Origin of the sequence: Streptomyces sp. Sge12 (assembly GCF_002080455.1) — a bacterium.
In the GTDB taxonomy this organism is placed as follows: domain Bacteria; phylum Actinomycetota; class Actinomycetes; order Streptomycetales; family Streptomycetaceae; genus Streptomyces.
In genome coordinates this window covers 5,327,627-5,780,969 of record NZ_CP020555.1, presented here as the reverse complement: position 1 = coordinate 5,780,969, position 453,343 = coordinate 5,327,627, and the positions used below count along the sequence as shown (strand labels likewise).

Genomic DNA, 453,343 nt, shown 5'->3' with positions numbered 1-453,343 from the left:
CTCGTTGGCGTAGGCGATCAGGTCGTGCGGGCCGCGGATGCCGGACTCGGCGATCTTGACGATGTGGTCCGGGATCTCGGGGACGACGCGCTCGAAGGTGGAGCGGTCGACCTTGAGGTCCTTGAGGTTGCGGGCGTTGACGCCGATGATCTTGGCACCGGCGGCGACCGCGCGCTCCACTTCCTCCTCGTCGTGGACCTCCACGAGCGGGGTGAGACCGATGGACTCGGCCCGCTCGATGAGGGAGACGAGGGCCTCCTGCTCCAGGGCCGCGACGATCAGCAGGGCGAGGTCGGCGCCGTAGGCGCGGGCCTCCCAGAGCTGGTACGCCGTGACGATGAAGTCCTTGCGCAGGATCGGGATGTCCACGCGGGCGCGGACGGCCTCCAGGTCGGCCAGCGAGCCGCCGAATCGGCGCTGCTCGGTGAGGACGGAGATGACCGCCGCACCGCCCGCCTCGTAGTCGGCGGCGAGCCCGGCCGGATCGGCGATGGCGGCCAGCGCGCCCTTGGAGGGGCTGGAGCGCTTGACCTCGCAGATCACCTTGACGCTGTCGCCGCGCAGTGCAGCGACGCCGTCCTTGGCCTGGGGCGCCTTGGCGGCACGCTCCTTGAGCTCGTCGAGGCTCACGCGGGCCTGCCGTTCGGCAAGGTCTTCGCGGACCCCTTCGATGATCTCGTCGAGCACACTCACGCGAGCGGCCCCCTTCCGGGTCGATGACGGTCGGCCGCCTTGCAGACACGTACAACAACAAGGTCGGCATTCAAATGGTATCCGCAGGAGGCGTTGCCCTCCGCACGCGGTTGACGGCGTCCCAGTAACTGGACATTCGGAATCCGTGCTTCATAGGGCCTGCCCAGGGGGCTCAGGGCGCCAGTGCGGAGCCGAAAGAGAGATTTCGGACAATGACGAAAACCAGTGCCAGTGCCCCCAGCGCCCACCAGTACCTCGGACGCAGCACGATCCTCGGAGTCGGCCCGCCGCGGAACGCGCGAACCAGCCACAGCGCCATGAAACCCGCGAAGACGAAGTAACCGACGACCGCGAGCGCATTCGCCCCGAAAGCAGCGACCAGGTCCCCGTGCGCGAAGGCGTGCGCACTGCGCAGACCACCGCACCCCGGGCACAGGACACCCGTCAGCCGGAACAGCGGGCACACCGGGTAGTGGCCGGGCTCATTGGGGTCGACGGCCCCGACATACGCGAAGGCGCCGGCGACACCGGCCAGGTAGAGCGCCGGAACGGCGAGCCGCCGGGCCCTCGACGGCTGCCCGGCCGGGCGCACGGGCTCCGCGGGGACCGCCGGCACGGGGGCCGGTGACAGCGGGGCATCGGGGGTGCGAGAGGCGTCCACCTGCTGATTCTCTCCGCTCATGACAAAAGGCGCAGCCCGGCGGGGCCGCGCCTTTCGGCTGTGTCGCTCGCGCGCTCAGACCTTGGCGGGAACCTTGGAAGCGGCGATGACCTCGGCGAGGTCCTTGTGCGCGGGCTTCGGCGCGCCCATGCCCGCGGCACGCATCCCCAGGCCGACGACACCGCCGAGCACGACGACGACGAGGCCGGCCCAGAAGCCGAGCGGGTTCGCGATCACCATGAAGGCGCCGGAGATGCAGAAACCGATGAAGGCGATGATGACACCGGTCCAGGCGGCCGGGGTGTGTCCGTGGCTAGTGCCCGCCATGAGTTGCTCCTCGTTGCTCTGTCGCGCTGCTGTGTCGAACGTGCGGTCTGTGTCGAACGCTCGGCGACCATTGTCCCGCACCGGGCGGCCTCGCCGTCCAGGGGGGTCCGGTCAGTGGGCCCAGTCGGCGCCCGGGTCGGTGGTCGGGTCCTCGCCGCGGTCCAGAGCCTTCCACAGATCTTCCGGCCGGTCCGGATCCACCGCCGCGACAGTCCGCGTACGGGGGCTGCCGTCACGCTCGTAGCGGCCCCCCATCGAGGGCCAGCTCCGGCCGAAGCGCAGGGCCAGCAGCCCGGCGGCCAGGATCAGCGCCGCGCCGGCCGCCGTGACGTAGGGCCAGGTCGTCTGGGTCAGTCCGGCCACGTGCGCCGCGCTGTCGGCGGTCGTACGGGCGGCCTGCGCGTCCAGGGCCCGGCGGCCGTCGGCGCCGAACAGGGCGGACAGGACCGCGCCGAGGCCGCTCAGCGCCAGCAGCCCCGACACGATCAGCCGGCTCCTGCCGCGTACGGCGAAGACGGCGACCAGCGCGGCGAGGCCCACGATGGCCAGCGCGGCGGGCAGGCCGGTGACGGCCCGCCCGTCGGCGGCCAGCTGGAGCGAGTCGCTGCCGATGGCGGCGGTGCCCCGGGCCCAGGTCCGGCCGGAGGCGAGCAGGACGACGGTCGCGCCGAGCGCGCCGAGCAGCAGGGCGACGGCCACACTGCGGCGGCCGCCGCGGCTGTCGGGCGCCTCGGGCTCGGCGTCGGCGTCGGTTCGGGGTGGGGGTACGGCACTCACGTACCCCACTATCCCCTACGCCCTCAGGAGCTGTGGAGGCGGTTCGCCGCTCCCACCGCGCGCAGCACGGCGGCCGCCTTGTTGCGGCACTCCTTGTCCTCCAACTCGGGCACCGAGTCGGCGACGACACCGGCTCCGGCCTGCACGTACGCCGTGCCGTCGCGCAGCAGCGCGGTACGGATGGCGATGGCGGTGTCGGAGTCGCCCGCGAAGTCCAGGTAGCCCACGCAGCCGCCGTACAGGCCGCGGCGGGAGGGCTCCAGCTCCTCGATGATCTGCATGGCGCGGGGCTTGGGCGCACCGGAGAGGGTGCCCGCCGGGAAACAGGCGGTCAGCACGTCGAAGGCGGTCTTCCCCTCGGCCACGCGGCCCGTCACGGTGGACACGATGTGCATGACGTGGGAGTAGCGCTCGATCGACATGAAGTCGACGACCTCGACCGATCCCGGCTCGCAGACCCGGCCGAGGTCGTTGCGGCCCAGGTCGACGAGCATCAGGTGCTCGGCGCGCTCCTTCGGGTCGGCCATCAGCTCATCGGCGAGGTCGTTGTCCTCCTGCGGGGTCGCGCCCCGGTGGCGGGTGCCGGCGATGGGGTGGACCATGGCCCGCCCGTCCTCGACCTTGACCAGCGCCTCGGGGCTGGAGCCGACCACGTCGAAGCCGTTCTCGAAGCGGAAGAGGTACATGTACGGGGACGGGTTGGTGGCCCGCAGCACCCGGTAGACGTCCAGCGCGGAGGCGTGGCAGGGGGTCTCGAACCGCTGCGAGGGCACCACCTGGAAGGCCTCGCCGGCCCGGATGCGCTCCTTGATGTCCTCGACGGCCGCCTGGTACTTCTCGCCGCCCCACAGGGCGGAGAACTCGGGCAGCTCGGAGGCGGGGAGCGCGGCCGGGGCGTAGGGGGCGGGCCGTGCCAGGTCGGCCTCCATCGCGTCGAGGCGGGCCACGGCGTCGGCGTACGCCTCGTCGACCCCGGAGTCGAGGTCGTTGTGGTTGATGGCATTGGCGATGAGCTGGACGGTGCCGTCCCAGTGGTCCAGCACCGCGAGGTCGGAGGTGAGCAGCATCGTCAGCTCGGGCAGCTCCAAGTCGTCGCTGGTGTGCTCGCCGATGCGCTCCAGGCGGCGCACGATGTCGTAGCCGAGGTAGCCGACCATGCCGCCGGTGAAGGGGGGCATGGCGCCCGCGAGATCGCGGGGGGTGTGCAGGGCCTCGACGGTGGCGCGCAGGGCGTCCAGCGGGTCGCCGTCGGTGGGAACGCCGACGGGCGGGGAGCCGATCCAGTGCGCCCGGCCGTCCCGGGAGGTCAGGGTGGCGTCACTGCGGACCCCGATGAAGGAGTACCGGGACCAGGAGCGGCCGTTCTCGGCGGACTCCAGGAGGAAGGTGCCGGGGCGTTCGGCAGCCAGCTTGCGGTAGAGCCCGACGGGGGTGTCCCCGTCGGCCAGCAGCTTGCGGCTCACGGGGATGACGCGGCGGTCGGCCGCGAGCTTGCGGAACGTATCGAGATCCATTTCGAGGGGGACCCTACCTAGTCGGCTGCGCGGAGGAGGACATCGTCGTCGAAGCAGGTGCGTGCCCCGGTGTGGCAGGCCGCTCCGACCTGGTCCACCCGGACGAGCAGAGTGTCGGCGTCGCAGTCGAGCGCGACGGACTTCACGTGCTGGAAGTGGCCGGAAGTGTCCCCCTTCACCCAGTACTCCTGGCGGCTGCGGGACCAATAGGTGCAGCGGCCGGTGGTCAGGGTGCGGTGCAGGGCCTCGTCGTCCATCCAGCCGAGCATGAGCACCTCACCGGTGTCGTACTGCTGGGCGATGGCCGGGACCAGGCCGTCCGCGGAGCGCTTGAGGCGCGCGGCGATGGCGGGATCGAGGTTGCCGGGGCGGGGGGACGTACTCATGCAGCCATTGTGCCGGGCCCGGATGCGCAGAATGATCCATGTCCGCCTGATGAGCGGGCGCTCAGCGTGATCCGGCCGTAGGCTGGCCCGCATGTCTACCCATGCGAAGCGTGAACGCCTGCTGCTGGCGGACCTGTTGGAGGGGGCGGGCCCGGAGGCCCCCACGCTGTGCGCCGGCTGGACCTGTCGGGACCTGGCCGCGCACGTGGTGGTGCGGGAGCGGCGGCCCGACGCGGCGGGCGGACTGCTGCTGAACGTGCTGAAGGCCCGCCTGGACAAGGCGATGGAGGAGTACACGGCCAAGCCGTACGAGGAACTGATCCAGTTGATCAGGACCGGCCCGCCGAGGATGTCGCTGTACGCGCTGAAGCAGATCGACGAGGCGGCGAACGCGGTGGAGTTCTACGTGCACGCGGAGGACGTCCGGCGCGCCCAGCCGGACTGGACCCCGCGGGAACTGGACCCGGTCTTCTCGGACGCGCTGTGGTCCCGGCTGGAGAAGCTGGCCCGCCTGACGGGCCGCCGCTCGCCGGTGGGCCTGGTCCTGAGGCGCCCGGACGGGCGGACCGTGGTGGCCCACAAGGGCGCGCCGGTGGTCACGGTGACGGGGGAACCGGGTGAGCTGACGCTGTTCTGCTTCGGCCGCCAGGCGGCGGCGTCGGTGACGCTGGACGGCGAGAAGGAGGCCGTCGCCAAACTGACGGTGGCAGCGCTGGGCCTCTGACCCCTGGCCGGGCGGTGCGGGTTGTTCTGCCGGGTGCGGGCCGGTGGCCGCGCCTCAAACGCCGGCGGGGCTGGGTGGTGCCGCCCGGGCGGGGTCGGAACAGGGGGTGGGGGCGCGGCGCCGCCGGGGGGTGTCTCCTCGGCTTGCGGAGGCACCCGGCACCGACCTGCCGGACGGGGGTGGATCCGCGTCGCCTGCGGGGACACCCCCCACCGTCGCCACACCCCCACCCCGGCGGATCACCCCGCCCGACCATCGAAGGGGCCGTGGGGCGGGGACACTCCGGGGGCTCCCCGCAGGCGACGCGGATCCACCCCCGAATCCCATCCCGGCCCGGCCGCACTCCGCAAGCCGAGGAGAGCCCCCGGAGGGGCACCGCCCCACCCGAAGCCAAACCCAGCCCCGCCGGCGATTGAGGCGCGGCCACCGGCCCGCACCCGGAAAAACAACCCCCACCGCCCGATCAGGGCATCGGCGGCCACCGGGCCGCACCCGGGAAAACAACCCGCACCGCCCGGCCAGGGCACCGGCGGCCACCGGGCCACACCCCCGGAGGGACCCGCACCCCGCCCGGCCAGGGCACCGGGACACACCCGGGCAGGGTTTCAGCGGATGGGGTGGCCCGCTTCGCGGAGGGCGGATTTGACCTCGGAGATGCGCAGGTCTCCGAAGTGGAAGACCGACGCCGCGAGCACGGCATCCGCGCCCGCCTCGATCGCCGGCGCGAAGTCCGCCAGCCGTCCCGCGCCGCCCGAGGCGATCACCGGGACCGTGACGTGCCTGCGTACCGCCGCGATCATCTCCGTGTCGTAGCCGTCCTTCGTCCCGTCCGCGTCCATGGAGTTCAACAGGATCTCCCCGGCGCCCAGTTCGGCCGCCCGGTGTGCCCACTCCACCGCGTCCATGCCGGTGCCCCGGCGTCCGCCGTGCGTGGTGACCTCGAAGGTCCCGGCAGGGGTGCGGCGTGCGTCCACGGACAGGACGAGGACCTGCCGGCCGAAGCGCTCCGCGATCTCCTGGATCAGCTCGGGGCGGGCAATGGCGGCCGTGTTCACGCCCACCTTGTCCGCTCCCGCCCGCAGGAGCTTGTCCACGTCGTCGGCCGTGCGGACGCCGCCGCCCACCGTGAGCGGGATGAAGACCTGCTCGGCGGTGCGGCGCACCACGTCGTACGTGGTCTCGCGGTTCCCGGAGGACGCCGTGATGTCGAGGAAGGTCAGCTCGTCGGCGCCTTCGGCGTCGTACAGCTTGGCCATCTCCACGGGGTCGCCCGCGTCGCGCAGGTTCTGGAAGTTGACGCCCTTGACGACCCGGCCGTTGTCCACGTCCAGGCAGGGGATCACGCGTACGGCGAGGGTCATGCGGTCACCGCCCCGTACGCCTCGACCTCCACCTCGACGACCATGCCGGGGTCGACGAAGCCGGAGATGATGAGCATGGTCGCGGCGGGCCGGACCGTGTCGAAGAGCTGCTTGTGGGCGCGGCCCACCTCTTCGACGTCGCGGGCGTGCGTGAGGTACATCCGGGTGCGGACGACGTTCTCGGGGCCCAGGCCGGCCTCGGCGAGGGCCTTGAAGGCGACTTCGAAGGCCTTGAGGGTCTGGTCGTACGGGCCGCCCGCGTCGGCGGCGGTGCAGCCGGAGACCAGGACCAGGCCGTTGGGGAGGGCCACGGCGCGCGAGTAGCCGATGACGTCCTCGTAGGCGCCGCCGGAGGAGATGCGGCGGACGTCGTTGGAGGGGTTGCTCATGCGGAGACCACCTTCAGGGCTTCTTCCAGGGTGAAGGCCTTGGCGTACAGGGCCTTGCCGACGATCGCGCCCTCGACCCCGAGCGGGACCAGTTCGGACAGGGCCCGCAGGTCGTCGAGCGAGGAGATGCCGCCGGAGGCGACGACGGGCCGGTCGGTGGCGGCGCAGACGTTCTTCAGGAGCTCCAGGTTGGGGCCGGTCAGCGTGCCGTCCTTGCCGATGTCGGTGACGACGTACCGGGCGCAGCCCTCGGAGTCCAGCCGGGCGAGGGTCTCGTAGAGGTCGCCGCCCTCGCTGGTCCAGCCGCGGCCCTTGAGGGTGGTGCCGCGGACGTCGAGGCCGACCGCGATCCGGTCGCCGTGCTCGGCGATGGCCCGGGCGGCCCACTCGGGGGTCTCCAGGGCGGCGGTGCCGAGGTTGACGCGGGTGCAGCCGGTGGCGAGGGCCGCGGCGAGCGAGGCGTCGTCGCGGATGCCGCCGGAGAGCTCGACCTTGATGTCCATGGCGCCGGTGATCTCGGCGACGAGGGCGCGGTTGTCGCCGGTGCCGAAGGCGGCGTCCAGGTCGACCAGGTGCAGCCATTCGGCGCCGGAGCGCTGCCAGGCGAGGGCCGCCTCCAGCGGGGAGCCGTAGGAGGTCTCGCTGCCGGACACCCCGTGCACGAGGCGCACGGCCTGTCCGTCGCGGACGTCGACCGCGGGCAGGAGTTCGAGCGTGGGTGCGGTCATCACAGGGTCTCGATCCAGTTGGTGAGGAGCTGGGCGCCGGCGTCGCCGGACTTCTCGGGGTGGAACTGCGTGGCCCACAGGGCCCGGTTCTCCACCGCCGCCACGAAGCGCTCGCCGTGGGTGGCCCAGGTGACCTTGGGGGCGCGGATCAGCGGGTTGGTGATTTCGAGGGTCCAGTCGCGCGCCGCGTAGGAGTGCACGAAGTAGAACCGGGCGTCGGCGTCCAGGCCCTTGAAGGCCTGGCTGTCGGCCGGGGACTCGACGGTGTTCCAGCCCATGTGGGGGACGATCGGGGCCTTGAGGGGGCCGACCGTGCCGGGCCACTCGTCCAGGCCCTCGGTCTCGACGCCGTGCTCGATGCCGCGTTCGAAGAGGATCTGCATGCCGACGCAGATGCCCATGACGGGGCGGCCGCCGGAGAGGCGGCGGCCGATGATCCAGTCGCCGCGGGCGTCCTTGAGGCCCTTCATGCAGGCCGAGAAGGCGCCGACGCCGGGGACGAGGAGTCCGTCGGCGTCCATGGCCTTGTCGTAGTCGCGGGTGATCTCGACGTCGGCCCCGACGCGGGCGAGGGCCCGCTCGGCGGAGCGTACGTTTCCGAAGCCGTAGTCGAAGACGACGACGTTCTTGGTGGGGCGGACTGCGCTCATTCCCAAATTCCCTGGATTCGCAGGACTCCGGCGGCCAGACACATCGCGGAGGCCAGAGCGAGCAGAATGATGACCGACTTGGGCATCTTCTGCTTCTGGAAGGAGTAGACGCCCCCGGCCAGGAACAGGCCGAGGACGATCAGGATGGTGTTCAGGCCGTTCACGGCTAGAGGGCGCCCTTCGTGGAGGGCAGGATGCCGGCCGCGCGCGGGTCGAACTCGGCGGCGTAGCGCAGGGCCCGGGCGAGGGCCTTGAACTGGCACTCCACGATGTGGTGGGCGTTGCGGCCGTACGGGACGTGGATGTGCAGGGCGATCTGGGCCTGCGCGACGAAGGACTCGAAGATGTGCCGGGTCATCGTCGTGTCGTACGTGCCGATCATCGGCGCCATGTTCTCGGGCTCGGTGTGCACGAGGTAGGGGCGGCCGGACAGGTCGACGGTCACCTGGGCGAGGGACTCGTCGAGCGGCACGGTGCAGTTGCCGAAGCGGTAGATGCCGACCTTGTCGCCGAGGGCCTGCCGGAAGGCGGCGCCGAGCGCGAGCGCGCTGTCCTCGATGGTGTGGTGGCTGTCGATGTGCAGGTCGCCCTCGGTCTTGACGGTGAGGTCGAAGAGGCCGTGGCGGCCGAGCTGGTCGAGCATGTGGTCGTAGAAGCCCACGCCCGTCGAGACGTCGACCTTGCCCGTGCCGTCGAGGTTTATCTCGACGACGACGGAGGTCTCCTTGGTGGTCCGTTCGACCCGTCCGATGCGGCTCATGCGTGCTGCTCCTTCTTCAGTGCGCGAACCGCTTCCAGGAACGCGTCGTTCTCCGCCGGGGTGCCTGCGGTGACCCGCAGCCATCCCGGTACGCCGTTGTCCCGGACCAGGACGCCCTGGTCGAGGATCTTCTGCCAGGCGGTGTGCGAGTCCTCGAACTTCCCGAACTGGATGAAGTTCGCGTCGGAATCGGTGACCTCGAAGCCGATGGCCCGCAGTTCCACGACCAGGCGGTCGCGCTCGGCCTTGAGCTGCTCGACGTAGCCGAGCAGGGTGTCGGTGTGCTCCAGGGCGGCCAGTGCGGTGGCCTGCGTGACGGCCGACAGGTGGTACGGCAGGCGCACCAGCTGGACGGCGTCGACGACGGCGGGGTGGGCGGCCAGGTAGCCCAGGCGCAGGCCGGCCGCGCCGAAGGCCTTGGACATGGTCCGGGAGACCACCAGGTTCGGGCGGCCCTCGATGAGGGGCAGCAGCGAGTCGCGGTGGCTGAACTCCACGTACGCCTCGTCGACGATCACCAGGGAGGGCTTGGCGGCCTGGGCGGCCTCGTAGAGGGCGAGGACCGTCTCGGCCTCTACCGCGGTGCCCGTGGGGTTGTTGGGCGAGGTGATGAAGACGACGTCGGGGGCGTTCTCGGTGATCGCCTGCTCGGCCGCCTCCACGTCGATGGTGAAGTCCTCGCGGCGCGGTCCGGAGATCCACCCGGTGCCGGTGCCGCGGGAGATCAGCGCGTGCATCGAGTAGGAGGGCTCGAAGCCGAGCGCGGTGCGGCCGGGCCCGCCGAAGGTCTGCAGCAGCTGCTGGATGACCTCGTTGGAGCCGTTGGCGGCCCATACGTTCTCCCGCGCGACCGGGTGCTTGCCGGTGCGGGTGAGGTAGGCGGCCAGCTGGGTGCGCAGCTCGACGGCGTCCCGGTCGGGGTAGCGGTTGAGGGTGCGGGCCGCCTCGGCGACGCGCTCGGCGATGCGGGCGACGAGCGCGTCGGGCAGCTCGTAGGGGTTCTCGTTGGTGTTCAGCTGGACGGGTACGTCGAGCTGCGGGGCGCCGTACGGGGTCTTGCCGCGCAGCTCGTCCCGGATGGGCAGGTCGTCGATGCCGATGCCGGCGGCGGTCATACGGTGGGCACCTTCCATCCGAAGCGCGCCTTCAGGGCGGCGCCGTGCGCGGGCAGGTCCTCGGCCTCGGCCAGCGTCACCACGTGGTGGGTGACCTCGGCGAGGGCGTCGCGCGTGTAGTCGACGATGTGGATGCCGCGCAGGAAGGACTGCACGGACAGGCCGGAGGAGTGGCAGGCGCAGCCGCCGGTGGGCAGCACGTGGTTCGACCCGGCGCAGTAGTCGCCGAGCGAGACCGGGGCCCACGGGCCGACGAAGATCGCGCCGGCGTTGCGTACGCGGGCGGCCCACGCGGCGGCGTCGGCGGTCTGGATCTCCAGGTGCTCGGCGCCGTACGCGTCGACGACCTTCAGGCCGTCCTCCAGGCTGTCGACCAGCACGATCGCGGACTGCTTGCCGGCCAGGGCCGGCTTGATCCGGTCCTCGACGTGCTTGGTGGCGGCGACCTGCGGTTCCAGCTCCTTCTCGACGGCGTCCGCGAGCTCGGCGGAGTCCGTGACGAGCACGGCCGCGGCCAGCGGGTCGTGCTCGGCCTGGCTGATCAGGTCGGCGGCGACGTGCACCGGGTCGGCGGTGGAGTCGGCGAGGACGGCGATCTCGGTCGGGCCGGCCTCGGTGTCGATGCCGATCTTCCCGGTGAAGTAGCGCTTGGCGGCGGCGACCCAGATGTTGCCGGGGCCGGTCACCATGTTGACCGGCAGGCAGTCCTCGGTGCCGTACGCGAACATCGCGACGGCGACGGCGCCGCCGGCCGCGTACACCTCGTCCACGCCGAGCAGCGCGCACGCGGCGAGGATCGTCGGGTGCGGCAGGCCGCCGAACTCCTTCTGCGGCGGGGACGCGAGCGCGATCGACTCGACGCCCGCCTCCTGGGCCGGGACGACGTTCATGACGACGGAGGACGGGTACACCGAGCGGCCGCCCGGGGCGTACAGTCCCACGCGCTCGACGGGAACCCACTTCTCGGTCACGGTGCCGCCGGGGACCACCTGGGTGGTGTGCTCGGTGCGGCGCTGGTTCCGGTGCACGATCCGGGCGCGCCGGATCGACTCCTCCAGGGCGGCGCGGACGGCCGGGTCCAGCTGCTCCAGGGCGGCCTTGATGGCCTCCGCGGGTACCCGGACCTGCGAGAGCTCGACCCCGTCGAACTTCTGCGCGTATTCGATCAGCGCCGCCGTGCCGCGATGATGGACGTCCTCGCAGATGGGCCGCACCTTCTCCAGGGCAGCTTCTACGTCGAACTCGGCACGGGGCAGCAGGTCGCGCAGGGCGCCGCCCTCGGGGAGGGCGTCACCGCGCAGGTCGATACGAGAGATCACCTCACAATTCTCTCAGACCGCTTCGCGCCACCGTTCGCCCGTATCACTGGCTGATACAGGTCCCGGACGTCACAGGTGCCCGATAGCGTTCCCGTACACGTGGACGACAGCGGAGGGGGGCCGCCGTGGCCGAGGCGCGCACGGACGAGGAACCGGCGGATCTCACCGCCGCGGAACGGCGCATGTGGGAGGCGTTCCGCACGGGAAGCGTCTGCGATCTCAGCGCCCGCGCCGCCGACCGGGACGATCCGCACGCCGAGTACGTCTGGGGGCCCGAGCGCAGCGTCCGCGCCCGGGTGGTCGCCCGGCTGCTGCTGCACGGGCCGCCGCCGGTGCCGGGCCGGGTGGCCTCCCTCAAGCTGCGCGGGGTGCGGATCAGCGGGCGGCTGGAACTGTCCGGTGGCGCGGTGGCCCCGTACGTGGAGCTCCAGTCCTGTCGCTTCGACAGCGAGATCCAGCTGTCGGAGGCCCGCTTCGGCACGCTGCGGATGGTCAACTGCGCGATACCGCGGCTGGAGGCCTCCCGGCTGCACACCGAGGGCGATCTGCACCTGCCGCGCTGCCGGGTGGCGCGCGGGATCCGGCTCACCGACGCGCAGATCGGCACCGATCTGCTGATCAGCCAGGCCGTGGTGCAGCGGGACAGCAAGGGGCGGGCGATCGCCGCGGACGGGATGTCCGTCGCGCAGGACTTCCAGGGCGAGCTGCTGGAGACGTACGGCGAGGTGAGCCTGCGCGGCGCCAAGGTCGGCGTGTCGATGAACCTGCGCGGTGCCCGCCTGGGCAATCCGTACGGGCGCTTCGCGCTGAACGCCCCCCAGCTGACCGTCGAGCGGACCCTGTACCTGACCTCGATCGCGCTGGACTACGCGGCGTACGGGGGCTCCTCCACTCCCCCGTACGGGCTGGGGCCGACGCCCACCCGCGGCCGGCTGGCCCAGCACTTCGAGTGCCGGGGCGGGCTGCGGCTGGACGACGGCCGCTTCGGCGACGCCATCGACTTCTACGGGGCGCGCTTCGTGCTCACCCCCGAGCAGGAGATATCCCTGCGCCGGATCCAGACCCCCGAGTTCCGTTTCGTCGGCGAGCGGCCGCAGGAGGGCCGGGTGGTGGTGTCCGGGGCCAAGGTGGTCAAGCTCGTCGACACCTCCACGAGCTGGCCGGGCCCCGGCGGGCTGTCCATCGAGGGGTTCGTCTACGAGAACCTCGCGCCCCGGGGCCACTTCCCGCTCTCCCGCCGCCTGGAGTGGGTGGAGGCGGCCACTCCCGAGTACTCGCCGGAGCCGTACGAGCGGCTGGCCGCCGTACTGCGGGCCAGCGGCGAGGACCAGGACGCCCGTGAGGTGCTGCTGGCCAAGCAGCGGCGGCGCCGGGCCACGCTGCCGCCCGCCCCGAAGGCGTGGGGCTACCTCCAGGACTGGACGGTGGTCTACGGCTACCGCCCGGGCCGGGCCGCCCTGTGGATGGCGGTGCTGTGGGCGGCGGGGGCGCTGCTGTTCTCCCAGCTCGACCCGCCGGCGATCAAGGAGGACGAGCATCCGCAGTGGAGCGCCGCCCTGTACGCGCTGGACCTGCTGCTGCCGGTCATCGACCTCGGTCAGCAGGGGCAGTGGAAGCTGGAGGGCGGCTGGCAGTGGGGGGCGGCGGGCCTGGTCATCATGGGCTGGATCCTGGCCACGACGGTGGCGGCGGGAGCCTCCCGGCTGCTGCGGCGGGGGTGAGCGCGGTGGGGTGAGCGCGGTGGGGTCGTCCGGTGGGTCGCGCAGATGCCGCCGTCCGCCCCTCAAACGCCGGACACCCTCGGTGGCCCGGGCGATTACCCTGTGCCTCGTGACCACCGTTCGCCTGCCCCTCTTCCCGCTGAACTCGGTGCTGTTCCCGGGACTCGTCCTCCCGCTGAACATCTTCGAGGAGCGTTATCGCGCCATGATGCGCGAGCTGCTGAGGACGGGCGAGGACGAGCCGCGCCGTTTCGCGGTCGTCGCGATCCGCGACGGCCGGGAGGTCGCGCCGACCGCGCCCGGCCTGCCGGACCAGACGGCCCTGCCCGAGCGGGGCCCGGCCGCGGGCTTCGGCCCCGACCCGATCCAGGCCTTCCACCGGGTCGGCTGCATCGCCGACGCGGCGACCGTCCGGGAGCGCGAGGACGGCAGCTTCGAGGTCCTGGCGACCGGCACGACGCGGGTCCGCCTGGTGTCGGTGGACGCCTCGGGCCCCTTCCTGACGGCGGAGCTGGAAGAGCTTCCGGAGGATGCGGGCGACGGCGCGGGCGTGCTGGCCGAGGGCGTGCTGCGGGCCTTCCGCAACTACCAGAAGCGGCTGGCCGGCGCCCGCGAGCGGTCGCTGACCGGCGCGGAGCTCCCCGACGAGCCCTCGGTGGTCTCCTACCTGGTGGCAGCGGCGGCGGTGCTGGACATCCCGGCGAAGCAGCGGCTGCTCCAGGCCCCGGACACCGCGACCCGGCTGGCGGAGGAGCTGAAGCTGCTGCGCACGGAGACGGCGGTGATCCGCCACCTCCCGTCACTGCCGGCGGTGGACCTGACCCGTGCCCCGACGAGCCCGAACTGAGCGCACACCGATGGCGAAGAAGTCCAAGCAGGCAGCAGGCACCCCGGCGATCGTCGCCCTGACGGCGGCGGGCGTCGCGTTCACCACGCACGCCTACGAGCACGACCCGGCGCACCCCTCGTACGGCGAGGAGGCGGCCCAGGCGCTCGGCGTCTCGCCCGCCCAGGTCTTCAAGACGCTCGTCGCGGACGTGGACGGGGTCCTGACGGTGGCGGTGGTGCCGGTGTCGGGGTCGCTGGACCTCAAGGCCCTGGCGACGGCGGTGGGCGGCAAGCGGGCGGCGATGGCCGACCCGGCCCTGGCGGAGCGCACGACGGGCTACGTCCGCGGCGGCATCTCCCCGCTGGGCCAGCGCAAGCGGCTGCGCACGGTGATCGACGCCTCGGCCGCGGCCCACCCCACGATCTGCTGCTCGGCGGGCCGCCGCGGCCTGGAGGTCGAGCTCTCCCCGTCGGACCTGACCACCCTCACCTCGGCCACCCTGGCCCCGATCGCCCGTCAGGGTTAGCCTCGCCGGCGTGTGAGGCGCGGGGTCCGGGGCGGGGCGAGCCCCGCGCTCCGCGCAGCGGCCCACCCGTACCCCCGGGGAGGGTCAGGCGCGCGGGGTTTCCGGCGCCGAGGGCGCGGAGTCGGCGGGCGGCGCCTGGTAGTACCCGGTCCAGCCGTACACGGGCGCGGGATCCGGATCCCGCGGCGTCCACAGCGCGGTCAGTGCCAGGTGCAGCAGCACGGCCGTCATCGGCCACGCGAGCAGTGCCCCGTGGGCGAGCAGCTCCAGCGGCGCGTCGAAGGGCACCCCCTTGCCCGCCCGGTTCGCCGCGGCGACCAGGTCGGACGACGGTCCCAGCCACAGCCCGAACCGCCACCCCACCAGCGCGGCGAAGACGGATCCGGCCCCGAGCCCGATGACCAGCGGCACACCGCCGGCCCGGCGCCACAGGAACGTGCCGACGGCGCTGAGCGCGCCCAGGCCGAGCGACAGCAGGAAGAAGGTGCCGTCGGAGGCGATCCGCGCCTCGCTCTCGCTGTTGCGCAGGAACACGGCCTCCCCGTTGGAGACGTACTGCACCCGCGGGGCCAGCCACGCCCACAGCAGGCCGAGGAGCAGCCCGGCGGCCCCGACGAGCAGGGCGACGACGGCCCCGTCCCGGATGTCCTCCGGGGTGATCGCCCCGGTGGCGGCACCCGGCTTCTCGGGCGGGAGCGGCGGCGGGTCGAGGGGGGACGGCGGGGTCACGGCTTCGGTCACCCCCACATCGTGCCAGGTGTGCCCGCAAGCGGCGTCGGCGGACCGCGTCAGCGGACGGCCGCCCGGCGGTACGCCCAGGTCGCGACGGCCAGCGAGAGGACCCCCACCGCCCCGCACACGCCCAGGTCGAGGGCGACGGCGGCCCAGTCGGGCCGGGGGGCGAAGGTACGGGCGAACGCCTCGACCCCGTACGTGGACGGCAGCAGGTCCCGGGCCCACACAATGACGTCCGGCATCCGCTCCGGCGGCAGCACCCCGAGCAGCAGGGCCGCCGACATGCCGAGCTGTCCTGCGAGGGTGGCCAGCTCCTGCCGCGGGGCCAGCAGCCCGAGCGCCGCGCCGAGCCCGGCCAGCGCGGCCCCGGCCAGCGGTACCACCGCGGCCAGGATCCACAGCCCGCTCATCGGCAGCCCGAACAGCAGGCACCCGACGACCGCGGTGACCAGGGTCCCCGGCAGCGTGAAGGAGGCGTACGCGGCGGCCGCGCCCAGTACGACCGAGGCGGGCGGCACCGGCAGGGTGGCGTAGTGGTCGAGTCCGCCGCCGGCCCGCAGCTGCCCGAAGTACTGGGCGAGCAGGTTCAGCGCGACGAAGGCGACGACGAGCACCGAGGAGCCGGCGACGACGGCGCGGGCCTCGGAGCCCCCGTCGACCACGCCCCGCATCAGGATCATGATCCCGACGGACTGGAAGGTGGCGACGAACAGCAGCGGGATCCGTGCCACCCGGGCCCGGGACAGCTGGGCCCGGTACACGGCGGCCAGGGAGGGGAAGAACCGCGCGCCGGGCGCCAGCGGCGCGGGCTGCGGTGCCTGTGCACGGCTGCCCGCTGCCTCCGCCGGGGCGGCGGCAGCGGCGGATGACGGCACGGGCTCGGGCGCGAGCACGGCCCGGACGGCCCCCGTCGAACGGTCGCTCACGACTTCACCAGCCCTTTCGTCCTGCCGCCGAGGGCCAGGTACACGTCTTCCAGGCTGGGGGTGGCCAGGGTGAAGTCGTCGAGCGCGGCGAAGGCCGGGCTCCCGGTGACCGAGGCCACCGCCGCCCTCGCCTCGTCCGGCGCCAGCCGGAGCACCCAGCGGCGCCCTGACTCGACCGCCCGGGCGCGCAGCCGGGCGACCTCGGGGACCTCCAACGGGGCGCCCTCGCGCCAGACCAGCTCCAGCCGGACCTCGTCCGCGACGGTGGCCTTCAGGCCGGCCGGGGTGTCGCAGGCGATGACCTTGCCCTGGTCGATGACGGCGACCCGGTCCAGGACGGTCTCGGCCTCGATGACGTTGTGGGTGACCAGCAGGACCGTGGCGCCGTGCTGTGCGCGGCGCCGGTCGACCGCGGACCAGACCGCCCGCCGGGCGACCGGGTCCATACCGGTGGTGGGCTCGTCGAGGACCAGCACGGGCCGCTCCCCCACCAGCGCGGCGGCGAAGCAGGCGAGGCGGCGCTGGCCGCCGGAAAGCTTCTTCAGGGGCCGTCCGGCGATCGCGGTCAGTCCGAGTTCGTCCAGTACGGCGTCGCGCGCGGCGCGGGCCGCGCGGAGGTCGAGCCCGCGCAGCCGTCCGGTGGTCTCGGCGGCGAGCGACACCGTGAGCTCGTCCAGGGCGGTGGATTCCTGCCCCAGGTAGGCGAGGAGCCGGGCGGCGCGGTCGGGGTGGCCCACGATGTCGTGGCCGAGCAGGGTGACCGAGCCGGAGTCCGGCCGCATCAGGCCGGTGAGCTGGCGGACCAGCGTGGACTTGCCGGCGCCGTTGGGGCCGAGCAGGCCGAAGACCTCGCCGCGCCGGACGTCCAGGGAGATCCCGTCGTTGGCGCGGGTCTCGGGCAGGGCGGGGGCCCCGCGCCGGCCGCGTACCGCGGGATAGGTCTTGACGAGGTCACGCACCGCGCAGATGACGTCCGGCGCCGCTCCCGCGGCCGCCGCCGTGCCTTCTTGCGCCTGTGCTGTGCCCGTACTCACGAGGGAGCAGCCTACGGGGTTCCCGCCCCTACTCGGCCGTCGGGGTCGGCGGGGCGGCGTGGTCGCCGGGGCCGGCTCCGGGTGCCGAGGCCGGTACGGCGGCCACGTGTTCGGCGGCGGCGCGGACGTCGATCTCGCGCCAGAACCCGGCGCGGATGGCGTACCGGTCGTGTTCGTCGATCTGGTCGTCCTTGTGCGCGAGCAGCCCGAACCGGGCCGCGTAGCGCAGCAGTTCGCCGTCGATCCGGTGCGGGATCCGCGGGTACATCGTGGCCAGCTTCTGCAGGTGGACGGTCTCCGGGAGGCGTTCCATCCAGCGCCGGGCGAACACCTGTCCCACCTCGAACGGGTCGCCGCCGACGGTGGTGATGTCCTCCTCCCGGTCCGCCCAGCGCTGTTCGGCGCTGGTGAGCTGGGCGAGGGTGGGCAGCGAGGCGGTCTCGGCGGGCTCGCCCAGCGGTCCGGCCCGGTCGATCCAGCCCTTGTCGGAGGACCAGCGCAGGGCGCTGGCGGGGGCGTGGGCGCCGGTCGGCCCGTTCTGCGGGGCGCTCTGCTGGCCGGGGGCGCGCAGGGAGCCGGCCAGGTCCTTGGGCGTGGGGACCGGTTTGCCGCCGGGCGTGGCGGGCGCCGGTACGGAGACCCCGTCTCGGTCCGGTTCCCCGGTGGCGGCGGTGCCGTTGCGGGCGGCCTCGGCGAGCGCCGCCTCGGGCAGCGGGGCCGAGAGGATGGCGGCGATGTCGGGGCGCGGTGCGGGCGGCGGGGAGCACAGTCCGGTGAGGTCCTTGGCGCGGACGGCGCGGGTGATCCAGGCCCGGTCCAGGACGCGGCGTTCGTCGGCCTCGGCGACGAGGTCCTCGGACTGGTTGTAGTCCCCGTCGGCGGCCTGGACGGCCCACAGGTGGACGGCGACCCCGTGTTCCTTGGCGGACATCAGGCCGGGCAGCAGGTCGCCGTCGCCGGTGACGAGGACCACGTCGGAGCAGGCGCGGTTGCGGGCGAGCTCGGTGAGCTCGGCGTGCATGGCGGCGTCGACGCCCTTCTGCGCCCAGCGCCCGTCGCTGCGGGTCAGGGCGCCCAGGCGGACGGTGACGCGGGGCATGACGCGCAGCCGCCGGTGTTCGGGCTGGGGCACCCGGTCGGGTGCGCCGTCGAACCAGTAGATGCGCAGCAGGGGCTGTTCGGTGTCGGCCTCGGCCCGCTCGCGCAGGCCCTGGATGAGGGCGGCATGGTCGATGGTGATCCGGGAGCGGGAGGGCTCCCCGGCGAGAAGGCTGGCGGCGGCACCCAGCAGGTACCCGGCGTCCACCAGGACGACGCAGCGGTCCACGCGTTCCACCCTCTTCCCTGGGGGTCCTCTGTGCTTTTCGGCGGGTTCCCCGAGTCTGCCCGACCTCAAGGGTGTTGAAGGCCGGAACTCGATCATCGGCGTGGCGGATCTCACTGCGGGCGGGGTGCGAGGCTCCGGCTACGCGCAGTAATGATCCAAAATGCGCGGTTTCTGGCCCTGTGTGAGTGTGAAGGCGGTCCTGGCCCCTAGACCCTCACGGAGGTTCCACCATGGCCAAGAACAAGAATCAGAAGCAGCCCGCCAAGCAGCAGCCCCGGTCGCAGGATCCGACCAAGGGCACCTCGGAGACCGAGTCGATGCCCTCCTCCTCGGCGCCGAGCCCGATGGACATGGCGCACAAGCGCAAGGAAAAGAAGTTCGGCCACAACTGACGGCCGTGTCCCCAGTACGCGGAAGGGCCCGCCCGGTGTCACCGGGCGGGCCCTTCCGCGTACGGCCGGGGTCGTGCCCGGGTTGCTATCCGGCCAGGCAGGACGGCCCGAGCAGTACCTTGAGGTCGCCGAAGAGGGCGGGGTCGGGCTGTACGCGGTGCTTGTCGAGGCGGAGCACGGTGGTGGTCCGCGGCCCCTGGAGCTTGATCCGCACCTCGGTGTTGCCCTTGTGGTGGCGCAGGATCTCGCCCAGACGGGTCACCATCGGCGGCGTGACCTTGACGGTGGGGATGGTGAGGACCACCGGGGCGTTGGTGCCGGCCGAGGAGAGGTCGGGGACCATCATCTCCATGGCGACCAGGCGGGGGACGTCCTCGCGCTTGTCGAGGCGGCCCTTGACGAAGACGACGGTGTCCTCGACCAGCTGGGTGGAGACGAGCTGGTAGGTCGCCGGGAAGAACATGCATTCGATGGAGCCGGCGAGGTCCTCGACGGTGGCGATGGCCCACGCGTTGCCCTGCTTGGTCATCTTGCGCTGGAGGCCCGAGATGATGCCGCCGATGGTGACGACCGCGCCGTCGCCGTGCTCGCCGCCGGTCAGCTGGGAGATTCCGGCGTCCGTCTTGTCGGACAGCACGTGCTCCAGGCCGAACAGCGGGTGGTCGGAGACGTAGAGGCCGAGCATCTCGCGCTCCTGGGCGAGCAGGTAGGACTTCTCCCACTCGACGTCGGAGAACTCCACGTCGAGCCCGAAGCCGGGCTCGTCGCTCGCGTTCTCGTCACCCATTCCGCCGAACAGGTCGAACTGCCCCTCGGCCTCCTTGCGCTTGACCGCGACCACGTTGTCGATCATCGACTCGTGGTGCGCGACCAGCCCCTTGCGGGTGTGGCCCATCTCGTCGTACGCGCCGGCCTTGATCAGCGACTCGACCGTGCGCTTGTTGCAGACGACGGCCTCGACCTTGTCCAGGAAGTCGGGGAAGGAGGAGAACTTCCCCTTGGCCTTCCTGGTCCTGATGATCGACTCCACGACGTTCGTGCCGACGTTGCGCACCGCGGTGAGGCCGAAGAGGATCACGTCGTCGCCCTGGGCCGCGAAGTTCGGCTCGGACTCGTTCACGTTCGGCGGCAGGACCTTGATGCCCATCCTGCGGCACTCGTTCAGGTAGATCGCGGACTTGTCCTTGTCGTCCTTGACCGAGGTGAGCAGGCCGGCCATGTACTCGGCCGGGAAGTTCGCCTTGAGGTAGGCGGTCCAGTAGGAGACCAGGCCGTACGCGGCCGAGTGGGCCTTGTTGAAGGCGTAGCCGGCGAAGGGGACCAGCACGTCCCACAGGGCCTTGATCGCCTGGTCGCTGAAGCCCTTCTTCTTGGCGCCCTCCTCGAAGATGACGAAGTTCTTCGCCAGCTCCTCGGGCTTCTTCTTGCCCATCACGCGGCGCAGGATGTCGGCCTCGCCGAGCGAGTACCCGGCGATGATCTGGGCGGCCTTCTGGACCTGCTCCTGGTAGACGATCAGGCCGTAGGTGACCGCGAGGACCTCTTCGAGCGGTCCCTCCAGCTCCGGGTGGATCGGGGTGATCTCCTGCTGCTTGTTCTTGCGCAGGGCGTAGTTCGTGTGCGAGTTCATGCCCATCGGGCCCGGCCGGTACAGGGCCGAGACGGCGGAGATGTCCTCGAAGTTGTCGGGCTTCATCAGGCGCAGCAGGGAGCGCATGGGCCCGCCGTCGAACTGGAAGACGCCGAGGGTGTCACCGCGGCCGAGCAGTTCGAAGGTCTTGGGGTCGTCGAGCGGGAGGGCCAGGAGGTCGATGTCGATCCCCTTGTTGGCCTTCACCATCTTGACGGCGTCGTCCATGATCGTGAGGTTGCGCAGGCCGAGGAAGTCCATCTTCAGCAGGCCGAGCGACTCGCAGCTCGGGTAGTCCCACTGGGTGATGGTGACGCCGTCGGTGTGCCGCACCCAGACGGGCACGTGGTCGGTGATCGTCTCGCTGGACATGATCACGCCGGCGGCGTGCACGCCCATCTGGCGGACCAGGCCCTCGACGCCGCGGGCGGTGTCGATGACCTTCTTGACGTCCGGCTCGTTCTCGTACATCGAGCGGATCTCGCCCGCTTCGCTGTAGCGGGGGTGCGAGGGGTCGAGGATGCCGGAGAGCGGGATGCCCTTGCCGAGGACGTCGGCGGGCATGGCCTTGGTGAGGCGGTCGCCCATGGCGTACGGGTAGCCCAGGACGCGGGCCGAGTCCTTGATCGCGTTCTTGGCCTTGATGGTGCCGTAGGTGCCGATCATGGCGACCTTGTCGGCGCCGTACTTCTCGGTCACATACCGGATCACCTCGACGCGCCGACGCTCGTCGAAGTCGATGTCGACATCGGGCATGGAAACGCGCTCGGGGTTCAGGAAGCGCTCGAAGATCAGGCCGTGCGTGAGCGGGTCGAGGTCGGTGATGCCCATGGCGTAGGCGACGATCGAACCGGCCGCGGAGCCTCGGCCCGGGCCCACCGCGATGCCCTGGTTCTTGGCCCACATGATGAAGTCGGCGACCACGAGGAAGTAGCCGGGGAAGCCCATCGAGATGATCGTGTCCATCTCGTACTCGGCCTGCTTCATCCGGTCCTCCGGGATGCCTCCCGGGTAGCGGCGGTGCATGCCGCGCATGGTCTCCTCGCGGAACCAGCTGACCTCGGTGTGGCCCTCCGGGATGTCGAACTTCGGCATCAGGTTCCGGAACTTGAACATGCCCTCGGTGTCGATCTGGTCCGCGACCAGCCGGGTGTTGGCGCAGCCCTCCTGCCAGGCGTCCGAGGAGTCGATCGCGTACATCTCGTCGGTCGACTTCAGGTAGTAGCCGGTGCCGTCGAAGCGGAAGCGGTCCGGGTCCGAGAGGTTCTTGCCGGTCTGGATGCACAGCAGGGCGTCGTGGGCGCCGGCCTCGCTCGCGTACGTGTAGTGCGAGTCGTTCGTCACCAGCGGCGGGATGCCGAGCTTCTTGCCGATCTCCAGCAGCCCGTCGCGGACCCGGCGCTCGATCTCGATGCCGTGGTCCATCAGCTCCAGGAAGTAGCGTCCCTCGCCGAAGATGTCCTTGTAGTCGGAGGCAGCCTGCACGGCCTCGTCGAACTGGCCGAGGCGCAGCCTGGTCTGCACCTCGCCCGACGGGCAGCCGGTGGAGGCGATCAGGCCCTCGGACCACTTGGAGATGGTCTCCTTGTCCATCCGCGGCCACTTCGTGAGCCAGCCCTCGGCGTACGCGTCGGAGGACAGCCGGAAGATGTTGTGCAGGCCGGTGGCGTTCGACGCCCAGATGGTCTTGTGGGTGTAACCACCGGAACCGGAGACGTCGTCCCGCTTCTGGTGCGGCTGGCCCCACTGGATGCGCCGCTTGTTGCGCCGGGACTCGGGGGCGACGTACGCCTCGATGCCGATGATCGGCGTGATGCCGGCCTTCTGCGCGGTGTGGAAGAAGTCATAGGCGCCGTGCAGATTGCCGTGGTCGGACATGGCGATGTGCGTCATGCCCATCTCGTTGCACGCGTTGAACATGTCCTTCAGCCGCGCGGCACCGTCCAGCAGCGAGTACTGGGTGTGGACGTGCAGGTGCGTGAACGGCGGCTTTGTCACGGCGCGGGTCCTCCGGGGGGCGAGGTGAGGGGGCAGCTTCGAATCCTACGTCGGCCGGGTGACAGATCACGGGCACTGACCGGTACGGTCGGGCGTTGCAGAACCAGGAGGGCCGATCCGACGTCCAGTCGGTCGGAACCTGAAACAGCCCGTGCACCAGGAGGCACCCGCCATGGCGGTCCCCGAGACGACCGACGAGCAGCGCGCCGAGCAGATCCTCGACGTCTTCGACACCGCGTTCGGTGAGCTCCTCGCCGCCGACCCCGCTGCCTTCCAGGTCAAGTTCCGCAAGATGGCGGCCTCGGCCTTCGCCTTCTACCGGGGCACCGCCTGCCTCTTCTACTCCGACCTGGAGCGGGACCGGCACGGCGGCCCGTACCTGGACGAGCGGACGGGCCGGGTGTGGATCCACGGCGACCTGCACGCCGAGAACTTCGGCACGTACATGGACTCCAACGGCCGGCTGATCTTCAATGTCAACGACTTCGACGAGGCCTACGTCGGCCCCTTCACCTGGGACCTGAAGCGGTTCGCCGCCTCGGTCGCCCTGATCGGCTACACCAAGGCGCTCAGCGACGACCAGATAAGCGAGCTGGTGCGGATCTACGCCGGTGCCTACCGGGAGCGGATCCACCGGCTGGCTGCTGGGGCGAAGCACGAGGAGGTGCCCTCCTTCACGCTGGACACCGCCGAGGGCCCGCTGCTGGGCGCGCTGCGCTCGGCCCGCTCCCGGACCCGCTTCTCCCTGCTGGACTCGATGACGGAGATAAGGGACTACGAGCGCCGCTTCTCCTCCGGCGGGGGCTCCATCGAGCTGGACGCCGCCACCCGCTACAAGGTGCTGGCCGCCTTCGACGGGTACCTGGAGACCCTGCCCGACGAATCCCTGGTCCGGCCCGACTCCTACCGGGTCAAGGACGTGGTGGGGCGCCGGGGCATCGGGATCGGCTCGGCGGGCCTGCCCTCCTACAACATCCTGCTGGAGGGGCACAGCGATGCCCTGGAGAACGACGTGGTGATCTACCTCAAGCAGGCGCAGACCCCGGCGGCCTCCCGGCACATCACCGACCGGGCGGTGCGGGAGTACTTCCAGCACGAGGGGCACCGTACGGTCATTTCCCAGCGCGCCCTTCAGGCGCACGCCGACCCGTGGCTGGGCTGGACGGAGCTGGACGGGGCGGGTCAGCTGGTGGCGGAGGTCTCCCCGTACGCGGTGGACCTGGACTGGTCGGACCTCGACGACCCGGAGGAGATCGCGGCGGTCGTCGCGGACCTGGGCCGGGCGACCGCGACCATGCACGGGGCCGCCGACGCGGACGAGAGCGGGCAGACGCTGGTCCCGTTCTCCACCGAGCGTGCCATCGACGCGGCGATCGCGGCCGACGAGGAGGGTTTCGCGGAGCTGCTCGTGGACTTCGCCCACGCGTACGGGGCCCGGGCGCGCGCCGACCACCAGATCTTCGTGGACCTGTTCCGTAACGGGCGTCTCACTCCCTGAACGCCTGTTCCACAGGAACGCGTGGCAGACTCGCCGGGATGGACATTTCCGGGACGGGACTCAGAGGGCTGCGGGCCGCGCTGTTCAGCGCGCTCGTCGTGCTGCTCTCGTCCGGTTCGCACGTCCTGATGTCCCAGGTCCCGCTGCCGCCGGCGCTGGTGGCCGGGGCCTTCGCGGGTGTGTTCGCGATCGCCTACGCGCTCGCGGGCCGCGAGCGGGGCTTCGCCCCGATCGCCGGGCTGCTCGTACCGCTGGAGCTGGCGGCCGACACCGTCTTCACCACCGGGCAGCACCTCTGCTACGGCCCGGCCGGCGGCCCCGTCGCGGGGCCGCTGCGCGCCATGGGCCTGGACGCCCTGTGCGGCGGCACGCCGGTGGGCGGGCCGCTGGCCGAAGTGACCGGGCCGGCCGACGCGGCCGCGCTGCTGTCCTCGCCCGGGCCGTACACCCCCTGGCTGCTGCTCGGCGGCCACGTCTCGGTCGGACTGCTGGCCGCCGCCTGGCTGCGCCACGGCGAGCGGGCGCTGGGCCGGCTGCTGCGGGCGGTGGCCGCGTTCGCGTTCCGGCCGCTGCTGCTGGCCGTGGCCTCGGTCGCGGTGGCCTGCGGTCCGGCCGCGGCCCTGCTGCGGTCGGTCCTGCCGGGCGCCGGGGCCCGTACGCGCTTCCCGGCGCACTCCGTGGGACGGCGGGGACCCCCCGTGCTCGGCGCGCTCGCCCGCGCCTGACGCACGTACGGCAGTCCCTTTCGCACGTCACATTTCACGGAGATCATGATGAGTTCACGCAACAGCCAGGCGAACAAGGCAGCGGCCCGCGAGCGGCTGCGCGCCGAGCGCGAGGCCCAGGCCAAGAAGGACAAGGTGCGCCGCCAGGTGCTCGTCGGCGGCGGGGTCGTGGCCCTGCTCGCGCTCGCCGGCGTCATCGCCTACGGGGTCATGAAGGCCAACGAGCCCGACCAGTGGGAGAAGGCCGCCAAGGCCGAGCTGGTCAAGCCGAAGAACACCACGGGCGAGGACGGCACCACGGTCGTCGTCGGCAAGGCCGACGCGAAGAAGACCCTGGAACTGTACGAGGACTCGCGCTGCCCGGCCTGCGCCTCCTTCGAGCAGGCGGCCGGTGCGCAGGTCAAGAAGGACGTGGACGAGGGCAAGTACAAGCTCCAGTACTTCGGCGCCACCTTCATCGACAACGCCGTCAAGGGCGAGGGTTCGAAGAACGCGCTGAGCGCCCTGGGCGCGGCGCTGAACGTCGGCCCGGAGGCCTTCCTGGAGTACAAGGCGGCGCTCTACTCCAAGGAGCTGCACCCGGAGGAGACCGTCGACAGCTTCGCCAAGGACGACTACCTGCTGAAGGTCGCGGACACGGTCCCGGCCCTCAAGGGCAACGCCGAGTTCAAGAAGGCCGTCGAGGACGGTACGTACGACCGGTGGGCGCTGGAGATGTCGAAGGTCTTCGACAAGTCCGGGGTGAAGGGCACGCCGACCCTGAAGATGGACGGCAAGAAGATCGAGACTCCGCAGACGGCGGAGCAGTTCACGGCGGCGATCGACAAGGCCCTGCAGGGCTGATCCCGGATCGTCCGGGAAGCGCTTTCCGGACATACCGCTTCAACGGGCGGGCGGACGCCCAGAGTTCGCCCGCCCGTTGCATTCCGACACTGTTCCCAGGGGTGTACCCGTCGGTAATGTGATGGTCCGTGACCAGTCAACTCCCCTCTTCCCGGGCCGCGGCAACTCCTCGTCGCCGTACGGTCGTTCTCGCCGCGGCGGCCACGGCCGCGCTGGCCCCCCTCACCTCGCTGGGCGCCTCGGCCGCCCACGCGGCGGGCACCGCGCCCGCCTTCCTGCACGGCGTCGCCTCGGGCGACCCGCTGCCCGACGGGGTCCTGCTGTGGACCCGCGTCACCCCCACCCCCGAGGCCGTACCCGGTTCCGGGCTCGGCCCGGCCACCCAGGTGGGCTGGGAGGTGGCCTCCGACAAGGCCTTCTCCCAGGTGGTCGCCTCCGGCGCCGTCACGGCGAGCGCCGCGGCCGACCACACGGTCAAGGTGGACGTGCGGGGGCTCCAGCCGCAGACCCCGTACTGGTACCGGTTCACCGCCGGCGGTACCGTCTCCCCCGCCGGACGCACCCTGACCACCCCGGCCCACGAGACGACGACCGCGGGGGTCCGCTTCGGCGTGGTCTCCTGCGCCAACTGGGAGGCCGGCTACTTCTCCGCCTACCGCCACCTGGCCGCCCGCACGGACCTGCACGCGATCCTGCACCTGGGCGACTACATATACGAGTACCAGTCCGGCGGGTACCCGGAGGCGAAGTACGCCGTGCGCCAGCACGAGCCGAAGCACGAGATCGTCTCGCTCGCCGACTACCGCACCCGCCACGGCAAGTACAAGACGGACGCCGACCTCCAGGCCCTGCACCAGGCGCACCCGGTCATCGCCATCTGGGACGACCACGAGTTCGCCAACGACGCCTGGAACGGCGGCGCCGAGAACCACACCCCGGGGGCCGAGGGCGAGTGGGCGGCCCGCGCGGCCGCCGCCAAGCAGGCGTACTTCGAGTGGATGCCCGTACGCGCGTCCGTGGCCGGGACCTGCTACCGGAGGCTGCGCTTCGGCACCCTGGCCGACCTGCACCTGCTGGACCTGCGCTCCTTCCGCTCGCAGCAGGCCAAGGTGGGCAGCGGCTCGGTGGACGACCCGGAGCGCACCATCACCGGGCGGGCCCAGCTGGACTGGCTCAAGTCGGGCCTCGCGGGCTCGCCGGCGACGTGGAAGCTGGTCGGCACCTCGGTGATGATCTCGCCGGTGGCCTTCGGCTCGCTGCCCGCGCACCTGCTGAAGCCCCTGACCAAGCTGCTGGGCCTGCCCGAGGGGGGCATTGCGGCCAACGTGGACCAGTGGGACGGCTACACGGACGACCGCAAGGAGCTGCTGGGCCACCTGAAGGACCGGGGCGTCAAGAACACCGTGTTCCTGACCGGCGACATCCACATGGCCTGGGCGAACGAGGTCCCGATGAACATGGCCACGTACCCGGGCTCGGGGACGGCGGCGACCGAGTTCGTCGTCACCTCGGTGACCTCCGACAACCTGGACGACATCCTGCACGTCCTGCCGGACACCCTCTCGCTGGTCGCCGAGTCGGCCATCAAGGCCGCCAACTGGCACGTGAAGTGGCTCGACATGGACGCGCACGGCTACGGCGTGCTGGACGTGACGGCGGAGCGCTCGCAGATGGACTACTACGCGGTGTCCGACAAGCGGCAGCCCGGCGCCACATCCGCATGGACCCGGTCGTACCGGACGCTGAACGGGACCCAGAAGGTGGAGCGGGCCTACCAGCCGGTTCACTGACCCACCGTCAAATCTTCTGTCACATGGGGCGCCTGGTGCAGACCAGGCGCCCCATGCGCATCAGAAGCAACAAATCTTTTACGTAAGCCACTTGACCTGAATATGTCATGAACACATAAGCTTCCCGCCAGCTGAAGGAGATCCTTCAGGCCACCACCCCCCACAACCCCCCACGCGAGGAGCACACGTGCGCGCAGTTGCCCGCATATCCCCCCTTCTCCGCCGCCGCCTGATGGGCACGGCAGTCCTGGCCGGAACCCTGGCGTTCACCCCGCTCGCCGCCACCCCCACCACGCTCGCCGCCGCCTCGTCCCCCGCCGAGGTCTGCGCCGACCAGCCCGCCGCCGCGGGCGGCGCGAACGCCCGCGTCGCCCGTGCCCACGACGAGCACGCGGACGAGCCCAACGCGATCACCGACGCGCAGGCGAAGGCCATGGACGCCGAGCTCAGAGCGAAGCTCGACAAGGCCCTCAAGAACCAGCCGCAGCGCAGCCTCGCCGCCGCCGAGGCCGTGGTGAACATCCCCGTGTACTTCCACGTCGTGCACTCCGGCTCCACCGGAAAGCTGACGGCCACGGACGTCGGCAAGCAGCTCGCGGTCCTCAACGCGGCCTACGGCGGCCAGGGCACCGGCAACGTCAACACGAACTTCCAGTTCACGCTGGCGTCGACCGACTACACGGACAACGCGTCCTGGTACAACCTGGCCTCCGGCTCCCAGGCCGAGAAGGACATGAAGAACACCCTGCGCAAGGGCGGCCCGGGCGCGCTCAACTTCTACACCGCCAAGCTCTCCGGCGGCCTGCTGGGCTGGGCCACCTTCCCGACCTCCTACGCCTCCAGCCCCAAGATGGACGGCGTGGTCGTGCTCGACAGCTCGCTGCCGGGCGGCTCCTCGGCCAACTACAACGAGGGCGACACCGCCACGCACGAGGTCGGCCACTGGCTGGGGCTCTACCACACCTTCCAGGGCGGCTGTAACGGCAACGGCGACTACGTCTCCGACACGCCGGCCGAGAAGAGCGCCGCGTACGAGTGCCCGACCGGGCGCGACAGCTGCGCCAGCAAGCCGGGCGCGGACCCGATCCGCAACTTCATGGACTACACGTACGACTCCTGCATGTACCAGTTCACCGCCGGCCAGGTCGCTCGCATGTCGAGCAGCTGGACCGCCTACCGGGCGGGCTGACCCCCGGTGCACGAGGGCCCGGTCCGGCATCCGCCGGACCGGGCCCTCCGCATTCCGTGCTTCGCGCTGTTCCGCGCGCCTACAGGCTGTCGAGGAAGCCGATCGCGACCTTCCAGAGCTGCTCGGCCGCCTCGGCGTCGTAGTCCTCCAGCTCCGGGTCGGTGAACAGGTGGCCGGCACCCGGGTAGCTGTGGACCTCGACGTCGGCCCCCGCCCGCTGCATCCGCAGGTACCAGGCCGTCAACCAGTCGTGCGGCTCGAAGGGGTCGGGGTCCGCGATGTGCAGCTGCACCGGCAGCTCGTCCACCGAGGCGCCGTCCTCCAGGTCCGCCGTCCCGTGCAGGAGCAGCAGCCCGCGCGCCTTCTCGTCGGCCATCGCCAGGTGCTGGGCGACCGAACCGCCGAAGGAGAAGCCCGCGTAGACGAGGCCCTGGTCCGAAAACGGGGCGGAGGCCAGCACCGCGCGCTTCAGCAGTTCGTCACGGCCGATCTCGTCCCGGTGGGCCATGCCCTCCTCGACGGTCCCGAAAGTGCGTCCCTCGAAGAGATCCGGCACCTGGACCTGGTGCCCGGCCGCGCGCAGCCGGTCGGCCGCCGCGTGCACCGCGGGCCGCAGCCCGTACGTCGAATGGAAAAGCATGATGTTCATGCCTCCATCGTGCCAGCTACGTTCATCCCCATGGAGATGGAGAACGTCCTGCGCCCCGTGACCGTCATCGGCGGCGCCCTGGTCGCCACCCTGATCGCGGGCTGGCTGCTCGACCTGCTGCTGCGCCGGGCCGACGCCCGGCACCCCGAGACCCCGCTGTGGGGCCTGCTGCGCCGCTGCCGGCTGCCCTTCCAGGTCGTCCTGTGCACCTCGCTGCTCAGAGCCTCCTACCGGCGGGCGGGCATCCTGCCCGACCATCCCGTCGGCGTCGGCCGGTTCCTCACCCTGGTCCTGATCGCCTCCGCGGCCTGGCTGGCGGTGCGCATCGCGACGGCCGCGGTCGACTCGACGTACGCGCGCTACGCGGCGGTGACCGAGGACGATGCCCGGGTGCGCCGGGTCCGCACCCAGGTCACGCTGATCCAGCGGGTGGTCACGGCGGTGGTGGTCGTGGTCGCCGTGGCGGCGATGCTGCTGACCTTCCCGCCGATGCGCACGGTCGGCGCCTCCCTGCTGGCCTCGGCCGGCGTCCTCGGCATCGTGGCGGGCATCGCCGCCCAGGCCTCGCTGAGCAACCTGTTCGCCGGCCTCCAGATCGCCCTCGGCGACACCGTCCGCATCGGCGACACGGTGGTGGTCGACAAGGAGTGGGGCCGGGTCGAGGAGATCACCCTGACCTTCCTGACGGTCCGCACGTGGGACGAGCGGCGCATCACGATGCCGGTCTCGTACTTCACCGGCAAGCCCTACGAGAACTGGTCGCGCGGCGGCGCGCAGATGACCGGCACGGTCTTCTGGCACCTGGACCACAGCGCCCCCCTCGACCGGATGCGGGAGCACCTCCAGGACATCCTGAAGGAGATCCCGGAGTGGGACGGCCGCGGCGGCGGGCTGGCCGTGACGGACACCACACCGCACACGGTCCAGGTCCGGGCGGTGGTCACGGCGAAGGACGCGGACGACCTCTGGACGCTGCGCTGCGCGGTGCGCGAACGCATGATCACCTGGCTGGTGGCCGAGCACCCCCACGCCCTCCCCCACATCGCCACCGCCCCGGCCGCCCCGGCCGCCCCGGCCGCACCGGCGCCGTAGACCGTGTTCTGGATGAGCTCGTTCCCTCGTCCCGTGCCGTGATGGGCTCGGGCTCCGGGAGCTGAGGGCCCGTGCGCGGGAGGCGTGCCCGGGAGACTGCTGAAGGGTGCTGGTTCAGCCGCCGGCCGGATAGCTGAACAGGCGGTTGTCGTCGAGCACGAGCCCGACGCATTCGTTGACGAGAAGCGGTGCGACCTCCGGCTTGGTGGGCCTATCGGCGCCGGACCGCGCGTCCAGAACGACAGGGCCGCCTGCTCCACGGCCATAGACACGTCCGTGCCACACCGCGGTCACTGTCGGGGGAGTCCGGCCCTGATCGCCGTCCTTGAGCTCCCACAGCAACGCGCCGGTGGCCGCGTCCACGGCCACGACTGCGAAACCGTGCGTGCACACCAGGGTCTGGCTGCGGTCATGGGTGCAGCTCATCGCGCTCATCCCCGGCGGCATGGCGGCCCGGACCTTGCCGCCGGCCACGTCCAGCAGTTGGTCGCCCTTGCCGGCTGCTTGCGTGCCCGCGAGCCGGACCGTTCCGGGTCCGGCCCCGTTCATGATCGGGGCGTACGTCTTCTCGCCACGCCACTTCTCGGTGCCGGTGGCAAGATCGACCCCCACAGGGGCAGAAGTCAGGGGCTCGACGTGGAACAGGCCCACCGCCATGCCCGCACCGACCTGGACGGCTTCCAGCCCGGGCTGCGTCCATCGCAGGGCGTGGGACGCGGTGTCGATGCCGTACGACACGGCGTCGTCGCCGGCCTTCACGGTGACGACCGCTGTGCCGTCCTCCACGCCGACGGCGGCGACACGCACCTTGGCGGAGGTCTGGAGCGCCCACTCGGGCAGCTTGACGGTCGTCCGCCAGGCGGCCTTGTACGGGGGCGCCGTGCTCACCGCGACGAGCTCGATCATCGCGCCCGCGGTGTGGGTGCCGGAGGCGGGCATCGTCAGCAGGAAGGGCACCACGACTTCGTTGCCGGCCAGGACCGGCGGCAGGACGAGCCCGTCGGTGTCCTGACGCAGGACCTCTCCGCCGGCGGTCTCCCCGCCCACGGTACGGCCGTCGGCAAGGTCGATGACCTGGACGCCGGTGGGCGAGACAAGGAAGGCCCGGGCGCCGTGGAGGAGGACCGGCAGGTCTTCGCCGCCGCCCCGGACCTGCCCGGCCAGGTTGGTCCGCCCCTTCGTGGCCGTCTCCGGCAGGAGAATCCGACCGCGTGCATCGAACCACTGCGGGGGGTCGTGCGGCGTCAGGGTCCGCTTCGCCGGCGCCGAGGGCGTTGCGGCCGGCGGGGAGGAGCTGCTGTTCGACTTCGCGTCGCCGGCGGCCGGACCGCATCCGGCGAGCAGGCCGACGGTCAGGGACAAGGCGAGCGCCAATGGCCGCACAGGAGCACGCACAGGTACCTCACTCGGAGACGGGCAGACGGGGAAAGATCATGTCGGAGAATACGCGCTGCCCGGAGACGGGTTGCGGCCTCGCCCCAGAGCGGAGTCACGGGGCGGGCTGCGGTGGTCCTTCCGCTGCTGGGCCGCAGGCAGCCACATCGGGACGGGGCTCATGCTCCGGGCGCGCAGGTGCAGACCGAAGTCGTTGCTCAGCACTCGGGTCTGCACGCCGAGCTGGTCGAGTTCGGCAGCACACATAAGGATCTCCATGTCCGGGGCATGCGCACCTCCAAGGTGGCGTCCCCCCGCACGCCCACACTCTGGCCGGGGCCGGTGGTTGAGCGCGTTGGTGTCGTAGACGATCGCCACGCCGGGCCGCTCCGGATCCACAGCTGGTCCTGGTTGTCGTGGAGATTCCGCCGCTTCCCCAGGGCCGCCACCTGGATTGCTCCGCCGCGTGTACACCGAGGTCGGCGACGGGGGGTCGGGCCGGAAGGCGGCCTTGCGTCGCTGACACCGCGCCGTGTTCCGCACTGGCCCGTGCCGGACTGGCATTGCGCGACGACCATCCGCGCCAAGCGGGCAGGGTGGGGGCCGCCAGCGTCGTAGTGCACCCGCAGGGCGCGAACCACTCGACAACCACTCCACGACCCACCGCGTCGTCGCGCCTATTGCTGCTCGTAGGCCTCTGCAAGAATGTCCGTCAACGCACGGGTGATCTCCGCCCGCAGGGGCTCGTGCTGTGGGCCCAGGCGGTGTTCCGAGGAGGTCCGCTCGTCTCCGTAGCGCCACACCGGACCGTGGAGAAGGCGCGGCGGCTCCCAGTCGTAGCGCGGGTGGATGTGACCGTGGAGATGCTCCCAGGAGTTTCCCAGCACCTCGTAGTTCAGCCGGCGGAAGGCTTTGTCCCGCTTGCCGCACGCGGTCTCGACCGCCTCGCCGAGGAGGGAGAGGTCGAGCAGGAAGCGAGCCCGCTCGTCGCGGGGCAGATCCGTCAGGTGATTGGCGACACCCGCGTACAGCAATAGGCAGTATCCGGGAAGGTGCTGGGTGTCGCCGATCACGGCCCAGCCGGTCCGCATACGGGCCAGCACCGTGGGGTTCTCGCCTCGCTCGGCCGCAGCCGTCCGGTCTTCTTTCCAATGTTCCATGTCCCCATGGATACCAGGTCAGATGGCCAGGAAAATCGGGAGAGGTGTCAGATCGCTGGCATAGGCTTCATGCCATGCTGAAGATCATCGGAAGTATCGGAGACGTGGCAGAGGGACAGGCAGGCCTGGTCACCGAGCAGCAGGCCGCTGCCGTCGGGGGTACCGCCGCCATCCTGCAAGAGCTGCTGGACTCCCGCGTGATCGAGCCCGTCGTGCCCGGAGTCGTCCGACTGCGCGGCGGGGCGCGCCCGGCGTTCCCGCGGTTGTACGCCCAGTGGCTGCTGCTGGACCCTGATCGGGCGGCGTGGGACCGCGAGCTGCCGGCAGCGGGCGTGGTCTCCCACACGGCCGCCGTCCGGGTCTACGGGGTGGGGAACCTGCCGGGGCCCGCAGCGGAGTTCACCGTGCCGCTGGACCACATCGGGGCGCCGAGCGAGGGCGTCCGGTTGCATCTTGCCGGCCTGGAACCGGACGAGTACCGCGAGGTGGCGGGGCTGCCGGTAACTGCGCCAGGGCGCACCCTCGCCGACATTGCTGTCGAGGGGAGCACGGACTTGGAGGGTCTCGGGCGGATCGCCACCAACTTCCTGGCCCGCGGTCTGGCAACCCGGAGTGAGCTTGCGCAGGCTCTGGAGCGAGGGGCGCAACCGACGAACGAGCTTGGCATCGGCGCTGAGCAGCTCTCGGCCTTGCTGCAGAGCGTGGACGGTGTAGAGAGCGCTGCACCACTGGAGGGCCGCGCAGATGGCTGACTTCGGAGAACTGGAGACGGCCGAACATCTCGATGGGACGTTCCGCGAGGCGTTCCCACAGTGGCGGGACTTCCGGCAGACGGTGGCGGACCGCGCCCGTTACCCGGAGTTCGACGAACAGCGGGCGCTGCAGCAGGTGCTGATGTCGGACCTGGCCCACCGGATCACGGCCGACCAGGACCTGGGCTGGTTGCTGATCGGCTCGCTGGCACTGCCCGCCCGTCCTGCGGGCAACGACTGGCCTGCCGACTTCGGCGTGCCTGGCGTCACGGACATTCCGCAGCAGTACCTCATGCCGCGAAGCGCTTTCGACCTCGACCTGTGCGCGAGCGCGGTCACCGACCCGAACCCGGACCGCGCAGCCCAGCTGTACCGGACCGCGGTCGAGGGCGCGGTCCGCCGCGTCGCGGCGCCCCCGGACCACGCCGGGACGGCGCACGGGATCGGGCTGGGCGGCTTGGTCCGCTACACCGTCGATGACTTGAACGTCTTCCCCAACGGGCAGGTTATGGGCATCGTGACCGCCCAGCCGGTCGACCCGCGGTTCGGGCCCCGCCACACGCCTGTGGTGGACGACCCCATCCCCATCGAAGTCGACATCAAGCCGCCGGCCAAGGTCACCATCACGGGAGGTCCCGACGCTGCCCAGCGCCCGATCACCGCATTGGACCTGCCCGGCTTCTCTCCGTTCCAGCCACTGCTGAACCCCGCCGTCAACCAACTGGCCGACAAGCTCGTGCTGCTGACCGGCAAGCCCCGCGGCCTGCGGGAGGCCCCGGCCGGGCCGTGGCACCGCTACAAGGACGTCTTTGACGCCTACTTCATGCTCCAGACCTGCCAGATCGACGCTGACCACATGCGCGAGGCGGTGAATGGCAACTGGAATCTGGGCCCGATGGGCATGGATCGCGTCCCCGACCCTTACCGCTTCTACGGGCAGGACGCCACTGGCTCGGGCCCGGTGGTGCCGTGGAAGCAGGGACTGGACGGGCTCCGTGGCGGCTCCCCGCAACTGCATCAGTACCCCGACTGGGACCAGATCCGAGAGAAGCTCGGCGCGTTCATGGACAGCCTGCCCACGGCCCCCTCAGGCAGCATCTGGACGCCGGGGCAGGGCTGGGCAGTGCAGCACTCGCGGTCGGCTGCCGAAGCGGCTCAGCAGGACCGGGCACCCAGAATCTCCGCCAGTGCCGCCCGTTCACGCTCCACCACCACACCGGACGGCCCACGGCGCAAGCCGCCCACCGCCCCCGGAACCGCACCTGGAGTTCCGGGAACGACGCCGCCACGACAGCAGCGCGGCCGCGGCCGGTGATGAGGGTGCGGTGCGCCCCGGCAACGGCGGCCCCACAGCAGCAACGCGGCCGGCCCGGAACGCTGACCGCTGAGTGGCCCGCTCACGGAGCGGGCGGGCCACTCGTTCCGGCGCGCCGCTCAATCAGGGCGGTGGCCGATGCCAGCGCGAGGCGACTCAGCTGTCTTTCGGCCCAGATGTGAAGGAACCTACATGCGTGTACTCCTGACAGGAGCGACTGGTTACAGCGGTTTGATCGTTGCCTCCCGGCTCATGGATGCCGGGGCCCACGTTCGGGGCCTGGCAAGCCGTCCCAGCGACCTGACCCAGAAGCTGGAGAGCACGGGTGGTTTCACTTTCCATCAGGGAGACCTCCGTGATGCTCAGACGCTCGCCGAGGCAGTCAAAGGCGTCGACGCGATCGTCCACTTTGCCGCCATCGTCGGCGACCCCGCCAGCGCACGTGAGCCGGACCTCGCCCGCCAGGTGAATGTCGAGGCGACCAAAGTGCTCTTTGACGCTGCTGACCGATCGGGCGTCAACCACCTCGTCTTCGGCTCAACCTGCAGCGTGTACGGCCGTCACACCGGGGGCGTCGCCACCGAAACCACGCCCGTAAACCCAGTCTCCCTCTACGGCGAAACCAAGGTTGAGGCGGAAGACTATCTCCTCAGTCAGGGCGGCGACGTCAACGTCACCGTCCTGCGGCTAGGCACGGCTTACGGTGTATCCCCAAAACTGCGACTCGATCTCATCGTCAACCAATACGTTCACGAGGCCACCACTCGTGGTGAGATAACCGTCATGGGCCCAGAGGCATGGCGCCCCCATGTCCATGTGCAGGACCTCGCGCAAGCAGTGGACAGCGTTCTGGCCGATCCCGGCGAAGCACGCCAGCAGATCTTCAACGTCGTCACAGAAAACATGCAACTCAAGCAGGTCGCGGCTCTGGCCTCGGCGGCCCATACCGGTCCCGTCCGTATCGACTATCGAGCGACGGTGGACGATCGACGCGACTATGCCGTGTCAGGTGAGAAACTACTCAACAGCCTCAGCTATACGCCGGGCTGGACCGTCGCGCAAGGCGTCCGTGAAGTCCGCAACCACCTCGTCTCCGCCGAGTCCTCCGCCGAGTCCTCCGCCCGGGACCGGACACCCAGAATCTCTGCCAGTGCCGCCCGTTCACGCTCCACCACCACACCGGACGGCCCACGGCGCAGGCCGCCCGCCGACCCCGGAACCACACCTGGGGTTCCAGGAACGACGCCGCCACAACAGCAGCGCGGCCGCGGCCGCGGCCGGTGAGTTCCGTAGGTGCCGAGGCAGGGGCGGGTGTGACGGTTCGCCAGTCCGCAAGGTCTGTTCACCCGAAGTCCCCTGGGCTCGGCCCCGCCGTGCACTCCATTGCAGGAATCGCCCCCGGCGTCGCCTCGCTCTTCCGAACAGCCCAGACAACCTGATTGGAAACCGAATCCACTATGTTTGACAAAGAGACCTCCAGTCGAGGTTGGACCGTTGGAGAACTCCGCCAAGCGCTGGAGAACCTCCCCGCTGACACCCCGCTGCTGGCGTACGGGCCGGCAGCGCCGGGTTCCGATGCCGTCCAGGACTACATCATCGTTACGGCAGGATTCGGTTCACAAGACACTGGTGACGGCCGCGGTCCGCAACCCAGTCGCGAATTCCAGATCGGTGTGGCCTACCCCGACAGCGCCTTCTACCACAATGACAAGTAAGCCCATTTCACGGCCCTGACGGGCCCGTACGTGCCGTGCGCCCGACGGGAGGAAGCTCCCCGCCGGGCGCACGGCATTTCAACCGCTCCGACGGGCTTCCCGGACGGCCGCCACGGCTCCTGGTCAGTCCTCCGCGATCTGGCGCCATGCGCTGGGCACGACACCGGGCATGCGGTGGCCGATCTGGTGCTCGCCCTTGGTGCAACCCGCGAACGGACCGCTGGAGTTCCGCAGTTCCCGCAGGCAGGGGTCGAGATGGTCTCGGTGCCAGGCCGACGGTCCGGTGTAGCCGCAGGTGGCAGGGTCCGTGAGTTCCTGCCAGGCCAGCCACAGGGCATGCATGCGCGCGACGGCGACGGGGTGCTCGAACCACACGTGGCACCACCTGGCCTCGGCGGACGGCTCGGCCAGGTACCCCGGTACGAGTACTCCCTCCACCCACTCGATCAGCGCGCGGAGCTCGTCGTCGTACTGCGGGGAGTCGAGGAGCAGGATGAACGGCGGGAACTGCGCCTCGTCCGCTTCCTGTCCGCCGTTCTCCTCGCCGCTGACCATCGGTCCGTCGTCTGCGGGGGCCTCGCCCTCGTCCGCGTCGGCGGCTTCGGTCAGGGCTTGGACCTGCGCCGTGAGGCGGGCGACCTGGGCCTTGAGGTCTTCCAGGTTCTGGACGGGCGCGACGGGCACCTCGAAGTCCGGAAGGTCTGGCTCATCGGGCACCGCGGGCCGCCTTCCTCTGTTCGTGTGCTGCGACGGCCCGCTTGGTGATGGAGAGTTCCTCGGCGGCCATCTGCGGGCCGATGTGGGCCATGGCCTTCTCCGCATACCAGGGGCGCAGGCCGATCTGGGCGACGGGCATGCCGGTGGCCATCAGCAGGGCTGTGCCCTTCTTCATGGCGCGGATCTCTGCGGGGTCGAGCACCTGTTCGCGCTGTTCGGAGTAGCTGCGGCTGTAGCCCTCCTTGCTCTTGGAGTACGAGCCGCGCTCGACGTGGTGCGCGCCGGTGAGTGTGCTGACGTCGCCGGCGAACTTGGCGTCGTCCAGGCCGACGCCGATCAGCTTCTTCGTCGCCGCCGACCACAGGGCGTCCATGCCGACCTCGCCCCACGCCTTCACGCCCTGCCGGTAGCTCTGCAGGATGACGAACGGGGTGATCCCCCGGGAGCCGAGGTGGCTGTAGAGATCGGGCAGGTCGGCAATCCTGCAGATGTTGGCGGCCTCGTCCAGGACGGCGCGCATCGGCTCGGGCAGGCGGCCGCCGTGGCGCTCGCCCGCCTCGGCGCCGGCGGTGAAGACCGCGTCCGCGAGCGCGGCCACGACGGCGGAGGCGGGACCGCCCTTTTTGCTCAGCAGGTAGAGCGTGTCCGTGCTGGTGGCGAAGTGCTCGGGGTCGAAGGACGGGCGGTGCTTGTCCGGCGTCACCCACGCCAGGACCGCCTCGTCGCGCAGTGCGGACATCGCGGTCCGGGCGTTCTGGTAGATGCCCGACTGGGTCTCCTCGGCAATGTTGATCGACGAGTCGACCTGCTCGGCGAGTACCGGCTCGTGCTGGTAGAGGACCCGCAGGGGGGCTTTCTCCTTGGGGTCGGACAGCCACTTCATGACGTCGCGGACGCTGCCGCCCTCCCACCAGGCGGCGCGGAAGAGCCCGACGAGGAGGTCGCCCGCGGCCTGGCTCCAGAACGGGTCGGCCTGCTCGGAGGTGATCTGCGTGACGAAGTGGCTGGCGAGCCGTTCGGCGCCCTCCAGCGTCTCCGCCTGGGCGACCATGTCCCACCACATCTCCCGCTCGGACTGGGCCACGCCCTGGGTGTCGAGGATCCAGGCCTGGCCCTTGCGGGAACGGGAGAGCAGCGTCGCGGCGTAGACGTCCGCCTTGTTGGACGTCATCAGCAGGGCGCCGGGCGCTTCCTCGGCCACCGGGATGGCAAGCGACGTGGACTTGCCGGCGCGCGGCGCCATGATGGCCACGTACGTGTCCTCGTCCGAGCCGCGCAGTTCCACCCCGGACGGCAGGTGGTCGCCGAGGAGTACTCCCCGGTCGCGGGCCGGGAGGTCCTTCGGCTTGGTGTTCCTCAGGGAGATCCGCAGGCGGGTCGCGGTGCGGGCCGCGTGCTTGGGTGTGAGCTCGCGGACCTGGTGCAGGGTGGCCAGGCCGGCCGGGTTGCGGAACCAGCGGAAGGTCACCCGCAGTGCCCACACGACCAGGGCGACGACGGCGACGTCGAACAGGGCGGCGCCGACGGCGGAGGCGGTCTGCGAGTGCGGCCAGGCCCCAGACCAGTCGGAGGCCATCTGCCAGGCGGCCACCAGGGAGAGCGGGAAGGAGGCTACGTCCTCCCCGGTCAGCAGCGCGCCGGCCGCCGCCCCCGCCCAGGTCGCGACCGACAGGGTCACCGCGCCCCCGAGGAAGATGCCGCCGGCGGCCCATGCGCGGTCGTTCTCGGTCATCATCGGCTGCCGCTCCCCGACGTCGTCGTCCGTCGCTGGTTGGTGTCCGTGCGATAAAGGCGCTGCTCTGTCACGGTCAGCTCGAGCGCGCAGGCGATCCCGGGCCTCGCCCCGACCTTGATCATGTATTTTCCGCGGCCCGGGTGGCGGGCTCCTTCTTCCTCCACCTGGCGGCTGCTGTCCCCGGCACCCTCGTCGTCGCTGTAGCTGGGGTCGATGTCCAGGCCGGTGGAGGTCGCCGACGACCACGAACCGATCATCATCCGCTCCTGCTCCGTCAGGGACCGCTTGCCGGTGACGCGCTGCAGCTCCTCCTCCGAGGAAGCGCCGATCACCCAGGTGTCGCAGCGGTCCATCAGGCCGCGCGCCTTCGCCCGGTCCATCTCCGTCGGCAGCGCCTCGACGTCGAGCAGGGAGTGCGTCACGTAGATCGTCACGTCGTCGGTGACGCGGTTGAGGCGGCTGATCGCGTCCATGGCGTCGACCAGGCCCGGACCCGAGCGCAGCGCGCGCCACATCTCGTCCATGGGGAGTACGAGCTTGCGGTCCATCAGGCCGATCGAGCGGGCGCTGTCGATGCTGCTGTACGTGTATGCCCAGGTGGCGATCATGCCCGCGCTGACGACCTCGTTGCCGCGGGCCCGCAGGGCGGAGATGTCCACGGAGACCGCGGGCGCGTTGATGTCGAGCGGGGTGGTGGTCGGGCCGTCGAACAGGCCGCGCAGCGGGCCGCCGATGAGGTTGTCGAGTCCGGCGATCACCGAGCGGGTCAGGTCCCGGTAGCGCTCGCCGTCCGCGGACAGCTTCGCCCGCAGTTCCTCCGGCCCGTGGCGCAGGACCTGGACGACGTCCGCGACGACCGGGTCGGTGCCCGACTCGTGGGCGGCGGAGGCTATCTGCACGGCGGTGTCGAGTGCGCTGCGCTCGATCTCGTCCGCCGGTCGCCCCAGTCCGACCTTGGTGGACAGCAGGGCGACCAGGGTCTCCAACCTCCGGCCGTTGAGGACGTCGAGCAGTGCCTGCCGGCGTTCGACGGGCAGGGTGTGGACGCGGCCCTTGAGCGGGCCGGAGTCCAGGGGGTTGATGCGGCCGATGCCGTCTCCGATCCGCACGACGGAGCCGCCCAGCTCGGAGATCAGGGTGCTGTACTCGCCTTTGACGTCCCCGGGGACACACACCATGTGGCCGTACGACGAGTAGACGAGGCACACGCGCTTGACCAGCGCGGACTTTCCGGCGCCGGGCTGACTCATCACCCACACGCCAGGGTTGGTCGTCAGCTTTCCGGTCCAGCCGGACGGGTCTATGCACACGAGCTCGCCGGTCAGGACGTCCCGGCCGACCGGGACGCCGCGCGGCGGCAGGCCCGAGCCCAGCAGGAACGGATAGACCCCGCTGGCCTGGGTGGTGGGGCCGGTGTAGACGGTACCGGTGTCCTCGACGGGTACCCTCCCGCCGAACCGGCCGCCCCAGCCGAGCCGGGGGGCGAACCGGTCCCGCAGCTTCTTCTCGGCCCGGCGCTCCTCGCGGCTCGGGGCCTGCTCCACCGTACGGGTCACGCGTTTGGGCGTGGTCACCGACGGCGGCTTCGGCGTGCGCGCCATGATCATCAGTCCTTAACGAGCGGGTTGTAGCCGATCGGCAGCCCGGCCGCGAACACCGCAGCCTGAGCTCCGTAGGCCGGGCGCATGCGGATGCCGCGCATGGCCTTCACCGCGCGGTCGAGTTCCTGGCGCGCGGCGGGCAGGTCGGTGGCGGTGCGGGCGGTGACGGTCACCATGAGCGTCCAGTCCGCGACCTGGGAGCCGCCGGCCATCTGGGCCGCGGCCTGTTCCGCGCGCTGGGTGTCGGCCCGCTGGGACCACTTCGCGCGGCCCTTGACCTCGGCGGTCGCCTGCGCCCGCTGGTGGGCGTGGCTGATCTCCCGCTCCAGCACCGCCTCGCCCTCGTAGGGGTCGAGCACCCGGTAGGCGAGGGTGATCCTGCGCTGGAACTTGCCGGGCGCCAGCAGCGGCAGGAGCACGCTGTACGCGATCGGCCGGCGGGGCATCTCACGCAGCACGTACGACAGGGACACACCGCCGTCGTGGGCGTATTCCTCCCATCCGTCGTCGGCGGCCTGCGGCCCGCACTCCGACCAGCTGAGGTCGGAGAAATCGCTGTCGCGGGCGTTGAAGACGGCCGGGTCGTACGCACTGCGCACCAGGCGGCGCAGGTCCACGTCGGTGGCGCGCCGCTCGATGTCGGTGCCCGTACCGGACAGGTCCAGCGAGTCGACGGTCTTCAATGCCTCCCCGACCTGCTCGGCGAGGTCCGTGGGCGGGTTCGCGGCAGCGTTGGGGTCCACCGTGACCGACATCCACGACGCCACCGAGGCAGTGGCCCGCGGGGTCGTGCGCACCAGCTCGCTGATGATGGCCTTGGCCAGCTCCGGCGCGTCCGGGTCCTGACGGGATGCCACGTCGTCACCGAGTGCGTCCCCCGCCCCGGGGGTGATCTGGATCGTCACGGACGCGCCCCTGATCAGTTCGTCCGTGCTCATGGCGTCCAGCACCGATCCCCAGGTGCGCAGGCTGCTCTGCACCGAGCTGGTGGGCGCCATCAGGCTGCCGCCCGGGGCGAGCAGGGTGCTGATCGTCATCCGCCCTGTCACCCGGTCGTGGACGACGCCGACCGACTTGCCCGAGGTCGGGTCGTGCGCCTTGATGAGGGTGGACGATGCGCCCACCCCGGGCAGGTCCAGCGCGTACGGGTGCGGCAGCAGCAGCCGCCGGTAGGACGTGGCCTCGATCCGGGTGGCCCGCCGCCACGACGCCTTCGCCCAGTAGTAGGAGAGCGCGGACATGCCGTGGCGGCGGGCGGCTGCAAGCCCGAACCCCGCCAGGGTCAGCGGCAGGGTGACCAACAGGGTGATCGGCGCCTGGGTGCCGATCACCCCGTCCGCAAGCAGCACCATCGCCCCGACGATCGTGGCGCCCTTGGAGAGCCCGCCGAAGCCGAAGCTCCGCCGGGTACGGAACCCTTCGACCATCAGGGTCCGCGGCACCTCGTGAGCCGTCACTGCTGATTACCCCCGCCCATCTGTCCACTTGCTCCCTGGACGGTGTCGTTGACGCCGTCAATGACCTTGATTGCGAGCACAGCCGGGCCTGCTGCAGCAGCCGTACCGGTAGAAGCGGCTGTGCCTGCCGTACCGGTCGTGGCCGCGGTCTTGCCGGCGCCGACGGCTGCTTCTTCGCCCGTGGCCTGGGCCGGAATCCTGCCGCTCTCGTTCCGGGCGGCCTGGGCCTGGGCGTCGGCGCCCGCGGTGCCGTCCTGGCCACCGCCGCCCTGCGGGCCCATGCTCTGCTCGACGTACTGTGCGCGCTGCACGGGGCTGGCCGGCTCCCCGCCACCGCCGCCACCGCCACCGCCACCACCGTCGCCACCGACCTTGTCGCCGAGGAAGCCCGCGGCAGCGCCCAGGGCGCCACTGGCCCCGCCCATGGCCATTCCGCCGCCGACCGCAGCGCCGAAGGGCGCGAAAATCTTGCTCAGGGGGCCGGGGGCGAGTACCCCGAGGAGCAGGGTGGCGCAGCCGCGAAGCCATTCCGCGAGGGTCTGACTCTTGCCGAACTCGCTGAAGCCCGTGCACACGATGATCGCGAGGATCGGCTTGTAGGCCACGATGACGAGTCCGCTGGTGATGAGCTTCGGTGCCCACTGGCGGGTGACGTCGCCGCCCGTCCGTCCTCCGCCGGCCACGGGCAGAAGCAGGCAGATGATCGGAATGGCGCTCTGGCGCAAGAACACCATGACCAGCTGCACGAAGCCGACGATGACCATGAGTTGCACGATGCCGAGCATGAGAATCGGGTTGCCGACGCCCTTGGGGATCATGACCGCGATGATCCGCTCGAAGGCTGCGTTGTCGTCGGCGAACGTCGCGTTCACCAGGCCCGTGCTGATGGCGTCTCCGATCACCAGCAGCGTCGCGAAGAGACTCACGCCGATGGTGGACAGGACCATGTTCTCGACCCACCCCAGCATGGAGCGGCCCACGTGCTTGGCCTGCCCGGTGAGGGCCATCTTGCCGATCTGCCACATGACCCCTGCTGCTGCGATCACCAGCCCGAGCCACATGAGCATGCCCGCGAGCGTGGATTTCCCGCCCCACAGGCCGGTGCCTTCCAGGTCCACCGACGGCCCCATGAGCGCCACGGTGAGCACCTTCTTGAGGACCCAGTTCGCCGCGTCCTCGATGGCGACGATGATGTCGCCCAGCATGCTCTTCTTGACGTTGTTCCACTCCTCCTTGATCTTCTCGGAGGCGGCCTTGCTGACCTTGTCGCAGAGGTTCCCGCTGCCGAATCCGCCGGCTATCCCTCCGATGGGCCCCAGGATGGTGCCCACCACAGCGCCGGCGCCGACCTTGCACGCCACGTTGATGCCGCCGGAGATCGGGTCGGCGGCCGCGGGCTGCGGCGCGGACACCGACATCGCGAAGACGGCGGCCAGGGCGAGCAGCAGGCCCGCCAGGCGCCGTCTCACGACGCTTCCCGGATGGCCGTCCAGCCGCCCGTGTTGAACTCCGCGTCGCCGGGCGCGACCATCGGAGGCTGGGCCTCGCCCGCGACGTCCTGCTGGGCCCGGCTGGTGGCGGCCGCGGTCAGCTTCCAGTCGCCGTCCTGCCACTGCACGCCCAGCAGGGTGCGGGTGTAGGAGCCGTCCTCCTGCTTCGTCTCCCCGGTCTTCTGGACCACCCGGGTCAGCAGCCACACGCTGACCTCGTCGGCTGCCTTCTTGACCACTTTGTAGCCGACGACGGTGCCGCGCACGTAGGCACCGGACGGCAGGGGCTGCCCGGCGCTCACGCCCATCTCCTGGGACAGGGCTGCATCGGCCTGCTGCCCGGCCGTGTCGATCTTCTTCGCGTTCTCCGCGGTCTGGTCGCTCTTGCCCATGTAGGAGTGGTAGATCCGCAGCTGCTCGTCCGTGGTGGACGTCTCGCCCTCGATGCGGGTGGCGCTGGCGGCCGCGGCCATCGCCGCGGCGCCCTCCACGGTGTGCGGGAATCCGACCTGGCTCCCGCGGTCGTCCGTGCGCTGCCCCCGCGGCAGCGCCGTCCACCGCTCGGGCTCGGTCCAGTCCGCCGGCGCCGCGTACGTCGGCGCGGGGCTCGCCGCACCGGTCGCTCCCGGGCTGGCGCTCGCCCCGCTCTTGGCCGGGGCGTCCGCCCCGCCGTCGCCTCCGGCCAGCATCGAATAGGCCGTCAGGACCAGGACCGCGGCCAGCGCTACGCCGGCGGCCCAAATGCCTTTGGTGTTCCACGTCCCCCTCGTCCGCGACATGTCAGCCGCCCGCGATTCCGTTGAGGATGGTGATCAGGGATCCGGCCAGCAGGATCGCCGCCACCCCTCCGCCCATCCACTTGAACGGCTCGCTGCCGCCGCCGCTGCGGCTCTTGTCCGACACCGCGAGCTTGTAGACGCCGAACGCGGTTCCGCCGACCCCCGCGAGGATCAGCAACCACAGCCCATATCCGAAGATCTTCGTGACGGGGCCGTCCATCCCGGGAATGGCGGTAGGCGATCCGCCCGGTATCAGCGCGGCGAGCGTGAAGAGCTCGGTGGAGGTGGTGGTCATCGTCTGGTCGTTCCTTCCATGGTGCGCCGCAGCCGTCCGGCGGCAGCCAATACGTCTTTGTGTTCCAGAGCCTCATCAGCGGTTCTGACGCCGCGCAGTACCGGCAGGTACGGAACCCTGGCCACCCCGGCCAGACGTCCGCCCAGGGCACGCAGTAGGTAGCGCGCGTCGGGCACCGGCGGGGCCGGGGCGTCGGAGACGAGCACCAGCCAGGGCTTCGGCAGCGGGCCCCAGCGCTGAAGCAGTTCCTCCACGCACGTCATGCCGTAGACCGTGCTCTCGGCCAGCAGCACCGGCTGCGCTCCGTACGGCACGGGCTCGGCCGGCGCCAGGACGCGGGCCCGCGCACCGTCGCCGTCGCCGTCGCCGTCGCCGTCGCCGTCGAGCATCCGCGCAACGGTCGCCACCGCAATGCCGTATCCGTGCACGGGAATCAGCGCGTAGCGGAGTGCAACCGTCGGCACGTGCGCCGGGGTTGATGCCACCGGTTGGATGGTCACACCGCAACTCCCCCCTGTGTCTTGTGTTTAAGGACCACGAACCTGGTTCGCGGGCCCCCTGAGGCTAGCGTGTCCCTCTGTCGATCCGGAGCAGGGTTTTTCAGATCATCGGAGGTCAGGTCGTTGATCGCGTCCCGCGGAGGACCGTCGCCGCAGGGGGTGCGTCTGATTTCCCGACCCGTACGAAGAACTGGACGTCAGGAAGATCACTCCTGGCATGTCATTTCAGGCCAAATCTCAAAGATGGATTCCAGCCACACTCGCGGGGTGCCGAAACCCGCTCCCGAGCCGCCCGGCTTCGCCCGGTACGAGACCTCGCGAAGCCTTCGCGATCCGAAATCTCCACGCCTGGACGACCTCTGAACCCCGTCAACAAGCGCCACTACGCCCCCCGCCGGACGCGGACGCCCTGCCCGCTGGTGCGCAGCCACCCGGACGGCCGGCGCATGCACCGCTCACACCTCGACAAGCGGACCCACTGGCTCCGACGCTCTCGAGCGATCTGACCCCACCTCAACTCGAAAGCGCAGGTGAACCATCACGTGATCTAGTACGCCCGAAAGCGCACCACCCGAACAACGACCGCAAAGCGAGACTCACGCCCGCGGGGGGACCACATGAAAGTGCTCGTCGGAGCCGCCATCGCGGTGATAGCCGCCATCGTGCTGCCGCTCACCGCCCTGACCGCCGTCGTCCTGCTCGACGACGACGCCAAGGCCGCCGACGCAACCGACGGGGGCGGCGGGCTGCAGGGCGTGCCCGCGGAGTTCCGGTCCTGGATCCTCCAGGCCGACGCCGCCTGCCCGGAGCCCGAGATGACCCCGGCTCTGCTCGCCTCCCAGCTGTGGGCGGAGTCGAAGTTCAAGACCACCCGGAGTGAGGCGACCTCCGAGGCCGGCGCCCAGGGCCCCGCACAGTTCATGCCCGGCACCTGGGCCACGTGGGGCCGGGACGCCGACGGCAACGGCGAGGCCTCCCCCTGGGACATCGGCGACGCAGTAACGGCCCAGGGCCGCATGATGTGCTCGCTGCTCAAGCAGGCCAAGTCCTCCGGATACGGCGGCGACCCGCGGGCGCTCGCGCTCGCCGGATACAACGCCGGATGGGGAGCCGTCGAGGACTACCGCGGCGTGCCACCCAGGTCCTTCGCCCGCGGCGAGACCTACGACTACGTGCACGACATCCTCGCCGAGCTCCCCCGCTTCCAGGGCCCGGGCCTCCTTGAGATCTCCGGCTCCGGCAGCGGTGCGGACGCCCTGCGCAGAGCCGCAGCCCGAGCAGGCACCCCCTACTCCTGGGGAGGCGGCAGCCCCTCCGGCCCGACCACCGGCTTCTGCGACGGAACCAACGGCTACCTGAACGGCAGCTGCTCGGCGAGCTCCACCGTCGGATTCGACTGCTCCTCACTCGTCCAGTACGCGTACTGGCCCAGCATCCAACTGCCGCGCGTCGCCGCCGCCCAGTACGGCGCCACCTCCAGCCGACCGGTCTCCCGCGACGCCCTCAAACCCGGAGATCTCCTCTTCTGGTCCCACGGCAGCTCGGGCAGCATCTACCACGTCGCGATCTACGCGGGCGACGGAAACGTCCTGCACGCCCCGCGCACCGGTCGCGTCGTCGAGCTCCAGTCACTCGTCTCCGCCATGCCGGCCGGGGACTACTTCGGGGCCACCCGCCCCTGACCGCTCCCCCGCCGGACACGACACGTGCCGCAGACCCGGAAATGGTCTGCGGCACGCGCGCGTGGGCTATCGGGTCCTGCCCGACTTCGCCGCCGGTGCAGCCTCCCGGTGCGGGGCCACACCCCGCTCGGCAGACGCCCCGCCCTTGGCCGCCTGCGCCTTGGCAGGGCCCACGGTGGTCGACTGCGACCGCGCTGCCGCCGTGTTGACCGTCTGCCGCCCCACGGCCGGGGCCTCGCCCGGCGGGTGCGAAAGAACGTGGGCCGCTGCATGTGCCAGGCGCGACCCGGACGTTCCCGGGCCCTTCTCCCACGACGTGTCCTTCATCAGCCCGGCAAGGTGGTCCGCGACCGGCTTTCCCTCGCTCTCCATCTTCGCCATCCGCGCGGCCACCAGGGGCCACTGCTTCGAGGTCACCATCAGGTTCGCGTCGTTCTCCCGGCCGGGCATCGCGTCTCTCACCAGCTGCACGAATCCCTCGTTCTCCTCAAGGGAGATCGAGAGCTGGCGCAGGGCCCGCACACGGTCGCCCAGGTCGAGGTTCGCAGGGATGTCGAGCCCCGTCGTCAGCGGCCCCCACGACAGCAGGGCATCCCTGCTCGTGGTCGGTACCTCGCCGGCCGACATCACCTTCGCAACCGCCCGGTCCACGCCGATTCCCTCGTCGTGCGCGGAAGCCAAGATCTTCCGTACATCAACGCCCCTCTCCTCCAGCCTCGCCATCGTCGCCGCGATGTCGGGCCACGTCGGCGAGGACAGGATCGCCTCGCGCACCGGCCCGGCGGGCAGGGTCTCGCGCAGCATCCGCTCCCACGTCCCTGTGCCCTCGCCGGCCACCCGGGACTCGTTCGCGGCGACCTGGTCCCGCACGGTCACCGCGATCTCCCCGATACGGGGCAGCAGCTGCTCCAGGTCCACTCCGGCCGATTTCAACGCCATCAGCTGCTGTGCCATCCGGGGCCAGTCCGCACCGGCCGTCAAAGCCATCGCGACGTCGGCGGGAAGCAGGTCCTTGAGTTCCTGCTTCGCGTCCTCCTTCGCCTGCTCGACGGGCGGCAGGTCGTCCTCGTCGCCCTTGTTCCGCCGCTGCTGGTGCCGTCGGACGGCATCGGCGATGGCCATGATCAGCCGCACTGACATGACGGCGGTCTGTACCGCCTCGCCCGCCGCCTCGGCGAACGGTTCCCCCTCGGTGGGTGTTGCCACTGCTGATCTCCCCTCGTTGGCGGACCCTCTTCGGGCCCTTGGCCTGCTCAGAACTCTGCCAGGGCACCTGGGATTCGGCCGGGAAGGCCATCTCGCCGGCCTCCAGAAGCGCCCGGCCGAGCCGTGTGCATGCAGGGCGGGCGGTGGCGGCGAATTCCAGTCGAGCACACCTCCGCCCGCATGAAGAACGGGACCATCCTCCGCAGCTGCCGCCAGAAGGGCGACGGCCTCCACCACGCCGCCGCCACCATGCACAACCTCGCCCTGACCGGTGAAACAGCAGCTCAAACGCCACTCAGACGACATCAGCACCGGAACCCTCGGGTGGCACCTCATCGGCTGAGGCAGCGACGAGCAAGCCTCACATATCACTGGCCGCAACCGAGTTGAGATTCCGAGGATCAGAGATCTGTTCCCCGGCCGGGACGATGACCTTCTGGAGACCGCGGTCTACGAGGTGCCGCCCGCGCTGTACTCGGCGATGCAGAGTGCCATCCCGCACCTGGAGTTCCGTGAGGGCTGGAATACCAGATCGGTGGATTCCTCCTATCATTCTGAGCTTGCCGGCTCGGATGCAGCACTCGCCGATTGCGAGGACGCGTCCGACGTCGTAACGGGGAGCCGGCCGCCGGTTCTTCGAGCCAGGAGGGCGGCTGGGGCCGGGCCGGCCGGGGAAGTCACGGGCGGCCATCCAGATGGTGAGGTCGCGGGCGATGTCGTTGGTGCTGGTCGCCGTGGTGCCGCGACCAGGGTCGACACGGTGTCAGCACGGCATGGGGAACTGACAGGTCAGACGTCCCGCGTCGACCTCCGTCCGCCGGCGTCGGGCCCATCGGTGAGGGTGGCCCTGGATATGCCCATCTCGGCCGCGACATGTGCAACGCCATGGGTTCCCGGCAGCTCACGCCACACCGGAGACCCTCGGCATGTCCAAGACCTGCCGAGTGTCGACAACACTCGTGATCAATACGCCTAGGGGGCCCGCAGGCTGCGGACGTCCAGGTGGCGCAGCACCCGGTCCACGATCTCCGGGTCGGAGCCCGGTTCGCTGCGGGCGGCCAGGATCTCGTGGCGGGCGGCCGACATCATCTCGCGCTGGATCCGCTGGATGTCGCGCAGCCGCTCCACCCGCTTCGCGTACGCCTCGCGGCGTTCCTCGTCCACCATGTCGGGGCTGATCCTGGCCCCGACGTCGTAGGCGCGCCGGTACAGCTGCTCGGTCAGGTCCTCCGGGAGGTCCTCCACCTCCTGGATCTCCCGCAGCCGCTGCTTGGCCGCCTTCGCCGCGCGGATCGCCAGCAGGCGCTCGGCGTCCCGGTCGGCGTCCGTGTCGGCCTCCACGCCCAGCCGCCGCACCAGCCACGGCAGGGTCAGCCCCTGGCACACCAGGGTGGTCATGATCACCGCGAACGCGATGAAGATGATCTGGTCGCGCCCGGGGAAGGGCTCACCGGCGTCCGTCCGCAGCGGAATGGCGAGGGCCAGGGCCACCGAGGCCACCCCGCGCATCCCCGCCCACCACATCACCACGCTCTCCCGCCAGCTCAGCGGGATCTCCTCGTCGTAGTCGCGCCGCTGGTGCAGCTTCTGCGCGAGCCAGCCGGCCGGCAGCAGCCACAGCAGCCGTACGCCGACCACCGTCGCGACCACGACCGCCGCCCAGCCGGCCATCTCCCACGCGCGGTCCTTCGCCGTCCCGAAGACGTTGTGCAGCTCCAGCCCGATCAGGCCGAAGGCCACACCGGTGACCAGCGTGTCGACGACTTCCCAGAAGGTGTGCCCGGCGAGCCGCCCCAGCACGTCGTCGGCGTCGCTCGCGTACTCGGCGAGGAACAGGGCCGCCGTGAGCACGGCCAGCACCCCCGAGCCCTGGAGCTCCTCCGCCACCACGTACGCGACGAACGGCACCAGCAGCGTCAGTCCGATCTGCAGGGTGGCGTCACCGAGCCGGCCCATGAGCCGGTTGGTGATCCAGCCGAGCGCGAGCCCGACGGCCACGGCCACCACGGCGGAGAGCACGAACTCCCCGAGCGCGTCGGGCCAGGAGAAACTGCCGCTGACGACGGCGGCGACGGCCACGTGGTAGAGCACGATGGCCGTCACGTCGTTGAAGAGCCCCTCGCCCTCCAGGATCGACACCATGCGGCGGGGCAGCCCCAGCGATCCGGCGACGGCGGTGGCGGCCACCGGGTCGGGCGGGGCGACGAGCGCGCCGAGCGCGACGGCCGCGGCGATCGGCAGACCGGGCACGACCGCGTTGGCGACGGCGGCCACGGCCGCGGTGGTGACGAACACCAGGGCCACGGCCAGCAGCAGAATGGGCCGGACGTTGGCCGCGAACTGCCGCCAGGAGGTGCGCTGCACGGAGGCGTACAGCAGCGGGGGCAGCACCAGCGGCAGGATGAACTCGGGCGGGATCTCGACGTTCGGCACCGCCGGCACCAGCGCGAGGACCACCCCGCCGATGGTCATGAGGACGGGCGCGGGCAGTTTGAGCCGGTCCCCGAGCGGCACCGTGATCACGGCCCCGAGGAGGAGCACGAACAGCAGAGCTAGCTGATCCACTCCCCCACCCTGCCAGGCCGCCGCGCTCGGCGGTGCGGTGACGGGCCCGCGGCTCCGTGTCGGGCTCCGCCCGAACCCCTACGGCACTCCGCGCCCGCACCCCGACCGCCGGCGGGGCTGAGGGATTCAGCCGGGCAGCGGCCGGGTCCGGCCTCGCCGGCGTTCGAGGCGCGGGGTCCGGGGCGGAGCTCCGGCAACGGCGCCGAGCGCCATCGCCCCGGTTACGGCAGTGGCCGCCGCATGGCGCGGTGGGGGATGCCCGCGTCCTGGAACTCCGGGCCGTAGGACACGTATCCGAGCCGCTCGTAGAAGCCCAGCGCATGCGTCTGCGCGCCCAGGTCGACCGCGGTCAGGCCCCGGCGGGCCGCCTCCGCCTCGATCGCGCGGACCAGCGCCACGCCCACGCCCAGCCCGCGCGCGGACTTGGCGACGGCCAGCCGGCCCAGCGAGCCCACGCCCTGCGAGCCGCCGGTCTTCGCCAGCGCCGCGTCCCCGTGCAGCAGCCGGCCCGTGCCCAGCGGCACCCCGTCCGCGTCCACGGCCAGGACGTGCACCGCGTCCGCGTCGTACGCGTCGTACTCGATCGACTCCGGCACCGACTGCTCGACCACGAAGACCTCGGACCGCACCGCGAAGCAGGCCTTCAGGTCCTCCTGCGAAACGGCGACCCGGACCTCGATCCCGGCCTCGGCCGGCGAGGTCACTCGCTCTCCGCCCGGATCACGTCCAGGGCGTGCTGGAGGTCGGCCGGGTAGGTGCTCTCGAACTCGACCCACTGCCCGTCCGACGGGTGCTCGAAGCCGAGGCGCACCGCGTGCAGCCACTGCCGGGTGAGGCCGAGCCGCTTGGCGACGGTCGGGTCGGCGCCGTAGGTCAGGTCGCCGACGCAGGGGTGCCGGTGCGCGGACATGTGCACGCGGATCTGGTGCGTACGCCCGGTCTCCAGCTTGATGTCCAGCAGCGAGGCGGCGCGGAAGGCCTCGATCAGGTCGTAGTGGGTGACGGACGCCTTGCCGTCCTGGGTCACCGCCCACTTGTAGTCGGCGCTGGGGTGGCGGCCGATGGGCGCGTCGATCGTGCCGCTCATCGGGTCCGGGTGGCCCTGGACCAGCGCGTGGTAGCGCTTGTCCACGACCCGCTCGCGGAACTGGTTCTTGAGCGAGGTGTACGCGCGCTCCGACTTCGCCACGGCCATCAGTCCGGACGTGCCGACGTCGAGGCGGTGCACGATGCCCTGGCGCTCGGAGGCGCCGGAGGTGGAGATCCGGTAGCCGGCCGCGGCGAGGCCGCCGATGACGGTGGTGCCGGTCCAGCCGGGGCTCGGGTGGGCGGCGACGCCGACCGGCTTCATGATGACGACGATGTCGTCGTCGTCATGGACGATCTCCATGCCGGGGACGGGCTCGGCGACGACCTCGACCGGCCGGGCCGGCTCGGGCATCTCGACTTCGAGCCAGGCGCCACCGTGCACACGCTCGGACTTCCCGACGACACTGCCGTCGACCGACACCTTCCCCGCGGCCGCGAGATCGGCCGCCTTCGTCCGGGAAAAACCGAACATACGGGCGATGGCGGCGTCGACGCGCTCGCCCTCGAGGCCATCGGGAACGGGCAGGGTGCGGATCTCGGGAATCGTACTCACCCGTCGAGTATGCAGGACGGGGCGGACGAGCCGTCCCGCGATCAGTCCTTGTGGACGGTCCCGTCCGGGTCCAGCCCCTTGAAGGACAGCAGGACGATCAGGATGCCGCCGCACACGATCGCCGAGTCGGCGAGGTTGAAGACGGCGAAATGGGCCGGCGCGATGAAGTCGACGACCGCACCCCGGAACACGCCCGGCGAGCGGAAGATGCGGTCGGTCAGATTGCCCAGCGCACCGCCCAGCAGCAGGCCGAGCGCGATCGCCCACGGCAGGCTGTAGAGCTTGCGGGCCAGCCGCACGATCACCACGATCACGGAGGCCGCGATGCAGGTGAAGATGATGGTGAAGGCCTCGCCGAAGCCGAAGGCCGCGCCCGGGTTGCGGACCGCCTCGAACTTCAGCAGCTCACCGATGATCTCGATCGGGGGCTGGTGCTCCAGCTTCGCCACGACCAGCATCTTCGTGCCGAGGTCCAGCAGGTAGGCGAGCAGCGCCACGACGAGCAGAGCCGTGATCCGACGGCGCCCCTTGGGCCCGGCGGACTCCGGCTGGGCGTCGTCCCCGACCTCCGGCGTACCGATGATGCGCTCCGCCTCTGCCACGTGAGTCCCTCGAACTAGCTCGAACCAGGCTCCTCCTGGACCCTGACGGACACGAGGGTACGTCAGGGTCCCCGCGGACCGCCTGCCCCACCTCGCCGGACCCCGCCGCCGAATGAGACCGAACGACACCCCCTAGTGCCTGCGCTCCTGCTTCTGCTTGCAGTCCACGCACAGTGTGGCCCGCGGGAAGGCCTGCATCCTGGCCTTGCCGATGGGCTGCCCGCAGTTCTCGCAGAGCCCGTAGGTGCCCGCCTCCAGCCGTTCCAGGGCCCGCTCGGTCTGCTCCAGCATCGAGCTGGCGTTCGCCGCGAGCGCCAGCTCGGACTCCCGGGTGATGTTCTTGGTGCCCGTGTCGGCCTGGTCGTCGCCCGCGCCGTCGCCGGAGTCCCGCATCAGCCCGGAGATGGCGACCTCGGAGGCGTCCAGCTCCGCCCTCAGCCGCAGCACCTCCGACAGGAGCTCCGTACGGGCGTCCTCGACCTCCTTGGGGGTCCAGGGGTCCTCCCCGGGCCGTACGGCGAGCTCGCCGGGGGCCAGGGCCGCCGTGGCCCGTGCCTTGGGGAGCCCGCTGGTGGCGGCCGCGGCCGTCTTCCTCGCCGCACCTGCGCTCTTCTTGGCAACCACTTTCCGGACTCCCGTCTTCTTCGCGGCATGCGCCGCCCCCTCGGCCCCGGCCTTCTTGGCCGTGACCGTCCGCTTCTCGACGGCGGTCGTCTTCTTGACGGCGGTCGCCTTCCCGTCCGGTGCGCGCGCGCCGGCAGCGGTCCTCCGGGCAGCGGTCGCCTTCTTGGCGGGAGCCGCGTCCTCGGAGCCCTCCGCCTTCCCGGCGGCCTTCCCGACAGCCTTCTTGGCAGTACTCCCGGCGGTCTTCTTCGCCACCATGGCCGCGGCCCCTTCACATACTGTGATCTTTGCTCGCGAATCGTGCCGGAACGATAAATCGACACCGGCCCCGCGGCAACGGGGCACGCATCCATCGAGGTCAACCTGCATCCGTTGTGCCCATCAGGAGCCCCGGTAATCCGCCCCTCCCGCCCCACCCGAGTCGTAACCGGCCGCCCGGGCCCATTCGGGTCACGCCGGGGGCGTACGGGGGTCGCGCGCGGCCCCTCCCCGCGACCCCGCCACGCCGGGCCGCGGGCCCCCGCACGGGCCCCCGTAAACCGGTCTGCCGTGCACCCCCCGGGCCCGTACACTGGGCCCAGCGAAAGGCATGGACGGGGACGAGTAGCGTCGTACGCAGCCAGGAGCGACCCGGGGACGGTGAGAGCCCGGGGGCGAGCGCGATGCGAAGGATCACCCCTGAGCCGCCGGAAGAAAGCCCGCACGGCATCCCCGTGCGGCGAGTAGAACCGGCTTCGCACCTCAAATGAGGGGGCCATCGGATCCGTCCGGCGGCCAAGGAGGGTGGTACCGCGGGAGCAGGCGTCCTGGATTCTCAGGAAGGCTCTCGTCCCTCCGGACGGAAGTGACATCCCGCCGGAGGAAGAGTTCAGCCTCATGACCACACCGCCGCAGTACCGCCCGGTACCCGCCCAGGTCGACCTGCCTGCCCTCGAGCATGCCGTCCTCGACTTCTGGCGCGAGAGCAAGACCTTCGCCAAGACCCTGGAGCAGTCCGAGGGCCGCCCCGAGTGGGTCTTCTACGAGGGCCCGCCCACCGCGAACGGCATGCCCGGCGCGCACCACATCGAGGCCCGCGTCTTCAAGGACGTCTTCCCCCGCTTCCGCACCATGCGCGGCTACCACGTGGCCCGCAAGGCCGGCTGGGACTGCCACGGCCTGCCCGTCGAGCTCGCCGTCGAGAAGGAGCTGGGCTTCAACGGCAAGCAGGACATCGAGGCGTACGGCATCGCCGAGTTCAACGCCAAGTGCCGCGAGTCCGTGACCCGCCACACCGACGCCTTCGCCGAGCTCACGACCCGCATGGGCTACTGGGTCGACCTGGACGACGCCTACCGGACCATGGACCCCGAGTACGTCGAGTCCGTGTGGTGGTCGCTCAAGGAGATCTTCAACAAGGGCCTGCTCACCCAGGACCACCGCGTCGCCCCCTGGTGCCCCCGCTGCGGCACCGGCCTGTCCGACCACGAGCTGGCCCAGGGCTACGAGACGGTGGTGGACCCCTCGGTCTACGTCCGCTTCCCGCTGACCTCCGGCCCCCTCGCGGGCGAGGCTGCGCTGCTCGTCTGGACGACGACCCCGTGGACCCTGGTGTCCAACACGGCCGTGGCCGCGCACCCCGAGGTCACATACGTCGTCGCCACGAACGGCGAGGAGAAGCTGGTCGTCGCCCAGCCGCTGCTGGAGAAGTCCCTCGGCGAGGGCTGGGAGGCCACCGGCGAGACCTTCACGGGCAAGGAGATGGAGCGCTGGACGTACGAGCGCCCGTTCTCCCTCGTGGAGTTCCCGGCTCCGGCCCACTACGTCGTGAACGCCGAGTACGTCACGACCGAGGACGGCACGGGTCTGGTCCACCAGTCCCCCGCCTTCGGCGCCGACGACCTCGCGGTCTGCCGCGCGTACGGCCTGCCCGTCGTGAACCCGGTCCGCCCCGACGGCACCTTCGAGGAGGAGGTCCCCCTCGTCGGCGGCGTCTTCTTCAAGAAGGCCGACGAGAAGCTGACCGCCGACCTCGACGCGCGCGGCCTGCTCTTCAAGCACATCGCCTACGAGCACAGCTACCCGCACTGCTGGCGCTGCCACACGGCCCTGCTCTACTACGCGCAGCCGTCCTGGTACATCCGCACCACCGCCGTCAAGGACGCGATGCTGCGGGAGAACGAGAAGACCAACTGGTTCCCGGACTCCGTCAAGCAGGGCCGCTTCGGCGACTGGCTGAACAACAACATCGACTGGGCGCTGTCCCGCAACCGCTACTGGGGCACCCCGCTGCCGATCTGGCGCTGTGAGGAGAACCACCTCACCTGCGTCGGCTCCCGCGCCGAGCTGAGCGAGCTCTCCGGCCAGGACCACGCGAACCTGGACCCGCACCGCCCGTACATCGACGACGTGACCTTCCCCTGCACGGCGGACGGCTGCTCGCTGGAGGCCGTCCGCGTCCCGGAGGTCATCGACGCCTGGTACGACTCGGGCTCGATGCCGTTCGCGCAGTGGGGCTACCCGTACAAGAACAAGGAGATCTTCGAGAAGCGCTACCCGGCGCAGTTCATCTCGGAGGCCATCGACCAGACGCGCGGCTGGTTCTACACGCTGATGGCGGTCGGCACCCTCGTCTTCGACAAGTCCTCCTACGAGAACGTGGTCTGCCTGGGCCACATCCTCGCCGAGGACGGCCGCAAGATGTCCAAGCACCTGGGCAACATCCTCCAGCCGATCCCGCTCATGGACCAGCACGGCGCGGACGCGGTGCGCTGGTTCATGGCGGCCGGCGGCTCCCCGTGGGCGGCCCGCCGCGTGGGCCACGGCACGATCCAGGAGGTCGTCCGCAAGACCCTCCTCACGTACTGGAACACGGTCGCCTTCCAGGCCCTGTACGCCCGTACGTCGAACTGGGCGCCGTCCGCCGCCGACCCGGACCCGGCCGACCGCACGGTCCTGGACCGCTGGCTGCTCTCGGAGCTCCACACGCTCGTGGCCGAGGTCACCGACGCGATGGAGTCGTACGACACCCAGCGCGCGGGCAAGCTCCTGTCCGCCTTCGTGGACGACCTGTCGAACTGGTACGTCCGCCGCTCGCGCCGCCGCTTCTGGCAGGGCGACGCGGCCGCGCTGCGCACCCTCCACGACGTGGTCGAGACGGTCACCCGGCTGCTCGCCCCGCTCACGCCGTTCATCACCGAGCGGGTCTGGCAGGACATGGTCGTCCCGGTCACCCCGGACGCCCCGGAGTCGGTGCACCTGTCGTCGTGGCCGGTGGCGGACCGGGCGGCGATCGACCCGGCCCTGTCCCAGCAGATGCAGCTGGTCCGCCGCCTGGTGGAGCTGGGCCGGGCGACGCGCGCCGAGTCGGGCGTCAAGACCCGCCAGCCGCTGTCGCGGGCCCTGGTCGGTGCGGTCGGCTTCGACGCGCTGTCCCGGGAGCTCCAGTCACAGATCACGGAGGAGCTGAACGTCTCCTCCCTGGCCTCCCTGTCCGAGGTCGGCGGGTCCCTGGTGGACACGACGGCGAAGGCGAACTTCCGGGCGCTGGGCAAGCGCTTCGGCAAGGGCGTGCAGGACGTGGCGAAGGCGGTGGCCGCGGCCGATGCGGCGGCGCTGTCCCTGGCCCTGCGGTCCGGCACCGCGGTCGTTGCGGTGAACGGCGAGGAGGTGGCCCTCACGCCGGAGGAGGTCATCATCACGGAGACCCCGCGCGAGGGCTGGTCGGTGGCGTCCGACTCGGGCGCGACGGTCGCCCTGGACCTGGAGATCACCCCGGAGCTGCGGCTGGCGGGCCTGGCCCGTGACGCGATCCGCCTGATCCAGGAGGCCCGGAAGAACTCCGGCCTGGACGTCGCGGACCGGATCGCGCTGCGGTGGTCCTCCGCGGACCCGGAGGTCGCCACGGCCCTGACGGACCACGCGGCCCTCATCGCGGACGAGGTCCTCGCGACGGACTTCGCCGAGGGTATGGCCGACGGCACGTACGGCGCCGAGTTCACGGACGAGCCCCTGGGCCTGACGTTCCGCCTCCGCAAGGCGTAACCCGCCGACCCGAGCGGCCCGTCCCCTCCCGGGTGGGGGGGGGACGGGCCGCTTTCGTCTGCCCCGCCATGTCCTGGGGCGCAGCCCCGGTCTTTCAGCCCGTCCGGCGTTTGAGGACCGGGGGTCCGGGGGCCGGCCCCCGGGAGCCGGGCCGCACCCGGGTACGGGAACGGGCCGGGCCCGAGGTTCCGTAGAACCTCGGGCCCGGCCCGTAGAGCGCGGCTGCCGACCGCAGAACGGCGGCGGCGCCTAGTTATCGTCCTCGTCGATCAGGAAGCCCCGCATCGGCGACGGCGCCTGCATCGGCTGCGGCGCAGCCGGCCGCACCGGAGCCATCGGCTGGGTCATCGCCGGGGACATCTGCTGCTGGTTGCCGCCGTAGGACGGGGCACCCATCGGGGAGGGACCGCCCATGGGGGACGGCCCGCCCATCGAGGGACCGCCCATGGAGTGGCCCATCGCACCGGCCGGAGCCATCGAGGGCGACGGCGACGGCGGCAGCGCGGGACCGGCGGGGTTGCGCGGCGGGGCCAGGGAGTCGTCGGCCTGGGTCTCCAGCTGACGCAGCTGCGACTCCAGGTAGGACTTCAGACGCGTACGGTACTCACGCTCGAAGCCCCGCAGGTCCTCGACCTTGCGCTCCAGCGTGGCGCGGGCGGACTCCAGGGAGCCCATCGCGACGCGGTGCTTCTCCTGGGCGTCCCGCTCCAGCGCGTCGGCCTTGGCGCGGGCGTCCCGCTCCAGGCCCTCGGCGCGCGACCGGGCCTCGCCGACGATCTTGTTGGCCTCGGAGCGGGCTTCCGCGATCGCCTGGTCGGCGGTCTGCTGCGCGAGCGACAGGACGCGGGCGGCGCTGTCGCCACCGGGGCCCTGCTGCGGGAGCTGCGGCTGCTGCATCTGCTGCATCGGCTGACCCATGGGCTGCATCTGGCCCATCGGCTGCATCTGCTGGCCCATGGGCTGCATCTGCTGGCCGAGCGGGTTCTGGCCGCCCATCGACTGCTGCTGCTGCATCTGCTGCTGCTGCTGACCCATGCCCTGCGGTCCGCCCATGGGGTGCTGCTGCATGGGACCGCCCATGGGGCCGCCCATCGGGCCGGGGCCCTGCTGGCCCTGGCCGCCGGGGCCCGGCGGGAGCTGCGGCGCACCGCCCGGCAGCTGGGGCGGGCCCATCTGCGGGTTCTGCTGCTGCGGCGGGCCGGATATGGCCGCGGGCACGGGGGCGCCGGGGCCGCGCTGGTCCTGGGGCTCGGGCTTGCGCATGCCCTGCTGCTGCTGGTTCTGCGCGGCGGCGCGCGTGGCGGCGGCCAGCTTGGCGCGCAGGTCCTCGTTCTCGCGCAGCAGTCGCGTCAGTTCGGACTCGACCTCGTCGAGGAAGGCATCGACCTCGTCCTCGTCATAGCCTTCTCGGAGGCGGACGGTCGTGAACTGCTTGTTCCGCACGTCCTCGGGAGTCAGCGGCATGTCTTCTTCACCTCTACGTAGTCGTCGGCAGTCGGCAAGACCGTATCGGGACTGTCCCCACGCGTGCGGGGAAGCTCATCGTTCACACGCTTCTCGCAGCGGTGCTCACGAAACTGATGAGGATGTAAACGATGATCATCAGAACGAAGAAGGACAGGTCGAGTGCCACGCCCCCGAGACGCAACGGCGGAATGGCCCGCCGAAGAAGCTTGAGCGGTGGATCGGTGACAGTGTAGGTGGCCTCCAGAACGACCACCATCGCCTTGCCGGGTGTCCATGAACGCGCGAACTGGAACACGTAGTCCATGACCAGTCGGAAGATCAGCACGATGAGGAAGCACATCAGCGCGATGTAGACCACTTGCAGTGCGACGCCCATCCCGCGCTTCCCTCTCCCCGTCCTTCGTTCTGTTCCCGGCCCCGTGTCTGACGGATCGGTCTAGCTTTGGTTGAAGAACCCGCCCTCCGCGATGCGGGCCTTGTCCTCCGCCGTGACATCGACGTTAGCAGGCGACAGCAGGAACACCTTCTGTGTCACGCGTTCAATGCTGCCGTGCAGACCGAACACGAGTCCGGCGGCGAAGTCCACGAGACGCTTCGCGTCCGTGTCGTCCATCTCCGTGAGATTCATGATCACCGGAGTGCCCTCACGGAAGTGTTCCCCGATGGTACGGGCCTCGTTGTAGGTCCGGGGGTGCAGCGTCGTGATGCGGTACGGCTCCCGCTCGGAGACGACCTTGGGCATGATCACGGGGGCGTTCTTCTCCAGGTTGGTGCGATCAGGTGTGATGGATGCCACGGGGGCGATTCGCGCAGGACGTCCGTTTTCCACCGGAATTGGGATGGGTTCGCGCTGCGCCGGAGGCTGTACGGCTCGTACCGGTTCGTCCGATACGGGCGATTGGTGGACGGGCTGCTGTCGGCGATCCCGTTCCCGAGCCCGCTCCATCTCCGGCTCGGGCTCGAACTCGTCGTCGGGGTCGTACCCCGGGTTGTCGTACCGGTCGTCCTCCACGAGGCCGAGGTAGACCGCCATCTTGCGCATCGCGCCGGCCATTCTCCGAGTCCTCCGCTCTGTGGTGGATCGCCCTGTCGCAGGTGCCGCCGTGTCACGAATGTCACCAACTGCCCGCGATCCACGTGGTCTGCCCGCCCATCAGCGGGAATGACCATATTTTCTGCTGTGGTCCGACTTTCTTCGCGACGTTACCCGAGCCGGGGTCTCGCGCCGAGTACCGCAGTGCCGACGCGTACATGTGTCGCACCGGCCACAACGGCCTGTTCCAGGTCTGCGCTCATCCCGGCCGACACCATCGTGGCAGCCGGATGGTCCACGCGCATGCGGGATGACAATTCCATCAACCGCTCGAAAGCGGCCTGTTCGCGTCCCGCGTAGGGGCCGGACAGCGGGGCGACCGTCATCAGGCCGTCGACGCGCAGTCCGGGGGCCCCAGCGACGAGGTCCGCCAACTCCGCGAGCTGCTCCGGCGCCGCCCCTCCCCGGGCCCCGCGCTCCCCCGACTCCGCGTCGAGGGCGATCTGCACCAGGCAGCCGAGCTCCCGGCCGGCACCCACCGCGGCCGCCGAGAGGGCGGTCACGAGTTTCGGTCGGTCGACCGACTGCACCACGTGCGCGTATCCCGCCACGGAACGGACTTTGTTCGTCTGCAACTGACCGACGAAGTGCCAGCTGAGCGGCAGATCCGAGCAGGCCGCGGCCTTGGGGGCGGCATCCTGGTCACGATTTTCCGCAACATGACGGACACCCAGGTCCGCCAGCAGTCGTACGTCGCTCGCGGGGTAGGTCTTGGTGACCACGATGAGCGTCACCTCGTCCCGCGCCCGCCCCGCCGCCGCGCAGGCGGACGAGATACGTTCCTCCACCCGCGCCAGGTTCTCGGCGAGCTCCGCCTTACGATCCGTCATTCTTCTTTTCCCCCGGGAGTCCGGGGGACGTCCCCCGGGAAAGCTCCGTCAACCAGACATAACCGGCAAGCCGTCCGGTCACCCGGTCACGGCGGTACGAGAAGTGGTCCCGCGACTCCAGTGTGCAGACCGGGGAGCGGTCACTGTTCACCACCCCCGCCTCCGCGAGCTGGGCGTGCACCCCCGCGACCACGTCGACGGCCGGTGTCCCCCAGCTCGTCTCGGCCCGGGCGGCGGGCACCGCCTCGGCCACCGCCTCCCGCATCTGCGCGGGCACCTCGTAGCAGTGTCCGCAGACCGCGGGTCCCGTACGGGCCAGGATCCGCCCGGGGTCGGCCCCGAGTGCGACCATCGCCTCCACGGCGGCGGGTACCACTCCGGCGACCAGCCCCGGCCGCCCCGCGTGGGCGGCACCCACGACCCCGGCGACGGGGTCGGCCAGCAGGACGGGCGTGCAGTCGGCCGTGAGGACCGCCAGCGCCAGTCCCCGACGGGCGGTCACCACCGCGTCCACCGCGGGGACCTCGGCGTCCGCCCCCCAGGGCCCGTCCACCACCGCGACGTCCCGGCCGTGCACCTGGTTCATCCAGACCACCCGGTCCGGGGCCAGTCCCAGGGACCGGGCCGCCAGGGCCCGGTTCGCGAGAACGGCGGCCGGGTCGTCTCCGACCGCGCCGCCGAGATTGAGCTCCTCGTACGGAACGGCGCTCACTCCGCCCCACCGGTCGGTGAAGGCGAAGTGGGCGCCGCCCACGTGATGCTGCTCTGGTGTCACTTCAAGAAGTCCGGGACATCCAGCTCCTCGGCCGGGCTGTCCTGGTACGGGCGGGCCGTGGGGACCTGCGGCGCGGGGGCCTGGACCTCGACCGGAGCCGCCTCGACCGGAGCCGGGGGCTCCTCGCGGGGGGTGACCGAGCCGAGTCCGCCGAAGGCCGGGCGGGCCGGCTCGGCGGCGCGGACCGGAGCCGGGGCCGGCTCCTCGCGCTTGGTGGACGCGGCGCCGATGACGTTGTCCCGGCGGGCCGGGGGCTGTCCGCCGTCGAACCCGGCCGCGATGACGGTGACCCGTACCTCGTCGCCGAGCGCGTCGTCGATGACGGCGCCGAAGATGATGTTCGCCTCGGGGTGCGCGGCCTCGCTGACCAGCTGCGCGGCCTCGTTGATCTCGAAGAGACCGAGGTCGGAGCCACCGGAGATGGAGAGCAGCACACCGCGGGCGCCGTCGATGGACGCCTCCAGCAGCGGCGAGGAGATCGCCATCTCGGCGGCGGCCACCGCGCGGTCGTCGCCGCGGGCCGAGCCGATGCCCATCAGGGCCGAGCCCGCCTCGGACATCACGGACTTGACGTCGGCGAAGTCGAGGTTGATGAGACCCGGGGTGGTGATGAGGTCGGTGATGCCCTGGACGCCCGAGAGCAGGACCTGGTCGGCCGACTTGAAGGCGTCGAGCACGCTGACCTGGCGGTCCGAGATGGACAGCAGTCGGTCGTTGGGGATGACGATGAGGGTGTCGACCTCTTCGCGGAGCTCGGCGATGCCGTCCTCCGCCTGGTTCGCGCGGCGCCGGCCCTCGAAGGTGAACGGCCGGGTGACCACACCGATCGTCAGGGCGCCGAGCGAGCGCGCGATGTTGGCGACGACAGGTGCGCCGCCGGTGCCGGTGCCGCCGCCCTCACCGGCGGTGACGAAGACCATGTCGGCCCCCTTGAGGACCTCCTCGATCTCCTCGCGGTGGTCCTCTGCCGCCTTGCGACCGACGGCCGGATTGGCGCCGGCGCCGAGGCCGCGGGTGAGTTCACGGCCGACGTCGAGCTTGACGTCGGCGTCGCTCATCAACAGCGCCTGGGCGTCCGTGTTGATGGCGATGAACTCGACGCCCTTGAGACCGACCTCGATCATTCGGTTGATGGCATTGACACCACCGCCGCCGACACCGATGACCTTGATGACTGCGAGGTAGTTCTGCGGTGCTGCCACGTCGAAGGCCTCTCGCCTCGAGTTACGTGTCGCCGCCTCGCGGGCCTGCGTTGCGACGACTGATGCCGAAATAGGGACGGTTCGAACGCGCCGACCCGAACCCTCACCCTGAAGTTTAGGGTTAGGGGTGTGTCTGTTCCTCGGACTCTTCCGAACAGGACACTAAGTCGACAAGTAGCGCGTGTTCAACGAACACGCCGAACCTCCCGTTTTTCTTTTCACCCTATGTGATCACCCGTATCGCTGGCCAACCAGGGTGCGCCGCTGTTGGACCGGACGTCAACTCCCGGACACAGCAGGGGCGGTGGGGACGCTCACGTCGAAGTGATCGGCCTTGGGCGCGGCTTTCAACAAAGCGTTCAGTGCGCGCCCCTTCGCGTCGCTCTGTTCGCCGCTCCCCCACGTCACGGACCGCCCGCCGGTCAGCTCCAGGACGACCGAATCATAGGAACCCACCTTGACCTGCACGGTTTCCTTGGCGACCGACGCCGGGAGGGCGCCCGCGACGAGCACGGCCTCGTGCAGCAGCCGTTCCTCGTCGAAGCGGCGGGCACTCGGCGATCGACCGGCGTTCAATTCGAGGACCGGAACACCCGCGGGTGCTTTCGGAACCGTGTCGAATCGCACACCCGATGCGTCCACTTCCACGAAGTTGGAGTCCTTTTTGATGAGCAGGACGGGTTTGCGTTCCGTCACTTTCAGACCGATCCCGTGCGGCCAGGCCCGCACCACATCGACCGAATCGATGCGGGGCAGCCGGCCCCGGACGCGGCTCTCGATCTCGTCGGTGTCGACGCTCACCAGGGGCGCGCCGACGGGAACGGCGGCGGCGGCGAGCACTTGCTCGGAGGTGAGCACGTCCATGCCGGCGGCGGAGACCTTCTCCACGCGGAGCCAGGAGGAGCCGTAGAGGACCCAGGTGCCGCCCGCCACGAGGAGCACCGCGGCGGCCAGGGAGGCCAGCACGGAGCCCCGGCGCAGGCGTGCGCCGGGGCCTCCCGGGCCGGACCTCTGCGCGGACTTGGCCCCCTCCGGGCCCTTCGGGGCCCTGGGGCCCCTGGGCCGCTTAGGCGGCTCGGGCGGCTGGGGAGCGCCGGCGCCCTTGCGGGCGGACGGGCCGGACCGATCAGAAAACGGTGTTCCGCGCCGCGCGGTCGTCCCTCCGGCCACTCCTGTGCCTCCTGCGTCTGCGGTACCCGCCTCAGCGGGACCTGTGGGCCGCGATCGCCTCGTACACCATGCCGACCAGGAGCTCGTCGGCGTCCCGGCGGCCGAACTCACCGGCGGCGCGGGACATCTCGTAGAGGCGGTGCGGGTCGGACAGCACCGGGAGGACCTGGCTGAGCACCCACTCGGGCGTCAGCTCCGCGTCGTCCACGAGCAGGCCGCCGCCGGCCTTGACCACCGGCTGGGCGTTGAGCCGCTGTTCACCGTTGCCGATCGGCAACGGGACGTAGGCGGCGGGGAGCCCCACGGCGGAGAGTTCGGCGACGGTCATGGCCCCCGCGCGGCACAGCATCATGTCGGCGGCGGCGTACGCGAGATCCATCCGGTCCACGTACGGTACCGGGACATACGGCGGCATCCCGGGCATGTTGTCGACACGCGGCAGTTCGTTCTTCGGCCCGACGGCGTGCAGGATCTGGATCCCGGAGCGCTGGAGGGTCGGCGCGACCTGCTGGATCGTCTCGTTGAGGCGGCGCGCGCCCTGCGAGCCGCCGGAGACCAGCAGCGTGGGCAGGTTGGGGTCCAGGCCGAAGGCGGCGCGCGCCTCCGGGCGGACCGCGGCCCGGTCGAGGGTGGAGATCGAGCGGCGCAGCGGGATGCCCACGTAGCGGGCTCCGCGCAGCTTGCTGTCGGGGGTGGAGACCGCGACGGCGTGCGCGTACCGGGAGCCGATCTTGTTGGCCAGTCCGGGCCGGGCGTTGGCCTCGTGGACGATGATCGGCACCCCGAGCCGCTTGGCCGCCAGGTAGCCGGGCAGGGCCACGTAGCCGCCGAAGCCGACGACGCAGTCGGCCTTGGTGCGCAGGAGGATCTCCTCCGCGGCCTTGATGGTGCCGCGCAGCCGCCCGGGGACGGTGATCAGCTCCGGGGTCGGCTTGCGGGGCAGCGGTACGGCGGGGATCAGACCCAGCTCGTAGCCGCGTTCCGGCACCAGGCGGGTCTCAAGTCCGCGCTCCGTGCCGAGGGCGGTGATGCCCACTGAAGGGTCCTGCCTGCGCAGGGCGTCCGCGAGGGCGAGCGCCGGCTCGATGTGGCCGGCGGTCCCCCCACCGGCGAGTACGACATGCACCGAAATTCACCGCTCTCCGGACGGTCGCTTCTTGACGCGCCGTCTCATCGACTTCCATCTCACCCCGGTCCGCCGCCAGCCGGTCTTCGGCTGTCGCATCGCGAGGGCCGCGCGCGCCGCCGGCTCCTCCCGCGCGAAGGCGATGAGCAGTCCGACCGCGAACATGGTCGGCAGCAGGGCTGACCCTCCGTAGGAGAACAGCGGGAGCGGGACTCCGGCGATCGGCAGCAGGCCGAGCACCGCACCGATATTGATCACGGCCTGGGCCGTGATCCAGGTGGTCACGCCTCCCGCGGCAAACCGTACGAAGGAATCCTCCGTGCGTCCGGCCACGCGGATACCCGCATAGCCTAGAGCCGCGAACAGGGCGAGCACCGACAGCGTCCCCGCCAGACCCAGTTCCTCCCCGGTGATGGCGAAGATGAAGTCGGTGTGGGCTTCGGGTAGTTGCCCCCATTTTTCCACACTTGCACCCAGGCCGGAACCGAACCAGCCGCCCGATGCGAGGGCGTAGATCCCGTGAACGGCCTGCCAGCAAAGGTCGTTCTTGCCCGGTTCTGTCGCGCCGAGGCACTCCAGCCGGTCCATCCGGTGCGGGCTCGTCTTGATGAGCAGTGCGACGATCGCACCCGCGAAGGCGAGCACACCGACGAACATCCGGGTCGGGGCCCCGGCCAGCCAGAGCAGGCCGAAGAGGATGGCGCCGAGGATCATCGCGGTGCCCATGTCCCCGCCCAGCATGATCAGCCCGAGCAGCAGGAAGGCCACGGGGACCAGCGGCACCAGCAGGTGCTTCCACTGGCTCAGCAGCCCCTTGTCGCCCTTGCGCGCCAGCAGGTCGGCGCCCCACAGGATCAGTGCCAGTTTGCCGAACTCACTGGGCTGCAGCATGAACGGACCGCCAAGGGAGATCCAATTCTGGTTGCCGTTGATCGAGACGCCTATCCCGGGGACCTGGACCAGGACCATCAGGAAGAGCGTGCCCGCGAGCACCGGGTACGAGAGCGCGCGGTGCAGTTTGACCGGCATCCGGGAGGCGACCAGCAGGAGCACGCCGCCGATGAGGGCGGCCAGGAACTGCTTCTTGAAGAAGTACGCGTCGCCGAGGCCGAGCTGGAGGGCCTTGATCATCGACGCCGAGTACACCATCACCAGACCGAGCACGGTGATGAGCAGCGAGCTGCCGAAAATCAGGTAATAGGCCGTGAGCGGGCGGTCCCAGGCCTTCTGCAACTGCCGCTGCGTACGCCGCAGCCCGGCCAGCGGGCCGCGCCCGGCGGGCCGCTTCGAACTCACCGCCGGGCGTTTGCGGCCCTGCGCCTTCACGGCGGACGGCCGCCGCCCCGGCAGCATCTGCTTGGCCGGCATCTGTGATCTTCCCCTCCACTCGTACGAGGCGAGCAGCCGGCCGGAGGGAACCTGTCCCGGAGCCCCCGGCCTAGGCCGTGTCCGCAGCGTTCTCGGCGGCCAGTTCGCGCACCGCGTCGGCGAATGCGTCCCCACGCTTGTTGTAGTTCGCGAACATGTCCATCGAGGCACAGGCAGGTGCCAGCAGGACCGTGTCGCCGGGCTCGGCGAGCGCGGCGGCTTCCCGGACCGCTGCGAGCATCGCCCCAGTGTCGGTCCGGTCGAGGTCGACGACCGGGACCTCGGGGGCGTGTCGCGCCAGCGCCTCCGCGATGAGCGCCCGGTCGGCGCCGATCAGCACCGCGCCGCGCAACCGCTTCGCGGACTTCTGCACGAGCTCGTCGAAGGTCGCGCCCTTGGCGAGGCCCCCCGCGATCCAGACGACCGGCTCGAAGGCCGCGAGCGAGGCCTCGGCCGCGTGCGTGTTGGTGGCCTTGGAGTCGTCGATGTAGGTCACCGAGGCGACCTCGTCCACGTAACTGACGCGGTGGGCGTCGGGACGGAAGTCGCGCAGTCCGTCGCGGACCGCGCGGGGCTCCACGCCGAAGGCGCGGGCCAGGGCCGCCGCGGCGAGCGCGTTGGCGATGTTGTGCGGGGCCGGCGGGTTGACGTCCTTGACCTCGGCGAGCTCCTGGGCGTTCTTCTGCCGGTTCTCGACGAAGGCCCGGTCGACGAGGATGCCGTCGACGATGCCGAGCATGGAGGGGCCGGGGGCGCCGAGGGTGAAACCGATCGCCCGGCAGCCCTCCTCGACGTCCGCCTCGACGACCAGGTCCTCGGTGGCACCGTCGGCCACGTTGTAGACGCAGGCCACCGTGTTGCCCTCGTAGATCCGGCCCTTGTCGGCCGCGTACGCCTCCATGGAGCCGTGCCAGTCGAGGTGGTCCGGGGCCAGGTTGAGCACGGCCGCCGAGTGGACGCGCAGCGAGGGCGCCCAGTGCAGCTGGTAGCTGGAGAGTTCGACGGCGAGCACGTCGTACTCCTGCTCGCCGAGCACCACGTCGATGATCGGGGTGCCGATGTTGCCGACGGCCGCGGTGCGCAGGCCCGCGGCCTTCAGGATCGACGCCAGCATCTGCGTGGTGGTGGTCTTGCCGTTGGTGCCGGTGATCGCGAGCCAGGGCGCCGGTTCCTTGCGGGGCGCTGCGGCGTCCGTGCCGCCGGACCGCGCGGCGCGCCGCTCCTGGCCCACCTCGCGCAGCAGCCAGGCGATCTCGACGTCCCCGACCACGTCCACACCCGCCGCGGCAGCGGCCGCGAACAGCGGGCTGTCGGGCTTCCAGCCGGGCGAGGTGACGACCAGTTCGGTGCCCTCGGGCAGGACCTCGCCCGCGTGGCCGCCGTCCTCCAGGCGGCCGAGGCGGACGGTGATGCCCTCCGCCGCGAGTTCGGCGGCCCGGGCGCGGTGCGCGTCACCGTCGCCGTTGTCGACGACGGTCACCACTGCGCCGAGGCCGGCCAGGGCGCGGGCGGCACTGATGCCGCTCACGCCGAGACCGGCGACGGTGATGTTCTTGTCCTGCCAGGACGTCACTTGTCGGCTGCCCATCCCGCGTAGAAGAGACCGAGACCCACGATCACGCACATGCCCTGGATGATCCAGAAGCGGACCACGACGAGGACCTCGGACCAGCCCTTGAGTTCGAAGTGGTGCTGGAGCGGCGCCATCCGGAAGACGCGCTTGCCGGTCATCTTGAAGGAACCGACCTGGATGACGACCGACATCGTGATGAGCACGAAGAGGCCGCCGAGGAGCGCCATCAGGAACTCCGTGCGGGAGCAGATGGCGAGGCCCGCGAGCGCGCCGCCGAGGGCGAGCGAGCCGGTGTCACCCATGAAGATCTTGGCGGGCGAGGTGTTCCACCACAGGAAGCCGAAGCAGGCGCCCATGAGGGCGGAGGCGACGACGGCGAGGTCGAGCGGATCGCGTACCTCGAAGCAGGCGTTCGGGTTCGTCAGGTCGGCCGCCATGGCGCACGACTCCTGGAACTGCCAGACGCCGATGAAGGTGTAGGCGCCGAAGACCATCACGGCGGCGCCGGTCGCGAGACCGTCCAGACCGTCGGTGAGGTTCACGCCGTTGGACATCGCCAGGATCATGAACAGCGCCCAGACCACGAACAGCACCGGGCCGATCGACCAGCCGAAGTCCGTGACGAACGACAGCCTGGTGGAGGCCGGGGTCAGCCCGCGCGAGTCCTTGAACTGGAGGGCCAGCACCGCGAAGGCGATGCCGACGATCAGCTGGCCGGACATCTTCGCCTTGGCCCGCAGACCCAGCGAGCGCCGCTTGACGATCTTGATGTAGTCGTCCAGGTACCCGACGAGGCCCATGCCCGCCATCAGGAACAGGACGAGCAGGCCCGAGAAGCTCGGCTCGCTGCCGGTGAGGACCTTCGTCAGGGCGTACGCGATGAGCGTGGCCAGGATGAAGGAGATACCGCCCATGGTGGGCGTGCCCTTCTTCCCGGCGTGGCCGCGGGGGCCGTCGTCGCGGATGAACTGGCCGTAGCCCTTGCGGGCCAGAAGCTTGATCAGCAACGGGGTACCGACAACGGTGAGGAACATGCCGATGACACCGGCGAACAGGATCTGCCTCATCGGTCGGCGACCTCGCCCTCGACAGTGCTGTCGAGCAGCGCCTGGGCCACCCGCTCCAGTCCGGCCGACCTGGAAGCCTTCACCAGCACGACGTCACCCGGGCGCAGTTCACTGCGCAACAGGTCGACCGCCGCCTGCGCGTCGGACACGAGCACCGACTCCTCACCCCACGAACCCTCGTTATATGCGCCCAGTTGCAGCCAGGAGGCTTCCCTGCCCCCGACTGCGACGAGCTTGCTCACGTTGAGCCGGACGACAAGTCGTCCGACCGCGTCGTGCTCGGCGAGCGCGTCGTCTCCGAGCTCGGCCATCGGGCCGAGCACCGCCCACGTGCGTCCCCCGTTCGCCCTGCCGGCACCGCCCATCGCGGCGAGCGCGCGCAGTGCGGCCCGCATGGACTCGGGGTTCGCGTTGTAGGCGTCGTTGACGATCGTCACACCGTCCGCCCGTTCGGTGACCTCCATCCGCCACCGGGACAGCGTGCCCGCCCCGGAGAGCGCCATGGCGATCTCCTGTGCGGACATGCCCAGGACATGGGCGACGGCGGCCGCGGCGAGCGCGTTCGACACGTGGTGCTCACCGTACAGCCGCAAGGTCACGTCACTGCACCCGGTCGGTGTGTGCAGTGTGAAGGAAGGCTGTCCGGTGTCCGTCATCCGGACTTCGGTGGCCCGGATTTCGGCGTCCTCGGCCTCGCCGAACAGGACCGTACGGGCCTTCGTGCGGGCGGCCATCTCACGAACCAGCAGGTCATCGGCGTTGAGGACGGCGACGCCGCCCTCCGCCTCGGCCGGCAGCGCCTCGACCAGCTCCCCCTTGGCCTGTGCGATCTGCTCTCGGCCGCCGAACTCGCCGATGTGGGCGGTGCCGACGTTGAGGACCAGACCGATCCGCGGGGGCGTCAGTCCGGTGAGGTAGCGGATGTGGCCGATGCCGCGGGCGCCCATCTCCAGGACGAGGTGCTGGGTGTCCTCGGTGACGCGCAGCGTCGTGATCGGCAGGCCGATCTCGTTGTTGAGGTTCCCGGGGGTCCACACGGTCGGCGCGTGGTGCTGGAGCACCTGCGCGATGAGGTCCTTGGTGGAGGTCTTGCCGGCGGACCCGGTGAGGGCCACGACGTCGGTGCCCAGGCGGGTGACCACGGCCCGGGCGAGCGCTCCGAGGGCGGCCACCACATCGGGGACGACGATGGCCGGTGCGCCGACGGGCCGGGTCGCGAGGACGGCCACGGCGCCCGCGGACACGGCGCGTTCGGCGTAGTCGTGGCCGTCGACCCGCTCGCCGACGAAGGCGGCGAACAGGCTGCCGGGCCCGACCTCGCGGGAGTCGTAGACCACGGGGCCGGTGACCTGGACGGACGGATCCGGTATGTCGTGGGGCCGCCCGCCGGTGATGTCGGCGATCTCGGCGAGGGAAAGGGCGATCACTGGTTCACCTCGGCCTGTCGGACCTGAATCTTCCGATCGAGCACGGCCTGGTGCTCGATCGCGGCACGGAGCACCGTGCGGTCGTCGAAGGGGCGTACGACACCGGCGGTGTCCTGGCCCTGCTCGTGGCCCTTGCCGGCCACCAGCACGGTGTCACCGGGCCGGGCGCGGGCGACGGCGGCGGCGATGGCCGCGGCCCGGTCGGCGTCGACCAGGACGGTGCCCCGCTCGGCGGGCGGTACGGAGACGGCGCCCTCGAACATCGCGGCGAGGATCGCGAGCGGGTCCTCGGAGCGCGGGTTGTCGGAGGTCAGGACGGCCACGTCGGCGAACCGGGCGGCGGCGGCGCCCATCGGGCCGCGCTTGGTGGTGTCGCGGTCGCCGCCGCAGCCGAGCACGATGTGCAGCTGGCCCTCGGTGACCTCGCGCAGTGCGCGCAGCACCGATTCCACGGCGTCCGTCTTGTGCGCGTAGTCGACGACGGCGAGGTAGGGCTGTCCCGCGTCCACCCGCTCCAGCCGGCCGGGGACCCCGGGGACCGCGGCGACGCCGTCGGCGGCGGTCTGCGGGTCGAGGCCGGCGGCGGCGAGCGTGACGATCGCGGCGACGGTGTTGGCGACGTTGAACGGGCCGGGCAGCGGCGCGGTGGCCCGTACGCGCTGTCCTTCGGGGCCCAGCAGGGTCAGGGTGGAGCTCGCGGGTCCGAACACCACGTCCTCGGCACGCCAGTCGGCGGCCGGGTCGCCCGCGGCGGAGAAGGTGACGACCGGGACGGTCGCCTCCTTGGCCAGGCGGCGGCCGTACTCGTCGTCGAGGTTGACCACGCCCAGGCGGGCCCGGCGGGCCGTGAAGAGCCCCGCCTTGGCCTGGAAGTAGTCCTCCATGTCGGAGTGGAACTCCATGTGCTCCGGGCTGAGGTTGTTGAAGACGGCGACGTCGAAGACGCAGCCGTCGACCCGGCCGAGCACCAGTGCGTGGCTGGAGACCTCCATGGCCACGGCCTCGACGCCGCGTTCGCGCATGACCGCGAAGAGGGCCTGGAGGTCGGTGGCCTCGGGGGTGGTCCGCTCGGACTTGATGCGCTCGTCGCCGATGCGCATCTCGACGGTGCCGACCAGTCCGGTGCTGCGGCCCGCCGCGCGCAGACCGCCCTCGACGAGGTACGCCGTGGTGGTCTTGCCGGAGGTTCCGGTGATGCCGATCTGGAGGAGGTCCTCACCGGGGCGCCCGTAGATCGCGGCGGCGAGTTCTCCCACCCGGCCGCGCGGGTCGTCCACGGTCAGGACCGGCAGGCCGGTCGCCGCGGCGCGTTCCGCTCCGGCGGGGTCGGTCAGCACGGCGGCGGCGCCGAGGCCGGCGGCCTGGGCGGCGAAGTCGGCGCCGTGCGTCCTGGCTCCCGGCAGGGCCGCGTACAGGTCACCGGGGCGCACCGCACGGGAGTCGTGCGTGATGCCGGTGATCTGCGCCGCGCCGGGCGCGGGGACGCCCAGCAGGGTGGCCAGCTCGCCCAGCGGGCTCGGGCTGGCGGACGCGGGCCGGGGCGCTCCCGGCGGCGTTGCCGGGGCTTTCTGGGCGGTTCTGGGCTGATCAGCGTGGGGCACGGCGGTGAGCGTACCGGGCGCGGCGGGCCGCCCGCGAAGTGAGGGCCCGGCCTCGGCTTCGCCGGTCGTCCGGTTCCCGGGTTTCGGGGTGATCGTTGTCACTGGTGGTGCCTCACGCTTTTCTGGCGGGCCGGTCGGGGCTGTGGGTCACTGACCGGGCTGCGGACTGGGCTGCGGGGCGGGCTTGGGGGCGGGCTGGGGGGCGGCGTCGTAGGTGACGGGAAGCCCGGCGGGTGCGGTTCCCGTGGGGGCCACCTGGAGGGTCTTGAGCGCGAACTCCATGACCTTCTTGTAGATGGGGCCGCAGATCTGGCCGCCGAAGTAGCTGCCCTTCGTGGGGTTCTGGATGGCGCAGTAGACGGTGATGCGCGGCTTGTCGGCGGGGGCGAAACCGGCGAAGGACGCGGTGTAGCCCTTGTAGCGGCCGGTGGCCGGATCCACCCGGTTGGAGGTGCCGGTCTTGCCGCCGACCCGGTAGCCGGGGATCTTCGCCTTGGTGCCGGTGCCCTCCTGGTCGTCGACGACGGATTCGAGCATCTGGGCGAGGGTCTTGGCGGTCTCCGGGCTGATCACGCGGTTCGTCTCGGGCGCCGGGGCCGGGGTGAAGCGGCCGTCGGGGCCCTTGGTGCCGCGGACCAGGGTGGGCTCGATGCGGACCCCGCCGTTGGCGATGGTCGAGTACACGGAGGCCGCCTGCATGGCGTTCAGGGACAGGCCCTGGCCGAAAGGGATCGTGTACTGCTGCGAGGTGGACCAGTCCTGGGGCTCGGCGAGGATGCCGCGGGACTCGCCGGGGTACTCCAGGCCGGTCGGGCGGCCGATGCCGAACTTGGTCAGGTAGGAGTGCAGGACCTTGTTGGCCTCGGGCTGGGTCGTGCCGAGCTGACCGGTCGCCAGGATGGTGCCGATGTTGGAGGACTTGGCCAGGACGCCGTTGAGGGTCAGGTACCAGGTCGGGTGGTCGATGTCGTCCTTGAACAGCCGGTCACCGCGGTGGAGCCGGTTGGGGACCTCGACGCGGGTCTCCGGGGTGGCCTTCTTCTCCTCCAGGACGGCGGCCATCGACATCACCTTGGCGGTGGAGCCGGGCTCGTACACGTCCTGGAGCGCGGCGTTGCCCATGGCGGCGGAGCGGGCCCGGGTCAGGTCGTTGGGGTCGAAGCCGGGGGCGTTGGCCATGGCCAGGACCTCGCCGGTGAGGGTGTCCTGGACGATGACGTAGCCGCGGTCGGCCTCGGACTTCTGGACCTGCTCGGCGATGGCGCTCTGCGCCGCCCACTGGATGTCCCGGTCGATGGTCAGCTGGACGTCCGTGCCGGGCACGGCGGGCTTCTCGCTGGATCCCGCGGTGGGGACGCGGCGGCCGCCGGACTGGGCGTAGGTGACCTCGCCGTCCTTGCCGGACAGCTTCTTGTCGAGGGAGGACTCCAGGCCGCCGCCGCCCTTGCCCTCGGCGTTGACGTAACCCAGTATCCCGGCGGCGAGGTCGCCGTTCGGGTACACGCGCTTGCTGCTGTCCTCCTTGAACACGCCGGCCAGGACGTTCGCGCCGGGGCCGTTGCCCCGCTTGTCGGCCGCCGCCTTCTCGGCGAAGACCCGCTTGAGGTCCTTGATCTGGTTCCAGACCTGGGGGGTCTGGCGCTGGGCGAGGACGACGTACCGGGAGTTCTTGGTGCTCAGCCGGTCGGCGAGCTCCTTGGCGTCCTTGCCGAGGATGGGTGCGAGGAGGGCGGCGGCCTGCTGCGGGGCGTCGGGCGCCTTGCTGTCCTGCGGGGTGAACATCTTCGGGTCGGCGGTGATGTCGTACGCGTCGACGCTGGTGGCGAGGGCCACGCCCCTGCGGTCGGTGATCTCACCGCGCTCGGCGGCCAGTTTGACGCTGGTGTAGCGGTTCTTGGAGGCCTCGGCGGAGAACGCCGAGGCGTCGACGGCCTGCACCTGGAGCAGCCGGACCACGAAGGCCAGCATGACCAGGGTCAGGCCGACGCCGACCAGGCGCAGCCGGGGGCGCGGGCTGCCGAGGCGGATCGTGTGCGGGGTACGGGCGCCCGCCGGCCGCCGGGTCGCGGGGCGGGAGGCCGGGCGGGCGTTGGCGCGGGCCCGGTCGCCGGGCCGGGGCGGCCTGGCCGGCCCGGGCACCCGCCGCCGGGGCGGCTCCTGCGGGCTCACGCGGCCACCGCCCCTGGCAGGGCCGCGCCGGGGGTACCGGGGGCACCTCCCAGCGGTGGCCGGGGGAGGAAGGGCGGGGCGGGGAACGGCCCCGCAGGGATCCGCGTCACGACATCACCGACCTGTGTTGGGGGTGGGCTGCTGCTGGAGAGGCTGGGACGGGGGCGCGGCCTGCGGGCTCTGCGAGGCCGGGGCCGGCGCCGTGGGTGCGGCCGGGGAGGCGCCCGGCGCCGCCGGCGGAGCAGGGGGCGGGGTCGGGGTCGGTGACGGCGGGGCCTCGGCCGGTGCCGCGCTGCCGGCGATCCTGCCGTCCGGGCCGATGAAGACCGGGCTGCCGCCGGGGACCAGGCCCAGCTCGTGGGCCCGGCGCTGGAGCGCGTCGGGGGCCGAGTGGGCGTCCACGTCGCGCTGCAGCGCCTGTTCCTCGTCGGTGAGGGTGGTGGTCTCCTTCTTCAGCTTGGTCAGCTGGAAGGAGCCCTCGTTCAGGGCCGAGTTCAGCAGCAGCAGGCTGATCAGGCCGCCGCCGAGCAGGGCCACGACGAGCAGCACGAACGGCATCCGGGCCGCCTGCCCCCCGGGCCGCGGGCGGGCCGGGCGGCCGCCGAGCGCCCGGCCGAGGCGGGCCGCCTGCCCGCGGGTCAGCGTGGCGACCTTCCCGGCCTTGGTCACAGTCGCGCCTCCCGGATGCGTTCGACCCCGCGGAACCTCGCCGGGGCGGCCCGCCGGTTCTCGGCGATCTCCTCCTCGGTGGGCAGTTCGGCGCCGCGCGTGAGCAGTTTCAGCTTCGGCTGGTACTTCTCCGGCACCACCGGCAGGCCGGGCGGGGCCGTGGAGGTCGCGCCGGCCGCGAAGACCTGCTTGACCAGGCGGTCCTCCAGCGAGTGGTACGAGAGCACCGCGATCCGGCCGCCGACCGCGATCCGGTCCACCGCCGCCGGGATGGCCCGCTCCAGGCCCGAGAGCTCTCCGTTGACCTCAATCCGCAGCGCCTGGAAGGTCCGCTTCGCCGGGTTGCCGCCGGTGCGCTTGGCGGCCTGCGGCAGGGAGTCGCGGATCAGCTCGACCAGGCGGGCACTGTTGGTGAAGGGCTCCTTCTCCCGCTCCCGGACGATGGCGGACACGATCCGCTTGGCCTGCTTCTCCTCGCCGTACTGGCGCAGGATCCGGACGAGCTCGCCCGGCGCGTAGCTGTTGAGGACCTCGGCGGCGCTGATGCCGGTCGTCTGGTCCATGCGCATGTCCAGCGGGGCGTCCTGGGCGTACGCGAACCCGCGGTCGGCCTCGTCGAGCTGCATGGAGGAGACGCCGAGGTCGAAGAGGATGCCCTGGACGGCCGGGATGCCGAGCCCGTCGAGGACCTCGGCGAGGTCGGCGTAGATCGCGTGGACCAGGGTGGCCCGGTCGCCGAAGGGCGCGAGCCGCTCGCCGGAGAGCCGCAGGGCCTCCTTGTCGCGGTCGAGGCCGATCAGGTGGGCCTCGGGGAACCGGGTCAGCAGGGCCTCGCTGTGGCCGCCGAGGCCGAGGGTGCAGTCGACGACGACGGCCCCGGGCCTCTCCAGCGCCGGGGCCAACAGGTCCAGGCACCGCTGGAGCATCACCGGGACATGTCGGGACTCGCTAGTCAAAGCGCCCTCTCAGATAACGGCGCGGCAGGCGTACGCACCCCCGCCTCCCCGCATCCGCGACCGGCGCCGGGGAAGGTGGCGCCGGCCGGCCGGTGAGCGGGAGAGGGCCGGGCCGTACGTACGCGCCGCGCACGCGAGTGTTCATCGGGGGCCGGGCGGCCGGTCAGGGCCGGGCTCCGGCCGGTTCGCGTCACTTTAGTGCAACGGTCGCCGCGGTCAACGAACCGCCCCGCGCGGCGTGCGCGGCTCTCGGAGCGAACCGGCAAATGCCGCGAATCACCCGGACGGCCGCCTCACCCCCACCCCTGTGGGTTAGCTCACAACAAGCCTCGTTGACGTTCTTTGTCCGCTCTCACGCGAGGCCGACGGGGGCGGTGACCATTAACGTCGTACCCATGACGACTTCCGCATCCCTGCCTGCCGAGTCCGCACCCGAGGCATCCGTCGGCGGATCCGTCACCGACCGACTGGTCGAGGCGAATCAGCGCTACGCGGCACAGTTCTCCGATCCCGGCATGGACGCCCGTCCCGTCCTCAAGGTCGCCGTCGTGGCCTGTATGGACGCCCGCCTGGACCTGCACAAGGCCCTCGGTCTGGAACTCGGCGACTGCCACACGATCCGCAACGCCGGCGGCGTGGTCACCGACGACACGATCCGGTCCCTCACCATCAGCCAGCGGGCCCTCGGCACCCGCACGGTGATACTGATCCACCACACCGGCTGCGGTCTCGAGAACCTGACCGAGGACTTCCGGCACGAGCTGGAGGACGAGGTCGGCCAGCGCCCCGCCTGGGCCGTCGAGGCCTTCCGGGACGTGGACCAGGACGTCCGCCAGTCCATGCAGCGGGTCCGCACCAACCCGTTCCTGCCCCACAAGGACGATGTGCGAGGCTTCGTCTTCGATGTGCACACCGGGCTCCTGCGGGAGATCGATCCCAGCTCTTGAGTGACACAAGGCCGTAACGCCGTCAAGAATGCGGGGTGGCACCACCCGGGATCCTCCCGGGACGGTGTCCGTGTTTCGGGGTGGGCCGGTTCATGCGCCAAGGGCGTCGGCCCTGGGAATGGGCCGAGGAGAACCAGGTGACGACGTATGACGACCGAGCGAGCCTCGCGGATCTGACCAGCACGGCGGAGCGGGTGCGCCAGTCGGTCGAGAGCGTGATCGAGGGCAAGCCCGAGGTCGTTCGCCTCGCGCTGACCGTGCTGCTCGCCGAGGGGCACCTGCTGATCGAGGACGTACCCGGCGTCGGCAAGACGATGCTCGCCAAGACGCTCGCCAAGTCCATCGACTGCTCGGTGCAGCGCATCCAGTTCACCCCGGACCTGCTGCCCTCCGACATCACCGGTGTCAGCATCTACGACCAGCAGCGCCGCGAGTTCGAGTTCAAGCCGGGCGCGATCTTCGCGCAGATCGTCATCGGTGACGAGATCAACCGCGCCTCGCCCAAGACCCAGTCCGCGCTGCTGGAGTCGATGGAGGAGCGCCAGGTCACCATCGACGGCACGACCTACACGCTGCCCAGCCCCTTCATGGTCGTCGCCACCCAGAACCCGGTGGAGATGGAGGGCACCTACCCGCTGCCCGAGGCGCAGCGCGACCGCTTCATGGCCCGCGTCTCCGTCGGCTACCCGAGCCCCGAGGCCGAGCTCCAGATGCTCGACGTGCACGGCGGGGTCTCCCCGCTCGACGACCTGACCTCCGTCGCGCACTCCCACGAGATCGTCAAGCTCATCGAGGCGGTCCGCGAGGTGTACGTGGCCGAGCCCGTCCGGCGCTACGTCGTCGACCTGGTCTCCGCCACCCGCAGCCACCCCGACCTGCGGCTCGGCGCCTCTCCCCGGGCCACCCTGCACCTGCTGCGCGCCGTGAAGGCCTCCGCCGCGCTCGCCGGCCGGGACTACGTCCTGCCCGACGACGTCCAGGCCCTGGCCGGCCCGGTCCTCGCGCACCGGCTGCTGCCCACCGCGCAGGCCCAGCTGAACCGCCGCACCGCCGAGCAGGTCGTCGCCGACATCCTGCAGCGCACCCCCGTCCCGGCCGCGCACGCCCGCGGCGAGATGCCGCCCGGCGCGGGCATCCGGGGCTTCTGATGAGCGCCGGTGCCCCGCGCGGCGCCGGTGGCCCGGGGGACGGCGGCGGACTGCGCGCCTCGCTGTCCGGACTGACCACCCGCGGCCGCTCGTTCCTGGCCGCCGGGATAGCCGCCGCCGCCTGCGCGTACGTCCTGGGCCAGGGCGAACTGCTGCGGGTCGGCCTGCTCCTCGCCCTCCTGCCGCTGATCTGCGTCTACGCCCTGCACCGCACCCGCTACCGGGTCTCCGGCAGCCGCCGGCTCAGCCCGGGCCGGGTCCCCGCGGGCACCGAGGCCCGCGTACAGCTGCGCATGGACAACGTCTCGCGGCTGCCCACCGGCCTGCTGATGCTCCAGGACCGGGTGCCCTACGTACTGGGCCCGCGCCCGCGCTTCGTACTGGACCGGGTCGAGCCCGGCGGGCGCCGCGAGGTGTCCTACCGGGTCCGCTCCGACCTGCGCGGCCGCTATCCGCTCGGCCCGCTCCAGCTGCGCCTGTCCGACCCCTTCGGGCTGGTCGAGCTGACCCGCTCCTTCAGCACCTACGACACCCTCACCGTCATACCGCGCACCGAGCCCCTGCCGCCGGTCCGGCTGGCCGGCGAGTCCAACGGCTACGGCGACGGCAGCCGCCGCTCCCTGGCCCTGGCCGGCGACGACGACGTGATCCCCCGCGGCTACCGGCGCGGCGACGACCTGCGCCGCGTGCACTGGCGCTCCACCGCCCGCTACGGCGAACTGATGGTCCGCCGCGAGGAGCAGCCGCAGCGCAGCCGGGCCACCGTCCTGCTGGACACCCGGCGCCTGGCCTACGACGGCGCCGGCCCCGACTCCGCCTTCGAGTGGGCCGTCTCGGCGGCCGCCTCCAGCCTGGTGCACGTCCTGGAACAGGGCTTCTCCGTACGTCTGCTCACCGACACCGGCGACTCGGTGCCCGGGGAGGGCGGCGGAGGCTTCTCCTCCGGCGGGCAGGAGTCCGCAGAGGCCGCCGGACTGATGATGGACACCCTCGCGGTCGTCGGGCACTCCGACGGCGCCGGGCTCTCCCGCGCCTACGACGCGGTGCGCGCCGGCGGCAGCGGGGGCTTCGGCGGAGCCGGCGGCGACGGGCTCCTCATCGCCTTCTTCGGCGACCTGGACGACGTACAGACAGAACTGGCGGCCGGGATGCGCCAGCGCACCTCGGGTGCGGTGGCCTTCGTACTGGACTGCGCGAGCTGGGGCGGACAGCCGGCTCCGGGGCATGCCGTGACCCCGCTGGAGGAACGGCTGCGCAGGCTGCGCGACGCGGGCTGGACGGCGCTGGCCGCCCCGCCCGGGGTGGCCTTCGGCGAGCTGTGGCGCCGGGCCGGGGCCGCGCGCGTCGCTACGGGAACCACCGGAGGTCGGGAATGAGCGGGCGGGCGAAACTGACGCTGTTCGCGGCACTGGCGACACTGCTCACCTCGTGGTCGCTGAGCCCGCTGGTGGACTCGCAGGCCTGGCTGCTCCAGGCCGGGCTGCTGCTGATCGTGCAGAGCGCGGTGGGCGCCGGGGCCCGGCGGGTGCCGCTGGCCCGGACGCTGACCGTGGCCGCGCAGCTGCTGGTGTCGCTGCTGCTGCTCGCGTTCCTGTACGCCGGCAAGGGCGAGTCCACCGGGGACGGGCCGCTGGCCTACCTGGTGACGGACTTCGGCGCACTGTTCGGCCAGGGCGTCCGGGACGTGGGCGAGTTCGCGATCCCGGCTCCGCTGACGGACGGCATCAAGCTGCTGCTGGTGTCCGGCGTGCTGCTGATCGGTCTGCTGGTGGACACCCTCGCGGTGACCCTGCGCACCGCCGCCGCGGCCGGACTGCCGCTGCTCGCGCTGTACTCGGTGGCCGCGGGCCTGTCCGGCGGCGGGGACGCCTCCTGGATCTCCTTCCTGCTGGCGGGCTGCGGCTACCTGTTGCTGCTGCTGTCCGAGGGCCGGGACCGGCTCGCCCAGTGGGGCCGGGTCTTCGGCGCGGCCCCGCGCCGGGGCGCCGCCGACTCGGGCCTCGCGGGCGGCGCAGGTGGGCAGGCGACGGCCCCCGTGAAGTTCGGGCGGCGGATCGGCGCCGTGGCCCTGGGCCTCGCGCTGGTGGTGCCCGCCGTACTGCCCTCGCTCGGCGGCGGGCTGCTGGGCGGGACGCAGGAGGGCGACGAGAGCGGCAGCGGTCCGGGCGGGACGATCACGGCGGTCAACCCGCTGGTCTCCCTGCAGAGCAACCTGAACGCGCAGGACAACCGCGTGATCCTGAAGTACCGGACGAACAACCCGCAGCAGGGCGAGCAGTACCTGCGGATCCTGGCGCTGGACGAGTTCAACGGCGTCAAGTGGGAGGCCTCCGGGCGGCCCCTGATCGACGTGCCGGAACGGCTGCCCGACCCGCCGGGGCTCGGTGCCCCGGTCCGCGGCACCGCGACGGAGGTCACCACCCTCATCAACGCGGCGGACAACTACACCCAGCGCTACCTCCCCATGCCGTATCCGGCGACCTCGGTGGCGATCCGCGGCAAGTGGCGGTTCGAGCCGGCGGGCCGGTCCCTGGTCGGCGACCAGCTGGGCCGGGACCGGTTCCAGAACGTCCAGGGCGCCGAGTACGAGGTGCGCAGCCTGCAGCTGAACCCGACACCCCAGCAGCTCCAGCGGGCCGGGGAGCCCGAACCGGCGATCCGGGACGAGTACACGAAGATCCCGGACAACCTGCCGCCGGTGGTCGCCGAGACGGCCCGCCAAGTGACGCAGGGGGCGAAGGACGACTACACCCGCGCGGTGAAGCTCCAGGACTACTTCGCCGTGAACGGCGGGTTCCGCTACAACACGAGGACGGCCTCGGGCACCGGCCCGCAGGCGGTCGCCCGGTTCCTCGCCGACAAGGAGGGCTTCTGCGTCCACTTCGCCTTCTCGATGGCGGCGATGTCCCGCTCGCTGGGCATCCCGGCCCGGGTCGCGGTGGGCTTCACCCCCGGCGAGAAGCAGTCGGACGGCAGCGTGAACGTGTCGATGCGCGACGCGCACGCCTGGCCCGAGCTGTACTTCCAGGGCGTGGGCTGGACCCGCTTCGAGCCGACGCCCCGCTCCGGCATCAACATCCCGGACTACTCGCGGGCGCAGACCCCGGCCACCCAGCCGTCCGCCCCGGCGCCGCTGCCCTCGCAGAGCGCGGTGCAGCCGTCGACGGCCCCCACGGGGACCCCCGAGTGCCCGCCGGCCCTGAAGAAGCTCGGCGAGTGCGGTGCGGCGACGCCCGCGCAGAGCGCCGGCCCCGATGACGGGCTGTCGGTGACGACGGTCCTGGGCTGGGCCGCGCTGGTCGTGGCGGTGCTGGGGCTACCCCTGCTCCCGCTGCTGTGGCGGACCCGGCTGCGGGCCCGCCGCCTGGCGACCGGTGAGGTGCTGACGGCCTGGCGGGAACTGGGCGACGCCGCCTGGGACGTGGGTGTGGCCCCGGACGAGGCGCTGTCCCCGCGCCGGGCGGCGGGCCGCATCGTGGATCTGGGCCGCCTGGAGCCTGAACCCGGGGCGGCCGTGCACCGGGTCGCCGGTGCGGTGGAACGGGCCCTGTACGCGCCCCCGGGCGCGGAGGTCTCGTACCCGGAGCTGGCACAGGACGTACTGCTGGCCCGTACGGGGCTGCTGGAGTCCGCGGACCGGCTGCCCCGGCTGCGCGCCCTGCTGCTGCCGCGCTCGGCGACCCGTATCTCCTGGGCACTCTCCGCCCGCTGGGCAGCGGTGGCCGGAGCGGTCTCGGCCCGCCTGACGTCCCTCCGCACCCGCCTGCCCCTGCGCACCCGCGGCTGAGGCGCACCCGCCCTCTCGGCCTCGCCGGCGTTTGAGGCGCGGGGTCCGGGGCGGAGCCCCGGCAGCGGCGGCGCGGACGACCGCGCAGAACCGCCGAACCCGCGGACGCGAAACGGCGAGGCTCGATCCCCCCGAGCCCCGCCGCATCACGTACCGCATCACCGGTTCGCCGATCCCCCGTCGTTCCCCCGTCCCGGTCACGGGAGGAGGCCCCGGTCCGCTCCGCAGCCCCGTGTCGGCGGTGCGGACCGGGTCTCCTGTCCGTTGCTCCCAGTCTGGCGTCCGCGCAGGTGGGAGCCCATCCGCGCACGTACTCATTTCCGCGCCTAGGTACGGATACTCAGCCGTCGCGGCCGGCCCCACCAGTTCTACGGGGCGCCGCGCCCCCGCGGCACCGCCGACTGGGGGGTCGTGGCGCGCCGGGGCGCAGCGTGCGCCGGGGTTCAGCGGTTGCCGCTGACCCGGCCCCGCAGCAGCAGCGACAGCGCCGAGTGCACGTCGTCCAGGGACCGCTCGCTCTGGAAGGACTGCCAGTCCAGGGCGGCGACCAGCACCATCCCGACCATCGCGGCCGCCGTCAGCGGTACGTCGATCTCGGCGCTCAGCTCACCGCGCTCGACGCCCTCGCGGAGCACCGTCTCGACGACGGCCACGGCCTCCTGCCGGACCACCATCAGCGTGGACTGCCACGCGCGGTTGGTGCGCCACAGCTCGGCGACGTAGAGCTGGGTGAAGGCCGGGTACCGGTCGATGAAGACGAGTCCCGCGCGGATCATCGCGTCGAGCGCCTCGACCCGGCTGCCGCCGCGGGCCTCCGTCTCCTCGGCCGCGGTCCGCAGCGAGACGGTCAGCAGGCCGACGCCGTGCCGCAGCAGTTCCTCGAAGAGCTCGTTCTTGCTCGCGAAGTTGTAGTAGACGGTGCCCTTCGCGACGCCCGCCCGCTCGGCGATCTCATCGACCGTGGTCGCGGAGAAGCCCTGCTCGGCGATGAGGGTCACGGCTGCTTCGTAGAGCTTCTGCCGGGTGGCCGCGCGACGGCCCCCGCCGGTACCCGTACCGGTGCTGCTGCTTTCCATGGCGCTGATTGTCACAGGTCAACACGTCCCTACAGGCTCAGTTCGGGGTGCAGTCGGTCCATGGTCCACACCTGCTTGCCGCGGGCGGCGAGCGCGGTGAGGGCGAGGGCGCCGACGGTGAAGGCCAGCAGGACCGCGCCGCCCTGCCAGACCGGGGCGAGGTCGCCACCGGTGATGAGGCGGCGCAGGCTCTCGACGATGTACGACATCGGCAGGTACGGGTGGATCCAGTTGAAGAAGTCCGGGCTGGTCTGGACGGGGTAGGTGCCGCCCGCCGAGGTCAGCTGGAGCATCAGGACGGCCAGCACCAGGATGCGTCCGGCCGCACCGAACTTGGCGTTGAGCCACTGGACGATCGCCGCGAAGCAGGCGGTGACCAGCATCAGGAAGGCGATGGTCAGGGCCGGGTGGGCCATCTTCAGGCCGAGGCCGGGCGCCCAGTGCAGTACGGACATCAGCAGGCCCACCTGGGCGGCGCCGAGGCCCGCCACGGGCAGCCAGCCGGCGAGGGCGACCCGCCAGGGCGAGGCGCCGACGGCCAGGGCCCGCCGGTTGAGCGGGGCGATCAGCATGTAGGCGACCATCGCGCCGACCCAGAGGGAGAGCGGGATGAAGTACGGGGCGAAGCCGGTGCCGTAGTTGGGCGCCTTGTGCAGGGACTGGTTGGCGAGCTGGATAGGGTCGGCCATGACCTCGGTGCGCCGGTCGCGCTGCTGCTGGTCGTAGTCGGGGATCTTGCCGGCTCCCTCGTGCAGGCCGCCGGCGAGTTCGCCGGTGCCGTCGACGAGCTTGTACATGCCGCCGTCGAGGCGGTGGGCGCCGTCGCCGAGCTTGCCGACGCCGTCGCTGAGGGCGCCGGAGCCGGTGGTGGCGGTGCCGAGGCCGGTGTGCAGCTGGGCCATGCCGGTGGAGACCTTGTGGGCGCCGGTGTTGAGGGCGTTGACCTTGGCGACGGCCGCGTCGAGGTCGCCCGCGAGCTGGGGGGCCTTGACGACGAGCTCGCGGGCCTTCTTCTCCAGGTCGGTGAGCTGGGTGCGGAGCTTGCCGACGTCACCGCCCGCGTTCTTGACCAGGGTGCTGACGTCGCCGCTGAGCTCGGCCGCCTCGGCGGCGTCGTCGCGGACCTTCTTCAGGTCGGCGCAGGAGGCGAGGTGCGGTTCGCCGCCGGGGGTGAGGCAGTGCTTGGTGTAGTAGGCGTCCGCGCCGGTGGCGGCCTTCTTCGCGGCGGCCGCGGCGGCCGGGGCCTTCTCTGCGAAGGTGGCGAGGTGGTTGTTGACCACCTTCGCACTGTCGGCGACCAGCTCGGCGGTGTCCGCGAGGTTCTTGGGGTCCTTGACGAAGGGACGGGCCTTGTCCGCGGCACCGTTGACCTTGTCGGCGAGGGCCTGGGTGCCGTCCGCGACGTCCTTGGAGCCGGTCTCCAGCTTGCCGGCGGCCGTGTTGAGCTTCTTCAGACCGCTGTTGAGCTCGCCGGTCTTCTCCCCCGCCGTGTCGAGGCCGTCGGCGAGCTCCTTCGCGCCCTCCTGGGCCTTGCCGGCGCCGTCCTTGAGCTTGTCGGCGCCGTCGGCCGCCTCGGCGGTCTTGTCGTGCAGGTCGGAGAAGTTGACGAAGATCTTGTCGAGGAAGCCGCGGGAGGCGTTGGCGGACGCGGCGGAGCGGACCTCGGCGAAGACCGAGCGCGAGATCGAGCCGACGATGTAGTTGTTGGCGTCGTTCGTACGCACCTGGAGGGCCCCGGTGGTGGGGTCCTCGCCGGAGCTGGAGGCGATCTTGGCGCTGAAGTCGGCGGGCATGGTCAGGGTCAGGTAGTACGTACCGTCCTCCAGGCCCTTGGCCGCGTCCTCGGCGCTCGCGTCGTGCCAGTCGAAGGACTTCTTGCTGGCATGCAGCTTCTTGGCGATCTCGGCGCCGGCGTCGAGGCGCTTGCCGTCGACCGTCGTGCCCTGGTCGGCGTTGACGATGGCGACGGGCACCTGGTCGAGCCGCTTGTACGGGTCCCAGAAGGACCACAGGTACAGGGCTCCGTAGAGCAGCGGCAGCAGGAGCAGCGCGACGAGAGCGGCCCGGGGGAGCTTCCCCCGCCCGAACCGCTTGAGCTCAAGCGCGGCCAGCTTCGGCGAGCGCATCGTCCGCCCCCTTCGTGTCGTCGTTCGCGTCGTCGTTCGTGGTGTCGATCTCGGCGTCGTTCGTGTCGTCGCCCTCGGGCTCGGCCTCGGCCTCGGCGGGCGCGGCGAGCGCGTCCGGGTCCTCCTTGGGGCAGGTCCGCAGGACGACCGCGTCGGCCGGCGCCTCGCTGCACACCGCGAGGACGGTGATCCCGCGGGCTGCGACCGAGCGGAGCAGGTCCCAGGCCTCGGTGCGTTCGGTGTCCGACAGCTTGAGGTCGAGGTCGTCGAGGGCCAGCAGGCTCGGGGAGCCGAGCAGTGCGATGGCGACGGACAGCCGTACGGACTCCAGGCGTTCCAGGTCCCGTACGGAGGTCCGCCCGCCCTTGGGCAGCGCGGCGAGGTCCAGTCCGGCGGCCTCCAGGGCGGCGGCGATCCGCGCCTCGGCGGCGGCGCGGCGCTCGGCGCGGGGCCGCAGCATGGCGCGGACCGGAGCGCCGTAGTGGCGCTGGAGCAGGGCCCCCTCGCGCAGCTGTTCCGCGACGGTGAGGGCCTGGTCGAGGTCGTTGACCCCGGAGACCGGGCCGAGGGCGGCGATGCGGCGGACCGCCGACATCTTCTTGGGCAGCCGGTGGCCGCCGACCTCGGCGTGTCCGCCGGTGGGCTTCATCCGCCCGGTGAGGGCGAGGAGCAGGCAGGTCCGGCCACTGCCGGAGGGGCCTTCGACCGCGATGAGCGAGCCGGGCGCCGCGTCGATGCCGACTCCGCGGAAGGCCCAGCCGCGCGGGCCCTTGAGTCCGAAGTCCTCGGCTTTGACGGCCGCGCCGTGCGGGCTGTCCACGCCGTCCCCCTTCTTTTTGAACTGACCGGTCAGTTCAAAAACTAGCATCCTTCGCGGCACCGGGTGCGCGGTAGGGGGGAGTTACTCGCCATCTGCCCGTAAAAGTGCAGGTCAACCGGATTGTCAGTGGGGCTTGTCACGATGGGGGCAACGCATCGACAGGAGGTTCGTCATGGCCACACCGTCCCCGTCCCCTGTCCACCCCGTCCTGCGGAAGTCGACGGCCCCTCCGGCCGCCCTCGACCTGCTCGCCAAGGCCCACAGCGGCCTGGCCGAGGCCGCCCGGCTGACCCGCCCCAACGAGCGCTACGCCACCGCCCACCTCGCCGCGCTGCGCACCGCCGCCGCCGTACTCGCCGCGCGCGGCCGGCCCGAGCCGGTGAACCCGCGGCGGCGGCCCCGGATCCGCAGCGCGTGGGAGGTGCTGCCGGAGATAGCGCCGGAGCTGACCGAGTGGAGCGCGCTCTTCGCTTCCGGCGCCGCCCGCCGGGCCAGGGCCGAGGCGGGGATAGCGGACGCGGCGAGCAGCCGGGACGCGGACGATCTGGTCCGGGCGGCCTCCATGTTCCTGCGCCTGGTGGAGCGGATGCTCACCGTCCGGGCGGCGCCCCAGCCCCTGTCGCAAACCTTGCCGCAACCACGCCCGGAGCATCCGGACGCGGGATGAGCTGCCCGGTCGCGGTAGGCAATAGGGTGGGCAGCGACCGCTCACCCTTACCGCGCCGAGGAGCCATCAGCCGTGTCGGACACTTCCCGCCCCCGTGCCTCCCTCCGCACCGCCGTGGTGTGGGAGGTCCTCAAGGAGGCCCTCGACCGCCGGGTGAAGGCGACCGGGCGGGACGTGCTCGACGTGCTCGACACCGGTGGCGGCACCGGTAAGTTCGCCGTGCCGGTGGCCCGTCTGGGCCACCGGGTCACCGTGGTCGACCCCAGCCCGAACGCGCTGTTCGGACTGGAGCGCCGGGTGGCCGAGGCCGGAGTCGCCGACCTGGTGCGCGGCGTCCAGGGTGACGCCCAGGGCCTGTTGGACGTCGTCGAGCGCGACGCCTACGACGTGGTGCTGTGCCACGGCGTGCTGGAGTACGTCGACGACGCGGCCGGGGGCGTGGCCAACGCGGTGGCCGCGCTGCGCGCCGGCGGCACGCTCAGCCTGCTGGCCGCCGGACTCGGCGGGGCCGTGCTCGCCCGCGCGCTGGCCGGACACTTCACGGAGGCCCGTACCGCCCTCACCGACCCGGCCGGCCGCTGGGGCTCCGGCGACCCGGTACCGCGCAGGTTCACCGCCGAGCAGCTCTCCGCGCTGGTCGGCGATGCCGGCCTCGCGGTCGGCGCGGTGCACGGCGTGCGGATCTTCGCCGACCTCGTTCCCGGGGTCCTGGTGGACACCGAGCCCGGCGCGGTGGAGGCGCTGCTGCGTCTGGAGGAGGCGGCCGCCGAGCTGCCCGCCTTCCACGCGGTCGCCACCCAGCTGCACGTCCTGGGCGAGAAGCGGGCCTGAACCGCGATCGTGTGCGGCCGGAGTCGGCCGCACACCCGCCGATCCGCCGGTCGGCCCCGTATGATCAGGTGCAGTGACCGGCATGGTGGACGGACCATTGGGGAATAACGGCCTCAGTGACCGCCCCCGCGGCGGTACGGTTTTCATGCAGCGCTTTCACCGGCTGCATCATTTCTGGGCCGTGTCTTTTTGGAACGTGGCGTAGAGGGCGGGTGTCACGGGGGCGATTCCCCGCCTATCCTGAAGGGGACCCCTGGTCGCCACCCCCGCGACCGACGGATGAGGAGGACTCCCGTGCCGCTCTCGGAGCACGAGCAGCGAATGCTCGAGCAGATGGAGCGAGCGCTGTACGCCGAAGATCCCAAGTTCGCGACAGCGCTTGAGGGAAGCGGACTGCGTACGTACACCCGGCGACGGGTCTACCAGGCAGTCGCAGGCATTGTGGTGGGTATCGCGCTCCTCATGACCGGTGTGATCATTCCGAACGTGCTCTGGATCAGCGTGGTGGGGTTCCTCGTCATGCTGGGCTGTACGGTCCTGGTGGTCACCGGTTGGCGCAAGGCACCCAAGCCTGGCGAGCAGCCCGTCTCCGGTAGTACCGGTGGTTCGGCCCACGGCCGCGGCCGGCAGCGTCGGTCGATGATGACCCGCATCGAGGAACGGTGGCAGCGCCGCCGTGACGAGCAGGGGCACTAGACCCGGACAACGTGGGTGAGGGGATGGCCGCCGCGCGGCCGTCCCCTCACTTTTCCGCGTTCGCGTACGGCATGATGATCCGATGAGTGTGCTCCCCCTGGTCTTCACCAGCGGCTGGGCCAGTGGGATCAACGCTTACGCCGTGGTCCTCCTGCTCGGCATCTTCGGCCGCACCGGCCTGACCGACGATGTTCCCGCGTCGCTGCAGCGCACGGACGTGCTGGCCGTCGCCGCCGTGCTGTTCCTGTGCGAGGCGATCGCCGACAAGGTCCCGTACATGGACTCGATATGGGACACCGTCCACACGGTGATCCGCCCGGTGGCCGGCGCCGTGATCGGTGCGCTGCTGGCCGGCCAGACCGGTTCGCTGTCCGACATCACCGCCGCCGCGGTCGGCGGCTCCACGGCCCTGGCCAGCCATTTCGTCAAGGCCGGCACCCGGATGGCGATCAATACGTCACCCGAGCCGTTCACCAACGTGGGGATGAGCATCGCCGAGGACCTCGGCGTGGCGGGCCTCGTCACCTTCGCGATGTTCAACCCCCAGGCCGCCGCGGTCATCGCGGCCGTCCTGCTGGCCGCCGGACTGGCCATACTGTTCTTCCTGTGGAGCCGGATCCGCCGCTACCTGCGACGCCGTGCCCAGCGCCGCGAGGAGAAGCGCCTGGCCGCCGAGGCCCGCGAGACCACCGGGGCCCCGCCCCACTGACGCAGGGCCGCCACCCGGGCCGCCACCTGGGTCGATAGGCTCGGCCGCATGGCACGAATTGCGGTGATCGGCGCCGGCATGGGCGCGATGGCGACGGCGGCCCGGCTGGCCGTGGCGGGGCACCGGGTGACGGTGTACGAGCGCGGGACGACCTACGGCGGGGCCGTGGGCCGCTACGAGCGCGAAGGCTTCGCCTTCGACACCGGGCCCGGGCTGCTGCACCTGCCCGCCGTCTACCGCGACCTCTTCGTGAAGACCGGCAACCGGCCCCTCGAAACGTGCGTCGACATGGTCCAGGTGAATCCGGCCGTCCGGCACGTCCTGCCCCACCACGGCATCGACGTCACCCTCCCCGGCGCCTCCCACGGCGGTGTCGCCACCGCCCTGGAGTCCGCCTTCGGCGCGGGCGCGGGCGAGCGCTGGAACGCCGTCCTGGGCCGCGCCCGCGACACCTGGGACGCCACCCGGCGCCCGCTGCTGGAGGAGCCGCTGCCGCCCGGCGCCCGGCAGAGCCTGGGCGGCGACCCGTACCCCGCCCTGCGCAGGAGCGGGCTGCTGCGCCGCCGCCCGCCGACGCTCGCCGAAATGGCCGACCGGGAGCTGGGCGGCGCCCTCGCGCACGTGCTGACCGGGCTGGTGGGCGAGTACGGGATCGACCCCGCCACCGCGCCGGCCTCGGCGGCCGTGCTCCCGTACATGGAGCAGACCTTCGGCAGCTGGTACGTGCGCGGCGGGATGCGGGCCCTGGCCACCGCCGTGTACGAGCGCTGCCTGGAGCGCAAGGTCGCCTTCGTCTTCGGGGCGGAGGTCCGGGAGGTCCTGGTCCGGGACGGCCGGGCGGCCGGACTGCTGCTGGCCGACGGCAGCGAGGCGGCCGCCGACGCCGTCGTGTGCGGGATCGACCCCCGGCAGCTGCCGGCCGGTTCGCTGCCGTGGCCGCCCGAGGCGGTGCCGGCCCGCGGGGACGGCGTACCCGGGCGGCTCACGCTGCTGCTCGCGCTGCGCGGCGCCCGCCCCGTCACGGCCGTGCACCGGACGGTCGTCCACGCCCCCGGGGCCCGGGTGACGGTGCTGCGCCCGGACGATCCGGCGACGCGGCCCGACGAGGAGCACGAGGCGGTCACCGTGAGCGCCGTGACCGGGCCGGGGACCTCGGAGCCCGCGGAGCTGCTGAACCTCGCGGAGAACGCCGTACAGGGCCTGCGGGAGCGGTTGTTGTGGCACGAGGTGCGCACCGCGGCCGATATCGAGGCGGCGACGGGTGCGGTGGGCGGCGCGGTGCCCCCGCCCGCCCTCGCGGGGGCCGGGGGCCGGATGCTCCAGCCGGCCAACACCACGGCCGTCCCCGGGCTCTACCTGGCGGGTGGCTGGGCCCACCCCGGCGGCGGGCTGCCGCACGCCGGGATGACCGGGGCCCTGGTGGCCGGCCTGATCGTGGAGGGCGCGGAGTTCCGCGGCTCCCGGTGACCGTGGCCGGTGGTGCTCAGTAGCGGTATTGCTCGTACTCGCCCTGCTGGGGGTACGGGTACTGCTGCGGCGGCTCGCCCTGCCCGTCCATCGGGTACTGCTGGCCGGCCCCGTCCGTGGAACGCTGCTGCGGGACCCACACCCCGCCGGGCGGGGTGTCCGTGGAGTACTGCTGCTGCCCGTAGTCGGCGTACGGGGTGTAGTCGTACGGCTGGGGCGGGGCGACGCCGCCGCCGGTGCCGATGTACGGGTCCGAGTAGGCGGCGTAGACCTGCTGCTGGTCACCCGTCGGGTAGCCGCCCGAGTAGTCGTAGCCGCCCTGGTTCTGCTGGTCGTAGTAGGCCGCGTACTGGTGGGCGTCCTGCTCGGCCGTGGTGAACGGCGAGGCGAAGGCCGCCGTCCGGTCCACCTCGGGGGCCGGCGCGAAACTCTGTATCCCGTACGAACCGGTGTCCTCGGGCACAGGCTCCGGGCTGTAGACCTCTTCGGCGGCGTCCCGGAACGACGGCTCGGCCGCCGGCCCGTTCGCGTCCTCGTACTCCAGCGCGGTCACCTGGAGCGCGGGCTCCTGCTTGGTGCCCGCGGACCGGCGGCGGCGCGTCTGCTGCCGTACGGGCTCACCGCCGCGGCGCAGTGCCCAGCCGGCGACGAAGCCCTTGCGGAAGGACAGGGTCACCAGGGTCTGGCCGACGGCGAACGCCGCCGCTCCGGCCCCGATGACCAGCACCGACGGCAGGATCACGCCGGCGACGACGCCGAGGAAGCCGGCGAAGGCGAGCAGGCGCCAGCGGAGCCGGGCCTTGTACTGCATCAGGACCTCGGCAAGCAGCCACAGCGCGACGAAACCGAACGCGATGTAGAGGACCGTCATTCCCATGCATGGCCCCTCTCGGTACGGCCGCCGGCGCGGGAACGGGGACGGCCGATCAGGCCCGCTGGTGCAGGCCCAGGTTCTCGTAGATCTCGAGAGTCGCCGTGGAATTGTTGAGCGTGATGAAGTGCAGGCCCGGGACACCCTCGGACAGCAGTCGCGCGCAGAACTCCGTGGCGAACTCGATGCCAATGGAGCGTACAGCGGCCGGGTCGTCCTTGACGGCGAGCATGCGCTCTTTCACGTCCGCGGGGAAGACCGCGTTGCTGAGTTGGGGCAGTCGGTCGAGCTGCTTGATACCCACAACAGGCATGACCTCGGGGATGATCGGGGTCTCGCAGCCCGCTTTCTCGACGCTGTCGCGCAGCCGCAGATAATTCTCCGGATCGAAGAACATCTGGGTGATCGCGTAGTCGGCTCCGGCGTGACACTTGTCCACGAAGTGCCGGATGTCCGTGTCCCAGTCCGTCGAACGCGGGTGCATCTCGGGGAAGGCCGCGACGCCGACGCAGAAGTCGCCGGACTCCTTGACCAGCCGGACCAGGTCGGCGGCGTAGTGCACGCCCTCGGGGTGCGCCACCCACTCGCCCATCGGGTCGCCCGGCGGGTCGCCGCGCACGACGAGCATGTTCCGGATCCCGGCGTCGGCGAACTGCCCGATGACGTTGCGCAGCTCGGCGACCGAGTGGTCCACGGCGGTGAGGTGCGCGACGGGGGTCAAGGTGGTGTCCGCGGCGATCTCCTGGGTGGCCTTGACCGTGCCGCCGCGGGTGGAGCCGCCGGCTCCGTAGGTCACGGAGACGAAGCTGGGGGATACCGCCTCGACCCGGCGCAGGGCGTTCCAGAGGTTGCGTTCGCCCTTCTCCGTCTTCGGGGCCCAGAACTCGAAGGAGTACGAGCGCCCGGAGGCGAGGAGGTCGCGGACCGTGTGCGCACGATCCGACCAGGTGGAAGCGGTACCAGAGGCCATGTGGGCAGGTTAGACGCGGCCCGGCGGACACCGAAGCCCTGTCCACCTTTTGGACACGTTTTTGGACACTTGGAGGCCGCGCTCTGGCCAAAAGTCGTGGGTGCCGGTACGGGGCGGGGCGCCGGCGGTGCCTGCGGTGGCGGCGGTGCGCTGTCCGGGCGGACAGGACTCAGGCGAGGCGGGCCCGTACCCGCTCGGCGAGCGCGGCGGCGGCCTTGCCGGGGTCGGCGGCCTCGGTGAGCGCGCGGACGACCACGATGCGGGTGGCGCCGGCGTCCAGTACCTCGTCCAGGTTCGAGCCGTCGATGCCGCCGATGGCGAACCAGGGCCGCTCCTGCTCCAGCGAGGCCGCGTACCGGACCAGATCGAGGCCGGGTGCGTGGCGGCCGGGCTTGGTGGGGGTGGGCCAGCAGGGTCCGGTGCAGAAATAGTCGACGCCGGCTTCGGCGACGGCCGCGTCGACCTCGGCCTCGGCGTGGCAGGACCGGCCGATCAGCACCTGCTCGCCGAGGATGGCCCGGGCCGCGGGGACGGGGATGTCGCCCTGGCCCAGGTGCAGGACGTCGGAGCCGATGGCGTGGGCGACGTCGGCCCGGTCGTTCACGGCGAGGAGCTTGCCGTGGCGGCGGGCGGCTTCGGCGAAGACCTGAAGGTGTTCGAGCTCCTCCCCCGCCTCCATGCCCTTGTCGCGGAGCTGGACGATGTCCACGCCGCAGGAGAGCACGGCGTCGAGGAAATCGGGGAGGTCACCCTGGCGCTTGCGGGCGTCCGTGCACAGGTAGAGCCGGGCGTCGGACAACTGCATGGGTGTACCCCCCGTGATGGATGCGGTGTACGGGCCCGGCCGCGGCCCGGCCCGTACACCGCTGTGGAGCGAAGGCGATCAGGTCAGAGGGCGAGCGCCTGAGCGCGGCGCTTCACCTCCGTGCCGCGATTCTCGCTCAGCGCCTGCACGGGGGTGCCGGGCAGGGTCGGATCCTCGGTGAAGAGCCATTCCAGGATCTCCTCCTCGGTGAAACGGTCGTCGCGCAGCACGGTCAGCAGGCCGACGAGGCCCTTGACGACCTTGTCGCCGTCGATGAAGGGGGCCGGAACCTGAAGGGAGCGGTTCTCGCCCCGGCGGACGGCGATGAGCTGCCCTTCCTTGACCATCTGGCGGACCCGGGTCACCTCGATGTCGAGCATCTCCGCGATGTCGGGGAGGTACAGCCACGAGGGGACAAGGGCATCGATCTTTGCGTCAATCTCGGTCACAGGCACAAGCCTGCCATCTCGGCTCCGCCGCCGGTACCTGAGCAGCCCCGTCCGGGTCGCGGCCCGCACCGGGGCCCCGGGCCTCGCACGCCGGCGGGGCCGGATTTCAGCCCCGCCGGCGCTTGCAGCAGCACCCGCAGCCGCCCGGACCGGTCCGTCAGGCCGTGGCCGACTTGAGCGGGGTGGCGGGGTCGGAGACCTTGGCGGGGTCCAGGAGAACCGCCGTCTCGATCAGGCGGCGGCCCTGGGCCAGGTCGCGGGGGCGGCCCACCGCCAGGACGGCGACGAGTGCGCCGCCCTTCAGCCAGCACACCGACCAGGAGGCACCGGCCGGGTCCCCGCGCAGGATCAGGGTGTCGGCCCCGCCGTGGTGTCCGGCGTACTGCACGAAGCGCCCGAACTGCTCCGACCAGAAGTACGGCACGGGGTCGTAGACCCGGTCCGGCTGCCCCGCCAGGATGTTCGCCGCGACCGTCCGCGGCCCCTGGAGCGCGTTGTCCCAGTGGTGCACGAGCAGCCGCGTCCCGTACCGCCCGGACGGGAAGGAGGCGCAGTCGCCGACCGCGTACACATCGGGCAGCGAGGTCCGCAGGTACGCGTCCGCGGTGACCGAGCCGTCGGCGCCGCGCTCCACGCCGGTCCCGGCCAGCCAGCCGGTCGCGGGGCGGGCGCCGATGCCCACCACCACCGCGCCGGCGGGCAGGACGCGCCCGTCGGCCAGCAGGACCCGGCCCTCCTCGACCCCGGCGACCTTCGCCCCGGTGATCAGCCCGGCGCCGGCCTCCTCGTACCAGCGCGCCATGGGCTCGGTGGCCTCGGCGGGCAGCGCCCCCGCCAGTACCCGGTCCGCCGCCTCGACCACGGTGACCTCGCAGCCCGCCTCCCGGGCAGCGGTGGCGAACTCGGCGCCGATCCAGCCCGCCCCGACCACCACGGTCCGGGGGGACGCGGCCAGTACCGGGCGCAGCCGGGCCGCGTCGTCCAGGGTGCGCAGCAGGTGGACGCCGGGGACGCCCTCGGTTCCGGGCAGGGTCAGCGGCTGCGCGCCGGTGGCCAGGACGAGGATCCCGTACGGGACGGGTCCCGCCTCGGTGTCCAGCTCGTGGTCGGCGGCGCGCAGTCCGGTGACCTCGGTGCCGAGCCGCAGCCGGATGTCGAGTCCTTCGAAGTCCACGTCGAAGGCGGAGTCCTCGGCCTTGCCGAGGAGGACCGCCTTGGACAGCGGGGGCCGGTCGTAGGGCTGGTGGGGTTCGGCTCCCAGCAGGGTCACGGGGCCGGTGAAGCCCTGTTCGCGCAGGGCGACCGCGGTCTGCACGCCGGCCATTCCGGCGCCGACGATCACGACGCCGCGCTGATTCTGTTCCGTCTGCTCGCTCACGCCGCCACCCTAATCATCTGACGCTCCGTCAGGAATAGGTGCCGCCTTACCCGCCGTCCACGGCCGGGTTAGTCTGGCCACCGTACCTATCGCGGGAGTCCGGCGCACCGGGCTGAGAGGGAGGCTGGACGGCCTCCGACCGTACGAACCTGATCCGGGTCATGCCGGCGAAGGGAGGGGCTGGACGCCCATGCACTCATCCCGAACACCCCGAACACCCCGGACATCCCGGACGCCCCGAAGCGGATCCGACGTCCTCGTCATCGGGGGCGGCATCATCGGCCTGGTCACCGCCTGGCGGGCCGCCGCGCGCGGACTGCGCACCGTACTCGCCGACCCCGCACCCGGTGGCGGCGCCGCCCAGGTCGCGGCCGGCATGCTCGCCCCCGTCACCGAACTGCACTACGGCGAGGAAGCCCTGCTCGGCCTCGGCCTCGCCTCCGCCGCGCGCTATCCGCAGTTCGCCGCCGAGCTCGCCGAGGCGAGCGGCGGCCTCGACATCGGCTACCGCGCCTGCGGCACCCTCGCCGTCGCCCTCGACGCCGACGACCGCCTCCACCTGCGCGAACTGCACGCCCTGCAGCGCCGCTGCGGCTTGGAGTCCGAGTGGCTCACCGGCCGCGAGTGCCGCCGCCTGGAGCCCCTGCTCGCCCCGGGCGTGCGCGGCGGCCTGCGCGTCGACGGCGACCACCAGGTCGACCCCCGCCGGCTCGCGGCGGCCCTGCTGGCCGCCTGCGAACGGGCCGGGGTGGGCATCCACCGGTCGGGCGCGCAGCAGCTGCTCACCACCACCGACCGGGCGACGGGCGCCCTCCTCGCCGACGGTACGGAACTGCTCGCCGACCAGGTGGTCCTCGCCGCGGGCTCGTTCACCGGCCGGCTGGCGGGCGTACCGCCGGAGGTCGCGGCCCCCGTACGGCCCGTCAAGGGACAGGTCCTGCGGCTCACGGTGCCGGCCGCGTACGCGCCGTTCCTGTCGCGGACCGTACGGGCCGTCGTGCGCGGCAGCCACGTCTACCTCGTGCCGCGCGAGAACGGCGAACTCGTCGTCGGCGCCACCAGCGAGGAGCTGGGCTGGGACACCACCGTCACCGCGGGCGGGGTCTACGAACTCCTGCGCGACGCCCACGAACTGGTCCCCGGCATCACCGAACTCCCCCTCACCGAGACCCGGGCGGGCCTGCGCCCCGGCTCCCCCGACAACGCCCCGCTGCTCGGCCCGACCGACCTGCCGGGCCTGCACCTGGCCACCGGGCACTACCGCAACGGGGTGCTGCTGACCCCGCTCACCGGCGAGGTCCTCGCCGAGCTGCTGGCCACCGGCGAACTACCGGAGATCGCGCGCCCCTTCACCCCCCGCCGGTTCTCCGCCGCACGTCAGGAGTCGTACGCATGACCATCTCCGTCAACGGCGAACCGCGCGAGGTCGCGGCCGGCGCCACCCTCGACACGGTGGTCGCCGCCCTGACCACGGCCCCCTCCGGGGTCGCGGCCGCGCTCAACGAGACCGTGGTGCCGCGCGGGCAGTGGCCGGCCACGGTCGTGGGCGACGGCGACCGGGTGGAGATCCTGACCGCGGTGCAGGGGGGCTGATCGGCATGGCGGACGACCTCTTCACCCTCGGCGGCCGGACCTTCTCCTCCCGCCTGATCATGGGCACGGGCGGCGCCCCGAGCCTGGACGTCCTGGAACGCGCCCTCGTCGCGTCCGGCACCGAACTGACCACGGTCGCGATGCGGCGGCTGGACCCCACGGTCCAGGGCTCCGTCCTGTCCGTCCTGACCCGGCTCGGCATCTCGGTCCTCCCCAACACCGCGGGCTGCTTCACGGCGGGCGAGGCCGTGCTCACGGCCCGGCTGGCCCGGGAGGCGCTGGGCACGGACTGGATCAAGCTGGAGGTGGTCGCGGACGAGCGGACCCTCCTGCCGGACGGCATCGAGCTGCTCGACGCCGCCGAGACCCTGGTCGACGAGGGCTTCACGGTCCTGCCGTACACCAACGACGACCCGGTGCTCGCGCGGAAGCTGGAGGACGTGGGCTGCGCGGCGATCATGCCGCTCGGCTCCCCCATCGGCTCCGGCATGGGCATCCGCAACCCGCACAACTTCGAGCTGATCACGGAGCGGGCCTCGGTACCGGTCATCCTCGACGCGGGCGCGGGCACCGCCTCCGACGCGGCCCTGGCGATGGAGCTGGGCTGCGCGGCGGTGATGCTGGCCTCGGCGGTGACCCGCGCCCAGGAGCCGGTCCTCATGGCGTCGGCCATGCGCGACGCCGTCTCGGCGGGCCGCCTCGCCTTCCGCGCGGGCCGCATCCCCCAGCGCCGCTTCGCACGGGCCTCCTCCCCCGGGGAGGGCCGCGCCGCCCTGGACCCGGAGCGCCCGGCGTTCTGAGGGGCCGGAGCCGACGTGGGCGGGGCCCCGCCCACGTCACAGCTGCGCTGCAAGGCGACCCGGCCGGGGTGGGGGCTTCGCGGCGGCTCGTAGAATCGCCGGGTGGATACGACCCTGGATGACCCCCTCGTCGGGCGCGTGCTCGACGGCCGCTACCGCATCGACGCCCGCATCGCGGCCGGCGGCATGGCCACGGTCTACCGGGCCGTCGACACGCGCCTTGACCGGGTGCTCGCGCTGAAGGTGATGCACCCGGCGCTCGCCGCCGACGCCGCCTTCGTGGACCGGTTCATCCGGGAGGCGAAGTCCGTCGCCCGGCTCGCGCACCCCAATGTGGTCGCCGTGTTCGACCAGGGCACCGACGGGCCCTACGTCTACCTCGCCATGGAGTACGTCTCCGGCTGCACCCTGCGCGACGTGCTCCGCGAGCGCGGCGCGCTCCGGCCCCGCGCCGCCCTCGACATCCTCGAACCGGTCCTCGCCGCGCTCGGCGCCGCCCACCGGGCCGGCTTCGTCCACCGCGACATGAAGCCCGAGAACGTCCTGATCGGGGACGACGGCCGCGTGAAGGTCGCGGACTTCGGGCTGGTCCGGTCGGTCGACTCGGTCACCAACACCACCGGCTCGGTCCTCGGAACCGTCTCCTACCTGGCCCCCGAGCAGATCGAGAACGGCGTCGCCGACACCCGCGTGGACGTCTACGCCTGCGGCGTCGTGCTCTACGAGATGCTCACCGGCTCCAAGCCCCACCTCGGCGGCACCCCCGCGCAGGTGCTCTACCAGCACCTGCACGAGGACGTCCCGCCGCCGTCCGCCGCGGTCCCCGGGCTGGCCGTCGGGCTCGACGAGCTCGTCGCGCACGCCACCGCCCGCAACCCCGAGCTGCGCCCCTACGACGCGGCCGCACTCTTCGGCCTCGCCCGTGAGGCCCGCGCACTGCTCAGCGACACCGAGCTGGACGCCGTACCGCCGCAGGCGCACGCGGAGGAGCGCTCGTCGGCCGAGGACCGTACGGGTGTGATCCCGCGCCCGGTGGCCGCGCAGCAGCCGGTGCAGCACACCTCCCGCCTGGAGATGCCGCCGGCCCCGCCCGCTCCGCCCACGCACCGGCCGGCCGGCGCCGCGCGGCGGCCCCGCCGCGGGGTGCTGCTCGTCGTGGCGGGCGTGCTGCTGGCGCTCGGGCTCGGTGTCGGCGTCTGGTACATCAACTCCGGGCAGTTCACCAAGGTCCCCAACCTGCTCGGGAAGACCGAGGAGCAGGCCCGCTCCCAGCTGTCCGCGGCCGGGCTCGGGGTGAAGGGCGTGGACCGGAAGTTCAGCGACGCCTTCGACCGCGGGACGGTGATGAACACCGACCCGCCGGGCGGACGGCGGATCCGCGGCAACGGCGCGGTGACGATCACCATCTCGCGCGGCCCCGAGGTCGTGGCCGTGCCGAACCTGAAGGGCCGCCCCCTGGAGGAGGCCAAGGCGGAGCTGACCCGGTCCGGGCTGGCTCCCGGCATCGTCACGCAGGCCTTCAGCCAGGACGTCGCCCAGGGCTCGGTGATCAGCACGAATCCGCCGGGCAGCGAGAAGCGCGCGCCGGACACGGCCGTCTCGCTGGTCGTCAGCAAGGGCCGCCCGGTGCCGGTCCCGAGCGTGACGGGGATCCCGCTCGACCAGGCGAAGGCGTCCCTGGAGGCTCTGGGCCTCAAGGTCGCGACCGCCCCGGAGGAGGTCAACGCCCCGTCCGCGGCCGGTACGGTCGCCAATCAGTCGATCGGCGCGGGCACCCAGGCCGCGGCCGGGGACACGGTCACGCTGACCGTGTCCAAGGGCCCCCGGCAGCTGCCGGTGCCGAGCGTGACCGGCCAGGACGTGGACGCGGCCCGCAAGGCGCTGGAGGCCGCCGGCTTCAAGGTGAAGGTGGACCGGCCGCTGATCTCCTTCAGCAACACGGTGGACACCCAGTCGGTGCCGGCCGGACAGAACGCCCCGGAGGGCACCACGATCACCATCAGGACCAAGGGGCTGTAAACCGTGGTGATGCGCAATCCAGTGGGCGGGCACGTCCCCGTCGCCGGCGGGCTCGCCTCCGTCGGCCTCACCTACGCCCGGGAGATGGGCGCCGAGGCCGTCCAGGTCTTCGTCGCCAATCCGCGCGGCTGGGCCACCCCCCTCGGCAGTCCGGCGCAGGACGAGCGGTTCCGGGCCGAGTGCGCGGCCGCGGCGATCCCGGCGTACGTGCACGCCCCGTACCTGATCAACTTCGGGTCGCACACCGAAGCCACGGTGGAGAAGTCGGTGGAGTCGCTGCGCCACTCGCTGCGCCGCGGCCGGGAGATCGGCGCACTCGGGGTGGTCGTCCACACCGGGTCGGCGACCGGGGGCCGCCCGCGGGAGGTCGCGTACGCGCAGATCAGGGAGCACATGCTGCCGCTGCTGGACGAGCTGACGCACGACGACGACCCGTTCCTGCTGCTGGAGTCGACGGCCGGGCAGGGCTCCTCGCTGTGCTCGCTCGCCGAGGACTTCGGCCCGTACTTCGACGCGCTCGACCGCCATCCGAAGCTGGGCATCTGCCTGGACACCTGCCACATCTTCGCGGCCGGCCACGACCTGGCGGAGCCGGGCGGAACGAAGCTGATGCTGGACCTGCTGGTGGACACGGTCGGCGAGGGGCGGCTGAAGCTGGTCCACGCGAACGACTCCAAGGAGGGCGTCGGCGCGCACAAGGACCGGCACGCGAACATCGGCCAGGGGCACATCGGCCGGGAGGCCTTCGCGGAGCTGATCACGCATCCCGCGATGGACGGCGTACCGCTGGTCATCGAGACGCCCGGCGGCAAGGAAGGGCATGCGGCGGACGTGGCGCTGCTGAAGGAGCTGCGCGGCTCGCAGTGATCCACTGATTCCTTGAGGAATACCCCAGGGGGGTATACGGTTCGGTCATATCGACGGACCGCTACCCGGCGTTCCCACGAGGGGGTTGTCATGGAACAGCACCACGAGCACCACGAACAGCACGGGCACGCGCACGGCGCCGCCGGCAGCCCGGTCAGCTGGGGTGCGGCCGCCCGGGCCACCCTCCACTGCCTCACCGGATGCGCCATCGGCGAAGTGCTCGGCATGGTCATCGGTACCGCGCTGGGCTGGGGGAACGTCCCCACGATGGTCCTGGCGATCGTGCTGGCGTTCTTCTTCGGCTACGCACTCACCCTGCGCGGGGTCCTCGCCGCGGGCGTCGACCTGCGTACGGCCATCCGGGTGGCGCTGGCCGCGGACACCCTGTCGATCGCCGTCATGGAACTGATCGACAACGGGGTGATCGCCCTGTGGCCCGGGGCCATGGACGCGCACCTGTCGGATCCGCTGTTCTGGATCGTCCTGGCGATCGCACTGGCCGCCGCCTTCGTGATCACGACGCCGGTCAACAAGTGGATGATCGGCCGCGGCAGGGGTCACGCGGTGGTGCACCAGTACCACCGCTGAGCCGGGGGCACACGGGCCGGCCGGAGGGCGCCCCTTACAGTTCGGGGCCCTCCCCGGGCTCCTCCTGGTACGAGTAGCGCTGCTCGCGCCACGGGTCGCCGATGTTGTGGTAGCCGCGCTCCTCCCAGAAGCCGCGGCGGTCGGCGGTCATGTACTCGATGCCGCGGACCCACTTGGGGCCCTTCCAGGCGTACAGGTGCGGGACCACCAGCCGGACCGGGAAACCGTGCTCGGCGGTGAGCAGTTCACCGCCCTCGTGGGTGGCGAAAACGGTGCGGTCGGAAGCGAAGTCGGCCAGCCGCAGGTTGGAGCTGAAGCCGTACTCGGCCCACACCATCACGTGCGTGACCTGCGGCGCGGGCGGCGCCAGGGCGAGCACCTCGCGGGCGAGCACCCCGCCCCATTCGGCGCCCTGCATGCTGAACTTCGTGACGCAGTGCAGATCGGCCACGACGGAGTCGAACGGCAGGGCCGTGAACTCCTCGTGGTTCCAGCAGTGCTTGTCCCCGTCGGCCGTCGCGCCGAAGACGCGGAACTCCCAGCGGTCCGGCTTGAACTTGGGTACGGGCCCGTAATGGGTGACCGGCCAGCCCCTCTGCAACCGTTGCCCCGGTGGAAGCTCCAGCTGCTCTGCTCCCGGAGATTCCCGGCTTTCCGGCTGACCCATGACTCCATGGTGACAGACTGGGCAGGGTGGTCATGACCAGGTCTGGGCCGATTCGGGCAAGTCACGGTAACTCCCACTAAGGAGGCACTTACTGGACGGTCTCCAGTGGCGGTGCAAGGATGCGCGCAACTGCCCCGTCACATAGCTGACATTGCCTGGAAGGAGCCTCTGCGATGCAGGGCGACCCCGAGGTCCTTGAGTTTCTGAACGAGCAGCTGACCGGCGAGCTGACGGCCATCAACCAGTACTGGCTGCACTACCGCATCCAGGACAACAAGGGCTGGACCAAGCTTGCCAAGTACACGCGTGAAGAGTCCATCGACGAGATGAAGCACGCGGACAAGATCACCGAGCGCATCCTGATGCTCGATGGCCTGCCGAACTACCAGCGCCTCTTCCACGTGCGCGTCGGGCAGACGCTCACGGAGATGTTCCACGCGGACCGCCAGGTCGAGGTCGAAGCCATCGACCGCCTCAAGCGGGGCATCGAGGTCATGCGCGGCAAGGGTGACATCACCTCGGCGCGGCTCTTCGAGGAGATCCTGGAGGACGAGGAGCACCACATCGACTACCTCGACACCCAGCTGGAGCTCATCGAGTCGCTGGGCGAGCCGCTCTACATCGCGCAGTTGATCGAGCAGCCGAGCTAGCCGGCCCTAGGCCGCTTCCGCCAGCTCCGGCGACCGGACCGGGCCCGGCTCCGCGGCGAGCACGCTCGCGGCCTCGCCCTTCTCCAGCAGCTCCCTGCGCGGGCACGCCCCGCGGCCGAGGATGCCCTGGATGGTGCGTACGCAGGAACCGCAGTCGGTGCCGGCCTTGGTGGCCGAGGCGATCTGGCGCGGGGTGCAGGCCCCGGCCTCCGCGTGCTCCTTGACCTGCTTGTCGGTGATTCCGAAGCAAGAGCAGACGTACACGCGGTTCACCTCCGGGGTGGCGATGGTTCAGCGGGTCAGCGGGCGGGCGAGCCATCCCCTATTCGGTGAGGCTTACCTAACCGTACCCAAAGTTAGGGTGGCCTAAAAGCCCCCCGTACGACAGTGGGGCACGGATCACATCGATCCGTGCCCCACTGTCGTACGAAGGTACTGACTGATCCCTACTGGTCCCGGTACATCTCGGCGACCAGGAACGCCAGGTCGAGGGACTGGCTGCGGTTGAGCCGCGGGTCGCAGGCCGTCTCGTAGCGCTGGTGCAGGTCGTCGACGAAGATCTCGTCGCCGCCGCCCACGCACTCGGTGACGTCGTCACCGGTGAGCTCGACGTGGATACCGCCCGGGTGCGTGCCGAGGGCCTTGTGGACCTCGAAGAAGCCCTTGACCTCGTCGAGCACGTCGTCGAAACGGCGCGTCTTGTGGCCCGAGGCCGCCTCGAAGGTGTTGCCGTGCATCGGGTCGGTGACCCAGCCGACGGTCGCACCGGAGGCGGTGACCTTCTCGACCAGCTCGGGGAGCTTGTCGCGGACCTTGCCGGCGCCCATGCGGACGACGAAGGTCAGCCGGCCCGGCTCGCGCTCGGGGTCCAGGCGGTCGATGTAGGTCAGCGCCTCGTCCACCGTGGTGGTGGGGCCGAGCTTGATGCCGATCGGGTTGGCGATCTGCGAGCAGAACTCGATGTGCGCGTGGTCCAGCTGGCGGGTGCGCTCACCGATCCAGACCATGTGGCCGGAGGTGTCGTACAGCTTGCCGGTGCGCGAGTCGGTGCGGGTCAGCGCGCCCTCGTAGTCGAGCAGCAGCGCCTCGTGCGAGGCGTAGAACTCGACGGCCTTGAACTCGGCCGGGTCGGTGCCGCACGCCTTCATGAAGTTCAGCGCGTTGTCGATCTCGCGCGCCAGCTGCTCGTACCGCTGACCGGACGGGCTGGACTTCACGAAGTCCTGGTTCCAGGCGTGGACCTGGCGCAGGTCGGCGTAGCCACCGGTGGTGAAGGCGCGCACCAGGTTGAGCGTCGAGGCCGACGCGTTGTACATGCGCTTCAGCCGCTCGGGGTCCGGGATCCGGGCCTCTTCGGTGAAGGCGAAGCCGTTGACGGAGTCGCCGCGGTAGGTCGGCAGGGTGACGCCGTCGCGGGTCTCGGTGTCCTTGGAGCGCGGCTTGGAGTACTGGCCCGCGATGCGGCCGACCTTGACGACCGGCACGGACGCGGCGTAGGTCAGGACGGCGCTCATCTGGAGCAGCGTCTTCAGCTTGGCTCGGATGTGGTCGGCGGAGACGCCGTCGAAGGCCTCGGCACAGTCGCCGCCCTGGAGCAGGAACGCCTCGCCCTTGGCGACGGCTCCCAGACGGGCACGCAGCTGGTCGCACTCACCCGCGAAAACGAGGGGAGGATACGACTCGAGGTCCGCGACGACAGCGCGCAGAGCCTCGGCATCGGGGTACGAAGGCTGCTGCGCCGCGGGAAGGTCTCGCCAGGTCGCCTTGGCGGCGGGGGCTTGGGTTTCAGCGTTCACGGTCACCTCGTACACATTACGGCGTCACAGGCCGCGTTCGGCCCCCCGCCCACAACGTGAGACGAACCGGCTCAAAGGTTCCGGGCGCCCACCGGAACGGAATCCATGGTTCAGCCCACGCCGCGAGACGGATCCTGCGCCACGGGGGCGGTCTGGGCTAAGGTGCCCACCATGTACGCGCAATCGCACCAGACCTGGTGGTGGCCCGCTCCCGGCGGTCCACTTCTCGCGCGTACCTGAAGACACGCACGACGCGAAGGCCGCCCCGAGGGGCGGCCTTCCGCGTTTTCGACCGTGCGGTCGGATCCCGGGGGCGGCTCCTCCCACCGGAAGGACGCTCCGCCCCATGGAACCCAGCCGAATCAACCTTTCGAGCCGACTGCTCGATCCCTCCTGCCCACCGTTCGCCCTGCTGCGCCGGCGGACTCCCGGCCGCGACCACGACACCGTCGAGGTGCTGATCGGGCAGGTCAGGGAGGTCGAACGGCTCGCCGACCTGCCCGTCGGCGAGCAGCCCGCCCTCGCCCTCGTCCCCTTCCGCCAGATCCGCGAGCGCGGCTTCGACGTACGGGACGACGGCACGCCGCTGAGCGTGCTCGTCGCCGAGGAGGTCCACGAGGTCCCGCTCACCGAGGCCCTGGCCGGGCTGCCGCAGCACCCCGTGCGGGTCGACGGCGGGGGCTTCGACGTCCCCGACGAGGAGTACGCGGCCACCGTCCGGCGGGTCATCGAGGACGAGATCGGCCGCGGCGAGGGCGCGAACTTCGTCATCCGGCGCACCTACGAGGGCCGCATCGGCGGATTCGGCCCGGCCGACGCGCTCGCGCTGTTCCGGCGTCTGCTGGAGGGCGAGCGGGGGGCGTACTGGACGTACGTCGTCCACACCGGCGAGCGCACCCTCGTCGGGGCCAGCCCGGAGGTCCACGTGCGGATGTCCGGGGGGACGGTCGTGATGAACCCGATCAGCGGCACGTACCGCTATCCGGCCGGGGGGCCGACCGCGGAGTCCCTCCTGGCCTTCCTCGGCGACCGCAAGGAGACCGAGGAGCTGTCGATGGTGGTCGACGAGGAGCTGAAGATGATGTGCACCGTTGGCGACCGGGGCGGGGTCGTCGTCGGACCGCGGCTGAAGGAGATGTCCCACCTCGCGCACACCGAGTACGAGCTGCGCGGCCGCTCGTCGATGGACGTGCGGGAGGTGCTGCGCGAGACCATGTTCGCGGCGACGGTGACGGGATCGCCGGTGCAGAACGCCTGCCGTGTCATCGAGCGGTACGAGGCGGGCGGGCGCGGCTACTACGCGGGGGCACTGGCCCTGCTGGGCGTGGACCCCGCCGGTGCGCAGACGCTGGACTCGCCCATCCTGATCCGCACCGCCGACATCGCGGCGGACGGCGTGCTGCGGGTGGCGGTGGGCGCCACGCTGGTCCGGCACTCGGACCCGGACGGCGAGGTGGCGGAGACGCACGCGAAGGCGGCGGGCGTGCTGGCGGCGCTGGGGGTGCGGCCGGCGGCGCCGCGGCCGGCGTTCGAGGGGGCCCGGCTGGCGGACGACCCGCGGGTGCGGGCGGCGCTGGCGGCCCGGCGGTCGGACCTGGCGCCGTTCTGGCTCCGGATGCAGGAACAGCCGGCTCCGGTGACCGGCCACGCGCTGGTGGTGGACGGCGAGGACACCTTCACGGCGATGCTGGCACACGTGCTGCGCGTGGCCGGGCTGGCCGTGACCGTACGCCGCTACGACGATCCGGGGCTGCGGGCGGCGGCCCTGGCCTGGGAGGGCCCGATCGTGCTGGGCCCGGGCCCGGGCAACCCGGCCGACCCGGCGGACCCCAGGATGCGGATGCTGCGTGCGCTCACGGCCGACCTGCTGGCCGGGCACCGCCACGGCCTGGTCGGGGTCTGCCTGGGCCACGAGCTGCTGGCGGCGGAGCTCGGGCTGCCGCTGGTCCGCAAGGCGGAGCCGGCTCAGGGGGCGCAGGTGCGGATCGGCCTATTCGGAGCCGAGGAGGTGGTCGGCTTCTACAACACATACACGGCGCACTGCGACGGGGCGGGGGCCGAACGGCTGGCGGCCGCGGGGGTGGAGGTGGCCCGCGACCCGGCCACGGGTGAGGTCCACGCGCTCCGCTCCGCGGGCGGCGGCTTCGCGGGCGGCGGCTTCGCGGGGGTCCAGTTCCACCCGGAGTCGGTGCTCACCCTGCGCGGCGCGGACCTGCTGCGCGAGCTGCTGACCGCCGTGTCCCCCGGGCTCCGTCCGGACCCGGTCCTCAGCCGCCGGACGGGCTGAAGGATCCCACCAGGGTGTTCTCGGAGCTGCGGCCCGCCAGGTAGTCCGCGACGTTGGCGACGGTGGTGTCGATGATCTGGCCCACCGCGTCCGTCGTGTAGTACGCCTGGTGGGAGGTCACGACGACGTTCGGGAAGGTGACGAGGCGGGCCAGGGTGTCGTCCTCGACGGCCTCCAGGGACTTGTCGAGGAAGAAGACGCCGGCCTCCGCCTCGTACACGTCCAGGCCGACGCCCGTGAAGCGGCCCGCGCGGAGCTGGTCGACCAGTGCGTCCGTGTCGATCAGCCCGCCGCGGCTGGTGTTCACCAGGATCGCGTCGTCGCGCATCCGCTCCAGCGCGGCGGCGTCGACGATGCGCCGGGTGGACTCGAGCAGCGGCACGTGCAGGCTGATCAGGTCCGAGGAGGCGAGCAGCTCGTCCTTGTCCACGTAGGTCATGCCGAGCTCCACGCACGCCGGGTTCTGCGCCAGGTCCCAGCCCAGCAGCCGCATGCCGAAGCCGTGTGCGATCCGGGTGAAGGCCTCCCCGATCCTGCCGGTGCCGAGCACGCCGGCCGTGCGGCCGTGGAAGTCCCGGCCCATCAGCCCGTTCAGGCGGAAGTCGAAGTCCCGGGTCCGGTTCGAGGCCCGGACGATCCGCCGGTTCACGGCCATCGCGAGGGTCCACGCGAACTCGGCGACCGCGTAGGGCGAGTAGGAGGAGACCCGGCTGATCGTCAGGCCCAGGCGCCCGGCCTCGTCCAGGTCGATGTTGTTGAAGCCGGTGGAGCGCTGGGCGATCATCCTCGTGCCGCCCGCCGCGAGGGTCCGCAGCACCCGGCCGCTCAGGTCGGCGTTCACGCTGGAGGAGACGACCTCGTAGCCGGTGGCGATCGGCGCGGTGTCCTCGTCGAGGAAGACGTCGAGGCAGCGGACCTCGTGCGCTCCCGCGAAGGCCTGCTCCAGGAGCGGCTTCTCGTCGGCGGTGACACCGAATGCCAGGATCTCCACGCTTGCTCCCGCAGCTCGAACCATGGGCCGTTTGTCACCATACGGCCCATGGTGTCGGGTCGCTGCTCAGCCGAAGAAGACCCCGGCCTCCTGGTAGAGCGCGGGATCCACCGTCTTCAGCTTCGCCGTGGCCTCCGCGATCGGCACCCGGACGATGTCCGTCCCCTTGAGCGCGACCATCTTGCCGAAGTCCCCGTCGCGCACCGCCTCGATCGCGTGCAGCCCGAACCGGGTCGCCAGCCACCGGTCGAAGGCGCTCGGCGTGCCGCCCCGCTGCACGTGCCCGAGGACCGTCGTCCGGGCCTCCTTGCCGGTCCGGCCCTCGATCTCCTTGGCCAGCCATTCGCCCACGCCGGACAGCCGGACGTGGCCGAAGGAGTCCTTGGTGCCGTCCTTGAGCACCATCTCGCCGTCCTTGGGCATCGCCCCCTCGGCGACCACCACGATCGGCGCGTAGCTGGCCCGGAACCGGGAGGTCACCCAGGCGCAGACCTGGTCCACGTCGAAGCGCTGCTCCGGGATGAGGATGACGTTGGCGCCGCCCGCGAGGCCCGAGTGCAGGGCGATCCAGCCGGCGTGCCGGCCCATGACCTCGACGACCAGGACGCGCATGTGGGACTCGGCCGTGGTGTGCAGCCGGTCGATGGCTTCGGTCGCGATGCCGACCGCGGTGTCGAAGCCGAAGGTGTAGTCGGTGGCGGACAGGTCGTTGTCGATGGTCTTCGGCACGCCGACGCAGGGGATGCCGTACTCGTCGTACAGCCGGGCCGCGACCCCGAGGGTGTCCTCGCCGCCGATCGCGATCAGCGCGTCCACCTCGTACTTCGCGAGGTTCTCCTTGATGTCCCGCACACCGTTCTCCGTCTTGAACGGATTGGTGCGCGAGGAGCCGAGGATGGTGCCGCCGCGGGGCAGGATGCCGCGGACGGCGGGGATGTCGAGCGGGACGGTGCGCCCCTCGACCGCGCCCCGCCAGCCGTCCTTGAACCCGACGAAACCGCAGCCGTACTCCTGCTCGCCCTTGCGGACGACGGCCCTGATCACCGCGTTGAGCCCGGGGCAGTCGCCGCCACCGGTCAGCACTCCGACCTTCATGGAATCTCCAATCGCCATGACGGTCACGCTAGTGGTGACCCAGGTCACAGCAAGGGGCTCGGAGAAGGCAATTCCGGTGGAATCATGAGGCGTTGCGTACGCCCGTTCACTCGTACGAGGACGTAAGTACGATCGACGGGCGGCGCGGACGCCCCCAGGGCCGGTCTACACGTCGTCGAGGCCGCGCTCTATGGCGTACCGGACGAGCTCCACCCGGTTGTGCAACTGGAGCTTGCCCAGGGTGTTCTGGACGTGGTTCTGCACGGTCCGGTGCGAGATGACCAGCCGCTCGGCGATCTGCTTGTACGACAGCCCCTTGGCCACCAGCCGCAGCACCTCGGTCTCCCGGTCGGTCAGTTGGGGCGCCTTCGGCTCGTCGGAGGTGGCCGGCACCGGGTCGGTGGCGAGGCGCCGGTACTCGCCGAGCACCAGCCCCGCCAGGCCCGGGGTGAACACCGGGTCGCCGGCCGCGGTGCGGCGGACGGCGTCGATCAGCTCCTGGGCCCCGGCGGACTTCAGCAGGTAGCCGGTCGCGCCGGACTTCACCGCCTCCAGGACGTCCGCGTGCTCACCGCTGGCCGACAGGACCAGGACCCGCAGGGCCGGATGGGCGCCGACCAGCTCCTTGCAGACCTGGACCCCCGGCATCCCGGGCAGGTTGAGGTCGAGGACCAGCACGTCGGGCGTCACCGCGCGGGCGCGGCGTACCGCCTCGGCGCCGTCGCCGGCGGTGGCGACGACGTCGAAGCCGGCCGCGGCCAGGTCGCGGGCGACCGCGTCCCGCCACATCGGGTGGTCGTCGACGACCATCACCCGGATCTCGTGCAGCTCGTTCGGCCTGTTCGGGTCGTTCACGTCGGTGCGCTCGCTCATCTCTTGTCCGTCCTCCCCCTGGGTACCTTCAGTTCCACTTCGGTGCCCTGCCCGGGGACGGACACCAGATCGGCGCTGCCGCCGAGATCGCGCAGCCTGCCGCGGATGGACAGGGCCACCCCCATCCGGCCCTCGCCCTCCGCCTGGTCGAGCCGGCCCGCCGGGATGCCGGGCCCGTCGTCGCGAACGGTCACGATCACCTCGTCGCCCCAGTCCTCGACCAGGATCCAGGCCCGCGCCCCGTCCCCGGCGTGCTTGCGCACGTTGTCCAGGGCGGCGCCGACCGCCGCGGCCAGCTCCTTGGCGGCGGGCACCGGCAGCGGCACCGGGGTGCCCGGCTCGGCGAAGCTCACCCGGGACCCGGCGTGCGGGGCGAGGAGCGTGCGCAGGTCCAGCTCGCCGTCCTCGGCGCCCGGTTCGTCCACCTCGTAGGTGTCCACCAGCGCGCCGCGCGACTCGTCGCGGCAGACCCGGGAGGGCTGCACCAGCCCGCTGGAGACCAGCGTGCGCAGCGCCACCTCCTGCTCCCCCGCCATCCGGCCGAGCTCCTCGGCCTCGCCGCCCAGCTCGCTGCCGCGCCGCTGGACCATGGCGAGGACCTGGAGGACCCCGTCGTGGATGTCGCGGGCGAGCCGCTCGCGCTCGCGGGTGGCGGCCTCGATCTCCAGGGCGCGGGCGAGGGTGTTCTCACTGGCCCGGGCGACCTCGACGACGTAGCCGATGGCCACCGAGGCGACCCAGACGAGCAGGACGTTGTGCAGGGTGTCCCGGGTGGGCTGGCCGCTGTGGATGACGATGTTGGCGCCCGCCACGATGGTGGAGGCGAAGCAGGCCCAGCGCCAGCCGCCCTTGATGGCGAAGCCGAGGACCGCGCCGGCCGTCCAGATGGTGGGAAGGGTCGGGCCGCCCGCGGTGATCCGCTCGTGGGTGTCGGCGATCGGGGTGAGCACGATCCCGACGATCGCGACGGTGAGGTCGGCGACCAGGAAGCCCTTGGTGCAGCTCGCGGCGTTCGCGACCTTGCGGAAGGTCACCAGGTTCCACAGGGCGAGGGCGGCGAGGTAGCCGGCCGCGACCGCGGGGCGCGGGAAGTCCTTGTACGCGGAGGCGAACAGCAGCACCGCGTAGACCATGGTCAGCAGCCGGTACGCCGTCAGGGCGCGCCACAGCGGCTGCTCGACCGACATGCGTACGACGCGCTCGCGCTTCGCCATCTCCCCCACCCCTCGCGGGCGGTACCGCCCGCGCGCAGCTACTCCGGCGTGCCGCCGGCCTTCTCGCCCTTGTCCGGCTTGTCCGACTTCTCGGCCTTGGCGGCCTTCTCGGCGTCGGCGATCTGGCGCTTGGCCGCCGTCGCGTAGATGTCGACGTACTCCTGGCCGGAGAGCTTCATGATCTCGTACATGACCTCGTCGGTCACCGAGCGGAGGATGAAGCGGTCGTTGTCCATGCCGTGGTAGCGGCTGAAGTCCAGCGGCTTGCCGATCCGGATGCCCGGACGCATCAGCTTGGGGATCACCTTGCCGGGCGGCTGGATCTTCTCCGTGTCGATCATCGCGACGGGGATCACGGGCGCACCGGTGGCCAGGGCCACCCGGGCCAGACCGCCGGGCTTGCCGCGGTACAGACGTCCGTCGGGTGAACGCGTTCCCTCGGGGTAAATACCGAACAGCTCCCCGCGCTCGATGACCTCGATGCCGCTCCTGATGGCGGCCTCGCCGGCCCCGCGGGCGCCGGAGCGGTCCACCGGAAGCTGGCCGACGCCCTTGAAGAAGGCGGCCGTCAGCCTGCCCTTGACCCCCGGGGAGGTGAAGTACTCCGCCTTGGCGATGAAGGTGACCTTGCGGTCCAGCACGGCCGGGAGGAACAGGGAGTCGGAGAAGGACAGGTGGTTGCTCGCGAGGATCGCCGGCCCCTCCGCGGGAACGTTCTCGAGGCCCTCCACCCACGGCCTGAAAGCAAGCTTCAGTGATCCGCCGATCGAGAACTTCATTGCGCCGTAGATCAACTCGAAAGCCTTCCTGTGTCTGTCGAACAGACCATATCCCGTGCCCACACCGGCAGGGACCCGACGACCCTGGCCGGTACCACCCCGGTCGCGTACGGTGAAGTCACACAGAGCAACGCACCCACCCGACGTACATCATGATCAAGGAGACCCTGGTGCCCGTCCTCCCTGGAGCCGAGCCGTTCCGCCACGAGGGCGGAGAGGTCGGCGTCCTCCTCTGCCACGGCTTCACCGGTTCCCCGCAGTCGCTGCGCCCCTGGGCCGAGTATCTCGCCGGGCGGGGGCTCACGGTGTCGCTGCCGCTGCTGCCCGGACACGGGACTCGCTGGCAGGACATGCAGCTCACGGGCTGGCAGGACTGGTACGCCGAGGTGGACCGCGCCCTGCGGGAACTCCTGGACCGGTGCGAGCAGGTGTTCGTCTTCGGGCTGTCGATGGGCGGGGCGCTGACCCTGCGGCTGGCGGCCAAGCACGGGGACGCCATCAGCGGCATCGTGCTCGTCAACCCGGCCAACAAGGTGCACGACCCGCTGGCCGTGACCCTTCCGGTGACCAAGCACTTCATCCGGTCCACCCCGGGCATCGCGAGCGACATCGCGAAGCCGGGCTCGGAGGAGGTCGGCTACGACCGGGTCCCGACCCGGGCCGCGCACTCGCTGAAGAAGTTCCTGCAGCTGGTCGACGCCGAGCTGCCGCAGGTCACGCAGCCGGTGCTGCTGCTGCACAGCCCGCAGGACCATGTCGTACCGCCCGTCGACTCCGCGCGGGTACTGGCCCGGGTCTCCTCCACGGACGTCACCGAGACCCTGCTGGAACAGAGCTACCACGTCGCGACGTTGGACCACGACGCGGAGCGGATCTTCGCGGACAGCTATGCGTTCATCGGCCGACTGGCGGAGAGCGTGGGCAGGGAGGGGGCGCAGGCCGGTGGCTGAGCACGAGGAGCAGTCCGGCGGGGTGCCGCCGCTGGACGAGGAAGCGGCGTGGGCGGCGATCGTCGCCGGGTACGGGCAGGAGCCGCCGGACCCGCCGGGGGCCCGGCCGTTCAAGCCGATCGAGAACCTCCTCCTGCCGGAGGAGGACGTCAAACCGCTGCCGAAGCCGGAGCCGCCCGAGCCGGGCCGGGCACCGGACGCGAAACCGGAGCCGGAGCCCGAGCCCGAGCCGCCGGTGGCACTGGGCAGCTCGGTGGTCTTCGCCCCGGGCGTGGGCATGACGGGCCCCCGCGACCACTCGCTGGCGGAACCGAAGGACGACGACGTGTCGGCGGCGGAGGAGGGCCACTTCGTCCAGCCGGAGCCGGAGCTCCCGCCCGCGGACACGACGTCGAAGTTCGCGTGGCTGGCCGTGGTCGGCGGCCCGGTGCTGCTCCTGCTGGCGGTGCTCCTGCAGTGGGAGATGACCTGGTGGCTGACGACGCTGGGCATCGGCGGCTTCCTGGGCGGCTTCGCGACGCTCGTGGCGCGCATGGCGCAGGGCGACGAGGAAGACGACGACCCGGGCCGCGGCGCGGTCGTCTGACCCCCGGCGGGGCCCACCCCGGCCCCGCCGGCATCTTCGGCGCCGCCGGCATACTCAGCCCCGCCGGCGTTCGAGGCGCGGGGGTCCGGGGCCGCCGAGCTACGGCGCCGCCGGCATACTCAGCCCCGCCGGCGTTCGAGGCGCGGGGGTCCGGGGGCAGCGCCCCCGGCCACGGCGCCGCACACGGAGTCCGGGACCACCGGGCTACGGCGCAGCCGGCAGCCGCAGGGCCGCCAGCACCGGCAGGTGGTCCGTGGCCGAGCGCAGGTCCTGCGCGAGGACCCCCGGCAGCCCCGCAGGGACACCGCAGGCCAGCACCTCCACCCCCTTCGAGGCGAACACGGCGTCGATCCGCCGCTCGGGCGCGGCCGCCGGGAAGGTCGGCCCGCCGCCCCACGGGGCGACCGCCCGGCAGTCCTGGAGCTCGGCGGCCAGCACGGCGTACGCCGGCCCGTCCGGGCCCTCGTTCAGGTCTCCCGCGGCGATCGCGTACGGCACGTCCATCCCGGCCAGCCGGTCCAGCAGCAGTTCCGCGTGGGCCCGCCGCTCCGCCGCCTGGAGCGACAGGTGCACGGAGGCCAGGCCCACCCGGACACCCCCGACCCGGATCACGGCCGTCGCGAAGCCCCGGCGGTGCAGACCGGGCGTGCGCGGCAGGAGCACGTCCTCGGCGCGCTCCACGAAGACCCGCAGCGAGCACAGCAGCAGCGGCCCGGCCGCCGTCGCGCCCCCGCCCAGCACCACCAGGTCGCACTTGGCCGCCAGGCGCGCCGCGTGTTTGCGCCACCGGAAGAACCGCGGGGCCTCCTGTACGAGGACGAGGTCCGGCTCGCACGCCCGGATGACCCGGGCCAGCGCCTCCTCGTCGTCGCGCAGCGAGCGGATGTTGTAGCTGAGTACCCGGATCACGGCAGAACCGTCGGGCTCCGTACGGGACTTCGGCAGCTGGTCCATGCCCGCAAGATACGCAGCCGCCCGCCGCTCCCCCAAGGGGCGCGGCGGGCGGCAGGCGTGGAAAACGGGGCGGAGGCGCTCAGCCCTGGCGGGCCAGGTCGGCCGCGCCGACGAGCCCGGCCTTGCCGCCGAGCTGGGCGGCGAGGACCTGGGCGTGCGGCCGCCAGGCGCCGCCGACCAGCCAGCGCTTGAAGGACTTGCGGATCGGGTCGAGGACGAGGTCGCCCTCGTCGGAGACCCCGCCGCCGACGATGAACGCGGACGGGTCGAACAGCGAGGCCAGGTCGGCCAGGCCCGCGCCGGCCCAGCGGGCCAGCTCGCGGAAGGCGTCGGCGGCCACCAGGTCGCCCTGGCGGGCGGCCTCGCTGATGTGCTTGCCCTCGATGCCCTCGGGGGTGCCGTCGCCGAGCGCGAGGAGTATCGTCGCGTTCTCGGGGGTGGCGTTGGCGCGCTGCTTCGCGTACCGGACGAGCGCGCGCCCGGAGGCGTACTGCTCCCAGCAGCCCTGGCTGCCGCAGCCGCACAGCAGCCCGTCCGGGACGACCCGGATGTGGCCGAACTCGGCGGCGACGCCGAAGCGTCCGCGCCGCAGCTTGTTGCCGATGATGATGCCGCCGCCGAGGCCGGTGCCGAGCGTGATGCAGATGACGTCGTCGTGGCCCTGGCCCGCACCGAAGCGGTACTCGCCCCAGGCCGCGCAGTTCGCGTCGTTCTCGACGACCACGGGCAGGCCGATGCGCTGCTCGACCTTGTCCTTGAGCGGCTCGTGCCGCCAGTTGATGTTGGGCGCGAAGAGCACGGTCGCGCGCTTGTCGTCCACGTATCCGGCGGCGCCGATGCCGACGGCCTCGATGGTGTGGTTGCTGCTGACCTCGGAAACGGCGGCGCAGATGGCCTCCGTCACTCCGTCCGCGGTCGGCGGGGTGGGCACCTTGTACGTCTCAAGGATCGTGCCCTCTTCGTCGACCACGCCGGCCGCGATCTTCGTGCCGCCGATGTCGACGCCGATGGTGAGTCCCATTAGTCCCTCGGTTTCCGGTCAAACCCCGCCACGGCCAAAGGTACCCGAGGCTTACCGGGCTTCAGTCGAGATCGATCCGCTCGGAGGGGCCGGCGTCGGGGCCGTCGTCGCGGGGGTCGCGGTCGTGGGAGGCCTGCCGGGGGGCCGGGGGTTCGTCCCGGGTCCAGCGGCGCTCGTGGCCCTCGACGGCCGACCGGTAGGCGGCGAGCAGCTCGGAGCCGGCCGCCGCGAGGTGGTCGAAGACCTCCGGGTTGCGCTCGATCACGGGCTTGGCGGCGGTCTTCGCCTGGTCGACGATCTGGCGCACGGCACCCTGCGCCGCCACGCCGAACAGCGGGTTGTTCAGCCCGGAGACCTTGTCGGCGACGGCTTCGAAGAGCTTGAACAGCTCCTCGGCGGCGGTGCCGGTGCCACCGGCTCCGGCCTGCTCCTGCCCGCGCAGGCGCTCCTTCTCGGCGGCGAGGTCCTCGGCACAGGCCCTGGCCCAGGCGTCGTCGTCGGTGGGGCGGTCGGTGGCCTCGCTCATGGCGGACTCTCTCCTGCAGCGGCTGCTGAACGTGCGGTAGGGGCTACCTTCGACGGTACCCGAACGGGGGTACGCGGTTCATTGCGAACGGGGCCACAGTCCCGGGTCCGGAGTGAAGCGGATGCGCAGTTCCCCCTCGGCGAGGGCGGCGCCGGAGACGGTGCAGCGGCGCAGCGCCGCGGGGAGCGGAACGATCCTGCGGTGCGGGCCGGCGGTGAGCAGCAGCTCGTCGCCGCGGCGGACGAGGTCGAGGTCCGACTTGTGCGCGCCGGGCAGCGGTACCACCCAGACGAGCACCCCGTCCTGCGCGAGCCGGTCCTCGACGGCCCAGGCCCGGCGGGGTGCCGGCGCCGCGGGTACGAGCCCGTCGGTGTCGGCGAGCCGCTCCAGGTCCTGCGGGCCGCGCGGGTCCCGGCCGAGGTGGGCGAGGGCCACGACCGGGAGCTCCTCGGCCCACTCGGCGCCGTACTTCTGCTGCTGGGCGGCGAGCCCGGCGAGCCACGGGTCGGCGGATTCGGCCGGCACGGTGCGGTTGGCGACGAGGGAGGAGACGGGCAGCTGCTGGAGGGCGAGCCCGAGCCGGCCGAGGCGCAGCGCGTCGGCGGCGGCCGGGCCCGGTTCGGCGACCAGCCGCAGTTCGGTGGTGTCGGCCTCGACGACGGCCTGGACGGCGGCCAGCTCCTCGTCCCAGCGGGCGGCGGTCTCGTAGAGCCACTGCGCGGGCATGGGTACGCCGGCCAGCTGGGCCAGTACGGGCCGCAGGGCGCGGGCGGCCTGCCGCTCGGCCGGGAGCAGCCGGGCGAGGTAGCGGCGCAGCTGGGCGGGGAGGGCGAGGGTGGCCACGGCCCGGTGGAGCGGCGGCATGTCGACGACGACGAGGTCGGCGTCGGGCGTGGCGGCGGCCCGCCGCAGGGCGCGGAGCAGGGCGAACTCCTCGGCGCCGGGCAGTTCGGTGATCTCCTCGGCGCCGAGCGGCCGGGCCCCGACCATGCCGAGCAGGGCGGATCCGCGCTCCTGGAGGGCGACGAGTTCGTCGCGGAACTCCTCGCCGGAGTCCACCCGGGCCACCCGCAGCCCGGCCGCGGCCGGATCGCCGACCAGCGCGGTGAGCGGGTCCCCCACGTCGCCGGAGAGCAGCAGCACCCGCCGGCCCCGGCGGGCCGCGGCGAGGGCGGTGGCCGCCGCCGCGGTGGTCCGCCCGGCCCCGCCGGGGCCGGTGATCAGCAAGGTGTGCATGTGCGGGTGCTCCGGTGTGCGGGAAGCGGGCTCAGCAGGCTCAGACGGCTTCGACGCGCTTCTTCAGGCCCGCGAGCGCGCGGTCGATGATGACCTTCTCGGCCTTGCGCTTGATCATGCCGAGCATGGGGATCTTGACGTCGACGGTCAGCTGGTAGGTGACCTCGGTGCGCTTGCCTCCGTCGATGGCGGTCAGCCGGTACGAGCCGTCCAGCTGGCGCAGCATCTGGGACTTGTCCAGGGTCCAGCTGACCTCGTCCGTGCCCTTCCAGCTGTAGGCGAGGGTGTGGTCGTCCTTGATCGCGCCCGCGTCCAGCAGCAGGCGCACCTTCTCGGCGCGCCCCTCGGCGTCGGTGGCCAGCACCTCGGCCTCCTTCACCTCGCCGGTCCACTCGGGGTAGCGGGCGAAGTCGGCGATCACGGCCATCACGTCGGTGGGCGCAGCCTCGATCGTGATGCTTGAGCTGGTGTGTTCCGCCATCGCGGTCGCTCCTCCGGGCTGGGGGTGGTACCTCCCAGCGGCAGCTGGGGGAGTTCGAGGATGTGTGCGGCCTGGGGCCGCCGCGTGAAGGCTACCGCGCGTGTGGACGTCGCCACTCCAGTGCCTCCCGCACCCTGCCGGAGCCCGCCGTGAAGCGGCTCGATCTCTACCATTCGAGGACCCAGGGCCGGCCGGTCGCCGCGAAGTGGCCCACGTTCACGCACTCGGTGTTCCCGATGCGCATGCGGCGGGCGAGCGGCTGGTGGACGTGCCCGAAGAGGGCGTAGCGGGGGCGGGTGCGGCGGATGGCGGCGAGCAGGGCCTCGCTGCCGCGTTCGAAACGGCGGGCGACGGTGTCGTAGCAGAGCTCGGGCACCTCGGGCGGGATGTGCGAGCAGAGCACGTCCACCTCGCCGAGGGCCTCCACCTTGGCGGCGTACTCCTCCGGGTCCACCTCGTACGGGGTCCGCATCGGGGAGGGCAGTCCGCCGCCGACGAAGCCGAAGACGCGGCCGCCGATCTCGACGCGCTGCCCGTCGAGCACGGTGAGGCCGTGGCGGTCGGCGTACTCGGGCCACAGGCCCGGGATGTCGACGTTGCCGTAGGTGGCGTACGTGGGGGTGGGGAAGGCGGCGAACATCTGGGCGTACTGGCGGCGTACGGCGCCCTCGATCAGGGATTCCCGGTCCAGGCCGACCCACAGCCGGCGGCCGAGGTCCCGGGCCTCCTCGAAGCGGCGCGCGGTGCGCAGCTCGACGATCCGGTCGGCGTTCTCCACGCCGAACAGGTCGGGGAAGATGCCGCGCGAGTGGTCGGCGTAGTCGAGGAAGAGCACGAGGTCGCCGAGGCAGATGAGGGCGTCCGCGCCGTCTCCGGCGCGGGCGAGGGCCTCGGTGTTGCCGTGCACATCGCTGACGACGTGGACCCGGGTCCGGCCTGATCCGCTCGTACCGAACTGCGCTCCCCGCATGCTGCCACCCATGCCGCCCACCCTAGGGCCGCCTGGCGACGGCGGGTAGAGCGGCTGGGAGAGGTGGCCGGACCTGCGGTTACTTCCGAGTCGCGTAGGGGGTCGACTACGCTCGGCGCGGTAGGGCGAGGCAGGGTAAGTACAGAATGTGACGCACGGAACATCTGGCCGGTTCCCCCTATCGGGAACCCACTACCGGTGGGTAACGTCCGGTCGGTCCACATGGTGGCGATGGCGCCCAGAGGAGCAGCAGTCTTGCGCGAGTTCAGCCTTCCGGCCCTGTACGAGGTCCCGTCGGACGGGAACCTGACGGATCTCATCCGCCGCAACGCCGCTCAGCATCCAGACACCGCCGTCATGAGCCGCAAGGCCGGCGGCCGGTGGCAGGACGTGACCGCGACCGAGTTCCTCGCCGAGGTCCGCGCCGCGGCCAAGGGCCTCATCGCGGCCGGCATCCGGCCCGGCGACCGCGTCGCCCTCATCTCCCGCACCCGCTACGAGTGGGTGCTGTTCGACTTCGCGATCTGGAGCGCGGGCGGCGTCACCGTCCCCGTGTACGAGACCAGCTCCCCCGAGCAGGTCCAGTGGATCCTGGGCGACTCCGGCGCCGTGGCCGTCATCGTGGAGAGCCCGGCGCACAGCGCGTCCGTGGCCTCGCTGCGCGACCGGCTGCCGGAGCTGCGCGAGGTCTGGGAGATCGAGCAGGGCGCGCTGGAGACGCTGAAGGCCGACGGCGCGAAGATCTCCGACGCCGAGGTCGAGGAGCGCAGCAGTCACGCGAACGCCGACGACCCGGCCACGATCGTCTACACCTCGGGCACCACCGGCCGCCCCAAGGGCTGTGTGCTGACCCACCGCAACTTCTTCGCCGAGTGCGGCAACGTGGTGGAGCGCCTGAGCCCGCTCTTCCGCACCGGCGAGTGCTCCGTGCTGCTCTTCCTGCCGGCCGCGCACGTCTTCGGGCGCCTGGTGGAGGTGGCGGCCGTACTGGCGCCGATCCGGCTGGGCTGCGTACCGGACATCAAGAACCTGACGGACGAGCTCCAGTCCTTCCGCCCCACGCTGATCCTCGGTGTCCCGCGCGTCTTCGAGAAGGTCTACAACTCGGCGCGCGCCAAGGCCCAGGCCGACGGCAAGGGCAAGATCTTCGACGCCGCCGCGGAGACGGCGATCGCCTACAGCCGCGCGCTGGACGCCCCGGGCGGCCCCTCGCTGGGGCTGCGCCTGAAGCACAAGCTGTTCTCCAAGCTGGTCTACAGCAAGCTGCACACGGTCCTCGGCGGGCGCGGCGAGTACGCGATCTCCGGCGGCGCCCCGCTGGGCGAGCGCCTCGGCCACTTCTTCCGCGGCATCGGCTTCACGGTGCTGGAGGGCTACGGCCTGACGGAGTCCTGTGCGGCCACGGCCTTCAACCCCTGGGACAAGACGAAGATCGGCACGGTCGGCCAGCCGCTGCCCGGCTCCGTGGTGCGCATCGCGGACGACGGCGAGGTGCTGCTGCACGGCGAGCACATCTTCAAGGAGTACTGGAAGAACGAGACGGCGACCGCCGAGGCGCTGACCGACGGCTGGTTCCACACCGGCGACGTCGGCACCCTCGACGAGGACGGCTACCTCGCGATCACCGGCCGCAAGAAGGAGCTCATCGTCACGGCGGGCGGCAAGAACGTCGCGCCGGCCGTGATCGAGGACCGGATCCGCGCGCACGCGCTGGTCGCGGAGTGCATGGTGGTGGGCGATGCGCGGCCCTTCGTGGCGGCGCTGGTCACCATCGACGAGGAGTTCCTCGGCCGGTGGGCCGCGGAGAACGGCAAGCCGGCGGGTGTGACGGCGGCGGAGCTGCGTGAGGACGCAGACCTGATCGCCGCCGTCCAGAAGGCGGTGGATGACGGCAACGCGGCGGTTTCCAAGGCGGAATCGGTGCGGAAATTCCGCATTCTTCCCTCCCAGTTCACGGAGGAGTCGGGTCACATCACGCCGTCGCTGAAGCTCAAGCGCAATGTGGTGGCGAAGGACTTCGCGGACGAGATCGAGGCGCTGTACCGCGGCTAGGCCGGGGCGTCAGCGGGGGTCCTCGGCGAGGATCCGGGCCATGTTCCGCTCCGCGAGGGCGGTGATGGTCACGAACGGATTCACGCCGAGCGATCCGGGCACCAGGGAGCCGTCGACCACGTACAGCCCCTGGTAGCCCTTGGCCCGCCCGTACGCGTCGGTGGCGTCCCCGAGGACGCAGCCGCCGAGCGGATGGTAGGTGAAGTTGTCCGCGAAGGGCCGGTTGTCGCCGAAGAGGTCGTACCGGTAGATCGTGAAGTTCCTGCGGTTGATGCGGTCGAAGAGGTTCTTCGCGGCATTGACCGAGGGCGTGTTCTGGTCCCGCCGCCAGTTGAGCCGGGCCGAGTCGGTGGCGGCGTCGTAGGTGAAGTGGCCCCGTTCCCGGTTCTTGGTGATGGCCAGGTACATCGAGATCCAGTGCTCGATGCCCATGGGGAGCGGGGCGATCTCGGCGAAGACCGGGTTCGCGGCGTTGTCCCAGTCGTCGATGCCCATCGCGGGCATGGTGGCCTGGTTGCAGCCGACCGTGTCCCACAGGTGGTTGGCGCGGGCGGTCATGACGTTGCCGTTGGGGCCCCAGCCGAGCCCGACCTTCTCGCTGAGCGCGGGCAGCGTCCCCCTCTCGCGGGCGCGCAGCAGGATCTCGGTGGTTCCCAGGCTCCCGGCCCCGAGGAAGAGCTGCCTGCAGCCGAGTTCGCGGACCTGGGTGACGCGTCCGGTGATGTCGCTGGTCCGGACCGTCAGGACGTAGCCCCCGGCCGGGTCGGGCCGTACGCCGACCACGCGCTGCATGGTCTCGATGGTGACGTTGCCGGTGCCGATGGCCGCGGCGAGGTAGGTCTTGTCGACGCTCTTCTTGCCGTGGTTGTTGCCGTAGATGACCTCGCCGGCCAGGGCCGAGCGGGTGGCGGTGCCGGCCGCCTCGCGCTTCATGTACGCGAAGTCGTAGACGTTGGGGACGAAGACGGTCTTCAGGCCGGTGTTCTGGGCGTGCTTGCGGGAGATCCGGGCGAAGCGGTACCACTCGGTGGACTCGAACCAGCCGGGGTCGATGTCGTTCACGCCGAGCATGGCGCGGGCGCGCGGGTAGTACGTGCCGTACATCTCGTCGGCGTCGACCTGGGGCAGTACTTCGGAGAAGTACGAGCGCCGGGGCGTGGGGGCCATGCCGCCGTTGACGAGCGATCCGCCGCCGACCCCCCGGCCCACGTACACGGACATGTCGCCGTAGTTCACGCGGTCGAGGACGCCGGGGTACGGGCTGATGTCGCGGTTGACCACGTCGAGCCAGAGGAACTGGGCGAGCGGGGCCTCGGTGCGGTTGCGGAACCACATGGAGCGCTGGTCGGGCGCGGAGGTGGAGGGGAAGACCTTGCCGTCGGCCCCGGGGGTGTCCCAGAGCCGGCCCATCTCCAGGACGACGGTACGTACGCCCGCCTGCCCGAGCCGCAGGGCGGCGACGGCGGACCCGTAGCCGGAGCCGACGACGATGGCGGGGGCGTACTGGGCGGCGGCGGGCTCCACGGCCGCGGCGGAGGCCGCCCCGATCCGGGTGAAGCCGAGCGCGGCGGCGGTCGAGAGGGCGCCGAGGCCAAGCATTTGACGGCGCGTCAGATGTGATGTCATGGCCGCATCATGAGCGGAATCCAGCCGTCCGCCCAGACGCGGTATTGACAGACATCTGAGGAACAGTCAGACGTGGCTGCGGTCCAGCCTCGCCGGCGTTTGAGGCGCGGGGGTCCGGGGGCAGGGCCCCCGGGGTCAGAGCAGCTCGCGCAGGCGTTCCGCCAGGAGGTCCCAGCGCCACTTCTCCTCGACCCACGCACGGCCGGCGGCGCCCATCCGCGCGCGCAGTTCCGGATCCTTCAGCAGGGTGACGATCCGGTCGGCCGCCTCCTCGGCGGAACCGCCCCGGACGACCCAGCCCGTCTCACCGTCCAGCACCGCGTCCGGCGCCCCGCCGGAATCACCCGCGATCACCGGCAGACCGGTGGCCGAGGCCTCCAGGTAGACGATGCCGAGGCCTTCCACGTCCAGGCCGCCCCGCCGGGTCCGGCACGGCATCGCGAAGACGTCCCCCGCCCCGTAGTGCGCGGCGAGCTCCGACCACGGGACGGCGCCGGTGAAGACCACGGAGTCCGAGACCCCGGTCCGCACGGCCAGCGCCCGCAGGTCCGCCTCGTAGGGCCCGCCGCCCACGATCAGCAGCACCGCGTCCGGCACCGCCGCCAGGATCCGCGGCATCGCCTCGATCAGCGTGTCCTGCCCCTTGCGCGGCACCAGCCGCGAGACGCAGACCACCACCGGCCGGTCCGTCAGCCCGAGCCGGGCCCGGACCTCCGGGCCGCCCGATCCGGGGTGGAAGGTCTTCTCGTCCACCCCCGGCGGGAGTTGCACCATCCGGGCCGCCGCCCGGTCCGTCACCGCCGAGGCGATCCGCGAGCGCGTGTACTCCCCCAGATAGGTCAGCGTGTCGGTGCCCTCGCCGATCCGCCGCAGCAACTGCCGCGCGGCCGGCAGCTGGGCCCAGCCCGCCTCGTGCCCGTGCGTGGTCGCCACGATCCGCCGCGCGCCCGCCCGCCGCAGCGCGGGGCCCATCAGCCCGAGCGGGGCCGCGGCGCCGAACCACACCGACTCGCAGCCGTGTTCGCGCAGCAGGCCGACCGCCCGCCGCGTCACGCGCGGGGTCGGCAGCAGCATCGTCGTACGGTCCCGGACCACCTGGAACGGCTGCTCCGCGTCGAAGGCCGCGGTGGCCTCGCGGCCCTCCGCTCCATGCTTCCACGTGGAGGCGTAGACGACGATCCGGTCGGGATCCAGCCGCAGCGCCATGTTGTGCAGGAAGGCCTGGATACCGCCCGGTCGCGGCGGGAAGTCGTTGGTCACGATCAGCGTCTTGTGCATCGCTGACAACGTACCGGACGCCCTCAGCGGAACTGCTCCCGCAGGGCCTCCTGCCAGTCCTTCGTCAGCTCCTGCGGATCGATGCCGAGGGCGCCCCGCACCGCCACCGGCCACGGCTCGCGCCCCGCCCTCCCGTACAGGTCCACGAGCGCCGCCTCGCCCCAGCGCCTCGCGACCGTCCGGCAGGCCAGCCAGGCGCCCTCGTAGGCCCGGGCCAGCGCCTCCGGGTCGCCCCCGAAGGCGAAGTCCTGCGCCCGGGGCAGCTCCCCCGGCACCTCGCCCCGCCGTACGGCCCTCGCCAGCGCCGGAGCGGCCTGCTCCGGGGTGGCGGGAGTGCCCCGGTACGCCGCCCAGTCCGCGAAGCCCTCGGAGAGCCACAGCGGGGTGGTGGCAGTGGTCGCCGCCCGGGTGGCCACATGGGTCACCTCGTGCGCCAGGACGACCCGGCGGCCCTCCGGGCTGAGCTCCGCCCACCCCTCGGGGTTGACGACGACCCGGTCGGCGGGAGCGGGAGCCGCGCCCACCCGGCCGGTCGTGACGGCCCCCATGCCCCGGTACTCGGCGGCCGGGCGGCCCAGCAGCTGCGCCATCCCCTCCAGGGAGCCGGGGACCAGTACGACCGCCCGCCCCGCCCACGGGCCCGGCCAGGCCGCGCTCACCGCGGGCACCGCACGGTCGGCCTCCGCCGCGATCGCGGACAGCGCCGCGGGATCCCGGCCGGCGCCCAGCACCAGGGAGTGCGCCCCGCGGACCACCGTCACCGGGCCCTGGTCCCACAGCTGCGGCAGCGCGCCCGGCGCCGCCCGGTCCCCGGTGACCCGCCACCGGCCGTCCTCCCGCGCCAGGCTCACCTCGCGCGCCGAGACGGCCGCGGCCGCGTCGTAGCCGCCGAGCCGGTAGCGCAGCTCCGCCCGGACCGTGGCCGCGGCGCCGCTGCGCCGGACCGCGGAGACCTCGTACGCCCAGTCCTCCAGCGGGATCCCGGCGAGCTGCGCGGGCGGGGTCCGCGCCCACGCGGCGACGGCCGCGCGGACCTCCCGCTCGGCGGTGTCCCGCGGGGCGGGCGCCCCGCACCCGGCGAGCAGCACGCTCAGCAGGAGCGGCAGCACGCGTACGAGGGACCGGCGGACGGGGGGCATCCGACGATCGTACGCACGGGTGGGTCAGGGGCGGGTCACCGAGGAGACGGGCATCATCCCGACCGGGTCGTAGCGGACCCGGGCCCCCGGGTAGGGGGCGTGCACCACCTGGCCGTTGCCGACGTACATGCCGACGTGGCTGGCGTCCGAGCGGTACGTCACCAGGTCGCCGGGGCGGGCCTGCGACAGCGGCACCTGCCGGCCGGCGTACCGCTGGGCCTGTGAGGTGCGCGGCAGCGAGACGCCCGCCTGCCGGTACGACCAGACCATCAGCCCGGAGCAGTCGAACCCGGAGGGGCCGGTGGAGCCCCACACGTACGGCTTGCCGACCGCGGCCCGGGCCGCCATCACCGCGGTCGCGGCGCGGCCCGAGGACGGGCCGAAGGAGGGCAGCTCGGGAAGGCTCTCGGAGCGGCCTCCGGAGCGCGAGGAGCGCTCGTAGTCGGCCCGCTCCCCGGAGGGCATGGCGTTGAGCAGCCGCCGGGCGGCCGCGAGCTTGGCGGTGACGGAGCGCTTGTGCCGGGCCACGTCGGAGCGCAGGGCGTCGAGTTCCGCGAGCTTGCGGGAGGCCTCCTGGCGCTCCTGGCCGAGCTCGCGCTGCTCCTCGCGGAGGTCGGCGAGCTGCCGGGCCTGGCGGCCGCTGAGGCGGTCCAGGGCGGCGGCCTGCTCCAGGTACGCGTCGGGATCCTCGGCGAGCATCAGCCCGACGGCGGGGTCGATGCCGCCGCTGCGGTACTGGGCCCCGGCGAAGGTGCCGAGGACGCCCCGCATGGCGTTGATGCGCTGCTGGCCGCGGGCCACCGCGTCCTGGGCCCGGTTGACCTCGACGCGGAGGCGGTCGGCCTTCTCCCCCGCCTCGTTGAAGCGCTCGGTGGCCTGCTCGGCCTCCTCGAAGAGCCGGTCGACCTGGGCGCTGATACCGGTTCTCGCCCCGCCGCCGGGTTCGTGCGGGAGGCCGGGGGCCGCGCTCGCGGGTACCCCCGTCATGGCGACCGCGGCCGTGGCCGCGGCGGCGGTGAGGACGGTGACCTTCGTGTTCCGGTCGAGGCTGCCGAGCCCGGCCCGGCGATGGGACGCCACGTGAAACCGCTCCCTTCCGCTGTGCGGGGCCCGGGTCCGCCCCCCGTGGACGGCCGTGTGCCGGGTTCCGCGCTGGCAGACAGTAGCGGCGCGACCACGCACCGGCCAACGACCGTCGGAGGGCGCACATGCCGACGCCCCGCAGGAGACGCAGGTCACCGGCGGGGCGTGTGGTCAGAGGGAGGGCCGTTAATTCGCCCGGATGGGCGGTGTACGGCGCGTCCCGGACCCGGGGCGGAGCGGCTCAGCCGATCCGGACGCCGAACTGGAACGGCATGTTGTCCATGGACTCGTACTTGATGCCGCTGCGCGGGTTCGAGGCGTGCAGCGTCATGTTGTTGCCGGCGTAGAGGCCGACGTGGTGCAGGTCCCCGTAGAAGAAGACCAGGTCGCCGGGCTGGAGCTGGCTGCGGCTGATGCGCGTGCCGTCATTGGCCTGGGTGTAGGTGACGCGGCTGATGTTGACGCCGGCCTGCTTGTACGCCCACTGGGTCAGGCCCGAGCAGTCGTAGACGTTGGGGCCGGTGCCGCCGGACTGGTAGGTGAAGCCCAGCTTGGTCTTGGCGGCCGCGAGGGCGGCGCCGGCGCGGCCGGAGGCCTTGACGTCACCGAGGTCGACGCGGGAGCTGTCGCTGCGGCTGGCGCGCGTCTCCTCGTCCTTGAGCGCCGAACGCTCCTGCGCGGTCAGCGTGTTGAGGAGGGCCTGGGCCTCGGCGAGCTTGTCGGCGGACGCCTTCTTCTTCTCGGCGAGTTCCTTGCGCGTGGCGTCGAGGTCGGCGAGCTTGCCGGCGGCCTCCTGGCGCTGCTGCGCGAGGGTGCGCTGCTTGGCCTGGATCCGCTGGACCGACTCGACCTGCTTGCCGCTCAAGTGCTCCAGGGAGGAGGCCTTCTCGAGGTAGCTGTCGGGGTCCTCGGAGAGGAGGAGGCCGAGCGAGGGGTCGATGCCGCCGGTGCGGTACTGGGCGCTCGCCATCGAACCGAGCGTGCTGCGCAGGTCGTTGAGCTCGCCCTGGCCGCGCGCGACCTGGTCCTGGAGCTGGCCTATCTCCTTCTCGAGCTTGTCCTGGCGCTCCTTGGCGCCGTTGAACTTCTCGGTGGCCTGCTCCGCCTCTTCGTAGAGCGCGTCGACCTGGGACTTGACCTCGTCCTTGCTCGGCTTCGCCGGCGCGGCGGAGGCGCTCTGCGCGGTGAGGGCGACGGCAGCGGCCGCGACCGAGGTGAGCACGGTCACACGAGCACGGTTCGGCTGCTTGGGTCGACGGTGGGACGCCACGAAGGCGAGCTCCTTCTTCCTCGAGCCGCCGAAGGAACGCAACTCGGCAGCACCTTCGCTGCCACCCCGAATGAGTGATCTACCGCACGAAGGTTTGACCAGACACTAGTGACCCAGTTGTGATCAGTTCAAATCCTGCCGGGAAAAAACTTGCCCTCCGACCAGGTTCTTTACCTACAGCGCACGCTCTGTGCAGAGCACTTGACGGTGCGTCCCCCACGACTCCCGCCAATTCGGGCATTGGGGCCACTAGTTATGAAACGCGCGAAAGCCGCTTCAGCAACAAGGCGGACGTCACCGGACGCGCACCCGCCTTCGCCACCCCGTCGGCGACCTCCCGGTCCGTGGAGACCACGACCACCGGCCGGCCGGGCGGCTCCGCACGCACCAGCTGGCGGATCAGCTCGTCCGCCGTCACCCCGGCCTTCGAGAACAGCACCCGCACCCCGCGCGGCGGCGCGAGCAGCACCGGGGCCGCCAGCTCCGCCCCGTCGAAGACACACGTCATCTCCGCGCCCGTCTGCGCGGCCAGCATCGACAGCCCGCCCAGCAGCCGCAGCCGCTGCTTCTCCAGCGGCATCGTCGGATAGCCCGTCTTCGTCACGTTGTAGCCGTCGACCACCAGATGGGCCTGCGGCAGCGCCAACAACTGGTCCAGCAACGCCGGATCGGTCTCCGAGAGGGCACGCGCCGCGATGTCCTTCGGCGTCATCCGGCCCGGCTCCACCGCGTCCACCGTGTCGGCCGGCCGCGTCGAGACCGGCGGCAGGGCCAGCTCCCGGCGCAGCCCCTGGGCCGCGTCCAGCACCGTGTCCAGCAGCAGCCGCAGCCGCATGTCCTCGATGCTGCGCCCCTCGCGGGTGGCCCGGCGCGAGGTCTCCAGCGCCGTCTCCACCTCCGCGAGACGGGACTTCAGCCGCCGGCTCTCGCTCTCGGCCGCGGCCACCCGGGCAGCCGCGTCGCCACGGATCCCGTCGATCTCCGCATTCACCTTGCGCAGGGCCGCATCACCCCGCTTGACGTCGCTCAGAGCACTGCGGAGCTTGCGCTGAAGCGATTCCGCTTCCTTGCGCGCCGCGTCCAGCTCGACCCGTACCTGCTCCCCGCCCGAACGCTGCAGTTCCCGTACGTGGGCCAGCTCCTCGCGCAGCCGCTCCAGCTCGCGCCGGGCCTCCTCGCCCACCCGCTCGGCGTCGGCGCGCTGCGCCTCCTCGCCCGCGGCGGCCACCAGCTTGACCCAGCCGGCCGGCCGCAGGACGAAGGCGGCGGCCGCCACGTCCAGCGGATCCGCGGCGGCCGGCGGTGCACCGGCCTCCAGGGCCGCCGCCAGATCGGCCTGCGCCTCACGGAGCTTCTCGGCGACCCTGCTGCGGAACACGGCATCGGTCTCGACCGCCGCGGCCATGGCATTGCCCGCGAACTTGGCGCGCCGGGTCGGGGTGAACCGGGCATACTGCCGCAACTGCGCCGGGAGGTCCGCGACCGTCAGTGCGCCGAAGGCGTCCGAGACGAGCGCGACGACCCGGCGCCGCACGCCTTCCGGCAGCGGGTGGTCGAGCGCCTCGGCGGCGTCGCCGGCCGCATCGGCCGGCTCAGCGCCGCTTGCTGGCTCCACAATCCGTCACCCCTACCGTGATCTTCCTGTGGGTGCGCCTCCGTCAGGAGTCCGCGCCCGGCCTGTCCACGAGCTCGATCTGGTCCACCGCGTTGCACCAGCGACAGCGGACCGACTCGATGGTCTCATTGACCACCTCGCGCTCCTCGACCTTGGGCTCCCCGGCGAGGTCCAGGTGGACGTACTCCACGACCTTCGACGAACGGGTGACGTCGAATCGCGTGAGGTTGCCGCACAGGGTGCAGCGCCACCGGGTGGTGTCGGTCGGCAGGGGAACCGTCATCAGGCCGCTCTCTCCTTCGTAACTGATTCAATTAAAGCCGTCCGCGCCGCCGTATGCGTCGTCCTGCGGACCGCAGCTCGTAACCCTACGGCCTGCCACCGCTTCAGGTGGGTCCCCTTGCGTCATGCTCTGTCACATGATCGTAAGGTGGCGGGCCGTTCGCGAGGCTGCCCGGGGACCGGTGGTCACCCGGGCGCTGATCGCGGGCTGCGCCGTGGTGTTCGTCCTCGGCCCGGCCTCGGGACTCAACCCGGTCTACGGGACCGGGGAGGAGCTGCTCTCCAACGGCGCCGCGTACTTCCGGCGCTGGGGCGTGGTCCCGGACGAGCTGTTCACGGGCACCCCCCGGGCCTGGCTGACCCCGCTGACCGCGCTCTTCGTCCACGGCAGCTGGCTGCACCTGCTCGGCAACATGCTCTTCCTCCACGTCTTCGGCGCAATGGCGGAGGAGCGGATGGGCCGCCCGGCGTTCCTCTCCTTCTACCTCTGCACGGGCTACCTGGCGATGGCGACGTACGCGGCGGCCAACGCGGGGTCCCCGCAGACGCTCGTCGGGGCGTCCGGTGCGATCTCGGCCGTCCTCGGCGCCTTCCTCTTCCTGCTCCCGCGCGCGAGGGTGACGAGCCTGTTCCCGTTCCTCTTCTTCCTGCCGCTGCGGTTCCCGGCGTGGCTCGTGCTGCTGTTCTGGTTCGCCCTCCAATGGGTGGCGGCACAGCGCGCGGGAAGCGGGCCGGGAGTCGCCTATCTGGCCCATCTGGTGGGCTTCTCGCTCGGCTTCCTCTACGCGTGGGCCCGCTATCGGGGTGCGACTAGAGTGAGGCGACCAGCGACGGCCACCGAGGGAGACAGCCAGCCGTGATCACCGCGATCGTGCTCATCAAGACCAGCGTGGACCGGATCCCCGAGATCGCCGAGTCCATCGCCGCCCTCGAGAACGTCAGTGAGGTCTACTCCGTCACGGGCACGTACGACCTCATCGCGCTGGTCCGCGTGGCCCGTCACGAGAACCTGGCGGACATCATTCCCGGCCGCATCAGCAAGATCCCGGGCGTCGAGGCGACGGACACGCACGTGGCGTTCCGCACGTACTCGCAGCACGACCTGGAGGCGGCGTTCGCCATCGGCCTCGACGCGTAGCGCCGCCCTTCGGTGTCCCGGGTGCTGCCGGGTGCCCTGCGGGCGGCTCGGCGGTGTACGGCTCGCGGCGGTGTGCCGGGCGCTGCCCGGACCCGCGGGTTGCCCTGCGGGCGGCTCGGTGGTGTACGGCTCGCGGCGGTGTGCCGGGCGCTGCCCGGACCCGCGGGTTGCCCTGCGGGCGGCTCGGTGGTGTACGGCTCGCGGCGGTGTGCCGGGCGCTGCCCGGACCCGCGCCTCAATCGCCGGCGAGGCTGAATGGTGCGGGCATGCCGGCCTGGGCCGGTGCGTGGGGCCGGGGCGGGGTGTCTCCTCGGCTCGGCGCGCGCGGGCATGTCTCGGCCGTACCCGGTGGTCGCGCCTCGTCCTGCGGGGACACCCCGCCCCGTCCCCACTCCCCTCCGCCGACACCCCCCGAGGCCAGGTCCCGGGCACGGTCGGAGCCTGCCTTGGGGCGGGGACACGCAGGAGGGTCCCCGCAGGACGAGGCGCGACCCCCGCCGTACGGCCATGACGCCGCCGCGCGCGCCGAGCCGAGGAGATCCTCGTGCGGGGCACCGACCCACCCGAGATCCGGCACATCAAGCCTCGCCGGCGTTTGAGGCGCGGGGTCCGGGGCGGAGCCCCGAGCAACGGCGCGGCGGCGCGTCAGACGGCCGGGACGCAGCGGCCCTCTTCCGTGCGGTACTGCCACTTCGCGCCGTCCGCGACGAGTTCCTTCACCGCCCGGACGAACCGCTCCACGTGCTCGTCAGGGGTGCCCGCGCCGAAGCTGACGCGGATGGCGTTGAGGGAGCGCTCGCCCGGGGCGGCCTCCGGGGCTCCGCACTCGCCCTGCGCCTGCGGCTCGCTGCCCAGCAGGGTGCGGACCAGCGGGTGGGCGCAGAACAGCCCGTCGCGCACGCCGATGCCGTATTCCGCGGACAGCGCCGCCGCGAAGTGCGAGCTGTTCCAGCCGTCCACCACGAAGGAGATGACGCCGACCCGCGGGGCGTCGTCACCGAAGAGGGACAGGATCCGGACCGCCGGGACCTCCGCCAGGCCTTCGCGGACCTTCGCGATGAGGTGGCGTTCGCGGGCGACGAGGTGGTCGAAGCCGGCCTCGGTCAGGGCCTTGCAGGCCGAGGCGATGGAGTAGACGCCGATGACGTTCGGGGAGCCGGCTTCGTGGCGGGCGGCGGTGGTGTGCCATTCGACGTCCACGCCGCCGTCCTCGCGCCGGGCCACCTTGCGGGAGGCACCGCCACCGGCCAGGTACGGCTGCGCCTGCTGCAGCCAGTCGGCGCGCCCGGCGAGCACGCCCGAGCCGAAGGGCGCGTAGAGCTTGTGTCCGGAGAAGGCGACCCAGTCGACGTCGAGTTCCTGTACGGAGACGGGGTGGTGCGGGGCCAGTTGGGCGGCGTCCAGCACGATGCGCGCGCCGTGGGCGTGCGCGGCGGCGGCGAGTTCCTTCACCGGCCACAGTTCACCGGTGACGTTGGAGGCGCCGGTGACGCAGACCAGCGCCGGGCCGTGGGGGTCGCGGTCGGCGAGCGCGCGCTCCAGGGTGGCGACGGCCTCGGCGGGGGTGCACGGTGCGTTGAGGTAGGTGACGTGCGCGTCCACCCACGGCAGGAGGGAGGCGTGGTGCTCGGTCTCGAAGACGAACACCTGGCAGTCGGCGGGGAGTACGGCGGCCAGCAGGTTCAGCGAGTCGGTGGTGGAGCGGGTGAAGACGACCTGGTCGGTGGGGCGGCAGTCGAGGAACTCGGCGACCGTGACCCGGCTCTGCTCGAAGAGGTCGGTGGAGAGCTGCGAGAGGTATCCGGCGCCGCGGTGCACGCTGCCGTAGTACGGGGCGTACGCGGCCACGTCGTCCCAGACGCGCTGCAGGGCGGGGGCGCTGGCGGCGTAGTCGAGGGCCGCGTAGGTGACCTCGCCGCCGGTGACGAGGGGGACGGTGACGTCGCGGCCGAGGACGGCGAGCGGCTCGGCACAGGCGGGGTCCACGACGGTGGCGGTGGTGGTGGCGACGGCGGCGTTCAGGGATGCGGACATGGCGGTATCTCCCGGCAGGCAGGGCTGAATGGCTTCGGTGTGCCCGTACGCGGGTACGGGAATGTCCTCGGAAATGACGTGGGGGTGCACGGAAGCGACCCTGGTCCGAGGGTGAAGTGGGGGCGGAGTCGCCCTATCGCATTCGCTTGCTCACGGAAAACGCTCCTCGAGAGACCAGGACCCCTGGTGTCGAGGGATCCGCGCTTGCCGTAGGCCTTGCTGCCTACGACCTGGTCATCACCCGGGGCACCCCGCCACGGAAGGAGGGTTGCCGGACAGCAAGCCGGGGCCTAAACGCTGTCACTCGTGACCTGGTCAGCATCCTGCCACATGATCGTGCGTACGCAAGACCCCGGTCCGCATGGTGGACCGGGGTCGTCGTTTTCGCGCCGTTCGGCCGCGCTAGGCGTTGCTGGCCGTCACCCAGCGCTCGAGGGCGGCCAGGGCCGCGCCCGAGTCGATCGACTCCGCGGCGCGGGCCATGCCGGCGGCGATCTGCTCCTCCAGGGTGCCTTCGGTGGGGTCGAGGGCCACCAGGGCGGCCGCCGAGTTCAGCAGTACGGCGTCACGGACCGGGCCCGTCTCGCCGGCCAGCAGGCGTCGGGCCACGTCCGCGTTGAAGGAGGGGTCCCCTCCGGCCAGGGCGGAGACGTCGACCAGGGAGATGCCGACGTCACGCGGGTCGAAGCGCTGTTCGGTGACCTTGCCGTCGCGGACCCACCAGATCCGCGAGGTCGACGCCGTGGTCAGTTCGTCCAGGCCGTCGTCGCCGCGGAAGACCAGCGCGGAGGAGCCGCGCTCGGCGAGGACGCCCGCGACGATGGGGGCCATGCGGGGGTCGGCCACGCCCGAGGCCTGGGCCCGCACCCGGGCCGGGTTGGTGAGCGGGCCGAGGATGTTGAAGGTGGTGCGGATGCCGAGCTCCTTGCGGGCGGCCGCCACGTGGCGCAGGGCCGGGTGGAACTTCACCGCGAAGCAGAAGGTGATGCCGGCCTCCTCGGCGACCTCGACGACCCGTGCGGTGCTGAGGTCGAGGTTGACGCCGAGCTTCTCCAGGACGTCCGAGGACCCGCTCGACGAGGACGCCGCCCGGTTTCCGTGCTTGACGACCTTGGCTCCGGTGCCGGCCACCACGATCGCGGACATCGTGGAGATGTTCACCGTTTTGGCCCCGTCGCCGCCGGTGCCGACGATGTCCACGGTCCGGCCGGGCACCTCGATCAGGTTGGCGTGCGCGTACATCGCCCGTACGAGGCCGTTGATCTCCTCGACGGTCTCCCCCTTGGCCCGCAGCGCGACGGTGAAGCCGGCGATCTGGGCGTCGGTGGCCTCCCCGCGCATGATCCGGTCCATCGCCCAGGCGGTGTCCTCGGCGCGCAGGTCCCGGCCGGTCAGCAGAGCGTCGAGAACGCCCGGCCAGCCACGGGCCGCCACGCTGTCGCCGCCTGCCGGGGTCGCAACGTTCATGGTCCGCTCCTGCTGTTGGTGGGCCGTCCCCATATTCTCCGCCCACGTCGAATGGGTCGGGGTTCAGCCTATCCAGCCCCGGTTACGGCAAAGAGCCCCGTCCGGACACTGGACGGGGCTCTTGCCGTGGCGACACCAGGACTGACCGAAATCAGTCCCTCATGCGGTCATGCGTTGCGCGCGGGGATCAGTGGTGGCCGTGGCCGGACTGGATCTCCTTGTATTCCTCCACCGTGGGCTTCGGAATCTGGTTGTTCTCGCCGTAGAAGCCCTTGCTGAGCTTCGCGCGGAGCTTCTCGGTGGCCTTCACCTTGCGCTCGACACCGTTCTCGTCGACCGTGGGGCCGATCTCGATCGGCTTGTACTGCTCGTGCGCGGTGAGGGTGTGCAGCTTGCCCTGCGGGAGCGGCTCGTGGACCTCGACGAACTCACCGTGCGGCAGACGCTTGATGATGCCGGTCTCGCGACCGTGCAGCACCTTGTCGTGGTCCCGGCGCTGGAGGCCGAGGCAGATCCGCTTGGTGACGATGAAGGCGAGGACCGGGACGACGAAGAAGCCGATCCGGACGAACCAGGTGATCGAGTTGATCGAGAGGTGGAAGTACTGCGCGAACATGTCGTTTCCACCGCCGATCAGGAGCACGATGTACTCCGCGATCCAGGCGACACCGAAGGCCGTACGGGTCGGGACGTTGCGCGGGCGGTCCAGGATGTGGTGCTCGCGCTTGTCCCCGGTGACCCAGGACTCGATGAAGGGCCAGACGGCGATCGCGCCGAGCACCAGCGGGAAGAGCAGCAGCGGGATGAACACGCCCAGGACGAGCGTGTGGCCCCACAGGTTGATCTCCCAGCCGGGCATGGCCCGGATCAGGCCTTCCGGCATACCCATGTACCAGTCGGGCTGCGCACCGGTGGACACGTGGTCCGGGCGGTACGGGCCGAGCGCCCAGATCGGGTTGATCGAGGCGATCGCCGCGACGGCCGCGATGACACCGAAGACCAGGAAGAAGAAGCCTCCGGCCTTGGCCATGTAGACCGGCAGCAGCGGCATGCCGACGACGTTGTTGTTCGTCTTGCCGGGACCCGCGTACTGGGTGTGCTTGTGGTAGAAGACCAGGATCAGGTGGGCCACGAGCAGGCCCATCATGATGCCGGGCAGCAGCAGGATGTGCACCGAGTAGAACCGTGCGACGAAGTCGCCGCCCGGGAACTCCCCGCCGAACAGGAACATCGACAGGTACGTGCCGACGACCGGGACGGACAGGATGGCGCCCTGCATGAAGCGGACACCGGTACCCGAGAGCAGGTCGTCCGGCAGCGAGTAACCGGTGAAGCCGGTGAACATGCCGAGGACCAGCAGCAGGAAGCCGAAGATCCAGTTGACCTCACGGGGCTTGCGGAAGGCGCCGGTGAAGAAGACGCGCATCATGTGCACGATCATCGCCGCGACGAAGATCAGTGCCGCCCAGTGGTGGATCTGACGGATCAGCAGGCCACCGCGGACGTCGAAGCTGATGTCCAGGGTCGAGGCGAAGGCCTCGGACATCATGACGCCCTGCATCGGCACGTACGAGCCGTGGTACACGACCTCGTTCATGCTCGGGTGGAAGAACAGCGTCAGGTACACACCCGTGAGGATGATGATGATGAAGCTGTAGAGGCAGATCTCACCCAGCATGAAGGACCAGTGGTCCGGGAAGATCTTGCGCATGTTGGCCTTGGCGAGGCTGTAGATGCCCAGGCGGCCGTCCGCCCAGTCCGCTACTCGCTCGCCGGCGGGCGCCTTGCCCGCCTTGCCGGCCGGTGACTTGGTAGAGGCAGTGCTCATCCGCGCTCCCAGAATGCAGGACCGACGGGCTCTTCGAAGTCGCCGAGCGCTTCGAGGAAGCCTTCGTCATTCACGCCGATCCGCAGCTGCGGAAGCGCGTGACCGGCCGGGCCGAAGATGACACGGGCGCCGTCGGAGAGGTCGAAGGTGGACTGGTGGCACGGGCAGAGCACGTGGTGCGTCTGCTGCTCGTACAGGCTGATCGGGCAGCCGACGTGGGTGCAGATCTTGGAGTAGGCCACGATCCCGTCGTGGGACCACTCCAGTTCCTGCTTGTCCTTGATGTCGTCCGGCTGGATGCGGACGATCATCAGGGCGGCCTTGGCGATCTGGACCTGGAAGTCGTGCTGCTCCTCCTCCAGGCCTTCCGGCATGGCGAAGGTCAGCGAACCGACGAGGACGTCCTCGGGACGCAGCGGCTCCATCGTGTTCTGGTTGATGAGCAGCTTGCCCTTGGCCCAGAGGGTCTTGCGCAGCTTCTCCTCGGGCAGGGGGCCCAGGTCGCGCATGATCATCACGGCGGACAGCGGCAGCATGGCCAGCGCGCCCAGCATCGTGTTGCGGATCAGCGGACGCCGGCCGATGCCGGACTCGTTCGCACCGTCCGCGAAGTCCTGCAGGACCTTGGCCTTGACCTCCGGCGGAGCGGCGATCTCGTGGCGCTCGTCGGCGACCTCGACGTCGGACATCAGGGTGCGGGCCCAGTGGACCGCGCCCGCGCCGATGCAGAAGAGAGCCGTGCCCAGGGTCATGCCCAGGGAGAAGTTGAGCGCGCTCACCTTCCCGATGGGGAAGATGTAGACGATCTTGTCGACCGGGAAGATCACGTAGGACGCGATGAAGCCGATCGTGGCCAGCATCGAGAGCGTGAAGAGCATCGCGACGGTGCGCTCGGAGCGCTTCGCCGCCCGCTCGTCGATGTCCTGGATGCGCGGCTTGTGGACCGGCAGGCCCGGGTCCGCGAACGGGTCGTCCGCGACCGCTACGCCACCGTGGTGGGCGTCGCCCTGCTCGCTCGGCAGGTGCTTGTCTTCGGGAATCTCTTGGCTACTCATGACTTCTTGGCCTTAGCGGTGTGGGCCGCGACCCAGACGGCGACAGCGATCAGCGCACCCAGAGCGAAGATCCAGCCGAACAGACCCTCGGAGACGGGGCCGAGGCCACCGAGCTTGAGACCACCGGGGTTGGTCGACTTCTCACCGTTCACGTTCTGGAGGTACGCGATGATGTCCTTCTTCTGCTTCTCCGGCATGGTGCTGTCGGGGAAGGAGGGCATGTTCTGCGGGCCGGTCTGCATGGCCTCGTAGATGTGCTTCGGCGAAACGTCCTCAAGGTTGGGGGCGTACTTGCCGTTCGTCAGCGCGCCGCCCTCACCGGTGAAGTTGTGGCACTGCGCGCAGTTGTTGCGGAACAGCTCACCACCGTTGGCGATGTCGGCACCTGCCGTGTCGTACTGCTTCTCGGTCGGCGTGATCGGACCGGCGCCGAGGGACGCGATGTACGCGGCCAGCTGGTCGATCTGCGCCTGGGTGTAGATGACGGGCTTCTTCGGCACCTGGGCGCCGGGCTGCTGGGCGGGCATGCGGCCCGTGCTCACCTGGAAGTCGACGGCCGCGGAGCCGACGCCGACCAGGCTCGGGCCGTCAGAGGAACCCTGACCGCCGGTTCCGTGGCAGCTTGCGCAACCCACGGCGTAGAGCTTCTTGCCCTCCTCGATGGCGAGGGACTGGGCGGTTTCATCGGCCTGCGCCTTGCCCGCGGGAGCAAAGGCGGCGTACAGCCCCCCAGTGGCCGCCAGCGCGAGGAGTAGAACGACGACCGCCGCCAGCGGATGGCGTCGTCGTGCGGAGAGCTTTTTCACGGATTACCCCGGTGTCAGGATCTTCTGCGTCGGTGTGTCTGGATGGAGTGCCGGGTCTTGCCCGGTGACGTGTTCGCTACTTGATCAGGTAGATCGTGGCGAAGAGGCCGATCCAGACGACATCGACGAAGTGCCAGTAGTAGGACACGACGATGGCCGACGTGGCCTGTTCGTGGGTGAACCTCTTGGCCGCGTACGTCCGGCCGAGGACCAGCAGGAAGGCGATGAGACCGCCCGTCACGTGCAGACCGTGGAACCCGGTGGTCAGGTAGAAGACCGAGCCGTACGGACCGGACGAGAGGCTCATGCCCTCGTGCTTGACCAGCTCGGTGTACTCGAACACCTGGCCGCCAATGAAGATCGCACCCATGACGAACGTGATGATGAACCACGTCCGGAGCTTCTTCACGTCACCGCGCTCGGCGGCGAATACGCCGAGCTGGCAGGTGAGCGAGGAAAGCACCAGGATCGTCGTGTTCGTCGCCGAGAAGGGCAGGTTCAAGGCCGAGGCCTGCTCTGTCCAGTACTCGGGTCCTGTCACGGATCGCAGGGTGAAGTACATCGCGAAGAGGGCCGCGAAGAACATCAGCTCGGAACTCAACCAGATGATGGTTCCGACGCTGACGAGGTTCGGCCGGTTGACCGTCGGGTGCGCGTGCCCGGTATCTACTGTCGTTGCTGTCGCCACGACCGACATTATGTCGGTCGCTTATCCCGCCCTCACCCCGGGGGGTGCCGTTCGGAGTGTCAGGGGCGTGTGCAAGGCCCGAACGGCCCATCAGATGACCTCTGGGGGATGCCCCGTGCTTCCCTCGGCGAACCGATGTTGACAGGGGGACGGGAGGAGTAGCATCCCGCGCAACATCAACGTGATTCACGGGCACACGTGGAGGAACGAAATGCGGGCGACTGCGCGGGTTCTGGTCTACAGCGACGACGCGGGCACCCGGGAGCAGGTGCGGCTGGCGGCAGGACGCAGGCCCGCCGCGGACCTGCCGCCGGTGGAGTTCCTGGAGTGCGCCACGCTGCCGGCGGTGCTGACGGAGCTGGATGCGGGCGGCATCGACGTGTGCGTGCTGGACGGCGAGGCGGTCCCGGCCGGGGGCATGGGCGTGTGCCGGCAGATCAAGGACGAGATCTTCCGGTGTCCGCCGGTGCTGCTGCTGATGGGGCGGCCCCAGGACGCCTGGCTGGCCACGTGGAGCCGCGCCGACGCGGCGGTGACCCTTCCGGTGGACCCGGTGCCGTTCGCGGACGCCCTGGCGGGCCTTCTGAGGACGCGCCTGTCGCTGGACGCCTGAGCCGGCTCCTCCGTACGCCCTGTGGGGCCGTACGCGCCCGGCTGGGGCCCGTTCGGGTGAATGATCCGGTGCATCCTCCCCCCGGACGGCGTCCGGGGGGAGGCGGCTGGTTCCTGACCGCTCAGACGGTGGGCCGCAGGCGGGCCTGGTCGACGGGGCTGCGGCCTTCCTGGGTGCCCTTGAGGAGGGCGCTGCCCTGGCGCCAGTCCTTCCAGTCCATGTTCCAGTCGCCGAAGCCGTTGCCGAAGATGTCCATGTCGTCGCCGATGCTGTTGATCACCTGGACGATGTCGCCCTCGGTGATGTTCTCGTAGAACCAGGCGGCGTTGCCGGTGCTCATGCCGGTGCAGCCGTGGCTGACGTTCTCGTAGCCCTGGGAGCCGACGGACCACGGCGCGGCGTGGACGTATTCACCACTCCAGGTGACGCGGGTGGCGTAGTAGACGGGCAGGTTGTAGTACTCGCTGCCGCCGATGCCAACGGTGTCACCGCGCATCTGTACGAAGTACTGCTTGCCAAGCACCACCTTGATGCCGTTGCGGGTGGAGAAGCCGGGCTTTCCGGTGGTCACCGGAATGGTGTTGATCACTTCTCCGTTGCGCTTGAACGTCAGGTAGTGCGAGGAGGCGTCGGTGGTGACCTCGACCCGGTCCCCGATCTCCAGCTTCAGCGGCTTGGCCACGGCCCCGTGGAGCTCGTCGGTGATCCTGACGCCCTCCAGGTTGCTCCGTACCGAGACGGCGGTGTTGGCGGGCCAGTAGTCCTTGGGCCGGTAGTGGATGTGCTTGTCGTCCACCCAGTGCCAGGCGCCCTCGACGCCGGCCGGGGCGTCGACGACGAGGCCCCGTTCGACGATGGCGCGGGCGGCCTTGTCCTTGACGGGCTCGCTGAGTTCGGCGGTGATGGGCTGTCCGACGCCGTACTTGCCCTCGTCCGGGCCGAACTCGACCTTGAGGATCCCCTTCGACGGGGTGGTGTCGAAGGTGAGCGTGCGCTGCCCGGGAGCGCCCCGCTCGTCCTCGGTGCTCACGGTGACCGTGTAGCGGACGCCTGCGGCCATCGAGGTCGTGCTGTGCCAGCGGTCCCCCTTGGCGCTGAGTTCGCCCGCCAGGCGGCGTCCGTGGGTGTCCACGGCCAGCACGTCGGTGATCCGGCCACCGCCGCTCTTGGCGGTGATTTCGAGGGGCCGGTCGGGGTCCACGGGGCGGCTGCCGGCGCTCTGGTTGAAGGCGACCTGATCGCCCGCGTCGTACGGGCGGGCGGACAGCGGGTTCTTGTCGCCGGACCCGCATGCGGTGGCCCCGGCCCCGAGGGACGCGACCAGCAGGGAGCAGCTGAGTACCGTCCAAAGACGCGGTGAGTGCTTCATGGAGCCAACGCTATGAAGATATGACAATTACGGCGCGCGGTGTGACTGCAAACGAGGGGCCCGGGCTCCTCTGAGAGGTGCCCGGGCCCCGGTAAAGCTCGCGGCGCGGCCGCGGAAGTACTGCTACTGGTTCTGGTTCTCACCGCGGTAGTACTCGTACACCCAGCCCCACAGACCGATGAGGATCAGCGGAGCGGAGAAGTACATGAGCCACCAGCCGAAGACGACGCCCATGAAGGCGAAGGCTCCACCGATCGCCAGCGAGAGCGGCTGCCAGCTGTGCGGGGAGAAGAACCCCAGCTCGCCCGCCTCGTCGGCGACGTCGGCCTCCAGGTTGTCCTGGGCCATCTCGTCCACGCGCTTGGCCGTGAAGGCCAGGTAGTAGCCGATCATGACGCTCAGGCCGAAGGCCAGGAAGAGCGCGGTGGTACCGACGGGCTCCTTCGACCACACGCCGTACACGACGGCCATGATCAGGATGAAGAAGGAGAGCCAGAGGAACATCTTGCCCTGGATCTTCACTTGCCGGCCTCCTTGCCGCCGGTGACGGCCGGGGCCGCGACGCTGTGGTCCTCGAGGTGGTCGAGGGCCGCGATCTCAGGGTGGTGCAGGTCGAACGCCGGGGACTCGGAACGGATCCGCGGCAGGGTGAGGAAGTTGTGCCGCGGCGGCGGGCAGGACGTCGCCCACTCGAGCGAACGGCCGTAGCCCCACGGGTCGTCGACCTCGACCTGCTTGCCGTACTTGGCCGTCTTCCACACGTTGTAGATGAACGGCAGCATCGACAGGCCGAGCACGAAGGAGCTGATCGTCGAGATCGTGTTCAGCGCGGTGAAGCCGTCGGCGGCGAGGTAGTCCGCGTAACGACGCGGCATGCCCTCGGCACCGAGCCAGTGCTGCACCAGGAAGGTGCCGTGGAAGCCGATGAACAGCGTCCAGAACGTGATCTTGCCGAGGCGCTCGTCCAGCATCTTGCCCGTGAACTTCGGCCACCAGAAGTGGAAGCCGGCGAACATCGCGAACACCACGGTGCCGAAGACGACGTAGTGGAAGTGCGCGACGACGAAGTACGAGTCGGAGACGTGGAAGTCCATCGGGGGCGAGGCCAGGATGACGCCGGTCAGACCACCGAAGGTGAAGGTGACCAGGAAGCCGATCGTCCAGAGCATCGGGGTCTCGAAGGACAGCGAGCCCTTCCACATGGTGCCGATCCAGTTGAAGAACTTCACACCGGTCGGTACCGCGATCAGGAAGGTCATGAAGGAGAAGAACGGCAGCAGCACACCACCGGTGACGTACATGTGGTGGGCCCACACGGTCACGGAGAGACCGGCGATCGCGATCGTCGCGGCGATCAGGCCGATGTAGCCGAACATCGGCTTGCGGCTGAAGACCGGGATGATCTCGGAGACGATGCCGAAGAACGGCAGCGCGATGATGTACACCTCTGGGTGCCCGAAGAACCAGAAGAGGTGTTGCCAGAGCAGTGCGCCGCCATTGGCCGCGTCGAACACATGCGAACCGAACTTGCGGTCGGCCTCCAGCGCGAAGAGCGCGGCGGCCAGGACCGGGAAGGCGAGCAGGACCAGCACACCGGTCAGCAGCACGTTCCAGGTGAAGATCGGCATGCGGAACATCGTCATGCCGGGAGCGCGCATGCAGATGATCGTGGTGATGAAGTTGACCGAGCCGAGGATCGTGCCGAAGCCGGAGAAGGCCAGACCCATGATCCACATGTCGGCGCCGATGCCCGGCGAGCGGACCGCGTCCGACAGCGGGGAGTAGGCGAACCAGCCGAAGTCGGCGGCGCCGTTCGGCGTGACGAAGCCGGCCACCGCGATGGTCGAGCCGAAGAGGTACAGCCAGTACGCGAACATGTTCAGCCGCGGGAACGCCACGTCGGGCGCGCCGATCTGCAGCGGCATGATCCAGTTCGCGAAGCCCGCGAAGAGCGGGGTGGCGAACATCAGCAGCATGATCGTGCCATGCATGGTGAACGCCTGGTTGAACTGCTCGTTCGACATGATCTGCGTGCCCGGACGGGCCAGCTCGGCGCGCATGAAGAGCGCCAGCACGCCGCCGATCAGGAAGAACACGAACGATGTGACCAGGTACATCGTGCCGATGGTCTTGTGGTCGGTCGTGGTCATCCACTTCACGACCACGTTGCCCGGCTGCTTGCGCCGTACCGGCAGCTCGTTCTCATACGAGTCGGCGGCGGCACCCTGGGATTCGTTGAGGATGCTCACAGTTTGTTCACTTCCGCATTCCGGGCCGGGTCGGTCTGCTGGATGCCGGCCGGGAGGTAGCCGGTCTGACCCTTCTCCGCGAGGTCCTTCAGGTACGCCCGGTACTCCTCGGGGGAGACGACCTTGACGTTGAAGAGCATCCGGGAGTGGTCAACGCCGCAGAGCTCGGCGCACTTGCCCATGAAGGTGCCGTATTCGGACGGGGTGACCTCGAAGACGTTGGTGTGGCCCGGAATGACGTCCTGCTTGAACAGGAACGGGACCACCCAGAAGGAGTGGATCACGTCGTTCGACGACAGGATGAAACGGACCTTCTCGCCCTTGGGGAGGACCAGGGTCGGACCCGGGTTGCCCGTCTGCGGGTTCCGGTCGCCGGGGACGCCCTTCTCGTAGACGCCTTCGGCGCCGGCCGGGAAGTCCTTGGTGAAGCGGTCCGGGATGGAGGCGAGCTCCTTGGGAACCTCGCCCGCCTTCGGGGTCGCCGCTTCGCCGTCGACGTTCTCGATGTAGTTGAAGCCCCAGCTCCACTGGAAGCCGATCACGTTGATCGTGTGCGGCGGCTTCGGGGTGAGGGCCAGGAGCTTCGACTCGTCACGAGCGGTGAAGTAGAAGAGCACCGAGACGATGATGAGCGGGACCACGGTGTACAGCGCCTCGATGGGCATGTTGTACCGGGTCTGAGCCGGGACCTCGATCTTCGTCCGGCTGCGCCGGTGGAAGATGACGCTCCAGATGATCAGGCCCCACACGAGGATGCCCGTGACGAGCGCGGCCGCCCAGGATCCCTGCCACAGGGAGAGGATGCGCGGCGCCTCCTCGGTTACCGGAGTCGGCATTCCGAGGCGGGGGAAGTCTTTCCATGTATACGAGCAACCAGTGGCGGTCGCCAGGACCACGCCCGCAGTCAGCGCCTGCAGCAGCTTCCGCCGCATCGGGCGCCGCGGCGAGCGGTCGGAGCCGTAGGGACTCACGTAGCGCCTTCCCGAGAGTCTCGGCCCGCGCGGCCGGCCGCGGCCGTGTTCGGGTCGGTCGCCGGCCCTGACGCAGGCAGGGGTTTGGATGTTTATGCGGACCAAACCCTACTGGACGCTATTTGGGGTCGCGCGGGGAGGGTGCCCAACGCGCCGCTACTGCCCCCGAAGGGATGGATCCGCCGTCCGGGGGACGGTGCGAATGGCCCTGAATGGCGGTGTCCGGAGCACATCTGACGCCCCCTGACCTCGAACGCTGCGGAGCCCGGGTTAGCGTGACCGGATGCCCTACTTCGACAGCGCGTCCGCCGCTCCCCTGCACCCCGTGGCCCGGCAGGCGTTGCAGGCTTCCCTGGACGAGGGCTGGGCGGATCCGGCCCGGCTGTACCGGGAGGGCAGGCGGGCCCGGCTGCTGCTGGACGCGGCGCGGGAGGCCGCCGCGGAGGCGGTGGGATGCCGCGCCGACGAGCTCGTGTTCACTCCTTCGGGGACGCACGCGGTTCACACCGGCGTGGCGGGGGTCCTCGCGGGGCGCCGGCGGGTCGGAAACCATCTGGTCGCATCGGCGGTCGAACACAGTTCGGTATTGCACGCGGCGCAGGTGCACGAGGCGCTCGGCGGATCGGTGACCGAGGTCGCGGTGGACCGGTGGGGCGCGGTGACGCCCGCCGGCTATGCGGACGCGCTCCTCCCCGGGAGCGCCCTGGCCTGCCTCCAGTCGGCCAACCACGAGGTGGGCACGGTCCAGCCGGTGGCGGAGGTGGCCGAGGTCTGCGGGGCGGCCGGGGTGCCGCTGCTGGTGGACGCGGCCCAGTCACTGGCCTGGGGCCCGGTGGAGGGCGCCTGGTCCGTCCTGGCCGCGAGTGCGCACAAGTGGGGCGGCCCGCCCGGGGTCGGCCTGCTCGCGGTCCGCAAGGGGGTCCGCTTCTCCCCCCAAGGCCCAGCGGACGAAAGGGAGTCGGGGCGCTCCCCCGGCTTCGTGAACCTGCCCGCGATCGTGGCCGCGGCGGCGTCCCTGCGGGCCGTACGGGCCGAGGCGGACGCGGAGGCGGCCCGGCTGCGAGTGCTGGTGGACCGCATCCGGCGGCGCGTGGTGCGGCTGGTCCCGGACGTGGAGGTGGTGGGCGATCCGGAGCGGCGGCTGCCGCACCTGGTCACCTTCTCCTGCCTGTACGTCGACGGGGAGAGCCTGCTGCACGAGCTGGACCGGGCCGGCTTCTCGGTCTCCTCGGGCTCCTCCTGCACGAGCTCCACGCTGACCCCCAGTCACGTGCTGCGGGCGATGGGCGTGCTGTCGGAGGGGAACGTACGGGTGTCCCTGCCGCCGGGCACCCCGGCGGAGGAGGTCAACGCGTTCCTGGAGGTACTGCCCCGCGCGGTGGCCGGCGTACGGGAGCGGCTCGGCGTGTCGGAGCCCCCGGCCGTGGCGCCGGTGGCGGACTCGCTGGAGCTCGACACGCTGGGGCTGCGGTGTCCGCAGCCGGTGATCGAGCTGGCCCGGGCCATCGTGACGGTCCCGGTGGGCGGCACCGTCACGGTCGTCTCCGACGACGAGGTGGCCCGGCTGGACATCCCGGCGTGGTGCGCGATGCGGGGCCACACCTACGTGGGCGAGTCCCCCCGCCCCGTGGGCACGGCCTACACGGTCCGCCGCGCCCTCTGACCGGGCCGGGCCATATCCAACCCCGCCGGCGTTTGAGCAGGGGGCGCCTCCCAGCGGTAGCCGGGGGAGGGTCCGGGCGGAGCCCGGTGCCCGGCGGAGCCGGGTTCCCCGGGGCTCCGCCCGGACCCCGCTCCTCAAACGCCGGAGGGGCTGAATAAGGGGCCGGCGGGGGGAGTCCCGCCGGCGGGGCTGACATGGGACGGCGGGGCTACGCCAGGTGGGCGCGGACTTCCGCCGCCGCCTCGTCGCCGTACGCCTTGGTGAAGCGCTCCATGAAGTGGGCCCGGGCCAGGGTGTACTCCTGGGTGCCCAGCGTCTCGATGACCAGCGTCGCGAGCATGCAGCCCAGCTGCGCGGCCCGCTCCAGGCCGACGCCCCAGCCCAGACCGGTCAGGAACCCGGCGCGGAACGCGTCGCCGACACCCGTCGGGTCGACCTTCGCGGTCTCCTCGGGGCAGCCGACCACGATCGGGGCCTCGCCCACGCGCTCGATCTTGACGCCGTTGGAGCCCAGCGTGGTCACGCGGGTGCCGACCTTGGCCAGGATCTCCTCGTCGGTCCAGCCGGACTTCGACTCGATGAGGCCCTTCTCGTACTCGTTCGAGAAGAGGAAGGTCGCGCCCTCCATCAGGGTGCGGATGTTGTCGCCGTCCATGCGGGCGATCTGCTGCGAGAAGTCGGCGGCGAAGGGGATCCCGCGGGTGCGGCACTCCTCCGTGTGGCGCAGCATCGCCTCGGGGTCGTCCGCGCCGATGAGGACCAGGTCGAGGCCGCCCACCCGGTCGGCGACGGCCTTCAGCTCGATCAGCCGGGCCTCGCTCATCGCCCCCGTGTAGAAGGAGCCGATCTGGTTGTGGTCGGCGTCCGTGGTGCACACGAAGCGCGCGGTGTGCAGCACCTCGGAGATCCGGACGGACTCGGTGTCGACTCCGTGCCGGTCCAGCCAGGCGCGGTACTCGTCGAAGTCGTAGCCGGCGGCGCCGACGAGGATCGGGCGGCTGCCGAGCTGCCCCATGCCGAAGCAGATGTTCGGGCCGACCCCGCCCCGACGGACATCGAGGTTGTCGACGAGGAAGGAGAGGGAGACCGTGTGCAGCTGGTCCGCGACGAGCTGGTCGGCGAAACGGCCGGGGAAGGTCATGAGGTGGTCAGTGGCGATGGAGCCGGTGACTGCGATGCGCACGGCGAGGACGCTCCTGCTGAGGACGGCGAGGGACAGTCAAAACTACCCGGTCCGCGACCCCAGGCCGAACCCAAGAAACTACCCCTTAGTAGGTCTTTCTTCGCGTGAGCTCCGATGCCTACGGTGCCTCCATGACCTATACCGACGGTTTCGGCTACTCCGAGTACACCGCCGACAAGCGCGGCGCGGAAGCCCCACGACAGCCCGGCTTCGCCCGCCTGCTGGGTGACTGCGCCCGGATGGCCCCGCACTGGGCGGTCCCGGCGGGTCCCCGGCCGGTCCGCGTGGCTCCCTCGCAGATCCACGGGATCAGCGTGCCGCCCGCCTCGGCCCGGCTGATCGCCGCCACGTCCGTGTACGGGGACCAGTAGAAGGGAACCGGTTGCCCGCCGGCTCCGTCACACCCGCATCAGGTACGACGGAACCGGAGAAGGAGCGATGCGGTGACCAGCGAACAACCCGACACATCACGCGGCACTCGGCGGCGGCCCGCCTGGGCCGTCGCCTCGATCGCGGCCGCCGTCCTGCTGACGGGCGGCGGCACCGCGTACTGGGCGTCGACCGCCTACGGGGACGGCGGGTCGGGCCACCGTACGGGTGACAGCGCGGCCTCCGCGCCCCGCGACGCGGGAGACCCCTCGGGGCCGGGCATCGCCCCGGGGGAGCCCGACCCGTCCGGCGGCGGGGTGGTCTACCGGGCCGACGTGAAGCTTCCGGAGGCCCCGGCGAGCGCGCCGACGTACGCCCTGTCCGGCGAGGTCACCTCGGCGGAGGTGGCGCGGCTGGCGGCGGCCCTGGGCCTGCCGGGCGAGCCGCGGCTGAGCGGGGACGTCTGGCTGGCCGGGGAGGCCGCCGACGGGGTCGGGCCCCGGCTGACGGTGACCCGTACGGCACCGGGGACGTGGAACTTCGCGCGTTTCCAGGGGTCGGGCAGCGGGACGGGCAACGGCGCCGGGGACGACTGCGTGCGCGGCAAGGACACCTGCGGCCCGGCCACCCTGCCGCGGGACGCGGGCGGCGCGCCCCCGAACGCGGCCGGCGGGGCCGAGGCCGGCAAGCCGGTGTCCGAGGAGGCCGCCAGGGCCGCCGCGGCCCCGGTGCTGGCCGCCGCGGGGGTGGAGGGGGCGAAGCAGGACGCCCGGCTCACCCAGGGCGCGGTGCGGGTGGTGGCGGCCGACCCGGTGGTCGGCGGGCTGCCCACGCAGGGCTGGTCCACGAAGGTGAGCGTCGGCGGCGACGGCACGGTGGTGGGCGCCAACGGCGAGCTGAAGGCCCCCGCCCGGGCGGGCGAGCAGCAGGTGGTCGGGGCCGTGGAGGCGCTGGCCAGGCTGAACGAGAAGTCGGGCGGCGGGTCGGGCAACCCCGAGCCCAGCGGCTGCGCGAGCGCGGTCCCGCTGACGGCGGACGCCCCGGCGGCGGGCACGGACACGGTGCCGTGCAACCCGGAGCCGCGGCCGATGAAGCCCCCGCGGACGGAGACGGTACGGGGCGCCGTGCTCGGGCTGGTCCCCGGCACGGTGAACGGGGCGCAGGGGCTGGTTCCGGCCTGGCTCTTCGAGGTGGCGGGCCAGGGCGGTGGGCCCGGGCACACGGTGGCCCAGCCGGCCGCGGCCCAGGAGGACACCCCCGGCCCGGCGGACGGGCGTACCGTGCCCGGGTTCTCGTACGCGGAGGCCGACCGGAAGCTGACCGTGAACTTCTGGGGCAGCCCGTGCAGCACCTACGCCGTGGAGGCGCGGGAGCAGGCGGAATCGGTCATGGTGAAGATCACAGACACGCCGAAGAAGCCGGGTCAGGCCTGCATCATGCTGGCGCAGGAGATGTCCTCGACGGTGACGCTCCAGCAGCCGCTGGGCGACCGCAAGGTCGTCGACGCGACGACGGGCAAGCCGCTCCCCCGGCAGTAGGACGCAGCCGGCGCCCCGGGGCTCCGGGGCATGCGCGAGGGCCCGCCTCCGGGTCGGATTCGACCGGAGGCGGGCCCTCGCGTCATGCCGGGTGGTGCGGCCGTTCAGGCTCGGCGCTCGGGCCTAGCTGAACGAGTCGCCGCAGGCGCAGGAGCCCGTGGCGTTGGGGTTGTCGATCGTGAAGCCCTGCTTCTCGATGGTGTCGACGAAGTCGATGGAGGCGCCGTGGAGGTACGGGGAGCTCATCCGGTCCGTGACGACCTTCACACCGTCGAAGTCCTTCACGACGTCGCCGTCGAGGGAGCGCTCGTCGAAGAAGAGCTGGTAGCGCAGGCCGGAGCAGCCGCCGGGCTGGACGGCGACGCGCAGCGCCAGGTCGTCACGGCCTTCCTGCTCCAGCAGGGTCCTGACCTTCTCGGCGGCGGCGTCGGACAGGAGGATGCCGTCGCTCACAGTGGTCTTGTCGTCCTGTACGGACATCTGCATTCACTCCCGAAGTGGGCGGCTCCCCGCCGGAGGCGAGGAAACGTCGGACTCTTGCCGTCGGTGGCAACGAGCGGGACCGCGGATTCATTCCGGGACCCGACGCTTGTTTCAGATATTCCATGCTCGCACACCGCGCGCGGGGGCGGACCCGACGAATCGTGGGCTGATGCGTCACATTGACACTATCGGCATCGTCAAACTGACGTGAAGCGGTTATGATAGATAACGTCAAGTAGACGAGAAGTCGTAGTGATGATCCAGAAATCCCTTGTCGCAGAACAGAAAGGGTGCGTGTCGTGACCACCGCCCAGCCTTTGGACGTCCAGCCGACGCCCCTCGCCCTGCTGCTGCTCGGCCGTGAGGCCGACCCCAAGAGCGAGCGCGGGGTGGAGTGCCCCGGCGACCTGCCCTCGCCGTCGGACCCGAACCTGGTGGCGCGGGCCCGCGCGGCCAAGGAGAAGCTCGGGGACAAGGTCTTCATCCTGGGCCACCATTACCAGCGTGACGAGGTCATCGAGTTCGCGGACGTCACCGGGGACTCCTTCAAGCTGGCCAAGGACGCGGCCGCCAAGCCGGAGGCCGAGTACATCGTCTTCTGCGGCGTGCACTTCATGGCCGAGTCCGCGGACATCCTGACCTCGGACGACCAGAAGGTGGTCCTGCCGGACCTGGCCGCCGGCTGCTCGATGGCCGACATGGCCACCGCCGAGCAGGTCGCGGAGTGCTGGGACGTACTGACCGAGGCCGGTGTCGCCGACGCCACGGTGCCCGTCTCGTACATGAACTCCTCCGCCGACATCAAGGCCTTCACCGGCAAGCACGGCGGCACGATCTGCACCTCGTCCAACGCGAAGAAAGCCCTGGAGTGGGCGTTCGAGCAGGGCGAGAAGATCCTCTTCCTCCCGGACCAGCACCTGGGCCGCAACACCGCCGTCCGCGACATGGGCATGTCCCTGGACGACTGCGTGCTCTACAACCCGCACAAGCCGAACGGCGGCCTGACGGTCGAGCAGCTGCGGAACGCCAAGATGATCCTGTGGCGCGGGCACTGCTCGGTGCACGGCCGGTTCTCGGTCGACTCGGTCAACGACGTCCGCGCCCGGATCCCCGGCGTGAACGTCCTGGTCCACCCCGAGTGCAAGCACGAGGTCGTGGCGGCCGCGGACTACGTCGGCTCGACGGAGTACATCATCAAGGCGCTGGAGGCGGCCCCGGCCGGCTCCAAGTGGGCCATCGGCACCGAGCTGAACCTGGTCCGCCGTCTGGCGAATCGATTCGCTGCCGAGGACAAGGAAGTCGTCTTCCTCGACAAGACGGTCTGCTTCTGCTCGACCATGAACCGCATCGACCTGCCGCACCTGGTGTGGACCCTGGAGTCCCTGGCCGAGGGCAACCTCGTCAACCAGATCCAGGTCGACAAGGAGACGGAGAGCTTCGCGAAGCTCGCCCTGGAGCGGATGCTGGCGCTCCCGTAGCCCCTCCCCTCCCCCGCATGCCCGAAGGGGCGGCTCCTGTGCAGGAGCCGCCCCTTCGGGCATGGGGCATCCGGTCGGGCGGGCCGAGTGGCTCGGCCCGCCCGGGCCGGTCGGAAGCGGGCCGGTCAGACGCGGGCCGGGGTGTCGTCCGAGGAGTCGGACGGGGCCGGGACCACCGTCAGGCGGGCCGTCTTCTTCGCGCGGCGGCGCTCCTTGCGGAGTTCGACCATCGTGTAGAGGGTCGGCACCAGCAGCAGCGTCAGCAGGGTGGAGCTGACCAGGCCGCCGATCACCACGACCGCGAGCGGCTGCGAGATGAAGCCGCCCTCGCCGGTGACGCCGAGCGCCATCGGGAGCAGCGCGAAGATCGTCGCCAGGGCCGTCATCAGGATCGGGCGCAGTCGGTGCCGGCCGCCCTCGATGACCGCTTCGACGACGCCCAGACCCTGGGCGCGGTACTGGTTGACCAGGTCGATCAGGACGATCGCGTTGGTCACGACGATGCCGATGAGCATCAGCATGCCGATCATCGCCGGGACGCCCATCGGGGTGCCCGTGACGAGCAGCAGGCCCAGGGCGCCGGTCGCCGCGAACGGGATGGAGACCAGCAGGATCAGCGGCTGGACCAGTGAGCGGAACGTCGTGACCAGCAGCATGAACACGATCGCGATGGCCGCGAGCATGGCCAGGCCGAGCGAGCCGAAGGCCTCGTCCTGGTCCTCGGAGACGCCGCCGATGGAGGCCGTGGCGCCGTCCGGCAGGTCCAGCGCCTTGAGCTTGGTCTGGAGCTCGGCGCTGACCGCGCCGGTGTTGTCGCCGAGCGGCCGGGCGGTGACGGTGGCGGCGCGGGCGCCGTCGATCCGGGTCATCGCGACGGGGCCGGGGACCTCCTTGACCTCGGCGATGTCGCCGAGCTTGACCGGGCCGACCGGGAGCGCCTGCAGTTCGGCCAGGGTGGTGGCCGGCTGCGCGGACTTGATGACGATGTCCCGCTCGGTGTCGTCCAGTACGGCCTTGCCCGCCGGGTTGCCCCGTACGGCCTGCGCGACGATCGCGCCGAGCGCGGCCTGGTTCAGGCCGGCCTCGGCCGCCTTGGGGGTGGCCGTCACGGAGATGCGGGGCACGGACTGGGACAGGTCGCTCTGCACGTCGGCGACGTTCTTGAGCTTCGCCACCTCGGCGCGGACCTGCTCGGCCGCCTCGGCGAGGACCTTGGCGTCGCCGGCCTTGACGACCACGCTGAGGTTCTGGCTGCCGAAGCCGTCGCCCGCCACGATGCGGGTCTCGCCGATGCCGTCGAGGGCGGCCAGCTTGTCCTCGATGCCCTTCTTGACGGAGTCCGCCTTGCCGGAGTCCTTCAGGGTGACCTGGTACGAGGCCTGGTTGGAGCCCGTACCGCCGCCGAAGGCCGCGAGGAAGCCGGAGGAACCGACGGTGACCTGGTAGCTCTTGACGCCGTCGACCGAGCCCAGGACCTTCTCGATCTTGCGGCTCGCCTCGTCGGAGGCGGCCAGAGAGGTGCCGGGGGCCAGCTCCTGCTTGACCGTCAGGACTTCCTGCTCGCCCTGGTCGAAGAAGTTGGTCTTCAGCATCGGGGTCATCGCGAGGGTGCCGATCAGGACGACCACCGCGATGGCCACGCTGGTCAGCCGGCGCCGGGTGGCGAAGCCCAGGACGCGGACGTAGAAGAGCTGGAGGCGGCTGCGCGCCTCCTTCTCCTCGGCCTCGCGGCGGGCCTTCGCCGCGCTCTCGGCGTTCGCGGGGTCGACGCCCTTGGGGGCGCTCAGGAACCAGTACGAGAGCACCGGTACGACCGTCAGCGAGACGAGCAGCGAGGCCAGCAGGGCCGCGGTGACCGTGAGCGAGAACGAGCCGAAGAGCTCGCCGATCATGCCGCCGGTGAGACCGATCGGCAGGAAGACGGCGACGGTGGTGAGGGTGGAGGAGGTGACCGCGCCGGCGACCTCCTTGACCGCGGTGATGATGGCGGTCTCGCGCTCCTCGCCGTAGCCGAGGTGGCGCTTGATGTTCTCCAGGACCACGATCGAGTCGTCGACGACCCGGCCGATGGCGATGGTGAGGGCGCCCAGGGTCAGCATGTTGAGCGACAGGTCCTGGGTCCACAGCACGATGAGCGCGAGGACCACGGACAGCGGGATGGAGACCGCGGTGACCAGCGTCGAGCGCAGCGAGGCGAGGAAGACCAGGATCACGATCACCGCGAACAGCAGGCCGAGCAGGCCCTCGGTGGTCAGGCTGGAGATGGACTTGGCGACGGCCGGGCCCTGGTCGCTGACGACGGTCAGGTCGGCGCCGGCGCCGACCGTGGTGCGCAGCTCGGGGAGCTTGTCCTTGACCGCGTCGGAGATGGCGACGGCACTGCCGTCCTTGTCCATGGTGAGGACGAGGGCGAGGCTGGGCTTGCCGTTGGTCCGGGTGATGGAGACGGCCTTGGCCGGCTCCTGCTTGACGGCCGCGACGTCGCCGAGGCGGACGGCGGGCTTGCCCGGGCCGGGGCTCAGGCGCAGCTCCTGCAGCTGGGCGAGGGAGGTGTAGCCGGAGCCGACGCGCACGGTGCGGTTCTTGCCCGCCTCGTCGAAGGAGCCGGCGGGGACGGCCGCGCCGCCCGCCTGGAGGCCCTGGGCGAGGGAGGCGCCGTCGAGGCCGGCGGCCGCGAGCTTGGCGTCGTCGGGGGTGACGGTGACCTGGAGGTCCTGGACGCCGTCGACGGTGACCTGGCCGACGCCCTCGATGTCCGACAGCACCGGAACGACGGAACGTTCCAGCTGGTCGGCCAGCGCCTGCTGGTCCTTGTCGGAGGTGACGGCCAGGATGACCGTCGGGATGTCGTCGGTGGAACCGGCCACGACCTGCGGGTCCACCTCGGCGGGCAGCCGGACGCGGGCCCGGTTGACGGCCTGCTGGACGTCGGCGACGAGCTGCTTGGTGCCGCTGTCGCCGTAGTCGAAGGTGGCCATGATGAGGGCGTTGCCCTCGCTGGCGGTGGAGGTGATGCCGGTGAGGCCGTCGACGCCCTTGAGCATGGCCTCGATCGGTTCGACGACCTGCTTCTCCACCACGTCGGGCGAGGCGCCCTGGTACGGCGCGAGCACGGAGACCATCGGCAATTCGATGGAGGGCAGCAGCTGCTGCTTGAGCTGCGGAATGGCTATGGCGCCGAAGAGGAGCGCGACGATCGACACGAGGCCGACCAACGCCCTTTGGGCCAGGCTGAAGCGGGACAGCCAGGACATGGGTATGAGATCTCTCTGCAGTGACGAACGCGAGGGCACCACCACCCTGTCCCATCGCGGTGGCGCATTGCGTCGCTCGCAGGTGCCGTCCTTATGTGCGGCATACCGCGTCTGGAGTACGTCGTACCGGGCGGTTCTACTCCGCGCGAGGGCGGACCAGTCCCGATTCGTACGCAATGACCACCAATTGGGCCCGGTCGCGGGCGCCGAGCTTGGCCATGGCCCGGTTCACGTGGGTCTTGACGGTCAGCGGGCTGACCTCCAGCCGTCCGGCGATCCCGTCGTTGGACAGCCCGGCCGCGACGTGTACGAGGACCTCGCGCTCCCGGACGGTCAGCGCGGCGAGCCGCTGCGCGTGGGCCCCGGCCGAGTCCATGGCCGCGGCCGGGTCGGCGCCGCCGCCCTGGGCGAGGAAGGTGGCGATGAGCCCTTTGGTGGCGGCCGGGGAGAGCAGGGCCTCGCCGGCCGCGGCGACCCGGATGGCGTTCAGCAGTTCGTCGGGCTCGGCGCCCTTGCCGAGGAAGCCGGAGGCGCCGGCCCGCAGCGCCGAGACCACGTACTCGTCGACCTCGAAGGTCGTCAGCATCACCACGCGCACGCCGGCGAGTTCCGGGTCCGCGCTGATCATGCGGGTGGCGGCGAGCCCGTCGGTGCCGGGCATGCGGATGTCCATGAGGACGACGTCGGGGCGCGTGCGGCGGGCGAGTTCGACGGCCTGCGCCCCGTCGGAGGCCTCCCCGACGACCTCCATGTCGTGCTCGGAGTCGACGAGCACCTTGAAGGCGCTGCGCAGCAGTGCCTGGTCGTCGGCGAGCAGCACCCTCAGGGGCGCGGCGGCGGGCAGGTCCGGGGCGGTGTGGTCCACGGGGTGAGGGTACGCGGCCCCGCCTGCGGCCCGCTCAGCCCAGGGCGAGGACGATCAGGGCGGTGGTCGCCGCGACCTCCGCGAGGGCGCCGAAGACGTCCCCGGTGACTCCGTCGAAGCGGCGTACGCAGCGGCGGAGCAGCAGTTCGGCGGCGAGCAGGGCGGCCAGGACGGCCGCCGCGTACTGCGCGGCGGCGGCCGGGCCCAGCGGGAGGGCGGCTGCCGCGGCCGCCGCGACGGCGAGCAGGGCGATCAGTAGGGCGGCGCGGCGCGGGACCGCTCCGGCGACCGCGGCGCCGAGTCCCCCGGGGCGGGCCGCCGGGACGCCTTCGCGGGAGGCCAGGGTCATGGCGAGGCGGGCCGCGAAGGCGGCGACCACGGCGGCGAGGGCGCCGCGGACCCAGCTGTCGGCGTAGATCTCGGACAGCGCGGCGACCTGGAGGAGCAGTACGACGATCAGCGTGACGACACCGAAGGGGCCGATGTCGGACTGCTTCATGATGCGCAGGGCCTCGCCGGCGGGTTTGGCGCTGCCCAGCCCGTCGGCGGTGTCGGCGAGGCCGTCCAGGTGCAGTGCCCGGGTCAGCGCGGCGGGCGCGGCGACGGTGAGGGTCGCGGCGAGCAGCGGTCCCCCGCCGAGCAGCAGGAGGAGTACGCCCGGCAGGGCCGCGAGCAGGCCGACGACCAGTCCGGCGAGCGGGGCGCAGGCCATTCCGGTGCGGGCGGCGGGACGGTCCCAGCGGGTGATGCGGGCGGGCAGCACGGTGAGGGTGCCGAACGCGAAACGGACGCCGTCGAGGAACGAGGCGCGTTCCGGGGGCGGCGTCAGGGGCGGGCCGTCGAACGAATCTGTCATCGGCGGGAACGGTACCCGCTCGGCGCGAGCGGTAAATTACCCCATACCTGCCAAATAGGGAGTCAGTGGGATGGGTCACTGGTGGTATCGGAACATCGTCGAACCGGGGAAGCTGCCCCTCCTGCTCGCCCTGCTCTCGTTCGTGATGTCGTTCCTGGTCACCCGGGTGATCACCCGGCTGATCCGGGCCGGCCGCGGCCCCTTCAAGAACGTCACCCCCGGTGGCATCCACATCCACCACGTGGTGCCCGGGGTGATCCTCGTGATCATCGGCGGATTCGGCGCGGTGGGCAGCGGCCGGCACGGCTTCGGCGCATGCGCCTCCGCCGTGATCTTCGGGCTGGGCGCGGGCCTGGTCCTGGACGAGTTCGCACTGATCCTGCACCTCGACGACGTCTACTGGAGCGAGCAGGGCCGCAAGAGCGTGGAGATCGTCGTCGTCACGGCCGCCCTGGTGGCGCTGGTCCTGGGCGGCTTCGTGCCCTTCGGCGTGAACGACCTGTCCGCCGAGGAGCGCCAGAGCCGCGGCCTGGTCGCCATGAACGCGGCCACCAACTTCTTCCTGGCCCTGATCGCCCTGTGGAAGGGCAAGGCGCGCACCGCCCTCTTCGGCCTGGTGGTGCCCTTCGTCGCACTGGTCGGCGCGATCCGGCTGGCCCGGCCCGGGTCCCCGTACGCGAAAAAGTTCTACGCGAACCGTCCGCGCGCCCGCGCCAGGGCCGGGCTGCGGGCCTTCCACCACGACCGGCGGTGGGCGGGGCCGCGCCGCAGGTTCGAGAACTTCATCGGCGGGACCCCGGACCCGGACCACGATCCGGACCAGGTGGTCTCCCTGGAGAAACCTCCCCCGCACTGAGAACGGCGGTGGGCCCTCCCCGGGAAGGGGAGGGCCCACCGCCGTTTCGTCGGTGTGCCCGGCCGGGGCTCAGCCCGGGATCAGGCCGTCGTCGCGGAGCATCTCCCGGACCTCGTCGAGGGTCGCGCCGGGGGCCGGCAGGATCAGCTCGGACGGCTCCAGGGCGTCGTCGGGCAGCGGCTCACCGAGCCGCCGTACGGCTTCGAGCAGCGCGCCGAGCGTGCGCCGGAAGCCCTCCCCGTCGCCGCTCTGCATCTCCGCGAGCAGTTCGTCGTCCAGCTTGTTGAGCTCGGCGAGGTGGCTGTCCGCCAGCTCCACCTGGCCTTCCCCCATGATGCGGACAATCATGACGGGCCCCGTCCTACTGCTTGTCGAACCGGTGCGGAGTCTGCGGCTGCTGCCCGTTGCCCTGGGCGCCGCCCTCGATGGCCTGCTGCTGGGCGGACGGGCCGCCCGCCAGCTCGGCCTTCATGCGCTGGAGCTCCAGTTCCACGTCGGAGCCGCCCGAGAGGCGGTCCAGTTCGGCCTGGATGTCGTCCTTGGAGCCGAGTCCGCTCCGGTCGTCGAGCGCGCCGGAAGCCAGCAGCTCGTCGATCGCGCCGGCGCGGGCCTGCAGCTGGGCGGTCTTGTCCTCGGCCCGCTGGATGGCCAGGCCGACGTCGCTCATCTCCTCGGAGATGCCGGAGAAGGACTCCGCGATCCGGGTCTGCGCCTGGGCCGCCGTGTAGGTGGCCTTGATGGTCTCCTTCTTCGTCCGGAAGGCGTCCACCTTGGCCTGGAGCCGCTGCGCGGCCAGCGTCAGCTTCTCCTCCTCGCCCTGAAGGGTCTGGTGCTGCACCTCCAGATCGCTGACCTGCTGCTGGAGCGAGGCGCGGCGGGAGAGGGCCTCACGGGCCAGGTCCTCGCGGCCGAGGGCGAGGGCCTTGCGGCCCTGGTCCTCCAGCTTCGCGGACTGCCCCTGGAGCTGGTTGAGCTGCAGCTCCAGGCGCTTGCGGGAGGTCGCGACGTCGGCGACTCCGCGGCGCACCTTCTGGAGCAGCTCCAGCTGCTTCTGGTACGAGTAGTCGAGGGTCTCGCGCGGGTCCTCGGCCCGGTCAAGGGCCTTGTTCGCCTTCGCGCGGAAGATCATCCCCATACGCTTCATGACACCGCTCATGGGCTTCGCGCGCCCCCTTCTAGACGGACTGTGCTCCAGGTCACCGACAGAACCCACAGTACGGGCCCTGTCTCCATTACCGCACTGTTCGAGTACGGATGCGCTCCTCCTCCAGGACGACTACGCCCGCGCCCCATCAGGCGTAAGGAGTAGGTGATCCCAGGAGAGCGGGCCCACCGCACACACCGTGCAATGGGAAGACGCCCGCCGTTGCCGGATCGTTCCCCAGCGGGGTGGGGCCCATGCCCGCAACCACGTACGCTTGGGTTTTGTGTTTGGTAGCCGCTCCTCCAAGGAAGAGAAGGCCGCCGCCACCGACAAGGTGAGCGCCGACCTCTCGCAGCCCCGTGACCCGCAGGCCCCGAAGGGCCGCCCTACGCCGAAGCGTGCTGTGGCCCAGTCGCAGCGCAAGGCCGTGGTGGCCTCGACCGGCAACCGCAAGGAGGATGCCAAGCGAGCGCGTGAGCGTCGCCGCAGCGAGATGGCCAAGCAGCGCGAGGCGCTGGCCAATGGCGACGAGCGTTACCTGCCGACCCGTGACAAGGGTCCCGTGCGCCGGTTCGTCCGCGACTACGTGGACTCCCGCTACTCGGTCGCCGAGATGTTCCTGCCCCTGGCCGTGGTCATCCTCGTGCTGAGCATGGTGCGCCAGCCGGCGATCCAGAGCATCGCGCTGATGCTGTGGCTCGGTGTGATCGTCCTGATCATCCTCGACTCCATCGGCCTGGTCTTCCGCCTCCGCAAGTCCCTCAATGAGCGCTTCCCGAACGAGCCGCGCCGCGGCGCGATCGCGTACGGCCTCATGCGCACCCTCCAGATGCGCCGGCTCCGCCTGCCGAAGCCGCAGGTCAAGCGCGGGGAACGGCCCTGAGCCGAGCGACGCCCGGCGCGTCGGGGGAAGGCTTCGCAGAAGGTGCCCGGCTCTGGCTCGAAGGCCTGGGCGGACTGCGCAACGCGGTCCGGCAGGAACTCGTGGGCCGGCAGGTCGACGAGCAGATCGCGCACCGCTTCCCGGTCGGGCAGCGGCTGCGCGTGCTCGACGTCGGCATGGGCCAGGGCACGCAGGCGCTGCGGCTGGCCCGCGCCGGGCACAAGGTGACGGGCCTGGAGCAGGACCCGGGCATGCTGGCCGTCGCCCGTGAGGCGCTGGCCGCGGAGCCCGAAGGGATCCGTGACCGGGTCACCCTCATGGAGGGCGACGGCCGCGAGACCGGGGCCCACTTCCTGCCGGGCAGCTTCGACGTGGTGCTGTGCCACGGGGTGCTGATGTACGTGCCCGAGCCGGACGCCATGCTGGCCGGGCTGGCCCGGATGCTGGCCCCGGGCGGACTGCTGTCCCTGCTGGTGCGCAACGGCGACGCGCTCGCCATGCGGCCGGGTCTGGACGGCGACTGGAAGGCCGCCCTGGCCGCCTTCGACTCCATCGACTACACGAACCGGCTCGGCCTGGACGTCCGCGCGGACCGGCTGGCCGGCCTGACGGCCACCCTGTCGGGGATCGGCGCGCCGCTGCAGGCCTGGTACGGGGTGCGCGTCTTCACCGACGGCACCGAGGCGGGCGAGGTCCTGCCGCCCGACGGGGAACTGGAGCGGCTGCTGGCCGCCGAGGACCGCGCCGGGCGCAGCGATCCGTACCGGGGCGTGGCAGCACTGCTGCACCTGTGCGGGGTACGGGGCTAGGCCGTCTCATTGACACAACGACGGTGCCGCCGGGTCACAGACCCGGCGGCACCGTCGTTCTCGTGCCTGCCGAACGGCTACCGGACGGCTACGCGTCCAGCGCCGCGCGCAGGCTCATCGTGTAGAGCTCGGTCCCGGCGTCGTCGGACAGTTTGACCTGCTCGACGCCGCCCTCCAGCAGGTCCTTCCAGTACTCGCCGATCCAGGACTCCGCGTCGCCCTGCGTGGTGAACTCCTCCGGAACCACCGACGGGCTCGTCTCGGTGCCGTCGGCCGTCTCGAACCGCCACGTCCACGCCATGTCCGCCTCCGTTGCTCGCACACTTCCTGCCCTGAGTCTGCCCGCAGAGTAACCGGGCGCGCAGCAGTCTCGGCGACGCGGGAGGATCATCCTGTGGAACTCACTCTGCTCGGCACCGGCACACCCGAGGGCCTGCCCCGCCCCGGCTGCCCCTGTGCTGCCTGCGCGGTCTCCGTCGGGCTGCGCTCCCGCGCCGCGACGGCCCTCCTCGTCGACGGGGCGCTGCTGCTGGACCTGACCCCCGGGGCGGTACTGGCCGGGGCCCGGGCCGGGCATTCGCTGGCCGGGGTGCGGCAGGTCCTGCTGACCCACCCGCACGACGGGCCCGCGGTCGAGCTGCCGCCCGGTCTGCCGGCCGCCGGGCGGGTGCCGGACGGGCGGGAGCTGGCGGTGATCTCCGGACACCGGGTGCGGGCCGTGCCGATGGACGCGCCGGGCACCGGGTACGAGGTGACCGGCCCGGACGGCCGCCGGCTGCTGTACCTGCCGCCCGGCGGCGCCCCCGCCGGGGTGGCGGACCGGTCCGGGCAGGACCCGTACGACATGGTCCTCGCCGATGTGCTGGGCCGTCCCGAGGCGCTGGCGCGGCTGCGGGCCGGCGGCGCGGTGGGCCCGGCCACGGACGTGATCGCCGTCCACCTGGACCACGACACCCCGCCGGGCGCGGAGCTGGCCCGCCGGTGCGCGGCCGCCGGGGCCCGGGCGGTGCCGGACGGGACCACCCTGAGGGTCGGGGAGTACCTCGCGGTGCCCGACCTGCCGCGCCGGACGCTGGTGCTGGGCGGGGCCCGTTCCGGCAAGTCCGTGGAGGCGGAACGACGGCTGGAGTCCTTCCCCGAGGTGGTCTACGTCGCCACCGGCGGCACCCGGGACGGGGACCCGGAGTGGGCGCAGCGGGTCGGTCTGCACCGGGAGCGGCGGCCGGGGACCTGGCGGACGGTGGAGACCTGCGAGCTGGCCCCGCTGCTGGCGCAGGACGGCCCGCCGCTGCTGATCGACTGCCTGGCGCTGTGGCTGACGGACGCCATGGACCGGGCCGGGGCCTGGGACGACGCCGTGTGGGCGGGCGGCGGGCAGCGCCGCCTCGCCGAGCGGACCGCCGAGTTGGTGGCGGCCGTGCGTGCGACGCACCGTCAGGTGGTGCTGGTCAGCAACGAGGTCGGCTCGGGCGTCGTCCCGGCGACCGCCTCCGGCCGCCGCTTCCGCGACGAGTTGGGCCGGCTGAACGCGGCCGTCGCGGGCGAGTGCGAGCACGTGCTGCTGGTCGTCGCGGGTCTCGTCGGCGTGCTCAAGGAGTAGCGCGGCTGCGGGCCCCGCCCGGGTCCCGTCCGGCCGGACAGGACCCGGCGGGCGGGGGCGGACCGGTCCTGCCGGACGCGTGTGCGGGAGCGGGCCGGAACGGGGCGCCCAAGGCCTGAGGGAAGGCCTTACCGGCTGTACTCTCTGGCAGATGAGCACGCTGAATCTCGACGACTTCTCCGATCTGATCGAGCGCCCCGACGGGGGCGTCCGACGTGATGCCGAGGAACGCCGTGAGCGCCTCGCCGTCCCGCCCGGCGCGCTGGGCCGGCTCGACGAGCTCGCCGAATGGCTCGCCGCAGCGCAGGGGCAGGTTCCGGTCAAGCCGATCGAGCGGCCCCGCGTGGTGCTGTTCGCCGCCGACCACGGGATCGCCACCGAGGGCGTCTCCGCCCGGGCCGCCTCCACCGGTCACGAACTGGTGCGGGCCGTCCTCGACGGGACCAGCCCCGTGGCCATCCTGGCCGGCCGGCTCGGCGCCACCATACGGATCGTCGACGCCGGGCTCGACTGCGATCCCGAGCTGCTCCCCGCGGACGTGACCGGGCACCGGGTGCGGCGCGGCAGCGGCCGGATCGACGTGGAGGACGCGCTGACGGCCGAGGAGGCCGAGGCCGCGGTGCGGCTCGGGATGCGGATCGCCGACGAGGAGGCCGACTCCGGAACGGACCTGGTCGTCCTCGGTGACCTCAGCGTGGGCGGCACCACCGTCGCCGCCACCCTCGTCGCCGCCCTGTGCGGAACCGACGCCTCCGTGGTCACCGGCCGCGGCGGACTGCCCATCGACGACCTGGCCTGGATGCGCAAGTGCGCGGCGATCCGCGACGCGCTGCGCCGGGCCCGCCCGGTCCTGGGCGACCAGGTGGCGCTGCTGGCCGCGGTCGGCGGCGCGGACGTGGCCGCCATCACCGGTTTCCTTCTCCAGTGCGCGGTACGTCGTACTCCGGTCATTCTCGACGGGGTGGTTTCGGCCGCGTGCGGGCTGGTGGCCCAGCGGGCCGCGTTCCGGGCTCCCGACTGGTGGCTGGCCGGTCAGGCCAGCGGCGAGCCGGGGCAGGCGAAAGCACTTGACCGAATGGCGCTCAACCCCGTGCTCGATCACGGCGTCACAGTAGGTGAAGGTACCGGGGCACTGCTGGCCCTTCCCCTCGTCCAGGCGGCCGCCGCACTCGCGGCGGAACTGCCTGAGCGGGCGGCGGAGGAGCCGACGGAATGAGCCGCCGGGGCCCCGGGTCCTGACCAGGCCGAGGCCCTCGAGCGCGCAATCACGGACAGCTGCGCCCCATATGATCGCTTTTTATGGGAGAGGTCCGTTTGACCAGCGCAGAGACCGACCGCACCGCCTCGGCGGCGACCGGTCCGTCAGCCGGCAGGAAAGAGACCGGCGGCGACCCCGCCGGCAGGACGGCGGGGGGTGGCCGGGAGACCGGCCGGGGGAGCACCCGCTCGCGGCGCGGCGCCGCCTTCGCGGTGTGGTACCTGCGGGCCGTCACCTTCATCAACTTCCTCAGCGCGGTATGGGTTTCGCTCGGGCAGGACCTCAGACGCCACAACATCGAGGACTTCTACACCCCGTACATGCTCACCGCGGGCTTCGCCTCCGGGCTGTTCACGCTGCTGCTCGCCGTCACCCTCGGCCGCCGCAAGCGGGCCTCCTGGATCCTCAACCTCGTCCTCAGCGGCCTGCTGGCCCTGCTGCTCGCCTACGCGCTCTACGCGTACGAGGAGATCCGCGAGCACCCGCAGAACTGGGTCTCCCTGGCCCTGACGGCCGCCTTCGCGGGGGCCCTGCTGCTGGGCCGCCGCGAGTTCTACGCCAAGGGCGACCGCTCCAACCCGGCGCTCGCCACCGCCGTCGCCGCCATCGGCCTGCTGTTCACCTCGCTGGTCGCGGCCCTGCTCGTCGGCGCCACCAACACCTCACCGCTCAGCGCCGAGGCCTCCTTCCCGGCCCGCTGGAAGTACGGCGTGATGCGGCTGATCACCCTGGCGCCCGACGACCGGGCCTACGAGGCGATCACCACCCCCGGCTGGGTGGACGTCTGCATCAACGTCATGTCGATGCTGCTGCTGCTCGCCGTGCTGTTCGCCGCCTTCCGCTCGCGCCGCGCCGTCGACCCGCTCAGCGAGGAGGACGAGGAACGGCTGCGGGCGCTGCTGGCCCGCCAGGGCGACCGCGACTCGCTCGGCTACTTCGCGCTGCGCCGCGAGAAGTCCGTCATCTGGTCCCCCACCGGCAAGGCCGCCGTCACCTACCGCGTCGTCGGCGGGGTCTCGCTGGCCTCCGGCGACCCGATCGGCGACCCCGAGGCCTGGCCCGGCGCCATCGACCCGTGGCTGGCCGAGGCCCGCGAGCACGGCTGGGTGCCGGCCGTGATGGGCGCGAGCGAGGAGGCCGGGCAGATCTACGCCCGGCACGGCCTGGACGCCCTCGAACTCGGCGACGAGGCCATCGTCGAGACCGCCGAGTTCACCCTGGAGGGCCGCGCCATGCGGACCGTCCGGCAGGCCTACAACCGCGTCAAGCGCGCCGGGTACACCGTCCGCATCCGCCGCCACGCCGACATCCCCGCCGAGGAGATGGACGTACTCCTCGAACGCGCCGACGACTGGCGCGACGGCGCCACCGAGCGCGGCTTCTCCATGGCGCTGGGCCGGCTGGGTGATCCCGCCGACGGCCAGTGCGTGATGCTGGAGTGCACCGACGGCAACGGCGACCTGCGGGCCGTGCTGTCCTTCGTACCGTGGGGGCCCAAGGGCCTGTCGCTGGACCTGATGCGCCGCGACCGGGACTCCGAGAACGGCCTGATGGAGTTCATGGTCATCGAACTCCTCGAGCGCTCCAAGGAGATCGGGGTCACCCAGGTCTCGCTCAACTTCGCGATGTTCCGGTCCGTCTTCGAGCGCGGGTCCAAGCTCGGGGCGGGTCCGGTGCTGCGGATGTGGCGCTCGCTGCTCAGCTTCTTCTCCCGCTGGTGGCAGATCGAGTCCCTCTACCGGGCCAACGCCAAATACCGGCCGATCTGGGAACCGCGGTTCATGCTCTTCGAGAAGAGTTCGGACCTGCTGCGGATCGGTGTCGCGGCCGGGCGGGCCGAGGGCTTCCTGGAGGCCCCCGGCCTTCCGAAGTGGCTGCACCGCAGACACCTGGAGACCCGCCGTTGACAGCGTGGAGCACCACCCCACTACGGCGGTTCGCCCGCCGTGAGTGGGGGCCGATGTTCTGGACCGTCCGGGACGCGCTCGTCCACGACACGTGGCGGGCGATCCCGATGACGCTCGGCGCGGTCTGCCTGACCTCCGTCTTCCAGATCGTGCAGAACACCGCCTGGGGCTTCCAGCCCGTCCAGAACCTCGGCTCGGTCAAGGCGGCCGACCCGTTCTGGCTCGCCCTCCTGCGCACCCCGCTGTCGCTGTTCGTCCCGGCCCTGGACCTGCCGGTGTGGGGGGCGCTCGCGCAGATCCTGCTCGTCTTCGGGATCGCCGAGATCTGCATCGGGTGGTGGCGCACCCTGCTGGTCGGCTACGTCGCCACCCTCGCCGGGACCACGTACGCGCGGATCGGGCTCGCGCTGGGCCCGGAACACCCCCTGGGCCTGCCGGTGTCGGACCGGATCGTCAACGACACCGGGCCCTCGGCGGCGGTGGTGGGGCTGGCCATCTACGTCTGCTGGCGCTACCGGGCGTACCTCACCGGCGCCCTGGTGATCCTGGTGATGATCGTCGAGGTGCTCTTCAAGGACAACCTGGCGGGCAAGGAGCACCTGGCGGCCATCGCCGCGGTCATGGCGGTGTGCGTGGTGCGGGCGCACTGGGGGACGGCGGGCTCCCGCGTCCCGCTGGGGCAGCAGTCCCACCCTCCGCCGTAGGGGACGGCGGCGGGCGAGGCCGTACCGTATCCGGGTGACGACAGACCTCGGGCGGTTCGCCCCCACCCGGCAGTGGATGCGGGCGCATCCGCTCGCCACCGATGCCGTGCTGGCGTTCGGGGCGTTCGTCGCCATGGTCGTCGGCTCCTTCGCCGATCCGCACGGGCCGCACGGACCCACCTTCGGGACGCGCACCCCCGAGCCGTTCTCGCTGCTGCTGATGCTGCTCGGCGCGGCCGCCCTCGTCTTCCGGCGCCGGCAGCCGCGCGCGGTGCTCGCCGTGACCTGCGGGCTGTCCCTGCTGGAGCTGACCACCGGGGAGCCGCGGGCGCCCGTCGCCATGTGCACGGTGATCGCCCTGTACACGGTGGCGGCCCGCACCGACCGGCCGACGACCTGGCGGATCGGGCTCCTCACGATGGCGGGGCTGACGGGCGTGGCCATGCTGGCCGGGCCGCTGCCCTGGTACGCCCAGGAGAACATCGGGATCTTCGCCTGGACCGGGATGGCCGCGGCCGCCGGGGACGCCGTACGCAGTCGGCGGGCCTTCGTCGACGCGATCCGGGAACGGGCCGAGCGCGCCGAGCGGACCCGGGACGAGGAGGCCCGGCGGCGGGTCGCCGAGGAGCGGCTGCGGATCGCCCGGGACCTGCACGACGTGGTGGCCCATCACATCGCCCTGGTCAACGTGCAGGCGGGAGTGGCCGCGCACGTCATGGACAAGCGCCCGGACCAGGCGAAGGAAGCACTGGCGCACGTACGGGACGCCAGCCGGTCGGCGCTGAACGAACTGCGGGCCACGGTCGGACTGCTGAGACAGTCGGGCGACCCGGAGGCCCCGACGGAACCCGCGCCCGGGCTGGGCGTCCTGGACGAGCTGGTGGACACCTTCCGGCACGCCGGGCTGCCGGTGGAGGTGATAGTCCAGCTGGACGGGGCGGCGGGGCCGCTGCCGGCGGCCGTGGACCTGGCGGCGTACCGGGTGATCCAGGAGGCGCTGACGAACGTGCGCAAGCACGCGGGGGCGGGGGCGAAGGCGGAGGTCAGCGTGGTCCGGGTGGGGCCGTCGGTGGAGGTCACGGTCCTGGACGACGGCGGCGAGGCGGCGGACGCGGCGCCGGAGCCGACCGATCCGCCGGGCGGCGGGCACGGGCTGCTCGGCATGCGCGAGCGCACCGGCGCGCTGGGCGGCACCTGCTTCGCGGGCCCCCGCTACGGCGGCGGCTACCGCGTCCACGCCACCCTCCCCACGACGTAGCCCCCTCGGCCGGCCCGTTTCCGCCCCGGCCGGGCCGAACCCCGCCCCTCCCGGGCCACATCCAGCTCCGGCCGGGCCGCTTTCGGCCTGGGCCGGGCCACATTCAGCCTCGCCGGCGTTTGAGGCGCGGGTCCGGGCAGAGCCCGGTGCCCGGCGGAGCCGGGTTCCCTGGGGCTCCGCCCCAGACCCCGCGCCTCAAACGCCGGCGGGGCTGGATGTGGCCCAGGCCGCCTGCGAACCCCAACGAGTCCGAGGTGGGCCGGCGAGGCTGGATGTGGCCCGAGCCGCCTGCGAACCCCAACGAGGCCGGGGTGGGCCGGGCCGGTTGGGGAGCCGCACCGCCGGGGCTAGCGGCAGGGCTGGCGCCAGGCGTCCAGGTCGTACCGTTTCTGCATCGAGCTCAGCTGCGCCGCCCGGGCGCGTGGGCACCAGCGGCTCAACCGGCCCTCGTACTCCACGTGGAACACCGCCTTGCCCGCGTCGATGAACGGGGCGTACCGGTCGCACTCCTCGTACTCCATGCACTGCTCGTTGACCGCGAAGTCGAAGTCGTCCACCAGCTGCGGGATCTGGTCCAGGTCGTTCTTCAGCCCCACCGACATGCCCCGGTCGTGCGCCAGCCGCGCGACCAGCCGGTTGTACTTCAACTGGTCGTCGGCGGTCAGCGGGAAGCCCGACCTGTTGGCGTAGCCGTCCATGTTGTCCGGCTCCACCGCGTCGAAGCCCTTCTCCTTGCACATGTCGAACCGGTTGCCGATCAGCGGTTCCAGTTCCGCCAGGCGCCGGACGTCCAGCCAGCGCTCGCCCTCCCAGCCGTTGCCCTCGCCCAGCATCGTCTTGGGGAAGGCCTCGGCGTCCGGACGGAAGTCCTCCCAGGCGCCGGTGGAGATGTAGCAGATCGTCTTGCGGCCGTCCTTCTTCAGGGTGGCGACCTGCTCCTTCGTCGTGTGGAACCCGTCGACGTCGTACACCGCCGCCTTCACCGAGGTGTCCAGCTTCCCGGTGAGCTGCCACTGCCAGCTCACCCCCGGCTTCGGCTGCCAGCGCTGCCCCGGCGGCGGGTCGGGCGACAGCTCGTCCCGTTCCGGTTCCGGCTGGGCCGTGCACGCGGCGAGCAGCAGCAGGGGTACGGCGAGCAGGGCCGCGAGCCTTCTCATCCCGCCGCCTCCAGGGCGTACGGGAGCGTCCCCCAGGGGTGTGCGCCGCTGCCCGGGACGGCGCAGTGCACGCCCGCCCCTCGTTCGGCGGCGAGTTCCTCGGCGAGCCGGGCGGCGAGCTCGCCCGGCGGGACGGCGTAGACGAGGTGGCAGAACCGCTGGGCCGGGTGGTCCGCGGTCCAGGGCGGCGGCGCCGCGGCCGCGTCCCGGTAGGCGTCCCAGGGGCCTTCGAAGGTGACGAGCAGGTCGGCGAGTTCGGCGTAGCCGGGGTGCGGGTGGACCCCGTGGTTGAGGACGAGGGTGGAGGCTCCCGCGGCCCGGGCGGCGACCGCGAGCCGCCCGTAGTGCGGGAGCAGTTCGGGCTCGGCGCTGGCCTGGTCGAGGAAGGCCCCGTCGGTGGCGTACCAGTCGCGGTGGCGCAGCAGGTCCTGCACCACCGCGGCGTGCGGGCGCCTGCCGTAGTCGGTGTCGGCGTAGCCGAGGACGGGGACCCCGGCCTCGCGCAGCCGCTCGGCGACGAGAGCGAACCTTTCGTCACGGGCGGCTCCCGGCCCGCTGTCAGGGTTGAGCACCACCGAGTGCAGCCGGCTCGCGGAGCGGATGAGCCGCTCCCAGGCCTCGGGGCGTTCGGCGGGGTGCTCGTAGAGGGGCACCAGCAGCATGGGGTCCTTCTTCTCGGACGGACGGGGCGTCATCGGTGGGCGGTCGCGCGGCCGAGGAGCAGGCAGACCAGCGTGGCCAGTACGGTGGCGGCCGCGCCCGCCACCACCAGTTGGACCGCCCGGGGCTGGCCCAGCCCGGTCAGCAGGGCCATGCTCTGGGCGACGGCGGCCGACGAGCAGACCACGGCCGCGGGCCGGACCGCCCCGAAGGACTGCAGGAGCAGTCCGGTCCACATGACGGCCCCGAGCAGCAGCAGGGTCGCGATCCGGACTCCGGTGAGGACGGGTGCGCCCGGCCAGAGCAGGGTGCCGGCGAGCCCCAGGGCCAGCAGCACCGTCAGGTAGATCGCGAGGCAGCGGGCCAGGGTGGTGAGCATCCGCCGCCGGAAGGCTCCGGGCGATCGGGCTCCCTGGAGTCCGGAGAGGCTTCCGCTGCGGAACCGGTGGAGCAGCCATTCGGCCGGGCCCATGCTGAGGGTGAGGGCCACCGCCGAGGGGGCGGCGACCGCTTCGGCGGGACCGCCGGCGAGCACCTCCCCGAGGGCGGCGTACAGCACGAGCAGGCCGGTGCCGAGGCCGAACACCCCGTACGGGACGGAGTCCCCCAGCCGCGGCCCGCGCGGGGCGAAGTCCTCCTCGGCGCCGCGCAGCATCTGCCAGAGCACGGGGCCCCGGCCGGGCCGGCGGGCCGCCCAGCCGCGGATCCGGTGCGCGGCGGCCCGCAGTCCGTCGGCCAGCGGGAGCTCCCGTACGGCCAGGGTGCAGGCGGCCAGCAGGGACACGGCGAGCAGGGTCACCCGTACCGGTACGGGCAGGTCGACGAAGAGGGCGAGCGCTGCGCCGACGGCCATCGGGGCGAGCGCGGCGAGCAGGACCCGTTCGCGGCCGAGGACCAGCAGGACGGTGGCGGCCCCGACGTACAGGGCCTGTCCGGCGGCGAAGGCGTAGGAGAACGGTGGCCCGCCGGGCACGGAGAGGGCGGCGGCGGTGCCGAGCAGGGCGCCGACGGGGGCCCCGACGAGCAGGGTCCGTCCGGCGGCGCCCCGGTCGCCGAGGCCGAGCCAGGAGTAGGCGCGGTGGGACAGGGTCTGGTCCCAGACCCAGCCGATGAGCGCGCCGGCGAGCAGGGTGAGCGTCCCGGCGGGCAGGCCGAGGCGGTCCTGCGGGCCTTCGAGCAGGGGCGCTCCGAGCAGGTAGGCCAGGCCGGGCAGGGCGAAGATCACCCCGCGCAGCAGGCAGGCGGTGAGGGAGACCTTCCAGGGGTCGGGGGCGGCTCCCGGGTCGGGGAAGGAGCGGGGCACCAGGGCGTAGAGCTCCTCGGCGAGTCCGAAGGAGTCGTGCCGGCCGTAGGTGAGCCGGATGTACTCGTCCGTCATGCCGTCGGATTCGAGGATGGCGGCGATCTCGTCGGGGTGGACGGCCGAGGCGATGAACACGTCGAGGCGTTCGGCGAGTTCGTCCATCGGGTCGGCGGCGGGCGGGCCGCCGGGGCGGTCGCGGCGCGGCCGCGGTACGGCCGGCAGCGTGTCGGCGCCGGTGCCGTGCCCGAGGCCGTGCCCGAGGCCATGCCCGGTGCCGTGGACGTGCCCGTGGACGTGCCCGTTGTGGGGGCCGTTGCCGGGGCCGGGCGGCTTGAGCCAGAGGGATCCGCTCACCACAGGCTCCCGTCGGCCGCGAGTTCGCGGTACCAGGGGTCCGCGAGCCGCTGCGTCCACTCGTCGCCCGCGTGGACGGGCAGGACGGGCTGGCCGGCGAGTTCCCGGTAGATGTGCCGGAAGCCGTCCACGGACTGGTGGAGGGTGAACTTCTCCACCACCCGCTTGCGGGACATCCGGCCCAGCTCGGCCCGGCGTGCGTCGTCGCGCAGCAGGGCGAGGGTGGCGCGGGCCATGGTCTCGGGCTCGCGCGGCGGTACGACGAGGCCGGTGTCCCCGACGGCCTCGCGGACCCCGCCGACGTCGGTGGAGACGGTGGTGCGGCCGCAGGACATGGCTTCGATGATGCTGAAGGGGAAGCCCTCGCTGATGGAGGAGAGCATGACGACGCTGCCGGCCGCGTAGGCCCGGGCCACCTGCTCGATGCGGCCCTCGTAGGTGATGCCGTCGCTCACGCCGAGTTCGGCGGCGAGCTTCTCCAGGCGGAGCCGGTACTCCTCGCAGCCGGCGGGCACCGGGCCGAAGAGGCGCAGCCGCAGGGCGGGGAGTTCCTCGCGCATGAAGGCGTAGGCCCGGATGAGGGTTTCGAGGTCCTTGATGGGGTCGATGCGGCCGCACCAGCTCAGGGTGGGCACGTCCGGTTCGGGGCCGGCCTCGGGGAAGGCGTGCGGGTCGACGCCGTTGTAGACGGTGCGGATGCGTTCCGACTCGGCGCCCCCGCGCTCCTCCCAGCGGCGGTTGTACTGGTTGCACGGGGTGATGAGGTCGGCCTGCCGGTAGCCCTCGGTGTTGAGCTCGCGGTAGAAGCCGAGCATGAGCGCCTTGACGGGCCAGCGCTGCTCGGCGGTGCGGTAGCCGAGGTAGCGCTCGCGCAGGTAGATGCCGTGCTCGGTGAGCAGGAAGGGGACCTTGTCGAGGTACTTGGCGGCGAGGGCCGGGAGGGTGGCGAGGCCGCTGCTGACGGCGTGCGCGACGCTGTCGGGCGGGATCCGGACACCGAGCGGGCGCAGCGCGTGCTCCAGCAGGTCGGTGGCGGTGAGCGCGTCGTGGATGGTGGGCCCGGCCTCGGCGGTGGCCAGACCGGGACGGGTCCATACGTTCATCAGCAGGCGCAGAACCGATTCGGAGCGCAGGGCCGGTGCGAGTTTTCCGGCCCGGGCGAGGACGGCCAGTTCGCGCAGTGCCTCGGAGAAGCTGTGGCGGGCGGGGTCGCCCGCGGGGTCGAGCAGGGAGAGCAGGAAGCTCTCGTAGACCTCGGTGAAGCGGCGGTGGGCCCTGCCGCGCAGGGTGGACCGGCGGATGCGGGACGGGAGCGGCCCCCACAGCGGGAAGGCGGTGTGCCGGTAGACGTTGCGGGGCAGTTCCCAGGTGACCGGCTCTCGTCCGGAGCCGGTCAGGGCTATGAGGTTGAAGTCGACCTCGGGCATCCCTCGGACCAGTTGGTCGCACCAGGTGCTGACGCCCCCGTGGACGTGCGGGTAGGTGCCTTCGGTGAGCATGGTGACGTGACGCCCATGACTCATGCGGTGTGTCCCCCCAGGACGGAAAAGGGGCCGGCGCCCGTGGGTTCGCGGAGCGCCGGCGCTAGGTGGTACTTGTGGTGGCTTGCGGGACGATCAGTTGGGCAGCTTGAGCGTGACGGCGCTCTGGAGCAGCTCCGGACCGGCCCAGGCGGAGCGGGTACCGGCGTACGCGGTGCCGAAGTCGGCGGTGCCGAGCAGCATCTGCTTCTTGGTTCCGGTGGGGGCGGTCACCGGGGCGACGACCCCGGAGGGCGCCTTGATGGTGACGTCCTTGCCGATGCGGTAGGCGGTGACCTTGCCGTCCGCGAGCGCCTTGTCCCAGGCGGTGCGGCGCTGGAACTCGACGCCGGTGTCCTTCATGCTCTGGTTGACGATCGGCGCGCTCGGCGCGTACAGGGTCCGGTAGGTGTCGAGGACCTGGTTGAGGACGGGGTAGAGGGTGCGGTCCTCGGCCAGGTTGGACTGGTGGACGTAGTGCGGACGCGGGTCGTTGGCCAGGACGTGGCGCAGGGCGGTGCGGGCCTCGGCCGGGACAATGCTGTCGAGGTAGCCGGTGTTGACGTCCAGCGGGGCCGGCAGGCAGGTGGAGGTGCCCGGGTTGTCCTCGCAGATGCCGCTTCCGCCGTGGGCGCGGCTGGTGTAGATCCAGTTGTACTCGTCGGCCATCTCGGCGTTGGTGCCCGTGTTGTAGTACACGTTCATCGGGTGCCGGGGGACGGTGAGGGCGGAGCCGATCGCGCGCTGCGCGGGTTCGCGGGAGTTGTCGCTGCCGGCCCACTTGACCCCGTTGTCGGCGAGGGCGCCGGCCAGGTTGGGGTTGTCGACGGGCTGCTGGGGGGCGGTCTTGAGGCCGGAGTGCTCGCCGGTGACCAGCTCGGTCCGGTCGGTGGTGATGCCCTTGGAGGCGGCCCAGTTGTTGTTGTCGCGGATCTGGGCGGAGATGTCGGCGCGGCTCATGTACTGGATCGCGCCCTGGGCGTTCTTCGTACAGGTCCACGGGGTGACCGCGGTGTTCTGCACACAGCCGAGGAACGGGTGGGTGTAGGTGTGGTTCATCCAGCGGTACTTGGCGCGGTCGGCGACGAGCTGGGCGGTCAGCGCGTCGACGCCGCCGTTCTCGGCCTTCCACTCCTCCCCGGCGCCGCCGTTGAAGAGCATGTCGAGCTTGAAGTTCTTGGAGGTCTGCCACTGCGCCGCGTACACGGCGTCGGCGGCGGACATCCGGATGGTGCTCTCCTTGCCCTCGCCGCCGGCGCAGGCGTAGTCGCCCGGCGTGCAGTTCAGGTCCTTGTTCCAGCGGGCGTCGGGGGCGAAGACGTCGTCGACGTGGACGGCGAAGTAGTTGCGGCTCTGGCCGAGGTGCACCCCCTGGGTCAGCCAGTCGACGATGCCGCGGGCGAGCAGCCGGAACTGCTGCTGGTACTGGTTGTAGCCGAAGGTGACGACCAGTTCGCTGCGGCCGTCGTGGGTGTACTCGCCGACGAGGGAGGCCCGGCCGGAGCCGACGGGCGCGTCGACGTAGCTGGTGTAGCCGGGGCGCGGCTTGCCCATGAAGCCGTAGCTCTCGGGGACCAGGGCCGAGTTGTCCTCGAAGGTGACCTGGCCGCCGAGGTAGGCGAAGGGGCCGGCCTTGCCGGCGGTGGTGACGGCGGCCTGGGTGCCGTCGAGCTGGCCGCTGAAGCCGCCGTTGTCGGTGTATTCCAGCCCGACGCCCGGGTGGGCCCAGGTGTAGGCGTCGACCTGGCGGATGCCGTACGTCGTCTCGTAGGCGGCGAGCGCGGCCATCTCGGCCGAGCCCTCGCCGAAGGGGTTCTCGTTCGGCAGGACGACACCCTGGTACTTGGCGCGCGGACGGCCGTCGACCGTGTCGCTGAGGAAGCCCGCGTTGATGACCGGGCGGCCGCTGCTGCCCAGCTGGACGCGGGTGTAGGGCACCCCCGTGTCGCGGAGTTCCGCGGTGATCGCCTCGACCGAGCTGCCGCCGTCGTCGACGACCAGCACCTTCAGGTCGATGCGCGGCGTCACGGCCGCCGTGGCGGTCGCGGCGGGTACTGCCACGGACACCAGGGCGGCTGCCGCCATCATTGCGGCAACCCTGTTCATCCGATTCTTCTTGACCATTTCGGCCTTTCCCCCCGCAGGCGTCCCTCGACTCGGCCCTTGGCGGAGCGCCGGGCCCGGGAGGCTCTGTGGAAATCATGCAAAGGAACCCCGCGTCCCCTTGCGAGAGTGGACCGAGTCTTACGGACCTCGTCAGGTCTACGAGGCAAACCTGGAGCAGAGTCCACAGATGGGTGAACCTGATGGCCTCTTGATCGAACAACTTGCCAAACCTTCGAGTGACGTACGGACGAGCGCGTACGCGTAGGCTCATTTCTGGCGGCCGTCGGGCCCGAATACGATCGCTACGGATGGCCGTCCACCCACTCGGCCCACACACACAAACGGAAGCGAGACTTCACCACCGTGACTGCTCTGACTCTCAGCACTGCCGGCGCGGCGACGCTCCGCGCCGACGCCCTCGTGGTCGGCGTGGCGAAGGGCCCCAAGGGACCGATCGTCGCCGCGGGCGCCGAGGCCGTGGACAAGGCGTTCGACGGCAAGCTCGCAGGTGTCCTCGACGCACTCGGCGCCTCGGGCGCCGAAGGCGAGGTCACCAAGCTGCCGGCTCCGGCGGGCCTGAAGGCCCCGGTCGTGCTGGCGGTCGGGCTCGGCTCCGTCCCCGAGAAGGACGAGTCGTTCGACGAGGAGGTGCTGCGCCGCGCCGCCGGCGCCGCGGCCCGCGCGCTGCACGGCAGCAAGAAGGCCGCCTTCGCCCTCCCGCTGGAGGACGCCTCCGCCGTCACCGCCGTCGCCGAGGGCGCACTGCTGGGCGCGTACGCCTTCACCGCCTACCAGGGCGGCGAGAACAAGGCCCGCAAGGAGGCCAAGGGCGCGGCCCCGAAGGCCCCGCTCGCCGAGGTGGCCCTGCTGGGCGCCAAGCCCCGCGACAAGGAGCACAAGGCCGCGGTCGAGCGCGCCGCGGTCGTGGCGGCCGAGGTCAACGTCGCCCGTGACCTGGTGAACACCCCGCCGAACGACCTGACCCCCGAGGCCTTCGCCGCGGTCGCCTCCGCGGCCGCGAAGGAGAACGGCATCAAGGTCCAGGTCCTGGACGAGAAGGCCCTCGTCAAGGGCGGCTACGGCGGCATCATGGGCGTCGGCAAGGGCTCCGAGAACCCGCCGCGCCTGGTGAAGCTCAGCTACACCCACCCGAAGGCGGAGAAGACCCTGGCCTTCGTCGGCAAGGGCATCACCTACGACTCGGGCGGCATCTCCCTGAAGCCGGCCGGTCACAACGAGACGATGAAGTGCGACATGGCCGGCGCCGCCGCCGTCTTCGCCTCCGTCGTCGCGGCCGCGAAGCTGGGCCTGCGGGTCAACGTCACCGGCTGGCTCGCGCTCGCCGAGAACATGCCGTCGGGCTCGGCCACCAAGCCGGGTGACGTGCTGCGCATGTACAGCGGCAAGACCGTGGAGGTCCTCAACACGGACGCCGAGGGCCGTCTGGTCCTGGGCGACGCGCTGACCAAGGCCTCCGAGGACAACCCGGACGCGATCGTCGACGTCGCCACCCTGACCGGCGCCATGGTGCTGGCCCTCGGCGACCGCACCTTCGGGATCATGGCGAACGACGACGCCTTCCGCACCTCGATCCACGAGATCGCGGAGGAGGTCGGCGAGTCCTCCTGGCCGATGCCGCTCCCCGCCGAGCTGCGCAAGACCATGGACTCCCCCACCGCCGACATCGCGAACATGGGTGTCCGCATGGGTGGCGGCCTGGTGGCCGGCCTCTTCCTCCAGGAGTTCGTCGGCGAGGGCATCACCTGGGCCCACCTCGACATCGCGGGTCCCGCCTTCCACGAGGGCGCGCCGCACGGCTACACCCCCAAGGGCGGCACCGGCTCGGCCGTGCGCACCCTGGTGCGGCTGGCGGAGCGCACGGCCACGGGCGACCTCGGCTGACCACCGCGTGTGATGTGACGTGACGCACCCCGGGCCCGGGTCGGGGCCCGGGGTGCGTCACGTTCGGCACCCGTCCGTGTCCGTCCGCGTCCGTCTCACGACGAAACCTCAAGGAATCGGCAGGTATCTCCGTAGGTACCTACGCAACGGTAACCACCGGTCCGGGCGGATCGCCCGATCACATCGTGGGCCCGGCGTCCCGTGTTCCCCCGACAAATGCGAAGATGGGTTCTCGGCAGGACAGGGCCCCCACCACAGGGCCGAAGAAACAAGCGGCCGATTACCAGCCGCCGCCCGGTCACAGAGGACCGGTGCCCGGCGCACATGCATGGAGGACGTGACGTGGCGAACGACGCCAGCACCGTTTTCGACCTAGTGATCCTCGGCGGTGGCAGTGGCGGTTACGCCGCGGCGCTGCGCGCATCCCAGCTGGGTCTGGACGTTGCCCTGATCGAGAAGAACAAGCTCGGTGGCACCTGCCTGCACAACGGCTGCATCCCCACGAAGGCTCTGCTGCACGCGGGCGAGATCGCGGACCAGGCTCGTGAGGCCGCCCAGTTCGGTGTCAAGACCTCCTTCGAGGGCATCGACATCGCGGGTGTCCACAAGTACAAGGACGAGGTCATCTCGGGCCTGTACAAGGGTCTGCAGGGCCTGGTCGCCTCCCGCAAGGTGACCTACATCGAGGGAGAGGGCCGCCTCTCCTCCCCGACTTCCGTCGACGTGAACGGCCAGCGCATCCAGGGCCGCCACATCCTGCTGGCGACCGGCTCCGTGCCGAAGTCGCTGCCGGGCCTGGACATCGACGGCAACCGCATCATCTCCTCGGACCACGCGCTGGTCCTGGACCGCGTCCCCGAGTCGGCGATCGTCCTGGGCGGCGGCGTCATCGGCGTCGAGTTCGCCTCGGCGTGGAAGTCCTTCGGCTCCGACATCACCGTCATCGAGGGCCTCAAGCACCTCGTGCCGGTCGAGGACGAGAACAGCTCGAAGCTGCTGGAGCGCGCGTTCCGCAAGCGCGGCATCAAGTTCAACCTGGGCACCTTCTTCGACAAGGCCGAGTACACCGAGAACGGCGTCCGCGTGACGCTGGTCGACGGCAAGACCTTCGAGGCCGAGGTGCTGCTGGTCGCCGTGGGCCGTGGCCCCGTCTCCCAGGGCCTGGGCTACGAGGAGCAGGGCGTCGCGATCGACCGCGGCTACGTCCTGGTCGACGAGTACATGCAGACCAACGTGCCGACCATCTCGGCCGTCGGTGACCTCGTCCCGACCCTCCAGCTCGCGCACGTCGGCTTCGCCGAGGGCATCCTGGTTGCGGAGCGTCTGGCCGGCCTCAAGGCCGTCCCGATCGACTACGACGGTGTCCCGCGCGTCACCTACTGCCACCCCGAGGTCGCTTCCGTCGGCATCACCGAGGCCAAGGCCAAGGAGATCTACGGCGCGGACAAGGTCGTGGCCCTGAAGTACAACCTGGCGGGCAACGGCAAGAGCAAGATCCTCAAGACCGCGGGCGAGATCAAGCTCGTCCAGGTCAAGGACGGTGCCGTGGTCGGCGTCCACATGGTCGGTGACCGGATGGGCGAGCAGGTCGGCGAGGCCCAGCTGATCTACAACTGGGAAGCTCTGCCGGCCGAGGTCGCGCAGCTCATCCACGCGCACCCGACCCAGAACGAAGCGATGGGCGAGGCCCACCTGGCCCTCGCCGGCAAGCCGCTTCACTCCCACGACTAATTCGTCACGGGCGCGACGACCACTTCCGCACTTTCGTTAGGAGCAACTGAAACCATGTCGGTTTCCGTAACCCTTCCGGCGCTCGGTGAGAGCGTCACCGAGGGCACTGTCACCCGCTGGCTGAAGGCCGAGGGCGAGCGCGTCGAGGCCGACGAGCCGCTGCTCGAGGTCTCGACCGACAAGGTCGACACCGAGATCCCGTCGCCCGTCGCCGGCATCCTGGCCTCCATCAAGGTCGCCGAGGACGAGACCGTCGAGGTCGGCGCCGAGCTGGCCGTCATCGACGACGGCTCCGGCGCTCCTGCTGCGGCCCCGGCCGCCGAGCCGGCCGCCGAGCCGGCCGCTGCCGAGGCCCCCGCGGCCGCTCCGGCTCCGGCCGCCGAGGCCCCCGCGGCCCCGGCTCCCGCCGCCGAGGCTCCCGCCGCCGCTCCGGCTGCTGCCGCTCCGGCCGCCTCCGGTACCGATGTCGTGCTCCCCGCCCTGGGCGAGTCCGTCACCGAGGGCACCGTCACCCGCTGGCTGAAGCAGGTCGGCGAGTCCATCGAGGCCGACGAGCCGCTGCTCGAGGTCTCCACGGACAAGGTCGACACCGAGATCCCCGCGCCGGTCTCCGGCACCCTGCTGGAGATCCTGGTCGGCGAGGACGAGACCGCCGAGGTCGGCGCCCGTCTGGCCGTCATCGGCGCTGCCGGTGCCGCTCCGGCCGCCCCGGCTCCGGCTGCCGCCCCGGCCCCCGAGGCCGCTCCGGCCCCGGTCGCCGCTCCGGCCCCGGCTGCCGCCCCGGCTCCGACTCCGGCTGCCCCGGTCGCCGCTCCGGCTCCGGTCGCCCCGGCCGCTCCGGTCGCCGCCCCGGCTCCGGTCCAGGCCGCCGCCCCGGTGGCCGCTCCGGCTCCGGTCACCCCGGCCGCCCCGGCCCCGGCCGCCGCTCCGGCGTCCGCCGGTGACGAGGCCGCGTACGTGACCCCGCTGGTGCGCAAGCTCGCCTCGGAGTCCGGCGTCAACCTGTCCACGGTCTCGGGCACCGGTGTCGGTGGCCGTATCCGCAAGCAGGACGTCCTGGCCGCCGCCGAGGCCGCCAAGGCCGCTGCCGCCGCCCCGGCTGCCCCGACTGCCGGGGGCGCTGCCGCTCCCGCCGCGAAGGCCCCGGCCGCCGCGGTGTCCGAGCTGCGCGGTCAGACGGTCAAGATGACCCGCATGCGCAAGGTCATCGGCGACAACATGATGAAGGCCCTGCACTCGCAGGCTCAGCTCAGCTCCGTGGTCGAGGTGGACATCACCAAGATCATGAAGCTGCGCGAGAAGGCCAAGGGCGCGTTCCTGGCCCGTGAGGGCGTCAAGCTCTCGCCGATGCCGTTCTTCGTCAAGGCCGCTGCCCAGGCGCTGAAGGCCCACGCGGTCGTCAACGCCCGGATCAACGAGGACGAGGGCACCATCACCTACTTCGACTCGGAGAACATCGGCATCGCCGTGGACTCCGAGAAGGGCCTGATGACCCCGGTCATCAAGGGTGCCGGTGACCTCAACCTGGCGGGCATCTCCAAGGCGACCGCCGACCTGGCCGCCAAGGTCCGCGGCAACAAGATCACGCCGGACGAGCTGTCGGGCGCGACCTTCACCATCAGCAACACCGGCTCGCGCGGTGCGCTGTTCGACACGGTCATCGTGCCGCCGAACCAGGTCGCCATCCTGGGCATCGGTGCCACGGTCAAGCGCCCGGTGGTCATCGAGACCGCCGAGGGCACGAACATCGGCATCCGCGACATGACGTACCTGACCCTGTCCTACGACCACCGCCTGGTGGACGGCGCGGACGCGGCCCGGTACCTCTCGGCCGTCAAGGCGATCCTCGAGGCCGGCGAGTTCGAGGTCGAGCTCGGCCTGTAAGGCTCACGCCCCCGCGGCAGCCACTCGATACGGCGCCCCCTCCCGGAACACCCTCCGGAAGGGGGCGCCGTCGTCATACCTGATCGGACCTCAGTTCCGTGTGCCCACCGCACGGACCCCCGTCAAACCACGCGGTGGGAGGCTCCCGCGGTTCCCCTTCGGCCGAAAGCCCCGCTTGTAACCAGCCTCACCCGGGGTCCCCGCCCCGGAACACCTCGCTCAGGGCTACTCGGCCGTATTGTCTACGCATCGAAGCGATGCATGCCCCTACAGGAGATGAAGCCCCGATGATCACCCCACCCGTCGTGCACTCGCTGCGCGAGCAGATCCGCGAGCACATCGTGGAGGGGATCGTCAGCGGGCGCTGGAAGCCCGGCGAGCGCATCGTCGAGCGGCGGATCGCCGTGGAGCTGGAGGTCAGCCAGACGCCCGTGCGCGAGGCCCTGCGCGAGCTGGAGACGCTGCGGCTGATCGAGTCGGCGCCGAACAAGGGCGTGCGCGTACGGAACCTGTCCGCGGCCGACCTGGAGGAGATCTACCCGGTCCGGGCCGGTCTGGAGCAGATCGCTGCCGAGCTGGCCGCCCCGCGGCTGGCGACCGACTGCTCGGCGCTGGAGCCGCACGTGGCGGCGCTCTGGGAGGCCGACCGGACGGAGGACGGGACCGCGCAGGTGCGGCACACCGTCGGGTTCCACCGGGAGATGGTCCGGGCGGCCGGGAACAGCGTGCTGCTGCACACCTGGGAGAGCCTGGGCATCGAGGTCTTCACGGCCCTGTCGATCCGCTGGCTGGGGACCGTCCAGAAGTCGTACGCGGAGGAGCACGCGGCCCTCGTCGAGGCGTTCCGCAGTCAGGATCCGGACATCGGTGTGCTCGTGAAGCGGCATGTACTGGGGTGCGCCCCGCGCGCCTGAGCGTGCTTGAGCGTGCCGCCTTGTCCCGGTTTGACCGGCACCGCGTGCCTTTTTCGCTGGCACGCGGTGCCGACTTTCGTCGGATGGACGTTTCTTCGTCACTTTCATTTGATCGATCATCGATCAGCGATTTACAGTCGTCGCGGACCTCAACCAGGTTCACCACCCCTGTCCTGCCCGTCAGGGTTTTCTTCACCACCTCTCCTTTGTCCGGAAGGCGGCGCACAGCAATGTCCGACCCCGTAGGAAAGCTTCCGAGCGAGCTCGACCAGCTCCCGGACCGCGACACCGAGGAGACCGCCGAATGGGCGGCCTCCCTCGACGCCGTCGCCCAGGCCGCCGGTACGCGCCGCGCCGAATACCTGCTCCGCCGCACGCTCCAGCACGCCGAGGCCGCCGGCCTCGCCCTGCCCAAGCTGCTGGAGACGGACTACGTCAACACCATCCCGACCGCCGCGGAGCCCGAGTTCCCCGGTGACGAGGAGATGGAAGCCAGGATCACCGCCTGGAACCGCTGGAACGCGGCCGCCATGGTGACCCGCGGCTCCAAGTACGGCGTCGGCGGCCACATCGCCACCTTCGCCTCCGCCGCGTGGCTCTACGAGACCGGCTTCCAGCACTTCTTCCGCGGGAAGGAGGCCGACGGATCGGGCGACCAGCTCTACATCCAGGGCCACGCCTCCCCCGGCATCTACGCCCGCGCCTTCCTCGACGGCCGGATCTCCGAGCAGCAGCTCGACAACTTCCGCCAGGAGTCCGGCGGCAACGGCCTGCCGTCCTACCCGCACCCGCGGCGCCTGCCGTGGCTGTGGGAGTTCCCGACGGTGTCCATGGGCCTCGGCCCGCTCTCCGCGATCTACCAGGCGCGCTTCAACCGCTACCTGCAGAACCGGAGCATCAAGGACACCGCGAACTCGCACGTCTGGGCCTTCCTGGGCGACGGCGAGATGGACGAGCCCGAGTCGACCGCCGCCCTGGCCCTCGCCTCCCGCGAGCAGCTCGACAACCTGACCTTCGTCATCAACTGCAACCTGCAGCGCCTCGACGGTCCGGTTCGCGCCAACTTCCGCGTGGTCCAGGAGCTGGAGGCCCAGTTCCGCGGCGCCGGCTGGAACGTCATCAAGTCGCTGTGGGGCTCCGCCTGGGACGAGCTGTTCCAGCTCGACACCACGGGCGCCCTGGTACGCCGCCTGCGCGAGGTACCGGACGCGCAGTTCCAGACGTACGCGACCCGCGACGTGGCCTACATCCGCGACCACTTCTTCGGTGCCAACCCCGAGCTGGTCCAGCTCGCCGGCGTGCTCACCGACGCGAAGATCGCCGAGTGCTTCCACAGCTCCCGCGGCGGCCACGAGCCCCGCAAGGTCTACGCCGCCTACAAGGCCGCCCTGGAGCACAAGGGCGCGCCGACGGTCATCCTCGCGCAGACCGTCAAGGGCTACACGCTGGGCGCCGGGTTCGAGTCGAAGAACGCGAACCACCAGATGAAGAAGCTGACGATCGACGAGTTCAAGGACATGCGTGACCTCCTTGGCCTCCCGATCCCGGACAGCGCCTTCGCCGACGGCCAGGTCCCGTACGGCCACCCGGGCGCGAACAGCCCCGAGGTCCAGTACCTGAACGAGCGCCGCGCGGCGCTCGGCGGCCCCGCCCCGGCCCGCAAGGTCAAGCAGGTGGCCCTGCCCGCCCCCGCGGACCGCTCCTTCGCCCCGCTGCTCAAGGGCTCCGGCAAGCAGGAGATGGCCACCACCATGGCCTTCGTCCGGCTCGTCAAGGACCTGATGCGGGACAAGGAGACCGGCAAGCGCTGGGTGCCGATCGTCCCCGACGAGGCCCGTACCTTCGGTATGGAGTCCCTCTTCCCGTCGGCCGGCATCTACTCGCCGCTGGGCCAGACGTACGAGCCGGTCGACCGCGACCAGCTGATGTACTACAAGGAGGCCAAGGACGGCCAGATCCTCAACGAGGGGATCACCGAGGCCGGCGCCATGGCCGACTTCATCGCCGCCTGCACGTCGTACGCGACGCACGGCGAGCCGATGATCCCGTTCTACATCTTCTACTCGATGTTCGGCTGGCAGCGCACCGCCGACCAGATGTGGCAGCTCGCCGACCAGCTCGGCAAGGGCTTCATCGTCGGCGCCACCGCCGGCCGCACCACGCTGACCGGTGAGGGCCTCCAGCACGCGGACGGCCACTCGCACCTGATCGCGTCCACGAACCCGGCGTCGCTCAACTACGACCCGGCCTTCGCGTACGAGATCGCGGTGATCGTCAAGGACGGTCTGCGCCGGATGTACGGCGAGAGCCCGGAAGACGTCTTCTACTACCTGACGGTCTACAACGAGCCGAAGGTGCAGCCCGCGATGCCCGAGGGCGTCGAGGAAGGCATCATCAAGGGTCTGTACCGCTTCAACACGGCGGCCGACCTGGCCGAGGCGGCCCCGGCCGCCGACGCCCCCAAGGTCCAGCTGATGGCTTCGGGTACCGCGATCCACTGGATCCTGGAGGCGCAGAAGCTGCTCGCCGCCGAGTGGAACGTGGCCGCCGACGTCTGGTCCGCCACCTCCTGGGGCGAGCTGCGGCGCGAGGCGCTGGAGTGCGACGAGGCGCTGCTGCGCGGCGAGGTCCGCACGCCGTACGTCACCCGTGCGCTGGAAGGTGCGGCCGGCCCCGTCCTGGCCGTCTCCGACTGGATGCGGCAGGTCCCGGACCAGATCAGCCAGTGGGTCGAGCAGGACTACACCTCGCTCGGTACGGATGGCTTCGGCCTGTCCGACACCCGTGAGGGCGCCCGCCGCCACTTCGGTGTCGACGCCCAGTCGATCGTGGTGGCCGCGCTGGCCCAGCTCGCCCGCCGCGGCGAGGTACCGGCGTCCGCCGTCAAGGAGGCCCGGGAGCGCTACGGCCTCTGAGCCGTCCGCACCCGACCGGGAGGCGGTCCACCCCTGCGGGGGCGGGCCGCCTCCCGGCGTTCGGGGGGAACCCGGGCGGGCGGGGGCCGGCCACGGAACACCGGCCCGGGCGGGGGACACCGGCCCGGCCGGGCGGGGGGCGGACACCGGCCTTTGGCCGTATGCGCGGTGGCGGCGCGGGGGTGAACCCGTGATGCTGGAGCGGTGATGGACGAGACGGAGTTCTGGGAGATCGTGGATTGTTCCCGCGAGGCCGCCGACGGCGACCCCGAGGAACACGCCGAGCTGCTCGTGGAGCGGCTCGCACAGCTCGACCCGGACTCCGTCCTGGACTTCGCCCGGCACTTCGAGTCCCGGTACAACCGGGCGTACACCTGGGATCTGTGGGGCGCGGCCTGGGTACTGCTCGACGGGGCGAGCGACGACGCCTTCGACTACTTCCGCTGCTGGCTCATCGGCCAGGGCCGCGAGGTGTTCGAGGGCGGGGTGCACGATCCCGACCAGCTGGCGGAACTCCTGGGCGACTTCGACGAGGAGATCGACGGGGACGGCGAGGAGCTCGGGTACGCGGCCGACGAGGCGTACGAGCAGCTGACCGGGGCCGTGGCGCCCGATCTGGGCGTCCCGCTGCAGGCGGCCGAGCCGGAGGGCACCCCGCTGGACTTCGAGAACGAAGCCGTGCTCGCGGAGCGCTTCCCCCGGCTGTGGGACCGGTTCCGCGCCTGATCAGCAGGGTCAGGAGTGCCGGTCGGTCGTGCCGGTCGGTCCTGCCGGTCAGTAGTGCAGGTCAGTAGTGCAGGTCAGTAGTGCGTACCGCCGTCGATGCGGATCTCCGTGCCGGTGATGAACGCACCGTCCTCGGAGCCCAGCATGGCGACGACGCCGGCGACGGTCTGCGGGCCGGCGAAGCCCTGGCCGAGGGCCGGGGCGAGCTTGGTGAAGAGGGACCAGTCGGTGTCCTCCGGCAGGCCGGGGCCGTTGCCGGTGGTCATGCCGCTCTCGATGGAGCCGGGTGCGACGCTGACGAAGCGCAGCCCCTGCTTGCTGTACTCGGCGGCCAGCGCGTGGGTCATGGACTGGATGCCGCCCTTGCTGGCCGCGTACGCGGACATGTAGGGGTGGGCGAAGGACGCCGAGGTGGAGCTGAAGTTCACGACGGCCGGCCGGTCGCCGGCGAGCAGCGCCGGGAGGGACTCGCGGATCATCAGGAAGGTGCCGGTCAGGTTGACCCCGATGACCCGGTTCCACAGGTCGAGCGTGGTCTCGTGGGTGTGCGCGGAGCGCAGGATGCCAGCGGCATTGACCAGTACGTCGATCCCGCCGAGGGCGTCGACCGCGGCGGCCACACCCTCCTTGACGGCGTTCTCGTCGGATATGTCGAGGAGCGCGGTGGTGAGCCGGTCCGCGTGGCCTCCCCCAGCTACCGCCGCGAGGTGCCCCCCTGCGGCTGCCCGGTCGGCGGTGGCCTTCAGGCCGGCCTCGTCGACGTCCACGGTGTGGACCCGGCCGCCCTCGGCGAGGATGCGGTGGACGGTGGCCCGGCCGATGCCGGAACCACCGCCGGTGATGAGGACACGACGTCCTTCGTAACGGTTCATGGCGTGAGCGTACCGAAGGCATGACACGTTTTGCCATGATGACAAAGAACGTAATCGCCGAGGTTCACGGACGGTACGCTTCAACCGTGAGATCCCCTCGCCCGTACTCTCCCCAGGCCGGCCCCGGAGCCCAATCGCTGACCGAGCGCCGCAAGGCCGCCACCCAGCTCGACATCGCCCGCGCGGCCTGCGAACTGTTCGCCGAACACGGCCCGGACGGCACCACCGCCGAGGACATCGCCCACCGCGCGGGGGTGGCCCTGCGCACCTTCTACCGCTACTTCCGCAACAAGCAGGAGGCCGTGGCGCCGCTGCTGGCGGGCGGCGGCGACGCCTGGCGCGCACTGCTCGCCGAGGAGGTCCCCGGCACCCCGCTGGGCGAGGCGCTGGAACGCGCGGTCACCCGGTCGCTGAGCGGACAGCATGCGGTCGAGGAGGGCCTGGAGGTGACCCGCGGCCTGCTGCGCGCGGCGGCGGACGACCAGGCCCTGCGCGCGGTCTGGTACCGCGTGAACCAGGACTCCGAGGAGAACCTGGTCCCGGTGATCACCCGCCTGGTGGGGCCGGAGGCCGACGCCCTGGAGGTGCGCCTGCTCGCCGCGGCCGCCACGGACGCGATCCGCGTCTCGCTGGAGCTGTGGTCGACGACGGACGCCCCGGTATCGGGTCCCGGCTCCCCCGCGGAACTCGCGGTCCGCTGCCTGCGGGACCTCACAGGGGCGATGCCCCTGCTCCTGGACTGAGGTCCGGAGCAGGGGCATCGTCGATCGGATCAGAGCACGTGGCCCTGTGTTTCCGGGTGGGGTTGTTCAGCTGCCACCCCAGCCGCCGCCACCGCCACCGCCGCCCCCTCCGCCGCCACCCCAGTTACCGCCGCCGCCGTCGCCGCCGTTACCGCCGCCGCCACCCCAGTTGCCGCCGTCGCCGCCGTTACCGCCACCACCGCTCCAGTTGCCGCCGTCGCCGCCGCCACCGCCCCAGTTGCCGCCGCCGTCGCCGCCGTTACCGCCGCCGCCACCCCAGTTGCCGTTGCCGTTGCCCCAGTCACCGTTGCCGCCACGACCGTTGCCCCAGTCGTTGTTGCCCCAGTCACCGTTGCCACCGCGGCCGGAGTTGTTCCAGTTCGACCAGTTCGAGTCGCGCCAGTTGGCGTCGCGCCAGTTGTTGTTGTCGCGCCAGTTGTCGTTGTACCCGCCGACGCCGCCCTGGTCCCAGCACCAGCTGGGCCGGTCACGCCAGTCGCGGTCGCAGCACCAGTTCCACCGGGCGTCCGAACGGTTGGAGGGGTACCGGTAGCAGTCGTAGCCGCCGTTCCCGCCGCCGCCACCGCCACCGGTGACGACCGAGGCCGAGGCGCTGGCGACGGGCAGCAGACCTATCGCGATTCCCGCGGCGCCCGCCATGGCTGCCGCAACGATCTTACGGCGCATTCTCATGCACCTCCGCACATGTCTCGCTTATGGGGCTTTTAGGTCATTTCAACCCTCACTCGCCCGTGCGGCCCTGTCAAAGCGGAAAGGCCCCCCGCCGCACTCCGTGGAGCGTGGCAGGGGGCCTCTCATCAGGCATTTTTAGATGTCGAAGTACATCTCGAACTCGTGCGGGTGCGGGCGCAGGGCGATCGGGGCGATCTCGTGCGTGCGCTTGTAGTCGATCCAGGTCTCGATCAGGTCGGGGGTGAAGACACCGCCGGCCAGGAGGTACTCGTGGTCGGCCTCCAGGGCCTTGAGGACGTCCTCGAGGCTGGTCGGGACCTGCGGGACGCTCGCGTGCTCGTCGGGCGAGAGCTCGTAGAGGTCCTTGTCGATCGGCTCCATCGGCTCGATCTTGTTCTTGATGCCGTCGAGGCCCGCCAGCAGCAGCGCCGAGAAGGCGAGGTACGGGTTGGACGACGGGTCCGGGGCGCGGAACTCGACGCGCTTGGCCTTCGGGTTCGAGCCCGTGATCGGGATGCGCATGGCGGCGGAGCGGTTGCGCTGCGAGTACACCATGTTGACCGGCGCCTCGAAGCCCGGGACCAGGCGGTGGTAGGAGTTCACCGTCGGGTTGGTGAACGCCAGCAGCGACGGGGCGTGCTTGAGGATGCCGCCGATGTAGTAGCGGGCGGTGTCCGACAGGCCCGCGTAGCCGGCCTCGTCGTAGAACAGCGGGTCGCCGTTCGCCCACAGCGACTGGTGCACGTGCATGCCCGAGCCGTTGTCACCGAAGATCGGCTTCGGCATGAAGGTCGCGGTCTTGCCGTTGCGCCAGGCGACGTTCTTCACGACGTACTTGAAGAGCATCAGGTCGTCGGCCGCGGCGAGCAGCGTGTTGAACTTGTAGTTGATCTCGGCCTGGCCGCCGGTGCCGACCTCGTGGTGCTGGCGCTCGACCTGGAGGCCCTGGGCGTCCAGCTCGAGGGAGATCTCGGCGCGCAGGTCGGCGAAGTGGTCGACCGGGGCTACCGGGAAGTAGCCGCCCTTGTAGCGGACCTTGTAACCACGGTTGTTCTCCTCGGAGCCCGTGTTCCAGGCGCCGGCCTCGGAGTCGATGTGGTAGAAGCCCTCGTTCGCGGAGGTCGCGAAGCGCACGCTGTCGAACACGTAGAACTCGGCCTCGGGGCCGAAGAACGCGGTGTCGGCGATGCCGGTGGAGGCGAGGTACGCCTCGGCCTTCTTCGCGATGTTGCGTGGGTCGCGGCTGTAGGCCTCACCCGTGATCGGGTCGTGGATGAAGAAGTTGATGTTGAGCGTCTTGTCCTTGCGGAACGGGTCCAGCCGCGCGGTGGTGATGTCGGCGCGCAGAGCCATGTCGGACTCGTGGATCGCCTGGAAGCCGCGGATCGAGGATCCGTCGAAGGCGAGCTCCTCCGCCGGGTCGAACGCTCGCGCCGGGATGGTGAAGTGCTGCATCACACCAGGCAGGTCGCAGAAGCGGACATCAACGAACTTGACGTCGTTCTCCTCGATGTACTGCTTCACTTCGTCGGCGTTCTTGAACATCCAACTCCTCCTACTCCCGACCCCGGGGCAGGGACGGGTTTTATAGCTCGTGGCGCGTCAGTGCGGTGCCGCACGCTGACCCGACCATAAGCAGACGGGATTTCCCAAGCATGACCCATTTGTTTCGCACAAGTTAACCAGGGTCCCGGCGGAGGGCCGTGCGGCGCCACGGGTACCGTGTTCGGGTGGACAACAGACAGGCAATCGGATCCTGGCTCTCCGGCCCCCGTGCGGCCGCCGAGGACATGGGCGTCGACTTCGGCTATCCGGGTCAGCAGCTCGGCCTGCCGCAGCAGGGGCCCGGCTCGGTGGCACGGTTCGGGCGCCGGCTCGGCGCCGTCGCCATCGACTGGATCGGCTGCCAGCTGATTGCCTACGGGCTGATCACCGGCGGCAACCTGGCCGCGGCGGGCAACTGGACCCTCGGGCTCTTCGTGGCCCTCACCATCCTGACGGTCGGCACCGTGGGCTTCACCCCCGGCAAGCGGATCCTCGGCCTCCGGGTGGTCTCGGAGTCCGGCGGCCGCCTCGGCGTCGGCCGGGTGGTCCTGCGGACGGTGCTGCTGGCCCTGGTCGTCCCGGCGCTGATCTGGGACCGGGACGGCCGCGGCCTGCACGACCGGCTGGCCCGCGCGGTCCAGGTCCGCATCTAGGACGCAGGACGGCGGACGCGGCGACAGGCGTACGGCACGACACAGGGGTGCCCCCCGAGCCCGCGGGCTCGGGGGGCACCCCTGTGTCGTATACGAAAATCAGCTGACCGGGTCAGCGCATCTTTCCGCCGCGCGGCATCTTCATGCCCTTCGGCATGGGGCCCTTCGGCAGCGGCATGTTGCTCATGAGGTCACCCATGGCCCGCAGCTTGTCGTTGACCTGGGTGATCTGCGGTCCGGCCAGCACGCGCGGCAGCTTGAGCAGGGTGGTGCGCACCTTCTTGAGCGGCACCTCGCCCTCGCCCGTGCCCACGATGAAGTCGTGCACCGGCACGTCCGGCATGATCCGGGCCAGCTTCTTCTTCTCGTTCGCGAGCAGCGGCTTCACGCGGTTCGGGTTGCCCTCGGCGATCAGCACGACGCCGGCCTTGCCGACGGCCCGGTGGACGATGTCCTGCTGTCGGGTCATCGCGATCGCCGGGGTGGTCGTCCAGCCCCGTCCCACGTTGTCCAGTACGGCCGCGGCCGCGCCCGGCTGTCCTTCCATCTGCCCGAAGGCGGCCCGCTCGGCCCGACGTCCGAAGACGATCGCCATCGCGAGGAACGCCACCAGGAATCCGAGGATGCCGAGGTAGAGCTCGTGCCCGATCAGGAAGCCGATCGCGAGAAAGACACCGAAGGTGACGATTCCCACGCCCGCGACGATCAGACCGACCTTCGGGTCGGCCTTGCGCGTCATCTTGTACGTCAGGGCGATCTGCTTCAGTCGCCCGGGGTTCGCAGCAGTCTCTGCGTTTGACTTCCTCGCCATACAGCGAAGTTTACGTGGCCTGCGGGGTTCGGGTAGCCGCGGCCTCAAGTACATGTTCGGTTTCGACCCGGTCCTTCGCCCGCTTGCGGTCCTCCAGGACCGCCGTCCAGGCGTTGCGACGGGCCCCGCTCATCAGCAGGGACTCGATCCCCCGGAAGGCGTCGGAGAAGGTCGGGATGGCAATGGCGCGTACGGGCGCGGCCTGCATGATGTCGATCCCTTTCACGATGCTCGCGTCGGCGTGATGCGGGCGGTGTGTGCGGTGCGTGGACCAAGCGTCACTGACTGGTGTTACCAGGGCGTGACCGGTCGGTCAAATGTGATGTACACGTTGCAAACACTGACGCGGCCCACCGGACTCTCCCTCGAGGAAGAGCCTAGGGGCCGCGTCGGCGCGGTGTTACTCGTTAGTAACGCTTTGTGCTCGAATTCACACGTTCAGACTCGGCTGCGCTTCTCTGTGCCCGCGGTCAAGCTCCGCCTCGTCACCGCTCCGGCCGAGTGCCCGCCCTCGTACCTCGGGCGGACCCTCGACCTGCGCTCAGACTCGGCTGCGCTTCTCTGCGCCCGCGGTCGAGCTCCGCCTCGTCACCGCTCCGGCCGAGTGCCCGCCCTCGTACCTCGGGCGGACCCTCGACCTGCGCTCAGACTCGACTGCGCTTCTCCATCGCCTGCTGGTAGAGGCGACCCGCCCGGTACGAGGACCGGACCAGCGGGCCGGACATCACGCCGGAGTAGCCGATCTCCTCGGCCTCCTTCGCCAGCTCCACGAACTCGGCCGGCTTCACCCAGCGCTCGACGGGGTGGTGCCGCGGCGAGGGCCGCAGGTACTGGGTGATGGTGATGAGCTCGCAGCCGGCCTCGTGCAGGTCCTTGAGGGCCTGCGAGACCTCCTCGCGCTCCTCGCCCATGCCGAGGATCAGGTTCGACTTGGTCACCAGGCCGTAGGCGCGGGCCTTGGTGATCACCTCGAGCGAGCGCTCGTAGCGGAAACCGGGGCGGATCCGCTTGAAGATCCGCGGCACCGTCTCGACGTTGTGCGCGAAGACCTCGGGGCGGGAGGCGAAGACCTCCTCCAGCAGCTCCGGGACCGCGTTGAAGTCGGGGGCCAGCAGCTCGACCTTGGTGTGGCCGGTCTCGCGGCCCGCCGTCTGCTGGTGGATCTGGCGCACGGTCTCCGCGTAAAGCCAGGCGCCGCCGTCGGCCAGGTCGTCGCGCGCGACGCCCGTGATGGTGGCGTAGTTCAGGTCCATCGTGACCACGGACTCGCCGACGCGCCGCGGCTCGTCACGGTCCAGCGCCTCGGGCTTGCCCGTGTCGATCTGGCAGAAGTCACAGCGCCGGGTGCACTGGTCACCACCGATGAGGAAGGTGGCCTCGCGGTCCTCCCAGCATTCGTAGATGTTCGGACAACCGGCCTCCTGGCACACCGTGTGCAGTCCTTCGCCCTTCACCAGGGCCTGCATCTTGGTGTACTCGGGACCCATCTTCGCCCGGGTCTTGATCCACTCGGGCTTGCGCTCGATGGGGGTCTGGGCGTTACGGACCTCCAGGCGCAGCATCTTGCGTCCGTCGGGTGCGACTGCGGACACGACCGGCTCCCTGTGACTTCGATTGTTCGGGCGCCCACCAGGGTACGCCCGTAATTTCGTACGCTCTTACGTCGGCCAACCTGCGAGCGATCGGCCGCATTCCCGAGGGCTAGGCGCCCGCGACCGACTCGATTTCGCGGGGCCGCAGCTCCGCGTGCTCCAGTACGTCCTTCAGGTGGCGCTCGGCCACCGGCAGCACCTCGGCGATGGTGATCTCGCGGCCAAGTTCGTAGGAGAGCGAGGTCACACCGGCGTCCCGGATCCCGCACGGGATGATCCGGTCGAACCAGGTGCTGTCCGGGTTCACGTTGATCGCGAAGCCGTGCATGGTGACGCCCTTGGCGACCCGGATGCCGATGGCGGCGAGCTTGCGGTCCTCGCGGCGCTGGCCGGCGTTGGACGGGGCGTACTCGGGGCCGTTCAGCCGCGGGTCGAACTCCTCGTCGCCGATCCGGGGGTCGAAGTCCAGGGAGAGCCCGCCGATCGCGGGGCGCTCCTCGACGGGGTCGCCCAGGACCCAGACGCCGGAGCGGCCCTCGACCCGGGTGGTCTCCAGGCCGAATTCGGCGGCGGTGCGGATCAGGGCCTCTTCGAGGCGGCGGACGTGCGCGACCACGTCGACCGGGCGGGGCAGCTTCATGATCGGGTAGCCGACCAGCTGGCCCGGCCCGTGCCAGGTGATCTTGCCGCCGCGGTCCACGTCGACGACGGGGGTGCCGTCGAGCGGGCGCTCGCTGGGGTCGGTGCGCCGGCCCGCCGTGTAGACCGGCAGGTGCTCCAGCAGCAGGCAGGTGTCCTCGATCTCGTCCGCGAAGCGGGCGGCGTGCACCCGGCGCTGCTCTTCCCAGGCCACGGTGTACTCGACGGATTCCGGTCCGAAGCCCAGATGGACAAACCCAAGCTCAGCCACCGCAGCGCCTCCTCATTGAACCTGCTGTGTGCACGTACCTCACTGAGCAAGGGTACGGCGACCCGTTCGAGCCCCCACAGGGCCCCTTCAAGGCCCCTTCAAGGCCTCTTCAGGGCCCCGGCGCGGGCTCCACCGGGGGCCACGGCAGCTGCTTCGGCCGGCGTCGGCCCTTGGGCGGCCGGTCCGGGTCCTCGTCGGCCCGCGGCAGCCGCCGGTGGCCCTCCTCGTGGTCGTTGACCCAGCCGCACACCCCGCACGCGTACCGGCCGTCGAGCCCCGCGATGTAGGTGCCGCAGCGCCGGCACTCCGCCTCGGTCAGTTCGGGCGGGGACAGCGGGGCTGTGGATTCGGTTCGCTCCTCGGGGAGGTGCGCCCCGTGGGGCCGAGGGGTCATGGGCCGCAGCGTACGCGGGCGGAGGGGTCCGGTCCGTAAAGGGCCCTACGCATTCTGCACACGATCGGATGAATGTGGGGCAGAGAGGGCGGCATCGGCGAAGTTCGCCGCTACATTCACGCCGTTCACAGGGCCGGGACCCCGGTCCGTCACGTCAGGAGACCGTGGAGCCGATGACGGAACGACCTGCCCAGCGCGTCCCCAACCGGCAGCTCGCGGCGCTGATCGCGGAAGCCGGGTTCTCCAACGCCGGGCTCGCCCGCCGCGTGGACCAGCTCGGCCTGGAGCACGGTCTCGATCTGCGGTACGACAAAACCTCGGTGACCAGATGGCTGCGCGGGCAGCAGCCTCGCGGCACTACTCCGGCGCTGATCGCCGAGGTGTTCACGCGCCGCCTCGGACGGCGGCTCTCCGCCCAGGACCTGGGCCTGGACGCCTGCGCGCCCGTCTATGCGGGCCTGGAGTTCGCGGCGACCCCCGAGGAGGCAGTCGACATCGCGAGCGGGCTGTGGCGCAAGGACTCCGGCTCGCACGCCGAGCTCCGGAAGATCGCCTTCACCCCGGCCGGGCTGGTCGTGCCCAGCCGCGACTGGCTCATCGGGCGGGCCGACGAGCGGGTCGGCCGCGGTGCGGAACCCTCGGCGGCCCGCGTCCCGCTGCAGGGGCGGGCCTCGGTGCCCCGGCAGCGACAGATCGACCGCGGCCCCGGGCAGCGCGTGACCGGCGGGGACATCGCCGCGCTGAGATCGGTGAGCGAGCTGTTCCGGACCCTGGACCAGGCCTACGGCGGCGGCCACGCCCGGCAGGCCCTGGTGCGCTACCTGGAGCACGAGGCCGAGCCGATGCTCCGCGGGACCTACGGGGAGACCACCGGGCGGCGGCTGTTCTCGGCGGCCGCCGATCTGACCCGGCTCGCGGGCTGGACCTCGTACGACATCGCTGCGCACGGCCTGGCCCAGCGCTACTTCGTGCAGGCGCTGCGGCTCGCGCAGGCGGCCGCGGACCGCCCCTACGGCTCGTACGTGCTGGTCACCATGAGCCGGCAGGCGGTCTACCTCGGCCACGGCCGCGAGGCCGTCCAGCTGGCCCGGGTGGCCCAGCAGGGCGTCGGCTCCGGGCCGCCGCCGGTGGTCCAGGCGCTGCTCCACTCGGCCGAGGCGCGCGGACACGCCGTCCTCGGCGAGGTCCGCGCGTCGACCGCCTCCCTGGTGCGGGCCGAGCGCGCGCTGGGCGCGGCCCGGCCGGGGGACGACGTGCCGCACTGGGCCCGGTTCTACGACGAGGCGCAGTTGGCGGACGAGTTCGGGCACTGCCACCGGGACCTCCAGCAGTACCGGGCCTCGGCGCAGCACGCGGAGCGGTCGCTCCAGCTGCGGGCGCCCGGGTACGCGCGGTCCCGGCTGTTCTGCCGGGTGGTGCTGGCCACGGCCCGGCTGGGGCTGGGCGAGCTGGACCAGGCCTGCGCGTTGGGCGCGGAGGCGGCGCAGCAGGCGATGGAGATGCGGTCGGTGCGCGCGGTGGAGTACGTACGGGACTTCGAGCGGCGGCTGGAGCCGTACCGGGACGCCTCGGCCGTGCGGACCTACCGGGACCGGGTGGCGGCCCTGTCCTGAGGGCACGTGGATCCCGGTACAGCAGGGGCCCGGTCCCGTGGCGGGACCGGGCCCCCGGTGCGTCTGTGGTTCTCAGGCCGCCACCGGAAGCGCGGGCTCCGGGGCGACCTGGAGCGGGATGCCGAAGTCGCGCAGGACGGCGCCTGCGGCGCGGCGGGCCGAGTGCAGGGCCCCCTGGACGGTGTTGGTGTCGCGGTGGTCACCGCACACGTACAGCCCGGCCAGTACCCGTACCGGCCGCCGCAGGTCGTACGGCGGGGGCATCGCGGGGACCGCCTCCGGGGTGTGGTGGACGGCCAGCAGTTCCCACTCGCGGGTGGGGGTGTCGTAGAGCCGGGCCAGCCGGGAGGCGAGCGTGCGCGCGGGCGGCGGCGGGCCGAGGACGGTGGTGGTGACCAGGCTCCGGCCGGCCGGGGCCCGGGTCGGGTCGACCGCGCTCATCACGGCGGTGTGGGCGACGGGCCACTTGGGGTCCCCGTCCAGGAGCAGCGAGCCGTCCCGGTACAGGGGTGCGGCGGTGGCGTGGTGCAGGACGGTGACCTCGTGGAAGGCGGGCACGCGCAGGCCGGGCAGCAGCTCGGCGGCGGCCCGGGCTCCGGTGGCCAGGAGGACGGAGCGGCAGCGGAAGTCGCCGTGCTCCTCGGTGGTGACCAGGTTGGTCGCCACCGACCGGACCCGGACCCCGGTCCGTACGGTGCCGGGCGGCAGGGCGGCGGCGAGCAGGTCCGGCAGGGCCGCCGCGCCGCCCTCGGGCACGGCGAGCCGGCCGCGGGCGAAGGTGCGCAGGGCGAGGTCGGCGACCCGGCTGGAGGTGGTGAGCTCCGGGTCGCGCAGCAGGGTGGCGAGCAGGGGGCGGAGCGCCCCGTGCAGGGTGCGCGCCGGCAGCCCGCGGGAGCGCAGGGCGGCGTGCGCGGTGCGCTCGGGCCGGGCGAGCAGTTTCTCCTCGGGCAAGGTGGCGAGCCGGCCGAGGGCGGCGCTGATCCGGGCCTGGTCGAGGGAGCCGCTGGCCAGGGCCCGGGCCGGGGTGAGGACCCCGACCCGCAGCTGTTTCCCGTCGGTGTGGACGAGGACCCCCGGTGTGAAGGGGCGCAGGGTCAGGGCCCGGAGGCCGGGGGTGCGTTCGAGCTCTGTGTACGAGGTGTTGAGCAACTGGCCGATCCGGTCCAGCCGGAATCCGTCGGCGGACTCGGTGGCCATCCGCCCGCCGGGGTCGTCCGCGGCCTCCAGGACGGTGACCGTGACTCCCGCTGCGATCAGGTGCTGCGCTGCCGCGAGTCCTGAGACTCCGGCTCCTACGATGACGACGTCCGCATGGTGTGCGGCATGGTGTGCGCTGCTGAGCACGTGCCCCTCCCCGAGGTCGGCGCGGCTGTGTGGGGATCCTCCTTCCCCCAACCGGCTCAAGGGGAACCCGAGTTCGGCGTGGTATTACGGTCAACTCCGGTCGCACGACGGTCGCATACGGGTCACGAACGGTCGCACGGTGGTCGCACGCGGATCCCCCGGAGGCCCCGGCAGGTATTCCGGGGCTCTCACCCGGAGGGCAGCGCGGCGCGGATCGCCTGCTCGATCCCCGGGTCGCGGAAGAGGAAGCCGGACTCCAGCAGCCGCGCGGGCCGGGCCCGCTGACTGCCCAGCACGTCCTCGGCGAACTCCCCCAGCACGACGCGCAGCGCCACGGCCGGTACGGGCAGCAGCGCGGGCCGGTGCAGCACGCGGGCCATGGCCGCGGTGACCTGGCGGTTGGTCAGCGGCTCCGGTGCCGTGAGGTTGACGGGGCCGGACAGCGCGGGGGTGTCGATGATGTGCCGCAGGGCCGCGACCTCGTCCCGGAGCGAGATGTACGACCAGTACTGGCGGCCGTTGCCGAGCCGGCCGCCGATCCCGGCCCGGAAGAGGGGGAACATGCGTGCCCAGGCCCCGCCCTCACGGGCGACGACGAGGCCGGTACGGGCGAACGCGGTCCGGATCCCGGCCTCCTGGGCGGCGGCGGCCGCCGCCTCCCACTCCACGCAGACCGAGGGCAGGAACCCGTGTCCGGCCGGGGCGTCCTCGTCGACGGGCCGGTCGCCGGTGTCCCCGTAGTAGCCGATGGCGGAACCGCTGACCAGGACCGCAGGCGGCTCGTCGAGGGCGGCGAGGGCGTTCGCGAGCGCGGCGGTGCCGAGCACCCGGCTGTCGCGGATCTCCCTCTTGTACGCGGCCGTCCACCGGTGGTCCCCGACCCCGGCCCCGGCCAGGTGCACGACGGCCCCGCAGCCGGCCAGTCCGGCCGGATCCACGTACCCGCGCGCGGGATCCCACCGTGCCTCGTCCGCCCCGGCCGGCTCCCGCCGTACGAACCGCACCACCTCGTGCCCGTCCTCCCGCAGGGACCGCACGAGTGCACTTCCGATGAGCCCGGTCGCCCCGGTGACAGCAATGCGCATGCCCCCATCCTGCCGGTCCGCTGCGCGGGCTCGGCGGGATCCGGCGGGGCGCGCCGCACCGTTTCCCCGCGGGCCCGGCCCGGCCGCCGTCACCGTACGGCGCTCCGCGCCCGCGCCTCGGTCGCCGGCAAGGCCGAAACGCCGGGCCGGGCCGGGCGGGGCCCGGTCAGGTGGCCGTGCCGAGCCAGGTGCCCACCGCGTAGGTGACGCCCATCGCCAGCGCGCCGCCCACCACGTTGCGCAGCACCGCCCTCGGCATCGGCGCCCCGCCCAGCCTCGCACTGATCACCCCGCACAGCGTCAGCGCCGCCAGCACCGCGACCACCGTCACCGGCACCCGCGCCGACGGTCCCGGCAGGATGATCGCCAGCAGCGGGAGCAGCGCCCCCACCGTGAAGGCGACGAGGCTGGCGAAGGCGGCGTGCCACGGGTTGGCCAGCTCGTCGGGGTTGATCCCGAGCTCCACGCGGGCGTGGGCCCGCAGTGCGTCCCGTGCCGTCAGCTGCTCTGCGGCCTCCCGGGCCACGTCGTGGCTGAGCCCCCGCTCGGCCAGCAGGTCCGTCAGCTCGTCGAGCTCCGCCGCCGGTTCCTCGGCCAGTTCCCGGCGTTCCAGGTCGAGCGCGGCCCGCTCGGAGTCCCGCTGGGAGCTGACGGAGACGTACTCCCCCGCCGCCATGGACAGCGAGCCCGCCAGCAGTCCGGCGACACCCGCCGCCAGGATCGCCGCGCGCGAGGTGGTGGCCCCGGCCATGCCGACCACCAGGCCCGCGGTGGAGATGATCCCGTCGTTGGCGCCGAGCACACCCGCGCGCAGCCAGTTGAGCCGCGTGCTGATCTCCGCGCTCTGTGCGCCGCCGCCCGCGCCGTGCGCCTCGATGTGCGCCCGGGTGGGCCGTTTGCCCGCGCCTTCGCTTGCCGTCACGCCCCCACTGTCGCGGCCCGGGGCGTACGGGGCCACCCGGCGGGCCGGTCCGGGGTGCGCAGGCCCCGCCCCCGTACCAGGGTGGAGTAGTGAGACGCCGACGTCAGGAGACGGGCTGGCTGCGCGGCGAGCCGCCGCCGCGCTGGGCCCGGATCGCGCCCGCGGTCGCCCTGGTCGTGCTGGTCCTGGCCCAGGCGATCACCCCGGGCGATGTGGAGCTCGGGTTCTTCTTGGCCGGCCTGCCCCCGGTGGCCGCCTTCGCGTACGGGGCGGCCGGGACCGCGGTCTTCGCCGCCATCGTCCTGCTGCTGCTGGGCGTGCACGAGCTCGGTGTGGCCCATGCCCGGGGGACGGACCTGGCCACGGTGGCCGTCGTCGGCGTGCTCAGCGTGGTGATCGCCTGGGTCCGGCAGCGCCGGGACGCGCAGCTGGTCAGCGTACGGACGGTGGCGGAGGCGGCCCAGCTGGCGGTGCTCCCACCGGTGCCGGAGCGGGTGGGTCCGGTGCGCTGCTCGGGCCTCTACCGGGCGGCGCAGCACGGCACGCTGGTCGGCGGCGACCTGTACGACGTACGGGCCGGGCCGTACGGGGTACGGGCGCTGGTCGGGGACGTGCAGGGGCACGGCCTGGCGGCGGTCGGCACGGTGGCGGCGCTGCTCGGGGCCTTCCGCGAGGCCGTGATCGACGACGCCGGGCTGGGGGCGGTCGCGGCACGGCTGGACCGGCGCCTGGTGGCGGACGCGGCGGCGACCTCGGTCGACCATCCGGAGCTGTTCGCGACGGCGGTGCTGCTGGAGTTCCCGCCGGGGCTGGACCGCGTACGGATCGTGTCGTGCGGGCATCCGCCGGCCCTGCGGGTGCGCGGCCGGGTGGTCGAAGAGGTGGCGGTGGATCCGGGGCCGCCGCTGGGTCTGGGTCTGGCCGGGCCGACCCCGCCGAAGGTGACGGAGCTGTCGGTGCGCCCCGGGGACCAGCTGCTGCTGCACACCGACGGCGTGACGGAGGCCCGGGACGCTACGGGGCACTTCTACCCGCTGGCCGACCGGGTGCCCGTACTGGTCCGGGACCCGGCGGGCCTGGTCGGTGCGGTGTGGCGGGACCTCGCGTCCTTCACGAACGGCGGTCCGCACGACGACGTGGCCCTGCTGCTGCTCTCGCTGGACGGAGAGGATCCGGCCGCCGGGCAGGGCGGCCGGACGCTCTGACTACGACTCCATGATGAACGCGCGCACCATCTTGCAGGTGACATTCGACGGCCGGTGGATCCCCGTCCGGACGGCCATCGTCCGGATCTTCCGGTTGGTGGCGCGCCGGGCGTCGTACGTCCCCGAGTCGAGCAGGGATATGGCCAGCCGCATCGCCTTCAGACGGCGGTTGTGGCTCTCGTACCACTCGCGGGGCAGGCCCGCCGGCAGCGGCTTCTTCTTGACGTGCTGGATGGTGGTGGCAGTGGCCATCTACAGCCTCCCAAACGGTAGTTGGCTTCCTGTCGTTCTTCCTCGATTTTACCGGGGACCACTGACAAAAGACCCTGGCCAGGCGGGCTCTGGGTAGGGTTCGCGCCATGGAGATCTGGATCAATCCCGCCTGTTCCAAGTGCCGCAGCGCCCTGACCCTGCTGGACGCGGAGGGCGCCGACTACACGGTGCGCCGCTATCTGGAGGACGTGCCCTCCGAGGAGGAGATCCGCGAGGTGCTCGGCCGCCTCGGGCTGGAGCCGTGGGACATCACGCGCACCTCGGACCCCCTGGCGAAGGAGACGGGCGTACGGGACCTGCCGCGCGAGGAGAACGACGAGGCGCGCGGGCGCTGGATCGCCCACCTGGCCGCCCACCCGAAGCTCATCCAGCGCCCGATCATCACGGCCGAGGACGGCACGGCCGTGGTCGCCCGCTCCGAGGAGGCCGTCCGCGAGGCCCTGTCCCGCAAGGGCTGACCAGGGCTAGCGGAGGGGCCGGCAGAGGCGCCGGGCGATCTCTGCCGCGGCCGTCAGCGGCAGCGCGTGGTGTCCGACCCCGGGCAGTACGCCGATGTGCGCGCCCGGCAGCGCCGCGGACGCCGCGCGGGCGGCGCGGCCGCAGTCGTGGCAGCGGGCCAGCTCGGCGAAGAGGACGTCGACCCGCGCCGCCGCGAGCGCGGTCGGGTCCGGGCGCGGCCCGGTGACCGGCCGCACGCCCGGGAATCGGGCGGTCTCCTCCTGCAACCGCAGCCAGGCCGGTTCGAGCGCGGCCCCGCGGGTCTCCCAGGTGAGGAAGGAGCGGATCCGCCCGGGGGTGGGCCGCACCAGCACGGGCAGTGCGCGCAGGACGTAGCCGGGGCGCAGCCCGGTGAAGACCTGGGTCGGGTCGAGCAGCACCAGGCGCCCGAGCCGGTCGGGGCGCCGGGCGGCATAGTGGGCGGCGATCCAGGCCCCGTACGAGTGCCCGCCGAGGGTCACGGGCCCGTGCGGGCCGGGCCCGCCTGGGAGCGCGTCGAGGACCGCGTCGAGCCAGCCGACCAGGTCCCCGACGGTGCGGAGGGCCCGCCCGGGGGCCGGAACGCTGAGCCCGGGGTCGCCGATCAGGTCCACGGCGTGCACCCGGTGGGTGCGGGCGGCCCCGGCGGCGGCGCAGGCCCCCCACACGGTGGAGGTGGCTCCGCCGCCGGGCAGCAGCACCAGCGGCGGGGCGTCGGCGGGGCCGCAGCTGTTGACGCGGGTGACCCCGTAGGGGGTGGGCAGGTCGACGGACTCGACGGGGCCGGGCCACCGGCCGAGGACCTCGTCGTAGGCGGCACGGAAGGAGGACGGGGAAAACGTGGATGACGTGGATGACGTGGATGACGTTCGGGGCATGTCCCGCTCCAATGCCTCGTCCAATCTCTCGCTGGGCGATAATCTCGCTCAGCGAGAGATTCTAGGCGGGGATCGGACGGGAGTCGATGTGGACGGCGAGGAGAACGACGCGGTGGACCGGGAGCCGGACAACCTCCGGCTGGTGCACCTGCTGAGGGCGGTGACCGTCGAGTTCGGCCTGCGCCAGGCCGACTTCGCCGCCCGCAACGGCATGCACCCCACCGACGTGCGCGCCCTGATCTGCCTGCTGGACGCGGCCCGGGCGGACGAGGCGGCCACCGCGGGCCTGCTCGGCACCCGGCTCGGCCTCAACTCGGCGGGCACCACCGCCGTGATCGACCGCCTGGAACGGCTCGGCCACGTGGCACGGGTGCGCGACGAACACGACCGGCGCCGGATCCTGCTGCGCGTGGAGCCGGCGGCGATCCGCCTGGGCCGGGACTTCTTCGGGCCCCTGATCGACGGGGTGCTCCAGGTGCTCGACTCCTTCGACCCCGCCGAACGGGAGACCGTACGCCGTTTCCTGACGGCCACCCACACCGTCTTCGCCACGGAGCCGCGCCCATGACCGCCCCCGACCCGGGCGGCTCCGACCTGCACCTGGAGCTCCCCGCCGGGGGCGCCCGGCGGACCGCCCTCGCCCAGGCCCTGCGCGATGCCGTACGCAGCGGGCGACTGGCCGGCGGGACCCGGCTGCCGCCGTACCGGACCCTGGCCGCGGACCTCGGGCTGGCCCGCAACGCCGTCGCCGACGCGTACGCCGAACTGGTCGCCGAGGGCTGGTTCACGGCCCGCCAGGGTTCCGGCACCCGGGTCGCCGAGGGGGTCGCGACCGCCGACGCACCGGCCGCCGCGGCCGGACCCGCGCCGATGCGGCTGCGCCACGACCTGCTCCAGGGCAAACCCGACCCCGCGTCCTTCCCCCGGGGCCCCTGGGCGGTAAGCGCCCGCCGGGCCCTCGCGGAGGCGCCCACCGAGGCATTCGGCCCCGGTGATCCGCAGGGCCGCCCCGAACTGCGGCGGGCCCTCGCCGGCTACCTCTCCCGGGCCCGGGGGGTGCGCTGCGCCCCCGAGAACATCGTGGTCTGCTCGGGCTTCGCCAACGGACTGCGCCTCCTGGCCTCCGTCCGGCCCCGCGACTGGGCCGTCGAGGCGTACGGGCTGCCCTTCCACCACGGCATCCTCCGGGCCGCCGGAGTCCGCCCGCACCCCGTCGCGGTCGACGAGGACGGCGCCCGGACGACGGAACTCCCCGCCCGGGCCCGTACGTTGCTGCTCACTCCGGCGCACCAGTTCCCGACCGGCGCCCGTCTGCTGCCCGCGCGGCGCGCCGCCGCGGTGGAATGGGCCCGCACGGCCGGGGGCGTGATCGTGGAGGACGACTACGACGGGGAGTTCCGCTACGACCGCAAACCCGTCGGCGCGCTGCAAGGACTGGCTCCCGAACACGTCGTGTACGCGGGCTCGCTGAGCAAGAGCCTCTCCCCCGCGCTCCGCCTGGGCTGGCTGGTCCTCCCGGACCACCTCCGTGACCAGGTGCTGGCCGCGAAGGGCCTGCGGGAGTCCTGGGCGAGCGCGCTGGACCAGCTGGCACTGGCCGACTTCATCGAGTGCGGGGGGTACGACCGCCACGTCCGCCGGATGCGGCTGCGCTACCGGGACCGCCGCGACCAGTTGGCCGCCGCGCTGGAGGCGCGCGCCCCGGGGGTCCGGGTGACCGGCATCTCGGCCGGGCTGCACGCCGTTCTGGAGCTCCCCGCGGGCCAGGAGGCCCGGGCCCTGACGGCGGCCCACGCCGCGGGCCTGGCCCTGGACGGCCTCTCGTCCTACCACCACCCGGCCGCCCGGGGCCCGTCCCGCGAGGGCCTGGTGGTCGGCTACGCGGCGCCCCCGGAGGCGGCGTTCACCCGGGCGGTGGCGGCACTGGTGCAGGTGGTGGGCCGGACGTCGGCGGGCCACGGGACGGTGGTCTCGGCCGCGACCCCGTAGTCGACTCCGGGCACGTCCCAGCCGTAGAGCCGGCCGACCTCGTCGCGGAACCAGCCGGTGTCCGCGCCGGAGGCGATCGTCTCGGCGTCGACGCGGTCCCACGCGGCGCGGACGGCGGCCTGCACGTCGGGCTTCATCTCCCACCCGTCCAGCCGGATGCGGTCCTCGTCGTCCGGGCCGGGCCCGGCGTCACCGGTGAGCCGGCCCCACAGAGCGGGTCCGGAGCCGCCCCGCACCCCGCCCCCGTCCCGTCTCTTCATCTCGTCCCCACCCCCCACCCCCGTAGGGTGGCCGAAGCGCCAAAGCGGACGAATCACAACAAAGGACCCCCGTGAACGAGCAGCAGCAACCGCAGCCGAGCCCCCGGCAGGACCGGACCGCCCCTCCCGCCGGGACGGGCTCCCGTCCCGGGCGGCGGGGGGCCGACTGGATGTTCGGCGGGGTGTACGGGACCGTGCTGGCCAGCGCGCTGCTGGCCGCGCTCGGCCAGGAGGGCCAGGCCTTCACCCCGTTCTACGACGCGAGCTGGGTCTTCGTGACGGGCGCCACCGCCGGGCTCGCGCACGGGTACGCGCACCACATGGCGGACCACCGGAAGGAGTCCGCCTGGCACCGGTGGCGGATGCTCGCCCTCGCACTGTGGAACGAGTGGCCGCTGATCGTGGCCACCCTCCCCACCGTCCTGCTCCTGCTCGGCGCCGGGCTCTTCGACTGGGGCTCGTACGGGGTGACCGCCGTCGGGCTGGGCCTGAACACCGCCCTGCTGTTCGCGTGGGGGTCGCTCGTCGCGCTCCGCGTGGGCCACCGGCTCGGCTCGGCCCTGCTGATCGGCATGGCCGACGCCACCATCGGCCTTGCCATCATCGTCGCGAACGCCGTGATCAAGTAGCGAGCTGCGCCTCCGCCTCCGCCAGGATCTCCGTCAGCCGGGTCCCGAACTCCACCCCGCGCGGATCCGGCACCCCCGTCCGGGCGGCGGTGAGCAGCGCGTCCAGGGCGCGCCCGTAGGCGCCCGGTACGTCGCTCCAGCCGGGCAGTTCGTGCACGCCCTCGGTACCGCGCAGTTCCAGCCCCACCCCGGCGGCCGCGCGCGGCGCGCCCAGGCTGAGGACCGCGGTGCTGGCCGCGCCGGAGGCGTGCCGCAGGGCCAGTTGGACGACGTCGGAGGGGCCTCGGGTGGCGCTGACCTCGGTGACCTCGCCGAGGACCGGGATCAGCACGGAGAGGGCGTGCGGGCCGACGTCCCACAGCCCGCCCTTGGCCTTGCGCCAGGGCGAGTCGGCGTAGGCGCTGGGCGTGCCGTCGGGCGGGAAGACGGCGCCGAGCCAGTGGGCCGCGGCCGTGAACCAGCCGGAGCGCGCGGCCTGTTCCTCGACCCAGCCGGCGGTGGGCTCGGCGAAGCGCAGGGTGAGGAAGACGACGGAGGCGACCCGGTGGAGCGCGACGGCTTCGGCGAGCGCGCGGGCGTCCTCCACGGTGGTGGCGACGGGTTTGTCGAGGAGCAGGTGGCATCCGGCGGCGGCGGCCCGGACGGCCATCGGGGCCTGGACGTCGGGCGGCAGGGCGAAGGCCACGACGTCGCACTCGGCGAAGAGCTCGTCGGGGTCTTCGTACACCTTCACGCCGTACTCGTGCGCGAGCTCGGCGGCGGCCTCGGGCCGGCGGCCCCACACGCCGGCGAAGTCGGAGTCGGGGTGCGCGGCGAGGGCGGGGGCGTGGGTGCGGTGCGCCCAGGGGCCGGTGCCCAGCAGCCCGACCCGGGGGCGGCGGCCTGCGGGGGCCTGATCGGCGGCGCGTTCGGCGGCCCGGCCGGCGGTGCTGCCGACGGGGCCCTCGGCGGAGTTCAAATCAGACGAAATGCTCACGCGGCCAGTCTGCCCCACCCGGACGGGCGCGCCGCCACCAACCCGCACAACCCGCCCGACCTGCGGTGCAAACCTCGGTAACACGGGGTTCACACACGGGCAACGGAAGAGAAATCGCGGGCGGGCACGCTGCGGTCATCACCGCAGCGATGAAGCAGCGACCAGCAGCACCCGCAGAGTCTGAGGATGGGGCCCCGTGAGCTACAAGGCTGAGTACATCTGGATCGACGGCACCGAGCCGACGGCGAAGCTTCGCTCCAAGACCAAGATCCTCGGGGACGGCGACGCGCTGCCGATCTGGGGCTTCGACGGATCGAGCACCAACCAGGCCGAGGGCCACGCCTCCGACCGCGTGCTCAACCCGGTGTTCTCCTGCCCGGACCCGATCCGCGGCGGGGACAACGTCCTCGTCATGTGCGAGGTCCTGAACATCGACATGACCCTGCACGAGTCGAACACGCGCGCGCTGCTGCGCCCGGTCGCCGAGAAGTTCGCGGGCCAGGAGCCGATCTTCGGCATCGAGCAGGAGTACACCTTCTTCGACGGCATCCGTCCGCTCGGCTTCCCGGTGGGCGGCTTCCCGGCGGCGCAGGGCGGCTACTACTGCGGTGTCGGCTCGGACGAGATCTTCGGCCGCGAGATCGTGGAGAAGCACCTGGACCACTGCCTCGCGGCGGGCCTGAGCATCTCCGGCATCAACGCCGAGGTCATGCCCGGCCAGTGGGAGTTCCAGGTCGGCCCCGTCGGCCCGCTGGAGGTCTCCGACCAGCTGTGGATCGCGCGCTGGCTGCTCTACCGCACCGCCGAGGACTTCAACGTCTCCGCGACGCTGAACCCGAAGCCGGTCAAGGGCGACTGGAACGGCGCGGGCGCGCACACCAACTTCTCGACGAAGGCGATGCGCGAGGACTACCGCGCGATCATCACCGCGTGCGAGGCGCTGGGCGAGGGCAGCAAGCCGCTCGACCACGTGAAGAACTACGGCGCCGGCATCGACGAGCGCCTGACGGGCCTGCACGAGACCGCGCCCTGGAACGAGTTCAGCTACGGCGTCTCGGACCGCGGCGCCTCCGTCCGCATCCCGTGGCAGGTGGAGAAGGACGGCAAGGGCTACATCGAGGACCGCCGTCCGAACGCGAACGTGGACCCGTACGTGGTGACCCGCCTCATCACGGACACCTGCTGCACGGGCCTGGAGAAGGAGGGCCTGGTCTAGGACCACGCCTGCACCACCCGCACCACCCGGCCCGCCCGGCACCGCCGGAGCGCACCCGGTCGCCGATGGCCACTGACAACGCCCGCCGGACCTCATGGTCCGGCGGGCGTTGTCAGTGGCGTGTGGCACGGTGTGGCCATGTTGGCGATCAAGATCGAGACGGAGCGCGGCGATTCCTACGAACGCCCCGCGCTCGGCGTGCTGTCCGAACTCGTGGGGCGCATCGGCGCGGTCGGGGACCGCTTCGTCATCGTCGAGCGGCTCACCGAGGAGCCGGACATCTACATACAGGTCTGGCACGACGAGGGCGACGACTACCAGTTGGAGCACCGGGACGGATCCGCGGAGCGCCACTTCCAGGCGTATCTGCCCACGGCGGCCGAGGTGGTGGAGGTCATGGCGCGGTGGGCCCGCCAGGAGAAGGGCTGGGACGCCGGCCCGGGTTGGCAGCGGCTGCACCTCTCCTGAGGAGTTGCGTTTTGTCCCGGATTGACAGGGGGGTGGGCTCGGAATGTGAGATTTCGATCCACAGAGTGAGACGCGGCATGCCCCGGAGAGCCGACATCTGCTTGAATGGGGCCATGGCCAGCCACTCGCACACCTCGTCAGGTCGCAGCGACCTCGAGCCTTTCTGGCCGTCCCGTCAGGATCACGATTACGACCGGGAGTGTTGCCGCGCGAAGAACGCGCCGGCCCTCTAAAGCCTCCGGGACCACCCACCTGACCTTCCCCGAGGCCTTCGGTCTGCGCGGCATCGACATCGACGACGTACGCACGTCTCCCTGCCGACCACTCGCGTGAAAGAGCTGACCACTCATGGCGAACACCCGCTCCCTCTCCTCCGCTGCGACCGCCTCCCCGACCTATCCGCCCAGTCCGCGCCACCGGCTCCGTTCCGTTGACCGAGACGAAGTGGCCCGCGTCGCGGACCTCCTGCCGCCGGGAGCCACCTGGCTCCCCGCACCCCAGCACACCCTCCCGACGCTGCCGGGCCAGCCGCCGATGATCGGCTACCTGGTGCTCGTACCGGCCGACCAGCAGCCGCCGGTCGCCTTCGCCCCGCAGGCCGTGGCCGCCGCCGTCCAGGCGGCTCCCGCCGCCCGGCTCGCGGACCGGGCCGCGGCCCCGGCCCGGTCGGGTGACGGCCTGGTCCGCATCGACTCGGCGCAGCGCACCGCCGAGGTCGACGGCCGGGTCCTCGACCTGACGTACCTGGAGTTCGAGCTGCTGGCGCACCTCGTGCAGCACCCGCACCGGGTGCACAGCCGGGACCAGCTGGTCACCACGGTCTGGGGCTACGGCCACGTCGGCGACGGCCGGACCGTGGACGTCCACATCGCCCGCCTGCGCCGCAAGCTGGGCGCGTCGCACCGCTCCGCCATCCAGACGGTGCGCCGGGTCGGTTACAAGTACGCCCCCTGAGCACCCGATTGCGGCGTCGGCCGGCGGCCGGTGCGGCCGGTGCGGCCGGTGCGGCCGGTGCGGCCGGTGCGGCCGGTCGACCCGATACGACGGTGGGCCCGTACTCCCCCGGGGAGTACGGGCCCACGCGTGCGTGACGGTCGGCGGCTACCGGCTACGCCGCCCCGGCCGTGCGGCGGCGGCCTGCGACGAAGCCCAGCAGGACGTCGACCGCGAGGAAGACGACCAGGCTGATCCCGAGCAGCGGGATGAACCAGCCGATGACGGCGGTCACCGCGGCCAGCGGCAGCAGCACGGTCACCGGGAGCCTGCGCCAGGCGCCGCGCGGCTGCGCACGGCCGACGGACAGCCGGCGGTCCTTGGTCGGCCGGCGCAGCCACCACATCCGGTAGCCCCAGAAGACCAGGAACATCACGGCGAGGGCGAGCGCGGCCAGCGCGAGCTGGTTGACGAGCCCGAAGGTCGTTCCCATGTGCAGGTCGATGCCGAAGCGGGTCATCTTGGCGAGCAGCGGGTAGTCCGCGAAGCGCAGTTCGTCCATGACCCGGGCGTCCGCGGGGTCGACGGAGACCGCGTCCAGGTGCACCGGCACCAGCTTGTCCTGCTCCTTGACGACGTACCCCTTGCCCTTGGCGGGCAGGGTCACGCGGAGTGCCTCGGTGACCCCGGCGGCGCGGGCGGCCTCCACCGCACGGTCGATGCCGAGGTCGGTGGTGGGTGCGGGCGGCGGGGCCATCGGCGTGCCGTCGGGCATGGTGTGCCCGGCGTGCTCGTCGGAGCCGGAGTCCGCGCTGGCGGTCAGGTTCGCGGAGACGGAGGGGGTGGCCCCGCCGAGGCCGTCCTGGAGCTGCCCGATGTTCTCGCCGGCGTACTTCGACCAAGTCAGACCGGTGGCGGAGAGCACGACGAGTCCGGCGACGGCCCACAGGCCGACGGTTCCGTGCCAGGAGAGGGTGCGGCGGCGGCCGGTGGCCCCCCGGTCCGGGAGGATCAGCTGCGACCTGCGCTTGCGGCGCCGGCCGAGCCACAGGGCGAGTCCGCCGAGCGCGACCACCCACATCCAGCTGGCGGCGAGCTCGCTGTAGTTCCGGCCGAACTCGCCGAGCTGGAGGCTGGAGTGGAACTCGCTCAGCCAGGCCCGCAGCGGCAGCGCATCGCTGACGGTGGCGAGCTGTCCGCGCACCTCGGCCGTATACGGGTCGACGAAGACGGTGAGGGTCTCGCCCTCGGGGAGGCCCGGCGCCTCCATGATCACCCGGGTGGTGGCCTCGGTGTCGGGGGCGGGCCACACGGACACGACCTCGCCCGCGGGGGCCGCGCCCTTGGCCGCCTCGACCTGGGCGCTGAGCGGCTGGACGCTGTCGCCGACGCGGGCGACGGTCAGCTCGTCGGAGTAGATGATCGCCTCGGCCTGCCAGGAGGCGGCGTACAGCAGCCCGGTGGCGGCGGCGAGGAAGAGCAGCGGGGCGATGAGCAGGCCGGCGTAGAAGTGCAGGCGCAGGAGCAGCGGCCGTGCGGCGGCCCACTTGCTGCCGCGGCTGGTGGCGTTCCCGGCCGGTTCGGCGTCCTGCGTGGGGACGTCTTGGACCTCGTCAAGAGACATGGGGATCCTAGGTGTTGGCGAAAAGACATGGGGACTGGGCCCCGGGTCTCGCCGCCGCGCCGGGATCAGGCGTGGACGGGCCGGCCGGGGGCCGTGGCGCGCAGGAGCGGGAGGCGTCCGGGAGGTCCTCGGCGCACCACGGCGTGGGCGTGCACGGCTCCGCGCAGGCGGCGCGGGCGTTCGTACGGGGTGGGGTGGACCGGCGGTGCCGGTACGGCGGCCGCCCGGGTCCGGACCAGGGCGAGCGCGCGGGCGAGCGGCCGGGCCGCGTGCAGCGCGGCGGTGGCCAGGACGCGGGCCAGCCGGAAGAAGGCGGCCTCGCCGCGCGCGAGCCAGGCGGCGCAGAGCAGCCCGGCGAGTACGTGTGCGGCGATCATTCCCGCGCCGCCGTGCCCGGCCGCGCCGGCCATGTCCGCCATGCCGGGGGCTTCGGCGGCCATGGCGCCGGCGTCCGCGGCCGGCATGTGGTGGTGCCCGCCCATCGGGGCGGGGGCGGCGTGGTGATGGGCGGCCGCCCCGGTGCCCGAGAAGACGAGGTGCAGCACGCCCTGGACGCCGAGCACCGCGCCGGTGATGCCCACGGGGCCCCGGCGCCGCCCGGCGGCGAGCCAGGCGAGCCCGGCGGTCACCCCGAAAGCACCCAGAAGGCCGAAGAGGGGTATGTCCGTGCCGGACATGTACGCATGCCCGATCGCGCCCAGGGCAACGCACATCGCCGCGAATATCGCGGCTCTCGTGGCGCGCATCGGCGCGAATGATTCGAACATGGCCGGGACATGTTCGCACGGGGCCCCTTGGTTTCCGCCAGAGGCTTATCCGATCATGAGTGGATGAACGCAATTCCGTGGGGAGCGGTGTACGCGGGCGGGGTCCAGCTCGGGGCGTACGCGCTGGAGCGCTCCGGACCGGCCGAGCGGGAGCGGCTGCTCCGGGACTGCTCGACGAACGTCGACAATCTCGCCGCCGGGCGCTGGGAGACGCTGCTGAGCAGCGCTCTCGTCGTCGAGGAGCCGATGCCCCTGCCCTACGCCCTGCTGCTGGTCGCGGTGCTCGGCTACGCCGAATACGCGTACGGGGCCTGGTGGGCGGCCGGGGTGTTCCTGTTCGGGCACGCCACGGCGACCCTCATCGTCTACGGGGCCCTGCGCAGGACGGCCGATCCGGGGGTCCGGCGCGCGCTGGACGTGGGGACGAGCTACGGGTTCAACGCCGTGCTCGGCGCCCTCACCTCGGCCCTGCCGCGCGGGCCGGTCCGCACGGCCGCCCGGGTGGGGCTGCTGGCCCTGGCGGCGGCGCCGCTGGTCCGGCACGGGCGGACCTTCACGGACGCCGGACACCTGGCCGCGCTCGGGATGGGAGTCGGGGTCTCACTCGCCCTCGATTGTCTTTCCGGGACGAAACATCCGAAAATTGCATGAACCGAATCATCACCGCATGACCTCGCTGGAGCCGCCACGATGACCGCCACCCCGTCCACCACCGTCGCCAACCTCCGCGACCTCGGCGGCACCCCGCTCCCCGGCGGCCGCACCGTCCGCCCCGGCCTGGTCCTGCGTTCGGGCCAGCTGGACCGGCTCGACCTCGACGCCGACCCGGTGGTGGCCGCGCTCGGCCTGCGTACCGTCATCGACTTCCGGACCGACGCCGAGCGCGCCGACCACCCCGACCGGATACCCGCCGGGGCCCGGCTCCTGGTCGGCGACGTCCTCGCCGACAAGCTGAACACCGCGAGGATGCCCGCCGCGGTGCAGCTCAAGGACCTGCTGTCCGACCCGGCGGTGGCCGAGGAGCACCTGGGCGGCGGCCGGGCGCAGGCCCTCTTCGCCGACACCTACCGGTCCTTCGTGAACACCGCCTCGGCGCAGGCCGCGTACCGGATGCTGCTCACCGAGGCGGCGGACGCCGACGCGGGCCCGCTGCTCTTCCACTGCACGGCCGGCAAGGACCGTACCGGCTGGGGCGCGACCGTCATCCTGGCGCTGCTGGGCGCGGACGACGACACGCTGATGGCCGAGTACCTGTCCGTCAATCCGGCGGTCAAGCAGGCCTTCGCCCCGATGATCGAGGGCTTCACGGCGGCCGGCGGCGACCCGGACATCGCGCTCGCGCTGATCGGTGTCTTCCCCTCCTATCTGCGGGCGGCGCTGGACGAGGTCGAGACGCGGTACGGCTCGATGGAGAAGTACGTGCGCGAGGGGCTCGGCGTCGGCGACGAGACGGTCGAGGCGCTGCGCGCCCGTCTGGTGGCCTGACCCCGCGCCGGGTCCGTCCCGGCGACCGGGGCCGGGGGCCGCGGGGCCGTGGGGCCGCGGGGCCGTGGGGCCGTGGGGCCGGCGACCGGGAGGGGCCGTGGACCGGAAGGGACCGGGGACCGGGGACCGGTGACCATCCGACGATTCGCTCGTTCTGCTGAATGTGACTGCGCCGGATACCGCCACCCGCCCCATTCCTCCCGTGTCTCCCGTGCCGCCGGACGTCGAGCAGGCCGAGGCGGCCATCGTCGAGCACTACCCCCGGCTGGTGCGGCTCGCCTATCTGGTGCTGCCGCCCGCGCTCGGCCGCAACCGGCGGGTGCTCACCGCCCACTCGCTGGTGCAGCGGGCCCTGCCGCGCGGACGGCGGGACGCGGGGGCGGCGGCGGCAGCCGTGCAGGGCGGGGTTCCGGGGCAGCGGGGCGGCGCGGACGACTCCGGTTACGCCTACGTCCGGCTGCGCGTGCTGCGCGCGGCCCTGGAGGCGGGGATCCCGCTGACCTTCCGGGCGCTGCCGCGGCGGGCGCAGCTCCCGCCGGTGCTCCCCCAGGTGTGGGGGCTGCGGCTGTTCCCGCGCTCGGGCGGCGCCGAGGAGCTCGCCCTCGACCAGTGGCTGGCCACCCTCGACGGGCCCGGGCGGGCCGCCTGTGTGCTGCGGGCCCTGGAGCGGCTGCCCGAACCGGAGGTGCTCCGGGTGCTCGACGAGGCCGGGGTCCCGGATCCGGCCGCCGCGGTCGCGGAGTCCGGGGACCCGGCGAACGACGCCCTGTTCACCTCCCCCGAGTTCGACCCGTGCGTGCTCCAGGCCCGGCCCACCGACCTGCTGCGGCGCCGCCGCCTGGTGCGGGCCGCGCTGGCCGCCGGGGCCGCCCTCGCGATCTGCGGGGCGCTGCTCGCGCTGCCGGGCGGGGGCTGGGGCTCCGACGGGGCCGCCGCCCCGCTGTACGCGCGCAACGCCGCGGCCGAGCAGGCCCTGGATCCCGGGAAGCTGGTCCGGGCCGCGCCCACGCTGTGGCGCACGTCCTCCCGTACGGACTTCTCCACCTGGCCCGCCCGCGGCGACCGCGCCGCCGACACGGAGCTGCTGCGCCGGGCGCTGGCCGTGTGGGCCCGGCCCGGCCCGTCGGTGGTCACCTCGGCGACTCCGGGGACGCCCGCCGGGCCGCCGATGGGACCGGCGCAGCTGCTGTTCGCGGGCGCCGTGGACCAAGCCGTGGTGGTCCTGATGTACGACGGCCTGCGCGTGGTGCGCTACGCCGAACCGCGGACCGGGACCGCGGGCGCCGCCCTCGACTTCGCGCGCACCGACGGCGCCTCGGCGGACACCGCGACCGCGCTGGTGCTCAGCCGGGTCGACGGCAACGTCCGCTATCTCACCGCGCCCTGGGTCACCGGCGCCGCCCTGCGGGACCTGCTCAAGCCGGCCGTCCCGGCGGTGGTGCTGAAGCCGACCCCGGACGGGATCACCCCGCCGGTGGCGAGTCCGGCTCCGGCGGGGAACTGTACGGGCTGGAACGCGCTGGCCCTGACGGGCGACGGGGCGACCCGGCTGATCACCGACCTCGGTGAACTGACCCCGGCCCGGCTGACGTCGGGCGCGCCGGGTGCGGAGCGCGATGTGACGGAGGCCGCGGAGCTCGGTGACTGGTCGCGGATCGCCTGCCTGCTGCCCGCGGTCCGCTCGCACGGGGTCCGTACGGTCAACGCCTGGACGTACGCGAAGCAGCCGCTGCCGGAGGGCGACGGGACGGCGGCCTGGCTCTGCACGCGGGCCGAGACCTGGCAGGGCGCGGCGGACCGGGTGCAGGCGCAGTTCCTGGCCCCGGGCGCCCCGATGGCGGCGCAGGCGGCCCGGTCGGAGGGGTCCGCGGCGTGCGGACCGCGTGAGCCGCGGGTGCTGGCGGGCGTGCTGTGGAAGTCGCGGGCCGGCCAGTGGTACGTACTGGCGGCGGGCAGTGCGCAGTTCGCCTCGCTGTCGGTGTCGGGCGGCGGGGTCAGCGGCTCGGCGAACGGCAACCGGCTGGCGGTGAAGGCGCAGGCGGGCGCACAGGTGGACCTGTCGGGCAAGCTGACGGACGGAACGAAGGCGGGCGTGCTGCGGTAGGAGCGGGGCGGCGTGCGCCGCGGGGCAGACTGATGAAGATTCAACCTACGTATTTCATCGGTGAGTTGGCGGGATCCGGACATGACGGTCGCAGTGGACACATGGCATGATCGGGTTCCGGTTACCACGCGGTAACTCTCAACGCCCCTCCCCCACCGAAGGTCACCCCACGTGCGCACGCTCGCCCGACGACTCCTCATACCCGGCCTGACCGCCCTCGCCCTCACCGCCACCGGCTGTTCCTCGACCCCCCACGCCGGCGCCGCCGACCCGGCCGCGCCCGTCACCCTCAACCCGTCCGCCGACGGCGCCTCGCAGCAGCTCGACGTGGCCGCGGCGCCGCAGGGGACGCCCACTCCGGCGGCCGTGGCGCGCGCCGACGGCAAGGGCCGGACCGAGAAGTCCACCCTGAAGGTCGCCTCCTACGACAAGGCCAGCGGCCGGGCCGTGATCGCCAAGGCCCCGCAGGAGGCCGGCAGTTCGCCCACCCCCGGAAAGGGGCCGAGCAAGGCTCCGGGCACGGCGCCCGAGGCCGACAAGCCCGTCGCGGTGGGCGACGTCATCGCCAGCGCGCCGGCCCCCGGCGCCCCGGCCGGGCTGCTCGCCAAGGTCACCGAGGTGGTCGGCAAGACCGACAAGGGCACCGAGGTCAAGACCGCATCCACCACGCTCGCCGCCGTCCTGGGTGACGACAAGGCCGACGGCAAGGTCCCCGTCGACCCGTCGGCGGTCACCGTCGAGCCCCTGATGAAGGGCGTCACCTTCTCCTGGGCCAAGGGCCCGGGCCTGACCTTCGGCCCCGAGGGCGCCAAGCTGCCCCTCGGCAACCTGCGGCTCGACGTGAACGCCGCCGTCGACACCGCCCCGGGCGCTCCCGCCTCGGCCGGCGCCTCGGTGTCCGGGTTCGTCCAGCTCGCCCCGCAGGTCGAGTTCGCGTACGACGGCGGCACGGGCGGCACCCCCGGTCCGCGCGGCGCCTTCCTCGGCATGAGCGGCGACTGGTCCTCGCAGTGGAAGCTCCAGGGCCGCGCCGCCGCGAGCACCGGAGCACCCAAGCGGATCCCCTTCGCCAAGCTGCACAGCTCCCCGGTCATCCAGGTGGGCCCGGTCCCGGTCGTCGTCAACCTCGACCTGACCTGCTACATCCAGGTGGAGGCCGACGGCAGCGTGACGCTGGAGGTCCAGCAGGACGTCAAGGGCGACTTCAAGGTCGGCGGCAGCTACGCCCTGGGCAAGGGCTGGACCCCGGTGAGCTCCTCGAACGTGCAGAGCACGCCGGTCCGGGCCAGCGTCACCGCTGCCGGCAAGGTCAAGGGCGCACTCGGCGCCGAGGCCTCCGTCGGCCTCTACGGGGCCGTCGGCGTCACCGCGGACTTCGCCCCGTACCTGCGCGGCGAGGCCGACCTCAAGGCGGCCGCCTCCAGTGACGGCAAGGCCTCGGTGAGCGGCGCCTGGGCGCTCTACGGCGGCTTCGACCTCAGCGGGAACCTCCAGCTCCAGCTGTCGCTGTTCGGCACGCCCCTCTTCGAGCGGCGGATCCCGCTCGGCACCCTCAACCGCGAGTGGGCGCTCTCGACCGGCCACGTCGGCCGATAGCCCGCGCGACACCCCCTCCACCCACTGCCCGGACGCGGACGCGTCCGGGCAGTGGCATGTCGAGCATGCCGAGCACGTCGAGCATGTCGAGAAGTCGGCGCAGGGGTCTTCTCCTCCCCCTTACCCGTCAGTACATTGACGCCATGTCTAATACGCCGCTCGCGCCCGCCCCCGTGGCGTCGGAACACGTGGACCTGAGGCCCCGGAACGTGTCCTTCGGCTGGGAGGACACCCCGCTGCACTGGCTGCCCGGCGACCCCTTCGCCGGACACATGATCAATGTGCTCCACCTGCTGCTCCCCGCCGGAGAGCGCTGGTTCGTGCACGTCTACAAGCAGGTGCTCCCGTACATCGAGGACGAGCGGCTGCGGGAGGACGTGGTCGGCTTCATCGGCCAGGAGGCCATGCACGCCACCGCGCACGACGACGTACTCCCCCACCTCAAGCGGCTCGGACTGGACCCCACCCCCTACACCGCACAGGTGGACTGGCTGTTCGAGAAGCTGCTCGGCGACCGGACCCTGCCGCCCGGCCGGGCCCGCCACTGGTGGCTGATGGAACGGGTCGCGATGATCGCCGCGATCGAGCACTACACGGCCTTCCTCGGCGACTGGGTGCTCAACGCCGACGCCCTCGACCGGCGCGGCGCCGACCCCACCATGCTGGACCTGCTGCGCTGGCACGGCGCCGAGGAGGTCGAGCACCGCTCGGTGGCCTTCGACCTCTTCATGCACGTGGACGGCAACTACCGGCGCCGGGCCCGGACCTGGGCGACCGCCTTCTCGGCGCTGGTCTTCCTCTGGCAGCGAGGCGTCCGCTTCTTCATGGAGAACGACCCCCACCTGGTGGACGGCAGGGCCTCCTTCGGGCAGTTCTTCCTGGCCGGACAGCAGGGGGTGCTCCCGTCGACCGGCGCGATGCTGAAATCCATCCCGAAGTACCTCTCCCGCACCTACCACCCCTCGCAGGAGGGCTCGACGGCCCAGGCGGTGGCCTACCTCGCCACCTCCCCCGGCGCGGGCGGCGGGGTGCGGGCATGAGGCGCGCCCTCGCGGTCACCGCCGTCGCCGGTGCGGCCTGGGTGACCCGGCGCGCCCTGCGCCGCCGCATAGGACGGTCCCCGCTCTGGCCGCTGCCGGCCCTGGAGCACCCGGTCTCGGGCCACTCCCCGCGCCGTGCCCTGCGCGCACTGATCGTCTCCCGTACGGAGCCGGCGCAGGGCGTGCTGCAACTGATCCTCGAGTCACCGGACCTCCCGGCGTGGACCCCGGGCGCGCACGTGGACGTGACCCTGCCCTCGGGCCTGGTCCGCCAGTACTCACTGTGCGGCGACCCGGCGGACGCCGGCCGGTACACCATCGCGATCCGGCTGGTCGAGGACGGCCGGGGCGGCTCCCGCGAGGCGCACGCGCAGCTGGTCGAAGGGGCGGAGCTGGAGCTGCGCCCGCCGCGCAACCGCTTCGAGCTGGTCCCGGCGGCCTCGTACGTCTTCGTCGCGGGCGGCATCGGCATCACGCCGATCCTGCCGATGCTGCGGGCCGCCACGGCGGCCGGCGCCGACTGGACCCTCCTCTACGGGGGCCGCACCCTCGACTCGATGCCCTTCCTGGACGATCTCGCACCCTACGGCGACCGGGTGTCGGTCCTCCCCGAGGACGAGACGGGCCTGCCCGACCTGGCGCCGGTGGCCGCGGCCGGCCCGGGTACGCCGGTCTACTGCTGCGGCCCGGAGCCGCTGATGGCGGCCGTCACCGCGGCCGCCGCGGATCCGGCGGCGGTCCGCCTGGAGCGGTTCGCCCCGGCGGCGGAGCCCGGCCCGGGCCGGGCCTTCACGGTCGAACTGCGCCGCTCGGGGCGGGTCGTCGAGGTGGCGGCGGACGAGAGCGCGCTGACCGCGGTGCGCCGGGAGCTGCCGGACACCCCGTACTCCTGCGAGCAGGGTTTCTGCGGGACCTGCCAACACCGGGTCCTGGCGGGCGGGGTGGACCACCGTGACGAGCTGCTCACCGACCAGGAGCGCGAGGACTCGATGCTGCTGTGCGTCTCGCGCGCGGAGGGGGACCGCCTCGTCCTGGACCTGTGAACGCGCCCCAGTAGGGTGTTCCGCATGACAACCGGGGTGCGACGCAGAATGGGTGTCGAGGAGCGGCGGCAACAGCTGATCGGGGTGGCCCTGGAGCTGTTCAGCCACCGCTCGCCCGACGATGTGTCGATCGACGAGATCGCGGCGGCCGCGGGGATATCCCGGCCGCTCGTCTACCACTACTTTCCGGGCAAGCTGAGCCTGTACGAGGCAGCGCTGCGGCGGGCCGCCGACGAGCTGGCGCTGCGGTTCGTGGAGCCGCGGGAAGGGCCGCTCGGGGCGCGGCTGCTGCGGGTGATGGGGCGGTTCTTCGATTTCGTCGACGACCACGGGCCGGGCTTCTCGGCGCTGATGCGCGGCGGTCCGGCCGTCGGCAGCAGCCGGACGAACGCGATGATCGGCGAAGTCCGGCAGGCGGCGTACGAGCAGATCCTCACGCACCTGGGCCTCGGGCTGGAGCACGTTCCCGCCCGCCTGGAACTCGTGGTGCGGTCCTGGGTGTCGCTGGCCGAGTCCACCGCGCTGATCTGGCTGGACGGGCGCCGGATCCCGCGGGGCGAGCTGGAGTTGCAGCTGGTGCACGACTTCGCGGCGCTGGCCGCGGTGAGCGCCGCGTACGACGTGGAGATGGCGGGGATCCTCGTACGGATCCTGGCCGACGAGCCCGCCGACGGGCCCTTCGGGGAGCTGGTCGGGCGGCTGGTGGGGCTGGTGCCGGGCGAGGCCTCTGGTGGGACATCGGGTGGGGCATCGGGCGAAGCGCCGGGCGGGGCTCCGGCCGGGGTGCCTCAGCCGCGTTGATCAGGGGTGTGTCGGCCGCCCATGATCATCGATAATGCCCGCGTGATCATTGACGACGAGATCCTGTTCCGGCCGGCCGTGGAGAAGGACGCCGGCACACTGGTGCAGCTGTACGACCAGGCCGCCCGGTGGATGCGCAAGCACGGGATCGATCAGTGGAAGCCCGGCGACAAGGACGCCGAGCACTTCCGGTCGAAGATGCGCGAGGGCGAGGTGTGGCTCGCCGGTGATGCCGACGGGCGCGTGTGCGGTGCCTACGAGTTGTGGTGGTCCGACGAGGACGCCTGGGGGGTCCAGCCGCCCGTCGCGGGCTACGTGCACCGGCTGATGGTGGCGCGCGAGGTGGCCCCCGCCGGGGCCGGGCGGCGCCTGCTCGAACACGCCGAGCGGCGGACCGCCCGGACCGGTCGGGAACGGGCGCGGCTGGACTGCGTCTCCACCAACCCCCGGCTGCTCGCGTACTACCGGGGTGCGGGCTACCGGGTGGTCGGGGAGCTCCCCAACAAGCAGGGGAAGGACGGCAGGACCTACGGGGTGATCCTGCTGGAGAAGCGGCTGGACCGGCTCAGCGCCGTGTGAAGACCGAGACGGTGCGGGCGGGGACGGTGAACTCTCCTGTCTTCGCGTCGTACGCGGACTGCTTGACGGTGGCGTCGGAGCCCGCGGCCTGGACGGGGTGCAGCCGGTAGGCGGCGCCGGCGAGGCCGGGGACGCGCTGGGCCAGGGCGGTGGGGGCCGCGTTGAAGACGACCACCAGGTCGCCCAGGGTCATGGTGATGACGCCCGGGGTCTCGTCCTTGCCCGACAGGGGGAAGGCCAGCCGGGACTGGACCGCCTCGGCCGTGGTGAGGGCGAAGTCGGGCTCGGTGGTGCGGATCTTCAGCAGGTCGCGGTAGGCGGCCGAGGTGGCGTTGATGTCGGTGCAGGTGGGCGCCGGTCCCGTCAGCAGCGGCTTCGCGTAGGGCCACTTCGGGGCGTTGTCGGCGGCCGGGGGCAGGCCGCGGCCGAAGCCGTTGCCGTTCCGGCAGTCCCACTGGATGGCGTTGAACCAGTCGCCGCTGTCGTAGGAGTTGCGGTCCAGGGACTTGGAGCGGAGCAGGTCGGTGCCCGCCTGGGAGAGGGCCGGGCCCTGGGAGAGGGCGGCCGTGGCCATGGCCAGGACCTGCATGCGGGCCTGGTCGCGGGGGGCGGTGCCGGTCGGGAGCTTGAAGGTCAGGGCGTCGGCGAGGCTCTCGTTGTCGTGGGCGTCGGCGTAGGCGAGGGCGTCGCCGGGGGCGGCCGCGTAGCCGGCCGGGGCGCCGTTGTAGTCCAGCTCGGAGCCCTTGATGCGGCGGCCGGTGGTGTCGGTGAAGGCGTACTGGGCGAGGTTCCCGGACAGCCCGACCTTGATCAGGTCCTGGGCGTGCAGGAGTCGGGCCTTCTGCTGCTCGGGGGTGCCGTTGGCGGGCGAGGCGTTCGGGCTGGTGAACAGGCCCGAGGCGAAGCCCTGCACGCGCGGGTCCTCGTCGAAGGGGCCGCCGCCGCGGACGGCGTCGCGGGCCCGGTCGGAGAAGGTGGCGATGCCGGTACCGGCCATGTTCTTCTGCGTGGCCTGTACGAAGCGGGCGTCGTCGGCGATCTCACCGAAGTTCCAGCCCTCCCCGTAGAGCACGATCTTCTTGCCGTCGACGCCGTCCTTGGCGACGGTCAGCGCGTCGAGGGCGCTGCGGACGGCCAGGATGTTGGCCTTCGGGTGGTGGCCCATCAGGTCGAAGCGGAAACCGTCGACCTTGTACTCCTTCGCCCAGGTGACGATCGAGTCGACGACCAGGCGTCCCATCATGGCGTTCTCGGGCGCGGTGTTGGCGCAGCAGGTGGAGGTGGCGACGCTGCCGTCGGCCAGCAGCCGCTGGTAGTAGCCGGGGACGATGCGGTCCAGGACCGACTTGTCCGACTGGCCTGCGGCGACGGTGTGGTTGTAGACGACGTCCATGACGGTGCGCAGCCCGGACCCGTTCAGGGACTGGACCATCCTGCGGAACTCGACGGTGCGGGCCGTTCCGTTCGGGTCGCTCGCGTAGCTGCCCTCCGGGACGGTGTAGTGCAGCGGGTCGTAGCCCCAGTTGTACGCGTCCTTCGCGGCCGCGGCGGCCACGCACGCCTGCTGCTCCTGCGAGTCGGGGGCGTACACCTTGAGGTCGCAGGCGGGCTCGGTGCGGTCGGCGGCCTTCTCCGGGATGGTGCCGATGTCGAAGGCCGGGAGCAGGTGGACGTACGAGGTCCCGGCGGCGGCCAGGTCGCGCAGGTGCCGCATGCCCGCCGAGCCGGTGTCGGTGAAGGCCAGGTACTGGCCGGGGTGGGTGCTGGTGCGGTCCGCGACGGAGAAGTCGCGGACGTGCAGCTCCTGGATCTGCGCGGAGGTGAAGGGGACCGGCGCGGGCTTGCGCAGGGCCTTCCAGCCGGGCGGGGCGAGCTTCGGGTCGGCCAGGTCGACGACCAGGCTGTGGACGGAGTCCGCGGTCAGGGCGGTGGAGTAGGGGTCGGTGACGAGGTTGCGGACGACCTGGCGGGTGCTCGGGGCCCAAACGGTGACGTCGTAGCGGTAGGGCTTGCCGGTCCAGGAGCGCTCACCGCGCACCGACCAGACGCCGGTGGCGTCGTCGCGGCGCATGGCGACGGTACGGCCGTCGAGTTCGAGGGAGACCTGCTGGGCGGTGGGGGCCCAGACGGAGAGGGTGGGGCAGCCGTCCTTGAAGACGGGTCCGAGGGAGGCGGTCGTCGCGTACAGGTCGTCGAGGACTCCGGCGAGCTGTACGCCGGTGGCGGCCAGGACCGCGCCGTTCGCGGCGCGGGCGCTCGCGACGAGCTGGCCGCGCAGGGCCTCGCGGACCCGGTCGCGGTCGCGCGGGTCGACGGTGTAGGCGGCGTATGCGGCCAGGTGCGGGAACTTCTGCTTCTGGGCGGCGGTGAGCTCGGCCCTGTCGAGGCGCAGCCACTGGGCGCGGCCGGTCAGGGTGCCGTTCTCGGCCTTGACGGCGCCGTCGCGCGAGACGAGGAGCTGTACGGAGGCGGCCGCGGCGGGGGCGTTCCAGGCGAGGGTGTCGCGGTCGATCCAGACGGCCTGGGACTTGGTGAGGTCCAGGGCGGCTGCGGATCCGGCGGGCTGCGGCAGGAGGTACTTCTCCTGGCCGCCGAGCATCCACACCTCGTGGCCGGTGGCCTTCAGGTCCAGGGACTGGTCGGTGGGGAGGTCCTTCTCGTCGCCCTTGTGGAGGATGTAGCTGAGGCTGGTGGCGCCGGGCGCGAGGGGGACCTCGTAGACCGCGCCGTAGGAGTCGGTGCGGGTGGGGAGCACGGGCTTGGACCAGTCGGTGGGGTTCGCGGCTCCGGTCCAGACGTGCAGGCCCCAGCCGTCGTAGGCGCCGTCCGGGCGCTGGTAGTGGAGGACGGCCTTGTTCTGGTCCTGCGGCGGGTGGGCGGGGCGGTCGGTGCGGGCCGCCTCCTTGCCCTGCTCCAGCCAGATCTCGCCGGTCTTCGTCACGTCGATGGTGCGGTCGGCGGCGACGTCCTTGTTGCCGTCCTTGTCGATGACGAGGTAGCCGACGGAGGAGGCGCCGGGCCGCAGTTTCACGTACGCGAAGGCGCCGTACGCATCGCGGCCGGTGAAGTCGTGGCCGGCGGGCCAGGGGGTCGCTTCGCCGTCTGCCATGTCGCCCCAGGCGTAGAGCCGCCAGTTCGTGTAGTCGCCGTCGGGCCGGTTGTAGTGGACGACCGCGTAGTCGCGCTGGGTGGCGGTGGGGATCTCGGTGGGCGGGGCCTGGCCGGCGGCGGACGCGGCGAGGGCGCTCGCGGTGCGGCCGGCGGAGTCGACGACGACGGCCTTGTAGCGCAGGGCGGTGCCGGCCGGGGTCCGGGCGTCGAGGTGCTGGGTGACCTTGTAGGGGGCGTGGTCGGCGGTGCCGAGGACCTGCCACTTGTCGTTGCCGGTCTGGGCGGCGAAGACGACCCGGTTCTGGCCGCCCCCGGTGACGTCGGCGGAGAGCTCGACGGTGCCGGTGGCGCCGGGGGCGGGGGCCTTCAGGGTCAGGGCGGGCTTGGCGGTGGGCTTCGCGGCCGGGGTGACGGCCTGGAGGACGACCGAGCCGAGGGCGGGGACGGGGACCGTGAGCTTGCCGGCCGCCGAGGCGCGCAGGAGCGCGGTGCCGCCGTAGAGGGTGCGGTACTGGGCACCGGCCGGGGCGTCGATCTCGACGGTGCGGGATGCGGCGTCGTTGTTGGCGGCGACCAGGTACTCGGTGCGGGTCCTGGTGTCGGTGCGGGCGAAAGCGTGGACGGAGCCGTCGGAGAAACGTTCGCTCTGGACGCCGTCGCGGAGGGCCGGGTGGGCCTTCGTCAGCTTCGAGAGAGCACTGATCTGCCGGTAGAGCGGGTGTCCCGGATCGTAGGCATCGCTCGCATGTGTGCGCACCGTTGCGAGCTGGTCGTCGTCCAGGTAGTCGGCGACCTGCGAGGCGAACAGCGGCTGGCGGGCGTCCTTGTCGCCGCTGGCACCCGTGAAGCCCTGCTCGTCACCGGAGTAGATCACCGGGTTGCCCCGGGAGAAGAACATCAGCTCGTTGGCCAGCCGGTAGCGGTCCAGCAGCTCCTGCTCCCCCGCCCCCGGCCGGTCCTGCTTCAGGAAGGTCCCGAAGCGGCCCATGTCGTGGTTGCCGAGGAAGGTCACCTGCTCGTAGGCGTTGGCCTTCCCGGAGGTGTACCGGTAGTCGTCCCGCAGTACGGAGGCCAGCCGGTCGGCCCCCGCGCCCTGGGAGGCGTACGCGCGGATCGCGTCCTGGAGCGGGAAGTCGAGGGTGGCGTCGAGCCTCCCGCGCGTCACGTACGGGGAGGTGACGGCCGTGTCGGCGGAGTAGACCTCACCGAACATGAAGAAGTCGTCACGGCCGCGCTCGGCCGCGTAGGTGTCGAGGGCCGTCGCCCACTGCGTCCAGAACTCGGTGTTGACGTGCTTGACCGTGTCGATCCGGAAGCCGTCGATCCGGAAGTCCCTGACCCACTTCTCGTAGATCTTCTCCATCCCGCTGACGACCTCGGGACGCTCGGTCCACAGGTCGTCGAGGCCGAAGAAGTCACCCTGGTCGGAGGACTCGCCCGCGAAGGTGGAGTCCCCGCGGTTGTGGTACATCGTCGGGTCGTTGAGCCAGCCCGGCACCTTGGCGTTCTTCTTCGCGTCCGGAACGAAGGGCGTCCTCGGGAAGGACTCGCCGTCCACCTTCGGGAACTTCGCCCTCCCGTCGGCGTAATCGGCATCGTCGAAGGGCACGCCGTCCTTCGTCAGATAGGGGAACGCCCCCTTCGACAGGTACGAGTACGACGCCTCGCGGTAGTCCACGACATCGGCGGTGTGGTTGGTGATGACGTCGAAGAAGACCTTCATCCCCTTCCCGTGCGCCTTGTCGATCAGCCGCTCCAGATCCGCGTTGGTGCCGAAGTGCGGGTCGACCTGGGTGAAGTCGGTGATCCAGTAGCCGTGGTAGCCGGCGGAGACGTCGGCCCCCTTGCCCTGCACCGGCTGGTTCTTGAAGATCGGCGCCAGCCAGATGGCCGTGGTGCCGAGCCCCTTGATGTAGTCGAGCCGGTCGGTGAGCCCCTTGAGGTCGCCGCCCTGGTAGAAGCCCTTGTCCGTGGGGTCCAGGCCGGTCTCCAGACGCGAGCCGGTCAGCCCGCCCCGGTCGTTGCGCGGGTCGCCGTTCGCGAACCGGTCCGGGAGCACGAAGTAGAACTGCTCCCGGGTCAGGTCGTGCCGGGCCGGTTCGGCGGCCAGTTTCGCGTCCGGGGGCGGGGCGGGCGGCCCGCTCGGGGCGGCCGCGGCCGGAAGGGTGGGCAGCAGCGTCACGGCCAGGGCGGCGGCGAGCACTCCTGCGGCAGGGCGTATCAAGGCGGGTCTCCTTGTGTACGTGTCGCATGGATGAGGGCCGCCCGGCCGGCGGGGATGATGGTGCCGGGCGGCCCTGGTCGGTGGGGCGGCGGCTCAGCTGCGCCAGGTGTCGGTCAGCGTGACCTTGCCGCTCGCGGGCACGGTGGCGGTGCGGTTGGCTCCGCTCTCCCAGGTGACGTTCCCGGCGGCGTCCTTGCGGATGTACTTGTACGAGAACGCGGTGCCGGCCGGAAGGGTCACGTCGAGCTTCCAGACGGGGTAGGCCGCCGGGTCGAGCTTCAGGGCGCCGGCCGTGTTCCAGCCGCCGAGCTCGGCGCGGTCACCGGTGACGTAGATGTTCTGCCCGGGCACGGTGGTGGCGTTGACGCCGAAGGCGGCCCCCGCGGGCCCGGCCGGGGTACCGGAGCAGGTGCGGGCCCCGGTGTGCAGGGCCAGGGCCGTCCCCGCGGCGAGCGTGGCGGTGAACTGCCCGCCCGAACCGACCGTGACGGGCCGCCCGCTCTGCACGTCGCAGTAGTCGCCGCCGGGGAGGGAGGTCTGGAAGGTCCGGGTGAGGGCGGAACCCTCGTGGTTGATCGCCACGTAGGCCTTGGTGCCGCGCCCGAAGGCGATCTGGTCCCCGCCGTTGTCCCACCAGTTCGTGACGCCCTGACCGTGGGCCACGTTCCGGAAGGCGACCATGGAGGAGATCTCGCGCCAGGCGTGCTGGCACTTCCAGCCGTCGGAGTAACAGGCGTTCACCGTGCCCCCGTTGGGCGGGCCGGCGTCCTTGTCGCTCCACTCGTAGCCGGAGTGCACGTCGGGCGAACCGTAGGGCCACGCCAGCGCGAAGACGCTGGCCAGCGTGTAGGCGGAACCGTCCTTGTAGCTGAGGGTGTCACCGCCGCGCTCGGTGTCGTGGTTGTCGACGAAGACGCCGGCCTGCCCGCTCGCCATGTAGCCCCAGGCCTCGCCGAAGTTCTTCAGGTGGGCGAGGTTCTCGTTCTGGAAGACCCGCTTGAGGTCCCGGGCGTACCGGAACTCCTGCACGTCCCCGTTCCCCAGGTATTCGCTCGGCGAGACGGCCTCGCCCGCGCCGTATATCGCCTCCTGCTTCCAGTACACGCCCGGCTTGGTCAGCCGGGACTTGATGTTGGCGAGGTCGGCGGCGGGCATGTGCTTGGCGGCGTCGATCCGCAAGCCGTCCACGCCGAGCGAGAGGAGGTCGTTGAGGTACCCGGCGATGCGCCCGCGCACGTAGTCCTCACCGGTGTCCAGGTCGGCGAGCTGCACGAGCTCGCAGTTCTGGACGTTGCCCCGGTCCTGGTAGTTCGAGATCGAGGCCCGGCAGTCGTCCATGTCGGCGCCCGAATACAGGCCCGGATAGGTGTACTTCGTGTACGAAGTCCCGCCGGTGCCCGTGAAGGTGGCGCCGGCATCGGCCGGTCCGGCCATGTGGTTGATGACGGAGTCGGCGACGACCTTGACGCCCGCGGCGTGACAGGTGTCGACCATGGCCTTGAAGGCGGCCCGGTCCCCGAGCCGCCCGGCGATCCTGTAGCTGACGGGCTGGTACGAGGTCCACCACTGGCCGCCCTGGACGTGCTCCTGGGGAGGCGAGACCTGCACGTACCCGTACCCGGCGGGTCCGAGGGATTCGGTGCAGGCCCTGGCGACGGAGTCGAAGCGCCACTCGAACAGGACGGCGGTGACGTCCTTCTCACCGGGCGGCGCGGCGACGGCCTGCGGCCCGGCGGCGGTGAGCGCGGCCGCGGCGAGTACACCCGCGGCGGCGGCGCGGGCTGTCTGCAGGGTTCTGCCATTCCTTGCAGTGCGGGGCATGTGGGGCCTCCTGGCGGAGAGGTGGGGGATTGCACGCGACCGTAAGGGCCCACCAACAGCCCTGCAATAGCTTGCGCAAGAAATTGCAGAATTGTTTCTTCCGTGTGTCCTACGGGACTTGGGCGACCGGAGCGCGGCCGCCGACCCGGTCCACCCGGACCCGGGCGGTCGGGTAGCCTGCACCCTCGTCAATTGAACTTGTTCAAACCGGGGGGATGCATGAGCAGGACATCGCAAGGCCCGCAGGAGTGGCGGGACATCGCACTGCGATGGGCGCTCGGCATCGAGGCGGTGGGGCTGCTGGTGGGATTCGCACTCGCCGAACCCACCACCTTGAGACCCGACCACTCCGGCAGCATGCCCGCGATGGGCGTACTGCTCGTCGCCGGGTGCGGATCCTTCGCGGCCCTCGTGGTCGCCGCGATACGCCAGCACTTCGGTGCGGCCTGGTGGGCGGCGGCATCGATGACGGCGTCGCTGGCGGTCCTGGTGATGCTGATGGAGTCGGGGACGGGGGGCTGGATCATCGGATGCGCCGCTGCGCTGCTCGCGATCCCCGCCGGCGTCGTCGCGAGCCTGCCGCGCGCGTCCCGGCACGCACCGGATAGCGACCCCGACCCGGGTGCCGCACCCGGCGACGGCACCGGCAAGGCCGCCACGGCCCTGGCCGCCGTCGCACTGGCGGCCTCGCTGTTCATGGGCGGGGGGATGGAGGACGTCGACTTCTCGGGGACCTGGACCGCCGATCGGCACGACCTCACCCTCACCCTGACCGGCACCGGCGCCGGCGCCGGCGAGCCGAACGACGGGGGGCAGTACACCCTCGAGCTCGGAGGGTGCTCGGAAAGGGCCTCCTGGGTCCTGGACCACCCGCAGATGACGACGTCGGTCCGGGTCCTGCTGTTCCGGGACGAGAGCAGTACCTGCCTCCCCGGCACCCGAAACCTCATACTCCACGTCACGGGCGGCACGGTGGACACCCCGACCCTCGACTTCCAGTCCCCGGACGGCACGAGGCGGACCCTCAGGCGGGGGTGAGGGGGCGGGGTGAGGGGGGGCGGTTGGGGCGGGGCGGCGTTGGTGAGCGGGGTTGTGGTCGGGCGGGGCCGGATGCGGGGGCGGGGCTTCAGGGGGCGGGGCTTCAGGGGGCGGGGCTTCAGGGGGCGGGGCTTCAGGGGGCGGGGCTTCAGGGGGCGGGGCTTCAGGGGGCGGGACCTGCTGGGCCGGTAGTCAGGGACGCGTATGGGGGTTTCCCGTCAGTCTCATCGTCTCTCCGTGTCGGGCCGGTCCCTCAAGGGCGCTCCTCCTTCGTCGTCGCGTCGCTTCGCGATGGCCTTCGGCCACCCTTGACCGACCGTCCCGCCCCGGACATACGAAGACTGCCGGGAAACCCCCAAAGGAACGGGCCGGGCCCAGCCTTTAGGGACGGGGTGGTCGGAGATGCCCGAGCGGGCCGGGCGTGGGGCGCCCGAGAGACGGGCTCATCCCGAGCAGCCTGCCGGGTCGGTGGGCGCGTTCAATCGCTACGCGCTTCTCATCTCTCAGCGTCCGACGACCGTCTGGGGCTGGACATAGGCCGCCCATGACCCGTTGGCGCTTCTCGATCACGCGTCCGACGGCGGTCCGGGGTTGGGCACAGGCCGCCCACGGCCTCGGTTCGAGGCTCGACATGCGTCCGAGGACCGCCTTGGGCTGGGCGTAGGCCGCCCGCGGGCGGTTGGTGCTCCCCATGGGCGGCGGCTGATGGCTGTCTGGGGTGGAAAAGCGTGGGACAGCGGCTATTCCGTCGTGGATGCGGGTCAGCGCACATGGATACCGCAAAAGGCCGACAGTTTGCACCAATTGCCCCCGTCTGTTCCCCGGTTTGGGGACTCGATCCGGCGCTGACCCGGATCTACGACGAAATAGCCGAAGGATCGGCCGTCAGACCCTCCCAACGACCCAAGACGGTCGCCGGACACGTGATCGAGGAGCACCAACGGACCGTGGGCGGCCTATGCCCAACCCAAGGCGGTCGTCAGGCGCGTGATCGAGGAGCGCCAGCGGGTCGTGGGCGGCTTATGCCCAACTCCAAGCGGTCGTCGGACGCTGAGACGTGAGAAGCACCAACGGTCTTGGGCGGCCTATGTCCAACCCAAGACGGGCTGGAGACGCTGAGGGGTGAGGAGCGCGTAGCGATTGGATGCGCCCCCCGGCCCGCCAGGTGGCTTCGGGTGGGCCCGTCTCCTGGGCTCCCCACGCCCGGCGTGCTCGCGGGTCTCTGACGTCCCCGTCCCTAAAGGCTGGGACCGGCCCGTTCCTTTGGGGGTTTCCCGGCAGTCTTCGTATGTCCGGGGCGGGACGGTCGGTCAAGGGTTGAGCGCAGCGAAATCGCGAAGCGACGCGACCGAAGGGAGCGCCCTTGAGGGACCGGCCCGACACGGAGAGACGATGAGACTGACGGGAAACCCCCATACACATCTCTGACTACTGGTCGAGTGGCTCCCGCTCACCAACGCCGCCCCGCACCAACCGACCCCGCCCGACCACGCCCCCGCCCCCGAAGCCGCCCCGCCCCACCCCGACCCCGCCGCCCGAAGCCCCCGCCCCCTACGGCGCCTCCGCCGTCGAGCCCCTTACCACCAGTTCCGGCTGGAAGACGTACTCCGTGCGCTGGACCGGGGTGCCCGATACCGCCTCCAGGAGGGCGCCCACCGCCGCCGTCGCCATCGCGCGTACCGGCTGGCGGACCGTCGTCAGCGGGGGGTCCGTGAAGGCGATCAGCGGGGAGTCGTCGAAGCCGACCACCGACACGTCCTGCGGCACCCGCAGCCCGCGCTCGCGTGCCGCGCGGATCACGCCGAGTGCCATCGGGTCGCTGCCGCACACGATGCCCGTGCAGCCGCGGTCCAGCAGGGACATGCCCGCGGCGTGCCCGCCCTCCACGGTGAAGAGCGTGCGCTGGATCAGCCCGTCCGCCTCGGCCGACGGCAGGGCGGTGAGGAAGCCCTGCTCCTTGCGGGCCGACGGCACGTACCGCGTCGGCCCGATCGCGAGCCCGATCCTGCGGTGCCCGAGGTCCTGGAGGTGCCGTACGGCCATGTCGGCGGCCGCCCGGTCGTCCGGGGAGATGAACGGGGCGTTCACCTGCTCGTTGAAGCCGTTGATCAGAACGAACGGCACCCCGCGCGCCGCCAGTCTCTGGTAGCGCGCGGGGTCCGCGTGGGCGTCGGCGTGCAGGCCCGACAGGAAGACGATCCCGGTGACCCCGCGCTCCTCGAGCTGTTCCACCAGTTCGTCCTCGGTGGCCCCGCCCGGGGTCTGCGTGCACAGCACCGGTGTGTACCCGTGCCCGGCCAGCGCCTGCTCTATCACCTGCGCGAACGCCGGGAAGATCGGGTTGGTGAGCTCCGGGATGAGCAGCCCGACCAGCCCGTTGCTGCGGCGTTTGAGCCGGACGGGCCGCTCGTAGCCCAGCAGGTCGAGCGCGGCCAGCACCTTGTGCCGGGTGCCGGCCGCCACGCCCGGTTTGCCGTTGAGCACGCGGCTGACGGTCGCCTCGCTGACCTCGGCCTGCGCGGCGATGTCCGTCAGCCGGAGGGGGGAAGTCACCCCTGCCACCACACCGTGGTGTCCGCGGGAAGGACCTCGGGGTCGGCGAGGTCGCCGCTGGCGAGCAGGAGCGTGCCCGGTGCGGGCAGCCGGACCGGCTCGTCGGTGGTGTTCACGGTGCAGACGAAGTCTCCGCGCCGGAAGGCCAGTACGCCGGCCGGGGCGGGCAGCCACTCGACGGCGTCGCCCGCGCCCAGTGCCGGGTGGGCGCGCCGCACGCGCAGCGCGGAGCGGTAGAGCTCCAGGGTGGAGTCGGGGTCGCCGGTCTGGGCCTCCACGCTCAGTCCGGCCCATTCGGCGGGCTGCGGCAGCCAGCTGCCGCCGGTCCCGAACCCGTACGGGGCCTGGTCGCCGCTCCACGGAATCGGGACGCGGCAGCCGTCGCGGAGTCCGTCCTGGCCGTTCGCCTTGAAGAAGGAGGGGTCCTGGCGCACCTCGTCGGGGAGGTCGACGACCTCCGGGAGGCCGAGCTCCTCGCCCTGGTAGACGTACGCGGACCCGGGCAGGGCCAGCATCAGCAGCGCGGCGGCGCGCGCCCGCTCCAGGCTGCCGAAGCGGGTGCGGTGGCGGACCACGTCGTGGTTGGACAGGACCCACGTCGTCGGCGCTCCGACGGGCCGCATCGAGTCGAGCGACTCGTCGATGGTGGCGCGCAGTGCTTCCGCGTCCCAGCCGGTGCTCAGGTAGTGGAAGTTGAAGGCCTGGTGCAGCTCGTCGGGACGCAGGTACAGGGCGGTGCGGTCGGCGCTGGGGGTCCAGGCCTCGGCGACGCCGATGCGGTCGCCCGCGTACTCGTCGAGGACCAGGCGCCAGGAGCGGTAGATCTCGTGGACGCCGTCCTGGTCGAAGAAGGGCAGCACCTGGTTGCCGAGGAGCTTGAGCTGCTCGTCGCGGCCGAGGTCGGGCAGGCCGGGGGCCTTGACCAGGCCGTGCGCGACGTCGATGCGGAAGCCGTCGGCGCCGAGGTCGAGCCAGAAGCGCAGGATGGAGCGGAACTCGTCCTGTACGGCGGGGTGTTCCCAGTTGAAGTCGGGCTGCTCGGGGGCGAAGAGGTGCAGGTACCACTCGCCGTCCGCGACGCGGGTCCAGGCCGGGCCGCCGAAGATCGACTCCCAGTCGTTGGGCGGCAGTTCCCCGGAGGCTCCCTGTCCGGGGCGGAAGTGGAAGCGCTCGCGCAGCGGGGTGCCGGGGCCTTCGCGCAGTGCCTGCTTGAACCATTCGTGCTGGTCGGAGCAGTGGTTCGGGACGAGGTCGACGATGATGCGCAGGCCCAGTTCGTGGGCTTCGCGGATCACGGCGTCGGCGTCGTGCAGGGTGCCGAACATCGGGTCGATGGCCCGGTAGTCGGCGACGTCGTAGCCGGCGTCGGCCTGCGGGGAGGCGTAGAAGGGGCTGAGCCAGACGGCGTCGACGCCCAGCTCCTTGAGGTAGGGCAGGCGGCTGCGGATGCCTTCGAGGTCCCCCATGCCGTCCCCGTTGGAGTCGGCGAAGCTGCGCGGATAGACCTGGTAGATCACCGCTTCTCTCCACCAGCCGGGCTGCGTGCCGGTGGAGGTGGGGAGTGCGTCGGCGAGGTGCTGGGTCATGGTGTCCTTGGAGAGATCGGGCCGGGGGTGAGAGGGGACAGGCTCGGGTGGTCAGCCCTTGGTGGCGCCTGCCGTCATCCCGGCGACGAGGTGACGCTGGGCGAAGACGAAGAAGATCGCCGCGGGGATCGCGATGAGGACCGAGGCGGCGCTCATGGCTCCCCAGTTGGAGGTGTACTGCGTGACGAAGGTCTGCAGTCCGCCGGCCAGGGTGAGGTTCTCCTCGCCGACCATGAAGGCGGAGGCGTACGCGACCTCGCCCCAGGCGGTGATGAAGGCGTAGAAGCCGGTGACGGCGAGGCCGGGCTTGGCGAGCGGCAGGATGAGGCGCCAGAAGGTGCCGAAGGGGTTGAGCCCGTCGACGCGGCCGGATTCGTCGATCTCCACCGGGATGGTGTCGAAGAAGCCCTTCATCATCCAGGCGCAGAACGGCACGGCGATGGTGAGGTAGGTGATGATCAGGCCGAGCGGCTGGTTGAGCAGGCCGAGGTCGCCCATCAGGTTGTAGAGCGGCACGATGAGGATGGCCATCGGGAACATCTGCGTGATGAGCAGGGTCCACATCAGGGGCCGCATGCCGGGGAACTTGAAGCGGCTGACCGCGTATCCGGTGGTGGCGGCGATGAAGACGCCGAGGACGGTGGTGACGCCCGCGACCAGGACGGAGTTGGCGAACCAGCTGAAGAAGTGGCTGTCCTCCAGCAGGTACTGGTAGTTGCTGAGGGTCGGTTCCTTGACGAAGTCCGTGGTGATCGCGTGCTTGGCCGGCTTGAGCGAGGTCAGCAGGATCCACAGCACCGGGAAGACGGCGATCACGGACGCCACGACGAGGGTGGCGTGCAGGGCGACGGAGGCGAGCGGGGAACGGCTGCCCCGGGTGCGGGCGGTCGCCGTGCGCGCGGTCGTCTTGCGGGCGGTGGTCGTGCGGGCGGTGTTCGCAGTGGACATGGTCACCACACCTCTCCCTGCTTGCGCAGCGAGCGCCGGTAGACCAGCGCGAAGATCATGAGCAGGGCGAGGATCAGGACGCCCCAGGTGGCCGAGCCGGCGAAGTCGCGGGGGCTCGACACGAACGCCTCGCGGAAGGCCTGGGTCACCAGGATCTCGGTGGAGTCGCCCGGTCCGCCGCGGGTGAGCAGGAAGATCACCGGGAACATGTTGAAGGTCCAGATGGTGGAGAGCAGGATCACCGTCATGCTCACGGCGCGCAGTCCGGGCAGGGTGATGTGCCGGAAGCGCTGCCAGGCGCTGGCGCCGTCCATCTCGGCGGCTTCGTAGAGCTCGCCGGGGATCGACTGGAGGCCGCCGAGCAGGGCGACCATCATGAAGGGGACGCCGAGCCAGACGTTGACGGCGACGACCGAGAACTTGGCCCAGGTCGGGTCGTCGAGCCACGGGATCGCGGCGATGCCGCCACCGTCGAGGATCTTGTTGAGGATGCCGTTGTCGCGGTTGAAGAGGAACCGCCAGGCGAAGACGGAGACGAAGCCGGGGACGGCCCAGGGCAGGATGAGCGCCATCCGGTAGGCGGCGCGGCCCCGGAAGTCCCGGTTGAGCATGTTGGCCAGGACCAGGCCGAGCGTGAAGGTGATGGACACGCACGCGACGGTCCACACCACCGTCCACACCAGTCGCTGCAGGAACACCGGGTCGCTGAGCACGGCCACGTAGTTGTCGAGTCCGACGAACTCGTACGTGGCCTCGATGTGCCGGACGCCGATGGTGCGCGAGACGTTGCGCTCGTTGGCGTCGGTCAGGGACAGGTAGATGCCCCGGACCAGCGGCCAGCCGATGATCACGCCGAGGACGAGCACCACCGGGGCGACCATGGCCCAGGCGTACCAGTGCGTGGCGAGGGCGCGCCGGAGTCCGGACGCGCTCTTCCCGCCACGTTCGGTGGGGTTGCTGTCAGTCCTGCGGCTCCGGCCGCGGGCGGCGACGTCGGTCTCGACGTCGTCGCCCGCGGCCTTCGCCACCGACTGGCTGGTGTCGGCAGCCATGGTTTCGTTACTTCCAGCCCTTGAGGATCTTGCGGAACTCGACGCCAGCCGCCTTGGCCGCGTCCTCCGGGCTCGACGCCCCGGTGATCGCCTTGGTGTATTCGACCTTGAGCGGCTCGAAGAGGGAGCCGTTCTCCGGGATCCAGGCGCGCTCGACGGCCTTGTCCACGGCCGGCTTGAAGAACTGGACCATCTCGCTGCTCTTGACGTCCGGCTGGTCGTAGGCGGCGGTACGGGTCGGGAGCAGGCTGAGCTCCTTGGCCGACTGCACCTGGACCTCCTGCGAGGTCATGTACTCGACGAAGGCGTGCGCGGCGGCGGTGTTCTTGGAACCGGCGTAGACGGCGAGGTCGTGGCCGCCCTGCGGGGCGCCCGCCTTGACGGAGCCGGCCGGGACGGCGGCGATGCCGAGGTTGGCCTTGTCCTTGAACTGGTCGCCGGCATAGCTGTCGGCCACCGCCCACGGACCGTTGATCATCATGGCCGCCTGGCCGGTCTTGAAGGCGGTCTGCATGTTGTTCCAGCCGTCGGTGGCGTTGGTGATCGCCGCGCCGGAGGTGACCAGGTCACGAGCGGTCTTGAAGGCCTTGACGCCCGCCTCGTTGTCGACGGTGACCGTCTTGCTCTTGGCGTCGACCAGGTCGCCGCCCTCTCCGTAGATGAGGGGGAGGAACCAGTAGGAGTCGTCACCGCGGAGGTAGAGGCCGGCCTTGCCGGTCTTCTCCTTGATGGCCGCTGCGGCGGTCTTCAGCTCCTCCAGGGTCTTGGGGGGCTGGACGCCGGCGTCGGCGAGCATCTTCTTGTTGTAGAAGAGGCCGAGGGTGTCGATGACCTGCGGGACGGCGTAGGTCTTGCCCTCGTACTTGCCGCTGGCCGCGGCCTGCGACAGGAACTCGGCGTCGACCTTCTTCGCGGTCTCGGCCGGGACCTCGTCGAGGTAGCCCAGCGAGGCGAAGTCCGCGACCCAGCCGACGTCGGCGCGGATCACGTCAGGCGCGTCGGAGCCGCTGCTGAAGGCGTTCTTGACCTTGTTCTGCGCGTCGCCGTACGGGACGTTGACGTACTTGACGGTCACCTTCGGGTGCTTGGCGGTGAACGCCTCGGCGAGCTTCTGGAAGCTGGCCTTCTCGGCGTCGTTCGAGGTGTCCCACCACGTGACCGTGCCGGAAAGCTCGCCGCCTGCCTTGGCCTCGCCGGCTGCGTCCTTGTCGTCCCCACCGCAAGCCGTCGCCGCGAGCGCCAGGGTCGCGACCAGCGCGGTGGCCGCTATGCCACGCCGCATATGAACTCCTTCGATGATCCCGGCCGCGCCCTCGCGGTCCCGAGTTGCCAGGAACGTAACAAGACTGAAAGAGGACCGAAAGGCCTTGCGCAAACTTTCTGCAAGCGGAGGCGATCGTTACATCCGTGTGTCCGTACGGTTGCCGCAGCTTGCTGTTAGTTCGAGTCACCTTCGACCGCCCGGGCCCGCAACCAGGGGGCGTGTACCCGCGTTGACCCCGATATGACCCACGACTCGACGGCCGTCCAGCTTGCAAGCTCTTCCAGCAACGCGACCGCGAGCGGTGGCGGCTGGTGGCGCGATGCCGTCATCTACCAGGTGTACGTACGCTCCTTCGCCGACAGCGACGGGGACGGCATCGGCGACCTCCGCGGGGTCCGCTCCCGCCTCCCCCACCTCGCCCGCCTCGGCGTCGACGCCGTGTGGCTCACCCCCTTCTACGTCTCCCCGCAGGCGGACGGCGGCTACGACGTCGCCGACTACCGGGCCGTCGACCCCCTCTTCGGGGACCTCTCCGACGCCGACGAGCTGGTCCGCGCGGCGCACGCGCTGGGGCTGCGGGTCATCGTCGACGTCGTGCCGAACCACACCTCCGAGCAGCACCCGTGGTTCCGCGCCGCCCTCGCCGGGGAGCCGGGGGCCCGCGAGCGCTACCACTTCCGCCCGGGCCGGGGGCCGGGCGGCGCCGAACCGCCGAACGACTGGGAGTCGATCTTCGGCGGCCCGGCCTGGACCCGGGTCCCGGACGGCGACTGGTACCTGCACCTCTTCGCCCCCGAGCAGCCGGACCTCGACTGGGACCATCCCGAGGTCGCCGCCGAGTTCGCCTCCGTCCTGCGCTTCTGGCTCGACCTGGGCATCGACGGCTTCCGCATCGACGTCGCCCACGGCATGGTCAAGGCCCCCGGCCTGCCGGACATCGGCCGCGGCGCGCAGGCCACCCTGATCGGCACCGAGCCGCTCCCCTTCTTCGACCAGGACGGGGTGCACGAGATCCACCGCTCCTGGCGCCGCCTCCTCGACTCCTACGGGAGCGGGCGGATCGGGGTCGCCGAGGCCTGGGCACCGACCTCCGAGCGGCTCGCCCTGTACGTGCGCCCCGACGAACTGCACCAGGCCTTCAACTTCCGCTTCCTCAACTGCCCGTGGGACCCCGCCGCGATGCGCACCGTCATCGACGAGTCCCTGGCCGCCACCACCGCCGTCGGCGCCCCGACCACCTGGGTGCTGTCCAACCACGACGTCGTGCGCCATGTGACCCGGTACGGCGGCGGGGCCCGCGGCCTGGCCCGCGCCCGGGCGGCCGCGCTGCTGATGCTGGCCCTGCCCGGGTCGGCGTACGTCTACCAGGGCGAGGAGCTCGGCCTCCCGGAGGTGGCGGACCTCCCCGACCGGGTCCGCCAGGACCCCGCCTTCCGCCGCGGGCGCCGCCGGCTGTGGGACACGGACGGTCCGGCGGAGCCGGTGGAGTCGGTGGAGTCGAAGGACCCGGTGGAGCCGGAGGGGCAGGACGGGCTGCGCGACGGCTGCCGGGTCCCGCTGCCGTGGTCCGGCGCGGAGCCCCCGTACGGCTTCGGGCCCACCGGCAGCTGGCTCCCGCAGCCCGCCGGCTGGGGCGGCCTCAGCGTCGCCGCCCAGACCGGCGACCCGCACTCCACCCTGGAGCTCTACCGGGCCGCGCTGGAACTGCGCCGGGCGATGCCCGGGCTGGGCGCGCCCGAGGCGGGGACGGGGAGCGGGGCCGGGGCGCAGCCGGGGGCCGGCCCCGGCGGGGCGGACGGGTCGGACGGGTCGGACGGGTCGGACGGGTCGGACGGGGGCCCGTACCCGTGCGGGATGCGCTGGCAGCCCGCACCCGAGGGGGTGCTCCTCTTCACCCGGCCCGGCTTCGCCTGCACCCTCAACAGCCGCCCCGATCCGGTGGAACTTCCGGCGCCCGGACGCCCCGTACTGTCCAGCGCCCCGGTGGAGACGGACGGGCGGACCGTCCGGCTTCCCCCGGATTCGTGCACGTGGTGGTCATGGTGAACGTCCGACCGGTACAGTCCAATCCCGTGACCGCACGGCTAGCCGACATCGCAGCCCAGGCGGGGGTCAGCGAAGCCACAGTCAGCCGCGTGCTCAACGGCAAGCCCGGTGTGGCCGCAGGCACCCGTGAATCCGTGCTGGCCGCCCTCGACGTACTCGGCTACGAGCGGCCCGTGAAGCTGCGCCAGCGCAGTGCGGGGCTCGTCGGTCTGATAACTCCCGAACTGGACAACCCGATCTTCCCGGCGCTCGCCCAGGTCATCGGCCAGGCCCTGACCCGGCAGGGGTACACGCCGGTGCTGGCCACGCAGACGCCCGGCGGATCCACCGAGGACGAGCTGACCGAGATGCTGGTCGACCGCGGGGTCTCCGGGATCATCTTCGTCTCCGGCCTGCACGCCGACACCACCGCGGACATGGGCCGCTACGACCAACTCCGCGGGCAGGGCGTCCCGTACGTCCTGATCAACGGGTTCTCGAACAAGGTGCAGGCCCCCTTCGTCTCCCCCGACGACCGGGCCGCGATGGTTCTCGCCGTCACCCACCTGACCGCGCTCGGGCACACCCGGATCGGGCTCGCGGTCGGCCCGAAGCGGTTCGTGCCGGTGCTGCGCAAGATCGAGGGCTTCCGGCTCGGGATGAAGGAACGGCTCGGGCTCGACGAGGCCGAGATCGAGGAGCTGATCCAGCACTCCCTCTACTCGCTGGAGGGCGGCCAGGCCGCGGCGGCCGCGCTGATCTCGCGGGGCTGCACGGCGGTGGTGTGCGCGAGCGACATGATGGCGCTCGGCGCGATCCGGGCGGCCCGGCAGCAGGGGCTGCGGGTGCCGCAGGACGTGTCGGTGGTCGGCTTCGACGACTCTCCTCTCATAGCGTTCACCGACCCGCCGCTGACCACCATCCGCCAGCCCGTGCAGGCGATGGGGCAGGCGGCCGTCCGCACCCTGCTGGAGGAGATCGGCGGCACGCCGGCCCCGCACAGCGAGTTCGTCTTCCTGCCCGAGCTGGTGGTGCGCGGTTCCACGGCCTCGGGCCCGGGCCAGCGCCGCCGCGACTAGGCCGTCTCTTCCGGATCTCGTCGGGCCCGGCGGGCACGTGTCCCTGCGGCCGTGCGGCGATCCCACTCCCGATACTGGGCGGATGCCCATGCCAGGCCGCCTTCGCGACAGGATCCTGCCCGACCACAAGCGACGCTCCCTGGAGGACCTCCAGGAGGATCTCGATCTGTCGTCGGGCGACAGCCGGGCGAAGCAGTCGGCCTTCTGGACCATGCTCACGCTGTCCTCGGTGATCGCCGCGTGCGGGATCCTGACGGACTCCACCGCCACCGTCATCGGCGCGATGATCATCGCGCCGCTCTCCACCCCGATCATGGGCATCGCCCTCGGCGCCGTGCAGCGCCGCCGTTCCACGGCCCTCGCCTTCGTCCTGCTCGGCGGCCTGCTGGTGGTGCTGATCGGTGCAGGGGCCTCCCTGGTGGTGCCCACCTCCTACGATTTGCTGTCGGACAGTCAGATCTCCAGCCGGACCTCCCCCGGCCTCCTCGACCTGATCGCCGCCCTTGCCACCGGCTTCGCCGGCGCCGTGGCGCTGTCCCGCAAGGACGTCGCCGCGGTCATGCCCGGGGTCGCGATCGCGATCTCCCTGGTGCCGCCGCTCGTGGTGACGGGGGTGTGCGCCGGCCAGACGTCGTGGTGGCTCGCCCTGGGTGCGCTGGTGCTCTTCGTGTCCAACCTCCTCGCCATGGTCTTCGCGGGCATGGTGGTCTTCGCCGCCCTCGGCTACACCCGGGCCGCCGGACACCCCGGCCGGACGGGGGCGCCCCGCCGCGCGTACGTCATGCTCGGGCTGCTGTTCGCCGCGGTCGTGCTGCCGCTGGGCGCCAACACGGCGGCCACGCTCCTGCTGAACCGGTGGACCTCGCAGACCTGGAGCGCGGCGGAGACCTGGCTCGCCAAGACTCCCGGCGCGGCCGTCACCGGCGTCGACGCCCAGTCCAGGACCTTCTACGTCCATGTGCGCACCCCCGGCGACCTCCCGCCGATCGAGGACCTCCTGGGGGACCTCGAGGGGCAGGTGCCCGACGGCCTGCCCATCGTCGTCGACGCCACCCGGGGGCAGCAGATCGTCGCCGGGAAGGTGGGACAGTGACCCGGCGCCGCGGCGGCGGCCTAGGGGCCGTCCCGGGTCCTGTGTCGTACCCAAGGCGGACCGCAGGCGCCGAAGACCGTCCCGAGGGATGATCGGAGGCGAGAACGCATCTGGCAGACTCTCTCCCCATGGGTGAATCGAGCGTGAAGACACTGGAAACCCGGACGGATGTCTCATCACCCACCGTGGCTGAGACCGAGACCCGTCCGGGGTCCGAGCGCACCCTGTTCTCCCGGTTGCGTGCCCCTCGTCGGCCGCGCATCTGGTTCGAGGTCCTGCTGATCGCGATCAGCTACTGGACGTACTCGCTGATCCGCAACGCGGTGCCCGAGCAGAAGGCGGCCGCCCTCGCCAACGCCGACTGGATCTGGGGCGTGGAGCGGACCCTCGGCATCGCCGTCGAGCAGTCGGTCAACCACGCGGTCAACTCCGTGACGTGGCTGATCGTGGGCATGAACTACTACTACGCCACGCTCCACTTCGTCGTGACGATCGGCGTGCTGGTCTGGATCTACCGTTTCCATCCGGGGCGGTACGCCGCCACCCGCATGGTCCTCTTCGCCACCACGGGCGTGGCCCTCGTCGGCTACTACTGCTACCCGCTCGCGCCGCCCCGGCTGATGAACGGGCAGAACTTCATCGACACCGTGCTGGTCCACCACACCTGGGGCTCCATGGCCTCCGGCAACCTCAAGCAGATGTCGAACCAGTACGCTGCGATGCCGTCCATGCACATAGGGTGGTCGCTCTGGTGCGGTCTGACGATCTTCGCGGTCGCCTCGGCCCCCTGGGCCCGGATCCTGGGCCTGCTCTACCCGACGGCGACGCTCGTCGTCATCGTGGCCACGGCCAACCACTTCTGGCTCGACGCCGTGGGCGGCATGCTCTGCCTGGCCTTCGGGTACGCGGTCTCGCGTTCCTGGTACGGCTCCTTCGCCCACCGCCTGCCCCGCCACCCCGAGCACGCGGGCCCGCACCCGGCCGCGGAACTGCTGACGCGGGTCCGGGTCCGCACCCGCGTCTGAGGCCCGGCGGCTACTGCTCCCCGAGGGCCATCCACTTCTCGGGCGTGGCGAGCGGCTCGAAGCCGGACCGCGCGTAGACGGCGTGCGCGTCGGCCGTCGCGAGCATGACCCGGCGCAGCCCGTACGGCTCCAGGTGCGCGCACACCGTGTCGACGAGGGCCCCGCCGAGCCCCTTGCCGCGGGCGCCCGGGTCCACGTAGACGTCGCACAGCCAGGCGAAGGTGGCCCGGTCGGAGACGACCCGGGCGTACGCGAGCTGCGCCCCGGAGGCCTGGTCGTAGAGGCCGAAGTTCAGGGAGTGCGCGATGGCGTCCTCCTGCTTCTGCCGGCTGCGCCCGAGGGCCCAGTACGCGTCCTCGGACAGCCACCGGTGGACGAGCGCGACGTCCAGCCGGGCGGCGTCGGTGGAGATCTCGTATCCGTCGGGAAGGTGAGCGTTCATCCCGACATCCAAGCAGCGCCCGCCGCCCCGGAGAAGTCCGGGGCGGCGGGCGCGGTCGGTTCAGGGGGTCACGAGCCCTGGTTCGTCAGGATCGCCGGGTCCGACAGGCCGGCCGCACCGGTCTCGACCTTGCCGGCGAAGCGGCGGCCGAAGTCCGCGAACTCCGACGCGGTGACCGTCACGTCGTACCAGCGTCGGGTGTTCTTCAGGGAGACGCTGTGGGTGACGGTGGCGCCCTTGGCGACCGTGAGGCGCTTGGGTCCGCCGCCGTAGGCGTTGGTGACGGTGAGCGTCGCGGTCGACGCCCCCGCGTTGGTGAGGGTGAGGTCCAGGTTGCCCGTGGTGGCGTTGTGGCGGGCGGTGACCTCGGGGCCGGGGGTGGTGCCCGGGTTGCGGAAGCCGCGCAGGAAGCCGTTCGGGCCGTGGACGGTCAGGTCGGTGACGCCGGCCGAGTAGCGGGTGTTCCAGGTGTCCGAGATCGACTTGCCGGCCTCGGTGGTGTACGTCCAGGGGGCGTCGGTCCGGTTGCCCGCGGTGATGTAGAACTGCGCGCCCAGGTCCGGGCCGCCGCTGAAGGTCAGCTTGAACCTGCCCTCGCCGGTGAGCGCGGCGCCGTCCACGTACGGGGCGTACTTCAGCGGACGAGTGCGGCACAGGCCCTTCTCCTGGCGCGGCATGCTGCCCACGGCCGGCGGGGTGGCCCGGAAGTCGGGGTGGCGCTCGCGGTCCTGCGGCTCCCACGCGCCGGTGTCGGGCAGCGACACGGTGGCCGTGTCCCGGCGGGCGAAGTCGAAGGCCGAGGTCAGGTCACCGCAGACGGCGCGGCGCCAGGGCGAGATGTTGGGCTCGTGCACCCCGAAGCGCTTCTCCATGAAGCGGATCACGGAGGTGTGGTCGAAGGTCTCGGAGCAGGAGTAGCCGCCGGTGCTCCACGGCGAGACGACGAGCATCGGGACGCGCGGGCCCAGCCCGTACGGTCCGGCGACGTAGCCGGCCTTGCCGGGGAAGACGTCGAGGGCGGTCGGGGTGGTCGACAGGCCCTGGTTGGCATCGGCCGGGGCGTACGGCGGGACGACGTGGTCGAAGAAGCCGTCGTTCTCGTCGTAGGTGATGAACAGCGCGGTACGGGCCCACACGTCGGGGTTGGAGGTCAGCGCGTCCAGCACCTGCGCGATGTACCACGCGCCGTAGTTGGAGGGCCAGTTGGAGTGCTCGCTGAAGGCTTCGGGGGCGGCGATCCAGGAGACCTGGGGCAGGGCGGCGGCGGCGACGTCGGCGCGCAGCCGGTCGAAGTAGCCCTCGCCGGTCCGGGCGTCGGTGCCGGTGCGGGCCTTGTCGTAGAGCGGGTTGCCGGGCTGGGCGCCCCGGTAGTTGTTGAAGTAGAGGAGCGAGTTGTCGCCGTAGTTGCCGCGGTAGGCGTCGTCGATCCAGCCCCAGGATCCGGCGGCGTCGAGGCCGTTGCCGATGTCCTGGTAGACCTTCCAGGAGATGCCGGCCTGCTCCAGGCGCTCGGGGTAGGTGGTCCAGCCGTAGCCGGCCTCGGCGTTGTTGAGGACCGGGCCGCCGCCGGTGCCGTCGTTGCCGGTGTGGCCCGACCAGAGGTAGTAGCGGTTGGGGTCGGTCGAGCCGATGAAGGAGCAGTGGTAGGCGTCGCAGAGGGTGAACGTGTCGGCGAGGGCGTAGTGGAACGGGATGTCGTCGCGCGTCAGGTACGCCATGGTGGCCGGCGTCTTGGCGGGCACCCAGTTGTCGTACTTACCCTTGTTGAAGGCGCTCTGGCCGCCCGCCCAGTCGTGGTTGAGGCCCTGGAGGAACTCCATGCCGAGGTCGTCGGACGGCGGGCGGAAGGGCAGTGTCTCCTTGCCCGCGTTGTCGCTCTGGTGCCAGACGGACTTGCCGCTGGGCAGGGTCACCGGGCGCGGGTCGCCGAAGCCGCGGACGCCGCGCAGCGCACCGTAGTAGTGGTCGAAGGAACGATTCTCCTGCATCAGGACCACGATGTGCTCGACATCGGCGATGGTTCCGGTCGTCCCCTGCGCGGGGATGGCGGCGGCGCGCGCGATGCTCTCGTTGAGCAGGCTCAGGGCGGCGGCGCCGCCGGTGAGCTGAAGGAAGCGGCGGCGGTTGAGTTCTGCCATGGCGAGAGAGACCTCTACTTCGGTCGAGGGTGCGTGAGCGCTCCCAAGAACAGCGTGCCCGGAGTACCGGAGGGGGAGCCCGGAATGACGCCGGCGGGTACGTCAGGCGAACGGCAGTGGGATTCTGCCGGAGTTCGGCGGAACGTCGGCGGAGTTCGGCGGAGCATCGGCCGGTTCCGGCGGCATGTCGGCCGGTTCGGGCCGGAGTGTCGGCCGGTTCCGGCGGGGTGTCGGCCGGTTCCGGCGGGGTGTCGGCCGGTTCCGGCGGGGTGTCAGCCGCCGTGCTCGTACTCGACCTGGGTGAGCGGCTTCCCGTGCGGCATTCGACGATGACGTCCCAGCACCGTGGATCCGGCCGCCGCTGCCGGAGTACGGCCTCGACGGAGGAGTCCGGTCCTCTCACGGGGTGAGCTCGGCTCCGGCGTGAAGGTCGGCGATGCGATGCGCGGGGCGTCGGAGTCCGTGCTCGGATCATGCCAGAGCGAGCCGGGCGGAGGTCAGGGGCAGGCGGTGGCCGGATCGTCGTGGACGAGCGCGCAGACCATCTGTGCGCCGCGCCGGTGGTCGGGGTACGCAGCGAGCAGCTCGGCCTCGAAGTCGTTCCACTGGCGGGTGATCTCGGCGGTGGCTCCGGCCGTGGCGTGCCCGAAGTTGTCGTCCGTCCGGGAGCGGGGGGATGCGGCGGTGTCCTTGTTCAGCACGTGGTTGTGGGCGACGCGGCCGGCGCAGTCGGCCGGTTTGACGCCGGTGGAGTCGATGTCGGGGTAGCAACCGGTGGCCAGGTCCGCCGGGATGCGTTCGCGGGCGTCCCGGGTCCAGTCGGCGTCCTTCATCGTGCTGTAGCGGCGGATGTCGAGGAACGGTGCGACGTCGGTCCGCCCCAGCCCGGGCGGGTTGTCGAGGCCGATCGGGCCGGGGGCGGGCCGGTCGGCCCAGTTGGAGTGCGCGTAGAAGTCCTCGATGGGGTGCCAGCCGCGGCCGAGCTGTTCGAGCACGGCGCATTTGGCCCGGCCGGGCTTCTCGTCCCACGTGCAGGGCGAGGACAGGTCGCTCTGATCGGCGCGCACCTTGCCGTCGGCGTCGACGAGGCCGTCGGCGGCCCGGACCGCGTTGCGGAAGCGGCCGACGGAGGTGCGGATGCAGGCGAGGAGCTCGGTGGTGGCCTCGTCGCGGGTGCGGGGGTAGTCGGCGGCGTGGCGGGGGGCGAGGTAGTCGGCGTTGTCGCAGTGCAGGGGGCCGACGTCGAAGTACGGGCGTTTGTCGTCGGCGTTGACCGCCCCGTCGCGGGCGTCGGCCATCGCGGTCAGCGTGACGGGCTCCCAGGGCAGCGCGGCCCGGGTGATGCCCTCGTGGTTGTCGCCGGTGAAGGCGTGGGCGGGGCCGCTCGGCACGGCGGTCAGGGCCGCCGCCAGAAGGGCTGCGACCGCCGCGGTGGCGGCCCGGGCCGCACCGGGCCCCCGCCCGCGCCCGCGCACGGTGGGCGCGGGCGCCGTGGGCGCGGGACTGGGCACAGGTACGGCCACGGGCGCGGGCCTGAGCCCGGGCGCGGGCTCAGGCTCAGGCTCAGGCTCAGGCTCCTGCGCATGGCTCGCCGTCGGCGGGAGGACAGCCATGTCTCCATGCTGCGCGCCCGGCCCGGCCCCCGCATGCGTGCGGCGGCCCCGGTCGTGGGGAGGTGCCACCGGTCGTACGGTGGAAGGAGGCGCGCGCCCCCGCAGCAGCCTGCGGCGCGGCGGCCGTCACCCAGGGGACCGCGACGAGCGCCTGCCGGGTGGCCCCGAGCAGAAGGTTCGCGCGCGACGACTCCGAGAGCAGGTGTGTGCCCCATGAGCACGTCGACCCGTATCGCCGGTGTCCTCGCCGGCCTCACCCTCTCCCTCACCGGCGCGGCCCTCGCCGCCCCGGCCGCCCACGCGGATGTCCCCGCCTGCATCAACATGGCCTCGCAGGCGGGCGCCGAGGTCACCGACGCCGTCACGGCGGCCTGTACGCGGGGTGTGAGCGGCGATCTCCAGGGCTGCGTGAGCGGCCTGACCGGGGCCGGAGTGCCGGGTGGCGCCGCGAACGGCGCCTGCCGGACGGCGGCCCACGAACCGCGGTAGATCGATCGCTGCGCCCGTCTCCCCGAGGCGGGCGCATTCGTGCGGGAAACAGTGACATGCGTCACGACGTGCATATCGGCGCCGGGCCCTCTTGACGGAGCGTTAACCCGCCGACATTTCGATATTTGTCCCTTTTGCAATTGACATTCCCCTCTCCGCCGGAAACGGAATCCCCGGTACCGGCGGCCCGGTCCCCGACCGGCCAGGTCACAGCCGTTTCTGATTACCCATCAGACGGTTGCAGGAGTGACCAAATCGTGATGATGCACGATCACGGTCCCGTTTCAAGCCGCGTGCCGACCGCCCCAAGCTCGTGATCAGCGGAAACTTGCCAGGCCATTCAGAGGCTTTTAAGAATGGCGGCCTCTTCGGCGCCCTGCGATTCCGGCGTCGGAAGCTTCGCGATCACTGAATGAGGTCAGGCATGCAGAAGCATCGGAAGAAGTCGTCCTACAAGAAAATAGTCATCGGCGTCGGCGCGCTCGCCATCGTGGGTGTTCCCACCGCCGCCATGGCCTGCTTCGACGGTCAGGACAACGGCAACGGCCGGACGCGGACCGCGAGCCACCAGCAGCAGCGCCCGTGGCAGTACGCCCCCTCGGCCACTCCGAGCACCCTGGCGCCCGTGGACGCCCCGCTCCCGGCCACGTCGCCGAGCAGCAGCCCCGCCGAGGCCTCCCCCAGCAGCCCCGCCGAGCCCGCGCAGCCAGTAGAGACCGCGCCGCCCGTGCAGCCCGCGCCGCCCGCACAGCAGCCGAAGCCGAAGCCGCCGGTCGCCCCCGCGAAGCCGGCGCCCCAGCCGTCGAAGCCGGCCGCCGCGCCCGCCTCCGGCGATGTCGCCGCGGTCCTCGCGCTCGTCAACCAGGAGCGCGCCGCCGCCGGTTGCTCGGCCGTCTCCCTCAACGCGAAGCTCACGAAGGCCGCGCAGGACCACAGCGCCGACATGGCCTCCCACAGCAACATGTCCCACACCGGCTCCGACGGCTCGGACCCGGGCGCGCGCATCACCCGCGCCGGGTACACGTGGAGGACGTACGGCGAGAACGTCGCCTACGGCTACAGCTCTCCCGAGAAGGTCATGGAGGGCTGGATGAACAGCCAGGGCCACCGGGAGAACATCCTGAACTGCGCCTTCAAGGAGATCGGTATCGGCCTGGCGCAGCCCGGCAACTACTGGACGCAGGACTTCGGCACGGCGCGCTGACGCGCGCGCCGCAGCCGGGGAACGGGGCCGTTCGGCCTCCGCGGAGGCCGATCCCCGGATCAGCCTCCGCGGATCGGCCTCGGTGGATCAGCCTCCGTAGAACAGTTCCTCCACCACCGCCCGGGCACGGCGGGTGATGCGACGGTAGTCGTCCAGCATCTCCCCGACCGTGCCCTCGGCGTATCCGAGGTAGCGCCCCACGGCCGCCAGTTCCCGGGCCTCCGTCGGGAAGGTGTCCCCGGCCCGGCCGCGCACCAGCATCACCGCGTTGCGGACCCGGGTCGCCAGCACCCAGGCCTCGTCCAGGATCTGCGCCTCCTCGGTCGGGATCAGCCCGGCCGCGTGGGCGGCCGCGAGTCCCTCCCGGGTACGGGTGGTGCGCAGGCCCGGTTCCGCCCAGGCGTGCCGCATCTGGATCAGCTGGACGGTCCACTCGACGTCGCTGAGGCCGCCGCGGCCGAGCTTGGTGTGCAGGGTCGGGTCCGCCCCGCGCGGCATCCGCTCCGACTCCATCCGGGCCTTGAGCCGGCGGATCTCCCGTACGGCGTCCTCGCCGAGCCCCTCCATCGGGTAGCGCAGCGGATCGATCAGCTCGATGAACCGTGCTCCGAGTTCGGCATCGCCCGCCACCGGCTCGGCGCGCAGCAGGGCCTGGCTCTCCCAGGTCAGTGACCAGCGCCGGTAGTAGGCGGCGTAGGAGGCCAGCGTGCGCACCAGCGGGCCGGAGCGGCCCTCGGGGCGCAGGTCGGCGTCGATGAGCAGCGGCGGGTCGGTGGTGGGCAGCTGGAGCAGCCGGCGCATTTCGGCGATGACGGTCTGGGCGGCCTTGGCGGCCTCCTGTTCGTCGACGCCCTCGCGGGGTTCGTGGACGAACAGCACGTCGGCGTCGGAGCCGTAGGCGAGTTCGTGTCCGCCGAAGCGGCCGACGCCGATGATGGCGAAGCGGGTGGGCAGCGTATCGCCGTAGTGGCTGTGGACGGCGGCGCGCAGGGCTCCGGCGACGGTGGCGGCGGTGAGGTCGGAGACGGCCCCGCCGACCCGGTCGACGAGGGCTCCGTGGTCCTCCTCGGCCGGGTTGTCCTCCGTACCGTACGAGCCGATGATGTCGGCCGCGGTGGTCCGGAACAGCTCGCGGCGGCGCACGCCGCGGGCGGCGGCGACGGCGGCCTCCGGGTTCTCGGCGCGGCCGACGGCGGCGAGGACCTCCTGCTGGAGGGCCTCGTGCGTACGGGGCTGCAGGCCTTCGGGGTCGCCGAGCAGGGCGACGGCCTCGGGGGCGCGCATCAGCAGGTCGGGGGCGAGCCGCCCGGCGGACAGGACGCGGGCGAGGTTCTCGGCGGCGGCGCCCTCGTCGCGGAGCAGGCGCAGGTACCAGGGGGTCTTGCCGAGGGCGTCGGAGACCTTGCGGAAGTTCAGCAGGCCGGCGTCCGGGTCGGCGGAGTCGGCGAACCAGCCGAGCATCACCGGCAGCAGGGTGCGCTGGATCGCGGCCTTGCGGGTGACGCCGGAGGCGAGGGCTTCGAGGTGGCGCAGGGCCGCGGCCGGGTCGGCGTAGCCGAGGGCTTCGAGGCGCTGGCCGGCGGCGCGCGGCGAGAGCCGGGTCTCGCCCGGGGTGAGCTGGGCGACGGCGTCGAGCAGCGGCCGGTAGAAGAGCTTCTCGTGCAGCCGCCGGACCACGGAGGCGTGCCGGCGCCAGGCCTTGTTGAGCTCGGCGACCGGTTCCGTACGCAGGCCCATGGAGCGGCCCAGGCGCCGCAGGTCGCTCTCGTCCTCGGGGACGAGGTGGGTGCGGCGCAGCCGGTAGAGCTGGATGCGGTGCTCCATGGCGCGCAGGAAGCGGTACGCGTCGTGCAGTTGGGCGGCGTCGGCGCGGCCCACGTAGCCGCCGGCGGCGAGGGCGTGCAGGGCGTCGAGGGTGGTGCCGGAGTGCAGGGTGGCATCGCTGCGGCCGTGCACGAGCTGGAGCAGCTGGACGGCGAACTCGACGTCGCGCAGGCCGCCGGGGCCGAGTTTCAGCTCGCGGTCGACCTGGGCGGCGGGGATGTTGTCGACGACGCGGCGGCGCATCTTCTGGACGTCGGGGACGAAGTTCTCGCGCTCGGCGGCCTGCCAGACCAGCGGGCTTATGGCGGCGATGTACTCGGCGCCCAGGGCTTCGTCGCCCGCCACGGCGCGGGCCTTGAGGAGGGCCTGGAACTCCCAGGTCTTGGCCCAGCGCTGGTAGTAGGCCAGGTGGGAGGCGAGGGTGCGGACGAGGGGCCCGTTGCGGCCCTCGGGGCGCAGGTTGGCGTCGACGGGCCAGATGGTGCCCTCGACGGTGGTCTCCGAGCAGATCCGCATGAGGTGGGAGGCGAGGCGGGTGGCGGCCTGGAGGGCCTTGCCCTCGTCGGCGCCGGGGACCGAGTCGCCGACGAAGATGACGTCGACGTCGGAGACGTAGTTCAGCTCGTTGCCGCCGCACTTGCCCATGGCGATGACGGCGAGACGGCACAGCGCCGCGTCCTCGGGGGCAGCGGCGGAGGCGATGCGCAGGGCCGCGCGGAGGGTGGCGGTGGCCAGGTCGGCGAGCTCGGCGGCGGTCTGGGCGACGTCGATGGTGCCGCAGACGTCGCGGGCGGCGATGGAGAGCAGGCAGCGGCGGTAGGCGACGCGCAGGGTGACGGGGTCGTGGGCCTCGGCGAGGCCCTGCTCGAACTCGGCGAGTCCGGGGTGCAGGTCGGCGGCCTCGTAGGTGACGAGGCCGAGCCAGTCGCGGGGGTGGCGGGCGAGGTGGTCGCCGAGGGCCTCGGAGGCGCCGAGGACGCCGAGCAGCCGGTCGCGCAGCGGCTTGGCACTGACGAGGGTGTCGAGGAGCCCGGGCAGCTCGCCGTCGGGCTGGGCCTCGGCGAGCCGGACGAGCCCGAGGAGGGCGAGGTCGGGGTCGGCGGTCGCGCCGAGGGCGTCGAGCAGCACGGGATCGTTGCGTACGGCGGCCAGCGCGTCGGTGTCCAGCAGCCGTGCGGCCGCGGAGGGGTCGGTGAAGCCGCTGCGGAGCAGCCGGATGAAAGTGCTGCTCCTGCGTCCCGGGACCGTCATCCCGCCGCCTCCCGCGGTCGTCGCCGCCACTGCCCTGGCGTGCTCTTCTCCTGAGCCTAGGCCCTGGAACCTGCCGACGGAGTCCCGGCCCGGCTGCGGGGTTGCTCGGGGCGTGTCCTGAGCAGGTGTTCGACTCGGGACACGTACGATGCCAGGAGTTTTCGGCTTATCCGAATATTTATCGCGTGAATCGTGTGACGGGGGCAGCTCCTCGCCGATCGTCGGCCCGGGGGGGAGCCACATGTCCAACTCCTGGCAGAGCCCTGCGCCCGAGCCGCTCCCGCCGCCGGAAGCCACGTGGGGCCAACCTCACCCCGGGCACCCGGAGAACCAGTGGCACGAGCCGCACCGCCCGTACGAGGTCCCCCCGCAGGCCCACCACCCCCAACACCCCCACCCGACGCAGCCGGCGCATCCGGGCGAGCAGGCACAGCCGAGCGGGCGGCCCTACCCGGCGGAGCCGGCCCACCCTGCCCACCCGGGCGAACAGCCCTACCCCGCGCAGCATGACCAGCAGCTCCACCCGGCCCACGAGAGCCAACTGGCCCGCCAGAACCAGCCGCCTCACCCGGCGCAGCCGGTCCACCCTGCCCACCAGGGCGAGCAGGCGCAGCCGGGCGTGCGCCCCTACCCGGCGGAGACGGCCTACCCCGGCCACCCGAGCGAGCGCCCCAACCCGGCGGAGCAGAACCAGCGATTCCACCCGGCGGAGCAGGTCCACCTGAGCCACTCAGGCGAGCAGCCCTACCCCGCGCAGCATGACCAGCGGCTCCACCTGGCCCGCCAGGGCCAACTGGCCCGCCCGGGCCAGCAGCCGCACCCGGCGCAGCCGGCCTACCTTGCGGAACCGGCCCGCCCGGGCCGACACACCCAACAGGCCGAGCAGGCCTACCCCGGTCACGACGGCCGCCAAGGCCCGCAGCCCTACCCGGCGCAGCAGGGCTCGCCGGGCTACCCGTCCCACGAGGGCCAACTGGCCCGCCAGGGCCAGCAGCCGCACCCGGCGGAGCCGGTCCGCCCTGCCCACCAGGGCGAGCACACCCACCCGGCCCGCCCGGGCCGGCAGACCCAACAGGCTGAGCAGGCTCACCCCGCTCACGACGAACGCCAAGGCCAGCAGCCGCACCCGTCGCAGCAGGGCCGCCACGGCCAACCGGCCTGCCAGGCACCGGAGTCCCACACGCCGCCGGGTCAACCGGCCCGCCGGGCGCAGCCGCAGGCCGAGGTGGCCGACCGCCGCGAGCCGCAGGCGGCGCCCGGCGGGGCCGTCGGCGGGCGCCGTGCGAAGCGGCGGGCCGAGCGCGGCGCGGCGCCCGGGCCCGCACCCGAGCGCGGCGGGGCGCCCGAGGTCGGGCGGGGGGCCGGGCGGCGCGGCACCCGGACCGTGCCGCGGGCGCGCCGCGCGGCGCACCGCCGGGCCGGCCTCGTCAAGGTCGTCGCCTTCTGCGCGGCCACCGCCGCCGGCAGCATGCTCCTGCTCCGCGGCAACGAGGCCCTCGACCGCCTCGGCTCCCCCACCGTCCCCGACAGCGCGACCGCCGCCCCGGCCGCCGCCGTCGACCCGCCCGACCCCGGCCGGGTGCTCCAGGTCGTCGCCCACCCCGACGACGACCTCTACTTCATGAACCCGGACCTGCGGTACTCCATATCCGCCGGCCACCCCGTCACCTCCGTCTACCTCACCGCGGGCGAGGCCGACGGCATCAACGCCACCGCCGGCAAGGCGGCCACCACCCGCCCGAACAAGCCCGCCTACGCCGAGGCCCGCCAGAACGGCATACGCGCCGCCTACGCCCTCATGGCCACCGGCGACCGCAGCAGCCCCTGGCAGCGCACCCTCGTACCGACCAAGGGCGGCGGCCACGCCGAGGTCGACGTCCTCACCGCCAAGCCCCAGGTCAACCTCGTCTGGCTGCAACTGCGCGAAGCCGGCACCGTCTACGACGACGCCCCGGACAGCCTGCACGGCCTGTGGGACGGCAGAATTCCCCGCCTGGAGTCGATGCTCGCCTCCGGCACCCCCGTCAAGCAGCGCTTCTCGTACACGAAGGACCAGGTCGTCCAGACCCTCGTCGGCATCCTGGAGCAGTACCGGCCGACAACCGTCCGCTCCCAGGACCCGACCCCGGGCCGGTTCCCCGACACCAAGCGGTACACCGACCACCAGGACCACTTCTACGGCGCCCGGTTCGTGCAGCTGGCCACCGCCGCCTACGCCAAGGACGTCAAGGACCGCCCGCACTTCGCGGTGCAGAACTACGTCGGCTACGTCAACGGCTCCCTCCCCACCACGCTCGACCCGGCCGAGGCCAAGGAGAAGCTGGACATCCTGGGCGCCTACGCCTGGCTCGACCGGCAGAACCACTGCAAGAGCGACGCCGGCTGCGGCGACCTCAAGGTCTCCGACCAGCCCGGCGGCAACCACTGGTCGGAATCCATCAACTACGCCCGCGGCACCGGCACCACCTGGCTGACCTCCGACAAGGACCTCGGGCTGTGGGCCTTCAAGGTGCTCGACGGCCAGGTGGCCCTCTGGCACCGGCCCGGTCTCGTCGGCCGCTGGAAGGGCCCGGACCTGCTCCCCGGCACGGGCATGGACCCCGGCGTGAGCACCGTGACCCTGCCGGACGGCCGCACGGCCGTCTTCGGCACCCGCACCTCCATCGGCGCGAAACCCGCCGACTACCGTCGCGAGGTCGTCTACGTGGTCCAGAAGCACCCGGGGGCCGAGGAGTTCACGCAGTGGCAGTCGCTCGGCACCCCGGAGACGGCGGACGACACCTGGACCTCCGACATCAGCGCGCCGGCCGTATCGGTCGACGGCGCCGGGCAATTGGCGGCGTACGTCCGCGACGGTGCGGGCACCCTGCGCGGCCGGGTGCAGCACGCGGACGGCACCTGGGGGCCCTGGGACAAGCACGGCGGCTCCGACCTGCACGGCAGCCCGGTCACCGCGACCGACGGCGCCGGGCGGCGCATGGTCTTCGCCACCACCTCCAAGTCGGTGGTCGGCTGGGCACAGCCGAAGCCGGGCGCCCCGCTGGGCCAGGTCACGGCCACCGGGCTGCCGGACACCACCCTCCCGCTGACCGCGCTGGGCCGCGAGGGCGGGGTGCGGCTGTGGTTCCGCAGGCCCGGCTCGGGCAATGTCCGTACCGCCCTGGTCACGGCTGAGGGCGGGCTGAAGGTGAGCCAGATGACCGACCTCGGGGGCCTCCAGGGCTTCGGCGCGGTGACGGCGAGCGGGCACGTACTGGCGGGCCGCACGGCGGGCGGGCAGCTGGGTTCGGAGGCCGGGCCCGGGCGTCCGTGGGAGCGGTCCCCGCTGATGTTCGTCGGGGCGCCCTCCTCCACGCCGACCGGCCGGAGCATGGTCAGCCTGGCGGTGGTGGGGCTGGACGCGCGGCTGTACGTGACCTCGTCGACGGACGCGCCGGACGCGCACCTGGCGCCGTGGCAGCCGGTGGGGCCGCGCAACACGGCTCCGTAGGGCGGCCGGAGGCAGCCGGAGGACAGCTAGGGCAGCTAGGGCAGCCGGGGGACGAGCAGCCTCCGCTTTTCTCTTCCCCGGATATCGCGAGTTGTGGGCTGAACAGGTGAACCAAGTCCGCCGATTTTGCCTCTCTCTGACTGCTCAGTGCTTTTCTCCCTCCCGGAACGAACCTAGGCGTGACCCGATGCCGATGCCCGTGACCCGCCGCCGCTTCGCGGCCCTGCTCACCGTGCTGACAGCCGGCGCCACCGGTGTGCTCTCGGTGGCCACCGGCCAGCAGACCTCCGCCGAAGGCACCCAGGACAAGAACCCGGCCGCGGCCCTCCCCGCGAGCGTCACCGCCGGGTCGGTGGTCCAGATCGTCGCGCACCCCGACGACGACCTGTTCTTCATGAACCCGGACCTCAGCCGTTCCCTGCTGTCGGGCACCCAGGTCACCACCGCGTACCTCACCTCCGGCGAGTCCGACGGCCGCAACGAGGCCCACGGCGCCGGCGTCAACGACCCCGAGCAGCCCGCCGACCACGCCCACTACGCGGAGGCCCGGCAGAACGGCATCCGCTCCGCGTACGCCCAGATGGCCACCGGGGACCGCACCAGCGCGTGGAAGCGTACGGTCATCGCCACCGCCGGGGGCGGCCGGGCCGAGCTCGACGTCCTCATAGCGAAGCCGCAGGTCAACCTGGTGTGGTTGATGCTGCGGGAGGCGCGCAGCACCGGCGGGGACACCCCCGAGAGCCTGCGCGGCCTGTGGAACGGCCGGATACCCGCGCTCCAGGCCCAGCTGACCTCAGGCACACCGGTCAAGCAGCCGTACACGTACACGAAGGACCAGCTCGTCCAGGCGATAGCCGGGGTCCTGGAGCGCTACCGGCCGACGACGATACGCATGCAGGACCCGACGCCGAACCGGTACGGGGAGAACGGCGCCGGCCGTTACACCGACCACCAGGACCACATGTACGGCGCCCGCTTCGTGCAGGCCGCCACCGCCGTCTACGCCGAGCGGGTGCGCAACCGCCCGCACTTCTCGGTCCAGAGCTACCTCGGCTACCACAACAGCACCCTCCCGCACGCGCTGGACCCGCAGACCGCCGAGACGAAGACCGGCTTCCTGCGGACCTACGCCTGGCAGGACCACCAGGACTACTGCGGCAGCCCGTCGGGATGCGGCGACCGCAAGGTCGCGGGGAACCCGACCGGGCGCAACTGGGCCCAGTCGCTTCGCTACTCCCGCGCCGACAACACCTCCTGGCTGACGCAGGGAACGCCCGGTCGCCTGTGGGCCTTCGCCACGCTGGACGGGCAGAGCGCGTACTGGACGCGCAGCCCCGGCGGCGACTGGGCGGGCCCGACCCTCCTCCCGGGCACGGGCATCGACCCGGGGGCCACCGCGACCCGCTTCCCCGACGGCCGCGTCGGTGTCCTCGCCACCCGCACCACCCTCGGCTCCGCGCCCGCGGAGTACCGGCGCGAGGTCGTATACGCCGTCCAGTCCGCGCCCGACGGCCCGTTCGGCCCGTGGCAGTCGCTCGGCACCCCGGAGCGCAGCGACGACGAGGGCACCTCGGCGATCAGCGCCCCGGCGGCGGCCGTGGACTCGGCGGGCCGGCTCACCGTCTACCTGCGCGACGCGCGCCGCACACTGCGCGCGAGCAGCCAGCGGCCGGACGGCAGCTTCTCCGTGTGGGACCGGCTCGGCGGGGAGGACCTGCAGAGCGACCCGGTGACGGCGGTCGACGCGGCGGGGCGGCGCCACGTGTACGCCACGACGACCACGTCCGTCCTGGCCTGGACCCAGCGCACCCCGGACGCCCCGCTCCTCGGCCCGGTCCCGACGGGCCTGCCCGCCACCACGGTCCCCCTGACGGCCGCCCCGGACGGCGCGGGCGTCCGCCTGTACTTCCGCCGCCCCGACTCCGGGGTCGTCCGCACGGCCCTGGTCACGGCGACCGCGACGGCCCGGCCCCAGGTCTCCAGCGTCACGGAGGCGGGCGGCCGAGCGGGCTACGGCGCGGTCGGCGCGGCGGGCCGCCTGATGGTGGGCCGCGCGGACAGCGGCACGATCAGCACGACGGGCCTCGGCGGCCCCCCTGCCTGGGCGGAATCCCGCATGCACTTCGCGGGCGCCCCCTCAGCCGTCCTCGAACCCTCGGGCACCACGACGACGGCGGTCCTGGGCCTGGACGCCGAACTCCACACCACCACCCCCACCCCCCACCCCACCTGGCACCGCGCGGTCCACTGAGAGCTGGGCGAAGGCACCTACGTCGGCCTTGCCGTCTCACGGGGGTCGTTGTCCGTGACCATCCGGACGAACCGCCGGACGACGTTCGACGGTGGTCCCGGGCGACCACGCGGCCCCGCGCCGACCGAAATACACCTCGACCCGCGGAGCCCCAGCACGCTGCGGCCGGATGCTCAGCACGTCGCAGTCCCAGCGCTCGAAGCAGTCTGCTTCCGCGAGTTCCAGGGCCAGCAGCCGGGCGATGCTGTCCACGGGCTCCTCCCAGCTGACATTCGCAGCGGCACGCACCAGTTCGGCGTCGTACTGAGCCGCGTCGAAGTGGACGTCGGCGGGGACCGGAACCCGCATGTCCTCACTTCGGCCCACTGGCTCATGCCCGCAGCAGGATGCGGCAGGACGAACTTCAGCCCGAGGACGCCGACATGTGCGGGATGTTCCGGATGTTCCATGCGGGCCATGCTCGCCGAGGCCGAAGCGTCCGGCCAGCGAGTTGTCGGGGGTCACGTACCGACAGGCGCCTGGCCGGTGACAGCGGGGACGGGGAAACCGTCGAATCCGTCCTCGGTCCGGTAGACCAGGGCGATCCTCTGGGCAGCGAGCAGGTCCTTCACGTCAGGGGTCGGCTCGCTGGGCAGGAGCACCGCGACGCGGAGCTTGTCGCCATCGTGAAGGTGCCGGCGGTAGTCCGCCAGCTGCCCGATCGCCATCCGCACGTTGTTGCGGGTCGTCTGCCCCTTGGCCTCGTAGAGCACGTGGTCGGTCGCATCGTAGACGTCGGGGGTGAGAGCGCCCGGTTCCCCCTCGATGGTGATCTGAAAGCTCTTGAAGGAGTGACCGGCCTCTTCCAGGTACGACTCGAAGGCCTTGACGAGTTGGCCCTCACGACGGCGTACCTTGCGCCTGCCGCCGGTGATGTGCGCGGTCGTCTCCGGCGTGCTGTGCTGTTCGGTCTTCTTGCCCTTCGTCCCGGACTGGGTCGGCAGCTTCGCGAGCTTCTGCTCGAGGGACAGCTCTATGACTGTGGTCCGCGCGGCGGGCCGCAGCGCGTCCTGTTCCAGCAGCAGCAGCTCCGCACCTTCGGCGGGGCGAAGTCTGAACACGATGATGCGACGCGAGCCACCCTCGCCCACCGGGCTCCACCGCACCTCGTAGGGCTCGATCGGATCAAGGGCCACCTGCCCGATGTAGCGCTGTCGGACTTCCTTCTTGCCGGGCACTCTGCTGTCGGCAACGAACAGGTGCACTTGCTGCCCGTTGGTCGCGGTGTCGAGCAACGTCTTGTTCCCGCGGACGAACTCCTGGTCGCCCTCTCCCCCGGCCCCGGTGTAGAGGTAGAGGGTGCCGAACTCGTCGTCCTCGGCCTGGCCGTCGAAGGTGTAGCCGAACTTCTCACCGACCGCCGGGTCTGAGTAGACGAAGACCATGTTCGACCTCTTGGCCGGGACGATCCCGCCGCTGTAGACCGAACCGCCGTAGGCCTTCACGAGCATCTCTCGTGTCGTGATCATGCCGGGAACGAGATCAAGAGTCGTCATCCCGCGAACATAGCCGCCCCTCGGACGGCCGCCCACCCTTGCCCGAGACCCAACTGTCAGTGCCATGTCCTATGTTACGTAGCAGTGCTGCTGACATGTGGGGGGACCTGTGACCAGTCCGATCCTGTCCGACTCGGATTCCGTGAGGAAGGCGCTCGAGGAGTACCGCGACGGTGGGCGAGCCTCCTTCCTGGAGGACCACGGATTCAATGAGGCGAGCCGCTACTTCCTGCAGTTCGAGGGGGCACTCTTCGACGCCAAGGCCATCGCGAACGTCGCGTACCGCTATCAGCACGGGTCGCGCGCCGACAGCGTCATCAGCGGCGGACAGTCGCACAGCAACCGACTGCTGGAGCAGCTCGGCTTCTCCATCGTCGACAGCCTCCCGACAACGGTGGACGGGGAGCTGGCGTGGCGCCTGGCGATCTGGGAGCACCTGAAGGCCTCCTACGACGACCTGGGGAAGTTGCCTCCCCAAGCGTTGCGGGACTTCGGCGCGTACGGCGGCGGTCAAGGCATCTGGGTCGATTCTCGACGCACGTCGCACCTTCACGAGGGCGGGATCACCGTGGGAGTGCTGCACTCCGGCGCCCACTACCCGGACGACCTCGGAGAACGCTCCGTCCTGTACCACTACCCGAACACCGACCGGCAGCCCGGCCGCGACGCATCGGAGATCGCCGCGACCAAGACGGCCGCCAACCTCAAGCTCCCCGTCTTCGTCATCGCCAAGCCGACCCCGAGTTCGCCGGTACGGGCCGTCCGGCTGGCCTGGGTCGAAGGGTGGGAGGACCGCAGCGAGCACTTCCTCCTGACCTACGGCGAGGAGGCACCGCGGACCGTCCTCCACCACGACGACTCCGACGAGGAAACGTTTCAGCTGTCCGGCAACCGGAGCCGTCGCCGCTTCCGGAACGTCCAGGACCGCCCCGACCAGGCCCGGTTCAAGCTGCGGGTCTTCCAGCGGTACGGGCCGCGCTGCCCCCTGACGGGCATCGCAGTGCCCCAGATGATCGAGGCGGCCCACCTCCGCCCCGTACCCGAGGACGGCTCGGACGATCCCCGGAACGGCCTCCCCCTCAGCGCCGGCCTCCACCGAGCCTTCGACGCCCACCTGTTCGCCATCCACCCCGACACGCTGGACGTCGTGACCCGCCCCGGCGGACCGACGCTCGCCGACCTGCACATCACGACGCCGCACCTGCGAGACCTCACCCGCAAGCCCCACCGCGAGGCTCTCGCCTGGCGCTACCAAAAATGGTCGGACCGAGTCGGCCTGCCGGCCTGAAACACGAGGGCCGACGGCGCAGGCGATAAATGCCCACCAGCCAAACCTTGCGCCACCCGCACGCCAACCAGCATCGGAGAGCCCGTCATTGGTCGTCGCCGACCATCCCCAGCCGCCCTCCGACGACCCAGAGCCAGCCAGGGAAATCCGCTCGTTCGGCGGCGAGGATGCAAGCACCTCCGCTTCAATGTCCGCCATGGAACTCCGAGAGAAGCTCACGTGGGCAGCTGACAACCATCGGGACGGCACGGCTTCGGCACGGGGCGAGTGCACTTGGGGGGCTCCCTGCTCCCGCAAGGCGGCTTGGAGCGTTCGGGTCAGCGACGCCGGCGGCGACAGCTGGTGGGCCGCCTGCCCGAATCACGCCGCCGCATCCACGGTGCTGTCGCCTGACGCCACCAGCTGAACAGCACACGACTCCGGAGGCCCCGTGTGCGCCACGCGTATAGCGAGGCCAAGGGCCTGGAGGCGACATCCGCCGCCTCGCCGGTCCACGAATAGGCCCCAGAGCTGGCGGGGCAGGAGTGCTTGCCGCGGTCTGTTCCCCGACGGCCCCACGGCGGCCGGGGAAGGGCCGGGGAAGTCCCGATCCTGATGTTCGGCTGCACCGGTGGGCCAAGGTTTGGTGTGATCTGAGGGTAAATGGAGTAGTAGAGACCATCATCCCCTCGGCTTCGTCATTTGCGGCTGCCGGCCTTGCCGCCTGGTGGGCCGTGCGAGGGGTACGCCATCAGGCGAACACCCAGCACGCGCTAGCAGCAGGCACCCAAGCCGCGCAACGAGAGTCTGAGGCCCGTGCATCGAGGCGGGAGGCGTACGCGAAGTTCATTTCTGCTGCCGTGCGCACAGCGGGGCTGCTTGTCCGCATGAGCGAGGCGGACATCACCGAGGATGAGTACCGAGATCGCCGTAAGGGTGCGCAACAGGCTCTGCATGAGGTCATCGAGCATGAGGCGATCGTCAGCGTCGAAGGCCCGGCGGGTGTCGCTCTTGCGGCTGCTCAAGCGCGCCGAAGCCTCGACCACGAGCTGGCTGTCATCTTGGCCCACCGTCAGGCTCAGGGATCCAGGGAAGCCGTTGAGCAAGCTGGGGGTGCCCGACTGGAGGCGGTCGGGAGAATGACCACAGCCGCGCGCCGCGTCTTCAACGGAGAGAGCACGTTTGCCGCTCCGGCTGCGTGCAGGGCGGGGTAGCCGCTCCCGTTCATGTCAGTTTCGGGTGCAGAAGCCCCCGCCGGGATCGGCGGGGGCTTCTGTCTGGCCGGCCCGGACGGTTTCGAACCGCCGACGCTGCTTTGCAAGTCGATCATTGCTCGGCTCAGTCGGGGATCTGACCGGCCGCGTCGGTCGTGCCGGACTAGTGACGCAGTGACGCAGAAATCCGGGGCTCGGACAGCGCGCGAACCCCGCGCCACCCTGCGCGGCGGCCTTCCCGACCGCTCCGCGAGCGCACGCTGCGGGCTATGGATGATGAGGTCTACCGGGCCAGCGACTGACGGTCCACAGACTGCCCAGGAGGGGTGAAACGGGTCCGGGCCGGCGGCTGAGTGCCGCCGGCCCGGGGTGCCGAGTTGCTGGGGTACTGCCGCTGACCTGCGGTTACAGCACCGGGAGGTTTTTGCGGAGTTCGAAGGCCGTGACCTCCGAGCGGTATTCCTCCCACTCCTGCTTCTTGTTGCGGAGGAAGAAGTCGAAGACGTGTTCGCCGAGGGTTTCGGCGACCAGTTCGCTGCGTTCCATCAGGGCGATGGCCTCGCCGAGGTTCTGCGGGAGGGGTTCGATGCCCATCGCGCGGCGTTCGGCGTCGGAGAGGGCCCAGACGTCGTCGTCGGCGCCCGCCGGGAGTTCGTAGCCCTCCTCGATGCCCTTGAGGCCGGCCGCCAGGAGGACGGCGTACGTGAGGTACGGGTTGGCGCCCGAGTCGATCGAGCGGACCTCGACGCGGGAGGAGCCCGTCTTGCCCGGCTTGTACATCGGGACGCGGATCAGGGCCGAGCGGTTGTTGTGGCCCCAGCAGATGTACGACGGGGCCTCGCCGCCCGCGCCGGCGCTGCGGGAGGAGCCGCCCCAGATGCGCTTGTAGGAGTTGACCCACTGGTTGGTGACCGCGGCCGTCTCCGCCGCGTGGCGCAGCAGGCCCGCGATGAAGGAGCGGCCGACCTTGGAGAGCTGGTACTCGGCGCCCGACTCGTAGAAGGCGTTGCGGTCGCCCTCGAAGAGAGACAGGTGGGTGTGCATGCCCGAGCCCGGGTACTCCGAGAACGGCTTCGGCATGAAGGTGGCCTGCACGCCCTGTTCGAGGGCCACCTGCTTCATCACCAGGCGGAACGTCATGATGTTGTCCGCCGTGGAGAGCGCGTCGGCGTAGCGGAGGTCGATCTCCTGCTGGCCGGGGGCGCCCTCGTGGTGGCTGAACTCCACCGAGATGCCCATCGATTCGAGCATGGTGATCGCCTGGCGGCGGAAGTCCATGCCCACGTTCTGCGGAGTGTGGTCGAAGTAGCCGGAGTTGTCGGCCGGGACCGGGCGGGTGCCGTCCAGCGGCTTGTCCTTCAGCAGGAAGAACTCGATCTCCGGGTGGGTGTAGAAGGTGAAGCCCAGGTCGGAGGTCTTGGCCAGGATGCGCTTGAGGACGTAGCGCGGGTCCGCGAAGGACGGCGAGCCGTCCGGCATCAGGATGTCGCAGAACATCCGGGCGGTCCCGGGGGCCTCCGCGCGCCACGGCAGTATCTGGAACGTGCTCGGGTCCGGCTTGGCGATCATGTCGGACTCGTAGACCCGCGCGAAGCCCTCGATCGCGGAGCCGTCGAAGCCGATGCCCTCGTCGAAGGCCTGCTCCAGTTCCGCAGGGGCGACCGCGACGGACTTCAGGAAGCCCAGTACATCGGTGAACCACAGGCGCACGAAGCGGATGTCGCGCTCCTCAAGCGTCCGGAGGACGAATTCCTGCTGCTTGTCCATGCCTTCATCCTCGCAGTTCAGACGGCCTGTGCACCACCGCCTCGACAGTCGGGGCACAGTCGGGCTCGCCCAGTATCGCCAGCCGTGGTTTCCGCCACATTACGCACCCCGGAAAGCTCGCGGCACCCCCGCACTGACCTGGGGCCGGTCATGAGCATTACCATCTGCGCCCATGGGGGGCCGGCAGTACACGCGGTCGGGGCGTCGCGGACGTCCCGGACTTCGGCGTGCCGTCCTGTTGACGGTCTTCGGGGTGCTGGCCGGCGCGCTGCTGCTGTGCGCGCGTTCGGGCGAGTCGCACGTACCGCCTCCGCCGCCGGCCGGGGCCCAGACGGCGGCGCAGGCGGCGGCGCAGGCGCAGGCGCAGGGGCACGGTTCGGCGCACGTCGTCGTCTGTGTGTCCCCGTACGACCTGCCCGGGTGTTCGCCCCTCGCGCGCGTCACCCCGGGCGTGCTGCCCGTTCCGCCGCCCGTCGTGGCCGTCGCGGGCGGTGAGCTGCCGTCCACGGCGCCCCCGGCCGCGCCGGGCCCGATCCGGACGGCCGGCCCGCCGGCGCGCGCCCCCGACCTGCATGCCCTCCAGGTGCTGCGGACCTGACAGGTCCGGTTTGGTTTCGCTTTCATCCACCCCCCTCAGCAGAAGGAACCAGGGCACATGGCCAGCAAGTCCGGCAGGACCAACCAGAACATCGACCCGACCTCCCGGCAGGCGCGCATAGCCGAGATGCGCCGCGTCGAGAAGATCCGGGAGCGGCGCAACAAGGCCATCGCGATCACGGCCGCGTCCGCCATCGTCGTCGGCCTGGTCGGCTTCGGCACCTGGGTGCTGATCGACCAGAAGCAGGCCGAGGAGCGCAAGCAGGTCGCCGCGGAGAAGATCCGCAAGGAGGCCGAGGAGATCCGTAAGAAGCCGGTCGAGGGCGAGCAGCTCTGGGACGTGAAGAACCTCGGCCGCAACCACGTCGAGACCCCGGTGAAGTACGAGATGAACCCGCCGGTCGGCGGCGACCACCACCCCCGCTGGATGAACTGCAACGGTGACGTCTACAAGAACCCGGTGCCGGAGGTGAACGCCGTGCACTCGCTGGAGCACGGTGCGGTCTGGGTGACGTACAACGAGAAGGCCCCCAAGGCCGACGTGGACAAGCTCGCCGCGACTGTCGGCAAGACCCCCTACACGCTGATGAGCCCGGTCAAGGAGCAGACCGGCTCGATCATGCTCAGCGCGTGGGGCAAGCAGCTGACCGTGGACAGTGCGGACGACCCCCGGGTGACGCAGTTCTTCACCAAGTACGTGCAGGGCGAGCAGACCCCGGAGCCGGGCGCGGCCTGCACGAGCGGGGTGGCCGGCAAGTGAGCGGCCCGGTCCCCCCGGTCCTCCCCGCCCGTCCCGACCGCCCCGACCGTCCCGCCCGCCCCGTCCCCCGTACGTACTGGGTCGCGGGCACGGCCGTCCTGCTGGCCCTGCTGTTCGCGGCGGCGGCCACGGTCGCCGCCGCGAACGGCGGCGGCGCATCCGCCGGGTCCGGTGCGCCGGCCCCTGCGGAGCCCCGTACGCCGGGGCTCCGGTCGCCGGACGCCGGCTTCGCCCGGGACATGGCGGTGCACCACCAGCAGGCGGTGGAGATGTCCTTCATCGTGCGCGACCGCACCCAGGACGAGGCGGTGCGCACCCTCGCCTACGACATCGCCAACACCCAGGCCAACCAGCGGGGCATGCTGCTCGGCTGGCTGGACCTGTGGGGGCTGCCGAAGGTGGTGGCCGACGAGCCGCCGATGGCCTGGATGGGGGCTGCCTCGGGCGGCGACGACCGTGCCGGCCATGACGGCCACGGCGGCCGTACGGCGGACCCCGCCTCCGGTGCGCTGATGCCGGGCATGGCCACCAGGGAGGAGCTGGAACGGCTGGGCGCCGCCTCGGGCCGGGACGCGGAGGTGCTCTTCCTCCAGCTGATGACCGACCACCACAAGGGCGGCGTCGCGATGGCCGAGGGCTGTGCGCAGCAGTGCGGGACCCCGGTCGAGAAGGCGCTCGCGCAGGGCATGGTCGACGCGCAGCGTTCGGAGCTCACGCTGATGGCGGACATGCTGAAGCAGCGCGGGGCCGCGCCGCGCGGGTGACGGGAGACGCCCGTACGGTGGTGGGAGGCGCCCTCTCACCCGTACGGGCGTACTCCGCCGTGCGGGGACCCGTTTCGGGATCGGGGCCCGCCCCGGGGCAAGGACCCGTCTCGGGCCCCTGCGGGACGCCCCGCCGGACGCGTCCGCGCCCGGTGTCGCACGGCGTGCTCAGGAGGTTCAGCGATGACCACCGCCGCAGACATCATGCACCCCGGGGCCCAGTGGATTCCCGCCACCGAGACCCTCGACCGGGCCGCCCAGCTGATGGCCCGGCTGAATGTGGGCGCCCTGCCCATCAGCGACTCCGAGGAGCGGCTGTGCGGCATCCTCACCGACCGCGACATCGTCGTGAACTGCGTGGCCAAGGGCCACGACCCGGCGAAGGTCACCTGCGGTGACATGGCCCAGGGCACCCCGCGCTGGATCGAGGCGGGCGCGGACGTCACCGACGTGCTGGAGGAGATGCAGAGCCACCAGATCCGCCGCCTTCCGGTGATCCGGAACAAGAAGCTGGTGGGCATGATCAGCGAGGCCGACCTCGCCCAGCACCTCTCCGACGACCAGATGGCGACCTTCGTGGAGAAGGTCTACGCACGGGCCTGACCCCGCCCGGCCGTTTCCAGGACCGCCCTGACCACCTCGTCCGGGCGGTCCAGCATGACCAGGTGTCCGGCGGGCTCGGCGACCTCGAAGCGGGCGCCGAGCAGGTCGGCGAGGTCCGCCTGGCGGGAGAGCCAGTGCAGGGGCCCGCGGCCGGCCGATCCGTCGTGACCGGCGAGGACGGTGGTGGGGGCGGTCAGCGGGTGCGTGGCGCGCAGGGCCTGGAGTTCGGCGGCCATGTCCGGGTAGCGGGAGTTCTCCAGCAGGGCGCCGCGCCAGACGCGGCCGGTGCGGTAGCAACGGCGTACGAGGTCCCGTGCGGCCGGGTCGGAGCCGCCGGTGCGGGAGGCCCGTACGGTGGCGCGCCGCGCAAGTGGCCCCAGCGCGGCCGGCAGCCCGACGGCGCTCACGGCCCGGCCGAGGGCCCGGGCGGCGGCGATGCGCAGCGCGACGGGCACGGCCGTACGGGGGGCCTCCTCGACGCTGCCGTCGACGAGGACCAGACCAGCGGTGCGCTCGGGGTACAGGCGGGCGAAGGCCTCGGCGTGGAACCCGGCGATGGAGTGCCCGACCACGGTGACCCGCGAGCCGTCGGCGTCGGCGTCGGCGTCGGCGTTGGCGGCACCGGTGACGGCACCGCCACCGGCACCGGGGCCGATGAGCCCCGCCCGCCCCAGCGCGTCCAGCAGGCCGGCGATCCGGTGGGCCTCCCCGGCGGTGGTGGGGGGCTCGGTGGCGGGGCCGCTGAGGCCGTGCCCGGGGCGGTCGAAGCGGACGACGGTGCGGCCCGCGGCGACGAGCGGTGCGACGACGGGGTCCCAGTCGAACCAGGCCATGGCGAGCCCGGCGCTGAGCACGCACACGGGCCCCCGGCCCTCGACGAGGACGTGCAGCGGGACCCCGTCCACGCGGACGAACCGGCCGGCGCCGCTCGCGGAAAGCACCTCGGACGGCACCTCGGAAGGCCTCTCGGACGGCCCGAGCGGCGGCCCCTCGGACGGCCCGAGCGGGGGCTTCGCGTACGGCCTCACGTACGGCCTTCCTTGTGGACGGAGTGGGCGAGCAGGCCCAGCCAGATCGCCACGAGCAGCACCTGGAGCCGCTGGCCGGCGCCGAGGGCCCAGGTCCCGCGCCCGGCGGTGAACAGGGCGATCGCGGTCAGGGTCCAGACGGTGGCGAGCAGTTCGAGGACGACGATCGCGGGTCCGTAGCGGGCGAGCGGGGCGAACCAGCCGTAGCGGCGGGCGGCCACGGTGAGCGCGACGAGGCCGACGAGGGCCCCGGTCATGGCGAGGCCGCTGCTGACGGCATGGGCCTGATGGGTGGCGGGGACCAGTCCGGCGGTCTCCCGGGCGGCGCACACGGGGTCCACGGTGGGGGTGCAGCTCAGCGGCAGCCAGGCGTCGGCGGCGGTGGCCGCGCCGAAGAGCGTGACCCCGGCCCAGCCCGTGACGGCCCAGGGGCGCCGGGACTCGGCGCACCTCAGCAGCCGGAAGAGCGCGAGCAGTCCACCGGTGAAGGCCAGCAGCCCGGCGGTGAAGTCGGTGGCCCGGAAGAGGCCGCCGAGCGGCTGGTCCTGGGCGGCGAGCTCGCTGACGTACGTCTCGATGGGGTTGAGGCCCGTGGAGAGGACGACTTCGAGCACCCACGCGGTGTAGGCGGCCGCGGCGAGGCCGATCAGGACGGCGACCGGCCGGGCGCTCCGCGGGGAAAGTCCATGCAGGGACATAGTGTGACTAATCCTAAGCAGACCCGGGGTCGGTCCTCCGATCGGATACCCACCCCGGGTAGGGTTCCCATCATGACGCGCAGTGCTCGGCGAGCCGCCCCGGGGGTCCGGTTGCTGCTGCTCGCCGCGCTGTTGCTGGGCATCGTCACCATGCACACCCTGGGCCATCCGACCGAGTCCCACGCCATGGAGGACGTGTCCCCGGCCCACTCCGTTGCCTCGGCGGGGCCGGCTGCCCCGGCCGGGCACGGTGGCACTCGCCACACCGCGGTCCCGGCCGCCGACACGCCCGCCCCCGCGGTCTCCTCGTGGGGTCACACGATGCCCGCGACCGAGATGGACCCCATGTCGGTCTGCCTCGCCGTGCTCGCGGGGCTCGTCGTGGTGCTCATCGGCACCGGCCGGCCCGGATCCCGCGCAGCCGCGCCGCTCGGGGGCGCGGCCCGCATACCGGGCCGGTCCGGTGGCGGTCCGGACCCGCCCGCCCCCCGCGAGCTCCTCACCCGGCTGGCGGTCCTGCGGATCTAGGCCCGGCCCCGGCCGCCGCCCCCGCATGCCCGCGTGTGCCCGTGCATGCGCCGGGGCGGCGCCGAACCGTGCCCATGCGTCCGTAACACCACACCCACGAGGTGCTTCCATGCGCTCTCTTCCCACCCGTCGCGCCGTCCTGGCCGCCTCCGCGGCCGCCGCCCTCGGCTCCGGGCTGCTCGCCGCCTGCTCCGGCCCGTCCGGCGGCTCCGGCCACTCCGGAGGTACCGGCTCCGGCACCGGCCACGGCTCGATGAACCACGGCGGTTCCGCCGCCGACGTGCCCGAGGGGTACGTGGACCCGGCCGGGCCCGAGGTGCGGGCCGCCGAGGCCGCCCGCAAGGCCACCGGCCCCGTCACCGAGGTCAAGGTGACCGCCACCGCCACCCCGCTCGACCTCGGCGCCGGGATCACCGTCCGCTCCTGGGCGTACGGGGACCGGCTCCCGGGCCAGGAGGTCCGGGCCACCGCGGGCGGCACGCTCGCCCTCACCCTGGCCAACAACCTCCCCGAGGCCACCTCCCTGCACTGGCACGGCCTCGCGCTGCGCAACGACATGGACGGGGTCCCGGGGCTGACCCAGCGGGACATCGCTCCCGGCGGGTCGTTCCCGTACCGGTTCGCCGTCCCGCACCCGGGGACGTACTGGTTCCACCCGCACACCGGGGTCCAGCAGGACCGCGGCCTGTACGCCCCGCTGATCGTCGAGGACCCGAAGGAGCCCCTCTCCTACGACAAGGAGTGGGTGGTGGTCCTGGACGACTGGATCGACGGAGTGGACGGCGCCACCCCGGACGCCGTGCTCGCCGAACTCCGCAAGGGCATGGACGGCAGCGCCGGAGCCCACGCGGGCCACGGGCAGACCCCCTCCGCCGCCCCCTCCGCCGCCGCCTCCGCCCCGGCCCCCAGCACCGGCAAGAAGCGCTCGTACGTCGCCATGGGCGGCCACAGCGACTACCTCGGCGGGGACGCGGGCGACGTGGCCTACGCGCACTACCTGATCAACGGACGGGTGCCGGACGACCCGTCGGTCCTCACCGCCCGCCCCGGGGACCGGATCCGGCTGCGCCTCATCAACGCCGGCGGGGACACCGCGTTCCGCATCGCCCTCGGCGGCCACGAACTGACGGTCACCCACACCGACGGCTACCCGGTGGAGCAGGCCACGACCGCCTCGCTGCTGCTGGGCATGGGCGAGCGGTACGACGTCCTGGTGACCGCCCGGGACGGGGTGTTCCCGCTCACCGCGCTGGCCGAGGGCAAGGAGGGATCGGCGCTCGCGGTGCTGCGCACCGGGTCGGGGACGGCGCCCACGGCCGCCACCCGGCCGTCGGAGCTGGACGCGCCACCGCTGATGGCGGACGCGCTCAGGGCGGCCGGGTCGGCCGCGCTCGCCCCGCGCGATCCGGACCGTACGGTGCAGATCAAGTTGAGCGGCTCCATGCAGAGGTACAACTGGTCCTTCGACGGCAAGCCGTACACCCCGGACCAGCGGCACCCGGTGAAGGCGGGCGAGCGGGTCCGGCTGGTCTTCGCCAACGCGACCCCCATGTGGCACCCGCTGCACCTGCACGGGCACACCTTCGCGCTGGGTGAGCAGCCGGGCGGGGCGCGCAAGGACACCGCGATCGTCCTGCCGGGCCGCAGGCTGACGGTGGACTTCGACGCGGACAACCCCGGGCTGTGGATGACGCACTGCCACAACGTCTACCACTCGGAGTCCGGAATGATGACGGTGCTCGGCTACCAGCTCTAGCCTGATCTCCCGCGCGGCGCCCGGTGCCGGGGGCCGCGCGGGAATTCGGGTGGGGTCCGGTCGTGGGCATGGCACCCTTGCCGTGATCACGACTGTCGCGAAAGAAGGACGACCCCGCCGGTATGAGCACCCCGCCGAACCCGCCCAGTACCCCTGCCGGTCCGCCGACCGGGCCGGAGGGCACTCCGACGCCCGAGACGGACTCCATACCGGCGCCGCCCGCTCAGCCGCTCTCGCTGGAGAAGACCCCGGCCGCCCCGGCCGCCCCGGCCGCCTCAGAGCAGACCCCTGAGGCACCCGAGGCCGCAGCGACCCCTGAGGCACCCGCCCCCGATGTCCCCGCCGCGGACTCCCCGGAGCAGGCTCCGGCCGCCCCGGCCCCGTCGCCCTTCGCCCCGCCCTCCCCCGCTCCCGCGGCCCCGGCCCCGGCCCCGGGCTTCGGCACCCCCGGCGCGCCCGGCGCACCCGCCAACGTGTGGGGCGCGCCCGACCCCGGCCACGTCCCGTACGGCGCCTACCCGCGCGCCGCCGAGCCCGGCAACGGCCTCGCCATCGCCGCCCTCGTGGTCAGCGGCTTCGGCATCCTCCTCGCCGTCATCCCGTTCCTCTTCTGGGCCGGCACCGTGCTCGCCGCCGTCGGCCTGGGCCTCGGCATCGGCGGTACCGTCCGCGCCAACAAGGGCGCCCCGCACAAGTCGATGGCCGTCGTCGGCACCGTTCTCGGCGTGGCCGGCATGCTCGCCTCGGTCGGCGGCTTCTTCCTGACCGCCCTGGTCGTCGAGAAGGCCGGCGACCGCCTCGACCAGCAGATCGAGGACGAGGACTGGGACCGCGAGCTCGACGGGCTCGCACCCAGCGGTGAGCCCTGGCCGTCCAAGTCCCCGTCGCCCTCCCAGGTCCCCGGGCTGACCAGCGCGCTGCCGTTCGGCGAGACCTTCACGTACCCGAACGGCGTCAAGGTGAGCCTGTCCGTGCCGAAGGCGTACGAGCCGAAGGGCATCGTCGCCCGCGAGCGGATCAAGAACGCCATCCAGATCACCGTCACCATCACCAACGGCTCGACCACCCCGCACGAGGTCATCTACGCGATGCCGAACGTCCGCGACGACCGGGGCATGACCGCGGACACCGTCTACGACAGCACCGGCAACGTCCCGAAGCTGATCCGCGGCTCCATCCTGCCGGGCGAATCCGCCAGCGGGGTCGTGGCCTTCGAGGTCCCCGAGGGCACCAAGAGCATCACCGCGGACATCTCCGCCGGGACGATGCTCGACGACGTCAAGTACGCCGGCCCCATCGGCTGACGGAGCATCACCACCCCGGAAAACACCGGAAAACAGCGGGAAACAAGCGGGGCCCAGGGACATCGCGTCAGAAAGACGATTACACTGGGCCCCGTGCCTCAACTTCGACTCGCTCTGAATCAGATCGACTCGCACGTCGGCGACATCGCCGCGAATGCCGACTCGGTCGTCCACTGGACCCGGCACTCCGCCGAGCAGGGCGCCCACCTGGTGGCGTTCCCGGAGATGATGCTGACCGGGTACCCCGTCGAGGACCTCGCCCTGCGCGGCTCCTTCGTGGAGGCCTCCCGTACCGCGCTGCGCGAGCTCGCCGAGCGGCTGGCCACCGAGGGCCTCGGCGAGCTGCCGGTCGTCGTCGGCTACCTCGACCGCACCGAGCGGGCCACGCCCCGGCTGGGCCGCCCGGCCGGCTCCCCCGAGAACGCGGCCGCCGTGCTGCACCGCGGGCGGGTCGTGCTGCGGTTCGCCAAGCACCACCTCCCCAACTATGGCGTGTTCGACGAGTTCCGGTACTTCGTGCCGGGCGGCACCCAGCCGGTGATCCGGGTGGGCGGGGTCGACGTGGCCCTGGCCATCTGCGAGGACCTCTGGCAGGACGGCGGCCGGGTCCCGGCCACCCGCTCCGCCGGGGCCGGGCTGCTGATCTCCGTGAACGCCTCCCCGTACGAGCGCAACAAGGACGACCAGCGCCTCGAACTGGTCCGCAAGCGCGCCCAGGAAGCCGGCTGCACCCTCGCCTACCTGGCGATGATCGGCGGCCAGGACGAGCTGGTCTTCGACGGCGACTCGATCGTCGTCGGCGCCGACGGCGAAGTCATCGCCCGCGCCCCGCAGTTCTCCGAGGGCTGCGTGCTGGTCGACCTGGACCTGCCCGCGGCCCTCGCCGACGCGCCCGAGGGCGTGGTGGACGACGGACTGCGCATCGAGCGCGTGATCCTCTCCGAGGAGCCCGTGGAGCCGTACGAGCCGGTCGTCGCCGGCGGCTACGCCGACCGGCTCGACGACGACGAGGAGGTCTACGACGCGCTGGTCGTGGGCCTGCGCGCGTACGTCAGGAAGAACGGGTTCCGCTCCGTCCTGATCGGGCTCTCCGGCGGCATCGACTCCGCTCTGGTCGCCGCCATCGCCTGCGACGCGATCGGCGCGCAGAACGTGTACGGCGTCTCGATGCCCTCGAAGTACTCCTCGGACCACTCCCGCAGCGACGCCGCCGGCCTGGCCGAGCGCACCGGTCTGAACTTCCGGACCGTCTCCATCGAGCCGATGTTCGACGCCTACATGGGCGCGCTGGGCCTGACCGGCCTGGCCGAGGAGAACCTGCAGTCCCGGCTGCGCGGCACCATGCTGATGGCCCTGTCCAACCAGGAGGGCCACATCGTGCTGGCTCCCGGCAACAAGTCGGAGCTGGCCGTCGGCTACTCCACCCTGTACGGCGACTCGGTGGGCGCCTACGGGCCGATCAAGGACGTCTACAAGTCGGACGTCTTCCGGCTCGCGGAATACCGCAACCGGGCGGCCGCCGAGCGCGGCGAGATCCCGCCGATCCCGGAGAACTCGATCGTGAAGCCGCCGAGCGCCGAGCTGCGCCCGGGCCAGGTGGACACGGACTCGCTGCCCGACTACCCGGTGCTCGACGCTATCCTCGCCCTGTACGTGGACCGCGACCAGGGCATGGACGCGATCGTGGCGGCCGGCTTCGACCCGGAGCTGGTGGCCAGGACGCTGCGGATGGTGGACACGGCGGAGTACAAGCGGCGCCAGTACCCGCCGGGCACGAAGATCTCCGCGAAGGGCTTCGGCAAGGACCGCCGGCTGCCCATCACGAACGGCTGGCGCGAGCGGGCGTAGGGGGCGGCTCGTCCGATCCGGCCGGGCCGGTCAGGGCTTTACGGTGACCCGGGCGGCGACGGGCAGGTGGTCGCTGCCGGTCCGGGGCAGCGTCCAGGAGGCCTCGGGCTTGATCCCGCGGACCATGATCTGGTCGATGCGGGCCATCGGGAACTGCGCCGGCCAGCTGAAGCCGAAGCCGTCGCCGGCCGCGCCCTGGGTGGAGCGCATCTGCGAGGTCACCTCGGACAGGGCGCGGTCGTTCATGGTGCCGTTGAGGTCGCCGAGCAGGATGACCTTCTTCAGCGGTTCGGCGGCGAGCGCGGCGCCCAGCGCGTCGGCGCTGTCGTCGCGCTGGTTGGCGGTGAAGCCGGCGTTCATCTTGACCCGGACCGAGGGCAGGTGGGCGACGAAGGCGGCGACCTCGCCGTGCGGTGTGGCGACGGTGGCGCGCATGGCCCGGGTCCAGCCCATCCGGATGTCGACGGGCGCGCTGGCACTGAGCGGGTACTTGCTCCACACGCCGACGGTGCCCTCGACCGAGTGGTACTTGTACGTGGCCGCGAGGGCCTTCTCGTAGACGGGGACGGCGCTGCCCTTGAGCTCGGTCAGGGCCAGGACGTCTGCCCCGGAGCGGGCGACCGACTCGGCGGTGCCGCGCGGGTCGGGGTTGTCGGCGTCGACGTTGTGGGTGGCCACCACCAGATTGCCGCCGGAGCCCGATTTGTCGGTGACCAGCCCGCCGAAGACGTTCGCCCAGACCGCGGCCGTCAGCAGGGTCGCAATGACCGCGGTGGCCGACCTGCGGTAGACGGCGCCGGCCAGCAGCAGCGGGACGGCCAGGCCCAGCCAGGGCAGGAAGGTCTCGGTGAGGCTGCCGAGGTTGCCCACGTCGTTGGGCAGGTCCTCGTGGAAGATCATGACGAGCGCGATCAGGGCGGCGATCCCGGCGAGGACCAGTCCGCGCCGCCAGATCCCCGGGTCCTTGCGCAGGGCGGTCAGCCGGCGCCGGAGGGGGGTTCCGGAGGGCTCGGGCTCCGAGCCGCCGTTCCCCGACTCCGTCATGTACGCCTGTGCCATACCACTGCCCTCACTGCCGTGCTCGCGCTCCGTCCCCGCCCCTTGACCCTAGGCGATGAACCGGAGCCTTCCGTGCCGTACGTCACGACCGCCGTTCACGGTCGTACGTCCGGGAGGACGAACGGCCGTACGCAGGGGGTTCCGCTTGTCACGAAACGCGCACATTGGCGCTCGTGGCCGGGCTCGCACCGCCGACCACTTCCGCCTTCGGCCACCGTGATGTCACCATGGGGGGTGAGTCCGGGGACGCCGTGAGGGCGCCTCGAGATGACACAAGGAGCAGTTGCAATGACGCCTGCCGTTTCGCCTGCCCGCGAACCCGCAACAGCATCTCCGTCGCACGCACCCACCCTGTACGGAGGCACGGGCACCCGGCGCATCACCGTCCGCGACCTGACCCTCGCCAAGGAACGCGGCGAGAAGTGGCCCATGCTCACCGCCTACGACGCGATGACCGCGTCCGTCTTCGACGAGGCCGGTATCCCGGTCATCCTCGTCGGCGACTCCATGGGCAACTGCCACCTCGGCTACGACTCCACCGTCCCGGTGACGATGGACCAGATGACGATGCTCTCGGCGGCCGTCGTGCGCGGCACGAGCCGTGCGCTGGTCATCGGCGACATGCCGTTCGGCTCGTACCAGGAAGGCGCCGTGCAGGCCCTGCGCAGCGCCACCCGCCTCGTCAAGGAGGCCGGGGTCGGCGCGGTGAAGCTGGAGGGCGGCGAGCGCTCGCTGGCCCAGACCGAGCTGATCGTGCAGTCCGGCATCCCCGTCATGTCCCACCTGGGCCTGACCCCGCAGTCCGTCAACGCCATGGGCTACCGGGTCCAGGGCCGCGGCGACGAGGCCGCGCACCAGCTGCTGCGCGACGCGAAGGCGGCGCAGGACGCGGGCGCGTTCGCGGTGGTGCTGGAGCTCGTACCGGCCGAGCTGGCCGCCGAGGTCACCCGTTCCCTGCACATCCCGACGGTCGGCATCGGCGCGGGCGCGGAGTGCGACGCGCAGGTGCTGGTGTGGACCGACATGATGGGCCTGACCGGCGGGAAGATGCCGAAGTTCGTCAAGCAGTACGCGCAGCTCCGCGAGACGATGACCGGCGCGGCGAGGGCCTTCGCCGAGGACGTGGTCGGCGGAACGTTCCCGCAGGCGGAGCACGCCTTCCACTGAGCGTGCGCATGATCGCTGCGACAGCCCGCCGACCTCGTGTCGGCGGGCTGTCGTATGCCTGTCGTACGTTTGTCGGTCGGCTGTCGGTGCTTTGTCAGTGGCCGCTGCTCCTATAGGGGCATGACGCGAAACGACAACAAGCCCAACGCCGTGGAGGTACGGGGGCTGGTCAAGCACTACGGCGAGACCAAGGCCCTCGACGGTGTCGACCTGGATGTCCGGGAGGGCACGGTCCTCGGGGTCCTCGGCCCCAACGGCGCCGGCAAGACGACGCTGGTCCGCTGCCTCTCCACCCTGATCACCCCGGACGCCGGAACCGCGGTCGTCGCGGGATTCGACGTGGTCCGCCAGCCGCGGCAGCTGCGCCGCACGATCGGCCTCACCGGCCAGTACGCCTCGGTGGACGAGAAGCTCTCCGGCTGGGAGAACCTCTACATGATCGGGCGGCTGCTCGACCTCTCGCGCAAGGACGCCCGCCGCCGCGCGGACGAGATGCTGGAGCGGTTCTCCCTGACCGAAGCGGCCAAGAAGGCCGCCATGAACTACTCCGGCGGTATGCGCCGCCGGCTCGACCTGGCCGCCTCACTGATCGGCAACCCGGCCGTGCTCTACCTGGACGAGCCGACCACCGGTCTCGACCCCCGCACCCGCAACGAGGTGTGGGACGAGGTCCAGCGCCTGGTCGCCGAGGGCGCGACCGTGCTGCTCACCACGCAGTACATGGAGGAGGCCGAGCAGCTCGCCAGCGAGCTGACCGTCATCGACCGCGGCAAGGTCATCGCCAACGGCAAGGTCGACGAGCTGAAGGCGCGCGTCGGCGGCCGCACCCTGAAGATCCGCCCGGTGGACCCCTCGGACCTGCCGGGGATGGCCCGCTCGCTGGCCGAGGCCGGGCTGGACGGCATCGCCGGCAGCCAGGCCGTTCCGGACGAGGGCGTGCTGCTGGTCCCGATCCTGAGCGACGAGCAGCTGACGGCCGTCGTCGGCCTGCTGGCCGCCCGCGGGTACGCGATCGCCGACCTCGGCACCTACCTGCCCAGCCTCGACGAGGTGTTCCTGGCCATCACCGGTCAGAAGCCCACCTCCGTCGAGGACTCCGTTCCCACCGAGAAGACCGAGGAGGTCGCGGCATGAGCACCGTAACCACGACGAAGCCCGCTCCCACCGCGGCCGGCCCGGCCCCGGTGGACGGCCGGTCCGGCGAGGGCCGGATCGGACTGCGCGCCAACCTGCGGCACATCGGCGCGCTGGTGCGCCGCAACGCCCTGCAGATCAAGCAGGACCCCGAGTCGATGTTCGACGTCCTGTTCATGCCGATCATCTTCACGCTGCTGTTCGTGTTCGTCTTCGGCGGCGCGGTCTCCGGCAAGGGCAACCAGAGCGAGTACGTCAGCTACCTGGTCCCGGGCCTCATGGCCATGATGGGCATGAACATCGCCATGGCGGTGGGCACCGGGGTCAACGACGACTTCAAGAAGGGCGTGATGGACCGGTTCCGGTCCATGCCGATCGCCCGGTCGTCCGTGCTCCTCGCCAAGATCGTCGTCGAGATCGGCCGGATGCTCGTCGCGATCACGATCCTGCTCGGCATGGGCTTCATCCTGGGCCTGTCGATCAAGGGCTCGATCCTGGACCTGTTCCTGTCCATCGGCCTGTCGGTCGTCTTCGGCGCCTCGCTCATGTGGATCTTCATCCTGCTGGGTCTCACCCTGAGCTCCGCGCAGGCCGTCCAGGGCATGGCCATGATGGTCCTCATGCCGCTCCAGTTCGGCAGCTCCATCTTCGCGATGCCGTCCACGATGCCGGACTGGCTGCAGACCTTCACGGACTACAACCCGCTGTCCAACCTGGCCGACGCGGCCCGGGCCCTGATCAACGGGACGCCCGTGGGCGACTCGGTGTGGATGACCCTGGCCTGGTCGGTCGCCATCACCGCGATCACCATGCCGCTCGCGGTGCGCAAGTTCCGCCAGAAGACCTGACCCGCGGACCGATCCGTTCCGGATCGCGTCCCGGACGGACACCGGCCGGGGGCCGGGTCAGATGAGGGCGGTGGCCTCCTCCAGGGAGAGGCCGCCGCCTTCGGCGTACGCCTTCTCGTAGGCGGCGTCGCCCAGCGCCGCCCGGGTCAGCTCCTGCGCGAGGGCGAAGTCCTCCCGTTCCGTCGTCACGGGGAAGTGCGCGGGCGGCAGCTGCGCGTGGTAGGCGCCCAGTAGCCGGGCGGCGTCGTACTCCCTGCGCGGGCCGCCGAGCGAGACCAGGGAGAGGGCCCCGGTCATCAGGTAGACCGCCGGCATCTGCGGGGCCACCATCCGCGCCATCGGGTCCGTGGCGGTGGTCAGGGCCTGGCGCACCCGGGCGAGGGCCTCCTCGTAGCGCCCCTGCCGGTTGTCGAGCCAGGCCATCGTGCCGAGCAGGAAGCCGTCGAAGATGGCGAACGCGCCGAAGGCGAACTCGTCCCGCAGGAGTTGCAGCTGGTGGCGCGCCTCGGCGATCCGTCCCGTGCGGCCGAGGATGCCCGCGAGGAACATCCGGGCGGCGGGCATGGCCTCGTTGCCGTACCGCTGCACCGTGGCGGTGATCTCGGTGAGGATCGCCTCGGCCTCGTCCATCCGGTCGGCCTCGGTCAGCGTCCCGGCCATCCGTACCCGCAGTACGGTCACCTGGGCCATGGCGCCGAGGCGCTCGGCGTACGCGATCGCCTCCCGGTAGTCGCGGGCGGCGAGCTCGAACTCCCCGCGCTTCTCGCGGGCCTCGGCGCGGGCGGACAGCGCCTCGGCGCAGCCCCAGGCATCGCCGAGTTCACGGAACAGGGCCAGGCTCTCGTCGGCGTCGCGCGAAGCGTCCCCCGCCCAGTCGGCCCGGTTGGCGAGGATGTTGGCGCGCAGCTGGAGCGCGGAGGCCAGCTCCCAGCGGTAGCCGAGCTCGCGGGCGGTCTCGACGGTCGCGTTGACGACCGTCTGGAGCAGTCCGGGATCGCCGGCGATCATGACGGCGTAGATCCACAGGGAGGCGGGGGTCCGGCAGGTCTGCGGGAGTCCGGGCCGGTAGGTGGCGAGGACCCCGTCGATCAGGGCGCGGACCGAGGGGGTGTTCCACGTCTCGTTGGTCTGGTCGCGGGAGGCCAGCAGGACCAGGTTGAGCGCGCGCCAGCCCTCGGTGCGCGTTTCCTCGGAGTAGGGCGGCGGCGTGTCGACGAGCCGTTCGTGGACGGGCCCGGCGGGGACGAACGGCGGCTCGAAGGGGTTGGGGCCGAGCGCCGCGGCGGCCTCGGCCCAGTGCCGGGACTCGGAGCGCAGGTCGTGCATGTGCCAGTACCAGCCCAGCGAGTGGACCAGGCACAGCACCTCGTCGATGTCGCGGACGGCGACGGCCCGGCGCAGCGCGGTACGCAGGTTCTCGTACTCGGTGGCCAGCCGGTCGGTGGCCGCCCGCTGTCCGTGGCCGCGCAGCAGCGGTTCGGTGGTGCGGGCGAGTTCGCGGTAGTGGACGAGGTGGCGGTGCTCGGTGGCCTCGCGGTCGCCGGCGGCCTCGGCGAGGCGCTCGGCGGCGTACTCGCCGACGGTTTCCAGCAGGCGGTAGCGCATGCCGCGGCCGTCGGGGCCGGGGGTGGCCACGACGAGGGACTTGTCGACGAGGGAGCCGAGGATGTCGGCGGCGTCGTAGGGGGCCGGGTCGTGGGGGTCCGCGCAGACGGCCTCGGCCGCGGCGAGGTCGCAGCCGCCGGCGAAGACGGACAGCCGGCGCAGGACGGTGCGTTCGGCCTCGTCGAGGAGGTCCCAGGACCAGTCGACGACGGCGCGCAGCGTCTGCTGGCGGGGCAGGACCGTACGGCTGCCGCTGGTCAGCAGCCGGAAGCGGTCGTCGAGGCGGTCCGCGATCTGCCGCGGGGTGAGCAGCCGCAGCCGGGCCGCGGCCAACTCGATCGCGAGCGGCAGCCCGTCGAGGCGGCGGCAGATCTCGGCGGCCGCGGCCGGGTCCTCGTCGACGCTGAACCCGGCGCGGGCCGCGGCCCCGCGGTCGCCGAGCAGCCGCATCGCGATGGGGTCGGGCAGGGGTTCCACCGGGCGCAGGGACTCGCCCGGGACGCCGAGGGGTTCGCGGCTGGTGGCCAGGATCCGGACGCCCGGGCAGTGCGTGAGGAGGCGCTCGGCGAGGGTGGCGGCGGCTGCGATGACGTGCTCGCAGTTGTCGAGCAGCAGCAGGAGCCGGCGCCGCGCGCAGTGCTCGGCGAGCCGGTCGAGGGGGTCGTCCCCGGCCCGCTCGGTGAAGGCCCGCAGCTCCTCGGCGGCGGCGCCGCGCAGCTTGGTCTCGCGGGCGCCGAGCGCGGCGAGGGTGGCTTCGGCGACGTCCTCGGGGTCGCCGGGCCCGTCGATGGGGGCGAGTTCGACGAGCCACACCCCGTCGGGCCAGGCGCTCTCGTCCTGGGCCTCGGCGGCCTCCTGGGACAGCCGGGTCTTGCCGGCGCCGCCGGGTCCCAGCAGCGTGACGAGGCGGGCTCCCGCGAGGTCGTCGCCGATGGTGCGGATGTCGTCCTCGCGCCCGACGAAGGTGGTCAGGCGGGCGCGCAGATTGCCCGCGGTCACGGCGGCGGGGACCGGGGCGGCGGAGGCGGCTGTGCTTGTGGCTGTGACTGCGGTTGCGGTTGTGGGGAGCGGCTCGGGAGCCGGGTCCGAGGCCAGCAGTTCGCCGTGCAGGGCGCGCAGCTCCGGGCCCGGGTCCGTGCCCAGCCGGTCGGCCAGCTCCCGGCGGACGACGTCGTACGCGGCCAGCGCCTCCGCCGGGCGGCCCGCGTCGCGCAGGGCCCGGATGCGCAGGACGTGCAGCGGCTCGTCCATCGGGTGCTGCGCGCACAGCGCGGTCAGCTCCGGCAGGGCCCGCTGCGCCTCGCCCAGCGCCAGGGCCGCGGCCAGCCGGCCCCGGCGCGCGTCCGTCCGTACGGCCTCCCAGCGCGCGGCCTCCGCGCCCGGGTCCGGCAGGTCGGCGAGGGCCGGGCCGCGCCACAGGGCGAGGGCCTCGTCGTACCGGGCCGCCGCCTCGGCCGGGTCGGTGGCCGCGCCCCCGGCGCGGACCAGCCGCTCGAAGCGGTACAGGTCGATGTCCTCCCGAGCGGCGGCCAGCTCGTAGCCGCCCTCCGCGGACCGCACGGCCGCGTGCCCGAGCGCCCGCCGCAGCCGGGCGACCAGCGCCTGCAGGGCGGGCACCGCGTCGGCGGGCGGATCCGCGTCCCACACCTCGGCGACGAGCAGCCGGGCCGGCACCACCCGCCCCGGCCGCAGCGCGAGCGCGGTCAGGAGCGCCCGAAGGCGCGCTCCGCCGACGGCCACGGGGGTCCCGTCGTCGTGATTGGCCTGGGCGGTTCCGAGGATCGCGTAACGCACCGGCCCATTGTCCCCGCAGCCGGACCCGGACCCACACCGTTTTCCGGCGCGGCCGCGGGATAGGTTGCCCGCATGGGTCATCAGGGCAGCCGCGGCGAGCGGCGGATCAGTTCGGTATTCCTCGGCATCGTCGCGATCATGGCCGTCACCGGATGGGCGGTGTGGACCGGGTACTCGGCGAGCGCCGGCCTGGCCGTGTTCCTCTTCGTGACCTCGGCGTGGATCGTCTCCCTGTGCCTGCACGAGTACGCGCACGCCCGCACCGCCCTGCACGGCGGCGACCTCACGGTGGGCGCCAAGGGCTACCTGACGCTGAATCCGCTCAAGTACACGCACGCGCTGCTCAGCATCGTGCTGCCGGTGGTCTTCGTGATCCTGGGCGGCATCGGCCTGCCCGGCGGCGCGGTCTTCATCGAGCGCAACCGGATCCAGGGCCGCTGGAAGCACAGCCTCATCTCGGCGGCGGGCCCGCTGACCAACGTGGCCTTCGCCGTGGTGTGCACGGCCCCGTTCTGGCTGGGCGCCCTCGACGGGGTGCCGTTGGCCTTCCGCTACGCGCTCGCGTTCCTCGCGATGCTCCAGGTCACGGCGGCGATCCTGAACTTCCTGCCGGTCCCGGGCCTCGACGGCTACGGGGTCATCGAGCCCTGGCTGTCGTACCGGGTGCGCCGCGAGGTGGAACCGCTGGCACCGTTCGGCCTGCTGGCCGTGTTCGCGCTGCTGTGGATCCCGGGGGTCAACGCGTTCTTCTTCGGCGCGGTGGACGGCCTGATGTCGGCACTGGGCGTCTCGGACCTGGAGACGTACTGCGGCCGCGACCTCTACAGCTTCTGGCGCGACACGGACGGCTTCTGCGCCGTCCCGCAGGACTAGGCCGTCTCTTCCGGCTTGCCGGCCTAGGCCTGGCGCGCGGCGGCCTGGCGCGCGGCGGCGGCCTTCTCGGCCTTCGCCTTGCGGAGGTAGTACCAGGCCATGTTGGACGTGAGGCCGGCCAGCAGCACCCACACGATCCCGAGGAAGCTGCCCTCCACGAAGGCGACGACGGCCGCGGCCACCGCACAGACGCAGACGACAACGGCGAAGACGGCAAGGCGGGGCATGGGAAGAGCTCCTCGGAAACACTGAACGGGGTCGAGCTCCACCAGTGTCCCCCATGCCCCGCAGTGCTGAGGTAAGCGCGTCCGTGGGCGGAGGCGTCAGACGTCTGTGATGCGCAGGCCCGCGTGGGCCTTGTAGCGGCGGTTCGTGGAGATCAGGTTGGCCACCAGGGACTCGACCTGGTGGGCGTTGCGCAGGCGGCCGGCGAAGACGCCGCGCATGCCCGGGATGCGGGCGGCCAGGGCCTGGACGATGTCCGTGTCGGCGCGGGCCTCGCCGAGGACCATCACGTCGGTGTCGATCTCGTCGATCGACTCGTCCTGGAGCAGGACGGCCGAGAGGTGGTGGAAGGCCGCCGTGACGCGGGAGTCCGGGAGGAGGGCGGCGGCCTGCTGGGCGGCGCTGCCCTCCTCGACCTGGAGGGCGTACGCGCCCTGCTTGTCGAAGCCCAGCGGGTTGACGCAGTCCACCACGAGCTTGCCGGCGAGGTCCTCGCGGAGCGCTTCGAGGGTCTTGGCGTGGCCCTCCCACGGCACCGCGATGATGACGATGTCGCTGCGGCGCGCGCACTCGGCGTTGTCCGCGCCCTCGACGCCGAGGCCGAGCTCTTCGGCCGCGGTCCGCGCGCGGTCGGCGGCGCGGGAGCCGATGATCACCTTCTGGCCGGCCCTGGCGAGCCGGTAGGCCAGGCCGCGGCCCTGGTCTCCGGTGCCGCCGAGGACGCCGACGACGAGGCCGGACACGTCCGGCAGCTCCCACGGGTCCTTGACCGGCGGCTTCTGCGTGTTGTCTGAGGAAGTCATGGGGGCGAGGGTACTGCCGGGTAGCCCACAGTCGAAGGGTGGCGAAGGGGAAGGAACCGCTCCCCGGGTCCCCCGCATGGTGCAGGATGCCGATATGGACGCCGTGAGGGTCGCGCTGCTGCGCGAGGTGCTCGCCGGTACGCACTGGCCGGACGCCGCCCGCAGCTTCGCCGGGTCGCTGCGCCGTTCGGTCGTACCGGCCGGCGGGCAGCTGCTGCTGGTGGGGACCGAGGGCTACGAGCCCTGGCATCTGGCGGCGCACCTGGTGGACGAGGCCGCCTGGTCGGGCCTGCCGGCGCTGGCGCCCACGCTCGTACGCCACCACGTGCGGCCCGGGGAGCCGCCGCACCTGTCGGTGGGGCTGGGCCGGCTGGCGGCGGCCCGGCGCGGGCACACCCTGCTGGTGGTGGCGCCCGGGGCGCCGGGCGAGGGGTTGCTGGAGCGCGTCCACGACGCCCGGCGCGCGGGGGCGACCGTACTGTCCCTGGACGGCGGGGACCCGGACCTGGGCACGCTCGCGCACGATGCGCTGTCGGTGCCGGAACCCGACGGCGAGATGGATCTCGACACCGTGCAGCACCTGGTCAGCGCGGCGGCCGGGGAGAACGGCCTGCCGGTGCAGCGGGGCGGTCCGCGCCGGTTCCGGGACCGGCTGGCGCGGCTGGCCGACCGGCTGACCGCGCCGCCGCCCAGCCGCTGGTAGGGCCGCAGCACCTACCGGCCCCGGGGCCTACGCCCCGCCCGTGCCCGTGCCCGTGCTGCCCTCTTCTTCCTCGCGGGTCCTGTCGTTCCACTTGGGGTCGTTCTGCCATTCGAGGTTGCGTTCCTGCGCCGTCTCCATGGCGTGGGTCGCCTCCTCCGGTGTCGCGTAGGGCCCGAACCGGTCCTTGGCCGGGCACTCGGGGCCTTCCTCGACCTTCTTGTGGACCAGGCAGTAGTACCACTCGCCGGGTTTGCCCACCTGACGCTTCTTGAACAGGGCCATCGTCGTCGGGCTCCTCTCGTACCTCTCTATGCCGCCATGCTGCCCCATCCCCGCTGGATACACTCGCTCGTATGTCTGGCCAGTCGCTGCTCGTACCAGGCGAGCTCTCTCCCGTCCGTTCCGTTCCCGGAAACATCCGCCGGCCCGAGTACGTGGGCAGGCCCGCGCCCACTCCGTACACCGGACCGGAGGTGCAGACGGCCGAGACCATCGAGGCCATGCGCATCGCCGGCCGGATCGCCGCCCAGGCGATGGAGGAAGCCGCCAAGCACATCGCCCCGGGGGTGACCACCGACGAGCTGGACCGGGTCGCGCACGAGTACATGTGCGACCACGGCGCCTACCCGTCGACGCTGGGGTACCGGGGCTTCCCGAAGTCGCTGTGCTCCTCGCTCAACGAGGTCATCTGCCACGGGATCCCCGACTCGACCGTCCTGCGCGACGGCGACATCGTGAACCTCGACGTGACCGCGTACATCGGCGGCGTGCACGGCGACAACAACGCGACCTACCTGTGCGGGGAGGTGGACGAGGAGTCGCGGCTGCTGGTGGAGCGCACCCGCGAGGCGCTGAACCGGGCCGTCAAGGCCGTGAAGCCGGGCCGCCAGATCAACATCATCGGCCGGGTCATCGAGTCATACGCGAAGCGCTTCGGCTACGGCGTGGTCCGGGACTTCACCGGCCACGGCATCAACTCGTCCTTCCACTCCGGCCTGATCATCCCGCACTACGACAGCCCGCACGCCACCACCGTCATCGAGCCCGGCATGACCTTCACCATCGAGCCGATGCTGACCCTGGGCACCCACGAGTACGACATGTGGGAGGACGGCTGGACGGTCGTCACGAAGGACCGCAAGCGCACGGCGCAGTTCGAGCACACGCTGGTCGTGACGGACTCCGGCGCGGAGATCCTGACCCTTCCGTAGCGCTGGCCGCAATGGCGTCCGGGCCCGGTGCACGAGGTGCACCGGGCCCGGACCCGTTCGCGCGGGAATCCCCGAGGGGTTACGCGCTGAGCGGGAACTGCTCGCCCAGCTCGCGGAAGACCGCGCCGTTGAAGTCGAAGGCGCGCTTGCACTCGTCGATGATGCGCTGCTTCTCCAGGTCGTCCGCGGCGATGGCGTCGAGCAGCTCGCGGTAGGTCCGCTTGAAGGCCGCCGGGTTGGAGATGTCCGCGAAGACGTAGAACCGGACGCCGTCGCCCTTGCGCTCGAAGCCCCAGGTGCGTTCGGCCTTGTCGCGGATGATCTGGCCGCCGGAGAGGTCGCCCAGGTAGCGGGTGTAGTGGTGGGCGACGTACCCGCCCGGCCACTCGGCGGCGCACTGGGCCACCCGGTCCGCGTACGCACGCGTCGCGGGCAGGGCCACCGCGTTCTCGCGCCAGTCGGGGCCCACCAGATGGGCGAGGTCGCGCTCGATCTCGGCGACGCGCATGAGTTCCGGCTGGATGAAGGGGCCGGCCACCGGGTCGTTCCTCAGGGACTCGGCCGCGTCCTCCAGAGCCCGGTACACGAACCACAGCTGCTCGGTGTAGCGCGTGTACGCCTCCACTCCGAGCCGTCCACCCAGCAGATCGCTCATGAAGGTCGACGTCTCCGCCTCGGTGTGCTGCTCGTGCGAGGCGACGCGGATGACCGTAGAGAAGGCGTCCAAGGCGGACCTCCAGGAAGAGGAAACGGGCGCGACGGCACCGCCGTCACGCCCGATCTTCCTACTTAGGCATGCCTAAGTCAATGGGTTCCCGACGCCCTGTCGGTAAAAAATCCGGGTGCTGCGCCTGCTGCGGCGAGCAGCGGTTCGCGGCGGGTTCCGCGGGCGCGGCAGAGGGTTCGATCAGGCCGGGTGCGGGGCGAAGCGGACGCGGCCGCCGATCTCCACCGTGCCGTCCGGGCCGGGAGCGGTGAGGATCTGGGAGCCGGCGCCCTGGGTGATGTTCAGGGCGCGGTTGAGCTGGGCGGTCAGCAGGATCGCCGCCGAGCCGGTGGCCTCGTCCTCCGCGATGATCCCGTCGGGGCGGCGCGGGAAGCCCCGGGCGCGCACGCGGCCGGCGGCCTCGTCCTCCCAGGCCCAGGCGTAGAGCCAGCCCTCGCCGGGCGGCGGGGCGGGCAGCGCCTCGACTTCGGCGACGGATGCGTACTGCTCGGTGCGCTTGCCCTCGACCCACTCGGGGCGGGCCGTGATCCAGGTGAACTCCCCGTCGTCGCGGGCCCATACGGATCCGGCGGGCGGCTGGAGCTCTTCGACGTCCAGCAGCCACGCGGCCCCCACCAGCGGATGCCCCGCGAAGGACATCCGCGTGCCGGGGGTGCGGATGTCGACGACCCCGCGCTCGGGGTCGTCGACGAACACCGTCTCGCTGTAGCCGAGTTCGGCGGCCAGGGCCTGCCGCGACGTGTCGTCGGGGCAGGTCCGGCCGTCGCGCACGACACCGAGCAGATTGCCGAACCGGCCGTCACCCGCGCAGAAGACCCTCAACACGTCGAGATCGTTCACGCGGGAATTGAAGCACGGCTCAGCTCTGGGCCGTGCGGCGCCTGCGCGCGAAGTACACCGCGCCCGCACCGGCCGCGATCACCGCGCCGGAGGTGGTGAGCAGGGCTCCGGCGGGGATCCCGGCGCCGGTGTCGGCGAGGTTGCCGCCGACGGTGGAGGAGCCGCCGCCCACGGTGCCGCCCGTGCCGCCGGTGGTTCCGCCGGTCGTGCCGCCCGTGGTCCCGCCGGTGGTGCCGCCGTTCGATCCGCCCGTCGTGCCGCCGTTCGAGCCGCCGGTGGTGCCGCCCGTGCTGGGCAGGGTGGCGTCCTTGTCCACCGCCACGGCGAAGGTGAGCGGGTCGATCGCGTCGCCCGCCTTGTACATGGAGCCGGTGGTGTCGTTGGCGAAGGCCGCCGCGCCCTCGGCCGTGAAGGCCGCCGGGACCCCGTTCAGCGCCAGGACGCCGTTCTTGGTCTTGTAGTCGGCCTTCGACAGGTCGAGCGTGGCGAAGCGCAGGCCCGCCTTGGTGCCGGAGCCGTTCTTGACGTCCACGTAGAGGGTGCCGGTCTTGCCGGTGGCCTCGACGCGGGGGTTGCCGAAGGTCATGTCGATGCCGTGCGCCGCGTACTGGAAGCGGAGGTTGCCCTCGAAGGAGGCGTTCAGCTTCTGCTTCTTGACGTCGAGGTCGCCCTTGCCGAAGGCGAAGTCGAAGGTGTCGCCGTTCTTGGCGGCGCCGCCGGCCGGGGTGATCGAGCCCGCGCTCAGCACGTACTTGCGGAAGGACTCCTTGACGCCCCAGGTCAGCTTGCCGCTGAGCACCTTCTGCGTGTCGTCGGCCGGAGGGGTCGGGTTCTTGGTGGTGTTCTCCGGGGTGGGCTCGGGGGCGGGCTTCTCGAACTCGAGCTTCGCGTTGAGCGGGTCGCCCGGCTTGTCCTTGTAGCCCGGCGAACCGAGCGCGTCCGCGGCCTCCTGGGTGAGCGTGGTCGCCAGGTTGGTCATCGACTGGCCGGCGAAGGCCACGGTGGCCATGGGCACGTCCTGGGTGGTCGTGCCGCCCTTGGTGACGTCCGCGGTGAGCTTCTTGGTACCGGTGTCCATGCGGATGTCCGAGAGCTTGACCTCGAAGCCGTGGCCGGTCGGCGGGGCGGGCGAGGAGAAGGTGACGCTGCCCTTGAAGGCCGCCTTCACCACGTGCCCGTTGGCCGGCTCGTACACGCCGGTCGGCTCGACGAAGCGCAGGGTGCCGTCCTCGTTCTGCTTGGCGCCGTCCGCGACGGTGATCGTGCCCTTGGCCATGCCGGTCACGTAGGCGCGGTAGCTCGCGAGGACGCCCCAGTCGAGGGTGCCACCGGTGATCTTCATCGGGTCGGTGGGCGGGCCGCCCGCGGCGCCGGCCGGCAGGGTGTAGACGGTGGCGCCGAGCGCGGCGGCGGTCAGGACGGCGGCCGCGAGGGAGATCGGGCGTCGGATGGACGACATGGCTGGGTACTCCTGAAGGAACAGAGAAGGGGGAACGGCACGGAGGGGGAAGTGACGGCCTAGCGGGGCGCGTCGGTGGGCGCGTCCACGGGACCTGCGGCATCCGGGCCGGAGCCGGCGGTCGAGGCCGGGGCCGTACGCCGCTTGCGCACGACCAGGTGGGCACCGCCGCCGGCCAGGACCAGTACGGCCACGGCGAGGGCGATCAACAGCGCGGTACCGGAGGACTCCGCGTCCTTCGCGACCGGGGCGGGCGCGGCGGACGGCGACGCGGACGCGGCGGCGGGCGGGGCCGTCGAGCCCAGGTCGGGCAGGGCGGGCAGCCGAGCGGTGGAGTCCAGGGCGACGGCGAGCGAGACGGGGTCCATCTCGGTGCCGGCCTTGTACATGGAGTTGAAGGCCTGGGAGCCGCCCTCGGTGAGGGTGGCCGGGGCTTCGGTCAGGGTGGCGAGCCCGCCCTCGGTCTTCAGGCCCTTGGCGTCGAACTCGACGAGCGGGACGGCGTTCTTCGTCCGGCCGCCGGTGGTGACGTCCGCGGACAGGACGCCCTTGCCGTTCTCCACCTTCACGCCCATCTTGCCGAGCGTGAGGTCCAGATGGGCGCCGGTGAACCGGACCGTACCGGCGAAGGCGGCGTCGAGCGTGCCTTTCGCGCCGTCGAACGAGCCCTTGCCCTGGGGGAAGCGGAACAGCGCGCCGCCGTCCTGGGCGCCCTCGGCGAGGACCCACTTGCCCTGGCCGATCGAGCCGGTGACGTACTCGCGGAAGGTGCGGCGCACCCCCCAGTCGACGGCGGCATCGGCGAAGGCTCCCGGCGCCTGCGTGGCCTCGGCACCGGCACTCGGCTGCGCGGTCGCCGACGGCGGGGGCGCGGCGGCCGGGGCGGACTTGACGTCGGCGGAGAGGGAGACGGGGTCGAGCTGGGTACCGGCGCCGTAGTAGCCGGCGAAGGCCTTGGCGCCTTCCGCGGTCAGGGTGGCGGGAAGGTTGGTGAGGATCAGCGGACTTGCGCCGCCCTTCATGTTGATGCCGCCGACGCCGAGGGAGGCGAAGGCGACCTGCGACTGGTTGGTGACCGCGCCGCTGTCCTTGGCCCTGCTGGAGACGTCCACGTACAGGGTGCCGCGGCCGCCGGAGATCTTCACGGTCGGGCGGCTGATGGTCATGTCCAGCTCGTACACACCGTCGGGCTTCTGGTGGCCCTGGAAGGTCACCCCGCCCGAGTAGGAGGCCTCGAAGGCGCCGGAGTCCGGGTCGTAGGAGCCGTTCGCGGAGTGGAAACGGAACAGGCTGCCGCCCACCGTGGCGGCCCCGCTCTTCAGCTTGAAACTGCCTTTCGCCATTGGACCCGTGACATAACTCTGGAAGGACGATTTGATGCCCCAGTCGAGTCGACCCCCCTGTACGGTGCCCGCCCGAGCGGCGGTCGCCGGGAGCAGAGCGCCCAGCAGGGCCGCCAACAGGGCGACGGCGAACGTACGGACGGGTCTGGGCATGAATGCCCCCTCCTCAGGTCTAGCGGGCAAGGTTAGGCTAACCTAAGCTAACCACGGCCGGATGAACACCCCCCGGTCTCCAGAACCTCAGTCGGACGATCAGGACGGTGCCTTCGTGCCTACGCCCGCCGCGTCATACCGCTTTCCCCGTCTCGCCGTTGCCGTGGCAGCACTGGCACTCGCGCTGACGGCCTGCGGAGGTACGGCCACCACCCCGGGCTCCACGGCCCCCGGTGCAGCCGCGGTCCCGGACCGGGTGGAACCACTCGCTCCGGCGCCGCAGCCCGCACTGCCGGTCACCGTGCCCTCGGTCGACGGCGCCCAGGTCACCATCACGTCCGCGGACCGGGTCGTTCCGCTGAGCGGCAGCCTCAACGAGATCGTCCACACCCTGGGCCTCGGCCGGCAGGTCGTCGCCCGGGACATCACGGCCACCTTCGAACAGGCCGCCCAGCTGCCGGTGGTGACACGTGGCCACGACGTCTCCGCCGAGAGCGTCCTGTCGCTGCGCCCGACCCTCGTCATCGCGGAGACCACCAGCGGTCCGGCAGAAGCGATCCAGCAGATCCGCGACGCGGGCATCCCCGTACTCGTCATCGCCCCCGCCAAGGGGCTGGACGACGTCCCGAAGCGGATCGACGCGGTGGCCGCCGCGCTCGGCGTCAAGGAGGCCGGCACGCAGCTGAACCAGCGCACCGCCGACCGGATCGCCACCGTCCGCAAGGACATCCCGGCCGCCTCCGGCAAGAAGCCCCGGGTGGCGTTCCTCTACCTCCGCGGCACCGCCTCCGTCTACCTGCTGGGCGGTTCGGACTCCGGCGCCGCCTCCCTGCTGGAGGCCGCCGGCGCGGTCGACACCGGCAAGGACTCCGGACTCGGCAAGGACTTCACCCCGATCACCAGCGAGGCCCTGGCGGCCGCCGCCCCCGACGCGATCCTCGTCATGTCCAAGGGCCTCGAATCGGTCGGCGGCGTCGACGGCCTGGTGAAGATCCCGGGCGTCGCCCAGACCCCGGCCGGGATGGACCGCCGGGTGCTCACGGTCGACGACGGCGTCCTCCTCAACTACGGCCCGCGCACCGACCAGGTCCTCTCCTCCCTGGTCACCCAGCTCTACAACAAGGGCGCCTGAAATGACCCTGCACGACCCCGAAGCCGTAGACCTGGCCGCTCCCGACGGGGCCGGGTGTGTGCCGGGGCGCTCCCCGCAGGGCGCCGAACGCATCGCCGCTGCACCGTCCGACGCCCCGTCACATTCGGCGTCCGAGGAGACGCCCCGGCGCGCGCCCGGCCCCGGCGGAACCACCCACGCCGACCCCGACCCCGACCCCGCCGCCACCGCCCCGGCCGGCACCGCCCCGGCCCCGGCAGAGCCGAAGCCGAAGCCGACGCCGACCCCGCGCAAGCGGAGCCGCAGACCCGCACTCCTCACCACCGCCCTCGTCGCCGCCCTCCTCTTCCTCGCCCTGCTCTCCGCAGGAGTCGGCGCCTACGACATCCCCCTCGGCGACGTCCTCGCCTCCGTCCAGCACCACCTCGGCCTCGGCGGCGCCCCCCTCGACCGCGTCGGCGAGAGCGTGCTGTGGAACGTCCGCCTCCCCCGCGTCGTGCTCGCCCTGCTCGTCGGCGCCAGCCTCGGCTGCGCGGGAGCGCTCATGCAGGGCGTCTTCGGCAACCCTCTCGCCGAGCCCGGCGTCATCGGCATCTCGGCCGGCGCCGCCGTCGGCGCGGTCGCCGCCATCAGCCTCGGCCTCAGCTTCTTCGGCAACTGGACCATCACCGTCTGCGCGTTCGTCGCGGGCCTGATCACCGTCGGCTCGGTCTACTTCCTCTCCCGCAACGGCGGGAAGACGGAGGTCGTCACCCTGATCCTGACCGGTATCGCCGTCAACGCCTTCGCCGGCGCCCTCATCGGCCTGTTCGTCTTCTTCGCGGACAGCGGCCAGGTCAACCAGATCACCTTCTGGCAGCTCGGCTCCCTCGCCCAGGCCACCTGGCCCAAGGTCCTCGCCGTCCTGCCGTGCGCCCTCGCCGGTCTGCTCGTCGCCCCCCTCTACTCCCGCCGGCTCGACCTCCTCTCCCTCGGCGAACGGCCCGCCCGCCACCTCGGCATCGACGTCGAACGGCTGCGCCTCGCCCTCATCCTGGTCGTCGCGCTGCTCACCGCCGCCGCCGTCGCCGTGGCCGGCGTCATCACCTTCGTCGGCCTGCTCGTCCCGCACCTGCTGCGCATGGCCAACGGCCCCGGCCACCGTTTCCTGGTCCCCGGCAGCGCCCTCGCCGGCGCCCTGGTCCTGGTCGCGGGCGACCTGGCCGCCCGGACCCTCGCCCAGCCCGCCGAGCTGCCGCTCGGTGTCCTGACCGCCCTGCTCGGCAGCCCGTTCTTCTTCTGGCTGCTGCGCCGCACCCGCCGCAAGCAAGGAGGCTGGGCGTGACCAGCAGGCTGACGGGGTTGCTCACCCGTACACGAAGGACCGTCCCGGCCCGCCCGGCGCCCGGCGGCGCCGTCGCCCAGGCGGTGGACCTGCACGTCCGCCTCGGGCAGCGCGAGGTCCTCGCCGGTATCGACCTGACCGCCCGGGCCGGCGAGGTCTTGGCGCTCGTCGGCCCGAACGGCGCCGGCAAGTCCACGCTGCTGGCCGCCCTCGCCGCCGACCTGCCCGCCGCCTCCGGGGAGGTCCGGATCGACGGCCGTCCGGTGGGCGAGTGGAGCGCCCCGGACCTCGCGCTGCGCCGCTCCGTACTGCCCCAGTCGGCCGCACTGTCCTTCCCCTTCCCGGTGGAGGACGTCGTACGGATGGGCCGCGCGCCCTGGTCCGGAACCCCCCTCGCGGAGGCCGACGAGGAGGCGGTGGCCGCCGCCATGGCCGCCACCGAGGTCACGGAGTTCGCCGCGCGCCCCTTCTCCGCCCTCTCCGGCGGCGAACGGGCCCGGGTGGCGCTGGCGCGCGTACTGGCCCAGCGGGCCCCGCTGCTGCTCCTCGACGAACCCACCGCCGCCCTCGACCTGCGCCACCAGGAGCTCGTGCTGCGGATCTGCCGGGAGCGGGCCGGGGCGGGGGACGCGGTCGTCGTCGTCCTGCACGACCTGGGGCTCGCCGCCGCCTACGCGGACCGGGCCGCCGTCCTGCACGACGGGCGGATCACCGTGAACGGCCCGCCGGCCGAGGTGTTCGAGGGCGAACTGCTGAGCCGGGTCTACCGCCAGCCGGTGGAGGTCCTCCCGCACCCGCGCACCGGCGCCCCGCTGGTGATTCCCGTACGGGCTTGACCCCCGCTTGACCGTGCCATGGGGCTGTCGTGGAGGGTCCGTGACAGCGCCGTGTCCGGGACCCGAAGGTATGAGCTGAATCACGGTGCGAGGGGGTATGGGTGAGGTAAGCCTCGGTTAAGTTAGGTCCGCCTCATCGGCCTCTCCCCTTCGGGACGGCCCCTTAGTCCGACGCCAGGAGCCTCCATATGCGCCCCGCCCGCCTCACTGTCATCGCCGCGGCCACCGTGGCGGCCGCACTGACCGCCGTCACCGGCTGCTCGCAGAAGAGCGAGGCGGGCGGCGACGACGCGATCAAGGTGGCGGCGTCCGACAGCGCCTGCGACGTGTCGAAGACGGAGTTCCCGTCCGGCAAGGTGCAGATCGACGTCGAGAACAAGGGCTCCAAGGTCACCGAGGTCTACGTCCTCTTCCCGGACGCCCGCATCGTGACCGAGCGCGAGAACATCGGCCCCGGCACCAAGGCCTCCATCACCGCCGAGATCAAGGCGGGCGACTACGAGATCGTCTGCAAGCCCGGTATGAAGGGTGACGGCATCTCCCAGAAGGTCAAGGCCACCGGCAAGGGCGGCGGCGAGAAGCGCTCCCCCGAGATGGACACCGCGGTGGCCGCCTACCGCGCGTACGTGGTCGCGCAGGCCGAGGAGACCCTCCCCAAGGCGCAGGCCTTCGCCGACGCGGTGAAGGCCGGCGACGTCGAGGGCGCGAAGAAGCTCTACGCCGCCTCGCGCATCGGCTGGGAGCGCACCGAGCCGGTCGCCGAGTCCTTCGGCGACATCGACCCGAAGGTGGACGTCCGCGAGGACGGCCTGGAGGCCGGCCAGGACCTGGAGAAGGACTGGACCGGCTGGCACCGCCTGGAGAAGGCCCTGTGGGCCGACAACAAGATCGGCGACCGCGAGAAGCAGCTCGCCGACACCCTGATCGCGGACCTGACCGACTGGCAGAAGAAGGTCGGCCAGGCGGAGATCACCCCGACCTCGATCGCCAACGGCGCCAAGGAGCTCCTGGACGAGGTCGCCACCGGCAAGGTCACCGGTGAGGAGGAGCGCTACTCGCACACCGACCTGGTCGACTTCAAGGCCAACGTCGAGGGTGCGCAGAAGGCGTACGAGCTGCTCAAGCCGATCGCGTCGAAGAACGACCCCGAGCTGGTGAAGCAGCTGGACACCCAGTTCGCGGCGCTGACCGTGCTGCTCGACAAGTACCGCGCCGACAAGGCCTCCTACGAGTTCACCTCGTACGACAAGGTCGGCGAGGCGGAGCGCAAGGAGCTCTCGGACGGCGTGAACGCGCTCGCCGAGCCGCTCTCCAAGCTCGCCGCCGCCGTCACCAAGTAAGCAGGACAGGACACGAGGAGCAGGCGGGAGAGGGCGATGACCGAGTCGGACTCGGCTGCGGAGCAGCATCGGCAGGCGGAGGGCGCGCCGTCGCGGCGCGCGGTGCTGGGCTGGGGCGGGGCCGGGTTCGCGCTCGGCGCCGCCGCGGCGGGCGGTGCGGTGGCGGCGTTCGGGCCCGGGTCCGACATGGTCCCGTCGGCCTCCACCGGTGCGGCCGTGCCCTTCCACGGCGAGCACCAGGCCGGTATCGCCACCGCGGTCCAGGACCGCCTGCACTTCGCGGCCTTCGACGTGAAGACGAAGGACCGCGCGGAGCTGATCAAGCTCCTCAAGGAGTGGACCGCGGCCGCCCGCCTGATGACGGCCGGTCTGCCGGTCGGCGAGGGCGGTTTCGGCGGCCTCCCGGAGGCCCCGCCGGACGACACGGGTGAGGCGCTGGGTCTGAAGGCCTCCCGCCTCACCCTGACCATCGGCTTCGGGCCGGGCCTGTTCGCCAAGGACCGGTTCGGGCTGGAGGGCAAGCGCCCCGAGGCGCTGATCGACCTGGAGCTGTTCCCCGGCGACAATCTGGACGCGGCCCGCTCCGGCGGCGACCTGTGCGTCCAGGCCTGCGCCGACGACCCCCAGGTCGCCGTGCACGCCATCCGCCAGCTGGCCCGCATCGGCTTCGGCCGTACCGCGATGCGCTGGTCGCAGCTCGGCTTCGGCAAGACCTCGTCGACCACGCCCGACGAGCAGACCCCGCGCAACATGATGGGCTTCAAGGACGGCACCCGGAACATCTCCGGCACCGACAAGGCCGCCCTGGACAAGCACGTGTGGGTCGGCGCGGGCGACGGCAGCGACTGGCTGACCGGCGGCTCGTACCTGGTGGCCCGGCGGATCCGGATGAACATCGAGACCTGGGACCGCACTCCGCTCCAGGAGCAGGAGGACATCTTCGGCCGCGACAAGGGCGAGGGCGCCCCGGTCGGCAAGTCCAAGGAGCGCGACGAGCCGTTCCTGAAGGCGATGAAGCCGGAGGCGCACGTGCGCCTCGCGCACCCGGACACCAACAACGGTGCGACGATCCTGCGCCGCGGCTACTCCTTCACCGACGGCACGGACGGACTGGGGCGCCTGGACGCGGGCCTGTTCTTCCTCGCCTACCAGCGCGACATCCGCAAGGGCTTCGTTCCGATCCAGCGCAACCTGGCCAAGTCCGACGTCCTCAACGAATACATCCAGCACGTGGGTTCGGCCGTCTTCGCCGTCCCGCCGGGCGTCCGCGACAAGGACGACTGGTGGGGCCGGACGCTGTTCGCGTAAGTCCCCGCCGGAGAGGAACCACCGCCGTGTTCGGCAACTATCTGATCGGCCTGCGCGAGGGGCTGGAGGCCAGCCTGGTCGTCTGCATCCTCGTCGCGTACCTGGTGAAGACCGGGCGCAGGGACGCCCTGCGTCCCGTGTGGCTGGGCATCGCGATCGCCTGCGGGATCTCGCTCGCCTTCGGCGCGATGCTCGAATTCGGCACCCAGGAGCTGACCTTCGAGGCGCAGGAGCTGCTCGGCGGCACCCTGTCGATCATTTCGGTGGGTCTGGTGACGTGGATGGTCTTCTGGATGAAGCGCACCGCGCGCCATCTGAAGGCCGATCTGCACGGCAGGCTCGACACGGCGCTCGCCATGGGCACCGGGGCGCTGGTCGCCACCGCCTTCCTGGCCGTCGGCCGTGAGGGCCTGGAGACGGCGCTGTTCGTGTGGGCGTCGGTACGGGCAAGCGGCGAGGGTTCCTCGGCGCCGCTGATCGGGGTGCTGCTGGGCATCGCCACGGCGATCGTGCTCGGATACCTCTTCTACCGGGGCACCCTGAAGATCAATCTGGCGAAGTTCTTCCGGTGGACCGGCGCCATGCTGGTGGTCGTCGCCGCGGGCGTGCTCGCGTACGGGGTCCACGACCTCCAGGAGGCCCGCTTCCTGGGCGGCCTGGGCAACAGGGCCTTCGACATCAGCGGGGCGATCCCGCCGGACAGCTGGTACGGGACCCTGCTCAAGGGCGTCTTCAACTTCCAGCCGGACCCCACCGTCCTCCAGCTCACGGTGTGGCTGCTGTACCTGGTCCCCGTGCTGACGCTGTTCCTCGTGGACCGCGGCCGCCCGGCGCCCGCGCCGAAGCGGCCGACCGCCGACTCGGACTCCGCGCCCGCCGGCTGACGGGACCGCCAGCACAGCCTGCCGGCGGTCCCGGGGTCGCTCAGGGGATGCGGACTCCCGCGCCGCCCACCCTGACCCGGGGGTCACCGGCGCGCAGTTCCACGGTGAGCAGCCCGGGGCGGCCCATGTCGGCGCCCTGGTGGAGGGTGAGCACGGCGTCCGCCGGGACCAGGCCGCGCTCGCGGGCGTACGCGCCGAAGGCGGCCGCGGCGGCTCCCGTGGCGGGGTCCTCGACCACGCCGCCCACCGGGAAGGGGTCGCGTACGTGGAACTCCGTCGGGCCGGCCCGGTGCACCAGCTGGACCGTGGTGAGGTCCAGACGGCGCATCAGGGCCTCCAGCCGGGCGAAGTCGTAGGCGAGGTCCGCGAGCCGGGCCCGGGTGCGGGCGCCGAGCACGAGGTGCCGGGCCCCGGCGTAGGCGATCGCGGGCGGGATCTCCGGGTCGAGGTCGGCCTCGGGCCAGTCCAGGGCGGCCAGTGCTTCGGCGAGGTCCGCCGCGCCGATCTCCTCGGTGTGCGGCTCGACGCTGGTGAGCGTGGCCCGCAGCTGCCCGTCCTCGGAGGTGACGGACACCGGTACGGTGCCGGCGCGGGTGGCGAGGAGGATCTCCCCCGGTCCGATCCGCTCGGCCAGCGCGACGGCCGTGGCCACGGTCGCGTGCCCGCAGAAGGGGACCTCCGCCTTGGGGCTGAAGTAGCGCACGGTGAAGGCCCGGCCCTCCTGCGCGCCGAAGCCCTCGGGCGGGGCGGTCAGGAAGGCCGTCTCGCTGTAGCCCAGCCCGGCGGCGATCTCCAGCATGGCGTGCTCGTCCAGGCCTGTGGCGTCGAGCACGACCCCGGCGGGGTTGCCGCCGTCCGGGTCGTGGGAGAAGGCGGTGTAACGCAGCACTTCGGTCGTCATGACCGGCTCAACCCCGGGCGCCCGTGCGCCATTCCCGGCCGTCGGCCGCGCTCTCGGACGCACCGCCGGACGCACCGCCGACTGCGGTCTCAGCCGCGGCCGATGTACGGCATCGAGGTCGCCATCACCGTCGCGAACTGCACGTTCGCCTCCAGCGGGAGCTCCGCCATGTGCAGGACGGTGCGGGCCACGTCGGCGGCGTCCATCACCGGCTCGACGGCCAGCTGCCCGTTGGCCTGGAGGATGCCGGTCTGCATCCGCTCGGTCATCTCGGTCGCCGCGTTGCCGATGTCGATCTGGCCGCAGGCGATCCGGTACGGCCGCCCGTCCAGCGACAGGGACTTGGTCAGGCCCGTCATGGCGTGCTTGGTCGCGGTGTAGGCGATGGAGTTCGGGCGGGGCACGTGAGCCGAGATGGAGCCGTTGTTGATGATGCGGCCGCCCTGCGGGTCCTGCCGCTTCATCTGCCGGAAGGCGGCCTGGGCGCACAGGAAGGCGCCGGTCAGGTTGACGTCGACGACCGAGCGCCAGGCCTCGTAGGTGATGTCCTCCAGCGGGACCCCGCCGGGGCCGAAGGTGCCCGCGTTGTTGAAGAGCAGGTCGAGGCGCCCGTACCGGGCGCGGACCGACTCGAACAGAGCAGTCACCTCGTCCGGGTCGCTCACGTCTGCCCGTACGCACAGCACGTCGGCGCCGGCACCGGCGGCCTCGGCGGTCTCCTCCAGCGGTCCGGTCCGGCGGCCGGCGACGGCCACGGCCCAGCCGGCGGCGGCCAGGGTCAGCGCCACGGAACGGCCGATCCCGGAGCCGGCGCCGGTGACCACGGCGATCTTCTTCGTACTTTCGTCCATGGGGCCGCAGGGTACGTCACACGGCGCCCCGCTCCCCGGACGTTCCGATTGCTGAGAGCATGGGTCGGTCAGGGGTGCGTAGATCAGATGAGAAGACTGGAGTCCCGCATGTCGGAGAGAGGCCCCGCGACGGCCCCCTCGCACGACTCGTCGCCCGATTCGCCCTCCGCCCCCACCGCCACGACACCCCTGAAGGCCACACGCCGCACGGGCCTGCTGGTCACCTTCGTACTCGGGGGGCTCACCGCCCTCCCCCCGCTGTCCATGGACATGTACCTGCCGGCCCTGCCGCAGGTCACCGACGCCCTGCACAGCCCTGCCGCGACCGTTCAGCTCACCCTCACCGCCTGCCTCGCCGGCATGGCCCTGGGCCAGCTCGTCATCGGCCCGATGAGCGACAAGTGGGGCCGCCGCCGGCCGCTGCTCATCGGGATGGTCGTCTACGTCCTGGCCACCGCGATCTGCGCGCTCGCCCCGACCACCGAGCTGCTGATCTCCTTCCGGCTGCTCCAGGGTCTGGCCGGCGCCGCCGCGATCGTCATCGCACGGGCCGTCGTACGCGACCTGTACGACGGCGACGAGATGGCCCGGTTCTTCTCCACCCTGATGCTCATATCCGGGGCCGCCCCGATCATCGCCCCGCTGATCGGCGGCCAGGTCCTGCGCTTCGCCGACTGGCGCGGGGTCTTCCTCGTCCTGACCGTCGTCGGCGCGGTGCTCACCCTGATGGTCTGGCGCGGCCTCGGCGAGACCCTCCCGCCCGAGCGGCGGCACACCGGCGGGGTCGGCTCGGCCCTGCGGACCATGCGCGGGCTGCTCGGCGACCGCGTCTTCGCCGGCTACACCCTGACCGGCGGCTTCTCCTTCGCCGTGCTCTTCTCCTACATATCCGCCTCGCCGTTCGTGGTGCAGGAGATCTACGGGGCCTCGCCCCAGGCCTTCGCCCTGCTCTTCGGGCTCAACTCCGTCGGCCTGATCCTCGTCGGCCAGATCAACGGCAAGCTGCTGGTGGGCCGGGTCCGCCTGGACAAGGTGCTGGCCGTCGGGCTCGCGGTCGTCACGGCCGCCGCGGTGGCGCTGCTGCTGATGTCGACCGGGGTGTTCGGGGAGGTCGGGCTGACGCCGATCGCGGCCGCCCTGTTCGTCCTGATGTCGGCCATGGGCGTGGTGCTGCCGAACACCAACGCGCAGGCCCTGATGCGGACCCCGCACGCGGCCGGATCGGCCTCCGCGCTGCTCGGCACGTCCTCGTTCCTGATCGGCGCGATCGCCTCGCCGCTGGTGGGCATCGCGGGCGAGGACACGGCCGTCCCGATGGCCGTCGTCCAACTGGTGTGCGCCCTCCTCGCCGTGAGCGCCTTCCTCGGCCTGTGCCGCCCCTGGCAGAGCGCACCCACCGCATCCGGCGTCGCCGGCGCTTGAGGCGCGGGGTCGGGGGCGGAGCCGCCGCGGCGTAAACTTCGCAGGTGAACGCCTCCGCCCCCACCACCGCCGAGACCCTGCGCAGCACCCTCGGCGGGCTGCTCGACGGACTCCCGAAGAAGCAGGCCTCGGCCGCCGTCGAGCGGCTCATCGCCAGCTACCGGGGGCAGACCCCGACCGACGCGCCCGTGCTGCGCGACCGCTCCGACGTGGCGGCGTACGCGGCGTACCGGATGCCCGCCACCTTCGAGGCCGTCCGCAGCGCCCTCGACGGGCTGGCCGAGGCGGCCCCCGACTGGTCACCCGCCTCGCACGTGGACGTGGGCGGCGGTACGGGAGCCGCGACCTGGGCCGTGGACGCCACCTGGGACGGCCCGCGGGAGACCACGGTGCTGGACTGGGCGGAACCGGCGCTGGCCCTCGGCCGGGAGCTCGCGGCCGCCTCGACCTCCGAGGTGCTGCGCGGCGCCGCGTGGCGGCGGGCCGTCATCGGCGCGGGGCTGAGCCTCCCCGAGGCCGACCTGGTCACGGTGTCGTACGTACTCGGCGAGCTGACCCCGCAGGCGCGCACGGCCGTCGTCGCCGAGGCGGCGCGGGCCGGGCAGGCCGTGGTGCTGATCGAGCCGGGCACGCCGGAGGGCTACCTGCGCATCCGGGAGGCCCGCGACCAACTGATCGGGGCCGGGCTGCGGGTCGCCGCCCCGTGCCCGCACGACGGGACCTGCCCGATCCAGGTCGGCCAGGACTGGTGCCACTTCTCGGCACGCGTCAGCCGGTCCTCCCTGCACCGGCAGGTCAAGGGCGGTTCGCTCCCCTACGAGGACGAGAAGTTCAGCTACGTCGCCGCGACCCGCTTCCCCACGGAGCCGGCCACCTCCCGGATCACGCGCAAGCCGCAGATCCGGAAGGGGCTCGTCCTGCTGGAGCTGTGCGGCCCCGCGGAAGCGGGCCTGACGCGGGTCAATGTGACCAAGCGCCACGGTGACCTCTACAAGGCCGCACGGGACGTCGACTGGGGCCGGGCCTGGCCCCCGGCGCCGTAACGGGCCCTACGGGCGCAGCTCCTGGGTGCAGCACTTCACGCTGCCACCGCCCTTGAGCAGCTCGCCCAGGTCCATCGGGACCGGCTCGAACCCCCGGTCCCGCAGCGGCGCCAGCAGCCCGGTCGCCGCCTGCGGGAGCAGCACGTGCAGACCGTCGGAGACGGCGTTCAGGCCGAGGGCCGCAGCGTCCCGGCCGTCGGCGATCAGGGCGTCCGGGAAGAGCCGCCTGAGCACTCCCTGGCTGCCGGGCGAGAAGGCGTCCGGGTAGTACATGATCTCGTCGCCGTCGAGGACGCTGAGCGCCGTGTCCAGGTGGTAGTAGCGCGGATCCACCAGGTCGAGGCCGATGACCGGGCGGCCGAAGAACTCCTGCGCCTCGTCGTGCGAGAGCGGGCTGGAGCGGAAGCCCCGGCCGGCCAGGATGTAGCCGTCGGTGACCGCGAAGTCCCCCTCGCCCTCGTTGACGTGGGACGGCTCGTGGATCTCGGTGTAGCCGTTGGCACGGAACCAGTCGAGGTGGATCTCGGCCTCGGCGGCCCGTTCCGGGTAGGCGAACCGGGCCCCGAGGACCCGGCCGTCGACGACGAGCGCGCCGTTCGCCGCGAAGACCATGTCGGGCAGCGCGGGTTCGGGTTCGAGGGTCTCGACGATGTGCCCGAGGGCGCGGTAGCGGTCCCTCAGGTCCTCCCACTGGGCCAGTGCGAGGGGCAGGTCCACCGGTTTCGTGGGATCCATCCACGGATTGATGGAGTACGTGACCTTGAAGTGTGCGGGTGGGCACATCAGGTAGCGCCGGGGTGTGGCGTCTCTGCGCAAAGAAGGCTCCTCACGACTTTCACGACTCTGGGCGAGTGCTGGAGAGAATCGTCTCTCCTCCACCAGGACAGCACAGTGAACTGATTGGGTGGTTTAAGCAAACCTATGGAAAGACGAGACGTCTCGCTTTGGTAGTTTCGGGCCATGCCCAAGACCCCTGACGCCACCCGCCGCAGCGACCGCTCCCGGCGCGCCATCCTCGACGCCGCGCTCGCGCTCGTCGGGGAGGTCGGCTACAACAAGCTGACCATCGAGGCCATCGCCGCCCGCGCGGGCGTCGGCAAGCAGACCATCTACCGCTGGTGGCCGTCGAAGGCAGCCGTCCTCCTCGACGCCTCGCTGGCCCTGGCCGGGGACGCGGAGACGGAGGCCGAGTGGACCGGCTTCCCCGACACCGGGGACCTCGCGGCCGACCTGAAGCACGTCCTGCGGGCGACGGTCGACGAGTTCAACGACGAGAAGTACGACGCCCCCGCGCGCGCCCTGACGGCGGCCGGCGCCACCGACCCGGAGCTCGGCGCCCGCTTCACCGAGCAGCTGCTGGAGCCCCAGCTCGCCCTGTACGAGGCGCGGTTGCACACCGCCCGCGAGGCCGGCCAGCTCGCACCGGACACCGACCTGCGGCTGACGGTGGAGATGCTGCTGGGGCCGCTCACCTACCGCTGGCTGCTGCGCACCGCGCCCCTGACGCACGCGTACACCGACGCGCTGGTGGACCGGGTGCTCGGCGGGGTGGCCAACGTCACCGCCCGCTGACGGGCCGGTGGCCGGGAACCGGCCGAGAGGATTTGGCCTGATTCTATGGTTTTGTACGGGTTTTCGGCCGCCCCTCTCCAACCCCCCGGTCGTCGAGACCGGTCACCCGGGGCTCAGGATGGTGGGACCATGGGTTGGTCCGCCGGGGATACGGTGAGGTGAGGGGATAGATGGGGTCTGAGTCCGGCCGCGTCAAACGCGGCGAGCAGAGCAGGATTTCCCAGTGGCTGCGCCGGCGGCAGAAACCCACCGCCGAGGACCCCGGAGCGGAGCGCGAAGCGCTCCTCCTGGCCTTCGCCGCCGCGGGCCTGCCGCTCGCCCCCGCCGCCCATCCCGCCGGTTACCGATGTTCGTGCGACCGGATCGGCTGTCCGACGCCCGCACGGCACCCCGTCTCCTTCGCCTGGCAGACCCAGTCGACCACCGACCGCGCACAGGTCGAGCGCTGGGCGCGCAATGAGCCCCTGGCCAACTTCATCACCGCGACCGGCATGGTCCACGACGTCCTCGACGTCCCGCTGGAGGCCGGCGCCGACGCCCTGGCCCGGCTGCTGGAGGCCGGGATCGAGGTCGGCCCCGTCGCCGAATCGGGCGGCACCGGCGACCAGGCCCGGATGCTCTTCTTCACCGCCACCCGCGGCACCCCCGAGGACGAGGACGAGTGGTGGCCGTGCGCGCTGGACTGCCACCCCGAGACGATGGACGAACACCCGGGCCTGCGCTGGCACTGCCGCGGCAGCTACGTCCTGGTCCCGCCGGCGGCCCTGCCCGGTGACCAGGCGGTGACCTGGATCCGCGGTATCGAGCACACCCTCCCGGACCCGCTCACCCTCCTGGAAACCCTGACGGACGCCTGCGCCGCGTACGCGGGTACCGCGAATCCGACCCCGGCCGTGGTCGCCTGGCCCCTGGGCCAGTAGGGCTCCGCCCGGCCTCGGGGGTGCGGGGGCGGAGCCGCCGGTACGGCGCGTCAGTGGTGGATCTGCGTCACGACCACGTCGAGGGACCAGGCCTTCGCCGCCTTCGCGGGGGCCTCGGCCTCGACGACGTACCCCAGGTCCCGCAGGGCCGTGACCAGCTCCGCGGGCCCGCCCGGCACGGCCCCCGCCAGCAGCAGGTCCCGTACCAGCCGCCCCTTCGTCGCCTTGTTGAAGTGGCTCACCACCGACCGCTTCTCCACCCCGTCCACCAGCTGCGAGTGCAGCACCCGGACGCTCGCGGTCCGCCCCGCCACCTCACCCTTCGGCTTCCACGCGGCCCCGTACGCCGCCGACCGCAGGTCCAGCACCAGCCCGTCCCCGGCCGCCTCCGGCATGACCTGCGCCATCGGACCCCGCCAGTACGCGCCGAGCGCGCCCAGCCCGGGCAGCTTCACCCCCATCGAGCAGCGGTACGAGGGGATCGCGTCGGTGATCCGGACCGCACCCCACAGCCCCGAGAAGACGAGCAGCGCGTCCTGCGCCAGGGCCCGTGCCGCCGCCGGCAGGTCGGCCAGGCCGAGCGCGTCGTAGAGCACGCCCGTGTAGATCTCGCCCGCCGGACGGGCTCCCGCCGTGCGCAGCTCCACGTTCTTGGCGACCTCGCCGCGCAGTCCCTCGCTCAGGCCCAGCACCTCGCGCGCCTTCGGCTCGTCCGCCGCGCACAGCTCGACCAGCTCCTCCAGCACCGCCGCACGGGCCGGGGCGAGACCGGGCAGCGACAGCGTCTCCGGCTTCAGGGGTGCGCCGGAGCCGCCGGCGGCCTTTCCTTCGGACGGCGGCAGCAGCACGAGCACGGTGGATCTCCTTCGGTACGACATCGCAGGGGGTGCGGCCCCCGAGCCAGGGTAGACGTCCGCGGCACCCGCTCGCCGTGCCGTCCGGGCCCACCCCACCTACGCTCGACGCATGCCACGCCGTCAGATGCACATGACCGGCGCAGACGGGGCTGCTCTGCGGGCCGCGCTGCGTGAACTGCGGACGAAGCTGGAGGTACCGCAGGCCTTCCCCGCGGCGGTCCTCGCGGAGGCCGAGCACGCGGCGGCGCACCCCCGGCTCCCGGACCTGGACAGCACCGACATCCCCTTCTTCACGATCGACCCGCCGGACTCCGTCGACCTCGACCAGGCCATGCACCTCGCGAAGCGCTCCGGCGGCGGCTACACCGTCCGCTACGCCATCGCCGACGTCGCCGCCTTCGTCACCCCCGGCGGCCCGATCGACGCCGAGGCGCACCGCCGCGTGACCACCCTCTACTTCCCCGACGAGAGGATCCCGCTGCACCCGGCCGTCCTGTCCGAGGGTGCGGCGAGCCTGTTGCCCGACCAGGTCCGCCCGGCGCTGGTGTGGCGGTTCGACCTGGACCCCGACGGCCGGGTGGAGACCGTCGACGTCCGCCGCGCACTGATCCGCAGCCGGGCCAAACTCGACTACGACGGCGTCCAGAAAGCCATCGACACCGGCACGGCGGAGGAGCCGCTCGCCCTCCTGAAGGACATCGGCCGGCTCCGCGAAGCCCTGGAAGCGGCCCGCGGCGGTATCTCCCTCAACGTGCCCGAGCAGGAGGTCGTCGAGCGCGACGGCACGTACGCCCTCGCCTACCGCGCCCCGCTGCCCGCCGACGGCTGGAACGCGCAGCTCTCCCTGATGACCGGCATGGCCGCGGCCGATCTGATGCTGGCCACGGGCTCGGGCATCCTGCGCACCCTGCCCAGCGCCCCCGACGGCGCGGTCGGCAGGCTGCGCCGGACGGCGAAGGCCCTGCGGATCGACTGGCCGCACCACGTCCCGTACGCCGAACTCGTGCGCTCCCTCGACCCGCACCGCCCCGCCCACGCCGCCTTCCTCCAGGAGTGCACGGCCCTGCTGCGCGGCGCGGGCTACACCGCCTTCACCGGCGGCGAGAGCCCCGACCCGGCGATCCATGCCGCGGTGGCCGCCCCGTACACGCACTGCACGGCGCCGCTGCGCCGCCTCGTCGACCGGTACGCCGGCGAGCTGTGCGTGGCGGCGGCGGCCGGGACCGAGCCGCCGGACTGGGTGATGGCCGCGCTCCCGGCGCTCCCGGACGAGATGGCGCAGGGCACGCGGCTGGCGAACACGGTGGAGCGGGAGTCCGTGGACCTCGTCGAGGCCGCCGTGCTGAAGGACCGGGTCGGGGAGACCTTCGAGGCCACGGTCATCGATGTCAGGGACCGGGAGCCGCTCGTGGGCACGGTCCACCTGGAGGATCCGGCGGTGGTCGGCCGCGTCGAGTCCACCGGGGCCGCGCTGCCGCTGGGCGACCGGATCCGGGTCCGGCTGGCGCAGGCCGACCCGGGCACGTCGAAGATCCTCTTCGCGCCGGTCCGGGAGCCGGCCCGGGAAGGCACGGGCCGGGCCCGACAAGATCCGGAAGAGACGGCCTAGGAGGGCGCGGGCTGTCGGCGCAGGGCGGTGACCAGGGCGCGCGGGTCGTCGGCGTGGAAGCGGACGGTCCGGGCCTCGCCCGTGGCACCGAGCGGCCGGGTGAAGGGGAGCGGCCGGTTCAGCTCCAGGGTGACGGAGGTCTGGCTGCCGACGATGAGGTCGAGCACCCCGTCCTCGGACAGCGTCACCAGCCGGCCCTGCGGATAGCGGCGGTCCACCCGTACCGAGGCCACCGCGTCCGGCGGCACGGCGAGGTCGAAGAGGGCCCCGTAGCGGATCCGCAGGGACCCGTCCGGGCGGACCACGTGCGGCCGGGTCACGCACGCGGCGTGCAGGGCGAGGACGAGCAGGAGGCTGTAGACGTCCAGTACGAGCACCACCCGGTGCACGGCGGGCCAGGGGATGAGCACGGCCAGGGCGACCGTCTCGACCACCGACACGAAGAGCAATCCGTACATCATGGCCGTCTGCGGTCCGGTGTACGCGGCGGCGAGGTCCCCGGGGCGCACCCCGTGCTTCCCGCGGACCGCCCACCGGCCGAGGGAGGCGGTGGCGCGCAGCTCGTGCAGCACCAGCCGCCGCACTTGTACGGGGACCACGGCCCGGACCGCCGCGTGCCGGGCGGCCCGGCGCCCGGCGCCGCGGGCCCGCTCGGCGGCGTAGAGACCGTGCAGCACCCGGGCCTCCAGCAGCAGCACGGCGACGAGGAGCACCTCGGTGGCGGCGAGCGCCCACCCGGGCAGGCGCACCCCGGCCACGAGGCACACGACGAGCGCCAGCTCCGCCGGGAGCACGGCGGTGACGGCGATCCGCGCCGCCCGTATGCGGGTCATCCCCGCCCCCTCTCGATGAAGGCTTCCATGACGCGGCGGACGACCTCCGCCTGCGCGGGCGCGTACTCGGCGAGCAGCGCCTCCTTGAACCCGGCCACGACCGCCCCGTCGGCGGGGATCGCGCCGAACACCTCGTCGGGGACGGCCGCCACCAGCTCCGCCGCCAGGGGCGGGATCCGCGGGTCGTCGACGGGCGCGTCGGCGAGCTCGTCGAGGCGCTCGTACAGGGCGAGCACGGCGGGGTCGGCGGCGAGCGGGCCGAGGGCGGCGTAGACCTCCTGGCCGCCCGCGCCCGCCGCGTCGAGGAGGATCAGGTGCTCGCGGTCCTTGGCCGCGGCCGGGGAGCCGGTCGGGGGCGCCTTCGCCAACAGCTCGGCGAGCGCGGGCGAGAGCGGTTCGGCCTCCCCCGGCCCTGCGGCGAGCAGTACCGCGAGCCGCCGCCGGCGCTCCCGGATCTCGGCCTCCTGCCGGGCCAGGTCGGCGTCGAGTTCCGTGAGGACGTCGGCCAGTTCGCGCCCGGCGTCGTCCGCGAGGACGTCGCGCACCTCGTCGAGGCTGAGCCCGAGCTCGGTGAGCCGGCGCACGCGGGCCAGCAGGACGGCGTCGCGGAGGCTGTAGGCCCGGTAGCCGTTGGGGCGCCGCTCCGGTTCCGGGAGCAGCCCGACATGGTGGTAGTGCCGGATCGCCCGGGTGGTGAGCCCGACGACCGCGGCGATCTCTCCGATCCGCATGCCCTCAGTAGAAACCCTGCCGCTGCGTCAAGGTCAAGCGAGGTCAAGTGCGGCCGTCGCCCCGGGTAACATGGTCGCCACGGCAGACGAGTCGGCCGGGCGGCCGCGTCGGGATCCTCGGATCCCGCCGAGGAACGTCCGGGCTCCACAGGGCAGGGTGGTGGGTAACGCCCACCCGGGGTGACCCGCGGGACAGTGCCACAGAAAACAGACCGCCAGGGGCTTCGGCCCTCGGTAAGGGTGAAACGGTGGTGTAAGAGACCACCAGCGCCTGAGGTGACTCAGGCGGCTAGGTAAACCCCACCCGGAGCAAGGTCAAGAGGATCCGTCCCCGGACGGGTCTGCGCGAACGCTCGAGGGCTGCCCGCCCGAGTTCGCGGGTAGACCGCACGAGGCCGGTGGCAACACCGGTCCTAGATGGATGGCCGTCTCCCCGGCGACCGCGAGGTCTCCGGGCGACAGAACCCGGCGTACAGGCCGACTCGTCTGCCACTCCCACTCCCGTTCGGGCCAGTGGCCCCCGCCCCGGCCCCACCGGCAAGCGGCCCGCCCCGGCCCGGGCTTTTCCCGTCGGACGCCGGCGGGCTCGGACGGCGGCCCCGCCACCGGATCCCGGCAGTCGGTGCACACGCCTTCCGGCGGGTCCGGCGGATGCGGCACTCTCGGCCACATGACCGATCACCCCGCCCGCGCGGCCGCGGCAGCCGCGCACATACGCGACCTCGCCGAAGCGACCACCGACCCCCGCCGTGCCTACGCGAGCCCCGCCGAGATCGCTGCCGTGACCGGGAGCCTGCGCGAACTCGCACGCCACCTCGAGGACGCGCTGCGCCATCTGGAGGCCGGCATCGGGCGCCGTGACGACGGCGACTGGGCCGCACCGGACGGGGAACGGCCCCGCCCGTACGCACGGCAGGCGGGCGGCGCCGTCCAGTCCGCCCGGGCCGAGGCGCGGAACATGGTCCGCGCCCTCGACCGGGCGATGGAGGCCCTCGGCCCGTTCAGGCCCGCGCCCTGACGGCCCTACCGCAGGTGGGAGGTGTCGTTCAGGAGGCGGACCGAGGCGTTGCCGTCCGCGTAGTAGGCCACCGCGGAGAGGGAGGCCGCCGACAGTTCCATGCGGAACAGGGCTTCCGGCGGGGCGCCCAGGGCGAGGCGGACCAGGATCTTGACCGGGGTCACGTGGGTGACCAGCAGGACCGTGCGGCCCGCGTGCGCGGCCAGCAGGCGGTCGCGGGTCGCCGAGATCCGGCGGGTGGCGGCCATGAAGCTCTCCCCGCCCCCGGTCGGGGCCGCCTTCGGGGAGTCCAGCCAGGCCTGGAGGTCCTCCGGGAACTGCTGCTGCACCTCGGCGAAGGTGAGCCCCTCCCACGCCCCGAAGTCCACCTCGCGCAGGCCCTCTTCGACCGTCACGGAGAGCCCGAGGCGGAGCGCGACGGCCTGGGCGGTCTGGTGGCAGCGGCGCAGCGGGGAGCTGATGACCGTCTGGATGGTGCCGCGGGCGGCCAGCGCCTCGGCCACCGCGTGGGCCTGGCGCAGGCCCGCCGTGGACAGTTCGGGGTCGCTGCCGCCGCTGCCCGAGAAGCGCTTCTGCGGGGTGAGGGCGGTCTCGCCGTGCCGCAGCAGGACGAAGGTCGCGGGGGCGCCCATGTCCGGGCCCCAGCCGGGACCGGTCGTCACCGCCGGAGCCTCCGAGTCGAGGCAGGGCTCGATCGCGTCCGCCAGGGCCTCCGCGTCGGCGAACAGGGTGCCGGCGAGCTCGGGCGCCGCCGCGGCCGTGGCCCCGGAGGCAGCCGGGGCTGCGGCGAGGGCGGCGCGGACGGCCGCCGCGCCCGCGGCGGCGTCACCGGGCGGGCCCGACGGCGCCGGCGGGGTGGCCAGGGCGCGCGCCGCTCCGTGGTCGAGGGCGGCCGTGGACGCCGAGGGCTCCCACTGCTCGCCCCGCTTGCCCGCGTCCATCGCCTCGTTGGCGAGCCGGTCGGCGTGCTTGTTCCGCTCGCGCGGGATCCACTCGTACGTCACCTGCGCGCGCGGCAGGATCCGCGCGGCCTCGGCGGCGAGCGGCTTCATGTCCGGGTGCTTGATCTTCCAGCGGCCCGACATCTGCTCGACGACCAGCTTCGAGTCCATCCGGACCAGGACCTGCGCGTCGGACGCCAGGTCACGTGCGGCGGCGAGGCCGGCGATCAGGCCCTTGTACTCCGCCACGTTGTTCGTCGCGACGCCGATGTACTCGGCGCGCTCGGCCAGCGTCTCGCCCGTCGCCGGGTCGAGCACCACCGCGCCGTAGCCGGCGGGCCCGGGGTTGCCCCGGGACCCGCCGTCCGCCTCCACGACGAACCGGACAGGGCTCGGCATCAGATGCCCGAGTCGGCCGTACGGACCAGGATGCGGCCGCAGTTCTCGTGACGGACGACCTGGTCGCGGGCGGCGGCCTTGATCTCGTTGACCTCGGCCATGTCCAGCTCCAGCCGGCAGCCCTCGCAGCGGCGCTGGTAGAGGCGCGCGGCGCCCACCCCGCCCTGCTTGACGCGGATCTTCTCGTACAGCGCCATCAGGTCGGCCGGCATCGACGTCACGATGACCTCGCGGTCCTTGGTGACCTTGGCGACCTCGGTGTCGATCTCGGCGGTGGCCGCGTCCCGGCGCGCGGTCGCGTCCGCGACCTTGGCCTCCAGGGCGGAGACGCGCTCGGTGAGCTCGGTGACGCGCTCCTGCGCACCCTCCAGGCGCTCCATGACCTCCAGGACCACGTCCTCCAGGTCACCCTGGCGCTTGGCGAGGGAGACGACCTCGCTCTGCAGGTTCGCCAGGTCCCGGGCCGAGATGCCCACGCCCGAGTCGAGCCGCTGCTGGTCGCGGACGGCGCGCTGGCGCACCTGGTCCACGTCCTGCTCCGCCTTGGTCTGCTCGCGCGCGGTGTCGCTCGCCTGGGTCTGGGCGGCGACGAGCAGGTCGCGCTGCTGCGCCAGGTCCTTGGTGAGCGAGTCGAGCTCGGCGTGCTCGGGCAGCGACTTGAGCTTGTGGGCGAGCTGAGACAGCCGGACGTCCAGGGCCTGGACGTCGAGAAGTCGGATCTGGTCGGCGGGCTCGGCGTTCAGTTGGGGGCTCCAGAGATAGAAGGGGGTGTGACGGACGGCGCGTGGGCCGTCCACGGGTCGGTGACCGTGCGCGAGACGTGGGTACGCAGACCCCAGCCGTGGCGCTCGGAGATGGCGTCGAGCTGCGCGGCCGCCTGCTCGCACCAGGGCCATTCGGTGGCCCAGTGGGCGGCGTCGACGAGAGCGAGCGGGCGGCTCTGCTCGCGGGCCTCGGACACCGGGTGGTGGCGCAGGTCGGCCGTCAGGAAGACGTCCACACCGGCGGCGCGGACCTGCTCGAAGAGGCTGTCGCCGGAGCCGCCGCTGACGGCGACGCGGCGGACCGGCATGTCCGGGTCCCCGGCCACGCGGATGCCCTGGGCGGTCGGCGGCAGCCAGGCCGCGGCGCGCGCGGCGAACTCGCGCAGGGTCTCGGGGTGGTCGAGTTCGCAGATCCGGCCGAGGCCGCGGCGGCCGTCCGGGTCGCTGGGATCGGGCACCAGCGGGCCGGTGATCCGCAGGTCCAGTGCGCCGGCGAGGGCGTCGGAGACTCCGGGGTCGGCTGTGTCGGCGTTGGTGTGGGCGACGTGCAGCGCGATGTCGTTCTTGATCAGCGTGTGCACGACGCGGCCCTTGAAGGTGCCGGCCTCGACGGTGGTGGTGCCCCGCAGGTAGAGGGGGTGGTGGGTGATGATCAGGTCGGCGCCCAGCTTGACCGCCTCGTCGGCGATCTCCTGGACGGGGTCCACGGCGAACAGGACCCGGCTGACCTCGGCGTCCGGGTCGCCGCAGACGGTTCCGACGGCATCCCACTGCTCGGCCCGCGAGGGGGGCCAGAGAGCGTCCAGCGCGGCGATGACTTCAGAGAGACGGGGCACGGGCCAAGGCTACCGTCCGGGGCGACCGTCCCGGTCAGCCCCGGTCCCCCGCCCCGACCGCCCGGTCCGGCCCGCCGTCCTGCGCCCCGCAGCCGGCGGACCGGCGGACCGGCGGACCGGCCGGTGGCCGACTTGCCGGGCGGAGCGCCCGGTCCCCTGTCGTGCCCGCCGCAGGAAGGCAACCGCCCGGGGCCGGAGGTCCGTCCCGGTCGGCCCGCCGCAGGCGGCAGGGCGAAGCGGGAACCGGCCCGGGACCGACCGGACACGGCAGGCCCGGCCCACCGTCGCGCTCGCCGCAGGCGGTGAAGCGGGGACGGGTCCGGGGCGGTCGGCGCGGTTCGTCGGCGCGCTCGCCGCAGGCGGCACGGCAGGGCCGCAGCACAACCGTCCCGCCCGCCACGCGCGAATCGCCGCGCGGACACCCGTATGTGTGAAGCCGTGTTGGTGGTGTTGTTCGTCAGGTTGCCCGAAAACTAGCTTCCACCCCGGAGGTGACCACGGAATGACTGTCTGTGCCATCGAAATGACGACCACGGCCGCGTTCACCATCGCCGCGGACGGGTCGTACGCCGCCCGGCTGGCCGGGGAGGGCGAGTCGCTCTACGCGGAGCGCTGGACCCTGGCCGGGCCCGAGGCGTACGCGGTACCGCTGCCGCTCGCGCAGCCCGAGGAGGCGGACAGCGAGGTACTGCCGCTGGCCGACGGGCGGGTCCTGATCCACCGCCGGGTGGCGGAGCGGCACGCCTTCGCGCTGCTGTACCCGACGGGCGCCGCGGCCGGTCCGCGCACCGGGGAGCTGCAACTCGGCGGGGTGGAGGCGCAGGAGGGCGTACGGGTGCGCCTGCTGCCGCCGTCCCCGGACGGGTCCTGCGCCTTCGCCCTGGCCGCGGAGGACACCGTGACCACGGTCTGGCAGGTGGCCGGGGCCCCCTTCGGGCCGACGCCCGTCGCCCGGATCCCGGGACGCTGCTCGGGCGGGGTGTGGCTGGACCGGGCGGGCCGGCTGCTGGCCCTGGACCGCGAGCTGGACGGCACCACCAAGGCCGTCGTCGTCGACCTGGGGCTGGGCCAGATCTCCCCGCTGTTGCAGATCACCGAGGACAGTGACGACCTGCTGCTGCTGGCCGACCCGGACAGCGGGCTGCTGCTGATCCGCTCCGACGCCCCGGGCGAACCGCGCCTGGGCTGGGGAGTGCTGGGCAGCTCCCTGCCCGTCCGCTTCCCGGAGTGCCTGGCCCGCCTGGGGGCCGCCCGCCCGTTCGCGGTCCAGCCCGGCCAGGCCCTGATGCCGGAGACCTGCGGGGTGGCGCTGCGGCTGCCCGAGGGCGACGTGGGCCTGTGGCGCCCCGCCGACCGGCACGTCTTCCGGCTCGGCGCCCCGGCCGGGTGGCTCGGCGGCAGCGGCCTGTGGAGCGCGCAGGGCCGCCTGCACCTGCCGTACGCGACCCCCGAGGTGCCCTGCGGGATGGTCGGCATGAACCTGCCGGTCTCCCCTCAGCCGCCGGTGGTGGTGGAAACGCCCGCGGCGGCCGTCCCCCGCCGCCCGGTCCCCCTCCAGCAGGCACCGCTGGCCGGGCGATAGGGGGCGGGGGGCGGTCGCCCCGTACGCCCTGCGAACCGTGGCCGGTGGCCGGTGGCCCGGGGTCTAGGCCGTCTCTTTCGGATCTTGCCGGGTGAGCCCGGGTCGTCCGGTGCGGTACATCGCAAGGCGGAGGGGCGCCCGTGTACTGGACGTACTCGGGCGCCCCGACAACGCGGCGAGGTGCCGTGCCGGGCGGGCCGGGCCCGACAAGATCCGGAAGAGACGGCCTAGGCGTGCTTGAGGCCGAGCACCTCGGTCGCGGCGAAGGTCTCGTTCGCCGGGCGGGACGCGTAGTGCGGGGTGAGCAGCTCGTCGAGCTCCTCGTAGGAGAAGGACTCCTTGGCCGTGTCGAACTTGGCGGCCACCTTCGGGCGCTCCATGACGGCCACGATCCCGCCGTGCACGACGAACAGCTGGCCGTTGGCCCCGGCCGAGGCGGGCGAGGCCAGGTACCCGACGAGCGGGGAGACGTGCTCGGGGGCGAGGGCGTCCAGCTTGCCGTCCTCCGGGACCTGGAAGCCGGCGAAGACGTCCTCGGTCATCCGGGTGCGGGCGCGCGGGCAGATGGCGTTGGCCGTCACCCCGTACTTGGCGAGCGCGAGCGCGGTCGAGGTGGTCAGGCCCACGATGCCGCCCTTGGCCGCCGCGTAGTTGGGCTGGCCGGCCGAGCCGCCGAGGAAGGCCTCGGAGGAGGTGTTGATGATCCGGCCGTAGACCGGGCCGCCCGCCGCCTTGGACCGCTCGCGCCAGTGCACGGACGCGAAGTGGGTGGTGTTGAAGTGGCCCTTGAGGTGGACCCGGATCACCGAGTCCCATTCCTCCTCGGACATCGAGAAGACCATCCGGTCGCGCAGGATGCCCGCGTTGTTGACCAGGACGTCCAGCTTCCCGAAGCTGCTCACGGCCAGCTCGACCAGTTCCCGAGCCTGCGTGAAGTCCGCCACGTCGCCCAGGTGCGCCACCGCCCGGCCGCCCGCGGCGCGGATCTCCTCGGCGACCTCCTCCGCCGGGGCGGCCGAGGCCTCCCCGGAACCGTCCCGGCCCGGCTGGCCGAAGTCGTTGACGACCACGCTCGCGCCGAGCCGCGCGAGCTCGATCGCCTCGGCCCGGCCGAGCCCCCGCCCCGCGCCCGTGACGATGGCGGAGAGCCCCTCAAGTGGCAGTGACATCCGTACGGTTCCTCTCGAAACGGGTCAGAGTTCGATGCAGGTGCGCAGGGCCACGCCCGTACGCATCTGGTCGAGCGCGTCGTTGATCTCGGCGAGCTGCACCCGGTGCGTGATCAGGCTCGCCAGGTCCACCCGGCCGGCCCGCCACAGGGCGATGGTGCGCTCGTAGGAACGGAGCACGTCCCCGCCGCCGTACATCGACGGCAGGATCTTCTTCTCGTCGAAGAAGAGCGAGAACATGTCGATCTGGAAGTTGTCGTCCAGTGCGCCCGCCCCGACGATCACCACGCTGCCGCCGCGCCGGGTCATCCGGTACGCGGTCTGCGCGGTGGCGGACTTGCCGACGACCTCGAAGACGTAGTCGAAGCCCTCGCCGCCGGTGATCCGGTTCTTGGCGTCGTCGAAGGCCTCCGGTCCCACGGCCTCGGTGGCCCCGAAGCGCAGGGCCGCCTCGCGCCGCGACTCGACCGGGTCGACGGCGATGATCTGGGCCGCGCCCTGGACCTTGGCGCCCTGGATGACGGAGATGCCGACGCCGCCGCAGCCGATGACGGCGACCGAGGAGCCGGCCTCCACCTGCGCCGTGTTGATGGCCGCGCCGAGGCCGGTGGTGACCCCGCAGCCGATGAGGGCGGCGATGTCGAAGGGCACGTCGTCGGGGATCGGGACGGCGCACGCGGCGTCGACGACGAGCTCCTCGGCGAAGGTGCCGGTCGCGGCGAAGCCGAAGATGTCCCCGCCCGCGCGGCGGAAGTTGGGGGTGCCCGCGTTGACCAGGCTCGCCAGGCACAGGTGGCCCTGGCCGCGCTTGCAGGACGGACAGTGGCCGCAGGGCGGCAGCCAGCAGACGAGGACCCGGTCGCCCTGCTTGAGGGAGGTGACCCCGTCACCGACGTCGGCGATCACCCCGGAGCCCTCGTGGCCCGGGACGAAGGGGGCGGGCTGCGGCAGCACGCCGCTCATCGCGGAGAGGTCCGAGTGGCACAGGCCGGTGGCCCTGACCCGGATCTTCACCTTGCCGGGGCCCAGGCCCACGGCCTCCATGTCGTCGACGACCTCGAGCTTGTCCTGGCCGATCTCGCTCTGCAGTGCTGCGCGCACGGTGCGGCTCCTTGGGTCTCGTACGGTCCGTACTGGTACTCGGTTCTCGTGCTCAGGCGTGTTCGACGACGGTGTCGGCGAGGACCGGTGCGTCGTCCCGTTCGACGGCGCTCACCGACACCAGGACCCGGCCGGGCTCCTGCCACATCCGGATGCGCAGCGTCTCGCCGGGGAGGACGATCCCGGCGAAGCGGGTGCGGTAGGCCCGGACCCGGGAGACGTCCCCGCCCAAGGCCGTGTCCACGACGGCCTTGAGGGTCATCCCGTACGAGCACAGGCCGTGCAGGATCGGCCGGTCGAAGCCCGCCAGTTTCGCGAACTCGGGATCGGCGTGCAGCGGGTTCCAGTCGCCGGAGAGGCGGTAGAGCAGGGCCTGCTCCTCGCGGATGTGGCGCTCCTCGACGCGGTCCGGGGCGCGCTCGGGCAGCTCCTCCTTGACGGAGGGGCCGCGCTCGCCGCCGAAGCCGCCCTCTCCCCGTACGAAGATCTGCGCGTCGCTGGTCCACAGCGGCCCGTCGGCGTCGGCGACCTCGGTGCGCAGGACGACGACGGCGGCCTTGCCCTTGTCGTAGAGCGCCGCGACCCTGGCGGTGGAGGTGGCGCTGCCCTTGACGGGGATGGGCCGGTGCAGCTCGATGGACTGGCCGCCGTGCAGGACGTTGGCGAGGTTGATCTCGATCCCGGGGGCGGCGAGCCCGCCCATCATGGCCATGCCGGCGCCCGCGACGGTCGCGAAGCTGGGCAGGACGTGGAGCTTGGACTCGAGGGTGTAGCGCAGCTCGTCCGGATCGGTGGCCGGCCGGCCCGCGCCGAGGCCGAGGTGGTAGAGCTGGATGTCCTTGTGGTCCCAGCCGATCTCCCCGAGACGGGGTTCGGCGGCGAGGGCCTTGGCGGCATCGATCGGCATGGGGGTGCTGCTCCCTGTCGTTGGAGAACCGGGGCCGTTGGAAGACCTCGGTGCGGCCGTCCGCACCGTCGGCCGCACCGAGGTCGTATGCGGGGGCCGGTTCTAGAACGCGTTCTAGCCCCGACCGGTGAGGAAATGTATAACGCACGCCCCCGCACTTGGGAAGACTCATGACTTCACGTCAGATCGGCTGTGCGCGGCGCGTGTTGCCCGGCCGCCGCGGGCCCGGGCCATACCCTGCCCGCGTGGACGAAATGCCTGTTGACCACCGTGCGGCCCGCGCCCTGCGCGTCCTGCTGGAGCCGCCGCATCCCGCCCTGGCGCTCCAGCTGGGCCTCCAGCCGGACATCGAGGTCGTCCGGGACCCGATGGCCCGGCCCGCGGTGGCCCTCGTGGAGGAACTCGAGGCCGTGACCGCGCTGCTGGCCGACGACCCGGAGTGCCGGGTACTGGTCCTCACGGGCTCGGCGCACCCCGGCCTGGCGGAGGCCGCCCTCGCCGCCGGCGCGGCCGGCCTGGTCCTGCGCGACGGCCCCGTCGAGGAGCTCGCGGACTCCATCCGCCGTGCTTCCATGGGCGAGACGGTGGTGGACCCGGCCCTGGGATGAAGTCGGGGGGATCCGGGAGAATCCTTTTCCGGCACCGGCGCCTCTTATGCATGTGCCGACGCCCAGGTCGGCACCTGACCCGGAGGTTTCCGTGATCGCTCTCGTTGCCGGCGCCGTCGCCGTTCTGCTGCTCTGCACCTGCACGGTCGTCGTGCTGCGCCGACGGGCCCGCTCCCGTGGCTGAGTCGACCTGGCCCGCCGAGACCCTGGTCCTCGCCGCGCAGCGCGGGGACCTCGATTCGCTGACCGCGCTGGTCTCCGGCTCGCACCCGAACGTACGGAGGTTCGCGCACTCGCTGTGCGCCTCCCCCGAGGACGCCGAGGACGCGGCCCAGGAGGCGCTGATCATCCTCTACCGCAAGGTGGGGATGCTGCGCGCGTCCGGCGCACTGGCCTCGTGGATGTTCCGCATCGTCCGCAACGAGTGCCTGCGCCGCGCCCGGCTCGTCCCGCACGAGCGCGCTCCGCTGCCGGACACCGCCGTGAGGTCGGCGGAGGAGGAGGCCCTGCAGCGCCTGGAGGCGGCCCGGGTGGCGCGGGCCATCGCCGCCCTCCCCGAGGACCAGCGGCGCGTGCTGATCATGCGGGACATCCAGGGGCACAGCGGGCGGACGGCCGCCGACGCGCTGGGCCTCACCACCGCCGCGATGAAGTCCCGGCTGCACCGGGCCCGTGCGGCCCTCCACGACACCCTGCTCGGAGGCGACGATGAACACTGCTGACGGCCCCGACTTCGCCAGCTCCACCCTGCCCCGGCACCTGGTCCGCGGCGCGGTCGGCATCGGCAGCCTGATCGGCGCCTTCGCGCTCCTGCCGCTGTACGGACCGCTCACCCTGGCCCTCGCCCCGGTCGGCCTGGTGGCCCTGCGCGGCTGCCCGATGTGCTGGGCGATCGGCCTGGCCCAGACGCTCTCCCGGGGCCGGCTGCAACGGGAGTGCACCGAGGACGGCAGCTGCACCCTGCGCCCCGCCGCCCGCTGAGAGCGGGGCGCACCCCGGGGCGGCGCGACCCCCGGGGCCGCTACGAGCCGTCGCCGGCCTGCTCCTGCCCGAAGGCGGCGAGGAGCTCGCTCTCGCCCGGGGCGGTGAACAGCCGCTTGGGCAGCACCACGAGACACGTCCGGCGGCGCGAGCGGCCCACGAACACGTGCAGCCGGGGCGTCTCGTAGTAGTAGCGCATCTCGTCCCACACGATCCGCTGCGACTCCCCGCCCCGGAACACCTCGATGCCCGTACCGTCCACCACGACCCGCTTCTCCTCGGCGGCCCTGCCCGTGCGGAAGCCCCGGGCCACCGCCCACCGCGGCAGCAACAGCAGCGCGAAGAGGCCGTACGCCACCGCGATCCCGAGGGGGACGGGGTGCAGGGTGAGACCGCCCGAGGACAGCGCCACCCCCGCCGAAGCGAGCAGGGCCGTGCCGAGGGCGCCCACGATCCGGCCCCGCCGGAACAGCCCCGCCGCCCTGGCGGCCTCGTCGTACTCGTCCCTGGTCACGCTGCCGGTGGCGCTGAAGGATGCCCCGCATATCTCGCTCACGGGGGCGGAGCCTAACGCTCCGCCCCCGTGGACGAAAGCGCGTTCCTATCCCCGCCGCAGGAGGGTCACCACCGCCGCGCCGCCCAGCCCGATGTTGTGCGCCAACCCCACCCTCGCCCCCGCGACCTGCCGCGGCCCCGCCTCGCCGCGCAGCTGCCAGACCAGTTCGGCGGCCTGCGCCAGCCCGGTCGCCCCCAGCGGATGCCCCTTCGAGATCAGCCCGCCCGACGGGTTCACCACCCACCGCCCGCCGTACGTGGTCGCGCCCGACTCCAGCAGCTTTCCGGCGGCGCCGTCCTCGCACATGCCCAGCGCCTCGTACGTCAGCAGCTCGTTGATCGAGAAACAGTCGTGCAGTTCCACGACGTCCACGTCCTCGATCCCGAGCCCCGACGCCCCGTACGCCTGCCGGGCCGCCGCGGCCGTCATCGGCTTGCCCACCACGTCGATGCACGAGCCCGACGCGAAGGAGGCCTCCGTGTCCGTCGTCATCGCCTGGCCGACGATCTCCACCGCCTTGTCGTGCAGCCCGTGCCGCACCACGAACCGCTCCGACACCACCAGCGCCGCCGCCGCGCCGTCCGAGGTCGGCGAGCACTGGAGCTTGGTGAGCGGCGCGTGGATCTCCTTCGCCGCCAGGATCTCCTCGACCCCGTACACGTCCTGGAACTGCGCGTTCGGGTTGTTCGCCGAGTGCCGGTGGTTCTTCGCGCCCACGGCCGCGAGCTGCGCGGCCGTGGTCCCGTACCGCTCCATGTGCTCCCGCGCCGCGTTGCCGAAGATCTGCGCCGTTGGCGGGGACATCTCGAAGCCGTGGCCGGCGGCCATGATCCCGTAGTGCCGGGCCACCGGCGAGGTCTTGAAGTCACCTCCGTCGGCTCCACCGCCCAGCGCGCCGCGCTTCATCTTCTCGAAGCCCAGCGCCAGCACGCAGTCGCTGATCCCGCCCTGCACGAACTGCCGCGCCATCATCAGCGCCGTCGAGCCCGTCGCACAGTTGTTGTTGACGTTGTAGACAGGCACCCCGGAGAGCCCCAGCTCGTACGCGGCCCGCTGGCCGGCGGTGGACGCCTGGAAGCAGTAGCCCACCGGGACCTGCTCGACGAGCCCGTAGTCCACGCCGGCGTCCGCGAGCGCCGCCGTCCCGGCCTCCTTCGCCATGTCCCAGTACTGCCAGTCCCGCGACTCCGGCTTCTCGAACTTCGTCATGCCGACACCCACGATGTACGACTTCATGCCCCTGGTGTCCCTTCAGTCCCTCGGGAGGCCGAGAATCCGCTCGGCGACGACATTGAGCTGGACCTGTGTGGTGCCTCCGGCGATGGTCAGGCAGCGGGACATGAGCATCCCGTGCACCGCCCGCTCCCCCGCCCCCTCCCGCACCGCGCCCGCCGGTCCCAGCAGTTCGAGCGCGAGCTCGGCGGTCCGCTGCTGGTGCGGGGTCTGGACGAGCTTGCGGACGGAGGCGCCCGCGCCCGGTTCCAGCCCCGACACCTGCTGGAGGGTGGTGCGCAGCCCGATGCAGGCCAGGGCGTGCGCCTCGGCGGCCAGTGCGCCGATCCGCCTGCGGTACGTGCCGTCGAGCTCGGCGGCGTGCGCGAGGAGCGCCTCCAGGCCGGTGTCGAAGGTCATCTGGTCGGCCATGTGGACGCGTTCGTTGCCGAGGGTGTTGCGGGCCACCTTCCAGCCGCCGTCGACGGCGCCGACCAGCGCGTCCGCCGGGAGCTGCGCGTCGTCGAAGTACACCTCGTTGAAGAGGGCCTCGCCGGTGATCTCCTTCAGCGGGCGGATCTCGATGCCGGGGGTGTTCTTCATGTCGACGAGGAAGTAGCCGAGCCCCTTGTGCTTGGGCACGTCCGGGTCGGTGCGGGCGAGCAGGATCCCGTAGTCGGCGCTGTGTGCGGAACTCGTCCACACCTTCTGCCCGTTGATCTTCCAGGAGCCGTCCTCCCGGCGCTCCGCGCGGGTCCGCAGCGAGGCCAGGTCGGAGCCCGCGCCGGGCTCGGAGAAGAGCTGGCACCAGGTGATGTCCCCGCGCAGCGTCGCCGGTACGTAGGCCTCCCGCTGGGCCTGTGTCCCGTAGGCGATCAGCGAGGGCACCACCCAGGTGGCGATCCCGAGGTCGGCGACCTTCACCCCGGCCGCGGCCAGTTCCTGCTGGACGACGAGCTGCTCGACGGGCCCCGCGCCGAGCCCGTAGGGGGGCGGCAGGTACGGGGCCGCGTAGCCGGTGGGGGCCAGGATCCGGCGGGCGGTCGCCGGGTCCAGCCCGCGCGCGTCCGCGATGGCGGTACGGGCCTTCGCGCGGTACGTCTCGGCCTGCGCGGGGAGTTCCAGGCGCAGCTCGCGCCGCGCACCGCCCGCCGCGGACCGCACGGCCCGGACCCGGTGCCCGTCGCCGGGCCCCAGCAGCTGGCGGGCGACGAGCGCCCGCCGCAGGTAGATGTGCGCGTCGTGCTCCCAGGTGAAGCCGATGCCGCCGAGGATCTGGATGCAGTCCTTGGCGCAGGAGTAGGCGGCGTCCAGGGCGGTCCCGGCGGCGAGGGCCGCCACGAGCGAGCGCACCTCGGCGGGCTCCTCCATGGCCTGGGCGGCGTCCCAGGCCATGGCCCGGGCCTGTTCGAGGCGGACGAGCATGTCTGCGCACAGGTGCTTGACGCCCTGGAACTGCCCGATGGGCCGGCCGAACTGCTCGCGCACCTTCGCGTACGAGGCGGCCGTGTCCAGCGCCCAGGCCGCGGTGCCGCAGGCGTCGGCGGCGAACAGCGCGCAGGCCAGGTCCCGGACCAGCGCCGCGTCCAGTTCCAGCAGCCGGTCGGGGGCGGTGGCGACCCCGCGCGCCCGCACCTCGGCGGTGGGGCGCGTCGGGTCGGCGCTCTCGTGCGTACGGATGTCCAGCGCGGCGGCGTCCACGGCGAACCAGCACGTGCCGTGCGCGGCCTCGGCGGCGAGCAGCACCAGGTCGGCCTCGCCCGCGCCGAGCACGGGCGGGGCGATCCCGTCGAGCAGGTACCCGCCGCCCTCGACGGCCACGGCGGTCAGTGTCCCGGGCCCGAGCGCGACCGCCCCCACCCGCCCGTCGAGCGGCTCGGCCCCCGCCCGCTCCAGCAGTACGGAGGCCAGCGCGCTCGGCAGGTACGCCCCGGGCAGCGCGCCCCGGGCCGCTTCCTCGACGACGACGGCCAGGTCGAGCAGGGTCCCGCCGTCCAGGTGCGGCTCCAGCAGCCCCTGCGCGGTCATGGCGTCCCAGTAGGCGGGCCGCACCCCGGTCTGCGGCGGGGTGTCGAGCAGCTTGCGGACCTCCTCGGGAGGCACGGCCCGCGCGACCCAGCCGCGCACCGCCTCGGCCAACTCCCGCTGCTCCTGCGTGATTCCGATGCCCATGCGCGGCAGACTAGAACACGTTCCAATCTGACGGAAGGTCAGATGAGCATTCGGATCGACGTGCGGGTCAGCGCAGGCCGGCGAAGAGGTCGTTCTCGGGCACGGCCGCGCCGGTGGTGTCCTGGACGCGCACGAAGGTCTCCAGGCCCATCAGCTCGCCGAACCTCTCCTTGCCCATCCGGAGGAAGAAGATGTTCTCGCCCTGGCTGGCGTGCGCGGCCAGCGCGTCGAACTTCTGACCGCTGAACGCGGTGGTGTCCACCCACGTGGTGATCTCGTCGTCGGGGAGGCCGATCTCGGCGAGCGCGGCGGTCTCGGCGGGATCCGGCTCCGGCATGTCCTCGCCGAACTCCCGCATGATCGTGCCGAACCGCTCCATCGCCGAGCGCGGCATCGTCGTCCAGTACACCTTCGGCGTCATCTCGGTCATCTCGAGCGCCGCCATCGTGATGCGGTGGGCCTGGATGTGGTCGGGGTGCCCGTAGAAGCCGTTCTCGTCATAGGTGACGACCACATCGGGCCGGTAGTGCCGCATGAGGGCCGCGAGGCGGGCGGCGCCTTCCTCCACGGGCATCTTCCAGAAGGATCCGGGGGCGTCGTTGCTCGACCAGCCCATCATCCCGGAGTCGGCGTAGTCCAGCATCTCCAGATCACTGATCTTCAGGACCTCGCAGCTCGCCTCCAGTTCCTGTCGGCGCATCAGGGCGACGGCCGCCGGATCGTGCCCGGGATCACCGGGCTTGACGCCCCCGGGCCCGTCCCCGCATCCGCCGTCGGTACACGTCACGAGAACCGTGCGGATGCCCTCCGCCGCGTACCGCGCGAGGACCCCTCCGGTTCCGGTGGCCTCGTCGTCGGGGTGGGCGTGCACTGCCATGAGCGTCAAGGGCCGGTCGGTCATTGGGAAGTCCTCCTACAAAGACACGGGTGGGTGCGGGGTGCGCGGAACCCAGGTCGATTCAACGCTGCCGGCCGGACCTGCTGTTCCCCTCGCGGGCCGTTCGGACCGCGAGGGTGGCCCCTCCGGGGGACGGGACGGCTGCGGATAGCGTGCGGGCATGGCGATGACAACCAAGCGGCGGGTCCTGTACCGGCAGGGCAGCGAGTTCTGGCGGATGACGGTGAAGTGGGCCCTGGTCTTCGGGGCCGTGTACCTGCTGGACGGCGGCCTGATCCGCTCGTGGAGCGACGCCGTGACCTGGCCGATGATCGGCGTCCTGCTGTGGGCGCCGTTGGGGATCGGTGTCGTCTGGTACCCGAAGAAGGACCAGCAGGTCACGCTCACGACGCAGGAGCTGCGCGTGCGGCGCAAGCGGATGCCCATGGACAAGGTGAACCTGCTGCACGTGGCCCGGTTGTGGCTGGAGGGGCGCTCGACCGCGGACGACCAGCCGGTGCTGGAGTGGCCGCGGTCCGACCGGGGGGTGTGGGTGCCGCTCCTGGACGGCCGGGCGTTCGGCGTGGAGTTCCGCGACCCGGCCGCGTTCGCCAAGGTCTTCGGCGCCTTCGCGGTGGAAGCGTGCGGCGGGCCGGACGTCGTCCGCGCGAGGGCCTCGGCGGAGACGTACCCGGAGCCGCGCCCGATGCGGGTCCGCTCCACCGCCGGCAACGGATCCTGGGGAGACCTCCTGGACATCTTCGACTGACCGCCGGAACCCAGCCGACGTCGTAGGTCAGCCGCCGGGCACCGCGGTGAGCGCCGCCTTGGCGACCTCCTTGGCCTTGGCCTCGCAGCCCTGCTGTTGCGCCAGGCCGACCCAGACGACGAGGTTGCCCTGCCGGACGGCGAGTTCGCAGGTCCACTCCTGATACGAGGCCCCCCAGTAGGCCCCGTCACCGAACCCGAGGCCGTTCGCCCTCCTCCCCCGGGCCGCATCCGCCGCGAAGCCGGTCTGCTGGAGCTTGGCGTTGGCGATATCGCTGCCGCCCCGCTTGACGTCCCACCGGACCAGCGCATTCCGTCGCTTCGCGGGCTGGAACTCGTACCAGGAGCACATCGTGTGAGCCTGCTTGGCGTCCGCGCTGTGGAAGTCGTCCGTCGTCTCCCGCCCCGTCAGCAGGATCCTCTGGGTGGCTTCCGGGCAGGCCGGTACATCGGCGTACGCGGCGGGATCGGCGGTCGCCTCCCGGTCCAGGGCGTACGCACCCACGCCGATGCCGGTCGCGACGAGCAACCCGGCGGCCAGCAGGGCCATGGTCCGCTGCCGGATGCGCGGGGCCGGGCGCGGCGGGGCGGTGGGCCGGGGCGGGACGACGGGCGGGGCCGGCTTCGTGACCTCGTCGGCGGGCTCGGGCCGGACCTCGGGATCGGGGTCGGGCTCGGGCTCCCGCTCCCGCTCCGGCTCCGGCTCCGGCGGTGCCGCGACCGCATCCACCGGTTCGCCCGCGAACAGCCGGTCGATGTCGGCCCGCTGCTGGGCCAGCATCCGGTACACGGCGGGCGGCCACTGCCGGCCCGCCGGAGCGACCGGCCCGAGGAGTTCGAGGAGCTGCGCCGGGGTCGGCCGGGCGGCCGGGTCCTTGGCCAGGCAGCGCTCCACGATCCCGCGCAGCCCGGCGGGCACGGCGCTCAGGTCGGGTACGGAGTGCACGACGTCGTAGAGCGTCTGGAGGGTCGAGGTCCCGGCGAAGGGGCTGTTGCCCGTCACCGCCATGACCAGTACGGAACCGAGCGAGAACACGTCGCTGGCCGAGGTCAGCGGCTTGCTCTCGGCCTGCTCGGGCGACATGAAGGCGGGCGAGCCGATCACCCAGCCCGTGCGCGTCAGCCCGGTCTCGCCGTCGGTCTCGCCCTCGGTCGCACGGGCGATCCCGAGGTCGATGACGCGCACCCCGTCCTCGGTGAGGAGCACGTTGTCGGGCTTGAGGTCCCGGTGGATCAGCCCCGCCCGGTGGATCTCCGCCAGGGCCGAGGCCAGCCCGGCGGCGAGCCGGTGCACGACGGCCCCGTCCAGCACCCCGTCCGTCTTCACCACGGCACCCAACGAGGGCCCGGCCACGAACACCGAGGCCAGCCAGGGCGTCGGCGCGTCCGGGTCGGCGTCCATCACGGCCGCCGTATAGGCCCCGGAGACCTTGCGCGAGGCGGCTACCTCACGCCGGAACCGGGCCCGGAAGCCCGCATCGTCGGCGAAGTGCGCGAGCACCTGTTTGACGGCCACGAGCCGCCCATCGGGCCCCGCACACAGCAGCACCCGCCCCATACCGCCCTGCCCCAGCACACCGGCCACCGCGAACGGCCCCACGTGCGTCGGACCGGCCGGTCCCACGTGCTCCATTTCCCCCCGACTCCCTCCCCCTCGACAGGGGGCGGATCATACCGAGACGGACCTCACGAACGCCGCGAACGCCGAGGGGCGGACGGTGAAAACGGGCCCCTCCGGGTCCTTGGAGTCCCGGACGGCGACGAGGCAGGGCTGAGCGGCGATCTCGACACACTCGCCGCCGGTGTCACTGCTGTACGAGGACTTGAGCCAGCCGGTGTCACCGAGCGGCGCGCACTCGACGCAGTCGCCACCAGTGGTCCCGCTGTACGAAGACTTACGCCACTGCGCGCCCGTCAGGTTCCGGATGGTGTCCATAACGCTCCTCCATTACGCGGGCGATCCGTGCCGCCGAGCCCTCCAGGGACAGGGCGGCTGCCTGCAAATGATCGTATCGGAGCGAACCCTCCCTGAGAGCTTGCGGATTGGCCGTCATATGGCCCTGCACGAAGTCCTCGGTATAGACGATGTCGGGGTCGTCCTCGAACCGCAGAAGGTTGAACGTCCCATCCAGCCCCACATGGGCACCCGCCTCGAACGGCAGGATCTGCACCATCACCCACTCCCTCCTCTGCAGGGCCAACAAATGGGCGAGCTGGTTCCGCATGACCTCGCGCCCACCGACCTCCTGGTGCAGCACGGCCTCGCTCATCACCACCCACATCAATGGCGGGTCTTCGCGGTCGAGGATCCGCTGCCGCTCCATCCGGGCGGCCACCTTCGCGTCGAGGTCCCCCTCGGTCCGCACCCCGAGCACGGCCCGCGCGTAGGCGGGTGTCTGGAGCAGCCCGTAGACCAACTGCGCCTGGAAGGTGGAGATGTACGAGGCCCGGGCCTCCATCTCCGCGTACGGCTGGAACCACGTCGGCAGCTGGCTGCGCAGCACCAGCCCGACCAGTCGCGAGAACACCCCGCCGGTGCCCAGCGCCGCGTCCACCCGCTCGGAGAAGTCCCGGGTCGGGACGCGCTTCGTCGTCTCGATCTGGCCGATCAGTGACCCCGTACAGAAGATGATCTCGCCCAACTGCGCCTGCTTCAGGCCCGCCTGCTCCCGCAGGCGCCGCAGTTCGTAGCCGTAGTAGTCCAGCGGTGAGGCACTGGGATCGAGCTCTCGGATCTTGACCATGAGGTGGTCACCCCCAAGTTCACGCTGTGCGTTCGGCGTTCGTTTCGCCCTGTCGCCGAGCGTAATCAGACCGGTGCGCTCCGATGGCCCGAATGGGGCAAGCGGTCACGGTCGGTCGGAATGCGACGCACCCCACCCCGGCCGTAGCGTCCTACCAGCGGGTAAGGCACCATGGGCCGCCACACACGATCACCGCCGGAGGAACCATGGCCACCCCCAAGCCGGAGACCATCGCCGCCTTCGAGGCCGCCAAGGGGTTCATGCCCGTACGGGAGGGTCTCGCCCTGTACGAGGCGGCCGCGGCGGCCGGGTCGCTCGGGCTGCCGCTGCTGGAGGTCGGTACGTACTGCGGCCGCTCCACCATCCTGCTCGCCGACGCGGCCCGCGAGGCCGGCGTGGCCGCGATCACCGTCGACCACCACCGGGGCAGCGAGGAGCAGCAGCCGGGCTGGGAGTACCACGACCCGACGGTCGTGGACCCGGAGATCGGGCTGATGGACACGCTGCCGACCTTCCGCCGGACCCTGCACCGGGCTGGGCTGGAGGACCACGTGATCGCGATCGTGGGCCGCTCCCCGCAGGTGGCGGCCACCTGGGGCGGCGAGCTGGGCTTCGTCTTCATCGACGGCGGCCACACCGACGAGCACGCGACCGGCGACTACGAGGGCTGGGCCCCGCACGTCGCGGTGGGTGGCACGCTCGTCATCCACGACGTCTTCCCGGACCCGGCCGACGGTGGCCAGGCCCCGTACCGGATCTACCTGCGGGCCCTCGCCTCCGGTGCCTTCGAAGAGGTCTCGGTCACCGACTCGCTGCGCGTGCTGCGCCGCACGGGCGCGGGCATCTGAGCCGACGAACGGCGGACCGACAATCACACCACGCCCCCGGACGGCCTACGGTCCGGACGGGCGCGGGACGCCGGGTCTAGCATCGCCGCGTGCGCAATGACGACAGCCCCCCGCCCCCCGAGTCCGGCTCCTCCGTCAACCCGGACCGGCCCTGGTTCACCCGACGCTCGACGCTCGTCGTCGGGGTGGCCGCGCTCGCGCCGGCCGCTCTGGCGGGCTGGGTCCTGACCCAGGCCTTCGCCGGGTCCGGTTCCGACGGGGCCCCCTCGGCGCCGCAGCCCGCCTCCCACTCGGCCCTTTCGCCGGGCCAGCGGGACGCGAAGCCCGGCTCCACCCCGAGCGAGAGCGCGAGTACGAGCCCCAGTGCCAGTACGAGCACTCCGGCGGCCGCGCCCGCCCCCGCCAAGGGCCCGCTCACCGGCAAGACCGTGGTCGTCGACCCCGGGCACAACGTCGGCAACTTCCAGCACACCGACGAGATCGACCAGCAGGTCGACATCGGCACGGCCCGCAAGGAGTGCGACACCACCGGCACCACGACGAACGCCGGCTACAAGGAGGCGGACTTCACCCTCGACGTCTCCCGGCGCCTGCGGACCGCACTGGAGGCCCAGGGCGCCAAGGTGGTCCTCACCCACCAGGCCGACCGCCCGTGGGGCCCCTGCATCACCGAGCGCGCCCGCATCGGCAACGAGGCGAAGGCCGACGCCGTCGTCTCCGTCCACGCGGACGGGGTCTCGGCGGGCAACCGCGGCTTCCACGTCATCCTTCCCGCCAAGGTCAAGGGCGGCGCCGCAGACACCTCGAAGATCGTCGGACCGTCCCGGGAACTCGGCGAGCGGATCGCCGGGAACTTCGCCCGCACCACCGGTTCCGCCCCCGCCAACTACCTCGGCAGCGGCACCGGCTTGGTCGTCCGCGACGATCTGGGCGGACTGAACCTGTCAACTCAGCCCAAGGTGTTCATCGAATGCGGCAACATGCGTGACGCCAAGGACGCGGCGCAACTGACGAGTCCGGAGTGGCGGCAGAAGGCGGCCCAGGGCATCGCGGACGGCATCGTCGGCTTCCTCGGCGGGTAGTCCCTCTCGGGGAGCCCGGCGGGACCACCCGCCGACCCGATCATCTCGGCCGCCGGAAAGCTCCGTACCATGGTGCCGCCCGCCCCGCTCCAGGCACGCTCTGCGACCGCGGCACCACGAGACGACCGAGAACGAGAAGGACACCTGAGACGTGAACATCCGCTCCCTCACTCGAGGCGACGGCGTGGTGATCGGAGCAGCGGCGCTGCTGTTCATCGCCTCGTTCCTCGATTTCTACTCCGCGACCAACAGCGACCTGCCGAGCGCGTGGGACACCGACTCCTACCACCTGGTGCTCCCCAGCGTCTTCCTGATCGGCTTCGTCGCCGTCGGCCTGCTGATCGCGGCCCGCTTCCAGCCGGAGAGCCGCAAGGTCCTCGGCCTGCCGCTGTCGGCGTGGGGCACCGTGCTCGCCGTCTCGGCCGCCTGGTCGGCGCTGTGGTCGCTGATCACCTGCCCGGCCCTGCTCGACCTGGGCGCGGGCTCCATCCTCGCCTTCCTCGCGACGCTGGCCCTGGCCGGCGTGGCCCTGTTCGGCGCCAAGGTCCCGGCGCTGGCCGGCCAGCTCGTACCGGACCCGAAGCCGGCCGCCGTCCCGCCGTACGGCGGGCAGCCGGGCCAGCCCCAGCCGGGCGCCGGGTACGGCTACCCGGGCGCGCAGCAGACCCCGTACGGTTCCACCCCGCAGCCGGTCCCGCCGTACGGCGGCAGCCCGAACCCGGGTCCCGGTCCGCAGGACTCGCAGCAGACCCCGGCCCCGGCCCCGGCGGCGGAATTCACGCCGTTCTGGTTCGCGGTGCCGGTGGCCCGCCCGCTCTACGGGGAGGACGGCTCGCCGTCGCCGATCGCCGAGCTCGCGCCCGGCACCTGGTACCTGGCCGTCGAGCAGCGTGGCGCGGCCACCCTGATCGCCCAGACCCAGGACGGACGCCGCGGCGTCCTGAACGACACCTCGGGCATCCAGCGCGGCTGACCGCGCCCCGGACCCGGCCGACGGCCCCCCGCCCTTCCGGGCGGGGGGCCGTTGCCCTACAGTCACCTGACGCCTCGTCAGATTCTGAAGGGACCGCAGATGCGCCTCGGACTCGCACTCGGCTACTGGGGCCGCGGCCCCAGTCCCGCCCACCTCGACCTCGCCACCGAGGCCGAGAACCTCGGCTACCACTCGGTGTGGACCGCCGAGGCCTGGGGCTCGGACGCCTTCACCCCGCTGACCTGGATCGCCGCGCACACCTCGCGGATCCGCCTGGGCACCGCCATCGCCCAGATGGCCGCCCGCACCCCGACCGCCACCGCCATGCACGCCCTGACCCTGGACCACCTCTCCGGCGGCCGGATGATGCTCGGCCTCGGCCTGTCCGGGCCGCAGGTGGTCGAGGGCTGGTACGGGCGTCCCTTCCCCTCCAGCCCGCTCACCGCCACCCGCGAGTACGTGGACGTCATCCGCCAGGTACTGCGCCGCGAAGCCCCCGTCGCCCTGGACGGCCGCTTCCACAGCCACCCCTACCGCGGCGCCGACGGCACCGGCATCGGCAAACCGCTCAAGCCCATCACCCACCCGCTCCGCGCGGACCTGCCGGTCCTCCTCGGCGCGGAGGGCCCCAAGAACATCGCCCAGACCACCCGCATCGCGGACGGCTGGCTGCCCCTGTACTGGTCACCGACCCGCACCGACGTCTACCGGGCCTCCCTCACCGACCTCCCCGACGGCTTCATGATCGCGCCGATGGCCCGCGCCAAGGTCTGCGACGACGTCGCGGAAGGACTGCTGCCGGTCAAGGCCATGCTCGGCTTCTACATCGGCGGCATGGGCCACGCGGCCCGCAACTTCCACGCCGACCTGATGGCCCGCATGGGCTACGAGGAGGAGGCCCGGCGCATCCAGGAGCTGTTCCTCGCGGGCCGCAAGGAGGAGGCGGTCCTGTCCGTACCCGACGCGTTCGCCGACGAGATCTCCCTCATCGGCCCCCGCGAACGGATCGCAGAACGCCTCGACCTCTGGCGCAAGGGCCCGGTGACCGACCTCCTCCTCACCGCCCCGGACCCGCACACACTGCGCGTCCTCGCGGAACTCAACAGCTAGAACCGGGCCGGTCCCGCCATCGCCGTGCAGCCGCCCTTCGGATGGACGGCACAGAGGTAAAGGCTCGCATTGTAGGCAGTGCCCTGGTAATGCACGGGAATGGTCCCGGCACCGCAAATCTTTCCGGCATCGTGCACGGCGCTCGGGAAGCCGAATACGAACTCCGCGACTTCCACCCGATAACAGCCGGAGCCGGTGTTGGTCAGCGTCCCGTCGACGGTGAGCTCGTGCGAGAGCGTGTAGCCGTCGTTCCGGGTGACGGTGGTCCAGTGACTGGTCCCGGAGCCGCTCGCCGTCTGCAACCCCAACGACCAGGGCAGAGGCGGGGTGGTGGTCACGGTGTCGGCGGCGGCGGCCGGCGCGAAGCCGATGGCACCGGCCGTGAGAGCGGCGACGGCGACCGCGAGCGTACGCATGCGCATGGATTCTCCTGGAGCGTCGGAATGGATTCTGGCGCCACCATCGTGGGGCGAGAACCCGACGTCTCCATGAATCCCGGCACACCCACCCGAATTCACGGGAGAATTCGACGTCCTGTCACCGGGACGCCGAAAAGCCTGCTATCTACGGGGCGTCCACCTGCGGTACGGAAGCCAGCAGTTCACGGACGTCCAGCGGCATGACGGCGATCTCGATGCCGCTGCCGTCGCCGTAGGTGCAGGTCACGATCCGCGAGCCGGGGTTGATGACGATCCCCTCCTTCACGGAGGGCACCCGCACCCCGGTCGCCCGCGCACCGGGCAGGTCCACGGCCTCCCCGCGCTCCGGCACCCACCGGGCCGCGCCGTCCTCGGCGGACAGCCGCCCGGCCCGCCACCGGCCCTCGCCGGCCGGAACCCGCGCCATGCACGGGATCCCGGGGACGGCCCCGGCGAGCCTCTGCCGATGCCAGTGCCGCAGCAGCCACCCGGCCCCGACGGCGCCGAGCCCGACCACCACGATCTCGATCACCCACCCATTGAACCAGTCCCGAGTGCGGCCTTCTCTCCCGAGTGCGGCCTTCTCTCCCGAGTGCGGCTCGGTGGCCGCGCCTCAAACGCCGGCGGGGCTGGGTGGTGCCGCCCGGGCGGGGCCGGAACAGGGGGTGGGGGCGCGGCGCCGCCGGGGGGTGTCTCCTCGGCTTGCGGAGGACGCGGTACCGCGCTGCCGGACGGGGGTGGATCCGCGTCGCCTGCGGGGACACCCCCCACCGTCGCCACACCCCCACCCCGGCGGATCACCCCGCCCGACCATCGAAGGGGCCGTGGGGCGGGGACACTCCGGGGGCTCCCCGCAGGCGACGCGGATCCACCCCCGAATCCCATTCCGGCCCGGCCGCGCTCCGCAAGCCGAGGAGAGCCCCCGGAGGGGCACCGCCCCACCCGAAGCCAAACCCAGCCCCGCCGGCGTTTGAGGCGCGGCCACCGGCCCGCACCCGGAAAAACAACCCCCACCGCCCGGCCAGGGCACAGGAAGCCCCCGGGCCACCCCCCGGGACGGGCACCGCCCCACCCGAAGCCAAACCCAGCCCCGCCGGCGATTGAGGCGCGGCCACCGGGCCGCACCCGGGAAAACAACCCGCACCGCCCGGCCAGGGCAGACGCGGGTCCCGGGCCACACCCCCGGGGAGGGGTCAGCCGCCGAGTTGGGACGCGCTCGGGACCTTGTCCGTCACGGTCGCACCCGCGGACTGCCCGGCTTCCTTCACGCTGTTGATGACGCTGTCGAAGGCGTCGATGTCGCCGTCCCCCGCCTGCCCCTTGCGCAGCTTGCTGCCGAGGCCCTTGAGGGACTCGATGCCTGCCGCGAGCGGGGCCACCGCCTTCGCCAGCAGCGGGTCGCCCTTCGCGTTCTGGGTCGCCGCCTTCAGCCGGTTGTACGCGAAGGCGCCCGCGAGCCCCGCCTTGATCAGTGCGAAGGTGCGCCCCTTGGCGCCCTTCTTGAACTTGCCCGCGCGGTACGGCTTCACGATCCACTGGTACGTCGCACCGGCGGCCAGGCTCGCGTTGGCGACGAAGCGGGTCTTGGCGAACTTCTGCTTCTCGGCGGACGTGCTGGGCGACGGCGTCACCGCGGCCAGTTCGTCGGCTTCGGCGGCGACGGGCTCCGCCGCCGCGAGGGCGGCCAGCTCCCCCATCGACGCGGCGGAGAGCTCCTCGCGCGGGCCGCTGCCCCCGCTTCCGCATGCGGTGGCGCCGACCATCAGCGCGGTGGACAGGACCACCGCCGCAACGGCGCGACGAAATCGGACGGTCGTGGGTACGGACACGGTTTCCCTCCGGGGACTGAGGCGTCCTCCGCAGCCTCACCCCGGCCCTCCGGGGCCGCCACCCGGGGAACCCGTTCGGGTTTACGACACGCCGACGCGGCAACACGGGCCGTATGAGCACTCACACACGAGCACGCACCCGAGGGAGCAGTCAGGCAGGACGTGCCGTCGCACTTGTGGCGGACGTGCTCGCCTTCGTGATCGCACTTTGGATCCTGCTCTACTTCCTCGACGCCAACCAGGGCAACTCCCTGGTCGACCTCATCCATGACGTGGCCTCCTGGCTCGCGACCTGGTCCTACGACCTGTTCACTTTCAGCCGTGAATGGGTCCAGGTCGTGGTCGGCTACGGCATAGCCGCCGTCACCTACCTCCTCGTCGGCCACGCCATCGCCGGCTGGCTCTACCGCCGCTGACCGGCCGGCGGCATCACCCGCAGCAGTCCGGTTCCAGCCCGGCCGGGAGCGAGGTACCGCCGAACACTTCGGTGGTGGCCTCGTCCCCGCCGAGTGCCGCGACGGCCAGCAGCAGGGACCCGGCGGTCCAGGTGGTCTGCTCGACCGGCCAGATGGCGTCGTCCTGGAACACGTAGCCCGTCCAGTACATGCCGTTGTCCGCACGCAGGTGGCCGATCGAGCGGAGGATCTCCAGCGCCCGGTCGGACTCCCCTGTCGCCCACAGTGCGAGCGCCAGCTCGCAGGACTCGCCGCCGGTCACCCACGGGTTGGGCAGGACGCAGCGCACGCCCAGGTCCGGGACCACGAATTCGTCCCAGCGCCCGTCGATGCGCGCCTTGGCCTCGGAGCCGGTCAGGGCTCCGCCGAGGACGGGGTAGTACCAGTCCATCGAGTAGTGGTTCTTGTCGAGGAAGCGCTCCGGGTGGCGCTGGATGGCGTGCCGCAGTGCGCCCGCCGCGAGCTCCCAGTCGGGCTGCGGTTCCTCACGGTGTTCGGCGATGGCGAGCGCGCAGCGCAGTGCCTGGTGGATGGAGGAGGAGCCGGTGAGGAGGGCGTCGGTGACGGCCGTGCCGTCGGCCTCCCGCTTCCAGCCGATCTCGCCGCCGGGCTGCTGGAGCGTCAGGACGCATTCCACGGCCGCGTAGACGGCCGGCCACATGCGGTCGAGGAAGGTGTCGTCGCCGGTGGAGAGGTAGTGGTGCCACACGCCGACGGCTATGTAGGCGGTGAAGTTGCTCTCGCGGCTCGGGTCCTGCGGCTCCGTGGTGTCCACGCCGTCCGGCCGGTCGGCGTAGGCCGCGTACCAGGAGCCGTCCTGGTTCTGGTGCCGTGCCAGCCATGTGTAGGCCCGGTCCGCGGCTTCGTGTTCACCGGCCGCGTCGAGGGCCATGGCGGCCTCGGTGTGGTCCCACGGGTCCAGGTGGTGTCCGCGGAACCACGGTATGGCGCCGTCGGCGCGCTGTGCGGCGAGGATGCCGGCCACCGTCTCGGCGGCCTGTTCGGCCGTCAGTACGCCGTCCAGGACGAGGTGTTCGGTGCGCCCGGGCGTGCTCACTGGGTGGCGCCGACGGGAAGGTGGGGCTTGGTGGCGTATGCCACGAAGCTCTTGCCGATGAGCGGGTTCAGGGCCTGCTCGGCGAGCCGCGTGGCCATCGGCTTCTTCATGATGTCCCAGACCAGGAGCTTGTGGTACGCCTTGACGGGCAGCGCCTTGTCGTTGTCGACGCCGAAGGCGCACTTGAGCCACCAGTACGGGGAGTGCAGGCCGTGCGCGTGGTGCGTGCCGTACGGCTTGAGGCCTGCGGCCCTCATCTTGCCGAGCAGTTCGTCCGCCTTGTAGATGCGGATGTGGCCGCCCTCGACCTCGTGGTAGGCGTCGGAGAGCGCCCAGCAGATCTTCTCGGGGCCGTAGCGCGGCACGGTGATGGCGATGCGCCCGCCGGGCTTGAGCACGCGGACCATCTCGGCGAGCACGCCCTTGTCGTCGGGGATGTGCTCCATCACCTCGGAGATGATGACGACGTCGAAGGAGTCGTCGGGGAAGGGCAGGGCGAGTGCGTCGCCCTCCATGGCGGTGGCGGTGGCTCCGACGGGGGCCTCACCGGCTTCCTTCATGGCGGCGAACCACTTGGCGACCTCGCGGATCTCCTCGCCGTTGCGGTCGACGGCGACCACCTGGGCGCCTCTCCGGTAGCACTCGAAGGCGTGCCGGCCTGCGCCGCAGCCCAGGTCGAGTACGCGGTCGCCTGCGGCGAGCGGGAACCGGGAGAAATCGACGGTCAGCACGGGGTCCTGCCTTCGCGGTCGCGGGGGTGTTCGGGGATGGGGAGAAGCGGGGGGGGGGGAGCGGAAGGTCAGCGCGCCCTGCGGGTGCGGCCGGCGGCGGTCTGCTCGATGGCGGCGCGGTAGTGCGCGACGGTGCCCTTGGCGGCTGCGGCCCAGGTGAACCGGGTCAGGACCCGTTCGCGCCCGGCGGCGCCGAGGCGGGCCCGCAGTTCGGGGTCGCCGAGCATCCGGCCCAGTGCGGCGGCCAGCGCGCCCGCGTCGCCCGGGGGCACCGCGAGGCAGGTCTCGCCGTCGGTTCCGGCGACCTCGGGGATCGCGCCGCCGGTGGTGGCGACGAGCGGGGTGCCGGTGGCCATGGCTTCGGCCGCGGGGAGCGAGAAGCCTTCGTAGAGGGAGGGCACGCAGGCGATCTGCGCGCTGCGGACGAGGTCGACGAGTTCGGCGTCGGTGATGCCCTTGACGAAGCGGACGGCGTCCTGGAGGCCGTACGTCTCGATGGCGCGGGCGACCGGGCCCTGTTCGGCGCGCTTGCCGACGACGACGAGGTGGGCCTCGGGCCGTTCGGTGCGCAGCTTCGCGAGGGCTTCGACGAGGTGGACGAGCCCCTTGAGCGGTACGTCGGCGCTGGAGGTGGTGACGATGCGGCCGGGTACTTCGGCCACGGACGGGTCCGGCGACCAGAGGTCGGTGTCGGCGCCGATGTGCACGACGTGGATGCGTTCGTCCCGGACGCCGAGGTGCTGGGCGATCTCCTGCTTGGAGGAGCCGGAGACGGTGAGTACGGACGGCAGGCGGCGGGCCACGCGGCCCTGCATGCGGGTGAAGGCGTACCAGCGGCGTACGGAGGCCCGCTTCACGCGGCCGGTGGCGGCGTCGAGGTCGAGCTTGCGGTCGACGGTGATCGGGTGGTGGATCGTCGTGACCAGGGGGGCGCCGAGGTCGGCGAGGAGGCCGTAGCCGAGGGTCTGGTTGTCGTGGATGACGTCGAAGTCGCCGGCGCGCGCGGCCAGATGACGGCGGGCGCGCAGCGAGAAGGTGAGCGGCTCGGGGAAGCCGCCGGTCCACATGGTGGCGACCTCGAGGGCGTCGATCCAGTCGCGGTATTCGTCGCGCTTCGGCGTGCGGAAGGGGTCGGGGCTGCGGTACAGGTCCAGGCTCGGGAGCTCGGTGAGCGAGGCGCCCGTGTCGAGCACCGGGTAGGGCTGTGCGCCGATGACTTCGACGGAGTGCCCCAGCTGTACGAGCTCGCGCGAGAGGTGGCGGACGTAGACGCCCTGGCCGCCGCAGAACGGGTTCCCCTTATAGGTGAGGAGTGCGATACGCAGCGGGCGATCGCCGTCGGCGGCGGAACCCTCGAAAGGGCTCGTCACCATGGCCTCAGCGGTCACTCTCGGCCCCCTTCTCACTGCAACTTTCGCCGGAGCGTAACCGCTCGCATAATGTAGAACAAGTTTCAGACTTGATCCGTTGAAGACCATTGAATCTACCGGCCGGAAACCACACCGTAAGAGGCGGAGCAGGTGATTCGCGCCACGGCTCCGACGCCTGCGATGCTGGCCGCGGACCAGCCCGGATTCAGCCCGCGCAACGACACGGAACGGGACACATGACAGCGGAAGTGAAGGCCGTCACCACACCGGCGTCGCCTCCCCTGACGGAGCGCCAGGAAGCGCGCCGCCGCCGGATCCTGCACGCCAGCGCCCAGCTGGCCAGCCGGGGCGGTTTCGACGCGGTCCAGATGCGCGAGGTCGCGGAAGCGGCGGGCGTGGCGCTGGGCACGCTCTACCGCTACTTCCCTTCCAAGGTGCACCTGCTGGTCGCCACCATGCAGGACCAGCTCCAGCACATGCACACGACGCTGCGCAAACGGCCGCCGGCCGGGGACGATCCGGCGGCCCGGGTCGCGGAGACCCTGATGCGGGCCTTCCGCGCCCTCCAGCGGGAGCCGCAGCTGGCCGACGCGATGGTGCGGGCACTGACGTTCGCGGACCGCAGTGTGAGCCCCGAGGTTGACACGGTGTCCCGGCTGACCACGGCGATCATCCTGGACGCGATGGGACTGGAGCATCCCCCGACGGCGGAACAGCTCTCGGCGGTCCGCGTCATCGAGCACACCTGGCACTCGGCACTGATCACGTGGCTTTCCGGCCGTGCGTCGATCGCCCAGGTCAAGATAGACATCGAAACGGTGTGCCGCCTGATCGACCTGACGTCCCCGGAAAAGGCCTGAAGCAGCCGCTGGGGGCAGTCCGGCACGATCCGGAAGAGAGGGCCTAGCGGGCGCTGGGGCGGTGGTAGCGCACCTCGGGTACGGGGACGCCCTCGACGGGGTCGGCGCACACCGCGCCGTCGGGGCTGAAGCCGGCGCGCTCGTAGAAGGTGCGGGCGCGGGTGTTGCCCTCGAGGACCCACAGGCGCAGCGCCAGGTACGGGGCCCGGAGGAGGACCTCGTCCAGGAGGGCCCGTCCGATGCCGGTGCCGATGAGGTCCGGGCGGGCGTAGATGGCGTACAGCTCGCCCTCGCCGCGGGGGAGGTCGTCGCCGCGGGCCGGTCCGAAGCATGCCCAGCCGACGACGGCGCCGTCCGCGCTCTCGGCGACGAGGTTGGTCATTTCGCCGGACGCCTCGCTGAAGTAGCCGCGTCGTCGGGCGGCGTCGTCGGCGATGCTGAGCCCGTCGAGATAGGCCTGGGGCATCAAGCCGGCGTAGGCGTGCTGCCATCCACGGACACGCAGGGTGGAGACGGCCTCGATGTCCGCCTCGGTCATGGCACGGACGGATATCTGCGGGGCTGTGGGGGCGGTCATGCGGGCAGTCTGGCACGGCGCTCCGCGCCTCCGCACGAGGTCGGAGGGCGTGCGACGCCGGTTCGGCCCGGCGAACCGGCGCACCCGCGGCGGTGCACTGCGGCCGCCCGGGCAGGTTCGCGGCGGGCCCCGGTACCGCGCGTCCGGTACCGGGGCTCCGCCGCGCCCGTCAGTCCTCCGGCGGAAACACCGGTTCGCCCGTGGCCGCCAGGGTGATCAGGATGGCTTCGACCGGGCAGCCTTCCGCCGCCGTCAGGATCGGCTCGTTCGCGTCCGATTCGGCGGTGCGCGGGTGGGACTGGCGTGCCGAGTCCAGGACGAAGCCGTCCGGGGCGTGGTTCACGCACATGCCCGAGCCGATGCAGACCCCGCGGTCCACTTCGACCTGCCAGCGGTCACCCATCAGGCACCCGCCTCATGGCCCGCCGGGAGGTGGATCATCTTGTGCTCCAGGTACTCGCTCAGTCCCTCCGGGCCGAACTCCCGGCCCACGCCGCTGTTCTTGTAGCCGCCGAACGGGCCGAGCATGTCCAGGCTGAAGGTGTTGACGTTGAAGGTTCCGGTGCGGATCTGCCGGGCGAAGTCGATGCCGTGCTCGACGTCGCCGGTCCAGACGCTGCCGCTGAGGCCGAACTCCGAGTCGTTGGCGACCCGTACGGCCTCGGCCTCGTCCCCGTACGGGATCAGGCAGACGACCGGGCCGAAGATCTCCTCGCGTGCGATCCGCATGGAGTTGTCCACGTCGCCGAAGAGGGTGGGCTCCACGTACCAGCCGCGGTCCAGGCCCGCCGGGCGGCCGCCGCCCGACAGGACCTTCGCGCCCTCCTCCTGCCCGATCCGGATGTAGTCCAGGGAGCGTTGCTGCTGCCGCCGGGCCACGAGCGGGCCGAGTTGCGTCGCCGGGTCGAGCGGGTCGCCGACCACGAGTGCGCCGGCCGCCGCCGCGAGGGCCTCGGCCACCTCCTCGTACCGGCTGCGGGGGGCGAGGACGCGGGTCTGGGCCACGCACGCCTGGCCGTTGTTCATCCAGGCCGCGGGCACGATCCCGGCGATGGTGGCGTCGAGGTCGGCGTCGGGCAGGATCACGGCGGCGGACTTGCCGCCGAGTTCGAGGGTGACGCGGGTGAGGTTGCGGGCGGCGACCTCCATCACGCGCCGGCCGGCCGCGACCGAGCCGGTGAAGGCGACCTTGTCGATGCCGGGGTGGCCGACCAGGTACTCGCTGACCTCGCGGTCGGCGGGCAGGATCGACAGGACGCCCTCGGGGAGTCCGGCCTCCCGTGCGATGTCGGCGAGGATGTAGGAGTCCAGCGGCGCCTCGGGCGACGGCTTGAGGATCACCGCCGAGCCCGTCAGGAGCGCCGGCGCCAGCTTGGCCGCCGCGACGAACTGCGGGACGTTCCACGGGATGACGGCGGCGACCACGCCCACCGGCTCCCGCCGCACCAGGATCGGGCCGAGCACGCCCTGGCGGTACTCCTCGTACGGGTAGGCGCGGGCGACCGTGATCGCGGCGTCGTAGACCATCATCGGGCCGAGGGCCTGGGCGAGGATGCTCCAGGAGTAGGGGGAGCCGTTCTGGGAGCTGATGGACCGGGCTATCTCCTCGTGCCGGACGGCGATGGCGTCCTTGATCCGGGAGACGACGGCGATCCGCTCGTCCAGGGTCATCCGCGGCCAGGGGCCCTCGTCGAACGCCTTGCGTGCGACCGCGACGGCGCGGTCGACGTCCGCCTTCGAGGCGTGCGGGACGGAGCCGATGACCTGCTCGGTGTGGGGGGAGACGATCCGGATCGTGTCGGTGCCCAGCGGATCCGTCCACTCCCCGCCGATGAACAGTTGTCCGTGTTCCACGAGCTCGGTCATGGCTGAGGCCTCCTGCGGCTTGGCGTTCCAGAACTGATACCAGTTCTAGTTGGAGGAGTCCACGGCCAGGACGGAACAGGGAAGAAGATCGAACGGCTAGTCAGGAAGCCGGGAAAGTGGTCGACTTGGGCTACTACTGGAACGCGTTCTCATCCGAGGGCGGCAGCAGGGGAGGACGCATGACGGAGGGCACGTCACACACCGCCGGGGAAGCCCCACAGGCCACCGAGGACATGCCACAGGTCACCGAGCGCACGTCACAGCCCACCGAGGACACGCCACAGGTCACCGATCACGGCGGAGGCGTATGGGCCATCAAGGTCCCCATCCCCGACAACCCCCTCGGCCACACCCTCGTCCACGTCCTCGACACCGACCGCGGCCCGGTCCTCATCGACACCGGCTGGGACGACCCCGCCTCCTGGGACACCCTCGTCGCCGGCCTCGCCGCACTCGGCACCGCCGTCGCCGACGTCCACGGCGTCGTCATCACCCACCACCACCCCGACCACCACGGCCTCTCCGGCCAGGTCCGCAAGGCCTCCGGCGCCTGGATCGCCATGCACGCCGCCGACACCGAGGTCGTCGTACGCACCCGCGCCTCCGAGCCCGGCGTGTGGTTCGACTACATGAGCGACAAGCTCGCCGCCGCCGGAGCCCCCGAGGAGCACATCGCCCCGCTGCGCGCCGCCCGCGCGAGCGGCCGCATGCGGACCCTGCCCGGCCTGCGCGCCGCCGTCCCCGACCGGGAGATCGTCCCCGCCGAACTCCTCCCCCTCGCCGGACGCCGGCTGCGCGCGATCTGGACCCCCGGCCACACCCCCGGCCACGTCTGCCTGCACCTGGAGGAACAGCATCCGGCGAACCTCCCCGGCAACGGGCGCCTCTTCTCCGGGGACCACCTGCTGCCCGGCATCTCCCCGCACATCGGCCTGTACGAGGCCCCGGAGGACACCCGCGTCACCGACCCCCTCGGCGACTACCTCGACTCCCTCGAACGCATCGGCCGGCTCGGGCCCGCCGAGGTGCTCCCCGCCCACCAGCACGCCTTCACCGACGCACCCGCCCGCGTACGGGAGCTCCTCGACCACCACGAGGAACGCCTCGCCGGGCTCCGCGCACTGCTGGCCGAGCCGCTGACCCCGTGGGGCCTGGCCGAGCGGATGGAGTGGAACCGGCCCTGGGAGCAGATCCCGTACGGCTCCCGCAATATCGCCGTCTCGGAAGCGGAGGCCCATCTGCGCCGACTGGTGAAGCAGGGTCACGCCGAGGCGATGCCGGGCACCGACCCGGTGACGTACCGGGCCCTGTAAGGGGCGCCCGGCCCCTGCGCCCCGGAGCCCGCCGGTTACGGGCCGGTAGAGTGAACCCGTCGTCCACACCTCTGTACGGGGGGAAGCCGGTGCAATTCCGGCGCTGACCCGCAACCGTGACCCACCCCGGCACCGCCCGGGCGGGGAGCCGGAATGCCCCGTACCGAAGGTGCACGGCTCGTGCCGCCGGAGCCCCGGCGGCCGGCACCGTCGAGGTAAACGGAGCCGGAGCCCGGTGCCTGTGCGTGCCTGCTGCCGGTTCCCCCGTACGAGAGGCACCCGCCCCCCCCATGAACGTCCGCCGCAGCGCTGCCGCGCTCGCCGCCTCCGCCGTGCTCTGCGTGGGCGCCGCCCCCGCAGCCCTCGCCGACACCGCGCCGCCCGCCTCTCCCTCCGCGCCGCCGGCCATCCCCTCCGGTCTCTACGGCAAGAACGACCCCACCTACGACGGCGTGTGGCGGCAGTCGTTCGCGCTGCTCGCCCAGCACACGGTCGGCATCAAGCCCTCCGTCAAGGCCATGGTCTGGCTGGCCGCCCAGCAGTGCGACAACGGCGGCTTCGCCTCCTTCCGCCCGAACGCCGCCCTGCCGTGCGACGCGCAGACGATGTACGACACGAACGCCACCGCGGCCGCCGTGCAGGCGCTGAAGGCGCTCGGCGGCCAGGACGCGGCCGTCAAGAAGAGCGTGGACTGGCTGAAGTCCGTCCAGAACGAGGACGGCGGCTGGAGCTACGTCCCCGGCTCCCCCAGCGACGCCAACTCCACGGCCGTGGTGATCAGCGCACTGGCCGCGGCGGGCGAGAAGCCGGCCGAGGTCAGGTCGAAGGCGGGCAAGTCGGCGTACGAGGGCCTGCTCCCCTTCCAGCTGGGCTGCACCGCCGAGCCGGCCGCCGACCGCGGCGCGTTCGCCTACCAGCCGGCCGACGGCAAGCTCGTCGCCAACGCCGACGCCACGGCCGCCGCGGTCCTGGCCGGCCTCGGCAAGGGTGCGGCCGTCGTCCCCGCCGCCGAGAACACCCCCGCCGCCCCGCTGGCCTGCCCGGCCGCGAACGCCGCCGACCCGGTGGCCGCCGCCCAGGGCGCCGCCGGCCACCTGGCCGAGGCCCTCAAGAAGGACGGCCACCTCACGGCCGTCACCCCGGGCGCGGACCAGCCCGCCCCGGACACCGGCAACACCGCCGACGCCGTGATCGCCCTGGCCGCCGCCGGGCACAAGGAGTCGGCCGCGGGCGCACTGGAGTGGCTGAAGGCCAACTCCGCCGAGTGGTCGAAGGGCAGCCCGGCGGCCCTGGGCACGCTGGTGCTGGCCGCGCACGCGACCGGAACCGACCCTAAGTCCTTCGGCGGCACCGACCTGGTGGCCGCGCTCAACGCGACCGGCCCGGCCCCGCAGGGCGCGGACACCGAGGCGACCACCGTGGACAGCGAGAAGGACGAGCCGTCCGGCGGCCAGAACGTCTGGTGGATCGTCGGCGCCGGCGCCGCGGCGGGTATCGGCATCGGCATCCTGCTGAGCGGCCGCCGGAAGAAGAACCAGTCCTGATGCGCCGCCGCCTGCCCGCCGTGGCCCTCGCCCTCGGGATCGCCCTGGCCCTGCTGGCCGCCGCTCCGGCCCTGGCGGCCGGCTACCGCTACTGGTCGTTCTGGGACGGGGCGGGCGGCCGGTGGACTTACGCCACGCAGGGCCCGTCGCTGGCGCGCCCGGCGGACGGCGCCGTCCAGGGCTTCCGGTTCTCGGTGAGCCGGGACGCGGCGGAGCAGGCGGCCCAGCCGCGCACGGCGGCCGACTTCGAGGCCGTCTGCGGGGCCACCGCCGCGGTGGAGGGCCGCAAGCGGGTGGCGCTCGTCATCGACTTCGGCGTCCCGGCCGACGCCCCGGGCGGCGACACCCCGCCCGAGGCCGCCCCGCGCACGGCCTGCGCGCAGGTGGCTCCGGACGCCACGGCGGCCGAGGCGCTGGCCGCGGTCGCCAAGCCGCTGCGCTACAACAGCGCGGCGCTGCTGTGCGCGATCTCCGGCTACCCGAAGCAGGGCTGCGGCGACCAGGTCGCCGACGGCGCGGCGCAGTCCGCGACCCCGGCTCCGGCGCAGTCCGCCGCTCCGAAGTCGGGCGGGGGCCCGTCCGCGGGTCTGCTCGCGGGCATCGCCGCGGTGGCCGCCCTGGCCGCGGCCGCCGTCTGGCAGTCCCGCCGCCGCACCCGATGACGGGCCCCGCCGCCGAGGCGCACCCCGGCAACGACGCCGAACCGCCCACCCCGCCCACCGGCACCCCCCGAACCGCTCCCGCCGCCGATGCCCGTGCCGGCGATGACGCCACGCCGACCACCCGGGATACCCGCACCACGGCCACGAACACCGGACGCCGGGCCGCGCCTCCCGCCGCCGGGGCGCCCCGCACCACGCCCACGGGCGCCGGAACCCGCCGGGCATGGCCGCAGGCCCACCGCGAGGCCGCGGCGCAGGTCCCACCGCACCGGTCGACGTACGAAAGGTGGAGGCCCCCGCAGGCCGGTCGGGCCACCGCCCTGCACGCGGGGGCCTGGTGGCTGTGGGCCCTCGGCCTCGCCACCGCCGCCTCCCGCACGACCAACCCGCTCCTCCTCGGGCTGGTCATCGGCGTCGCCGGGTACGTGGTCGCGGTGCGCCGCACCGATGCGCCCTGGGCCCGTTCCTACGGCGCCTTCCTCAAGCTCGGCCTCTTCGTCATCGGCCTGCGCCTGGTCTTCTCCATGCTGCTCGGCTCCCCCCTCCCCGGCTCGCACCTCCTGTTCACCCTCCCGGAGATCCCGCTCCCGGCCTGGGCCCAGGGCATCCGCTTCGGCGGCCGCGTCACCGCCGAGCAGCTCGTCTTCGCCTTCTACGACGGCCTGAAGCTGGCCACCCTCCTGGTGTGCGTCGGCGCCGCGAACGCCCTCGCCAATCCGGCGCGGCTGCTGAAGTCCCTCCCGGCCGCCCTGTACGAGGCCGGGGTCGCCGTCGTCGTCGCCATGACCTTCGCGCCGAACATGGTCGCCGACGTCGTGCGCCTGCGGACCGCCCGGCGGCTGCGCGGCCGCCCCACCGGCGGGGTGAAGGCGATCCTCCAGATCGGCCTGCCGGTCCTGGAGGGCGCCCTGGAGCGTTCCGTGGCCATCGCCGCCTCGATGGACGCGCGCGGCTACGGCCGCACGGCCGAGGTTCCGCCCGCGGTCCGGCACACCACCAACGCCCTCACCCTCGGCGGCCTCCTCGGCATGTGCGCGGGCACGTACGGCCTGCTCGCCGCGCAGGGCGCCGCGTACGGGCTCCCCGTGCTCGGCGCCGGAGCCGCCCTGGCCGTCGCCGGCCTGCGGCTGGGCGGCCGCCGTTCGGTGCGCACCCGCTACCGGCCGGACCGCTGGGGTCCGCGCGCCTGGCTGGTCGCCGGTTCGGGCGCGGCCGTCGCCGCCCTGCTGATCCGCGCCGGTTCCGTCGACCCGGCGGCTCTGCACCCGGGCGTGGTCCCGCTCGCGGCCCCCACGCTCCCGCTGTGGCCGGCGGCCGCGATCCTGATCGGCCTGCTGCCCGCCTTCGTGGCACCCGTTCCGCCCAAGGAGGCGTCGTAGTGATCCGCTTCGAGCAGGTGTCGGTCACGTACGAAGGCGCGGCCGGCCCGTCCCTGCGGGACGTCGACCTGGAGATCCCCGAGGGGGAGTTGACGCTGCTGGTCGGCCCGTCGGGCGTCGGCAAGTCCACCCTGCTGGGGGCGGTCTCCGGGCTGGTCCCGCACTTCACGGGCGGCACCCTGCGCGGCCGGGTCACGGTCGCCGGCCGCGACACCCGCACCCACAAGCCGCGCGAACTCGCGGACGTGGTCGGCACGGTCGGCCAGGACCCGCTCGCGCACTTCGTGACGGACACGGTGGAGGACGAACTCGCCTACGGCATGGAGTCCCTGGGCCTGCCGCCTGCGGTGATGCGCCGCCGGGTGGAGGAGACCCTGGACCTGCTGGGCCTGAACGAGCTTCGCGACCGGCCGATCGCGACGCTGTCCGGCGGCCAGCAGCAGCGGGTCGCGATCGGCTCGGTCCTCACCCCGCACCCCAAGGTGCTGGTGCTGGACGAGCCGACGTCCGCGCTCGACCCGGCGGCGGCGGAGGAGGTCCTCGCGGTCCTCCAGCGCCTCGTCCACGACCTGGGGACGACCGTGCTGATGGCGGAGCACCGCCTGGAGCGGGTCGTCCAGTACGCCGACCGGGTCCTGCTCCTGCCCTCGCCGGGCGCGGCCCCGGTCATCGGCGGCCCGGCGGAGATCATGGCCGTCTCCCCGGTCCACCCGCCGGTGGTCGCCCTGGGCCGCCTCGCGGGCTGGTCCCCGCTCCCCCTCTCGATCCGCGACGCCCGCCGCCGCTCGGCCCCCCTCCTGACCCGCCTGTCGCCTGCGGCGAGCCCGGCCCCGTCGAACCCCTCGGGCCGCCTGTCGCCTGCGGCGAGCCCTGCGGCCGGACCCGCCCGCCCCGCCGCTTCGCAGGGCTCCGCCCCGGATCCCGCGCCCCGTACGCCGGCGGAGCTGCATCTTCCAGCCTCGCCGGCGTTTGAGGCGCGGGGGTTCGGGGGCGGAGCCCCCGTTGCCGGAGCCCCCGGGCTGCTCGCACGGCTGCTCCGCCGCGGCCGGCCGACCCCCGACACCGCTCGCGACACCGCTCCCGCGCCCGGTCCCGGGGACAGCCCCGCCGAGGTCCACCGGGTCACCGTCCGCCGCGGCCGCGTACAGGCCCTGCACGAGGTCACCCTCACCGTCGCTCCCGGCGAAACCGTCGCCCTCATGGGCCGCAACGGCGCCGGCAAGTCGACCCTCCTGTCCACCCTCGTCGGTACGGTCGCCCCCACCACCGGCGAGGTGACCGTCGGCGGCCGCACCCCCCACCGCACGCCCCCGCCCGAGATGGTGCGCCGCGTCGGCCTCGTCCCGCAGGAGCCCCGCGACCTCCTCTACGCCGACACGGTCGCCGCCGAGTGCGCCGCCGCGGACTCCGACGCCGCCGCGGCCCCCGGCACCTGCCGCGCTCTCGTCTCCGCGCTGCTTCCGGACGTGCCCGACGACATCCATCCGCGCGATCTCTCCGAGGGCCAGCGCCTGGCCCTCGCCCTGGCGCTGGTCCTCACCGGCCGCCCCGCCCTGCTGCTCCTCGACGAGCCGACCCGCGGCCTGGACTACGCCGCCAAGGTCCGCCTGATCGAGATCCTGCGCGGCCTGGCCGCCGAGGGCCATGCCATCGTCCTGGCCACCCACGACGTGGAACTCGCCGCCGAGCTGGCCCACCGCGTGGTGATCCTGGCCGGCGGCGAGGTCGTCGCGGACGGTCCGACCGCGGAGGTCGTCGTCTCCTCCCCCGCTTTCGCCCCGCAGGTGGCGAAAATCCTGGCCCCGGGCCACTGGCTCACCGTGACCCAGGTCGCCGAGGCCCTCGAGGCGGCGGAAGCCCGATGAACCGCCCCGTCCGTATCGGCCCCCGCGCCGCCGTCGCCCTGGTCCTCGTCACCCTCATCGGCATCGCGGCCTTCGGCTGGCCGCTGCTCGCCGACCGCCAGTCGGGCCTCTCGCACTCCCAGGACGCCCCCTGGCTCTTCGCCGCGCTCCTCCCGCTCCTGGTGGCGGTCGTCGTGGCGACCGTCGCCGACAACGGCATGGACGCCAAGGCGGTGGCGATGCTCGGTGTGCTGGCCGCCGTCGGGGCGGCGCTGAGACCGCTGGGCGCGGGCACGGCCGGGCTGGAGCCGATGTTCTTCCTGCTGGTGCTCAGCGGGCGGGTGCTCGGCCCCGGTTTCGGTTTCGTGCTGGGCTCGGTGACGATGTTCGCCTCCGCCCTGCTGACGGGCGGGGTCGGTCCGTGGATGCCGTTCCAGATGCTGGCCATGGGCTGGTTCGCGCTGGGGGCGGGGCTGCTGCCGGGCGCGGAGCGGATCCGGGGGCGGGCGGAGCTGCTGATGCTGGCGGCGTACGGCTTCGCGGGCTCGTTCGCGTACGGCACGGTCATGAATCTGCAGGGCTGGGTCATCCTGCAGGGCATGGGACAGGGCATCTCCTTCCGTCCGGGGGATCCGGTGGGCGCGAATCTGGCGCGGTTCGTCGCGTACTGCCTGGCGACGTCGGTGGGCTGGGACCTGGGCCGGGCCGTGCTGACGGTCGTACTGACGCTCACGCTCGGTGCCACCCTGCTGAAGGCGCTGCGCCGGGCGACCCGCAAAGCTGCCTTCGACGCCCCCGTCTCCTTCGATCCGGGGGTCGAGACGGCGTACGAGCCGACCCCTCAAAGGCAGTCGAACGCACACACAATCGGACATACGGGTGACAGCGGAGGGTGACATCCGGGGCCTCCGCCGGTGACCCGCCCCATAGGACCCACGTCACATACGAGCCCGGCTAGTAGCCCCCGGGCCCAACTCCCCCCGGGGATCGGCGTCGGCGGCCGGCCCCCTGCTGCGAGGACCGCTAGTAAGAGCGACCTTTGCCAGGCCGTCGGGGCGTCTGTAGAACTGGATGAGTCGCCGGGCGGCACGGGTGCTTCACCCGCCGCCTGCGAACCCCTCTCCTTTGCGTGAGTGGCTCACGCATGTCCTCGACATGCGGTGCGACCGCCCTTGTCCCCTTCGGAAGGTCAATCCGTGTCCAACCCCGTCATCCGCCGCATCGCCGCTTCGAAGAAGACCCTCGCGGGTTCCGTCCTCGCCCTGGGTATCGCCGGCTCGATGCTGGCCGCAGTCCCCGCGCAGGCCGCCCCGATGAACGCCAAGGCGATCGCGCAGCAGATGATCAAGGACCCGGCCCAGTTCGCCGCCTTCGACAAGATCATCTCGCACGAGAGCGGCTGGGACCACACCGCGACCAACGCCTCCTCCGGCGCGTACGGCCTGGCCCAGGCCCTGCCGGCCTCGAAGATGGCTTCCGCCGGTGCCGACTGGAAGACCAACCCGGCCACCCAGATCAAGTGGGGCCTGGACTACATGAACGACCGCTACGGCAGCCCGGTCGGCGCCTGGAACTTCTGGTCCGCCAACCACTGGTACTGAGCCGCGAGCGAACGCAGCACGCAGCACGCAGCACACCGCCGCAGCGGAAAACGCACGGCGCGCGGCGCGCAGCACCCAGACATACGAAGGCCCCGGTGGCCGGCCTCCCCAGGTCCGGCCGCCGGGGCCTTCTGCATCCCATCCCACGGGACTCAGTGGCGCCTCACAGGCGCTGGATGATCGTGCCGGTCGCCAGCGCGCCTCCCGCGCACATGGTGATCAGCGCGAACTCCTTGTCGCGGCGCTCCAGCTCGTGGAGCGCGGTGGTGATCAGCCGGGCGCCGGTGGCGCCGACGGGGTGACCGAGCGCGATGCCCCCGCCGTTGACGTTGACCTTCTCCAGGTCCTGGTCGAAGACCTGCGCCCAGGACAGGACGACGGAGGCGAAGGCCTCGTTGATCTCGACGAGGTCGATGTCCCGGAGCGACATCCCGGCCTTGCCGAGTACGGCCCGGGTCGCGTCGATGGGCCCGTCCAGGTGGTAGTGGGGGTCGGCGCCGACGAGCGTCTGGGCGACGATCCGGGCGCGCGGCTTGAGCTTGAGGGCGCGTGCCATCTTGCGCGAGGCCCACATCACGGCGGCGGCGCCGTCGGATATCTGCGAGGAGTTCCCCGCGGTGTGCACGGCGGTGGGCATGACCGGCTTGAGCCGGGCCAGTGCCTCCATGCTGGTGTCGCGCAGGCCCTCGTCCCGGTCGACCAGGCGCCACATGCCCTGTCCGGCGGCCTGCTCCTCCTCCGTCGTCGGCACCTGCACGGCGAAGGTCTCGCGCTTGAACCGCTCCTCGGCCCAGGCCGCTGCGGCCCGCTCCTGGGAGAGGAGCCCGAGCCGGTCGACGTCCTCGCGGGACAGGCCGCGGTGGCGGGCGATCCGCTCGGCGGCCTCGAACTGGTTGGGGAGGTCGACGTTCCACTCGTCCGGGAAGGGCTTGCCCGGACCGTGCTTGGATCCCGAACCCAGCGGCACGCGGCTCATCGCCTCGACGCCGCAGGCGATCCCGATGTCCATCACCCCGCCGGAGATCATGTTGGCGACCATGTGGTTGGCCTGTTGCGAGCTGCCGCACTGACAGTCCACCGTCGTCGCGGCGGTCTCGTACGGGAGCCCCATGGCGAGCCAGGCGTTGCGGGCGGGGTTCATCGACTGCTCACCGGCGTGCGTCACGGTGCCGCCGACGATCTGCTCGACGCAGTCGGGCTGGATTCCGGTACGGGCCAGCAGTTCGCGGTAGGTCTCACCGAGCAGGTAGGCGGGATGGAGGTTGGCGAGAGCGCCCCCGCGCTTACCGATGGGGGTGCGTACGGCTTCGACAATGACGGGTTCCGCGGCCATGAGCTCGTCCTCTCCTGCACTGCGTCAGCACGGCGGGCCGTCCCGGCGCCCCGCCCCGAACTAGTACGCGTTCTAGTTCTCCCCGCAGTCTTATGACTCGAGGCCCCGGCACGCAAGGGTCTTGCACGCGCCCTGCACGGATTCCACACGCAACAGTTGGCGCCACGACCCTTGTCACTTCTAGAACTCGTTACTACCTTCAAGCCAACTTCTGATGGTCCGTCAGACTTTGGAGTTGCCCGATGTCCTGCCCCGCACTGCCCGAAGGCTTCGACGCCACCGATCCAGACCTGCTCCAAAGCCGCGTCCCCTTCCCGGAGTTCGCGCAGCTGCGGCAGACCGCACCCGTCTGGTGGTGCCCGCAGCGGCGGGGCATCACCGGCTTCGACGACGAGGGCTACTGGGCCGTGACCCGGCACGCGGACGTCAAGTACGTCTCCACGCACCCGGAGCTGTTCTCCTCGACGACCAACACCGCGATCATCCGCTTCAACGAGCACATCGCACGTGATGCGATAGATGCCCAGCGCCTGATCATGTTGAACATGGATCCGCCGGAACACACGCGCGTACGCCAGATCGTGCAGCGCGGCTTCACCCCGCGGGCCATCCGCGGCCTGGAGGCGGCCCTGCGCGACCGCGCCCGGAAGATCGTCGAGGAGGCCGCGGCGACGGCGGCCGACGGCAGCTTCGACTTCGTCACGCAGGTGGCGTGCGAGCTCCCGCTCCAGGCCATCGCCGAACTGATCGGCGTACCGCAGAAGGACCGCACCAAGATCTTCGACTGGTCGAACAAGATGATCGCCTACGACGACCCGGAGTACGCGATCACCGAGGAGGTCGGCTCCAACGCGGCGATGGAGCTCATCGGTTACGCGATGAACCTCTCCGCCCAGCGCAAGGAGTGTCCGGCCAAGGACATCGTCACCCAGCTGGTGGCCGCCGAGGGCCAGGGCAACCTCGGCTCCGACGAGTTCGGCTTCTTCGTGCTGCTGCTGGCGGTCGCGGGCAACGAGACCACGCGCAACGCCATCAGCCACGGCATGCACGCCTTCCTCACCCACCCCGAGCAGTGGGAGCTCTACAAGGCGACCCGGCCGTCGACGGCCGCGGAGGAGATCGTGCGCTGGGCCACCCCGGTGGTGTCCTTCCAGCGCACCGCCACCCAGGACACCGAACTGGGCGGCCAGAAGATCAAGGCGGGCGACCGGGTGGGGATGTTCTACTCCTCCGCCAACCACGACCCCGAGGTGTTCACGAACCCGGACGTCTTCGACATCACCCGCGACCCCAACCCCCACCTGGGCTTCGGCGGCGGCGGCCCGCACTTCTGCCTGGGCAAGTCCCTGGCGGTCATGGAGATCGACCTGATCTTCAACGCCCTGGCCGACGCCCTCCCCGACCTCCACCTGACGACGGACCCCCCGCGCCGCCTCCGCGCAGCCTGGCTCAACGGCATCAAGGAACTCCGAGTAACCCACCCCTGACCACCCCTCCAACCCGGCCAGCCCACTCCAGCCCCGCCGGCGTTTGAGGCGCGGGGTCCGGGGCGGCGCCCCGCTCTCTCGCCTTCACCCGCCCCTCCCCCCCCAGCCTCGCCGGCGTTTGAGGCGCGGGGTCCGGGGCGGCGCCCCGGCAGCGGCGCCGCACCCGCCCGACTGGCGGCGTACCCCGAACGGAGTGATCCTGGCAAGCAGCGACGATCCAGCCGAAGGGGCGCCGGGGCCATCCAACGCCCCGGCGCCCCTTCGGCCTCCCCCAGCCCAGCCCAGCGCAGCGGAGGGGCAGCGGCTCACCCCACCCTCAGCACCACACACGTCGTAGTGCCATGGGCATACAGCTTCCCGTCCCGCGTGCCCACGACCCGCGCCTCCGCGGTCGCCGTGCTCCGCCCCACGTGCAGCGCCGTCCCCTCGCAGCGCAGCGTGGGCGTGTCCGCCATCACCGGCCGGATCATGTGCACCCCGAGCTGTACCGTCGTGTAGCTGACGCCCGCCGGCAGCAGCGTCATCACCGCCGAGCCGAGGGCCGAGTCGAGCAGGGTGGCCAGGAAGCCGCCGTGCACCGTCCCCATCGGGTTGAGCAGGTGGTCGCCCGGGTCCCCCTCGAAGACGGCGGTCCCCTCCGACGCGTCGGCGAGCCGGAAGCCCAGGGTGCTCATCATCGACGCGCCGGGCAGTTCGCCCTTCATGCTCGCCTGCAGGATCTCCAGCCCGCTCATGCCGAGGATGTCCGGGGTCATCTCCGGCCGCGGCTGCCAGGTGTGCGTACGGCTGCGGAGCTCGGCACCGCTACTGCTCTCATACGTGGTCATGGCAACGACCCTAGGCGCGCCCCCGGGCCGACCGCGAGTGTCGGATCCGGCAGCTTCCGTATGGATTCCGACAGCCCGACCGGGCCCGGTCGGCGTTACCGTGGAGCGGTGAAAGTCGCCGTTCTGGCCCTCGACGGGGTCTTCGACTCGGGCATATCCGCCGTCCTCGACGTGCTGCACACCGCGCACGCGCTGCGCCGCCAGGTCGCCGGGACCCCACCGCCCGCCTTCGACATCCGTACGGTCGGCGTGCGGCGCCGGGTCCGCACCGGGCTCGGCCACCGCATCGACACCGAACCGGCCGCCGTCGCCGAGGACGCGGACCTGCTGGTGGTGCCCGCGCTGATGGAGCGCCGCCCGGACCTGCTGGTCGAGGCCGTGGGCTCGGGCGGGTTGCGTCCGGCCCGCCGGATCCTGGCCGAGGCCCGCGAGCGCGGAACCCCACTGGCCACCGCCTGCACCGGCACCTTCCTGCTGGCCGAGGCCGGGGTGCTGGACGGGCTGCGGGCGACGACCAGTTGGTGGCTGGCCCCGCTCTTCCGGGACCGCTACCGCCGGGTCGCCGTCGAGGAGACCCGGATGGTCGTCAGCTCCGGCGGGGTCACGACGGCGGGCGCGGCCTTCGGCCACCTCGACCTGGCGCTGTCGCTCGTCGGCGCGCGCAGTCCGGCCCTCGCGGATCTGGTCCGGCGCTACCTCGTCGTCGACGACCGGGCCTCCCAGGCGGCGTACGCCATCCCCAGCGCCTTGGCCCGCCACGATCCGCTGGTCGCCGCCTTCGAGGAATGGGCGCGGACCCGGCTCGCGGAACCGGCGCCGATCGCGGACGCCGCCCGCGAGCTCGGCGTCAGCGAGCGCACCCTGCAGCGCGCGGTCGCCCGTACCCTCGGCCGCACACCGGTCGGGCTGGTGCAGGACCTGCGGGTGGAGCAGGCCGAACACCTGCTGCGCACCACGGACCTGTCGCTGACGGCGGTCGCCCGGCGGGTCGGGTACGAAAGCCCGGGCCCGCTGCGCACGCTGCTGCGCAGGCGGCGCGGCGAGGGCTGACGCGGTCGGGGGGCCGGCCCCGCCGGCCCCGCCGGCCCCGCCGCCGACCCGCCTACGACCCGTCTACGAACGCGCCCCCGCGACGGGCTCGGCGACGCCGGCCCCGTCCGGGGTCGCCGTCGTCCGTTCTCCGCCGGTGGTGCGCTGCGCCGGGAGGTCCACCTGGAGCCCCCGCGGCCCGGACAGCACGTACACGAGCCCGAAGCCGGCGGTCACGACGACGGCGCCGCCCACCGCGTCCAGGACCCAGTGGTTGGCGGTCGCGACGATCGCGCACACCGTGATCAGCGGGTGCAGCGCGCCGAGCAGCTTCTGCCAGCCCTTGGGCGCCAGCACCACGATCACGATCCCGCACCACAGCGACCAGCCGAAGTGCAGCGAGGGCATCGCCGCGTACTGGTTGGAGATCGCGGTCATGGCCCCGTACGAGGGGTTGGCCAGGTCCTGCGGCCCGTGCACGGTGTCGATGAAGTCGAGGCCGGGCATCAGGCGCGGCGGCGCGAGGGGGTAGAGCCAGAAGCCGACGAGGGCCAGGACGGTGGCCAGGCCCAGGGAGGCGCGGGCCCAGCGGTAGTCGCCGGGACGGCGCCAGTACAGGACAGCCAGGATCGTCAGCGGGACCACGAAGTGGAAGGAGGTGTAGTACAAGTTGAAGAACGCCTCCAGCCAGGGCGTGTTCACGACGGCGTGGTTCACGGCGTGCTCGATGTCGATGCCGAGCGCCTTCTCGATGCCGTGGATCTGGCTGCCGTTGCCCTCGGCGAGGGTGCGGCTGGTGGGGGCGGCGGCCCGGATGTGCGAGTAGAGCGAGTAGCCCACTCGTATCAGCAGGAGTTCCAGCAGCAGGTTCGGGCGGGACAGCACGCGCCGCCAGAACGGCAGCAGCGGCACCCGCGCCCAGCGGGCCGCGGCCGGCCGCCCGTAGTCGGTCGGTACGGGCTCGCGCCAGTACGGCGAGGAGCGCGGCAGGAACGGTACCGCGCAGGCCGCGGCCACGGCGGTGAGCAGCAGCACGTTGTCGCGTACGGGGGCCAGCGCGGCCAGGTTCGGCAGCAGCACCGTGCTCGGCAGGGTCATGGCGAGGACCACGGCCACCGGCCACACGGATCGGTCGGCGGCCCGCTTGCCCACCTTGCCGGCGACGGCGAGCAGCACCCACAGCAGCTGGTGGCGCCAGCCGGCCGGGGACACGGCGACGGCCACGCAGCCGGTGACGGCGACGGCGAGCAGCAGCTGGCCGTCGCCGGCGTAGCGGACCGCGCGGCGCAGGCCGAAGAAGACGATGGCGCCCGCGAGGGCGGCGTAGAGCAGGATCTCCAGCGGTCCGGTCAGGCCGAGGCGCAGCAGCGCGCCGTGCACGGACTGGTTGGCGAGGCCGTCGGGGGCGCCGCCGAGGCCGGTACCGGCCAGGTGCTGCACCCAGTACGTCCAGGAGTCGCGCGGCATGGCCGCCCAGGACAGCGCGGTCGCTCCGGCGAAGGTCACGGCGGCGGTGTGCGCGCCGGGGCGGCGTCCGGTCAGCCACAGCAGCGGGGCGAAGAGCAGCAGCGCCGGCTGGAGCGCGGCGGCGAGGCCGACGAGGAAGCCCGCGGGCCGGTCACCGGGCACGCGGAAGACGGCCAGCAGCACCAGCAGCACGGGCAGGACGGCGGTCCGGCCGGGTGAGGCGGCCTCGCGGACGGGGATCGAGACCATCATCAGGGCCGTGAGCACGGGCGCGGCGAGGAGCGCGGTGCGCCGCGGCACCGGGTCGGGCAGGCCGCGCGCGGCGACGAGCCCGATGGCGGCGACGCACAGCAGCGTCACACAGGTCCAGGCGATCTCCAGCGACGGGGCGGCGAGGCCGACCAGCGGCTTGAGGACCAGCCCGGCGAAGGGCGTGCCGGAGAACTGGCCGGTGTCGTAGACGGATCCGGGCAGGCTGCCGGGGAGGTGGAAGCCGCTCAGCCATTCCCCGGGTGGCACGCTCAGCACGGCGGCGGCCTGTCTGACGGCGAGAGCGCCCGCCAGCGCCCACAGGAGGAGGCGTGCCGCCCCGAGCCTGTTGTTGTCGCCTATGACTCCGGCATGTCCGTTCGCACCGCTGTGCTCTGCCGCGTTAGCCACGCCTCGCCGGCCTCCCGCCCTGTTGACCGCAACCCTGACTTTGCCTGGCTGCCGCGCTCCATTACCCGCAAGACGATATCTCCCGCGGGATGCCTCGGTCGGCCCTCACGGGCATCGGGAAGATCGACCGGCCCTTGTGACGCCGGGCGGATCCGAGGAACCCGCAGGTGCTCCGGGGTGTTCCGGGCCCGCTCCGGGTTCGCTGCGGGTTTCGCTCGGGTTTCGCTCCGGGTGCGGACACCGGAGTTCATGGTGAAGCTGGAGATGACACGCATTCCGTGGAGAGGACGGCTCATGTCCATGCTTGACAAGCTCAAGGATCTGATCAAGGGACACCCTGACCAGGCCCGCCAAGGCGTCGAGAAGGCCGGAGACGCCTTCGACGCGAAGACGGGCAACAAGTACCAGGGCCAGGTCGACACGGCGCAGCAGAAGCTGAACGAACAGATCGGCAAGCAGCCGCCCACCTCCGGGGAGGGGCGTCCGCCCCAGCAGTGACCACGTGATGTCGCATGACAGCTGTCCCGGTGGCCCCTCGGACCACCGGGACAGCCGCACGCCGCCCGCGGGGTTGCGGGGTTGCAGGGATGCGGGGATGCGGGGATGTAGGAGACTGCACGCACGTCGTCGAGGCCGGGCGCACAGCCCGGCCTGCGTTTCATGAGAGGTGCCACGTGCCGAGTGTTGTAAAGATCAACGTGCTGACGGTTCCCGCCGAGCAGCGGGAGGTGCTGGAGCAGCGCTTCGCCTCCCGGGCCGGGGCGGTGGAGGGCTCGGACGGCTTCGAGTGGTTCGAGCTGCTGCGCCCGGTGGAGGGCACTGACCAGTACCTGGTCTACACGCGCTGGCGTTCGGAGCAGGATTTCCAGGCGTGGATGGAGGGGCCGATGAAGGCGGCCCACCAGGGCGGCGCCCAGGGCGGCCAGGGCGGTGGCGGCGAGCGGCCGAAGCCCGCGGCGTCCGCCTCGACGGTGTGGTCGTTCGAGGTCGTGCAGCAGGCAGCGCCGAAGAAGGCCTGAACGCACCGCGTGATGCGGGGGTCGGCCCGGACCGGGCGGGACCCCCGCATCACCAGGGCCAGCCCCGCGTCAGGGCGGGCTCAGCTCCAGAAGACGTCTTCCTCGTCGATGTCCGCGGTGCACTGGTCGATGTCGGTGATCTTGTCGCCGATGATCGTGAAGAAGAGCCCTTGGCGGATCTCGATGCCGCGGTCACCGCGGTCGGCGCGCGCCGTGTGGAAACTCATCACGTGGCCCCGGCCGTCCGCCAGCACCGACTCCAGGTGCACCTGGAAGGTCCCGTTCGTCTCCTCGGAGAGGCGGCGGAAGAGGTCGAGAACGTTCTCCCGCCCCTTGTGGTGCCCGGACAGCGGGTTGCTGCCCGGCACGTGGTGGATGGCATCGGCCGTCAGCAGCGTGCTCATCGTCTCCATGTCGCCCTTGCCGAAGGCCTCGTAGCCGCGGCGGACCAGGGCACAGTCGGGGTGCTCTGACATGGCGTTCCCACCCTCCGGGTACGCAGGGAAATGTCCTTTTCCTATCATCGGCCCGGCCCTGTGGATATTCCACGCGGGACCTCGCCCGCGAACTCCACAATGACGCCATGACCACTCACAGCGAACCCCCCACCTACACCCCTCCCGCTGCATCCACCCCCTCGTGGACCGTGACGCCCGAGGCGTTCACGACGCGGGACGCCACCGTCCTGCGCCGTGCCTACTACGCCGAGGTCGCCGGCCGGTACTGGAAACGGCAGGTCACCGAGGCCGAGATCGACCAGGGGCTGCTGGACTTCCCGGACGACGGGCTGGTCCCGCCGACGGGGCAGTTCGTCGTCGGCAGGCTGGGCGGCGAGCCCCTGGCGTGCGGCGGCGTCCGGCTGCTCGACCCCGACACCGCCGAGCTCACCCGGGTGTATGTCGACCGGCGCGCCAGGGGCACGGGCGGCGGGGCGGCCCTGCTGGAGGTCCTGGAGGCACAGGCCCGTGCGCTGGGCGCCGGGCGGGTCCGGCTGGACACCCGCTCGGACCTCGTGGAGGCCCGCGCGTTGTACGCGCGGCACGGGTATGCGGAAATACCGGCGTACAACGACGGCCCGTACGCACAGCACTGGTTCGAGAAGCTCCTCCCCTGAGCCCGCACGGCAGCAGCAGGCCGGCCGCTAGGGGGCGGCGTGGTCCCGGCGCGGCGCGGAGTCGTAGGGCTCCTCGGCGTCGGACCCGCACAGCTCCGTATTGATCTCCTGAACCAGCTTCACCAGGTCGGTCGGACGGTCCGGGCCCCACCAGTCGCCGAGCAGCTCGGCGAGGGACTCCTGCCGGGCATCGGCGAGCTTGGCGGCGGCCACCTGCCCCTGTTCGGTCAGGATCAGCGCCAGTCCTTCCCGGGCGGCGAGCCCGCGCTCCTCGACCTGGCGGGCGGCATCCGTAATGACCTTCAACGGCACGTTGGCGCGCTCTGCGAGCATCGAGGGCTCCGTGGAGCCGTACTTCTTGATCCGCAGCAGCATCCAGCTGGCGGCGGGCAGCAGGTCGTAGCCGGCCTTCTCGGTGATCTTCTCGTAGACGTGCCGGCGGCCCTCACGGGTACCGAGGACCGACAGCGCGCGGGCCACCTCGTCCCGTGACGAGCGCTGGACCGGGTTGGAAGCCAGGGTTTCCGTCACATCGGGTGCGGTGACCGAGGCGCGGAGCTTGTCCTCCTTCAGGAACCAGGCGATGACGAAGGCGACCAGGACGATCGGCACGGCGTAGAGGAACACGTCGGTGATGGCGGTGGCGTAGGCGTCGAGGACCTGCGGCTGGAGCCCGGAGGGAAGCGCACTGATGGCCCGCGGATCGGCCTCCAGCTGCGCGATGCTCGCACCGGCCGGCAGCGTGACACCGGCCAGCGCGGTGGCGAGCTTGTCGTCCAGCTGGTTGGTGAAGACCGTGCCGAAGATCGCGACGCCGAAGGAGGCTCCGATGGAACGGAAGAAGGTGGCACCGGAGGTGGCGACTCCGAGATCTGCGTAGCTGACCGAGTTCTGCACCACCAGGACCAGTACCTGCATGACCAGGCCGAGCCCGGCGCCGAAGACGAAGAAGTAGATGCTCATCTCCCACGTGGAGCTGGTGCGGTGCAGCTGGTGCAGCAGGAGCAGACCGATCGCGGTCACGCCCGTGCCGGCGATCGGGAAGACCTTCCAGCGGCCCGTGCGGCTGACGATCTGGCCGGAGACGGTGGAGGAGATCAGCATGCCGATCACCATCGGCAGCATATGGACGCCCGACATGGTCGGCGAGACGCCTTGGACGACCTGGAGGAAGGTCGGCAGGTAGACCATCGCGCCGAACATCGCGAAACCGACGACGAAGCTGATCACCGAGCAGAGGGTGAAGGTGCGGATGCGGAACAGACCCAGCGGCAGGACGGGTTCGACGGCCTTGCGTTCCACGAGGAGGAAGACGGCGAGCAGTACGGCGCCGAGGACGGCCACGCCGATGATCCGGGCCGAGCCCCAGCCCCAGGTGGCGCCGAGGGAGGCGACGAGCACGAGGCAGGTGGCGACACAGGCGATGAGGAAGGTGCCGAGATAGTCGATGGTGTGCTTCGCGGAGCGCTTCGGGATGTGCAGGACCGCGGCGATGACGACGAGCGCGACGAGACCGATGGGGAGGTTGATGTAGAAGACCCAGCGCCAGGACAGGTTGTCCACGAAGAGTCCGCCGAGCAGCGGGCCCAGCACGCTGGTCGCGCCGAAGACGCCGCCGAAGAGGCCCTGGTACTTGCCGCGTTCGCGGGGCGGGACGATATCGCCGACGATCGCCATCGACAGCACGATCAGCCCGCCGCCGCCCAGGCCCTGGAGCGCGCGGAAGCCGATCAGCTGGGGCATGTCCTGGGCGAGCCCGCACAGCGCCGACCCGATGAGGAAGAGGACGATGGCGTACTGGAAGAGCCTCTTGCGTCCGTACTGGTCGCCGAGCTTGCCCCACAGCGGGGTGGCTGCGGTGGCGGCGAGCATGTAGGCGGTGACGACCCACGACAGGTGTGCCATGCCGCCGAGGTCGCTGACGATGGTCGGCAGGGCGGTGGAGACGATGGTCTGGTCGAGTGCGGCGATCAGCAGGCCCAGCAGCAGGGCCCCGATGGAAACGAGTACCTCGCGGGAGGTGTGCTCGGTGGCGGGGCCGGTCTTTCCCGGGTCGGGAGCGGGGTCCGTGCCGTGCGCGGTCACATCCTGAGCCATCGGTACCTCCTCAGGCCGGATCAACATCTCCATCCTGAGCGGTGTGTCCGGTTATGGCCTCTCGGGCGGTTGGGAGGGCTGCCGCGGGTCTGCATAATCGCAGGCAATAGCCAGGGAGGGAGTCCAGTGAGCCGTCAGCACTGTCCAGAATGCGGCGCCCCAGGCGCCGGCTGCGGGTGTGTGCCGGGGGTGGGTTTCAACCCCTTGCGCATCCGCCCGTACGTGACGTTGCCCGACCCCGGCGAGCCGGACACCCCGGTGCCCCCGCAGCCGGTGGCCGGCGCGGTGGCCCCGGACCGGCGCCCTGCGCCGATACCGGCGCAGGAGCAGGACGACACCCCGGCGTACGGGATACCCGTACCGCCGGCCGACGGACCATGGCCGGCCGTGCCCGCGCCCGCGCCGCACCCGGCGGAGACGGTCCAGCTCCGCACGATCCCGCAAGCGGGCGGCACAACCGGAGGGGGAGGGGGCGGGGGCGGGGGCCCCGAGAAGCGGACCGGCCCGGCCTCCCGCAAGCCCCTCGCGCTGCTCCTCGGCGCCGCGGCCGTGGTGGCCCTCAGCGGGACGGCCGTGGCGGTGTGGGCGCTGCCCAGCTCCGACGCGAGCGACGCCGCGCTGGTGGAGGCGAAGGCGGCAGCGCCTTCGGTGAGCGCGCCCCCGGCCGCGCCCTCCGGGAGCCCGTCCCCGAGCACGTCCAGCGCGTCCCCCTCTGCCTCGCCGTCCCCGAGCGCCTCGAAATCGGCGTCGCCGTCCCCGTCCCCGTCGCCCTCCGCGTCCCGATCCTCGGCGCCCCCGTCCCCCAGCCCCACCCCGAGTGCGAGCCGCCCCGCCAGCTCGCCGCCCGCGCAGGCGCCGATCCTGCGCTTCGGGGACACGGGTCCGGAGGTGGAGAAGCTCCAGCGGCTGCTGGCGGCGCGCGGCCTGTACCGCGGCAAGATCAACGGGCGGTTCGACTGGCGGGTGGAGGACGCCCTGTCGGAGTTCCAGTACGACAAGGGCATCGACGATCAGGAGTGGGGCTTCTACGGTCCGGTGACCCGCAAGGCTCTGGAGGGATGAGGGTCACATGCGCGCGGTTGGCGCAGACCGCCCTTTGTTTTGTATCGTGAAGGAACAAAGTGGTTCCGTCCTCACTCCCTGACCGGTGGACGGAACCACTTGTTCTCTTTCCCGCCCCGTCTGGAGCCCCGCCCATGCCGGCCAGCACCACCACCGCCCCCGTCGCCCTCACCGCCAAGGCCCTGCTCCTGGACATGGACGGCACGATCGTCAACTCCGACGCGGTGGTCGAACGCTGCTGGCGCGACTGGGCGCTGTCCCACGGGCTGGACCCGCAGGAAGCCATGAAGGTGGTCCACGGCCGCCAGGGCTACGCCACCATGGCCGTCCTCCTGCCGGAGCGCCCCATGGAGGTCAACCACGCCGAGAACGCGGTGATGCTGGCCCGCGAAACGGCCGACACCGACGGCGTGATCCCCGTCGCGGGCGCCCCCGAGTTCATGGCCGCGATAGACGGCCTGCCGCACGCCCTGGTCACCTCGGCCGACGCAGCCCTGGCCACGGCCCGCATGACGGCCGCCGCGCTGCCGATGCCCGACGTACGGGTCACGGCCGAATCCGTCCGGGCCAGCAAGCCCGACCCCGAGGGCTTCCTGATGGGCGCCGCCGCACTGGGCGTGGACCCGGCCGACTGCATCGTCTTCGAGGACTCGGCCGCGGGCATCACCGCGGGCCGGGCGGCGGGCATGCGCGTGATCGGCGTGGGCCCCCGCGCAGCCGCTCACGCCCCGACCGCCCACGTCCAGGACTTGACGTCACTCCAGGTCACAACCACCCCGGACGGCTCGATCACCATCACGCTGAAGTCGGCGGAGTAGCCCCTACGAGACCAAGGCGGGCGGGGCTGCCCCGCTCGGGCCGACACGGGTGGACGGGACCTGCTGGGCCGGTAGTCAGGGACGTGTATGGGGGTTTCCCGTCAGTCTCATCGTCTCTCCGTGTCGGGCCGGTCCCTCAAGGGCGCTCCTTCGTCGCGTCGCTTCGCGATTTCGCTGCGCTCAACCCTTGACCGACCGTCCCGCCCCGGACATACGAAGACTGCCGGGAAACCCCCAAAGGAACGGGCCGGGCCCAGCCTTTAGAGACGGGGTGGTCGGAGATGACCAAGCGGGCCGGGCATGGGGCACCCCGGAGGCGAGCCCACCCGAAGCCACCTCCCGGGCCGGGGGGCGCATCCAATCGCTACGCGCTCCTCACCTCTCAGCGTCCGACGACCGCCTGGGGCTGGACATAGGCCGCCCACGACCATTGGCGCTTCGCACGTCTCAGCGTCCGACGACCGCCTGGGGTTGGGCATAGGCCGCCCACGACCCGTGGCGCTCCTCGATCACGCGCCAGACGACCGCCTCGGGTCGTTGGGAGGGTCTGACGGCCGATCCTTCGGCTATTTCGTCGTGAATCCGGGTCAGCGCCGGATCGAGTCCCCAAACCGGGGAACAGACGGGGGCAATTTGGGCAAACCGTCGGCCTTTCGGCGCATCCATGTGCGCTGACCCGCATCCACGACGGAATAGCCGCTGTCCCACTCCTTTCCACCCCAGACAGCCATCGGCCGCCGCCCCTGGGGAGCACCAACCGCCCATGGGCGGCCTATGCCCAGCCCAAGGCGGTCGTCGGACGCATGTCGAGCCTCGAACCGAGGTCATGGGCGGCCTGTGCCCAACCCCAGGCGGTCGTCGGACGCGTGAATGAGAAGCGTTAACGGTTGTGGGCGGCCTATGTCCTACCCAAGACGGTCGTCAGACGCTGAGTGGTGAGGAACGCGTAGCGATTTGGCGCGCCCGCCGACCCGGGAGGTGGCTTCGGGTGGGCCCGCCTCGGGGCGTGCCTGCGCCTGGCCCGCTCGGGCATCTCCGACCACCCCGTCCCTGGAATGCATCCCCCGGCCCGTTCCTTTGGGGGTTTCCCGGCAGTCTTCGTATGTCCGGGGCGGGACGGTCGGTCAAGGGTTGAGCGCAGCGAAATCGCGAAGCGACGCGACCGAAGGGAGCGCCCTTGAGGGACCGGCCCGAACCGGAGAGACGATGAGACTGACGGGAAACCCCCATACACATCTCTGGCTACCGGCCGAGCGAAACCCCGCATCCGAAGCCGCCCCGCGCATCCTGACCCCGGCCAGCCCCCGCCCCCGCCCCTACTGCCCCACTCGCCCGTCGATGCGTTCGCGCAGGAAGTCCGCGTGGCCGTTGTGGCGGGCGTACTCCTCGATCATGTGGACCAGGACCTCGCGGAGTTCCATCTGCTCGCCGTCGTGTCCGGTCTCGCCCGTGACATCCAGGCCGGCGGCGTCCGCGACCAGTTGTTCCGCGAAGGCGACTTCGGCCCGCCAGGTGGCCCACGCTTCCGCGACCAGCGCCGGGTCGGCCACCGCACCGGTGAACTCCCCCGCAGGGTTCTCCTCCGAGCGGTAGTGGCGGCGTATCGCCTGGCCCGCCATGACCTGCCGGAACCAGTACTGCTCGACGCCCGCGAGGTGGCGTACGAGACCCAGTAGGGACAGGTTGGACGGTTCCACCGAGCGCCGCGCCAGGGCCTCCGCGTCGAGGCCCGCGCACTTGAGCTCCAGTGTCAGGCGCTGGTCGCGCAGGTAGCCGGCGAGCACGGCGCGCTCGCCCTGGAATCCGCCGTCGGTGCGGGTGTCCTCGTCGGGGTGGACGAACATGTTGGACCAGCCGAACTTCCGGTCCTCGGCAGACACGGGCGCAGATGCTTGCCCGGACACGGCCCCGGACGCGGACGCAGCGGGAGGTGAAGGTGAAGGCGCAGGTGCGGTGGAGGCGCCGGTGGAGGCGGTCGTATCGGTCACGCGCACGAGCGTGACCTGTGCGTTCTGCGCCCGCAAGGAGTTATCCCCCCACCTGCGGCCCCAACCCCCCACCCCCACACCCCCACACCCACCCCCGCATCCGCCGGGGACCGGGACCTGTCGGCTCAGCCCGCGATGGCCTCGTACAGCGAGAACGCGGCCAGTGCCGCCATCACGCCGGCCGCGATCTTGGTGATGAGCCGCAGCGGCACGTACTTCATCAGGGTGCGCCCGCCCAGGATGCCGATGCCCGCGACCGCCCACAGGGCGAGTACGGCGCCGATACCGACCGAGACGGGGTCGTCGTAGCGAGCGGCGAGGTTGGCGGTCATGATCTGGGTCAGGTCACCGAATTCCGCGACCAGGATCAGCATGAAGCCCGCCCCGGAGACCTTCCAGAAGGACTGGTCGGCGGGCTGCTTGATCTCCTCGTCCCCTTCGTCCTTCTTCAGGAGCAGCATGGCCGCGCCCAGGAGGAACAGGATGCCGACGACGGCTTGGACGAGGCGGTGCGGGAGCAGGGTGAGGACGCTGCCTGCGGCGATGGCGAGTGCGACGTGTACGGCGAAGGCGGCGGCGACGCCCGCGAAGACGTAGGAGGCGCGGTAGCGCGTGCCGAGCATCAGGCCGGCGAGGGCCGTCTTGTCGGGGAGTTCGGCAAGGAAGACGACGCCGAAGGCGATCGCCGTGATGCTGAAGCTGAACACGGGGGTGGAACCTCAATCGGTCGGGCAGGACGCCATCGGGACCGAGAGACCTGGGGTGTTTCAGGGGTCGCTTCGGCTCGGCGGCGCCCTGGCTTGCGTGTGCGCGTAGGAAACGCGCCTGCACGTGAACAGGACACTGCGGCCGAAGGTCTCGCTGGCCGGTCGCTGTCCGCGTCCTGCCTCCGGGCGCCGGCTGGTGTGACCCAGCAGTATGTCGACGGTCCGGCGAAGAGCTACTCCCCTTCTGCTCAGAACAGAGTACGCGACGCCCGCGACCGGCCGGAATAGGTCTTTGGTCCCGTCCCCGGTCCCGCGCGGCAGCTCCCTCGTTCCCTTCCCCGGGTCCTCCTCCGGCCCGCTCCAGCGGTGGCGCCCCACCCCTGACCTGGGTCCTTCCCGTCCCCCTCACCGGCCCTGTGCCGCCGCCCACCGATCCCGGAATCTCAACCTCCGTTTAAATTCGGAGCGTTGGGCGTCTTGATGTGACGTGCTCATGTCGCCAGGCTGTCACCTGGCGCCCACCCCAGCGACACCCTGCGCCACCACCATGGCCACGCCCCACCGGGGCCGAACGGCCACACCCCCCGCACCCAGGGAGCCCCTCATGGCACTCATACCCAGCATCTACGCGCGTCGAATTGGCGTGCTTGCGTCAGCCGCCACTCTCGCCGCGCTCACCTCCCTCCTGACCGCCCCCACCGCCCAGGCCGCCCCGCCCGCCCCCATCAGCGCCTCGGCCGCCCGCGCCTACCTGGCCACGGTCACCCCCAAGACCGAGGGATCCACCAGCGGCTACAGCCGCGACCTCTTCCCGCACTGGAGCACCGTCTCCGGCAGCTGCAACACCCGCGAGACCGTCCTCAAGCGCGACGGCGTCAACGTCGTCCAGGACTCCGCATGCGCCGCCGTGAGCGGAAGCTGGTACTCCGAGTACGACGGAGCCACCTGGACCGCGGCCTCCGACCTCGACATCGACCACGTCGTCCCGCTCGCCGAGGCCTGGCGTTCCGGTGCCAATTCCTGGACCACGAGCAAGCGCCAGCAGTTCGCCAACGACCTCACCCGGCCCCAGCTCATCGCGGTCACCGACAACGTCAACCAGGCCAAGGGCGACCTCGACCCCGGCAAGTGGCTGCCCTCGCGCACGGCCTACCGTTGTACGTACGCACGGATGTGGGTCAACGTGAAGCAGTACTGGGGTCTGAGCATGGACTCCGGCGAGAAGACGGCCCTGGTCAACATCCTGAACGGCTGCTGACCGAGACGGCCGATCTTTCCCCCGTCAGGGGGAGGCGTGGCTCCCCCCACCCGTCGTACCGTGATCGAAGGGGCTACGGAGGAGGGGGAGTTGCATGGCCGGACTGCGTCTGGGGCCACTGCTGCGTCACGTCGACTGGGACACGGGCGGGGCGGCCACGATCTGGGTCGAGGCGGACCGCCCGTGCACGGCAGAGGTGCGGTGCGCCGACGGGGCCGGCGGCCGTGCCCGCACCTTCCAGATAGCCGGTCACCACTACGCACTGGTGCCGGTGACCGGACTGACCCCGGGCGCGACCACGGCGTATGAGGTGCTGCTCGACGACCGGATGGTGTGGCCGCTGCCCGACAGCGGCTTCCCGCCGAGCACGATCACCACCCCGGCGGTGACCGGCCCCGGCCGTCCGGCCCCCGGGCTGCGGGTCACCTTCGGCTCGTGCCGGCAGGCGGCGCCGCCCGCCGGCCGGCACGGGCCGCACGGCGCGGACGCGCTCGACACCCTCGCGGCGCGGCTGGCCGCCGACCCGGAGGCGGTGCGCCCCGACGTCCTGCTGCTGCTCGGCGACCAGGTGTATGCCGATGCGCTGTCGCGGGAGACCCGGGCGTGGCTCGCGGCCCGGCGCGATCTTCGGGAGCCGCCGGGCGCGCAGGTCGCGGACTACGAGGAGTACACCCGGCTCTATTACGAGTCCTGGCTCGACCCGGAGATCCGCTGGCTGCTGTCGACCGTGCCCAGCCTGCACATATTCGACGACCACGACGTCATCGACGACTGGAACACGAGCGCTGCGTGGCTGGCGGAGATGCGGGCGACGCCGTGGTGGCGGGAGCGGGTCCTCAGCGGGCTGATGTCCTATTGGGTGTACCAGCACCTGGGCAATCTCTCCCCCGCCGAGCTGGCTGCCGACGGGCTGTATGAGGCGATACGGGCGACCCCCGACGGTACGGAGGTGCTCCGGGCGTTCGCGTCCGCGGCGGACGCCGATCCGGGCACGGTGCGCTGGAGCTACCGGCGCGACTTCGGCCGGACCCGGCTGCTGATGGTCGACACGCGGGCCGCTCGGGTGCTGGCCGAGGACGGGCGGGCGATGCTCGATCCGACGGAGCAGCAGTGGCTGCGGGAGAACGCGCTGGCCGGTCACGGCGGTTACGACCACCTGCTGATCGGGTCCTCGCTGCCGTGGCTGATGCCGCCGCTGATCCACGATGCCGAGACGTGGAATGCCGCGCTGTGCCGCGGGGAGCGGGGGCCTCGGTGGGCGCGGATCGGGGAGGATCTGCGCCGGCGCAGCGATCTGGAGCACTGGGCGGCGTTCCCTGCCTCGTTCGCGGCGCTGACGGATCTGATCGAGGAGGTGGGCACGGGTCCGCGCGCGCCGGCGATGGTGGCCGTGCTGTCCGGGGACGTGCATCACGCGTATGTGGCGGAGCCTCGAATACCGACGACGGCGCGGGTGTTCCAGCTGACGTGCTCGCCGGTTCACAATTCCATCCATACCGCGGTGAAGTGGGGTTTTCGGCTGGGCTGGTCGCGGACGGGGCGGTGGCTGGGGCGCGGCTTCTCCCTGCACGGGCGGACGGGGCGGCCGCCGGTGAACTGGCGGCGTACGGGCGGGCCCTGGTTCGGCAATCAGCTGATGACGCTGGCTCTGTCGGGGCGGACGGCGCGGCTGCGGCTGGACCAGGCGCGCAAGAAGCGTGGGGCTGCGGTTCTGGTGACGGTCCTGGACCGGGACCTCGCCGTGGCGGAGTAGGGGTGGGGTGGGCTCCGGCGGTGCGGGGCGGTGGACTTGGCGGGGCGGCGGGGCGGGTGGCGCCCCGGGCATCCGGGACGCGAACGCCGGGCGTACGCTGTATGGCTGTCAAGCCGCTCCTGCCGCTCCCCGCGACGTCGCGGCGCTTCATGCCGCAGCACGTCACCCGGACTGGGGAGTCCCGCTTTGTTTGAGACGCTGGGGTCGCTGACCGCGAGCCCATGGATTTACGCCCTCGTGGCGGTGTCCATCGTGCTCGACGTCTTCCTCCCGGTGCTCCCGAGCGGGGTTCTGGTGATCACCGCTGCGGCGGCCGCTGCGGCCGCCGGGGCGGCGGGACCCGTGCCGGTGCCGGTGCCCGAGCAGGTTCCGGACATCCTGCTCCTGCTCGTGATCGCGACGAGCGCCTCGGTGCTGGGTGACATGGCGGCGTTTCGGCTGGGCCGGCGCGGCGGAGCCCGGCTGGACCGGGCCATCGCCCGCTCCCGCCGGCTGACGCGGGCCCACGAGCGGCTCGGCACGGCGCTGGCGCGCGGTGGCGGCGCCCTGGTGGTGATCGCCCGTTTCGCCCCGGCCGGGCGTTCGGTGGTGTCCCTGGGGGCGGGCAAGACGCAGCGCAAGGTCGCGGAGTTCCTTCCCTGGTCGGTGCTGGCGGGCATGGCCTGGGCCGGCTACAGCGTGGCCCTCGGCTACTTCGGCACCCAGTGGCTCGGTACCCAGTGGCTGGGCACCGCCCTCTCGGTGGTCGCCCTCTTCGCCGCGGGCGCCCTGGCGGCGTTCCTCGTACGCCGCCCGCCGCCGCCGGCCGCGGCGACGGCGGCGTAGGCCCTCCTCCACGATCGGGCTCCCCCGGGCGGAGCAGTGGCTCACCCGTTCACCCGGCCCCGATCGCCGCCCCCGGGCTGGGCTCCTAGCGTCCACAGAGCGGTGCGCAACCGAATCCGGGTCACTCCCGTGGCCAGGCCGCGCCGTTTCGACGAGCCGAGGAGTCCTCTCCATGCCCGCCAAACCGACCGCACAAGCGCCCGCCGAACCGCCGAAGGCAGTACGCCGCCTGATGACCGTCGCGGCGGCGACCCTCATCGCCGCTGCCGCCGCTCCCGCCACCCTCGCGTACGCCGCCCCCACTGCCACCGTCTCCCCCACCGCGGTCGCCCCGGGCGGCCGGGTCGCGCTCAATGTCGCGGGCTGCGGGACGCAGGTCGCCAGGGTCACGTCGACCGCCTTCGGCGAGGTCCGGCTGACCCCGGGCAACCAGACCGCCGCCAGCCTCATCGGCAGCGCCACCGTCTTCAACAACGCGAACCTGGGCGCGCACCGGGTCGTCTTCGAGTGCGGCGGCCCCGGCGGCGAGCGGGTCACCGTGTCCTTGCAGGTCAGCTCGGGTGCGGCCCGCGGTGGCACGGGCGGCAGCATCGATTCGATGAGCCCGGGGCAGATCGCCGTCGGCAGCGCCCTGACCGCGGGCGCGCTGGGCGCCGGAGTCTGGGTGATGCGCCGCCGCGCGCGGACCTCGTAGGCGCCGGCCGGCGGGTCACGCCGGGGCGGCCTGCCCCCGTACGTGCACGCCGTCGAGCAGTGCCGCGGTGGCCTCGGCGACGGCGTCCACCGCCGCCTCGAACACCTCGCGGTTGTGCGCGGCGGGTGCCCGGAACCCGGACACCTTCCGTACGTATTGCAGGGCGGCGGCGCGGATCTCCTCCTCGGTCGCCTTCTCGGGGATGGCGGGCGGGCGCAGAGTCTTAATGGAACGGCACATACCCCTACTATCCCGCTACCGGGGCAGCTCGGCGCCGGAAAGTTTCATGATCAAACCGGCTTGGAGGCGGGCCCGGAGCCCCGCGTCCTCCACCGTGTCCAGCAGCTCGATGGCCTGCTGGGTCGTCTCGGCGGCCCGCCGGTCGTCGCGCAGCGAGGCGGTCTGGTCGGCCATGTGCCGGAGGGCGATGTCGGCCCGCCGGTGGAAGAGCTGCCCGATCAAGGTGGTGACCAGTCCCGCCGAACTCGTGACGATCCCCAGGTAGAGCTCCCCGCCGGCCTCGGCCTTCCAGACGGCCAGCCCGATCCCGAAGAGCAGGATCGCCGCCCCGACCCCGGCGAACCGCTGGCTGGTCGCGAAGCTGCTGCGCGCCTGGGTCAGTCCGTAGGCGTAGTACTCCACGAGGATCGGCGTGAACTCGTCCCGCCGCTCACCGGCCTGTACGGCGGGGTGCTGGATCCCGCCGACGTCCTGGAACTTCCGCCCCGCCGGCCCGGCAGCGGGCTCCTCGGCCTCGGCGAGACTCGCCAGCAGCCGCGCCCGCTCCTCGTCCCGCTTCCGCTCGAACCCCACCCCCCGGGACCGCTCCAGCACCGCCAGCACCCCGGCGACAACGGCCACGACCAACCCACCCCACGCGAGCTCGCCCATCCCCCGACGATCCCACGCCCGCAACCGGGGGCCAAGGGAGCACCCGGGCTCCCAAATGCGGATGAAGCACCCCGAACCTAGACTGACCGAGGCATGAACTGTCGCCTACGAGGGAGACCAGCATGGCCAAGCGAGGCAACAAGCGCCGGGCGCGCAAGAAGAAGAAGGCCAACCACGGCAAGCGCCCCAACGCCTGACCCAAACCCAAGACCCCCGACCGTCCCCCGGCCGGGGGTCTCACGATGCCAGCCCCGCCCCCGGACGGAAACACGACGGGCACACACCCGGGTCAACGCCGCGTGGTCAGATCGACGGTGGTACCCCCACTGAACATCGAGTCGTGCAGCTCGATGCGTACGGGATCCGCGCCCTTAGGAACGTCGAAGACGACAACGCCGTCGACCACGTTGCCGGGATTGATCTGCTCGAGGAAGGACTCGCTTCCGTCGAGATAGATTCCCGCGGCGGTGTCAGCGCTGTACTTGCTGCCGTTGCGGTCAATGAGTTCCTGGTCGGAACCGTCGAAGGTCTGAGCCTTGTCCCCGATGTTCTTCACGGTCATGTGCACGAGGAAGAACTGCCCTTGCGCGTCCTGACCGTACTCACCCCCGACATTCCCCACCCCTGCCTGCAGCCTGGTGACGGTGAACTCGAACTTCCCGTCCCGAACCGCCTCCCCCACCCCGGGCATACGCCCGGAATCCGTGACGGCCTTGGCCGTGGCCGTGGCCGCGGGCGGCGGAGCGACCGACCCCTTGCCGCCGAGCGACCCCAGGACCCCCAGAACCACGACCCCGGCGACGGCGACCAACAGCACCGTCAACAACCGGTGCCGACCGAACCACCCGCGGCGCCGATCCGGCGGACGCTCCGGGACAGACCCCCACTGCGGCGGCGGCTGAGGGCTCATGGCAACCTCCGGTCTCAACCTTGCGGCGGATCCTGATTGTCCCGCCGCGACGCCCTCCCGGCATTCCGAGCCAAAATCCAGCAGCCCCGCCGACCGTCGTGCACCTACGCCACTAAGCGTGCGAGCCATACGCGACGTCGACAAAGTCTTCCCGGACCGCCTGAAAACGCTCCAGAAGCGGGTCACGGACGAACCCACCGATGATCTCGTCCCAGCACGCGACGCTGTTGGCCACTTCAAGTACCTGCCTGACCTGCTCCGCATCCAGGGCGTGGCTCTCTTGCAGGATGAATTGCAGGAAATCGAGTTCCTCCCACCGCTCTTCATCCTCCAAGCGCCCCCACCGGCACAAGAGTTCCCAAGCCACGTACGCGGAAGTGTGGTGCGGGTCCTGGCAGAACTCGGCGTTGCGAGGGCACCAGGCTTCCTCCAGAGCGCTGATCGCCGATCTCAGCACAGCTCTGCGCAGTGCCAGCTCCTCCAGTCGGGCGCACTGCTCGGCCACCTTCTCCGCCTGGCCGAGGACTGTCGGAGGCCCCAGGACTGCGACACCCGCGCGTGCCTGCACCACTGCAGTCGCCTTCTGATCGAGTAGCTCCCGCCGGGAAGCGACGGGCACGTCCGGTAGCTGGGTGACGATCCGAACGAACACGTCCACTGCACTCAGAAACTCGGCATAAGACGTACGCCGTGCGTCTTCAAGCGACTGCTCGCGTCCCGCGCGCTCTTGGAGTTGGGCAGCCGCCACTGCGGCATGGGACTGATCAAGGCCTGCCAGCACCGTGGCATCTGCGGCCCTGTCCGCACTGCGTCTGGTCCAGTGGGCAGCGAGCAGCGTGGCTGGCACAGCGATGAGGGTGGTCAGGGCGCTCGTTGCCGCTACGGCTTGTTCCAGTTGCACGAGACGCATGCTGGCGCCAGAGCCTCTCGGCCGAGGCGAAAGGCCAGAACTGCCGAGGATGCCTGTCGCGCCGTGCTAGGCACCGGTCGCCGCGACTGTGGAACGGTTGGCGTCGATCTGGGCCGCCAAGTCGCTCAGCGAGCACTGAATACGGGCCCCGGGGATCGGGGCGAAGTCCCGCACCTGGGCTGCTGCGGCAAGGTAGTCGGAGGGGCTGATGCTCCAGCCCGGCCCCGAGTCCATTCGGGGCCGTGGGCGCTTCGTCCAGGCCGAAGTAGTAGGAGTCGCACTTCTACTGGTACGGCCCGATGCGCAGCCTGAGGTCGTTGTGCGACCCCTTGGCGGAGACGCGATCAAAATGCAGAGCGATTCCTGCGGGCACAGCGGGCTTCCTCCAGTGCGGACTTGCGGTGAGGCGTCGGCCGCCGCAGCTACGGATGCGGGGCCGGCAGGCTCGTCACGCGCTCGGGCGCAGCTGGTCGAGCTCGCTTCCGATCGCCTCGCGCAGCCGGTCGTGCTGCGGGCCGAGCGCGTACTGCTCGTCGCTCCATCTGGCCCGGGGATAGAGCCACACCGGCCTGCACACCAGGTCGGACGGCTCCCACTCGAACCGCGGCCACACGTGCGCGTGCAGGAAGCCGTCGGTGTTGCCGAGGATCTCCAGGTTCACGCGGCGGAAGGCCCCGTCCAGCCGGCGGCAGGCCCGTTCGACCGCTTCTCCCAGTCGGTCCATGTCGGACAGGAACGCCAGCCGCTTGTCCCGCGGCAGATCCGACAGCCGCTCCACCGCCGGGTCGTCCCCCAGGAGCACCGAGTAGCCGGGCAGGAACTGCACATCGCCGATCACCGCGAATCCGGCGTCCAACCGCCTGAGCACCGTGGGGTTTTGCCCCCGCAGGGCAGTTCCGATCCGGTCCTTCCGCCAATCATCAGTCATGGCCAGAACCTACCCGCCCGTAATCACGAACTCCTCCGCGGCGCGCCGGTCAATGGACGCCCCATGAACCGGGCCCCATCTCCGTCCGACCGCACGCCGCACGCCCTCCATCACCCGTGTTGATGTCAGCCGTGGAGTCAGAAGCCGGTCACCGCCAGGACCACCTGTCTTGCAGCGTGCCCTGGACGGAGCCGCGTCGCAGAACTCACCCCAACCCCGGTGACAGGTGGGCGGTGTCGTCCGGCGCGAACGGTGGCTAGCCACGACGAGACCTGTTCGCGTCGGCTGATGCCGACTGAGCGGGGGTCTGGAGGCCGACGAAGGCCTCCAGACCCAACGGTCTTCAGTGCAGTCCCTAGCGGCTGCGCCGCACCAGTTCGGAAACCCGTCGGGGCGCCAGTCAGCGTGGGTTCAAATCCCACACCCACCGCAGATGAACGGCCGTTTCAATTGGCGTGGCTGCTGGTGCCTGCTTCTTTTCGGCCGTACGGGTATGGGCAGGGCACGGCCACCCGCTGATCCTCCGCTGTCAGAGCCGGGGGATACGGTGCGACCACGATTGAGCGTTGCGCTTCGGGGAGGGACCTTGGGGGCCAAGACCGGTCTGCTCGTGTATGCCGACGGCGATGTGCCGGGCCTGCTGCGACAGGTGGGTGCGGCGGACTTGGAGCAGACGTCCCGCATGGTGCGGCGCCTGTATCCGGGCTGTGCGATTGAAGAGGCGAGGGGTTCGATCCTGGGGGAGGGCGTCTATCCCCCCGATGGAACGACCTATGCGGCGAGCTGGCCGGGCGTAGAGGTCATCTGCGATCAGCGCGTGATGATCGATTTGCCGTCACGGCTTCCAGAGCACCTTGTGGCGGCGAGTGCCGGACGACGGTTGGTCCTGCATGCCATGCACAGCGTGGTCGACTGGCTGGCGTTCGCCGTCTGGGAGGACGGACGCCTCATCCGCTCTCTGAGCCTGTCCCCGGACGACGGAATCATTGAGAACATCGGGGAGCCGCTCTCCTTCGAGCTCCCCTACTGGGCTGGGGACCGTCCGGCGGACATCATTCCTTGGCCTGGCGAGGAAGAGGAGCCGTACGCCTTGCCCTTCCACCCCCTGGAGCTTGGAGAAGACGCGCTACGTTCGCTCTGCGGCTTCATCCAGGAGGGCCGTCCCGAGCCCGAGGACGTGGACGCCGATAGCGTCGAACTGCATGGCTTCCGGGTGTCGGACCCGCAGGCTCCCGACGCCGCCGAGAAGGAAGCGGCACTGCGGAAGGCCATGGAAAGAATGGGGCCGCCACGGATTTACACGATGGGCCCTGACGGCTCGCTGATAGAGCGAGACAGCCTCTGACTCTTACCGCAGCGTCCGCGCGCAGGAAGTTGCGCGGTTGGCCCCGTGGGGCTATCCGTCAGCGTTCGGCTGGTGGGCCGAGACGATTGCGTCGATGCGCTGGGCCGGGTCGAAGTCGGCGTGGGTCAAGGCGTGGCCCGCGTCGTGGGTGAGCAGTACGAGTACCTGCCTCATCGCCTGCTGCGCAAGCGCGTCCGCGACGTTGCATCGGGCCTGGAGGGCGAGCTGATGGCTGTCGTCAACGAGCACGTGTCGGCGTCCGTGCTCCGTGAGCACTGGGTGGAACTCGCCTGCATCCGAGGGCCGTCCGGTCGGGAGATCTCGACCGCCGTCGACAACATCGAGGCTGTTTGAGACGCAGGAGGCGCCCTCGTCCGGCCCAGCCATTGATGTCGATCGTGGATGTCGTGTGGCGTCGCTGTGGCATGCAAAAGGCCCCCCGCCGTGATCGGCGGGGGGCCTTTTTGCTGGTGGGCGCGGACGGTTTCGAACCGCCGACATCTGCTTTGTAAGAGCAGCGCTCTACCCCTGAGCTACGCACCCGTGGATGAGTGGACAGCCTACATGGCGGGCACACCCCCCACGCAAACCCGTTCCCGTGGGGGAGAATGGATCGGGGCATGGCGGACACGGTACGGGAGAGGGATTGTGACGACGGCATCCCGGCGGTGGTTCGGTGGGCGGGACGAGAGTCGGCGGGCGGATGCGCAGGCGGCGAAGGATGCTGCCGCCGCGGCGTTCTACGAGCTGGATACGGCGCAGCGGGATCTGCGGATCTCCATCGAGACCATCGCCGCGGCGGACGGGTCTCCGGCGGCGCGGCAGGCGACCGAGGGGTTCGCCGCGCTGGGGCGGCGCATCGACCAGGTCAGTCACGTGTACATCCAGGCCGTCGACGCGCACGACCTGGACCGGGCCGAGTTGGAGGCCTCGGTCGCCACGCGCGCCCGGGACGAGCTGACCCGGGCTCGGGACGAGCTGGTGCGGGTCCAGGGGGAGCTGGAGCGGTTCGCGCAGGGGCTGCAGCCGCTGCTGGACAAGGCCGAGACGCAGCTCGCGCGGGTCGCGCCGGCCCGGGAGCGGGCCAGGGCCGCGCTGATCGGTGCCAGTGATGCGCTGGACGCCGTACGGGCGAAGGGGATGCGGGCCGACGATCTGGCGGCGCGGCTGGCGGCGCTGGGCCCGGAGCTGACCAAGCTGAACCAGGGCGCGGCCCAGCACGGGGTGCAGGAGACGGTGCAGCGCGCCGACCGGATCCTGCGCGATGCGGAGGCCATACGGGCCGAGGTGGCGCGGCTGCCCGAGCGGGCGGCGGAGATCGACCGGCGGCTGGTGAGTCTGCGGACGCGGGCGCAGGCGTTGCGCAATCGGGCGGACCGGGTGGATCCGGTGCTCAGCGAGCTGCGCCGGCGCTTCAGTGCGGCTTGCTGGCAGGACCTGCAGCACGTGCCGGATCAGGCGGTACGGGACGTGGCGCGGGCCGAGGAGCAGCTGCGGGAGGCCGGCCGGGCCCGGGACGAGCAGCGTTGGGCCGCTGTGGGGGAGCTGATCGAGGCGGTCCGCGGCTCGCTGGAGGCGACGGACGAGGCGGTGTCGGCGGCGCAGGACCGGCTGACGCGGCTGGAGGCGGTGGCGCGGGATCCGCAGGCGGAGGTGGACCGGACGCGCTTCGCGATCCGGGACGCGCAGCGGCTGGCGATGGCCGGGCGCAGTGTGCCGGATCCGCGGCACGCCCGGCCGCTGGACGATGCGGTGGCCCGGGTGGGCCGGGCGCGGGAGGCGCTGGAGGGGCGCCACCCCGACTACTGGGCGTTCCTGCTCGAGATGGAGGACGTACGGGCTTCCGTGAACCAGGTGGTCAGCGGGATCCGGGCCGAACGCGGCCACGCATAGGGGTCCCCGGCGCGGCCCGGCGCTGCCCGGCGCGGCCCCCGTTTGTTTCGTGGCGTCCGGCGGCGGATGCTGGGAGGTGCCGGGAACGGACCAGAGGAGGGCACCATGGCTGCCCACACCACGCACGAGCCTCCCGCGTCGCATGAGCCCTACGTGGCTCACGCGGCCTACGGGTGCACCGAGCCGCATGAGCACTATGCGCCCTACGTGGCCCACGAGCCCGATCCCGATGCCCCCGCGCCACCGCGCCTCGCCGACACGGTCTCCCGGCGCATGGAGCGCGCGCTGCATCCGGTCAATGCGCGGCTCGACGATCATCTGCCCACGGACCACAAGCTCAGCCAGGTGTACCGGGTCGGCGCGGGTCTGACGGGCCTGCTCCTGGTGGTGTTCGGGGTTCTGGGGCTGATCGACCAGATCGGGTTCTTCGACACCGGCGGGGACACGGTGCTCGCGCTCAACACCAACGGGGCGCTGAGCGTCCTGTCGATCTGCATCGGTGCGCTGCTGTTCTTCGGGATGGTGGTGGGCGGCACCTTCGCCTCGACCCTGAACATCGTGCTGGGCGTGCTGTTCATCGCGAGCGGGTTCGTGAACCTCGCGCTGCTGGACACGGAGCTGAACTTCCTGGCCTTCCGGATCCAGAACGTGCTGTTCAGCTTTGTCGTGGGCGTGATGCTGATGTGGTTCGGGATGTACGGGCGGGTGGGCAGCGCCCTGCCGCACGACAATCCGTACTGGCGGGCCCGCCACCCCGAGCAGGCGGCCCGGGAGGACCGGGCGCGGCGCGTTCCGGGGCGGGCGCCCGTGGTGCACGGACGCTGTCCGTAGCGCGCGGTGGGCGACGGCCGCGCAGTAGGCGGTAGCCGCAGTAGGCGGCAGCCGTCGTGGTACGTAGCGCGCGGTGGCCGGGCGCGCTTAGCCTGTGCGCATGCCTCGATACGAATTCCGCTGCCGGACCTGCGACGACACCTTTGAGGTCAGCCGGCCCATGGCCGAGTCCTCCGCGCCCGCCGACTGCCCCGCGGGGCACGCCGACACCGTGAAGCTGCTGTCCGCCGTGGCCGTGGGCGGCACGAGCAGCGGCGCCCCCGCGCCCGCCGCGATGGGTGGCGGCGGGGGCGGCTGCTGCGGTGGCGGCGGCTGCGGCTGAGCCCCGGAGCCCGCGGTCCGGACCGGTCTCCGCGCCCGGTCCGCGCCCGGACCGCGCCCGGACCGACCCCGGACCGGCGACGTCAGCGCTTGCGCGACAGGGTCAGGCCGTCCGAGATGGCCAGGAGTACGGAGTCCATCCGCGGGTCCGCCGAGACGTGGTCGTTGAAGGCGCGGACGCCGGCCGCCGAGCCGGTGGCCGACTCGTCGAGGACCGTGCCGTGGAACAGGGTGTTGTCGGTGACGATCAGGCCGCCCGACCGCAGCCTCGGCACCAGCTCCTCCCAGTAGGCGATCTGGCTCTCCTTGTCCGCGTCGACGTAGGCCATGTCGATGTGCGGTTCGGCGGGCATGGCGCGCAGGGTCTCCAGGGCCGGTGCGATGCGCAGCTCGATGCGGTCCGCGACGCCCGCCTCCTCCCAGGCCTGCCGGCCGTACCGCGTCCACTCCTCGGAGACGTCGCAGGCGATGAGGCGGCCGTCGGCGGGCAGCGCCTGGGCCATCGACAGGGCCGAGAAGCCGGTGAAGGTGCCGACCTCGACGATGTGGCGGGCGCCGGTCAGCCGGACCAGGAAGGCCAGCAGCGGGCCCTGCTCCTCGGCCGACTGCATCCCGGCCACGTCGGGGAACTTCGCGTAGGTCGTCGCCACCAGCCCCCGCTGGACCCGGTCCAGCGGGGGGTTGTGGTCGAGCATGTACCGGTAGAGCTCGTCGGTGATCTTGGTGCTGTTGCCCTTGGTCATGCGTCCAGTCTGCCGAGTCGGGCGGCTTCCCGGGCGAATGCGCGCACGATTTCCTCGCCCGCCAGGACGCCCGCGGTGGCCAGGGCGGTCACCGTGGGGGCCGTCCAGGCCGCGTCGGCCAGTTCGCCGTGGCCCGGGCGCCAGCCGGCGTCCGCCGCCAGCAGCAGGTCCGCGTCGAGCAGGGAGTCGCCGGCGGCGAGGGTGGTGGTGGCTCCGGTCCGGCGGGCGACCTCGTGCATGGCCGCGCTCTTGGTGAGCGGGCGCGGGACGGCGTAGATCTTGCGGCCCTGGAGGGAGACCGACCAGCCGCGCGCATCCGCCCACTCCGACAGGGCCTTCACCCACTCGTCCGGGACCAGGGCGCGCTCGACGACGAGGTACGCGAAGAGGTCCTCCGCCAGGCGGGCCTTGCGCAGCCACGCCGGGTCGGCCGTGGACAGCAGGTGCTGGTGCACCTCCTCCAGGGGGGCGCACTCCTCGGCCAGGCGCGCGGCGACCTGCCGCCGCCAGTCCCGGTCCGGTACGCCGTCGACGAGCAGCTGGCCGCCGCTGGCGCAGATGGCGTACGGGGCCGGGCGGCCGGGGAAGCGGATGCGCTGGTACTGCTTGCGGGTGCGGGTGGTGGTGGGGACGAAGACCACCGAGGGGTCGGCCGTCAGCTCCGCCAGCAGTCCCGCCGCCGTCTCCGTCATGTAGGACAACGGCTTGCTCTCGTGGACCTCGACGCACAGCAGCCGCGGGGCCACCGGGTCGGGCATGGTCAGGCCGAGGGCGGCCGCCGAGTAGATGAGCGTACGGTCGAGATCACTGGCTACGAGGACAGTCACTTCGAGGCCACAGCCTTTCCGTCGGCGCCGGTGGCGCCGCGCGTGAATCGGGGGTGGATGAGTCCCACGCACGTGTAGGGCAGCCCGTCGACCTCTTCCACGGGTACGCCGCGCTGCTCGGCGAGCAGTCGTACGTGGTCCAGGTCGGCTCCGGCGCCGCGCTGCGCCAGGATCTTCCACGGGACCCTGCGCAGCAGGACTCGGGTGGTCTCGCCGACGCCGGGCTTGACGAGGTTCACGTCGTGGATGCCGTACTCCTCGCTGATCCGTTCGACGGCGGCCCAGCCCTCCCAGGTGGGGGTGCGGTCGGCGGCGAGGAGTTCCTTGACCTCGGCGTCGACGGCGTCGGCGACCTCGTCGAAGTGGGCGGCGACGGTGTCGACGAACTCGACGGAGACGTCGGCCCCGGCGAGTTCGCGGTAGAACTTCGCGCCGTGGAAGTCGGCGGGACCGACGAGGTCGGCCCTCAGCACCGTACGCGAGATCAGCCCGGAGACGGTGGAGTTGAGGCAGGCGGAGGGGATGAGGAAGTCCTCGCGGGTGCCGTACGTGGGCACGCAGGAGCCGGGGTCGGCGAGGACCACGATCTCCGGGTCGAAGCCCGGGAACTCCTTCAGGGCGTCCTTCAGCTCGCGGGTGATGGCGCCCTTGCCGGTCCAGCCGTCGACGAAGACGACGTCGGCGGGGTCGTGGTGGGCGGCCAGCCAGCGCAGGGCGTTGGCGTCGATGCCGCGGCCGCGCACGATGGAGACGGCGTAGTGCGGCAGGTCCAGGCCGTGGCGGGCGCGGGCCCAGCGGCGCATCAGGACGCCGACGGGAGTGCCGGCTCGGGCCAGGGAGACCAGGACCGGGGACGGGGAGCGTTCGGCGAGGACGGTCTCGGTGACCGTGCCGACGGCCCGGGCGACGCGGGCGGCGGAGGCGGCCAGCGCGCTGCGGTACAGCTCCTGGTACTGGGGTGACGGCTGGTACTCGACGGGCAGGGACTCGGCGTAGTGCGCGCCGCCGGCCTGTATCGCCTCCTCGCGCTCCTCAGTGGGGGCCTCCAGCTCGATGTCGGAGAGGTCCTGGAGCAGCCAGCCGACGTCCTCGGCGGCGTAGGAGGAGAAGGCGGGGCCGCGCAGCGGCTCGCGCAGGGTGGCCTCGGTGGCCTCGGTGGGCTCGGTCATGATCGGCTTCGGCTCCCGCCGGTCGGGTACGTAGGACGGGACGACGGCCAGGACGACGCGGCCGGTGTGCGGGGCGAGGGCCGCCAGCAGTCCCGTGTGCAGCTCGGGGGTGTCCCCGGCCGAGTCCACGACGGCGATGACGGCGTCGAAGCCGGCGCCGTCCGTGCGGTGGACGTTGTAGGCGTAGCGGTCGCCGGGTCCGTCGGCCGGGGCGTCGTGGGCCGGGAAGACCAGCCGGGTGCGGATGGCGTAGCCGGGGTCGTCCACGGCGAGGACGGGCGAGCGGGTGGTGGTGGAGAAGCGGACCTCGCCGGCGGCGCCCGACTCCTCCAGGGCCTTGGCCAGGCGCAGCGGCGCGTACATCAGCTCCTCGTTGCCGAGTACGAGGACCCGCGCCGGGGGGGCTTCGCCCAGCGCGGCGGTGAGCCGGCCGGTCAGGGCGGGGAGAGCCGCCTCCAGGGCCGTGCGGTGGGCGGGGGTGAAGCCGTGGCGTCCGCCGTCGGGGACCTGCGCGGGCCAGTCCAGGTCGACGCGCGTGATGGGCTGCGGGCCGTCCGCCGGGGCTGCTGTGTCCCGGGCGCCGCCCGGCGCATGCGGCAGGGGCCGGTCCTGCTCGGCCGCGGCCTGTCGCTCGTACTCCTCGACCAGGGCGCGGCCCTTGGCGAGGACGCCGTCCGGGAGGGACACGGTGCCCGAGGCGAGGGCGATCAGGTCCACGCGGGCGCCCAGCTCGGCGGCGAAGGCGGTGAGCCGGTCCCGGTCGGCGGCGGAGCGCATGTCGACGAGGGCGACGACCACGTAGTGCGAGCGGGGGTGGCGGGCGTGCAGGTCGCGGATGGTGTTCAGGACCGTGTTGCCGGTGGAGAACTCGTCGTCGACGAGGACCAGGGGGCCGCTGCCGGCGAGCAGCCGCGGGTCCTCGGGCAGCAGCAGGTGCGAGGTGGCGTGCGAGTGCGCCTCCTCGAAGCCGCCGGCCGGTTCCAGGCCGGCGACGGGGCGGCGGGTGGAGTGCAGGTAGGGCGCCGGGCCCAGGCCGTCGGCCACGCAGTGGCCGAGCCCGGTGGCGGTCTCGGCGTAGCCGAGGACCACGGCGGCCGCGGCCCCGTCCTCGCCGAGCAGGGCCCGGACGCGTTCGCCGAGCCCGAAGCCGGCCGCGTACACGACCTGCGGGGACTGCGGGACGTGCTTACCGAGCACCTGCGAGACCAGCAGGTGGGCCCGCTTGGGGTTGCGCCGCAGGGCCAGTCCGAGCAGCTCTGTCAGCCGCGGACCCCCACCGGAATCCTCCAGGCTCACGCCCAGCCGGTCCGCGACCCAGGTACCCGACCACACCTCTTCGATCGTCTTGCCCTTCCTCGTCATCGTCATTGTCCGTGCCGCCGCCGGCTTGCGCGCGGGCGTGCTCACACCTGGAGCCCGGCCGTGAGGAGGTCGACGAAGCCGACCTCTTCCCGGGCCACGCCGAAGACCTCGGCGCGCAGCATGGTGCGCTCGGCCCAGGCCCGGTGGGGCTTCACCTCGTTCATCTTGTTCGTGTAGGCGCTGCGCATCACTCCGCCGCCGCCGCGCTCGGGCCGCAGGATGTCCTGGGCGTCGCAGAACTCCTCGTGCGAGACCACCGACAGCGCGTGCACGGGCGTGACGTGGGCGGGGTGGATGCAGGTCTTGCCGAGCAGTCCGTTGGCCCGGTCCAGTTCGATCTCGCGCAGCAGGCCGTCCAGGTCGTGCTCGATCAGGGCGGTGCGCAGTTCCTCCACGCCCTCCTCCAGGAAGGGGCTGCGGCGCAGCTGGGGCTTGAAGAGGCGCTGCTGGCTGCGGAAGTACTCCCAGACGGGTCCGGTCACGGTGAAGCCGGTGCCGTCGGCGCGGCTGAGGACGTTGACGACGTCCGCGATGACGCCGGCCACGATCTGGACGTCGTAGGCGGTCATGTCGGGCGTGCGCCGCAGGCCGTAGGCGGAGCAGAAGTCGGTGACGCCGAGTCGCAGCGCGAGGACCCGGTCGCGGTGGCTGTTGACCGTGCGGGAGATGCCGGCGAGGGCCTCGACGCGGGTTTCGAGGTGGAGGAGCTCCGGGGTCTCCAGGACGGGCATGGCATACAGGCGGGGCAGTCCGCTGACGGCCTCGGCCTCGGCGACGGCTTCGAGGAAGGCGGCACCGCGGTCCTCGTCGAACTTCGGGAGTACGAATCCGGCCAAGCGGCGTACGGAGCCGCCGAGCCTGCGGACCAGGTCGGGTATCTGCTCGGCGGTGCGGACGCGGATGAAGAGCAGCGGGAGCTCCGTGCTGTCGGCGTCGAGCTCGGTGAAGTGCCGGACGAGGTTTTCCTCGGCTCCGGTGACATCGCCGTCGCTGATGGAATCCTCCAGGCAGAGGACCATGGAGACGACCCCGCGGCCGGCCTGCTTGCGGATGTCCGCGGCGAGCGTGGGGCGGGTTGCAGGGCTGTAGAGGGTGGCTCCCAGCGCCGCCGCGAGGACGCGGGAGGGCGAGGCTCCGGTGAATTCCGCCGGTTCCTGGTGGAAGAGGTCCTTACGGACGGTGGGCGTTATGTGCCCAAAGTGACGCATGTGCTTCCCCCGTACTGCCTCGGCGGCCCAACTGGCATGGCCGGTAATAGTACGTACGAACGTGAGTCAAGAGTTCCTCAAGCACATGAAGTTCAGGTAACCCTCTTGCACCATGCCCAGCTCTCGCGTTCGGTACAAGGCCCTACGGGGGGCCGCATTGTCCCTGTCCACCCCGGGAGGGCAGGATGACGTGCATGACGCACGCGATGCAGAAGGGCTCGAACATCCCGGTGGCCGCCGTGGCGGTCCGGGCGGTGCTGCGCTGGACCGGCGGCCCCGAGGTGCCGGACGTGGACGCCTCGGCGCTGCTCGTCGGCCCGGACGGCCGGGTGCGTTCGGACGAGGACTTCGTCTTCTACAACCAGCCCCGGCACCCCTCGGGGGCCGTCTGGCGACTGGGCAAGAAGCAGATCGGCGAGGCGATCACCGACGCCGTCCAGGCGGACCTGCGCACGGTGACCTCGACGGTGGACCGGATCCTGGTGGTGGCCTCCGCCGAGGACGTCCCCTTCCAGCGGGTCCACGACCTGCGGATCCTCCTCTACGACGCCTCCCCGGGCGGCAGCTCCGAGCCGCTGGCCTACTTCGACGTTCGGCCCGAGACCGGCGCCGAGACGGCGCTGATCTGCGGCGAGCTGTACCGGCGGGGCGAGGGGTGGAAGTTCCGGGCGCTCGGCGAGGGCTACTCCGACGGGCTGGTGGGTCTGGCGACCGACCACGGGATCTCGGTCGACGAGAACGCCGCCGAGCCGGAAGCGGGCGCCGCGGCCGGTTCCGGCTCCGGTCCCGCCGCCGGTCCCGGCTCCGAGCAGACCGCGATGATGGCCCCGCCCACGCAGGCCCCGCCGCCCATCCAGCCCGCCTACGGGTACCCGCAGCCGGTCTCCCCGGCCCCGGTACCGGGCCCGGGCGGCGATCCGTCCTTCCGGCTGCCGGTGCAGGGCCCGCAATTCATCCGGCACTGACCCCGCTGCCCCCGCCGACGCCACCGGGGCCGACCGGGCCGGCCCCGGTCGGCCCCGGTCGGCCCCGGTCGGCCCGCCCGGCCCCGGTCAGCTCTTGGCGCTCTTGTAGCCCCGCCCCCACTGGAGCCCCCAGCCGTACAGCCGGTCGAGCTCGGCCTGGAACCCGTACACGAACTTCACCTCGCGCCGCACGATCAGCTCCCCCTTGACCTTCTCCAGGGAGACGACGGCGCAGGAGCGGGCCTGCGGGTGCCGCTCGTCCAGCGGGATCTCGATCCGCGGCCCCGTGACGGGGTAGAGGGTGACCATGGCGTGCGTCCGGTCGAAGGCCGGGGTCTGGTCGTAGATGTAGACGAAGACCAGCAGCCGCTTGATCTCGTCGGCGTGGTCGAGGTTGACGTAGAGGGTCTCCCCCGACGCCGAGCCGAACCGGTCGTCGCCGCTGAGCTTGACGAACGGCGGGTCGTTGAGGTCCCCCAGCAGGTTCCCCAGCGGCTGCACGGCGCCGCGGGTGCCGTCCGTCAGCTCGTACAGACAGCCCATGTCGAGGTCGACATTGACCATGCCCTGGGTGTGCGCCTGCACCATGTCCGGCTTGAACAGCTTGAACGGGTGCCGGAACAGCTGGCCGCTCTGGCCGGAGCGGCCGCCGATGTCCGAGGTGCGCATGCGCCATGACAGGTTGACGCGCAGATTGCCGTGGACGGCCCCCTGCTTGGTCAGCGACACCGTCGATTGCCGCTTGGTCAGCTCGATCGCGTTCGACGAGGCACTGCCCGACTGGAACTGCACGGCCCGGCTGCCCATGATGCCGTCGAAGAAGCCCATCCCCTACCCCCCTGGTCCCCTGATCCCCTGATCGCCCTGAGCCTACGGAAGCGGGGCGGCCCGCCGGGTCCGTGAACCCGGTGGACCGCCCCGCCATGGAGCGTTCCGCATTACCGCCGCGGTCATGCCTCGGCGGCGGAACCCTCCAGTTCCAGGCGCTTGTTGCGGCGCACGGAGGACCAGAAGGACCATCCGATGAGCAGCACGCCGACGAGACCGGTGATGATCTCGTTGATCTCGTACTGGATGGTGACGAGCAGGATCACGGCGAGCGCGCCGATGGCGTAGTGCGCGCCGTGCTCCAGGTAGACGTAGTCGTCGAGGGTGCCCTGGCGGACCAGGTAGACCGTCAGCGAACGGACGTACATGGCACCGATACCGAGGCCGAGGGCCATCAGCACGATGTCGTTGGTGATGGCGAAGGCGCCGATGACCCCGTCGAAGGAGAAGGAGGCGTCGAGGACTTCGAGGTAGAGGAACATGAAGAAGGCGGCCTTGCCGGCCATGGCGACGGCCGAGACGGGCTTGCCGCTGCGCTTGGCCTCCTCCTCGGCCTCGTGCTCGGCCTCCTCCTCTTCCTCCAGCTTGTTCTCGAAGTAGCCGGAGAGGCCACCGACGATCATGTAGGTGATCAGGCCGAGGATGCCGGAGATCAGGACGGTCTGCGCCTTGTCCACGTGGACGCCACCGTGCTGGTGGGCGTTGGCACCGACGGTCATCGAGGCGATGACCAGGACGATCAGCGCGATGCAGGCGGAGAGCATGTCGATCTTGCCGAGCTTGGCGAGCGGGCGCTCCAGCCAGCCGAGCCACTTGATGTCACGGTCCTCGAAAATAAAGTCGAGGAAGATCATCAGCAGGAACATGCCACCGAATGCGGCGATGGACGGGTGGGCGTCCGTCACCAGCTGCTCGTACATGTCCTTGTCGGAGAGAGCCAGGTCGACGGCCTCGATGGGACCGATCTTGGCGCTGATCGCGACGATCACGACGGGGAAGACCAGCCGCATACCGAAGACCGCGATGAGGACGCCGATGGTGAGGAAGATCTTCTGCCAGAAGGCATTCATCTTCTTCAGGATTCCGGCGTTGACCACCGCGTTGTCGAAAGACAGCGAGATCTCGAGGACCGACAGGATCGCGACGATACCGAAGGCCTGCCACCCCCCGTAGAACACCGCTGCGACCAGACCGAGCGCAGTGATTGCGAACGACCAGCCGAAGGTTTTGAGAACCACTGGCACCCCATCGTCTTGTACGGCTTTACGAAACGTTGACCCCGAAGTCTAGAGCGATGCCTCGGAGCCCCGACGCGTACCCCTGCCCCACCGCACGGAACTTCCATTCACCGCCGTACCGGTAGACCTCACCGAAGATCATCGCGGTCTCGCTGGAGGCGTCCTCGGAGAGGTCGTAGCGGGCCAGTTCCTGACCGTCGGCCTGGTTCACCACGCGGATGAAGGCATTGCTGACCTGGCCGAAGCTCTGCCGGCGGGAGTCGGCGTCGTGGATCGAGACCGGGAAGACGATCTTGTCCACGGCCTGCGGCACCTTGGTGAGGTCGATGATGATCGACTCGTCGTCGCCTTCACCCTCGCCGGTGAGGTTGTCCCCCGTGTGTTCGACGGAGCCGTCGGGGCTCTTCAGGTTGTTGTAGAAGACGAAGTACTCGTCCCCCAGCACCCGGCCGCTGTTGCACAGCAGCGCGCTGGCGTCGAGGTCGAAGTCGGCTCCCGTGGTCGAGCGCGCGTCCCATCCGAGACCGATCAGAACCCTGGTCAGGTTCGGTGCGGCCTTGGAGAGGGAGACATTGCCCCCCTTGGCGAGTGTGACGCCCATGTTGTGGTCCTCCCCGGACGACGGTGTGGCGGTTCGGCGATGTGCCGGTGGTGCGGTGTGACGGGTGGCGCGGTGTGATGGGTGGTGCGGTGTGACGGGTGGTGCGGCACAGCGGTGTTGCGGTGGGCCGCCTGCGGTGGCGTCCACCGGTAAAGCCGGTCCGGCGCCGTACACACAGTGCACGGCGCCGGACGGACGGACTGCTCTCGGACTCAGACGTTGACGCCGAAGTCCTGCGCGATGCCGCGCAGGCCCGATGCGTAACCCTGGCCGATGGCGCGGAACTTCCACTCCGCACCGTTGCGGTACAGCTCGCCGAAGACCATGGCGGTCTCGGTCGAGGCGTCCTCGGAGAGGTCGTAGCGCGCGAGCTCGGTGTTGTCGGCCTGGTTCACGACGCGGATGTACGCGTTGCGGACCTGGCCGAAGCTCTGCTGGCGGCTCTCGGCCTCGTAGATCGAGACCGGGAAGACGATCTTCGCGACGTCGGCCGGGACGCCGGCCAGGTTGACCTTGATCGCCTCGTCGTCGCCCTCGCCCTCACCGGTGGTGTTGTCACCGGTGTGCTCGACCGAGCCGTCGGGGCTCTTCAGGTTGTTGAAGAAGACGAAGTTCGCGTCGCTGGTGACCTTGCCCTGGTCGCTGGTCAGGATCGCGCTGGCGTCGAGGTCGAAGTCGACACCGGTGGTGGTGCGAGCATCCCAGCCCAGACCGACGATGACCGCCGTCAGATTAGGCGCGGCCTTGGTCAGCGAGACGTTGCCGCCCTTGCTGAGGCTGACTCCCACGGGTCCTCCATTGGGTTCTGTGTGTGGGGCGGTGCCCCGTCGTGCAGGGGCCCTCCCGGTCGTGACCGGGGGAGCTACCGGATCAACGTTTCGATCCTAGTGACGGGTTCCCGCCTGTAAGCGGTTTTCGCAGGGAAAATGCGTGTACGGCCCGCGCGGGCACGCTCAGAGACTGTCGAGTGCCTTGATGTACTCGTTCAGGTCACGCGCGTCGGGCAGTCCGTTGACGACAGTCCAGCGCACGATGCCGTCCTTGTCGATGATGAAGGTGCCGCGGACCGCGCATCCCTTGTCCTCGTCGAAGACCCCGTAGGCGCGGGAGGCCTCTCCGTGCGGCCAGAAGTCGGACAGCAGCGGGTACTCCAGGCCCTCCTGCTCCCCGAAGACGCGCAGGGTGGGCACGGAGTCGTTGGAGACCGCGAGGAGCTGCACGTCGTCGTTCTGGAAGCGCGGGAGCCGGTCGCGCAGCTCGCACAGCTCGCCGGTGCAGACGCCGGTGAAGGCGAAGGGGTAGAAGAGCAGCACCACTGCCTTCTCGCCCCGGAAGTCGGAGAGCCGCACGGTCCGGCCGTGGTTGTCCTTGAGCTCGAAGTCCGGCGCCTTGTCGCCGACCACGATCGCCATCTCTCGCATCCCTTCGTTCCCGCATCCCCGCGTTGGGCTGTTCGGGTGAGTCACAGACTAGGTCCTGATCGCCGCACGGGCACGGAACGGCCACACCCCGCCGACCGGGGTCACCTGGTCGGCGGGGTGTGGTTGCGTGTCCGCTCGGCTGCGGGCGTTCGGCTCAGCGCTTGGCCTTGGCGGCCTTCGGGGTCACCAGCTTGGTGGAGGTCCACTCCTTGCCGACGGGCAGGCCCTTGGCAAGCGAGAGGCCGGCCGTCTCGGCCGCCTCGCTGATGTCGCTGGCCTCGACGTAGCCGTCACGGCCCGTCTTGGGGGTCAGCAGCAGGATCAGTGCGCCGTCCTCGACCAGCTCGGTCGCATCGACCAGGGCGTCCGTCAGATCGCCGTCCTCGTCGCGGAACCACAACAGCACCGCGTCGGCGACGTCGTCGTAGTCCTCGTCGGCCAGCTCGCTGACGAGCTTCTCGACGGCGTCACGGAATTCCTGATCGACGTCGTCGTCGTAGCCGATCTCCTGGACCACCTGTTCGGACTGGAAACCCAGCCGGGCGGCCAGGCTCTCCGCGTGGTCCGCGGTCGCGCTCACGGGGTGCCTCCTGCTCATGTTCGGTGAATGTCTTCTGGCGGCGCGCGTACGCGCAGCATTGGGCGTAGTCCACACGGGCGCGGCGGATCGCGCAAGTACCCGGCCACCGAGACCGTCGAAACGGTGACGATTACGGCCGTCTCGCCGCAACTTTCAGCCTTCCCGTGTGCACCTCTCGTGATTCATCCCACACCATTCCAGCTCATTCGGCATCATCGTCGACGCTTGACGCCTTTCCTACCTGTTTGAGGGACGAACGGCCTTGCGAAGCCGGCGCCCGCTTTGGGCGTAAGGTGACGGTTCGGACGGACTCGTGAAGGATCCCCGCCGATCCTCCCCTCCCGGGTTCCACCGGGGTTCCCTGCGGTTTCCAGGGATTACCCGGTGGTAAAGATGAAGATTTCGGCCCAGCGTAAGAGCATGGGAGGCGGCGAACCCAAGGCACGACTCCCCCCGACAGCGAAGGAACAGCGTGGCTTCCGCATCCGATCGCAATCCGATCATCATTGGCGGCCTGCCGAGTCAGGTCCCGGACTTCGATCCGGAGGAGACGCAGGAGTGGCTCGACTCCCTCGACGCCGCGGTCGACGAGCGGGGCCGTGAACGCGCCCGCTACCTGATGCTGCGGCTGATCGAGCGGGCCCGCGAGAAGCGCGTGGCCGTGCCCGAGATGCGCAGCACGGACTACGTCAACACGATCGCCACCCGGGACGAGCCGTTCTTCCCCGGCAACGAGGAGATCGAGCGCAAGGTCCTCAATGCCACCCGCTGGAACGCGGCCGTCATGGTCTCGCGCGCCCAGCGGCCCGGCATCGGCGTCGGCGGCCACATCGCCACGTTCGCCTCCTCCGCCTCCCTCTACGACGTGGGCTTCAACCACTTCTTCCGGGGCAAGGACGAGGGCGACGGCGGCGACCAGATCTTCTTCCAGGGCCACGCCTCCCCCGGTATCTACGCCCGCGCCTACCTGCTGGACCGGCTCTCCGAGCAGCAGCTCGACTCGTTCCGCCAGGAGAAGTCGAAGGCCCCCTACGGCCTTTCGAGCTACCCGCACCCCCGGCTGATGCCGGACTTCTGGGAGTTCCCGACCGTCTCGATGGGCCTCGGTCCGCTCGGTGCGATCTACCAGGCGCGGATGAACCGGTACATGGAGGCGCGCGGTATCGCGGACACCTCCAAGTCCCACGTTTGGGCGTATCTCGGCGACGGCGAGATGGACGAGCCGGAGTCGCTCGGCCAGCTGTCGATCGCCGCGCGCGAGGGCCTGGACAACCTGACCTTCGTCGTCAACTGCAACCTGCAGCGCCTCGACGGCCCGGTGCGCGGCAACGGCAAGATCATCCAGGAGCTGGAGTCGATCTTCCGCGGTGCCGGCTGGAACGTCATCAAGCTGATCTGGGACCGCTCCTGGGACCCGCTGCTGGCCCAGGACCGCGACGGCATCCTCGTCAACAAGATGAACTCCACCCCCGACGGGCAGTTCCAGACGTACGCCACCGAGTCCGGCGCGTACATCCGCGAGCACTTCTTCGGCGGTGACCAGCGGCTGCGCGCCATGGTCGAGAACATGTCCGACCAGCAGATCCAGCACCTGGGCCGCGGCGGCCACGACCACAAGAAGGTCTACGCGGCCTACGCGGCGGCCAAGGCCCACAAGGGCCAGCCGACGGTGATCCTGGCCCAGACGGTCAAGGGCTGGACGCTCGGCCCGAACTTCGAGGGCCGCAACGCGACGCACCAGATGAAGAAGCTGACGGTCGACGACCTCAAGCGCTTCCGCGACCGCCTGCACATCCCGATCACGGACGCGCAGCTGGAGGGCGGGGCCCCGCCGTACTACCACCCGGGCCCGAACTCCCCCGAGATCCAGTACATGCACGACCAGCGCAGCGCGCTGGGCGGGTACGTGCCGACCCGCGTGGTGCGCGCCAAGCCGCTGCAGCTGCCGGACGACACGACGTACGCGGCGGCCAAGAAGGGCTCGGGGCAGCAGTCGATCGCCACGACCATGGCCTTCGTCCGCATCCTGAAGGACCTGATGCGGGACAAGGAGATCGGCAAGCGCTTCGTGCTGATCGCGCCCGACGAGTACCGCACCTTCGGTATGGACGCCTTCTTCCCGAGCGCCAAGATCTACAACCCGCTGGGCCAGCAGTACGAGGCGGTCGACCGCGACCTGCTGCTCGCGTACAAGGAGTCCCCGACCGGCCAGATGCTGCACGACGGCATCTCGGAGGCGGGCTGCACGGCCTCGCTGATCGCCGCGGGTTCGGCGTACGCGACGCACGGCGAGCCGCTGATCCCCGTCTACGTCTTCTACTCGATGTTCGGGTTCCAGCGCACGGGTGACCAGTTCTGGCAGATGGCCGACCAGCTCGCGCGCGGTTTCGTGCTCGGCGCGACCGCCGGCCGGACCACCCTCACGGGTGAGGGGCTCCAGCACGCCGACGGTCACTCCCAGCTGCTGGCCTCGACGAACCCGGGCTGCGTGGCGTACGACCCGGCCTACGGCTACGAGATCGCGCACATCGTCAAGGACGGTCTGCGGCGGATGTACGGCCCGGAGGCCGAGGACGTCTTCTACTACCTGACCGTCTACAACGAGCCGATCCAGCACCCGGCCGAGCCGGCGGACGTCGACGTGGACGGCATCCTCAAGGGGATCCACCGGGTGTCGCAGGGCACCGAGGGCACGATCGGGGCGCAGATCATGGCCTCGGGCGTGGCCGTGCCGTGGGCGCTGGAGGCGCAGCGGATCCTGGCCGCCGACTGGGGCGTCCGGGCGGACGTCTGGTCGGCGACCTCCTGGAACGAGCTGCGCCGCGAGGCGGTCGAGGTCGAGGAGCACAACCTGCTCCACCCGGAGGAGGAGCAGCGCGTCCCGTACGTGACGCGGAAGCTGTCGGGTGCGGAGGGGCCGTTCGTGGCGGTCTCGGACTGGATGCGCGCGGTTCCGGACCAGATCTCGCGGTGGGTGCCCGGCGCGTACACCTCGCTGGGCGCGGACGGCTTCGGCTTCGCGGACACCCGCGGCGCCGCACGGCGCTTCTTCCACATCGACGCGCAGTCGGTGGCCCTGGCCACGCTCACCGAGCTGGCGAGGGCGGGGAAGATCGACCGCTCGGTGCTGAAGCAGGCGATCGACCGGTACCAGCTGCTGGACGTGGCGGCGGCCGACCCGGGTGCGGCGGGCGGCGACGCGTAGTCGCTGCGCGGCGGTACGGATCATCGGGTGAGCGGGTCCCGGCTTCGGCCGGGGCCCGCTGTCGTGTGCGGGTTCCTTACGATGCTCGGCATGAAGGAACCCTCCCGCCAGCTGCTGTGGGAGCGGCGGAGCCAGACCCCGCTGCTCCTGCTCGCCGTGGCGTTCGCCGTGGCCTATGCCGTGCCCATCGTCGCCCCCGACGCGAGTGCGGACGTGCACCGGGCCTGCACCCATGTGGAATGGCTGGTGTGGGGCGCCTTCGCCGTCGACTACCTGGTCCGGCTGGTGCTCTCGGCGGACCGCAAGCACTTCGTACGGACCCACTGGCTGGACCTGGCCGCGGTGGTGCTGCCGCTGGTGCAGCCGCTGCGGCTGCTGCGGCTGGTCGCCACCTTGATGCTGGTGGGCCGGCGGGCCCGGATGGCCCCGCAGATCCAGCTGACGACGTACGTGGCGGGAGCCGTCGTGGGCCTGCTGATGTTCGGCTCGCTGGCGGTGCTCAGCGTGGAGCGGGACGCCCCCGAGGGGAACATCAAGAACCTGGGCGACGCCGTGTGGTGGTCCTTCACCACGATGACGACGGTCGGGTACGGGGACCACTCGCCCACCACCGGCCTGGGCCGGGTGCTGGCCGTCGGGCTGATGCTGTCCGGGATCGCGCTGCTCGGTGTGGTGACGGCGAACATCGCCGCGTGGTTCATCTCCCGTTTCGAGCGCGACGACCGGGCGGACATGCTCCAGCTGGCGGCCATCCGGGAACTGCAGGCGGAGGTGCGGGCGCTGCGCGGCGAGGTCGCCCGGCTGGGCGGCACGGCGGCCACGGTGACCGATGCGGCTCATGCGGCTCGTGAGGCTCATGCGGCTCGCGCGGCCGATGTGCCCGATGCGGCCGCGGCCGCGGCCGTGGCCGCCCCGCCGAACGCCCCGGCGCAGCGGGAAGCTACCTCTCCCACACCTTGAACGCCCGCACCTGGTAGGGCGACTGGGGCAGCCAGACCCCGTCGCCGGGGTAGGTCTGGAACTCGCCCGTCTCCGCGCACTCGGCCGACTGATAGGTGGTCACCGGGCGCCCGGTGCGGTTGCTGAGCGACTGGGCGCTGGTCCCGGCCGGCAGCGCGGTGCAGCTGTTGATGTCCAGGTTGCTCAGTTCGTGCGTCTGGCGGGCTCCCTTGAACTCCGGTTTCGCCCACAGGCACAGCTGTCCGGTCGCGCAGGCCCCGAGTGTCGGCGGGCCCGCGGCGTGCGCCGTGCCGGCCGTACTCGGGATGAGGGCGGTCAGGGCCAGGACGGTCGCGGCCAGGGTGGTCGTGGTGCTGGTACGGGTGATGCGACGGGTGATGCGACACGTACGCATGACGGGTCAACTCCTTGTGGACGGCGGGCGCCCGGACCGCTTCCGAAAGCTCCGCCGACACCACGCTGACCTGCGGTGACGTGCGGGCGGAAGGGGCTCCGCCCGCATCCACCCTGATAGGCGACAGCCCTGCCGCAACCGTCCGGCGGGGCTGTCGCGCGTACGGAGTTGACGCCTCCGGGAGCCGCCGCGCCGCGGGCCGCGGCCGCCCCGACCCGGCTGCGCCCCGGCCGGTGGCCGACCCGAACGTGTCATGCGCGAGCGGCCGCGGGCTCGCGCCGAGGACGTGGGACGGCACGTCGACACCCCCGTGCGGAGCCGTCTGCGGCCCGTCGCGCACCGGTACGCTGACCGCCCACCCGGCGTCAGGAAGGAGCCCCGCGGTGGCGATCGACGAGCGGTCGGCGACGGCCGCGCCGGTGCCCGCGCCGGTGGCCGGACTGCGCGAGCGCAAGAAGCGGCGCACCCGGAACGCCCTGCTGCGCGCCTCCCTGATGCTGTTCCTCTCCCAGGGCTACGAGCGCACCACCGTCGACGAGATCACCGACGCCGTACGCGTGTCCCAGCGCACCTTCTTCCGCTACTTCGCCAACAAGGAGGAGGTCGTCTTCGCCCTCCAGGAGCTGGTCGAGTCGCGGTTCGTCGCCGAACTCCACGCCCGGCCGGCCTCCGAGGGCCCCTTCGAGGCCATGCGGGGCGCGGCGCTCGCCGCGTGGGACACCGTCGAGGTGACGCTGTCCGAGGTGGTCCCGGTCGATCTCTACATGCGCAGCTACCGGCTGATCGAGTCCACTCCGGCCCTGCTCGCCGTGCACCTGCGGCGCTGCACCGACCTGGAGGACCGGATCGCCCGGCTGATCGGCGCCCGGGAGGGCCTGGACGCGGACGCCGATCCGCGCCCGCGGGTCGCGGTGGCCGCGTTCTGCGGCGTGATGCGCGTCACGGGACGGCTGTGGGGGCAGGGCGAGGACACCAGCGTGGAGTCGATCCGGAGGCTGACGGAGACGTACCTCGATGTGATCGGACCCGCGCTGACCTCGACATGGCGCGAACGTGCGTAGCCCGGCCGGTTCCGGCGCCCGGTCCGCCGGTGCGTCCGGGGGTCCCCCGGGCGGGCCTCACGGGGTCCCACGGTCGGCCGTGAGTCCGGTCACCCGGCACGCCCGTGCCGCAATTCGTCTCATAGTCTGGTCGCAGTGAACGTGCCCGGCCTTGCCCATCCCACCGCTCTCGGCGCCGACCCGCGCCCTGCCGCCCTGCGTGTCCTGCTCGCGCTGGCGGTGGTCTTCATCATGCTGGCGACCACCGGCTGGACGGCCGTGCACCGGCCGGAGGGGGGCACTCCGCTGCGGACGGCCGCCCTCGGCGCCTGGGCCAAGGCCCACATCGACGGCCGCCCGGTACCGCCCGCGAACGCCCCCGCGCGCACCGTGGCCCGTTTCTTCGCCGGCCTCGACGGCGCCCAGCAGGCCCGTCTGGTCGACGGCTACCCGCTCGTCGTCGGCAATCTCGACGGGGTCCCCCCGGCCGTGCGCTACCGGGCCAACCTGAAGGGTCTGGAGCAGGCCCGCCGGGTCGACGAGGCCCGCAGCCGCGATGTCGCGCTGACCCCGGCCGACCGGGCCACGGCCACCCGGCGCTCCCACCGGTTCGCCTCGCTCGCCGAGCCCGGCCGGCAGATCCTCGTCTTCGACCCGACCGGCGACGGCCGGGTGGCCGAGGTCTTCGGCGACCTCGCCCGGGCCGAGCGGGTCTCGGTGATCGTCCCCGGTGTCGACACCGACCTGTTGACCTTCGAGCGCACCCAGCGCCGGCTGACCTCGCCCGTCGGTATGGCCGAGTCCCTGTACGAGGCCCAGCGCACGGCCGAGCCGGACCGCCGGACGGCGGTCATCGCCTGGGCCGGCTACACCGCCCCCACCGGGGTCGGCATGGACGCGGCCACGGGCCGGATGGCCGTCGAGGGCGCCGTTCTGCTGAAGGACCTCACCACGACCCTGCCCGGGGATTCGAGCGTGGCGCTGTTCTGCCACAGCTACGGATCGGTGGTCTGCGGGGTGGCCGCGCACGAGCTCCCGCGCCGGGTGACCGACGTGGTGGTGGCGGGCAGCCCCGGGATGCGTGCGGAGAACGTGGCCGGGCTGCGCACCTCGGCGCGCGTCTGGGCGACCCGCGACGAGGGCGACTGGATCGCGGACGTTCCGCACCTGGAGGTCGGCGGGCTGGGCCACGGCGCCGATCCGGTGTCCCCGGCGTTCGGCGCGCGGCTGCTGTCCTCGGCCCGGGCCAGGAGCCACACCGGCTATTTCGCGCCAGGGACGGACTCGATGGACAACTTCGCCCGCATCGGAACCGGTGCGTTCGGTTCCGTTGTCTGCGCGACCGGGGACGATGCCTGTCGGCGCGGAATTTCCGGGACAGAGCAGGACTGACGCGCGTAGAGGCTCGGAAAACGGGCCCCGCAACCGGGGGGACGCGCGGGGGCGCCGCCCTTTACGATGTGCCGCATGGGTGACGTACTGGCCGGAAATCATGCCGTCTGGGAGTTCGACTCGGACTCGGTGCTCATCCGCTTCACACGGGGGATCAGAACGCCGAGGCTGCTCCACGCCCTGGGCTCGCGTCGAATCCCCCTCGAAGCGGTGTCCGCCGTGTCCGTGACCGAGACCGGCGGCAAGCGCGACGCGGTGGTGCTGCGTGTCCTGCCGCGGCCGGGCGCGGATCCGTTGACCGAGGCCGCCGCCGGGCAGCTGAAGGAGGCCTGCGACCCGTACCGGCTGGTGGTGCCGGGCGACCGGGCGCCGGCGGCCGCCGCATTCGCCGACGCGCTGCGGTCCCGGCTCGGGCCGGATGCCGACGAGCCGTCCGAGCGCTTCCTCGTCGACGTGCCGCAGCCGCCGGTGCACCTGAAGGCGTACGACGCCCGGGTGTCCTTCGACGGCTCGGCGATCACCTTCCACTGGTCCCGTACGGGCGCCACCGGCACCAAGTGGAAGGCGGGCGACCAGCGCTATCCGCTGGCCGCCCTCACCGGCGTCGAGTGGTGCTCCCCCGAGGGCCCCGGCGGGCACCTGCGGCTGGTGCTGCGGGACACCGCGAGCGACCCCCGCCCGGACCACGACCTGTCGTCGGCGGTCTTCGGCACGGGCTACGGGGCGGTCCACGAGTCGCTGCCGTTCGCCGCGGCCGTCCTCGCCGCGCTGCGCAGCCGCACCCCGGTCGCCGCCGTGCCGCGGGCCCGCTCCGGCGACGACCGGCTGCGGCACCTGAGCGAGCTGCACACGGCGGGGCTGCTCACGGACGCGGAGTACGCGGCGCTGCGGGACCGGTTCGCCGCCGAGTCGCTGTAGCGCCGCGGCGGACGGGTGCGCGCCGCGGCGGCTCAGGCCTCCCGCGCCGTCGAGGTGGCGCTCATGTCCGGGTACCGGTCCCCGGCGACCTGCGCGGCGATCGGCTCCAGCAGGTCCAGCTCGGCCTGCGTGAGGGTGATCCGGGTCGCCCCGGTGTTCTCGAGCAGCCGTGCCGGCTTGCGGGTGCCCGGGATCGGGACCACGGTCAGCCCGTGCACCTTCGCCCGCTGCTGCACCCAGGCCAGGGCGATCTGCGCCGGGGTCGCACCCCGCTGCGCGGCGATCTCCCGGACCGGGACCAGCAGCTCCGCATTGGCCCGGGCGTTGTCGCCGTTGAAGCGCGGCTGGTAGCGGCGGAAGTCGTTCTGCGACAGCTCCGCGGAGGCGTCCGCGAAGGACCCGGTGAGGAAGCCCCGGCCGAGCGGGGAGTAGGCGGCGATCGCCACGCCCAGTTCGGCCGCCGCGCCCACCGCGCTGCGCTCCACGTCCCGGCTGAACAGCGACCACTCCGACTGGAGCGCCGCGATCGGGTGCACGGCGTGCGCCTCGCGCAGTTCCGCTCCCGTGACCTCGCTGAGGCCCAGGTGGCGGACCTTGCCCTCCTGTACCAGTTCCGCCATGGCGCCGACGGACTCGCCGAAGGGCACGGCCGGGTCGCGCCGGTGCATGTAGTACAGGTCGATGACGTCCACGCCGAGCCGGCGCAGGCTTGCCTCGACGGACGTGCGGATGTAGGCGCGGTCGTTGCGGATGCCCCGGTACTGCGGGTCGTCGGTGCGCTCTATCGCGAACTTGGTCGCCAGGGTGATCCCGTCCCGGTGGGCGGCCACGAAGGGCGCCAGGAACTCCTCGTTGCGTCCCCGTCCGTAGACGTCCGCGGTGTCGAAGAGGGTGACGCCCGCGGCCAGCGCCGCCTCCAGGGTCTCCCGGGCCGCCGCCTCGTCGGTGTCTCCGTAGAACTCGCTCATGCCCATGCAGCCGAGGCCCTGGACGCCGACCAGCGGGCCGCCCTTGCCGAGCTCGACCTGTTCGAGGGTGGTGCCGTGCTCCGTCATTGCTGTGCCTTCCCCGGTACCGATTTCATGGCATACATATCGATCTTGTAGTCCAGTACGGCGAGCGCGTCCGTGAGCTCCGTGATCCGCGAGCGCACCTCGCGGCGCGTGCGTTCCAGCAGCTCCCGGCGCTCCCCCACCGTGTGGGCGCCCTCGCGGACCAGTTCGGCGTACCGGACCATGTCCGCCACCGACATCCCCGTGGCCCGCAGCTTGCCGACGAACGCCAGCCAGTCGAGGTCCTTGTCGGTGAAGCGCCGCTGTCCCGAGTGGGAGCGGTCCACGTGCGGCATCAGGCCGATCCGCTCGTACCAGCGCAGGGTGTGCTGGGTCAGACCGGTCCGGGCCTCGACCTCGCTGATCGTGTACCGCGTCTGCGTCAGGCTCTGGCTCATGGCTCCACGCTAAAACCCTTGAGTGCACTCCAAGCAAGTAGGCTCGGCGGCATGGAGAGCGTGGAGGCCGTGAACGGCATGGAAAGCCTGCGGATCATCGAGACCTGGCCGGTACCGACCGCCGCGGCGGGCGTCGTGCGCGCCGACGGGAGCATCGCCGGCTCCCACGGGCCCGTCGACCACCGGTTCGCCCTGGCGTCGGTCACCAAGCCGCTCGCCGCGTACGCCGCGCTCGTCGCGTACGAGGAGGGGGCGATCGAGCTGGACGACCCGGCCGGCCCCGAGGGGTCGACGGTCCGTCACCTGCTGGCGCACACCAGCGGCCTGGCCTTCGACGAGCACCGGGTGTCGGCCCCGCCCGGGCAGCGCCGGCTGTATTCGAACGCCGGTTTCGAGGAGCTCGGCGACCACATCGCCAAGGCCACCGGGATCCCCTTCGCGGAGTACCTGCACCAGGCGGTCTTCGAACCGCTGGGCATGACCCGGACCACGCTGGAGGGCTCGCCCGCCAAGGACGGCGTCTCCACCGTCTCCGACCTGCTGCGCTTCGCCGCCGAGCTGCAGGCACCGCGACTGCTGGACGTCCGCACGGTCGCCGGGGCCACGTCCGTCGTCCACCCCGGGCTCAAGGGCGTCCTGCCGGGCTACGGGCACCAGTCCCCCAACGACTGGGGCCTCGGCCTGGAGATCCGCGACCACAAGTCCCCGCACTGGACGGGCACTTCCTCCTCGCCCCGCACCTTCGGCCACTTCGGCCAGGCCGGCACCTTCCTGTGGGTGGACCCGGACGCGCGCGCGGCGTGCGTGGCCCTGACCGACCGCCCCTTCGGCCCGTGGGCCGCCGAGGCCTGGACCCCGTTCACCGACGCGGTACTGGCCGAGCTCCGCTCCCGCTAGGCGGCCCGACAAGATCCGGAAGAGACGGCCTAGGCCGGGCTCCGCTCCGGCCGGTCCGCGCCCGGCCCGGCTCCGGCCGGGTCGGGGAACTCCCAGATCAGCAGCTCGCCCGGGGACCCGGCGGTGATCTCCAGGTCCCGCTCGGCGGAGATCCGCACCGAGTCGCCGGGGCCCAGCTCCTCCCCGTCCAGGCGCAGGTCCCCCCGCACCACGTGCAGGTACACCCGGTCCGCCGCCGGCACGCGGACGCGCTCGCCCGCGCCGGGCCGCCGGACGTGCAGGACGGCCCCGGCCGCGGGGACCTCGTAGGGCGCGGCGTCGGCGAGCTCCCGGACCACCTCGTACGAGGGCTCGCCGCCCGCGACGAGCGGCGCCAGCCACATCTGCACGAAGCGCAGCCGCCCGGTGCCGTCGTTGCGCTCCACGTGCCGCGCCCCGGACCCGGCGCCGAACCGCTGCACGTCCCCGGGCCGCACCTGGCTCTTCTCCCCGGTGCTGTCCTGGTGGGTGAGCTCGCCCTCGACCACCCAGGTCACGATCTCGGTGTGGCTGTGCGGGTGCTCGTCGAAGCCGGCGCCCGGTGCGAGGGTCTCCTCGTTGCAGGCGAGGACCGGACCGAAGCGCAGGTTGTCCGGGTCGTAGAAGGCCCCGAACGAGAAGGCGTGCCGGGTGGTGATCCCGGCGGCCGGGTCCCCGCCCTGGTACCGGTCGGCGCCGCGGCGAACATCAATCATGAAGGCCACCGTAGACCCAGCCACGGGTCGGGGCGCGGGCCGGACACGGGACCGGACTCCGCGTACCCGTCCCGATAAGGCAGTCTTGTCACGTGTCCCAACCCGAACGTGAGCATTCGCCCGCCACCCCTGCCGCGCATCCCGCTCCCGCCCATCCGCACACCGCGACGCTGCGCCGACTGGAGAAGTCCTCCGGCCGGCTGGCCGCCAACGCGATCGCGCGCATGGACGAGACCCTGCCGTGGTACCGGGCCATGCCGCCCGAGAACCGGTCCTGGATCGGCCTGGTCGCCCAAGCGGGTATCGCCGCGTTCACGGAGTGGTTCAGGCACCCGGAGACCCCGCAGGCGATCTCCACCGATGTCTTCGGGACGGCTCCGCGCGAGCTGACCCGGGCGATCACCCTGCGGCAGACCGTCGAGATGGTCCGCACCACGATCGAGGTCATGGAGTCCGCGATCGAGGAGGTGGCGGCCCCCGGCGACGAGTCGATCCTGCGCGAGGCGCTGCTGGTGTACGCCCGGGAGATCGCCTTCGCGACCGCCCAGGTGTACGCGCAGGCCGCCGAGGCGCGCGGGGCCTGGGACGCCCGGCTGGAGTCGCTGGTGGTCAACGCGGTGCTGTCCGGCGAGGCGGACGAGGGCGCGCTGTCCCGGGCGGCGGCGCTGGGCTGGAACTCCCCGGACCACGTGTGCGTGGTGCTCGGCACGGCGCCGGAGGGGGACAGCGAGCTGACGGTCGAGGCGATCCGGCGCGCGGCCCGCCACCACAAGCTCCAGGTCCTCACGGGTGTGCTCGGGGACCGCCTGGTGGTGATCGCGGGCGGCAGCGACAACCCGATCCAGGTGGCCAAGTCGCTGATCGGGCCGTTCGCGGCGGGTCCGGTAGTCGCCGGACCGGTGGTGTCCGACCTGTTGAACGCAACGAAGTCGGCTCAGGCCGCGGCGGCCGGGCTGAAAGCGTGCACGGCCTGGCAGGATGCCCCTCGGCCGGTCCTGGCGGACGATCTCCTGCCGGAACGGGCCATCGCCTCCGATCCCGCTGCCAGGGATCAGCTGGTGGAGGAGATCTACAGACCACTGGAGGAGGCGGGGTCGGCACTACTGGAGACCCTGAGCGTCTACCTGGAGCAGGCCAGCAGCCTCGAAGGGGCGGCGCGGATGCTGTTCGTGCACCCCAACACGGTGCGCTACCGGCTGCGACGTGTGACCGACGTCACCGGATGGTCTCCTTCCGATGTCCGCTCTGCGTTCACGTTGCGGATCGCCCTGATTCTGGGGCGTCTGGCCGACGGCGATCCGCAGTCCTAGACTTTTGTCGGACATCAACAATTACCCCGACGGTTCTTCGTCCCTGTCCCCACGGGCGGCAGGGACCATCCACAAGAGAGAGTGTGAGGGTGCTCGTACTCGTCGCTCCCGGCCAAGGCGCTCAGACGCCCGGCTTCTTGACTCCCTGGCTCGAACTTCCCGGTGCCGCCGACCGCGTCGCCGCGTGGTCGGACGCCATCGGGCTGGACCTCGCCCACTACGGCACGAACGCCGACGCCGACGAGATCCGCGACACGGCCGTGGCCCAGCCCCTGCTGGTCGCCGCGGGTCTGCTGTCCGCCTCGGCGCTCGGCTCCCCGGCCGCCTTCGGCGCCGTCGCCGGTCACAGCGTCGGTGAGATCACCGCCGCCGCGTACGCCGGTGTGCTGTCCGACGCCGACGCGCTGTCGCTCGTCCGGACCCGCGGGCTCGCCATGGCCGAGGCCTCCGCCGTCACCGAGACCGGTATGGCCGCGGTCCTCGGCGGTGACCGCGACGTGGTCGTGGCCCACCTGGAGAAGCTGGGTCTGACGCCGGCCAACATCAACGGCGCGGGCCAGATCGTGGCCGCCGGCACGATGGAGCAGATCGAAGCTCTGCAGGCCGACAAGCCCGAAGGCTCCATGAAGGTCGTCGCCCTCAAGGTCGCGGGCGCCTTCCACACGCACCACATGGCCCCGGCGGTCGCCACCCTGGAGAAGGCCGCGGAGGCCCTCACCCCGGCGGACCCGGCGCTGACGTACGTATCGAACAAGGACGGCCTCGTCGTCGCCACGGGCGCCGACGTCGTCGCCCGCCTGGTCGGCCAGGTCGCCAACCCGGTCCGCTGGGACCTGTGCATGGAGACGTTCGCCGAGCTGGGCGTCACGGGGATCATCGAGCTCTGCCCCGGTGGCACCCTGACGGGTCTGGCCAAGCGCGCGCTGAAGGGCGTACCGAGCGTGGGTCTGAAGACCCCGGACGATCTCGACAAGGCCGCGGCGCTCATCGCCGAACTGACGGCCTGAGAGAAGGAGCCCACACAGCATGTCCAAGATCAAGCCGGCCAAGGGCTCCCCTTACGCCCGCATCCTCGGTGTCGGCGGCTACCGCCCGACCCGTGTGGTGCCCAACGAGGTCATCCTCGAGACCATCGACTCGTCCGACGAGTGGATCCGCTCCCGCTCCGGCATCGCGACCCGGCACTGGGCCTCGCCCCAGGAGACCGTCGCCGCGATGTCGGTGGAGGCCTCGGGGAAGGCGCTGGCCGACGCCGGTGTCGCCCCGGAGCAGATCGGTGCCGTGATCGTCTCGACGGTCTCGCACTTCAAGCAGACCCCGGCCATCGCGACCGAGATCGCGCACCGGATCGGCGCGGGCAAGCCCGCCGCGTTCGACATCTCCGCCGGCTGTGCCGGTTTCGGCTACGGCCTGACCCTGGCCAAGGGGCTGGTCGTCGAAGGCTCCGCGGAGTACGTCCTCGTCATCGGCGTGGAGCGGCTCTCGGACCTGACCGACCTGGAGGACCGCGCGACGGCCTTCCTGTTCGGTGACGGCGCCGGCGCCGTGGTCATCGGTCCCTCGGACGAGCCGGCCATCGGCCCCACGGTGTGGGGTTCGGAGGGCGACAAGTCCGAGACGATCAAGCAGACCGTGCCGTGGGACGAGTACCTCGGCAAGGACGGCGGCGAGAAGTTTCCGGCCATCACCCAGGAGGGTCAGGCGGTCTTCCGCTGGGCCGTCTTCGAGATGGCCAAGGTGGCCCAGCAGGCGCTCGACGCCGCCGGGATCACCGCGGATGACCTGGATGTCTTCATTCCGCACCAGGCGAACATGCGGATCATCGACTCGATGGTGAAGACTCTGAAGCTGCCGGAGCACGTCACGGTCGCCCGTGACGTGGAGACCACCGGCAACACCTCGGCCGCCTCGATTCCGCTCGCTATGGAGCGGCTCCTGGCGACCGGAGCGGCGAAGAGCGGCGACACCGCGCTCGTCATCGGCTTCGGGGCGGGACTCGTCTACGCCGCGACGGTCGTTACCCTCCCCTAGGGCCGGGATCCACATCCCGCCCTGTTCCACCCCAGATAGCTATAGAAGGAGCGCCACATGGCCGCCACGCAGGAAGAGATCGTCGAGGGTCTCGCGGAGATCGTCAACGAGATCGCCGGTATCCCCACCGAGGACGTCGCGATCGAGAAGTCCTTCACCGACGACCTGGACGTCGACTCGCTGTCCATGGTCGAGGTCGTCGTCGCCGCCGAAGAGCGCTTCGACGTCAAGATCCCGGACGAGGACGTCAAGAACCTCAAGACGGTCGGCGACGCCGCCGAGTACATCCTGAAGCACCAGGCCGCCTGAGCCTGACGAGCGTTTGTCGCCACCTGGCGGTGGCGCCGTGACAATTCAGCACCCCCTGAGACGTGGAGAAAGAATTCCTGTGAGCCCGACCAATCGCACCGTGGTCGTCACCGGTATCGGCGCAACCACTCCGCTGGGTGGCGACAGCGCTTCGACCTGGGAAGGTCTGCTTGCCGGCCGTTCCGGCGTCAAGCCCCTGGAGGGCGAGCGCTTCGCCGAACTCCCGGTACGCATCGCCGCTCGGGCCGCCGTCGACCCGAGTGAGGTCCTGCCCCGGCCGCTGGCCCGCAAGCTGGACCGTTCGGCGCAGTTCGCCGTCATCGCGGCCCGCGAGGCGTGGGCCGACGCCGGCTACACCACCCCGGCCGGCGAAGAGACGGAGACGGGCGCCTTCGTCGCCCCCGAGCGTCTGGGCACCGTGATCGCCTCCGGCATCGGCGGTGTCACCACGCTGCTCGACCAGTACGACGTCCTGAAGGACAAGGGCGTGCGCCGGGTCTCCCCGCACACGGTCCCCATGCTCATGCCGAACGGACCGTCCGCCAACGTCGGCCTGGAGGTCAACGCCCAGGCGGGCGTGCACACTCCGGTCAGCGCCTGCGCGTCCGGCGCCGAGGCCATCGGCTACGCCGTCGAGATGATCCGTACCGGCCGTGCCGACGTGGTCGTCGCCGGCGGCACCGAGGCGGCGATCCACCCGCTGCCGATCGCCGCGTTCGCCAACATGATGGCGATGTCCAAGAACAACGAGAACCCCGAGCAGGCCTCCCGCCCGTACGACAAGGCCCGTGACGGCTTCGTACTGGGCGAGGGCGCGGGCGTCGTCATCCTGGAGTCCGCCGAGCACGCCGCCGCGCGCGGCGCCCGGGTCTACTGCGAGGTGCTGGGCCAGGGTCTGTCCGCAGACAGCCACCACATTGCGCAGCCGGAGCCGACCGGCCGCGGTGTCGCGGCCGCTGTGCAGAACCTGCTCGACAACACGGGTCTCGACCCGGCCGAGCTGGTCCACCTGAACGCGCACGCCACGTCGACCCCGCAGGGTGACACGGCCGAGCTGAAGGCCCTGCGCAAGGTGCTGGGCGACGACCTCGACCACATCGCGATCTCCGCGACCAAGTCGATGACCGGTCACCTGCTGGGCGGCGCGGGCGGTATCGAGACCGTCGCGACCGTGCTGGCGCTGTACAACCGGCTGGCCCCGCCGACCATCAACGTCGACGACCTCGACGAGGACATCGACGCGGACATCGTCGTCGGCGAGCCGCGGAAGCTGCCGGCCGACGGCCCGATCTCCGCGATCAACAACTCCTTCGGCTTCGGCGGTCACAACGTGACGCTGGCCTTCCGCACGGTCCAGTAACCGCGCGGCGCATACGCGAAGGGCCCACCCGGTGCATCCGGGTGGGCCCTTCGCGTGTCCGGAGCGGGCCCGGGCCGGGCTCGGGCCCGGCTCGGAGCGGGCTGGGAGCGGGCTGGGAGCGGGCTCAGACCACCTGGTGGAGCCAGCGGACCGGGGCGCCCTCGCCCGCGTAGCGGAAGGGCTCCAGTTCGTCGTCCCACGGCTTGCCGAGCAGTTTGGCGATCTCCGCCTCCAGCTCGGTCTCACCGCGCGCCGACCGGGCGAGGGCGGCGCGCAGCCGGTCCTCCGGGATGAGGATGTCGCCGTGCATACCGGTGACGGCGTGGAAGATGCCGAGCTCCGGGGTGGAGCTGTAGCGCTCGCCCTCGGCGTTCGGGCACGGTTCCGCGGTCACCTCGAAGCGCAGCAGGTGCCAGCCGCGCAGCGCGGAGGCGAGCTTCGAGGCGGTGCCCGCTTCGGCCTGCCAGGAGAACTCCGCTCTCCAGGTGCCGGGGGAGGCGGGCTGTCTGATCCAGTCGAGGTTCACCCGCACCCCGAGCACGCCCGCAACAGCCCATTCCACGTGCGGGCAGAGCGCGCGCGGTGCGGAATGCACGTACAGAACTCCACGTGTCGTCACCGGGACCTCCAGTGTGGGACGAGGTCGGGAATAAACTCCATAAAACGGACAGTATGTGACGTGATGTAATGTAACGGAAATTATTTGACATTGCGCTACGGGACCTGCGGCCGAAACGCCACGGGAAAAAGCTACCGTGCGCCAGGGGTCATGGTGTGACGTACGGTCGCTCCGAACCCGGTAAACACCGAGCTTTCACTCAGCAGGACCCCCCGAATGACACGGGGGCGACAAGGAGGGTCCCTTCCCATGCGCACCACCGTTCCGCGCCGCCGCGCACGCCGGACTCTCGCGGGCGCGGGCACGGCGGTCGTGCTGCTGGCGGGGGCGGTCAGCGGGTGCAGCTCGGGCGGGTCGGGCGAGCACGGCGGCGAGCGCGGGGCACAGAGCGCACCGCGCTGGAACACGGCGCCCGCATCGATCGCCGCTGTGGGTGACTCCATCACGCGCGGGTTCGACGCCTGTTCGGTGCTGGCCGACTGCCCGGAGGTCTCCTGGGCCACCGGGAACGACCCGGCGGTGCGCTCCCTCGCGGCCCGGCTGCTCGGGGACGCCGAGGTGCCTGCCCGGAGCTGGAACTACGCGGTGACCGGCTCCCGGATGGCGGACCTGCCGGCCCAGCTGGCGGGGGCCGCCGTGCACAAGCCCGACCTGGTCACAGTGATGGTGGGCTCGAACGACGCCTGCCGGCCCACGGCTTCGTCGATGACCCCGGTGGCGGACTTCCGGTCCGGATTCGAGTCGGCGCTCGCGCAGCTGCGGGCCACCTCGCCCGCCTCCCAGGTGTACGTCTCCAGCGTGCCGGACCTCCAGCGGCTGTGGGAGCAGGGCAAGGACCTCCCGATGGTGCGGCAGATCTGGAAGCTGGGCATCTGTCAGTCCATGCTCGCCGACCCGCTGTCGGCGGCCACGGGTGCGACGGCCCGGCGCGAACAGGTGCGGGCGCGGGTGGTGGAGTACAACGAGGTGCTGCGCGAGGTCTGCGGAAAGGATCCGCTGTGCCGCTACGACGGCGGCGCGGTGTTCCAGTACCCCTTCGCGGCGGATCAGTTGAGCCGCTGGGACTGGTTCCATCCGGGCAAGGACGGGCAGGCGCGGCTCGCGGAACTGGCGCACCGCCAGGTGACGGCGGCCGAGCCCCCGCGTTGACGCTCCGGTACGGAGAGGGTCCGGGGGCGGGTGTCAGGGCCCGCCCCCGGACCGGTATTCAGGGGTGATTTCCGGCCATACGGGGTGTCACGCGATGTCGAGGCTCGCGGTCAGCCGGGTGTCACCGTGCGAGTGGCTCACGCGGACCTCGTAGGTGCCGCCGATCCGCCGCCAGCCGCGGGCCTGCTCGTCCCAGATCTCGAAGGCCCGGGCGGGCAGCGGGATCTCGGTCTCGACGCTCTCGCCGGGGCCCGCCGCGACGCCCGCGAAGGCGGCCAGCCAGCTCGCCGGGCGCTCCGCGCCGTCCTGCACGGGCGCCAGGTAGACCTGGACGACCTCGCGGCCGGGCCGGGCGCCGGTGTTGGTGAGGCGGACCCGGACGGTGTCGGCGGTGGCCTCCACGGACTCGTAGGTCCATTCGGTGTAGCCGAGGCCGTGCCCGAAGGGGTAGGCGGGGGCCACGGCGTGCTTCTCGTACGCCCGGTAGCCGATGAAGAGCCCCTCGCGGTACTCCAGTCGCCCGTCGGTGGGGACCACCTCGGTGACGGGCGCGTCCGCGAACCGGGCGGGCCAGGTGGTGGGCAGCCGCCCGCCCGGCTCCGCGTCGCCGAGGAGTACGTCGGCCAGCGCGGCCCCGCCCTCCTGCCCGGGGAACCAGGTCAGCAGGACGGCGGCGACGTCCTCGCGCCACGGGAGCTCCACCGGGGAGCCCGCGTTGACGACGACCACCGTGTTCGGGTTGACGGCGGCGACGGCGCGCACCAGGTCGTCCTGGCGGCCGGGGAGGGCGAGGTCCTGCCGGTCGAAGCCCTCGGACTCCACGCGCTCGGTGGTGGCGACGACCACGACGGCGGTGTCGGCCTCCCGGGCGGCGGCGACGGCTTCGGCGATCAGCTCGTCGGCGTCGCGCCGCGGGCCGAGGTGGAGGAGCGAGAACATGATCGCCCTGAGCGGCAGCGCGGTCATGTCGGGGACCTGGAAGGTCAGTGACACCTCGACGGGCTCGCCCTCGGCGAGGGTGACGCGGGCCCGCTCGCTGGGGGCGCCGAAGAACGCCTCGAAGGGGTCGGCCTCGTTGCCCATCTCCTGGACGCCGCTCCACAGGTTCTCGCCGCCGACGGCCAGGGCGAAGGCGCCGAGTCCGCGGGTGCCGAAGGCGTGCTCGCCGCTCTCGCGCGGCACGAACGTACCGCGCACCTCGATGCTCGCCATGGTCTCGTAGGTGACTCCCGCGGGCAGGTCGTCGCCGATCCACTGGACCTGGCCGGACGGCAGGCCGCCCTCGCCGAGGACGGCGCCGGAGGCGTCGCGGCAGACGGCGTGCAGCTCGAAGCCCTGACCGGCGGGGGTGAGTTCGTCGGAGGGGTCGGCGCCGACGCTGAAGGTGAGGGCGCCTTCGGGCAGGGCCGCGGTGAGGCCGTCCAGCGGGGAGACGATGCGCTCGGGGAAGACGGTGGCGCTCCCCCCGCCGAGAACGCGGGCGTCGCGGGCGGCGGCGCCCGCGAGGGCGACGGTGCGGCCGGCGGTGGCGTCGAGGGGCAGCGTCCCTTCGTTGCGGACCAGGACGAAGCCGCGGGCGGCGAGCTCGCGGGCCAGGGCCTGGCCGTCGATCGGGGCGGGGGCGCTCTCGACGACGGCGGGGGCGCCCTCCAGGACGCCGACGCGGGCGGCGAGGCGCAGGACGTTGCGCACGGCCTCGTCCACGGCGGACTCGGGGACCTCCCCGGCGCGGACGGCCTCGGCGAGGGCGGGACCGTAGACGGTGGTGGGGCCGGGCATGGCCACGTCCAGGCCGCCCCGGATGTCGCCGGCGGTGGAGCGGGCGGCCATCCAGTCGGAGACGTTGCAGCCGTCGAAGCCCCATTCGGCGCGCAGGACCTCGTTGACCAGGTACTGGTGTTCGGTCATGGTTGTGCCGTTGACCTGGTTGTAGGCGGTCATGATGCCCCAGGGGTGGGCATTGGCGACGATGGCCTCGAAGGGCGCGAGGTACAGCTCGCGCAGGGGGCGCGGGGCGATGACGCTGTCGACGGTGAACCGGTCGGTCTCGGCGTCGTTGCCCACGTAGTGCTTGACGGTGGTGCCGACCCCGCCGTCCTGGACGCCGTTCACGTAGCCGGAGCCGATGGCGCCGGTGAGGTACGGGTCCTCGGAGTAGCACTCGAAGTGCCGGCCGCCGAGCGGGGAGCGGTGCAGGTTGACGGTGGGCGCGAGGAGGACGTGGACGCCCTTGCGGCGGGCCTCCTGGGCGAGGAGCCGGCCGGCGCGGCGGGCGAGCTCCGGGTCCCAGGCGGCGGCGAGCGCGGTCGGGGACGGCAGGGCGATGGACGGGTCGTCGGCGGTCCAGCGCACGCCGCGGACCCCGATGGGGCCGTCGGACATGACCAGGGACTCCAGTCCGATCGCGGGGACGGCGGGCAGGGACCACATGTCCTGGCCGGCCAGGAGCCGGGTCTTGGTGTCGAGGTCCAGTTTGCCCAGCGCCGCCTCGACGGCGTCGTTGCGCATCTGATCGCGGACCTGATCGGCATCGGTCACGGCCGTGCCTCCTCGTTGAGTGCGGTTGCTCGGTGCGGTGCCCCCATCGTGGACCTGTTACCTGTTGAACGGTAGGGTTCGTGACCTGTTCGTGATATTCGAATGCCGTACGGTCCTGTGAGCAGGGCCTGAACGGGAAGGGGTGCCGGGGAGATGGTCAGGGCGAGGAGCGAGGAGCGCCGCGGGGAGATCGTCCGCGCCGCCGTCGAGGTCATCGCGGAGCGCGGCTACCGGGGCGCGTCCCTGGCCACCGTCGCCGAACGCGTGGGCCTGACCCAGCAGGGGCTGCTGCACTACTTCCCGACCAAGGAGGCACTGCTCGTCGCGGTGCTGGAGGAACGCGACCGCTGGGACACGGGCGGCGGCTCGCGCTCCGCGGCCGGCACCTGGCGCCTGGACCTGCTCGCCTCGCTGGTGGAGTACAACGCCATGCGCCCGGGCATCGTGCAGACCTTCTCGGCGCTGCTGGGCGAGAGCGTCACCGACGGGCATCCGGCCCGGGAGTTCTTCACCGAGCGCTACGCCCAGGTCCGTTCGGAGATGGCGGCGGTTCTGCGCGCCGAGTTCGGCGACCGGCTCCCCTCGGGGCTCACCCCGGAGCAGGCGGCCCCGCTGCTGACGGCGGTCATGGACGGGCTCCAGTACCAGTGGCTGCTGGCCCCCGAATCGGTGGACATGCCCGCCGCCTTCCGCTCGTTCCTGACCCTCCTGCGGGGACCGCAGGAGGTCCCCTAGGCCGAAGCGGCCTCGGCCGGGCTGGCATCCTGACCCTGTGAAAATCGCCGCAGCGCAGCTGACCTGTGTCCCCGCCGATGTCCGGGCCAATGCCGCCCGGGCCGCGGACCTCGCCGCCGAGGCCCGTGCACAGGGCGCCGAGCTGGTGGTGTTCCCCGAGCTCGCGCTCACCGGGTACGAGCTCGGCGCGCTGGCCGCCGACCCGGGGCTGTGGACGGCCGCCGACGATCCGCGGCTGGATCCGCTGCGCTCCGCCGGGATCGCCACCGCCGTGAACGTCGCGCTGCCCACCGGCGGTCCGCGCCCCGCGCTCGCGACCGTGGTCCACGACGCGGACGGCGCGCACGTGACGACGTACGCGAAGCAGCACCTGTACCGGCACGAGCAGGAGCTCTTCCGGGCCGGTGAGGACGACGGGCGCTTCGAACTCGGCGGGATCCGCTTCTGCCTGGGCGTCTGCTACGACAACCACTTCCCCGAACTGCCCGGCCGGGGCGCGGCCGACGGCTGCCGGGTCCACCTCGCGAGCTCCCTGTACGGGACGGGCGACGGGATCCACGAGCGCGCCACCGTCTATCCCGGGATCGCGCGGGAGCACGGCCTGTACGTGGTCCTCGCCAACCATGTCGGCCCGGCGGGCCCGTGGACCGGCTGCGGCCGGTCGGCCGTGTGGGCCCCGGGCGGGGCGCTGCTGGCGGAGGCGGACGACCGTACGGCCTCGGTGGTGACGGCCTCCGTCGCGACGGCCGCGGTGTGATGAGGTGGGCGCCATGAGCGACTTCGAGACGATCACGGTGCCCGAACGCCTCCACGGATATCCGGGGGTGGCCTTCGGCGGCTACGTGGCGGGCGTACTGGCCGCCCGCGCCGCGGCGAAGAGCGTACGGGTGGACTTCCGGCGGCCCGTGCCGACCGGCGCTCCGGTCCACCTCGCCGCGACCGCGGACGGCGGCTGCGAGCTGACGGACGGCGAGCTGCTGCTGGCCGTGGCGAGCCCGGCCGGAGCGCCTCCCGCGGACGGTCCCGAGGCCCCCTCCTGGGACCGGGCCGTGGCGGCCGCCGAGGCCTTCCGGGCGGACCCGCCGGACGGCCAGGCCGACTGCTTCGGATGCGGCCTGGACCGGACGCCCGCCACCGGGCTGCGCCTGCACTGCGGTACGGTGCCGGGCCGCGAGCTGGTCGCCGCCGCCTGGACCCCCGCGCCCGAACTGGGCGGCGCGGACGGGCTGCTGCCGCCCGAGCTGGTGTGGGGCGCGCTGGACTGCCCCGGGAACGCGGCCGGCCGGCTGCTCGACGGCCGCGGAGCCGGCGCGGTCACCGCCGCGCTGGGCGCCCGGCTGCTGCGGCCGGTGCCGGTGGGCGAGGGGCTCGTCTCCTACGCCTGGATGCTGTCGTCGGCGGGCCGCAAGTACACCGTGGGCACGGCCCTGGCCACGGCCGACGGGGAACTGTGCGCCGTCGGCGAGGCGCTGTGGGTGGAACCGCGCACGTAGGGGTTCAGGCGGTGTCGGGCAGCAGGTGCTTGCTGCCCCACGCCCCCAGGGGTCCCAGGGCCGCGTTCAGGTCCTGGCCCAGCGGGGTCAGGGAGTACTCGACGCGCGGCGGGACCTCGTCGAACACCTCGCGGTGCACGATGCCGTCGCTCTCCAGCTCGCGCAGCTGGGCGGCGAGCACCTTCTCGGAAACACCGGGGACGAGCCTGCGCAGTTCACCGAACCGGTGGGGCCGCTGGTCCAGCACCCACAGGAGCGACACCTTCCACTTGCCGTCGATCACGGACATCGCCGCGGCGATCCCGCATTCGCCGGCGCCCGGCCTTCGTGCCACCGCCATCGCACACCCTCCCCACCTGCTCGCTCACCTTGGGGTAACCACCCACTCCAAAGTGCGTACTTGAGCGCTCCGCCGCCTGCCAACAGGCTAAACGGCATGACCGACACCCACACCACAGCACAGCGCCCGCTCACCCTCATCGGACTCGGCGACATGGGCACCGCCCTCGCCCGCACCTGGCTCGCCGCCGGGCACCCCCTGACCGTCTGGAACCGCACCCCCGCCAAGGCCGGGGCCCTGGCCGCCGAAGGAGCCTCCGTCGCCGCGGGTCCGGCCGCCGCGGTCGCCGCGAACACGCTGGTCGTGGTCTGTCTGCTGGACGACGAAAGCGTCGGCTCCGCCCTGGAGGGCATCGACCTGACCGGCAAGGACCTCGTCAACCTCACCACCGGCACCCCGGCCGAGGCGCGCGCCCGCGCCGCCTGGGCCGAGGATCGCGGCGCCCGGTACCTGGACGGCGGGATCATGGCCACGCCGTCGATGATCGGCGTCCCCGAGGCCGGCGGGTACGTCTTCCACAGCGGCTCGCGTGCGCTCTTCGAGACCCACCGGGCTGTGCTGGAGGTCCCGGCCGGCTCCCGCTTCGTCGGCGAGGACCCCGGGCACGCCGCCCTGCACGACGTGGCACTGCTGAGCGCGATGTGGGGGATGTTCGCCGGCATCTCGCAGGCCTACGCGCTCACCGAGGGCGAGGTCGCCCCGAAGGACCTGGCTCCGCTGCTGTCCGAGTGGCTCGGCGCGATGGGTTTCTTCGTCGGCAACGCCGCCGAGCGGCTGACCTCGCGGGACTTCACCTCGGGCGTGGTGTCCGGCCTGGCCATGCAGATCACGGGCGCCGGAACCATGCTGCGCACCGCCGAGGAGCAGGGGGTCGGCACCGAGTTGATCGCCCCGTACGTGGACCTGCTGCGCCGCCGGCTGGCCGCGGACCCGGCCGCGCACGGCGGGGAGGACACCACGGGGGCCATCCTGATGCTCAAGCGGTAGCCGGCCCCGCCGCGGGCCCCGGCCGCGGCCCGGCGGTCACGAGTACGCGGGCGGCGGCGGTCCGAAACCCGCGGGGGTGGCTTCGGCAGCCGGGGCCTCGTCGGTCCGCAGCAGGTCGCGCGCCATCAGGGTGGCTCCGGCCACCGCGCCCGGCATCAGGAACACCGCGACGAGCGGCACCAGGAACGCCAGCACCAGCGGCACCCCGAAGCCCAGCACCAGCAGCCGCCGCGAGCGCATCAGGGCCAGCCGGTCGGGCAGTTCCATCTTGCGCCGCTGGAGGGCCACGGCGGTGAGCTCCTGGGTCAGGAAGTACCCGGAGACGCAGAATCCGAGCACCGGGATCACGGTCTGCCCGATCACCGGGACGAACCCGAGGGCGAACAGCACGATCCCGTACAGCAGCACCCGCGCGAGCACCTTGACGCTGTCCCGGGCCGAGACCCACAGCTCCTGCCAGAGCGGGAGCCCGGACTCGGGGACCTCGCCGCCCTCGCTGCGGTCGACCTGCTCCGAGAGGGACTCGTAGAACGGCTGGCCGATCAGCAGGGTCACCGCGGTGAAGGTGATCACCGCGACGAAGAGGCCGAGGCCGAAGACCAGGGTGGTCAGGAAGCCGCGGAAGAGCGCGAGCCACGGCGAGGACCAGCCGTCGGCGAAGGGGGTGGCCCAGGCGGTCAGGTCGTCGGCTCCGTAGCCGAGCCCGACCAGGGCGCCGGCGTAGAGGACGAACGCCACGAGCCCGGGCAGCAGCCCGAAGCCCAGCCACCGGCCGTGCCGGAACACCCATCGCTGTCCGGCCAGCAGATACCGGAAGCCCCCCGCAAGATCACGCATGGGGCCAGTTTACGGCGAAGGCCGCACCCCGGTGGGGGTGCGGCCTTCGCGCTGCGAGCGCCGGATCAGACGGCGAGCTCGACGGTGATGTTGCCGCGGGTGGCCTTGGAGTACGGGCAGACCTCGTGGGCCTTCTCGATGAGCTCCTTGGCGGTGGCGGCGTCCACGTTCGGGATCACGGCGGAGATCTTGACGATCAGGCCGAAGCCGTCGTCGTTCTTGCCGATGCCGACCTCGGCGGTGACCGTGGAGCCGGAGATGTCGGCGTTCACGTTCTTCGCGACGACGCCCAGGGCGCCCTGGAAGCAGGCGCTGTAGCCGGCGGCGAACAGCTGCTCCGGGTTGGTGCCGGCACCGCTGCCACCGAGCTCCTTCGGCGGGTTCACGACGACGTCGAGCTGGCCGTCGTTGGTGGCGACGCGACCGTCACGGCCGTTCTCGGCGGTGGCGACAGCGGTGTAGGCGACGTCGGACTGCTGGATGGACATAAAAGAAAATCCTCCTGGTAATCGCCGTGAGTCGCGCCCACGATCACGACGGTGTGCAGTGAGCCTAACCGGTGAAAGAAACGATCATCTTTCCGGTGTTCTCGCCGCGGAGCATGCCGAGGAAGGCGGAGGTCGCGTTCTCGACGCCCTCGACGACCGTCTCGTCGTAGCGCAGCTCACCGGAACGCAGCCATCCGGCGACGTCCTGGACGAACTGCTGCTGCAGCCCGTTGTGGTCGTTGACGAGGATGCCCTGCAGGCGCAGGCGCTTGCCGATGACCTGCATCAGGTTGCGCGGACCGGGGGCGGCCTCGGTGTCGTTGTAGCCGGCGATCGCGCCGCACAGGGTGGCCCGGCCGTTCACCTTCATCGAGGAGATGGCGGCCTCCAGGTGGTCACCGCCGACGTTGTCGAAGTAGACGTCGATGCCCTCGGGGGCCGCGGCCGGCAGCTGCTCGGCGACGGGGCCGTTCTTGTAGTTGAAGGCGGCGTCGAAGCCGTACTTCTCCGTGAGCAGCGTCACCTTGTCGTCCGAGCCGGCGGAGCCGATCACCCGGGATGCGCCCTTGATCTTCGCGAACTGGCCGACGAGGCTGCCGACGGCACCGGCGGCGCCGGAGACGAAGACGGAGTCGCCCTCCTTGAAGGAGGCGACCTCGAAGAGTCCGGCGTAGGCGGTCAGGCCCGGCATGCCGAGGACGCCGAGGTAGGCGGAGAGCGGCGCGAGCGAGGCGTCCACCTTGACGGCGTACGCGGCGTCGAGGTCCGCGTACTCGCGCCAGCCGAGGTGGTGCAGGACGTGGTCGCCGACGGCGAAGCCCTCGGCGGAGGAGGCGACGATCTCGCCGACCGCGCCGCCCTGCATCGGCTCGTCCAGCTGGAACGGCGGGATGTACGACTTCACGTCGTTCATGCGGCCGCGCATGTACGGGTCCACGGACATGTGCAGGTTGCGCACGAGGATCCGGCCGGCGGCGGGCTCGGCGGACACGGGCACCTCGCGCAGGGCGAAGTCCTCGGCGACGGGCCAGCCCTGCGGGCGACGGACGAGGTGCCACTCGCGGCTGACGGCGGGGATCTGAGACATGCGGCGCTCCTGGTCAGAACGAAATTGCTTCACTAGGTGAAACAACCATGCGCCTAGATATTTCATGTTGTCAAGTAAATGGGTACGCTGGTTCCATGCCCAGTCGTCGCGTAGACCCAGTGACCATCGAAGTCGTCGAGCTCATCGGCGACGTCGTGGCCCGGTACCACATGGAGTACGAGCACGCGGCCGCCAGCCACCAGCTCACCGGCGCCCAGGCCAAGGTGCTGAACATGCTCTCGCTGGAGCCCATGCCGATGCGGCGCATCGCGGTGAAGCTGCGCTGCGAGCCCTCGAACGTGACCGGCATCGTCGACCGCCTCGAGACCCGCGGCCTGGTCGAACGCCGCCCGGATCCGGCCGACCGCCGGGTGAAGCTGGCCGCCCCCACCGAGGAGGGCACGCTGACCGCGGAGCGGCTGCGCGAGTCGCTGGACTTCGCGCGCGAACCGCTGGCGGGCCTGTCCGCGGAGGAGCGGACGGTCCTGCGGGACCTGCTCAAGCGGATGCTGAGCGACTAGACGGCACCCGCGCGCCCGGGAGGGGCCGGGCCGGGGCCGCCTAGAACCAGCCGCAGAAGAGCCAGCAGTCCTTCGTCGGCGAGGGGCTCGGCGACGGGGACGTCGGGGGCGGCGGTGCCTGCGTGCTCGCGGTGGCGCTCTGCGACGGCTTCCCCGAGGCAGTTCCCTGTACGGATTTCCCCGGGCCGGGGGTGCGGGAGGCCGGACCCGATGTCGCGGGCGCGGGGGCGGACGAGGTCGGACCCGGCTCCGCGACGCCCTCGGAGGACGCCTCGGCCCCGGCCGACTTCGTCACCGCGGCGGGTGCCTTCGCCGTAGCCCTCCCGGCCCCCGTCGGCGCGGCGGCGGTCGACAGGTCCGGCACCGGACCGGGCTGCTGCGGGGCGTCGTCGGTCAGCACCACCTCGGAGGCGCGATCGACACGGTCCGCGTCGGTGGCCATCCGGGCCACCGCCATCGAGCCCCCCACCGCGATCAGCGCGCCGAGCGCGAGGGTCAGCACGGTCCGGCGGCGGCGCCGGTGCGTGACCCGGCGGCGCGCACCGGCGCGCCGCTCGTTCGGGCCGGACAGCACGACGAGGGAGTCCGCGAACACTTCGGCCAGTGCGGTCGGCGGCCCCGCGGGCGGGGCCCCGGTGCCCGGCGCAGCGCCCGGCACCGCGCCCGGCACGACGGCGGACGGGGCAGGTATCAGGTACTCGGCGGGCGTTCCGCATCCGGCGCACGCCAGTGCGCCGTTGAGGTGCCTCCGGCATGCGTGGCAGTAGTTCATGGCGCCCGCAGGCTACGTGGTCTGCGGCAACATCCGGATCCCGAGAACGTAAGGATCCTGTGTGGAATCGTTGCCGGCATGACATCTTTCGGGCCGAGCGGATTCCAGTTGGTGCTGTTGCGGCGGATGGCCGACTTCCAGCCGGACCTCGCCGACGAGGCCCGCCGCCGGCTCGGCGCCTCGCTCACGGACCAGCGGGAGGCGAACAAGCGCTGGCAGGCGATGGTCCGCTCGCCCCGCTCCCGCGGGGCGCTGGCCCGCTACCGCTCGGTGCTCGGCCCGCCGGAGTCGGCCGAGCACCGCACGATCGGCGATCTGGAGTGCGAGGCACTGCTGTGGCCGCTGCCGCTCTGGCCGGACCTGCGCTTCGAGGTGCTGGCCGCGCCGGACGGGGCGGTGTGGAACGAGTGGCTGGTACGGGCCCCGGGCGCGCGGGGGCCCGTACTGGAGTCGGCGGACGACCTGCGGCCATGGTCGGCGACGGTGGACGAGGTCGCGCGGGCCTTCGCTCCGGTCCGGCCGATGGAGGGGACGGCGCCGACCCGCTGGCGCCTGGCCTTCGCCGTCGGGGGCCGGCCCTGCGTGGCGGAGTTCACGTACGGGCTGCTCCAGCGCTTCGCCCTCGTGGATCCGGCCTGATCCAAGAGACACGCCCTAGGAGGCCAGGAAGGCGCGGACCCCGGCCGAGGTCGCGTCGTCGCCGAGCAGGTCGTTGTGGGCCAGGCAGCCGACCGGCGTGTTGGCGGCGCCGGTCAGCGGGACGCTGTTGTCCGGGTTGACGACCTCGTCGCAGCCGGACCAGAAGGTCGCGTACTTCACGGCGCCCGGGGTCTCGTCCCCGCTGTTCAGGTTCTTCACGACGTACGACCCGGGGGTCATGTCCCGGCACGCCTGGTCCCACAGGGCGCAGGCCCAGGCGGTGGAGGTGCCGCGGTTGGGTCCGGCCAGCGAGACCCAGTGCTCCACGGCGGCCCCGCCACCGCCGAACTTCACGTACCAGCGGCTCACCAGCGAGCCGAAGGAGTGCGCGACGACGTCGACCCTGGCGGCGCCGGTCTCCCGGCGGACCTGGTCGACGTAGGCGGCGAGCCGCCCGGCGAGGACCTCGTTGACGGACAGGTGGGTGTCGTAGCCGAAGGAGTAGAGCTCGGCATCGGTGTACCCGGCGGCGCGCAGGTCGCCGCGCAGGGCTCCCCAGACCCCCGGGTCGGCGTTGTAGCCGTGGACGAAGACCACCGGGTTACGGGCGGAGGCCCGGTCGGCGGCATGGGCCGGGACGGCCGCGGGCAGCGCGAGACAGAGGGTCAGGAGTGCCAGGAGTGCCGGAAGCGCGCGAAGCGGCAGAAGTCTCTGTCGGGCCGTCAGCATCGAGTCCCCTTTACCTTGTTACGCGTGAGTAGCGCGTGCGGTGCGGGCATGGTGCTGCCTGTCGGTACAGAAATCCACCCCCATGCAGCCGCGACGCACCCCCCGGCCGGAGCATCCCAACGGGCCATTAGCCCTAATTGCCCGCGATGATATGAAAAGTGATCGGCATTTCCGTCGGTCCGCTTGCGTCAGCGCTCTCGGGAGGATCTGCCGTGACCGTCAGTCTTGAGCAGTTGCGCCGCTGCCACGTCGCCGTCGACCTGGGGGCGGCAAGGACCCGCGTGTACGTCAAGGGCGCCGGCCTCGTGGTCGACGAACCCAGCGTCGCCGCGGTCAACACGCGCACCGGCGCACTCATCGCCGTCGGCTCCTTCGCCGAACGGATGACCGGCCGCACGCCCGACTACATCCGGGTCGTGCGCCCCGTCTCCGGCGGCACCGTCGTCGACATCGAGATGGCCCAGCGGATGCTGCGTCACCTCCTCGGCGAGAAGCTGCGGCGCGCCCTGCGCCGCAAGCCGCGGCTGCGGGCCGCCGCCTGCACCCCGCACGACGCGGACCCGCTGGCCCAGCGGGCCACCGTGGAGACCCTCGTCGGGCTCGGCGCCCGGCGCGTCGAACTGGTCGACACCCTGATCGCGGCGGCCGTCGGCTGCGGACTCCCCGTGGAGCAGCCGACCGCGACGATGATCATGGTGTGCGGGGCCGCGGCCACCCAGGTGGCCGTCCTCTCCCTCGGCTCGATCGTCACCGCCCAGCGGATCCCGGTCGGCGGCGAGGCCATCGACCACGCGGTCGTCCAGCACCTGCGCCACGCACACGAACTGATGCTGCCCAGCCAGGCCGTCCGGCCGCTCCAGCTGGCCCTGCACGGCAACGGCCTCACCGCCGAGGGACCGGCCTCCACCCTGATCCACGGCCGCGACGTGGCCACCGGCCTGGCCCGCTCCGTCCACGTCGACACCGCGGCCGTACGGGACGCCATCCACACACCGCTGACCGCCGTACTCGACGGCATCGGCAAGGTGCTGCGGGACTGCCCGCCGGACCTGGTGGCCGACCTGACGGACCGGGGGATCATGATGGTGGGCGGCAGCGCCCTGCTGCCGGGCCTGGACCAGATGCTGCGGGACGCCACCGGAATGCCCGTCGCCATCGCGGAGCGGCCGGACGTGTGCGCCGTACTCGGTCTCGGCGCGATGCTCGAAGGGAAGATCGCCCCCATGGTTCTCAACCCGCTGGCCGAATGACGAACGCCGGGCAGGAGCCCGACGCGCTCGACACCGGCCCCGGCGAGCGGCCCGACGCGCTCGACACGAGGCCCGACGAGGAGGCCGCTCGCCTTCCGGTGCTGCTGGAGGCCGTCCTCAACGTCGGGTCCGAGCTGGAGCTGCACGCCACCCTCCAGCACATCGTGGAGTCGGCGACCGAGCTGTGCGGCGCCCGGTACGGAGCGCTCGGGGTCGTCGACCCCGAGCGCGTCCTGCTGACCGAGCTGTTCACGGCCGGGCTGACCGAGGAGCAGCGGAACGCGATCCCCCACCTGCCGGACGCGCGCGCCGGAGTGCTCGGAATCCTCACCGGCGACCCGCGCCCGCTGCTCCTGGACGATGTCACCCGGGACCCGCGGGCGGCCGGTTTCCCGCCGGGCCACCCGCCCATGCGCAGCCTCCTGGGCGTCCCGATCCGGGTGCACACGGAGGTCTTCGGCAATCTCTACCTCACCGAGAAGCGCGGCGGCGGCCCCTTCACCGACGAGGACCTCGCCCTGCTGCGCGTCCTGGCCTCGCAGGCGGGCATAGCGATCGGCAACGCCCGGCTCTACGAGACCGCGCGCCGCCGGGAGCGCTGGATCGACGGCGCCGCCGCCGTGACCACCACCCTGCTCGCCGGACGACCGGCAGCGGACGCCCTGATGTGCGTGGCCGAACGGGCCCGGCTGCTGGCGGACGCCGCGGCCGGGGTGGTGCTCCAGCCGACCCCCGAGGGCGGCATGGAGATCGTGGCCGCCTCCACGCACGGCGACCCCGGGGACCTGGTGGGGACGGCGATCGCGCCCGGTTCGCCCGTGCTGGAACAACTCCTCGGCGGCGAGCCGGTCTTCATCGACGACTCGGCGACCGACCCCCGGATGACCACGCACGTCCGGGAGCGGTTCGGGCCGAGCATGATGCTTCCGCTGCAGAGCGGCGGCCAGCTGATCGGCACCCTGGCCCTGCCCCGCGCCCGCGGCGGCCCCGCGTACGACGCGGTGGACCGGCTGCTCGCCTCGCAGTTCGCCTCGCAGGCCGCGCTGGCCCTCGTACTGGCGGACGCCCAGCACGACCGGGAGCAGCTCGCGGTGTACGAGGACCGCGACCGGATCGCCCGGGACCTGCACGACCTGGTGGTCCAGCGGCTCTTCGCCACCGAGATGATGTTGGAGAGCACCCGGCGGCGGGCCGCGAACGCCCCGTCCGGGGACACCGTGGGCGACGAGCTGAGCCGGGCCGTGGACGAACTGGACTCGACGATCCAGGAGGTCCGGACGGCCATCTTCGCCCTCCAGCAGCCGCCGACCGACGCCCCGACGACCTTCCGGGGCCGGGTGCTGCGCGAGACGGGCGGGGCGGCGGCCGTGCTCGGCTTCCAGCCGTCGGTGCACTTCACGGGCGCGGTGGACGCCCTGCTGCCGGACGCCGTGGCGGGCGACCTCCTCGGGGCCCTGCGCGGCGCCCTCGCCGCGGCGCACCGGCGCGGCGAGATCACCTTCATCGACGTGCAGGTGGACGCGGACCCGTCCCGGGTCCGGCTGACGGTGGCGGACGACGGCCGTACGGAGTCGGGCGCGCGCGGCACGACGATGACCTGGGAGTCCGCGCTGTGACCGGCCGCCGGCCGGAGGCGGCGGCCGGCCGGGGCAGCGGACCTGCCCGGCCCTGAGCTCCGCCACCGCTCCGGGCGGACGGGACCGTGGACTGCTGCGCGGCAGCCGGGGCCGGGTGACCTGACGCCTCCTCAGGGCTGGCCCGGGCGGGTGGCGGCCCGCAGGGCGATCCGGGTGTTGGACTGGGCCACGCCCGCCTCCCGCTTCATCCGGCGGAGCAGCCCGTCGAGGGCGGCGGGGTCGGCGGCCCGGGCACGTACGAGGTAGTCGTGCTCGCCGGTGACGTGCACGACCTCGGTGATCCCGGGGAGCCTGGCGACCTGCCGTTCGAACTCCTCGTTGGTGGTGTCCTGGCGCAGGGTGACATCGATGAAGACGACGAGCCCGCCGCCGGTGTCGGCGGCCGGGTCCACGATCGTGGTGAAGGCGCGGATCACCCCCTCGCGGCGCATCCGTCGCACCCGGTCGGCGGTGGCGTTGGCGCTGAGGCCGACGCGAACCCCCAGGTCCCGGTACGAGATCCGCGCATCCTGCTGGAGGATGCCGAGGATTTCCCTGTCGAGGCGGTCCATGCCGCGATTCTCGCAGCCGGGGCCGGTATTCGCGCTCGTCCCCCGGGCGCCGGCGCCGAACCTCGCCCCATGAGCGAACTGATGACGCCGGCGCTCGCGGGCGCGGCCGCGGGTCTGGGCGTGGCGATGCCCATGGGGGCGATGAGCGTGCTGCTGCTCCAGGAGGCGATGCGCGAGCGCCGCGCGGCCGTGGCCGCCGCCGCGGGAATCGCGGCGGTCGACCTCGGCTACGCGGCCCTCGCCACCGCGCTCGGGCCCTGGGTGGCCTCCCACATCTCGCCGGTCGAAGCCTGGGTCCGGCTGGCCTCGGCGGCCATCCTCCTGACCATCGCAGCCCACGGCCTGGCCGGAGCCCGCCCGCCCGGCGCCGGACCCGACGGCGGCGCACTCCCGGCCCGCCCGCCCGCCCCAAGCCCCTCGCCCCGCCCCGCCGCCCCGGGCGCCTCCGCCGTACCCGGCTCCCCCGCCGCCCCGGGCGCCTCCGCCGTCCCGGGCTCGTCGGCCGTACCGGCCGCAGTGGCTCGGCCGGGCAGGGTCTTTGCGCGGTACGTCGGGCTGACCGCGCTCAACCCCACCACCGCGCTCTACTTCGCCGCCCTCACCACCGCCCAGGGCGCCGCACTGCGGACCGGTGCGGCCGGGGGCGCGTTCCTCCTCGGGGTCGGCGCCGCCTCGCTCCTCTGGCAGCAGTCGCTCGTGGCGCTCGGCGCCTTCGCCGGGACCCGTATCCCGGACCGCGCCCGCGTCTGGACCTTCCGCCTCGGCTACGGGCTGGTCGCCGCGTACGCGGTGAAGATCGCCCTCCCGCTCCCGTGACCGGCCGGCGGCCGACGGCGGGTTTGCCCGCGGCGCCCTCCGCGGTGAGACTCGGTCCCGTGGACATGGGCATCTCCGGTTTCGAGCCGTCCTACCTGGTCGGGCTCGAGGCGGTCCGGCAAGCGCACGGCGCCCGGCTGGCGGCGCTCGTCGGCCGACGCCTGACGGGGTTCGCCCTGGTGCGTTTCGCCGAGGACGGGGACTGGTACGCGGACTGCCCGGTGGTGCTCGACTTCGACGGCACCCGCGTCGAGATCTGCCACACCAAGTTCGACGAGCTCTCGATCGGCTGGGGCACCATCCGGACCACGGCGGTGATCACCGGCTGGGACGAGTCCGGGCTGACGCCCGAGTGGTCGCACCGTGACGCGCGCCTCGAACCGTTCGTCGGCCAGGAACTGCGCGACCTCGCGCTGATCGAATGGCGGCTGGCGGGCCGCGACCTGGCAGCGGGGACCCTGGCGGTGGAGTTCGTCTTCGACGCCGGCCGCCTGCGCATCGCCAACGCACTCGACGAGAACGGCATCGAGACGGGCCCGGCCCGACAGACCCACCTGCGTCACGGACCCGAGCACTGACCGGCCCTCCCCCGCACACGTCCCGACGGTGCCCGGTCCGGCTCATCGCCGATCCGGGCGCACACGCACCCGCCCGGATCCCGCGCCGGGCGCCACGGCACCACGCGTCCAAGTACTGTCGCCCGTACACGACTTCGACGACCGTCGATCGACGAACCGACCTGGGGTGACCCCGTGACGACCCGCCTCTCGGCCCGCGCGGCCATCGCCTCCGTGACCGACCCCGGCAGCTTCACCGAACTCCCCGCCCCCCGGCGGGAGTCCCCCGCCGACGGCCCCCTGGAGTGGACCGGCTACGCGGACTCCCGCGCCCGCGCCGCCACCCGCACCGGCGAGCAGGAGTCCGTGGTCACCGGGACCGCCCGCATCGGCGGCCACGAAACCGCCGTCATCTCCTTCGAGTTCGGCTTCCTCGGCGGCTCGCTGGGCGAGCGCACCGGAGACCGGCTCGAAGCCGCCTACGCCCACGCCCGCGAGCACCGGCTCCCCCTCGTCTCGCTCATCGCCACCGGCGGCTCCCGGATGCAGGAGGGCATGCTCGCGCTGACCCAGCTCCAGCGGGTGGCCCGCCAGTGCGTCCTGACCCGGGCCGCGGGGCTCCCCCAGCTCGCCGTCCTGCGCGATCCGACCACGGGCGGCGGCTGGGCCACCCTCGGGGCCGGGGCCGACGTCGTCCTCGCGCTCCCCGGGGCCCAGGTCGGCTTCGCCGGGTCCCGGGTGCGGCCGGCCGACGCGGACCCGGCGGCCTACTCCGCCGAGGGCCAGTACGCCGCCGGGCACGTGGACGCCGTGGTGGCCGCCGCCGAGCTGGCGGGGACCCTCGCCGGGTGGCTCCGCGTACTGGCCGCGCCCCGCCCCGCCGGGCCGGTCGATCCGCCGGCGGCGCTGGCCGGCGTAGCACCGCCGCGGACCGGCTGGGACGCCGTCCTACAAGCCCGGCACCCGGACCGGCCGCGCGCCACCGCGTACCTGGACGCGTACTTCGAGCTCCGCCTGCCCCTCTCCGGGGACCGGGCGGGCGGCACCGATCCCGGCATGCTGTGCGGATTCGGGCTGCGCGAGGGGCGTGCCGTCGCCTACGCCGCCCAGTGCGGCACCGCCACCCGCCCGGCGGGCTACCGTACGGCCGCCCGCGTCGTCCGCCTCGCCGACCGGCTCGGCATCCCCGTGCTCACCCTCGTGGACACCCCGGGCGCGGCCAACGACGCCGCCGCCGAACACGCCGGCGCGGGCGCGGCCATCGCGGACACCTTCGCGGCGCTCGCCGCGGCCACCGTCCCCGTCACCACCCTGCTGATCGGCGAGGGCGGCTCGGGCGGCGCCCTCGCGCTGGCCGCTCCCGGGAACACCTGGGTCACCCCGGACAGCTACTTCTCGGTGATCGCCCCCGAGCTGGCGGCGGCCATCCTCAAGCGCCCGCCGGAGGCCGCCCCGGCCACGGCGGACCAACTGCGCATCCGCCCCCAGGACCTGGTGGCCCTGGGGGTGGCCCGCGGCATCGTCGCCCGGCACGATCCGAAAGAGACGGCCTAGGCCTGCGGGAACCGCGCGTCGTAGCGGGCGAAGTTGCGCCACCGCAGTGCGAGCAGGCCCAGCACCAGCACGCAGGCCAGCCCCCCGCCCGTGACGGCCGCGGCCGGGGTGGTGAGGTCGGCGACGGTCCCGGCGAGGAAGTCCCCGAGCCGGGGCCCGCCCGCGACGACCACGATGAAGACGCCCTGCAGGCGGCCCCGCATGTCGTCGGGGGTGGCGGCCTGGAGCATCGTGGTGCGGAACACCATCGAGGCGGTGTCCGCGTACCCGGCCAGGGCCAGGAAGAACATGCCGAGCCACAGGTTCCGGGTGAGCCCGAAGACCGCGACGGCCAGCCCCCAGCCGGCGACGGCCAGCAGGATCGCCAGCCCGTGCCGGCGGATGTGGCTCTGCCAGCCGGAGAACAGCCCGCCGAGCAGCGCCCCCGCGGCCGACGCGGCGACCAGCAGGCCGACCGTGCCCGGGCCGCCGCCGAACCACAGCCCGGCAATGGCCGGGAACAGTGCCCGGGGCTGCGCCAGCACCATCGCGGCCAGGTCGGAGAAGAAGGTCATCCGGATGTTGGGCCGGGTGCCGAGGAAGCGCAGTCCGTCGAGGACCGACGCCCTCCCCCGCGCCCCCTCGGCCCGGTCGGGCTTCATCGACGGCAGCCGCCACATCGCGTAGAGCGCGGCGGTGAAGGTGACGGCGTCGATCAGGTAGGCCGTCTGGTAGCCCCCGAGGGCGACGATGAATCCGCCCAGGGCCGGGCCCGCCATCATCCCGAAGGTCATGGTCACGGAGTTCAGGGCATTGGCGGCGGGCAGCATCTCCGCCGGCAGCAGCCGCGGGATCATGGCGGACCGCGCCGGTCCGGTGAGCGCCCCGCAGACCGCCTGGAGCGCCACGACGGCGTACAGGAACCAGACGTTGTGGAAGCCGAGCAGCGCGGCCACGGCGAGGGCGACCGACAGGGCGGCGGCGCCCAGCGAGCTGTGGAGGCCGAGCTTGCGCCGGTCGACGGTGTCGGCGATCGCGCCGCCGTAGAGGCCGAAGACGACGAGCGGGACCAGGGAGAAGAGCCCGACGAGCCCGACCGAGAAGCTGGACCGGGTGATGTCGTAGACCTGGAGCGAGATCGCGAGGGTGGTCATCGCCTGGCCGACCCAGGAAATGGTTCCGCCGAGCCACAGCCGCCGGTAGTCGAGGGATGCGCTCAGGGGGGTCAGGTCGGCGAATATTCGCTGCCAGAGCTGGGGTGGGGCGGTCGTCCGGGTCACAGCGGATGATAACCACCGGCCGCTGCGCACCCCCGGGGATTTTTCGCCGCTTCACACACCGGCAACAGTCGCCACACCCGACTCCGGACTTTCGGCGCGGGCGGCCTTTTGCCGGTAACTCGCCACTATCACCGGACATTTGACTGAATCGACGTGCGCTCCTCACCTCGGGTTCAGCTCATGATGAAAAGACTCGTATGTCCAGGGAGGCGTAGTGATCGAACCTGGCAACAGCACCACGAGCACCGGCACGACGCAGAACACGGTGCCCCCCACCGTTCCCCTCACCGTCGGTGTCGAGGAGGAGTTCCTGCTCGTCGACGCCCGCACCTTCCGGGTGGTCCCCGCCGCCCCGCTGGTCCTCGCGACGGCCGGCGGGCTGCCCGGCGAGCTGCACCCCGAGGGCACCCGCTACCAGGTGGAGATATCCACCCCGATAGCCCACTCGGCCGCCGCACTGCGCGCCGAGCTCGCCGCACTGCGGCGCACCCTCGGCCGGGCCGCCCGGGCCCACGGCTGCCGGTTGCTGGCCGCCCCCTCGCCGGTCGTCGCCGTGGAGGGGCCGCTGCACCTGACCGACGACGAGCCGCGCCAGCGCGAGCAGCACCGCCGCTTCGGCGCGCTCACCGACACCCTCGTCAGCTGCGGCCGCCACGTCCACATCGGCACGCTCGACGTGGACACGGCAGTGGCCGTGTCCAACCGGATCAGACCCTGGCTGCCCACGCTGATCGCGCTGGCCGCCAACTCGCCGTTCTGGGGCGGCCGTGACACCGGTCACGCCAGCTGGCGGGCGATGGCCTGGTCGGGCTGGCCCTCGGCGGGCCTGCCCCCGCACTTCACGTCCACGGCCCACTTCCGGCGTTCGGTTCAGACCCTGCTCGGCTCGGGGGCGGCCCTGGACACCAAGATGGTCTATTGGGACCTCCGCCCCTCCGGGCACTGGCCGACGCTCGAGATCCGGGCGCCCGACATGTCACCGGACATCGATTCGGCCGTCCTCCAGGCCGAACTGGCCCGCGCACTGGTCTCGACGGCGCTGCGCGAGATCGCCGAGCGGCGTCCCGAGCCGGCCGTACGGGACGACGTACTGCGTCTCGCGCGCTGGCGGGCGGCCCACGACGGCCTGGAGGGCTTCGGCCTCGATCCGTACACGGGGACGGAACTCCCGGCGGCGGACCTGGCGGAGGCCCTGCTGGACCTGGTCGCTCCGGAACTGGCGGCGACGGGCGACCTCGACCACGCGGCCAAGACCCTGGCGGGCCTCCTGCGCGACGGCTCGGGCGCCCACCGCCAGCGCGTGGCGTTCGCCCGGCGCCAGGACCTGACGGACGTCCTGCGCCACCTCACGGACGAGACGGAGGACTTCTGACCCTCCTGCGCATGCGGCAGCCGCGGGTGAGAAGAGCTCTCGCCCGCGGCTCACCCCGTGCGGCCGCCCCCGGACCGCCCCGTCGGTCCCGTTCTGTCCGAAGCCGGAGTGCACGCATTGCGTCGGGACCCGTCCGCCTGCGCCCGCTCCCACCTGTCCGGACGTGCCCCGGGCAGCCATCGGCCCGGGGCACGGCGGTGGCGCCGGGGCCTGGTCGAGGGCGCCCTTGACGCCCCTGCGTGCAGGGCGCACTTGGTCTACAATCCCCCGAGCATCCCCGTTCGCCGCGTAGACCGAACCAGTCCACCGCCAAGAGGTCCGGGGCAACTCGGAACCCTGGGGGAAAGTCACGTGGAGCCCACGAATCAGCCTGCCCGGGGCATACCCTCCGCGGCCGCCCGCGGCGGCCGCAGGCGGAACGCGCGGGCCGGCGGACGCCTCGTGGTGCTGGACGGACTGCGCATCCTGGCCGCGCTGATGGTGGTGTTCCACCACTACGTCGGTTACGGCGGCGCCGCCGCCGGGGCGGGCAACGCATGGTCGCGCCCGATCGCCCATGTCTTCCCGCTGGCCTCCAAGTTCGGGGCCTACATGTGGACGGGCGTCAGCCTGTTCTTCCTGATCAGCGGTTTCGTGATCGGCATGAGCACCTGGGGCCGGGGGCTCGGCGACTTCTTCACGTCCCGGGTCGTACGCCTGTACCCGGCCTACTGGTTCGGGGTGCTGGCGACCACCGGCGTGCTGACGCTGTGGCCGATGGTGGTCCAGCCACTGCACGCGCACGAGGTGCTGGCGAACCTGACCATGCTTCAGGGTGCGATGCACATCACCAACGTGGACGCCTCGTACTGGACGCTCTGGTACGAGCTCTGCTTCTACCTGCTGTTCTGTCTCGTCGTCCGGCAGGGCCTCACCTACCGCCGCGTCATCGCCTTCTGCATGCTGTGGACGGTGGCGGGACTGGGCAGTGTCGCGATGGAGTGGGGCCCCCTCCAGGTGATCACGATGCCCTGGATCTCCTCGTTCTTCATCGCCGGCCTCGCCTTCTACCTGATGTACCGCTTCCGGCCGACCCTGCTGCTCTGGGCGATCATCGGCGTCAGCCTGGCGCTGTCCCTCATCTACGCCCGCGACCACCAGCGCGCGATCGACGCGGCGCTCGGCGGCCGGCACCTGCCGGCCTGGCCCGCCTACGCGATGATCCTGCTCTGCTACGCGGTGATGGCCGCGGTGTCGCTGGGCTGGCTCTCCCGCATCCGCTGGCGCTGGCTGACGGTCGCCGGCTCCCTCACGTACCCCCTGTACCTGCTGCACGAGGCGATCGGCTGGACGGCCATCAGGCTGCTCCACGACCGGATCCCGAAGTGGCCCCTGGTCGGGCTGGTCACGGTGGGCATGCTCGTGGCCGCCTATCTGGTGCACCGGATCGTCGAACGCCCGCTCTCGCGGCTGCTGAAGCGCGGGATCAGCTCGGGCCTGGCCGAACTCCGGGCGGGCGGCACTCCCGCGTCCGCCGGACCCGCGGCGGGAGGCGGCTTCCAGCCGGGTGCACCGGCGCCGACCGAAGCCGCCGGGCAACGGCCGACGACCGTCCGGGTCTGACGCCTCCCCGTCCGCCCCTGCTGCGCGCAGGTCACGCACCCCGGGAGCGGGGCCGTGACGCCGCGCCCGCAAGCGATCTCCTCGACCTGCGGCGGCCCGGCTGCCCCGAAGCGGGCGGCCGGGCCGATGGCGGCGGTCAGCGGTGAGCGTCCGTCCCGACCGGAAGGGCCCGGCCGCCCTCGAACTGCCGGGCAGACGCCGCTCAGCGCCCCTTCCGGCACGCTCCCGCACTGCGTGTGGGCCGGGGGCCCCGGCGAAGGGCGACAGCAGGCGCCGACGGAGCCGCCCGAGCTCCTCGCGCCGGGTCTGCACCCACCCCGCTCGCGTTCCGGCGCGCCACCTCCGAAGGCGTTCTCCGCGGCCCGGAATGCCGCTCCTGCCGCTTCCGGGTGAAGGGGCCACTGGTGTTGACCATGCCGCGGGTGACGGCGCGGCAGCCCCGGACACCAGGCCCCCGGTCTCCCCGCCGTGCACGGCTACCGCGGGCGGCCCTGACCGGCGGTCAGCAGCCTCGGTGAGCCCTCTCCGTGCGGGCCGCCTCCCCGCGGGGCCCTCCCGGCACCAGGGGCGCCCGTGGGCTCCCGGCTGTGATCAGCAACACTCCGGCGAAGCGGGCGGATGCCCGCCCCTCCGTCTGTCCCCCGGAACGCGAAAGGCGGCCCCGAGGGGCCGCCAGGATCACCGTAGCGACTCGCACGACCAGGGAGATCCCTGGTCAGATCGTTTCTGCACACCTGGTGTGCGGTGGGGCGGGTGGGACTCGAACCCACGGCCGACGGATTATGAGTCCGCTGCTCTAACCGGCTGAGCTACCGCCCCTTCACGGCGTGGCGCGTACACGTGTGCGCGCCGTCTGCCGCAGCATAGCCGCTCATACGATCTCCTGCCTCGGATGCCTCGCATGATCGGCTTCGCCTGTTCAGAGAGACCGCGCTGAGGGCTGCCCGGTTCCCGGACGGGGTGACAAAGAAAAGAAGAGGACCCCTCGGGGCCCTCTTCTTCTTCCTTGCTCCCCCGGCTGGACTCGAACCAGCAACCCTCCGGTTAACAGCCGAATGCTCTGCCAATTGAGCTACAGGGGACCGCGCTCCCCCGACTGGACTCGAACCAGTAACCTGCCGGTTAACAGCCGGCTGCTCTGCCAATTGAGCTACAGGGGATTGCTGCGGTGCATCGAACAGCCCACCTCCGGCCTTGCCGGGGGGCGAGTGCCCGTTGCGAGTCATAGATTAGCGCAAGCAGGGGGGTGCTCCGCCAATCGGTTTCACCAGCAGGCCGGGCACCACACGACGAAGGGTGACAGGCATGCGGTACAAGGTCACGTTCGTGGTCGGACTGGCCCTCGGGTACGTGCTCGGGACCCGGGCCGGACGCGAGCGCTACGAGCAGCTGCGGAAGTCCGCACAACAGATCGCGCAGAACCCCGCGGTGCGCAACGCCGCCGAGACCGCCGGCCAGACCGGGCGCGAGTTCGCCGGCAAGGCGTTCACGGCAGTGAGCCAGAAGGTCGGCGACGCCGTCCCCGACTCGATCGCCGGGCGGGTACGGGGCCTGCGCGACCGGGTCAACGGCGCCGCCGACGACGACTGGGGCACCACCAACACCTAGGGGGTGCCCCGACGGGCAGGTCCGCGTGTCGGAGCCCACGGGATCCATGAGGTTCCGGGGGCTCCGCAACGGTCGAGACCGGCCCCGCGTGCGGCAGAATTCACCACATGGGGATAGTCGCCGGGCTGGACAGCTCTTCCGCGTTCACACGCATCGTCGTCTGTGACACCGAGACCGGCGCCGTGCTGCGCCAGGGGTACGCGCCCCATCCGCAGCCCACGGCCGAACCGGACGGCGGCGCGAATCCCCACGAGACCGATCCGCAGGCCTGGCTGCTCTCGCTCGGCGAGGCCGCCGGCGGCGGCCTCCTAGAAGGGGTCCAGGCCATAGGGGTCTCCGCCCAGCAGCACGGTCTGCTGCCGCTGGACCCGCAGGGCGGCCTCGTGCGTCCCGCCCTCGTCGGCAACGACAAGCGCGGCCAGGTCGCCGCCGCCGAGCTCATCGAGGCCTACGGCGGCCGGCAGTCCTGGGTCGAGGCGGTGGGCTCGGTCCCGCACGCCGCGCAGCCGGTGGCGAAGCTGGCCTGGCTGGCCCGCACCGAGCCGGAGGCGGCCCGCCGGATCGCCGTGCTGATGTCCCCGCACGACTGGCTGGTCTGGCAGCTGCTGGGCCGCCCGGCCCGGCGGACCACCGACCGCGGCGGCGCCTCCGGCACCGGCTATTGGTCGGCGGCCACCGGGACCTGGCGCCCCGACCTGGTCGAGCTGGCGCTCGGCCACCGGGCGCTGCTGCCCGAGGTGCTCGGCCCCGCCGATGCCGCCGGGACCACCCCCGAGGGGCTGCTGATATCCGCCGGCACCGGCGAGACGATGGCCGCCGCGCTCGGGCTGGGGCTCGGCCCCGGCGACGCGGTGGTCTCGCTCGGCGCCTCCGGTTCGGTGATGGCCGTGCACCATGAGGCGGTGTCGGAGCCGGGCGGTCTCGTCACCTCCCTGGCCGACGCCACCGGCATGCACCTGCCCGTGGTGAACACCTCCAATGCCGTACGGGCCCTGCGCGGCACCGCCGAGCTGCTCGGCACCGATCTGGAGGGGCTGTCCGAGCTCGCGCTGAAGTCGACACCGGGCGCGCACGGCCTCGTACTCCTGCCGTACCTGGAGGGTGAGCGGACGCCGAACCTGCCGCACAGCGCCGGCACCCTTTCCGGGCTGCGCCGGGACTCGATGAAGCCGGAGCACCTGGCCCGGGCCGCCTTCGAGGGCATGCTGTGCGGGCTGGTGGACGCGCTGGACGTGCTGCGCTCGCGCGGGGTCGAGATCCGCCGGGTGTTCCTGCTGGGCGCGGCGGCCGAGCTGCCCGCCGTACAGGCCGCGGCTCCGGGGCTGTTCGGCACGCAGGTCGTCGTACCGGCGCCGGCGGACTACGCGGCGCTGGGCGCGGCGCGCCAGGCGGCCTGGGCGCTCGGTGTGGCGCAGGGCACGCTGGCCCCGCACACCCCTCCGGTCTGGCCGGCCCCCGCGGCCCAGATCTTCGAGCCGGGCGAGGAGTTCCCGGCGTGGCAGGGGGTGCGCCAGCAGTACATCGCGACGCGGGAGCAGATCCACCCCGGGGCGTTCTAGAGGCACCCCCCTCGGGGCATCCCTAGGGCGATGGTCGGGGCGGGCTTGGTCCTTTTGACCGGCCTTTGCGAAATCCGGTGGGGATCACAGGGCCGGTTGGCTCAATATGGGTTGAACCCCTCGATCATGCCGACCGGAGCCTGCGCGTGCTCATACGACTTCTGCGGACGCATCTGCGTCCGTACCGCAAACCCATCGCGGTGCTGGTCCTGCTGCAGCTGCTGCAGACCAGTGCGAGCCTCTACCTGCCCACCCTCAACGCCGACATCATTGACAACGGTGTCGTCAACGGTGACACCGGCTACATCCTGCGCTTCGGCGCGCTGATGCTCGGCGTCTCCCTCGTCCAGCTCGTCTGCAACGTGGGAGCCGTCTACTACGGGGCCCGTACCGCCGCCGCCTTCGGCCGGGACGTCCGCGCCGCCGTCTTCGACCGCGTGCAGAGCTTCTCGGCGCGGGAGCTCGGCCAGTTCGGCGCGCCCTCGCTGATCACCCGTACGACGAACGACGTCCAGCAGGTCCAGATGCTGGTGCTGATGACCTTCACGCTGATGGTCTCGGCCCCCATCATGTGCGTCGGCGGCATCGCCATGGCGCTCTCGCTCGACGTGAAGCTGTCGGGCGTCCTGCTCGCGGTGGTCCCCGTGCTCGGGATCTCGGTCGGCGCCATCGTCTTCAGGACGCGGCCGCTGTTCCGCCAGATGCAGGCGCGCCTGGACACCGTGAACCGGGTCCTGCGCGAGCAGATCACCGGCAACCGGGTGATCCGCGCCTTCGTCCGCGACGACTACGAGAAGGACCGCTTCCGCGAGGCCAACGCCGACCTGACCGGCGTCTCGCTGGCCGCCGGCAAGCTGCTGGCGTACATGTTCCCCACCGTCATCGTGGTCGTGAACATCTCCAGCGTCGCCGTGATCTGGTTCGGGGCGATGCGCGTCGACAGCGGCGGCATGGAGATCGGCCAGCTGACGGCCTTCCTCGCCTACCTGATGCAGATCGTGATGGCCGTGATGATGGCCACCTTCATGTTCATGATGGTGCCGCGCGCCGAGGTCTGCGGCGAGCGCATCCAGGAGGTCCTGGACACCGAGTCCAGCGTGGTCCCGCCCAAGGACCCGGTGCGCGAACTCGCCCGCCGCGGGCGTCTGGAGCTGCGCGGCGCCGACTTCCGCTACCCGGGCGCCGAGGCGCCGGTGCTGCGCGGGGTGGACCTGGTGGCCCGACCCGGCGAAACCACGGCGGTCATCGGCTCCACCGGCAGCGGCAAGTCCACACTGCTGGGCCTGGTCCCGCGGTTGTTCGACGCGACCGGCGGCGAGGTGCTCGTCGACGGCGAGGACGTCCGCGCGCTCGATCCGGAGCTGCTGGCCAAGACGGTCGGCATGGTGCCGCAGAAGCCGTACCTGTTCTCCGGGACCATCGCCTCCAACCTGCGCTACGGGCGCCCCGACGCGAGTGACGAGGAGCTCTGGCAGGCGCTGGAGGTGGCCCAGGCCAAGGAGTTCGTCTCCGCGCTGGAGGGTGGCCTGGAGGCCCCCGTCGCCCAGGGCGGAACGAATGTCTCCGGCGGCCAGCGCCAGCGTCTGGCCATCGCCCGCACGCTCGTGCAGCGCCCGGAGATCTACCTCTTCGACGACTCCTTCTCCGCCCTGGACTACGCGACGGACGCGGCGCTGCGCGCGGCGCTGTCCCGCGAGACCGAGGAGGCGACCGTGGTCATCGTGGCCCAGCGGGTCTCCACGATCCGCGACGCCGACCGGATCATCGTCCTGGACGAGGGCCAGGTCGTGGGCGAGGGACGCCACCACGAGCTGATGGCCGGCAACGAGACCTACCGGGAGATCGTGCTCTCCCAGCTGACGGAGGCGGAGGCCGCATGAGCGGGCCCGGAGGACGGATGATGATGGGGCCGGCCCAGCGGTCCATGGACTTCAAGGGCTCGGGGAAGCGGCTGCTGCGGCAGCTCGCGTACGACCGGGCCAAGATCTGGGGCATGGTCGCGGCCGTCGTCGGCAGTGTCGGCTGCGCGGTGGTCGGCCCGAAGATCCTCGGTGAGGCCACCGACCTGGTGTTCGCGGGGATCGTCGGCCGGGAGATGCCGGCCGGGACCACCAAGCAGCAGGCGCTGGACGGGCTGCGCGCCCGGGGCCAGGACGGTATGGCGGACATGCTCGCCGGTACCGACTTCACCCCGGGGCAGGGCATCGACTTCGGCGCCGTCGGCGTCGTGGCGATCTGGGCGCTGGTGGTCTTCACCCTGGCCGGCCTGCTGATGCTGGTCGCGACGCGGCTGTCGAACCACGTCATGAACGGCACCGTCTACCGGATGCGCGAGGAGCTCCAGGCGAAGCTGTCGCGGCTGCCGCTGTCGTACTTCGACCAGCAGAAGCGCGGCGAGGTGCTGAGCCGGGCCACGAACGACATCGACAACATCGGCCAGACGCTCCAGCAGACGATGGGCCAGCTGCTGAACTCGCTGCTGACGATCGTCGGCGTGCTCGTGATGATGTTCTGGATCTCGCCGCTGCTGGCGCTGGTCGCGCTGGCGACCGTACCGCTGTCGGTGTTCGTCGCGGCGAAGATCGGCAAGAAGTCGCAGCCGCAGTTCGTGGCGCAGTGGAAGTCGACGGGTGCGCTCAACGCCCACATCGAGGAGATGTACTCGGGGCACAACCTGGTCAAGGTCTTCGGTCGGCAGAAGGAGTCCGCGGCCGTCTTCGCCGAGCAGAACGAGGCGCTGTACCGGGCCTCCTTCAAGGCGCAGCTGGTCAGCGGCATCATGCAGCCGGTGATGTTCTTCATCTCGAACATCAACTACGTGCTGATAGCCGTGGTCGGCGGGCTCCGGGTCGCGTCCGGCACGCTGTCGATCGGTGACGTGCAGGCCTTCATCCAGTACTCGCGGCAGTTCTCGATGCCGCTGACGCAGGTCGCCTCGATGGCGAACCTCGTGCAGTCCGGTGTCGCCTCCGCGGAGCGGGTCTACGAGCTGCTGGACGCGGCGGAGCAGGAGCCGGACGCCGAGGTTCCGGAGCGTCCGGAGGAGCTGCGCGGTCAGGTCACCTTCGACAAGGTGGCCTTCCGCTACGAGCCGGACAAGCCGCTGATCGACAACCTCTCGCTCACGGTGGAGCCGGGCCACACGGTCGCGATCGTCGGCCCGACCGGCGCCGGCAAGACCACGCTGGTCAATCTACTGATGCGGTTCTACGAGGTCACGGGCGGGGAGATCGCCCTCGACGGGGTGGACATCGCGAAGATGACCCGCGAGGAACTACGCGGCGGCATCGGCATGGTGCTCCAGGACACCTGGCTGTTCGGCGGCACCATCGCCGAGAACATCGCCTACGGTGCTTCGCGCGAGGTCACGCGCGCCGAGATCGAGGAGGCGGCGCGGGCCGCCCACGCCGACCGGTTCATCCGCACCCTGCCGGACGGCTACGACACCGTGCTGGACGACGAGGGCGCGGGCGTCAGCGCGGGCGAGAAGCAGCTGATCACCATCGCCCGGGCGTTCCTGTCGGACCCGGTGATCCTGGTGCTCGACGAGGCGACGAGCTCGGTGGACACCCGTACCGAGGTGCTGATCCAGAAGGCGATGGCGCGCCTCGCGCGCGGCCGTACCTCCTTCGTGATCGCGCACCGGCTGTCCACGATCCGCGACGCGGACGTGATCCTTGTGATGGAGAGCGGCTCGATCGTGGAACAGGGCACGCACGAGGAGCTCCTGGCCTCGGACGGTGCGTACGCCCGGCTGTACGCGGCGCAGTTCGCGCAGGCGGTGGCCGAGGTCGACTAGGCCGTTCCCTTTCGCGCACGGCACGGCACGGCGCGCAGCACGGCGCGGGGGCGCTCGGGTACGGGGACGTACGCGGGCGCCCCGACGGCCCCGGGGATCCGCGGCGCGCCGGCGTCGTTAGCATGACGCCATGGCATCGGACGTGGTGATCCGCCCTGCTCGGGCGGAGGATGAACGCGAGATATCGGAGCTGCTCCGCTCGGCCTGGTCGCGCGTGAGCGAACCCGGCCCCGAGCGCCCGGCCGACGCGGCCGTCTTCGACGAGCGGCACCCCGTGGAGAACTTCCTCGTCGCGGAACGCGGGCGCAGGATCGTGGGGTACATCGCCCACGCCCCGGCCAGCCCCCTCGAATCCAACCGGCACGTCCGGCACGTCCAGGGACTGGCGGTCCTCGGATCCGCCCGCGGCAGCGGGATCGGCCAGGCCCTCGTGGAGGCGGTCTGCGCCGCCGCCCGGGCCGGTGGTGCCCGCCGCATGACCCTGCGCGTGCTCGGCCACAACCGGCCGGCGCGCCGGCTCTATCTGCGATGCGGTTTCACGGTGGTCGGTGTGCTGCCCGAGGAGTTCCTGCTCGACGGGGCCTATGTCGACGACGTCTGGATGAGCCGGAGCCTGTCCGGCCCCCACGAGCCCGCGCAGCCGTAACCACAGCCGGGGCCGGGGCGGTTCCGACCGGGCGGGGGCGCCTGGCGGGGCGCCCCCTATTCCGTCGGTCCGTCGGTCCGTCAGTCCAGGTAGCCGCGGAGCTGGTCGGCGAAGGCGTGGTCGCGGAGTTTGTTGAGGGTCTTGGACTCGATCTGGCGGATCCGCTCGCGCGTCACGCCGAAGATCCGGCCGATCTCCTCCAGGGTGCGGGGCCGCCCGTCGGCGAGCCCGTACCGCAGCTGCACGACCTTGCGCTCGCGCTCGCCGAGGGTCGACAGCACCGCTTCCAGGTGCTCGCGCAGCAGGAAGAAGGCGGCCGACTCCACGGGCGAGGCCGCGTCCCCGTCCTCGATGAGGTCGCCGAGCGCGACGTCGTCCTCCTCGCCCACCGGGGCGTGCAGGGAGACCGGCTCCTGGGCGAGGCGGAGCACCTCCAGGACCCGCTCGGGGGTCAACTCCAGGTGGACCGCCACCTCTTCGGCCGTGGGCTCGTACCCGCGCTCCTGGAGCATGCGGCGCTGCACCCGCACGACCCGGTTGATCAACTCGACCACGTGGACGGGTACGCGGATGGTCCGGGCCTGGTCGGCGAGGGCCCGGGACATCGCCTGCCTGATCCACCAGGTCGCGTAGGTGGAGAACTTGTACCCGCGGGCGTAGTCGAACTTCTCGACGGCCCGGATCAGCCCGAGGTTCCCCTCCTGCACGAGGTCGAGCATGGTGAGCCCGCGGCCCACGTACCGCTTGGCGACGGAGACGACGAGCCGCAGGTTCGACTCGATGAGACGGCGCTTGGCCATCCGCCCCATGACGACGAGCTTGTCGAGGTCGAGGGCGAGTTGGGAGTCGAGGTCGGGGGTGTTGCCGAGTTTCTCCTCGGCGAACAGGCCGGCTTCGACGCGGCGCGCGAGGTCCACTTCCTCGGCGGCGGTGAGCAGCGGGATCCTGCCTATCTCGCGGAGGTACTGCCGGAAAAGATCGGCGGACGGACCCGCTCCGCCTCCACTGTCGCTGTTGCTGCGCCTGCGCTGCACGGGCACCGGCTCGATGAGTTCCAGTACCTCGGGCTCTTCGTCCACGGCCTTGGCCTCCGAGGACTCGCTCACGTTCACGGTCAGGGTCCGGGTCTGCACGGGGGCGACCTCCAGGGCTCCGAGGACGGGGGCACCGCACCTCAGTGTGGGGTACGACACATCGCGGCCACGAGGGGCGTGCGAGCACTTTCTGAGTCCGGTGCGTGACCGGATGGTTACCCCCCGGCGAGAACCCCGATGCCGCTCGGACGCATGTCCGAGCGGCATCGACCCCGATGAGCCCGTGGAACCGGTCGGCCGGCAGACCCCGAACTGCCCCCGGGAGCCGCCGGCGGAGGCCGTCCGGGCTCCTGGGCCGCCTCTTTCGACCTAGGCAGGCTCGACGCGGACCGCGCAGACCTTGAACTCCGGCATCCGGGACACCGGGTCGAGCGCCGGGTTGGTCAGGGAGTTGGCGCGGCCCTCGCCCGGCCAGTGGAAGGGCATGAACACGGTGTCCGCCCGGATGGTGTCGGTGATGCGGGCGGGGGCCACCGCGCGGCCCCGGCGGGAGGTCACGGCGAGGGGGCTGCCGTCGACCGCGCCGATCCGGGCGGCCAGCCGCGGGTGCAGTTCCACGAAGGGGCCGGGGGCGGCCGCGTTGAGCTCGTCCACCCGGCGGGTCTGGGCCCCGGACTGGTACTGGGCGACCACCCGGCCGGTGGTGAGCAGCAGCGGGTAGTCCGCGTCGGGGACCTCGGCGGCGTCCCGGTGGGAGACGGGGACGAAGCGGGCCCGGCCGTCGTCGGTGGCGAAGCCGTCCAGGAAGAGCCGCTCGGTCCCCGCGGAGCCTTCGGGGCAGGGCCAGAAGACGCCCTGCTCGGCCTCGATACGGGCGTAGCTGATGCCCGAGTAGTCCGCCGGGCCGCCGGCCGAGGCGCGCCGCAGTTCTTCGAAGACCTCCTCCGGTTCGGTGGGGAAGCCCTTCTCGACGCCCAGGCGGCCGGCGAGCCCGTGCAGGACGTCGAGGTCGCTGCGGACCCCCGGCGGCGGGGTGAGGGCCCGGCGGCGGAGCAGGACGCGGCCCTCCAGGTTGGTGGTGGTGCCGGTCTCCTCCGCCCACTGGGTGACCGGCAGGACCACGTCCGCGAGGGCCGCCGTCTCGGAGAGGACGACGTCGGCGACCGCCAGGAAGTCCAGGGAGCGGATGCGCTCCTCGATGTGGGCGGCGCGGGGGGCCGAGACCACCGGGTTCGAGCCCATCAGGAGCAGGGCCTTCACGTCCGTGCCGAGGGCGTCGAGGAGTTCGTAGGCGCTGCGGCCCGGGCCGGGGAGGCTGTCGGGGTCGACGCCCCAGACCTCGCCGACGTGGGCGCGGGCCGCCGGGTCGGTGAGCTTGCGGTAGCCGGGGAGCTGGTCGGCCTTCTGTCCGTGCTCGCGGCCGCCCTGGCCGTTGCCCTGCCCGGTGAGGCAGCCGTAGCCGGAGAGCGGGCGGCCGGCCCGGCCGGTGGCGAGGCACAGGTTGATCCAGGCGCCGACGGTGTCGGTGCCCTTGGACTGCTGCTCGGGGCCGCGGGCGGTGAGGACCATGGCGGATTCCGGGGCGCAGAACAGGGCCACGGCCTCGCGGAGCCTGGGGACGGGTACCCCGGTGATGCGTTCCACCAGTTCCGGCCAGTGGGCCATCGCGGCGGCCCGGGCCTGCTCCCAGCCGGTGGTGCGGGCGGCGATGAACTCCTCGTCGGTGCGGTCCTGGGCGACGACCAGGTGGAGCAGGCCGAGGGCGAGGGCGAGGTCGGTGCCGGGGCGCGGGGCGAGGTGCAGGTCGGCCTGTTCGGCGGTGCGGGTGCGGCGCGGGTCGATGACGATCAGGGTTCCGCCGTTCGCCCTGAGCTCGGTGAGGTAGCGCAGGGCGGGCGGCATGGTCTCGGCCAGGTTCGAGCCGACGAGGATCACGCAGCCGGTGCGCGGGATGTCCTCCAGCGGGAAGGGCAGCCCGCGGTCGAGTCCGAAGGCCCGCTGGTGGGCGGCGGCGGCCGAGGACATGCAGAAACGGCCGTTGTAGTCGATCTGCGAGGTGCGCAGGGCGACCCGGGCGAACTTGCCGAGCGCGTAGGCCTTCTCGTTGGTGAGCCCGCCGCCGCCGAAGACGCCGACGACGTCCCGCCCGTACGAGCGGCCCGTGCGGGCGAGGCCCTCGGCGACGGCGTCGAGGGCCTCCTCCCAGGTGGCCGGTTCCAGCCGCCCGGCGTGGGTGCGGACGAGCGGCTCGGTCAGGCGGACCCGGGAGGAGAGCACGGCGGGCGCGGTACGGCCCTTGCCGCACAGCGCGCCCCGGTTGACGGGGAAGTCGGCCCGCTCCTCCACGGTCACGGTGGCGCCGCCCGGTTCGGGGCGGAGCCGCATTCCGCACTGCAGGGCGCAGTACGGGCAGTGCGTGTCGGTGGCGGAGTCGGAGGTGCGCATGGCCCCAGCGTGCGCCGCCGGTGTTACACGGGCCGCCGCCCCGCGTTACGGCCCTGGGTGCTCCCCCTCAGCGCCGACCGCCGGCCCCGGTGAGGCCCCGGCCTCGGCGGCGGCCCGGGCCGGGGTGAGGGACGGGGCGAGGGCGGGGGCGGGGGCGGGGGCGAGGGCCGCGGTGAGGGCCGGCCGCAGCTCGGGCCGGTCGAGGACCTCCACGAACATGATCCGCCCGTGGACGACGTCGAGGATCAGGTAGCCGCGGTCCGCGAAGAGCGGCACGTTGCGGTGGCCCGGCCCGTACGGCCCGGTCGGGCGGCGTTCGGTGTAGAAGCTCTGGCAGAAGTCGTCGCCGCAACCGCAATCCGCGATGATGCGCAGGTCGTGGGCGCAGATGGCGAGTTCGCGCTCGCCCTCCTCCTCCAGCAGCCGCACGAGTTCGGCCGCGAGGGCGGGGAGGGCGTCGCGTACGAGGGGTGCGGCGCGAGCCCGGTCCAGCTCCTGCTCCTGCTCCCGGTCCCGGTCTTCCTGATCCACAGGCGGGACCGTAGCCCGGTGCCCCGCCGACGGCACCCGATTAAGCGGCGGCCGGAGCGGGGACGGGGCGCCGGGGGCGGTCAGCGGCCCGTCAGGTGCTTCGCTGTCAGGCCGGCCGTCCAGCCGCCGTCGACGGCGAGTTCGGCGCCCGTCATGTACCCGGCGGCGTCCGAGAGGAGGAAGGCGACCGCCGCCGCGATCTCCTCGGGTACGCCGACGCGGCCCAGCGGGGCGCCGGGGTAGTTGCCCGCGCCCTCCTGGATGCCGATCGGGGCGGTCATCGGGGTCAGCGTCATGCCGGGGTGCACGGAGTTGACGCGGATCCCCGCCTCGGCGAGCTCCACCGCGCCGATCTTCGACAGGCCGCGCACGCCCCACTTGGAGGCCCCGTACCCGGCGGTGAGCGCGAGGCCGGTCAGGCCGGCGGCGGAGGAGATGTTGACGATGGACCCGCCGCCGTTCGCGCGCAGCAGCGGGATCGCGGACTTGATGCCGATGAACACGCCGACCAGGTTGATCTCGACGACCCGGCGGAAGTGCTCGACGCTCTCGTGTTCCAGGAACTCGCCGGTGGATATGCCCGCGTTGTTCACCAGGCCGTCGATGCGGCCGAACGCGGCGACCGCGTGCTCCAGGGCCGTCCGCCAGTCGGCCTCGCTCGTCACGTCGTGCCGCACGAAGCGCGCCGCGTCCCCGAGCTTCGCGGCCGTCCCGGCGCCCTCCGCCTCCAGCACGTCGGTGATCAGTACCCGGCCGCCGCCGTCCACGACGGCCTGCGCGGCGGCGGCGCCGAGGCCGCGGGCTCCACCGGTGATGACGACGACCTTGCCGCTCAGATCCACAACAGCCACGGTTCCACACCCCTGACGCTCTCGTACGGGACTGACCGGCATATGACTAATCGGCATATCCGGCGGGGCGTCAGTCTGTCAGAGCGGCCAGGGCCCGTGACACCCCCTCCTCCTTCGGCCCCAGGAAGTGCGGGGCGGGCTTGAAGGTCGCGTCCAGCGCCGCCTTGCCCGCCGCGAAGACCTCGCGGGTCTCGCCGTAGTACCAGGTGGCGTCGTGCACGTCGGCCACCCCGACGCCGTACGAGTCCAGGCCCGCCGCCTGGCACAGGGCGACGGCCCGGCGGATGTGGAAGCCCTGGGTGACCAGCACGGCCCGCTCCACACCGAAGATCTCCTTGGCCCGTACGCAGGAGTCCCAGGTGTCGAAGCCCGCGTAGTCGCTGACGATCCGCTCGTCCGGCACCCCGTGCGCGGTCAGGTACGTACGCATCGCGTCGGGTTCGTCGTACTCCGTGCGGCTGTTGTCCCCGGTGACGAGGACGACCTTGACCTTGCCGGTGCGGTACAGCTCGGCGGCGGCGTCGAGCCGGTCGGCCAGGTAGGGCGTGGGCCGGCCCCGCCACAGGCCCGCGCCGAACACCACGGCCACCTCGGCCGCGGGTGCGTCCGCCGTGGTCCGCAGCCGGTCGGCGGCCACCGCGTGCATCCACGCCGAGGGCAGCAGCGCCAGCACGCAGCCCGCCATGACGGCCTGCACCGCCAGCCGCCGGGTCCGTACGGCGCGCAGCGCCGCCACCGCCCGGCTCCAGTCGATTCTCGGCAGGCGCGGTCGGCGCATCATCCATCCCCTGGTATCTCGGCGGTCCACTGCTCCGCTGGTCAGGACGCGTACGGGCGCCGCGCGGTTCGCCCGGCCCCCGGATCGACAACCGGGCCGGCCGCCCTGTGAGCACCCGGCAAACACCCGTCATCCCCGCGCAACGCACCGGCAATCTCCGGCGCGCAGGATCGATTCATGACGGAGCCGGTGCACCCTCCCGAATTTCCCGCCCTCCCCTTCGACAGTACGGCCGAGCTGCTCGGCCGCATCACCCTCCAGCTGGGCACCCAGCTCAGCGGCCTGCGCCGACCCGGAGTCCGCCCATGCAGCCCACCCTCGTCGCCGTGGCCCACGGCAGCCGTGACCCGCGCGCCCTGCACACCGCCCGCGCCCTCCTCGAACGGGTCCGCGAGCTCCGTCCGCGCCTCGACGTCCGGCTCGGCCACATCGAGCTGAACGAGCCGCTGCTCGACGACACCCTGAGCGGGCTGTCCGGTTCGGCGGTGCTCGTTCCGCTGCTGCTCGGCCGCGGGTACCACGTCAAGCGTGACCTCCCGGCGGCCGCCGCCCGGGCCGGCCACCTGCTCACCCGTGTCGCCACCCCGCTGGGCCCGCACCCCCTGCTCGTCGAGGCCCTGTACGAACGGCTCCTGGAGACGGGCTGGACCCCGGCCCCCGGTGCGGCCGTCGTGCTCGCCGCCGCCGGTTCCCGCGACCCCGACGCGGCGGCCGACACCCGCCGCACCGCCGCCCTGCTCTCCGAGCGCCTCGGCGGCGTCCCGGTGACCCCCGCCTACGCCTCCGCCGCCGCGCCGAGCGCCCCCGACGCGGTCCGGGCCCTCGTCGCGCGCGGTCACCACCGGATCGCCGTGGCCTCGTACTTCGCCGCTCCCGGCCGCTTCGCCGCGCAGACCGCCGCGGCCGCGCCGGACTGCGCCGCCGCCCCGCTGGGCGACCATCCGGCCCTGGCCCGCCTGTTGCTGCACCGCTACGACGAGGCCCTCGCCCGCCCCCTGGACCGGGCACGGCCGGAACTGCTCTCCGCCTGATCCCGATATGTCAGAGGTTCCGGTTATCGTCTGGTCATGGAAGGCACCACGCACGCCCTCACCGACGACCACCACGGCCTCTACGACGCGGCCGACACCGAACGCTGGGCCACCGAACCCGACAAACGGCCCGGCCGGACCGCCTTCCAGCGCGACCGCGCCCGCGTACTGCACTCCGCCGCGCTGCGCCGGCTCGCCGGGAAGACCCAGGTGGTCACCCCGGGCAGCCGTTCGTACGACTGGGACGCGAGCCCCCGTACGCGCCTGACCCACTCGCTGGAGTGCGCCCAGGTCGGGCGCGAACTCGGCGCGGCGCTCGGCTGCGACCCCGACCTCGTCGAAGCCGCCTGCCTCTCCCACGACATGGGCCACCCGCCCTTCGGCCACAACGGCGAGGAGGCGCTCAACGAGTTCGCCAAGGACTGCGGGGGCTTCGAGGGCAACGCCCAGTCGCTGCGCCTGCTGACCCGCCTGGAGCCCAAGCGCTTCGTGCCCGATCCGGCGAGCGGGGAACTCGTCAGCGTCGGCCTCAACCTCACCCGGGCCTGCCTCGACGCCGCCACCAAGTACCCGTGGGCGCGCGGGGACCACCCCACCGATCCCGCCTCGGTGAAGTTCGGCGCGTACGAGGACGACCTGCCGGTCTTCGAGTGGCTGCGCCGCGGCGCGCCCGCCGACCGCAAGTGCTTCGAGGCGCAGGTCATGGACTGGGCCGACGACGTCGCGTACTCCGTCCACGACTTCGAGGACGGTCTGCACGCCGGCCACCTCGACCCCAACCTCCTCTTCGCGGAGCCCGAGCGCACGGCGATCTGGCAGGTCGCCATCGGCCGGTACGTCCCCGCCGACACCGCGCCCGAGGAGTTGCGGGCCGCCCTCGACCGGCTGATGGAGGAGGAGTGGTGGCCGCACGGGTACGACGGTTCGGCCGTCGCCCAGGCTCGGCTGAAGGACGCCACGAGCCAGCTGATCGGCCGGTTCTGCCTGGCCGCCGAGGGGGCCACCCGGGAGGCGTACGGATCGGGCCGCCTGACCCGGTACGGCGCCGAGCTGGTGGTCCCCCGCGAGGCGCGCAACGAGTGCGCGGTGCTCAAGGCGGTCGCCGACCTGTACGTCATGCAGCGTGACGAGCAGGAACGGATCCGCGCCGACCAGCGCATCGTCCTGGCCGAACTGGCGGAGGCGCTCAGCGCCCGCGCGCCCGAGGGACTGGACCCGCAGTTCCGGGCGATCTTCGACGCGGCCCCGGACGACCGGGCCAGGAAAAGGGCGGTCATCGACCAGATCGCGTGCCTCACGGACGCATCCGCCCGTTCCCTTCACGCACGCCTCACCCGGCGCGGCCGACGCGCCGAAAGGTGAGCTGATCGAGCCACTCCCCCTTCACGCGGCAGGCTCGGTGCGGGACGCTCGCATGTGCTCGCATGTGGCGGAGAGGTTATGAGGAGGCATCAGGTGGTCGACGCACACCGGACGTTCGTCATCGTCGGCGCAGGGCTCGCCGGAGCCAAGGCGGCCGAAACGCTGAGGTCCGAGGGGTTCACGGGGCGGGTGATCCTGATCGGCGACGAGCGCGACCATCCGTACGAACGCCCCCCGCTGTCCAAGGGCTACCTGACGGGCAAGGAGGACCGGGAGAGCGTCTTCGTCCACGAGCCCTCCTGGTACGCGGCCGCCGACGTCGAGCTGCACCTCGGCCAGCCGGCGGTGCACCTCGACCGGGAGGCCAAAAAGGTGCTCCTCGGCGACGGCACCGTCCTGCACTACGACAAGCTGCTGCTGGCCACCGGCGCCGAGCCGCGCCGGCTGGACATCCCCGGCACCGGCCTGGTCGGGGTGCACCACCTGCGGCGCCTCGCGCACGCGGAGCGGCTCAAGGGCGTCCTGGCCGGTCTCGGCCGGGACAACGGGCACCTGCTGATCGCGGGCGCCGGGTGGATCGGCCTGGAGGTGGCGGCCGCGGCCCGCGGCTACGGCGCGGAGGTCACCGTCGTCGAGCCGGAGGCGACGCCGCTGCACGCGGTGCTCGGCCCGGAGATCGGCCGGCTCTTCGCGGACCTGCACGCCGATCACGGGGTGCGGTTCCACTTCGGGGCGCGGCTGACCGAGATCGTCGGCCACGACGGCATGGTGCTGGCCGCCCGTACGGACGACGGGGACGAGCACCCGGCGCACGCGGTGCTCGCCGCCATCGGGGCCGCCCCTCGGACCGCGCTCGCCGAGACCGCCGGGCTCGCCCTGGTCGACCGGGAGCACGGCGGCGGGATCGCCGTGGACTCGTCCCTGCGCACCTCCGACCCGGACGTGTACGCGGTCGGGGACGTGGCCGCCGCGCACCACCCGATGCTCGGCACCCGGCTGCGGGTGGAGCACTGGGCCAACGCGCTGAACGGCGGCCCGGCCGCCGCGCGGGCGATGCTGGGGCAGGAGGCCGGCTTCGACCGGGTGCCGTACTTCTTCTCGGACCAGTACGACGTGGGGATGGAGTACTCGGGGTACGCGCCGCCCGGCGGCTACGACCAGGTGCTGATCCGCGGGGACGTGGGCAAGCGGGAGTTCATCGCGTTCTGGCTGTCGGAGGGGCGGGTGCTGGCCGGAATGAATGTGAATGTCTGGGACGTCACCGAGCACGTCCAGGCTCTGATCAGGTCAAAGGCCCCGGTCAACCGCGAGGCACTGGCGGACCCGTCCGTTCCGCTCGATGCCCTGGTGCGGTCCCAGGGGGCCTGACGGAATTGCCGGCGCCCGGCCGTAGACTTCACGGGTGGCAGGACGGATCAACGACGACGACGTGAAGGCGGTACGGGACGCGGTCCCGATCGACGCCGTGGTCTCCGAGTACCTCCAGCTGCGCAACGCGGGCGGCGGCAACCTCAAGGGCCTGTGCCCCTTCCACGACGAGAAGTCCCCTTCCTTCCAGGTCAGCCCCAGCAAGGGGCTCTACCACTGCTTCGGCTGCCAGGCGGGCGGGGACACCCTCGACTTCGTCATGAAGATCGACCACCTCTCCTTCTCGGAGGCGGTCGAGCGCCTGGCCGGCCTGGCCGGCATCACCCTGCGGTACGAGGAGGGCGGCTACACCGCCGGCACCAGCGGCCGCGGTGACCGCATCCGGCTGGTAGAGGCCCACAAGGCCGCCGCCCAGTTCTACATGGACCAGCTGGGCGGCCCCGAGGCGGAGATCGGCCGCAAGTTCCTGGCGGAGCGCGGCTTCGACCAGGCCGCGGCCGCGCACTTCAGCGTGGGGTACAGCCCGGCCGGGTGGGACCACCTGACCCGGTTCCTGCGCGGGAAGGGCTTCAGCGACAAGGAACTGATCACCTCCGGGCTCGCCCAGGACAGCCGCAGCGGCAAGCCCATCGACCGCTTCCGCGGCCGCCTGATGTGGCCGATCCGCGACATCAGCGGCGAGGTGGTCGGCTTCGGCGCGCGCAAGCTGCGCGACGACGACAACGGGCCGAAGTACCTGAACACCCCCGAGACCGCCATCTACCGCAAGTCCCAGGTCCTGTACGGCATCGACCTGGCGAAGAAGGAGATCGCGAAGACCTCCCGGGCCGTGGTGGTCGAGGGCTACACGGATGTGATGGCCTGCCACCTGGCCGGGGTCACCACCGCGATCGCGACGTGCGGCACGGCCTTCGGCGGGGACCACATCAAGATCCTGCGCCGGCTGCTGATGGACAACGCCACCGCCGAGGTGATCTTCACCTTCGACGGCGACGCGGCGGGCCAGAAGGCCGCGCTGCGGGCCTTCGAGGACGACCAGAAGTTCGCCGCGGAGACCTCGATCACCATCGCCCCCGGCGGGATGGACCCCTGCGACCTGCGCCTCGCCCAGGGCGACGCGGCCGTGTCCGGCCTGGTGGAGGCCCGCACGCCGCTGTTCGAGTTCGCCCTGCGGCACATCGTGTCCCGGCACAACCTGGAGAACCCGGCCGGCCGGGCGGCCGCGCTGGCCGAGGCCGCGCCGGTCGTGGCGAGCATCAAGGACCTCTCGATCCAGCACGAGTCGGCGGTCCAGCTGGCGGGCATGCTGGGCATCCTCGACGAGCAGTTCGTGGTCAAGCGGGTCGCACAGCTGGCCCGCTGGGCCCGCGAGCGCGGCCAGGGCGACGGAGGGCAGGGCGGCCGCCCCGGCGGTGACCGGGGTCGGGGCCGCCCCTCCCACGAGGCCGCCCCCGCGCCCGCCGCCCAGCCGGCCGGCGGTCCCGCGCTGAACCTGCGCAGCCCGGCCCACCGCACCGAGCGCGAGCTGCTGAAGCTCGCCCTCCAGCGGCCGGCCCTGGTCTCGCCCGCATTCGACGCGTACGGGATCGACGAGTTCACCGCCCCGCCCTACGCCGCGGTCCGCCAGGCCATCCAGGACGCGGGCGGCGCCTCGCAGGCCGCCGACGACTACCTGGCCCGGGTCCGCGAGGCCGCCCCGAACGACACCGTCCGCGCGATGGTCACGGAGCTGGCGGTCGAGGCCATCCACGCCAAGACGGTGGACGAGATCTACGCCGGGGTCCAGCTGGTCCAGGTCCGCCTGCGGGCCGTCGACCGGCGGGTCCTGGAGATCCAGGGCACCATGACGCGGCTGAGCCCGCAGGCCCCGCCGGAGCAGCACGCGGCCGTCCAGCAGGAGCTGTGGGTGCTCCAGCAGTACGGCCAGCGGCTGCGCAACCGCGGCGCCGAGGGGCTGTGACCGCGCTTCAGCGGCGCGCGAACCAGTCGCCGCCGGGGATCTCCCTGCCCCTTTCCCGCAGGTCGCGGGCTATCAGCGGGGACGCCAGATAGACCCAGGCGCGGACCGGGGTGCCGTCGGGTCGCAGGGCCGGCCGGGCGATCCGGTCATAGACGTTCCCCGGGCGGCCCGGGCCCTCGTACTCCTCCAGCTGGTCCAGCGCGGCGAGCAGCTTCCCATACGCGCCCGGCGCCGCCGTGATCAGTTCGCCGACGATCGCGGTGCCGGGGCGGTGGACCGCGTACGGGTATCCGGGGCCGTCGTAGAGCGCCGCGTCCGGGAGGGTGGCGGGCTCCTCGCGGGCGGTGCGGCCGCGCAGGAAGAGCCCGTGGTTGACCTCGCCCGGGCGCAGGGTCCCGTAGACGAAGAACGGGAGCGGATCGCTCGGGTCCGGCAGCTGTTCGACCGATGTCACGGGGCCCTCCCTCGGGTGGTGCGGCAGTGCGGGGGCCGGGCCGAAAGTCCCGACTTTCCCGCGCCACACCACCGTACGCACCGCTGTTACACAACCTCCCGGCGGCCGTGACCCGGGCCGTCTAGCGTCGGCGATGCCCCCTTCCGCCTCACGGTTCTGCGTCCATGACACCTTCGTCCCGCCGCTTCCCCGCCGCCCTCCTGGGCCTGTGCGCACTCGCCGCCGGCGGCTGCTCCGCGCCCGGCGGCGGGCTCGGGCCCACGACGCCCGCGCCCCCCGTGTCCAGCCAGCCCCACCCCGAACCGCTCTGGCCCGCCTGGTCCTCGGTGCCCGGGGCGGCGGTGGGCCGGCAGGAGCCGGCGCCGACACCTCTCAAGAACGCCCCCGAGGTGGGGGCGGAGGGGGTGCAGGGGGTGGATCCGGTCGAGGTGGCGCGCGCCGACCCGCGGATGCGGCCGTACCTCGGGAAGGACTCCATCGAGGCGCCCGGCCGGGCGGGTCTGCGCCCGCCCGTGTACCGGGATCTGACGGGGGACGGGCAGTCGGAGCTGATCGTGGCCGCCGACACGGCCACCGGCCGCTCGGCCCTGAGCGTCTACTCGGTGGTCGACGGCCGGATCGTCTCCGTCCTGTTCACCATCGGCCGGCAGCTGGCGGCCGATGCGATCGGCACGGACCTGCTGGTCCGCATCGCCGCCGACGACGGCTCCGAGCAGGTCGTCCGCTACCACTGGGGCGGCGACCGGATGACGGTCGTCAATGACGAGCGGCGCTTTCGCAAGTCCGGGGCCGGTTGCGACCCCGACGAGACCCCGGCGCCCGACTGCGCCACCACGGACGGGCGGCGCGCACGGTGAGACCCCTGCTGATGCGCGGCCGGCGGCTGCTGCGGGCCCTCGGGCTGCGCTGGAGGATCGCGATCCTGCTCGCCGTCGGCTGCCTGCTCGTCGCGGTCGCCATCGGGATCCTGATCCACGGGGCGCGGGCCCGCCAGATCGGTGACGCGGCCCGGGCGAGCGCCACCGCCCAGCTGATCAGCGTACGGAAGGTGTACGAGCTGACGGGCCGGCTCGACCGCGACAAGGTCGGCGAGGCCGACGCCCGGATCGACTGCCCGCAGCTGCCGGGCCCGCTGCGTGCGGCGGCACTCGCCGGGCAGCGCAGCACCTACCTGGACATGGCCGGTCCGGACCCGGTGGTCTGGGCCGCCCGGCCGATCGGCGGGGACCGCGTGCTGTCCGTACGGCAGTCGCTGGCCGGTGAGCGGGCCGAACTCGCCGAACTGGACCGGCGGCTGGTGGCGTACGGGGCCTCGGTCGTGGCGCTCGCGGCGCTGGGCGGTGCGCTGCTGGCCTCCCGGCTCAGCCGGGACCTGCGCGCGGCGGCGGAGACGGCCCGCCGGATCAGTGCGGGGGAACTGGACGCGCGCATCGGGCCGTCGGGGGTGCCGGGGGCCCGGGACGAGGTCGCCGCACTGTCCTCGGCGGTCGACTCGATGGCGGCCAGCCTGCAGCAGCGGCTGGAGGCGGAGCAGCGGTTCACCGCGGACGTGGCGCACGAGCTGCGGACCCCGCTGACGGGGCTGCACACCGCTGCCGAGCTGCTGCCGCCGGGGCGGCCCACGGAGCTGGTGCGCGACCGGGTCGCGGCGCTGCGGACGCTGACGGAGGACCTGCTGGAGGTGGCCCGGCTCGACGCGAACCGGGAGGAGCCGCAGTGGGAGGCCCACGCGCTGGGGCCGCTGGTGGAGTCGATCACGCGGCGTTCGGGGGTGGCCGCGGAGGTCGTCGGCGGGCGGACGCCGGCCCGGGTGCGCACCGACGTACGGAGGCTGGAGCGGATCCTGGCGAACCTGCTGGCCAATGCCCGGCGGCACGGCGGGGGCCCGGTGACGGTGACGGTGTCGGGGACGACCGTGACGGTACGGGACCACGGGCCCGGTTTCCCGGAGCGGCTGCTGCGGGAGGGGCCGCAGCGGTTCCTGACGGGCGCTCCCGAACGCGGCCAGGGCACGGGGCTGGGGCTGACCATCGCCCTCGGCCAGGCACAGGTCATCGGGGCCCGGGTCACGCTCGCGAACCCGGCCCCCGGGGGTGCCTCGGCCACGGTGGCGCTCCCGCCGGCCTGACGCGGGGAAGACGAAATCACCCGGACGGAGCGGACCGCCCCGATGGCCGCAGGGGCAGGTTTGACCTGCAAAAACGGCGCGCGGGCCGGGCCGGGGAGCCAGACCTGACGGGACATCAGCAGGCGCGCGGCCAGTGGGCCGGGTTTCCTCGGAAACACGACCCCGTGTCTCCAGGAGAGTCCCCATGCGCCGACGTACCGCACACGTGCTCACCGCGAGCGCGCTGACCGCCGTCGCGTTCACCGGGCCGGTGGCCGGTGCGGTCGCCGCCGCGGAGCTCGGCGTGGTGGGCTTCGCGCCCGGGGACTTCTCGCCGCTGGAGGTGTGGCCCAAGTCCGCCGCCCCCGGCGCCACCGTCACTGTGAACACCACCGCCTGCGGCAGTGGCAGCCACGCGGACGGCGATGCCACGACGGTCGGCGGCGGCCGGTTCAAGCTGGTGCCGGGCACCCACAAGGAGGTGGTCGTGGGGCAGTTCCATGTCGCCCACGGCACCCGCCCCGGCACCTATGCCATCGGCGCGACCTGCGCGAACGGCAAGTTCGCCACCGGCGACCTGATCGTCACCGAACGCGGCCCGCAGGGCCACGTCAACACCGGGGTGGGTGGTGGCACGACCACCACCACCGACCCCGCCAAGATCGCGGCGGGAGCGGTCGTACTGGCCGCTGCCGCCGTCGGCGGTACCTGGCTCCTGCGTCGCCGGGCGAGCGGCACGCGGAGCTGACGGACGCCCACCGCGGCTCCGGCCGCGGTCCGACCGGTACCGTCCCCCGTCGCCCGCCCCGCGAGGTCCCCCCCGTTCGCGGGGCCGGGCGACGGCCAGTCACCCCGAAACGGAAACGGAAGCCGAGGGGGTACGCATGGGTGGCGATTTCGGTGGCGCGCGGCGCCGGCTCCCCCGCACCCCCACCGCCCGCCACGGAGGCCTCGTCGCACTCGCCGCGTGCGTCGGCATCTGGCTCGTCACCAGCGGTTCCCGCGAGCCCGTCGGACCGCCGCTGCCCTCCCCCGCCGAGTCACTGACCGCCGCCGGCGCGGTGGGCCCCGGTATCGCCCCGCTCCCCGGTTCGCCGCCGGGCCGGATCCGGATCCCCTCCATCCGGGTCGACGCACCGCTGACCGGGCTCGGGCTGGACGCGCACGGCAGCCTCGAAGTGCCGCCGCCCGACCGGCGCGACCTGGCCGGCTGGTACCGCGACGGCATCACGCCGGGCGCCACCGGCACCGCCGTGATCGCCGGGCACGTGGACGACGCCGCCGGTCCGGGGGTCTTCTACCACCTGGGCGCGTTGCGTCGCGGGGCGTCCATCGAGGTCCCGCGCGCGGACGGCCGTACGGCGGTGTTCACGGTCCACGCGGTCGAGGTCTACGACGCCAAGGCCTTCCCCGACACCCGCGTGTACGGGCCGTCGGCGCGCGCCGAGCTACGGGTGATCACCTGCGGCGGCGGCTTCTCCCCGCGCACCGGCTACCGCGGCAACGTGGTCGTCTTCGCGCACCTCACCGGGACGTACTAGGGGGTCCTTGCCCGTCCCTTTCGGAGGGTCAGCCCCACTGCTCCAGGCCCAGCTTGACCACCAGCGCGCCCACCACGGTCAGCAGCACGCCGCGGACGAAGCCGCTGCCCTTCTTGAGGGCCATCCTCGCTCCGATCATGCCGCCGGCCAGGTTGAACACCGCCATCAGCGCGGCCAGCTGCCACAGCACCATGCCCTGGTAGGCGAACATCGCGAGCGCCCCGGCGTTGGTGCAGCAGTTCACGATCTTGGCGGTGGCGGAGGCCGTGACCAGGTCGAGGTGGAGCAGCGCCGTGAGCGCGAGCACCAGGAAGGTGCCGGTACCTGGCCCGATGAGGCCGTCGTAGAAGCCGATGCCGAGGCCCGCGAGGCCGATCGCGAGCAGCACCCGCTTGCGGCTGACGGGTTCGGTCGAGGGGGCGGTGCCGAAGCCCGGCTTGAAGATCACGACGCCCGCGACGATCACGAGCACCCCCATGATCAGCGGGCGGAGCGCGTCCTTGCTGATGCCGCCGGCGAGCGCGGCGCCGCCCATCGATCCGGCGAGCGCGGCCAGGCCGATGCGGACGGCCAGCTTGACGTTCACCGGGGCCTTGCGGACGTACGTCACGGCCGCCCCGGCGGTGCCGACGATGGCCACGGCCTTGTTGGTACCGAGGACGGTGGCGGGGTGGGCATGGGGCAGACCGAGCAGGAGCGCGGGCAGGAGCAGCAGGCCACCGCCGCCCACCACCGCATCGATCCAGCCGGCGGCCGCCGCGGCCACGCACAGGACGACGATCATGGTCGTTGATATGTCAGGCACGACCCGACCCTATGGACCTGTCGGGTGCAGTGACCATCAATCTCCGGAAACTTGCGCAAAGGTTGAGGTTTGCCGGGCCGGGACCCGGTCCGGCGCGACCGGGGCCGCCGGGTCCACGGCCGCCGTCAGCACGCTCGCGGCCAGCACACTGGCCGCCCCCAGCCCCGCCGCCAGCCGCCGCGCGGGCGGTACGGAGGCCAGCGCGGCGAGCGCGACCCGCACCGGCGAGGGGCGGCGCGGCTTGCGGTGCCGGGCCGTCGTCGCCGGCCCCCCGGAGCCGACGGGTACGGAGAGGGCGACGTGCAGCGGGTGACGCATGGGGCGGTGACTCCTCGGGGAACGCACGGAACGCGGGGACAGCCGGGACAGCGGGAAGAGAGCGGGAGCGCGGGCAGCGGGAGCGCGGGCAGCGGGAGCGCGGCTCAGAAGCTGAAGCACTCGCAGTGGATACGGCCGGCCGGCACCCCGGCCCGCAGCAGCGCGGCCCGGGTCGCCTCGGCCATCCCCGGCGGCCCGCACAGGTACACGTCGTGCTCGGCCAGGTCCGGCACCAGCGCGTCCAGCGCCTGCGGGGCCAGCGGATCGTAGGCGGCGCCGGACGGCCCGAGCAGATAGTGCAGACCGGCCTGCCGCTCGGCGGCGATGGCCTCCAGCTCCGCCCGCAGGACCAGGTGCTCCTCGGCCCCGGCCCGGTAGAGCAGGGTGATGTCCCCGGGACCGCCGGGCAGCGTCTCGAACAGGGCCCGCATCGGGGTGATCCCGACCCCGCCCGCGATCAGCAGCACCTTGGGCCGGGTCCGCCGGGCGGCGGTGAGCGCGCCGAACGGCCCGGTGGCCAGCACCCGCGTCCCGGGGCGCAGCCGCCGGATCCGGCGGGAGTGGCCGCCGAGCCCCTTGACCGTGATCCGCAGGGCGTTCCCGCGGACCGGCGCGGACAGCGAGAACGGCAGGGCGGTGTGCCACAGCCGCCGCTGGAGGAACCGCCAGCGCAGGAACTGCCCCGGCTCCGCCCGCAGCTCGGCCAGGTGCTGCCCGTACATGACGACGGAGACCACCCCCGGCCCCTCGACCCGGACGTCCGCCACCCGCAGCGCGTGCCGCAGGGCCTGCCGTACGGGAACCACGGCGCGGTACCAGACCAGCAGTACGGCGACGACGGTGTGGGCGAGCGCCCAGAACCAGCCGGCCGCGGCCAGATCGGGCCCGGCGAGCTGGTGCCCGAAGGCGAGGGCGGCGGCGAAGTACACGAGCAGGTGCACCCCGCGCCAGGTTTCGTGCGGCACCCGGCGGCGTACCGCCCGGGCGGAGGTCACGCCGACCGCGGCCAGCAGGACGGTCCCGGCCGCGGCGGCGGCGAGCGCGGGGTAGCCGAGCAGCTCCCGGACGGCGGAGAGCACGTCGGTCCCCTCGTGCACGGCGTAACCGAGCAGGGCGAAGAGGCCGTGCCCGAAGACGAGGAGCAGGACGTACCGGCCGCCGAAGGCGTGCCAGCGGGCGAGGCGGTCGGCGCCGACCCCGTGCTCCACGGCCGGAACCCGGGCCATCAGGAAGAGCAGCACCAGCACCCCGTAGCCGGCGAGCAGACCGGACAGGTGCGCGGCGGTGGCGAACAGCGCGTCGGGCCGGGCCGAGGGCCGCACCTGCACCGCCCAGAGCAGGACCACCACCCCCGCCCCGCCCAGCATCCCGCCCCTCACCCGCACCGCCGCATCTCGCATACGGAGCACGCTAAGGGCCCCGACGGCGGCCCCGATGATCCTTAAGCCGGCCTTGAGGAAGGCCTCACCGACCCTTAACCCGGGCGCTGAGGTCGGCGTTCCGTCCGGGTAACAGGGGCGATGCCGAGGGGAAACAGCGGCCGCGCACGCTCGTGGCATGACCTCGGACCAGCGTGTGGTGGTGATCGGCGGCGGCCTCGCGGGCCTGCGGCTCGCGCAGCGGCTCGGCCCGGCCGCGGCCGTGACCGTCCTCGGCGAGGAGACCCGCGCGCCGTACAACCGGGTCCTGCTCGCGGAGGTCCTCGCGGGCCGGTACGCGCCGGAGGTGACGGCCCTGCCGGCGCCCGGCCCGGCCCTGCGCCGGGGCGTCCGCGCGGTACGGATCGACCGCACCGACCGGACCGTGCTGTGCGACGACGGCACGGTGGCGCAGTACGACACGCTGGTGCTGGCCACGGGCTCGAACGCGGTGCTCCCGCCGCTGCGCGGGCTGTTCGAGCCGCAGGGCCGGGACCTCCCGGACGGGGTCCACGCGTTCCGCACGATGGACGACTGCCTCGCACTCTCGGCGGCGCTGCGCCCCGGGGTGCGGGCGGTGGTGATCGGCGGCGGCCTGCTGGGCGTCTCCGCGGCCCGTGCGCTCGCCGCGCGGGGCGCGCAGGTGGTCCTGGCGCAACAGGGCGAGCGCCTGATGGAACGCCAACTGGACGCCGAGGCCTCCGCCCTGCTGCACACCCACCTGACCTCACTCGGTGTCGAGATCCACACGGAATGCCGGGTCCGCGGCCTGCGGATCCAGCCCACCGGGGGTCCGGGGGCGGCGCCCCCGGCTGGGCAGGCGCCCCCGGCTGGGCAGGCGCGCCCGGCTGGGCAGGCGCCCCCGGCTGGGCAGGCGCCCCCGGCTGGGCAGGCGCCCCCGGCTGGGCAGGCGCGCCCGGCTGGGCAGGCGCGCCCGGCTGGGCAGGCGCGCCCGGCCACGCGGGGAGGCACCCGCAAGGTCACGGGGGTCGAGCTCGCCGACGGCTACCGGCTGGAGGCCGATCTCGTCGTGCTCGCCTGCGGCGTCCGCCCTCGCACCGGCCTCGCCCGGGCCGCCGGCCTCGACGTCCGCACCGGCATCGTGGTCGACGACCACCTCCGCACGGGCGACCCGCACATCCACGCCATCGGCGACTGCGCCGAGCACGCCGGCCAGGTGTACGGCCTCGCCGGCGCCGCCCTGGAGCAGGCCGACGTCCTGGCGGCGGTCCTCACCGGCGGGCCCGCCACCTACACCGGCACCCGCGCCCTCACCCGCCTCACCCTCGGCGGAGCCGAGAACGCCTCCCTGGACCTCGCCGCCTTCGGCGAGACCACCGCCCTGCCCGGCGACGACGTGGTCCGCCTCGCCGACGCCACCCGCCGGACCTACCGGAAGGTCGTCCTGCGGGGCGACCGCCTCGTCGGCGGGGTGCTGCTCGGCGAGCTCTCCACGGTGGGGGCGCTCGCCCGCACCTGGGAGGGCGGGGAGGCACCGCACGACCTGTTCCACCTGCTCACCGACGACGGAGGCCACTGACATGTCCGAGCCCTTGCCCACGATCGTGCTCATCGGGCACGGCATGGTCGGCCAGCGCTACCTCGAAGCGCTCGCCGAGCGGGGAGCCACGGCCACCCACCGGATCACGGTGCTCTGCGAGGAGCCCCGGCCCGCCTACGACCGCGTGCACCTGACCTCGTACTTCTCCGGGAGCACCGCCGAGGACCTGTCCATGACCCCCGCCGGGTTCATGGAGCAGCACGGCATCGACCTGCACCTCGACGACCCCGCCGAGCACATCGACCGGGGCGCCCGTACCGTCACCTCCCGCTCCGGGCGGGTGTTCCCGTACGACGTCCTGGTGCTGGCCACCGGCAGCTATCCCTTCGTACCGCCGGTCCCCGGCAAGGACGCCCCCGGCTGCTTCGTCTACCGCACCATCGAGGACCTCCTCGCGATCGAGGAGTACGCGAAGAGCCGCAGCTGCGGCGCGGTCGTCGGCGGCGGCCTGCTCGGGCTGGAGGCCGCCGGGGCGCTCCAGGGGCTGGGACTGGCCACCCGTGTCGTCGAGTTCGCCCCGCGCCTGATGCCCGTACAGGTGGACGAGGGCGGCGGCGCGGCGCTGCTGCGCACCATCGAGTCCATGGGACTGACCGTGCACACCGGGGTCGGCACGCAGGAGGTGGTGGTCGGCGAGGACGGCCACGTCAGCGGAATGCGGCTCTCCGACGGCTCCACCGTCGACACCGATCTCGTGGTCTTCTCCGCCGGGGTCCGCCCCCGCGACCAACTGGCCCGCGATGCCGGGCTGGACGTCGGCGAGCGCGGCGGAATCGCGGTCGACGCCCGCTGCCTGACCTCCGACCCGCACGTCTACGCCATCGGCGAGTGCGCCCTCGCCGTCGACGGCCGCGTCTACGGGCTGGTCGCCCCCGGCTACGAGATGGCCGAGACCGCCGCCGACGATCTGCTGGGCCGTGCGAAGGAGTTCACCGGAGCCGACCTCTCCACCAAGCTCAAGCTGCTCGGCGTGGATGTGGCCTCCTTCGGCGACGCCCACGGCACCACCCCGGACAGCCTGGACGTCGTCTGGTCCGACTCCCGCTCCGGCGTCTACAAGAAGCTGGTCGTCTCGCCCGACGGGGTCCTCCTCGGCGGGGTGCTGGTCGGCGACGCGGACTCGTACGGGCTGCTGCGCCCGCTCACCGGCAGCGTCCCGCCCGTCTCCCCCGAGCAGCTGGTACTGCCCGCCGGGGTCGGCTCCCCGGTCGCGCTCGGCCCCTCCGCGCTCCCCGACCACGCGGTGATCTGCTCCTGCCACAACGTCACCAAGAAGGCCATCGCCGCCTGCGCCACCCTCGCCGAGGTCAAGAAGTGCACCAAGGCGGGCACCGGCTGCGGCAGCTGCGTCAAGGTGATCGGGCAGCTGCTGCCGGCCGCGACCGAGCAGGGGCTGTGCGGGTGCTTCCCCTTCACCCGGGCCGAGCTCTACGAGATCGTCCGCACCCGCCGGCTGACCTCGTACGAGGAGCTGCTCGACGGCCACGGCCGGCCGGAGGCCCGGGGCGGCGACGGCTGCGAGGTCTGCAAGCCCACCGTCGGCTCGATCATCGCCTCGCTCGCCCCGACCCTCGGCGCGAGCGGCTACGTCCTGGACGGGGAGCAGGCCGCCCTCCAGGACACCAACGACCACTTCCTGGCGAACATGCAGCGCAACGGCTCGTACTCGGTCGTCCCGCGCATCCCCGGCGGTGAGATCACCCCCGACAAACTGATCGTGATCGGCGAGGTGGCCCGCGATTTCGGCCTCTACACGAAGATCACCGGCGGGCAGCGGATCGACCTCTTCGGAGCGAGCGTGGACCAGCTCCCGCGGATCTGGGCGCGGCTCGTCGACGCCGGCTTCGAGTCCGGGCACGCGTACGGGAAGGCCCTGCGCACGGTGAAGTCCTGCGTGGGGCAGACCTGGTGCCGCTACGGGGTCCAGGACAGCGTCCGGATGGCCATCGACCTGGAGCTTCGCTACCGGGGGCTGCGCTCCCCGCACAAGCTGAAGTCGGCGGTCTCCGGCTGCGCCCGCGAGTGCGCGGAGGCACAGAGCAAGGACTTCGGGGTCATCGCGACGGCGAATGGCTGGAACCTGTACGTCGGCGGCAACGGCGGGGCCACCCCGCGCCACGCCGACCTGCTGGCCCAGGACCTGTCGGACGCGGAACTGGTCCGGCTGATCGACCGGTTCCTGATGTTCTACATCCGCACCGCCGACCGGCTGGAGCGGACCTCGACCTGGCTGGAGCGGCTGGAAGGGGGCCTGGCCCACCTGCGGGACGTGGTCGTGCACGACTCGCTCGGGCTGTGCGCGGAGCTGGAGGCCCTGATGGCCGACCACGTGGCGGCCTACCGGGACGAATGGGCCGAGACGCTCCAGGATCCGGAGCGGCTGCGCCGGTTCGTGTCCTTCGTCAACGCGCCGGGCGCCCCCGACCCGACGGTGAAGTTCGTCCCCGAGCGTGACCAGGTCAAGCCCGACCTGGCCGTCCTGACCATAGGAGGAGCCGTCCGATGACCGTGGAACTGCAGGTTGCGCAGGGCTGGCTGACGGTGTGCGAGCTGTCCTCGCTGATCCCCGGGCGCGGGGTCGCGGCGCTGCTGCCGGACGGCAGCCAGGCCGCGGTGTTCCTCGACCGCGCGGGGCGCCCGTACGCGATCGGCAACCAGGACCCCTTCACCGGGGCGCACGTGCTCTCGCGCGGGCTGGTGGGGACGGCGGGGGGCCGGCCCTTCGTGGCCTCCCCGCTGCTCAAGCAGCGCTTCGACCTGGAGTCGGGGCGCTGCCTGGACGACGAGGAGACGGCGGTGCGGACCTACCCGGTGCGGACCGCCGCGACCTCGTGACCGCGGGTGGCGGTGTCGTCGTCAGCTCTGGACCATCGACGGGTCCATCCACATGATCTCCCAGGTGTGACCGTCCAGGTCGTCGAAGGCGCGGCCGTACATGACGCCGTGGTCCTGGGCGGGACGGGGTTCGGTGGCGCCGGCGGCCAGGGCCCCGTCCACCAGCTCGTCGACCGCGGTGCGGCTCTCGGCGCTCAGACAGATCAGCACCTCGGACGTCTTCGTCGCGTCCGCGATCTCCTTGTGGGTGAAGTCCTTGTAGCGGTCCTCGGCGAGGAGCATGGCCACGATGGTGTCGCTGATGACCATCGAGGCGCAGTTCTCGTCGGTGAACTGGGCGTTGAAGGAGTAGCCCAGCTTGCTCCAGAACGCCTTGCTGGCCTCCAGGTCCTTGACCGGCAGGTTGACGAAGATCATGGTGGCGGACATCGGGGTCTCTCTTCTCTCGCGCGGTGTTTTCGAGAGGTAGACCGCGGGTCCCCGGGAAACTCATCGCTCCCCGCAAACTTTTTTCCCTTTTTCTTTCCGGACCGCGAAACCGCAGGTCGGGCGGGCGCCACCGGGCGCAGCTCCACCGTCCTCCCCACGCGTCCTCCCCGGCCCCACGACGCGGCGCCGCCGAAGGATTGACCCCCGAGCGGTCGCTCGTGCGTCATGAGGAGTTGGCGCCACGTCAACTGGCGCCTCCTAGGTTCCTCGACGCGTGCGACCCCGCGTCCGACCGGCCGCGGGGCCTTCCTCCCACAGGAGTGACCGTGGAACGTCGTACCTTCCTGCGTGGTGCGGTGATCGGTTCGTCTGCTGCCGCCTTCGGCGGCACGTTGATGCACGGGGCCGCCTACGCCGCCCCCGCCCAGCCCGGAGCCGGTCCCTACGGGGCGCTCGGCGCGGCCGACGCCAACGGCATCATGCTCCCCAGCGGCTTCACCAGCCGGGTCATCGCCCGCTCGGGCCAGACCGTGAGCGGCACCTCGTACACCTGGCACAGCGCCCCCGACGGCGGGGCGTGTTTCGTCGACGGCTCGGGCTGGATCTACGTCTCCAACTCGGAGATCAACCCTTCCGGCGGCGCGAGCGCCGTGCGGTTCAACTCCTCCGGCACCGTCATCGGCGCCCACCGGATCCTCTCCGACACCCGGCAGAACTGCGCGGGCGGCAAGACCCCCTGGAACACCTGGCTGTCCTGCGAGGAGGTCGACCGCGGCTTCGTCTACGAGACCGACCCGTACGGGGTGAACGCGGCCGTCCAGCGCCCGGCGATGGGTCGCTTCAAGCACGAGGCGGCCGCCGCCGACCCCGTGCGGAAGGTCATCTACCTGACCGAGGACGAGACGAGCGGCTGCTTCTACCGGTTCGTCCCGACCACCTGGGGCAACCTCTCCTCCGGCACCCTCCAGGTGCTGAAGGCGGGCACCGCCACCTCCGGCTCCTTCACCTGGGCCAATGTCCCCGACCCGGACGGCTCGCCGACCGCGACCCGCAGCCAGGTGTCCGGTTCGAAGAAGTTCAACGGCGGCGAGGGCTGCCACTACGCGAACGACACCGTCTGGTTCACCACCAAGGGCGACAACCGGGTCTGGCAGCTCAACCTCACGAACAACACGTACGAGCTGGCCTACGACGACTCGCTCGTGCCCGGCGGAGCGGCCCCGCTGACCGGCGTGGACAACGTCACCGGGTCCTCGTTCGGCGACCTGTACGTGGCCGAGGACGGCGGCAACATGGAGATCTGCGTGATCACCCCGGACGACGTGGTCGCGCCCTTCCTGCGGATCACCGGCCAGTCCTCCTCGGAGATCACCGGCCCGGCCTTCTCGCCCGCCGGCAACCGCCTCTACTTCTCCAGCCAGCGCGGCACGAGCGGCAGCTCGTCCGGCGGCATCACCTACGAGGTAACAGGACCCTTCCGCACCTGACCGCCCCTCCAGCCCCGCCGGCGTTTGAGGCGCGGGGGTTCGGGGGCAGCGCCCCCGCAGCGGCGCCGCACCCGCACGACCGACCGCGCCCCGACGGGTACGAACCCCGCCGGGGCGCGGCCCCGTTCACGACGCGACGGCCCCACCCTTCAGCAGCGCAGCCCCCAGCGGCGTCACGGTGTGCAGCACCGCGTTCCCCCGCCGCAGCGTGGTCACCAGCCCCGCCTCCCGCATCACGCAGGCGTGCTGGCTCGCCGAGGCCAGCGAGACCCCGGCCCGGCGGGCCAGCTCGCTGGTGGTCGCGCCGTCCCCTATGGCCCGCAGCACCACCGAGCGGGTGTGCCCGACCAGCTTGCCCAGCGTGCGCTGGCGCTGCTCCTCCACGGGCCGGGCCGACTCGCCCCCCGCGGGCGCCGAGGCCAGCTGCGCCGCGGCCGGGTAGACCAGCACCGGCGGCAGCTCCGGATCGTGCAGGGTCACCGCCGTGCGCCGGCAGAAGAAGGACGGCTGGAGCAGCAGCCCGCGCCCCCGCAGCCGTACGTCACGGTCCACCGGGTAGTCGCACTCGAGCACCGGCGCCCGCCAGCGCAGCATCGGCGGCAGCGAGGACAGCAGTTCGTCCGCGCCCCCGTCCAGCAGGGCCCGGCCGCGCGCGGCCCGCTCGGCCTCGATCTGGGCCTGGATGTGCGTCCAGTACGGCTCCACGGCCGCCCGGTGGTAGGCGCGCAGTTCTCCCATGAGCCGCGGCAGCTGTTTGCCGCCCTCGTCGTCCATGAACTCCCGGAGCCGCGGCGCCATCGGCGCACCGGCGCCCAGCAGCTGCAGCTCGCGCCGCATGCGCTCGGGACGGATCCCGCGCAGCGCGTCGAGGCCCACGTCCCACCCGTACTGCCCCTCCACAGGGGTCAGGAAATCGGGGAAATAACCACGACTCGGTATGAGCATACCGAGCGTACGTGTTTCACTATTCAACCTGCTCCGGGTTTCCGTACGCCATTCACCGAACAACCGGGCATCGCGCCGGTCTCTTAAGCGGTGAAAGCTCAGAATCGTTTCCCACAACGCATCGGGACGCCCTGCCATCCGTACGCGTGCCAGGTCCACTCCAGTGAAATGGATACGCAGCACCGAACCCCCACCTGTGCAACCGCAATCCCCCCGCTCCATGAGTATGCACGCCGTCACACGTGGTCACCACGCCCTTTCGGCCACAGTTGAAACCCCTTTCGGCAGGGGCGTGACAACCGAAATCCTGTACTCCGCCGGGCACACTCCGGTGCGACCGAAACGCTCCGCGAAGGCCGTGGGGGGCTTTGCGGGGCCTGGCGGTCGGTCGCACCGGGAAGCGCCGACGTGCCCGGCAGAATGACAGCGGCGGTGGACGGGTGGGGATCCGTCCACCGCCTGCTGGCGTAAAGATTTGTTGAACAACAAAAATAGGCGCGCCCGCCCCCGGGCAGTCAGGGAACCCGGGGACAGGCGCGGTCTATGGGGCCCTTGGCGGCCCAGGGGTCAGCGGCTGTCGCTGCCCTTCGCCTCGGCGGCCGCACGGCCGGCCTCCAGGCGCGCCACCGGAATCCGGAAGGGCGAGCAGGAGACGTAGTCGAGGCCCACCTCGTGGAAGAAGTGGACGGACTCGGGGTCGCCGCCGTGCTCGCCGCAGACGCCGAGCTTGAGGTCGGGGCGGGTGGCCCGGCCCTGCTTGACCGCGTGGCGGACGAGGGAGCCGACGCCGTCCTTGTCGATGGTCTCGAAGGGCGAGACCCCGAAGATGCCCTTCTCCAGGTAGGCGGTGAAGAAGCTGGCCTCGACGTCGTCGCGGGAGAAGCCCCACACCGTCTGGGTCAGGTCGTTCGTGCCGAAGGAGAAGAACTGCGCGGCCTCGGCGATCTGGGCGGCCGTCAGGGCGGCGCGCGGCAGCTCGATCATCGTGCCGATGGTCAGCTTGAGGTTGGTGCCGGTGGCCGCCTCGACCTCGGCGATGACCGCGTCGGCCTCGTCGCGGACGATCTCCAGCTCCTGGACGGTGCCGACGAGCGGGACCATGATCTCGGCGCGCGGGTCGCCCTTGGCGTTCTTGCGCTCGGCCGCGGCCTCGGCGATCGCCCGGACCTGCATCTTGAACAGACCGGGGATGACCAGACCCAGGCGGACACCGCGCAGACCCAGCATCGGGTTCTGCTCGTGCAGCTTGTGGACGGCCTGGAGCAGGCGCAGGTCGTTCTCGTTGTGGTCCTTGCGGGACTCGGCGAGGGCGACGCGCACGGACAGCTCGGTGATGTCGGGCAGGAACTCGTGCAGCGGCGGGTCCAGGAGGCGGACGGTGACGGGCAGGCCGTCCATCGCCTCGAACAGCTCGACGAAGTCCTTCTTCTGCAGCGGCAGGAGGGCACTGAGTGCCTCCTCGCGCTCTTCGTCGGTGTCCGCGAGGATCAGTCGCTCCACCAGTTCACGACGCTCGCCGAGGAACATGTGCTCGGTGCGGCACAGGCCGATGCCCTGGGCGCCGAAGCGGCGTGCGCGCAGCGCGTCCTCGGCGTTGTCGGCGTTGGCCCGTACGCGCAGCCGGCGGACGCGGTCCGCGTACGCCATGATCCGGTGGACGGCGGCGACGAGCTCGTCGGCGTCGTCGGCACCGGCGTGCATCCGGCCCTCGAAGTACTCGACGACCGGGGACGGTACGACGGGTACCTCACCGAGGTAGACCTTGCCGGTGGAGCCGTCGATGGAGACGACGTCGCCCTCTTCGATGACCGTCTCGCCGACCGTCATGCGGCGGCGCTTGGTGTCGACGTCGAGCTCCTCGGCGCCGCAGACACAGGTCTTGCCCATGCCGCGGGCGACGACGGCGGCGTG

413 protein-coding genes, 4 tRNA genes, 1 other RNA gene, 1 pseudogene and 3 riboswitches (2 of these 422 cut by a window edge) are annotated in these 453,343 nt (G+C 72.1%); of the genes and pseudogenes, 193 read left to right on the top strand and 226 right to left on the bottom strand.

Features of this window, described 5'->3' with window-relative positions:
* From trpC to hisI, 6 genes are all read right to left on the bottom strand, one after another.
* Window positions 1–693: the 5' portion of an indole-3-glycerol phosphate synthase TrpC gene (trpC, locus tag B6R96_RS25910; RefSeq protein WP_030385535.1), read on the bottom strand. 117 nt of this gene lie to the left of the window's left edge; 693 of the gene's 810 nt are visible here — the first part of the coding sequence; it begins with the start codon at window positions 691–693; its stop codon lies off the left edge, out of view.
* Between the two features lie 172 nt (window positions 694–865).
* On the bottom strand, window positions 866–1,375 hold the full coding sequence (locus B6R96_RS25905) for a DUF2752 domain-containing protein (RefSeq protein ID WP_081523778.1): 510 nt from the start codon (window positions 1,373–1,375) through the stop codon (window positions 866–868).
* Window positions 1,376–1,429: 54 nt separating this feature from the next.
* Entirely contained in the window at window positions 1,430–1,681 is a 252-nt protein-coding gene (locus tag B6R96_RS25900; protein WP_030385537.1) for an HGxxPAAW family protein, read from the bottom strand.
* A 111-nt stretch (window positions 1,682–1,792) separates the two neighbouring features.
* Window positions 1,793–2,467 carry a TIGR02234 family membrane protein gene (locus tag B6R96_RS25895; RefSeq protein WP_081523777.1) on the bottom strand — a complete coding sequence of 225 codons (675 nt, stop codon included), beginning with the start codon at window positions 2,465–2,467 and terminating at the stop codon, window positions 1,793–1,795.
* A 14-nt stretch (window positions 2,468–2,481) separates the two neighbouring features.
* The gene (locus B6R96_RS25890) at window positions 2,482–3,972 is read right to left on the bottom strand and encodes an anthranilate synthase component I (protein ID WP_079404691.1); all 1,491 of its coding nucleotides are present in this window, start codon (window positions 3,970–3,972) and stop codon (window positions 2,482–2,484) included.
* A 17-nt stretch (window positions 3,973–3,989) separates the two neighbouring features.
* Complete coding sequence (gene hisI / locus B6R96_RS25885) at window positions 3,990–4,358, bottom strand: phosphoribosyl-AMP cyclohydrolase (RefSeq protein ID WP_030385540.1); 369 nt, start codon at window positions 4,356–4,358, stop codon at window positions 3,990–3,992.
* Between the two features lie 91 nt (window positions 4,359–4,449).
* On the opposite strand from hisI, the gene B6R96_RS25880 reads away from it, so the two are divergent.
* Window positions 4,450–5,082 carry a TIGR03085 family metal-binding protein gene (locus B6R96_RS25880; RefSeq protein WP_081523776.1) on the top strand — a complete coding sequence of 211 codons (633 nt, stop codon included), beginning with the start codon at window positions 4,450–4,452 and terminating at the stop codon, window positions 5,080–5,082.
* 605 nt (window positions 5,083–5,687) lie between these two features.
* Here the strand turns inward: B6R96_RS25880 and hisF are convergent.
* From hisF to hisD, 8 genes are read right to left on the bottom strand one after another with little or no spacing between them, the layout of a single operon-like run.
* Entirely contained in the window at window positions 5,688–6,443 is a 756-nt protein-coding gene (gene hisF / locus B6R96_RS25875) for an imidazole glycerol phosphate synthase subunit HisF (protein WP_053702183.1), read from the bottom strand.
* Window positions 6,440–6,832 (bottom strand): RidA family protein, encoded by a 393-nt coding sequence (locus B6R96_RS25870; protein ID WP_081523775.1) that lies wholly within the window; start codon window positions 6,830–6,832, stop codon window positions 6,440–6,442. The genes hisF and B6R96_RS25870 overlap by 4 nt, the downstream gene beginning before the upstream one ends.
* Complete coding sequence (priA, locus tag B6R96_RS25865) at window positions 6,829–7,560, bottom strand: bifunctional 1-(5-phosphoribosyl)-5-((5-phosphoribosylamino)methylideneamino)imidazole-4-carboxamide isomerase/phosphoribosylanthranilate isomerase PriA (protein ID WP_079404693.1); 732 nt, start codon at window positions 7,558–7,560, stop codon at window positions 6,829–6,831. The genes B6R96_RS25870 and priA overlap by 4 nt, the downstream gene beginning before the upstream one ends.
* Complete coding sequence (gene hisH, locus B6R96_RS25860) at window positions 7,560–8,210, bottom strand: imidazole glycerol phosphate synthase subunit HisH (protein WP_030385545.1); 651 nt, start codon at window positions 8,208–8,210, stop codon at window positions 7,560–7,562. The genes priA and hisH overlap by 1 nt, the downstream gene beginning before the upstream one ends.
* Window positions 8,207–8,374 (bottom strand): hypothetical protein, encoded by a 168-nt coding sequence (locus B6R96_RS37750; protein ID WP_030009964.1) that lies wholly within the window; start codon window positions 8,372–8,374, stop codon window positions 8,207–8,209. The genes hisH and B6R96_RS37750 overlap by 4 nt, the downstream gene beginning before the upstream one ends.
* 2 nt (window positions 8,375–8,376) lie before the next feature.
* Window positions 8,377–8,970, bottom strand: coding sequence for an imidazoleglycerol-phosphate dehydratase HisB (gene hisB, locus B6R96_RS25855; RefSeq protein ID WP_030385546.1), 594 nt, complete (start codon window positions 8,968–8,970; stop codon window positions 8,377–8,379).
* Window positions 8,967–10,085 (bottom strand): histidinol-phosphate transaminase, encoded by a 1,119-nt coding sequence (locus B6R96_RS25850; RefSeq protein WP_030385547.1) that lies wholly within the window; start codon window positions 10,083–10,085, stop codon window positions 8,967–8,969. The genes hisB and B6R96_RS25850 overlap by 4 nt, the downstream gene beginning before the upstream one ends.
* Window positions 10,082–11,404, bottom strand: a complete 1,323-nt coding sequence (gene hisD / locus B6R96_RS25845) for a histidinol dehydrogenase (protein WP_030385548.1) — start codon at window positions 11,402–11,404, stop codon at window positions 10,082–10,084. Before hisD ends, B6R96_RS25850 begins: the two co-directional genes overlap by 4 nt.
* A gap of 125 nt (window positions 11,405–11,529) precedes the next feature.
* On the opposite strand from hisD, the gene B6R96_RS25840 reads away from it, so the two are divergent.
* The 3 genes from B6R96_RS25840 (at window position 11,530) to ybaK (ending at window position 14,480) form a co-directional block, all read left to right on the top strand.
* Entirely contained in the window at window positions 11,530–13,125 is a 1,596-nt protein-coding gene (locus tag B6R96_RS25840; RefSeq protein WP_081523774.1) for an oxidoreductase, read from the top strand.
* A gap of 109 nt (window positions 13,126–13,234) precedes the next feature.
* Window positions 13,235–13,972: an LON peptidase substrate-binding domain-containing protein gene (locus B6R96_RS25835; RefSeq protein WP_081525258.1), complete on the top strand. Its 738-nt coding sequence runs from the start codon at window positions 13,235–13,237 to the stop codon at window positions 13,970–13,972.
* Window positions 13,973–13,982: 10 nt separating this feature from the next.
* The gene (gene ybaK, locus B6R96_RS25830; protein WP_030385551.1) at window positions 13,983–14,480 is read left to right on the top strand and encodes a Cys-tRNA(Pro) deacylase; all 498 of its coding nucleotides are present in this window, start codon (window positions 13,983–13,985) and stop codon (window positions 14,478–14,480) included.
* An 84-nt stretch (window positions 14,481–14,564) separates the two neighbouring features.
* Here the strand turns inward: ybaK and B6R96_RS25825 are convergent, their stop codons facing one another.
* The 4 genes from B6R96_RS25825 to B6R96_RS25810 all read right to left on the bottom strand — a co-directional run bounded on the left by B6R96_RS25825 (window position 14,565) and on the right by B6R96_RS25810 (window position 18,511).
* Window positions 14,565–15,221 (bottom strand): hypothetical protein, encoded by a 657-nt coding sequence (locus B6R96_RS25825; protein ID WP_081523773.1) that lies wholly within the window; start codon window positions 15,219–15,221, stop codon window positions 14,565–14,567.
* A gap of 47 nt (window positions 15,222–15,268) precedes the next feature.
* Window positions 15,269–16,015: an ABC transporter permease gene (locus B6R96_RS25820; protein WP_234437706.1), complete on the bottom strand. Its 747-nt coding sequence runs from the start codon at window positions 16,013–16,015 to the stop codon at window positions 15,269–15,271.
* Between the two features lie 122 nt (window positions 16,016–16,137).
* Window positions 16,138–17,175, bottom strand: a complete 1,038-nt coding sequence (locus tag B6R96_RS25815) for an ABC transporter ATP-binding protein (RefSeq protein ID WP_081523771.1) — start codon at window positions 17,173–17,175, stop codon at window positions 16,138–16,140.
* Between the two features lie 28 nt (window positions 17,176–17,203).
* Window positions 17,204–18,511 (bottom strand): NYN domain-containing protein, encoded by a 1,308-nt coding sequence (locus B6R96_RS25810; protein WP_237291525.1) that lies wholly within the window; start codon window positions 18,509–18,511, stop codon window positions 17,204–17,206.
* A 221-nt stretch (window positions 18,512–18,732) separates the two neighbouring features.
* Here B6R96_RS25810 and B6R96_RS37745 point away from each other — a divergent pair, with 221 nt between their 5' ends.
* Complete coding sequence (locus B6R96_RS37745; RefSeq protein WP_184791978.1) at window positions 18,733–18,894, top strand: hypothetical protein; 162 nt, start codon at window positions 18,733–18,735, stop codon at window positions 18,892–18,894.
* Between the two features lie 85 nt (window positions 18,895–18,979).
* Here the strand turns inward: B6R96_RS37745 and dnaE are convergent, their stop codons facing one another.
* Window positions 18,980–22,522: a DNA polymerase III subunit alpha gene (dnaE, locus tag B6R96_RS25805; RefSeq protein WP_081523770.1), complete on the bottom strand. Its 3,543-nt coding sequence runs from the start codon at window positions 22,520–22,522 to the stop codon at window positions 18,980–18,982.
* Window positions 22,523–22,694: 172 nt separating this feature from the next.
* Between dnaE and B6R96_RS25800 the strand changes: the two genes are divergently transcribed.
* From B6R96_RS25800 to B6R96_RS25780, 5 genes are all read left to right on the top strand, one after another.
* Complete coding sequence (locus B6R96_RS25800) at window positions 22,695–24,020, top strand: DUF2252 domain-containing protein (RefSeq protein WP_030385557.1); 1,326 nt, start codon at window positions 22,695–22,697, stop codon at window positions 24,018–24,020.
* Between the two features lie 38 nt (window positions 24,021–24,058).
* The gene (locus B6R96_RS25795; protein ID WP_081523769.1) at window positions 24,059–24,745 is read left to right on the top strand and encodes a hypothetical protein; all 687 of its coding nucleotides are present in this window, start codon (window positions 24,059–24,061) and stop codon (window positions 24,743–24,745) included.
* A gap of 48 nt (window positions 24,746–24,793) precedes the next feature.
* A complete protein-coding gene (locus B6R96_RS25790) occupies window positions 24,794–25,588 on the top strand; it encodes a DsbA family protein (RefSeq protein WP_030385559.1) in 795 nt (264 codons plus the stop codon).
* A 128-nt stretch (window positions 25,589–25,716) separates the two neighbouring features.
* Window positions 25,717–27,378: an alkaline phosphatase D family protein gene (locus B6R96_RS25785; RefSeq protein ID WP_081523768.1), complete on the top strand. Its 1,662-nt coding sequence runs from the start codon at window positions 25,717–25,719 to the stop codon at window positions 27,376–27,378.
* A 232-nt stretch (window positions 27,379–27,610) separates the two neighbouring features.
* Window positions 27,611–28,567 carry a zinc metalloprotease gene (locus B6R96_RS25780; RefSeq protein WP_053169050.1) on the top strand — a complete coding sequence of 319 codons (957 nt, stop codon included), beginning with the start codon at window positions 27,611–27,613 and terminating at the stop codon, window positions 28,565–28,567.
* Window positions 28,568–28,646: 79 nt separating this feature from the next.
* Here the strand turns inward: B6R96_RS25780 and B6R96_RS25775 are convergent, their stop codons facing one another.
* Window positions 28,647–29,216 carry a dienelactone hydrolase family protein gene (locus B6R96_RS25775; RefSeq protein ID WP_030385562.1) on the bottom strand — a complete coding sequence of 190 codons (570 nt, stop codon included), beginning with the start codon at window positions 29,214–29,216 and terminating at the stop codon, window positions 28,647–28,649.
* Window positions 29,217–29,252: 36 nt separating this feature from the next.
* Between B6R96_RS25775 and B6R96_RS25770 the strand changes: the two genes are divergently transcribed.
* Window positions 29,253–30,308 carry a mechanosensitive ion channel family protein gene (locus B6R96_RS25770; protein ID WP_081523767.1) on the top strand — a complete coding sequence of 352 codons (1,056 nt, stop codon included), beginning with the start codon at window positions 29,253–29,255 and terminating at the stop codon, window positions 30,306–30,308.
* A gap of 114 nt (window positions 30,309–30,422) precedes the next feature.
* Here the strand turns inward: B6R96_RS25770 and B6R96_RS25765 are convergent, their stop codons facing one another.
* Together B6R96_RS25765 and B6R96_RS25760 are read right to left on the bottom strand one after the other, a co-directional pair.
* Complete coding sequence (locus tag B6R96_RS25765) at window positions 30,423–31,670, bottom strand: hypothetical protein (protein ID WP_203351658.1); 1,248 nt, start codon at window positions 31,668–31,670, stop codon at window positions 30,423–30,425.
* Window positions 31,671–32,359: 689 nt separating this feature from the next.
* Window positions 32,360–32,842 (bottom strand): HIT family protein, encoded by a 483-nt coding sequence (locus B6R96_RS25760; RefSeq protein WP_081523765.1) that lies wholly within the window; start codon window positions 32,840–32,842, stop codon window positions 32,360–32,362.
* 74 nt (window positions 32,843–32,916) lie between these two features.
* Here B6R96_RS25760 and B6R96_RS37350 point away from each other — a divergent pair, with 74 nt between their 5' ends.
* From B6R96_RS37350 to B6R96_RS39015, 4 genes are all read left to right on the top strand, one after another.
* The gene (locus B6R96_RS37350; protein WP_159396364.1) at window positions 32,917–33,594 is read left to right on the top strand and encodes a hypothetical protein; all 678 of its coding nucleotides are present in this window, start codon (window positions 32,917–32,919) and stop codon (window positions 33,592–33,594) included.
* Window positions 33,587–34,909, top strand: a complete 1,323-nt coding sequence (locus tag B6R96_RS25750) for a hypothetical protein (RefSeq protein WP_081523763.1) — start codon at window positions 33,587–33,589, stop codon at window positions 34,907–34,909. Before B6R96_RS37350 ends, B6R96_RS25750 begins: the two co-directional genes overlap by 8 nt.
* 192 nt (window positions 34,910–35,101) lie before the next feature.
* Window positions 35,102–36,193 carry an NAD-dependent epimerase/dehydratase family protein gene (locus tag B6R96_RS25745; protein ID WP_159396363.1) on the top strand — a complete coding sequence of 364 codons (1,092 nt, stop codon included), beginning with the start codon at window positions 35,102–35,104 and terminating at the stop codon, window positions 36,191–36,193.
* Between the two features lie 173 nt (window positions 36,194–36,366).
* Entirely contained in the window at window positions 36,367–36,624 is a 258-nt protein-coding gene (locus B6R96_RS39015) for a DUF6225 family protein (RefSeq protein ID WP_384511546.1), read from the top strand.
* Between the two features lie 123 nt (window positions 36,625–36,747).
* Here the strand turns inward: B6R96_RS39015 and B6R96_RS37345 are convergent, their stop codons facing one another.
* Genes B6R96_RS37345 through B6R96_RS25705 form a run of 8 tightly spaced genes read right to left on the bottom strand, consistent with a single transcriptional unit; the run spans window position 36,748 to window position 45,198 of the window.
* On the bottom strand, window positions 36,748–37,341 hold the full coding sequence (locus B6R96_RS37345) for a DUF4913 domain-containing protein (RefSeq protein WP_237291524.1): 594 nt from the start codon (window positions 37,339–37,341) through the stop codon (window positions 36,748–36,750).
* On the bottom strand, window positions 37,331–39,076 hold the full coding sequence (locus B6R96_RS25735; protein WP_081523761.1) for a type IV secretory system conjugative DNA transfer family protein: 1,746 nt from the start codon (window positions 39,074–39,076) through the stop codon (window positions 37,331–37,333). The genes B6R96_RS37345 and B6R96_RS25735 overlap by 11 nt, the downstream gene beginning before the upstream one ends.
* Window positions 39,073–40,677 carry an ATP-binding protein gene (locus tag B6R96_RS25730; protein WP_081525255.1) on the bottom strand — a complete coding sequence of 535 codons (1,605 nt, stop codon included), beginning with the start codon at window positions 40,675–40,677 and terminating at the stop codon, window positions 39,073–39,075. The genes B6R96_RS25735 and B6R96_RS25730 overlap by 4 nt, the downstream gene beginning before the upstream one ends.
* Window positions 40,678–40,682: 5 nt before the next feature.
* Window positions 40,683–42,134 (bottom strand): SCO6880 family protein, encoded by a 1,452-nt coding sequence (locus B6R96_RS25725; protein WP_237291523.1) that lies wholly within the window; start codon window positions 42,132–42,134, stop codon window positions 40,683–40,685.
* Window positions 42,131–43,603, bottom strand: coding sequence for a hypothetical protein (locus B6R96_RS25720; protein ID WP_081523760.1), 1,473 nt, complete (start codon window positions 43,601–43,603; stop codon window positions 42,131–42,133). The genes B6R96_RS25725 and B6R96_RS25720 overlap by 4 nt, the downstream gene beginning before the upstream one ends.
* Complete coding sequence (locus B6R96_RS25715) at window positions 43,600–44,403, bottom strand: hypothetical protein (RefSeq protein WP_081523759.1); 804 nt, start codon at window positions 44,401–44,403, stop codon at window positions 43,600–43,602. Before B6R96_RS25715 ends, B6R96_RS25720 begins: the two co-directional genes overlap by 4 nt.
* A gap of 1 nt (window position 44,404) precedes the next feature.
* The gene (locus tag B6R96_RS25710) at window positions 44,405–44,698 is read right to left on the bottom strand and encodes a hypothetical protein (protein WP_053169072.1); all 294 of its coding nucleotides are present in this window, start codon (window positions 44,696–44,698) and stop codon (window positions 44,405–44,407) included.
* On the bottom strand, window positions 44,695–45,198 hold the full coding sequence (locus B6R96_RS25705) for a hypothetical protein (protein ID WP_159396361.1): 504 nt from the start codon (window positions 45,196–45,198) through the stop codon (window positions 44,695–44,697). Before B6R96_RS25705 ends, B6R96_RS25710 begins: the two co-directional genes overlap by 4 nt.
* 617 nt (window positions 45,199–45,815) lie before the next feature.
* Between B6R96_RS25705 and B6R96_RS25700 the strand changes: the two genes are divergently transcribed.
* Entirely contained in the window at window positions 45,816–46,880 is a 1,065-nt protein-coding gene (locus tag B6R96_RS25700) for a C40 family peptidase (protein ID WP_081523757.1), read from the top strand.
* Between the two features lie 66 nt (window positions 46,881–46,946).
* Here B6R96_RS25700 and B6R96_RS25695 read toward each other — a convergent pair whose 3' ends face one another.
* Window positions 46,947–48,086: a hypothetical protein gene (locus B6R96_RS25695; RefSeq protein ID WP_081523756.1), complete on the bottom strand. Its 1,140-nt coding sequence runs from the start codon at window positions 48,084–48,086 to the stop codon at window positions 46,947–46,949.
* Between the two features lie 150 nt (window positions 48,087–48,236).
* Here B6R96_RS25695 and B6R96_RS36970 point away from each other — a divergent pair.
* Window positions 48,237–48,359 (top strand): annotated as a pseudogene (locus tag B6R96_RS36970) (IS5/IS1182 family transposase); the annotation flags it as partial.
* A 699-nt stretch (window positions 48,360–49,058) separates the two neighbouring features.
* Here the strand turns inward: B6R96_RS36970 and B6R96_RS25680 are convergent.
* The 5 genes from B6R96_RS25680 to B6R96_RS25660 form a co-directional block, all read right to left on the bottom strand.
* Window positions 49,059–50,651, bottom strand: coding sequence for a Na+/H+ antiporter (locus B6R96_RS25680; RefSeq protein WP_030385564.1), 1,593 nt, complete (start codon window positions 50,649–50,651; stop codon window positions 49,059–49,061).
* 221 nt (window positions 50,652–50,872) lie between these two features.
* A complete protein-coding gene (locus tag B6R96_RS25675) occupies window positions 50,873–51,355 on the bottom strand; it encodes a GNAT family N-acetyltransferase (RefSeq protein WP_081523753.1) in 483 nt (160 codons plus the stop codon).
* Window positions 51,352–52,293 carry an RluA family pseudouridine synthase gene (locus B6R96_RS25670; RefSeq protein ID WP_030385566.1) on the bottom strand — a complete coding sequence of 314 codons (942 nt, stop codon included), beginning with the start codon at window positions 52,291–52,293 and terminating at the stop codon, window positions 51,352–51,354. The genes B6R96_RS25675 and B6R96_RS25670 overlap by 4 nt, the downstream gene beginning before the upstream one ends.
* 41 nt (window positions 52,294–52,334) lie before the next feature.
* Window positions 52,335–52,895: a signal peptidase II gene (gene lspA / locus B6R96_RS25665; RefSeq protein WP_030385567.1), complete on the bottom strand. Its 561-nt coding sequence runs from the start codon at window positions 52,893–52,895 to the stop codon at window positions 52,335–52,337.
* 132 nt (window positions 52,896–53,027) lie between these two features.
* Complete coding sequence (locus B6R96_RS25660; protein ID WP_053702202.1) at window positions 53,028–53,777, bottom strand: TraR/DksA family transcriptional regulator; 750 nt, start codon at window positions 53,775–53,777, stop codon at window positions 53,028–53,030.
* A 618-nt stretch (window positions 53,778–54,395) separates the two neighbouring features.
* Between B6R96_RS25660 and ileS the strand changes: the two genes are divergently transcribed.
* Complete coding sequence (gene ileS, locus B6R96_RS25650) at window positions 54,396–57,542, top strand: isoleucine--tRNA ligase (RefSeq protein ID WP_081523752.1); 3,147 nt, start codon at window positions 54,396–54,398, stop codon at window positions 57,540–57,542.
* A 249-nt stretch (window positions 57,543–57,791) separates the two neighbouring features.
* On the opposite strand, the gene B6R96_RS25645 is transcribed toward ileS, so the two are convergent.
* From B6R96_RS25645 to rsmH, 16 genes are all read right to left on the bottom strand, one after another.
* Window positions 57,792–59,006, bottom strand: a complete 1,215-nt coding sequence (locus tag B6R96_RS25645; RefSeq protein WP_053169086.1) for a DivIVA domain-containing protein — start codon at window positions 59,004–59,006, stop codon at window positions 57,792–57,794.
* Window positions 59,007–59,088: 82 nt separating this feature from the next.
* A complete protein-coding gene (locus tag B6R96_RS25640; protein WP_030385571.1) occupies window positions 59,089–59,385 on the bottom strand; it encodes a YggT family protein in 297 nt (98 codons plus the stop codon).
* Between the two features lie 60 nt (window positions 59,386–59,445).
* Window positions 59,446–60,063 (bottom strand): cell division protein SepF, encoded by a 618-nt coding sequence (locus B6R96_RS25635; RefSeq protein WP_030031797.1) that lies wholly within the window; start codon window positions 60,061–60,063, stop codon window positions 59,446–59,448.
* A 149-nt stretch (window positions 60,064–60,212) separates the two neighbouring features.
* Window positions 60,213–60,932 carry a YggS family pyridoxal phosphate-dependent enzyme gene (locus tag B6R96_RS25630; RefSeq protein WP_030385572.1) on the bottom strand — a complete coding sequence of 240 codons (720 nt, stop codon included), beginning with the start codon at window positions 60,930–60,932 and terminating at the stop codon, window positions 60,213–60,215.
* Complete coding sequence (gene pgeF / locus B6R96_RS25625) at window positions 60,919–61,707, bottom strand: peptidoglycan editing factor PgeF (protein ID WP_081523751.1); 789 nt, start codon at window positions 61,705–61,707, stop codon at window positions 60,919–60,921. The genes B6R96_RS25630 and pgeF overlap by 14 nt, the downstream gene beginning before the upstream one ends.
* Window positions 61,704–62,909, bottom strand: a complete 1,206-nt coding sequence (ftsZ, locus tag B6R96_RS25620; RefSeq protein WP_052872570.1) for a cell division protein FtsZ — start codon at window positions 62,907–62,909, stop codon at window positions 61,704–61,706. The genes pgeF and ftsZ overlap by 4 nt, the downstream gene beginning before the upstream one ends.
* 279 nt (window positions 62,910–63,188) lie before the next feature.
* Window positions 63,189–64,079: a cell division protein FtsQ/DivIB gene (locus tag B6R96_RS25615; RefSeq protein ID WP_081523750.1), complete on the bottom strand. Its 891-nt coding sequence runs from the start codon at window positions 64,077–64,079 to the stop codon at window positions 63,189–63,191.
* A gap of 31 nt (window positions 64,080–64,110) precedes the next feature.
* Entirely contained in the window at window positions 64,111–65,205 is a 1,095-nt protein-coding gene (gene murG, locus B6R96_RS25610) for an undecaprenyldiphospho-muramoylpentapeptide beta-N-acetylglucosaminyltransferase (RefSeq protein ID WP_030385576.1), read from the bottom strand.
* Between the two features lie 6 nt (window positions 65,206–65,211).
* On the bottom strand, window positions 65,212–66,573 hold the full coding sequence (ftsW, locus tag B6R96_RS25605) for a putative lipid II flippase FtsW (protein ID WP_030385577.1): 1,362 nt from the start codon (window positions 66,571–66,573) through the stop codon (window positions 65,212–65,214).
* Between the two features lie 70 nt (window positions 66,574–66,643).
* Window positions 66,644–68,161, bottom strand: coding sequence for a UDP-N-acetylmuramoyl-L-alanine--D-glutamate ligase (gene murD / locus B6R96_RS25600; protein ID WP_081523749.1), 1,518 nt, complete (start codon window positions 68,159–68,161; stop codon window positions 66,644–66,646).
* On the bottom strand, window positions 68,143–69,213 hold the full coding sequence (gene mraY / locus B6R96_RS25595) for a phospho-N-acetylmuramoyl-pentapeptide-transferase (RefSeq protein ID WP_030385579.1): 1,071 nt from the start codon (window positions 69,211–69,213) through the stop codon (window positions 68,143–68,145). The genes murD and mraY overlap by 19 nt, the downstream gene beginning before the upstream one ends.
* On the bottom strand, window positions 69,210–70,640 hold the full coding sequence (locus B6R96_RS25590) for a UDP-N-acetylmuramoyl-tripeptide--D-alanyl-D-alanine ligase (protein ID WP_081523748.1): 1,431 nt from the start codon (window positions 70,638–70,640) through the stop codon (window positions 69,210–69,212). Before B6R96_RS25590 ends, mraY begins: the two co-directional genes overlap by 4 nt.
* The gene (locus B6R96_RS25585) at window positions 70,637–72,343 is read right to left on the bottom strand and encodes a UDP-N-acetylmuramoyl-L-alanyl-D-glutamate--2,6-diaminopimelate ligase (protein WP_081523747.1); all 1,707 of its coding nucleotides are present in this window, start codon (window positions 72,341–72,343) and stop codon (window positions 70,637–70,639) included. The genes B6R96_RS25590 and B6R96_RS25585 overlap by 4 nt, the downstream gene beginning before the upstream one ends.
* A 45-nt stretch (window positions 72,344–72,388) precedes the next feature.
* The gene (locus B6R96_RS25580; RefSeq protein ID WP_159396360.1) at window positions 72,389–74,410 is read right to left on the bottom strand and encodes a peptidoglycan D,D-transpeptidase FtsI family protein; all 2,022 of its coding nucleotides are present in this window, start codon (window positions 74,408–74,410) and stop codon (window positions 72,389–72,391) included.
* A gap of 114 nt (window positions 74,411–74,524) precedes the next feature.
* The gene (locus B6R96_RS25575) at window positions 74,525–75,079 is read right to left on the bottom strand and encodes a hypothetical protein (protein WP_237291522.1); all 555 of its coding nucleotides are present in this window, start codon (window positions 75,077–75,079) and stop codon (window positions 74,525–74,527) included.
* Window positions 75,076–76,005: a 16S rRNA (cytosine(1402)-N(4))-methyltransferase RsmH gene (rsmH, locus tag B6R96_RS25570; RefSeq protein WP_053702208.1), complete on the bottom strand. Its 930-nt coding sequence runs from the start codon at window positions 76,003–76,005 to the stop codon at window positions 75,076–75,078. The genes B6R96_RS25575 and rsmH overlap by 4 nt, the downstream gene beginning before the upstream one ends.
* Before the next feature lie 362 nt (window positions 76,006–76,367).
* Between rsmH and B6R96_RS25565 the strand changes: the two genes are divergently transcribed.
* The 4 genes from B6R96_RS25565 (at window position 76,368) to B6R96_RS25550 (ending at window position 81,917) form a co-directional block, all read left to right on the top strand.
* Window positions 76,368–76,982 carry a beta-class carbonic anhydrase gene (locus tag B6R96_RS25565; RefSeq protein WP_078626222.1) on the top strand — a complete coding sequence of 205 codons (615 nt, stop codon included), beginning with the start codon at window positions 76,368–76,370 and terminating at the stop codon, window positions 76,980–76,982.
* Window positions 76,983–77,119: 137 nt separating this feature from the next.
* Window positions 77,120–78,130, top strand: coding sequence for an AAA family ATPase (locus B6R96_RS25560; protein ID WP_030385586.1), 1,011 nt, complete (start codon window positions 77,120–77,122; stop codon window positions 78,128–78,130).
* On the top strand, window positions 78,130–79,506 hold the full coding sequence (locus tag B6R96_RS25555; protein ID WP_053702211.1) for a DUF58 domain-containing protein: 1,377 nt from the start codon (window positions 78,130–78,132) through the stop codon (window positions 79,504–79,506). The genes B6R96_RS25560 and B6R96_RS25555 overlap by 1 nt, the downstream gene beginning before the upstream one ends.
* Entirely contained in the window at window positions 79,503–81,917 is a 2,415-nt protein-coding gene (locus tag B6R96_RS25550) for a transglutaminase family protein (RefSeq protein ID WP_081523745.1), read from the top strand. The genes B6R96_RS25555 and B6R96_RS25550 overlap by 4 nt, the downstream gene beginning before the upstream one ends.
* A gap of 443 nt (window positions 81,918–82,360) precedes the next feature.
* Here B6R96_RS25550 and B6R96_RS25545 read toward each other — a convergent pair whose 3' ends face one another.
* The 3 genes from B6R96_RS25545 to B6R96_RS25535 are packed head-to-tail and all read right to left on the bottom strand — an operon-like array spanning window position 82,361 to window position 85,939.
* Window positions 82,361–82,993, bottom strand: a complete 633-nt coding sequence (locus B6R96_RS25545) for a TetR/AcrR family transcriptional regulator (RefSeq protein WP_030385589.1) — start codon at window positions 82,991–82,993, stop codon at window positions 82,361–82,363.
* Between the two features lie 29 nt (window positions 82,994–83,022).
* Window positions 83,023–85,119, bottom strand: coding sequence for a YhgE/Pip family protein (locus B6R96_RS25540; protein ID WP_081523744.1), 2,097 nt, complete (start codon window positions 85,117–85,119; stop codon window positions 83,023–83,025).
* The gene (locus B6R96_RS25535; protein WP_081523743.1) at window positions 85,091–85,939 is read right to left on the bottom strand and encodes an ATP-binding cassette domain-containing protein; all 849 of its coding nucleotides are present in this window, start codon (window positions 85,937–85,939) and stop codon (window positions 85,091–85,093) included. The genes B6R96_RS25540 and B6R96_RS25535 overlap by 29 nt, the downstream gene beginning before the upstream one ends.
* Before the next feature lie 172 nt (window positions 85,940–86,111).
* Between B6R96_RS25535 and B6R96_RS25530 the strand changes: the two genes are divergently transcribed.
* The 5 genes from B6R96_RS25530 to B6R96_RS25510 all read left to right on the top strand — a co-directional run bounded on the left by B6R96_RS25530 (window position 86,112) and on the right by B6R96_RS25510 (window position 90,309).
* A complete protein-coding gene (locus tag B6R96_RS25530; protein WP_051779135.1) occupies window positions 86,112–86,606 on the top strand; it encodes an SAV_6107 family HEPN domain-containing protein in 495 nt (164 codons plus the stop codon).
* A gap of 72 nt (window positions 86,607–86,678) precedes the next feature.
* The gene (locus B6R96_RS25525; RefSeq protein ID WP_081523742.1) at window positions 86,679–87,437 is read left to right on the top strand and encodes a methyltransferase; all 759 of its coding nucleotides are present in this window, start codon (window positions 86,679–86,681) and stop codon (window positions 87,435–87,437) included.
* Window positions 87,438–87,731: 294 nt separating this feature from the next.
* Window positions 87,732–88,133 (top strand): DUF3040 domain-containing protein, encoded by a 402-nt coding sequence (locus B6R96_RS25520; RefSeq protein ID WP_030385594.1) that lies wholly within the window; start codon window positions 87,732–87,734, stop codon window positions 88,131–88,133.
* Window positions 88,134–88,215: 82 nt separating this feature from the next.
* The gene (locus B6R96_RS25515) at window positions 88,216–88,842 is read left to right on the top strand and encodes a DUF4126 domain-containing protein (protein WP_030385595.1); all 627 of its coding nucleotides are present in this window, start codon (window positions 88,216–88,218) and stop codon (window positions 88,840–88,842) included.
* Window positions 88,843–88,890: 48 nt separating this feature from the next.
* The gene (locus tag B6R96_RS25510) at window positions 88,891–90,309 is read left to right on the top strand and encodes a phytoene desaturase family protein (RefSeq protein WP_081523741.1); all 1,419 of its coding nucleotides are present in this window, start codon (window positions 88,891–88,893) and stop codon (window positions 90,307–90,309) included.
* A gap of 16 nt (window positions 90,310–90,325) precedes the next feature.
* Here the strand turns inward: B6R96_RS25510 and B6R96_RS25505 are convergent, their stop codons facing one another.
* From B6R96_RS25505 to B6R96_RS25485, 5 genes are all read right to left on the bottom strand, one after another.
* Window positions 90,326–91,186, bottom strand: a complete 861-nt coding sequence (locus B6R96_RS25505; protein ID WP_053169105.1) for a hypothetical protein — start codon at window positions 91,184–91,186, stop codon at window positions 90,326–90,328.
* A 49-nt stretch (window positions 91,187–91,235) separates the two neighbouring features.
* On the bottom strand, window positions 91,236–92,150 hold the full coding sequence (gene metF, locus B6R96_RS25500) for a methylenetetrahydrofolate reductase [NAD(P)H] (protein WP_053169107.1): 915 nt from the start codon (window positions 92,148–92,150) through the stop codon (window positions 91,236–91,238).
* A 169-nt stretch (window positions 92,151–92,319) separates the two neighbouring features.
* Window positions 92,320–92,955 carry a thiamine phosphate synthase gene (gene thiE, locus B6R96_RS25495; protein WP_081523740.1) on the bottom strand — a complete coding sequence of 212 codons (636 nt, stop codon included), beginning with the start codon at window positions 92,953–92,955 and terminating at the stop codon, window positions 92,320–92,322.
* A gap of 83 nt (window positions 92,956–93,038) precedes the next feature.
* Entirely contained in the window at window positions 93,039–93,404 is a 366-nt protein-coding gene (locus B6R96_RS25490; RefSeq protein WP_030385600.1) for an Rv2175c family DNA-binding protein, read from the bottom strand.
* Window positions 93,405–93,561: 157 nt separating this feature from the next.
* A complete protein-coding gene (locus B6R96_RS25485; protein WP_081523739.1) occupies window positions 93,562–94,782 on the bottom strand; it encodes an NAD(P)/FAD-dependent oxidoreductase in 1,221 nt (406 codons plus the stop codon).
* Between the two features lie 81 nt (window positions 94,783–94,863).
* Window positions 94,864–94,975, top strand: a riboswitch (TPP riboswitch).
* On the opposite strand from B6R96_RS25485, the gene thiO reads away from it, so the two are divergent.
* The 6 genes from thiO to B6R96_RS25455 all read left to right on the top strand — a co-directional run bounded on the left by thiO (window position 94,973) and on the right by B6R96_RS25455 (window position 100,649).
* Window positions 94,973–96,178, top strand: a complete 1,206-nt coding sequence (gene thiO, locus B6R96_RS25480) for a glycine oxidase ThiO (RefSeq protein WP_081525252.1) — start codon at window positions 94,973–94,975, stop codon at window positions 96,176–96,178. Its footprint overlaps the riboswitch before it by 3 nt.
* Entirely contained in the window at window positions 96,175–96,375 is a 201-nt protein-coding gene (thiS, locus tag B6R96_RS25475; protein ID WP_030385603.1) for a sulfur carrier protein ThiS, read from the top strand. The genes thiO and thiS overlap by 4 nt, the downstream gene beginning before the upstream one ends.
* Window positions 96,376–96,380: 5 nt before the next feature.
* On the top strand, window positions 96,381–97,175 hold the full coding sequence (locus B6R96_RS25470) for a thiazole synthase (RefSeq protein ID WP_053169115.1): 795 nt from the start codon (window positions 96,381–96,383) through the stop codon (window positions 97,173–97,175).
* A 102-nt stretch (window positions 97,176–97,277) separates the two neighbouring features.
* Complete coding sequence (gene pknB / locus B6R96_RS25465) at window positions 97,278–99,194, top strand: Stk1 family PASTA domain-containing Ser/Thr kinase (RefSeq protein WP_081523738.1); 1,917 nt, start codon at window positions 97,278–97,280, stop codon at window positions 99,192–99,194.
* 9 nt (window positions 99,195–99,203) lie between these two features.
* Window positions 99,204–100,061: a deoxyribonuclease IV gene (locus tag B6R96_RS25460; protein WP_081525251.1), complete on the top strand. Its 858-nt coding sequence runs from the start codon at window positions 99,204–99,206 to the stop codon at window positions 100,059–100,061.
* Window positions 100,062–100,151: 90 nt separating this feature from the next.
* Window positions 100,152–100,649, top strand: a complete 498-nt coding sequence (locus B6R96_RS25455) for a DUF4396 domain-containing protein (protein WP_081523737.1) — start codon at window positions 100,152–100,154, stop codon at window positions 100,647–100,649.
* A gap of 34 nt (window positions 100,650–100,683) precedes the next feature.
* Here B6R96_RS25455 and B6R96_RS25450 read toward each other — a convergent pair whose 3' ends face one another.
* Window positions 100,684–101,316, bottom strand: coding sequence for a sulfite oxidase-like oxidoreductase (locus B6R96_RS25450; RefSeq protein ID WP_030010526.1), 633 nt, complete (start codon window positions 101,314–101,316; stop codon window positions 100,684–100,686).
* Between the two features lie 173 nt (window positions 101,317–101,489).
* Between B6R96_RS25450 and bfr the strand changes: the two genes are divergently transcribed.
* On the top strand, window positions 101,490–101,966 hold the full coding sequence (bfr, locus tag B6R96_RS25445; protein ID WP_030385608.1) for a bacterioferritin: 477 nt from the start codon (window positions 101,490–101,492) through the stop codon (window positions 101,964–101,966).
* A gap of 6 nt (window positions 101,967–101,972) precedes the next feature.
* On the opposite strand, the gene B6R96_RS25440 is transcribed toward bfr, so the two are convergent.
* Both B6R96_RS25440 and B6R96_RS25435 read right to left on the bottom strand, forming a co-directional pair.
* Window positions 101,973–102,239 carry a (2Fe-2S)-binding protein gene (locus tag B6R96_RS25440; protein ID WP_030385609.1) on the bottom strand — a complete coding sequence of 89 codons (267 nt, stop codon included), beginning with the start codon at window positions 102,237–102,239 and terminating at the stop codon, window positions 101,973–101,975.
* Between the two features lie 173 nt (window positions 102,240–102,412).
* Window positions 102,413–103,768 (bottom strand): class II 3-deoxy-7-phosphoheptulonate synthase, encoded by a 1,356-nt coding sequence (locus tag B6R96_RS25435; protein ID WP_081523736.1) that lies wholly within the window; start codon window positions 103,766–103,768, stop codon window positions 102,413–102,415.
* Between the two features lie 340 nt (window positions 103,769–104,108).
* Here B6R96_RS25435 and B6R96_RS25430 point away from each other — a divergent pair, with 340 nt between their 5' ends.
* Window positions 104,109–106,049, top strand: coding sequence for an anthranilate synthase family protein (locus B6R96_RS25430; protein ID WP_203351657.1), 1,941 nt, complete (start codon window positions 104,109–104,111; stop codon window positions 106,047–106,049).
* Here B6R96_RS25430 and B6R96_RS25425 read toward each other — a convergent pair.
* From B6R96_RS25425 to B6R96_RS25405, 5 genes are all read right to left on the bottom strand, one after another.
* Window positions 106,030–107,040, bottom strand: a complete 1,011-nt coding sequence (locus B6R96_RS25425) for a 2-hydroxyacid dehydrogenase (RefSeq protein ID WP_081523735.1) — start codon at window positions 107,038–107,040, stop codon at window positions 106,030–106,032. The genes B6R96_RS25430 and B6R96_RS25425 overlap by 20 nt on opposite strands.
* A gap of 66 nt (window positions 107,041–107,106) precedes the next feature.
* Complete coding sequence (locus B6R96_RS25420) at window positions 107,107–108,135, bottom strand: 6-phosphofructokinase (RefSeq protein WP_030385613.1); 1,029 nt, start codon at window positions 108,133–108,135, stop codon at window positions 107,107–107,109.
* Window positions 108,136–108,300: 165 nt separating this feature from the next.
* A complete protein-coding gene (locus B6R96_RS25415; protein ID WP_081525249.1) occupies window positions 108,301–108,945 on the bottom strand; it encodes a response regulator in 645 nt (214 codons plus the stop codon).
* 59 nt (window positions 108,946–109,004) lie between these two features.
* Window positions 109,005–110,222 carry a MacS family sensor histidine kinase gene (macS, locus tag B6R96_RS25410; protein ID WP_203351656.1) on the bottom strand — a complete coding sequence of 406 codons (1,218 nt, stop codon included), beginning with the start codon at window positions 110,220–110,222 and terminating at the stop codon, window positions 109,005–109,007.
* Window positions 110,223–110,260: 38 nt separating this feature from the next.
* Window positions 110,261–111,001, bottom strand: a complete 741-nt coding sequence (locus B6R96_RS25405; RefSeq protein WP_030385616.1) for a lysophospholipid acyltransferase family protein — start codon at window positions 110,999–111,001, stop codon at window positions 110,261–110,263.
* A gap of 170 nt (window positions 111,002–111,171) precedes the next feature.
* On the opposite strand from B6R96_RS25405, the gene B6R96_RS25400 reads away from it, so the two are divergent.
* A complete protein-coding gene (locus tag B6R96_RS25400) occupies window positions 111,172–111,951 on the top strand; it encodes an alpha/beta hydrolase (protein WP_030385617.1) in 780 nt (259 codons plus the stop codon).
* Window positions 111,944–112,537, top strand: a complete 594-nt coding sequence (locus tag B6R96_RS25395) for a hypothetical protein (protein ID WP_081523733.1) — start codon at window positions 111,944–111,946, stop codon at window positions 112,535–112,537. Before B6R96_RS25400 ends, B6R96_RS25395 begins: the two co-directional genes overlap by 8 nt.
* A 204-nt stretch (window positions 112,538–112,741) precedes the next feature.
* On the opposite strand, the gene B6R96_RS25390 is transcribed toward B6R96_RS25395, so the two are convergent.
* The 6 genes from B6R96_RS25390 to B6R96_RS25365 form a co-directional block, all read right to left on the bottom strand.
* The gene (locus tag B6R96_RS25390; RefSeq protein ID WP_030385619.1) at window positions 112,742–113,491 is read right to left on the bottom strand and encodes an endonuclease/exonuclease/phosphatase family protein; all 750 of its coding nucleotides are present in this window, start codon (window positions 113,489–113,491) and stop codon (window positions 112,742–112,744) included.
* A 79-nt stretch (window positions 113,492–113,570) separates the two neighbouring features.
* Window positions 113,571–114,512: an ROK family glucokinase gene (locus tag B6R96_RS25385; RefSeq protein WP_081523732.1), complete on the bottom strand. Its 942-nt coding sequence runs from the start codon at window positions 114,510–114,512 to the stop codon at window positions 113,571–113,573.
* 61 nt (window positions 114,513–114,573) lie between these two features.
* Window positions 114,574–115,038 (bottom strand): DUF5304 domain-containing protein, encoded by a 465-nt coding sequence (locus B6R96_RS25380; protein WP_053169128.1) that lies wholly within the window; start codon window positions 115,036–115,038, stop codon window positions 114,574–114,576.
* A 78-nt stretch (window positions 115,039–115,116) separates the two neighbouring features.
* Window positions 115,117–116,274, bottom strand: coding sequence for an ArsA family ATPase (locus tag B6R96_RS25375; protein WP_081523731.1), 1,158 nt, complete (start codon window positions 116,272–116,274; stop codon window positions 115,117–115,119).
* Between the two features lie 40 nt (window positions 116,275–116,314).
* The gene (locus B6R96_RS25370; protein ID WP_030385623.1) at window positions 116,315–116,755 is read right to left on the bottom strand and encodes an SRPBCC family protein; all 441 of its coding nucleotides are present in this window, start codon (window positions 116,753–116,755) and stop codon (window positions 116,315–116,317) included.
* 166 nt (window positions 116,756–116,921) lie between these two features.
* The gene (locus B6R96_RS25365; protein ID WP_237291520.1) at window positions 116,922–117,737 is read right to left on the bottom strand and encodes a metallophosphoesterase family protein; all 816 of its coding nucleotides are present in this window, start codon (window positions 117,735–117,737) and stop codon (window positions 116,922–116,924) included.
* A gap of 243 nt (window positions 117,738–117,980) precedes the next feature.
* Between B6R96_RS25365 and B6R96_RS25360 the strand changes: the two genes are divergently transcribed.
* On the top strand, window positions 117,981–119,777 hold the full coding sequence (locus tag B6R96_RS25360; protein ID WP_081523730.1) for an AMP-dependent synthetase/ligase: 1,797 nt from the start codon (window positions 117,981–117,983) through the stop codon (window positions 119,775–119,777).
* Between the two features lie 9 nt (window positions 119,778–119,786).
* Here the strand turns inward: B6R96_RS25360 and B6R96_RS25355 are convergent, their stop codons facing one another.
* From B6R96_RS25355 to B6R96_RS25325, 7 genes are all read right to left on the bottom strand, one after another.
* On the bottom strand, window positions 119,787–121,403 hold the full coding sequence (locus tag B6R96_RS25355) for a GMC oxidoreductase (protein WP_081523729.1): 1,617 nt from the start codon (window positions 121,401–121,403) through the stop codon (window positions 119,787–119,789).
* Between the two features lie 135 nt (window positions 121,404–121,538).
* Window positions 121,539–122,681, bottom strand: coding sequence for a glycosyltransferase family 4 protein (locus B6R96_RS25350; RefSeq protein ID WP_030385627.1), 1,143 nt, complete (start codon window positions 122,679–122,681; stop codon window positions 121,539–121,541).
* A gap of 23 nt (window positions 122,682–122,704) precedes the next feature.
* On the bottom strand, window positions 122,705–123,820 hold the full coding sequence (locus B6R96_RS25345; RefSeq protein WP_081523728.1) for a hypothetical protein: 1,116 nt from the start codon (window positions 123,818–123,820) through the stop codon (window positions 122,705–122,707).
* Between the two features lie 24 nt (window positions 123,821–123,844).
* Entirely contained in the window at window positions 123,845–124,900 is a 1,056-nt protein-coding gene (locus tag B6R96_RS25340; RefSeq protein WP_081523727.1) for a C40 family peptidase, read from the bottom strand.
* Window positions 124,901–125,144: 244 nt separating this feature from the next.
* Window positions 125,145–126,173: a C40 family peptidase gene (locus B6R96_RS25335; protein WP_030385630.1), complete on the bottom strand. Its 1,029-nt coding sequence runs from the start codon at window positions 126,171–126,173 to the stop codon at window positions 125,145–125,147.
* Window positions 126,174–126,426: 253 nt separating this feature from the next.
* A complete protein-coding gene (locus tag B6R96_RS25330) occupies window positions 126,427–127,791 on the bottom strand; it encodes an NYN domain-containing protein (RefSeq protein ID WP_081523726.1) in 1,365 nt (454 codons plus the stop codon).
* Between the two features lie 40 nt (window positions 127,792–127,831).
* A complete protein-coding gene (locus tag B6R96_RS25325; protein ID WP_008738811.1) occupies window positions 127,832–128,071 on the bottom strand; it encodes a hypothetical protein in 240 nt (79 codons plus the stop codon).
* A gap of 124 nt (window positions 128,072–128,195) precedes the next feature.
* Here B6R96_RS25325 and B6R96_RS25320 point away from each other — a divergent pair, with 124 nt between their 5' ends.
* Window positions 128,196–128,930: a rhomboid family intramembrane serine protease gene (locus tag B6R96_RS25320; RefSeq protein ID WP_030385632.1), complete on the top strand. Its 735-nt coding sequence runs from the start codon at window positions 128,196–128,198 to the stop codon at window positions 128,928–128,930.
* Window positions 128,927–129,208, top strand: coding sequence for an Lrp/AsnC family transcriptional regulator (locus B6R96_RS25315; protein ID WP_030013053.1), 282 nt, complete (start codon window positions 128,927–128,929; stop codon window positions 129,206–129,208). The genes B6R96_RS25320 and B6R96_RS25315 overlap by 4 nt, the downstream gene beginning before the upstream one ends.
* A gap of 645 nt (window positions 129,209–129,853) precedes the next feature.
* Here B6R96_RS25315 and B6R96_RS25310 read toward each other — a convergent pair.
* The 6 genes from B6R96_RS25310 to ctaE all read right to left on the bottom strand — a co-directional run bounded on the left by B6R96_RS25310 (window position 129,854) and on the right by ctaE (window position 137,095).
* Complete coding sequence (locus B6R96_RS25310) at window positions 129,854–131,242, bottom strand: aminotransferase class V-fold PLP-dependent enzyme (protein ID WP_081523725.1); 1,389 nt, start codon at window positions 131,240–131,242, stop codon at window positions 129,854–129,856.
* A 195-nt stretch (window positions 131,243–131,437) separates the two neighbouring features.
* Window positions 131,438–131,554: riboswitch (SAM riboswitch) on the bottom strand.
* Window positions 131,555–131,644: 90 nt separating this feature from the next.
* Complete coding sequence (gene trpD, locus B6R96_RS25305; protein WP_030389100.1) at window positions 131,645–132,709, bottom strand: anthranilate phosphoribosyltransferase; 1,065 nt, start codon at window positions 132,707–132,709, stop codon at window positions 131,645–131,647.
* A 187-nt stretch (window positions 132,710–132,896) separates the two neighbouring features.
* Window positions 132,897–134,537 carry a cytochrome bc1 complex cytochrome b subunit gene (gene qcrB, locus B6R96_RS25300; RefSeq protein WP_030389099.1) on the bottom strand — a complete coding sequence of 547 codons (1,641 nt, stop codon included), beginning with the start codon at window positions 134,535–134,537 and terminating at the stop codon, window positions 132,897–132,899.
* Entirely contained in the window at window positions 134,534–135,592 is a 1,059-nt protein-coding gene (gene qcrA / locus B6R96_RS25295; RefSeq protein WP_030389098.1) for a cytochrome bc1 complex Rieske iron-sulfur subunit, read from the bottom strand. The genes qcrB and qcrA overlap by 4 nt, the downstream gene beginning before the upstream one ends.
* Window positions 135,589–136,398: a cytochrome bc1 complex diheme cytochrome c subunit gene (gene qcrC / locus B6R96_RS25290; RefSeq protein ID WP_030389097.1), complete on the bottom strand. Its 810-nt coding sequence runs from the start codon at window positions 136,396–136,398 to the stop codon at window positions 135,589–135,591. Before qcrC ends, qcrA begins: the two co-directional genes overlap by 4 nt.
* 76 nt (window positions 136,399–136,474) lie before the next feature.
* Complete coding sequence (gene ctaE / locus B6R96_RS25285; protein WP_030036314.1) at window positions 136,475–137,095, bottom strand: aa3-type cytochrome oxidase subunit III; 621 nt, start codon at window positions 137,093–137,095, stop codon at window positions 136,475–136,477.
* Window positions 137,096–137,297: 202 nt separating this feature from the next.
* Here ctaE and B6R96_RS25280 point away from each other — a divergent pair, with 202 nt between their 5' ends.
* Complete coding sequence (locus B6R96_RS25280; protein ID WP_030389096.1) at window positions 137,298–137,699, top strand: hypothetical protein; 402 nt, start codon at window positions 137,298–137,300, stop codon at window positions 137,697–137,699.
* 121 nt (window positions 137,700–137,820) lie between these two features.
* Here the strand turns inward: B6R96_RS25280 and B6R96_RS25275 are convergent, their stop codons facing one another.
* The 4 genes from B6R96_RS25275 to ctaC all read right to left on the bottom strand — a co-directional run bounded on the left by B6R96_RS25275 (window position 137,821) and on the right by ctaC (window position 142,288).
* Entirely contained in the window at window positions 137,821–139,068 is a 1,248-nt protein-coding gene (locus B6R96_RS25275; protein ID WP_030389095.1) for a L,D-transpeptidase, read from the bottom strand.
* Window positions 139,069–139,191: 123 nt separating this feature from the next.
* Complete coding sequence (locus tag B6R96_RS25270; RefSeq protein WP_030389094.1) at window positions 139,192–139,590, bottom strand: cytochrome c oxidase subunit 4; 399 nt, start codon at window positions 139,588–139,590, stop codon at window positions 139,192–139,194.
* Window positions 139,587–141,317 carry an aa3-type cytochrome oxidase subunit I gene (ctaD, locus tag B6R96_RS25265; protein ID WP_030389093.1) on the bottom strand — a complete coding sequence of 577 codons (1,731 nt, stop codon included), beginning with the start codon at window positions 141,315–141,317 and terminating at the stop codon, window positions 139,587–139,589. The genes B6R96_RS25270 and ctaD overlap by 4 nt, the downstream gene beginning before the upstream one ends.
* Window positions 141,314–142,288, bottom strand: a complete 975-nt coding sequence (gene ctaC / locus B6R96_RS25260) for an aa3-type cytochrome oxidase subunit II (RefSeq protein ID WP_053705008.1) — start codon at window positions 142,286–142,288, stop codon at window positions 141,314–141,316. The genes ctaD and ctaC overlap by 4 nt, the downstream gene beginning before the upstream one ends.
* Window positions 142,289–142,571: 283 nt before the next feature.
* Between ctaC and B6R96_RS25255 the strand changes: the two genes are divergently transcribed.
* On the top strand, window positions 142,572–143,951 hold the full coding sequence (locus B6R96_RS25255; protein ID WP_081523724.1) for a cysteine desulfurase/sulfurtransferase TusA family protein: 1,380 nt from the start codon (window positions 142,572–142,574) through the stop codon (window positions 143,949–143,951).
* A 208-nt stretch (window positions 143,952–144,159) separates the two neighbouring features.
* On the opposite strand, the gene B6R96_RS25250 is transcribed toward B6R96_RS25255, so the two are convergent.
* Entirely contained in the window at window positions 144,160–145,134 is a 975-nt protein-coding gene (locus B6R96_RS25250) for a carbohydrate kinase family protein (protein ID WP_052872517.1), read from the bottom strand.
* Between the two features lie 131 nt (window positions 145,135–145,265).
* On the opposite strand from B6R96_RS25250, the gene B6R96_RS25245 reads away from it, so the two are divergent.
* Together B6R96_RS25245 and B6R96_RS25240 are read left to right on the top strand one after the other, a co-directional pair.
* Window positions 145,266–145,505, top strand: a complete 240-nt coding sequence (locus B6R96_RS25245; protein ID WP_030389089.1) for a hypothetical protein — start codon at window positions 145,266–145,268, stop codon at window positions 145,503–145,505.
* Between the two features lie 72 nt (window positions 145,506–145,577).
* On the top strand, window positions 145,578–147,041 hold the full coding sequence (locus B6R96_RS25240) for a hypothetical protein (protein WP_081523723.1): 1,464 nt from the start codon (window positions 145,578–145,580) through the stop codon (window positions 147,039–147,041).
* Between the two features lie 123 nt (window positions 147,042–147,164).
* Here the strand turns inward: B6R96_RS25240 and erpA are convergent, their stop codons facing one another.
* On the bottom strand, window positions 147,165–147,521 hold the full coding sequence (erpA, locus tag B6R96_RS25235; RefSeq protein WP_030010511.1) for an iron-sulfur cluster insertion protein ErpA: 357 nt from the start codon (window positions 147,519–147,521) through the stop codon (window positions 147,165–147,167).
* A gap of 293 nt (window positions 147,522–147,814) precedes the next feature.
* Between erpA and nadA the strand changes: the two genes are divergently transcribed.
* The gene (gene nadA / locus B6R96_RS25230) at window positions 147,815–149,002 is read left to right on the top strand and encodes a quinolinate synthase NadA (RefSeq protein ID WP_030389087.1); all 1,188 of its coding nucleotides are present in this window, start codon (window positions 147,815–147,817) and stop codon (window positions 149,000–149,002) included.
* 125 nt (window positions 149,003–149,127) lie between these two features.
* Here the strand turns inward: nadA and B6R96_RS25225 are convergent, their stop codons facing one another.
* The 3 genes from B6R96_RS25225 to cobS form a co-directional block, all read right to left on the bottom strand.
* Entirely contained in the window at window positions 149,128–152,256 is a 3,129-nt protein-coding gene (locus B6R96_RS25225) for an efflux RND transporter permease subunit (protein WP_081523722.1), read from the bottom strand.
* 136 nt (window positions 152,257–152,392) lie between these two features.
* A complete protein-coding gene (locus B6R96_RS25220; protein WP_051779676.1) occupies window positions 152,393–153,121 on the bottom strand; it encodes a response regulator in 729 nt (242 codons plus the stop codon).
* 34 nt (window positions 153,122–153,155) lie between these two features.
* Window positions 153,156–153,977: an adenosylcobinamide-GDP ribazoletransferase gene (gene cobS, locus B6R96_RS25215; RefSeq protein WP_081523721.1), complete on the bottom strand. Its 822-nt coding sequence runs from the start codon at window positions 153,975–153,977 to the stop codon at window positions 153,156–153,158.
* Between the two features lie 70 nt (window positions 153,978–154,047).
* Between cobS and B6R96_RS25210 the strand changes: the two genes are divergently transcribed.
* Window positions 154,048–154,833: a hypothetical protein gene (locus B6R96_RS25210; RefSeq protein WP_081523720.1), complete on the top strand. Its 786-nt coding sequence runs from the start codon at window positions 154,048–154,050 to the stop codon at window positions 154,831–154,833.
* 69 nt (window positions 154,834–154,902) lie between these two features.
* Here the strand turns inward: B6R96_RS25210 and pspAA are convergent, their stop codons facing one another.
* Together pspAA and B6R96_RS25200 are read right to left on the bottom strand one after the other, a co-directional pair.
* Window positions 154,903–155,181: a PspA-associated protein PspAA gene (pspAA, locus tag B6R96_RS25205; protein ID WP_081523719.1), complete on the bottom strand. Its 279-nt coding sequence runs from the start codon at window positions 155,179–155,181 to the stop codon at window positions 154,903–154,905.
* 13 nt (window positions 155,182–155,194) lie between these two features.
* A complete protein-coding gene (locus B6R96_RS25200; RefSeq protein WP_081523718.1) occupies window positions 155,195–155,989 on the bottom strand; it encodes a PspA/IM30 family protein in 795 nt (264 codons plus the stop codon).
* A 271-nt stretch (window positions 155,990–156,260) separates the two neighbouring features.
* On the opposite strand from B6R96_RS25200, the gene B6R96_RS25195 reads away from it, so the two are divergent.
* Window positions 156,261–156,860 (top strand): DUF3043 domain-containing protein, encoded by a 600-nt coding sequence (locus B6R96_RS25195; protein WP_078626618.1) that lies wholly within the window; start codon window positions 156,261–156,263, stop codon window positions 156,858–156,860.
* 101 nt (window positions 156,861–156,961) lie between these two features.
* On the top strand, window positions 156,962–157,669 hold the full coding sequence (locus B6R96_RS25190) for a class I SAM-dependent methyltransferase (RefSeq protein ID WP_053705001.1): 708 nt from the start codon (window positions 156,962–156,964) through the stop codon (window positions 157,667–157,669).
* 88 nt (window positions 157,670–157,757) lie between these two features.
* Here the strand turns inward: B6R96_RS25190 and B6R96_RS25185 are convergent, their stop codons facing one another.
* Window positions 157,758–157,970, bottom strand: coding sequence for a hypothetical protein (locus B6R96_RS25185; RefSeq protein ID WP_030389078.1), 213 nt, complete (start codon window positions 157,968–157,970; stop codon window positions 157,758–157,760).
* A gap of 93 nt (window positions 157,971–158,063) precedes the next feature.
* On the opposite strand from B6R96_RS25185, the gene B6R96_RS25180 reads away from it, so the two are divergent.
* The 5 genes from B6R96_RS25180 (at window position 158,064) to B6R96_RS25160 (ending at window position 164,396) form a co-directional block, all read left to right on the top strand.
* On the top strand, window positions 158,064–159,269 hold the full coding sequence (locus B6R96_RS25180) for a bifunctional adenosylcobinamide kinase/adenosylcobinamide-phosphate guanylyltransferase (protein ID WP_053705000.1): 1,206 nt from the start codon (window positions 158,064–158,066) through the stop codon (window positions 159,267–159,269).
* A 151-nt stretch (window positions 159,270–159,420) separates the two neighbouring features.
* Window positions 159,421–160,485, top strand: coding sequence for a nicotinate-nucleotide--dimethylbenzimidazole phosphoribosyltransferase (cobT, locus tag B6R96_RS25175; RefSeq protein ID WP_081523717.1), 1,065 nt, complete (start codon window positions 159,421–159,423; stop codon window positions 160,483–160,485).
* Window positions 160,486–160,568: 83 nt separating this feature from the next.
* A complete protein-coding gene (locus B6R96_RS25170; RefSeq protein ID WP_081523716.1) occupies window positions 160,569–162,434 on the top strand; it encodes a phosphatidylglycerol lysyltransferase domain-containing protein in 1,866 nt (621 codons plus the stop codon).
* A 53-nt stretch (window positions 162,435–162,487) separates the two neighbouring features.
* Window positions 162,488–163,138, top strand: a complete 651-nt coding sequence (locus tag B6R96_RS37340) for a hypothetical protein (protein ID WP_051779674.1) — start codon at window positions 162,488–162,490, stop codon at window positions 163,136–163,138.
* A 76-nt stretch (window positions 163,139–163,214) separates the two neighbouring features.
* On the top strand, window positions 163,215–164,396 hold the full coding sequence (locus B6R96_RS25160) for a sensor histidine kinase (RefSeq protein WP_107475582.1): 1,182 nt from the start codon (window positions 163,215–163,217) through the stop codon (window positions 164,394–164,396).
* A gap of 347 nt (window positions 164,397–164,743) precedes the next feature.
* On the opposite strand, the gene B6R96_RS25155 is transcribed toward B6R96_RS25160, so the two are convergent.
* From B6R96_RS25155 to B6R96_RS25135, 5 genes are all read right to left on the bottom strand, one after another.
* Entirely contained in the window at window positions 164,744–165,553 is an 810-nt protein-coding gene (locus B6R96_RS25155) for an endo alpha-1,4 polygalactosaminidase (RefSeq protein ID WP_203351655.1), read from the bottom strand.
* The gene (locus B6R96_RS25150; RefSeq protein WP_237291519.1) at window positions 165,550–166,248 is read right to left on the bottom strand and encodes a spherulation-specific family 4 protein; all 699 of its coding nucleotides are present in this window, start codon (window positions 166,246–166,248) and stop codon (window positions 165,550–165,552) included. Before B6R96_RS25150 ends, B6R96_RS25155 begins: the two co-directional genes overlap by 4 nt.
* Window positions 166,245–167,870 carry a hypothetical protein gene (locus B6R96_RS25145; protein ID WP_081523714.1) on the bottom strand — a complete coding sequence of 542 codons (1,626 nt, stop codon included), beginning with the start codon at window positions 167,868–167,870 and terminating at the stop codon, window positions 166,245–166,247. The genes B6R96_RS25150 and B6R96_RS25145 overlap by 4 nt, the downstream gene beginning before the upstream one ends.
* A complete protein-coding gene (gene pelF / locus B6R96_RS25140) occupies window positions 167,867–169,393 on the bottom strand; it encodes a GT4 family glycosyltransferase PelF (protein ID WP_079404747.1) in 1,527 nt (508 codons plus the stop codon). Before pelF ends, B6R96_RS25145 begins: the two co-directional genes overlap by 4 nt.
* Before the next feature lie 93 nt (window positions 169,394–169,486).
* A complete protein-coding gene (locus tag B6R96_RS25135; protein WP_081523713.1) occupies window positions 169,487–171,514 on the bottom strand; it encodes a hypothetical protein in 2,028 nt (675 codons plus the stop codon).
* A 345-nt stretch (window positions 171,515–171,859) separates the two neighbouring features.
* Between B6R96_RS25135 and B6R96_RS25130 the strand changes: the two genes are divergently transcribed.
* From B6R96_RS25130 to B6R96_RS25105, 6 genes are all read left to right on the top strand, one after another.
* The gene (locus B6R96_RS25130) at window positions 171,860–173,398 is read left to right on the top strand and encodes a leucyl aminopeptidase (RefSeq protein WP_030389067.1); all 1,539 of its coding nucleotides are present in this window, start codon (window positions 171,860–171,862) and stop codon (window positions 173,396–173,398) included.
* 342 nt (window positions 173,399–173,740) lie between these two features.
* A complete protein-coding gene (lpdA, locus tag B6R96_RS25125) occupies window positions 173,741–175,129 on the top strand; it encodes a dihydrolipoyl dehydrogenase (protein ID WP_081523712.1) in 1,389 nt (462 codons plus the stop codon).
* Between the two features lie 54 nt (window positions 175,130–175,183).
* Window positions 175,184–177,013 carry a 2-oxoglutarate dehydrogenase, E2 component, dihydrolipoamide succinyltransferase gene (gene sucB, locus B6R96_RS25120; protein ID WP_081523711.1) on the top strand — a complete coding sequence of 610 codons (1,830 nt, stop codon included), beginning with the start codon at window positions 175,184–175,186 and terminating at the stop codon, window positions 177,011–177,013.
* Between the two features lie 290 nt (window positions 177,014–177,303).
* Complete coding sequence (locus tag B6R96_RS25115) at window positions 177,304–177,927, top strand: GntR family transcriptional regulator (RefSeq protein WP_030389064.1); 624 nt, start codon at window positions 177,304–177,306, stop codon at window positions 177,925–177,927.
* Window positions 177,928–178,157: 230 nt separating this feature from the next.
* Window positions 178,158–180,842: a pyruvate dehydrogenase (acetyl-transferring), homodimeric type gene (aceE, locus tag B6R96_RS25110; protein ID WP_053174832.1), complete on the top strand. Its 2,685-nt coding sequence runs from the start codon at window positions 178,158–178,160 to the stop codon at window positions 180,840–180,842.
* Between the two features lie 207 nt (window positions 180,843–181,049).
* On the top strand, window positions 181,050–181,568 hold the full coding sequence (locus tag B6R96_RS25105) for a DUF4240 domain-containing protein (RefSeq protein WP_081523710.1): 519 nt from the start codon (window positions 181,050–181,052) through the stop codon (window positions 181,566–181,568).
* A gap of 74 nt (window positions 181,569–181,642) precedes the next feature.
* Here B6R96_RS25105 and B6R96_RS25100 read toward each other — a convergent pair whose 3' ends face one another.
* The gene (locus tag B6R96_RS25100) at window positions 181,643–182,440 is read right to left on the bottom strand and encodes an SDR family NAD(P)-dependent oxidoreductase (RefSeq protein ID WP_081523709.1); all 798 of its coding nucleotides are present in this window, start codon (window positions 182,438–182,440) and stop codon (window positions 181,643–181,645) included.
* An 86-nt stretch (window positions 182,441–182,526) separates the two neighbouring features.
* Between B6R96_RS25100 and B6R96_RS25095 the strand changes: the two genes are divergently transcribed.
* The gene (locus tag B6R96_RS25095; RefSeq protein WP_237291517.1) at window positions 182,527–183,183 is read left to right on the top strand and encodes a TetR/AcrR family transcriptional regulator; all 657 of its coding nucleotides are present in this window, start codon (window positions 182,527–182,529) and stop codon (window positions 183,181–183,183) included.
* A gap of 66 nt (window positions 183,184–183,249) precedes the next feature.
* On the opposite strand, the gene B6R96_RS37740 is transcribed toward B6R96_RS25095, so the two are convergent.
* Both B6R96_RS37740 and glnA read right to left on the bottom strand, forming a co-directional pair.
* Entirely contained in the window at window positions 183,250–183,870 is a 621-nt protein-coding gene (locus B6R96_RS37740) for a hypothetical protein (RefSeq protein WP_203351653.1), read from the bottom strand.
* Window positions 183,871–184,011: 141 nt separating this feature from the next.
* Window positions 184,012–185,421 (bottom strand): type I glutamate--ammonia ligase, encoded by a 1,410-nt coding sequence (glnA, locus tag B6R96_RS25085; RefSeq protein ID WP_030389058.1) that lies wholly within the window; start codon window positions 185,419–185,421, stop codon window positions 184,012–184,014.
* A 185-nt stretch (window positions 185,422–185,606) separates the two neighbouring features.
* On the opposite strand from glnA, the gene B6R96_RS25080 reads away from it, so the two are divergent.
* The gene (locus B6R96_RS25080; protein ID WP_081523708.1) at window positions 185,607–186,074 is read left to right on the top strand and encodes an RDD family protein; all 468 of its coding nucleotides are present in this window, start codon (window positions 185,607–185,609) and stop codon (window positions 186,072–186,074) included.
* 112 nt (window positions 186,075–186,186) lie between these two features.
* On the opposite strand, the gene B6R96_RS25075 is transcribed toward B6R96_RS25080, so the two are convergent.
* The 5 genes from B6R96_RS25075 to B6R96_RS25055 form a co-directional block, all read right to left on the bottom strand.
* On the bottom strand, window positions 186,187–186,885 hold the full coding sequence (locus B6R96_RS25075; protein WP_030389056.1) for a DUF4191 domain-containing protein: 699 nt from the start codon (window positions 186,883–186,885) through the stop codon (window positions 186,187–186,189).
* A 10-nt stretch (window positions 186,886–186,895) separates the two neighbouring features.
* Entirely contained in the window at window positions 186,896–187,093 is a 198-nt protein-coding gene (locus B6R96_RS25070) for an SCO2195 family GlnR-regulated protein (protein WP_030389055.1), read from the bottom strand.
* Between the two features lie 436 nt (window positions 187,094–187,529).
* Window positions 187,530–188,477, bottom strand: a complete 948-nt coding sequence (lipA, locus tag B6R96_RS25065) for a lipoyl synthase (RefSeq protein ID WP_030389054.1) — start codon at window positions 188,475–188,477, stop codon at window positions 187,530–187,532.
* A 109-nt stretch (window positions 188,478–188,586) separates the two neighbouring features.
* Window positions 188,587–189,387 (bottom strand): lipoyl(octanoyl) transferase LipB, encoded by an 801-nt coding sequence (gene lipB, locus B6R96_RS25060; protein WP_030389053.1) that lies wholly within the window; start codon window positions 189,385–189,387, stop codon window positions 188,587–188,589.
* A 109-nt stretch (window positions 189,388–189,496) separates the two neighbouring features.
* Window positions 189,497–189,781, bottom strand: a complete 285-nt coding sequence (locus B6R96_RS25055) for a hypothetical protein (RefSeq protein WP_237291516.1) — start codon at window positions 189,779–189,781, stop codon at window positions 189,497–189,499.
* A gap of 173 nt (window positions 189,782–189,954) precedes the next feature.
* Here B6R96_RS25055 and B6R96_RS25050 point away from each other — a divergent pair, with 173 nt between their 5' ends.
* Window positions 189,955–191,394, top strand: coding sequence for a hypothetical protein (locus tag B6R96_RS25050; protein ID WP_030389051.1), 1,440 nt, complete (start codon window positions 189,955–189,957; stop codon window positions 191,392–191,394).
* A 72-nt stretch (window positions 191,395–191,466) separates the two neighbouring features.
* Here the strand turns inward: B6R96_RS25050 and B6R96_RS25045 are convergent, their stop codons facing one another.
* The 3 genes from B6R96_RS25045 to B6R96_RS25035 all read right to left on the bottom strand — a co-directional run bounded on the left by B6R96_RS25045 (window position 191,467) and on the right by B6R96_RS25035 (window position 194,745).
* Window positions 191,467–192,738 (bottom strand): NAD(P)/FAD-dependent oxidoreductase, encoded by a 1,272-nt coding sequence (locus B6R96_RS25045; protein ID WP_081523707.1) that lies wholly within the window; start codon window positions 192,736–192,738, stop codon window positions 191,467–191,469.
* 188 nt (window positions 192,739–192,926) lie between these two features.
* Entirely contained in the window at window positions 192,927–193,823 is an 897-nt protein-coding gene (locus B6R96_RS25040; protein WP_081523706.1) for a TIGR01777 family oxidoreductase, read from the bottom strand.
* A 166-nt stretch (window positions 193,824–193,989) separates the two neighbouring features.
* Window positions 193,990–194,745 (bottom strand): VIT1/CCC1 transporter family protein, encoded by a 756-nt coding sequence (locus B6R96_RS25035; RefSeq protein ID WP_443069959.1) that lies wholly within the window; start codon window positions 194,743–194,745, stop codon window positions 193,990–193,992.
* An 89-nt stretch (window positions 194,746–194,834) separates the two neighbouring features.
* Here B6R96_RS25035 and B6R96_RS25030 point away from each other — a divergent pair, with 89 nt between their 5' ends.
* Window positions 194,835–195,950, top strand: coding sequence for a PP2C family protein-serine/threonine phosphatase (locus B6R96_RS25030; RefSeq protein ID WP_107475581.1), 1,116 nt, complete (start codon window positions 194,835–194,837; stop codon window positions 195,948–195,950).
* Here B6R96_RS25030 and B6R96_RS25025 read toward each other — a convergent pair whose 3' ends face one another.
* On the bottom strand, window positions 195,951–196,202 hold the full coding sequence (locus tag B6R96_RS25025) for a hypothetical protein (protein ID WP_030389046.1): 252 nt from the start codon (window positions 196,200–196,202) through the stop codon (window positions 195,951–195,953).
* 107 nt (window positions 196,203–196,309) lie between these two features.
* Between B6R96_RS25025 and B6R96_RS25020 the strand changes: the two genes are divergently transcribed.
* Window positions 196,310–196,681: an ArsC/Spx/MgsR family protein gene (locus tag B6R96_RS25020; protein WP_030389045.1), complete on the top strand. Its 372-nt coding sequence runs from the start codon at window positions 196,310–196,312 to the stop codon at window positions 196,679–196,681.
* 6 nt (window positions 196,682–196,687) lie between these two features.
* Here B6R96_RS25020 and B6R96_RS25015 read toward each other — a convergent pair whose 3' ends face one another.
* Window positions 196,688–197,578, bottom strand: coding sequence for an alpha/beta fold hydrolase (locus B6R96_RS25015; protein ID WP_081523705.1), 891 nt, complete (start codon window positions 197,576–197,578; stop codon window positions 196,688–196,690).
* Here B6R96_RS25015 and B6R96_RS25010 point away from each other — a divergent pair.
* Both B6R96_RS25010 and pdxR read left to right on the top strand, forming a co-directional pair.
* Entirely contained in the window at window positions 197,577–198,146 is a 570-nt protein-coding gene (locus B6R96_RS25010; protein ID WP_081523704.1) for a MarR family winged helix-turn-helix transcriptional regulator, read from the top strand. The genes B6R96_RS25015 and B6R96_RS25010 overlap by 2 nt on opposite strands.
* The gene (gene pdxR / locus B6R96_RS25005) at window positions 198,143–199,567 is read left to right on the top strand and encodes a MocR-like pyridoxine biosynthesis transcription factor PdxR (RefSeq protein ID WP_081523703.1); all 1,425 of its coding nucleotides are present in this window, start codon (window positions 198,143–198,145) and stop codon (window positions 199,565–199,567) included. The genes B6R96_RS25010 and pdxR overlap by 4 nt, the downstream gene beginning before the upstream one ends.
* On the opposite strand, the gene B6R96_RS25000 is transcribed toward pdxR, so the two are convergent.
* On the bottom strand, window positions 199,456–199,827 hold the full coding sequence (locus tag B6R96_RS25000; protein ID WP_081523702.1) for a hypothetical protein: 372 nt from the start codon (window positions 199,825–199,827) through the stop codon (window positions 199,456–199,458). The two genes, pdxR and B6R96_RS25000, sit on opposite strands and share 112 nt — an antisense overlap.
* Window positions 199,828–199,898: 71 nt before the next feature.
* On the opposite strand from B6R96_RS25000, the gene B6R96_RS24995 reads away from it, so the two are divergent.
* Window positions 199,899–200,456: a hypothetical protein gene (locus B6R96_RS24995; protein WP_234437955.1), complete on the top strand. Its 558-nt coding sequence runs from the start codon at window positions 199,899–199,901 to the stop codon at window positions 200,454–200,456.
* On the opposite strand, the gene B6R96_RS24990 is transcribed toward B6R96_RS24995, so the two are convergent.
* Window positions 200,449–201,318 (bottom strand): Gfo/Idh/MocA family protein, encoded by an 870-nt coding sequence (locus tag B6R96_RS24990; RefSeq protein ID WP_237291698.1) that lies wholly within the window; start codon window positions 201,316–201,318, stop codon window positions 200,449–200,451. The genes B6R96_RS24995 and B6R96_RS24990 overlap by 8 nt on opposite strands.
* 310 nt (window positions 201,319–201,628) lie before the next feature.
* Between B6R96_RS24990 and glnII the strand changes: the two genes are divergently transcribed.
* From glnII to B6R96_RS24975, 3 genes are all read left to right on the top strand, one after another.
* Entirely contained in the window at window positions 201,629–202,648 is a 1,020-nt protein-coding gene (gene glnII, locus B6R96_RS24985; protein WP_081523700.1) for a glutamine synthetase, read from the top strand.
* A 138-nt stretch (window positions 202,649–202,786) separates the two neighbouring features.
* Window positions 202,787–203,116, top strand: coding sequence for a hypothetical protein (locus B6R96_RS24980; protein ID WP_030389037.1), 330 nt, complete (start codon window positions 202,787–202,789; stop codon window positions 203,114–203,116).
* A gap of 348 nt (window positions 203,117–203,464) precedes the next feature.
* On the top strand, window positions 203,465–204,070 hold the full coding sequence (locus tag B6R96_RS24975; RefSeq protein WP_081523699.1) for a winged helix-turn-helix domain-containing protein: 606 nt from the start codon (window positions 203,465–203,467) through the stop codon (window positions 204,068–204,070).
* Between the two features lie 154 nt (window positions 204,071–204,224).
* Here the strand turns inward: B6R96_RS24975 and B6R96_RS24970 are convergent, their stop codons facing one another.
* Both B6R96_RS24970 and B6R96_RS24965 read right to left on the bottom strand, forming a co-directional pair.
* Complete coding sequence (locus B6R96_RS24970; RefSeq protein WP_081523698.1) at window positions 204,225–205,673, bottom strand: PepSY-associated TM helix domain-containing protein; 1,449 nt, start codon at window positions 205,671–205,673, stop codon at window positions 204,225–204,227.
* 65 nt (window positions 205,674–205,738) lie between these two features.
* Window positions 205,739–206,419, bottom strand: coding sequence for a hypothetical protein (locus tag B6R96_RS24965; RefSeq protein ID WP_237291514.1), 681 nt, complete (start codon window positions 206,417–206,419; stop codon window positions 205,739–205,741).
* A gap of 84 nt (window positions 206,420–206,503) precedes the next feature.
* Between B6R96_RS24965 and B6R96_RS24960 the strand changes: the two genes are divergently transcribed.
* The 8 genes from B6R96_RS24960 (at window position 206,504) to B6R96_RS24925 (ending at window position 215,088) form a co-directional block, all read left to right on the top strand.
* Entirely contained in the window at window positions 206,504–207,091 is a 588-nt protein-coding gene (locus tag B6R96_RS24960; RefSeq protein ID WP_237291513.1) for a rhomboid-like protein, read from the top strand.
* Window positions 207,092–207,130: 39 nt separating this feature from the next.
* Window positions 207,131–207,925: a tyrosine-protein phosphatase gene (locus B6R96_RS24955; RefSeq protein ID WP_081523697.1), complete on the top strand. Its 795-nt coding sequence runs from the start codon at window positions 207,131–207,133 to the stop codon at window positions 207,923–207,925.
* 163 nt (window positions 207,926–208,088) lie between these two features.
* Entirely contained in the window at window positions 208,089–210,029 is a 1,941-nt protein-coding gene (locus B6R96_RS24950) for a hypothetical protein (RefSeq protein WP_107475580.1), read from the top strand.
* Window positions 210,030–210,200: 171 nt separating this feature from the next.
* On the top strand, window positions 210,201–211,625 hold the full coding sequence (locus B6R96_RS24945; protein WP_081523695.1) for a hypothetical protein: 1,425 nt from the start codon (window positions 210,201–210,203) through the stop codon (window positions 211,623–211,625).
* A gap of 143 nt (window positions 211,626–211,768) precedes the next feature.
* The gene (locus B6R96_RS24940; protein ID WP_030389024.1) at window positions 211,769–212,665 is read left to right on the top strand and encodes a metal-dependent hydrolase; all 897 of its coding nucleotides are present in this window, start codon (window positions 211,769–211,771) and stop codon (window positions 212,663–212,665) included.
* Window positions 212,662–213,708 (top strand): PDR/VanB family oxidoreductase, encoded by a 1,047-nt coding sequence (locus tag B6R96_RS24935; protein WP_081523694.1) that lies wholly within the window; start codon window positions 212,662–212,664, stop codon window positions 213,706–213,708. The genes B6R96_RS24940 and B6R96_RS24935 overlap by 4 nt, the downstream gene beginning before the upstream one ends.
* A gap of 24 nt (window positions 213,709–213,732) precedes the next feature.
* A complete protein-coding gene (locus tag B6R96_RS24930) occupies window positions 213,733–214,509 on the top strand; it encodes a TetR/AcrR family transcriptional regulator (protein ID WP_237291511.1) in 777 nt (258 codons plus the stop codon).
* A gap of 42 nt (window positions 214,510–214,551) precedes the next feature.
* The gene (locus tag B6R96_RS24925; protein WP_030389021.1) at window positions 214,552–215,088 is read left to right on the top strand and encodes a GNAT family N-acetyltransferase; all 537 of its coding nucleotides are present in this window, start codon (window positions 214,552–214,554) and stop codon (window positions 215,086–215,088) included.
* Here B6R96_RS24925 and pulA read toward each other — a convergent pair.
* Together pulA and B6R96_RS24915 are read right to left on the bottom strand one after the other, a co-directional pair.
* The gene (gene pulA, locus B6R96_RS24920) at window positions 215,075–220,423 is read right to left on the bottom strand and encodes a pullulanase-type alpha-1,6-glucosidase (protein WP_107475579.1); all 5,349 of its coding nucleotides are present in this window, start codon (window positions 220,421–220,423) and stop codon (window positions 215,075–215,077) included. The two genes, B6R96_RS24925 and pulA, sit on opposite strands and share 14 nt — an antisense overlap.
* Before the next feature lie 93 nt (window positions 220,424–220,516).
* A complete protein-coding gene (locus B6R96_RS24915) occupies window positions 220,517–222,244 on the bottom strand; it encodes a carbohydrate-binding module family 20 domain-containing protein (RefSeq protein ID WP_081523693.1) in 1,728 nt (575 codons plus the stop codon).
* A gap of 219 nt (window positions 222,245–222,463) precedes the next feature.
* On the opposite strand from B6R96_RS24915, the gene B6R96_RS24910 reads away from it, so the two are divergent.
* Window positions 222,464–223,282, top strand: a complete 819-nt coding sequence (locus B6R96_RS24910; RefSeq protein WP_081523692.1) for a hypothetical protein — start codon at window positions 222,464–222,466, stop codon at window positions 223,280–223,282.
* A gap of 1,551 nt (window positions 223,283–224,833) precedes the next feature.
* Here the strand turns inward: B6R96_RS24910 and B6R96_RS24895 are convergent.
* Genes B6R96_RS24895 through B6R96_RS24875 form a run of 5 tightly spaced genes read right to left on the bottom strand, consistent with a single transcriptional unit; the run spans window position 224,834 to window position 230,703 of the window.
* A complete protein-coding gene (locus tag B6R96_RS24895; RefSeq protein WP_030389553.1) occupies window positions 224,834–225,847 on the bottom strand; it encodes a LacI family DNA-binding transcriptional regulator in 1,014 nt (337 codons plus the stop codon).
* A complete protein-coding gene (locus B6R96_RS24890) occupies window positions 225,832–227,421 on the bottom strand; it encodes a glycoside hydrolase family 13 protein (protein ID WP_030389554.1) in 1,590 nt (529 codons plus the stop codon). The genes B6R96_RS24895 and B6R96_RS24890 overlap by 16 nt, the downstream gene beginning before the upstream one ends.
* Window positions 227,422–227,472: 51 nt before the next feature.
* Complete coding sequence (locus B6R96_RS24885; RefSeq protein ID WP_384511278.1) at window positions 227,473–228,369, bottom strand: sugar ABC transporter permease; 897 nt, start codon at window positions 228,367–228,369, stop codon at window positions 227,473–227,475.
* A gap of 2 nt (window positions 228,370–228,371) precedes the next feature.
* Window positions 228,372–229,421: a carbohydrate ABC transporter permease gene (locus B6R96_RS24880; protein WP_030389555.1), complete on the bottom strand. Its 1,050-nt coding sequence runs from the start codon at window positions 229,419–229,421 to the stop codon at window positions 228,372–228,374.
* 7 nt (window positions 229,422–229,428) lie between these two features.
* Window positions 229,429–230,703 carry an extracellular solute-binding protein gene (locus B6R96_RS24875; protein WP_030389556.1) on the bottom strand — a complete coding sequence of 425 codons (1,275 nt, stop codon included), beginning with the start codon at window positions 230,701–230,703 and terminating at the stop codon, window positions 229,429–229,431.
* Window positions 230,704–230,925: 222 nt separating this feature from the next.
* Between B6R96_RS24875 and B6R96_RS24870 the strand changes: the two genes are divergently transcribed.
* The 4 genes from B6R96_RS24870 to B6R96_RS24855 all read left to right on the top strand — a co-directional run bounded on the left by B6R96_RS24870 (window position 230,926) and on the right by B6R96_RS24855 (window position 235,907).
* Window positions 230,926–232,731 (top strand): glycoside hydrolase family 13 protein, encoded by a 1,806-nt coding sequence (locus B6R96_RS24870; protein WP_081523691.1) that lies wholly within the window; start codon window positions 230,926–230,928, stop codon window positions 232,729–232,731.
* Between the two features lie 26 nt (window positions 232,732–232,757).
* Window positions 232,758–233,789: a LacI family DNA-binding transcriptional regulator gene (locus B6R96_RS24865; RefSeq protein ID WP_107475742.1), complete on the top strand. Its 1,032-nt coding sequence runs from the start codon at window positions 232,758–232,760 to the stop codon at window positions 233,787–233,789.
* 82 nt (window positions 233,790–233,871) lie between these two features.
* A complete protein-coding gene (locus B6R96_RS24860) occupies window positions 233,872–234,882 on the top strand; it encodes a DUF389 domain-containing protein (RefSeq protein WP_237291510.1) in 1,011 nt (336 codons plus the stop codon).
* Between the two features lie 128 nt (window positions 234,883–235,010).
* Entirely contained in the window at window positions 235,011–235,907 is an 897-nt protein-coding gene (locus tag B6R96_RS24855; RefSeq protein ID WP_081523688.1) for a phosphatase PAP2 family protein, read from the top strand.
* 10 nt (window positions 235,908–235,917) lie between these two features.
* Here the strand turns inward: B6R96_RS24855 and B6R96_RS24850 are convergent, their stop codons facing one another.
* From B6R96_RS24850 to B6R96_RS38665, 3 genes are all read right to left on the bottom strand, one after another.
* Window positions 235,918–236,349, bottom strand: coding sequence for a GNAT family N-acetyltransferase (locus tag B6R96_RS24850; protein WP_081523687.1), 432 nt, complete (start codon window positions 236,347–236,349; stop codon window positions 235,918–235,920).
* Window positions 236,350–236,417: 68 nt separating this feature from the next.
* Window positions 236,418–238,487 (bottom strand): phosphocholine-specific phospholipase C, encoded by a 2,070-nt coding sequence (locus tag B6R96_RS24845; protein ID WP_081523686.1) that lies wholly within the window; start codon window positions 238,485–238,487, stop codon window positions 236,418–236,420.
* 497 nt (window positions 238,488–238,984) lie between these two features.
* Window positions 238,985–240,010 (bottom strand): hypothetical protein, encoded by a 1,026-nt coding sequence (locus tag B6R96_RS38665; protein ID WP_081523685.1) that lies wholly within the window; start codon window positions 240,008–240,010, stop codon window positions 238,985–238,987.
* A 303-nt stretch (window positions 240,011–240,313) separates the two neighbouring features.
* On the opposite strand from B6R96_RS38665, the gene B6R96_RS24835 reads away from it, so the two are divergent.
* Together B6R96_RS24835 and B6R96_RS24830 are read left to right on the top strand one after the other, a co-directional pair.
* Entirely contained in the window at window positions 240,314–240,589 is a 276-nt protein-coding gene (locus B6R96_RS24835; protein ID WP_081523684.1) for a hypothetical protein, read from the top strand.
* A gap of 424 nt (window positions 240,590–241,013) precedes the next feature.
* Window positions 241,014–241,793, top strand: a complete 780-nt coding sequence (locus tag B6R96_RS24830) for a CAP domain-containing protein (protein WP_081523683.1) — start codon at window positions 241,014–241,016, stop codon at window positions 241,791–241,793.
* Between the two features lie 87 nt (window positions 241,794–241,880).
* Here B6R96_RS24830 and B6R96_RS24825 read toward each other — a convergent pair whose 3' ends face one another.
* Window positions 241,881–244,868 carry a bifunctional [glutamine synthetase] adenylyltransferase/[glutamine synthetase]-adenylyl-L-tyrosine phosphorylase gene (locus B6R96_RS24825; protein ID WP_081525241.1) on the bottom strand — a complete coding sequence of 996 codons (2,988 nt, stop codon included), beginning with the start codon at window positions 244,866–244,868 and terminating at the stop codon, window positions 241,881–241,883.
* A 241-nt stretch (window positions 244,869–245,109) separates the two neighbouring features.
* Here B6R96_RS24825 and B6R96_RS38245 point away from each other — a divergent pair, with 241 nt between their 5' ends.
* Both B6R96_RS38245 and B6R96_RS24805 read left to right on the top strand, forming a co-directional pair.
* A complete protein-coding gene (locus B6R96_RS38245) occupies window positions 245,110–248,358 on the top strand; it encodes a PIG-L family deacetylase (protein ID WP_237291509.1) in 3,249 nt (1,082 codons plus the stop codon).
* A 187-nt stretch (window positions 248,359–248,545) separates the two neighbouring features.
* On the top strand, window positions 248,546–250,609 hold the full coding sequence (locus B6R96_RS24805) for a PIG-L family deacetylase (RefSeq protein WP_081523680.1): 2,064 nt from the start codon (window positions 248,546–248,548) through the stop codon (window positions 250,607–250,609).
* Window positions 250,610–250,645: 36 nt separating this feature from the next.
* Here the strand turns inward: B6R96_RS24805 and B6R96_RS38820 are convergent, their stop codons facing one another.
* Window positions 250,646–250,957, bottom strand: coding sequence for a hypothetical protein (locus B6R96_RS38820; RefSeq protein ID WP_081523679.1), 312 nt, complete (start codon window positions 250,955–250,957; stop codon window positions 250,646–250,648).
* Window positions 250,958–251,109: 152 nt separating this feature from the next.
* The gene (locus tag B6R96_RS24795; RefSeq protein WP_081523678.1) at window positions 251,110–252,144 is read right to left on the bottom strand and encodes a hypothetical protein; all 1,035 of its coding nucleotides are present in this window, start codon (window positions 252,142–252,144) and stop codon (window positions 251,110–251,112) included.
* A 142-nt stretch (window positions 252,145–252,286) separates the two neighbouring features.
* On the opposite strand from B6R96_RS24795, the gene B6R96_RS24790 reads away from it, so the two are divergent.
* Window positions 252,287–253,432 (top strand): HNH endonuclease, encoded by a 1,146-nt coding sequence (locus B6R96_RS24790; protein WP_237291508.1) that lies wholly within the window; start codon window positions 252,287–252,289, stop codon window positions 253,430–253,432.
* A 1,598-nt stretch (window positions 253,433–255,030) separates the two neighbouring features.
* Here the strand turns inward: B6R96_RS24790 and B6R96_RS24780 are convergent.
* Complete coding sequence (locus tag B6R96_RS24780) at window positions 255,031–256,392, bottom strand: glutamine synthetase family protein (protein ID WP_030012459.1); 1,362 nt, start codon at window positions 256,390–256,392, stop codon at window positions 255,031–255,033.
* Window positions 256,393–256,564: 172 nt separating this feature from the next.
* Between B6R96_RS24780 and B6R96_RS24775 the strand changes: the two genes are divergently transcribed.
* The 4 genes from B6R96_RS24775 to B6R96_RS24760 all read left to right on the top strand — a co-directional run bounded on the left by B6R96_RS24775 (window position 256,565) and on the right by B6R96_RS24760 (window position 259,116).
* Complete coding sequence (locus tag B6R96_RS24775; RefSeq protein ID WP_203351767.1) at window positions 256,565–256,990, top strand: hypothetical protein; 426 nt, start codon at window positions 256,565–256,567, stop codon at window positions 256,988–256,990.
* 57 nt (window positions 256,991–257,047) lie between these two features.
* A complete protein-coding gene (locus tag B6R96_RS24770) occupies window positions 257,048–257,749 on the top strand; it encodes a DUF3105 domain-containing protein (protein ID WP_081523675.1) in 702 nt (233 codons plus the stop codon).
* Between the two features lie 107 nt (window positions 257,750–257,856).
* Window positions 257,857–258,513, top strand: a complete 657-nt coding sequence (locus B6R96_RS24765) for a DUF305 domain-containing protein (protein WP_203351747.1) — start codon at window positions 257,857–257,859, stop codon at window positions 258,511–258,513.
* A gap of 183 nt (window positions 258,514–258,696) precedes the next feature.
* Window positions 258,697–259,116, top strand: coding sequence for a CBS domain-containing protein (locus tag B6R96_RS24760; protein WP_030389580.1), 420 nt, complete (start codon window positions 258,697–258,699; stop codon window positions 259,114–259,116).
* Here B6R96_RS24760 and B6R96_RS24755 read toward each other — a convergent pair.
* On the bottom strand, window positions 259,101–260,021 hold the full coding sequence (locus tag B6R96_RS24755) for an alpha/beta fold hydrolase (RefSeq protein ID WP_081525238.1): 921 nt from the start codon (window positions 260,019–260,021) through the stop codon (window positions 259,101–259,103). The two genes, B6R96_RS24760 and B6R96_RS24755, sit on opposite strands and share 16 nt — an antisense overlap.
* Before the next feature lie 119 nt (window positions 260,022–260,140).
* Window positions 260,141–260,842 carry a DUF998 domain-containing protein gene (locus B6R96_RS24750; protein WP_081523673.1) on the bottom strand — a complete coding sequence of 234 codons (702 nt, stop codon included), beginning with the start codon at window positions 260,840–260,842 and terminating at the stop codon, window positions 260,141–260,143.
* Window positions 260,843–260,914: 72 nt separating this feature from the next.
* Here B6R96_RS24750 and B6R96_RS24745 point away from each other — a divergent pair, with 72 nt between their 5' ends.
* The 4 genes from B6R96_RS24745 (at window position 260,915) to B6R96_RS24730 (ending at window position 266,278) form a co-directional block, all read left to right on the top strand.
* On the top strand, window positions 260,915–261,370 hold the full coding sequence (locus B6R96_RS24745) for a DUF6153 family protein (protein WP_081523672.1): 456 nt from the start codon (window positions 260,915–260,917) through the stop codon (window positions 261,368–261,370).
* A 109-nt stretch (window positions 261,371–261,479) separates the two neighbouring features.
* Window positions 261,480–263,126 (top strand): multicopper oxidase family protein, encoded by a 1,647-nt coding sequence (locus tag B6R96_RS24740; RefSeq protein WP_081523671.1) that lies wholly within the window; start codon window positions 261,480–261,482, stop codon window positions 263,124–263,126.
* A gap of 122 nt (window positions 263,127–263,248) precedes the next feature.
* The gene (locus B6R96_RS24735; RefSeq protein ID WP_081523670.1) at window positions 263,249–264,430 is read left to right on the top strand and encodes a DUF4190 domain-containing protein; all 1,182 of its coding nucleotides are present in this window, start codon (window positions 263,249–263,251) and stop codon (window positions 264,428–264,430) included.
* A gap of 93 nt (window positions 264,431–264,523) precedes the next feature.
* Window positions 264,524–266,278, top strand: a complete 1,755-nt coding sequence (locus B6R96_RS24730) for an NAD+ synthase (protein ID WP_081523669.1) — start codon at window positions 264,524–264,526, stop codon at window positions 266,276–266,278.
* Window positions 266,279–266,308: 30 nt separating this feature from the next.
* Here B6R96_RS24730 and B6R96_RS24725 read toward each other — a convergent pair whose 3' ends face one another.
* A complete protein-coding gene (locus tag B6R96_RS24725) occupies window positions 266,309–267,337 on the bottom strand; it encodes an endonuclease/exonuclease/phosphatase family protein (RefSeq protein WP_053705380.1) in 1,029 nt (342 codons plus the stop codon).
* Window positions 267,338–267,625: 288 nt separating this feature from the next.
* Between B6R96_RS24725 and panB the strand changes: the two genes are divergently transcribed.
* The 3 genes from panB to B6R96_RS24710 all read left to right on the top strand — a co-directional run bounded on the left by panB (window position 267,626) and on the right by B6R96_RS24710 (window position 270,486).
* The gene (panB, locus tag B6R96_RS24720; protein WP_030389588.1) at window positions 267,626–268,504 is read left to right on the top strand and encodes a 3-methyl-2-oxobutanoate hydroxymethyltransferase; all 879 of its coding nucleotides are present in this window, start codon (window positions 267,626–267,628) and stop codon (window positions 268,502–268,504) included.
* Between the two features lie 120 nt (window positions 268,505–268,624).
* On the top strand, window positions 268,625–269,638 hold the full coding sequence (locus B6R96_RS24715) for an ATP-binding cassette domain-containing protein (protein ID WP_081523668.1): 1,014 nt from the start codon (window positions 268,625–268,627) through the stop codon (window positions 269,636–269,638).
* Window positions 269,635–270,486: an ABC transporter permease gene (locus B6R96_RS24710; RefSeq protein WP_052875344.1), complete on the top strand. Its 852-nt coding sequence runs from the start codon at window positions 269,635–269,637 to the stop codon at window positions 270,484–270,486. The genes B6R96_RS24715 and B6R96_RS24710 overlap by 4 nt, the downstream gene beginning before the upstream one ends.
* A gap of 57 nt (window positions 270,487–270,543) precedes the next feature.
* On the opposite strand, the gene B6R96_RS24705 is transcribed toward B6R96_RS24710, so the two are convergent.
* Entirely contained in the window at window positions 270,544–273,885 is a 3,342-nt protein-coding gene (locus B6R96_RS24705; RefSeq protein ID WP_081523667.1) for an AfsR/SARP family transcriptional regulator, read from the bottom strand.
* Between the two features lie 72 nt (window positions 273,886–273,957).
* Here B6R96_RS24705 and B6R96_RS24700 point away from each other — a divergent pair, with 72 nt between their 5' ends.
* Window positions 273,958–274,758 (top strand): site-2 protease family protein, encoded by an 801-nt coding sequence (locus B6R96_RS24700; protein WP_030389591.1) that lies wholly within the window; start codon window positions 273,958–273,960, stop codon window positions 274,756–274,758.
* Between the two features lie 23 nt (window positions 274,759–274,781).
* Here the strand turns inward: B6R96_RS24700 and B6R96_RS24695 are convergent, their stop codons facing one another.
* The gene (locus B6R96_RS24695) at window positions 274,782–274,985 is read right to left on the bottom strand and encodes a hypothetical protein (protein WP_081523666.1); all 204 of its coding nucleotides are present in this window, start codon (window positions 274,983–274,985) and stop codon (window positions 274,782–274,784) included.
* A 96-nt stretch (window positions 274,986–275,081) separates the two neighbouring features.
* Window positions 275,082–275,786, bottom strand: coding sequence for an NADPH-dependent F420 reductase (npdG, locus tag B6R96_RS24690; RefSeq protein WP_030389593.1), 705 nt, complete (start codon window positions 275,784–275,786; stop codon window positions 275,082–275,084).
* Window positions 275,787–275,880: 94 nt separating this feature from the next.
* On the opposite strand from npdG, the gene B6R96_RS24685 reads away from it, so the two are divergent.
* Window positions 275,881–276,489: a hypothetical protein gene (locus B6R96_RS24685; RefSeq protein ID WP_081523665.1), complete on the top strand. Its 609-nt coding sequence runs from the start codon at window positions 275,881–275,883 to the stop codon at window positions 276,487–276,489.
* Between the two features lie 27 nt (window positions 276,490–276,516).
* Here B6R96_RS24685 and B6R96_RS24680 read toward each other — a convergent pair whose 3' ends face one another.
* Window positions 276,517–276,771 carry a hypothetical protein gene (locus tag B6R96_RS24680; RefSeq protein ID WP_030389595.1) on the bottom strand — a complete coding sequence of 85 codons (255 nt, stop codon included), beginning with the start codon at window positions 276,769–276,771 and terminating at the stop codon, window positions 276,517–276,519.
* Between the two features lie 71 nt (window positions 276,772–276,842).
* On the opposite strand from B6R96_RS24680, the gene map reads away from it, so the two are divergent.
* A complete protein-coding gene (gene map, locus B6R96_RS24675; protein ID WP_081523664.1) occupies window positions 276,843–277,700 on the top strand; it encodes a type I methionyl aminopeptidase in 858 nt (285 codons plus the stop codon).
* A gap of 79 nt (window positions 277,701–277,779) precedes the next feature.
* Here the strand turns inward: map and B6R96_RS24670 are convergent, their stop codons facing one another.
* The 4 genes from B6R96_RS24670 to B6R96_RS24655 all read right to left on the bottom strand — a co-directional run bounded on the left by B6R96_RS24670 (window position 277,780) and on the right by B6R96_RS24655 (window position 282,222).
* Entirely contained in the window at window positions 277,780–278,427 is a 648-nt protein-coding gene (locus tag B6R96_RS24670) for a biliverdin-producing heme oxygenase (RefSeq protein ID WP_081523663.1), read from the bottom strand.
* A 180-nt stretch (window positions 278,428–278,607) separates the two neighbouring features.
* Window positions 278,608–279,267 (bottom strand): PhzF family phenazine biosynthesis protein, encoded by a 660-nt coding sequence (locus B6R96_RS24665; RefSeq protein WP_053705383.1) that lies wholly within the window; start codon window positions 279,265–279,267, stop codon window positions 278,608–278,610.
* Window positions 279,268–279,286: 19 nt separating this feature from the next.
* Window positions 279,287–280,726: an HtaA domain-containing protein gene (locus B6R96_RS24660; RefSeq protein ID WP_081523662.1), complete on the bottom strand. Its 1,440-nt coding sequence runs from the start codon at window positions 280,724–280,726 to the stop codon at window positions 279,287–279,289.
* Between the two features lie 59 nt (window positions 280,727–280,785).
* A complete protein-coding gene (locus B6R96_RS24655) occupies window positions 280,786–282,222 on the bottom strand; it encodes an HtaA domain-containing protein (protein ID WP_081523661.1) in 1,437 nt (478 codons plus the stop codon).
* A 115-nt stretch (window positions 282,223–282,337) separates the two neighbouring features.
* Here B6R96_RS24655 and B6R96_RS24650 point away from each other — a divergent pair, with 115 nt between their 5' ends.
* The 6 genes from B6R96_RS24650 to efeU all read left to right on the top strand — a co-directional run bounded on the left by B6R96_RS24650 (window position 282,338) and on the right by efeU (window position 289,025).
* Window positions 282,338–283,354: a heme/hemin ABC transporter substrate-binding protein gene (locus B6R96_RS24650; protein WP_237291507.1), complete on the top strand. Its 1,017-nt coding sequence runs from the start codon at window positions 282,338–282,340 to the stop codon at window positions 283,352–283,354.
* A gap of 1 nt (window position 283,355) precedes the next feature.
* On the top strand, window positions 283,356–284,657 hold the full coding sequence (locus B6R96_RS24645) for an iron ABC transporter permease (protein WP_237291506.1): 1,302 nt from the start codon (window positions 283,356–283,358) through the stop codon (window positions 284,655–284,657).
* Window positions 284,654–285,493, top strand: a complete 840-nt coding sequence (locus B6R96_RS24640; protein WP_443069956.1) for a heme ABC transporter ATP-binding protein — start codon at window positions 284,654–284,656, stop codon at window positions 285,491–285,493. The genes B6R96_RS24645 and B6R96_RS24640 overlap by 4 nt, the downstream gene beginning before the upstream one ends.
* A 188-nt stretch (window positions 285,494–285,681) precedes the next feature.
* Window positions 285,682–286,833: an iron uptake system protein EfeO gene (efeO, locus tag B6R96_RS24635; protein ID WP_081523659.1), complete on the top strand. Its 1,152-nt coding sequence runs from the start codon at window positions 285,682–285,684 to the stop codon at window positions 286,831–286,833.
* 36 nt (window positions 286,834–286,869) lie between these two features.
* The gene (gene efeB / locus B6R96_RS24630) at window positions 286,870–288,141 is read left to right on the top strand and encodes an iron uptake transporter deferrochelatase/peroxidase subunit (protein WP_053705049.1); all 1,272 of its coding nucleotides are present in this window, start codon (window positions 286,870–286,872) and stop codon (window positions 288,139–288,141) included.
* Window positions 288,142–288,167: 26 nt separating this feature from the next.
* Window positions 288,168–289,025 (top strand): iron uptake transporter permease EfeU, encoded by an 858-nt coding sequence (gene efeU / locus B6R96_RS24625; RefSeq protein WP_030389987.1) that lies wholly within the window; start codon window positions 288,168–288,170, stop codon window positions 289,023–289,025.
* Window positions 289,026–289,065: 40 nt separating this feature from the next.
* On the opposite strand, the gene B6R96_RS24620 is transcribed toward efeU, so the two are convergent.
* Window positions 289,066–289,926, bottom strand: a complete 861-nt coding sequence (locus B6R96_RS24620; RefSeq protein WP_081523658.1) for a PhzF family phenazine biosynthesis protein — start codon at window positions 289,924–289,926, stop codon at window positions 289,066–289,068.
* An 89-nt stretch (window positions 289,927–290,015) separates the two neighbouring features.
* Window positions 290,016–290,777: an SDR family oxidoreductase gene (locus B6R96_RS24615; RefSeq protein WP_030389989.1), complete on the bottom strand. Its 762-nt coding sequence runs from the start codon at window positions 290,775–290,777 to the stop codon at window positions 290,016–290,018.
* 108 nt (window positions 290,778–290,885) lie between these two features.
* On the opposite strand from B6R96_RS24615, the gene B6R96_RS24610 reads away from it, so the two are divergent.
* Window positions 290,886–292,199 carry a Bcr/CflA family multidrug efflux MFS transporter gene (locus B6R96_RS24610; RefSeq protein WP_107475577.1) on the top strand — a complete coding sequence of 438 codons (1,314 nt, stop codon included), beginning with the start codon at window positions 290,886–290,888 and terminating at the stop codon, window positions 292,197–292,199.
* A 44-nt stretch (window positions 292,200–292,243) separates the two neighbouring features.
* On the top strand, window positions 292,244–293,242 hold the full coding sequence (locus B6R96_RS24605; protein WP_081523656.1) for a small ribosomal subunit Rsm22 family protein: 999 nt from the start codon (window positions 292,244–292,246) through the stop codon (window positions 293,240–293,242).
* 6 nt (window positions 293,243–293,248) lie between these two features.
* On the opposite strand, the gene ddaH is transcribed toward B6R96_RS24605, so the two are convergent.
* Window positions 293,249–294,121, bottom strand: coding sequence for a dimethylargininase (ddaH, locus tag B6R96_RS24600; RefSeq protein ID WP_335755545.1), 873 nt, complete (start codon window positions 294,119–294,121; stop codon window positions 293,249–293,251).
* Between the two features lie 81 nt (window positions 294,122–294,202).
* Between ddaH and B6R96_RS24595 the strand changes: the two genes are divergently transcribed.
* Both B6R96_RS24595 and B6R96_RS24590 read left to right on the top strand, forming a co-directional pair.
* The gene (locus B6R96_RS24595; protein WP_052875323.1) at window positions 294,203–294,814 is read left to right on the top strand and encodes a TetR/AcrR family transcriptional regulator; all 612 of its coding nucleotides are present in this window, start codon (window positions 294,203–294,205) and stop codon (window positions 294,812–294,814) included.
* Window positions 294,815–294,984: 170 nt separating this feature from the next.
* Window positions 294,985–295,734, top strand: coding sequence for a bifunctional DNA primase/polymerase (locus tag B6R96_RS24590; protein ID WP_030389994.1), 750 nt, complete (start codon window positions 294,985–294,987; stop codon window positions 295,732–295,734).
* Between the two features lie 50 nt (window positions 295,735–295,784).
* Here the strand turns inward: B6R96_RS24590 and yaaA are convergent, their stop codons facing one another.
* Window positions 295,785–296,588 (bottom strand): peroxide stress protein YaaA, encoded by an 804-nt coding sequence (gene yaaA, locus B6R96_RS24585; protein WP_030389995.1) that lies wholly within the window; start codon window positions 296,586–296,588, stop codon window positions 295,785–295,787.
* A 112-nt stretch (window positions 296,589–296,700) separates the two neighbouring features.
* Here yaaA and B6R96_RS24580 point away from each other — a divergent pair, with 112 nt between their 5' ends.
* Window positions 296,701–298,200 (top strand): RNB domain-containing ribonuclease, encoded by a 1,500-nt coding sequence (locus B6R96_RS24580; protein WP_081523655.1) that lies wholly within the window; start codon window positions 296,701–296,703, stop codon window positions 298,198–298,200.
* Here the strand turns inward: B6R96_RS24580 and B6R96_RS24575 are convergent.
* Entirely contained in the window at window positions 298,197–299,033 is an 837-nt protein-coding gene (locus B6R96_RS24575; RefSeq protein ID WP_053705043.1) for a hypothetical protein, read from the bottom strand. The genes B6R96_RS24580 and B6R96_RS24575 overlap by 4 nt on opposite strands.
* Entirely contained in the window at window positions 299,030–299,764 is a 735-nt protein-coding gene (locus B6R96_RS24570; RefSeq protein ID WP_081523654.1) for a MerR family transcriptional regulator, read from the bottom strand. The genes B6R96_RS24575 and B6R96_RS24570 overlap by 4 nt, the downstream gene beginning before the upstream one ends.
* Window positions 299,765–299,851: 87 nt before the next feature.
* Between B6R96_RS24570 and rnpB the strand changes: the two genes are divergently transcribed.
* Both rnpB and B6R96_RS24560 read left to right on the top strand, forming a co-directional pair.
* An RNA gene (gene rnpB, locus B6R96_RS24565) (RNase P RNA component class A) lies at window positions 299,852–300,253 on the top strand.
* A 181-nt stretch (window positions 300,254–300,434) separates the two neighbouring features.
* On the top strand, window positions 300,435–300,782 hold the full coding sequence (locus B6R96_RS24560; protein WP_030389999.1) for a hypothetical protein: 348 nt from the start codon (window positions 300,435–300,437) through the stop codon (window positions 300,780–300,782).
* A gap of 5 nt (window positions 300,783–300,787) precedes the next feature.
* Here the strand turns inward: B6R96_RS24560 and B6R96_RS24555 are convergent, their stop codons facing one another.
* From B6R96_RS24555 to B6R96_RS24545, 3 genes are read right to left on the bottom strand one after another with little or no spacing between them, the layout of a single operon-like run.
* The gene (locus tag B6R96_RS24555) at window positions 300,788–302,122 is read right to left on the bottom strand and encodes a bifunctional RNase H/acid phosphatase (RefSeq protein ID WP_081523653.1); all 1,335 of its coding nucleotides are present in this window, start codon (window positions 302,120–302,122) and stop codon (window positions 300,788–300,790) included.
* Window positions 302,122–302,865 (bottom strand): zinc ribbon domain-containing protein, encoded by a 744-nt coding sequence (locus B6R96_RS24550; protein ID WP_030390001.1) that lies wholly within the window; start codon window positions 302,863–302,865, stop codon window positions 302,122–302,124. The genes B6R96_RS24555 and B6R96_RS24550 overlap by 1 nt, the downstream gene beginning before the upstream one ends.
* Entirely contained in the window at window positions 302,862–303,722 is an 861-nt protein-coding gene (locus tag B6R96_RS24545) for a Nif3-like dinuclear metal center hexameric protein (RefSeq protein WP_030390002.1), read from the bottom strand. Before B6R96_RS24545 ends, B6R96_RS24550 begins: the two co-directional genes overlap by 4 nt.
* Window positions 303,723–304,224: 502 nt before the next feature.
* Between B6R96_RS24545 and B6R96_RS24540 the strand changes: the two genes are divergently transcribed.
* Window positions 304,225–305,304, top strand: a complete 1,080-nt coding sequence (locus tag B6R96_RS24540; protein WP_081523652.1) for a hypothetical protein — start codon at window positions 304,225–304,227, stop codon at window positions 305,302–305,304.
* Between the two features lie 227 nt (window positions 305,305–305,531).
* Here B6R96_RS24540 and B6R96_RS24535 read toward each other — a convergent pair whose 3' ends face one another.
* From B6R96_RS24535 to B6R96_RS24525, 3 genes are read right to left on the bottom strand one after another with little or no spacing between them, the layout of a single operon-like run.
* Window positions 305,532–306,473, bottom strand: a complete 942-nt coding sequence (locus B6R96_RS24535; protein WP_081523651.1) for a 3-oxoacyl-ACP reductase — start codon at window positions 306,471–306,473, stop codon at window positions 305,532–305,534.
* Window positions 306,474–306,497: 24 nt separating this feature from the next.
* The gene (locus B6R96_RS24530; protein ID WP_081523650.1) at window positions 306,498–307,574 is read right to left on the bottom strand and encodes a Zn-dependent alcohol dehydrogenase; all 1,077 of its coding nucleotides are present in this window, start codon (window positions 307,572–307,574) and stop codon (window positions 306,498–306,500) included.
* A gap of 52 nt (window positions 307,575–307,626) precedes the next feature.
* The gene (locus B6R96_RS24525; protein ID WP_081523649.1) at window positions 307,627–308,481 is read right to left on the bottom strand and encodes a MaoC/PaaZ C-terminal domain-containing protein; all 855 of its coding nucleotides are present in this window, start codon (window positions 308,479–308,481) and stop codon (window positions 307,627–307,629) included.
* Window positions 308,482–308,735: 254 nt separating this feature from the next.
* On the opposite strand from B6R96_RS24525, the gene B6R96_RS24520 reads away from it, so the two are divergent.
* The 3 genes from B6R96_RS24520 to B6R96_RS24510 all read left to right on the top strand — a co-directional run bounded on the left by B6R96_RS24520 (window position 308,736) and on the right by B6R96_RS24510 (window position 310,070).
* Window positions 308,736–309,089, top strand: a complete 354-nt coding sequence (locus B6R96_RS24520) for a response regulator transcription factor (RefSeq protein WP_053705037.1) — start codon at window positions 308,736–308,738, stop codon at window positions 309,087–309,089.
* A gap of 176 nt (window positions 309,090–309,265) precedes the next feature.
* Entirely contained in the window at window positions 309,266–309,811 is a 546-nt protein-coding gene (locus tag B6R96_RS24515) for an RNA polymerase sigma factor (RefSeq protein ID WP_053705036.1), read from the top strand.
* A complete protein-coding gene (locus B6R96_RS24510; protein WP_081523647.1) occupies window positions 309,798–310,070 on the top strand; it encodes a hypothetical protein in 273 nt (90 codons plus the stop codon). Before B6R96_RS24515 ends, B6R96_RS24510 begins: the two co-directional genes overlap by 14 nt.
* A 40-nt stretch (window positions 310,071–310,110) precedes the next feature.
* On the opposite strand, the gene B6R96_RS24505 is transcribed toward B6R96_RS24510, so the two are convergent.
* The 4 genes from B6R96_RS24505 to B6R96_RS24490 all read right to left on the bottom strand — a co-directional run bounded on the left by B6R96_RS24505 (window position 310,111) and on the right by B6R96_RS24490 (window position 314,911).
* The gene (locus B6R96_RS24505; RefSeq protein ID WP_081523646.1) at window positions 310,111–310,626 is read right to left on the bottom strand and encodes a YcxB family protein; all 516 of its coding nucleotides are present in this window, start codon (window positions 310,624–310,626) and stop codon (window positions 310,111–310,113) included.
* Window positions 310,627–310,671: 45 nt separating this feature from the next.
* Window positions 310,672–311,862 (bottom strand): lipid-transfer protein, encoded by a 1,191-nt coding sequence (locus B6R96_RS24500; protein WP_081523645.1) that lies wholly within the window; start codon window positions 311,860–311,862, stop codon window positions 310,672–310,674.
* Between the two features lie 15 nt (window positions 311,863–311,877).
* The gene (locus B6R96_RS24495; protein WP_081523644.1) at window positions 311,878–314,010 is read right to left on the bottom strand and encodes an acyl-CoA dehydrogenase; all 2,133 of its coding nucleotides are present in this window, start codon (window positions 314,008–314,010) and stop codon (window positions 311,878–311,880) included.
* A 67-nt stretch (window positions 314,011–314,077) separates the two neighbouring features.
* On the bottom strand, window positions 314,078–314,911 hold the full coding sequence (locus tag B6R96_RS24490) for a PIG-L family deacetylase (RefSeq protein WP_081523643.1): 834 nt from the start codon (window positions 314,909–314,911) through the stop codon (window positions 314,078–314,080).
* 157 nt (window positions 314,912–315,068) lie between these two features.
* Here B6R96_RS24490 and B6R96_RS24485 point away from each other — a divergent pair, with 157 nt between their 5' ends.
* Window positions 315,069–315,656, top strand: a complete 588-nt coding sequence (locus B6R96_RS24485) for a hypothetical protein (protein ID WP_081523642.1) — start codon at window positions 315,069–315,071, stop codon at window positions 315,654–315,656.
* A 27-nt stretch (window positions 315,657–315,683) separates the two neighbouring features.
* On the opposite strand, the gene B6R96_RS24480 is transcribed toward B6R96_RS24485, so the two are convergent.
* The 3 genes from B6R96_RS24480 to B6R96_RS24470 are packed head-to-tail and all read right to left on the bottom strand — an operon-like array spanning window position 315,684 to window position 318,399.
* Complete coding sequence (locus tag B6R96_RS24480) at window positions 315,684–317,288, bottom strand: serine/threonine-protein kinase (protein ID WP_081523641.1); 1,605 nt, start codon at window positions 317,286–317,288, stop codon at window positions 315,684–315,686.
* Between the two features lie 36 nt (window positions 317,289–317,324).
* A complete protein-coding gene (locus tag B6R96_RS24475) occupies window positions 317,325–317,591 on the bottom strand; it encodes a DUF397 domain-containing protein (protein ID WP_081525235.1) in 267 nt (88 codons plus the stop codon).
* Window positions 317,551–318,399: a helix-turn-helix domain-containing protein gene (locus tag B6R96_RS24470; RefSeq protein ID WP_081523640.1), complete on the bottom strand. Its 849-nt coding sequence runs from the start codon at window positions 318,397–318,399 to the stop codon at window positions 317,551–317,553. The genes B6R96_RS24475 and B6R96_RS24470 overlap by 41 nt, the downstream gene beginning before the upstream one ends.
* Window positions 318,400–318,605: 206 nt before the next feature.
* On the opposite strand from B6R96_RS24470, the gene B6R96_RS24465 reads away from it, so the two are divergent.
* The 4 genes from B6R96_RS24465 to B6R96_RS24450 all read left to right on the top strand — a co-directional run bounded on the left by B6R96_RS24465 (window position 318,606) and on the right by B6R96_RS24450 (window position 322,412).
* Entirely contained in the window at window positions 318,606–319,247 is a 642-nt protein-coding gene (locus tag B6R96_RS24465; protein WP_081523639.1) for a class I SAM-dependent methyltransferase, read from the top strand.
* Between the two features lie 89 nt (window positions 319,248–319,336).
* Window positions 319,337–320,329 (top strand): N-acetylmuramoyl-L-alanine amidase, encoded by a 993-nt coding sequence (locus B6R96_RS24460; protein ID WP_030390021.1) that lies wholly within the window; start codon window positions 319,337–319,339, stop codon window positions 320,327–320,329.
* 151 nt (window positions 320,330–320,480) lie between these two features.
* On the top strand, window positions 320,481–321,302 hold the full coding sequence (locus B6R96_RS24455; protein ID WP_081523638.1) for a hypothetical protein: 822 nt from the start codon (window positions 320,481–320,483) through the stop codon (window positions 321,300–321,302).
* A 99-nt stretch (window positions 321,303–321,401) separates the two neighbouring features.
* The gene (locus B6R96_RS24450) at window positions 321,402–322,412 is read left to right on the top strand and encodes an LLM class F420-dependent oxidoreductase (protein ID WP_081523637.1); all 1,011 of its coding nucleotides are present in this window, start codon (window positions 321,402–321,404) and stop codon (window positions 322,410–322,412) included.
* Here the strand turns inward: B6R96_RS24450 and B6R96_RS24445 are convergent.
* The 3 genes from B6R96_RS24445 to B6R96_RS24435 all read right to left on the bottom strand — a co-directional run bounded on the left by B6R96_RS24445 (window position 322,409) and on the right by B6R96_RS24435 (window position 324,594).
* A complete protein-coding gene (locus B6R96_RS24445) occupies window positions 322,409–322,834 on the bottom strand; it encodes a hypothetical protein (protein ID WP_081523636.1) in 426 nt (141 codons plus the stop codon). The two genes, B6R96_RS24450 and B6R96_RS24445, sit on opposite strands and share 4 nt — an antisense overlap.
* Window positions 322,835–322,976: 142 nt before the next feature.
* The gene (locus tag B6R96_RS24440; protein ID WP_081523635.1) at window positions 322,977–323,363 is read right to left on the bottom strand and encodes a hypothetical protein; all 387 of its coding nucleotides are present in this window, start codon (window positions 323,361–323,363) and stop codon (window positions 322,977–322,979) included.
* A gap of 661 nt (window positions 323,364–324,024) precedes the next feature.
* Window positions 324,025–324,594: a hypothetical protein gene (locus B6R96_RS24435; protein WP_081525234.1), complete on the bottom strand. Its 570-nt coding sequence runs from the start codon at window positions 324,592–324,594 to the stop codon at window positions 324,025–324,027.
* A 179-nt stretch (window positions 324,595–324,773) separates the two neighbouring features.
* Here B6R96_RS24435 and B6R96_RS24430 point away from each other — a divergent pair, with 179 nt between their 5' ends.
* The gene (locus B6R96_RS24430) at window positions 324,774–325,076 is read left to right on the top strand and encodes a hypothetical protein (RefSeq protein WP_078626792.1); all 303 of its coding nucleotides are present in this window, start codon (window positions 324,774–324,776) and stop codon (window positions 325,074–325,076) included.
* 13 nt (window positions 325,077–325,089) lie between these two features.
* Here the strand turns inward: B6R96_RS24430 and B6R96_RS24425 are convergent, their stop codons facing one another.
* The 3 genes from B6R96_RS24425 to B6R96_RS24415 form a co-directional block, all read right to left on the bottom strand.
* Complete coding sequence (locus tag B6R96_RS24425; protein ID WP_081523634.1) at window positions 325,090–326,172, bottom strand: prenyltransferase; 1,083 nt, start codon at window positions 326,170–326,172, stop codon at window positions 325,090–325,092.
* Window positions 326,169–326,903: a class I SAM-dependent methyltransferase gene (locus B6R96_RS24420; protein ID WP_030390849.1), complete on the bottom strand. Its 735-nt coding sequence runs from the start codon at window positions 326,901–326,903 to the stop codon at window positions 326,169–326,171. Before B6R96_RS24420 ends, B6R96_RS24425 begins: the two co-directional genes overlap by 4 nt.
* 68 nt (window positions 326,904–326,971) lie before the next feature.
* Window positions 326,972–328,291 (bottom strand): glycosyltransferase family 4 protein, encoded by a 1,320-nt coding sequence (locus B6R96_RS24415; RefSeq protein WP_053705282.1) that lies wholly within the window; start codon window positions 328,289–328,291, stop codon window positions 326,972–326,974.
* 218 nt (window positions 328,292–328,509) lie between these two features.
* On the opposite strand from B6R96_RS24415, the gene B6R96_RS24410 reads away from it, so the two are divergent.
* A complete protein-coding gene (locus B6R96_RS24410) occupies window positions 328,510–329,133 on the top strand; it encodes a TetR family transcriptional regulator (protein WP_030390847.1) in 624 nt (207 codons plus the stop codon).
* 43 nt (window positions 329,134–329,176) lie between these two features.
* On the opposite strand, the gene B6R96_RS24405 is transcribed toward B6R96_RS24410, so the two are convergent.
* The 3 genes from B6R96_RS24405 to B6R96_RS24395 all read right to left on the bottom strand — a co-directional run bounded on the left by B6R96_RS24405 (window position 329,177) and on the right by B6R96_RS24395 (window position 331,576).
* Window positions 329,177–329,710, bottom strand: coding sequence for a GNAT family N-acetyltransferase (locus B6R96_RS24405; RefSeq protein WP_237291505.1), 534 nt, complete (start codon window positions 329,708–329,710; stop codon window positions 329,177–329,179).
* 169 nt (window positions 329,711–329,879) lie between these two features.
* On the bottom strand, window positions 329,880–330,113 hold the full coding sequence (locus B6R96_RS24400) for a ferredoxin (RefSeq protein ID WP_030390845.1): 234 nt from the start codon (window positions 330,111–330,113) through the stop codon (window positions 329,880–329,882).
* A complete protein-coding gene (locus B6R96_RS24395; RefSeq protein ID WP_081523632.1) occupies window positions 330,113–331,576 on the bottom strand; it encodes an aldehyde dehydrogenase in 1,464 nt (487 codons plus the stop codon). The genes B6R96_RS24400 and B6R96_RS24395 overlap by 1 nt, the downstream gene beginning before the upstream one ends.
* 233 nt (window positions 331,577–331,809) lie before the next feature.
* Here B6R96_RS24395 and B6R96_RS24390 point away from each other — a divergent pair, with 233 nt between their 5' ends.
* From B6R96_RS24390 to B6R96_RS24360, 7 genes are all read left to right on the top strand, one after another.
* Entirely contained in the window at window positions 331,810–332,889 is a 1,080-nt protein-coding gene (locus B6R96_RS24390; RefSeq protein ID WP_081525233.1) for an MBL fold metallo-hydrolase, read from the top strand.
* An 81-nt stretch (window positions 332,890–332,970) separates the two neighbouring features.
* A riboswitch (cobalamin riboswitch) is annotated at window positions 332,971–333,039 on the top strand.
* Window positions 333,040–333,179: 140 nt separating this feature from the next.
* Entirely contained in the window at window positions 333,180–334,433 is a 1,254-nt protein-coding gene (locus B6R96_RS24385; RefSeq protein WP_081523631.1) for a prenyltransferase/squalene oxidase repeat-containing protein, read from the top strand.
* On the top strand, window positions 334,433–335,095 hold the full coding sequence (locus B6R96_RS24380; protein WP_081523630.1) for an SCO2322 family protein: 663 nt from the start codon (window positions 334,433–334,435) through the stop codon (window positions 335,093–335,095). The genes B6R96_RS24385 and B6R96_RS24380 overlap by 1 nt, the downstream gene beginning before the upstream one ends.
* Window positions 335,092–336,474, top strand: a complete 1,383-nt coding sequence (locus tag B6R96_RS24375) for an energy-coupling factor transporter transmembrane component T (protein ID WP_384821276.1) — start codon at window positions 335,092–335,094, stop codon at window positions 336,472–336,474. Before B6R96_RS24380 ends, B6R96_RS24375 begins: the two co-directional genes overlap by 4 nt.
* Entirely contained in the window at window positions 336,474–338,339 is a 1,866-nt protein-coding gene (locus tag B6R96_RS24370) for an ABC transporter ATP-binding protein (RefSeq protein ID WP_081523629.1), read from the top strand. The genes B6R96_RS24375 and B6R96_RS24370 overlap by 1 nt, the downstream gene beginning before the upstream one ends.
* Window positions 338,336–339,214: an ECF transporter S component gene (locus B6R96_RS24365; RefSeq protein ID WP_081523628.1), complete on the top strand. Its 879-nt coding sequence runs from the start codon at window positions 338,336–338,338 to the stop codon at window positions 339,212–339,214. Before B6R96_RS24370 ends, B6R96_RS24365 begins: the two co-directional genes overlap by 4 nt.
* 300 nt (window positions 339,215–339,514) lie before the next feature.
* Complete coding sequence (locus B6R96_RS24360) at window positions 339,515–339,919, top strand: transglycosylase SLT domain-containing protein (RefSeq protein ID WP_030390692.1); 405 nt, start codon at window positions 339,515–339,517, stop codon at window positions 339,917–339,919.
* Between the two features lie 163 nt (window positions 339,920–340,082).
* Here B6R96_RS24360 and B6R96_RS24355 read toward each other — a convergent pair whose 3' ends face one another.
* A complete protein-coding gene (locus B6R96_RS24355; RefSeq protein ID WP_030390693.1) occupies window positions 340,083–341,252 on the bottom strand; it encodes a steroid 3-ketoacyl-CoA thiolase in 1,170 nt (389 codons plus the stop codon).
* A gap of 242 nt (window positions 341,253–341,494) precedes the next feature.
* On the opposite strand from B6R96_RS24355, the gene B6R96_RS24350 reads away from it, so the two are divergent.
* On the top strand, window positions 341,495–342,739 hold the full coding sequence (locus tag B6R96_RS24350) for a cytochrome P450 (RefSeq protein ID WP_030390694.1): 1,245 nt from the start codon (window positions 341,495–341,497) through the stop codon (window positions 342,737–342,739).
* A 305-nt stretch (window positions 342,740–343,044) separates the two neighbouring features.
* Here the strand turns inward: B6R96_RS24350 and B6R96_RS24345 are convergent, their stop codons facing one another.
* Window positions 343,045–343,566, bottom strand: coding sequence for a PaaI family thioesterase (locus tag B6R96_RS24345; RefSeq protein WP_081523627.1), 522 nt, complete (start codon window positions 343,564–343,566; stop codon window positions 343,045–343,047).
* Window positions 343,567–343,674: 108 nt separating this feature from the next.
* On the opposite strand from B6R96_RS24345, the gene B6R96_RS24340 reads away from it, so the two are divergent.
* Entirely contained in the window at window positions 343,675–344,616 is a 942-nt protein-coding gene (locus tag B6R96_RS24340) for a GlxA family transcriptional regulator (RefSeq protein ID WP_081523626.1), read from the top strand.
* A gap of 63 nt (window positions 344,617–344,679) precedes the next feature.
* Here B6R96_RS24340 and B6R96_RS24335 read toward each other — a convergent pair whose 3' ends face one another.
* Window positions 344,680–346,722 carry a bifunctional glycosyltransferase 87/phosphatase PAP2 family protein gene (locus tag B6R96_RS24335; RefSeq protein WP_081523625.1) on the bottom strand — a complete coding sequence of 681 codons (2,043 nt, stop codon included), beginning with the start codon at window positions 346,720–346,722 and terminating at the stop codon, window positions 344,680–344,682.
* Window positions 346,723–347,016: 294 nt separating this feature from the next.
* On the opposite strand from B6R96_RS24335, the gene B6R96_RS24330 reads away from it, so the two are divergent.
* Both B6R96_RS24330 and B6R96_RS24325 read left to right on the top strand, forming a co-directional pair.
* The gene (locus tag B6R96_RS24330) at window positions 347,017–347,220 is read left to right on the top strand and encodes an antitoxin (RefSeq protein WP_081523624.1); all 204 of its coding nucleotides are present in this window, start codon (window positions 347,017–347,019) and stop codon (window positions 347,218–347,220) included.
* Between the two features lie 176 nt (window positions 347,221–347,396).
* Window positions 347,397–347,741: an antibiotic biosynthesis monooxygenase family protein gene (locus tag B6R96_RS24325; protein ID WP_030390699.1), complete on the top strand. Its 345-nt coding sequence runs from the start codon at window positions 347,397–347,399 to the stop codon at window positions 347,739–347,741.
* 80 nt (window positions 347,742–347,821) lie between these two features.
* Here B6R96_RS24325 and B6R96_RS24320 read toward each other — a convergent pair whose 3' ends face one another.
* Window positions 347,822–348,217: a nuclear transport factor 2 family protein gene (locus B6R96_RS24320; RefSeq protein WP_030390700.1), complete on the bottom strand. Its 396-nt coding sequence runs from the start codon at window positions 348,215–348,217 to the stop codon at window positions 347,822–347,824.
* 107 nt (window positions 348,218–348,324) lie between these two features.
* On the opposite strand from B6R96_RS24320, the gene B6R96_RS24315 reads away from it, so the two are divergent.
* A complete protein-coding gene (locus tag B6R96_RS24315; protein ID WP_081523623.1) occupies window positions 348,325–348,855 on the top strand; it encodes a GNAT family N-acetyltransferase in 531 nt (176 codons plus the stop codon).
* Window positions 348,856–348,882: 27 nt separating this feature from the next.
* Here the strand turns inward: B6R96_RS24315 and B6R96_RS24310 are convergent, their stop codons facing one another.
* Window positions 348,883–350,952, bottom strand: a complete 2,070-nt coding sequence (locus tag B6R96_RS24310) for an MFS transporter (RefSeq protein WP_053170985.1) — start codon at window positions 350,950–350,952, stop codon at window positions 348,883–348,885.
* Between the two features lie 222 nt (window positions 350,953–351,174).
* Between B6R96_RS24310 and B6R96_RS24305 the strand changes: the two genes are divergently transcribed.
* Together B6R96_RS24305 and B6R96_RS24300 are read left to right on the top strand one after the other, a co-directional pair.
* Complete coding sequence (locus B6R96_RS24305; protein ID WP_159396359.1) at window positions 351,175–352,014, top strand: peptidoglycan-binding domain-containing protein; 840 nt, start codon at window positions 351,175–351,177, stop codon at window positions 352,012–352,014.
* Window positions 352,015–352,148: 134 nt separating this feature from the next.
* Complete coding sequence (locus B6R96_RS24300) at window positions 352,149–352,832, top strand: HAD-IA family hydrolase (RefSeq protein WP_081523621.1); 684 nt, start codon at window positions 352,149–352,151, stop codon at window positions 352,830–352,832.
* Between the two features lie 1,316 nt (window positions 352,833–354,148).
* Here B6R96_RS24300 and B6R96_RS24295 read toward each other — a convergent pair.
* Together B6R96_RS24295 and B6R96_RS24290 are read right to left on the bottom strand one after the other, a co-directional pair.
* The gene (locus B6R96_RS24295; protein ID WP_030389444.1) at window positions 354,149–354,676 is read right to left on the bottom strand and encodes a DinB family protein; all 528 of its coding nucleotides are present in this window, start codon (window positions 354,674–354,676) and stop codon (window positions 354,149–354,151) included.
* Between the two features lie 269 nt (window positions 354,677–354,945).
* The gene (locus tag B6R96_RS24290; RefSeq protein WP_053170941.1) at window positions 354,946–355,527 is read right to left on the bottom strand and encodes a TMEM165/GDT1 family protein; all 582 of its coding nucleotides are present in this window, start codon (window positions 355,525–355,527) and stop codon (window positions 354,946–354,948) included.
* A gap of 613 nt (window positions 355,528–356,140) precedes the next feature.
* On the opposite strand from B6R96_RS24290, the gene B6R96_RS24285 reads away from it, so the two are divergent.
* The 4 genes from B6R96_RS24285 (at window position 356,141) to B6R96_RS24270 (ending at window position 360,057) form a co-directional block, all read left to right on the top strand.
* Window positions 356,141–356,785, top strand: a complete 645-nt coding sequence (locus B6R96_RS24285; RefSeq protein ID WP_107475741.1) for an HNH endonuclease family protein — start codon at window positions 356,141–356,143, stop codon at window positions 356,783–356,785.
* 94 nt (window positions 356,786–356,879) lie between these two features.
* On the top strand, window positions 356,880–358,538 hold the full coding sequence (locus B6R96_RS24280) for an alkaline phosphatase D family protein (RefSeq protein ID WP_081523619.1): 1,659 nt from the start codon (window positions 356,880–356,882) through the stop codon (window positions 358,536–358,538).
* A 186-nt stretch (window positions 358,539–358,724) separates the two neighbouring features.
* Window positions 358,725–359,363: a DedA family protein gene (locus tag B6R96_RS24275; RefSeq protein ID WP_030389448.1), complete on the top strand. Its 639-nt coding sequence runs from the start codon at window positions 358,725–358,727 to the stop codon at window positions 359,361–359,363.
* Between the two features lie 172 nt (window positions 359,364–359,535).
* The gene (locus B6R96_RS24270) at window positions 359,536–360,057 is read left to right on the top strand and encodes a hypothetical protein (protein WP_051779733.1); all 522 of its coding nucleotides are present in this window, start codon (window positions 359,536–359,538) and stop codon (window positions 360,055–360,057) included.
* A 15-nt stretch (window positions 360,058–360,072) separates the two neighbouring features.
* Here B6R96_RS24270 and B6R96_RS24265 read toward each other — a convergent pair whose 3' ends face one another.
* Window positions 360,073–360,297: a DUF2277 domain-containing protein gene (locus B6R96_RS24265; protein WP_030389450.1), complete on the bottom strand. Its 225-nt coding sequence runs from the start codon at window positions 360,295–360,297 to the stop codon at window positions 360,073–360,075.
* 15 nt (window positions 360,298–360,312) lie between these two features.
* Entirely contained in the window at window positions 360,313–360,948 is a 636-nt protein-coding gene (locus B6R96_RS24260) for a TRADD-N-associated membrane domain-containing protein (protein ID WP_234431955.1), read from the bottom strand.
* 122 nt (window positions 360,949–361,070) lie between these two features.
* On the opposite strand from B6R96_RS24260, the gene B6R96_RS39010 reads away from it, so the two are divergent.
* The gene (locus B6R96_RS39010; protein ID WP_100661309.1) at window positions 361,071–361,145 is read left to right on the top strand and encodes a 50S ribosomal protein bL37; all 75 of its coding nucleotides are present in this window, start codon (window positions 361,071–361,073) and stop codon (window positions 361,143–361,145) included.
* Between the two features lie 92 nt (window positions 361,146–361,237).
* Here B6R96_RS39010 and B6R96_RS24255 read toward each other — a convergent pair whose 3' ends face one another.
* The 3 genes from B6R96_RS24255 to B6R96_RS24245 all read right to left on the bottom strand — a co-directional run bounded on the left by B6R96_RS24255 (window position 361,238) and on the right by B6R96_RS24245 (window position 363,696).
* Window positions 361,238–361,858: a DUF4352 domain-containing protein gene (locus B6R96_RS24255; RefSeq protein WP_081523618.1), complete on the bottom strand. Its 621-nt coding sequence runs from the start codon at window positions 361,856–361,858 to the stop codon at window positions 361,238–361,240.
* A 112-nt stretch (window positions 361,859–361,970) separates the two neighbouring features.
* On the bottom strand, window positions 361,971–362,759 hold the full coding sequence (locus tag B6R96_RS24250) for a hypothetical protein (RefSeq protein ID WP_159396358.1): 789 nt from the start codon (window positions 362,757–362,759) through the stop codon (window positions 361,971–361,973).
* Window positions 362,760–363,216: 457 nt separating this feature from the next.
* Window positions 363,217–363,696: a diadenosine tetraphosphate hydrolase gene (locus B6R96_RS24245; RefSeq protein ID WP_081523616.1), complete on the bottom strand. Its 480-nt coding sequence runs from the start codon at window positions 363,694–363,696 to the stop codon at window positions 363,217–363,219.
* Between the two features lie 586 nt (window positions 363,697–364,282).
* On the opposite strand from B6R96_RS24245, the gene B6R96_RS24240 reads away from it, so the two are divergent.
* Window positions 364,283–365,041: a DUF6928 family protein gene (locus B6R96_RS24240; protein ID WP_081523615.1), complete on the top strand. Its 759-nt coding sequence runs from the start codon at window positions 364,283–364,285 to the stop codon at window positions 365,039–365,041.
* Window positions 365,042–365,185: 144 nt separating this feature from the next.
* Entirely contained in the window at window positions 365,186–365,395 is a 210-nt protein-coding gene (locus B6R96_RS24235) for a hypothetical protein (RefSeq protein WP_081525231.1), read from the top strand.
* 114 nt (window positions 365,396–365,509) lie between these two features.
* Here the strand turns inward: B6R96_RS24235 and B6R96_RS24230 are convergent.
* Window positions 365,510–365,584: transfer RNA gene (locus B6R96_RS24230), tRNA-Val, on the bottom strand.
* A 105-nt stretch (window positions 365,585–365,689) separates the two neighbouring features.
* Between B6R96_RS24230 and B6R96_RS24225 the strand changes: the two genes are divergently transcribed.
* The 3 genes from B6R96_RS24225 (at window position 365,690) to B6R96_RS24215 (ending at window position 368,087) form a co-directional block, all read left to right on the top strand.
* Window positions 365,690–366,934 (top strand): hypothetical protein, encoded by a 1,245-nt coding sequence (locus B6R96_RS24225; protein ID WP_237291504.1) that lies wholly within the window; start codon window positions 365,690–365,692, stop codon window positions 366,932–366,934.
* A 273-nt stretch (window positions 366,935–367,207) separates the two neighbouring features.
* On the top strand, window positions 367,208–367,765 hold the full coding sequence (locus B6R96_RS24220) for a DUF4383 domain-containing protein (protein ID WP_037861412.1): 558 nt from the start codon (window positions 367,208–367,210) through the stop codon (window positions 367,763–367,765).
* Between the two features lie 100 nt (window positions 367,766–367,865).
* A complete protein-coding gene (locus B6R96_RS24215) occupies window positions 367,866–368,087 on the top strand; it encodes an FmdB family zinc ribbon protein (RefSeq protein ID WP_030389466.1) in 222 nt (73 codons plus the stop codon).
* Window positions 368,088–368,169: 82 nt separating this feature from the next.
* On the opposite strand, the gene B6R96_RS24210 is transcribed toward B6R96_RS24215, so the two are convergent.
* Genes B6R96_RS24210 through B6R96_RS24195 form a run of 4 tightly spaced genes read right to left on the bottom strand, consistent with a single transcriptional unit; the run spans window position 368,170 to window position 373,395 of the window.
* Window positions 368,170–368,829 (bottom strand): O-methyltransferase, encoded by a 660-nt coding sequence (locus B6R96_RS24210; RefSeq protein ID WP_030389467.1) that lies wholly within the window; start codon window positions 368,827–368,829, stop codon window positions 368,170–368,172.
* Complete coding sequence (locus B6R96_RS24205) at window positions 368,826–369,656, bottom strand: HAD family hydrolase (protein ID WP_081523614.1); 831 nt, start codon at window positions 369,654–369,656, stop codon at window positions 368,826–368,828. Before B6R96_RS24205 ends, B6R96_RS24210 begins: the two co-directional genes overlap by 4 nt.
* On the bottom strand, window positions 369,653–372,187 hold the full coding sequence (locus B6R96_RS24200; RefSeq protein WP_081523613.1) for a phosphoribosyltransferase: 2,535 nt from the start codon (window positions 372,185–372,187) through the stop codon (window positions 369,653–369,655). The genes B6R96_RS24205 and B6R96_RS24200 overlap by 4 nt, the downstream gene beginning before the upstream one ends.
* Window positions 372,188–372,228: 41 nt before the next feature.
* Entirely contained in the window at window positions 372,229–373,395 is a 1,167-nt protein-coding gene (locus B6R96_RS24195) for an HpcH/HpaI aldolase/citrate lyase family protein (RefSeq protein ID WP_081523612.1), read from the bottom strand.
* Window positions 373,396–373,589: 194 nt separating this feature from the next.
* Between B6R96_RS24195 and B6R96_RS24190 the strand changes: the two genes are divergently transcribed.
* On the top strand, window positions 373,590–374,360 hold the full coding sequence (locus B6R96_RS24190) for a TerD family protein (protein ID WP_030389471.1): 771 nt from the start codon (window positions 373,590–373,592) through the stop codon (window positions 374,358–374,360).
* An 87-nt stretch (window positions 374,361–374,447) separates the two neighbouring features.
* On the opposite strand, the gene B6R96_RS24185 is transcribed toward B6R96_RS24190, so the two are convergent.
* The 6 genes from B6R96_RS24185 to B6R96_RS24160 all read right to left on the bottom strand — a co-directional run bounded on the left by B6R96_RS24185 (window position 374,448) and on the right by B6R96_RS24160 (window position 379,028).
* A complete protein-coding gene (locus B6R96_RS24185; protein ID WP_030389472.1) occupies window positions 374,448–375,188 on the bottom strand; it encodes a TerD family protein in 741 nt (246 codons plus the stop codon).
* A 122-nt stretch (window positions 375,189–375,310) separates the two neighbouring features.
* A complete protein-coding gene (locus tag B6R96_RS24180; RefSeq protein ID WP_081523611.1) occupies window positions 375,311–376,426 on the bottom strand; it encodes a DUF475 domain-containing protein in 1,116 nt (371 codons plus the stop codon).
* 25 nt (window positions 376,427–376,451) lie between these two features.
* The gene (locus B6R96_RS24175; protein WP_030389474.1) at window positions 376,452–377,027 is read right to left on the bottom strand and encodes a TerD family protein; all 576 of its coding nucleotides are present in this window, start codon (window positions 377,025–377,027) and stop codon (window positions 376,452–376,454) included.
* A gap of 212 nt (window positions 377,028–377,239) precedes the next feature.
* Complete coding sequence (locus tag B6R96_RS24170) at window positions 377,240–377,815, bottom strand: TerD family protein (protein WP_030009302.1); 576 nt, start codon at window positions 377,813–377,815, stop codon at window positions 377,240–377,242.
* A gap of 165 nt (window positions 377,816–377,980) precedes the next feature.
* Window positions 377,981–378,439, bottom strand: a complete 459-nt coding sequence (locus B6R96_RS24165) for a peroxiredoxin (RefSeq protein ID WP_030389475.1) — start codon at window positions 378,437–378,439, stop codon at window positions 377,981–377,983.
* A 163-nt stretch (window positions 378,440–378,602) separates the two neighbouring features.
* Window positions 378,603–379,028, bottom strand: a complete 426-nt coding sequence (locus B6R96_RS24160; RefSeq protein ID WP_030009300.1) for a DUF3052 domain-containing protein — start codon at window positions 379,026–379,028, stop codon at window positions 378,603–378,605.
* A gap of 472 nt (window positions 379,029–379,500) precedes the next feature.
* Between B6R96_RS24160 and aceE (B6R96_RS24155) the strand changes: the two genes are divergently transcribed.
* Both aceE (B6R96_RS24155) and B6R96_RS24150 read left to right on the top strand, forming a co-directional pair.
* Entirely contained in the window at window positions 379,501–382,233 is a 2,733-nt protein-coding gene (aceE, locus tag B6R96_RS24155; protein ID WP_081523610.1) for a pyruvate dehydrogenase (acetyl-transferring), homodimeric type, read from the top strand.
* Window positions 382,234–382,323: 90 nt separating this feature from the next.
* Window positions 382,324–383,193 (top strand): potassium channel family protein, encoded by an 870-nt coding sequence (locus tag B6R96_RS24150; RefSeq protein ID WP_081525229.1) that lies wholly within the window; start codon window positions 382,324–382,326, stop codon window positions 383,191–383,193.
* Here the strand turns inward: B6R96_RS24150 and B6R96_RS24145 are convergent.
* Window positions 383,174–383,587 carry a peptidase inhibitor family I36 protein gene (locus B6R96_RS24145; protein ID WP_081523609.1) on the bottom strand — a complete coding sequence of 138 codons (414 nt, stop codon included), beginning with the start codon at window positions 383,585–383,587 and terminating at the stop codon, window positions 383,174–383,176. The two genes, B6R96_RS24150 and B6R96_RS24145, sit on opposite strands and share 20 nt — an antisense overlap.
* Before the next feature lie 383 nt (window positions 383,588–383,970).
* Here B6R96_RS24145 and B6R96_RS24140 point away from each other — a divergent pair, with 383 nt between their 5' ends.
* The 3 genes from B6R96_RS24140 to B6R96_RS24130 all read left to right on the top strand — a co-directional run bounded on the left by B6R96_RS24140 (window position 383,971) and on the right by B6R96_RS24130 (window position 386,937).
* The gene (locus tag B6R96_RS24140; protein ID WP_237291503.1) at window positions 383,971–384,648 is read left to right on the top strand and encodes a TetR/AcrR family transcriptional regulator; all 678 of its coding nucleotides are present in this window, start codon (window positions 383,971–383,973) and stop codon (window positions 384,646–384,648) included.
* A 219-nt stretch (window positions 384,649–384,867) separates the two neighbouring features.
* Window positions 384,868–386,019, top strand: a complete 1,152-nt coding sequence (locus B6R96_RS24135; protein WP_443070020.1) for an alpha/beta hydrolase — start codon at window positions 384,868–384,870, stop codon at window positions 386,017–386,019.
* Window positions 386,020–386,085: 66 nt separating this feature from the next.
* Complete coding sequence (locus B6R96_RS24130; protein ID WP_051779736.1) at window positions 386,086–386,937, top strand: DUF4429 domain-containing protein; 852 nt, start codon at window positions 386,086–386,088, stop codon at window positions 386,935–386,937.
* 32 nt (window positions 386,938–386,969) lie between these two features.
* Here B6R96_RS24130 and B6R96_RS24125 read toward each other — a convergent pair whose 3' ends face one another.
* The gene (locus B6R96_RS24125) at window positions 386,970–387,992 is read right to left on the bottom strand and encodes an aldo/keto reductase (RefSeq protein WP_053702964.1); all 1,023 of its coding nucleotides are present in this window, start codon (window positions 387,990–387,992) and stop codon (window positions 386,970–386,972) included.
* Window positions 387,989–388,387 (bottom strand): MerR family transcriptional regulator, encoded by a 399-nt coding sequence (locus tag B6R96_RS24120; RefSeq protein WP_051779737.1) that lies wholly within the window; start codon window positions 388,385–388,387, stop codon window positions 387,989–387,991. The genes B6R96_RS24125 and B6R96_RS24120 overlap by 4 nt, the downstream gene beginning before the upstream one ends.
* A 78-nt stretch (window positions 388,388–388,465) precedes the next feature.
* Here B6R96_RS24120 and B6R96_RS24115 point away from each other — a divergent pair, with 78 nt between their 5' ends.
* Window positions 388,466–389,284, top strand: coding sequence for a serine hydrolase domain-containing protein (locus B6R96_RS24115; RefSeq protein WP_081525226.1), 819 nt, complete (start codon window positions 388,466–388,468; stop codon window positions 389,282–389,284).
* A gap of 29 nt (window positions 389,285–389,313) precedes the next feature.
* Here B6R96_RS24115 and B6R96_RS24110 read toward each other — a convergent pair whose 3' ends face one another.
* Entirely contained in the window at window positions 389,314–390,018 is a 705-nt protein-coding gene (locus B6R96_RS24110) for a pirin family protein (protein ID WP_081523608.1), read from the bottom strand.
* A gap of 92 nt (window positions 390,019–390,110) precedes the next feature.
* On the opposite strand from B6R96_RS24110, the gene B6R96_RS24105 reads away from it, so the two are divergent.
* The 5 genes from B6R96_RS24105 to B6R96_RS24085 all read left to right on the top strand — a co-directional run bounded on the left by B6R96_RS24105 (window position 390,111) and on the right by B6R96_RS24085 (window position 395,028).
* Window positions 390,111–391,328 (top strand): PucR family transcriptional regulator, encoded by a 1,218-nt coding sequence (locus tag B6R96_RS24105; RefSeq protein WP_081523607.1) that lies wholly within the window; start codon window positions 390,111–390,113, stop codon window positions 391,326–391,328.
* Between the two features lie 89 nt (window positions 391,329–391,417).
* Window positions 391,418–392,335 carry an ACP S-malonyltransferase gene (locus B6R96_RS24100; RefSeq protein ID WP_030389487.1) on the top strand — a complete coding sequence of 306 codons (918 nt, stop codon included), beginning with the start codon at window positions 391,418–391,420 and terminating at the stop codon, window positions 392,333–392,335.
* Window positions 392,336–392,354: 19 nt separating this feature from the next.
* Complete coding sequence (locus tag B6R96_RS24095) at window positions 392,355–393,359, top strand: ketoacyl-ACP synthase III (protein WP_030389488.1); 1,005 nt, start codon at window positions 392,355–392,357, stop codon at window positions 393,357–393,359.
* 57 nt (window positions 393,360–393,416) lie between these two features.
* Complete coding sequence (locus B6R96_RS24090; RefSeq protein WP_053702965.1) at window positions 393,417–393,668, top strand: acyl carrier protein; 252 nt, start codon at window positions 393,417–393,419, stop codon at window positions 393,666–393,668.
* Between the two features lie 79 nt (window positions 393,669–393,747).
* Window positions 393,748–395,028, top strand: a complete 1,281-nt coding sequence (locus tag B6R96_RS24085; protein WP_079404864.1) for a beta-ketoacyl-[acyl-carrier-protein] synthase family protein — start codon at window positions 393,748–393,750, stop codon at window positions 395,026–395,028.
* Between the two features lie 124 nt (window positions 395,029–395,152).
* Here the strand turns inward: B6R96_RS24085 and B6R96_RS24080 are convergent, their stop codons facing one another.
* Window positions 395,153–395,647, bottom strand: coding sequence for a DUF3145 domain-containing protein (locus tag B6R96_RS24080; RefSeq protein WP_030389491.1), 495 nt, complete (start codon window positions 395,645–395,647; stop codon window positions 395,153–395,155).
* Window positions 395,648–395,896: 249 nt separating this feature from the next.
* On the opposite strand from B6R96_RS24080, the gene B6R96_RS24075 reads away from it, so the two are divergent.
* The gene (locus B6R96_RS24075; protein ID WP_081523606.1) at window positions 395,897–396,796 is read left to right on the top strand and encodes an SGNH/GDSL hydrolase family protein; all 900 of its coding nucleotides are present in this window, start codon (window positions 395,897–395,899) and stop codon (window positions 396,794–396,796) included.
* Between the two features lie 87 nt (window positions 396,797–396,883).
* Here the strand turns inward: B6R96_RS24075 and B6R96_RS24070 are convergent, their stop codons facing one another.
* A complete protein-coding gene (locus B6R96_RS24070; protein WP_081525225.1) occupies window positions 396,884–399,304 on the bottom strand; it encodes a beta-glucosidase family protein in 2,421 nt (806 codons plus the stop codon).
* A gap of 183 nt (window positions 399,305–399,487) precedes the next feature.
* On the opposite strand from B6R96_RS24070, the gene B6R96_RS24065 reads away from it, so the two are divergent.
* Genes B6R96_RS24065 through B6R96_RS24055 form a run of 3 tightly spaced genes read left to right on the top strand, consistent with a single transcriptional unit; the run spans window position 399,488 to window position 401,562 of the window.
* Window positions 399,488–400,069: a TetR/AcrR family transcriptional regulator gene (locus B6R96_RS24065; protein WP_030389494.1), complete on the top strand. Its 582-nt coding sequence runs from the start codon at window positions 399,488–399,490 to the stop codon at window positions 400,067–400,069.
* Window positions 400,070–400,106: 37 nt separating this feature from the next.
* The gene (locus tag B6R96_RS24060) at window positions 400,107–400,826 is read left to right on the top strand and encodes a carbon-nitrogen hydrolase family protein (protein ID WP_081523605.1); all 720 of its coding nucleotides are present in this window, start codon (window positions 400,107–400,109) and stop codon (window positions 400,824–400,826) included.
* Between the two features lie 13 nt (window positions 400,827–400,839).
* The gene (locus B6R96_RS24055) at window positions 400,840–401,562 is read left to right on the top strand and encodes a PaaI family thioesterase (protein WP_203351651.1); all 723 of its coding nucleotides are present in this window, start codon (window positions 400,840–400,842) and stop codon (window positions 401,560–401,562) included.
* 4 nt (window positions 401,563–401,566) lie between these two features.
* Here the strand turns inward: B6R96_RS24055 and B6R96_RS24050 are convergent, their stop codons facing one another.
* Complete coding sequence (locus B6R96_RS24050; RefSeq protein WP_081523604.1) at window positions 401,567–401,902, bottom strand: winged helix-turn-helix transcriptional regulator; 336 nt, start codon at window positions 401,900–401,902, stop codon at window positions 401,567–401,569.
* A gap of 96 nt (window positions 401,903–401,998) precedes the next feature.
* Here B6R96_RS24050 and B6R96_RS24045 point away from each other — a divergent pair, with 96 nt between their 5' ends.
* Window positions 401,999–402,889, top strand: coding sequence for an NAD(P)-dependent oxidoreductase (locus tag B6R96_RS24045; RefSeq protein WP_081523603.1), 891 nt, complete (start codon window positions 401,999–402,001; stop codon window positions 402,887–402,889).
* Window positions 402,890–402,925: 36 nt separating this feature from the next.
* On the opposite strand, the gene B6R96_RS24040 is transcribed toward B6R96_RS24045, so the two are convergent.
* From B6R96_RS24040 to B6R96_RS24030, 3 genes are all read right to left on the bottom strand, one after another.
* A complete protein-coding gene (locus tag B6R96_RS24040; RefSeq protein ID WP_081523602.1) occupies window positions 402,926–403,726 on the bottom strand; it encodes an EI24 domain-containing protein in 801 nt (266 codons plus the stop codon).
* Between the two features lie 65 nt (window positions 403,727–403,791).
* Window positions 403,792–404,214 carry an organic hydroperoxide resistance protein gene (locus B6R96_RS24035; RefSeq protein ID WP_030389500.1) on the bottom strand — a complete coding sequence of 141 codons (423 nt, stop codon included), beginning with the start codon at window positions 404,212–404,214 and terminating at the stop codon, window positions 403,792–403,794.
* A gap of 64 nt (window positions 404,215–404,278) precedes the next feature.
* Window positions 404,279–405,301: an NADP-dependent oxidoreductase gene (locus B6R96_RS24030; RefSeq protein WP_030389501.1), complete on the bottom strand. Its 1,023-nt coding sequence runs from the start codon at window positions 405,299–405,301 to the stop codon at window positions 404,279–404,281.
* A gap of 95 nt (window positions 405,302–405,396) precedes the next feature.
* Between B6R96_RS24030 and B6R96_RS24025 the strand changes: the two genes are divergently transcribed.
* Window positions 405,397–405,822 (top strand): MarR family winged helix-turn-helix transcriptional regulator, encoded by a 426-nt coding sequence (locus B6R96_RS24025; RefSeq protein ID WP_030389502.1) that lies wholly within the window; start codon window positions 405,397–405,399, stop codon window positions 405,820–405,822.
* A 40-nt stretch (window positions 405,823–405,862) separates the two neighbouring features.
* Here the strand turns inward: B6R96_RS24025 and B6R96_RS24020 are convergent, their stop codons facing one another.
* On the bottom strand, window positions 405,863–406,594 hold the full coding sequence (locus tag B6R96_RS24020; protein ID WP_081523601.1) for an SCO2400 family protein: 732 nt from the start codon (window positions 406,592–406,594) through the stop codon (window positions 405,863–405,865).
* A gap of 78 nt (window positions 406,595–406,672) precedes the next feature.
* Between B6R96_RS24020 and B6R96_RS24015 the strand changes: the two genes are divergently transcribed.
* Window positions 406,673–407,233 carry a hypothetical protein gene (locus B6R96_RS24015; RefSeq protein ID WP_081523600.1) on the top strand — a complete coding sequence of 187 codons (561 nt, stop codon included), beginning with the start codon at window positions 406,673–406,675 and terminating at the stop codon, window positions 407,231–407,233.
* Between the two features lie 15 nt (window positions 407,234–407,248).
* Here B6R96_RS24015 and B6R96_RS24010 read toward each other — a convergent pair whose 3' ends face one another.
* On the bottom strand, window positions 407,249–407,962 hold the full coding sequence (locus B6R96_RS24010; protein ID WP_081523599.1) for an esterase/lipase family protein: 714 nt from the start codon (window positions 407,960–407,962) through the stop codon (window positions 407,249–407,251).
* Between the two features lie 212 nt (window positions 407,963–408,174).
* Here B6R96_RS24010 and B6R96_RS24005 point away from each other — a divergent pair, with 212 nt between their 5' ends.
* Together B6R96_RS24005 and B6R96_RS24000 are read left to right on the top strand one after the other, a co-directional pair.
* On the top strand, window positions 408,175–409,212 hold the full coding sequence (locus B6R96_RS24005) for a rod shape-determining protein (protein WP_030715469.1): 1,038 nt from the start codon (window positions 408,175–408,177) through the stop codon (window positions 409,210–409,212).
* Window positions 409,209–410,828 carry a GAF domain-containing protein gene (locus tag B6R96_RS24000; RefSeq protein ID WP_079404870.1) on the top strand — a complete coding sequence of 540 codons (1,620 nt, stop codon included), beginning with the start codon at window positions 409,209–409,211 and terminating at the stop codon, window positions 410,826–410,828. The genes B6R96_RS24005 and B6R96_RS24000 overlap by 4 nt, the downstream gene beginning before the upstream one ends.
* A gap of 131 nt (window positions 410,829–410,959) precedes the next feature.
* Here the strand turns inward: B6R96_RS24000 and B6R96_RS23995 are convergent, their stop codons facing one another.
* On the bottom strand, window positions 410,960–411,400 hold the full coding sequence (locus tag B6R96_RS23995) for an Lrp/AsnC family transcriptional regulator (protein WP_030390914.1): 441 nt from the start codon (window positions 411,398–411,400) through the stop codon (window positions 410,960–410,962).
* Between the two features lie 69 nt (window positions 411,401–411,469).
* On the opposite strand from B6R96_RS23995, the gene B6R96_RS23990 reads away from it, so the two are divergent.
* The 3 genes from B6R96_RS23990 to B6R96_RS23980 all read left to right on the top strand — a co-directional run bounded on the left by B6R96_RS23990 (window position 411,470) and on the right by B6R96_RS23980 (window position 414,327).
* Window positions 411,470–412,216: a LysE family transporter gene (locus B6R96_RS23990; protein WP_107475575.1), complete on the top strand. Its 747-nt coding sequence runs from the start codon at window positions 411,470–411,472 to the stop codon at window positions 412,214–412,216.
* Between the two features lie 65 nt (window positions 412,217–412,281).
* Window positions 412,282–412,794 (top strand): hypothetical protein, encoded by a 513-nt coding sequence (locus B6R96_RS23985; RefSeq protein WP_081525223.1) that lies wholly within the window; start codon window positions 412,282–412,284, stop codon window positions 412,792–412,794.
* A gap of 174 nt (window positions 412,795–412,968) precedes the next feature.
* Entirely contained in the window at window positions 412,969–414,327 is a 1,359-nt protein-coding gene (locus tag B6R96_RS23980) for a carboxyl transferase domain-containing protein (RefSeq protein WP_203351650.1), read from the top strand.
* Here the strand turns inward: B6R96_RS23980 and B6R96_RS23975 are convergent.
* On the bottom strand, window positions 414,324–415,586 hold the full coding sequence (locus B6R96_RS23975) for an MFS transporter (protein WP_078938004.1): 1,263 nt from the start codon (window positions 415,584–415,586) through the stop codon (window positions 414,324–414,326). The genes B6R96_RS23980 and B6R96_RS23975 overlap by 4 nt on opposite strands.
* 214 nt (window positions 415,587–415,800) lie before the next feature.
* Between B6R96_RS23975 and B6R96_RS23970 the strand changes: the two genes are divergently transcribed.
* Together B6R96_RS23970 and B6R96_RS23965 are read left to right on the top strand one after the other, a co-directional pair.
* Window positions 415,801–416,958 (top strand): carboxylate-amine ligase, encoded by a 1,158-nt coding sequence (locus B6R96_RS23970; protein WP_081523597.1) that lies wholly within the window; start codon window positions 415,801–415,803, stop codon window positions 416,956–416,958.
* A 351-nt stretch (window positions 416,959–417,309) separates the two neighbouring features.
* Window positions 417,310–418,560, top strand: a complete 1,251-nt coding sequence (locus B6R96_RS23965) for an acyltransferase family protein (protein ID WP_081523596.1) — start codon at window positions 417,310–417,312, stop codon at window positions 418,558–418,560.
* Between the two features lie 745 nt (window positions 418,561–419,305).
* Here the strand turns inward: B6R96_RS23965 and B6R96_RS23960 are convergent.
* The 3 genes from B6R96_RS23960 to B6R96_RS23950 form a co-directional block, all read right to left on the bottom strand.
* A tRNA-Ile gene (locus tag B6R96_RS23960) sits at window positions 419,306–419,379 on the bottom strand.
* Window positions 419,380–419,569: 190 nt separating this feature from the next.
* Window positions 419,570–419,642, bottom strand: a tRNA-Asn gene (locus tag B6R96_RS23955).
* Between the two features lie 5 nt (window positions 419,643–419,647).
* A tRNA-Asn gene (locus B6R96_RS23950) sits at window positions 419,648–419,720 on the bottom strand.
* A gap of 145 nt (window positions 419,721–419,865) precedes the next feature.
* Here B6R96_RS23950 and B6R96_RS23945 point away from each other — a divergent pair.
* From B6R96_RS23945 to B6R96_RS23925, 5 genes are all read left to right on the top strand, one after another.
* The gene (locus tag B6R96_RS23945; RefSeq protein ID WP_030384583.1) at window positions 419,866–420,168 is read left to right on the top strand and encodes a hypothetical protein; all 303 of its coding nucleotides are present in this window, start codon (window positions 419,866–419,868) and stop codon (window positions 420,166–420,168) included.
* Window positions 420,169–420,275: 107 nt separating this feature from the next.
* Entirely contained in the window at window positions 420,276–421,727 is a 1,452-nt protein-coding gene (locus B6R96_RS23940) for an FGGY family carbohydrate kinase (RefSeq protein WP_053171528.1), read from the top strand.
* A 146-nt stretch (window positions 421,728–421,873) separates the two neighbouring features.
* Window positions 421,874–423,607, top strand: a complete 1,734-nt coding sequence (locus B6R96_RS23935) for an ABC transporter ATP-binding protein (RefSeq protein ID WP_030384585.1) — start codon at window positions 421,874–421,876, stop codon at window positions 423,605–423,607.
* A complete protein-coding gene (locus B6R96_RS23930; RefSeq protein WP_030384586.1) occupies window positions 423,604–425,526 on the top strand; it encodes an ABC transporter ATP-binding protein in 1,923 nt (640 codons plus the stop codon). Before B6R96_RS23935 ends, B6R96_RS23930 begins: the two co-directional genes overlap by 4 nt.
* A 130-nt stretch (window positions 425,527–425,656) precedes the next feature.
* Window positions 425,657–426,172, top strand: a complete 516-nt coding sequence (locus tag B6R96_RS23925; RefSeq protein ID WP_030384587.1) for a GNAT family N-acetyltransferase — start codon at window positions 425,657–425,659, stop codon at window positions 426,170–426,172.
* 80 nt (window positions 426,173–426,252) lie between these two features.
* On the opposite strand, the gene B6R96_RS23920 is transcribed toward B6R96_RS23925, so the two are convergent.
* The 5 genes from B6R96_RS23920 to B6R96_RS23900 all read right to left on the bottom strand — a co-directional run bounded on the left by B6R96_RS23920 (window position 426,253) and on the right by B6R96_RS23900 (window position 431,811).
* On the bottom strand, window positions 426,253–427,473 hold the full coding sequence (locus B6R96_RS23920; protein ID WP_237291502.1) for an RNA polymerase sigma factor: 1,221 nt from the start codon (window positions 427,471–427,473) through the stop codon (window positions 426,253–426,255).
* Between the two features lie 102 nt (window positions 427,474–427,575).
* Complete coding sequence (locus tag B6R96_RS23915; RefSeq protein ID WP_081523595.1) at window positions 427,576–429,651, bottom strand: molybdopterin oxidoreductase family protein; 2,076 nt, start codon at window positions 429,649–429,651, stop codon at window positions 427,576–427,578.
* Window positions 429,652–429,696: 45 nt separating this feature from the next.
* Complete coding sequence (locus tag B6R96_RS37735) at window positions 429,697–430,182, bottom strand: hypothetical protein (protein ID WP_203351649.1); 486 nt, start codon at window positions 430,180–430,182, stop codon at window positions 429,697–429,699.
* 80 nt (window positions 430,183–430,262) lie between these two features.
* A complete protein-coding gene (locus B6R96_RS23905; RefSeq protein ID WP_081523594.1) occupies window positions 430,263–431,075 on the bottom strand; it encodes a glucose 1-dehydrogenase in 813 nt (270 codons plus the stop codon).
* A gap of 28 nt (window positions 431,076–431,103) precedes the next feature.
* Window positions 431,104–431,811 (bottom strand): SanA/YdcF family protein, encoded by a 708-nt coding sequence (locus B6R96_RS23900; RefSeq protein WP_030384592.1) that lies wholly within the window; start codon window positions 431,809–431,811, stop codon window positions 431,104–431,106.
* A 305-nt stretch (window positions 431,812–432,116) separates the two neighbouring features.
* Between B6R96_RS23900 and B6R96_RS38660 the strand changes: the two genes are divergently transcribed.
* From B6R96_RS38660 to dnaG, 4 genes are all read left to right on the top strand, one after another.
* A complete protein-coding gene (locus B6R96_RS38660; protein ID WP_107475572.1) occupies window positions 432,117–432,842 on the top strand; it encodes a sirohydrochlorin chelatase in 726 nt (241 codons plus the stop codon).
* 36 nt (window positions 432,843–432,878) lie between these two features.
* Entirely contained in the window at window positions 432,879–434,204 is a 1,326-nt protein-coding gene (locus tag B6R96_RS23890) for a deoxyguanosinetriphosphate triphosphohydrolase (RefSeq protein ID WP_030384593.1), read from the top strand.
* Window positions 434,205–434,297: 93 nt separating this feature from the next.
* Window positions 434,298–435,572, top strand: coding sequence for an NAD(P)/FAD-dependent oxidoreductase (locus B6R96_RS23885; protein ID WP_081523593.1), 1,275 nt, complete (start codon window positions 434,298–434,300; stop codon window positions 435,570–435,572).
* 34 nt (window positions 435,573–435,606) lie between these two features.
* Window positions 435,607–437,532 (top strand): DNA primase, encoded by a 1,926-nt coding sequence (gene dnaG / locus B6R96_RS23880; RefSeq protein ID WP_081523592.1) that lies wholly within the window; start codon window positions 435,607–435,609, stop codon window positions 437,530–437,532.
* Between the two features lie 7 nt (window positions 437,533–437,539).
* Here the strand turns inward: dnaG and B6R96_RS23875 are convergent, their stop codons facing one another.
* Window positions 437,540–437,986, bottom strand: coding sequence for a gamma-glutamylcyclotransferase family protein (locus B6R96_RS23875; protein ID WP_234431641.1), 447 nt, complete (start codon window positions 437,984–437,986; stop codon window positions 437,540–437,542).
* A gap of 164 nt (window positions 437,987–438,150) precedes the next feature.
* Between B6R96_RS23875 and B6R96_RS23870 the strand changes: the two genes are divergently transcribed.
* From B6R96_RS23870 to B6R96_RS23855, 4 genes are all read left to right on the top strand, one after another.
* A complete protein-coding gene (locus tag B6R96_RS23870) occupies window positions 438,151–438,843 on the top strand; it encodes a hypothetical protein (protein WP_203351648.1) in 693 nt (230 codons plus the stop codon).
* A complete protein-coding gene (locus B6R96_RS23865) occupies window positions 438,840–440,114 on the top strand; it encodes a sensor histidine kinase (RefSeq protein ID WP_237291501.1) in 1,275 nt (424 codons plus the stop codon). The genes B6R96_RS23870 and B6R96_RS23865 overlap by 4 nt, the downstream gene beginning before the upstream one ends.
* 184 nt (window positions 440,115–440,298) lie before the next feature.
* Window positions 440,299–440,841: a hypothetical protein gene (locus tag B6R96_RS23860; protein WP_030384599.1), complete on the top strand. Its 543-nt coding sequence runs from the start codon at window positions 440,299–440,301 to the stop codon at window positions 440,839–440,841.
* A gap of 136 nt (window positions 440,842–440,977) precedes the next feature.
* Window positions 440,978–441,634 (top strand): class F sortase, encoded by a 657-nt coding sequence (locus B6R96_RS23855; protein ID WP_051778972.1) that lies wholly within the window; start codon window positions 440,978–440,980, stop codon window positions 441,632–441,634.
* A 28-nt stretch (window positions 441,635–441,662) separates the two neighbouring features.
* On the opposite strand, the gene B6R96_RS23850 is transcribed toward B6R96_RS23855, so the two are convergent.
* From B6R96_RS23850 to B6R96_RS23840, 3 genes are all read right to left on the bottom strand, one after another.
* Window positions 441,663–442,439, bottom strand: coding sequence for a sulfite exporter TauE/SafE family protein (locus tag B6R96_RS23850; protein ID WP_030384601.1), 777 nt, complete (start codon window positions 442,437–442,439; stop codon window positions 441,663–441,665).
* 36 nt (window positions 442,440–442,475) lie between these two features.
* A complete protein-coding gene (locus tag B6R96_RS23845; RefSeq protein WP_081523590.1) occupies window positions 442,476–442,757 on the bottom strand; it encodes a hypothetical protein in 282 nt (93 codons plus the stop codon).
* A gap of 104 nt (window positions 442,758–442,861) precedes the next feature.
* The gene (locus B6R96_RS23840) at window positions 442,862–444,157 is read right to left on the bottom strand and encodes a ferredoxin reductase family protein (RefSeq protein ID WP_081525221.1); all 1,296 of its coding nucleotides are present in this window, start codon (window positions 444,155–444,157) and stop codon (window positions 442,862–442,864) included.
* 157 nt (window positions 444,158–444,314) lie between these two features.
* Between B6R96_RS23840 and B6R96_RS23835 the strand changes: the two genes are divergently transcribed.
* Genes B6R96_RS23835 through nirD form a run of 3 tightly spaced genes read left to right on the top strand, consistent with a single transcriptional unit; the run spans window position 444,315 to window position 448,571 of the window.
* Entirely contained in the window at window positions 444,315–445,715 is a 1,401-nt protein-coding gene (locus B6R96_RS23835; protein ID WP_081523589.1) for an NAD(P)/FAD-dependent oxidoreductase, read from the top strand.
* 1 nt (window position 445,716) lies between these two features.
* A complete protein-coding gene (gene nirB / locus B6R96_RS23830) occupies window positions 445,717–448,242 on the top strand; it encodes a nitrite reductase large subunit NirB (RefSeq protein WP_081523588.1) in 2,526 nt (841 codons plus the stop codon).
* Window positions 448,239–448,571, top strand: coding sequence for a nitrite reductase small subunit NirD (nirD, locus tag B6R96_RS23825; protein WP_081523587.1), 333 nt, complete (start codon window positions 448,239–448,241; stop codon window positions 448,569–448,571). The genes nirB and nirD overlap by 4 nt, the downstream gene beginning before the upstream one ends.
* A gap of 21 nt (window positions 448,572–448,592) precedes the next feature.
* Here the strand turns inward: nirD and B6R96_RS23820 are convergent, their stop codons facing one another.
* The gene (locus tag B6R96_RS23820) at window positions 448,593–449,000 is read right to left on the bottom strand and encodes a VOC family protein (RefSeq protein WP_079404885.1); all 408 of its coding nucleotides are present in this window, start codon (window positions 448,998–449,000) and stop codon (window positions 448,593–448,595) included.
* 326 nt (window positions 449,001–449,326) lie between these two features.
* On the opposite strand from B6R96_RS23820, the gene B6R96_RS23815 reads away from it, so the two are divergent.
* On the top strand, window positions 449,327–450,487 hold the full coding sequence (locus B6R96_RS23815) for an alkaline phosphatase PhoX (RefSeq protein ID WP_081523586.1): 1,161 nt from the start codon (window positions 449,327–449,329) through the stop codon (window positions 450,485–450,487).
* A 126-nt stretch (window positions 450,488–450,613) separates the two neighbouring features.
* On the opposite strand, the gene B6R96_RS23810 is transcribed toward B6R96_RS23815, so the two are convergent.
* Window positions 450,614–451,615 (bottom strand): ArsR/SmtB family transcription factor, encoded by a 1,002-nt coding sequence (locus B6R96_RS23810; protein ID WP_030384609.1) that lies wholly within the window; start codon window positions 451,613–451,615, stop codon window positions 450,614–450,616.
* A gap of 384 nt (window positions 451,616–451,999) precedes the next feature.
* Window positions 452,000–453,343: the end of a pyruvate, phosphate dikinase gene (gene ppdK, locus B6R96_RS23805; RefSeq protein ID WP_081523585.1), read on the bottom strand. The gene runs 1,365 nt beyond the window's last position; only the last 1,344 of its 2,709 coding nucleotides appear in the window; its start codon lies off the right edge, out of view — the gene reads right to left on this strand; its stop codon occupies window positions 452,000–452,002.

Coding starts and splice junctions, on each gene's coding strand:
- B6R96_RS25905 (WP_081523778.1), bottom strand. CDS start 1,375: ATGAGCGGAGAGAATCAGCAGGTGGACGCCTCTCGCACCCCCGATGCC.
- B6R96_RS25900 (WP_030385537.1), bottom strand. CDS start 1,681: ATGGCGGGCACTAGCCACGGACACACCCCGGCCGCCTGGACCGGTGTC.
- B6R96_RS25890 (WP_079404691.1), bottom strand. CDS start 3,972: ATGGATCTCGATACGTTCCGCAAGCTCGCGGCCGACCGCCGCGTCATC.
- hisI (WP_030385540.1), bottom strand. CDS start 4,358: ATGAGTACGTCCCCCCGCCCCGGCAACCTCGATCCCGCCATCGCCGCG.
- B6R96_RS25880 (WP_081523776.1), top strand. CDS start 4,450: ATGTCTACCCATGCGAAGCGTGAACGCCTGCTGCTGGCGGACCTGTTG.
- hisF (WP_053702183.1), bottom strand. CDS start 6,443: ATGACCCTCGCCGTACGCGTGATCCCCTGCCTGGACGTGGACAACGGC.
- B6R96_RS25870 (WP_081523775.1), bottom strand. CDS start 6,832: ATGAGCAACCCCTCCAACGACGTCCGCCGCATCTCCTCCGGCGGCGCC.
- priA (WP_079404693.1), bottom strand. CDS start 7,560: ATGACCGCACCCACGCTCGAACTCCTGCCCGCGGTCGACGTCCGCGAC.
- hisH (WP_030385545.1), bottom strand. CDS start 8,210: ATGAGCGCAGTCCGCCCCACCAAGAACGTCGTCGTCTTCGACTACGGC.
- hisB (WP_030385546.1), bottom strand. CDS start 8,970: ATGAGCCGCATCGGACGGGTCGAACGGACCACCAAGGAGACCTCCGTC.
- B6R96_RS25850 (WP_030385547.1), bottom strand. CDS start 10,085: ATGACCGCCGCCGGCATCGGCATCGACGACCTGCCCATCCGGGACGAG.
- ybaK (WP_030385551.1), top strand. CDS start 13,983: ATGGCGAAGAAGTCCAAGCAGGCAGCAGGCACCCCGGCGATCGTCGCC.
- B6R96_RS37745 (WP_184791978.1), top strand. CDS start 18,733: ATGGCCAAGAACAAGAATCAGAAGCAGCCCGCCAAGCAGCAGCCCCGG.
- B6R96_RS25800 (WP_030385557.1), top strand. CDS start 22,695: ATGGCGGTCCCCGAGACGACCGACGAGCAGCGCGCCGAGCAGATCCTC.
- B6R96_RS25795 (WP_081523769.1), top strand. CDS start 24,059: ATGGACATTTCCGGGACGGGACTCAGAGGGCTGCGGGCCGCGCTGTTC.
- B6R96_RS25790 (WP_030385559.1), top strand. CDS start 24,794: ATGAGTTCACGCAACAGCCAGGCGAACAAGGCAGCGGCCCGCGAGCGG.
- B6R96_RS25780 (WP_053169050.1), top strand. CDS start 27,611: ATGGGCACGGCAGTCCTGGCCGGAACCCTGGCGTTCACCCCGCTCGCC.
- B6R96_RS25775 (WP_030385562.1), bottom strand. CDS start 29,216: ATGAACATCATGCTTTTCCATTCGACGTACGGGCTGCGGCCCGCGGTG.
- B6R96_RS25770 (WP_081523767.1), top strand. CDS start 29,253: ATGGAGAACGTCCTGCGCCCCGTGACCGTCATCGGCGGCGCCCTGGTC.
- B6R96_RS25760 (WP_081523765.1), bottom strand. CDS start 32,842: ATGGAACATTGGAAAGAAGACCGGACGGCTGCGGCCGAGCGAGGCGAG.
- B6R96_RS37350 (WP_159396364.1), top strand. CDS start 32,917: ATGCTGAAGATCATCGGAAGTATCGGAGACGTGGCAGAGGGACAGGCA.
- B6R96_RS25750 (WP_081523763.1), top strand. CDS start 33,587: ATGGCTGACTTCGGAGAACTGGAGACGGCCGAACATCTCGATGGGACG.
- B6R96_RS25745 (WP_159396363.1), top strand. CDS start 35,102: ATGCGTGTACTCCTGACAGGAGCGACTGGTTACAGCGGTTTGATCGTT.
- B6R96_RS39015 (WP_384511546.1), top strand. CDS start 36,367: ATGTTTGACAAAGAGACCTCCAGTCGAGGTTGGACCGTTGGAGAACTC.
- B6R96_RS25735 (WP_081523761.1), bottom strand. CDS start 39,076: ATGATGACCGAGAACGACCGCGCATGGGCCGCCGGCGGCATCTTCCTC.
- B6R96_RS25730 (WP_081525255.1), bottom strand. CDS start 40,677: ATGGCGCGCACGCCGAAGCCGCCGTCGGTGACCACGCCCAAACGCGTG.
- B6R96_RS25715 (WP_081523759.1), bottom strand. CDS start 44,403: ATGTCGCGGACGAGGGGGACGTGGAACACCAAAGGCATTTGGGCCGCC.
- B6R96_RS25710 (WP_053169072.1), bottom strand. CDS start 44,698: ATGACCACCACCTCCACCGAGCTCTTCACGCTCGCCGCGCTGATACCG.
- B6R96_RS25700 (WP_081523757.1), top strand. CDS start 45,816: ATGAAAGTGCTCGTCGGAGCCGCCATCGCGGTGATAGCCGCCATCGTG.
- B6R96_RS25660 (WP_053702202.1), bottom strand. CDS start 53,777: ATGGTGGCGAAGAAGACCGCCGGGAGTACTGCCAAGAAGGCTGTCGGG.
- ileS (WP_081523752.1), top strand. CDS start 54,396: ATGACCACACCGCCGCAGTACCGCCCGGTACCCGCCCAGGTCGACCTG.
- B6R96_RS25645 (WP_053169086.1), bottom strand. CDS start 59,006: ATGCCGCTGACTCCCGAGGACGTGCGGAACAAGCAGTTCACGACCGTC.
- B6R96_RS25640 (WP_030385571.1), bottom strand. CDS start 59,385: ATGGGCGTCGCACTGCAAGTGGTCTACATCGCGCTGATGTGCTTCCTC.
- B6R96_RS25635 (WP_030031797.1), bottom strand. CDS start 60,063: ATGGCCGGCGCGATGCGCAAGATGGCGGTCTACCTCGGCCTCGTGGAG.
- B6R96_RS25630 (WP_030385572.1), bottom strand. CDS start 60,932: ATGACGGATCGTAAGGCGGAGCTCGCCGAGAACCTGGCGCGGGTGGAG.
- ftsW (WP_030385577.1), bottom strand. CDS start 66,573: ATGCCGGCCAAGCAGATGCTGCCGGGGCGGCGGCCGTCCGCCGTGAAG.
- murD (WP_081523749.1), bottom strand. CDS start 68,161: ATGGGCAGCCGACAAGTGACGTCCTGGCAGGACAAGAACATCACCGTC.
- mraY (WP_030385579.1), bottom strand. CDS start 69,213: ATGAGGCAGATCCTGTTCGCCGGTGTCATCGGCATGTTCCTCACCGTT.
- rsmH (WP_053702208.1), bottom strand. CDS start 76,005: ATGCTCCAGCGGTGCCTGGACCTGTTGGCCCCGGCGCTGGAGAGGCCC.
- B6R96_RS25555 (WP_053702211.1), top strand. CDS start 78,130: ATGAGCGCCGGTGCCCCGCGCGGCGCCGGTGGCCCGGGGGACGGCGGC.
- B6R96_RS25550 (WP_081523745.1), top strand. CDS start 79,503: ATGAGCGGGCGGGCGAAACTGACGCTGTTCGCGGCACTGGCGACACTG.
- B6R96_RS25545 (WP_030385589.1), bottom strand. CDS start 82,993: ATGGAAAGCAGCAGCACCGGTACGGGTACCGGCGGGGGCCGTCGCGCG.
- B6R96_RS25540 (WP_081523744.1), bottom strand. CDS start 85,119: ATGCGCTCGCCGAAGCTGGCCGCGCTTGAGCTCAAGCGGTTCGGGCGG.
- B6R96_RS25530 (WP_051779135.1), top strand. CDS start 86,112: ATGGCCACACCGTCCCCGTCCCCTGTCCACCCCGTCCTGCGGAAGTCG.
- B6R96_RS25515 (WP_030385595.1), top strand. CDS start 88,216: ATGAGTGTGCTCCCCCTGGTCTTCACCAGCGGCTGGGCCAGTGGGATC.
- B6R96_RS25510 (WP_081523741.1), top strand. CDS start 88,891: ATGGCACGAATTGCGGTGATCGGCGCCGGCATGGGCGCGATGGCGACG.
- B6R96_RS25505 (WP_053169105.1), bottom strand. CDS start 91,186: ATGGGAATGACGGTCCTCTACATCGCGTTCGGTTTCGTCGCGCTGTGG.
- metF (WP_053169107.1), bottom strand. CDS start 92,150: ATGGCCTCTGGTACCGCTTCCACCTGGTCGGATCGTGCGCACACGGTC.
- thiE (WP_081523740.1), bottom strand. CDS start 92,955: ATGCAGTTGTCCGACGCCCGGCTCTACCTGTGCACGGACGCCCGCAAG.
- thiO (WP_081525252.1), top strand. CDS start 94,973: ATGCACTCATCCCGAACACCCCGAACACCCCGGACATCCCGGACGCCC.
- thiS (WP_030385603.1), top strand. CDS start 96,175: ATGACCATCTCCGTCAACGGCGAACCGCGCGAGGTCGCGGCCGGCGCC.
- B6R96_RS25470 (WP_053169115.1), top strand. CDS start 96,381: ATGGCGGACGACCTCTTCACCCTCGGCGGCCGGACCTTCTCCTCCCGC.
- B6R96_RS25460 (WP_081525251.1), top strand. CDS start 99,204: ATGCGCAATCCAGTGGGCGGGCACGTCCCCGTCGCCGGCGGGCTCGCC.
- B6R96_RS25455 (WP_081523737.1), top strand. CDS start 100,152: ATGGAACAGCACCACGAGCACCACGAACAGCACGGGCACGCGCACGGC.
- B6R96_RS25450 (WP_030010526.1), bottom strand. CDS start 101,316: ATGGGTCAGCCGGAAAGCCGGGAATCTCCGGGAGCAGAGCAGCTGGAG.
- bfr (WP_030385608.1), top strand. CDS start 101,490: ATGCAGGGCGACCCCGAGGTCCTTGAGTTTCTGAACGAGCAGCTGACC.
- B6R96_RS25430 (WP_203351657.1), top strand. CDS start 104,109: ATGGAACCCAGCCGAATCAACCTTTCGAGCCGACTGCTCGATCCCTCC.
- B6R96_RS25420 (WP_030385613.1), bottom strand. CDS start 108,135: ATGAAGGTCGGAGTGCTGACCGGTGGCGGCGACTGCCCCGGGCTCAAC.
- B6R96_RS25415 (WP_081525249.1), bottom strand. CDS start 108,945: ATGGTCGTCGACGACCACCCGATGTGGCGGGACGCGGTCGCCCGCGAC.
- macS (WP_203351656.1), bottom strand. CDS start 110,222: ATGGCGAAGCGCGAGCGCGTCGTACGCATGTCGGTCGAGCAGCCGCTG.
- B6R96_RS25405 (WP_030385616.1), bottom strand. CDS start 111,001: ATGAAGTTCTCGATCGGCGGATCACTGAAGCTTGCTTTCAGGCCGTGG.
- B6R96_RS25390 (WP_030385619.1), bottom strand. CDS start 113,491: ATGGACCAGCTGCCGAAGTCCCGTACGGAGCCCGACGGTTCTGCCGTG.
- B6R96_RS25385 (WP_081523732.1), bottom strand. CDS start 114,512: ATGGGACTCACCATCGGCGTCGACATCGGCGGCACGAAGATCGCGGCC.
- B6R96_RS25380 (WP_053169128.1), bottom strand. CDS start 115,038: ATGAGCGAGGCCACCGACCGCCCCACCGACGACGACGCCTGGGCCAGG.
- B6R96_RS25375 (WP_081523731.1), bottom strand. CDS start 116,274: ATGCACACCTTGCTGATCACCGGCCCCGGCGGGGCCGGGCGGACCACC.
- B6R96_RS25370 (WP_030385623.1), bottom strand. CDS start 116,755: ATGGCGGAACACACCAGCTCAAGCATCACGATCGAGGCTGCGCCCACC.
- B6R96_RS25365 (WP_237291520.1), bottom strand. CDS start 117,737: ATGGGTGGCAGCATGCGGGGAGCGCAGTTCGGTACGAGCGGATCAGGC.
- B6R96_RS25355 (WP_081523729.1), bottom strand. CDS start 121,403: ATGACATCACATCTGACGCGCCGTCAAATGCTTGGCCTCGGCGCCCTC.
- B6R96_RS25350 (WP_030385627.1), bottom strand. CDS start 122,681: ATGCACAAGACGCTGATCGTGACCAACGACTTCCCGCCGCGACCGGGC.
- B6R96_RS25345 (WP_081523728.1), bottom strand. CDS start 123,820: ATGCCCCCCGTCCGCCGGTCCCTCGTACGCGTGCTGCCGCTCCTGCTG.
- B6R96_RS25325 (WP_008738811.1), bottom strand. CDS start 128,071: ATGACGGTTCCCCTGCCGACCGACACCACCCGGTGGCGCTGCACCCTG.
- B6R96_RS25320 (WP_030385632.1), top strand. CDS start 128,196: ATGCTCTGTCACATGATCGTAAGGTGGCGGGCCGTTCGCGAGGCTGCC.
- B6R96_RS25310 (WP_081523725.1), bottom strand. CDS start 131,242: ATGTCCGCATCCCTGAACGCCGCCGTCGCCACCACCACCGCCACCGTC.
- trpD (WP_030389100.1), bottom strand. CDS start 132,709: ATGAACGTTGCGACCCCGGCAGGCGGCGACAGCGTGGCGGCCCGTGGC.
- qcrB (WP_030389099.1), bottom strand. CDS start 134,537: ATGAGCACTGCCTCTACCAAGTCACCGGCCGGCAAGGCGGGCAAGGCG.
- qcrA (WP_030389098.1), bottom strand. CDS start 135,592: ATGAGTAGCCAAGAGATTCCCGAAGACAAGCACCTGCCGAGCGAGCAG.
- ctaE (WP_030036314.1), bottom strand. CDS start 137,095: ATGTCGGTCGTGGCGACAGCAACGACAGTAGATACCGGGCACGCGCAC.
- B6R96_RS25280 (WP_030389096.1), top strand. CDS start 137,298: ATGCGGGCGACTGCGCGGGTTCTGGTCTACAGCGACGACGCGGGCACC.
- B6R96_RS25275 (WP_030389095.1), bottom strand. CDS start 139,068: ATGAAGCACTCACCGCGTCTTTGGACGGTACTCAGCTGCTCCCTGCTG.
- B6R96_RS25255 (WP_081523724.1), top strand. CDS start 142,572: ATGCCCTACTTCGACAGCGCGTCCGCCGCTCCCCTGCACCCCGTGGCC.
- B6R96_RS25245 (WP_030389089.1), top strand. CDS start 145,266: ATGACCTATACCGACGGTTTCGGCTACTCCGAGTACACCGCCGACAAG.
- erpA (WP_030010511.1), bottom strand. CDS start 147,521: ATGTCCGTACAGGACGACAAGACCACTGTGAGCGACGGCATCCTCCTG.
- B6R96_RS25225 (WP_081523722.1), bottom strand. CDS start 152,256: ATGTCCTGGCTGTCCCGCTTCAGCCTGGCCCAAAGGGCGTTGGTCGGC.
- cobS (WP_081523721.1), bottom strand. CDS start 153,977: ATGACAGATTCGTTCGACGGCCCGCCCCTGACGCCGCCCCCGGAACGC.
- B6R96_RS25210 (WP_081523720.1), top strand. CDS start 154,048: ATGGGTCACTGGTGGTATCGGAACATCGTCGAACCGGGGAAGCTGCCC.
- pspAA (WP_081523719.1), bottom strand. CDS start 155,181: ATGATTGTCCGCATCATGGGGGAAGGCCAGGTGGAGCTGGCGGACAGC.
- B6R96_RS25200 (WP_081523718.1), bottom strand. CDS start 155,989: ATGAGCGGTGTCATGAAGCGTATGGGGATGATCTTCCGCGCGAAGGCG.
- B6R96_RS25185 (WP_030389078.1), bottom strand. CDS start 157,970: ATGGCGTGGACGTGGCGGTTCGAGACGGCCGACGGCACCGAGACGAGC.
- cobT (WP_081523717.1), top strand. CDS start 159,421: ATGAGCACGCTGAATCTCGACGACTTCTCCGATCTGATCGAGCGCCCC.
- B6R96_RS25170 (WP_081523716.1), top strand. CDS start 160,569: ATGGGAGAGGTCCGTTTGACCAGCGCAGAGACCGACCGCACCGCCTCG.
- B6R96_RS37340 (WP_051779674.1), top strand. CDS start 162,488: ATGTTCTGGACCGTCCGGGACGCGCTCGTCCACGACACGTGGCGGGCG.
- B6R96_RS25160 (WP_107475582.1), top strand. CDS start 163,215: ATGCGGGCGCATCCGCTCGCCACCGATGCCGTGCTGGCGTTCGGGGCG.
- B6R96_RS25155 (WP_203351655.1), bottom strand. CDS start 165,553: ATGAGAAGGCTCGCGGCCCTGCTCGCCGTACCCCTGCTGCTGCTCGCC.
- B6R96_RS25150 (WP_237291519.1), bottom strand. CDS start 166,248: ATGACGCCCCGTCCGTCCGAGAAGAAGGACCCCATGCTGCTGGTGCCC.
- pelF (WP_079404747.1), bottom strand. CDS start 169,393: ATGAGTCATGGGCGTCACGTCACCATGCTCACCGAAGGCACCTACCCG.
- B6R96_RS25135 (WP_081523713.1), bottom strand. CDS start 171,514: ATGGTCAAGAAGAATCGGATGAACAGGGTTGCCGCAATGATGGCGGCA.
- sucB (WP_081523711.1), top strand. CDS start 175,184: ATGTCGGTTTCCGTAACCCTTCCGGCGCTCGGTGAGAGCGTCACCGAG.
- aceE (WP_053174832.1), top strand. CDS start 178,158: ATGTCCGACCCCGTAGGAAAGCTTCCGAGCGAGCTCGACCAGCTCCCG.
- B6R96_RS25105 (WP_081523710.1), top strand. CDS start 181,050: ATGGACGAGACGGAGTTCTGGGAGATCGTGGATTGTTCCCGCGAGGCC.
- B6R96_RS25100 (WP_081523709.1), bottom strand. CDS start 182,440: ATGAACCGTTACGAAGGACGTCGTGTCCTCATCACCGGCGGTGGTTCC.
- B6R96_RS37740 (WP_203351653.1), bottom strand. CDS start 183,870: ATGCGCCGTAAGATCGTTGCGGCAGCCATGGCGGGCGCCGCGGGAATC.
- glnA (WP_030389058.1), bottom strand. CDS start 185,421: ATGTTCAAGAACGCCGACGAAGTGAAGCAGTACATCGAGGAGAACGAC.
- B6R96_RS25075 (WP_030389056.1), bottom strand. CDS start 186,885: ATGGCGAGGAAGTCAAACGCAGAGACTGCTGCGAACCCCGGGCGACTG.
- B6R96_RS25070 (WP_030389055.1), bottom strand. CDS start 187,093: ATGCAGGCCGCGCCCGTACGCGCCATTGCCATCCCGACCTTCTCCGAC.
- B6R96_RS25055 (WP_237291516.1), bottom strand. CDS start 189,781: ATGACCCCTCGGCCCCACGGGGCGCACCTCCCCGAGGAGCGAACCGAA.
- B6R96_RS25050 (WP_030389051.1), top strand. CDS start 189,955: ATGACGGAACGACCTGCCCAGCGCGTCCCCAACCGGCAGCTCGCGGCG.
- B6R96_RS25040 (WP_081523706.1), bottom strand. CDS start 193,823: ATGCGCATTGCTGTCACCGGGGCGACCGGGCTCATCGGAAGTGCACTC.
- B6R96_RS25025 (WP_030389046.1), bottom strand. CDS start 196,202: ATGGCCACTGCCACCACCATCCAGCACGTCAAGAAGAAGCCGCTGCCG.
- B6R96_RS25020 (WP_030389045.1), top strand. CDS start 196,310: ATGGAGATCTGGATCAATCCCGCCTGTTCCAAGTGCCGCAGCGCCCTG.
- B6R96_RS25010 (WP_081523704.1), top strand. CDS start 197,577: ATGTCCCGCTCCAATGCCTCGTCCAATCTCTCGCTGGGCGATAATCTC.
- B6R96_RS25015 (WP_081523705.1), bottom strand. CDS start 197,578: ATGCCCCGAACGTCATCCACGTCATCCACGTCATCCACGTTTTCCCCG.
- pdxR (WP_081523703.1), top strand. CDS start 198,143: ATGACCGCCCCCGACCCGGGCGGCTCCGACCTGCACCTGGAGCTCCCC.
- B6R96_RS25000 (WP_081523702.1), bottom strand. CDS start 199,827: ATGAAGAGACGGGACGGGGGCGGGGTGCGGGGCGGCTCCGGACCCGCT.
- B6R96_RS24980 (WP_030389037.1), top strand. CDS start 202,787: ATGTTGGCGATCAAGATCGAGACGGAGCGCGGCGATTCCTACGAACGC.
- B6R96_RS24975 (WP_081523699.1), top strand. CDS start 203,465: ATGGCGAACACCCGCTCCCTCTCCTCCGCTGCGACCGCCTCCCCGACC.
- B6R96_RS24970 (WP_081523698.1), bottom strand. CDS start 205,673: ATGTCTCTTGACGAGGTCCAAGACGTCCCCACGCAGGACGCCGAACCG.
- B6R96_RS24965 (WP_237291514.1), bottom strand. CDS start 206,419: ATGCGCGCCACGAGAGCCGCGATATTCGCGGCGATGTGCGTTGCCCTG.
- B6R96_RS24960 (WP_237291513.1), top strand. CDS start 206,504: ATGAACGCAATTCCGTGGGGAGCGGTGTACGCGGGCGGGGTCCAGCTC.
- B6R96_RS24955 (WP_081523697.1), top strand. CDS start 207,131: ATGACCGCCACCCCGTCCACCACCGTCGCCAACCTCCGCGACCTCGGC.
- B6R96_RS24940 (WP_030389024.1), top strand. CDS start 211,769: ATGTCTAATACGCCGCTCGCGCCCGCCCCCGTGGCGTCGGAACACGTG.
- B6R96_RS24935 (WP_081523694.1), top strand. CDS start 212,662: ATGAGGCGCGCCCTCGCGGTCACCGCCGTCGCCGGTGCGGCCTGGGTG.
- B6R96_RS24930 (WP_237291511.1), top strand. CDS start 213,733: ATGACAACCGGGGTGCGACGCAGAATGGGTGTCGAGGAGCGGCGGCAA.
- B6R96_RS24915 (WP_081523693.1), bottom strand. CDS start 222,244: ATGCCCCGCACTGCAAGGAATGGCAGAACCCTGCAGACAGCCCGCGCC.
- B6R96_RS24910 (WP_081523692.1), top strand. CDS start 222,464: ATGAGCAGGACATCGCAAGGCCCGCAGGAGTGGCGGGACATCGCACTG.
- B6R96_RS24890 (WP_030389554.1), bottom strand. CDS start 227,421: ATGACCCAGCACCTCGCCGACGCACTCCCCACCTCCACCGGCACGCAG.
- B6R96_RS24885 (WP_384511278.1), bottom strand. CDS start 228,369: ATGTCCACTGCGAACACCGCCCGCACGACCACCGCCCGCAAGACGACC.
- B6R96_RS24880 (WP_030389555.1), bottom strand. CDS start 229,421: ATGGCTGCCGACACCAGCCAGTCGGTGGCGAAGGCCGCGGGCGACGAC.
- B6R96_RS24875 (WP_030389556.1), bottom strand. CDS start 230,703: ATGCGGCGTGGCATAGCGGCCACCGCGCTGGTCGCGACCCTGGCGCTC.
- B6R96_RS24870 (WP_081523691.1), top strand. CDS start 230,926: ATGACCCACGACTCGACGGCCGTCCAGCTTGCAAGCTCTTCCAGCAAC.
- B6R96_RS24860 (WP_237291510.1), top strand. CDS start 233,872: ATGCCCATGCCAGGCCGCCTTCGCGACAGGATCCTGCCCGACCACAAG.
- B6R96_RS24855 (WP_081523688.1), top strand. CDS start 235,011: ATGGGTGAATCGAGCGTGAAGACACTGGAAACCCGGACGGATGTCTCA.
- B6R96_RS24850 (WP_081523687.1), bottom strand. CDS start 236,349: ATGAACGCTCACCTTCCCGACGGATACGAGATCTCCACCGACGCCGCC.
- B6R96_RS24845 (WP_081523686.1), bottom strand. CDS start 238,487: ATGGCAGAACTCAACCGCCGCCGCTTCCTTCAGCTCACCGGCGGCGCC.
- B6R96_RS24835 (WP_081523684.1), top strand. CDS start 240,314: ATGAGCACGTCGACCCGTATCGCCGGTGTCCTCGCCGGCCTCACCCTC.
- B6R96_RS24830 (WP_081523683.1), top strand. CDS start 241,014: ATGCAGAAGCATCGGAAGAAGTCGTCCTACAAGAAAATAGTCATCGGC.
- B6R96_RS24825 (WP_081525241.1), bottom strand. CDS start 244,868: ATGACGGTCCCGGGACGCAGGAGCAGCACTTTCATCCGGCTGCTCCGC.
- B6R96_RS38245 (WP_237291509.1), top strand. CDS start 245,110: ATGTCCAACTCCTGGCAGAGCCCTGCGCCCGAGCCGCTCCCGCCGCCG.
- B6R96_RS24805 (WP_081523680.1), top strand. CDS start 248,546: ATGCCGATGCCCGTGACCCGCCGCCGCTTCGCGGCCCTGCTCACCGTG.
- B6R96_RS38820 (WP_081523679.1), bottom strand. CDS start 250,957: ATGCGGGTTCCGGTCCCCGCCGACGTCCACTTCGACGCGGCTCAGTAC.
- B6R96_RS24795 (WP_081523678.1), bottom strand. CDS start 252,144: ATGACGACTCTTGATCTCGTTCCCGGCATGATCACGACACGAGAGATG.
- B6R96_RS24780 (WP_030012459.1), bottom strand. CDS start 256,392: ATGGACAAGCAGCAGGAATTCGTCCTCCGGACGCTTGAGGAGCGCGAC.
- B6R96_RS24775 (WP_203351767.1), top strand. CDS start 256,565: ATGGGGGGCCGGCAGTACACGCGGTCGGGGCGTCGCGGACGTCCCGGA.
- B6R96_RS24770 (WP_081523675.1), top strand. CDS start 257,048: ATGGCCAGCAAGTCCGGCAGGACCAACCAGAACATCGACCCGACCTCC.
- B6R96_RS24760 (WP_030389580.1), top strand. CDS start 258,697: ATGACCACCGCCGCAGACATCATGCACCCCGGGGCCCAGTGGATTCCC.
- B6R96_RS24750 (WP_081523673.1), bottom strand. CDS start 260,842: ATGTCCCTGCATGGACTTTCCCCGCGGAGCGCCCGGCCGGTCGCCGTC.
- B6R96_RS24745 (WP_081523672.1), top strand. CDS start 260,915: ATGACGCGCAGTGCTCGGCGAGCCGCCCCGGGGGTCCGGTTGCTGCTG.
- B6R96_RS24740 (WP_081523671.1), top strand. CDS start 261,480: ATGCGCTCTCTTCCCACCCGTCGCGCCGTCCTGGCCGCCTCCGCGGCC.
- B6R96_RS24735 (WP_081523670.1), top strand. CDS start 263,249: ATGAGCACCCCGCCGAACCCGCCCAGTACCCCTGCCGGTCCGCCGACC.
- B6R96_RS24725 (WP_053705380.1), bottom strand. CDS start 267,337: ATGGCACAGGCGTACATGACGGAGTCGGGGAACGGCGGCTCGGAGCCC.
- panB (WP_030389588.1), top strand. CDS start 267,626: ATGACGCCTGCCGTTTCGCCTGCCCGCGAACCCGCAACAGCATCTCCG.
- B6R96_RS24715 (WP_081523668.1), top strand. CDS start 268,625: ATGACGCGAAACGACAACAAGCCCAACGCCGTGGAGGTACGGGGGCTG.
- B6R96_RS24710 (WP_052875344.1), top strand. CDS start 269,635: ATGAGCACCGTAACCACGACGAAGCCCGCTCCCACCGCGGCCGGCCCG.
- B6R96_RS24700 (WP_030389591.1), top strand. CDS start 273,958: ATGGGTCATCAGGGCAGCCGCGGCGAGCGGCGGATCAGTTCGGTATTC.
- B6R96_RS24695 (WP_081523666.1), bottom strand. CDS start 274,985: ATGCCCCGCCTTGCCGTCTTCGCCGTTGTCGTCTGCGTCTGTGCGGTG.
- npdG (WP_030389593.1), bottom strand. CDS start 275,786: ATGACTTCCTCAGACAACACGCAGAAGCCGCCGGTCAAGGACCCGTGG.
- B6R96_RS24685 (WP_081523665.1), top strand. CDS start 275,881: ATGGACGCCGTGAGGGTCGCGCTGCTGCGCGAGGTGCTCGCCGGTACG.
- B6R96_RS24680 (WP_030389595.1), bottom strand. CDS start 276,771: ATGGCCCTGTTCAAGAAGCGTCAGGTGGGCAAACCCGGCGAGTGGTAC.
- map (WP_081523664.1), top strand. CDS start 276,843: ATGTCTGGCCAGTCGCTGCTCGTACCAGGCGAGCTCTCTCCCGTCCGT.
- B6R96_RS24660 (WP_081523662.1), bottom strand. CDS start 280,726: ATGTCGTCCATCCGACGCCCGATCTCCCTCGCGGCCGCCGTCCTGACC.
- B6R96_RS24655 (WP_081523661.1), bottom strand. CDS start 282,222: ATGCCCAGACCCGTCCGTACGTTCGCCGTCGCCCTGTTGGCGGCCCTG.
- B6R96_RS24645 (WP_237291506.1), top strand. CDS start 283,356: ATGACCCTGCACGACCCCGAAGCCGTAGACCTGGCCGCTCCCGACGGG.
- efeO (WP_081523659.1), top strand. CDS start 285,682: ATGCGCCCCGCCCGCCTCACTGTCATCGCCGCGGCCACCGTGGCGGCC.
- efeB (WP_053705049.1), top strand. CDS start 286,870: ATGACCGAGTCGGACTCGGCTGCGGAGCAGCATCGGCAGGCGGAGGGC.
- B6R96_RS24620 (WP_081523658.1), bottom strand. CDS start 289,926: ATGACGACCGAAGTGCTGCGTTACACCGCCTTCTCCCACGACCCGGAC.
- B6R96_RS24615 (WP_030389989.1), bottom strand. CDS start 290,777: ATGGACGAAAGTACGAAGAAGATCGCCGTGGTCACCGGCGCCGGCTCC.
- B6R96_RS24610 (WP_107475577.1), top strand. CDS start 290,886: ATGTCGGAGAGAGGCCCCGCGACGGCCCCCTCGCACGACTCGTCGCCC.
- B6R96_RS24595 (WP_052875323.1), top strand. CDS start 294,203: ATGCCCAAGACCCCTGACGCCACCCGCCGCAGCGACCGCTCCCGGCGC.
- B6R96_RS24590 (WP_030389994.1), top strand. CDS start 294,985: ATGGGGTCTGAGTCCGGCCGCGTCAAACGCGGCGAGCAGAGCAGGATT.
- B6R96_RS24580 (WP_081523655.1), top strand. CDS start 296,701: ATGCCACGCCGTCAGATGCACATGACCGGCGCAGACGGGGCTGCTCTG.
- B6R96_RS24575 (WP_053705043.1), bottom strand. CDS start 299,033: ATGACCCGCATACGGGCGGCGCGGATCGCCGTCACCGCCGTGCTCCCG.
- B6R96_RS24570 (WP_081523654.1), bottom strand. CDS start 299,764: ATGCGGATCGGAGAGATCGCCGCGGTCGTCGGGCTCACCACCCGGGCG.
- B6R96_RS24560 (WP_030389999.1), top strand. CDS start 300,435: ATGACCGATCACCCCGCCCGCGCGGCCGCGGCAGCCGCGCACATACGC.
- B6R96_RS24555 (WP_081523653.1), bottom strand. CDS start 302,122: ATGCCGAGCCCTGTCCGGTTCGTCGTGGAGGCGGACGGCGGGTCCCGG.
- B6R96_RS24540 (WP_081523652.1), top strand. CDS start 304,225: ATGACTGTCTGTGCCATCGAAATGACGACCACGGCCGCGTTCACCATC.
- B6R96_RS24535 (WP_081523651.1), bottom strand. CDS start 306,473: ATGTCACTGCCACTTGAGGGGCTCTCCGCCATCGTCACGGGCGCGGGG.
- B6R96_RS24525 (WP_081523649.1), bottom strand. CDS start 308,481: ATGCCGATCGATGCCGCCAAGGCCCTCGCCGCCGAACCCCGTCTCGGG.
- B6R96_RS24520 (WP_053705037.1), top strand. CDS start 308,736: ATGCCTGTTGACCACCGTGCGGCCCGCGCCCTGCGCGTCCTGCTGGAG.
- B6R96_RS24510 (WP_081523647.1), top strand. CDS start 309,798: ATGAACACTGCTGACGGCCCCGACTTCGCCAGCTCCACCCTGCCCCGG.
- B6R96_RS24500 (WP_081523645.1), bottom strand. CDS start 311,862: ATGAAGTCGTACATCGTGGGTGTCGGCATGACGAAGTTCGAGAAGCCG.
- B6R96_RS24495 (WP_081523644.1), bottom strand. CDS start 314,010: ATGGGCATCGGAATCACGCAGGAGCAGCGGGAGTTGGCCGAGGCGGTG.
- B6R96_RS24490 (WP_081523643.1), bottom strand. CDS start 314,911: ATGACCGACCGGCCCTTGACGCTCATGGCAGTGCACGCCCACCCCGAC.
- B6R96_RS24485 (WP_081523642.1), top strand. CDS start 315,069: ATGGCGATGACAACCAAGCGGCGGGTCCTGTACCGGCAGGGCAGCGAG.
- B6R96_RS24480 (WP_081523641.1), bottom strand. CDS start 317,288: ATGGAGCACGTGGGACCGGCCGGTCCGACGCACGTGGGGCCGTTCGCG.
- B6R96_RS24475 (WP_081525235.1), bottom strand. CDS start 317,591: ATGGACACCATCCGGAACCTGACGGGCGCGCAGTGGCGTAAGTCTTCG.
- B6R96_RS24470 (WP_081523640.1), bottom strand. CDS start 318,399: ATGGTCAAGATCCGAGAGCTCGATCCCAGTGCCTCACCGCTGGACTAC.
- B6R96_RS24465 (WP_081523639.1), top strand. CDS start 318,606: ATGGCCACCCCCAAGCCGGAGACCATCGCCGCCTTCGAGGCCGCCAAG.
- B6R96_RS24450 (WP_081523637.1), top strand. CDS start 321,402: ATGCGCCTCGGACTCGCACTCGGCTACTGGGGCCGCGGCCCCAGTCCC.
- B6R96_RS24445 (WP_081523636.1), bottom strand. CDS start 322,834: ATGCGCATGCGTACGCTCGCGGTCGCCGTCGCCGCTCTCACGGCCGGT.
- B6R96_RS24435 (WP_081525234.1), bottom strand. CDS start 324,594: ATGGTCGGCGCCACCGCATGCGGAAGCGGGGGCAGCGGCCCGCGCGAG.
- B6R96_RS24430 (WP_078626792.1), top strand. CDS start 324,774: ATGAGCACTCACACACGAGCACGCACCCGAGGGAGCAGTCAGGCAGGA.
- B6R96_RS24410 (WP_030390847.1), top strand. CDS start 328,510: ATGACAGCGGAAGTGAAGGCCGTCACCACACCGGCGTCGCCTCCCCTG.
- B6R96_RS24405 (WP_237291505.1), bottom strand. CDS start 329,710: ATGACCGCCCCCACAGCCCCGCAGATATCCGTCCGTGCCATGACCGAG.
- B6R96_RS24400 (WP_030390845.1), bottom strand. CDS start 330,113: ATGGGTGACCGCTGGCAGGTCGAAGTGGACCGCGGGGTCTGCATCGGC.
- B6R96_RS24395 (WP_081523632.1), bottom strand. CDS start 331,576: ATGACCGAGCTCGTGGAACACGGACAACTGTTCATCGGCGGGGAGTGG.
- B6R96_RS24390 (WP_081525233.1), top strand. CDS start 331,810: ATGCCACAGGTCACCGAGCGCACGTCACAGCCCACCGAGGACACGCCA.
- B6R96_RS24385 (WP_081523631.1), top strand. CDS start 333,180: ATGAACGTCCGCCGCAGCGCTGCCGCGCTCGCCGCCTCCGCCGTGCTC.
- B6R96_RS24380 (WP_081523630.1), top strand. CDS start 334,433: ATGCGCCGCCGCCTGCCCGCCGTGGCCCTCGCCCTCGGGATCGCCCTG.
- B6R96_RS24375 (WP_384821276.1), top strand. CDS start 335,092: ATGACGGGCCCCGCCGCCGAGGCGCACCCCGGCAACGACGCCGAACCG.
- B6R96_RS24365 (WP_081523628.1), top strand. CDS start 338,336: ATGAACCGCCCCGTCCGTATCGGCCCCCGCGCCGCCGTCGCCCTGGTC.
- B6R96_RS24355 (WP_030390693.1), bottom strand. CDS start 341,252: ATGGCCGCGGAACCCGTCATTGTCGAAGCCGTACGCACCCCCATCGGT.
- B6R96_RS24350 (WP_030390694.1), top strand. CDS start 341,495: ATGTCCTGCCCCGCACTGCCCGAAGGCTTCGACGCCACCGATCCAGAC.
- B6R96_RS24345 (WP_081523627.1), bottom strand. CDS start 343,566: ATGACCACGTATGAGAGCAGTAGCGGTGCCGAGCTCCGCAGCCGTACG.
- B6R96_RS24330 (WP_081523624.1), top strand. CDS start 347,017: ATGTCCATGCTTGACAAGCTCAAGGATCTGATCAAGGGACACCCTGAC.
- B6R96_RS24320 (WP_030390700.1), bottom strand. CDS start 348,217: ATGTCAGAGCACCCCGACTGTGCCCTGGTCCGCCGCGGCTACGAGGCC.
- B6R96_RS24315 (WP_081523623.1), top strand. CDS start 348,325: ATGACCACTCACAGCGAACCCCCCACCTACACCCCTCCCGCTGCATCC.
- B6R96_RS24310 (WP_053170985.1), bottom strand. CDS start 350,952: ATGGCTCAGGATGTGACCGCGCACGGCACGGACCCCGCTCCCGACCCG.
- B6R96_RS24300 (WP_081523621.1), top strand. CDS start 352,149: ATGCCGGCCAGCACCACCACCGCCCCCGTCGCCCTCACCGCCAAGGCC.
- B6R96_RS24295 (WP_030389444.1), bottom strand. CDS start 354,676: ATGTTCGTCCACCCCGACGAGGACACCCGCACCGACGGCGGATTCCAG.
- B6R96_RS24280 (WP_081523619.1), top strand. CDS start 356,880: ATGGCCGGACTGCGTCTGGGGCCACTGCTGCGTCACGTCGACTGGGAC.
- B6R96_RS24270 (WP_051779733.1), top strand. CDS start 359,536: ATGCCCGCCAAACCGACCGCACAAGCGCCCGCCGAACCGCCGAAGGCA.
- B6R96_RS24265 (WP_030389450.1), bottom strand. CDS start 360,297: ATGTGCCGTTCCATTAAGACTCTGCGCCCGCCCGCCATCCCCGAGAAG.
- B6R96_RS24260 (WP_234431955.1), bottom strand. CDS start 360,948: ATGGGCGAGCTCGCGTGGGGTGGGTTGGTCGTGGCCGTTGTCGCCGGG.
- B6R96_RS24255 (WP_081523618.1), bottom strand. CDS start 361,858: ATGAGCCCTCAGCCGCCGCCGCAGTGGGGGTCTGTCCCGGAGCGTCCG.
- B6R96_RS24245 (WP_081523616.1), bottom strand. CDS start 363,696: ATGACTGATGATTGGCGGAAGGACCGGATCGGAACTGCCCTGCGGGGG.
- B6R96_RS24220 (WP_037861412.1), top strand. CDS start 367,208: ATGGAGCGCGCGCTGCATCCGGTCAATGCGCGGCTCGACGATCATCTG.
- B6R96_RS24215 (WP_030389466.1), top strand. CDS start 367,866: ATGCCTCGATACGAATTCCGCTGCCGGACCTGCGACGACACCTTTGAG.
- B6R96_RS24210 (WP_030389467.1), bottom strand. CDS start 368,829: ATGACCAAGGGCAACAGCACCAAGATCACCGACGAGCTCTACCGGTAC.
- B6R96_RS24200 (WP_081523613.1), bottom strand. CDS start 372,187: ATGACGAGGAAGGGCAAGACGATCGAAGAGGTGTGGTCGGGTACCTGG.
- B6R96_RS24195 (WP_081523612.1), bottom strand. CDS start 373,395: ATGCGTCACTTTGGGCACATAACGCCCACCGTCCGTAAGGACCTCTTC.
- B6R96_RS24190 (WP_030389471.1), top strand. CDS start 373,590: ATGACGCACGCGATGCAGAAGGGCTCGAACATCCCGGTGGCCGCCGTG.
- B6R96_RS24185 (WP_030389472.1), bottom strand. CDS start 375,188: ATGGGCTTCTTCGACGGCATCATGGGCAGCCGGGCCGTGCAGTTCCAG.
- B6R96_RS24175 (WP_030389474.1), bottom strand. CDS start 377,027: ATGGGCGTCACACTCGCCAAGGGGGGCAATGTCTCCCTCTCCAAGGCC.
- B6R96_RS24165 (WP_030389475.1), bottom strand. CDS start 378,439: ATGGCGATCGTGGTCGGCGACAAGGCGCCGGACTTCGAGCTCAAGGAC.
- B6R96_RS24150 (WP_081525229.1), top strand. CDS start 382,324: ATGAAGGAACCCTCCCGCCAGCTGCTGTGGGAGCGGCGGAGCCAGACC.
- B6R96_RS24145 (WP_081523609.1), bottom strand. CDS start 383,587: ATGCGTACGTGTCGCATCACCCGTCGCATCACCCGTACCAGCACCACG.
- B6R96_RS24130 (WP_051779736.1), top strand. CDS start 386,086: ATGTGCCGCATGGGTGACGTACTGGCCGGAAATCATGCCGTCTGGGAG.
- B6R96_RS24125 (WP_053702964.1), bottom strand. CDS start 387,992: ATGACGGAGCACGGCACCACCCTCGAACAGGTCGAGCTCGGCAAGGGC.
- B6R96_RS24120 (WP_051779737.1), bottom strand. CDS start 388,387: ATGAGCCAGAGCCTGACGCAGACGCGGTACACGATCAGCGAGGTCGAG.
- B6R96_RS24115 (WP_081525226.1), top strand. CDS start 388,466: ATGGAAAGCCTGCGGATCATCGAGACCTGGCCGGTACCGACCGCCGCG.
- B6R96_RS24110 (WP_081523608.1), bottom strand. CDS start 390,018: ATGATTGATGTTCGCCGCGGCGCCGACCGGTACCAGGGCGGGGACCCG.
- B6R96_RS24095 (WP_030389488.1), top strand. CDS start 392,355: ATGTCCAAGATCAAGCCGGCCAAGGGCTCCCCTTACGCCCGCATCCTC.
- B6R96_RS24090 (WP_053702965.1), top strand. CDS start 393,417: ATGGCCGCCACGCAGGAAGAGATCGTCGAGGGTCTCGCGGAGATCGTC.
- B6R96_RS24075 (WP_081523606.1), top strand. CDS start 395,897: ATGCGCACCACCGTTCCGCGCCGCCGCGCACGCCGGACTCTCGCGGGC.
- B6R96_RS24070 (WP_081525225.1), bottom strand. CDS start 399,304: ATGCGCAACGACGCCGTCGAGGCGGCGCTGGGCAAACTGGACCTCGAC.
- B6R96_RS24065 (WP_030389494.1), top strand. CDS start 399,488: ATGGTCAGGGCGAGGAGCGAGGAGCGCCGCGGGGAGATCGTCCGCGCC.
- B6R96_RS24055 (WP_203351651.1), top strand. CDS start 400,840: ATGAGCGACTTCGAGACGATCACGGTGCCCGAACGCCTCCACGGATAT.
- B6R96_RS24050 (WP_081523604.1), bottom strand. CDS start 401,902: ATGGCGGTGGCACGAAGGCCGGGCGCCGGCGAATGCGGGATCGCCGCG.
- B6R96_RS24045 (WP_081523603.1), top strand. CDS start 401,999: ATGACCGACACCCACACCACAGCACAGCGCCCGCTCACCCTCATCGGA.
- B6R96_RS24040 (WP_081523602.1), bottom strand. CDS start 403,726: ATGCGTGATCTTGCGGGGGGCTTCCGGTATCTGCTGGCCGGACAGCGA.
- B6R96_RS24035 (WP_030389500.1), bottom strand. CDS start 404,214: ATGTCCATCCAGCAGTCCGACGTCGCCTACACCGCTGTCGCCACCGCC.
- B6R96_RS24030 (WP_030389501.1), bottom strand. CDS start 405,301: ATGTCTCAGATCCCCGCCGTCAGCCGCGAGTGGCACCTCGTCCGTCGC.
- B6R96_RS24025 (WP_030389502.1), top strand. CDS start 405,397: ATGCCCAGTCGTCGCGTAGACCCAGTGACCATCGAAGTCGTCGAGCTC.
- B6R96_RS24020 (WP_081523601.1), bottom strand. CDS start 406,594: ATGAACTACTGCCACGCATGCCGGAGGCACCTCAACGGCGCACTGGCG.
- B6R96_RS24015 (WP_081523600.1), top strand. CDS start 406,673: ATGACATCTTTCGGGCCGAGCGGATTCCAGTTGGTGCTGTTGCGGCGG.
- B6R96_RS24010 (WP_081523599.1), bottom strand. CDS start 407,962: ATGCTGACGGCCCGACAGAGACTTCTGCCGCTTCGCGCGCTTCCGGCA.
- B6R96_RS24000 (WP_079404870.1), top strand. CDS start 409,209: ATGACGAACGCCGGGCAGGAGCCCGACGCGCTCGACACCGGCCCCGGC.
- B6R96_RS23995 (WP_030390914.1), bottom strand. CDS start 411,400: ATGGACCGCCTCGACAGGGAAATCCTCGGCATCCTCCAGCAGGATGCG.
- B6R96_RS23990 (WP_107475575.1), top strand. CDS start 411,470: ATGAGCGAACTGATGACGCCGGCGCTCGCGGGCGCGGCCGCGGGTCTG.
- B6R96_RS23985 (WP_081525223.1), top strand. CDS start 412,282: ATGGGCATCTCCGGTTTCGAGCCGTCCTACCTGGTCGGGCTCGAGGCG.
- B6R96_RS23945 (WP_030384583.1), top strand. CDS start 419,866: ATGCGGTACAAGGTCACGTTCGTGGTCGGACTGGCCCTCGGGTACGTG.
- B6R96_RS23940 (WP_053171528.1), top strand. CDS start 420,276: ATGGGGATAGTCGCCGGGCTGGACAGCTCTTCCGCGTTCACACGCATC.
- B6R96_RS23930 (WP_030384586.1), top strand. CDS start 423,604: ATGAGCGGGCCCGGAGGACGGATGATGATGGGGCCGGCCCAGCGGTCC.
- B6R96_RS23925 (WP_030384587.1), top strand. CDS start 425,657: ATGGCATCGGACGTGGTGATCCGCCCTGCTCGGGCGGAGGATGAACGC.
- B6R96_RS23920 (WP_237291502.1), bottom strand. CDS start 427,473: ATGCCGCTCGGACATGCGTCCGAGCGGCATCGGGGTTCTCGCCGGGGG.
- B6R96_RS23915 (WP_081523595.1), bottom strand. CDS start 429,651: ATGCGCACCTCCGACTCCGCCACCGACACGCACTGCCCGTACTGCGCC.
- B6R96_RS23905 (WP_081523594.1), bottom strand. CDS start 431,075: ATGCCGGTCAGTCCCGTACGAGAGCGTCAGGGGTGTGGAACCGTGGCT.
- B6R96_RS23900 (WP_030384592.1), bottom strand. CDS start 431,811: ATGCGCCGACCGCGCCTGCCGAGAATCGACTGGAGCCGGGCGGTGGCG.
- B6R96_RS38660 (WP_107475572.1), top strand. CDS start 432,117: ATGCAGCCCACCCTCGTCGCCGTGGCCCACGGCAGCCGTGACCCGCGC.
- B6R96_RS23890 (WP_030384593.1), top strand. CDS start 432,879: ATGGAAGGCACCACGCACGCCCTCACCGACGACCACCACGGCCTCTAC.
- B6R96_RS23870 (WP_203351648.1), top strand. CDS start 438,151: ATGACACCTTCGTCCCGCCGCTTCCCCGCCGCCCTCCTGGGCCTGTGC.
- B6R96_RS23860 (WP_030384599.1), top strand. CDS start 440,299: ATGCGCCGACGTACCGCACACGTGCTCACCGCGAGCGCGCTGACCGCC.
- B6R96_RS23855 (WP_051778972.1), top strand. CDS start 440,978: ATGGGTGGCGATTTCGGTGGCGCGCGGCGCCGGCTCCCCCGCACCCCC.
- B6R96_RS23845 (WP_081523590.1), bottom strand. CDS start 442,757: ATGCGTCACCCGCTGCACGTCGCCCTCTCCGTACCCGTCGGCTCCGGG.
- B6R96_RS23840 (WP_081525221.1), bottom strand. CDS start 444,157: ATGCGAGATGCGGCGGTGCGGGTGAGGGGCGGGATGCTGGGCGGGGCG.
- B6R96_RS23835 (WP_081523589.1), top strand. CDS start 444,315: ATGACCTCGGACCAGCGTGTGGTGGTGATCGGCGGCGGCCTCGCGGGC.
- nirB (WP_081523588.1), top strand. CDS start 445,717: ATGTCCGAGCCCTTGCCCACGATCGTGCTCATCGGGCACGGCATGGTC.
- nirD (WP_081523587.1), top strand. CDS start 448,239: ATGACCGTGGAACTGCAGGTTGCGCAGGGCTGGCTGACGGTGTGCGAG.
- B6R96_RS23820 (WP_079404885.1), bottom strand. CDS start 449,000: ATGTCCGCCACCATGATCTTCGTCAACCTGCCGGTCAAGGACCTGGAG.